A 461,373-nucleotide genomic window follows, 5' to 3' on the forward strand; every position below is an offset into this window, starting at 1 on the left:
GCTAATACGAATTCCCCATCAGTGATGGGGTGCGTGATGCTTGCGGTCGATGAGACGGAAATGCCTCTCGCTGAAGGCGACTGAGAGACGAAGCCCACCCGGGATGGCTACTGGCGACCAGCCGTGAGGATGGCCTCGTGTATTTCGGGCTAGGCCCGGCAGGTGTGGTGCGCTCCCCTGCACCATTCTGAGCCACAAGCGCAGCACTGCTGACGACGCCAATCGGGAATCCAACGGCAGCAGTCGCCTTGAAGCCAACTGTTCAGTGCAAGCATCGGTAAAACTTCTGGAGATCGTCACACCGGTATGACATAAACCGCTGAAGCAGCGCGTAAATTGAATTTGGTGGGCCTCGTGCTGTGACTGTGTACAGGGAGCGCAAGGAGTTCGCCGATGAAAGTCATCCCTCAATGGTCGTACAGTATGAGCGTGCGCGACCCTGTACTGGATGCGCAGCATATTGAGCTGCTGGAGTTGTGCCGCGCGGTGCAAGACATGGCTCAGCATGGCCGACAAAAGAGCGACCTGTGTGCGTGGCGGCTAGAAGAGATCGTTCATGCTTGACGCAAGCACGACCAGCTCGAGATCAACAGGCTGCTGGACCGGGGGGAGCGTTTGTCAAAACAACAGCGCATCAATCGCGCAAATGCCCTGCTGCAACTCGAAGAGTTAGCTCTCGCCGCGCCATTGCACGACATGCCCCTGACGAAGCTCCAAACCCTACTCTGTGGCTGGATTCAACACCACTTGCACTAACGATAGTAGGTGGTACATCGCTCGCAATGTGGCAGGAATTCCCGCCACATTTCACACCTAAAATTTAGGACGCTTTAGCTGCTTTTTTGGACTTCGCCGACACTTTGCGAGGGTTAGGAGCCACCTCTTCTGTCTTGACAGGGCGTCCCGTCTTGATCGAAGGCACAGCCTCCAAAGCCGCAAGCAGTTGCTTGTCGTCCAAAGTGGACAGTAGCTTGAGACCTGCCCGCAACAGCTCACTTTTCTTGGCCAAATGGCCCTGCAGGGCAGCTCGCAGTTTCAGAGCATCGATCCCTTCGTATTCATCCTTCGGGATGGTGAAGCTATCGCGCACCAGCTTCGGTTTCTTGGATTTTGCCTCAACAACCTCAGGTGCTGTCACCACAGCGGGGGCTGGAGCCGGAGCTTCTACTTTAGGAGCTGTGGGTACCGCTGCTGTGCTGGCGGCCTCGGCCGCGGTGACGGTCTTGGATTTTGACGATTTTTGTTTACGGACTGGCATAACGCACACTTTAGAAACTAGACATACCATTTATACCGTTTAAATCAACTACTCAACAGCTCCCCTGACCTCTTTTCACCATTAGCTTCTCGGAGCTTCCAGTCGGACACCATGGCAAAGCTGCTCTGAGACAATCCGGCCATGACCGATGAATCTCCGATCCACACAGTCCACAAGCGCGTTTGCCACACGTTCCTCCGGCACTGGAAGGCTCACAACAACGCCTATCCCAAGCTAATCAAGATGGCGCCGGAAGAGTTGCGGCAGTTCAACATCGTCAACGCCTTCGCCAAGCCCAATGAAATGTGGGGCGTCCCAATAGAGATCGACCCCAACACCACGGGCGTGATGATTGCGGTCGATGGGACGGAAATGCCTTTGGTTGAAGGCTACTAAAGCGGCCACGAGTTATAGCGTCACGGAACATTTCCAAAAAAATTTGTATCGGGTGCATCCAAACATCGATCTCGTGGGTAGTACCTGCAGCAACACAAGCAATGTGCTGCTTCAGTGAATCCTTCCAACCGATCTAATTGGAGAATCTCAATGTCGACCACTCGCTTCGCATACCGCCTCGCCGCCTTTGCTGCCGTCACTTCCGCTGCAGCCCTGCTCGCTGCATGCGGCTCGATGAAGTCACCAGCCAGCAACTTCTCTCAGGCTTCACTGCCTGCTCCCATCCAGGTTCCTGCCGGTCACAAGGTAGCCTGGGAAACGGTTGGCAGTGGCGACATCACCTATGAGTGCCGGGACAAGGCCAACGTACCTGGCCAAACCGAATGGGTCTTCGTCGGTCCCGATGCAGTGTTGAAAGATCGCTCAGGCAAGACTGTGGGCCGCTACTACGGACCTCCCGCAACCTGGGAAGCCAATGACGGATCCAAGCTCACAGCTACGCAACTCGCAGTCGCACCCTCCAGCCCAGGCAGCTTGCCCTATCAATTGGTAAAGGCCAATCCCGCCATGGGGGCCGGCGCGCTGGTAGACGTGAGCTACATCCAGCGCGTCGCACTCCAAGGGGGTGTTGCTCCTGCAGACAAACCCTGCACCACCGCCACCAAAGGCCAGAAGACCATGGTCAAGTACCAGGCCGATTACATCTTCTGGAAACCCACGATGTAAGGTTTTGCAACGGCATGACTAGAATGATCGAAGGATTTACCTCTATTTCCTTCTGACCTTCTATTTGTGCCGCCTGCTGCCGCCCTCCAAGACGACGCTTTCGACCATGACGCTGCGCTTCAGGCCTGTGCGCGAGGTGATCGCGAAGCCCTGCGCAGCATCTATGAGCGCGAAACACGCTATCTGCTGGGTGTTGCTCTCAGAATAGTTCGTGACCGCGCTACGGCAGAGGATGTGCTTCACGACGCTTTTGTGTCCATCTGGGAGCGTGCATCGAGCTTCGACGCCAGCCGTGGTGCTGGCCGAGGCTGGATTTACAGCATCGTAAGACATGCTGCACTAAATCGGGTGCGTGATAGCGGGCGAGAAACCATGTTGGATGAACCGGCTACAGCACACCTGGACGCACAAGCGGCTTTTGCGGCCTGGCAGGAAAGTGGTGATGAGCTTGCACGACAGGCCTCACTTGGCCGTCTGGGGCATTGTCTTGATAGCTTGGAGCCAGCGCGCCGCGCCTGCCTTTTGCACGCCTATGTGGACGGCTGCAGCCACAGCGAGATTGCCGAGCGAGTCAAAGCCCCCCTGGGCACAGTCAAGGCCTGGATTCAGCGCGGACTGCGCGCACTGCGGGAATGCATGCAATGAGCAGCGAAACCCAACAACCACAACCTCCAGACGACCTGCATACACAGGCCGGAGAGTATGTATTGGGCACGCTTGATGAAAGCGAGCGTCGCTCTATTGAAGCGCGCCTTCCCTACGAGCCCGCCCTGCGCGCAGCAGTGGACGAATGGGAGCAGCGCCTGTTGCCGCTGACCACGCTAGCCGAGCCTGTGGAGCCAGGAGCCAGCCTCTGGCTGCGCATCGCCGCAAGCATCGCGCCAGCGAGCCGCCCTCGAGTCGTGCCAGCCCGAATACGCTGGTGGCAATGGGACAGCCTCGCCCTATGGCGCAGCCTGACGGGCGCAGGTTTCGCCGCCACAGCAGTGCTGGCCGCTGTTCTTGTGGTGCGTGAAGCGTCTCCTCCAACAGCGCCGCGCTATTTCGTGGTGTTGGCCGCGCCTCAGAACCAATCTCCAGGCTGGCTCGTGCAGGCCCAGACAGAAGGCAGGCTGCGTCTGGTGCCGTTAGGCACCAATAGTGTTCCTGCAGAAAAATCCCTGCAGTTCTGGACCAAGGCTGATGGCTGGAGCGCTCCAGTATCGCTTGGCCTCGTAAAGCCAGGCGAGGCCATAGAGGTTCCAGTGGACAAGCTCCCCCCCCTACAGCCCAATCAATTGTTTGAGCTGACCCTGGAACCCTATGGCGGCTCCCCGATTGGACGACCCACTGGCCCCATTCAGTTCATTGGCCGAGCCGTCCAGATCTAAGACTTCTACCGGTTAAGCCTTGATGAGCCACTTGCCGACATCTCCAAAAGCAAACATAGCGGCCGTCACAGGCAGCCTTGCCTTACACCCGTGCCCCCGACGAATCGCCAGCAGAACATAAATAGCGAAATTCAATGAATCCAGACAGAAAGTGGTTGCGTATTCCTTTCAGCCGGCATTTTTCGGCTTGTACATCAAGGAGCATCCATGTTCTCGATTCAATCTGCACGTAAGTTGGCCTCGTTCAGCCTAGCTATCTCGATGTCTGCTGTATCCGTCGCAGCAATGGCTGATGTGATGGTGGGTGGAGCCCCCATGCTGCCCTCCAAGGACATCATAGACAACGCAGTCAATTCCAAGGATCACACTACGCTGGTCGCGGCGGTCAAAGCTGCTGGCCTCGTCGATACGCTCAAGGGCCCCGGTCCATTTACCGTCTTTGCGCCGACCAATGCCGCATTTGATGCACTTCCCGCTGGCACCGTCGATACGCTGCTCAAGCCTGAAAACAAAGCTGTGCTGACCACGGTCCTCACATACCACGTCGTCCCTGGTAAATGGGATGCCGCAGCACTCAGCAAGATGATCAAGGACGGCAAAGGCAAGGCCATGATCAAAACAGTCAGTGGCGGCACCCTGACGGCCCAGTCCAGCGATAAGAAAATCATGCTAACGGATGAAAAAGGAGGCACGGCCACGGTGACCATTCCCAACGTCTATCAATCCAATGGTGTGATTCACGTTATCGACAAGGTATTGCTTCCCAAATAAGCAAGCCCCCTGTTTGAGGCCCCAAACGAGCCTTAACTGAAATATGGGGTCTCCCTTGAAATCGACCGCAACACCATGAGAGTGATGATTGCGGTCGATGGGACGGGAATACTTCTGGTCGATGTACTCGTAAAGTCCCCATACTGTAGGGTCTTCTCAGAAACTGGCGATGCGCCCCACTGAATGGAGGGACTACTCCTGAGTATCTTGACGGCTCACATCCAGTTGACGGCGCTTACGGGCGCTGTTTTTCAGCAGTGTTCTTACGAAACAGGGGCCACCGATAACTTCGTGTATGTGGGCGTTGCTGACACCCTTAGCTAACATTACGTCTAGTACGTGCTGCTTGGGTGTAGATACGGGTACAAGCGGCACCACTGTCGTTGATGCAGTTGCACTGCCATCAACTTTGCTTGGCCAAAGCTCAGCAGATTAGTGTCTGTGGGGTTCATGCAGACATGAGAAGAGCTAGTTAAAGAAATGCAGCCGCATCGGCTTACCTGAAGTCTGGAGATGAAGAGCCGAAGGACGCCAAGCTCGACATCGTGGATATCAAGACTGTAGCTGAAGCCGATACGTTCACCTAGACGGCCGTACTGCTGCCCGTAGCCTTCGAAGACTATCTTAACTGCTTCACTTTTAATGTTTCAGTTTGATACATATCAACCGATAACCTCATAAGAGCTCAACAGACTCAAGGAGATTTCATTGAAGCGATGCATCATCAAAGTAGCAGGAGCCTGCTACACCGCCCTATTCCCAAGCACATGCGCCGCACTTGAAGATGCCCTGAAGCGCTTCCCGAGCGCCACCGCAATCTCCGTGAAAGCCGCTTGAATTCGGCTTGATCTAGCTATTCATCTAACATCCAACGCCAACTAGCAATCGTGTCTGTGACCGTTGCGAAGTCCCGGCTTAGCCAAATCAATACTGGAATAGCTATGCGTCCATCAATGCTGTCTATCAGCATATCGATCGCCATTTCAGGCTTCGTCCTTGTCTCCTGCACGAATGAGGAGAGCCACAAACTTGAGGCCAGGCGAGCTGCCAGGCGGCTGCTTGCTTTCCCTGAGCATGCCGAGTTCAAAGATGTGAAGTTGGGAAAGAACGGCGATGCTGTCTGCGGATTTGTGGGCTTTCGTCAAGGTGAGTTAGCATCCTATCCAGGCAAGAAACCATTTGTCTATGAAGTCAACACGCACACCGCAAGCCTAGTGGAAATGCTTCAGGATAAGGACTTCAAGAACTTTATAGAGGACAGGCTCGAAAACGAAGACGAAGTTGCCAAAGCGAAAAACTTGATCAAGACCTGCCGCGGGCAAGCTCTATGGGAAACGAACTGCTCTCCCACGCTTGATATCAAGAAGCACGCTCTCTGCAGCTACGTTGAGCCTCCCACAGTGCTTTAGCAATTCCAGCAAACCAGTCTTGGCACCTGCTTGCAGGGTTACCGGCCTTCTGCACGAAGTAGCATGCAGCGCTCCCCGAGAAGACCATCTGGCGTGTTCGCTCACGCAGGCACGGCAGTTCAGGAATGGGCTTGGGCTAGCCATCTATCAAGAGCACGGCGCGGCTTTCGCGTCGTGGCAACAGTGGTAACACTAGATGGCCCAGCAACTTTCCTAAACATGACGAATGAATGCTTCGCGTGTAATTTGCGGAAGTGGCGCTGAGTGCTTCAAGCAAAAATCAATGAAAGCACTCGATGCATGCAAATGCACGAAGAGCAAGCTTATGCGGCAGAGAACTTCAAGCCAAGCTGAGGCAAAGATGCTAGTACGCCCCATTACCTATCACCTTGAAATTTCACAGGACTCAATTAAGAGCGAACCGGTCGTCCACCTTGAGTCATCAACACCATTTCACCCCTTCGCCGTCGGAGACAAGATGAGTTGGAATGGATTTAGAAATGCTAGATGGCACCCTGAGCCCCAGACAGGACAGTTCCTACGTGTAAAGGATGCACTTCATTTTATTTGGGACATACGTGGCTCGAACATCGGCCACAAAGTTCGTCTGTGCGTCGAAATATGCAACGTCGAAGACTTGCCAACACACCACTGAACCAAACGTCTTCGATTTCGTCAGCATGCAGCCTTCTAGGCGGATTTTTCCTGTTTGATGCGCTTGTGCGATGAGCTGCGAGCATGTGGCAGGACTCTACCGGAGCCACCACAGCGCGGAAATGTACGCGCCAACGCACTTCGAAATGTATTGAGCAGCAAAAGCCTGCCCCTCGTGAAATTATTCCAGTAGCATTCGCGTTGGGCCCAGCTATTAGGACGTAGGTGGAGCCTCTTATGCCACCCACGAGGTGGCTTTTTTTGTCCTGAATTTAGGGCCATCCGGCGTGACCGCTTAAGCAGGTACGGCAACTCAGGAATTCGCCTGGGCTGGCGACAATTGGGAGTGCGGTGTGGCTTCAGCGCCTTTAGCGAAAGTGCTCACGCCAGATAAGGCAGAGCCTGTTTATGAGCCCACGCACATCTTGATTCCATCACTCTCTTTGGGCAAAATTTGCGTCACGTACCTGTTTTGCCGGGCCTGGGGTCACAGACTCCTTTCACTTCCTCAACTTGCCCAGGCATGACCAAATAGGTCACCGGCTTTTTATTCGCGCCCGCAGCAACTGCTTGCGGGCTTTTTCTTTTGTCACAGGAGAAGCATCCTCGCTTTCCTGCACTACCTAAAAGTAGAGGTTGGGGAAACGTTTGACACGATACGCGACCGGCGGAATCCGGCCCAGCGATTCATGTGGACGATGGTGGTTGTAGCAATGCAGCCAGTCCTCGGTCATCGAGCGCACTTCCTGCAGAGATTCAAAGACATAGCAGTCGAGCACCTCCGTGCGATAGGTTCTGTTGAAACGTTCTACGTAAGCGTTCTGCGTCGGCTTGCCTGGCTGAATGTGGTTCAACGCTATGCCTTTATCCTGCGCCCATTGCTTCAAGGCCTGGGCGATGAACTCGAGCCCGTTGTCCAGGCGAATGCACTGCGGCACCCCACGGACCTCAGTGAGCTCCTCCAAGGCTCGTACCACCCGAGCTGCAGGCAAGCTGGCATCAATTTCGATACGCAGGCACTCCCGGTTGAAGTCGTCAATGACGTTGAGGGTTCTGAACCGTCTTCCTGACCACAGGGCATCGGACATGAAGTCACAACTCCAGCCCTGGTTCGGTGTTGAGGCTGCCTCCAAGGGATGCTTGATGCGCTGCGGCAAACGTTTCTTGCCTCGCCTGGGCAGGTTCAGTTTGAGCTGGCAATACACACGCCAAAGCACAGTCTTGCCCAGAGCTGTTCTTGATAGCGGGCGCTGGCGTAAAGCAGCCCAAACCCGTGGCGAGGATTCAATGCCACGTATCTTTGGATGAAGTCGATTACCCCGGAGTCGTCACAGACCACACGTGCATATCGAAGCGTTGAGCGAGCCAGGCCCGCCGCTTGGCAAGCTCTGCGCTGACTTAGGCGGTGCTCGCTCATAAGCGCATGCACGATGGATTGCCGACGCACCGGGGTCAGAGCTTTCGCTCGACAACATCCTTCAGAGCATGGTGCACGAGCGCCAAATCGGTATACATGCGTTTGAGCTTGGCGTTCTCTTCCTGCAACTGCCGCATCTGGGCCAGATGCGGCACAGACATCCCTGAATACTGGCTCTTCCTCTTGTAGTACGTGGCATCGCTGATGCCATGTTTGCGACAGGTGTCACCGACTTTGGCGCCTAGCTCAACCTCCTTGAGGATGCCGACGATTTGCGCTTCACTGAATCTGGACTTCTTCATGTTGAGACCTCCGTGAGGGGGATTCTCGACTTTTGAGTGGCGCGAAGATTCGAGGACACATTTGAGGAGGCGTCAGTAACAGCTGTCCTGTTAAAGGCCTTTGCGAAACTGGGCGGCCCCGATCCGGCCAGCGTGCAGGTGACGGCCCACCGCTGGCGCTATGCCGACACGGCCAACCCGCTGAACATGGGCTCCTGGTGAGACGCGGCTGCCAGTTTGGGGATGTGCGGTGACTGGCTGCACAACGGCACCGTGGAAGGCGCCTGGATCAGCGGTATAAGCTTGGCCTGCCATGTCCATAGGCACTGCTCGCCCATGCCGGATAAACCTACAGGGAGCACACCATGCGCACATCCTTTACTTCTGTCGATCTTCGGCGATTCGTGTGGATTTACCTTTCAGTCAATCCGCCGTTATTTTTCGATCACGGATGATGCGGCTCCATTTCTCATTTTCTGTCGAAATGAATTTGGCCAATTCTTCTCGTGATGTTGGAGCTGCGGTTTGACCGTGTTTAAGCAGGTTTGCTCGCACGTCAGGTGCGTTCAACACCTTCACGAGCTCGACATTCCATCTGTCCAGTAGCGGCTTGGGTGTTTTACCTGGCGCAACGAACGCATACCAGTTAGTGGCGTTAAAGCCTGGATAGGTCTCTGCGACGGTGGGCACATTGGGCAGGTAGGCTGGCCGTGTCAGTCCGGTGGTTGCCAACGGGATGAGCTTGCCCGACTCGATATGCGGCAGCGCTGTGGGTGGTGCTGCATAGAAGGAGCTGACGCGTCCGCCCAGGACATCCTGTAACGCGGGGGCTCCGCCCTTATAGGGAATGTGAACCGTGTCGATCTTTGCAATGTCGTTAAGCAGTTCGCCGGCCAAGTGGGCCGCTGATCCAGGGCCCGTAGAGGCAACGTCCAGTTTGCCCGGTTCACGCTTGGCTGTAGCCACAAACTCGCCTAGGGTTTTGATGCCTTTGCTTGCAGGCACCACCAGAACGTTGGGAAAGGTCACGCCCATAGTGATTGGTGCGAGATCCTTGAGCGGGTCGTAGCTCACCTTCATGAAGTGAGGCGAGATGCTCAAAGGGCCGATCGAGCCGAACAGCAAGACAGAGCCATCGGTAGGTCCATGGGCAACCTGGGCATGCGCCAGATTGCCGCCGGCACCAGGCTTGTTATCCACGACCACGCTCTGGCCAATGTTTTCACCGAGTTTCTTGGCAATAATGCGTGCGGCGATATCGGCCGAACCGCCTGCGGCAAAGCCAACAACCATGGTGACCGGTCTTTTTGGGGGGAAATCCTGGGCATAGGCACCGGCGAGCGGCAGGCAGGCGGCCAATGCGGCAGCCAGTATGAGAGGGCGTCGTTGCATGTTGTCTCCTGATCGAGTCGTTATCAACTCTGTGCAAGCGGCGATGGTAAATATCCGGGACTATTTCGTGAATTGCAATATATGACTAGACTGTTGCATGCAGCGCATTAAATTCGATATTGCCGAACTACAGGCGTTTGTTGCCACGGCAGAGAATTCAAGCTTTCGTGTAGCTGCGGAACGTCTTTGTTTGTCTGCCCCGGCGTTGAGTCGCAGGGTGGAGCGCCTGGAGGAAGCACTTGGAGCCAAGCTGCTTGAGCGGACCACCAGGCATGTTCAGTTGACCGCGATTGGTCAGGAATTTCTGACTGAGGCGCGCGCAGCGCTGGAGAGCCTCGAGACAGCAGCGCAGCGCATCAGCGATCAGTCGCTGACTCGCCGAGGATTGGTGACGGTGGCTTGCATCCCTTCAGTGGCAAACCATCTTTTGCCAAATGCATTGCGCACCTTTGCCGATGAGTACCCGGATGTGCACGTTCATGTCATTGACGAGAATGCGAGCCATGTCCTGGATGCCGTGGTTAGGGGGCGAGCCGATTTCGGGCTCAGTTTCACGGGAAGCCAGGAACCAGGAATTCAGTTCGAGACTTTGGCACGCGAGCGATATGTGTTGGCAATGCTGCGAAGTCATGCTTGGGCATGCCGCTCAGAGGTAGCGTGGTCAGAGCTTGCCGGAGTGCGCCTCGTATCCGTATCGCACCAGAGCAGCAATCGACTGCTTTTGGACCAAGTCATGGCAGGCCTGCCTGAGCAGCCAATAGCTTGGTACGAATGCAATCACGTAACTGGGGCTCTGGCTCTTGTCGAAGCAGGTTTGGGAATGGCAGCCATCCCGCAGCTTGCTCTGCCTGAGTGCAATCCTAAGGTCTGCGGTGTGCCACTCATTGAGCCTCAGTTGTGGCGGACTTTAGGCCTGATACAGAAGCGAGAGCGTGTGCTTAGTCCTGTCGCTGAATATCTGAAGAACCGCTTGCTCACCCTCCATGTGAACCACTGAGCACGCACTGGACTGTTGCACGCGACCCATTGCGTTCAGCGGTACAAACCTATGTTCCGATCAAGTGTTCTCGATTTTTCAGCGAATTGAGCGTGACACATCAACTCAGGTGCGCGACATCCATCACGTAAGAAATCAGGGTTTTTGAGAGTGTCAAAAACTCGGAGCTCTAAGGGCTTGTACTGCGATCTTCACCATCAAAATTCTCTTTCGCTTCTCTAAAGCGATCTGCGTTTCAAATCTAGCGCCGAGAAGCTCGGTAGGTGCCCCGACAACCGCCTCACAGCCCAATTGAAAAGGCGGTTTGGAGAACTCCACGCAGCCCAATCCACTTGCGGAATTTTGAGTGGAACTGCGAAGGTGAAAGCTATGGTCGACCTCATTGAGGAGAGATGACCGATTGGGTTTCGAACAGCGACGGACGCAACCCGTTGAATCCACAGTCACTAGCGGTCGGCCCGCATTCCTCCAGGGCTGTCTTCTGAAGCAGGAAGTCAACGCGTTAGGCGGACGGGTCTTCGAGCATTGTCCTATTCAATTCAAACCCTTCATCGAGCCAACCAGTAATACCGCCAACCATTATTTTCACGGGCCGCCCCAGTCTTGCCAGACGCAAGGCACCGCGTGCCGCGCCGTTGCAATGGGGCCCTGCGCAGTAGGTGACGAATAGGGTCTCTTCTGGCCAAGCCGCCAACTTGCTTTCGACGATCTTCCCATGAGGCAAATTGATTGCCCCTGGCACATGGCCCTGTGCGAACAGCGCTGGCGAGCGTACGTCGAGGAGCACGAAATCGGGGCCCTTTAGAAGCCCGTCATGCACATCCCAACAATCGGTCTCGAAACTGAATTCAGCAGCGAAATGAGCGATGGCAATGGACGGCTTCGCAGCGGGAATTGCGGTTACATGGGTGCTGGAGAAGGTCATAACAAAGAAGACTGTGTTTGTGGCAGTGATGCTTATCGTGCCGAGAGTCCAGTCGAGTCACAATTGGCGTATATGACATCAACCGAAAATATTACGCCAATCACCGAGGCCACCAGCGGCCCGCTGGTTGTTGCCCCAGTCTACGATGGCCTATGCACCTTCGAGTTCTCCATCGTGGCAGAGGTTTTCGGTCTGGCGCGTCCGGAGATGGGCCCTGACTGGTACCGCTTTGCCAGTGCGGCAGTTGAGCCTGGCTTACTGCGGGCTCATGGCGGCCTGCACGTCATGGCTGATGGTCAAGCCGATTTGTTAGAGCGCGCGGATCTGATCGTGATGCCCGGATGGAAAGGCCCACATGTACCGGTACCACAGAAGCTTGCGCGACGCTTGCGCCTGGCCTGGGAGCGCGGCGCCCGGTTGGCCTCAATATGCTCTGGAGCCTTCGTGCTGGCCGCAACGGGCCTGTTGGACGGGCGAAGGGCAGCAACGCACTGGCGCTATGCCGAGACGCTGAGCCAGCGGCACCCCGCAATCGAAGTCGATGCCAGCGTGCTCTATGTCGAAGAAGACCGTATTCTGACTTCGGCGGGAAGCGCCGCGGGTATAGATTTGATGCTGCATATCGTGCGAGGAGACTTCGGCGTGAAAGCCGCCAACAGCGTCGCCCGGCGCTTGGTGATGCCTCCCCATCGCAGCGGTGGGCAAGCTCAGTTCATCGAACGCCCCGTGCAGCCGGACCGGCTCAATCGGCTCTCTGACGTGCTGGAACAGATGCGTGCGGATCTTCAAGGCGACTGGACAGTTGATCGGATGGCGCAGAGCGTGCTGATGAGTCCCAGGTCTTTCCTGCGCCATTTCATCAGGGCGACAGGTGTACCCCCAGGCCAATGGCTGATCGCTGAGCGGGTGACAGAAGCCCAACGCCTTCTCGAGGGCAGTGCAATGCCGGTCGAGGACATTGCTGCACGGGTTGGATTCGGCAGTGTCCAGGTCCTGAGGCATCACTTTCGCGCCAAACTAGGCCTAGCCCCCAGAGACTATCGAGCTATGTTCAGCGCTGTACGGATCAGCGAACTGCCTTCGGCATAACTTGAGTGAATTTCTGCTTTGGGTCGCAACCTCATGTCTGTGTCAAGTGACAGCAGACTTCCAGCAACCAATCGACCTGCAACTAACATCCACTGTCCGCTACTCAACTGAAACCCGTCGTTGAGAATTCGCCAGCATCGATCTTCGGATAGCTGCTACGGAGCGGTGACCGATAGGTCACGATGCAGCCATGAGCAGCAGCAATCGCTGCAAAGCGGCCGTTTGAACTAACTACTCGAACGACGGCAATGGGTCGACCTGAGCCTGTTGGGGCATTCAGAACCGGTCCTTCGAGCCAGCTCGCATGGCTGCACCGCGCAATCAACTATGGCGAGTTGTGACAAGCCACGGATGTACAGCCCTTGGCGACTTCTATCCCACATGACTGCAAGGCATTTCGCTGAACGCGCGTGACAGAATGTCCTGTCTGTGCCTATTGGCGGCTCACCCGCTGCCATAGGCGTACTCTCTGTTCAGCTCTCACATCGTGGACGCTTATGGCCTGGTCGCATAAATCAATGTGAGATGCAAAACAGAGAATCCGACGCACACTTCTCAGCTATCAGCAACTTCTTTAACCAGATACGGCCGAAATCCTGTCTCCTGCGGGAACAGCACTCGTGGAGAGCACCTCACGATATCTCCGTTGTGGAGCGAATGAACAACGGCGTCTTTCTGGGTTTGATGAGCCACTACGGTAGTTGTCGCATCTTGGCCCTTCGTCAAAGAAGCCCGGGTCTGCATGTCATCCTCCACACGAGCAACGTGATTGAACAGGGCTTGCAGATGCAGCGTGGGCCGTGCGATCAGGTACCCTTGAACGCCAGTCGCTCCAGCGGTTAAAGCCACATCGAGCTTCGCAGCAGAATCGATCCCTTCAACGATCACAGTCACCCCGTGATCGGCGCAAATCCCCACCATGCCTTGCAGCAGCCTCGCCGGCAGCTCACCCTCGGCGGTTTCTTCCAGCACCGACTTGTCGAGCTTGACGGTGTTGGCACGAACTTTGTTCAGGATGTCCAGCGAACCCGCTTCCTTGCCTATGTCGTCAAGCGCAATCCTGACACCCTGGAACTGTAGGTGATGAATCAGGCTGAGGGCGGATTTCTCTTCCGGAAAGGTGCTCGTTTCTGTGATTTCAAGCACCAGTCGCTGCGCCAAATTAGGTCGATCCCCTAGATACGTGAGAATCTCATCCCACCACGCCGCACTCACAAAGGAGCGAGCGGAAACGTTGCAACCCAGATTCAAACCTTCACTGCCGGCCAATGTGCCCAGCGTGGTCCATAACACGCTACGGTCAAGACGCTCAACCAGCCCCAAGCGCTCCAAGGCCTGAATAGCATCTGGAACCACATAGCTGAGACACGCAGCCTCGGGCGCAGTGCGGCGCAACAGGCATTCATAGTAAAGGGTTGGAGCAGACCCCGAGTATTCACGGGTCGCCACCGGCTGGAATACCAAGGCGAGGTTTCCCAGGCGCAGGTCATTCAGCAAGCAGCTGGCCAGATGCATATCGCTCTGGTAGTGCTGACGCCATATAGAGCGCAGGCCCCGTGCAGGAGGATATCGACGGCAGTCTGCGGTACGAGAACCTTCCAGCTGCGAATTTGTGCCATTGCCGGAAGCAGCGCCCAGGATCTGCGCTTCGACCTGTAGATAGATCTGTTTCATGCCCCAGATCACCGGCACTTGCCCTATCGCTGCACAGATGCGCTCGGCTTCGCCGTGATACCCAGAGTCTTCTGCGGTCGAGAACTGGCCCGTGACCATCAAAGTCGCACGCTTTTTTGTTGCCGCACGAACGGACAGTCCCTTGCTTGTTGATTTCCACCCAGAAGTGACCCACTAGCCCCCGGTTTTTCCATCTCAATCTGACCCACGAATTAACCCTAGCCTGCTGTTTTCTTGTGCAGCAGGAGACCAGGAGTGATTGACGTGGCCACTTTGAGTGTCATCCGGCGCTGGGCTCTGCGTGAGAACCTGTCCATCCGAGAGATCGCCCGCAGAACTGGGCTTTCTCGCAATACCATCCGCAAGTATTTGCGCTCCGACGACCGTGCCTTTGCGGTGTTTGGAGGCTACGACAACATGCGCACAGCCGTCGATCGTGTCAGCCGTGGCAAGCTCAGAGAGGTCAATGCCAGATTCAGTGCTATGCATCTGTTTTAGAAGGGAAAATTCTATTCCAATAAATTTTCGATGGTGCCCTGCCATTCATTTTGTGAGCCTCCGACGTGCTGCAGCATTTGCCCGAGGATGAAGCGCTTGAGTGCCTGACAGTCGATGCTGCCTACGGCACGCAGCCCGTCCATGAAGCAGTCATCAGAGGTGGCGCTATGCCAGCCATTCCACCTCGAAAGAATGCCCGAATCCGCAAGGGCAGTGTCTTTGTGCATCGCAATGCTGCGATTGCAGCATGTAGGCGACTGGGGCAAGATCAGGGCGAAGTCTCTGGAAATGCTGGAGTGCCTACGAAACCAAGATGCACTGCATCAAGCGACTGGGCGAGCGTGTGATGTCTCGTACCTTTGAACGCCAAGTCAACGAGCTACATATCCGGGCAGCGATCTTGAATCGATTCACTGAACTGGGCCGTCCACAGACGGCAGCGGTGGCTGACCTACGGCGGGAGTTTGGGTAGGTTCGTCTCAAACTAGATTTGAATACGAAGGACTTCCCGCCATCTTGGCCTGCTGGATACGCAGTGCCACGATGGATCGGCAAGCCAATTTCTTCGTCATTCATCAGGAGTCGTGCCATGCAAACCATCGTCCGTGTTGGGGTAGATCTCGCAAAGAATGTGCTGCAGGTCCATGCAGTCGATGCTCAAGGGAGGATGGTCACTAACCGGGCCATCCAGCGCAGCAAGTTCTTGGCATGGTGTGCGCAATTACCTGCAGGGTGTCTGGTGGCCATGGAGGCTTGTGGTGGTGCGCACCACTGGTGTCGGGCTTGGATGCACGCATGATGGCAGCGGCACTGGTCGCACCCTATCGCATGCAGGGCAAGAGCGGTAAAAACGATGCCAATGATGCGGCTGCCATTTGTGAGGCAGCCAGTCGCCCTCAGATGCGCTTTGTCCCCGTTAAGACTCCAGAGCAGCAGGGCATACTATGTGTGCATCGGCTGCGCGAAGGGTTCAAAGAGGAACGCACAGCATGCATTAACCGTATTCGAGGATTGCTCGCCGAGTTTGGCATTGTTCTGCCGCAAAGCCCCAAAGTCTTGCGCACCTATTTGCACGATATCTTGGAAGATGCGACCAATGACATCGCAGGCGCAGCCCGCATTGCGCTGCAGCGTGCACTCATGCATTGGCAAGAGCTCGATGAACATCTTCACTGGTGCGAGCAGCGTATTGCCGCTCACTGTAAAGAAGATGCACAGGTGCAGCGAGCTGCCGCCATCAAGGGCTTGGGGCCACTCACTGCATCAGCGATGGTCGCCACTGTGGGCGACTTCAGGCAGTTCAAGAACGGTGCACAGTTTGCCGCCTGGCTTGGGTTGACGCCCAGACAGAATTCCAGCGGAGGCAAATCCAATCTGGGTGCCATCACCAAGCGAGGCGATAGTTACCTGCGCACTTTGCTGGTCCAAGGGGCCAAGGCCGCAGTGCTGACCGGCAAACACAACCTCGACCCGATCTCCCAATGGGTGATGGCCTTGAGGCAGCGCAGTGGCTGGCAAAAGGCCGCCGTGGCGTTAGCCAACAAAAATGCACGCATCCTGTGGGCGCTCATGACACAGGAGCGTACCTACGAAGCAGCCCATATCAGCGAACGCCCCAGGCCACCCGTCTCTGCCGTTGCCTGAGACAGGCACTTCAACATGCCAGACGTGAAATCAAAGATGCAATGAACAGGTCAGACCAGCAGCAGGCAAGCTCTGTTGTTGCATTGTGAGTCGCAAGACGTCACGAGATTTGAATGGAGCCCTGCTGCGCGGTTTGTTTCTGGGGGCGCACACCTCGTGCCTAACCCCGTCTGTAGATGTGCAGTCTGTTCCTCGTTTCAAGCACCTGGATCGTCTTGGCAGACAGGTCAGTCAAAAAGCGCTTGCATTGACGGGAAGTCCCTGTAATGCAGCAACGCCTTTGGAATGTACAAGCGTTTACCTCACACTTTTTCCAGGTAAAACGTTGTACAAAAACTCTTTCGGCTTTGGCGCCAAAGGAATGAGCATGTTCTTGTGTACAAGGATTTACCTCACCCACCTGCCCTTTCGCTGCTGGTCTCTCAAGGTTGTGCATGCCGAAACCTAGGTGATGTTTAGAGCACCTTACCCTGCACATTTGCCGCATCTGCAATACATCCTTGATGATCTGCGCTACAGCGATGCACAGCTCGCTAGGCTTCTAGACCTCAAGCCAGCTACCATCAAAAAATATCGGCGCGAGGGGCAAGCTCCTCGCGCCGTTCATTTGGCACTGTTTTGGGAATCACGATGGGGAATTTCTACCATCGACGCGATCGCCTTCAATCATGCAGCGGGCAACTACGCACTAGCCGAATCGCTCAAGCGCACAAATGCTAGGCTTGTCAAGCAAATCTTGACCATGGAAAAGGAGCTTGCGAGGCATAAAACCGCGCCCGCAAACGCTCCAGTTTTTCAGATTGGCTAACAACCAATGCGAAATTGTCTATCACGAGCTTTACGTCGCTCTTCACGAATCCAATCCATGGTGTAACCACCACCGCCAATTCGCCCCAAGGAATCCAGCCAATTCACATGCTCATCTAGAGCTCGGCATTCACCAGCATTCGCTCTACCTCCAGTGGGACGAGTTGCGACTGGAACCACTTGCTCAGCGGCAACTGCGTGCGCCCTATCCCGCTGCTGTCTTGCAATTGCTACTTGCTCCTCCCAAGAGACATTAGTCGGAACACGCGCAATGCGATCCATAAAACGCCCGTTGGCAGAGCATGGAACGCTTTCCCATGTGAGGTTGCCTTGAAAGTCTTTGCAGAGATAAATTTCCCGAGAGCTTGGCCCATTGCTTGGCTGCGCAATCTGCCTGCCACCTTCGCAAGGTGTAGTGCTGTAGCTATTTCCACACTGATAAATCTGGCCTGTAGCTTCGGTGCGAGGCTTTTCAGGCACCAAGACTCTTGGTGCAACGACAGTCTGCTCTGGCGGAGGTCGAGATGCAGGTAGTTGAGGAGCCGCCGGAGGAGGCCCAACTAAAAAGCGCAATATTTCAGACTGATATCTGTATACAAGTGCACCAGCCATAAGCACGGCAATCGTAAGAACGAGCTTTGCAAAAAAGCTCATTTCATTTTTCCCACTCGTGAATGGATTATCGCGCTGCCATCCACCAGGATCGTAATGTCCCATAACCCCCTCCTCTTTCCCGAATCATAGGACAGAAGCGCTCCCGCACTACTCCCAAAGATTGAGCACTCTACGGTGCTCTAAGTGCTCGCCGCACGGCGTCAGCTGTCCGTGACACGTCGCGCCCAGCACCATTCCCCGGAGTTTTCGCCGCTTCGGCCACGCTAAATCAGGAGCGGCCTACGGCCTTGTCCTTTCTCCGGGGGTATTCATAAAGCTTCGCTTTACAAAGCTTCCCCACTCCGAAACGCCATCCTGATACCGCTAAAGGCACGGCGAAGAACTCAGGGGAACGGTGCAAGCAAGGGACAGTTAAACGGGCAGCAGACAGTTGACGACCCGGCTCCGAATCTAGGGGCCCGGTACACCAGAAAGGCGGCACATCATGGCAATCGCAGCAAATTTCAGGAAGTATGCAGAGGCAATGGCGCTGCAACTGGTGCTGCCTTTCGGCCGGCCGATCTGGAACACTTCGCGCCCCACAACGCGCCTCGGCCGCGAGATCCGCTCATACATCACCAAGGCCATAGGCGCGCGGCCTGGTTGAATATCCGGCGCTCCCTGCAATCCCTCAGTGGTGGAAGGATGCTCAGACACGCGCGCGAGCCTTCGTTAAGTTTGCGAAGGAAGGTCAGCTCAAGATCGACTTGAGCCAGCGAAAACCGACCATCAATAAGCCAAACTAGAAAATCCGGCTATCACTGCTTTTTATGCAATCTGTTCACCGACGATAATTTTTGCTTCATGATATGGAGCACACCTTTTAAGATAGTCCTTGCAGAATCCTGAAAACGTCTCGGAGGGTTTAGTCATAGATTCCATAATCTCCAGTGCCTCTCTTATTTTTCTCTTTTTGTTCTGCTTCTTGATATCTGTCTCAGCATCTTCGTAATCCTTTATGGCTTCTTCAAGTGATTCGCTAAAACTATGCAGGCTTACTAAAATATCTGCCCTGGGCCTCATCAATCTTACAGAATTCAGTCCACAGACGCTTATAGTCCGCTCGCCGATTTCCTTGTGAATATTATTTACTGCGATTTTTATGTCAGTGTAATGGAATATATCTTCCGGATCAGAATCATAGGGGTTAATAATAGGATAACTTACCGTGTCATGTCCGCCTTTGCGGTCATTGCATTTTCTACATGCCGGAAGGAAGTTTTCCCAATTAAATGCTAGCGCAGGATAGATCGACTTAGGGGCAAAATGTTCCACCTCGATATTTCCACTCTCCCCGGGCTTTGTCTCACAAAACGCACATTTCTCAAGCGAACTTTTAAATAAGACGCTTTTTATTTCTTGGTGCCGATAATGAATAAGTAGTTTTTCTTTCTGCTCTGCAGGAATTTTTGAGTAACCCCCAAAAACAGTGACTGCCTCGATTAGACTAGTTGTCCACGAATTTTCATTATTTATCAGCACGGCAGGCTTATTATCACGACTTAGCTTAATCATTTGACAGCGCTACCATCGATGCATATCTTGTATTTAAGACGGTCAAAATGGAATCACTCGGGTGAGCCACTTCAGATAGTCTGAAAATAGCATTCTTTAAGCCTTCAATAGACCCCTCTTGGATTTTATCAAAAGATTCAGAAATAAGTATTTCGTAGTCTTTATTCTCTAAACTAACTACACCCATAACTTCCGATAGAATATGATCAGTGCTCCAACCAGAAAATCTCTTAGCCGTTGGCTTAAGAGTTAATTCACTTGTGCCTGCCTCCCTATTCATTATAATTACTTCATTTTCCTTCGCAGATGAAAGCAAATGCGGAGAATGAGTTGTTACTATAAATTGAATATTCGGAAATAAGCTCTCCAATCCATCTCGCAGTGTGAATTGCCACTCAGGATGCAAGTGAAGATCAAGCTCATCCACTAAAACTGAACCCGTAGCATTGGCAGCCAACCTTTCACCTGCACTCCGAGTCGCTTCAACCCATTGAAATATATTAGCGACTATTGATAATACTGCCTGAAAGCCGGCAGAGAGCTCCTCCATGTAGCACTCTTCACCATAAATTGAAAATATTGGCTCAAAGTCTTTCTCGGTTCTAATATAAGAGAAATTACTATTAAATGGCGCCAGAGCGGGGAGCTTTTCAATTAATCTTTTCCAATTTTCTCTTTCTTCTGTCGCCCATTCCTTATCAATCATAAAATATCGATTAATGAACCACTGCTTAATATCTATAGGATTTACTCCATATAATGACTGTGTTCCATTTGATGAATATTTTTGGCGCTGCTGCGCAAGCCCCAGCTCTCGAGTCATCCCATCTATCTGATGATATTTAATACTTCTTTCTGCTCCAATAAATAGTGGGCAGAACCCATCCAGCTTTTTATCGGTTTCATGTAGCAAGACAGATTCCCGGCCCATCTCCCTGTCCGGGTGATTCCATGCCCTTATTGAATGTCTTCTATAGCCCCTGGGATCGATAGAGTTCCCACCAATTCCAACTCTCTTTTTTTCTCCTAAAACCATCATATCGATCCAGAACTTAGAGCCCTCATGAAATCTGGAATATTCAAAAGCGGCATGGTTTAGACAGTGAGATATTCCAGCCAGAATTGAAGTTTTACCGCAGCCATTTGGCCCGGCGATAAAATTGAAATTTTTATTAAACTCAACATCCAGCGTTTTGAACTGTCTAAAATTTTCCAGATGTAGTTTCTCGATGTAGCTTGATGTCAATTTATACCGCCATTTTTACGTGTACAACAAGATTAAGACAACACAAAAACAATATTCGTCAATCTCTTAGGAATTAATATAGCCTCATAAGAAAAAGTGAGCAATCGCAAACAATATTTGCAGATGATCCCAAAATTTCGAGATTAAGGAAAGTTCATCACTCGCGTAAGACCACCTAACTCGCTCAGATATGGTCATGCGCAGCCACTGGTACAACCCGCCAGCTCCGTCGAGATACAAACTCAGTTATCCATCAGGACAGAGCGCACCTGAGAATTGCGCCTGGCCAGGGCTTCCAGATAGCCACCTGCCTGTTGCTGCTGTTCTTGGCGTACCTGGGCCACTTCCTGGGGCATTGGCGCGTTGCTGTAGCGGGTGTTGCGGCCATCGCTGCGGGAGCCAGTCGCTGCATCGACCACAAGGGGCCTGTCCTGGCCGCCGGTGTTCAGGTATGGCGCGTCGCAGGTGACAGGGCGGACTACACCGTCGAACTTCACTGTGACCATGCAGTTCGCCATGCGCTTGACGCTGTAGCCAGCAGCCTCCAGGTCTTCGCTTGTGACCTCAAACATGCGGCGGGTACCGTCGCTGACGATGAAGAGCGTGATGCTTTTGTCCTTCTTCGACAGATGCCCGGCAACGTGTAGCTGCTTGCCGAACAGCGGTTCTTTGGTCTGAGGTACGGCCTCAGCTGGGGCCGCGGTGGCCTGCTGAGGCTCCGAAGGCTTAGGCTCGGTCGGCGTGGGTGCTGGTGACGCGGCGACAGGGGTTGCAGCAGCACCAGGTGCGGGGCCAAGGACGCGCGGCTTGACGGGTGGCGAAGGCACGACCTTGCGGCCCCAGACATCGTGCTCACCATCAGGCCAAAAGGCCCAGATCACCAGAAGCACCGACAGGACTAGCCACAACTTCTTGAAACGGTTGAATTTGACGATCATGGGGTTGACGTCAGTCACCCCAGATTCAGCAGAGCCGCTGCTTTGCGTGTTGCTGCGGTACAGGCCGAAATACTGGCTCTTGTATTCGCGTTCGTCGGTCTGGATGACTGCACCGCGATAGCCCGCATGTACCTTGCGGATGTAGCTCTCTTTCCTGCCCAGGATGTCGGCCTTGCGGCACTTGATGAGCGTGGCGATGAGCTGCGCGATGGGCTGGTTGATGTCGCGAAAGCTTTGCGTCATCAGCAGCACATCGGCGTTGTAGTGTCGATGCAGCTTGAACCACTGCACGACGCTTTCAGGTGTGCCTAGCTTGGGCAGTGCGACGTGACATTCGTCGATAACGTACAGTGGGCCTTGGTTTTTGGTGCCGCGCCATTCGCTGTAGTAGTCCCAGACGGTACCGAATGTAAAAACGTTCTCGGACTGGGGAATGGGCTCTTTGTCCGTCCAAAGCTGAAACGCTTCCTGCTCTGCAATGTTGGCCGCGTTCCAGTCGCCGAGCTGGGGCGTTGGCCTGGTGCGAACTTCGACCAGGTCGCGATAACTCGGGTCGATGGCCGCGAGAGCATCGATGTTCAGCGGCAGGTTTGTGATGACCTTGCGGCCGGCCTGGAGCGCGGGCAGCACGTGATAGGCCACTGCCTCATAGCTTTTGCCAGAGCCAGGGATTCCCTCTAGTCCATTGATCATGAGCCAAGCCTTGTGAACGGGATGAGCTGGAGCGCCAACCGTATGCCGATAGCCGTGACGACGATGCCCACGGCTGTGCCGATGCCCGAGAGCTGCATCACAGTGACGATCTCGGGCGGCAGGTTGATGTTGTCGGCAATGCCCTTGAGCGGTGACACATCGACCGCATCAAGGGCGACTTTGATGATCTCGAAGAGCTTTTCAATCAGCCAAGACACGGCGTCCGTGAACATGTCCCAGGCGGCCTTGATGATGGCCTTGATAAGGTCTGCAGCCCACTTGTACCAGGCATCAACGACATCCTTGGCCCATTTGAAATACTCAGTCAGAGACTCCGTGAGCCAGGAGAAAAATGCATCAATACGACGCTTGAGCCAGTCGAACATGCTCAGCCTCCGAAGATCAGACGACGCGCGGTAATGAGTGCGGTCAGGATGGTGATGGCCTTCAACACTTCCCAAAGCCACAACGGGGGCGAGATGTCATGCGTACCGAAATCACCCAACGGCCTAAAGTTGAAATCAACGATCCAGACTGGTGCAGATCCGCCGTCCGCGATCTTTGGCATCAGGGCCATAGCGAGCGAGCCAAGGCCGGAGTTCTTGATGCCTGCACTGCTTTGCTTCCAGACCTCTACAGGCCCCTGCGGATACTTAGGCTCATAGAGCTTGCCGAAATCACCAGCCCCCGTGCCTGGCAGGCCAGCTTTGCCGGGGCCGCCACCCGTGTCGTTGCCGCAGTCGGTAATGGTGCAGCCGTCGCCATCACCATCGCCATTGCCGCTTCCAGTGCCTGAACCTGTGCCGCTCTGGCTATCTTTGCCTGGCACCGGATTGGCGTTGACCGCAGCGCAAAGAAAGCCATCCTTGTTTTTGGCCTTGGCGCAGTACTGGTCTTGACTGATCTTGTCTGTCGAAGTCGTGGTGCCTGTGACGTTGCCGTTAGCGTCCTTAGTGGTCTTGGTCGTGGTGGACTCACAGACGCCGTTAGAGCATGTCGTCGTAGTCTTTCCTTCGGTTTTGGTGCCATCGCTGTTTGTGGTGGTACCCGTCCAATCCACGCCAGTTGCGCTGGCTGCAGGGATGCAGACATCTTTGCCGTTCACCGTGCCGGTCTGCCCCGCACAACGCTTGTCGATAGGCTCGGCCTTTTCTGCGGGTGGTGGCGCATCAGGCGCAGAAGGTTCACTAGGTGTGCCGTAGCTGCACTTGCCGCCTGTGAGCGTGCCCATGCCCTTGTACAGGGTCTTGCCGGTGCTATCGGTTACACCTGTGCTTGGGCCGGCATTAGCCATGCAACCTTGACTACAGCCAGGAAACTTAGGTTGGTCCCAGAAGCAACGGCCAAGACACCCGCAGAACCTGCAACGACCTTGGCACCGTAGCGACGGGCGATAGAACGAGTTTTATTGAACATGATTGGACGGGCGTTGGTCCTGTCGGAGATTCGCTTTGTGGTGCTGCGCTCACAAGTAGCTAGACCCGGCTCCGGTCAAGAGCTGCCGACTACCGCAGACTTCTGAACGACGGCTGGAGGTTGAACTGGGTCATCTTCGTGAATCGGTCTGGACGATTGCAAACACGGACGTCAGCTCTTGGTCGCAAAGCGACTTCAACCGGCGGGGTATCCCTTAACACCAAACTCTCCGCCATGGAGGTCGAGAAACGCGGGCCTACGAGGAGTTGGGCCATTTGGTTCGGTAGAACATCACTCCATCATGTTCTTTGCACACTCAAGCGGATGAGCACGGATCTTGCTTAACTGACTTGTAGCCGTTTTTGCAATGAAGCAGATTCGGCTGTATCAGGACAACGACGTCTACGTTAGGCATAGGCCGCTATTGCGGGTAATGCCTGCGTAGACGTTTTCTTTTGTAGGGACAGAAAGCAATGACGGGCTTCCGAAACTTTTTACAAGCTGGGCATGCACCAACCTTGGGCGCATCATTCTTCTATTTCGCCTGCTCATGCGGCATTTGGGTCATCAATGGTGCAATGGCCCCTTTTCTCAGCGAGAGCTTTAATCTGACACCGGCGCAGAAGGGCCTGATGCTATCCATCCCGATCTTCGCGGGGTCGCTGATGCGCTTTCCGCTGGGATTACTGGCTCAGTACATCGGTAGAAAGAATGCCACCCTGGTTGAGATGGTGGGCATCGCCATCGCAATGTTGTACGGCTACTTCGCCGTTGACTCCTTTGGTGATCTGCTGGCCATGGGCGTTTTGCTAGGCATTGCTGGTGCCAGCTTCGGCGTAGCTCTTTCACTCGGTTCAGGCTCATTTCCACCGCGCTACAAGGGACTAGCAATGGGACTAGTTGGTGCCGGCAACATCGGAACGGCCTTTGCCGCACTGCTGGCACCGCAGTTGGCACAGGCCTTTGGCTGGCAGGCCGTATACGGCTTTGCGGCTCTAGGTATTCTGGTGCCTATGGTCGTAATGATTGTGTTTGCCCGAGAACCCGCAGACCGTGATGCACATGCCACTCTGCGTGACCATGTTGCCTGCCTTTTCGAGAAGGACGGCTGGGCTTTCAGCCTAATTTATGCCGTCACCTTTGGCGGCTTCATTGGCTTAGCCACTTTTCTGCCAAGCTACTTTTATGACCAATTCGGTGTGAGCAAAGTTGAAGCTGGGCAGTTGACCATGCTGGCTGCGTTTATGGGTGCAACTACGCGCATTTTTGGCGGCTGGCTGTCGGATCACTGGGGCGGAGTGAACACGCTCACAGCAGTGCTGGTCGTCGTCTTCATTAGCTTGCTGCTTTGCGGACTCAGCGGCCACTCCTTAACTCTCACAGTGCTGTTCTTCTTGGTATGTTTTGCCGCCTTGGGAGCTGGCAATGGTGCCTTGTTCCAATTGGTTCCTCTGCGGTGGCCAACAACCACTGCTGTGGCCGGCTCCATGATCGGAGAGTTGGGCGCTTTGGGCGGCGGCTTGATCCCTGCAAGCATGGGTTTGTCGCAACAGCACACCGGCAGTTACTTCTCAGGATTCGCTGTGTTTGCCTGCTTTTCACTAGTCATGTTGGTGATGCTGCGCTACATGCAACTGCGCTGGACACGCACCTGGGCGGAGAAAGGCGGTCGCGCACGCACCGTTCCGGCTTGATTCAAAGCTCAGCGTGGCAGGAACAGTAACCAGTAAAGCAGCGCCACATTGAGCACAACGCTGAAGGCGAGCGCTGTCTTCCAACCGAATGCTGGATCGCGCTCAAGGAGTGGACTGGACGCTTGCGGCAATAGTGGCCGCGCAGCTCCGCGCTCTAACGCCAGCAACATTTCTTCGGCCGTCTCGAAGCGCTGTGCAGGATCGCGAGCGATCGCCTTAAGAACGATGGCATCCAGCCAGATTGGTACTTGTGGGCTGTGACGACTGGGAGGTATTGGGTCACGCCAGTAGCGCCCTCTCTGGTAAGCGATAACCTCACCATAGGGCAGACGTCCACTTGTCAATAGCTGGTACAGCGTCACGCCCAAAGCGAACAGGTCGCTGCCCGCACTTGCTGGCACTGGCGGATCGTCCCACTGCTCGGGGTTCATGTAGCTAGCAGTACCCGCATGTAAGGCACGCAGTTCGGGAGGCTCTCGGCCAGTCAGCGCAACGCCAAGGTCGAGCAGACGCAACACCCCATCAACACCGCAGTGAAGGTTCGCGGGCTTGACGTCGCGGTGGATAACACCCTGTCGGTGCAGGTAACCCAGCACACGCGCGGCCTGCTGACCTATGGCAAGCACCTGGTCTACACCAGGCTGATGTCGTCGCTCCAGCCACTGAGAAAGCGTCTCGCCCTCCACCCATTCGTACAAAAGATAGAAAGCTGATGGCAGATCCACCGGCGCAGCATGCAGCCGAACCAGATGTCGGGCTGCCGCTCCGGTCTGCAGATGGCCGGCCACCCATGCTTCATGGGCCAGAGCAGCCCATTCCTGGCGGTCATGGGCACGCTGTGTGTGCAGCGTTTTGAGCGCATGGCGCTGGCCGCTGCGCTCATCCAGCACTCGGTACACGCGGTAAATGCCACTGTCGGCCACTAAAGCCTCCACACGCAGCCCATCCACCAGACTGCCGGGCCTGAGCAGAGGCAACGGCGGCAGGGACTGTGCGCGACGCATAGTGTCGTCCAGGGTTGCTTCCTTCACGCCCAGCACGCGAACGACCACGGCTGTGAGATTGTCGCGGCTGCCGTTGCGCCACGCGGCATCAGCCAAGCGTTCGGCCAGGGACTGTGCACCGCCCTCGCCCGCCCACTGGGCAAACTCGCGCGGCTTGACGTCATTGTGTATGCCGTCTGACAGCAGTACAAAAATGTCGCCGGGAACCACTTCTCCTTGCCGATAGTCAATGCTGACCCTATCCTCCAGGCCGATGGCGCGCGCCAGGCGGTGCGCGAAGTCCACGCCGCCCATCACATGGTCCTCCGTCAGCTGCTCGATCTGCCCTTGTCGCAACAGGTAGGCACGGGTATCGCCTACATGGGCCAGCGTGAAACTCTGCCCACGTAGAACCAGAGCTGTCAGCGTGGTCAGACCATAGGCCGGCTGACGTCGCCGATTGATGCCATAGAGCCAAGCGTTCTGTGCACCCACGATGCGGTCCAGCGCCACGGTGGGCTCCCAGGTGACTGGCGTGCAAAAGAAGTCGCGTGCCAAACAGGTTACCGTGGTCTGTGCAGCTTCACGGCCCCAGCCACCCGCACTGACACCATCGGCAACGGCGGCGAGCATGCTGGCGTGGCCCGAACTTTCGTCCTGCAGTTGTACTGCCGCGAAGTCCTCGTTGTCCTGCGCACGACCGGAGCGTGAGACCCATCCGATATCCAGTTCAAAAGGCATGAGCGAATCCGTAATGGCATTCCTTGCAATCGCGCCCCACAAGAGTGCCTATCGATGCGGACACCGCACCGAACTGAAGCATCGGTAGATCAGAATCAGCAGCACCTTCGTTTGGAACCACGGTACTGCCAAGCTCCATGAGCAAGAAAACGATTGGCATAAAAAATGCTTTATTCATAGCAACGGTCTGGGCAATGTAGCTCCGACAGTTGAGGACAACGGCGTTTGCGACATACCTGGCCAAAGGTGGCTAGGTCATGGCGCAAGCGCCTTTTTGTTTTTTTAACCGTGAGAGGGAGCGTAACTCGCTTCACTCCCCTCCGACGAAGGGATATCGCATGCCCCACGCGATTCATAAAACACCACGAAAGCTCATCGTTGTTGGTAACGGCATGGTGGGTCAACGCTATGTCGAAGCTCTAACCGAACAATTTCCCAACCTTTGCGCAGCAGGATGGGAAGTGACGGTACTTGGTGAGGAGCCGCGCCCGGCATACGACCGTGTCCACCTGTCGGAGTTCTTCAGTGGCCGCAGCGCCGACGATCTGTCCCTGGTCCCAGAGGGCTTCTACGACCGCCCGGGCCTGACGCTGCGCCTCAATGCCCGCGTTGCCTCCATCGAGCGGCGCGATCGTACGCTGCAACTGACCAATGGTGAAGTACTGGCCTTCGACAAGCTGGTGCTTGCAACGGGCTCCTCACCCTTTGTACCAGGTGTGCCGGGACGCGACCGCCCTCACTGCTTTGTCTACCGAACCATCGAGGACCTCGAAGCCATGCAGGCCTCGGGGGCCAAGTCCCAAAGCGGCGTAGTGGTGGGCGGCGGGCTGCTGGGGCTGGAATGTGCCAAGGCCTTGCGCGACATGGGGCTGCAAACCCATGTCGTGGAGTTCGCACCACGCCTGATGATGGTCCAAGTGGACGAAGGCGGCGGTCGCGTGCTGCGCACCAAGATCGAATCGCTGGGCGTGCAGGCTCACACCAGCCGCAACACTGTTGAGATCACCGATGGCGCCACGGCGCGCCATCGCATGGTGTTCGCCGAAGGAACTTATCTCGAAACCGACATGATCGTGTTCTCGGCCGGCATCCGGCCGCGCGACGAACTGGCACGTCAATGCATGTTGGCCATCGGTCCGCGCGGAGGCATGGTCATTGACGACCACTGTCGCACCAGCGATCACGACATCTATGCCATCGGTGAATGCGCGGCCTGGAATGAGCAGGTCTTCGGTTTGGTCGCGCCAGGCTACGATATGGCCCGCGTTGCCGCAGCTCACTTGGCAGGACAGGCCGATGCCACGTTCACGGGCGCCGACATGAGCACCAAACTCAAGCTCATGGGTGTGGACGTAGCCAGCATCGGGGACGCACTTGGCAAGACGCCGGGTAGTCGCAGCTTTAACTACACCGACGAGCTGCAGCAGATCTATAAGAAAATCGTTGTCAGCGAAGACGGCAAGCGCCTGCTGGGCGCCGTGCTGGTGGGGGATGCCGCAGAGTACGGCACGCTTCTGCAGATGGCGCTCAACAATATGGAGTTGCCCGATGCACCCGGCCAGCTCATCCTGCCAACCAGCGACGGCGCGGCCAAACCAGGCCTCGGCGTGGACGCCCTGCCTGACGCTGCGGTACTGTGCTCGTGTAACAACGTCAGCAAGGGGCAGTTGTGCTCAGCTATCGCTGGCGGTGTGCAAACCATCAGCGAACTTAAATCCTGCACCAAGGTGGGGACCTCCTGCGGCGGCTGCGTGCCGCTGGTTACCCAGGTACTCAAGGCCGAGCTCAAGCGCCAAGGCGTAGCTGTCAACAACCACCTTTGCGAGCATTTTCCGCACTCGCGCCAGGAGCTTTATCACCTGGTGCGCGTTGGCGAAATCCGAACCTTCGCGCAATTGCTGCAGCAACATGGCAAAGGTCATGGCTGCGACATCTGCAAGCCCACGGTGGCCAACATCCTGGCCAGTTGCTGGAACGACTTCGTTCTCGACCGCAACGGTGCGCCGCTGCAGGATAGCAACGACTACTTCCTGGGCAATATCCAGAAGGACGGCACTTATTCCATCGTCCCACGCGTGCCCGCAGGTGAGATCACGCCTGACCAACTGATCGTGATTGGTAAGGTCGCCAAGGACTACGGCCTCTATACCAAGATCACGGGCGGCCAACGCATCGATCTGTTCGGAGCCCAAGTCCACGAACTGCCGCTGATCTGGCGTGAGCTGGTGGATGCAGGCTTTGAATCGGGCCATGCTTATGGCAAGTCGCTGCGTACGGTCAAGAGCTGCGTAGGGTCCACCTGGTGTCGCTATGGCGTGGACGACAGCGTTGGCCTAGCCATCGAGCTGGAGAACCGCTACAAGGGCCTTCGCTCGCCACACAAAATCAAGTTCGGCGTTTCCGGCTGCACACGCGAATGCGCCGAAGCACAGGGCAAGGACGTGGGGGTGATCGCCACAGAAAAAGGCTGGAACCTCTATGTCTGCGGCAACGGCGGCATGAAACCACGCCACGCCGAGCTGCTGGCAGCCGACCTTTCCAAGGATCAGTTGGTACGCCTGATCGACCGCTTCCTGATGTTCTACATCCGTACCGCTGATCGGCTGCAGCGCACCAGCACCTGGCGCGACAACCTCGAAGGCGGCCTGGACTACCTCAGGGCCGTTGTGGTCGACGACAGCCTGGGTCTTGCCTCCGAGCTGGAGGCGCAAATGGCCCATGTCGTGGGCACCTACGCTTGTGAATGGAAGAAGGCCGTGGACGACCCCGCCGTCGTCCGGCGCCTGCGTACCTTCGTCAACAGCGACGCAGGCGACGACAACGTTGTCTTCGTTCAGGAGCGCGGCCAGATCCGACCCGCTACCCAAGCCGAAAAGCACTCACGCCTCAAAGGCATCCCGGTGTTGGTCGAAGCCAGCGTTTGACCCCCTAAGGAGCACCTCATGAACGATACCGCCATTGCGCCAGAACCCACGCGCACCGCCGCACCCACGAGCTCAGCCGCCAACAAGAGCGCAGCCTCTGCTGCCATCTGGCACCGCATCTGCCCTTTCGACGACATCTGGCCCGACACGGGCGTTTGCGCTCTCATCGGGCGTCGTCAGGTGGCCGTCTTTCGGCTGACCGACGGCAGCCTCTACGCCATAGGGAACCATGATCCCCACAGTGGTGCCAACGTACTCTCTCGCGGCATCGTTGGCGACCTGGGCGGCGAACCTGTCGTCGCCTCGCCCATCTACAAGCACCACTATCTGCTGCGCACCGGCGCCTGCGTGGAAGAACCGGACACCATCTTGCCGGTCTACTCCATCGAGCTGCGCGACGGCATCGTCTGGCTCAAGGACTGAGTGCACATGGCCAACGAAGTCTTCTCTGTGTGCCCATACTGCGGCGTTGGCTGCGGTATGAATCTGCATGTGGACCAGGGTAAGGTGATCAAGGTCATCGGCATCAAAAGCCACCCGACCAACTTCGGCCGCCTGTGCACCAAGGACTCCAGCAGCTCGCAGACTTTGAGGGAGTCTGGCCGGATGGAGACCGCATTTGCGCGCATTGACCGTCAGCGCGATCCTGTGCAGGTCAAAATGGACGAGGCCATTACGAAAACTGCCCAGCGCCTCAAGACCATCCTTGACACTCATGGCCCCGATGCTATTTCGTTGTACGTATCGGGCCAGATGTCCCCGGTTCCTACAAGGACTTCGATCAAGCCGATGTCTTTTTCGTGATCGGCGCCAATATGGCCGATTGCCACCCCATCCTGTTCCTGCGCATTGATCGGCAAAGCCGGGGCCTGGATGAGCTGCTGGACCATGGGGCTGAACCAGAGCACGCACGGCACCTGGAACACCAATGCCATCTGTAACTTGCACCTCGCTACCGGTGCAATCTGCAAGCCGGGTAGCGGTCCGTTCTCGCTGACAGGCCAGCCCAACGCAAATGGGGGGACGCGAGATGGGCTATATGGGCCCTGGCCTACCTGGCCAACGGGCAGTGCTGGTGGAAGCTGAGCGCCACTTCGTCGAAGATGTGTGGGACGTACCACGTCACCGTTTCGGCTTTCAGCGGGCTTGTAACGGTAAGTGCTGGATGACGAGCAGTGAGCGGCGTTCGCTGAGTCCACAGCCCATCCTCGCGCCGTGCAGGTGCGCTCACCACTTTTTTCTCAAGGCTTCTTTCGTCACCTCGTTCTCCAACATGGACTCGGCCAGCAGCCGCTTGATACGGGCGTTTTCAAGCTCTAGCTCCTTGAGCTGTTTCGCGTCCGAGACGCTCATGCAGAAACCGTGCCGGCGGCGCAGCTCTGCCACTGGCAGTCCAGACTCCGCTTCTCGCAGGAAGCCAATGATCTGTTCTTCTGTCAATCTCTTTTTCACGTCCAATCTCCTGTCTTCGGGATTGGACTCCAGAGTCAGACGCTACTCAAATCCGGGGGTCGTCGCTCAGCGAGCTGCTCTTGGAGGCATGACTGTAAAAACGTACAAGAAATTACTTCACCCACCTGCAACTCAGAACCTGCTGGCAAAATAGTGCCTATGCGATTCCTCCACACGATGTTGCGCGTTGGCAATCTCCAGCGCTCTATTGATTTCTACACCAACGTCATCGGCATGCAACTGCTGCGCACGTCCGAGAACCCCGAGTACAAGTACTCGTTGGCCTTTCTTGGCTTCGAAGGTGGTAACCCGGGTCAGGCGGAAATTGAGCTGACTTACAACTGGGGAACCGAGAACTATGAGATGGGCACGGCTTACGGTCATATTGCTCTGGGTGTGCCCGATGCCTATGCAGCCTGCGAGAAGATCAAGGCCGCCGGCGGTAATGTGACCCGTGAGGCTGGCCCCGTCAAAGGCGGTAGTACCGTCATTGCTTTTGTGACGGATCCTGATGGCTACAAAATCGAATTAATACAAAAAAAATTAAACGATTACAGCGAAGAACGCCACTCAGACGCAAAAAAAATCGATCCGCTGCGTAGCGCGTAGCAGGTGAGCAATAGAAAAAGCCTACGCGAGTAGGCTTTTTTCTATCCAGTGATGGAAGGCCTGCAACGCCCGCGACCATATGCGATTTTTCGAGAATCACCTGGATTCCGCCTGACCGAGGAACTGTCACTGGCTTGCGTCACCAACGGCCAGGAAATCGTTGACTGCACGCGCGAGATCGAACAAGACGAGACGCACGTCTACAGCATTGCGAAGTACATGCAGCTGTTTGTCTTCAGAGTCATCGGCAATGGATGTTGTCTCTACCTATTGGGCCGTTGGCATGGCGAATTCCGCGCCTTTGCCAATGCTCTCGGGCCAACGCTGCATGACGGATTTCTGTTTGGTGTAGAAGCGCACCCCCTCCTCCCCATAGGCATGCATATCGCCAAACAGGCTCTTCTTCCACCCACCAAAGCCGTGCCAGGCCATGGGCACCGGAATGGGTACGTTGATACCTACCATGCCAACCTGGATACGCCGAGTGAATTCCCGAGCCACATTGCCATCGCGGGTGAAACATGCAACGCCATTGCCAAACTCATGCTTGTTGACGAGTTGCACTGCGGCGGAGAAATCAGCGACTCGAACACATGACAGCACGGGGCCGAAGATCTCTTCCCGGTAGATGCTCATTTCCGGCGTAACCTGGTCGAACAACGTGCCCCCCATCCAAAAGCCGTTGGCGCACCCCTCTCCGGCAGCAGCGCCCAGGAAGGTACGGCCATCAACGAGCAGTTGTGCCCCCTCCTTAACGCCCTGCTCGATATAGCTGCTGATACGCGCATGCGCCGCAGGAGTCACGATGGGGCCCATCTCTGCCGCCAAATTGGTGCCATTGAGCACTTTCAATGCTCTGGTTCGTTCCTCCAATCTGGGCATGAGCTTGTCAGCGACGTCGCCTACGAGGACTGCGACAGAGATGGCCATGCAGCGCTCCCCCGCTGAACCATAGCCCGCACCGATCAGTGCATCCACGGCCTGGTCGATATCGGCATCTGGCATCACCACCATATGGTTTTTGGCACCTCCCAGCGCCTGCACGCGCTTGCCATGGCGCGCACCGGTTTCATAGATGTAGTTGGCGATCGGGGTAGAGCCGACAAAGCTCAGCGCCTTCACGTCAGGGTGCTCCAGCAGCGCATCTACAACCTCTTTGTCTCCTTGCACAACGTTGAACACGCCGTCGGGCAAGCCCGACTGTTTCAACAGATCGGCTATGAACAAACTCGGGCTGGGGTCAATGGGGCTAGGCTTGAGCACGAAGCAATTGCCGGCGGCAATGGCCACGGGAAACATCCACATGGGCACCATGACGGGAAAATTGAAAGGTGTCACACCAGCGACGACGCCAAGTGGCTGGCGCAGAGTCCAGTTATCAATACCGGTACTGACTTGATCGGTAAAGTCGCCTTTGAGGAGTTGGGGAATTCCACATGAGAACTCGACGATATCGATGCCCCGTGCCACCTCGCCTTGAGCATCAGTAAAAACCTTGCCATGCTCGGCCGTGATGAGTGCGGCGAGTTCGTCCTTATTGCGATTGAGCAGTTCCAGGAGCTTGAACAGTACGCGCGCGCGACGTATGGGCGGGGTGTCCGCCCATCGCGGAAATGCAGACTGCGCAGCAGCAACGGCAGCCTCCACGTCCTGAGCCGTACCCAGACGCACTTGGCGGCTAACGGCGCCGGTGGCGGGGTTGTAGATGGGTTGCTTACGCGTGCCGTTGCCAGAGATGTGAGCGCCGCCTATGTAGTGGGCGATTTCCGTTCTGTTACTGATGTCAGTCATGGTGAAACTCCTATTCGGTGGAAAAAGAAACCCGTCGAATGACGAATGCCTGTGTTCAGAAAGGCTCACACGCCAGCGTGCTTTCATTGCCTTTGATGACGATGTCGCGCAAGCCTGGAACGTTTGAAAGGATGCGGATGGTGTAGAAGTGCGGTGTGGAGATCTTTGTACTCAGTAAGGCCGTATCTATCTTCTGGCGCGCCAGCATGTCCAGTGCTGGCAGCAGCGGACACAATGCAAAGCTCATGCTGGCGCTGTTGAGCATTTCCGTGCACGCCGCGCCGATGCTGGGCAGACCTTGGCCGCCAAAGGCGGGGGGCTGCAACCCTCTTCCATCGACTGCAGCTAAGCCCATTTGAAGCCGGGCAAGGTGCTCACCGAGCCATCGGCCAAGGCAGCGGGGTTTTGTCCCCCAACTGCAATTCGGCGCAGGCTTGGGCCGTCTCCGGCATGACTTCTTCCAGCCCCTGCAGTCGCGCGGTTGCGTCTAGCCCAGCAAGTTCCTTCATGCAACACAGCATGTCGTCAATGGGGGCTTGGTAAGTCATGTCCTTGCTTATCTTCCGTACGTTCAATGAGATACAGAGGCAATGCCTACGGCGGTTTCCGCGCGCACCTCCTGCGCAGGAAACCCAGCTTTGTCCTGCGCGGCGCGCGGCGAGCGGTCCATGAGGGATACCACGACGATCACCACGAATGCCAACGGCATCGAAATCAGTGTGGGGTAGTCATAGGGAAATACCGGCGCAGAGAAATGGAAGATGCGCACCCATACCGCAGGCGAGAGCACTACCAAAGCAAGAGCTACGCTCAGCCCTACCAGGCCGCCGGCCAAGGCACCACGGGTCGTCAGGCTGCGCCAGTACATCGACATGAGCAACACTGGAAAGTTGGCGGATGCAGCGATGCTGAAGGCAAGGGCCACCAGGAAAGCCACGTTCTGATCTCGAAAGAGCAGGCCCAGCACGATGGCTACCATGCCGATGCCAATGGAGGCCAGACGGTTCACGCGCATGGCCTCACTGGGGGAAACATGGTCGTTCTTGTAGACCTTTGCATACAGGTCATGCGCAATAGCGGAGGCACCGGCCAGCGTCAATCCACTGACCACCGCGAGAATGGTGGCGAACGATACGGCAGCCAGCAGGCCGAACAGCAAGTTGCCGCCCAGCGCGGTCGCCAGGTGCATGATGGGCATATTTGAGCCACCCAGCACAGGGCCGCCCACCTTGCCGTCCACGTAGAATGCGGGGTAGTTCGGCAGGATGGCCATTGCACTGAGACCCAGAAAGCAGATGATCACAAAGAACGCGCCCATCAAGCCTGTGGCGACGAAAACCGATTTGCGGGCCGCGCGCGCATTGGGCACGGTGAAGAAACGCATCATGATGTGAGGCAGGCCCGCAATGCCAAAGACTAGGGAGACGGCCAGTGACAAGCCGGAGATCGGATTCGCCATGAGCTTCCAGGGCCCTTTCATCGCTTCGCCAGCCTGATGGTTGTTGGCAGCAGCCGCCAATAAGGACGAGAAGTCGAAATTAAAGTAGCGCAAAGCAAGCACCATCAGCACGATGCCGTTGCCCAGCATCAGCACGGCCTTGATGATCTGCACCCAGGTCGTTGCAACCATGCCGCCGACCACGACATACACCATCATCAGCAGACCAACGGCAATGACGGCATAGGTGTAGTCGATGCCAAACAGTAGCTGCACCAACTGTCCGGCGCCAACCATCTGCACAATGAGGTAGAACAGCACCACGGTCAGCGAACTGATCGCGGTGAAGATGCGCGTACTGCGCTCATCCAAGCGGTAGGAAACGATGTCGCTCAGCGTATAGCGCCCCAGGTTGCGCAGGCGCTCAGCAATCAGAAACATGATCATGGGCCAGCCCATGAAGGCACACACCGCGTAGATCAGCGAGTCGAAGCCGTTGGAGAATGCCAAGCTGGAGATACCCAGCAATGTGGCTGCAGACATGTAGTCGCCCACGATTGCCATTCCATTCTGGGTCCCAGTGATACCGCCACCTGCAGTGTAAAACTCCGAGGTGGAACGCGTGCGGTTTGATGCCCAGTAGGTGATGCCTAGCGTGATGGCGACAAAACCAGCGAAGATCAGGATGGCCTGCGTGTTCATGTTTGCAACCCCGACAGCAGCCGCGTGCACTGAGCGTCGAAGCGTGTATTAGCAATGTGGATATAAATGCCCGTTAGCCCCCATGACAACGCGATCAGCCCGGTGGCGCATGCCACGCCGCTGGTAAGCGTTCCCTCGCGGTTCAAAGGCACGGCCAGACTGGCAGGCGACATCACTGCAGCCAGAATGAAGGCCATACACAGTCCCAGGCATACGCTGGCAAAGGCAAATGCCACGCGGCGGCGCTGGGTTTTGAGTTGTTCGTAGCCAGGGTGGCCGGGCAGCCGCCGGCATATTTCTTCATTCGATAGCATGCTTGTCTCCGTTGTTGTTGCGGGTTGGCAGGCGACCAGAATCAGTGGCCCAGTTGCACCTTGTGTGCCCTCTTGTTGACGAACTCGCCCAGGCGCTGCTGTACGTCATGCCCCTGCTGGATCATGGCCATGACCAGCCCTTCGGTGAACAAACCATCCGTGGCCGACATGTCCGCAATGCGGCTGATGGCACTGACGATGGCGTAGTTGGATAGCGCCGCGTTGCCAGCGATCTTTTTCGCCAGGGAAAGTGCCAATTCAGAGGCTGGTGTATCGCCCTTGGCGGAGTCGCAGACGTAGTGGGCCAGACCGAGTTGACGGCCTTCCTGCGCATCGATGACCCGGCCCGTGAGCATCATCTCAACCATGCGGGGGGCGGAGATGATGCGCGCCGTGCGCACAGTGGCACCGCCGCCAGTGAAGATGCCACGTGTTCCCTCGGGCAACGCAAAGAAGGTGCCGCTGTCGGCCACACGGACATGGGCCGCGCTGGCAAGTTCCAGCCCACCGCCTACTACGGCGCCTTGCAGGCAGGCGACCACAGGGATGCCACCATGCTGGATCTTGTCGAACGCGCGGTGCCAGCCCTGACACACGCGCATGAATTCAACGCCGCTGCGCTCCTTGTCATGGTGCTCCTTCAAATCGAGCCCGGCACAGAAATGCTCACCCTTGGCCATTAGAAGGACGACGCGGATGTGGCTGGGAATAGCCGAAAAATAGGCATCGATGGCCGCAATCGCTTCCTCGTTCAGCGCATTGCGCTTGTGCTCCATGTTCAGGGTAACGATGCCGACGTCGTCCTGCTCGGACGTCAGCAAAAGAGGGGTAGACATAGAAAGAACTCCTTGCAAGCGGTGAAATGGGTAACGAATGGGGATAGGGACGGATCACGTCGCCAGCGCACGCAGCGCTGTTTTCTGAATCTTTCCGGTGGCCGTCATCGGCATGTGATCTATGAACACCACCCTGTCGGGAATGGACCACTTCGCCACACGCCCTTGGTAGCGCGCAAGAATCCGTTCAGCCGATCGCTCCGCGCCCGCCTTAGGCACGACGAACAGCACCGGGCGTTCACCCCACTTTTCGTTGGCCTCGGCAATGCAGGCTGCCAACTCGACACCGGACTCTTCCATCGCGATGTTTTCAATCTCTATGGATGAGATCCACTCTCCGCCTGACTTGATGACATCCTTGCGGCGATCCGTGATGCGCATGTAGCCGTCCGCATCCATGCTGCCGACGTCTCCGGTACAGAACCATCCGTCTTCGATCGCGGGCTCAGTCTTGCCGTAGTAGCGAGAGATGACCCAGTTGCCCTGAACCATCAGGTGCCCAGTTGAAACTCCATCGTGGGGCAATCGATTGCCAGCATCGTCCACCACCTTGAATCTCGCACCAAACAAGGGCCGCCCTTGCGACGCCAGCACCTGCAGGGCTTCGTCGCCAGACAGCGACGCATGCTGGGGAAGCAATTGGCACACCGTTCCTAGAGGGGACACCTCCGTCATACCCCAGGCGTGGCGCACCGTGACATTACGGGCACCAAAAGCCGCAATCATGTGAGGCGGGCATGCCGCGCCACCGATGAGGATGCGCTGGAGCGTGCTGAAGGCTAGTCCGTGGTTTTCGGCATGGTCCAACACGCCTTTCCATACAGTTGGAACGCCGGCCGACAACGTCACCCCTGCTCGCTCGCACAGAGCGTACAGGCGCTCCCCCTGCATGTTCGATCCCGGCAAGACAATCTTGGCCCCGGACATCAAGGCTGAATACGGCAAACCCCAAGCATTGACATGAAACATGGGCACCAATGGCATCACGGCATCTCTGGCCGAGATGGCGACGGCGTTGGGATGGCTGGACGCATAGGCGTGCAGCACAGTTGATCGATGGGAGTACAGGGCCCCCTTTGGCGCTCCAGTGGTGCCGGACGTGTAGCACAGCCCACACGCGGTATTTTCATCAAAGACCGGCCATTCAAAGCCACGGGTGTCGTTGCCAAGCCAGGAGCCGTAGTTGTCCCCAGCGCTTCCTCCACCTGCACCTTCGCTCAACAGCACCCAATGCGCCACTGACGGGCACTGAGGGCGCAAGAAATCGACCAGCTCTGTGAATTGCGCGTCGTAGAACAGAACGCTGTCCTGCGCATCATTGATGATGAAGGTGATTTGCTCACGACTCAGCCGCGGATTAACCGTGTGGCAAATCACGCCGATACCAGCCGTGGCATAGTAGATTTCCAGATGGCGATAGGTATTCCATGCCAATGTCGCCACCCTCTGACCTGGCTGCACTTCATGTCGCGTCATACCGATGGCCAGATCCATCACTCTTTCACCGAATTCACGGTACGAGTACGTGTGCAACCCACCATCGTCAAGTGCCGTTAAAATCTGCTGATCTCCGCTATTTTCAAGGGCATACGTTAGGATTGAACTGATAAGCAGCGGCATGCGCATCATGTTTCCAAGCCGTTCCATGTCGTTGTCTCCTTTTCCTTTATTCAGAGCATAGGTACAAGGCGCTCCCCATCCAATTGCCAATGGCGACTTGAAACATGCAAAAAGTGACAATCGCACCAGATCCCCTGGAATGGCCTCAAACGGATGCAGAGGATGGCAGAAGTACCTCGACGGCAACTGTTTCACTCGATTTGGTGCAGGATCTGCTGCAAAGCCTGCGGGCGCTTTGCTCTGAACAAGCTTTGGATCGCTGCCTGAAAGAGGCTGGAATCGTCAAGGAATTCATCAGTCACCCTGGCGCTCGGCTCACACACGATCAGCTCGTTGGGCTTTATCAGAAAAGCGCAGGCGCAACGGGCGATGAAATGATGGGTTTATGGAGCCGCCCCATACGAACCGGCTCCCTGAAATACATCATCCGGGTGCTCATGGATGCGCCCACAATCGATGTGGCGCTATATCGCTTCACACAGTTCTGGAACCTGCTGCTGGACGACTATCGCTTGAATTTTGGACAAGCTGAAACCACACTGCGCCTGGACCTGATCCCCCGTTCACCCGAGGCGAGGGTGAACCGCTTCGGCCACGCACTGATGTTGAAGCTCACGCACGGCATCGTTTCATGGCTCGTCGGCCGGGAGGTTCCTGTTTACAGCGTGGGGCTCGCATTTCCGCGTCCCTCCTTTGCCGCCGACTATCCGATCCTGTTCCCGGCCCCCATTGATTTCGATGGCAAGCACTCGCAGATCACCTTTGGTGCCGAGCTAGGGAAAATTCGGCCCGTACGCAGTGCAGCTGACGTACGGACCTTTCTTGCACGAGCACCCCGCGATTGGATATTCACCTCCTACCACGAACACGCTATACGGCTAAAAGTGCGCGAGTTGTTGCACGCAGATCTGGGAAGAACGCTGGACGACGTTTCAAGCCGACTGCACATGTCCTCGCGAACATTGATCCGCAAATTGCAAGAGGAAGGTCTGTCCTTCCAGGGCATCAAGGATGAACTGCGCAGGGACTTGGCCATCCTGAACCTTGTACGTAACGACGTTTCTCTGGCTGAGATCTCCTATGCCCTGGGCTTCAGCACTCCTGCTGTTTTTCACCGTGCCTTTCGTCACTGGACGGGTATGACTCCGGGCACATACCGGACTGCGCAGCGAAGCATCTCCCAAATAACCAAGCCATGACGTCAGTCATGCAGCCTGAAGCCCGCCACTGCGTACCGTTGTGGCCTGTTGCCCCAACCGCTGTTAGAGAGCAGGCTTCTACAGTGTGAATCTCATGTCCGCACTGACCGTCAGTTACCAGGCGATGGACGATGGTCCCGACCGTATTGGCGGCAATGTCCTTGACGATCTGCGCCAATTCCTGATTTTTCAGGCTTGAATTGACTACCCATCGTCCAAACATGGGTGTTCAGTCATTGGCTGGCATTCCAGACTCGGTACTCCAACACCAATCAGGAGACTGGCAATGAGTGACTCGGTTCTGGAGCAACTTCAGCAGCGTTTGCAGCATCTTGAGGATATTCAGTCGATACAGGCTTTGAAGGCCCGGTACTTGCGAGCCTGCGATCAGAAGCAGCCGAATGCCATGCGTGAGTGCTTTGTGGAACATGGCGCAGTTATCGAGGCCGATGGTTTTCCGGCTTTTACGGATCGCGAAGAATGGGTTGAAACCTTCACCAGGCTGGCGGTTGCCAACCCGTCCATCCAGGACATGCACCACGGCCACAACCCTCAGATCAGCTTCACGGGAGCTGATAGTGCAAAAGGCTTGTGGGATCTGGAGTTCTGCCAGGTCAATGTCAAGGAACGCACCATCGTCAATCTCTCAGGTCAGTACAGTGATGAGTACGAGCGCATCAACGGGTGCTGGCAGATCCGTACCATGCGCTTTGCGCGGGGATCATTTGTCATGCGCCAGGTCGATGCAGGCGGCATTGAAAGAGTCATTGCCCTGGGCAAGCCTCCGGCAGCTGGATTCATTGAAAACAACTGATCCTTGCTCTGTTGCAAACAGCAAAAAGCCCGATACAGCCAATGCCATATCGGGCTTTGTGCAAGAGAACTGGGTTTATCAGTTAGCCAGAATCACTTCCACACGGCGAGCTTCGGCATTGGAGCCGTCGGCCTGAGATTGCTCGGGCTTCTTCAGCTCGACCTTGTCTTCTGCCACGCCCAGTGCCACCAGGGCGGCCTGGACGGCTTGCGCACGTTGCTTGGCCAGCTCCGCGTTGATTTCAGCACTGCCGGTTGCATCATGGAAACCGGAGATCACGGCGCGCTTGCCTTCGGCCACGCCCTTGACCACATCGCTCAGCGCTTCGTTGGCGCCAGCGGCCACTTCCGCCTTGCCCGAGACAAAGTAGAACTTGACCACACCGTTTTCCACGATCACGCGGGCAGTTTCTTCAACCACCACCACAGGCACGTTGGTCGCGCTGGGTGCGGACACTGCTGCTTCGGCCTTGGGAGCATGGGAAATGCCGCGCTTGTAGACGACGGTGCCGACGACGGTGGAGACAACCAGAGCGATCAGGGCAAACAGAAAACCCAGGGCAAAGCGTTGTTGGCTATCGTCGTCAGAGCTGTTGAAGGACATGAATGAAATCTCCGTATTTGCGGGTGATTATGAAATTACGAAACCTGTATTCATGACACTTTGCAGCCCGGCTACATGCTTCAGGCTGACAAAGCGACAAAACCACGCATTCTAGAGGTTTGCCGTGAAACGCCCTAACTGCTGCTCTCACAGCAATCGCAAAAAAGATTCAAATTTCAGCCGTTTCACACCGGGAAAGCGTTGCTTTTACGCCTTCGTGTGTGCACAGGTGCACCGACGGCGCGTCCGCGCGTTATATATCAAAGTCAATTCAGCTCTGAATCCGGTTCGAGGAGTTTCCATGTCCGCCCTTCCTTTGTTGAATCATTCCATGCGTGATGCTGACCAGATGCTGGAGCGGGCTCTGGTGCAGTGGGGAGGTGACGAGGATTTGTGGATCTTTGGTTATGGTTCCCTGATCTGGCGTCCCGAATTCGACTTCAGCGAACGCCGTTCGGCCCATGTACATGGCTGGCATCGTGCCCTCAAAATGTGGAGCACCATCAACCGTGGCACGCCCCAGGTTCCAGGCCTGGTGTTTGGCATGCTCTCGGGCGGCAGTTGCCAGGGCATGGCCTTCCGTATTCCGCGTAACCAAGGCGATACCGTCATGCGCAAGCTTTGGCTGCGTGAGATGCCCAATGCCGTCTATGACCCGCGCTGGCTGCCTTGCCGCACCCCGCACGGAGCCGTGAAAGCCCTCGCATTCACGCTGTCACGCCAAAGCCCGCACCATACCGGCGAGCTGGCGCCGGATGAATACCGGCGCATTTTCTCTCAGGCCCAGGGTATATACGGCACGACCCTGGACTATGCGCAGGCTACTTTTGACGAGCTGCAACGGCTTGGCATCGACGACAAGGCGCTCAAGCGCCTGCTGGCCTATGCGGACTTCCAGAAAGCCAGTTGCCCATCTGCTGCTGCTATTTGAAACGTAGCTAACATCGCTCTACTGTATTGGTCTGCAGAGCAAGAAAGCTTGAAATTCTGGCGATCCGGGGCACAATGGCCTTTTGATTTCGGAAAGACTGCCATGTTCCCCAACCGTGTTGCCGCCCTCTTTTCGCGCCCTGCCTGGGCAGGTTTGACGCTTGCAGCAAGCTTGGTCATGACGGCCTGCTCCACGACCAGCAACACGGCTGCGCCCTCTTCTTCGGAGACGACTCCCGCAGCAGCTCTCAGCAAAGGCGTTCAATCGATTGCACGTCTGGAAGCCACCAAGGGCAGCCAGGTAACGGGTACGGTACAGTTCTTTCCGCAGCCCGACGGCAGCGTTCGGGTGCAAGGCCGTGTGGAAGGGCTTGCGCCGAATAGCGAGCACGGCTTTCATGTCCATGAAAAAGGTGACTGCTCCAGCGGCGACGGCTTGAGCGCCGGCGGCCACTTCAACCCTGGACAGCAGGCGCATGGCAAATTCGGCGACAGCAAGGCCCATCACATCGGTGACCTGCCCAGCCTTGACGCCGACACCCAGGGCGTGGCAACTATCGATTTTGTGAGCAAGGAGTTCAAATTGGACAGAGGCAGCAGCGGCATTCTGGGTCGATCGCTGATCGTGCACAACGATCCGGATGACTACACGACCCAGCCCACCGGCAATTCAGGCGCACGCCTGGCTTGTGCCGTGATTGAGCGCGGCGCCTAAGCCTGCCATCGCCTGGAAAATGAATAGCGAGCGTGCATTTGAAGGACAAGGCCAGGCAGCCGGAACCGGGGCTTGTCTGATAGACGAACTCGGCAAATTCAAAGGCTACCGCGTCAGGCCCTCCCTCAGAGGCTTCTAGACAATCAAGAATTGCGCGCCTGCCAGATCCTGCGCGCCTCTTCCAAGGCCTGCACAGTGTCCACATCAAGCACGCAGCCTATGTCATCGCAGTCCCAGCGCCACAGACGCTGATTCTCCGCCGCGTTGCGCACGATGGAGGCTGCGCCCAGATCGCCACTGAGCTCAGCAAGTTCCTGCGCTGCTGCACGACTGAAAGCCACAGGATGGCCCTTCTGGCCCTGATAAAAAGGTTGGACCACACGCAGCTCGCGACTCTCCAGCTGTGCCAGCTGCAAAGCCAGTTGTTGCAGCGTGCTGGCTTGAATCAAGGGCAAATCTGCAGGCAGGACCAGCCAGCCATTGGCGCCGGCTGTGGCCTTGACGGCCGCCGCAATGCTGTCGCCCATGCCGGGATGCGGCCCGTATTCCAGATGCCAGGGAAGGCCCGAGGCCTGCACTGCAGCCAGCGTGGTTTGCAGAACGGTTTGCAGGCCCAGCATGGCCTGGAGCTTGTGGCTGGATCCGCCCGATGCGAGAAAACGCTCTCCCCTGCCCGCAGCGAGAACCAGCACACAAGGCTGCTCCGGATCAATCACGGGAGCGGACAAAACTTCTTGATTCATATTGCTGTCGAGCATAACGCCGGCTTTGGCTGCGCGGCACAATGTGGACATGAGCAGCCTATCTTCATCCATTGCCGATCTGCGCAAAAGCTATGAACGCGCAGAGCTGAGCGAATCCGCTTCCAACCAGAATCCCCTGCAGCAGTTCGACCAATGGCTGCAGGAAGCCGTGAGAGCCCAAGTGCCTGAGCCCAATGCCATGACTGTGGCGACCGTGAGCGGCGACCTGCGACCCAGCACGCGTATTGTGCTGATCAAAGGTTACGACGAGCGTGGCATTGTCTGGTACACCAACTACGACAGCCGAAAGGGCCAGCAGCTGGCGGGCAATCCATTCGCTGCATTGCAATTTCACTGGGTAGAGCTGGAGCGCGTGGTGCGCATCGAAGGCCGTGTGGAAAAAGTCAGTGCCGAAGAAAGCGATGCCTACTTTGCCAGCCGCCCGCTTGACTCCAGAATTGGGGCCTGGGCCAGTCCGCAAAGCCAGGTCATCAGTGGCCGCGGCGTGCTGGTGGCCAATGCCGCCAAGTACAGCGCGCAGTTTTTGCTCAATCCTCCCCGGCCTCCCCACTGGGGCGGTTTCCGCCTGGTACCTGAGCGGTGGGAATTCTGGCAGGGACGCAAGAGCCGGCTGCATGACCGCCTGAGCTACCGCCAGGAAGGTCAGCACTGGATTCGTGAACGACTGGCTCCCTGAGTTTTGATGGATCCCTCATTGAAATGGGAGGGCGCAGCGACAGAAAGCGCCCTCTTCGCTGATGACCTTTGGCTTGTGATTAAGTGAATGAATTTATGTCGGTGCTGATAAATACATCATGTAAGTTACATTAATATCATCAAATGCAAAATATAGACATTTCGGATCTGCAGCCTCCAGACCCATCCACTCTGCCAACAGGAAGTCAGCTGTTTCGCGACTGGCTAGAGCATGAGGGCAACAAGAGTTGGGATGCGCTGGATACTTCTCCTGACGGCAACTATGAAAAGGTCTGGCAGGCCTGGTTGATGCATTTGTCCGGGCAGGCACCGATCTCTGGCAAGGAGCGCCCTGCGCGCAGGCAACGTTCTTCAAAGCCCTGGCATCAGGCAACCGAGCTGGATGTGCAAAGCTTCTTGCAGATACGCGATGGCCAACGTGCGCACCACCACCCCGAGCGCAAGATCAGCCCGGTCACCCGCCGCCGCTACTGGCGGCTGCTGGAGCGCATCTACGATCATGCGATGGAGCACGGCTGGATCAGCGCCAACCCAGCAACCGGTCTCGAGCCGGCTGAACGCCCTCCCTCCGAGGACGGCAAGGGCCATTGTCTGCCTCCCCTGCTCTGGCAGTCACTGCCAAGGCACTTTCCCAGCGCCGACGGCTATCAGGATGCACGCGATCGCGCCATTGTGTTGCTGCTCTACGAGCTGGCTCTAGCCCCCGAGGAAGTGCGCTGCCTACTCTGGAAGAACCTGCTTTCAAGCGCCGATCAGGTCTGGCTTGGCAGCTTGGAGAGCATTGCGAACGGAGCGTCACCCCTGCCTCGCTACCTGCAGATAGAAGGCGGTAGAAATGCTCAGCAACGGCTGCTTGAGTTGCCCGACTCCGTGGCCCAGGCCCTGCAAAGCTGGAGAAGATTCAGCGCCACACAGCGCGGGCCGTCAGTGATTGACGGCAACCATATCGTTTTCTATTCGCGCCGTGGCGGCGAACTGTCAGTACGCATGCTGTTCCATGTGGCCTCGCAGATCATTCAGCGCGCCCATCAGGCCCAGCCCGAGGACAGTCAGAAATTTCCGCTGCAGCGCGTAGGGCCGCAGGTCTTGCGCAACACGGCCATCGTGCAATGGCTGCGCGCCGGCGTGCCCGAATCGGAAGTGATTGCCAGGATCGGCGTGGACAGCACACGTTCCCTGCGCCATCTGCAGCACTATCTATAGCCACGACATCCGGCCCAGGCCCAAACCTGGGCCGGATGCGGCTTAACTCAGCTGCAGCCGGATCAGAAATCCATTCTCAGACCGACCACCAGATTACGCCCCGTCAACGGGGCTGCACTCTTGATGAACGAGGTTGCTGCGTAGGCCAGACGGTTGGTGAGGTTCTGGCCCTTGACATAGAACTGCCACTGGTTGCCGCCACTCTTCCAGAGGTAGCTCGCGCCCAGGTTCAGCATGCCGTAGCCAGGCGTCTGGGTTTCATACTGGGCCGTGCGGTTCTGGCGCAGCACTTGGGTCCATTCGGCCATGGTGTCCCAGCCGGCCAGACGCGCGTTCACACGCAAGCCGGCACGCAATGCCGGAATGCGTGGCAGCGCAGAGCCGTCTTCCAGACGCGCACGCACGCCGTCGCCAAACACGGTCAGGCTCAACTCGCGACTCAGGCGCTGGCTCAGCTGGGCCTCCCAGCCCGTAAAGCGCGCATTGCCCTGGGTGTATTGCAGCAGCTGCAACCCTTCGTGAGCATCCAGCGTGGCGCCGTAGATATAGCCCTTGATGCGGTAGTGATAGGCATTGAGCTTCCAGGTCGTATCACCGGCCGTCTTGGCCAGGCCCAGGTCCAGCGCCTGCGAGCGCTCGCGCGACAGATTGGGATTGCCGATCTCGTAGGTTGCCGTGGCCATGTGCAGGCCGTTGGCAAACAGCTCTTCGGCCGTGGGCATGCGGCTGCCGCTGGTGAACGAGGCCGATGCGCTATAGCCGGGCTGGAACTTCCAGACCGTGCCCAGCGACGCCGAAGTGGCGCTGTGGCTGCGACGCTCGTTGCTCAGCTCGGCCTCCACGCGTTGGCGGTCGTGGCGCAAGGCTCCCTGAAAGCTCCAATCCTGCCAGCGGTATTCCTCAAGCAGATAGAGGCTGTGGCGCTGGGTATCCGTGGGCTGCACATAGGCCTCTTCGCCCGTGGCGCTGAAGCGGCGCTTGAGGGTTTGCAGACCCAGCGTGCCACGCCAGCCGGCGATGGGTTCATGCTCCATCTCCAGGCGCAGGTCATGGGCCTTGTTTCTGAACTGAGTTGCCACGCTGCCATCCTCGATCTCGTCGTGGCGGTAATTGGTCAGGCCGCCGCGCAGACGCAGTGCGGCGATGCCGGCCGTGGGCTTGCGCCATTCGCCGCGCAGATCCCAGCGCTCGCTGGTCAGATCGACCACGGGCACGCTGCCGCCTTCCTCATGATCATGGTCGTGGTCATGCCCGTCATGGGAGCCGCAATGCAGATGATCGCCATGTGCGTGGCAGCCTTCGAAGCTGTGCTGATGGCCTGGCAAGCCGTACTTGGCCTGCTGCCGCGTGTAGGCCAGACCCAGATAGCCCTGATTACCTACCCACGACAGGCCCACGCTGCCCGTGTTGCCGCGGCTGAAGCTGCCCGGAACCTTGCTCTGGCCCCAGCCGCTGCCCACGCGATAGTCTCCCGCGTTGCGGGCCACGCCTTCGGCATGCAGCACCAGCTGGCCGTTATCGTTCTTGAGCGGCGTGGCCGTGGTCAGGGAGAAGGCCCCGGCCGACATGCCTGCCGCCGTTCCAGCCTGCACCTCGGCCGAACCTTCCAGGCCCTTCTCGGGCACCCGGGTCGGAATCTTGCCGTCCAGCACATTCACCACGCCCCCCATGGCGCCGGGGCTGTAGAGCAAAGCTGAAGGGCCGCGCAGCACTTCGATCTGATTGGCCAGCAGCGGCTCGGTGGTCACCGCATGGTCGGGGCTGACCGTCGAGGCATCGAGCAACTCCGAGCCATCGCTGAGCACGGAGACCCGCGCACCATCCATGCCGCGAATCACCGGTCGGCTGGCTCCCGCACCGAAATGGCTTGCATTGATGCCCGGCTCGGCCGCCAGGGTCTCGCCCAGGGTCGCGGCACGGCGCAGGCGCAGTTCCTCTTCGCCGAGCACCTGGACGGGCGTGGCCATATCGCCGGCGGCCATGCCTGTCGCCGACACCGTCACCTCGGCCAGGCTGGACTCCTGCTTGGCCGCATCGGACTGCGCAAAGGCCAGGGGTGAGCAGGCCAGCAGGCCCAGGCCCGTGCCCAGGGCCAGTCCTCGCCCTGCTGGTTGCAGCGCCTCTATGGCGCGGGCCAGAGCCGACTTGGGGGAGCGGCGCAAGGAATGGGCGGAAGAATTCGAAAAACGTTGAGACATCTCAGTTCCACAAACAACCGTGCGCACGCAGACCATCAAAGAAAGTACGCACGGAAATTCAATAAAAACAGCATAAATCGCTTATGTATAAAGCGCTTATAGCTATCAATTCTGATGTTTCTGGTGTAGGCGGCAAAGCATGCCGCAGCATGGATCCGGCCTAGACCAGGGAGCTGAGAGACAGAGGAGGCGCGCGAGCAGCCAGCGGCGCTGCAATAAAGACGGCTCTGGGTGCGGGAGCAAAAGGCCGAGGGATGAAGCTGTCAGGTGGCGGCGCACTGAAAGCGAGCACGGCCACAGGCCCGGCATAGCCATGATTGACCTGATCCAGCAACTGACATTCGGCCGGGCCGTGACCCGCAAACAGCGCATGGACCCAGCCCTGATCCGGGGCGCAGCCGCTGTTGTCACTCTGGCAGTCGCCAGCCACAGCCGGCGAGGTTGGCTGCACATGGCTGTGCGCCACATAGGACTTTGCCGGGACTGTATTGTTGACCGAGTGAACCGCACGGTGCATCTGGCCAAGCGTCGGGCCCAGCACCATGGCCAGGGCCAGCAGGCCCATCAGCCAGCACATCACCCAGATTTCACGCAGGCTGGCACAACCGCCAGCGGATGCTGGACGGCTGTTTCTGCGCAGATGGGAGTGATGTGACACGTTCAGGAGCAAATGCGGTCTCGGGCGAAACGGCTGCAGCAAAGCTGCCGGGGGTTGCAAAGTGTATCTGCACTAAGGGCCCTGCGCAGCAAGCCAGGCTTAATCCTTGAGCCAGCGCGAGAACGCTTTCTGGAATTTCTGCACCTTGGGTCCCACCACAAAAGCGCAATAGCCCTGACCCGGGTGCTGCAGGAAATAGTCCTGGTGATAGTCTTCGGCGGGCCAGTAGTTGGTCAAGGGCTCGATCTGAGTGACCATGGGTGCATCAAACGCTTTTTCGCTCTGCATTTCCTTGACCAATGCCCGCGCCACAGTCGCCTGCTGTGCATCAGTGGTGAAGATTGCACTGCGGTACTGCGTGCCCACATCATTGCCCTGACGGTTCAGTGTGGTCGGATCATGGGTGCCGAAGAAGATCAGCAGCACATCGCGCAAGCTAATGACCGCGGGGTCGAATTCAAGCTTCACCACCTCTGCATGACCGGTCTGGCCGGTACAGATATCGTCGTAGCTCGGGTGGTCCAAATGGCCGTTGGCATAGCCGCTTTCCACATCGACAATGCCGCGCACGCGATCGAAGACGGCTTCCGTGCACCAAAAGCAACCGCCGCCCAGATAAATGGTTTCCGCAGCCATTGCGGGCTCCTTGTGTTTAAGACGCATCAAGCGTAGCTCAAATCAACTACCCATTTTCACCAATGACAGTGATTGCGGCACCGCTATGCTGCACGGCGCCCACTACACTTGCAATACAAGCGGTGTCCTGCGCATCTAATATGTGACGCATAGAACAGAAGAAACCTGTCTCAGAGGAACGAAGCGCCATCGTGCAGAAGCCGGGCAGGACGGCGCACGAAAAGGTCTTGGTAAAACAAGATTGTTCTTATTTTTCCGCGTGGCCATTGATTACATACTTCGCGCAACTTTGACTGGATTTTTAATCTCCTCGGATATTCACCGACAGGATGCCGATACACACCATGAAGCGTTCCGGCCGCTGGGCCTTGAGTTTGGCCCTGATCGGCTTGCTGGCTATCACAGGCTGGCGCGCAGTCGTCAATCTGCAGCATAAAAAGCCGGCTGTGGCCAATGGATCGGCACCGCTGGAGCTGCCCATACAACTGGCTGCCCAGGAGGTTCTGACGGCTCAACCCCTTCAACTTGCCTTGAGCGTTCCCCTCAACGGTGTGGTTCAGGCAGTGAATTCAGCCATGGTCAAGGCCTATGTCGCGGGCGAACTGCGCGGCCTGACGGTGCGTGAAGGCGATAGCGTCAGCAAGGGCCAGCAGCTGGCTCGCGTTGATGCCACGGAGGCCGAGGCACGCTGGCGCCAGGCGAAGCAGCAGGCCGATGCCTCCAGAGCCCAGTTGGTGATTGCCCAGCGCAACCAGGACAACAATGCAGCCCTGGTGCAAAAAGGCTTTATCTCCACCACCGCACTGCTGACCTCGCAGGCCAACCTGGATTCGGCCCGCGCCAATCTGGCCGCCGCCCAGGCCGCCGCCGATGCGGCCCGAAAGTCCGTCACCGACGCCGTCATCACCAGCCCCATGAGTGGGCAGATCGCCCAGCGCTTTGTCCAGAACGGCGAGCGCGTTGGTGTGGAAGCGCGCATCGTCGAAGTCGTCGATCCAGGGAAACTGGAAATCATGGCCCAGCTCGCTCCCGCAGATTCGGTACAGGTTCAGGTCGGCCAACTGGCCGAGCTGCAAGTGCCCGGTGCCCCCCAGGACATGACGGCCATCAGAGCCAAGGTGGTGCGCATCAATCCCAACGCCCAGACCGGCTCGCGCACTGTGGCGGCCTATCTGGCAGTGCAAAAGGACGAAGCCGCCAAGAACAATAGCAGTCAACGCATTCCACAGTTGCGCCCCGGCCTGTTCTTGCAGGGAAGCATACTGACCGGCAACGCCAGCCAGCTAGCCGTGCCTCTGGCCGCCGTGCGCACCGACAAGCCCCTGCCCTATGTGCAAGTGCTGCAAGCGGTCAAGCCGACCGTGGCCGCAATCGCACCGGAGCATACACAGGAAATCTCCAGCCGCACAGAGCTTCGCGTGATCCACAAGACCGTGGAACTGGGACGCCAGTCCGCCCATGAAGGCGCAACCTGGGTGCAGATCCTCAAGGGCCTGAATGCGGGCGACCGGATACTGGCTGGCAGCACCGGCGGTCTGCGCGAAGGCACGCTGGTCGAAGAATCGGCCGAGCCAGTCAGCAGCGGGAGCCGGTAAATGTGGTTCACGCGCATCAGCCTCAAGAACCCGGTGCTGGCCACCATGCTCATGCTGGCCTTTGTGGTGCTGGGCATTTTTTCCTACCAGCGGCTCAAGGTTGACCAGTTCCCGAACATCGAGTTTCCAGTAGTGGTGGTCACGGTCGAGTATCCGGGAGCCTCGCCCGAGATCGTCGAGAGCGAGGTCACCAAGAAAATAGAGGAAGCCGTCAACTCGGTCGCCGGCATCAATGCCCTCACCTCGCGCAGCTACGAAGGCACCAGCGTCGTCATCATCGAGTTCCAGCTGCATATAGACGGTCGCCGCGCTGCCGACGATGTACGCGAGAAGGTCGCCTCAGTGCGCCCCACTCTGCGTGACGAGGTCAAGGAGCCGCGCGTCATCCGCTTCGACCCGGCCAGCACGGCTGTCTGGTCGCTGGCCGTGCTGCCAGACCCCCATGCCCTGCACGGCGAGACCGCAGCCAATGGCCAGAGCGTGACGCCGCCCGACGCGATTGCGCTGACGAGCTGGGCCGACCAGGTGCTGAAAAAGCGGCTGGAGAATGTGCGCGGCGTGGGCGCCGTGAACATGGTGGGAGCCACCAAGCGCGAGATCAATGTCTATCTGGACCCGCAGGCGCTCGAGGCCTACTCCATCACTCCCGAGCAGGTTGCCCAGGCGGTGCGCGCCGAAAACCAGGATCTGCCCGTGGGCTCGATCCGCTCCAAGGCCCAGGAACGCGTGGTGCAGATCGATGCCCGCATTCAGCGCCCCGAAGAGTTCGCCCGCATCATCGTAGCCTACCGCAACGGCGCTCCGATCCGCGTCGGCCAGCTGGCCCGCGTGCAGGACGATGCGCAGGAGCTGCAGACCCTGGCGCTGTACAACGGCAGCCGCACTCTGCTGATGTCCGTGCAAAAGGCCCAGGACGAGAACACCATCGAGGTAGTCGACGGCCTGAACGCGGCGATCAAGGCCATCGCCCCCGAGCTGCCACCCGGCGTGCGCCTGCAGGCGATTGCCGACAACTCGCGCGCCATCCGCGTGGGCGTGGACAACGTGCGCCAAACCCTGATCGAGGGAGCCTTGCTCACGGTACTCATCGTGTTTCTGTTCCTGAATTCCTGGCGCTCCACGGTGATCACGGGGCTGACGCTACCCATCGCACTGATTGGCACCTTTCTCTTCATGTACTGGTTTGGCTTTTCCATCAATATGGTCACGCTGATGGCGCTCTCGCTGTGCGTGGGTTTGCTGATCGACGATGCCATCGTGGTGCGCGAGAACATCGTGCGCCATGTGCAGATGGGCAAGAACGCCTATCAGGCAGCCATGGAAGGCACGCAGGAGATCGGGCTGGCCGTGCTCGCCACCACGCTTTCCATCGTCGCCGTATTTCTGCCCATAGGCTTTATGGGCGGCATCATCGGCAAGTTCTTCCATGAGTTCGGCATCACCATCGTGGCGGCCGTGCTGATCTCCATGTTCGTCAGCTTCACGCTGGACCCCATGCTCTCCAGCGTCTGGCATGACCCGGCAATCCACGCCCATGGCGAACATGGCAGCAAAAGCCTGTACGACCGCACGCTGGGTCGCGTGACGGCCTGGGTGGAGCGCATGAGCGATCGGCTCTCGGACGTCTATCAGGGCATACTGCGCTGGTCGCTGGCTCACAAGCTGCTCACCCTGGCGCTGGCATTCATTATTTTCATAGCAAGCATCGCTCTTGTACCCTTGCTTGGCACCGAATTTGTGCCCAAGGCGGACTTCTCGGAAACTTCGATCAGCTTCAACACCCCCGAAGGCTCCTCGATCGAAGCCACCGAAGCCAAGGCCAGGCAGGTGACGAACATATTGCGCGCCTTGCCAGAGGTGCGCTACACGCTGACCACCATCAACACCGGCAATGCCAACGGCAAGAACTACGCCAATATCTATGTGCGCCTGGTTGACCGCCACCAGCGCAGCCGCAATGTGGACGAGATTTCGGCCTATCTGCGCCCCAGGCTGCAGGCGGTTGCAGGCATCAAGCTCACCCATGTGGGCCTGCGCGAGGCCGTGGGCGGGCAAAAGCAGGTCGAGTTCTCGCTCATGGGCCCGGATCTGGACGAACTGGGCCGCCTGAGCCAGATCGTCCAGGAGCGCATAGCCGACATCCCGGGTCTGGTCGATCTGGACTCCAGCCTCAAGCCCAACAAGCCCATGGTCAATATCGAGGTCCATCGCGATGCCGCGGCCGATCTGGGCCTGTCGATAGGCAATATGGCTGGCGCACTGCGCACCTGGGTGGCCGGCCAGACCGTGGGCAACTGGCGGGCCAGCGACGACCAGACCTATGACGTGAACGTGCGGCTCCAGCCCGAGGCCCGCACCACGCCCCAGGACCTGGAGCGCCTGCCGTTTGCACTGGCGACCGGAGATGGCGGCATGCGTATCGTGCGCCTCAACCAAGTCGCCAGCGTGGTGGACAGCACCGGCCCCAGCCAGATCAACCGCCGCAACCTCAACCGCGAAGTCGCCATCAACGCCAATGTCTATCTGCGCAGCACGGGCGAGGTCACAGCCGATATCAAGCAGGCGCTGGCCACCATTCCCATGCCGCCCGGCTACAGCTACCAGTTCAGCGGCGCGGCCAAGAACATGGCCGAATCCTTCGGCTACGCGATTTCCGCGTTGATGCTGGCCATCATCTTCATCTACATGATTCTGGCCAGCCAGTTCAAGAGCTTTCTCCAGCCCCTGGCACTCATGACCTCGCTGCCCCTGACGCTGATCGGCGTTGTGCTGGCCCTGATGATGTTCGGCTCGGCCCTGTCCATGTTTTCCATCATCGGCGTGGTCATGCTCATGGGTCTGGTGACAAAGAACGCCATTCTTCTGGTGGACTTTGCCATCCGCGCCCGCGAGAGCCGCACCAACGAGGTCAGCGGCCAGACCGAGCCGGGCCTGCCGCGCAACGAAGCGCTGCTGCTGGCGGCCCGGGTGCGCCTGCGCCCGATTCTGATGACCACGCTGGCCATGATCTTCGGCATGGTGCCGCTGGCCTTTGCGGTCACCGAGGGCTCCGAGCAACGCGCCCCCATGGGTCAGGCAGTGATCGGTGGCGTCATCACTTCCTCGCTGCTGACCCTGGTCGTGGTGCCCGTGGTGTACTGCTATCTCGATGATTTTTCCAACTGGATGCGCCGTAAATGGTCTGGCGTGCCCTCAAAAAGCGATGAGCCGCCGCACGAAGCCTCCGAGGCTCGTAGAATCGATGGTTTGTCCTGATAAGTCTTTCCCCGGAGATACCATGGCCCTGCCAATGAATGCCCAAGTGGACCCGCGCGATGTGCACGCGCAGGCTCGTTTCAACATGATCGAACAGCAAATCCGTCCCTGGAATGTGCTGGACGAGTCCGTGCTGGAGCTGATGGGCAAGGTCCACCGTGAAGACTATGTGTCGCCCGAATACGCGAACATGGCCTATATGGACATTGAAGTCCCCCTGAAGGGCACGGCCGAAGAAGCTGCCGCCAAAGGCTGGCACATGCTGGCACCCAAGATCGAAGCGCGCATGCTTCAAGACGTGAAGATCAAGCCCACCGACCGCGTGCTCGAGATCGGCACCGGCTCCGGCTATATGGCAGCCCTGCTGGCCGCCCAGGCCAAGGAAGTCGTGACACTGGAGATCGACCCCGAACTGGCCGAGATGGCCCGTGAGAATCTGCTCAGCGCCGGCGTCAAGAATGTCGAAGTCAAGCTGGCCAACGGTGCCACCGCTTCCCTGGCTCAGGGCGCGTTTGACGTGATCGTGCTCAGCGGCTCGGTGGCTCAGGTTCCCGATGCCCTTTACGCCCAGCTCAACGAAGGCGGCCGCATTGCCGCCATCGTCGGTCACATGCCCGTGATGCGCTTCACACTGGTGACCAAGAACGGCAACAATTTCGAAGTCCAGCAACCCTGGGATACTGCTGCCACCCGCCTTGTGGGTTTTGAAGAGCCTTCGCGCTTCTCGTTCTAAACGCTTGTTGCGTTCGCCCTGCTTTCTGCGCTGCGACTCGGCAGTGCAGCGATCAGGGCCTGTCTTTCAGTGTCAGGGTTGGCCCGCAGATTCGTCGGCCAGCCGCCAGGAGTTTTTATGTTGACCCAGGTCTTGCCCGCCCAATTCCAGCAATGGCTGGCTTCTCATGCCGCGAATGGCGTCAGGCCCGTGGTACTGGATGTGCGCGAACCCTGGGAAGTCACCCTGGCCAGCATTCAGCCCGGCGAAGGCTTCGAGCTGCGCTGCATTCCCATGCACGATATTCCCGGCCGCCTGCAGGAGCTGGACCCCGACCACCCCGTCGCCTGCCTGTGCCACCATGGCGCCCGCAGCATGAGCGTGGCTGCGTTTCTGCTCAACAACGGCTTTGAGGACGTCAGCAACATCACCGGCGGCATTGACGCCTGGTCGCTCAGCGCCGACCCGGGCGTGCCTCGTTATTGAAAGATTGCCGGGCCTATTGCTCGGCCAATCCAGAGCTTTGTTGAGTTTTCTGTTGTGATCGAGACCGCCCAACCCTGACATTTATGACCAAGCTGCCCAGGCCTCTGCAAGCCCCCTCCGCACACGCGCTGCGTGCCATTTCCTTGGGAGTTTTGCTGGCATGGGCCGGCACTCAGACACAGGCCCAGACCTTGTCGGAGCTGGTGGCTCAGGCCCGCGGCTATGACGCTTCATGGCAGGCCCAGCAAGCCGATGCGAGAGCTGCGGCCAGCCGCGCCGACCAGGCCCTGTCCGGGCTGCTACCCAATGTGGGTCTGTCGGCGGGTGCCAACCGCACCCATGTGGACATTCACACCTCGGTGCCCGTGCCCGGCATGACCAGCAGCTTCAATAGCACGCAGCAGAACGTGCAGCTCAGCGCCCAGCAGCCGCTGTACCGTCCTGCCAACAAGATTGCCTACGAGCAGGGGCAGCACGGCGTGGATGTGGCCCAGGCTCAGCTGGATGCGGCTGCACAGAACCTGATCGTGCGTGTGTCCCAGGCTTATTTCGATGTGCTGGCGGCCCAGGACAGCGTGCAGGTGGCCCAGTCGCAAAAGCAGGCCATCAGCACCCAGCTCGAGATGGCCAAGCGCAATTTCGAAGTTGGCACAGCCACCATCACCGATTCACGCGAAGCCCAGTCACGCTTCGATCTGGTCACGGCCCAGGAAATCGCTGCGCAAAATGACCTGCAGGTCAAGCGCGTAGCCCTGGATCAGCTCGTGGGCCGCGTCGGCATTCAGCCTACGCCGTTGGCCGCGCCGCTGACCCTGCCCAAGGTGACGCCCGACAATATGCAAGACTGGGTGGACAAGGCTTTGGCCGCCCAGCCCCAGTTGCGCCAGGCCCAGCTGGCCCTGGACATCGCCAGGCTCGACACGCAGAAGGCCGAAGCCGGCCACAAGCCTACCGTGGACCTGCAGGCGGGTTATGTGGTCAACCGTTATCCCAACGGCTCCATGACTCCATCCATTCCCCTGAGCTATCGCACCAACGCTGCCCAGATCGGCGTGGTCATGAACATGCCGCTGTTTGCGGGCTTTGCCGTGCAGAACCGCATCCGGGAAACCGTGGCGCTGGAGGAAAAAGCCCGCGCCCAGCTCGACGATGCTCGCCGCAACGTGGAGCAGGCTACGCGCACCGCCTTCCTCGGCGTGCAGTCAGGCCAGGCTCAGGTCAAGGCGCTGGAAGCGGCCCTCGCCTCCAGCCAGAGTGCGCTGGAGGCCAACAAAATGGGTTATGAGGTGGGCGTGCGCATCAATATCGATGTGCTCAATGCCCAGAGTCAGGTCTACCAGACCGAGCGCGATCTGGCCAATGCGCGCTACCAGGTGCTGCTAGGCCAGCTCAAGCTGCGCCAGTCCGCAGGCGTGCTCAGTGACGATGATCTGCGCATGATCGACGCACTGACACGCACGCCCGACATAGCCCCTGCTGCCACAGCCAGGCCAGCCGTCACAAGCAGCCTGGCTGCCGCAAAGCCCGCAGCAAGAACGCCTAAGCGTTAAGACCGCTCGAGAAGCAGGCTCTCAGGGTTTAACATCATATCGGCCTCAAACCCTTTCCTACAGGTCGCCATACGCTCCTGATCAAGGAGCATTCATCAACGCTTGAATCGCCTCGGCCGTGGCCGCGGCCGCGCCGCGATTGCCCTGCACCATCTGGCGGCAGCTTTGTACGGCAGCCTGCAGACGATCCGGCTTGGCCACCAGGTCCAAGGCCTGACACAAGCCCGCTCCCATATTTTCCACACCCAGGGCTGCTCCGGCATGCAGCGCCTGCTCGGACGCCTGGCTGAAATTGAAGGTATGCGGCCCCAGTATCACCGGGCAATCACAGGCCAGCGCCTCGATCAGGTTCTGCCCGCCCAGCGGCGCAAAGCTTCCCCCCATCAGGGCCGCCGCTGCCAAGCCGTAATACAGGGGCATCTCGCCCAGCGAGTCTCCAAGCCAGATCGCGCCGGACTGCACGGGAGGCCTCTGCCCCCACTGGCTGCGCCGCGAAACAGCAAAGCCCGCCTTGCCCAGCAAGCTCGCCACCTCGTCAAAGCGCTGAGGGTGACGCGGAACGACCAGCCATTGCACCGCCGCTGCAGCATCGCCCAGGGCCTTGAGCGCATCGATGAACATCGCTTCCTCGCCCTCGCGGCTGCTGGCAAACAGCAGTACGGGGCGTGCCAGTTCTGCGCGCCATTGGCCTGCCCGGGCGATCTGGGCAGTATCGGGCTGCACATCGAATTTGAGATTGCCCAGCACCGCATCCACGCTGGCTCCTACATTGCGCAGGCGCTTGGCATCGGTCTCGGTCTGCGCCCAGACGGCAGCCAGTGCGGCGTACGCTGGGCGAGACAGAGGCCTGACTCTCAAGGCACCGGCTTCGGATTTCTCGTTCAGACGTGCATTGGCCAGGGCCAGAGGAATGCCTGTGTTGGCACAGGCCGCAATCAGATTGGGCCAGATCTCGGTTTCCATCAGCACGCCCACGGCAGGCTGAAACTGAGCGACAAAACGCCTGGTGGCGCCCAGGGAGTCCCAGGGCAGCCAGACCTGCACATCGCCCGGGTGCAACAGCTTTGCCCCCTCCTCTCGCCCGGTCGCAGTGCTGTGCGTCAACAGCAGACGCATCGCAGGCATGCGCTCGCGCAAGGCCTTGATCAGAATGGCGGCAGCCCGGGTCTCGCCCAGCGACACCGAATGAATCCACACCCAACGGCCGCGTCCGTCGCGCCCCAGATCTGCAGGCTGATAATGGCCAAAGCGCTCCGGCACGGCCACGCCGTAGCCCGGCTCGGCGAGCGCTCTGCGTCGCAGCTTGCGCCGCAGCAGAGGCTGCACCGCCCAGGCCAGTGCGCTGAACAGCGCACGGGGAAAGCTCATGGGAGCCGATCTGGCCATGCTTGAGCGCTGCTGCTATCAGTGCGCAGAAGCGCCCACCTGGGCGTCGGGCTTGACGCGCTTGAGCAAGGCCAGCATCTGCGCTTCTATGCGCTGCAAGGCTTGCTGTGTATGGCCTTCAAAGCGCAGCACCAGCACCGGCGTGGTGTTGCTGGCGCGGATCAGGCCGAAGCCGTCGGCCCAGTCCACGCGCAGGCCGTCAATGGTGCTGACCCGGGCAGGTTCGGCAAACTCCGTGGCAGCGAGCGCCTGCAGCTCGGCCGCCAGACGATGGGGCTCGCCTTCGGCACAGGCCACATTGAGTTCGGGCGTGGAGAAGCTGGTGGGCAATGCGTTGAGCACTGCGCTGGAGTCGGTTTCGCGGCTGACGATTTCGAGCAGACGGCAGCCGGCATAGGCGCCATCGTCAAAGCCGTACCAGCGCTCCTTGAAGAAGATATGGCCGCTCATCTCGCCGCCCAGCGGCGCGCCCAGCTCCTTCATGCGAGCCTTGACCAGCGAATGGCCGGTCTTGTACATCACGGCCTTGCCGCCTGCAGCCTCGATCTCGGGGGCCAGACGCTGGGTGCACTTGACGTCGAACACGATGGAGCCGCCGGGCACACGCGAAAGCACATCCTTGGCGAACAGCATCATCTGACGGTCGGGGAAGATGTTCTGGCCGTCCTTGGTCACAATGCCCAGGCGGTCGCCGTCACCGTCAAAGGCCAGACCCAGCTCGGCATCGCTGGTCTGCAGGGCCTGGATCACATCGCGCAGGTTCTCGGGCTTGCTGGGGTCTGGATGATGATTGGGGAAGTTGCCGTCGACTTCAGAGAACAGCTCAATCACCTCGCAGCCCAGCTGCCGGAAGATGGCGGGCGCCGACGCACCGGCCACGCCGTTACCGCAGTCCACCACAATCTTCATGGGCCGCGCCAGCTTCACGTCGCCCACGATGCGGGCGGTGTAATCGGCCAGCACATCAGCACGGCTGATCTGTCCGGCACCAGTAATCGTCCAGTCCTCGGTTTCCATGCGTGCGCGCAGGGCCTGGATTTCCTCGCCATAAATGGCGCGGCCTGCCAGCACCATCTTGAAGCCGTTGTAATCCTTGGGGTTGTGGCTGCCCGTCACCTGAATGCCGCTGGTGCACAAGGTCGCGGCCGCAAAGTACAGCATGGGCGTGGTGGCCAGGCCGATGTCGATCACATTCACGCCCACATCGGTCAGGCCCTGCATCAATGCCTCCGACAGCGCGGGACCCGACAGACGTCCATCACGGCCCACCGCTACGGTTTTTTCGCCGGCTACCAGCGCTGCCATACCGAATGCGCGGCCTATGCCACGGGCGACTTCTTCAGTCAGTGTCGACGGCACGATGCCGCGAATGTCATAGGCCTTGAAGATGGAGGATGCAATTTGCACAACAGCTCTTTCTCGAAGTTTTTCAATTCCATAGCGCCAGGCAGCGGACTGCGCGCGCGATCGGGCGATTTTAGGCTGCAAACAGCAAGGCCTGCGCCTTGATGGTCGCAGGCCTTGTATTCAAATGTCCCCTGAGTCGCTTCGAGTCTTCCCTGAGGGGACGACGGACTTTGCTGCGGGGCGGCCCTTGCCTGGACTGTGGTGATTTGGAGAGCCATCACCACAGGCTCCGGCTTGCTGAAGTTACAAGCGTTGCTGGACCTGAGCCAGGGCCGCAGGATCTTCCATGGTGCTCAGATCACCAGGGTCACGACCTTCGGCCACGGCCTGCAGGGCCCGGCGCAGCAGCTTGCCGCTGCGCGTCTTGGGCAGAGCCGTGACGAAAATCACGCGAGACGGACGCGCAACCGCACCCAGACGCGAGTCGACCAGCTTCATCACATCGGCCTCCAGGGCCTTGCTGGACACCTCATCTGCCACCAAGGCCGCATCGCGCACCACGGCAAAGGCCAGCGCAGCCTGGCCCTTGAGATTGTCGGCAACGCCAACCACGGCCACTTCGGCAATCTGGGCATGGGCAGAGATGCTCTCCTCGATCTCGCGCGTGCCCAGGCGATGGCCCGCCACATTGATCACATCGTCGGTACGGCCGAGGATGAAGTAGTAGCCGTCCTCGTCGCGAATGCCCCAGTCGAAGGTGCTGTAGATCAGCCGACCCGGAATGCTCTTCCAGTAAGTGTTGACAAAGCGGTTGTCGTCACGCCAGACCGTCTGCATGCAACCGGGCGGCAGCGGACCTTCAATCGCCAGCACGCCCTTCTGATTCGCCTGGGTCAGCTCCTCGCCGCTGGCGTCATCGATGAGCTTGACGTTGTAGCCATAGACAGCCCGGCCCGGACTGCCAAAACGCGTGGCCTGCTTTTGCACGCCGTTGCACAGCGTCATGATGGGCCAGCCGGTCTCGGTCTGCCAGTAGTTGTCGATGATGGGCTTGTTGATGGCCTGGCTGATCCAGGTCGCCGTGGGCTCGTCAAGCGGCTCGCCGGCCAGCCACAGGGCCTTGAGGCTTGAGATGTCGTAGCGCTTGAGGTAATCAGCATCATGCTTTTTGAGCACGCGAATCGCCGTCGGCGCCGAGAACATGTGCGTGACCTTGTATTTTTCGACAATGCTCCACCAGATGCCCACATCTGGGTTGACCGGCAGGCCTTCGTACATCACCGTGGCCATGCCCGCAATCAACGGCGCATAGATGATGTAGCTATGACCCACGACCCAGCCGATGTCGCTGGTGCAAAAGAAGGTCTGTCCGGCCTGGGCATCGAAGATATGCGGCATGCTGGCCGCCAGCGCCACGGTATAGCCGCCCGTATCGCGCTGCACGCCCTTGGGCTTGCCTGTGGTGCCGCTGGTATAGAGGGTGTAGCTGGGATGGGTTGACTCCACCCAGACGCAATCCACCTGTGCATTCATGTGCCGGGCGCGCAAGGCCGACCAGTCATGGTCGCGACCTGCCTTCATGGGCATTTCAGCCAGCCCGCGGTTGACCATCAGCACGGCAGCGGGCTGGTGGCTGGATTGCCTGAGCGCTTCATCCAGCAAAGGCTTGTAAGCCACGACACGGCCGCCACGCGAGCCCGCATCGGCGCTGATGATGACCTTGGGTTCGGCATCATCGATGCGCGACGCCAGTGCGCCAGAGGCAAAGCCACCGAACACCACGGAGTGAATGGCGCCCAGACGCACGCAGGCCAGCATGGCAAAGCAGGCCTCGGCAACCATGGGCATATAGATCTGCACGCGGTCGCCTTTTTGCACACCCAGCGACTGCAACACGGCGGCCATGCGATTGACCTCCGCATGCAGCTCGCGATAGCTATAGACCTTCTCGGTCTGGGTTTCGGTGGAAATGGCGATCAACGCGTTCTGATCGCCGCGCTCTGCCAGATGGCGGTCAATGGCGTTATGGCAAAGATTGGTGGTGCCGCCCACAAACCATTTGGCGAATGGCGGGTTGCTGTAGTCACAAATCTGCTGCGGCTTCTGCTGCCAATCGATCAGGCCGGCCTGCTCCGCCCAGAAGCCGTCGCGGTCATGAATGGAACGCTGATAAAAATCTTCGAAACGCGTGGTCATGAATATGTCTCCTTGACTCTCCGTCTTTTGCAGAGAGTTTTCTGAATTCATAATTATTCATAACGCGCTTGCCAAAAACTGACAGCACTTGACTATCGCATCAACGCCGCATCAGAGCACCGGCCCAAGCACGTTCAGTTCCTGGGTCCTCCTTGAAACCATCTTCTAGGATATCGTGTCCGCCGTGCCATAGGGTATGCTGACTCCTCGGTGGACACCCCATGGATACCATCTGCAAGCCAGGCAGCGATTCCTGGGATCTGAGCGCCACTGAATGGAAATGTGGCGATCAGCGCGCAGCCAAAAGAAAAAGCGCCCAGAAGGCGCTTATTTCCTGAATAGCTGCAAGCGATTACTTGACCAGAGCCAGCATCTCCTTGAAGGCAGGGTCTTCGCAGGTGCGCAGCCACTCGAACATCACCATCTCGGTGGTCACCAGTTCGGCGCCGGCGCCCGCCAGACGGTCAAACGCTGCATCGCGGTTACGCTCGGTGCGCGAGCCGCAAGCATCAGTCACCACCCACACATCGAACTCGTCTTCCAGCAGCTCCAGCGCCGTCTGCAACAGACAGACATGGGTTTCGCAGCCGCCAATCACCACCATATTGCGCTCGGGCGCCTGCTGCTGGGGCTTTTGCAGATGCTTGGGCAGGCTGCGCGCATTGCCGCCCTGCGGCTTGGCGGGAGGACGCAGCCATTCACCCAGCCCCTCAGGCACGGCGCTGAAATACATTTTCTCCAGCGTCTTCTGGCACAGCGCCTTCAGTTCCGCATTATTGGCGCCAAGGCGCGAGGGGTTCTGCTCAGTTCCCCAGACAGGCACATCCAGCAGCTGCGCCATCTTGGCCAGCTTGACGGCATTGGCCAGCGCTTGCGCGCCTTCGTGAATGACAGGCATCAGCTTGTCCTGGTAGTCCACCAGAACCAGTTGCGACTCGGAAGCTTCTAACAACATGGCAAATCTTTCTTAAAACCGTGTCAAGCCACTGCTAAAAAGCGCAGCGCTTGCGCAGGACAGGCGCGCGGCACGCTGAGGAAGCGTGTCGCATCGGCTGCAATCGATGGCGCTATTGTCGCTGCAAGCGCATGCCGGGGTAGAAAGTCCGTCAATGCAACGCCTCTCGCATGTCAATACCATGAATTGCTGCATTCCCGACCCGCATTCACCAGAATGGGGAAATCACTTACTGCAATACGCTGCAAATTTGAGAGCAGCTCACGCAATAAGCTTATGCCCGCAGCTCACTTGCTGTGCTGCATCAAAAACCAAGAGAAAAAATTGGAAATAGAGCCCCCATCCTACAAATGAACGTGTTACCCTCACGCCCCATGTCCCGATGGCTTATTGCACTTCTATTTGTCGGCGTTACCTCAGCGCACGCAGCGCCTAGCGAGCAGCGTGACGACGACATGGCCCAGTTGCTGGTCAACCGCGGCCTCATCACCCAGTTGCGTGAAGCTCGACACTCCGTGGCCGAGAAGACGACTGATTTCGTGCGCGAAGCACGTCAGAACGTGGCCGAAAAAACCTCCGATCTGGTGGTGACGGCCATGGGCTTCCTTGGCGTTCCCTATCGCCTGGGCGGCACCAATGCAGAAACCGGCTTCGACTGCAGCGGTTTTGTGCGGGCCATCTACTCCCAGACCATGGGCAAGGTTCTGCCTCGCGTCTCTGCCGAACAGGCCAATGCCACTCAGCAGATCGACCGCAGCGACCTCAAGCCCGGTGATCTGGTGTTCTTCAATACCATGCGCCGCACATTCAGCCATGTGGGTATCTACGTGGGTGATGGCAAATTCATCCACGCACCGCGCACCGGTGCCAGCGTACGTGTGGAAAGCATGCAGACCTCCTACTGGGCTCGCCGCTTCGACGGTGCCCGCCGCGTCGAAGGTGCTGACGCTTCGGCAACCACGGCTGCTGCATATAGCGCCCTGGGTCCATTGCAGCCTTGATTTTGAATCAGAGCTCGACCAAAACGCCTGCTTTCTGCAGGCGTTTTTGTTTTTTCCTTGAGCCCTGATGTAGCCCATGCCGCCGCATGTCTTCATGCAAGAACCACGCTCGCGCCGACATTCAGAATCGTCCGACAGAGTCGATCTGCCGGGCCGCGTAGAGTCACTTTCGTCAAAGCACCAACAGGGAACAGAATATGTCCATCATCGGAACCATCATCATCGGTCTTATCGTCGGTTTGATTGCACGGGCCATCAAGCCCGGCAATGACAGCATGGGCTGGATCATGACGATTCTTCTCGGTATCGTCGGCTCGTTTGTAGCTACCTATCTGGGCTCGGCCATGGGCTGGTACCAGCCCGGGCAAACCGCAGGCTGGATCGCATCGGTCATTGGGGCCGTGATTCTTTTGTTTATTTATGGCATGGTGCGCGGTAAGGCCAACTGAATCTGAATTCCGACCAAAAGGGGCCGACAAGCCCCTTTTTCTATTTCCGTCATCTCCTTATCGAATATGTGGAAAAAAGACCCGAGCTTCAGAAACCTTAGTGCGACCAGAGCGGAGCGCAAAGACATTGCCCAAGCCGCTGAGCGGGCCCGCAAACTACTGAGAAGACGGGCACTCGTCAGCGCTGCCGCCAGTGCCATTCCCATACCCGGTCTGGACTGGGCTGCTGATGCCGCCCTGCTCGCACAACTCTATCCGCGCATCAACCAGGAGTTCGGGTTGACGCCAGAGCAACTCGACCAACTCACGCCAGGAAAGCGCGAGCAAGTCCAGAAAGCCATCGCCATGGTTGGCTCCGTGCTGATCGGCAAGTTCATCACCCGCGACGTAGTGCTGCGCCTCGGCAAAACCCTGGGTTTGCGCATGAGCACCAAGCAGGCCGCCAGATATGTGCCGCTACTGGGCCAGCTCGCAGCTGCATCCATAGGCTACGCGACTCTGCGCTATCTGGGCGAGCGCCATATTCAGGACTGTATGCGGGTGGTGGAAGAAGCCGAGCTGGACATTCCGGGCCGCTGGCTGGACACCCGAAATCTGCTGCAACGCAATAGCGATCTGGTGCGCAATTGGCAGCAGGATCGCGGTCCCTGGCAGCGAGACCGTGATGACTGAGACAGCAACCTCCTCACCGACAATGCACCCATGAACGACAGCAGCCTCCAAGCCCATCGTTACTGGCTCATGAAGAACGAGCCTGACGAGTACTCCATCGACCATGCTCTGGCGTCCCCCGAGCAGACCATTGCCTGGAATGGCGTGCGCAATTACCAGGCACGCAATTTCATGCGTGACGATATGCAGGTGGGTGACGGTGTGCTGTACTGGCATTCCAGTTGCGCCGAACCTGGGATTTACGGCATTGCCCGCATTGCCGGCAATCTGCGTGTGGACCCTTCACAGTTCGACCCTGCAGACCCCTATTACGATCCCAAGTCCCAGACCGACAAACCGCGCTGGCTTATGCTGGATGTGCAGGCCTTGAAAAAGATCCGCCCCCTGCTGATGCCAGAGCTGCGCGAGCAACCTCAACTGGCGCAGATGCGCGTGCTGCAAAAAGGTAATCGTCTCTCCATTACCCCGGTGACCGAAGCCGAATGGCAATGCATTCAGTCTCTGCTGCAAGGGAGTTGAGGCTGAACATGTGCATGCTCTTCCAGTCATAGCAAGCTGTGCTGATACCGCCTTGAATTTAATGAGATTTTCATCATAAGCAACCTCGACAGTAACAAAAGCCGATAATGCCGGCTTTTCGCTGCTGCCCGACCCGAGGTTCAGCGGAACCCAAGAACGGCGCCCTGCTTCGGGGTGCGCCCAAACCATTGACAACACGGTGGCTGCCAGCCGGGGACTCGTCGCCCGCTGCCTTGCCACGCGCAGGCCGGCACAGGTTTTGTGCCGGCTCTCTTGTTCTTGTAGAAGATGACTGCACTGACCGATCACCCAGCCCAGGCGGCCTCGCCCCCTGCTCCTGCCGGCCTGCAAAAGACTCTGCTGCTATGGCATGTGGTCATCATCGGCCTGGCCTATATCCAGCCGATGACATTGCTGGACACTTTCGGCATGGTCTCGCGAGATTCGCTGCAGCATGTGCCCACCTCCTACTTTGTTGCCTTGCTGGCCGTGCTGCTGACCTCGCTGAGCTACGGCCACATGATCCGGCGCTACCCCTCCTCGGGCTCGGCTTATACCTATGCGCAAAAGGCCATTCACCCCAACGTGGGCTTCATGGTGGGCTGGTCGTCGTTGCTGGACTATCTGCTCTCGCCCATGGTCAATATCCTGCTGGCCAAGATCTATCTGACATCCATGTTCCCCGAGGTCAACCACTGGGTCTGGATCGTCGGCCTGACCGCGCTGATGGTTTGCGTGAACCTGCGCGGCATTCGCTTCGTCGCCCATTTCAATGGCTTGATCGTCTTCTTCCAGCTGCTCGTCATCGCCGTCTTCACCTGCATGGTCTGGCGCGATCTGCATGCGGGCCGCAATGCCCTGGGTGCGATTGCCGGGCACGGTGGTCAGGGCCTGTGGACACTGTCGCCCTTCTGGAGCGCCCAGGCCGAGATCGGTGCGTTGATTACGGGAGCCACCATTCTCTGTTTTTCGTTCACAGGCTTTGACTCGCTGAGTTCACTGGCCGAAGAGACCCACGACACCCGAAGCACCCTGCCCAAGGCCATTTTTCTGACGGCGCTGATTTCCGGCCTGATCTTCATCGTGGCCACGTATTTCCTGCAGCTCTATTTCCCTGGCGACCCCGGTCAGTACTTCGAGGCCGTGGACGAAACCCAGCCCGAGATACTCTATCTGGTGGGCGGTGCGCTGTTCAAGTCAGTGGTGCTGTCCTTTGCCATCGTCACCGTCATGGCCTCCGGCATCGCGGCTCACGCTGGTGTATCGCGCCTGATGTATGTGATGGGCCGCGACGGCGTGATCCACCAGCGCTTCTTCGGCCATATCAGCCCCAGGTCCTTCACGCCTTCCTACAACATTCTGCTGGTGGGCGCGGTAGCGCTGACCGCTGGCTTTCTGAGTCTGGAATATGTGGTCGCCCTGATCAGTTTCGGCGCACTGACGGCTTTCAGTTTTGTCAATCTGTCGGTGCTGGCCGAATATATGTGGCGCCAGGGCCGCTGGCACAGCCCGGGCGACCTGCTGCGCTATCTTGTCACCCCGGTGCTGGGCTTCATGAGCGTAGGCGCCATGTGGCTGGAGGTGGAGCCCAGCTCGCTGAGCTCGGGCCTCATCTGGGGCAGCATCGGCCTTGCCTATCTGGCCATCATCACCAGTGGCTTTCGCAAGGCCCCGCCCCAGTACGACGACTCGGCAGACTGATCCGCCGAGCTGCATTTCCGGGTGACGTGGCGTATTTCCCACAGGACAATCTCGCTAAGCCCTCTAACATCCTTGAATCAGAGTCTGATTGACGGCCATGCCAAGGAGTTTGAGATTGCGCTGGAGCACCCCCTTCATGCTGGCCTGGCGCCGTGCCAAGACCACTTTTCCATCGCGAGCCAGGCTGGCCCTGCGTGATGCGATTGCCGCCGCACTGGCCAGCATGCTGGCCTGGGTCATCGCCCAGCAGCTTTGGGGCCACCCCAAGCCCGCCTTCGCCGTGGTCACCGCCGTGATCTGCCTCGCCCCTGGACTGCCCAGCCATCTGAAACAGGCGCGCAGTCTGCTCATAGGCTGCACACTGGGCATCGTGATCGGCGATCTGCTGTGGCAGTTGCCCGAGCAGCATCTGTTGCTGCGCATGAGTCTGGGCGCATTTCTCTCCATCCTGCTCGGTGCCATCATCGGCCCCGCGCCCGTGGTGCCGATTCAAGCAGGGGTCTCGGTGATTCTGGTGCTGGTGCTCGGCCCCAGCATGGCGGGCGGAGCCCGTCTGCTGGACGTCACGGTCGGCGCTGCGGTCGGGCTTATCTTCAGCCAGGTGCTGCTGACCTCCAACCCCATCAAGGATATGGGCCGGGCCGCCTCGATCTTTCTCAAACAGCTTGCCAACGGTCTGGATCTGATCCTTGGGGCCTGCCAGCAGCAAAAAGCCGATGCAGCCGAAACCGCTCTCGGCCAGCTATCACTGGCCCATGAATCGCTGGCCGCCCTGCGCGCCGCCGTAGGCCAGGCCCATTCCTCGCGCCGCTGGACCCTGCGCGGACGGCTCAATGCAGAGCGGCTGGCTTTTGTCACCCGTCGCTATGACCGACACGCCGTGCGCGTCTATGCCACGGCTCTACTGCTGGCCGAAAGTCTGAATCGTGCCACCGCCCACACCGGAATGCCACCGCCTGCGGCAATAGCGGAATACTGTCGCTGGCTGACGCATGCCTGTCTGGATCTGGCCAACCAGCCAACCGTGGTCGCACTCAGGGCCGATGATCCACTTGCGACCATGGATAGCTGCCCTGCATCACCTGCACTAACGGAAGTACTGCAGCCCGAATGGCTGCTGGTGCATGAGAACGCCCAGCAACTGGAGCGTGCGCTGCGCGCCCTTATCGGCTCGCGCGATGCGTGAAAAACATTCACCCAAACGCATACCTATCAATCGCAAGTGGCTCTCAAATCAGAAGTTTGCCCCATCGCGCTTGTAAACCGTGCGCCCTTCCTTGATGGTCTCCAGCACCTGGAGGCTGGCAAGCTGATGAGGCTCCACAGTCAGCGGGTTGCCCGAAAGCACGACCAGATCGGCCAGCTTGCCGACCTCGATGGAGCCCTTTCGGTCTTCCTCGAAATGCTGGTAGGCCGACCAGATGGTCTGCGCCTTGAGCGCCACCCAGGGCGAGACGCGATGCTCGGGCCCCAGCACGCGGCCCGAGCGCGTGGTTCGATTGACCGTGGCATCGAGCACACGCATCGACGACGGCAGAGCGACAGGCGCATCGTGGTGAGAGGTGAACACCATGCCCTCGGCCAGCACCCAGCCTGTCGGCGAGATGTTCTGCGCGCGAGGATCGCCGAGCACCGAATCATGGTGCCAATCGCCCCAGTAAAAGGTATGCATGGGAAACAGCGACGGGAAAATGCCCAGCTCCTTGAGCTGGCTCACTTGGTCGCGCCGCAGCGTCTGTCCATGGATCAGCACCGGGCGCACGGCACGCGCCTGCTCCACGGAGCCGCTGGCACGCACGGCAGCGATGAACTGGTCGATCGCCGCGTCGCCGTTGCCATGTACCAGAATCTGCCAGCCGTTGTGGATGGCCCTGGCCACCTGCTCATTGGCCCTGGCATCGCTGAGCACCCCATAGCCACGGTAGCCAGCCTTCTGGCCATCTGGCGGCAACAGATAGGGCTCGGTCAGCCAGGCTGTCTTGCCCTGGGGCGAGCCATCAAGCGTGAGCTTGACACCGCCAATGCGAAAGCGATTGGTATAGTTCCGGCTGAACTTGAGCTTGTTGGCCAGCGCGCCATCACCCAACTGCAATATGTCGGGATAGGACACCACGTCGATGACCAGCCGACGCGACTCGGCAGCCGCCATGGCCGAGGCGATCGCGCCTGCGTCGGAGCGCCCGTCCTGCACAGTGGTGTAGCCGAACTCCAGATAGAGCTGCTGGGCTTTTTCCAGCCAGTCCATGGACTGCTCCAGAGTGAGTTTGGGCATGATCCGGCCCAGGGTGTGGAAGAAGGCGTTCTCCTCCAGCACCCCGTTGGGCACCGGGCTGCCGGCCCGACGACGAATCACTCCGCCTTCGGGGTTGGGTGTGCCCGGACCAATGCCGGCACGGGCCAGGGCCGCGGAATTGAGTGCGCCGAAATGCCCTGACTGATGAATCACGGCAATCGGCAAATCACGCGAAACGGCATCGAGGTCGTCGCGTGTGGGATGACGCCGCTCCTGGAGCTGGGAATCGTCATAGCCAAAACCGAGCACGATGCCCAGTTGTTTGACCTCGGGCGAGGACTGGATGTACTCGCGCAGCGTCTGCTGCAAGTCGGCGATAGAGGCATTGCCGCCGTCGGGCGGAGGCAGCAGATTGGCCGAAATGGCCTGCAGTCCCACGCCGCCGATATGGCTGTGCGGATCCACAAAGCCCGGAATCAGCGTGCGCCCCTGCAAGTCCAGCATGCGCGTGGCCGGACCGCGCAAGGCCTCCAGCTCCGGCAGTGAGCCGATGGCAGCAATCACTCCGGCATTCACCGCCACAGCTTCCACCTGGGGCTGGGCGTCGTTCATGGTGAGAATCGGGCCGCCGTAATAGATCAGCTCGGCGGGCTTGACCACCGTCTTGGTACGACGCGAAGCACAGCCCGCGAGCCAGGGCGTTGATGACAATGCCGTCAGCGAAGCTGCGGTGGCGAGAAACTGGCGCTTTTGCATCATGAACCTCCACAAGACTGCAGCCTAACCGCAGTTCAGACTCGAATCATGCTTGGGCTGGCAATTGAGCCCTCTGCGCCAGCTCAAAACAACACACCAAATCGAGCTACAGCACTTTCCCACCAAGAACTGCAAGCTCACGAATACAGAGCATCACTCCCAAATCTCAGGCCCTGAGGCTGCTCCAGCAACGGCCCACTCCCAGCGCCAGCAACCAGCCCAGCACGCACATGCTGCCTGTCACCATCCACGTAAACTGCCAACCGCCCATCTGCATGGCCACGGCCGCCACCAGCGGCGGACCCACAAACTGCCCAACGCAAGACCATTGCTGCATGAAACCCACGGTGGTTGACACCGTGGCCTGGCTGGGCGCCAGATGCATGGCCGTTGTGAACAAGGTGGCCGGTATCAGGCCGCCCGTCGCTGAGAACAGTGCAACGGCCACGAAGCGCAGCCACAGCGGTGCCAAGGGCTCGCCGCCGATCTGCACATAGGCCAGCAGCGCCGTCAGCCCCATCAGCACATAGCCGGTCTGCAGGCAGCGCGCGGGACTCCAGCCCCGATGCAACAACCTGCCTGCGGCCACATTGCCCAGCATATTGCTGGCGGCGACCACGGCAGTCAGCAGGCCGGCCAGCTTGGCACTAAGTCCGGCCTCAGAATAGAGCGTGGGCAGAAAGCCGACAATGCCCATCCACTGACCCGAATACACCATAAAGCCCAGCGACACCAGCCAGGGGCAGGGGCTGCGCAATGTGAGCGCCAGACGCGGACGCCATCCTTCATCGGCAGTGGCTGCTACCGCTGCAGTGGCATCCGCAGGCACCATGCGCCAAACGGCATAGGCAGCCAAGGCGGAGGTACAACCCAGCGCAAGCCACCAGGCCTGCCAACTGGTCGCCTGCAGCACCCAAGGCCCAAGCAGCAAGCCCATGGCGCTGCCAATGGGCATATAGGAACCCCACCAGCCCATTCGCGCCCCCAGCTCTGACGGCTTGACGCTGCGACGAATCAGCCCTGGAGCAGGCATGGCGACCAGCAAGAATCCCAGACCTTCCAGAGCGCGCAGCGCCAGCAACCAGGCAAAGCCCGTGGCCGCAGCGCCCACCATGCTGGACAGTGCCATCAATAACAGCCCCATCAGCAAGCTGCGACGCAGACCCCATTTGTCGGCGCCCAGGCCCACCACCAGGCCCAGCACCATGCCCGCCACCTGAACGGTGGAAAGCAGAAATCCGGCCTGCACCAGGGACACGCCCAGTTGCTGCTGCAGCAGGGGCACGGCGGGCGGCAGCTTGCCCACATGCAGCGAGGCACTGACGCCGGCTGCGACGATGATCCATGAGGGGTTCAGACCCCGGTTAGTCACAGGCTCCACCACGTTGTCTCTTTTTCTCAGCTAGGTGATATGTCAACTATCTAGCATATGGCAAAACGCGAGACCGATTGACAAGCTTTGCTGCAAGCGCTGCCGGAGCATGCCACTCTCGCCCTGCTCGCGTAAAAATTGTGCAAACTCGCTTTCATGGCCGACGACTCCGTTTGAAAGAACTCCATGCGCTCTTCGCTTGATTTCAGCTCCTGGACCTCCTTGCTCTCCACTGTGCTGGGCCTGTTGCTGGTGACCTGCCTGATGATGGGCATTCGCCTGTTGTTCATGCAGACCGTGCAAAAACGACGCGAGCGTGAGAACCGGCAGATCAACGAACGACTCAAGACCTTGATCGCCGCCTACAAAACGTTGGGCAGCTCGTTCACCGGCACGCTGAGCGTGAGCCCTCTGCATCTGCGCGAGCTCAGGCAAAACGATGAGACGCCGCCGCAACCGCCAGCCGGAGCTAGCCTGAACGAGCGCCGGCGTCGTATCCGGGATGCCGTGGAAGCCGCGATGTCCGACATCATCCTGCTGGGTACCGAGGAGCAGGTGGAACTGGCGGCCCGGGCCGCCCGGGATATGGTGGCCGGTCGACCTATCGAGACCGCCGCGCTGGTCACCTCGCTGCGCGGCTTTATCCGCGACGCTCTGGATCTTGAACCCATTCCCTCGCATCTCCAGATACCGTCCCAGGGCCCGGCAAGGCCGAATACCGGGGGAGCCGGAGGGAATCGCAAGGCCGGTGAAGCTCAGGGTTCGGGCGGTCGCAGTGGCGCAGGCGCTCAGGGCACAGGCATGGGAGCGGGAGGCCTGGGGCTGGGCGCCGGACTGGGTTCAGGTCTGAGCACTGGTACGGGCAGCGAGGATCTCACGGACCGTCGCTCATGACACCGCCTCGCCCAAACCTCAGGCCCTTCTTGCTCAGAGAATGTCCAGCGGCTGCTTGAAGCGCGGCGGGGGCGAGGCAGCGTCGATCAGCGCAAGCTCCTCCGGGCCGAGCTTGAGCTGCAGTGCACGGGCGTTGTCTCGGATATGGTCTTCGGAGCCGCTCTCGGGAATCGCCAGCACTTTGCCGCTGCGCAGAGCCCAGGCCAGAGCCACCACACTGGCACTGACACCATGGCGATCACCGATTTCAGCCAGCAGGCTGTGCTCAATCAGCTCTCCATGTCCTAGCGGGCAATAAGCCATCACGGTCACGCCATTCTTCTGGCACCAGGGCAGCAAGTCATATTCGATGCCGCGGCTGAAAACGTTGTAGAGCACCTGATTGACCACGCAGTTGCGTCCGCCCGGAACTTGCCACAGCTCCTGCATATCGTCAGTGTCGAAGTTGGAAACGCCCCAATGACGAATCTTGCCCTGCGTCTTCAGGTCCTCAAACGCGGCTACCGTCTCGGCCAGCGGCGTATTTCCGCGCCAGTGGAGCAGATAGAGGTCGATACAGTCCACTCCCAGCTTATGGGCGCTGGCCTCGAACGCACGCACCACTCCCTTGCGGCTGGCATGTATGGGTAGCACCTTGCTGACCAGAAAAGGCCGGGACCGACTTGGCGGCCAGTCACGCAGCACATCGCCAATCAGTTCTTCGGAAAGGCCGTCGCCATACATCTCGGCGGTGTCGATCACGCTCAAGCCGATTTGCAATCCGGTGAGCAAGGCCGCTTTCTCCTCGTCCCAGCTACGCCGCCCCTGGCCAAGGTGCCAGCTGCCCAAGCCCAGATTGGCATGTCCCTGTAAGAAAGATATGGCACTGTGCATATGATCGATCTCCATGAAAAATCTTTAAAACATGCTTTTTGTCCGATATTACTGACGCTTTGAGCTATCGATCCTGCTAATTTTGTCAGCTCAGTTTGAGCCGCGTTATGCTTCGCGTGCGAATCAACGACTGATGATTCGAATGCGTATGTGAAATCAATTTCGCTATTACCAATAGCAATCCTCAATAAATTCATAACACGGGAGTTCATTGAATGTTCAAGTCCATCGCGGCCGCCGTTCTCGGCCTGTCACTTTCTCTGGGCGTCTGGGCCAAGACCGAAGCCACTCAGGAGTTACCGCCTGAAATCAAGGCCCTGCACTGGCAGGAAAGCGGCAAGGGAGAAATCGCTGACAAGGCCAGCGTCAAGATTCCATCGGGCTATGCCTTTCTCGGCGAGGCCGACACCTCCAAGCTGTTGCAGGCATTTGGCAACCCACCCAGCAGCGATCACTTTCTGATAGCCCCCAAATCGCTGGACTGGTTTGCCGTGTTTTCGTATGACGACACTGGCTACGTGAAGGACGACGAAAAAATCGATGCCGACGACTTGCTCAAATCCATGCAGTCAGGCGACAAGGCCGGCAACGAACAACGCAAGAAGCTGGGTCTTGAAGCGCTCTACACCGATGGCTGGCAGGTTCCCCCGCATTACGACACAGCCACCAAGCGACTGGAGTGGGGTCTACGTCTGCGCGGCGAGTCGGGCGAGAAGAATGTCAACTACACCTCGCGCATTCTGGGTCGTAGCGGCGTGATGACTGCCACCCTGGTCTCCGACACCGCCACACTGGCCCAGAACACCGACGAATTCAAGAAGGTACTCGCCGGCTTCGACTACAACAGTGGCCAGACCTATGCCGAGTTCAAGAACGGTGACAAGGTCGCAGCCATCGGCCTGGGTGCACTGGTGCTCGGCGGCGCTGCCGCAGTGGCCACAAAGAAAGGCCTGTGGGGTGCGATTGCAGGCTTTCTGGCTGCAGGCTGGAAAATCATTGCAGCCGCAGCGGTCGCGCTGTTCGCAGGCATAGGCAAATTGTTTGGCCGCAAGAAAGCCGCAGAATAAGACAGCCGGTCGGTCGCGGCTTCAACCCCTGTAACCCCGCCCCGCGCATCGCTAAGATCGCGGGGTTTGTCTTGTCTCGAAAGCCGTCTTGTACTTCACGATCTCCACGCAGCTGCAGGTAGTTCTGGCCATTGTCCTGTTCTATCTTTATGACGCGGCCTTGCTGCTCAAGCCAGAAGAGGGTTTGCTGCACCCGCTACGCTCGGGATGGCAGGCACAGCTGGCCAGCCGGGGCTTCGAGATACGTCAGAACCGCCTGCTATGGCTGCCTGTTTTTGCACTACACCAGCCCGTCTACCGGCAGCGCTGGAGCGCCACGCGGATTCATCTGCCCGGTGACGCGGCATTTTCAAAGGCAGTGGAGACACATGCGCGCAGCTTCAAAGCGTTTGCGCTGCCGCTGTATCTGCTGGCCGCGCTGCTGTTTCTCTGTCTTCCCGCTGCCTTGCTGATGCTGCATTCCGAACTGCTGCAGCTGATCGCACTCGCGCTGATCTATCTGAGCACGGCCTGCCTGAGCTGGCTGGCCCTGCGCCACGGCAAGCAGGGCCACAGCAATCGGGCCTTCGCGCGCTCTACGGCGTTTCAGATTTTGCTGTGCCCGCCATTTGCCCTCAATGTGGTGCGCAAGCTTTCGCTGTCCTACGAGACTGAAGCCGATTTGCTGCAGGCGGCGCAGGCCCTCATGAGCGCCGCACAGTGGCAGGACCTTGCAGCACAGGTTCAGCAGCTGATGCAGCGCGAAATGGATGAAATTGCCGAGCTGCCCGAGTATGCGCCAACGCTTGCGCAGATGCAGCAGGCGCTGCGGGTGCTGGAGCAAAACAGCGCCCGCAGCTGAACACGCCATCAGACTGCCTCACAATAGCGGCTTCCATCACAGCGACCATCGCGAGCACACCATGGCCTTTGCCGACAACCTCAAGCAACTTCCCTCCATCGCCCATGTCGCCGAGCTACAGCTGATCGACTCCGACGGCAAGCTTGCCGCGAGCATTCCGAATGCGCCAGGCAAGGCCGGCTCTGTCACGGTCTACAACGCCCTCTACGCAAAACATGGCAGCATCAATGTCGCCGCCGCCGAAGAGGGTCTGCAGCTGTTTGCAGAGCACACCGAAGACGCCAAGGCACGCCCCGGCGCTCACCCCAATATCGATCGACTGCTGGAGGTGATTGCAAGTGGCAAGGGTTATACCGTAACGGTGATTGCAGCCTGAGCGTCTTCAGGCCCTTTCCCGGTTAGAAAGGCTTGACCTTCTTGCCTTGCTTTCTAGCGCCTGAGGCAGAAGGTATTCGGGGTCCGCACGCTGAACGCGGTTGCGCCCGGCGCTCTTGCCTCGATAAAGAGCGGCATCGGCCTGCTGCAGCTTGCTGTCAAATGCCTGAGAAGTGATGAACGGATTGGAAACACCAATCGTCGCCGTGCAAGTGACAGAGCCGTGCAGGCTGATGCCAGGTATCGCGATTTCCGCAATCGCCGCACGTATTCTTTCGGCCAGTTGCAGAACTTCATCCCCCTTCAGGCCAGGGCAAAGAACCAGAAACTCCTCGCCGCCCAGACGACATTTCAGATCACTCCTGCGCGTGCTTTGCTGAATCGCTTCTGCCACGCGACACAGCACGTTGTCGCCAAACTGGTGCCCATAGTTGTCGTTGATGCGCTTGAAATGGTCAATGTCCACGATCAAGAGGTGGACCGGAGCGGCTTTCCTGACTGCAAAATGCGCCTCCAGCCCATCTAGCAAACCACGACGATTGAGTAGCTTGGTCAGCGGATCCTGCGCTGCCATGCTGCCGAGCTCGTCCGTCAAACGGCGCAACGCCAGCCAGACAGCGCCTGGCGGAATCACCGTACCGAGGAAGGACATATAGATATAGAACACCATCTGGAAACGGCTGTTCATGTCCAAAGCCTGCAATCCCCCCTTCAGGATCAGCATGAACTTCATGGCATTGAGAACACATATGCCCGCGATCAGGATGGCAAACACCACCATCTCCGCGGCCATATTCCTGGCAAAGCTGCGCGTTCCCCAAAGCAAAGTGATCGTCATGCAGAGAAACAGCAAAGTGCATGCCGCAGCCAACATGGCCTGGCGAGCCTCCAGACCAAGCGTAGACTGCACCAGCACCTGAGCCGCGCTGTAGGCCAGTGCCAAAATCAGCAACGGACGCCAGACCGGCGTCGGCCGATTGAAAAACCGCATCGCACCCACGACATACACTACCGGCGCGCAAAGCGTCAGCGTGTGATTGACGAGGCTCATCACACTCCAGCCAGGCTTGCCGCCCAGCAACTGCAATATATAGGCACAACCAAGCAGCAGATTGCCCAGCGCAAAGACCTCCATGCCCATTTTTCTGCCGGGCAGCCTGCGACTGATCAGCATGAACAGCACGCAAAAACACAACAGATGCACGCAGAGCATGCCAAGGATGACGGTCGCAACCATGAAATCGCTCATATCCGATAAAGCTAGGCGCCGTTTGGCCCAGGCAATGAGAACAGCCGGACCTGCGGATCAACAAAGCAGGTCTGGTCCAGGCTTTACTCATGCCTTCCTCCCCACTCTTAAGTGTTGGCAACTCTAATGCCTTGCGCCGAGCCGATAATGTCAACGCCGGTCAGGGCCTGCCAGCGAATCTGAGCGACGCCTGGCGCACCACCTCCGGCAACTGCTGCACCCGGGCATAGCTTTCGCGCAGCCAGCTCGCATCGTTGCCGCCCTGCAGCACCTGGGCCAGCTCCTGCAAAGCGCTCTTGCCGGATGCCGGCGCATGACCGGTGATGCGCCCCAGCGTCTGCTCGATATGCTCGCGCAGCGGCAGTTGCTCGCTGGTGGCCGGGTCCACATAGGTGCCGTCCAGACCAAAGCGGCAGGCCTGGAAGCGGTTATAGGTATAGACCAGATAGTCGTCTTCGCTGGGTTCGAAGGGCTGCTCACTGAGGAACCAGGCGCCCAGTGCCTGAACATAGGCCGCCAGTTGCGCCGCGCGATGAATGGACAGCGGCGTATCGAAGACACGAACTTCCACAGTGCCGAACTCGGGCTTGGGACGGATATCCCAGTAAAAGTCCTTCATGCTGTGAATCACGCCCGTGGCAGCCATCTTGACAAAATAGCGCTCGAAGTCTTCCCAGTGCAAGGCAAATGGCGCACGCCCCGAGAGCGGAAATGCGAACACCGAGTTCAGACGCGCGGAGTCAAACGCCGTGTCCTGCCCCTGCACAAAGGGACTGGATGCGGACAGCGCAATGAAATGCGGGATATAGCGCGAGAGCCGGTGCAGCATCATCAGCGCATCATCGGCACTAGGACAGCCCACATGCACATGCTGGCCGAAGATGGTGAACTGCTTGGTCAGATAGCCGTACAGCGCCGTCAGTTCCTTGAAGCGCGGCTTGTCGTAAATGCGCTGCTGGTGCCATTGCTGAAACGGGTGCGTACCGCCGCCGGCCAGCGCGATATTGAGCCGGTCAGCCGCCTTGACCAGGGCATCGCGCGTGACCGCCAACTGCTCATACGCGTCCTGTGCATCGCTACAAATGCCGGTCGAGATTTCGATCATGCTGGCCGTCACCTCGGGAACGATGGAGCCCGGGACCTTGGCGTTCTTGAGCAGAGCCAGCATATCGGGCGCATAAGGCGTCATATCGTAGTGATGGGTGTTGAGCAACTGCAGCTCCAGCTCCACGCCCAGCGTCAACGCCTGAGATGGCGCGAATTCGCCCAGACCATCGGTCGCTGCCGATTGAATGTGTTCGACTTCATGCGTCATGACGCCTCTCCCCTCTTTGCAAGGCTGCGCGGCCCACGCCGCGATGAGCATCGCCGCTGCGCCACAGCGCCGTGGCAGCCAGCAGCACACCCAGTACCTCACACAAGGCAATCATGGGCAAGGCAATGGCCGCGAACTGCTGGGCCACGCTGGCATTGAAAGCAGTCCACTGCGACACCAGAGCAGAGACCATAAGCAGGGCCACACCCGAGAGCGCAAACTGTCCGCAGGCCACGGGCCACTGTCTGCGCCAGCCTATGGCCGTACCGTGCCCCAATAGCAAAACTGCAGAAAATTTGCCAACTGCCCTTGCCAGTACGGCGCTAGCCACTACCGAAACAAGAGCGAACGACATGCCGACCTGGGCTGCCATACTGGCAACCAGTACAAACATTAGCAGATTGAGCATGGCATTGGCCGCCTGAAAGGCCTGGGGCCAGATCAATGGCATGGGACTGAGATTGCGCAGCATCAGCCCCGCTACCATAAAGCCCAGCGCGGCCGAACCACCCCATTGCTCTGCCAGCAGACAGACCGCAGTCATTGCCGCGAGCAGATAGAAGGCCGTGCTGTCGCTGCGCGATGACTGCCAACGCAACACCGGCCAAAAAGCGGCCGTGACCAGCAAGGCCCAGAACAGGGTCAGCAGCAGGCTGAGCAACAAACGCCCCAGTCCCGCAGCCGAGAACTGCAGGCCGCCGCCCGCCGCTGCTGCGGCAGGAACAAATACTACCGTCAGCACCAGCGCCCCCAGCAGCGCCAGCAAGGTGCTGATGGTTGCCAGCAGCAGACTGCGATCCGTCACGGCACCGCTGGCACGCAAATCATCGGCAATGCGCAGCAGTACGGCCGGCGATGCTGCCATGGATATCACGCCGACGGCCAGCGCCACGGCCCAGCCCCAACCCAGCGCCAACAAGGCGGCGGTCACCACCACCAGAGTCAACAACGACTCGCCCAGGCTTTGCAGCAGCAGCCAGGGCTGACGCAGCAGCCAGGGAAGGGAAACCTGAGATGCAGCCAGCAACAGGCTCGCACCCACGGCCAGCTCCAACAACAGCGCCGAACTGCCCTGCAGAGGCCAGGGCAGGTCACCAAACCCCACCCAGCCGGCCACCAGGCCGACCATGGTGTAGCCCAGCATACGTGGATAGCCGGTAAAGCGATGAACCAGATGACCGAGCAAGGCGGCGGCCGAAACCAGCACGCACCAGCTCAGCAGCGGTGGAAAGCCGGCAGGCCAGATGCCCGCCTCCAGATTGCCGAACGGCATATAGCGCCCTCCTGTATCAAGACCCGGACAGTGCGACAAATCGCGTCACCAGGGTTGGTGCAGGCAGCGTTGCGAAAGAGATGCGGTCAGTGCCGCGTGAAATTCCGGCCATGCGCCGGAATGCAACACCTGCTATTGCGCAACCAGCTCTTCACCCACAGGATCAAGGCGGCCGCCACGCACGCCCCAGCTCCTGTTGAGATAACAACAGAAACTATCTCGGAGCGCTACAAACATCATAGAGCCCCTGCATCCAATGGCGTTACAGGGTGTCAGCCTTCCGACATTTCTGTGACCGAATGCATTGCTTGGTGCAGTTTTGCAAACCAGCGGATCATGAAAAACGCCGGGCTCAACTCTGCGTTGACCCGGCGTAGGTATGTATGGCAAAACTGCGCTGTCAGGCTGGCAGCTTGCCATCCTTCAGCAGCGCACCCACCAGCGCCACCCAGTAACGCATGCCCAGCGGCAGATTGGCGTCATTGAAGTCATACTTGGGATTGTGCAGCGATGCGCTGTCCTCGCCATTGCCCAGCCAGATATAGACGCCCGGGCATTCCTGCGCCATGAAGGCAAAGTCTTCCGAGGCCATGCTCGGCACCATATCGCGGCGCACCTTGCCCTCGCCCAGCACGCTGGTCAGCACCTCGGCGCAGACTTCCGCATGTTGGGGGTTGTTGATGGTCGCGGGGTAGCTGACGCGGTAGTCGAGATGGGCCTCCAGGCCGTGCAGCGCGCAAGTCGCGGAGATCGCATCGCGAAAACGCTGTTCGATGCGCGCACGCTGAGGCATGTCAAAGCAGCGCACGGTGCCACGCAGCTTGATGACTTCGGGCATCACGTTATAGGTATCGCCGGCGTTGAAGCTGGTCACGCTAACCACGGCCGGCTTGTGAACCTCCTGCTCGCGCGCAATCAGCGCGGGAAGATGAGTCACCAGTTGGCAGGCAGCCAGCAGTGCGTCCTTGCCCAGATGGGGCATGGCGGCATGGCAACCCTTGCCGGTCAGCGTCAGGTCAAAGATGTCGAAGGCCGCCATCACGGCCGTGGAATGCACCGCTGCCGTTCCCACGGGCAGGCCCGGCCAGTTATGCATGCTGTAGACCGCGTCCATGGGGAAGCGCTTGAACAACCCGGCTTCGATCATGGCTCGCGCGCCACCTTCGTTTTCCTCGGCGGGCTGGAAGATGAAATGCACGGTCCCCGCAAAATCGGGCGCCGAGGCCAGAGCCTGGGCCGCCCCCAGCAACATGCTGGTATGGCCGTCATGGCCGCAGGCATGCATACGGCCGGCGTGCGTGGACGCATGCTCGCACTGGTTGAGCTCCGTCACATTCAACGCGTCCATATCGGCGCGCAGGCCGATGGAAGGGCCTGCGCCCATATTGCCCTTGAGCACGGCAACCACGCCCGTACCGGCCAGGCCGGTGTGTACATCCAGACCAAAGCTCTTCAGCAGTTCGGCCACGCGTGCGCTGGTGCGGTGCTCCTGAAACGCGGTTTCGGGATGACGGTGAAAGTCATGGCGCCAGGCTTGCAGTTCCTGCTGGCCGGGCCACTTGATGGTGTTCATCATGGTCGTGCTCCGGCTTTACAGCGTATGGACAAAGGTCTGGGCGATCAGGGTCGCAGCCAGGAACACACCGGCATTGGCCAGCAGCGAAACCACGACGATGCGCCAGCCCAGACGGCGGAAGGCCGGGATGTCCTTGGCCAGCGACAGGCCCGCGAAAGTCAGCATGGGCGTGATCATGGCCAGGAAGTTGACCTTGCCGGTGAGCGCAGCCACTTCGGCGGCATAAGGCGTGAGCGGGAATGTCATGGCCATGGCGATGAACGAGATCCAGCACACGGCAGGCAGCATGCGGCGCGTGCCGACGTAGATCAGATCACCGACAAACACGGCAGCAATGATGAGCAGCACGCCGGGCAGCGCATCCATCACCGGCACGCCATGGCCGATGCGGTTGCCGATCAGCACCATGGCGCCGACCAGGACCCATGAAGCGAAGCGCATGCCCAGACCCAGCGCTGGCACCTGCGCCTGCTCTTCGTCCTTGGCTGCCGACAGATCCACGGCCTGCTCCACCACGGCCTGCTTGCGCTTGCGGCCCAGAATCGGCTCCAGCCATTGATAGGCGCGCAAGGCCAGGGGCAGCGAGATGAACAGCGTCAGATAAGTGCCCACCGTTGTTGCGATCAGATTGGCGGCAGCGGCAAAAGTGGCGATCTGGTCGCTCATTTCGGGATGCTGGGCGGCGATCGCGCCCACGGCGGCGGCCGTCATGCTGCCCGAACCCACGCCGGCGCCCATGCCCAGGGCCAGCGGGTGGAAGATATTGAGGCTGGAGACAAAGCCGGCCAGCAGCGAGATGAAGATGGCGCCGATCAGAGTGCCCGTGATGTACTCGGCCAGCACGCCGCGGCCTTCGGCCGAATCCATGCCGAAACGCTCGCCGATGATGGCCAGGCCCGGTTCACGGCCGATGGAGAACGTCGCGCCAATCGCTTCGCGCTTGATCCCCAGCAGCAGCGCCACGGGCATGCCCAGGGCCACGCAACCGACCAAGTTGCCCAACTCCTGCAACACCAGTCCCCAGCCGACTTCCGCCAGCTTGGGCAGCGAACCACCGACCAGCAGGCCCAGCTTGGCAATGAACAGGAACAGCGCGCAGGACAGCACGGCGGCGGCCAGATTCTGGCTGTACAGGCTCAGTTGCAGCGGGCCGGGCATGCGCTTGCGCAGCAGACCCAGCACTAGGCCGATGAGCAGCGCCCAGATCATGGGCAGCAGCACCACCTTGCCCACGCCCAGCGAAATGGGCAGCGGCCCCAGCCACTCGGACAATGCCGCGATCACCAGCGCCAGCGCAAATACCTGCACCACGCTGCCCACATTCAACGCGGCCTTGGCCGGCTGCACCTCTGTACGCATCAACTTTCCTTGCGCACGACGGCCGCTGCCGACGCGCTGAAATAGCTTTGAACCCTGAAAATGGGCACGGCCAGCCCAAGCTGGCGCTCACCCATGCGGGCGCTGAATATAACAATGCATTTATTGCATACGCATTCTTTTTCTGTTCTAAAAAAGTGAACATACGTATGAATACAGATGTAATTTGGCGACGACAATCGCAGCATGCCCGCCTTTCAAGACTCCCGCGCCCGCTATCTGTTTGAAGCCGTCTACTGCGGCTCCGTTCGTGCCGCAGCCGAAAAACTGGGCATCGTGCCCTCGGCCGTCAGCCGCCAGATCAGCCTGCTCGAAGAGGAACTGGGCCTGGCCCTGCTGGAGCGCCATCGCAACGGCGTGGTACCCACCGAGGCCGGCCAGTTGCTGCTGGACTATCACCGCGAACACACGGCCCACCGCCACGACATGCAGGCCAAGGTCGATGCGCTTCGCGGGCTGCACAGCGGCAGTGTCAGCGTGGTCAGCGGCGAAGGCTTTGCGCAGGAGCTTATCGACGGGCCCATACGCAATTTTCGCCAGCAATATCCGGGCGTCAGCATCTCGCTGGAAATCTACGGCACGACCGAGATCATGCGCCGGATTCGCGAGGACGCTGCCGAGATCGGCCTGGTCTACTACCCGCCCGCCGACAGCCATATCACCGCACGCGGTACGGCGCGCCAGCCCATGCACGCCATCGTCCACTCCCAGCACCCGCTGGCCAGCGCTGCCCAGACTTCGCTGCAGGAGCTCAGCCAATGGCCTATTGCCATGCTTCAAGGTGTGTATGGCATTCGCCAGCTCGTGGAATATGCCGAACGCAAGGACAAGATCCACCTCAGCCCCGCGCTGACCAGCAATCTCATTAGCGTGCTGCTGGCCTTTGTCACCAGCGGCCAGGGCGTGACCCTGCTACCGCCCTGCTCCGTCACGGCCGAGCTGGCAAGCGGGCGCCTGCGTGCCATTCCCATTCACAACCCTGCATTTCAGGATGCGGAGATGCAGCTCATCACTCGCACCGGCCGCCATCTGTCCCCTGCCGCCAATCGCTTTCTGCTGTATTGCATGCAAGGCATGCAGGCGTTCCAGGAACCATGAGCGGCGACCCGCGGCCCGCAAGACTCCAGGTCAGGCCGCCTGAGCATGTTGAGGACGCCGCTGCACTTGCCTTAGACTGCACGCAGCATGCAAACCAGTCTGGCTCTCACTCCCTCACAACTGAGCGAATTCCTTCTCAACGTCGCTACCGTACGCCCCGTGTTCATCTGGGGACCGCCAGGCATAGGCAAATCGGCATTGGTCCAGAACTTTGCGCAAAGCGTGGGGCTTGATTGCGTGTCCCTGCTGGGCAGCCAGCTCGCTCCCGAGGACTTGCTGGGCGTGCCGCAGATCATTGACGGCATAACCCGCTTCTGCCCGCCCGCCATGATTGCGCGCGAGCAGCCTTATTGCCTGTTCCTGGACGAACTCAACGCCTGCAGCCAGGATGTGCAAAAAGCCTTCTACAGCCTGATTCTGGAGCGCCGCGTGGGCGAGTACCTGATGCCCGAGGGCTCCATCGTGATTGCGGCTGGCAACCGCGCCCAGGATTCCGCGATTGTGCGCACCATGTCCTCGGCGCTGGTCAACCGCATGATTCACGTGCAACTCAAGGTCAGCGCCAGCGAGTGGCTGCAATGGGCCCAGCAAGCCCAGTTGCATGCCTTGGTGCTCGAATACCTGGCCCAGCGCCCCGATCACCTGTGGAGCCAGCCGCCCAAGCACGAAGAGGCGTTTTCCACGCCGCGCTCCTGGCATATGCTCAGCGATGCCTTGCAGTCCTATGGCGATGCGCTGAACCTGCAGACGCTGGAAGCCCTGAGCAGCGGCTGCCTCACGCCCCAGCATGCGGCGCAGTTCAAGGCCTTCTACAAGCTGGCCGACGACCGTCACCGTCTGGACGCCATTTTCAAGGGCGATGCCAACTGGCCCCATGCTCCGCAGGACAGAGATGTGCTGTATTTCCTGGCCCAGGCCTTCCGTGCGCGTCTGCTCAAGATCCTGCCCGCCGACAAGCAGCAAAGCGGCGGCGAGTTGCAGCAGACCGTGCACCGCTCCAAGGCCATGCTCAAGGAGCTGGCCCAGATCAGCCTGGAAATGGCGCAGATCGTCACCGCCGAAAGCGACGGCCAGACCTTGCCCGCCTGGTATATGGTGGAAATCGTGCGCGACCTGCCACGCCTGGTGGAAGCGCGCGAAGCGGCCAGAGCCTGATGGCCAAGCCCCCAACGCGCGAAACGCCAGCCACCCAGGCCTATACGCAAGGCCTGGCCATGCTGCAGGCACACCCCATCTTTACCGAACTCAGCCGCAGCCTGGGCTTTGTGCGCAGCGCCCATTCCCAGTGTCCGGCCCATGGCTGGGCGCAGGCCAGCCTCAACCAACAGCGCTTTACCGGCCAGATCGACATCCACCCCAAGCGCATGGCCAGTCCCGAGGAATGGGCATATTGCCTTGGGCGGGCCACGCTCAGCTACGCGCTGGAGCTGTTTCAACGCGACCGCAGCCACTGGGCGCAATGGAGCGCGGCCTGCGACGTGGTCACGGCCCGCTTCATCCAGACCATCAAGCTCGGACGTCCGCCCGAAGGCATGGAATTACCCGACGGACTGCCCCAGCGCGACGAGGCACAGTGGTACGTCCAATTCTGCGAACAAGGCATACCCGACTGGGCGCAGGCGCTGAGTCTTGCCGGTCCCGGCCAGGGCGGCGCTCACCCCAGCCTGGCCTTGCCAGAGCAATGGCCTGAGCCGGCCTCATCCACCAGCAAGCCTCAGCCGTACTGGCGCAGGTACGGCAACTGGCCCGAAATGTTTGCTGCGGGCCTGGCTCGCTCCGTCACCCAATCCGTGGAAATGGCTGCGGGCGTGCGCCGCGAGTTTGGCCAGAGCCTGCCTGCCAGCAGCGCGCTAGACCGCGCACGCCACTGGTTCATGGACAGTTTTCCGCTGCTGGGCAGCATGGTCGCGGCGTTTGACATCATGGAGGACGCCAGCATCTGCGAGCGCGAGGACATTGCCGTCGCCGCGGTCGACGAGATACTGCGCACCATCTACATCAACCCCGGCCCGCACCTGTCCGAGCTGGAGCTGCGCTTCGTCATCGCCCACGAAGTCCTGCACGTCGCCCTGCGCCATCTGCCGCGACGGCGCGGGCGCGAGCCGTTTCTCTGGAACGTGGCCTGCGACTTCGTCATCAACGACTGGCTGATTCAGATGGACGTGGGCCAGCCGCCGGGCATAGGCCTGCTCTACGACCCGGAGCTGCGCGGACTCAGCGCGGAAGAGGTCTACGACCGCATCGCGGGCGATCTGCGCCGCATGCGCAAGCTGCGCACCCTGGCCGGTGGCCAGGGCGACATGCTGGAGCGCAATGTGGGCGGCCAGCGCAAGGCTGGCGACTACACCGATATCGACGAATTCTGCCGCACCCAGCTGGGCAAAGGCTTGCTGCGCCATGAGCAAGACGCACGCGGCCTGCTGCCTGCGGGATTGATCGAGGAAATCCGCGCTCTGCTGCAGCCGCCGATTGACTGGCAGGTGGAGCTGGCGCGCTGGTTCGACCACCACTTTCCGCCCGTAGAGACGCGGCGCAGCTATGCCCGTATCAGCCGCCGTCAAAGCGCCACGCCCGATATTCCCCGGCCCCGCATTCAGGCCGACAGCCGCTGGCTGGAAGGCCGCACCTTCGGCGTGGTGCTGGACACCTCGGGCTCCATGGAGCGCCATGTGCTGGCCAAGGCTCTGGGCGCCATCGCAAGCTACGCCGATGCCAAGAATGTGCCCGCTGTGCGCCTGATATGCTGCGACGCTGCCGCCTACGATCTGGGCTATCTGCCTGCCGCCGACATTGCCCAGCGCATCGCCCTCAAGGGCCGTGGCGGCACCGTGCTGCAACCGGGCGTGGATCTGCTGCTCCAGGACGACGACTTTCCCAAGGACGGCCCCATCCTCATCATCACCGATGGTCAATGCGACCAGCTGCGCGTGCCGCGCGAGCATGCCTATCTGCTGCCGCCCGGCCGCAAGCTGCCGTTTCGCACGGCTGCGCCCATCTTTGTGATGGACTGAAACCAGCCAGGCTCATGCAGCGCATGCCGTCCATATCGGCGCGCAAAGGCCTCTCAATCCACACCTGGGCGACCCACTACTGCTTTGCGGCTAGGCTTGGTGCTTGTTATTTTGAAAGAAAGCCAATCCTTGAGCACGACGACTTTTCCCTCTTGTCCCCAATGCGGCCTGAGCAATACCTACCCCGATGGCGATCTGCTGATCTGCCCCGACTGCGCCCATGAATGGTCGGCCCATGCAGAAGCCATTGCCGATGAAGACAACGGCCCCCGCATCATCAAGGACGCCAACGGCACGCCGCTGGCCGACGGCGACAGCGTGCTGCTGGTCAAGGACCTGAAGGTCAAAGGTTCCTCTACCGTCATCAAAAAAGGCACCAAGATCAAAGGCATTCGCCTGGTCTATGACAACGGCGACCATGACGTGGACTGCAAGACTGATCAGGGTCCATTCATTCTCAAATCCGAGTTTCTGAAAAAGGCCTGAGGCAGCACTCCCCATCGCTGAACCCAGCGATCCACCAACGCCCGGAGCCATGCCGGGCGTGTCCGCTAGCACAATGTGGCGGCTCAAAAGCTCTGGCAACCCGCTTGCGCGAATAGAAGCCCAACTGGCTCCTTTCCGCGCTGGCCGTTATCAAAAATACATACTCGGCCACATCAGCTATCCGCAGATGAAACGGCTGTCTGCCTCCCGTGCTAGTGCTAGTTCAGGCGCAGCATGGCTCTCAATGGCGCACGCCATCGCCGCGCAAGCCTGCAGCATCTTCCGCTGCCTTGCCGCAGCAAGGCCGACCCTAAGGCTTACCCTCGGATGTCATGATCTGGCAACTGAATTGCGGCATGCGTTAAGTCCATTCAGGGCACCAGCCCTACATTGCCCCCTCGAACTCCTTGATTTCTGCCCCCGCAGAGGTCAAGACAGGCTGATGCATACCTGTGCGCAGCCAGGTCCAGGCCATGAAGGGCAATAGCAGGAAATGAACCGGGAACTCGAAGGCAAGCAATCCAATCACTGGTCACAACCACAGTCTCCGCCGTGACCTCGTGAGTTCCAGGCAGCAAGACTTGGCAGCCTGTGCCCCACGGCTTGATGCTGTGGGCCTCTGCGCAGTTCCCCCTGTATTCAAGACAACAAAAAAGCCCGGCATAGCCCTAGCACAGCGGCTTGCAGCGTCTACGTCGTGATGCTGCAAGACGTGCCGCAAGGAACCGCCCAGCGCCCCATACCAACTTCCAAGAGACAAGCATGACCCCAAGCGCGACGACCATTTCGGGCGCAACGCCCAGGCAGGACACCAGCCACAACATCGATGCAGACAACGCACTGTATGCCAAGGTCAGTTGGCGGCTGCTGCCCCTGCTGCTGATCTGCTACATGGTCGCCTACCTGGACCGCATCAACATCGGCTACGCCCAGATCCAGATGAAACAGACGCTGGACTTCGGCGACGCCGCCTACGGCTTTGGTGCAGGTCTGTTCTTCATCGGCTACTTTCTGTTTGAAGTGCCCAGCAATCTGCTGCTGGAGAAGATAGGCACGCGCAAGACGCTGATGCGCATCATGCTGGTCTGGGGCGTCATCGCCACCGCCATGGCCTGGGTCTCCACTCCCATGCAGTTCTATGTAGCGCGTTTTCTGCTGGGCGCCTTCGAAGCCGGCTTCTTTCCCGGCGTCATTCTCTACTTCACCTACTGGTATCCCTCGGCACGCCGCGGCCGCGTGATCTCCATCTTTCTCTCAGCCGTCATGGCCATGGCGATTGCGGCCGGCCCGTTGTGCGGCGCCATTCTCAAATATATGGATGGCATCGACGGTCTGCATGGCTGGCAGTGGCTGTTTCTCATCCAGGGTCCTCCCGCCTGCATTCTGGGTCTGATCCTCTACTTCTATCTGCAGGACAAGCCAGCCGACGCGAAATGGCTGACAGACGCCGAAAAAGCGCGCCTGCAACACAACATCGCCAACGACGGCGGCCAAGTTGCTCATCATGGCGGCCACGGGCACAAGGCGGCCCACAGCAGCGCCACTCTGGGCCAGTTGCTGCACGACCCCAAGGTCTATGCCCTGTCACTCGTGTATTTCATGATGCACGGTGCCACCTATCTGTTTGTCTTCTGGATGCCCACCGTGATTCAGGGCCTGGGTGTGCAGGACGTGCTGCATGTCGGAATCTACTCGGCCATTCCCTTTGTCGCAGGCTTCTTCGGCATGATTGCCTTCGGTGCCAGCTCCGACCGGTTCCGCGACCGTCGCTGGCATTTGTTCATCGCCACCGGCATGGCCATTGCCGGCCTGATCGTCACCCTGCAGATGCACGGCCATCTTGAGGGCTCGCTGATTGCCCTGGCCTTCACGCTGATCGGACTTGCGGCCCTGCCCCCGCTGTTCTTTGCCCTGGTCAGCGACTATCTGCCGCCGGCCGTAGCCGCCGGCGGCATAGCGCTCATCAGCAGCCTGGGCAACCTGGGCTCGGCCGCCAGCCCCACGCTGGCCGGCCTGCTGACCCAGCACACAGGCAACAGGCACTACAGCATCTATCTCGTGCTGGTCATGCTGATCCTCTCGGCGCTGGTGCTGATGGTGGCAGTGCGCGACTCCAAGACCAGGCGCGGCTAAGCCATGCCCGGCGCGCTTGCCAGGCAGCGCCCGACCCGGATTCATCTGGCTGGCTGATTCGATGCTGAACGCAGAAAATTCATTAAAAACGACCGCCAACGCTTACCTGTAAAGCGTTAGAAGCTATCAAAATCATTCCTCAAGCTGTGCTTTGGCCAAGGGGTTCGCCTTGTAACTCAGCCAGCCTGCCACTACAGACTTGCCCGCAGCAGCGCCTGCGCGGCGGTCACTGGGGTGCGAGCGCCCCTCGCTCACCACCACTTCGGCAAAGTCAAACGGGCTCATGCCCGCTATGCAAGCCACATTCACACCATACTGATGCGGCGAGGAGCGTCGCTGATGGAAGGTATAGATGCCGCAATGCTTGCAAAAGAAATGCTTGGCCTGCCCGGTGTTGAACTGGTAGAGCGTCAGCGCATCCTGTCCCTGCAGCACCTCGATTCCGCTCAAACCAGCCGACACCGCCACGGCCCCGCGCATGCGGCAAAACGAACAATTGCAGCGCCGCGCGGTGTTCAGGCCGTCGCTGAGCAGCACAGTAAAGCGCACTGTGCCGCAGTGGCAGGCGGCTTGGAGCGGTCGGGGAAAATCGCGGCTGGGGCTAAGCATGGGTTTGTCTCCATCAATACGGTTCTTATATGGCTGGCGCTGAATCAACGGCATCCAATATCGGTCAAATCAAGCTCAAGCGCTCATGCAACAAGCGCAAGAAGCTATGAATCTTAAAAATTTCCCGATCAGGAAATTTTTAACTTGCCGCAACTAATTTAAATACATACTTCCCGTTCGGGAAATTTAACTGGCATCGCGGCGCTCCGATCTAGGTGTGAAATCACGCGTGTGCTCAGGCCAAGCGCCTCAGTGTCAAGGCGCAGCGCTGCTCTATCAGCTGCACGATCTGCGTCACCACGGCATTGCCCGCAAAACCATGCGGTGGCGCGGCCTGCAGCTTGCGCGCGGCAGCGGGTAGTTCGTTCGCCAGCTGCTGCAAACGCTTGCGCGTCGCCGCCTTGGCAAGGCCTGCTTCTTCCGCAAACTGCTCCCAGTGCCTGGCCTCCAGCTCGCTGAACTTGTATTTGCTGCCAATCTTCATTGCCATCTTGGGCGCCAGCTGGGGGTAAATCGCCGTAGCCAGCAGGTCGTAGAACGGTGCCAGCACAGGCGCCCTTCCTCCATAAAGCAGCGAGAAATTCTTGCCATGTGCGTCATGGTTGCCGATCAGGGCATTGAAGATCACCCCATCCAGCAGCCGCAGCACCTGCGGCGCGCTGGGGCGGGTCACGCTGCGCGCCAAGGCAAAGCATTGCGCCAGGCCCGGCCCGCCCTCGTTCTGGTACTTCAGCTCGGGCACCACGCCCAGCGCCTGGCAAAAGTCTTCCTGGTGCAGACGTTGCAGCTGCGCTTGGCCCTGCGCATCGTCCTTCAGCACCCGGTCATAGCGCTCCACCAGCAAAAACGAGCGACCCAGCACGCTATGGATTCGGGCATTGGCAGGCCTCAGCCCCATGACCTCAGCCAGCAGCATGCAAAAGCCTTCATTGGCCACGCTATCCTCCACAGCATGAATGGCGGGCTTCAAGATATGCGAGCTGGGCGCGCCATTGCGCGGCAGGCCAATCCGCACTACTCCTGGATCGCTCTCGTCCACCACCACGGGCAGCTTGTCCTGCGCCCCGGCCAGCGACAGCCGCAGCCCGTCATCTCCCGCCAGCATGGGGCGGCGCGGCAGCTCGTCCAGCAAGGCGAGCAGCTTTTGATCGCTGAGCCACTCCACATCACCCGGTACCCCGGTCGCCCCAGCCCCGTTAGTCTGCGGCAAGGCCTGCCCAGGTTCCAGAAAGGTCACCGCACCCGCGCATTCGCCGCCAATATGGTCCAGCAGCGCAAAATCGTTCTGGCCCGACACCTGAAACTGCTGCGCAATCAGGCGTCGCATCTGCCCCTCAGGCAGCAGACCAGCAAAGAATGGCCGGGTCTGGTGATCGCCAAAGGGCTCAGCCTGCAGCGGCAGCGACTGCGATAAAGCCGTGGCCTGCGGCTGTGCCAGCCAGTCCGTCGCATAGGCAAAGCTCAGCCGCCCATGCACCAGCGACAGGCTGCCGACGCGCCGGTCAAACAGCCAGACTTCGAGTTCATGCGTCATGGTCTGCGCCCTCCGTTGCTGCGGCAGCCTGGCCTGCCCCGTCTTCATGCGCCGCTTCCGGCAAGCCGCCCAACTGCAACTCTCCCCCCAGCGCATCGATCACCCGCAGCACATGCTCCAGCCGCACCGTGGGCTTGCCCGACTCCAGATCCACAATAAACCGCGTGCCCACGCCTGCGGCCAAGGCAAGCTGCGGCTGGGTCAGCCCCAGCTGTTTGCGGGCGATGCGCAGGGCCGTGCCCAGTTGGTCGGTGGTGTGGATGGTGGACATAAGGCGGTCTAGATTGAAAATTCCCGTTCGGGAAATTATGAAGCAGAGCATGCAGAAAAGGAATCAATATTTCCTGATCGGGAAATTCATTGACAGACAAGCTCAAGCACCAACGCCAAAAATTCAAGATAAAACAGGCTCCAGCGCTTATGCATCATGCGCTGGCAGCTATCAAAACTAGTCTAAGCGCCCAAAGCAGCACGATCACAGATGGAAAATTGAGAATCAGTCGGTCTCAAGCACTTATGTAGCGAGCACAAGCAGCTATGGAAATATAAAAAAGGCAGCCCGAAGGCTGCCTTTGTTTTAAGCAAGCGAAACGCTCACTTACGTGCGGGTGGCACGTCCGTGCAGGAACCATGCGCCACTTCCGCCGCCATGCCGATGGACTCGCCCAGCGTGGGGTGCGGGTGGATGGTCTTGCCGATGTCCACCGTGTCGGCGCCCATTTCGATGGCCAGGGCGATTTCACCGATCATGTCGCCAGCGTGCGTGCCGACCATGCCGCCGCCCAGGATGCGGCCATGGCCGTGGGCCTCAGGGGAATCGTCAAACAGCAGCTTGGTAAAGCCTTCATCGCGGCCGTTGGCGATGGCGCGGCCGGAGGCAGCCCAAGGGAACAGGCCCTTCTTGACCTTGATGCCTTGTGCCTTGGCCTGGTCTTCGGTCAGACCCACCCATGCCACTTCGGGGTCGGTGTAGGCGACCGAAGGAATCACGCGGGCGTTGAAGGCAGCGGAAGCCAGTTCCTTGTTGCCTTGCAGCTCGCCAGCGATGACTTCAGCGGCCACATGCGCTTCGTGCACGGCCTTGTGCGCCAACATGGGCTGGCCCACGATGTCGCCAATCGCGAAGATGTTGGGCACGTTGGTGCGCATCTGGATATCGACGTCGATGAAGCCGCGGTCGGTCACGGCCACGCCAGCCTTGTCGGCGCTGATCTTCTTGCCATTGGGCGTGCGGCCCACGGCTTGCAGAACCAGGTCGTAGGTCTGGGGTTCAGGCACGGTGACGCCGTCCTTGGCAGGAGCGAACGTGACCTTGATGCCTTCGGGCGTGGCTTCGGCACCCACGGTCTTGGTGTTGACCATGATGTTGTCGAAGCGTGGCGCGTTCATCTTTTGCCAGACCTTGACCAGGTCGCGGTCAGCGCCTTGCATCAGGCCGTCCATCATCTCCACCACGTCCAGGCGTGCACCCAGCGTGGAGTAGACGGTGCCCATTTCCAGGCCGATGATGCCGCCGCCCAGAATCAGCATGCGCTTGGGCACTTCCTTCAGGTCCAGAGCGCCGGTGGAATCGACCACGCGGGGATCCTTGGGCATGAAGGGCAGGTGCACGGCTTGCGAGCCCGCAGCGATGATGGCGTTCTTGAACTGAACGATCTTCTTGCTGCCGGTCTTTTCCTGGCCGGAACCGGTGGTTTCTTCGACTTCGATGTGGTTGGCAGACACGAAGTTGCCGTAGCCACGCACGACGGTGACCTTGCGCATCTTGGCCATCTGGCCCAGACCGCCGGTCAGCTTGCCGATGACCTTTTCCTTGTGGCCGCGCAGCTGGTCGATGTTGACTTCGGGAGCGGCAAACTTCACGCCGGCCACTTCCAGGTGCTTGACCTCGTCCATCACGGCAGCCACGTGCAGCAGCGCCTTGGATGGGATGCAACCCACGTTCAGGCAAACGCCGCCCAGGGTGGCGTAGCGCTCGACCAGCACGACCTTGAGGCCCAGGTCGGCGGCGCGGAAGGCTGCGGAGTAGCCGCCAGGGCCACCGCCCAGAACGACCACGTCGCAGTCCATGTCCACAGTGCCGGCAAAGTTGCTGGCGACGGGAGCTGGAGCGGCAGCCACGGGGGCCGCCACAGGTGCTGGAGCGGCTGCGGCGGGTGCAGGGGCGGCGGCCTGTGCAGGTGCGGCAGCACCGGCTGCCACTTCCAGCGACAGCACGACGGAGCCTTCGGCAACCTTGTCACCGACCTTGACCTTGATTTCCTTCACGACGCCGGCGTGGCTGGAAGGGATTTCCATGGAAGCCTTGTCGCTCTCCACGGTAATAAGGGACTGGTCCACGGACACGGTGTCGCCAGCGTTGACCAGCAGTTCGATCACGCCCACTTCGGCGAAGTCGCCAATGTTAGGCACCTTGATATCGATGAGGCTCATATGCGCTCCTATCTTGGTTTTTGTCTCTGTGCCACCTGAAGAATCAGGCAGCAAAAACGGTTTTTCTCGGTTTGAAGCCGGACGGTGACGCCTTAGCTCCAATCAAAGGTCTGCAGCACGGTGCGGCTTTGTGGCTCGTAGAACATCAGAATTTCGCAGTCGCTACCGGTGAACTCGTTGGCATAGGTGCTGGTGATGAACTCGAACGCAGCGCCCGTTTCCGGGTGGATGGGGTGAATGCCGTCATCCGTACCAATGTCGCTGAGCAGTGGGTTGGTCAGATTGCTCCAATTACCACCCCATGCAGGCCCGCCCAGCACACCGAGCAGATAGCGACCTGAAGTGGAGTCATAGCAATCCGTGCCTGGCTCATACAAGGGCAGCTTGGCAACTTCAGCAGCGTCATCCCAGGGCTTGGCAGCATTCCAGCCATGGGCCAGAAAGTCCCGCCTGGCCTGCCCATATGCCGCGTGCTGGGTTGCGTAATGCAACTCCATCACATCGCGCCATGAGTACTTGGCCCCGTGGTGCAGTTCAAACGGCGGCTCCACGCCCAGTTTGACCAGTTCACGATGCTGGGTGCGCACCTCGCGCCAGTCGAGCGATTTTTCCGCCCAGTCGGCCCGATCCTGCTCCAGCATGAAGTAGCGCCAGTCACCCAGCAACTCGTACCTGCCTTGTTCGTTGAGCTTGAAAGCCAGCCAGTCAGGCTTGAGCAGCGCATTGCCAAACTCCTCGCCTCCCCACTCCCCGACTTGCCCTTCGTAGGGCTCGCAAGGGGCGACGAGATGAATCGGCCCGCTCCAGGCATCGTCGAGCAAGGCCAGATCGATGGTGACCAGCGGCAGAAAATGCCGCGCGTACTTCTCGACCGGCTCGGCGAAGACGTCAGACGCATCCGGAAAGGGCCGGATACCGGGGATGACGCCACGCAGATGCTCGATGGGATGCTGTCTCAGGTTCTTCATCTCACTCATGGACTGGCAAGGTGAAGCGCAAGGCATCTAAAAAGATAGCTACTTGCGCAGTTCAGATAAGCGCTACAGGCCGATTTCGCTAAAAATCGGCCTGCTTGTCAGCTGCTTAGAGCAGGATACGGCGGTAGTCGGCCAGCACAGCGCCCAGGTAGGCGTTGAAGCGTGCAGCGGCTGCACCGTCGATGACACGGTGGTCGTACGACAGCGACAGAGGCAGCATCAGGCGAGGCACGAACTGCTTGCCGTCCCACACAGGCTTCATGGCGCCCTTGGACAGACCCAGGATGGCGACTTCAGGCGCATTGATGATGGGCGTGAAGTTGGTGCCGCCGATGCCGCCCAGAGACGAGATCGAGAAGCAGCCGCCTTGCATGTCCGCAGCGCCCAGCTTGCCGTCACGGGCCTTCTTGGCCAGCTCGCCCATTTCCTGGCTGATCTGCAGAATGCCCTTCTTGTCGGCATCCTTGAGCACGGGAACGACCAGGCCGTTCGGTGTGTCCGCAGCAAAGCCGATGTTGAAGTACTGCTTGTAGACCAGAGTGTCGCCATCCAGAGAGGCGTTGAACTCGGGGAACTTCTTGAGCGCAGCCACCACGGCCTTGATCACGAAAGCCAGCATAGTCACCTTGACGTCGCTCTTGGCCTTGGCGCTTTCGGCATTGGTCTGCACGCGGAAGGCTTCCAGCTCGGTGATGTCGGCCTCGTCATTGTTGGTGACGTGGGGGATGACCACCCAGTTGCGATGCAGGTTGGCGCCCGAGATCTTCTTGATGCGCGACAGTTCCTTGCGCTCGACAGCGCCGAACTTGGCGAAGTCGACCTTGGGCCAGGCCAGCACTTCCAGACCGCCGACGTTGCCGCCGGAAGACTTGGGAGCCACAGCCTGCTGCGCCAGGGTCTGTACGGCACCAGCCATCACCGACTTGGTGAAGGACTGGATGTCTTCGGCCGTAATGCGGCCCTTGTTGCCCGAGCCCTTGACTTCTGCCAGAGGCACGCCCAGTTCGCGAGCGAACTTGCGCACCGAAGGCGAGGCATGGGGCAACTGACCCGAAGGCGCCACGGTGGGGTTGTGGGCTGCAGGCGCTGCCACAGGTGTGGAAGCAGGAGTTGCAGCCACGGGAGCAGCGGCCACAGGAGCAGCTGCAGCAGCCACAGGGGCGGCAACAGCGGCTGCCACGGGAGAGGCGGCCTGCACGGGAGCAGCTGCTGCGCCCTGCACCGTCATCTGGCCGACCACGTCGCCCACGTTGACGGTGTCACCCAGCTTGATGGTCAGCGCCGTGATTGTGCCTGCCGAGGGTGAAGGGATTTCCATCGAGGCCTTGTCGGACTCCACGGTGAACAGCGATTGCTCGACGGCCACGGTATCGCCCACCTTGACCAGCATCTCGATCACGGCCACGTTCTTGAAGTCGCCGATATCGGGGATCTTGATGTCCACGGTAGAAGACGCTGCGGGAGCGGCCGCCACAGGAGCTGCAGCCACGGGAGCAGGAGCTGCAGCCACGGGAGCAGGAGCAGCGGCCACGGGGGCAGCCACAGGTGCGGGTGCTGCGGCGGCAGGTGCGGGAGCCGCGTCGGCGGTTTCCAGCATCACGACCACGGAGCCTTCCTTGACCTTGTCGCCCAGGGCAACCTTGATTTCCTTGACCACGCCAGCCTGGCTGGAGGGGATTTCCATGGAAGCCTTGTCGGACTCCACGGTAATCAGGGATTGCTCGACCTTGATGGTGTCACCCACCTTGACCAGCACTTCGATCACGCCGACTTCGGAGAAGTCGCCAATATCGGGGACCTTGATTTCTGTCAATGCCATGTTATCTGTCTCCCCTTCTTAGGCGTGCAGCGGGTTGATCTTGTCGACGTTGATGCCGTACTTCTTGATCGCTTCGGCCACGGTCGTGGCGTTGATCTTGCCTTCATCGGCCAGACCACGCAGTGCAGCCACCACGATGTAATGACGGTTGACTTCGAAGTGTTCACGCAGCTTGGCGCGGAAGTCCGAACGACCGAAGCCGTCTGTACCCAGCACCTTGTAGGTACGGCCCTTGGGCATGTAGGGACGGATCTGCTCGGCGTAGGCCTTCATGTAGTCGGTCGAGGCGACCACGGGGCCGGGATGGGCAGCCAACTGCTGGGACACGAAGGGAACCTTGGCGGCTTCCAGCGGATGCAGCATGTTGAAGCGGTCCACTTCCTGACCTTCGCGGGTCAGTTCGTTGAACGACGGGCAGCTCCAGACGTCGGCGGCAACACCCCAGTCCTTTTCCAGCAGTTCCTGGGCGAAGAAGGACTCGCGCAGGATGGTGCCGGAGCCCAGCAGTTGAACGCGCAGGCCGCTCTCGGGCACCTTCTGGCCAGGCTTGACCATGTACATGCCCTTGAGGATCTGCTCTTCCGTGCCGGCTTCCAGGCCAGGCATGGGGTAGTTTTCGTTCAGCAGCGTGATGTAGTAGAAGATGTTTTCCTGGTTCTGCACCATGCGACGCAGACCGTCCTGCATGATCACGGCCACTTCGTGAGCGAAGGTGGGGTCGTAGGACACGCAGTTGGGGATGGTATTGGCCAGGATATGGCTGTGACCATCTTCGTGCTGCAGGCCTTCGCCGTTCAGCGTGGTACGGCCCGAAGTGCCGCCCAGCAGGAAGCCGCGCGCTTGCAGGTCGCCAGCCGCCCAGGCCAGGTCGCCGATGCGCTGGAAGCCGAACATCGAGTAGTACACATAGAACGGGATCATGACCCGGTTGCTATGGCTGTAGCTGGTGGCTGCAGCGATCCAGCTGGACATGCCGCCGGCTTCGTTGATGCCTTCCTGCAGGATCTGGCCGGCCTTGTCCTCGCGGTAGTACATCACCTGGTCCTTGTCGACCGGGGTGTATTGCTGACCGTGGGGGTTGTAGATGCCGACCTGACGGAACAGGCCTTCCATACCGAAGGTACGGGCCTCGTCCACCAGGATGGGCACCACGCGGGGGCCGATGTTCTTGTCGCGCAGCAGCTGCGTCAGGAAACGCACATAAGCCTGGGTCGTGGAGATCTCACGGCCTTCGGGTGTGGGCTCCAGGATGGCCTTGAAGGTATCCAGCGCAGGAGCGGTGAACTGCTCGTCAGCTTGCTGGCGACGGTGCGGCAGATAGCCGCCCAGAGCCTTGCGGCGCTCGTGCAGATACTTCATTTCCGGCGTATCGTCGGCCGGCTTGTAGAAGGGAATGTCCGCGATCTGGCTGTCGGGGATCGGGATGTTGAAGCGGTCGCGGAAGGCCTTGATGTCCTCGTCGCTCAGCTTCTTGGTCTGGTGAACGTTGTTCTTGCCTTCACCGATCTTGCCCATGCCGAAGCCCTTGACGGTCTTGACCAGCAGCACGGTAGGCTGACCCTTGTGGCCGTTGGCAGCGGCGAATGCTGCGTAGACCTTCTGCGAATCGTGGCCACCGCGGCGCAGATTCCAGATTTCATCGTCGGACATGTGCTCGACCATCTTCAGGGCGCGAGGATCGCGACCGAAGAAATGCTGGCGAACGTAGGCACCATCGTTGGCCTTGAAAGCCTGATAGTCGCCGTCGTTGCACTCCATCATGATCTTCTTGAGCACGCCGTCCTTGTCCTTGGCCAGCAGCTCGTCCCAGCCCTTGCCCCACAGCAGCTTGATGACGTTCCAGCCGGCACCGCGGAATTCGCCTTCCAGCTCCTGGATGATCTTGCCGTTGCCGCGCACAGGACCGTCCAGGCGCTGCAGATTGCAGTTGATCACGAAGACCAGGTTGTCCAGGTTCTCGCGCGAAGCCAGACCGATGGCGCCCAGGGATTCCACTTCGTCCATTTCACCGTCGCCGCAGAACACCCAGACCTTGCGGTTTTCGGTGTTGGCAATGCCGCGTGCGTGCAGATACTTCAGGAAACGTGCCTGGTAGATAGCCATCAGCGGGCCCAGGCCCATGGACACCGTGGGGAACTGCCAGAAGTCAGGCATCAGCTTGGGGTGGGGGTAGCTCGACAGACCCTTGCCGTCCACTTCCTGGCGGAAGTTCAGCAGCTGTTCTTCGGAGATACGGCCTTCCAGGTAGGCGCGGGCATAGATGCCGGGCGAGACGTGACCCTGGATATACAGGCAGTCGCCGCCGTGGTTTTCGTTCTCGGCATGCCAGAAATGGTTGAAGCCGGCCGCAAACATATTGGCCAGCGAAGCGAAGGAGCCGATGTGACCGCCCAGATCACCACCTTCGGGGGGGTGAATACGGTTGGCCTTGACCACCATGGCCATGGCGTTCCAGCGCATGTAGGCACGCAGACGACCTTCGATCTCGAGGTTGCCGGGGCACTTTTCTTCCTGATCGGCCTCGATGGTGTTCACGTAGCCTGTATTGGCCGAGAAAGGCATGTCCACGCTGTTCTGGCGCGCGTGTTCAAGCAGATCCTCGATCAGCTTGTGAGCATAGTCCGCACCTTCGCGGTCGATCACCGCAGAGAGGGCATCCATCCACTCGCGCGATTCTTGTTGGTCCAGGCCGGCAGGAAAGCCAGCGCCTTTGGGATCAGTCTGAGCTGTCATTGTGAGTGTCTCCTTCGAGAGGGGGTAGCTTTATCACGAAGCAGTGAGTGCGGCATCACACGGGTGCGGCAAGCGCCACACCGCATAACGCGTGGCACAGCACCTTCGGGTGCTCCCCGGATTAAACCGATTCACTGTGTCGATCGCTGGCGAGTTTCGCACATTTTTTTCAAATTTCAAATTGTGCTTTGTGATTTCACTATATAAAAAAATGCTGCAAATGCACATACAGTGAAGCCTCTATAGATTGTCTTTTACGCGACAGAAATAGTCGCAGATTCCACTAGGTCTCTCCCCTACACTGGAGGCATGCAAACAAGCAATCACGAACGAGAAAAAGAGGACGCAAAAAGCGCGCAATCCGTTGCATCCCCTGTGCGCTGGTGGCGTAGCTGGTGGCGCAGCCTGTCGCCGACCCGGCAGGATCGCTATGCCGCGCTCGCGCCGCTGGCGTCGGTGCTGATGTTCATGGCTGCAATCATTGCGTCGTTCTGGTATTTGCGCACGGAAGAAGTGGATCGCGAGCAGGAGGCACTGCGCCGCGACGTGGAATACGCCCAACAACGCGTGCGCCTGCGCCTGCTGGAGCGCCAGGAGCAACTGATGCGCATGGCCCGTGACATCGGCAACCGCGAGATGCGCAAAGCCGACTTCGACGGTCGCACCGAAGCGTTGATCAGCCAATACCCCGAGCTGCAATCGATTACCTGGATCAATGACAAGCGTCAGGTTGTGTACAGCCAGTCAGCTCCGACGGTGGCCACGGATCAGTTGCGTGCCGTGGGCGAAAGCCTGCATCAGGGCGAGACCCTGCAAGCCTATGAGCAGGCCCGCGAGATGCTGCAGCCCATCTATGTGCAGGAGAAAGCCCAGCCCAATGAGTTGCCGCCACTGCTGCAACTGCATGTGCCAATCAGCGCCAACAGCCGCTACCAGGGCGAGCTGCTGGCCGAGTTTTCGGTGGACAGTCTGCTGCGCTATGGCACGCCCACGGAAGTGATGGCCCGTTACGCCATCACCATGCGCGATGCCGACAACCATGTGCTGGCCGGCACTCCGCTGGCACCGCGCAAGACGCCTACCGAGCTGCTGCACTGGCGTGCCATTGCGAATGAATACGAAGTGCCCGTCTCCCCGGTGGGCACGGCGCTGATGATGCGCGCCCAGGCCTATCAGACCTCGCTGGGCGTAGTCGGTAGCGGCCTGTTCTGGCTGGTGGGCACCTTGTCGGCCATGACGGCCTGGCTGCTGCTGGCCACCTGGCGCCACACACGCCGCCGTCAGCGTGCCCAGGAGGCCCTGGTGGCCGAGACCAACTTCCGCCGTGCCATGGAGAATTCCGTGCTGACGGGCATGCGAGCACTGGATCTGCACGGCCGCATCACCTATGTGAACGCAGCCTTCTGCCAGATGACGGGCTGGAGCGAGAAGGATCTGGTCGGCCAGGTTCCACCCTATTCCTACTGGCCCGATAACGACTACGACAATCTGCATTCACAGCTGCGCGAAGAGCTGTCGGGCAAGACCATCGTTGGCGGCTTTCAGGTACGTGTGAAGCGCAAGAACGGCAGCCTGTTCGACGCGCGCCTGTATGTATCGCCGCTGATTGATGCCCACGGCCAGCACACGGGGTGGATGTCGTCCATGACGGACATTACCGAGCCCAACCGGATTCGCGAACAGCTGTCTGCCTCATACGAGCGCTTCACCATTGTGCTGGAGGCGCTGGATGCCTCTGTTTCCGTGGCCCCTCTTGGAAGTGCCGAACTGCTGTTTGCCAACAAGCTGTACCGTCAGTGGTTTGGCTCGCACACCGAAGGACATCTGCAACTGGTCGCCCAGGCCGGCAAGCTGCCGGTTCGCCACCAGCCCGAAGCCGAGAACGAAGACGGCCTCATGGGCTTGCCTACGGACACGCTGACTGCCGCACGCAGCGAGAACGCCGAGATCTTCGTGCCCAGCCTGGGCAAATGGCTGGAAGTCCGCTCGCGCTATCTGAGTTGGGTGGACGGCCGCCTGGCCCAGATGGTGATTGCCACCGACATCACCCAGCGCCGCCTGGCCGAGGAACAGGCTGCGGCCCAGGCTGAAAAGGCCCAGACCGCCAGCCGCCTCATCACCATGGGAGAGATGGCATCCAGCGTGGCGCACGAACTCAACCAGCCCCTGACAGCCATCAGCAATTACAGCTCCGGCATGCTGACACGCCTGGAAAACGGCACGCTCACACCCGAACAGATGAAGTTCGCACTGGAAAAGACGGCACATCAGGCACAGCGTGCCGGGCAGATCATTCAGCGCATCCGCTCCTTCGTGAAAAAGAGCGAGCCCAATCGCATGCTGGCCCAGGTAGGCGAGATGGTGAACGAGGCGCTGGAGCTGGCCGGTATCGAGTTGCGCCGCCGCAATGTGCAGCTGACCTCGCATATTGCCGAACGCATGCCGCCGGTAATGGCCGATGCCATCCTCATTGAGCAGGTTCTCATCAATTTGATGAAAAACAGTGCTGAGTCCATTGATATGTCCGACCGCCCGCTGGGCCAACGCAATGTGGAACTGCGCGTGCGCCCCCAGGTCTTTGAAAGCCTGCCGGGTGTGGAGTTCACCGTGGAAGACACGGGCAAGGGCCTGCCGCCGGAAGTGTTGGAACACTTGTTCGAAGCCTTCTTCTCCACCAAGAGCGAAGGCATGGGCATAGGCCTGAACCTTTGCCGCTCGATTGTCGAATCACATCAGGGTCGAATGCATGCCGAGAACCTCTACAATGGAAGCGAAGTCACTGGTTGCCGGTTCTCATTCTGGCTACCGTTGGCAACGGGTGTGGAGACGACAACACTCACCACGACAAGCGAACCCATAAAGAGGACGATTGCATGAGTTTGATTCCCAAAAAAGGCACTGTTTACGTAGTTGACGACGACGAAGCAGTCCGTGATTCGCTGCAATGGCTGCTGGAAGGCAAGGACTACCGCGTGCGTTGCTTTGACTCCGCCGAGACCTTTTTGTCGCGCTACGACCCACGCGAAGTGGCCTGCCTGATCGTCGACATCCGCATGGGCGGCATGACCGGCCTGGAGCTGCAGGACCGACTGATCGAGCGCAAGTCTCCTCTGCCCATCGTCTTCATCACCGGTCACGGCGATGTGCCCATGGCGGTGAACACCATGAAGAAAGGCGCGCTGGACTTCATCCAGAAGCCTTTCAACGAAGAAGAGCTGCTGGGTCTGGTCGAGCGCATGCTGGATCACGCCCGCGAAGCCTTTACCGGCCACCAGCAGGCCGCCAGCCGCGATGCTCTGCTGGCCAAGCTCACGGGCCGCGAAGCCCAGGTGCTCGAGCGCATCGTCGCCGGCCGCCTGAACAAGCAGATCGCCGACGATCTGGGCATCTCCATCAAGACCGTGGAAGCCCACCGCGCCAACATCATGGAAAAGCTCAACGCCAACACCGTGGCCGATCTGCTCAAGATCGCACTGGGCCAGGGCCAGACCAGCGCTGCGGCCAAAGCGGCGGCTGCCGTCAATTAAGTGCTCCCCGCGAAATCGGAAGCCACTCCAATCGCGAGATAATCCAGGGAGCACTGGCCAGGCCTCGCGCTTTAGCCAACTCCTATTCTGATAGCTGCTAGTGCTTGTTCATCAAGGGCTAGCAGCATTTTTTATTGGTACTCCAGCAATGACAGCCCAACTCATCGACGGCAAAGCCCTCTCCGAACAACTGCGCAAGGAAGTCGCCACACGCGCGGCAGCGCTCAAGGCCAAGGGCGTAACGCCCGGTCTGGCCGTAGTTCTGGTGGGCGACAACCAGGCTTCCCAGGTCTACGTGCGCAACAAGGTCAAGGCCTGCGAAGACGTGGGCTTCCACTCGGTGCTGGAAAAGTACGATGCCTCCATGACCGAAGCCGAACTGCTGGCACGTGTCGAAGCGCTGAACAACGACCCCAGCATTCACGGCATTCTGGTGCAACTGCCCCTGCCCAAGCACATTGACGACCACAAGGTCATCGAAACCATTTCCCCCGCCAAGGATGTGGACGGCTTCCACGTGGCCAGCGCCGGCGCACTGATGGTCGGCGAAGTCGGCTTCAAGGCCTGCACGCCCTATGGCTGCATGAAGATGCTGGAATCCATCGGCATGAAGGATCTGCGCGGCAAGCACGCCGTGGTCATCGGCCGCTCCAACATCGTGGGCAAGCCCATGGCCATGATGCTGCTGGCCGCCAATGCCACGGTCACCGTCACCCACAGCGGCACCGCCGATCTGGCTGCCATGACTCGCCAGGCCGACATCATCGTCGCGGCCGTGGGCAAGGTGGATGTGCTGACCGCCGACATGGTCAAGCCCGGTGCAGTGGTCATCGACGTGGGCATGAACCGCAATGCCGAAGGCAAGCTCTGCGGCGACGTCGACTTCAACGGCGTCAAGGAAGTTGCTGGCTACATCACCCCTGTGCCCGGTGGTGTCGGCCCCATGACGATTACCATGCTGCTGGTCAACACCATGGAATCGGCAGAGCGCGCCGCTGCCTGACGCCCTCCGAGCCGCCCCGCGACTTCTCCCTCTCTGGCTCTGATTGCACGAGGGGGACGACAGCTTTGCTGCGCGGTGGCGCTTGCACGCGGTCCTGGCGCGAGCACGCTTCTGACCACAGGCTGACGCTATGAACGCGATAGCAATAAATACCCTGAGAGCGCTTGATTTTCCCGACCTTGCCGGCACTTAATACAGCATGAGCAATCCACTTCTCGAATCCTCCTCCCTGCCCTTGTTTGACCGCATTCAGCCTGCGGATGTGGCACCCGCCATCGACACTTTGCTGGCCCGTGCCAGTGAGGCGCTGGAGACCGTGGTTGCACCGGACTTCCCCGCACAGTGGGAGGCCATCTCTGCCGTGCTGGACGTGGCGACTGAAAAGCTGGGCACCGCCTGGTCGGCCATCAATCACCTCAACAGCGTTGCCGACACCCCGGAGTTGCGCGCGGCCTATAACGAAGCACTGCCCAAGGTCACCGAGTTCTGGACCAATCTGGGCGCCGATGAACGCCTGTACGCCAAGTACAAGGCCATTGACCCGGCCAGCCTCAACAAGGAACAGCGCGCCGCCTGGGACCATGCCATGCGCGGCTTCGTGCTCTCGGGCGCCGAACTGCAGGGCGCTGCCAAGGAACGCTTTGCGCAGATTCAGGCTCGCTCGGCCGAGCTGGCCCAGAAATTCAGCGAGAACGCGCTGGACGCCACCGATGCCTTTGCCTACTACGCCAGGATTGACGAGCTGGACGGCGTTCCGGCCGATGTGATCGCCGCGGCCAAAGCCGCCGCCGAAGCCGATGGCAAAGAAGGCTACAAGCTGACGCTTAAGATGCCCAGCTATCTGCCAGTGATGCAGTTTGCCAAGAGCAGCGCACTGCGCGAGAAGATTTATCAGGCTTATGTGACCCGAGCTTCCGATCAGGCCGATGGCGATGGCAAACGCTTTGACAACACCGCCGTGATGAAGGAAATCCTCGCCCTGCGCCTGGAAGAATCCCAGTTGCTGGGCTACAGCAACTTCGGCGAAGTCTCGATCGTGCCCAAGATGGCCGATTCGCCCAAGCAGGTCATTGACTTTCTGCGCGATCTGGCACAACGAGCCCGTCCCTATGCAGAAAAGGATGCTGCCGATCTGCGTGCCTTTGCCAAGACTGAGCTCGGCATTGCCGACCCCCAGCCCTGGGACTGGGCCTTCATCGGCGAAAAGCTCAAGGAAGCCCGCTATTCCTTCAGCGAGCAGGAGCTCAAGCAGTATTTTCCTGCACCCAAGGTGCTGGCAGGCCTGTTCAAGATTGTCGAAACCCTGTTCGAAGTCTCCATCCGCCGCGACGAAGCTCCGGTCTGGAACCCCTGCGTGGAGTTCTACCGTATCGAGCGCTCAACCGAGCAAGGCACTCAGCTGGTCGGCCAGTTCTACCTGGACCCGCAGGCGCGCAAGGGCAAGCGTGGTGGCGCCTGGATGGACGATGTGCGCACACGCTGGCTGCGCCCCGACTCCCATCAGCTGCAAACGCCTGTGGCCCACCTGGTCTGCAACTTCGCGTCCGGCGTGGACGGCAAACCCGCGCTGCTCACGCACGATGATGTGATCACCCTGTTCCACGAAACCGGTCACGGTTTGCACCACATGCTCACGCAGGTCAATGAACGCGATGTCTCGGGTATTGCCGGCGTGGAATGGGATGCAGTCGAGCTGCCCAGCCAGTTCATGGAAAATTTCTGCTGGGAGTGGGATGTGCTCAAGCACATTACTGCCCATGTGGACACGGGCGAGGCCTTGCCCCGCGCGCTGTACGACAAGATGATTGCCGCCAAGAACTTCCAGTCCGGCATGCAGACCCTGCGCCAGATCGAGTTTGCGCTGTTCGACATGCTCCTGCACACCGAGCACAATCCCGCAGACGACTTCATGGCGCTGCTGAACCAGGTGCGCGCCGAGGTGTCCGTGCTGCAATCGCCAGCCTACAACCGCATGGCCCACACCTTCAGCCATATCTTTGCCGGTGGCTATGCCGCCGGTTACTACAGCTACAAATGGGCCGAGGTGCTGAGCGCGGACGCCTATGCGGCTTTTGAAGAAACCATGCTGGCCGATGGCTCGCCCAACCCCGAGACCGGCCGCAAGTACCGCGAGTCGATTCTGGAAGCCGGCGGCAGCCGCCCTGCCATGGAGTCCTTCAAGGCCTTCCGTGGCCGCGAGCCACAGATTGACGCACTGCTTCGCCACCAAGGTATGAGCCAGACCGCCTGAGTCTTCTGCCATCTCCCCAAAAGCGCCCTTCCCGGGCGCTTTTTCATGTCTGCCATCGCCCCAATAAGAGAGACCCAAGACTGACGCTAGCTGACTCACGCACCGAGGTCGGATCAAGACAAGCCGGAGTATGGGAGCAGACAGTCCTCCATGCAAGCTATGCTCTGCCCATCGGCGCTCGCGTCCTCAGACCTCTTCACTGCACTTCATTGACCAAGATTGAGATGCCACGATCTTTCATTGCCCGGCCTTCGGCCGAGAAACCGACCTCCGGCAACGCCCTGCTGCTGACAATGCTTGTAGCCGCCTTTGCCGCATTGGCGAGCGGAGTCAGCCTGGCTCAGAATCTCTACCGCAGCGTGGGCCCTGACGGGCGGGTCACCTATTCCGACCGGGCCATCGGCCCCAACGCCAAGCCCAGTGCCGAAGCCGTGAGCAACGCCGATGGCCCGGCGTCTTCGGCCAACGCGCAACTGCCTTACGACCTGCGCCAGACCGCCAACCGCTATCCCGTCACGATCTATACGGGCAAGGACTGCGAGCCCTGCGACGAGGCCCGGTCTCATCTGCAAAACCGTGGCATCCCGTTCAACGAACGCACCATAGAAACCAGCAGCGATGTTGCAGCACTCAGAAAGCTCAGCGGGCAGGACAGCCTGCCCTTTGCCACCATCGGCAACCAGCACCTCAAGGGTTTTGGCGCCGACAGCTGGGACCAGTACCTGAGCGCGGCCGGCTACCCCAAGCAGCCCCAGTTGCCGAAGAACTACAAAGCCCCCGCAGCCAAGGCTTTGACCATGCCGGCACCAGTTGCTGCCGAAGCAGCCAAGCCCGCCGAGCGTCCTGCACGCATCACGGCGCCAGCAGCCCCGCCCCCTGGCGCGCCCACGCCCGAAAACCCCGCAGGCCTGCGCTTCTAGGAGCCAGAAATTTTCAATGAAATCAGTCTCTAACACTTACCAATAAAGCGTTAGCAGCTATCAATTTTATAAAAAAGCCACCTGCGCAAGCAGGTGGCTTTCCGGCCTCAGATTGCTGCTTAGTATTCCAGCGTCTGCACGCCTTGTGCGGTTCCCAGCAGGCACACCGCAGCCTTCTGGTGAGCAAACACGCCCACGGTCACGACGCCGGGCCACTGATTGACTTCGGACTCGAAGGCCAGCGGCTCTGCGATCTTCAGACCGCGGACATCCAGAATATGCTGGCCGTTGTCGGTCACCAGCGGCGCACCATCCTTCATGCGAATCTGCGCCGTCACGTCGGCGCCCATGGCTTCAAAGCGACGCGCGATCTGGGCCGCCGCCATGGGAATGACTTCCACGGGCAGCGGAAAATTACCCAGCACCGGCACGCGCTTGGACTCATCGGCAATGCAGACAAAACGCTGAGCCAGCGCCGCCACGATCTTTTCGCGCGTCAGCGCCGCACCACCGCCCTTGACCATATAGCCCTTGCCGTCGATCTCGTCGGCACCGTCGATATAGACGGCCAGGCTGGCGACTTCATTGGCATCGAACACCTTGATGCCCAGCGCCTTCAGGCGCTCGGTACTGGCAACCGAGCTGGAGACGGCGCCAGGAATCCGATCCTTGATGGTGGCCAGTGCATCAATGAATTTGTTGACCGTGGAGCCTGTGCCCACGCCCACAATTTCACCGGCGACCACATATTTCAGGGCAGCTTGTCCGACCAAAGTTTTCAGTTCATCTTGAGAAAGAGGTGCAGCAGATGTCGTCATGAGGGAAAATCCAGGTAATCCTGCGATTATCCCCATGTCTCTTATTCCTTACTCATTGACGCGTCCTATTCTTTTCGGCATGGACCCCGAAGCGGCCCACGACCTCACCATGAATTTCATGGCAAAGGGTCAAAATACCTTGCTCCAAAAGGCCTGGGCGCGCCCTCTGATCAACGACCCCATCGAGCTGGCGGGCCTCAAGTTCCCGAACCGAGTGGGCATGGCCGCAGGCCTGGACAAGAATGCGCGCTGCATCGATGCGCTGGCCGCCATGGGTTTCGGCTTTGTGGAAGTGGGCACCGTCACGCCCCGCCCCCAGCCCGGCAATCCCAAGCCCCGCATGTTCCGCATTCCTGAAAAGAATGCACTGATCAACCGCCTGGGCTTCAACAACGAAGGCCTGGATGCATTTCTGGCCAATGTGCGTCGCTCGCAAGTGCGCGCCAATGGCGGCGCCATGCTGCTGGGCCTGAACATCGGCAAGAACGCCACAACCCCCATCGAAGAGGCCACCAGCGACTACATCAAGGCCCTGGACGGCGTGTACCCTCATGCCGACTATGTGACAGTCAACATCAGCTCACCCAACACCAAGAATCTGCGTGCCTTGCAAAGCGACGAGGCACTGGATGCTCTGCTGGGAGCTGTCGCCAATCGCCGCGAACAGCTCTCCAGCCAGCATGGCAAGCGCACGCCGGTGTTCGTGAAGATCGCTCCCGACCTCGATGAAGAGCAGGTCGGCGTGATTGCGGCGACGCTGGAGCGCCACGGCATGGATGGCGTGATTGCCACCAACACCACCATCAGCCGCGATGCCGTCAAGGGTCTGCAACATGCCGAAGAAGCCGGCGGACTGTCCGGTGCGCCCGTGCTCGAAGCCAGCAACCAGATCATTCGCCAGCTGCGCTCAGCCCTTGGCAGCCGCTTTCCCATCATTGGCGTGGGCGGCATCCTGAGCGGCGCCGACGCCGTGAGCAAGATCCGCGCAGGTGCTGATGTAGTGCAGATCTACAGCGGCCTGATCTATCGCGGTCCCGATCTTGTGACCGAAGCCGCCCAGGCCATCGCCCATATGCACTGAACTTGACGCGTGGCCTGGCTGCGCACAAAGAAACAGCCCGTCATGCCTGAGCCTGACGGGCTGTTTTTCCAGGACCCTTCAGCCGCGTGCGCGCTGCTGCAGCTTAAGAATCCAGGGCAGTGCTGCGCTGCCCCAGCGAATCAGCTTGCGCGGCCCGAGAACCATGAGCAAGCCCCCCGCTGCCGCCGTTGCCAGCGGATGCAGGCGCACAAAAGACAGCAGGCGCTCGGGCAGGGGAGCATCGGCGTCCACATGTGCAGGCTGCGTGCTGCGCAAGGCCTGCGCCTGCGCCTTGGCAGCGGCTCGAGCCTTGACGCGCGCGCGTTGCTTGGCAATGCGCGACAGCACCAGCTTTTGCTCGGCTGTCGCTTCATCCCAGAGCCGAGCATCCATGCCTGCGGGCTTGACGGGCTCCAACTCTGTGGATCGCAAATCGGGAGAGATGCTGTTCATGCTAAATCCTCTCCTTCAGAGCCTGCCAATCCGATTTGAGCTCGCGCCGCGTGAGCCTGAAAGGACTGGAGAGTTGATTGACAGCTGCCAGCAGTCGCCACAGCCCCAGGCCCCAGACCAGAACCCAGCCACCGACCAGCAGCCACGCCACCAGCTGACGATGCTCGCTATCCCAGAACTGCACGAGCACAGCCATGGACAGGACAATGAGCACGACCACGGTGAGTGCGCCGAGCACAATGGCCAGCACCGCCAGCGTTTGCATGCTGCGCTTGTGCTGTTGCCACTCAAGCTGCGCAAGATCAACGCGATCTTCGGCCGCGATCGCTGCCTCGTTGAGATTGGCACGCCAGCGCTCCAGCAGGGAATCAAGACCTAGTAGTGAAATCAAATTCACAGGCACTTGTCCTTTTGCAGCTCAGCAATGCTTAGCGACGGCCCAGCATGAAACCCAGCAGTGCACCCACTGCCAGCGCGGCACCGGCGACGCGCCAGGGTTCGTCGTGGGCATAACGATCCGCCACATCGGCAGCTTCGCGCGCCTGGCGAGCGGCGTCCTGAGCCGCACGCACAGCAGACTCGCGCACGTTGGCCATGCCGTCGTCGATGCGCTGACGAAGCACGCTGATTTCAGGAAGCTTGTCCAGTTCACGGGCAGACAGCAGACCGCGCAGATCGCTGACCAGTTTTTCCAGATCGTCTTGGGCGGTGGAAACGGCGTCGGAAACAGAGCGTGACATATCGATCCTTTCAATGTGACGAAATTGGAATATCGCATGCACTTGGCAGTGCACCAAGATAGCTGCGAGACAGCAAGCATCAGGGCCGGCCGCTCATAAAACCTGCAGCATGTGAACATCTTACAGAAAACGCACCGCCTACAAGAAACTCGCGGGCCTGCGGCACTGTCGGACAGCAGCGAAACTGCCTCATGTCAAGGAATATAAAGCCGTTCAAGGCTCCAAACCAATCTGTTTGCTGCAGCAGCCTTTACGTTGGCGCAGCAGAGCGACCTCAGCCTGAGCTCAGGCATGCCGTGCATGCATAGCTTGATCTCCAGCATCTGCCGCCAAGCAAAGCGGATTACATACGGCAACACACTGATTGCTTAACAGTTCATTAATAAAGTGGCTGCATGCTCGGCAACAAGTCATCTGCTTGCGGGAGTTCCATTCAAAAAAACTCTTCAGCAAGCGAAGACTTGACTCAAATCAAGTGTCACAAACGGCAACTTTCATATAGTCATTTAGGCATAAAAGATATTAATTTAATACTCTTTTATGTTTAAAGCATCAGGGCTTTCTGGTGCCAGTGCGACGATGAAAGGAAGGGCCATGCCACTTCAGAAACGAGAACTCTCCGACTGCGCAACCAGCAGTTCGGCCTGCACCTGCAGCACTCCATCCATTACCCAGGCACCTCAGCAGGCAGTGACTGCGCCCACCAAGCGCGGTTTTTTGCAGGATTTGATTGCCATGGCCGCCAGCCTCGGTGTTGCGGGCAGCGCCCGCGCAGCGCTGCCCGGCGACCCCAGCTTCCAGCCCCTGCGCCGACCCGGCATGCAAGGCAAGCGCTTCGGCATGCTGGTCGATATGCGCAAATGCATTGGCTGCCAGGCCTGCACAGTGAGCTGCTCGGTCGAAAACCAGCCCCCCATCGGCCAGTTCCGCACCACGGTGCTGCAATACGAAATCGACCAGGCCGGCGACACGGCTGCCGCCATGGTCAGTCTGCCGCGGCTATGCAACCACTGCGACGAACCGCCTTGCGTGCCCGTCTGCCCGGTGCAAGCCACATTTCAACGCACCGACGGGATCGTTCTTGTCGATAACGAGCGCTGCGTGGGCTGCGGCTATTGCGTGCAGGCCTGCCCCTACGACGCGCGCTTCATCAATCACGAAACGCAGACTGCCGACAAATGCACCTTCTGCGAACACCGCCTGGAAGCCGGTCTGCTGCCCGCCTGCGTGGAAAGCTGCGTGGGTGGCGCGCGCGTGATTGGCGATCTGAACGACGCGCACAGCGAAATCAACCAGCGCATCAATGCTCACAAGGACGATATCAAGGTCCTCAAGCCGGGCATGAAGACCAAGCCGCACGTCTTCTACATCGGTCTGCCCGATGAGTTTGTGAACGGTGTCGATGGTCAGGCCACGGTTCGCCTTGTTGCCGAACATCTGTGAAAGGAGTGCCATCATGCAAATCATTGAACTCTTGACCCCGGCCTACGAAGCGGCATGGTTGCCATGGGCCGTGCAGTACTTCTTTCTGGTCGGCATGGCCACGGGGGCCGCACTGCTGACTTCGGCCTGTGCGTTCGGGCCGGCCCAAGGCTTGCTCCAGCGCCTGCTGCCCACAGCGGTGCTGGTGCTGGCCATGAGTGCGATTGCCGCGCCGGTGGCCCTGCTGGCCGACCTGCACCAGCCTGCACGCTTCTGGCATTTCTATGCCCACCTCACGCCCTGGTCGTGGATGAGCCTGGGTGCCGTGCTCATGCCCACGTTTGTCGGGCTGTGCGTGTTGATGTGCGCGCTGTGGTGGCTGGGCAAGCAGCGGTTGATGCGCCTGCTGGTGCCTGTACTGGTGCTGTCCACGCTCAGCATCGTGGTCTACACGGGCGCCGAAATAATGGTCATCCGATCGCGCCCGCTGTGGAACACGCTGTGGGTACCGATCAATCTGACACTCAGCGGCTGGCTGGCCACCGTGGGCATGGGCTTTGTGCTCTACCGCTTTCTGCCCCGATCCTTGCAGCCCGATGCGGCAGCCCTGCAAGGGCTGCGCAATCTGGGCCTGTGGCTGGCCACCGGCCTGATTGCCAGCGCCCTGACCTGGGGAATTGCCGGCATCGCGGGCCAGAGTCCTTCATTCGACATGGCTGTGCGCCTGTTCAAAGAGTTCCCTGTATGGCGCGTCTCCATGCTGGGCTCGGCCGTGTTTGGAGCAGCCGTGGTGATGGCCCTGCTGCGCGGCGAGCATCGTCTGGCAGCCAAGGGCTACACCCTGGTGCTGGGCACCGGCCTGGCGGCGTCGGCATGGGCCTTCCGCTGGGCACTGTTCATGGGCGTGCAGGGCGTACCCAAGTTTGGAGCCGGCCTGTATCTGTACAGCATGCCTCTGGGCGGTGAAGGCCTGATGGGCATGCTGGGCATGGCAGGCCTGTGCGTGGCACTGGTTGCGCTGACCACCTGGGCGCTGGAGCTGCTCCCGGCCCGCAAGCCCGCCAGCGCTGCCTAAAAACCAAGCCAAGTACACATCTAACGCAATACCAGCAGGCGCCAGCAGCTCTCAACACTATAGAAACGCTGCAGCGCTTGCCCTTCCCTCACACAAAGGGCAAGACAATGACTGACAAGAAACTCTCCCCTGGACAATCACAAGACGTCGAGGCCGATCGCACCGATGCCAACCGCCGCCGCATGCTGCTGCGCGGCGGCGCCGTCGCAGGCGGTCTGGCAGCTTTTGCCGCAGGCTATGGCGAAACCGTGGCCAAGGGAGCCAAAGGGCTGATCACCGGCAGCTCGGGCAAAGCCACCCAAAGTGCCACGCGCGGCAACTCGCTGACGCCCGAATTCCGTATAGACCCCGTCAGCGGCAAGCTGACGACCCAGCCCGGCCAGGTGGTCAGCCCCTCCTCGTGTCTGGGCTGCTGGACACAGTGCGGCGTGCGTGTGCGCGTCGATACTGCCGACAACCGTATCATCCGTATCGCTGGCAACCCTTATCACCCCCTGGCCACCACCCACCCCGCCCCCATGGAAACACCGGTTCGCGAGGTCTATGCCATGCTGGGCGGTGACAACGGTCTGGAAGGACGTGCCACCAGTTGCGCCCGCGGCTCGGCCATGCTCGAGCACCAAAAAGCACCGCACCGTGTTCTCAAGCCGCTCAAGCGCGTCGGTCCACGCGGCTCCGGCCAGTGGAAGAGCATCACGCTCGAAGAGCTGGTTCAGGAAATCTGCGAAGGCGGCGATCTCTTCGGCGAAGGCCATGTGGACGGCCTGCGCGCCATCCGCGACGTCAACACGCTGATCGATGAAGCCAATCCCGAATACGGCCCCAAGTCCAACCAATTGCTGGTGACGGAGGCCGCCAACGAAGGCCGTACTCCGCTGGTTAACCGCTTTGCCAAACAATCGTTCGGCACCATCAACGTGTCCAACCACGGCTCTTACTGCGGCCAGACCTACCGGGTAGGCACGGGCGCGGCACTGGGCGACATGGCCGGCATGCCCCACGGCAAGCCGGACTGGAAGAGCTCGCGATTTGGCCTGTTCATCGGCACCTCGCCGGCTCAGTCTGGCAACCCGTTCCAGCGCGTGGGCCGCGAGCTGGCCGAAGCCCGCTCGCGCGGCGAGAACACCTATCGATACGTGGTGGTCTCGCCCATGCTGCCCACTTCGTCCAGTCATGCGGCAGGTGACAACAACCGCTGGCTGCCCGTCAAACCCGGCAGCGACCTGGCACTGGCCATGGGCCTGATCCGCTGGATCATCGACAACGAGCGCTACGACAAGCAGTTTCTGACCCAGCCCGGCCCCGCAGCCATGGCTAGCGTTGGCGAAGCCAGCTGGAGCAACGCCACCCACTTGCTGGTCAACGAGCCCAAGCATCCGCGCTACGGCCAGTTCCTGCGCGGCGCAGATATTGGTCTGCCCATGCCAGATCCTATCGACGAAAAAACACCCGCCGAAGATGTATATGTGGTGCAGCTGAACGATGGCAGCCTGGCCGCCCATACCGTGGCCCAGCCTGCCGAGCTGGTTGCCGAGCGCGAATTCACACCCATCAAGGCTGTCGGCGCCACCGAAGAGCCTGCGCCTATGGCCGTCTGCACCGCCTTTGTCAAGCTGCGCGCCGAAGCGCGCAGGAAGACGCTGGAGGAATACGCAGCTATGTGCGGCGTGCCGGTCAAGGAGATCGAGGAGTTGGCGCGCGAATTCACCAGCCATGGCAAACAGGCCGTGGCCAACTCGCACGGCGGCACCATGAATGGCTCGGGCTTTTACACAGCCTATGCCATTGCCATGCTCAACAACCTCATCGGCAACCTCAATGTGCGCGGCGGCTGGGTCATGGATGCCGGCCCGTTCGGCCCCTTTGGCCCGGGACCGAAATACAACTTTGCGCAGTTTGAAGGCGCAGTCAAACCCCGGGGTGTGGCCCTGTCGCGCACGCGCTTCCCTTACGAAAAGACCAGCGAATTCAAGCGCAAAAAGGAGGCGGGCCAGAACCCCTATCCCGCCAAGGCGCCCTGGTACCCCGCGCCTGGCGGCCTTTCCAGCGAGATGCTGGCCGCCGGCATGCTGGGCTACCCCTACCCGGTCAAGGCCTGGATCAACCACATCAGCAACCCCATCTACGCCATGTGCGGCTTCGAGAATGCGCTGGCAGACTCGGTCAAGGACGTGAAAAAGCTACCGCTGTTTGTCTCGGTGGACCCCTTCATCAACGAGACCTCTGCTCTGGCCGACTACATCGTGCCAGACACTGTCACCTATGAGAGCTGGGGCATTGGCGCGCCCTGGGCCGACGTCGTAGCCAAGAGCAGCACAGTGCGCTGGCCCACGGTAGAAGCCGCCACGGCCAAAACGGCAGACGGCCAAGCCATCAGCTTTGAGACCTTCATCTTTGCCGTGGCCAAGCAATTGGGTCTGCCAGGTTTTGGCAAGAATGCGATGAGCACCAAGCAAGGCGAGCTGCTGGACCTGGAAAACGCCGAAGACTTCTACCTGCGCGGCATGTGCAATATCGCCTATCAGGCGGGCAAGCCTGTACCCGAAGCCAGCGATGACGACATAGAAATCACCGGCCTCGAGAAATGGATGCCATCGTTGGAACAGCGTGTCGCCCCCGAAGAAGTACGCCGCGTCGCCATGGTCATGAGCCGTGGCGGCCGCTTCGACAAGGTTGAAGACGCATGGACGGACGACCAGCTCAAGCTGCAGGCCAAGTTCCCGGCCACTTTCTGGCACGAAGGTCTGTCCAGGATGCGCCACTCCATGACCGGCGAGCGCTACAGCGGCTGCCCCACCTGGTACCCCACGCGCCTGGCCGACGGCTCGGACATGCGCCAAGTGTTTTCCGAACAAGACTGGCCGCTGACCATGACCAGCTACAAGTCAAACCTGATGAGCAGCATGTCCATCGCCGCCTCACGCCTGCGCCAGGTGCACCCACACAATCCAGTGAGCATCAACAAGGCCGACGCTGCAAAGCTGGGCATCGCCAATGGCGACCACATCGAACTCAGCACCCCCGGCGGCAAACTCCAAGGCGTGGCCTTGGTACGCGCGGGTATTGCGCCCGGTGCGATCGCCATTGAGCACGGCTACGGTCACAAGCAACTGGGTACCATGGCCCACAAGGTTGACGGCCAGCCCACCCATGCCAACCCACAGCACGGCAATGGCGTGAATCTCAATGCTCTGGGCTTTGCCGATCCGACCCGACCTGCAAAGGACAATGTCTGGATCGACTGGGTATCGGGGGCAGTGGTCAGGCAAGGGTTGCCAGTGAGAGTGAGAAAGGCTTGATAAGGGCCTAAAGCTCTGGCGGGCGATCGGGACAGAAATTCCCGTCGCTCACATCTACGAGGGATGGCCTTGAAACGACTGCCAACAAATCGCGGCGATATCTTGAACCTGCCGAGGATCAACCGCATTGCCGCCCATTGGCTTGCAACAAGAATCGGGGCCGGATTAGGTTCGTCCCGAAATCGGACATGGCAAACCACAGGCACCATTCCTGAGTGTCCGTCTTTCAGCTTCTACGAAAACTCAAAAAAAATGGTAATGAATCCATGAAATACTATTCAATCGAATTGGACAGTACATTATTTACAATTAAAAACCACTGAATATTGGTATTAAAAGTCGAGAAGAACAAGATTGCTTTCTTCTCGGAAAATATTCGTATACAGCAATCTCAATATAGACAATTATATTGTTTTGAAAATTACACTTAAAAACAATAATGGAATCATCTGATTTCGCTTCATTGTTGATAGCAATGCAGTTCTGAATTCCAATAAATTGCACAAATAACGATAGCAGATCAACAGAATCCTATTTCGTGCCCAAACAAGGTATTTCTGTTTTCCTCCGGCTTATTGAAACTGCCATTAACCGAAAGAACGTTTTGGAACAGGCATCTGCGAAGCCAAAGCGCAACTCCGGTTGGCATTGATCATTGTGCAATGACAAATGGTCTTTCGCCTGAATTCATCCCCGTGGTCTGAGAACTCGCTATTCAAAGGAATGATCATGAAAAAGTCTTTGATTGTCATGGCGGTTGCTGCCTTGGCTGGTGTGGCATCTGCTGCAACCAACACAGGGACCAATGCGTCCTCAGGAACTTATTCCTCGGCTGCCAGCTCCGGCACGGGCAGCGCTGTGAGCTTCAATAGTGCGACGGCCAGCGCTCAAGCAAGCGGCTTTGGAACCAGCACCGGCACCACCGGCTCCTGGGGGCCTGTGGCCTCGGGCCAATCGAGTGTCGGAGGAAGCGCCTCCACCACAGGAACCGTCACCAGTCTTGCCGCGACCAGCGGGGGCGGCGTTGCCGGCGGCTACGGAACCACCAATGCCAACGCACATTCGGACGTAGGTAGCAATTACCTCGGCCAAGCTCCCGGCAAGCTGGTCAGCGGTGGCGCCGGAGGCTATGCAAACTCGAGCACCAACAATGTGGCTGGAACCGCGTCCATCGGCAATGGCATTGCGGTGGTGAACAGCACTGCCCATACCAACTCCTACTTTGGAGCGAACTCGCAGGCGATCTCGGGGCCGGGAGGAACCTCGACCAGCAATAACTCTGGCGCCTCCTCCGTTGGCAACGCGACAACTACCGGCTTCAGCCTGGGTACAGCCTTCGGAGGCTCCAATGGTGGCGGAACTTCGGGCAATGCTTATGGATGGGCGAACTCGGCCGCCAACTAGATAAGCTCCGCGAACTCAGTTGTATTGCCCCCGGGTTGCGGCCTCCCAAGTCAAGACTCGGGGACAAAGGAGAAACAGCATGAAAGCCTCAATAGCCTTGCTAAGCCTTTGTGTCCCTCTGTGCAGTTTTGCGCAGAATGCCGATAGCAGTGCACAAAGCCTCTCCAGCTCTTCCGCAGTGGGAGCACAACAGAATCAGTCCATCACCATCGTCAATCCGGTTGCTGCGGCGGACAGTCGATCGGTATCCAGCATCGAAAGCAGGTCGACTTCAAGCTCGGATCAAAACATAACGACCAGCGGAACCACTACCCAGAATCTGAACAGCACGGTATCCGGGACATCCAGGAACATCGTCGAGTACAGCGGTACTTACACCGTGAAGAACGTTCCCAGCGTGAACGGCCCCAATCTCACGACCAGCAATGACACCTGCATGGGCAGCAGCAGCGGCAGTGCCAACGGCCCTGGCTTTGGCGTGAGCTTCGGCACAACCTGGACGGACGAGCATTGCAAACGCCTGAAAATGAGCCGTGAGCTCTGGAACAAGGGCATGAAGGCAGCCTCGCTGGCAATGGACTGCATGGATCCCGCCGCTCGCGTGGCACTGGAGATCACGGGTTCGAAATGCCCGCAATCCATGACCGCAGATGAGCGCCGCAACCACTATGGGCCGGATGCTTCAACACAAGGCAGTCCTGCACCGTCTACCGCGCAGGCCGTTTCTGGCACCAGTCTCGAGCAGGCAATCGAGTCCAGGCAAACGGCAAGCCTCTATCCGAACTGACAAGCGCTCAGGCCAATCCCGGCGGGGGACACAAGGGCAGCCTGAGCCTGGGCGAATTCTGTGAAATGCAGCAGCAATCCGTGCAATGACTCGGGCTTTGCCCCAAGCCAAGCACGGTTGGTGCTGCTGTGGAATTTCTGTCTCGTGGAAGGACAAATCCATCTCAGCCTGATCCATTGTGGACTGCAAGTCCTCCTGAATCCTCTCCATCCAGACAAACCTAATCTCGCGGGCTGTTGCGATACGCTAGCATCCTCTTTGCGCCTTGGTGCTCCGTCACATCGTACGGGATTTCTCCGCCTGCCCCTTCGAGATCCGCTCCATTTATCAGTCATGCCCATCTATGTAGCTCTGCTGCGGGCCGTCAATGTCGGCGGAACCGGCAAACTCCCCATGGCGGAGTTGAAGTCCATGTGCGAGGCCGAAGGGTTTGCGCAGGTACAGACCTATATTGCCAGCGGCAATGTGGTGCTGGATGCAGATTGCACCGAGCAGCAGCTCAAGTCGACATTGGAGCGACGCCTGGCCAGTTATGCGGGTAAGCCCGTGGATGTCATCGTGCGCACGGCCCGGGAGATGATGGAGGTGCTGGCCAACAACCCCTTTCCCGAATCCCCGGGCAACCGCACTGTTGCCATCTTTCTCGATGAAGCACCACCAACAGACGCGCTGACCCAGATCAAAGGCCGCAAGGACGAACAACTTCAGTTGGGACGGCGAGAGATCTATGTGGCTTATGGTGCAGGAATGGGCAGTTCCAAGCTCAGGATTGCAGCAGCTGCCCAAGGTACGGCCAGAAATATCAACACGATTGCCCAATTGGTTGAAATGGCGACAGCACGCCAAGAGGTTGCGACACGGAAAAAGCGCTGATAGCCGCTTGAGCCGGTCGCACGCAGGCGGAGAAAGCGGTACATCCACTGACGTCTCCTCCATTGTCTTGGCTCAGGCCGGCTCTCTCTAACCACTCTTGCTCATGAATGCATAGTGTTCTGCTGCCGGTACCGGCTTGCGCGCACTCGAATGTACGGAGCCCTGCTCCGTGAAGAGAAAGGGATAGAAGCTCATGCAAGCATCATTCCCCATGCCGGCCACCTCGGCTTCCCAGCCTTCCCAACGTAAATCACGGTAGAAGTCGCGCAGCCCACCTGTGAAAGCCCATTGCACAAAAGCCGTATGCCCCATCTCCAGCGATTCCCAGGCCCAGGTGTCCGGAGCCAGGTAATGGACAGCCCCCAGATCTTCGCCCAAGGCCCCGCCATTGATGGCAAAGAATCCACCCACCGCATCGTCGGCAATCAGCAAAAATCCGCTGCTACGCGCGCGATTCCACGCCGCGAGATCGCGTGTGAGCCTGGGATGCCCCGAGCCCAGCATTCTGAGCCAGCCCCCGTCGATGAGAATTCCACCGGCTCCATGAGCCATGGCCCCCAGCGGCGAGCGTGTCGTGACCTGCAAAGCAAGCAACACCGAGTCTCTCTGAGCCGACGGAGGAAGACATTCGACAGGAATGCTCGCATCCTGCGCCCAGGCTTGTATCAGCGACAAGGCCGGCTCGTCGCGCTCCAAAAGTTCTGCCAGTGCACGCATCGATCCCCCTTGATGCAAAAGTCAACAACATCGGAATTCTGACATTTGATCTTGGTATCCAGAAGCCTCGTGAAAGGCTTCAAATCGGTGCATGGCTCGACATTGACTGACTCATTCACCAGGCATCGGCTTCGGCTACTGGCTGACGCTTGGCAGTGTCTGGAGCGCTTGCTCCGAATGAGGGTGTGACTGATTCAGCCCTATGGTGCAGCCAAAGGGGTCAAGCAGCATTGCCGCAGTTGCACCAAGGCTTGTGACAATAGGACCTCGGTACAAAACTGCCCCTCTTTGTTCAAGTCTCCGTATCGCATCCTGCAGATCAGCTACCTCCCAATAGACTGTCGCCCCGCCGGCTCCCCCCGGACACTTACTGTCCTGCGGATGGAAACCAATCAGGCAACCCGGTGTCCGGATAAAAGCGTAGTGATGATTCTCATATTGCACCTCGGTCTGAAACAATTCGGCATACCAGATAGCAGTGGCATCAATATCTTGGACAAACAGCACGACGGATTCAATTTGCTTCAGCAACATAGGCTCTCAAGGACTCTGCAAAACAGCGGTCCACAAATATAGCGCTGGCCTGGTGCTGAAAAGCAGCCGATATGCAGAAGCTGAGATCGCCTGAGAAGCATGCCACACAGCAGCCAGGAGTAATCGATCCCCGAGAATGCCAGCCTCCTCCTCACCCTCCATTGGGTGGCACTCTGAAGCCCGCCCCTACTCGCGCCTCGGCGCGCTCCAGCCAATTCCGGACTTGTGCCAGCCAGCGCCATGCGCGGGCCTCCCCGGGCCCTGCCGCTTCAAGCCTGTGTGTGGGCGCAGCTGCAGCCCCGCCATCCAATGCGTCATATCCCGCGCCGCGGTCTTCAATTCGATGATTTTTCATGGTCGACCAATAGTCTTTGGCGGCCAAACATCTGTAAAGTTGAATGATCTGACCATTCAGTTCAGAAAATCTGACTTAAAGTCCATGCGGAACCTGAACCTCGATCAGCTGCAGACGCTGATTGCCATCGCCGATCTCGGCACCTTTGCCGCAGCAGCCCAGGCGCTGCATCTGGCACCACCCACGGTCAGCCTGCATATCAAGGAGTTGGAGGCACGCATGAACGCCACGCTGTTGCTGCGCGGCAGGCGCCAGGCGGAGCTGACATCGGCCGGCCAGGTGCTGGTGCAGAAAGGACGCAAGCTGCTCGAGGCCGGCGACGACCTGATCGATCAGGTGCAGCGTCACGCCAGCGGCCGCGCTGGGCTGGTCAAGGTAGGCGTATCGGCCGGGGTCAATATTCGGCTGTTTCCGCTGATGCTCGACGCCCTCAGCCGTCACAGCCCGGGCATTGACATCAAGCTGGAGGCTGTGGGCTCAGCCGACTCCATGCAGCGCCTCAAGGCCGGAACTCTCGATATCGGCCTGGTCGCCAGCCCGCAGGCGGAGAGCGCCGAGATCATGCTCACGCCCTGGCGTAACGATCCCATGGTGGCACTATTGCCTGCCGCCTGGGAGGTCCCCGAACGGGTCAGCCCCGAATGGCTGGCAAGTCGCCCCTGGGCCTGCTTTGCGTCCGCCACGCAGATGCATGGACTGATTGCCGGCTGGTTCGGTCAGGCAGGACTGAGTCCTCGCCCGTTCATTGCGCTGACCTATACCGAGGCGCTCAAAAGCCTGGCGGCAGCCGGTCAGGCTGCAGCCCTGCTGCCGCTGGAGGCCATGGAAGAGCAGCAACAACAGAGCAGCGTGCAGATACGGCACCTGTCACCCACCTTGATGCGACCCATGGCCATCGCCCATCGCCAATTGCCAACGCTGAACCCTGCGGTCGCCAGCGTGCTGGCGGTGCTGGCGAAGTTCGGCAATCAGGCAGCGGCATCCACGCCACGCCTTGCTTGACCTCCGCGCCGCACTGCCTAAAATCGACCACTTCAACCTTCCAACGAGGCTCTTCACCCATGCGCCATTGATGCCGCCGTCTGATTGACGGCCACCTCCCCTCCTCCCAATCGCTGCCGTCCACATGTGCAGCCTGGGGATGTTAGGCATCAACCCATCGCATGGTTCTATGACAGAAGCTCGCCTGACGCTGCATGGCGTCTCCTACACACTGCCCAATGGGCGGCCGCTCTTTTCCAATCTTTGCTGCAGCTTCGGCTCACAGCGCACGGCGCTGGTGGGCCGCAATGGCGTGGGCAAAACCGTACTGGCCCGCATTCTGGCTGGCGAGCTGCCTCCCGGCTGCGGCGGCGTAACGTGTGCGGGTCGCATTCACTATCTGCCGCAAAACCCTCTGGCATCCCGTCCAGATCTGAGCATCGCTGCACTGGCAGGCCTGAGCGACACGCTGCTGGCACTGGAGCGTATTGAGCAAGGCAGCTGCGAAGCCAGCGACTACGAACTGCTAGCCGAGCGCTGGGACATACGTCAGCAGTTTCAGATGCAGCTCGAACGGATCGGCCTGCCTCCGCTGGCACCGCAAACACCTGCCAGCCAGCTCAGTGGCGGCCAGGCCATGCGCGTGGCGCTGCTGGGTGCACAACTGTCCCAGGCCGACTTTCTGATTCTGGACGAGCCCAGCAATCATCTGGACGCTGCCAGCCGCTCTGCCCTGGCGCAGCAACTGCAGCAATGGAGCAGCGGCCTGCTGCTGATCAGCCATGACAGAGTCTTGCTGGAGGTCATGGACTCCGTTGCGGAACTGACCCCCAGCGCAATCAACATCTATGGAGGAAACTACTCTTTCTATAGAGAAGTCCAGCGCCAGAAAAGCCAGAATGCACAAGACGAGCTGGCCCGCCTCAAGCTGGAACGCAGCCGCGCCGAGCAAGCCTTGCGCACGCAGCAGGAACGCCAGAGTCGCAGGCAGGCACGTGGTGAAAAGCAGGGAAAGAACGGCAACCAGGCCAAGATTCTGCTGGACGCAAGCAAGGAACGCGCCCAGAGTTCGGGCGGCAAGCTGACCACCCAGCAGGCCTCAACGCGCGAAGCCCTGAACCAAAGCGTGCGCGAGGCCGCCGAGGCACTGCAGCGCCAGGTGGACTGGCAGGCCGACGGCATCCACTGGCATGCGCCTCAAGAGCCGAGGAGCCAGGGAGACCGCATCGTTGCCGAGCTGCGTGATGTGCAACTGCCCCATGTTGAGCCGCACCCTCCTCTGAACCTGGTGCTGCGTGCCGGTCAGCGCATGGCCGTTAGCGGCCCCAATGGCTGCGGCAAGTCCATGCTGTTGCAACTGCTGGCTGGGCAGTTGCAACCGCTGACGGGCGAGTGCTGCCTGAAAACGCCGTTTGCAATGCTGGACCAGCACCAGAGTCTGTTGCAAGCCGAATCACCCGTGCTGAGCCAGTTACTGGCCGCCAGTCCGCGCACGCCCGAGTCGCTGCAACGTATGCGACTGGCACAAGTCGGGCTGGATGCGCGCCATATCGATCAGCCTAGCGGGCAACTCAGCGGTGGTGAACGCCTCAAGGCCGCCATGGCCTGCACGCTTTACCGTGACGAGCCGGCGCAATTGCTGCTGCTGGACGAACCCGACAACCACCTGGATCTGCCATCCCTGCAGGCGCTGGAGAGCATGTTGTGCCAATACGCGGGCACGCTAATTATCGTTTCGCACGACACCATGCTGCTCCGCGCGCTGAAGTTGACGCACCAGCTGAGCTTTGCCGCTGAAACATGGACATTGACAACGCTCTGATCGCTGCAACCGGCCCTGTCACGGTCACTACCGGCTGGCAAGGCCAGCCCTCGGTTGAATCTCGGTTGTGCAACGCCGTGCATTCTGCCCCCGGTTCGGCAATGCTCAAGGCACCTCCAAGCTCCCGGACCATTCATCTACTTGCCCCTGATTTCGACCTCAGGGGTTCAGGAGGTCTTTTTCCAGCTTCTTCCGTCCGTGGAGCGATAGTCACCACCCGTGGCACAGCAACCGCCCGCACCAAAGGCCATGCGTCCCAGTGTGACCCGAAGCACGCCTTCCTCATAGCGGATGGATTGACGCTGGCAGGAGGTGAAAAACGGGTATGGCTCGGGCGCCAGTACTTTTTCCCAGCGGACTTCGCCTTTTTCCAGAGGCTCCACAAGAAAGACCTCGCAATCGTGGACCAACAGGAACACCGGCTGGCCTGCCAGCACGCCCTTGAAGACCTGCTCCGGCGCTGCATCGCGCGTGGCTTGCGCCTGTTTGCTCAGAGGTGCTTGGGCTTCGCCAGAGTTGCAGCCCGCCAGACCTGTCAGCGCCAGCAGCAAAAAGGAGAACAAGGGCTTTGCGATCATGAGAGTTCAGTATGCCAGTTGCTTGCCATCGCCACGACTGAAATCGTGTTGGAGAATCAAAGCAGTCATCCTGCATATTCCGTGTGATCCCCAATGTCTTCGTGCCCTACGACACCGACAAGTGCGAGCAGCCCAATATCTCGCCCTCCTGGAGCACGGTGTCAGAGCACCAGCGCAAATTGTGTATTTTCGAATCGGCCCCACGCTCCATGCCCTCTGGGGGAATCTCAAGGCATTGGACTTCAACCCGCAAACCGACAAGGTCAGGAAGCTTGAGCTGGGCGCAGACCAGAGCCATGCCTCTTCGGGCAATGCCACTGCAGAACTCGAGCCCTTGGCACCGTTTCAATTTCTGGGCATCCAAGGTCTGGCGGGCTTGTAAAAAGCGACCAGCGCTGATGCATCAGCGCTGGTCGCTATGGTTGTAGTGATTGCAACTTAGCCGGCCTTGGTGCCCACGCGTTCGCGCAGTGACGCCAGAAGCTCGGCCGGCAAAAACCTGAAAGCCAGTTGCAGCAGCAAAAAGCCAATCAGGCCATCGTCCAGCCATCCCAGAATGGGAATGCTGTCGGGTACGAAATCTATGGGGCTGACGATATAGAGCGCCGCCAGCACGGTGACCAGCTTGGCCGCCTTGGGCGAACGCGGGTCCCGCAGCACGGCCCAGGCAAGCAGCAGCTCTTTGCGAAAGCGTGACAGCGCACGACCCAGTTTCCACATAGTAGTCACTCCGGCAAAAGTGAAAAAACCGAATCTTCAGCTGCGGTCGAACTGGACGATGGCAAGAGCGAGGCATTGCCAGTCTGCCACAGAATGTATCCAACAGCTGAAACCCCAAAGCATCAATCCTTTTATCGAAAAGATTGATGCTGATTTGACAGCAAATCAACCGTCGATCGGGTTTTCCGGCGTCTGCAGCGTGAGCTGGTAGAAGGCCAGATCCAGCCAGCGGCCGAACTTGAAGCCCACCTGGGGCATCAGGCCCACGGACTCGAAACCCAACCGCTTGTGCAGTGCAATGCTGCCCGCGTTGGCGGCGTCGATGGCACCGACGAGCACATGCACATCTCCACGCTGCCTGGCCTCGGCAATCAGCAGTTCCATCAATTGCTGCCCCAAACCTCGGCCCCGGTGCTGTGGATGGACATAGACCGAATGCTCAACCGTGTACTTATAGGCGGGGTAGGCGCGAAAACCTCCCCAGCTGCAAAAGCCCAGCAACCGGCCTTGCGCATCCTCAATGCCGATGACGGGGAAGCCGCCTGCACGCTTGACATCGAACCAGCTGACCATGTTTTGTGTCGTGCGCGGCTGGTAGTCGTAGAGCGCCGTGGAATTGACGATGGCATCGTTGAAAATGTCCAGAATCGCAGCGGCGTGGCGTTCGTGCGTGCATTGCACGATGTTCAGATCACTCATTTCTTGGCCTCAGGCACCCAAATCAGAGTCGGTATTATGGGCAAGGTCCAAGCAGTCGTGGCCTGCGCAGCGTTTAACTGCACAGGCGCGGGTGCTATAAGAATAGATTCAGCTTCCTTCCCGCCGGTATTTTCAGGAAACCCTCATGCAAAGCAGTGCACGCAACCAGTTCAAGGGAAGTGTCTCCCATATCAGCCACGGCATCGTCACCGATGAGGTCCAGATCCGTACCGAGCACAATGCGGAGCTGGTGGCGACCATCACGCATGGCAGTGCCGTCAGCCTGGGCCTGAAGGCCGGCAGTACGGTGATCGCCATGGTCAAGGCGCCGTCCGTGATGGTGGTGACAAATTGCGAAGGCGTGCGCTTCTCGGCGCGCAACCAGCTCAACGGCAAGATCACCCGAATCAAGCCCGGAGCGGTGAATGCCGAAGTGACCATAGATGCTCAGGGCCTGCAGGTGGTGGCCATGGTCACCCAGGAAAGCACCGAAAACCTGGGCCTTGCCGTGGGCAGGACGGCTACGGCCTTGTTCAAGGCTTCTCAGGTCGTGCTGGCGGTGCTGCCCTGATGAACGAATCCATTGTTCTGCAGCCCATAGGCCGTGTACACAGCCCGTTCAAGCATGCCGTGGGCATGCCCATACAGACCGTGGCTGCCCAGCAGCATGAGGGAAAGATCGAGGTTTTTGCACCTTTTGCCGCAGGCTTGCGCGATGTGCAGGAGTTTCAATACCTGATCCTGCTCACGCACCTGCATGAGGCCACGGAAAAGCTGGAAGTCGTGCCCTTTATGGACACCAGCAGCCATGGCGTTTTTGCCACAAGGGCACCGGCAAGACCCAACCGCATTGGTCTGTCCATTGTCGAGCTGCTTGGCATGGACGGATGCTGGCTGCATTTCCGCGGTAACGACATGCTGAATGGCACGCCCGTGCTCGACATCAAACCCTATGTACCGCAGCTGGATGTGCGCGAGACAGAACGCATAGGCTGGTTTGCCAGAGGGCTGGATCAGTTGCCGGGCAGACTCTCCGACGAGCGCATGCGTTAGAAGCTATTTGTTTTCCGAGCTGGAACAGTTGATGCGTCTAGCTCCAAAGCGTATGCAGCTACTTGATGCATGGCATGGTACCTAGCGCTCTTCGTACCTGCCGGTCACGCGCCCCTGGCTATCCGTCACCACACTGCTCTTGACCTGCCAGACCAGACCATCGAGTCCGGGCACGGTGTACTCGCCGTCGCGTCCCTTGACGGCCTGCTTCCAGGCCTGCATCTGAGCCTGGGTCAGGCTGAGCTTGAGTTCATGGTCGCTATGCCAGTCCAGCATCCCGCCTTCACTGTCGCCGGCAGGTACCAACTCCAGCGTGGAACCATCGCCTGCCAGAATCAGCGGACGACCATGGGGCAGGCGAGCAGGCAGCATGGCCTTGAGATCGCGCACGCCCAGGCTGCCCAGGCGAATCACGGTCTGGGGACTGCGCAGCAGACGCTTGCGATGACTGAAGCCAAGCACATCGTTGTAGAGCACGCACGTCTTGGAGCCTTCTCTGGCCGCCCCCGCATCGATGGCGGCCTGCATATCGGGCATGTCATGCAGACTGGGCCGGGCCAGATCGGTGATCCACAGCGGCATATAACTCTGCAGGGACTGCAGCGCTCCCAGCACATTCCAGCGGCGTACCTCGCGCAACTCGTCACTGGTCAACCCCACCAGCTGCAGAAACATCAGGTCACCATAGGGCGTGTGAATGGCCGCCAGCTCGGGATCCTGCACAAAGCCCATCTCGGTCAGCAGCGTGTCGGCATCGGCCTTGATCGGGCCGCTGGCCGTCATCCAGTGGCCGGGGGCCAGCACATTGCCGGTGCGAAATACATATCGAGCAATATTTTGCAAGAAGTTAACAGGCCAACTAGGCGGCTCCTGCTCGCTGGCGGCACGCATCAGCCTGAAGCTCAGCTCGAAACCATAGCCACTGGGCTTGCCTGGAGCGATGTCGTAGCTGTCGTCCAGATCACCATACAGGTCGCTGAAGCCATAGCTGACATAGTGCCAGTGCGGCACGCCCTGCTCGCTGCGATAGACGCTGACGCCGTCCAGCGGCTCTTCTCCTCCAAGACGAAACTTGATCAGCGTCCCGAAATGCGCGGGCTGCTGGTCACCATAAACCGCCTGCAGCGCCCCATCGATTGCATCCCATCCCTGGCTGCCCTCTTGCCCTTCAGCGTGGGTTTGAGAGTCGTAGGTTTCGCGGGAATTCATGGCCTTTTTCTCCTTTGCCCCAAGTATCAAGGCAGGCGAAAGCCGTTCGAGCGGGATTACAAACGGAGATGTGAGCGAGCGTTTCTGGCAACCATGCGTTCAGAAACCTCGGTCGACCCCTTTGATCTGCCACCAGGCAGGCAACAGTGCGCGCACCTCGGCGCGCGCGAAGCGATCGTCCATCAGCACCAGAATGCCACGATCGTTCTCGCCGCGTATGACCCGGCCAGCCGCCTGCACCACCTTGCGCAAGCCCGGGTAAAGATAGGTGTAGTCATAGCTCAGCCCCACTCCCATGGCCTGATCCATGGCACGCTGCATGGCTTCGTTGACAGGATTGAGCTGGGGCAGACCCAGCGTGGCAATAAAAGCACCGATCAGACGGCTGCCGGGCAGATCCACGCCTTCGGAAAATGCCCCGCCCAGCACGGCCAGCCCCAGGCCCTGACCACCCTCGACAAAGCGGGCCAGGAATTCGGCACGCCCGGCCTCGTCCATGCCACGCTGCTGCAGCCACAGCGGCAGTTGCGGCTGCAGCCGCTCCAGGGTGGCGGCCAATTGCTGCAGATAATCAAAGCTGCTGAGAAAACACAGATAGTTGCCGGGCTGACGCGCATATTGCTGCGCGATCAACTCGGCCATGGGGATCAGCGATGCCTCGCGATCCCGCCAGCGTGTCGATATATGGCGTGCGATATGTACCTGCAGCTGCCGGGCCGCAAACGGCGACGGGACATCCAGCCAGGCAGTATCGGCAGGCAGTCCCAGCAGGTCCCGGTAGAACTGGGGCGGACTCAGCGTGCCCGAAAACAGCACCGTGGCCTGTGCCGCCTCATGGCGTGACGCCAGATGCGGCGCGGGCACCACATTGCGAATGCACAGCGTGGATGCCGGCGTACGCACTCTGCCCGCACGCTGCGGCGGCGTGGCCAGTTGAATATCAAACAGCGCATGCGGCCCGAACTGATCGGCCAGTGCCTGAAAATGCAGCAGCTCCCAGTAAAAACCCAGCAAGGCATCATCGGCAAGTGCGGGCTGCCCCACTGCAGCTGCATGGCCGGCTATCTCCTGCTCAGCCAGCTGATCCGCTATTGCACCTACGGCCCGCTGCACGGTACCCAGCAGTGCATCAGGAATGCTCTCGTAGCTTTGGTAACTGGCCTGATCCTGGGCCTTGTTCAGCGCCTGCCACTGGCGCTGCATTGCATCGAGTGCCTTTTTGACAGCTCCGGTCGCGGCCTGGCGGGCCTGCGCCAGATCAAACTGGGACAGCGGTGCCGTGTACATGCTGCGCGCGCGCTCCAGCAGATTGTGTGCCTCGTCCACCAGCACGCCCACACGCCACTCCTGTTGCAAGGCCAGCGCATGGAGCATGGAGGCACTGTCGTAGTAATAGTGGTAGTCGGCCACCACTACATCGGCCCAGCGCGCCAACTCCTGCGACAGGTAATAGGGGCAGATGCCATGTTCCAGGGCCAGAGTCCGTAACGATGGCGCATCCCATAGCGGCAGTTGCAGCGCCTGCTGCCTGGCCGCAGGCAGTCGGTCAAAGAAACCGCGCGCCAACGGACAGGACTCTCCATGGCAGGCCTTGTCGGGATGCTCGCAGGTCTTGTCGCGCGCCTGCATATCCAGGATACGCAGTGGCACAACCGATGCCGATGCCGATGCCGATGCCGATGCCGATGCCGATGCCGATGCCGATGCCGATGCCGATGCCGATGCCGACAAAGCTTGCTGCAGCTGCCACAGTGCGTGCAGTGCCAGCCCATGTCCAGTCCCCTTGGCTGTGAGAAAGAACAGCTTGTCCAGCCCTGCTGAATCCGTGGCCCCCTTGCCCATGACGGCTCCCATGCTCTTGAGCAAGGGGAAAATCGTGGCCAAAGTCTTGCCGATACCGGTCGGGGCCTGGACCATCAGGCAACGACCTCCTTCGCTGGCATGGGCCGTGCGGTAGACGGCCACGGCCAGCTCCCGCTGCCCTGCTCTGAAGGCCGGCATGGGAAATCTCAGCTGCACCATGGCCTCATTACGCGCCTGACGGTGGGCGGCCTCGCCGCGTGCCCAGACGAGATAGCTGGCACATTGCGATTCGAAAAAGGCTTGCAGTTCGGTGGCAGGACATTCCTCCACCAGCACGGTCTCCTCTGCGCTGCCGATCTGGAAATAGACCAGCGCCAGCTTGATCCGCTCAAGACCGCGCTCCTGACACAGCAAATGACCATAGACCCTGGCCTGGGCCCAATGCAGTGCCCGATGATGGGGACGCACGCCGTCAAGCCGGCCCCGGTAGGTCTTGATCTCTTCGAGCTGCTGCTTCACGGCATCAAAGCCATCGGCCCGACCGCGAACCTGCAGCTCTTCGAACCAGCCGCTGAGCGCCAGCTCCGCCTCGTAGCCACCCACTTTGTCACGCCGTTTCTGCACCACGGCATGCCCTTCCATGCCCTCCAGCGCACTGGGCGCGGGCGTACAGCGCAGATCCAGATCGCCGCCGCGCGCCGTGAACTCGCACAGCGTGCGTACTGCCACGCTAAGCGCAGGCTTCATGACGTGCCACCGTCGTCGCGCCACTGCACATGACAGACGCGCACAGGAATGCCCTGCTCCTTGCAGTAGGCCAGCCAGCGAATCTGGTTGTCCTGCAGCTTGTCACCCGGCGCTTTGACTTCCACCAGCTCATAGCGTGCACCGGCATCGGACCGCAGGGGCCAGAAGCGCACCAGATCGGGAAAGCCGGTGCGGTTGGCCTTCAGGTCCAGCAACAGCCGCGCGAACAGAGTCCGCAGATGGGCCTCAGGCATGCAATCCAGCGCCAGCTCCAGCAGCTCTTGCGTCAATGAGCCCCAGAACACAAACGGTGACTGAACCCCTTGCTTGTCGACAAAACGCTGGCGAATCGTGGCCCGGTAGCAACCGTCCTCCAGCTCGGCCAGACAGGCATCAAACAGAGGCTGGCGGCGCAGCACAAAATCCGGTGCTCCCAGATCGGCCGGCCCACTCTGGAAGGGATGAAAAAACGCCCCCGGCAGCGGCGCAAAGATGGCGGGCCAGCACAGCAGACCGAATAGCGAGTTGACCAACGCATTCTCCACATAGAACACGGGCGCATCAGCACTATGCCAATGGGCTTGCAGCGCGTACTCCACCGCCATGGGCTGGGCGGGTCGGTCCAGCAGCACATCGCAGCGCAGGGCCGCCACGGCCGGGGCCAGAGCTGGCTGGCGCCCCGTGGCCCCCAGTCCCAGGCTGCGGCTCAGACGCGGCAGCATGCGCGCCACGCGCTGGCGCTCCTCCTCGCTTTCAGGCGCGGCTTGCGCCTGGCTGGCAAGGGCCAGTGCCTCATCAAAGCGCTGCATGCGCTCCAGCACGCGAATATGACGGTGGCGTGCACCCGCATAGCAGCTGGCCGTGTAGGCCTGAGCCGCCAGCGGCCAGTCCTGCAGCCTCTCGCACATCTGGCCAAGCTTCAGCAGAACCTTGGCCCGGCGCATGTCCAGCCATGGGTTCTCGCTATGATTTTCAATAAGCGCAGGCAGCAATTGTGCCGGCTCCACGCCTTCGTCGAGGTCCCGACGCCGGGCCGATATCTCCAGATAGAAGTCCAGATCTTCGCGGCGCTGAAATGCACGCGAGTCAGCATCCAGCGCCACCGGCTCGTAGCGGAAAATACCGAGGTCGGCCAGCACGAACTCCGACCAGTCCTGGTAGAGATTGCCAAAGAACATCAGCCGCAGACGCTCTCCCAGCTCGTCCACCATGACGCGCCAGACAGGTTCCACGGCCTCGGGATGCCAGACGGCATACGGCCGAGGCTCGGGTTGCCTCTCAGCCAACAGTTGCAGCATCTCGGCCTTGCGCATCGAGGAGCACAGCTCAAAGCCAGTCAAGATCTGAAGCAGCTCGGGTTTGGTGTGCAGGCCGAATAGTTCGACCGCCTCCATGGGCTCGGTGGTACTGAGCCAGCCACGCTCCAGCAAAGGTGCTGCGGCGTCGCCCGTCACCGGAATCTCCTCGTAGGCCAGCTTGCTGGCTCGAAACCAGGGCCCGCGCCGCATCAGCATGCGTACCAGCAGCGCCCTGGAGTTCTGCGGCAAGCGCGCAAAGTCGGCAATGAAATCAGCCTCCTGCTCACTGAGCAGATCTCCATAGCGCTGCGCCAGCCAATCCAGCGCCTGCTGGAAGTTGTGCAGATAGTAGAAGCGGTGCGGCGGAAGAATGGCGGCCTGGGATGCGGTCACGGTGACGCTCACAAAATGCTCGGGGAAAAGACGGCTGGATGCCGACCATGAAACCTGTATTTTCATACAGCCCATAAGTCCCTGCAGACTCCTCCGAACCCAGGATTGCCGATCAGCGGCCGAAACGCTTGCGACTTGAATGCCCGGTGACAGTGGCACACAATCAATGCTTCATTCAACAAGGAGCAGGCAATGCTGGACTGGAACGAATACCGCAAGGAATTGGCAGGCAGGCTGGGAGAGTTTTCCGAGTTGAGCCCAGGCACCATGGAGGGCTACAAGGCCTTGTCCGGTGCGGGCAGGAAGACCGGCCATCTCGATGCCAAGACACGCGAGCTGATTGCCATTGCCGTGGGCGTGACCACGCGTTGCGACGGCTGCATTGCCGTGCATACCAAGGCTGCCAAGGCAGCTGGTGCCAGCCGGGAAGAAATTGCCGAAGCCCTGGGTGTGGCTGTGGCCTTGAATGCGGGCGCCGCCATGGTCTACTCGGCTCGCGCTCTGGACGCTTTGGACGAGTAACGTTCTAAAAAGATAGCAGCCAGCGCCTGTCTGGCTAGCCATACCTAGCCGTCAAAGCACAACCTGCGTGCCCAGCTCCACCACCTGGTTCGCAGGCAGCTTGTAATAAGTGGCCGCACTGGCCGACTGACGAGACATCCAGCCAAACAGCGCGCAGCGCCAGGCCGAGAGACCGCCGGGCCCGTCCACCACCTGCACCCTCGCCACAAAGAAGCTGGTCGTCATGGGGTCGAGGTTCGGTATCTCTCCATCGGCGTCCGGTGCAATCCGCTGGAGCGCCGCCGGAATATCAGGCTGCTCGCGAAAGCCGAAATGCATGTCCAGTGCCCAGACCCCATTGCACATGGGCTTCAGCTGCAAGCGCTCGCCATCATGCACATAGGGCGTGTTCTCGTTGATCACGTGGAGAAATACCGTCTGCTCATGCATGACCTTGAAATGCTTGAGATTGTGGAACAGCGCATTCGGCACAAGCTTGGGGTCGGAAGTCAGATAGACGGCCGTGCCGGACACCACCGGCACGCCGCTCATGGGCGAGCTCATCAGATCGCTCATGGGAATATCAAGGCGACGGCGATGTTCGGCCACCAGCTGGGTACCGTCGCGCCATGTGGTCAGCGCGATGAAGATGATGGCGCCCAGAGTCAGCGGCAGCCAGCCGCCCTGCTCCAGCTTGGTCAGGTTGGAGGCAAAAAAGCCTATCTCCAGCACCGCAAAACAGGCCAGCGCCGCCAGTGTCACGGCTCTTGCTCGGCTGCGCCCCAGATAGACCACAAAGCCCACCAGCATGGTGGTGATCAGCATGGTGCCCGACACGGCAATGCCATAGGCCGCCGCCAGCGCTCCCGAGGACTTGAAGGCCAGCACCAGCGCGATCACGGCCAGCAGCATCAACCAGTTCACACTGGGAATATAGATCTGGCCCTGTTCCTGATCGGAGGTATGCAACACACGCACACGCGGCAGATACCCCAGACGGTTGGCCTGCAGCGTCATGGAATAAGCCCCCGAGATGGTCGCCTGAGAGGCAATCACCGTGGCGGCCGTGGCCAGCACCACAAAAATCAGCAACCAGGACGGCGAGGCCAGCAAGAAAAAGGGATTGCTGGCCGCAGTCGCATCGCGCAACAGCAAGGCACCCTGACCGAAGTAATTGAGCATCAGAGCCGGAAACACCAGTCCATACCAGCCCAGACGCACGGCCCGGCTGCCGAAGTGGCCCATATCGGCATAAAGAGCTTCGGCGCCTGTCATGGCAAGAAACACGGCCGATAGCAGAAAGAAGGCCTTGTCCGTGTGTTGCACGGCGAAGCGAAGCGCATGCAGCGGGTTGACGGCCTGCAGCACCATGGGCGTCTGCACAATGCTGGCCACGCCCGCCCAGGCAATGCAGAGGAACCAGACAATGGTGACCGGGCCGAACAGCCTCCCCACCACACTGGTGCCCTTCATCTGAATGGAAAACAGTCCGATCAGTATGCCTATCGTGATAGGTACGATGAAATGCTCGAACTCCGGCGTGGCAATGCTCATGCCCTCCACGGCAGAGAGCACGGAAATCGCCGGCGTGATGATGGCATCCCCATAGAACAGCGCGGCCGCAAACACGCCGGCCCCGACCACAAAGCGCGAGCGGCGCGACTGATCGCCCATCACGCGGTGGGCCAGTGCCGTCAGCGCCAGCACGCCGCCCTCGCCATCGTTATCGTGGCTGAGCACAACCCACACATACTTGATGGCGACTATGACGATCACGGCCCAGAGCAGGGCCGAGAGCGCGGCCAGCACATTCTCGTGGCCCACCGTCAGCCCATGGACGCCGGTAAAAGCCTCCTTGAACGCATAGAGCGGGCTGGTACCGATATCGCCAAATACCACCCCCAGCGCCGCCAATGTCAGTGCCGACTGGCTGCTGCCCTGCCTCGTATCTCCAGCCCCCTGAAGCCCGTGTTTGCTTTGTGACATAGCCATGCTTTTGCAGTGATAGAGGCCGCTGCAGCCGGGCGGCGGCAGCCCAGTATGGCACGCTGACGGAAATTGGAAAGCTGGATGACGCTGGGCCGAGCTGTCTTTCTTTATGCAATCTTGATAGCAGCAGCCACAATCCATACCAGGGCTTGAGGCCTGCCTTTCTAGATTCAAGGCTTCGCAACAACCGGCTTGCCCTTCAAGCCCGTCTCCCATGAAGCCCGTCGCCATCCTCCAGCACGAAGCGTCGCAAGGCCCCGGCATCCTGCTCGACCATCTGCGCCAGCAAGAGATTGCCCATGTGCTGATAGATCCCTGTGCCGAAGGCACGGCCCCGGCCAATGCGCGCGACTATCGCGGCATCATAGTGCTGGGCAGCAACCATTGCGCCAACGAGCAGTTGCTCTGGATCGATGAAGAACGCTGCCTGCTGCAAAGTGCCCTGCAGCACGACATCCCCGTGCTGGGCCACTGCTTTGGCGCGCAGATGCTGGCCCGCGCCATGAGCGCACGCGTATGGCGCAACCCCTGCCCGAACATAGGCTGGAGCGAAGTCCGCATCGTCCCCAGCGCCCAGCAACTGATGAATCTGCCCGCGCAAGCCACCATCTTCAACTGGCATTACGACACATTCGACATTCCGACGGCCGCCAGGCGCACCATGTACGGACAGCATTGCCTGAACAAGGGCTTTGTCCACGGCCGGCGATGGGCGTTTCAAGGCCATCTGGAAGTGACCGCAGACAGCGTGCGTCAATGGTGCTGCGAGGGCCATGACGAACTGCTGCAGGCCCGGGGTCCGGCCGCACAAAGCGAGGCCCAGATCCTGGACCGAATGCCGCAACATATAGACCAGTTGCATGCCATGGCACTGCGTACCTACAGGGCATGGACCGACCAGCTGGACAGGCCGGTTTCGGTTTCGTGCAGCAGTTCCTCGGAAGCTTTGAGCCGATTTCGCCTGCGCTCCGACGAATACCTTCGCATGCAGCTATGAGACTGCACACTTGCCGCCCCTGGGCTGGCCGGGAACAGACGTTTTGTTGCATCTGGCGGACGGTCTCTGGCAAGGCCCGGCCGCTGTCTGGGTCAGAATGACCGGCAAACTCACTGCCCCAAGCTTCATGGACTTCACAACGCTTGAAAAACACCTGGATGCCTCGCCACTGCTGAAGGCGCACAAGCCATACTTCCTGAATCTGGCCCAGCCCGCCGTCGCCATTCGCCTGGGCCCCACCATGGGAGAGCCCTTGCAAAGCCGCTTTGGCGGCCAGCCCATGGTGCCCGCGGGCTTTGTCTGGCCCGAGCATCCGGACGGCCACTACCTGTTTGTCGGACAGATCAACTTTGCCGAGCTCCCGGGCGGGCCCGGCCGCCCTGCAGAGCTGCCGGCCAGCGGCCTTCTGTCGCTGTTCCACGGCTTTGACGAGGACGACGCCATCTTCTGGCGCGACCAGGACTATCTCAAGGCTTTTTACTGGCCGGACACCAGCGGCATGCATGAAATCCAGGCTCCCCATCAGTGGGTCACGGGAAGCCGTGCGCTGCAGTTTGAAAACGGCATAGACCTTCCTCGTCACGAGGAGCTGCGCAAGGACTGGCCAGTGGAGTTCGATGAACTCCAGGACTGGCTCCATGGACTTGAAGAAAGCGGCGATCTGCCTCGCGACTATCTGCTGGGCCGCCCCTCCTGGGACAGCCTTGGCTACGACCCCACGCCCGACGCCGAGGAATACCCTGGCAGCTCGCACTGGCGCTCGCTACTGACGCTGCAGTCGCACGAGGAATTCCACTGGTGCTGGCAGGACGGCGCCAGGCTCATGGCCTTTATCGAGAATGCCAGGCTGCACGCCAGGGACTTCAGCCATCTGCAGGTGGACTGCGGCTGACGCCTGGTTCGACCGCCACAACCATAAAGAGCAGCTCATGCCCACACAGATTCCTGCAGAAATCCTCAAGCAATGGCAAAGCGGTCACAAGATCGAAGCCATCAAACAGCTGCGCGAGCAAGGCGGGCTGGGTCTGAAGGAGGCCAAAGACCTGCTGGAAGCCAGCGACGAGCCGGACTTTGTCCAGCATGGCGCAGCAGAGCGGACGCAGGCCATGCAGCAGTTGCGCGAGCAGCTGGAAAAACTGGGCATGAAAGATGCCACTTTGCTGCTGGATCAGATGAATCGGGACGACATCGCGTCCGGCAGCTCCTTCTCTTCCATCAAGACCACCACCACGACGGTCAATGGCAGTACCACCACCAGCGTCACCGTGAGCGGCGATCATGCAGAGGCCATAGAGGCGTTGCTGTCCGGCGCAAACGCTGTGCCCGCAGAGACCAGGGCCGAGGTGGAAGATGCCATGGCACGCGGCAACAAGGTCGAAGCCATCACGCTGCTGCGCGATGCCACGGGCCTGGGTCTTGCCCAGGCCAAGGACCATATCGATGCGGCCATGGACGGGATTGCGCTGGACTGGCAGATCCTGCAACGACAATCGGTGCGGGCCAGCGTCCCGAGCAGCTTTCAGCCCGGAGCGCCATCACCGGGCGAAGTCCCCAGAGGACAAGGCCGGTATCTATGGCCGCTGGTGCTGGCCCTGGCTGCTGCCGGCCTTTGGTATTACTTCAATATGCCTTGGAGCCTATAGGAGACAAGCGAAAATGCTCACTTTTCAGGAGCTTTCGACTTGAACTCAAGGTTGCGGGGCGGCCGTATCCGCCAGCTGCCAGCCGCCACCCAGCGCCTGGTACAGCGCCACGGCGTTTTCCAGCTGGCTCTGACGCAGGCGCAGCACTTCCTGCTGCACGGCAAACAGATTGCGCTGGGCGTCCAGCTCCTCCAGATAGCTGGCGTAGCCGGCCTCGTAGCGATCCTTGGCAAAGCCCAGGGTACGACCCAGCACTTTTTCGCGTTCCTTGGCGTGCTCCCACTGGGCTTGCAGTTGCTGGGAGCTGACCAGAGCTGTTTCCACATCGCCAAAGGCCTTGATGACCACACCGCGATAGGCGTAGGCGGCCTGATCGCGCTGGGCAGATGCCGCATCGAACTGACCCTGCAGGCGACCGCCGTTGAACAGCGGCGCCAGAATGCTGCCGCCCAGCGACCAGACCCGGGCCGGGTTGTAATCCAGCGCGTTGATGAACAGGCTGCCGAAGTTCGCGCTCAGGCTCACCTGCGGCAAAAAGGCCGCACGCTGTGCCGCAAGATTGCTGTCGCTGGCCGCCAGCAGCAGCTGGGCCCGTGCAATGTCGGGGCGGCGCTCCAGCAAGCTCGACGGCAAGCCAGGTGCAGGCATGGCAGGCAAGCTCATGGACTCGAGCCCAGCATGGGCGCTCAATGTGGTACGTGCCAGGGCCTGTGCCTGGTCATCACCGCTTCCGCCCACCAGCTGCATCAGCGCTATGCGCTGGCGTTGCAGCGCCAGAGACAGCTGCTGCACCGATTGCCGCACGCTTTCCAGCTCGGCCAGCGCCTGGCTTTGCTGCAGCTGCGAGATATAGCCCACACGCACCTGGTCGGTGAGCAGACGCACCGCATCCTCGCGCGACTTCACTGTGTTCTCGGCCACGGCCAGTTGGGCCTGCAGCGAGCGCAGGGCGATATAGGCCTGCGCCACGGTCGCGGCCACCGTCAGGCGTACCGCGTCGCGATCCGCCTGGCTGGCCTGCAGACGCCGATCGGCGGCCCGGCTCAGACTGCCCAGGCGATCCCAGAGATCCAGCTCCCAGCTCGCCTGGAGCACAGGTTGGGCCGAACGCACATGCACCATCTGGCCGGTTCGCGCGCTCAGGCTGCGGTTGGCCGAGCCCGGTGCGCTGAGTGACAGCTGAGGCGCAGCCGCCGAGCCCGCCACATCGAGATTCGCGCGCGCCTCCTCCACCCGGGACACGGCGGTGAGCACATCGTTGTTGCGCTCGAGCGCCAGCTCCACCCAGCGGCTCAGTTGCGCATCGCCAAAGGCCTGCCACCAGCCGGCCTGGACAGCATCGGCAGCGCCTGCGGCCTGGTCCGAGCTCCAGCTGACAGGCACTGCAGGCTGGGCGCTGTCTGGAGCCCGGGTCAAACTGGGCACGCTGCAGCCGGCCATCAGGAATGCAAGCGCCAGTGGCAAGGCACGCACGGTATGGAAGGCGTTCTTCATGGCTTGGCCTGCTCGGATGCGGAAACTGCGGGCGCTTGAGATTTTTGAGCAAAATCGATCTCAATCGCTTGAGAGGTCTGCGCTGAATGCTCTACTTTTTGTGCAGTATCGAGGCGCACGATGACCGACATGCCGGGGCGCAGGCGCGCGGCATCGGCCTGGCCCTCGTCGATGGCGATTTTGATGGGCAGACGCTGGACGACTTTGGTGAAATTACCCGTGGCGTTGTCGGCCTTGAGCACGCTGAACTCCGAACCCGTGGCTGGCGCAATCTCCAGCACATGGCCCTTGAGGCGCAAGCCGCCCAGCGCGTCCACGCTGAAGCTCACGGCCTGGCCGATCTGCACCCGGGCGGTCTGGGTTTCCTTGTAGTTGGCCACCACCCAGTAAGTGGGCGGCACCACATACATGAGCTGCGTACCGGCCGCCACATACTGGCCCTTGCGTACCGATACCTCGCTGACCTGCCCGTCGCTGGGCGCATGAACCACCGTGTTGTCCAGATTGATCTGTGCCTGGCGCAGCAGCGCCTCGGCCATCTGCACCTGGGCCTTGAGAGAGTCACGGCCCACGGTCGTGGCCTTGATCTTTTCCTGGTTGATCGCGATGTCGGCCTGGGCTTTGGCCACGTTGGTCGCTGCCAGGCGCGAGGTGGCGCGCACCTTGTCGCGTTCGTTCAGAGACACGGAGCCTCGCTCGGCCAGCTCCTGCACACGCTTGAGCTCCGCCTGCGAGCGCTGGGCCTCTGCCTCCACGGCAGCCAGACCGGCGCGGCTGGCACTCAGCGTGGCACGGTTCTGGGCCTGTGTCTGTTCGGAATTGCTCAGCTGCGCCTGTGCATTGGCCAGTTGCGCCTGCGCCTGGGCGACGGCCGCTTCATAGCTGCGGCTATCGATGCGCACCAGCGGCTGGCCGGCCTTGACCTGCTCGTAGTCCCTGACCAGCACCTCGGTCACGTAGCCATTGACCTGCGGTGCCAGCACGGTGACGGCACCGCGCACATAGGCATTGTCCGTGGTCACCACAGAGCTGTTGAAAGGCCACAGATTCCAGGCCCGCAACACGAGCAGCATGCCTGCCAAGGCCACGACCAGCATGATGAGCACGCTGCGCAAAGAAGGCTTGATCTTCTTTGGCGTGGGAGGCAATGCTGCAGCGGGTGAAGGGGCAGCTGTCGCCGCAGATGCGGCGGGGGAATGGGGTTGTTGACTGTCGCTCATGCTCAATCTCTTGCTGTTATCGGTTTGAGTTCCTTGCCTGGTGACCGGAGCCACCCCGACCGCCATCACCGGCCGCAGGGCTGCTGCGGGCGTTCTTGTCGATTTCCTGCTCCAGCTCGGCCTCGAGCTCGAGCGCCTGGGCGTTGTCCTGCAAAGGGTCACGGCTGGCCAGCACGGCCTGCTCACGGGTCTCGGCCGCCTGCGCGGCGGCGGCAAGCCGCCTGGCCTCCGCGCCTTCGATCACCACGGTCCGCGCCGGACTGGCGGACTCGGTCCGAGCGCCCTCTTCCACATCGCCATAGGCATCGGTGGCCATGGGCTGCACCACCACCGTGACACGCTGCGATACATCGGGCTCATGAGCGCTCGCTGCCCCAGGTTCTGCAACCGGAGCCACCGAAGGTGCGCGCTGAGGCGTACCGTCGGTCCCGGCGGCTGCCGCCACCTGGTTGCCGCTTTGCCGTGTCATGGCGCGCACCATGGCGGCAGCCTGGCGCACGCGCGCTGATGCTCCCAGGCTCCAGAGCAGATACAGCAAGGCGATGGCGGCCGTCAGCGCAAACACATCGTTATAGGCCCTGACATTGGCTTCACGCCGCACGATCTGCGACAGCTGCAGCGCTCCCTGGTTGGCGCGCATGGCGGGATCGGGCGTCACCCTGCCGTAGATCTGGCCCTGTATCTTGAGCCGCTCGGCCACCACGGGGTCGGTCGGGTCTATCTGCGCCACCAGGGCCACGGAGTAGACCTGCTCGCGGTAGGTCTGGTAAGTGCTCAGCAAGGCCGAACCCAGCAAACCGCCCATGGCCTGGGTCATGGAAATGGTGACCACGGCGGTGAGCATGTGGTTGGCGCCGAACTTCAGTCCCTGGATGATGCCGGTCAGCATCAGCGGACCCATGAAGACACCCGAGCCCACCGCCAGCAGAAACTGGCTGAAGAAAAAGTCCGAAGGACGGTCCACACTGCTGCGGTGGTGATCGAGGAACGCGGCCACGGCAAACAGTGCAATCGCCACCACAATCTGCTTGCCCATATTGGGAACACCAAAAGTGATAGCAGATAGCGCAATACCTATAAGCGTTCCAAGCAAAATTACCATGAATAGCGGTTGCATCTGGTCGGATGTCATGCCCAGCGTGCGCATCAACCCAACCACGCCGTAGCTCTGCTCGGCCGTGAGAAAGCGCAGCAAGATGGCTCCGATCACGAAACGGATCGTCGGCATCTGTGCGAACCAGCGCGTGTGGAACATGGGGTTGGCACGATGGTGTTCGATGTAAAGCGCGACGCTGAGCAGCGCGATCGCTGCCACCAGCATCCAGGCCAGCCCCGGCGTATCGAACCACCAGCGCGAGTAGCCCTGGACCAGCACCGCAATCAACAGGCCCAGACCCGGAACCATCAGGCTGAAGGTGACGAAGTCCAGCTTCTCGAAAGTCCTGATGTACAGGCCCGATGGCAGCTTGAGCAGCACCACGGCGGCAAAGGACATCAGCGCCAGACCGGCTTCAAACAGATAGAGGTTGTGCCACTCGCTGTTATAGAGCAGACCCGGCGACAGAATCCAGGCCAACGGCGTGGCCAGCTGGACCACGCCCACGCCGATCACCAGCATCTTGAGCACATAGGTGCGCGGTGCCGACTGCAGCATGTAGAGCGTGCTCAGCGAGGAGCAGGTCGCCGCTGCCATGCCGCTGGCCGCACGCAGCAGAATCAGGCTGTCGTAGCTGCCCAGCAGCAGATGCAGCACGCTGAGCGCGGCGTAGCAACCCAGGCCGATCTCGGTGAACAGGCGCATGCCGAGCTGCTGGCGGAATTTGTAGACCAGCAGATTGGCCGTCATATTGAACATGACGTAGGCGCCCGTCAGCCAGGCAGCCTCGACCGAGGTCAGCCCCAACTGCCCCTGAATCGTTGGCAGGTTGGCGGTGAACATGGCATTGCCCAGGCCGCCGGTCAGTCCCACCAGGACTGCAATCAGCCCATAGCAGACGCGGATCCAGGGCTCGTGATGGGGCATGGCCGGCGAGCCGGGCAGCGCGGGCTTTTCATGCTCGGCCCAGTCCGGCGGGCGGCGCAGCAGGATGACGGGCCCCTGCGGAATGGCTGGAGAAGCTGAAGCCTGGTTGCTGGGAGGTTTCGGGCCTTCTTGATTGGCTTGAGCCCCAGTGGCTTGTGCTGCAGCTTGACTCATAAACCTCAGGCCTTGATTCCGTCCAGAATGATTTGCAGGGCGCGACGCGCCAGTTGTTTGCGTTGCGCAGGAGTTTCGCCACGCAGGGCGCCGCCCAGCATGCCGAACACCAGGGACAGATCCTTGGCGTTCAAGGCCTGCTTGCACAGGCCCTTGGCCACCGCACGCTTCATGGGCTCTTCGAACACCAGCCACATCTGCTGGCGCGCATGAATGACTTCTGCATCGCTCTGGTCCACCGTACGCCAGTAGTCCACCAGCGTGGCGGAGACGGCGATGCGCTCGCCCACCAGAGCCAGCAGCTTGAAGAAGGCCTGGTCGTCGTCATGCCAGGCGGCTGCGGCGGCACGGGTCTTCTCGACCGAGCGCTCCAGCAGCGCCAGCATGATGGCGCGACGGTCCGGAAACTGACGATACAGCGTGGCACGGCCCACCTGGGCACGCTCGACGATGAGATCCAGGGGTGCGGTCACGCCATGCTCGGCAAACACGGCATCGGCCGCGTCCAACAACTGGGCGCGGCGTTCGGCGGATGGAGGACGGGTGGTGGACATGGCGCCAATTATCGGACAGTTTTGTCCGATAAATTGCAGAGCTCGGCGTTTCCCCTGCCCTGGCAAGGGTCGGGCAAGACTGCGCTCAGTCGCGCGGCAGCGCCTGCAGGCTGCGCCGGCTGGTGAACTCGCGCCGTTGTCCAGTCAGAGGATCATCGAAGGCCAGACTGCGCGCCAACAGCTGCAAGGGCCTGGAATAGTCGCCCGGCTCCGGGTCATTGACCACGGGATAGAAGGCGTCGCCCCGGAGCGGCAGGCCCAGCGCCGCCATATGCACACGCAATTGATGGCGCTTGCCCGAAACCGGACTGAGTCGGTAGCGCGCCCAGGCGCTGTTGTGCTCGATGATTTCCATCAGGGTGCGGCTATTGGGTTCGCCAGCCACCTCATGCATGCGAAAGAAATGCCCACTCTCCTCCATGCGGCTCGCGTGCTCGCGCGGAAAGCTCAGCTCCGCGCGGTAAGCCGCCACGGCCTCGTAGACCTTGTGAATCGCCCTGTCCCTGAACAGCCCCTGATAGATGCCACGTGTGGCGCGCTGCAGCGAAAACACCACCAGCCCCGCAGTGTCGCGGTCGATACGATGAATCGGCGACAGCTCAGGCAGGTCGAACTCGCGCCTGAGCCGCACCAGCAGCGTGTTCTGCAAATAGTGGCCGGCTGGCACCACAGGCAGAAAGTGCGGCTTGTCCGCAACGAGCAGATGTGCATCGCGATGGATAACTTCAGCCGCGAACGGAATCTCTGGCTCGGCATCCAGCTCGCGATAGTAGTAATAGCGCAGCCCCGGCATGAATGCAGCGTCCGGGCCAGCCATCTCTCCGGTTTCACTGACCACTTGACCGGCTGCCATGCGACGCAGCCAGTCTGCGCGCCCGACAGCGGGCAAGCGTTCGCACAGAAAGTCGATCAGCAGGCCCCCGCCCTGAGACGGCAAGACCACACAGCTAGGGCTGACGCCATCGCGCACCGGCAGAACCTTGGGATCGTGGGAGTTATGCATGGCGCGGGATTTTAGTGGCTGGCCCGGCTCCTGGCTTTCGTGGCCCCATGGGCCCTGGTCAGACCATGATGCGACTTCGCACTGACTAATCTGTTCGGATATTGGCTTTGCGAATGGTGCTCTCCAGAACTCTTTTCTCCTGCTCCAGATAGGCCAGGAACTGAGGATGCCCCATGCGCATGGGCTTGAAGCCTGCTTCCGTCAGTTTTCTGGCCATCTCGGGGTCCGCTTGCAGGATCGCGATTTCATCGGCCAGACGCTTCACGATATGGGCATCTGTATGAGCGGGAGCAAGCAAGCCTTGCCAGGCCTCGACCTCCAGATTGCGAAGGGCCGGTGTCTCCGAAAGACTTGGCGCCTGAGGTAACGTGGCCAGGCGCTGGCTGGATGTCACGCCCAGTGCCTTGACCTTGCCCTCCAGGACAAACGGCTGAGCCAGCGCAACAGGCAGCACGGCAAGGTCGATCTGACCACCTGCCAGCTCGGTCAGCACCTGTGGACCAGACCTGTAGGGAACATGTACCAGATCGATACCGGACATTTGCTGAATCAGCTCCCCCGTCAGGTGCAGGCTGGTGCCCACGCCGTCGGTGCCCAGGGTCAGTCGCCCCGGTTTCTGGCGCGCAAGTTCAATGAGATCGTCCGCACTGCCTGCAGCAAGTCCCGGGCGGGCGAGCAGCACAAAGACCGAAGAGGCCACGGGTGCCACGGGCTTCAACTCCTGCAGACCGTCGTAGCGGAACTTTGTCGGCGAGATCATGGGGGCGACCAGCACCGAGCTGGCCACACCGAAGAGCAAGGTATAGCCATCGGGTCTGGCCTTGATAACACGCTGCGTTGCAATAGTCCCCGATGCTCCGACCATGCTCTCGATGATCACGGGCTGGCCCAGGCGCTCAGCCAGACGCGGCATCACCAGCCTGGCGGCCACATCCACACTGCCTCCGGGCGCGAAGGGAACTACCACCGTCAGTGCCTGGGCAGGCCAGGGCTGGGCAGCAGCCTGGCTTGCCAGTGATAGCTGCTGCAGCAGCGGGGCGCCCAGCGCCCAGGCTGCAAACTGTCTGCGTCGTATTTGCATGATGATCTTTCTGCTGGGATTGGAATGGTTCAGCGGGACAGCCAAGGCAGTTGCTCTGCCTGGTAGCGCCATGTCTGGAACACCGTGTTCACGCGCCCCGGGCCTGTGCGGCGTGCAGCGGCATCGGGGTACTCGCCAAACCAGGGCAGAATGAATTCCCATACCAGCTCGCCCTGCGGCGTCACCTCAAACAATCGCCCCGTGGCCGACTCCGTGATGTGCGTGTTGCCGTTCCACAAACGTTGCGCGCTGCCCATGAAGGCGGTGTAGAAGGCGTTGACCATCTCGTCCTGGTAGCTCCACGCGATCTCGTGGGAAACAGGATCTATCTCCAGCACACGCGAGAAAGCCACATGGGCTCCCTGGCGGAAGTTGCCGTTGTCAAAGGTCAGGACATGGCCGTTTGCCAGCGCAACCGGAGCATGCTGGTGCGAGACCACCGAAGGTGGGATATGCAGCTTCACCCTGCCGCTGGCCTTGTCCACGCCAATGATTCCCGAGGTCGTGCGCAGACTCATGAGCACTGTTCCATCGGCCGCCATCCCGAGGCCGTTGACCAGGGGCCAGTGATAGCGGCCGAAGCCTGGGTGAATGGGAAAGTCCTCAGGCTCCAGATGCTCCCAGGCCTTCCATTCCCAGACCAATCGACCTGTGCGGTCCACTTCCCGGATCACATCGCCGTACATCAGCTCGTCAGCAGCAAGGGAGGTGCCGCCGGGCACCCGTTCGGCAAAGCCCTGTGGAACAGGGGCACAGGCTGCATAGAGCAGATGACCGTTGGGCAACCACTGTGCGTCATGGTGGTGTGTCGGGTCTTCATAGCGCCAGACCACCTCCCCGTCGGGCCTGACCTCGTAGAAATCACCGCCATGCCACATGGACCAGGGTGCGTAAAGATCAGGCGATTCACGATGGTTGCCGTTGTAGCCGAGATTGCCGTTAGGCAGGATGACGGCGTGGCGGCCGGCGCGCACGGGCAGCTTCCACTCATGCGCCACCTGACCGTGGATATCTATGAGGTAGACATGCCCATCGGCCGTCTGGGGGGCGATCAATGTGTAGCCGCCAGCGCTGAGAGTGCTGTCATGAGCGATGAGACCTGTGCCGCGTCGGCGTTGAGTGACCTGGTCAACGGTGGTAGCCATGGGGTTCTTTCTGTGACAGAAGGGATTGATGGCTGCCACTCTAGAAGTTCAGGAGCGTCAGGAATAGCTGATTGTTTTTTAATAGATGTCAGAAAAAACTTTACACTCAGCCCATGCCAGCGATTTCACAGGCCTTTCGATGCTTTGACGAGGTGGCGCGCCGAGGCTCGGTGCGAAAGGCCTCGGCGACGCTGCACCTGACCGCCGCAGCGGTCAACCAGCAGATCCTCAATCTCGAAGCGCAGGTCGGTCAGCCTCTGTTCGACCGGTTGCCCAGAGGCATGCAGCTGACGGTGGCGGGCGAGATCGTGCTGGCAGCAGTCAGGCGCAGTCAGCGAGACTTCGACAATGCCCTGGCCCAGGTCGAAGATCTGAATGCCTTGCGACATGGGCATGTAAGCGTGGGTGTTCCCCACGCGACGGCCGAATACCTCGTGCCTCAGGTGATTGCGGCAATGCATCAACGCTATCCCGATATCACCTTCAGCGTGCGTGCCGGAATCGGTGAAGAGCTGCTGCGCCATGTGGCTCAGGGCGAGATCGATGTGGCCTACTGCCTGCGCCGAACACCTCCTGCCGGTGTCGAGGAGATGCGCTCCTGGGCACAGCCCCTGGGCGTGGTGATGGCTCCGGATCACCCTCTGCGAATGCGTCCGCGACTGCTGCGTCTTCGTGACTGCCTGGCCTATCCGCTGATCATGATGACTCCCGACATGGAGTTGCGCAGCATGCTCGAGCGTCTGGGCGACGGTGCGCTGAGCCGGATCCAGCCGATGGTGGAGACCAGCAGCATCCCCATGGCCCGGCGCCTGGTGGCAAGCGGCCAGGCACTGGCCTTCATGCTGCCGGACAATGTGGCGGAAGACATGGCCGCTGAGCGTCTGAGCTGGCGTGCGTTGCACGATGCAGGTTCGCTGCTGCACAGCTGCGCTTATCAGCGCACCGGCTATGCGATGGCAGCCGCAACGGAAATGTTTCTGACCGAGCTGGAACATGCTGCGGACGAGTTGAAGGCGAACTTCGATACCGGTGTTTCCTGGTCCATCGGCAATCTTGCCGTTTGACCGCACAGGATCGGCAAGCATCGGAGACGCACAGCCGCCTCAACGCCAAGGGTGCCTTTGCGCAATGGCGCAGCACTTCACAGCACTTCATGAAGCGCCGCAGCCTTTGTTGCAGATGCTTGCACTCTTGACTCCAGCAGACTTCAGACTGCCACACCGTATCCCGGATCGGTCGCGGCGTCTGAGCTGATCACATGCGGGCAAACCTGCATCAGGCAATTGGATGACGAGGCATTTCACCTATGCGTAATAGCATGTGGCAAAAAGGATGCAACAGCCATGGTCAACACCACCAGTACTTCAGCCCCTGATTCCACTCGTGCACATCAGCGCCTGATGCGCCACTGGCTGCGCTGGGCGGCCATTGCTATGGCACTGCTGCTGGCCTTGATTCTGGCTGCGGCACTGCTGATTGCCTTCATGGACTGGAACAAGCTCAGGCCATGGATCAATGAAAAAGTCAGCACTTTCGCGGGCCGCGACTTTGCCATCAATGGTGACCTGCAGCTGCAATGGACCTGGCCACAGCCCCTCGATACCGGCTGGCGCCACTGGGTGCCCGGAGTGGTGCTGCATGCCAGCGATCTGACACTTTCGCAGCCCCAGGGCTGGCTGGTTCGGCAGGCGCCTGAAAAAGCCGATGACAAACAGCCGGTATTGCCTGCGACACCCAAGGAGCTCAACACCGGTCGCCTGCCCGAGCAAGGTCAGGCAGCGAGCGAGAAAAAGACGAGCGTAGATGACGACGACGCCATAGCCGATGCCGGCCGGCAACCGCCCGAACGCGATGCTCGCACCATGATCACCGCAGCAAATGCCACGGCCAGCCTGCGCCTTTGGCCACTATTGGCGCGCCATGTACAACTCGACTCCTTGCTGTTGCAGGCTCCGGATATGGTGCTGGCCCGCAACGACAAGGGCGAGAACAACTGGACATTTGACAAGCCCTCAAGCAGCGGCCCGAAGTGGAGTTTTGAAATAGGCCAGTTGCGCATCAGCGACGGCGTTCTGGGCTGGTCCGACGCCGTCAAGAACATGGCCGTGCGCGCCCGTATCGACACGCTGCGCAGACCGGTCAGCGCCGATGAACCTTATGGTGTGCGCTTCGGCCTCGCTGGCTATCTGCATCAAGGCAAGACCCGCGCGCAGATTCGGGCCCAGGGTCTGGCGGGACCGGTACTGGATCTGCGCCAGGACAGGCTGCGCTTTCCGCTGCGCATATCGGCCAAGGCCGGCAGCCTGCAAGCGTTTGCCGAGGGGATTCTCGACAATCCCAAGACACTGGACGGACTGGACTTTCAAGTTCAGGTACGCGGCAAGAGCATGGCCGACCTGTTCGAGCTCAGCGGCCTGCTGCTGCCCGCCACTCCGCCGTTCGAGACCAGCGGCCGTCTGATCGGCAGCCTAGCGCCGGGCAAGGCCGTCTGGCAGTACGAAAAGTTTCAGGGCAAGCTAGGTCAGAGCGATTTGCGCGGCGATCTCCAATACCGCTCCGCCCAGCCTCGGCCAAAGCTGACGGCACAGCTGCACTCCAAACAACTGCGACTGGTGGATCTGGGACCGGTCATAGGCGCAGCCCCGTCCGGTAGCCCCGACAAGCCCCAGCCCGTCAACGGCAAGGTACTGCCGCAGGTTCGGTTCCAGACCGAGAACTGGGACAAGATGGATCTCGACCTGCGTTATGAAAGCAGCCATATCCTGCGGCCCGAAGCTCTGCCCCTGCAAGACCTCAGCGTGCATGCGCTGCTGGACAACGGCAGACTCACCCTCTCGCCACTGAAGTTCGGCCTCGCCGAAGGCACGCTGAATATCGATGCCAGCGTGGACAGCCATGCCAAGCCCGTTGCTGCCAAACTCAACGCACAGGTGCAGTCGCTCAAGCTCTCCGCGCTGTTTCCTACGATTGAAAAGATGAAGAAAAGCCTGGGCCGGCTCGATGGCGCAGTCGCGCTCACCGGACAGGGCGAGTCACTGGCACAGTGGCTGGGCACGGGCAATGGCTCGCTACGCCTGTTTGTACGCGACGGCACTTTCAGCTCGCAACTGCTGGACCTCGCGGGGCTGAACGTAGGCTCCATTGTCATCGCCAAGCTGTTTGGCAGCGACAAGGAAGTTAAGCTGCGCTGTGCCGTGGCCGACTTCAATGTGCAACAAGGCATTGCCCGCCCACGCATGGCCAAGCTGGCCACCACAGAAGCCGTTGTTGAGGCCACAGGCGAGATCAATCTGGCGCAGGAACAGCTCAATCTGCGCATCGTCCCCGAATCGCTGAAGTGGAAGTTCTTTTCATTGCGCACGCCACTTTATGTGCGCGGCAGCTTTGCCAAGCCCGATGTGGGCCTGGAGCCAGGCCCCCTGGCAGCCCGTGCCGGCGCTGCAGTGGCTGCTGCCGTTTTTGCGCCAGCGGCACTGGCACTGGTGCCGCTGACCGTGCCTGCCGCTGACGACGATGTGGACTGCAAGCAGTTGCTGACTCAAGTACGCAATCGCTAATACGGGCAAGCAGCTCACAGCCCGATCTCAGCATCGAGTCCTGGCACACTGCAAAGAATGCAGGCAGCCGCTCGGACGGAATATGGCGGAGGTGCCTCACACCATATTTCATGTCCCGGAGATCAGCAAAGCAAAAGCGGCAACCGCAAGCCCTTCAGCCTGGACTGCGGCAGCGTCACGGAATCAGGCGCTCTTGAGGCGGAAGATGCTGACCATCTGCGACAGGTCGCTGGTCTGCTGCTGCATGGATTGCGCAGCAGCGGTGGACTCTTCCACAAGGGCGGCATTCTGCTGGGTCACCAGATCCATCTCGGCCACCGCGCGGTTGATCTGCTCGATGCCGCTGGTCTGCTCATGGCTGGCGGCGGTGATCTCACCCATGATGTCCGTCACGCGCTGCACGCTGCTGACGATTTCATCCATGGTCTGACCGGCCTGGCTGACCTGCGCACTGCCCTCCTCGACCTTGGTGACCGAGGCCTGAATCAGCTGCTTGATTTCCTTGGCCGCTTCAGCGCTGCGGCCAGCCAGCGAGCGCACCTCCGATGCCACGACGGCAAAACCGCGGCCCTGTTCGCCGGCACGGGCCGCTTCCACGGCCGCGTTCAGCGCCAGGATGTTGGTCTGGAAAGCAATGCTGTCGATCACGCCGATGATGTCGGAAATCTTGCGCGAAGACTGGCTGATGGCGCCCATGGTCTCCACCACTTGCGACACCACCATGCCTCCCTTGACAGCCACATCGGAGGCCGACAGCGCCAGCTGATTGGCCTGACTGGCGTTATCGGCATTTTGCTTGACCGTGGAAGTGAGCTGCTCCATGGAGGCAGCGGTCTGCTGCAAGGAACTGGCCTGCTCTTCCGTGCGCGCAGACAGGTCATGGTTGCCCGCTGCAATCTGGCCCGACGCTGTGGCAATGCTGTCCGTGCCCTGACGCACCTGCCCCACCAGCCTATCCAGGCTGGAATTCATATCGTGCAAGGCCTGCATGAGCTGCCCGGTTTCATCGCTGCTGCTCACATGGATCTGAGCCGTGAGATCACCATCGGCCACGCGGCGAGCCACTCCGACCGCATGCTTGAGCGGAGCGGTGATGCCTTGCGTTAGACGCCAGGCGCTGACAGAGCCGATGGCCAGAGCCAGCAAGGCCAGAACCAGGAAGTACGTCCTGCTGCTGCTCTCGATCTGCTCCACCTCCGCCGCCTTGGCATCCAAGCTGGCGCGCTGCAGGTTCAGCAGCTCGCCGAGCAGCTTCAGATAGCCCTGGGCGGCCGGCACATAGCTGTTGATCAGCGTGGACTCCGCCTCTTCGGCCATGCCGTCGGCCTTGAGCTGACTGACCTTGTCGCGGCTGGCAATATAGGTTTTGCGCACCAGCATGATCTTGTCCAGGATCTCGCGCTCCGCAGGCTGGGTGATCAGGGGCTCGATCTGCTTGAGCACATTGGCTGTGCTCTTGGTAGTGGCAGCCGCATCCGCCGCCAGAAACTGCACCAGACTTGCGTCGCTGCTCTTGGCGATGGCCGTGGTGCGTGCCACCGCCACGCTGACATTGCTGTTCCAGTCGCTGATCAGGCGCTCCTTGGTCAGCGGCTCCTGCATCATCTGCTGCGTGGCCTTGCCCACCGAGTGCAGCTGCCAGATGCCGATAACCGTGATCACCACGGCAAATGCCAACACCACTGCGAACCCCAGGCCCAGTCGGGCACCAATGTTCAGCTTGGTCAATCTCATCGCTTTCATCCATTCCATAGAAAAGTAAATAGCCGGCAAAGCGGCCACTCCGATACATGAAATGGGGCCGACCCGGCAAAGCCGCTTGCTGCATCACTCGCTTAGCGCAAATCGCAACACAATGTAATTAGTATTATCAAGGGATTACATCGCTGGATTGGCCGACCCGAAACATCAACGCAGCAAGCAAGGCCCTGCTACCTTCGCCAAAACAAGCAAGGGCGCAAAATGCGCCCTTGCTGTCTTTGTTACCTGCTCTGGTTAAGCAAACCTGCCGGCTCATGAGAAGCGGGGAGCCCGCTTCTCGACAAAGGCCGTCACGGCTTCACGATGATCGGCCGTTTTATGGGCAATTGCCTGATACCCGGCCGATATTTCCAGCAGCGAAGCCAGCGTGGCGTTCTGGCCCTCACGCAGCAAACGCTTTGTCATGCGCATCACCCCGCCCGGATTGGCAGCAATCTTGAGCGCCAATGCCCTGGCTGTCGGCAGCAGTTCATCCGGAGGCACGACCCGGCTCACCAGACCACAGGCCAATGCCTGGCCCGCGCTGATCGCCTCTCCCGTGAAAGCCATCTCGCTGGCCTTTGACATCCCCACCACACGCGGCAGCAACCAGGCCCCGCCATCACCAGGAACAATGCCCACGCGAACAAAGCTCTCCGCAAAAGTGGCATTCTCCGACGCAATCCGGATATCGCACATGCAGCTCAGATCCAGACCCGCGCCGATAGCCGGGCCGTTGACGGCGCAGATCACGGGAACATCCAGCTGGTAGAGGGCATTCGGAATTTGCTGAATGCCCTGGCGGTATTCCTCGCGAATCATGTCGGGAGTGAGTGCGTCATCGAAATAGCGCCTCATGTCCTTGACATTGCCGCCGGAGCTGAAAATAGAGCCGGCGCCGGTCAGGATCAGCACCTTCACGCTGGCGTCCAGGCGCACATCTGCGCAGAGCTGCACGAATTCGGCCACCGCCGTATTGCCGGTCAGCGCATTGCGTGTCTCGGGCTGATTCATGGTGACGGTCAAGATACCGCCATCGCGTTCAATGTTCAGAAATGCCATGTTCCAGGTCTCCATAGTTGTGGGGCAACTTCAAGCCAGGGCCTCGACATCGGTGATCCGCCGGATCAGATCCAGTGTCATGCCCTCGTGCGACATCAGGGCCTGTCCGGCCAATGCCTGCCAATAGGCTTCGCTGCCGGCCGTCAGGCGCCATGCATGCAGTCTGCGGGTAAACAGCTGCAGGTCATATTCCTCGGTGAAGCCAATCGCGCCATGAATCGCATGCGCAAGCTCCGTGACCACCAAAGCCGCCTCGCTGCAGCGTGCCTTGGCGACGGCCACACGCAATCTGTCAGCCGCGATGCCGTCACCACTGCAACCGAGCTGAGCCGCCATGCGGGCGGCAAACACATGCTCGCTCATGACTGCCAGCTGATGCTGGATCGCCTGGAACTTCCCGATAGCACGCCCAAACTGCTGACGCTCGTTCGCATAGTGCAAGCTACGCTGGAACACGTCACGCATGGCCCCCGCCATCTGCGCGGCCACCACGGCGGCCTGCAGGCTCCGGGCATCGAATTGCGGCCTTTGCCGGATGACGCCGGCGGCCCGCAACTGCTCTGGCGACCAGGTCAGCGACGCGTCCAGCGCCATAGCGTGTGGCGCAAGCCCAGCCTGTGACACGCTCAGCAGATGCCAGACCCCGGCTTCCTCTTGCACTTGCACCAGCACCGAGTCCGCGACTTGCCCGCCTCGCACCAGCGCGCAATGCAAACCGCCATCTGTCTGCATCGCACCCTGCGCCAGCGCAATGCTGCCGGCCGGGCAGGCCATATCCGCCTGCGCCAGCATGGCCCGCGCCAGCATGGTCTCTCCCAGAGGCAGAGGCAGGGCATGGGCTCCGCACTGCTCCAGCACGCCAAATATCTCACCCAAGCCCAGACCGGCGCCGCCCTCTTCTTCGGCCAGCAAGGCATCGGCCAAGCCGGTTTCCTCCAGCTGCTGCCATAGCCGGGCGACGGCCACCGAGCGGCTACCGGCGCTCTCGATCTCGCGAATCACCTGAGGGGTGCACCAGTCTGCCAGCACCTTGCGCGCGGCATCTGCAAACAAATCGTTATTGCTCATGAACTTGTCTCCGATCAGCGCAAACCCAGTCCACGAGCGATCATGCCGCGCAGAATGTCACGCGTGCCACCGCGCAAGGAAAACGAGGGAGAAGCTTCGGTGACGTATTTGAGCGTCAGCAGCAGCTCCACCGGAACATCCTCGACCGGTCGGGCAAACAGCTCCTCGGCAATGGCTGCCGGAATCATCTGCTCCAGTGTCGTGCCCAGCTCCTTGACCAGTGCGGCCTCCACAACAGGACTTGCTCCCTGGGTCAGCTTCTGCTGCACGGATACCGACATCGCGCGCAGCGGTGCCAGTTGCGTCAGCACCTTGCCCGCAAGCCGCATGCCGGACTCGGTGCGTCCCTGCGGCGTACGTGCATACTGCAGCCATTGATCGAACAGCACGATGCTGGAGAAAAGGCGCTCCGGGCCGCTGCGCTCGAAAGCGAGTTCGGCGGTAACCTGTTCCCAGCCCCGACCTTCGGCACCGATCAGCGCATCGGCCGACAGTTGCACATTCTCGAAAAAAACCTCGCAGAAATGGCTGCCACCCGATAGATCCTGGATGGGACGCACCGTCACACCGGGCAATGTCAGGTCCACGATGACTTGCGACAAGCCCTTGTGACGGTCCTCGGCACTGCCGGAGGTTCGTACCAGAGCAATCATGTACTGGCAGTGATGCGCGTTGGTGGTCCAGATCTTCTGGCCATTGAGCAAGAAGCCCTGCTCGTTGGGAACCGCTCTAGTCCTCACACTTGCCAGATCCGAGCCGGCATTGGGCTCGCTCATGCCGATACAGAAAAACACCTCTCCCCGGCAGACTCTGGGAATGTAAAACTGCTTTTGCGCTTCCGTACCATATTTGAGGATCAGCGGCGCACTCTGGCGGTCGGCAATCCAGTGCGAGCCCACAGGCGCACCGAAGTTCAGACACTCCTCCACCAGCACATAGCGGGCGAACGCGCTGCGCTCGCCTCCGCCATAAGCCTTGGGCAAGGTCATGCCGATCCAGCCCTTTTCACCCAGCTTGCGGCTGAGTGCCGGGTCATATCCGCTCCAGGATTTGGCACGGACATGCGCAGGAATGTCTTTGACCGCGTCCTGCAGAAAAGCACGCACCTCGGCGCGCAGTGCCTCGCCTTCCGGCGGGATGCCTGTCAGGCTCAGTCCATCGAGAATGGTCATCGTCTTGCTTTCTCTCAGTCCAGGGACACGCCCGTGCTTTTGACAACCCCTGCCCAGCGCTTGATTTCGCTCTGGATGTAGTCGCCATACGCTTTGGGCGTAGACCCCAGCGGCTCCGCACCCTGCACGCGCAGCTTCTCCAGCACTCCCGGATCCTTGAGCGCCTTCATCAGCTCGGCATTCAGGCGTTCCACGACCGCAACAGGTGTTTTGGCGGGCACCATCACGCCTTGCCAGGCTCCGGCCTCGAATCCGGTCATGCCGCTTTCGGCCAGCGTAGGCGCATTGGGGAAATTGGGAATCCGTGCGGCCGTGCTGACGGCCAGCAGCCGGAGCCTGCCGTCCTTGATGAAAGGCGCCACCGAATTGATGGTGTCGGTCATGAAATCTATCTGGCCAGCCACCAGGTCCACGTCGGCAGGGGCGCTGCCTTTGTAAGGCACATGACTTGCATCCAAGCTGTAGTGCTGCACCACCTGAAAAGCCGCCAGGTGCGTGACATTGCCGTTGCCAGCCGAGCCGTAGGAGAGCTTGCCTTTGTGCTCCTGCGCGTACTTCACGAGCTCCTGCACGGTGTTGGCAGGCACCTTGGGATTGACGACAAGCCCCAGTGGCACCACCGCCGTCAAGGCCACGGGGCGCAGATCCCTGGTCACGTCATAGCTCATCTTCTTGTAGAGCGACGAACTGAGTGCAATCGAGGAAGTGTTGTAGAGCACGGTGTAGCCGTCGGCCGGCGCCTTGGCCACCAGCGCATTGCCGATGTTGCCGTTGGCACCAGGCCGGTTGTCCACGATGACCGACTGCCCCAGTTGCTGGCCTACCTGCTGCGCCAGCACCCGCGCCACCATGTCTGTGGGACCGCCGGGCGGGAAAGGGACGATCAGCGTGATCGGCTTGCTGGGCCAGTTGTCCTGCGCCTGCGCCGCACCACAAACGGCCAGCGCGACAACGGCGAGCAGCGACAACCGACGTGAAAATCGATAACTCATCTTGTGTCTCCTGTAGTTTTCTCATCTCGGCGCACTGGAAAGTGCGCACCGGTGCAACGGCATCCGCGGCAGCGCGGACCTAAGCTTCACGGCCGGCCAGCAGGCGCACGGCGGTATAGACCATCACCTGCTGGTGACGCTGGTTGTAGACCTCGATCCGCGAACTCACTACTGCGCGACCGCCTTTGCTCGTTGGCTTGATGTCGATCACTTCGACCAGCGCCTCAATGGTGTCGCCCACCACCACAGGAGCCAGAATCTTCTGGTGCAACTCGAGCATGGCCAGGCCCGTACCCTGGATCATGCTTTGCAGGATGAAGCCTTCGATCAAGGTGTAGGTGAGTGCGCCCGGCACCGGGCGGCCCTGAATGGCACCGCCGTCATAGCCGTCCTCGATGAAGATCGCCTCGAGCATGCCCGTGGTGTTGATGAAGTTGACCAGATCGGTCTCGGTCACCGTACGGCGAAAGGTGCGCAGTTGCTGACCTACCCGCAGGTCCTGCCAGACAAAACCCTGGCCCATGCGCGGCGTGTCTGCCAGCGCTGCGGCACGGTTTTCAGTGGATGAAATCAAATTGCTCACGCTCATTCTGTCTCCGCTTCATGCTGTTTGTTCAGCAGTCCTTCGACTGCAAGGCCGCAATGCACGCGTCGTCCCAGCCTGCCTCGCGCAGCAATGCCTGCGTGTGCTCGCCCAGGCGCGGGGGCATGCCTATCGGTGGCTGGGTACCGTTGATACGCACGGACGAACGCGGAAATTTCACAACCCCCATCGCCGCGTCTTTCTTCTCGACAAAAAAGCCGGTGGCCTGCAAATGCGGGTCATGGGGCAGATCGTCCATGCGAGTCACCGGGGCGGCTGGAATCTCCAGCTCTTCGCAGCTGGCCAGCCAATAGGCGGTGTCCTTTTGCGCCACGTAGCCGCTCATCGTCTCCAGCAGCTCGGCGATGTGGCGGGTGCGCATCGCCTGGGTGGCAAAGCGCTGGTCCTGTGCCAGCTGGGGCTGGCCAACGGCTGCAAAGAAACGGCGCCAGTGCGCATCGGTGTAAGGCATCAGGCAGACATGGCCGTCCAGCGTCCTGTAGGGCTTGCGCCAGGGCGCCATCACGCGCGGATAGCCCGCGCCACTCTGCGCGGGTGTGAAATGCATGCCGTAGAAATGCTCCACCAGGTTGAAGCCCGCCATGGTTTCGTACATGGGCACTTCCACATAGCTGCCCGCGCCCCTGCGCTCGCGCTGGTAGAGCGCCGCCAGCACCGCATGCGCAGCCACCAGAGCGCAGGTCTTGTCGGCCGCAATCGTGGGCAGATAGCGGGCCTCGCCCGTCTGGCGCTGCATGAGATCGGCCAGGCCACTCATGCCCTGAATCACGTCGTCATATGCAGGCTGCCCGGCATAGGGGCCGTCTTCGCCAAAACCGTGCAGGCCCACATAGATGAGGCGCGGGTATTGCTTGCGCAGACTGTCCGGATCGAGCCCGAGCCTTGCCAGCTTTTGCGGGCGCATGCTGTGCATGAGCACATCGGCGCCCTGCAACAGCGCATGCAGCGCGGCCTGAGCCTGCTCTTGCTTGAGGTCCAGCACCACACTTTTCTTGCTGCGATTGGAGCCCATGAACATGGCCGCCATGCCCGGCTCCAGCGTCGGGCCGGTGTGGCGCGTGGAGTCGCCCTCCGGCGGCTCGATCTTGATCACCTCGGCACCGTAGTCGGCCAGCACCTGGCTGGCCATGGGGCCGAAAATCACGCTGGAAAGGTCCAGCACCCGCACCCCTGACAATGCCCCCAGGGCTTGGTCCTGGCACGCGATGCGCGTGTGCGTCAACGATTCCTGGCTGTTCATCCCAATACTCCGCTGTCCCGATAGGCCTGCATTTGCTGAGCAGACAGACCCAGATGGCGCTCCAGCAGTTCTTGTGTGTGCTGCCCCAGCTGGGGCGGTGCATGGCGGTAGGTCACCGGTGTGTCCGACAAACGGATGGGGCTGGCGACCAGCGGCACCTGGCCCGCCTTGGGGTGTGTCATGGCGATCTGCATGCCGCGAGCCCTGACCTGCGGATCCTCGAACACCTCACGCACCGTGTTGATGGGGCCGCAAGGCACGGCATGCTGCTCCAGCAGTTGCACCCAGGCCCTGGTGCTGCGTGTGAGCGTCACGCGGCGGATCATCTCCACCAGCTCGGCTCTATGGGCCAGCCGCGCCGCATTGCTCCGAAAGCGCTCGTCCTCGGCCCATTCGCTCCTGCCTGCAGCCTGGCAGAAGCGGGCAAACTGGCCGTCATTGCCCACGGCCAGGATCATGTGGCCGTCTTCGGTCGGGAACTCCTGGTAGGGCACCGTGTTCGGATGCGCGTTGCCCATGCGCTGAGGCACCTGATCCCCGTACAGATAGTTCATGCTCTGGTTGGCCAGGCAGGCCACGCCGACATCGAGCAAAGCCAGATCTATGTGCTGGCCGCGCCCCGTATGCTCGCGGGCCTGCAGGGCCGCCAGAATCGCCGTGCTGGCATATAGCCCGGTGAGGATGTCGGTCAGCGCCACGCCAACCTTCATGGGGCCGCCTCCGGGCTGGCCATCGGCGTGGCCCGAAATACTCATCAGCCCCCCCATGCCCTGAATCAGAAAGTCATAGCCCGCACGATGCGCATAGGGACCGTCCTGGCCAAAGCCCGTGACCGAGCAGTAGACCAGACGCGGATTCAGGGCACTGAGGCTCGCGTAATCAAGCCCGTACTGCGCCAGACCGCCAGTCTTGAAGTTCTCGATCAGCACATCGCATCGGGCCGCCAGCTGACGCACGATCTCCTGCCCTTCGCCGCGGGTGAAGTCCACGGAAATCGACTGCTTGTTGCGGTTGGTGCACATATAGTAGGCCGACTCCCCCGTCGGCAGACCTTCGGGGTCGGCCACATAGGGCGGGCCCCAGGCACGCGTGTCGTCACCGCTGCCGGGCCTTTCCACCTTGATCACCTCGGCGCCCAGATCACCCAGGGTCTGTGCAGCCCAGGGGCCCGCCAATACCCGCGAAAGATCGAGCACCTTGATGTGCTGCAGCGCCTGTACCGGCCGGCTGTCATTGGCTTTCATTGCTGGGGAACCTTGGCCTTGACGACGATGCGCTTCCACAGCGCAATTTCGTTCTTCTGGAATTCATGCATCTGTGCCGGGCCGCCGGTCATGGGAATGGCCCCCAGACGCTCGTAGAAGGCACGGGTTTCATCCATCTTCGAGATGGCGGTGAAAAGCTCGGCGAGCCTGGCAGTCTCGGCGGCTGGTGTCCTGGCGCTCACCATGGCACCCACCCAGGTGTAGGCCTCGAATCCGGGCAGACCGGCCTCGGTGGCCGTGGGGATCTCGGGGGAGGTGCTCACGCGCTTGTCGGAGGCCACCGCCAGGATCTTGACGCGCCCTCCTCGGGCCAGTTCCTGGACTGCCGTGACTTCAGCGAAGGTGTAGTCCACCGTCCCTGAAGCGACGGCCGTGGTGGTCTCCCCTGCGCCCTTGAACGGGACATGCACGGTTTCGATCCTGGCAGCGTCGTTGAGCAGCTCGCCCATCAGCTGATAGCCTGCCGAGCCGGCCCCGAAATTCACCTTCCCCGGGTTGGCCCTGGCATGGCTGATCAGGCCCTTCAGGTCGGAGTAGGCCGCTTGGGGCGCGACGGCCAGCATGGCCGGCGAGCGCATCATCATGGTCAGCGGCGCAAAGTCCGTTAAGGGATCGTAGGGCAGATGCCTGAACAGCGCCGCATTGACCGCCAGCGTTGAATTGCTGCCGATGAACACGGTATAGCCGTCGGCGGGCGCCGACAGCACCTGCTTGACGGCGATGAAGCCGTTGGCTCCTGCCTTGTTTTCGACGACCACAGGCTGGCCCGTGAGCTCCTGCAGCTTGCGCCCGAAATAGCGCGCCGAGGTGTCGGTGCCGCTGCCCGGACCGAAGGGCACGATGAGCTTGATCGGCTTGGCAGGAAAGCCCTGAGCCGGTGCCTGAGCCATGGAGGGCATGCCGGCGCCGAGCAGGCCGCAGCCCAGCAGTGCCGCCAGCAGGTATCTGCGTGCTTGTTTCAAGTTTGTCTCCTGATACGGAATTGCTGCCGTGTTTTTTCTTGTGAGCCCACTTTAGGCAGGCGTGAAATTAATGTCTAATATTAAAAATTTCGTTTCTGATATCGATTGAATATCAATGAATCTCAAGCAACTGCAGCAGTTCATTGCCCTGGCCGAAACCGGTAACTTTCACCGTGCCGCTGAGCAACTGCATATGGCCCAGCCGCCGCTGTCCATCTCGATTCGCAAGCTGGAAGAGGAGCTGGGCAGCGCCTTGTTCGATCGAACCAGTACCGGAGTCGTGCTGACGCCTGCCGGCAAGGCCATGCTGGAGAGCGCACGCGCCACCCTGTTTCATGCCGAGCAATGTCGCCAGGCTGTGCGCGATACCAGGGAAGGCGTGGGCGGCCTGATACGGCTGGGCTTTGTCGGTTCGGCCACCTACGAACTGCTGCCGCGCCTGATTCCCTCGTTTCGCGAGCGCTACCCCAAGGTCGGGCTGGAGTTCTACGAAGCGACCAGCGCCGAAATCCTCGAAGGGCTGGCAAGCCGGCGCTTCGATGCCGGCCTGCTGCGCTACCCCGTGCTAGAGCTCGATGAGCGCATCGCGCTCACGCCGCTGGATCAGGACGAGTTCGTGCTGGCCGTCTCGGACAACAGTCCCCTGGCGCAGCGCGACGCCATTGCCCTGTCCGAGGCAGCGCATGAGCCTTTTGTGATGTATCCGCAGGACACGGTACCCAGCCTCGCCGCGCTGGCCAAGCTACGCTGCCAGCAATCGGGCTTCACCCCGCGCATCGCCCAGGAGGCCATGCAGGTGCAGACCATCATGAGCCTGGTGGCTTCCGGCCTGGGCGTGGGTCTGGTCGCTGGCGTCTCGCATCTCGTTCAGCCGCGCGGTGTGAAGTGTTTGCCGCTGCTGGACAATCCTCCGGGCTTTCATGTGGGCATTGCGCTGGTGCATTCGCTCACGCCGGGCAGCCGGGCAGTGCAGACGCTCATTGAACATGCACTGCAATTTGCCAAGCTGCCGGCAGCGTCCTGAATTCGCAGTGGCCAGCGCGCACCTGCCTCGACAGGCTCAATGAAAATCCCGGCTGTTCAGCCCGACCTCGGCAAACCGCCCCAGCCAGCGGGTCACATCCCTGGCCTTCATCACGACCAGATGGCGAACCGCAGGTTCATCCCCAGTCTGGGCCGCAGGCATATCCCCTGCTGATTCCGGCGTCTCCAGTTGCGGGGCCGTGCTGCGCTGCCAGATGCCCTCCACGGCCAGCAGACGCGAGGCCAGCAACGCAGAGCGCCAGCGGGCAAAGGTCTGACTCCAGACCACCAGGTTGATGACGCCGGTTTCGTCTTCCAGCGTGATGAACAGCGTGCCGTTGGCGGTAGGCGGACGCTGGCGCACGGTAACAATGCCGCAGGCGCGTACCTTCTGGCCTGGCAGCATATGACGCAGCTCGGCTGCGGTCTTCAGCCCATGGCGCGCCAGCCTGGGACGCAGCAAGGCCAGCGGATGGCGGCGCAGGCTCAGACCGGTGGCGGCATAGTCGAACATGATTTCCTCGCCCTCGGCGGCCTGGGGCAGTTCAAGCCTTGGCTCATGAATCGCAGCTTGGGCAAAGATGGGCGGCAGGCTGGCCTGCGCAGCAGCATCCCACATCTGCTGGCGACGGTGACCGGCCAGGCTGCGCAGCGCATCCGCTGCGGCCAGGGCTTCCATATCCGCCTTGTCCAGCCGGGCTCGGATGACCAGATCGCTCACGTCCTTCCACGGAGCCTGCGCAGCTTCCCCCTCGATTCGCAGCGCTGCGGCCTTGCCCAGCCTGGCAACCCGGTTCAGCCCCAGGCGCACGGCCGGCTGGGGCTGGGCCACGCCGCGCATGGCTTGCAGAGGGGCTTCGAGCGTGCAATGCCAGTGGCTATGACAGACATCGACGGGCAGCACGCGCACGCCATGGCGGCGCGCATCCTGCACCAGCTGGGACGGCGAATAAAAACCCATGGGCTGGGCATTGAGCAGCGCCTGCAGAAAGATGGCTGGCTCATGGCGCTTGAGCCAGGCGCTCGCATAGGCCAGCAGCGCAAAACTGCAGGCATGACTTTCGGGGAAGCCATATTCGCCAAACCCCAGCATCTGCGCAAAGATGGCGTTGGCAAATGCGGGGCTGTATTCCTTGGCCAGCATGCCGCCGACAAGCTCGTCTCGGAAGCGATGCACCCCGCCCTTTCGCTTCCAGGCGGCCATGGAGCGGCGCAACTCGTCCGCCCTGCCCGGCGAAAAGCCCGCGGCATCGATGGCGATCTGCATCACCTGCTCCTGGAAAATGGGCACACCCAAGGTACGCTTGAGCGCATTTGCAAGCTCCGGCTTCTCAAGCTTGAGCGGCAGCTTGCGGCGTTCACGCTCACGTGCCAGCAGATAGGGATGGACCATGCCGCCCTGAATCGGGCCGGGGCGCACGATGGCAACCTCGACCACCAAGTCATAGAAAGTGCGCGGCTGCAGGCGCGGCAGCATGCTCATCTGGGCGCGGCTTTCGATCTGGAAAGTACCCACGGTATCGGCCTGGCAAATCATCTCGTAGGTCGCGGCATCCTCCTGCGGAATCTGGTGCAGCTCCCATGGCTCGCCGCGCCAGCGGGCGCGCTCGTTCAGGGCATTGCGCAGCATGGTGAGCATGCCCAGGGCCAGCACATCGACCTTGAGCAGGCCCACGACATCGAGATCGTCCTTGTCCCACTGTATGACGGAGCGCTTGGCCATCGTGGCAGGCTCCACGGGCACCAGGCGCGTGAGCTTGCCCTCGGTCAGCACAAAGCCGCCCACATGCTGGCTGAGGTGGCGCGGGCTGTCCTTGAGCTGCCAGGCCAGCTCTATCCAGAGGCGCAGCCGATGCGCGCCCACTGCGCAATTCATTTCGCGTGCCAGCACCTCGGCTTCCTGGAGCTTGCGCTGCCCCCAGTCTTCGGGCAGTGCTTCGGGCGCCTGGTCCTCCTCTGCCGAATCGGCCGCCTCTGCATGCGTCTGTGCTTGCGCCTGGGCATGCTCGCTGAACCAATACTGCCCCTTAGCCAGGGCATCGATCAGATCGGCAGGCAGGCCCAGCGCCTTGCCCACATCGCGCAGCGCGCTACGGCTGCGCCAGCAACTGACCACGGCCGTGAGCGCGGCGCGGTCGCGCCCGTATTTGTCGTAGATGTACTGGATGACCTCTTCACGCCGCGCATGCTCGAAGTCCACATCGATATCGGGCGGCTCGCTGCGCTCCTTGCTGATAAAGCGCTCGAACAGCAGATTGTTGTTTTCCGGATCTACCGCCGTAATGCCCAGGCAGTAGCAGACCGCAGAATTGGCCGCCGATCCGCGCCCCTGGCACAGAATGCCGACGCTGCGCGCATAGCGCACGATGTCATGCACGGTGAGAAAGTACATCTCGTACTTCTGACCCTCGATCAGCGCCAGCTCTTTGTGCAGTTGATCGTGCACGTCCTCGGGAATGCCCTGGGGATAGCGTCCCGCCGCGCCCTCCCAGGTCAGCCAAGCCAGGGTCTGCGTGGCCGTCATCTCGGGCAGCACGCTCTCCTGAGGATAGTGGTAGCGGATCTCGTCCAGGCTGAAGCTGCAGCGCCCGGCCAGCTCCAGCGTCGCCTCCAGCATGGCCCTGGGATAGAGCGAGGCCAGCCGCAGACGCGAGCGCAGATGTCGCTCGGCATTGGGCTGCAGTGCAAAGCCGCATTCGGCCACGGTGCGCCCCAGGCGTATCGCCGTGACCACATCCTGCAGCGGCTTGCGCGAGCGTGCATGCATATGGACATCGCCGCAGGCCAGCAGCGGCAGACCCAGCGCCGCGCCCGCCTGCTGCAAGGTCTGCAGCCACAGGCTGTCGTCGGGCGCCAGATGCAGCTCCACGCCCAGCCACAGGTTATTTGTCGAAAAATGCGCTGAAACGTTTTCCAGAAGAGCGGTTACAGCTATCAAATCCGATGCATCGAGCTGCTCGCGCTGCGGCAGCAGCAGGCATTCGCAGCCTTGCTGCAGCAGCTTCCAGGGACTGGATTCATCAACCAGATAGTCGCCCTTGCCTGAGCGGCTGCGTGCAGCGGTGATGAATTCACAGAGATTGCCCCAACCTTGCAAATCACGCACCAGCACCACGATCCTGAACGAGCCCCAGGCGAATTCGCTGCCATGGATCAGGTGCAAGTCGCAGTCCCGCGCCGCCTCATGGGCGCGCACGGCACCGGCCACCGAACACTCGTCGGTCAGCGCCAGCGCCGCATAGCCCAGGCTTTTGGCCCGGTGCACCAGCTCGGCAGGCGATGAAGCACCGCGCAGAAAACTGAAATTCGAGAGGCAATGCAACTCGGCATAGGCCAGCGGCCCTCTGCCCATGCCCTGAGCCACGGGGCTGGCCGGTATGGCGACAGGCGGCGGCCCTGCGAGGCGCAGTGCGGCAGCGGGCGGCTCGACCAGGATCTGCTCAGCCATACACGCCTTGCGCAAACCAGCTGGCGGGGCTGGCTGTCATGCTCATCAGGTGTTCGCTACGGGCCCGCTCGCGGTAAATCCAGACATGGCCGACCACGGCGTTATAGGCCACGAAATAGTCACGCACGGCCAAGCCGACCGGCGCGCCGGTCTGGGCATCGGCAAACGCATCGCCAGCCGCATCCCACCAGCCGGACTCCAGCCTGTAGGGCCCGGCCTTGAGCTGCAGTGGCCCATGCCATTGGGGACGATTGTTCTGCACGGGCAAGGCCTGGGGCTGGGGCAGCAGCCAGGGCGGCCACAGGGCTTGCCAGGAGTCGGCACAGCCGGGCTGACGGCGTGGCCTGAAGCCGGCTCCCGCCTCGGCCCTGGCGCTAGCCCTGCTGCCGCCTGGCTTCTGGCTCTGCAGCAGCTTCGCCGCAGCTTGCCAGCACTGCATCTGCTCGGGCCGGTGATCGGCCCGCGGCTGCACCATTTGTACGGCTTCCTCACCCCAGCGGGCGCTCAGGCGTTCCACCCATTCATGCCAGGCCAGACTGTCCGACGGGCTCTGGCCCTGAGCGGCAGGCAGGCAGCTCAGCGGCTCGGCCGCCCAGGGAACCGTCTCCAGCGCCTGCAACTCCAGCATGTCCACGGGGGCGCGCCAGCGCTGCTGGCCCAGGTGCTCACGCAACAGGCGCTGCAAATGCGCCATGCCCTGCGTGGGCTGAGCCGTGCGGATGACAAGCGCTCCCCAAGCCGGCAGCTCCTGGCCGTTGATACGGCGCAGATCATGGTGCCAGCGCAATCGCAGCGCCAGCACCGCATGGTGACGGGCCTGCAACCAGGACTGCAGCGCGCGCAACAGCGGCTGCGCGGCATGGAGCACGGCATCGGCATGGTGAGCCGGGTAACCCAGGTCGTGGCGCAGCAGGAATTGCTGGGGCAGTTGCAGCCAGCCAAGCGGCTGGGGCAGCAGACCATAGGCCTCATCGAGCGCACGCAAGGCCTTGGCTCCAATGCGGCGCGACAGCCCCGCGCGCGGCAATGCTCGCACATCGCCCCAGCTGCGGCAACCCAGGCGCAGCAGCACGGAGCTGTGCTGCTCCAGGGCGCTCAGCGTCCATAGCGGCAGCGCATCGGCATGCAGCGATGACTCGGACATGGACAGGGAAACAGGGACGGAGCCGCAAGGCCGGGCCTGCTGCAGCCGCAGCCGTGCCAAAGCCTGCCAGGCCGTGCCGCCCTGGCCGCGCAGCGGCTGCAATGCCGCATCGCCGCCCCCGGACTCCGGGGGGCCAGCCTGACAAGCTTGCGCAAAAGCACTGTCCAGCCGCGCCAGCAAGACCTCGGCTCCGCCCCAAAGACGCTGCACCAGGCTGGTCTCCATGAGCAAGGCGTCTTCGAGCAAGGCCACACGCGGCGAAAACTCCAGCGCCCACCAGCAGGCACTCTCGGGCACCGGGCTTGACTCGCTCAGGCAGGCCAGAGGCCAGGCCATCCAGTGCTCTGCACTGCCCATCTCATGCCTCCGTCATCCAAGGCGAGGCCGTTGCAGGAGCGGCGACTGTCATGCGCCCTTGCATGAGCATGGCAGCCTCCTCGCTCTGGCGCACATGTCTTTGGGCCTGCGCCTGCAGCACGGGCTGCCAGGCCCACTGCGAAAGCGCGAGCTGTATGGGGCGCTCCAGCAAAGGCCCACGGCGCTTCAGTATCTGTATCCGCAAACCCGGCGCCTGCTGAGCAGCGAAGACTGTCGTAGCTCTCTCCAGTCTCAACCGCAATGCGGCGGGGGAGCTGCGCGACTCGGCCTGCAGCTCCTGCCATAGCCACAGAGGCCGGCCCTGCGAAGCGGCGGCCAGCTGCAAGCGGCGCAGCGTGGACGCGGGAAGTTCGGGCAACCAGGCCAGCACCGCCAGCACATCCCGGCAATGCAGAGCCTGCTCGCAGGCCCAGGCCAGATCCTGGGCACTGCGCCCCGGCTGCACCGCGCACAGCCGCTTGGCGTCAATACCGGCGGCCTGCAATGCCGGGGCAAAAGGCAGATAGGGTGGAGCCACCAGCACCAGTTGGCCCAGCCCTGAATCCGCGCGTGAAGCCGCATGCTGCCGGACACGGGCGGCCAGCGCGGGCAACAGCAAGGCCCACTCCGCATGGCAGTGCGCTGGTTGCTGCAGCTGAATCAAGGCATTGCCGGGCCAGCCGCCGCCCGGCAGCTCGGCATCCAGCGCAGCATGACCGCTGGGCCAGACCTGAGAGCCGGCGCCCGCCTGCCAGTCCGTGCCGCGCCAGACACCGGGAATCTGTATGGTGGACAAATGCGGGCTGCCCGCAGCGGGCAGACCCGGCCGCACGCCCTGCTCTGCACCTGTTTGCTGCCGGACAGACTCCGTCATGCCGGGCGGTGAGCCAGGATGGGCCAAGGATGTCATGGGCTGGGTATGCATGCGAAAGCTCTTGAATACTGTACAAATATACAGTTATTCAAGTTTCCGCGCAAAACAAGGCCTTAATATAGGCAGCAGATACGGTCGACCCTTGTAGATCGGACGTCGTGCGCTATCAAAAATACTTTTTCAGGATGGCGCAAGCAGAGGCAGCAAAGCACACCGCGCTGCGGCGTGATGCACAAAATCTTGAAGAAATACCGGTTTAGCGCCTGCCGCTATCAAACTTGAGGCCAGCCGTCCTGGGCAAAACTCGCAGTCAATGTCCTCAATTGAGCGACTGCCTGTCGGCATTCATGGCCGAGCTGCGGCCTGCCTGCGGCATCAACTGAGCACAGGCCTCGCACCATTCGGCCACGGCGACTTCCAGCGTGGAGCCGCCCTGCCCCAGCGTGGGCCAGCGGCGCAGGCAGTCGTTCATGATGGCCTGCAACTGCCACAGGGCCTCGCGGTTGACCAGGGCCAGCTCGCTCATGCCCAAGGCGTCGTCCTTGAAATAGCTCAGCACGTCCAGCTGCTGGCTGGGGTGAGAGCCTGCCTCGGCCAGCTGTTTCTGCAGTTGCGCAAGACTGGCTTCCACGGCCACCGCCGCCTGCGCATCGGGCATTTGCTGCCAGTGCTCGGGAAAGTCGCGCCTGAGTTCGCTCCATTTGCGCAGCGCAGCCTCCAGGGCCGCAATACTGTGGGAGAACTCGGCCTGCAGCGGCGCCAGTGGCTTGCCGGGACTGATTTCGTCGTAGAGCAGCGGCAGAATCAGGTGCACCAGATCGGCCGGATAGCTCTTGTGGTTCATGCGCAGCATGAGCGACAGGCGCTGGCCCGGCATGTCGGTGAATTTCTCGAAGAAGGCCGAGACCACCTCGGCCAGCAACAGCACCTGACCCATGGGCGAAATGGCGTTGCCCTTGATGCCGCGCGGATAGCCGGAACCATCCATGCGCTCATGGTGCTCGAGCACGGCGATTTCCACGGCGCGCGAATACAGTTCGGTACTGCGCACCACCAGCATGGCGGTGACGGAATGCGCGACCAGATGCTTGCGTTCCTCGCCGCTCAAGCGATGGTCCGGGTCGGTCCAGACCGGGTCCATATAGAGCATGCCTACATCGTGCAGCAGCGCGGCCGTGGCCAGCGGCACGCATTCGCGCTCGGTCCAGCCGTTCTTGAGCGCCAGAAAGATCGCCACCAGCGTCATCTGCAGACTGTGCTGGTAGAGGTCGCTGCGCTGCTCGCGCATGACGGTGAGCTTGAAGGCAATGGCCTGGGGCAGCAGCAGACTCTTGAGCGGCGCCAGCAGACGCTCGATATCGCCGATGGACGCCACCATGCGATGCAGCAGATCGACCTGTTCGCATTGCTGGCGCGCCAGAGCGACCAGGGATGTCACGTCGACCAGGTCGCCCGTGATCAGGTTGGCATCGATCGGGTCACGCAGCTTGTGCATGACCAGACGGTCATAGAGACGACTGTCAACACGTGTGCCTTTGTCCACCAGTTTCATGCCCTTATCGGTATAGATTGCATCGCCTGTCATGACCTCCGTATGCTCGGCCATATCGGTGACTGCGCGCAAAAAATGTACATCGGTCTCGTGCCCTTGCGCACCAGCGTTCTCACTCATCAAAGCGCTCTGTTTCTGTCTGCTCAATCAAACTCGATTGTTGCAGATTGCAATAATTTGTGGGCCACAATTAAAGCAAAAACAGCTTGCATCGCTTGCCCTATCGACCCCGATAGCTATTAATTCTGCCAATGCTGCAGAAAAAGGCGCAAAAAAAGAACCGCCGCAGCGGTTCTTGCCTGGGAGCGCAGCGCCGCTTATTTCAGCAGCGTCACACCCGTCTTGGACTGGATCTCGTCAAAGCTCACGCCATCGGCAAGTTCCACCAGCTTCAGGCCTTCGGGTGTCACGTCCATCACGCCCAGATCGGTGATGATGCGATCCACCACGCCCAGACCTGTCAGCGGCAGGGTGCAGCTGGGCAGGATCTTCAGGTCGGTCGTGCCGTCCTTTTTCTTGGCCACATGTTCCATGAGCACGATGACGCGCTTGACGCCCGCCACCAGGTCCATGGCTCCGCCCATGCCCTTGACCATCTTGCCGGGAATCATCCAGTTGGCCAGATCGCCTTTTTCGGACACCTGCATGGCACCCAGAATGGACAGATTGATCTTGCCGCCGCGAATCATGGCAAACGACTGATCAGAGCCGAAAATGGCCGAACCGGGAAGCGTGGTCACGGTCTGCTTGCCGGCGTTGATCAGGTCGGCGTCGACCTGGTCTTCGGTCGGGAAGGGGCCGATGCCCAGCATGCCGTTCTCGGACTGCAGCCACACTTCCTTGTCACCCGTGTGGTTGGCCACCAGCGTGGGAATGCCGATACCGAGGTTGACGTAGAAACCGTCTTCGAGTTCTTGGGCCGCGCGCGCGGCCATCTGGTCTTGGGTCCAGGGCATAAGAGCCTCCTGAATAAATCTTGATTGACGTTATTGGTAGTCGCCGGAGTCGATCATGGGCTGCAGGTGCGAAACCACACCATCGAGCAAGTGCAGCAGATCGACGCTCTGGCCGTCTTCGAGCCGTTTGAGGACCATGTCGCGAGCCCCCACCTGGATGCTGGTTTCGCGGTAGCGCACAACGGGGTCGGTTCCCCAGTCGTCGCTCACCATATGCCAGTCCATGTCGTCCATTTCGCAGCTCAGCGCGTCCCCCAGCACCACGCCCAATCCTCGGGCCAGCAACAGGTTGTCGGCCGACACCAGGCCTCGATCGAGCAACTGCTGCAACTGCGCCAGGCCAGAGCGGTCCATGCTCCAATCGCTCAGCCCCAGTTCACGGGCCGCGACCTGGCACACCAGCAAGCGTTCGAGCTCCAGTTGCTCCAGCTCCTGCGCAGCCAGCGCACGAAAGACCGGTACATCGGCCTGGGCGGCAGCCTCGGGCGAATAGGACGTATCCGCCATGTTTCAGGCTTCGCGCACAGTGCGCTTTTCGATGCGCTTTTCGGGATTGGCGTTGTGCACGATGCGGTGCACATAGATGCCGGGCAGATGGATGTCGTCGGGAGCGATCTCGCCCACTTCCACCAATTCCTCGACCTCCACCACGCAGACCTTGCCACAGGTGGCTGCCGCAGGGTTGAAGTTGCGCGCCGTCAGGCGGAACTGCAGATTGCCGCTCTTGTCCGCGCGCCAGGCCTTGACCAGGGACACATCGGCCACGATCGCGTGCTCCATCACATAGGTCTCGCCATCGAATTCGCGCAATTCCTTGCCCTCGGCCACCAGCGTGCCCACACCGGTCTTGGTGAAGAAGGCGGGAATACCGGCGCCGCCGGCACGCATCTTCTCGGCCAGCGTGCCCTGAGGCGTGAATTCCAGCTCCAGCTCACCGGCCAGGTACTGGCGCTCGAACTCCTTGTTCTCGCCCACATAGCTGGAGATCATCTTCTTGACCTGGCGAGTGTCCAGCAGCTTGCCCAGACCAAAGCCGTCCACGCCGGCGTTGTTGGATGCCACCGTGAGGTTCTTGACGCCGCTGGCGCAAACCGCATCGATCAGGGCCTCGGGAATGCCGCACAGGCCGAAGCCGCCAACGGCCAGTAATTGCCCGTCGGACACCACGCCCTGCAGCGCCGCTTCTGCGGATGGGTAGAGCTTTTTCACACATGTCTCCTTGAAATTGGATGCGCTACGATACTACGTACTTAAGTAAGTAGTTTTTCGTAAAGAGCAGTACCATGGTTGTGGATTACCGGCTGGCGTTCGACGCCGCCCCTGTAGGTCTCGTCATCTCGCGCAACCGCATCATGATTGACTGTAATCGGCAATTGTGTGAAATGTTCCATGCATCGCGCGAAGTACTCATAGGACAGACCTTTCAGGTGCTTTATCCCAGCGTTGACGAATACGAGCGCCTGGGCGCGCGCATTGCCCCGATTCTCAACACCACAGGCATCTATTCCGACAACCGCATCATGAAGCGCGCCAATGGCGAGGTGTTCTGGTGTCATGTCAGCGGCCGCACGCTGGACCGAAACGATCCCCATGCCTCGGGCATCTGGAGCTTCGAGGACCTCTCTGCCCATCGCCCCGTCAAGGCCGAGCTCACGGGCCGTGAACGCGAAGTCGCTGCGCGCCTTCTCGAAGGCATGACCAGCAAGGAAATCGGCAAGGCACTGGCCATCAGTCATCGCACCGTGGAAATCTACCGCGCCCGGCTGATGCGCAAATACAGCGCCTCCACCGCAGCCGATCTGGTGCACAAGCTGGTAGCCGGCTGAGCCGCTGCCACAGCTGATGCCAGGTAGGTCAACGACCTGATTTGATGGCTCATGCTTGTGTAAACAGGCAGGCTCGCATACGCTCAAAAAGTCACAGTCTCAGTCACTTTGCGAAGTATCTGAACCCGACTTTGCGTCGGCTCAAGACTCGACCCACATTTCTTCCTATGGCGCTGCTTAGTAATTTCAATAGCACAACACGCCCTTCAGGCCAGCCGCGCACCGATAATTCATCTCAACCAATCGCAAATAGCTATTGAGTTTAATTGATTGATATCAATCATTGATTGATATCTGTTTCCTGGACCTACCGACCTGTCGGATCGTTGAAACGGAGAGCCCCATGACTACTGAATCCAAGTGCCCCTTCCACCAAGGACAGAACAGCGAAACCGCCGCCGCAGGCAACGCCACCAGCAACAAGGACTGGTGGCCCAATCAGCTGCGCGTGGATTTGCTGAGCCAGCACTCCGCCAAAAGCAACCCCTTGGGTGAAGACTTCAACTACGCCCAGGCTTTCCAGAAGCTGGACTATGAAGCCGTCAAACGCGACCTGCGTGCCCTGATGACCGACTCGCAGGACTGGTGGCCTGCAGACTTCGGCCACTACGGCCCTCAGTTCATCCGCATGGCCTGGCACGCCGCCGGCACCTATCGCATTCAGGACGGTCGCGGCGGCGCCGGTCGCGCCCAGCAGCGCTTTGCCCCGCTCAACAGCTGGCCCGACAACGTCAACATCGACAAGTCGCGCCGCCTGCTGTGGCCGATCAAGCAAAAGTACGGCAACCAGATTTCCTGGGGCGACCTGATGATGCTGTGCGGCAACGTCGCCCTGGAAACCATGGGCTTTCGCACCTTCGGCTTCGGTGGCGGTCGCGTGGACACCTGGGAACCCGATCAGGATGTGTACTGGGGTGCAGAGAAGGAATGGCTGGCCCCCACCCAGAACCCGCACAGCCGCTACAGCGGCGAGCGCGACCTCGAGAACCCGCTGGCCGCCGTGCAGATGGGTCTGATCTATGTCAACCCCGAAGGCCCGGACGGCAATGGCGACCCCCTCTCGGCCGCGCATGACATCCGCGACACCTTTGCCCGCATGGCCATGGATGACGAAGAAACCGTGGCGCTGATCGCCGGTGGCCACACCTTCGGCAAGACCCATGGTGCGGGCCCCGCCAGCCATGTGGGTGCCGAACCCGAAGCCGCCGGCCTGGAAGCCCAGGGCCTGGGCTGGGCCAGCAGCTACAAGTCCGGCAAGGCCGGCGATGCCATCACCTCGGGCCTGGAAGTGACCTGGACCCAGACTCCTGCACAGTGGAGCAACTTCTTCTTCGAGAACCTGTTCAAGTATGAATGGGTGCAGGAAAAAAGCCCTGCGGGTGCCATTCAGTGGGTTGCCAAGGACGCTGGCGATGTCATCCCCGACGCGCATGGCGGCCCCAACAAAAAGCCCACCATGCTGACCACCGACCTGTCGCTGCGCATGGACCCGGCCTACGAGAAGATCTCGCGCCGCTTCCTCGAAAACCCGCAGGCTTTTGCCGAAGCCTTTGCCCGCGCCTGGTTCAAGCTGACCCACCGCGACATGGGCCCGCGTGCACGCTATCTGGGCCCAGAAGTCCCCCGGGAAGAGCTGATCTGGCAAGACCCCATCCCCGCCGCCAAGCATGAACTGGTCAACGACGCCGATGTGGCCGCCCTCAAGGCCAGGCTGCTGACATCGGGCCTGTCGGTGCAGGAGCTGGTGGCCACGGCCTGGGCCTCGGCCTCCACCTTCCGCGGTTCGGACAAGCGCGGCGGTGCCAACGGTGCCCGCATCCGACTGGCTCCGCAAAAGGACTGGGCCGCCAACAACCCTGCGCAACTGGCCAAGGTACTGGGCAAGCTCGAGGAAATCCAGCGCGAATTCAACAAGGCTGCCGAGGGCGACAAGCGCATCTCGCTGGCCGATCTGATCGTGCTGGCCGGCAGCGCGGGCGTTGAAAAAGCAGCGGCAGACGCTGGCGTGAAGATCAACGTGCCCTTCACTCCCGGCCGCGGCGACGCCAGCGACGAGCAGACCGATGCTGAATCCTTTGCGCCGCTGGAGCCCAAGGCCGACGGCTTCCGCAACCATCTGCAAGGACGTTTCCCGGCACCTGCCGAAGCCCTGCTGATCGACAAGGCCCAGCTGCTGACGCTCACGGCCCCCGAGATGACCGTGCTGATCGGCGGCCTGCGCGCCATCAACATCAACACCGCCGGCAACCACGGCGTGCTGACCCAGACTCCGGGCAAGCTGACGAACGACTTCTTCGTCAACCTGCTGGACATGGGCACACAGTGGCAGCCTCTGGAGGATGGCAACTACGAAGGCGTGGACCGCAAGAGCGGCGCCAAGAAGTGGACCGGCACCCGCGTGGATCTGGTCTTCGGCTCCAACGCCATTCTGCGTGCCGTGGCCGAGGTCTATGCTGAAAAGGGCAACGAGCAGAAGTTCTACCGGGACTTCGTCGCTGCCTGGGTCAAGGTCATGGAACTGGACCGCTTCGACCTGAAGAAGTAACAGGGCGCGCCGGGGTGAAAGCCCCGGCTCCAGGAAAATCCAAAAAGAAAAAGCTGCCAGCGCCTGTCAATCAAGCGCTGGCAGCTGTTTTTTCAGGATCAACACATCACATCTCCAGCTCGACCGCTTCCTGCGACAGATCCCAGCCCAGCACAAAGACTTCGTAATGATTTTGCCCGCTGTCATCGCTCCAGACCTCCGGGCCGAACTCGCTCATATTGCCGTTCAGACTCTGTCCTTCACGCAGCGCGCTGGAATCGGTCTGCTCGGCCAGCACAAAGCGGCCGTTGTCGGTGCGCAAGGCAACCCGCCCGGAAGACTGCTTGAAGGCGACGACGGTGGCTTGTTCTGACATAAGGACTCCTGCGCCATTGCTGGCTGTTGTGGATTACAGCCAAGTCTAATCAGACCTGGGCAAAGCGAAAGTCCTGCTATTTCGGCCTGTGTGTTCCACCCGTAGGACGATCTCCGTTAGGCTTGCGATGTCTCCCCAATCAAGCCCCACAAACCATGCTTTTCATTCTGTTCAAACTTCTGCACCTTCTGGCCATCATCATCTGGGTAGGCGGCATGTTCTTCGCACATTTCTTTCTGCGTCCTGCCGTCCAGGGACTGCAGCCGCCCGAGCGCGTGACGCTGATGCACGGCGTGCTGCAGCGCTTTTTTGCCTGGGTCCTCGTGCTGGTGGTCGTCGTGCTCGCCACCGGCATCGGCATGATAGGCAGCATTCACGCCATGGCCGCCCAGGCCGGCGGCCAGTTCAATATGCCGGTCAACTGGATCGTGATGAGCATTCTGGGCCTGGTGATGATGGCCGTGTTCGGTCATATCCGCTTTGCGCTGTTCAAGCGCCTGGATGCGGCCGTGCAGCTCAAGGACTGGCCTGCAGGCGGCAAGGCGCTGGAGAGCATCCGCAAATGGGTTTCCCTCAATCTGGCCCTGGGCCTGGTGATCGTGGTCGTGCTGCGCGTGCCGCTCTGAGCCTGAAGCAGCCTTCAGCAAGCCCGGTCTTCATGGCCGGGCTTTTTTTATGAGTCCGACAAGGCTCTAGCGCATACCAACAATGCGCAAACTGCTTTTGTTTTCATAGCAACAAAAACAGAGACTACGCAGGCAGATCCGGCTCCATTCAAAACCTTGCTGACATTTTTTTGCAACTGCACAATAATTGCCGACTCAATCATTGACCAAGCAAATATTGGTGGCGCCATTGCAAAACCAGACCGACCCCATCATCGACCCGCAGGACGAATCCAGCTTCTTCTATCAGGCAGGGGTCTACGCGCCGGACAAAAGCATTGGCTTTCTCATGCGGCGCGTGCTCAGCTCCATCCTGCAGCTGGCCGACGCCCAGCTGGCCGAGCAAGGACTGACCTATGTGCAATGGCTGCCGCTGTACAAGCTGCTGATCTGCGCCGACACCAATAGCAGCACGCTGGCCAAGGACCTGGGCATGGACCCGGCTTCGGTGACGCGCGCGCTGGACCGCATCGAGGCCAAGGGGCTGCTGCGCCGCGAGCGCTCCACCACCGACCGGCGCGTGGTGCATCTGGTGCTCACCGAGGAGGGACGCAGCGTCGCCACCCAGGTGCCCAAGGTTCTGACCAAGGTGCTCAACGGCCATTTGCGCGGCTTCAGCCACAGCGAATGCACGCTGATGCTGTCCATGCTGCAGCGCATGCTGGTCAACGGCGATGCGCTGCGAGAGGCCCTGACCCAGGAGCCAGGCAAGCCCCCCATCCAAACGAACGAGGCAGGCCGCGACCCCGGGGACTAGGCTGGCCTGCTGCCTACTTTTTTCACCGCCCTATTTCAATAAAAACCACTGGCACTTTTCCATGACCTCTAGACCTTCACGCAAAACCGCCACCGAGCGCGCCGCCGGCCGTTCGCTGCTGACAACCGCAGCACTGGCCGCCGTTCTCGCACTGGCAGGCTGTGCCTCGCAAGGGCCCACGCACCAGCCGCTGGCACGACTGGGCTCGGCCGATGTCGGCCTGAACGGCTCCGCCAGCCTCAGCGCTGCGGACGCCACGGCACTCGCCTCCTCCCAATGGTGGACAGGTCTGGGCGATGCCCAGCTCAATCAGCTCATCGATCAGGCCCTGGCCGGCAGCCCCAGCCTGGCCGCCAGCAACGCCCGCTTTGAAAAAGCCGCAGCTCTGGCCACGGCCAGCAGCACGGCCAGCGATGTGCGCGGCACGCTGAGCGCCGACGCCACACGCCAGCGCTACACGGCCAACGGCATGATTCCCGCCCCCATCGCGGGCAATATCTACAACAGCGGCAATCTGCAGGCTGGTCTGTCCTGGTCGCCCGACTTCTTCGGCAAGCACGGCGCGGACCTGCAGGCCGCGCTGGGCCAGGCACGCGCCGCCAAGGCCGACAGCGCTGCTGCCGCCAACCAGCTGGCCGCACAGGTAGCACGCAGCTATATCGCCCTGGCCCGGCTGATTGCCCAGAAGGAAGTGGCAGAACGCACGCTGGGCCAGCGCCAGTCCTTGCTGAACCTGAGCGAGCAGCGCACCCGAGCGGGCCTCGACAGCCAGGTGGAGCTGACCCAGGCCCAGGCCGGCATGCCCGATGCCCAGACCCAGATCGAGATGCTTGGCGAGCAGATCACGCTGGCGCGCCGCACGATTGCCGTGCTCTGCGCCCAGGCGCCCGATGCGCAAAATGCGCTCTCGCCCAGACTGTCGGTGCTGCGCATCCAGCCCGTGCCGCAGGCTCTGGGCGCGGATCTGCTGGGCCGCCGCCCCGATGTGGTGGCCGCGCGCTGGCGCGTGGAAGCGGCCACGCAAGGCATTGAATCGGCCAGGGCCGACTTCTACCCCGATGTGAATCTGACCGCCTTCGTGGGCCTCAACGCGCTGGGCCTGGACAATCTGCTGCAAGGCAGCTCGCGCCAGATGGGCATCACGCCTGCGCTGCGCCTGCCTATCTTCGACGGCAAGCGCCTGCGCGCCCAGTTGCGCGGCAAACAGGCCGATCTCGACACCGCCATCGCCCAGTACAACGGCGCCGTGCTCGATGCCGTCAAGCAGGCGGGCGACGCGATAGCCACCGTGCAATCGCTGCAGCGCCAGCAGCAGCTGCAAACCGAGTCGCTGTCCAAGGCCGAACGGGCCTATGACTTTGCCGTGCAGCGCTATCAGGCAGGCCTGGGTAGCCAGATCACCGTGCTCAACACCGAAACCCAGCTCATCAACCAGCGCCGTCTGGCCGTAGACCTGCAGGCGCGCGAGCTCGACACCCGCGTGGCCCTGGCCGCAGCCCTGGGCGGCGGCTGGAGCGACGACACCCCGGCTGTTGCCCTGCAATAAACATCGGGCTAAAAAAATCAATAGCTGCTATCGCTTTGCCATCAATGAACTCAAGGCAAAAACACACTCAATTCTTTTATTGACAAGCACTAGCAGCTCCTCTTTTTCAATAGCGCAAAACCGCTTCACAGATAACAAAGCGCCCAATCATGACCGACACCAAGCCTACTCAGAACGCTCCCCAAGCTCCTGCGGCAGCTACGCCCAGCGCCAACCCTGCGGGCCGCCGCAAGGGCCTGACCATCGTGGCGGCCGCTGTCGCCGTGGCCGCCATCGCCTGGGGCGGCTGGCACTGGATGGTGGCCCGCAACTACCAGACCACGGACAACGCCTATGTGGCCGGCAACGTGGTGCAGATCACGCCCCAGGTCGGCGGCACCGTGATCAGCATCGGTGCCGACGATACCGACTATGTCCGGGCCGGCCAGTTGCTGGTGCAGCTGGACCCTGCCGACTATCTGGTGCAGCTGGCCCAGGCCGAGTCGCAGCTGGCCCAGACTGCGCGCCAGACCCGCACCCTGTATGCCAACAACGCCCCGCTGGCCGCCCAGGTGGCCCAGCGTGAAGCCGATCTGCTGCGCCTCAAGGCCGATGCCGCCAAGGCCAACGACGATGTGGCGCGCCGCCGCCCGCTCACGGCCACCGGTGCCGTGGGCAAGGAAGAGTTTGACCATGCCAAGGCCCTGGCCACGGCTGCCAGCAACGCCGTGGCGGCCGCAGAAGCCGCCGTGCGTGCTGCCAAGGCCCAGCTGACGGCCGCCGAAGCCCAGACCAAGGGCACGACGGCCGAGGACTTCCCCGCCGTCATGGCAGCCGCAGCCAAGGTGCGCGAGACCTATCTGGCCCTGCAGCGCACGCGGCTGATCGCGCCCGTGGACGGTTTTGTGGCCAAGCGCGGCGTGCAACTGGGCCAGCGCGTGGCCGCCGGCTCACCGCTGCTGACCGTGGTCGATCTGCACAAGCTCTGGGTGGACGCCAACTTCAAGGAAAGCCAGCTGGCCGATCTGCGCATGGGCCAGAAGGTGGAGCTGACCGCCGACGTCTACGGCGACAAGACCACGTACGAAGGCAAGGTCGTGGGCCTGGGCGCGGGCACGGGTGCGGCGTTTGCACTGCTGCCCGCGCAGAACGCGACCGGCAACTGGATCAAGGTGGTGCAGCGCGTTCCCGTGCGCATCAGCCTGGAGCCCGAAGCGCTCAAGCAGCACCCGCTGCGTGTAGGCCTGTCCATGGACGCGAAGGTCGATATCCGCGACAAGGACGGCCAAGCCCTGGCCAGCACGCCGCGCAGCGAGCCCGTGGCCCAGACCACCGTCTATGACGGCAGCCTGGCCCAGGCCGAGCAGCGCATCCAGCACATCATCGCCGGCGACAAGCTGCCGGCACTGACCCAGCTGGCCGATCTGCCCGTCCAGGCCCCGGCCGTGCCCGCCCAACCCGCTGCCCAGCCTGCGCAGTAAGACGCGGAATCAGCCATGACTTCCTCGACTTCTGCCAATCCCGGAGCGGGCGCCTCGCCACCGGCTCCGGCGGCCCGCCCCATGCCGCCAGCCATAGCCCCGCTCAAGGGCGCGCAGCTCGCCCTGGGCACGCTGGCACTATCGCTGGCCACCTTCATGAACGTGCTGGACTCGTCCATCGCCAACGTGGCCATTCCGGCTATCTCCGGCGATGTGGGTGTCAGCCCCAGCCAGGGCACCTGGGTCATCACCAGCTTTGGTGTGGCCAATGCCATCTCCGTGCCGCTGACGGGCTGGCTCACCCAGCGCTTCGGCGCCGTGCGCCTGTTCACCATGAGCGTGCTGCTGTTCGTGCTGACCTCCTGGCTCTGCGGCTTTGCCTCCTCGCTGGAGATGCTGGTGCTGTTCCGCGTGCTGCAAGGCGCCGTGGCCGGCCCTATGATTCCGCTGTCGCAGACCCTGCTGCTGTCCAGCTATCCGCCCGCCAAGGCCGGTGTGGCGCTATCGCTCTGGGGCGTGACCACGCTGGTCGCTCCCGTGGTCGGGCCACTGCTGGGCGGCTGGATCACGGACAATATTTCCTGGCCCTGGATCTTCTACATCAATGTGCCCGTGGGCCTGCTCTCGGCCCTCATGACCTGGAGCATCTACCGCAACCGCGAAACGCCCACGCGCAAGCTGCCCATCGACACCGTGGGCCTGTCCCTGCTCGTGCTCTGGGTGGCGGCGCTGCAGCTGATGCTGGACAAGGGCAAGGAGCTGGACTGGTTTGCCTCCAATGAAATCATCGCCTTTGCGGTGATCGCTGTCGTGGCCTTTGCCGTATTCGTGGTCTGGGAGCTGACCGACGCCCATCCCGTCGTCGATCTGCGCCTGTTCAAGCGTCGCAACTTTGCGGCCGGCTCGATCGCGCTATCGATCGCCTACGGCCTGTTCTTCGGCAATGTGGTGCTGCTACCGCTGTGGCTGCAGCAATGGATGGGCTACACCTCCACCTCGGCCGGCCTGGCCCTGGCGCCGGTGGGCCTGCTGGCCATCCTGCTCACGCCCATGGTGGGCCGCAAGGTCGGTGTCTGGGATCCGCGCAAGATGGCCACGATTGCCTTCATCGTGTTTGCCATGGTGCTGTGGATGCGCTCGAAGTTCACCGTGGAGACCGACTTCGCCCACATCCTGATTCCCACGCTGATCCAGGGCGGCGCCATGGCCTTCTTCTTCATTCCGCTGACTACCATCACGCTGAGCGGACTGACGCCGGACCGCATTCCGGCCGCAGCAGGCCTGTCCAACTTCGTGCGGATCACCGCGGGCGCCATGGGCACCTCGATTGCCACCACGCTCTGGGAAAGCCGGGCTTCCATGCACCATGCCCATTTGACCGAGCTGCTGGTGCAAGGCCAGGGCACGTTTGCCAGCACGGTCAGAAACCTGCAGGCAGCGGGCATGAGTGCCGAACAGGCCTATGCCCAGATCAACCGGCTGATCGATCAGCAGGCCTTCACGCGGGCCGCCGACGACATCTTTCTGGCATCGTCCTTTCTGTTCCTGAGCCTGATCGTGCTGATCTGGTTCACCAAGCGCCCGGCCTCTGCCGCAGGAGCCGCCGACGCGGCCGCCGGCGCACACTGATTAACTTCAGAATAAATTGGCTGATAACGCTTGAATCACAAGCGTTATCAGCTATTTTTTTGATAGCTCCTAAGCGCCATCAGCCTGCTTGTCCAGGCGCCGCAAAAACACCTGCAACTCCTTGACGACCTGGGCATCGCCCTTGGCCTGGGCGCAGCTCAGCCCTTGCTGCCAGGCGGCTCGCGCCGCCTGCGCATCGCCCAGCGCCAGCTCCACCTTGCCCAGCTGCTTCCAGGCAACGGAGTATTCGGCATCCAGTGCCGTGGCCTTGCGCAGATGCTCGCGCGCCACGGCCATCTGCTCGTCGTCGGCATAGGCCTTGCCCAGGGTATAGCGCAGCAGCGCACCGTCCTTGCCGGCCGCCAGCATGCTCTCCAAATTGTGAACCATGGGATTCATGTGTATTTGCTCCTCGGACAGCGAGTGTCGCATCCGCCCCGAGAAAGCACCTGAATGGCCGTGCCTGTGTTACGGCCTCTTGCAAGCCGGCTCTTGCAGCGCTGCAAACCATCCCAAACTGCGGCCAATGTCTTACTAAGGCGCCCGATCTTGTTTCGCAAACCAAGTCTCTCCACCTCCATCACCGACTACGAGGACTCGCCCCAGTATTCGGGCGGGCGTTTTCGCAACACGCATCCGCGCCCGGCCAACAGCCCCAAGCCCGATGCCGGGACGCTATGGAAGTTCTTCTTCAACAAGCCGGCCGATTCCCAGCCGGGCAAGGCGCTGCCCGTTTTGCCGCTGAGCACGACCGAGTTGAACCTCGCGCCCGAACGCAGCCTGTATCGCCTGGGCCATTCGACACTGCTGATGAAGCTGCGCGGCGGCTGGTGGCTGACGGACCCGGTGTTTTCCGAGCGCGCCTCGCCGCTATCGTTTGCCGGCCCCAAGCGCTTTCATGCCCCGCCGATTGCCCTGGACGAGTTGCCTGCCTTGCGCGGCGTGCTGCTCTCGCATGACCACTACGACCATCTGGACCGCGCCACCATTCGCGTGCTCGCGCCCAAGGTGGGCGTTTTTCTCTGCCCCTTGGGAGTGGGAGACAGACTGCTGGCCTGGGGCGTGCCAGCCGACAATATCGTGCAGCATGACTGGTGGCAGGGCAGCGAGGTCGACGGCCTGCGCTTCACGGCCACGCCGGCCCAGCATTTCTCGGGACGCAGCCTGCGCGACGGCAACCGCACGCTCTGGGCGTCCTGGACCATAGAAGATCGCCAGGCCGACAGGCCGCTGCGCGTCTTCTTCAGCGGCGATGGCGGCTACTTCGACGGTTTTGCCGAAATCGGCAGGCACTTCGGCCCCTTCGATGTCACGTTGATGGAGACCGGCGCCTACGACGCTCACTGGCCCTATGTCCATATGCATCCGGCGCAGACCGTGCAGGCACACCGGGATCTCGGCGGCCAGTGGCTGCTGCCCATACACAACGGCACTTTCAACCTCGCCATGCATGCCTGGTGGGACCCCTTCGAGCAGATCCTGAGCCTGGGCAGGCAGCACGGCATAGAGATCGCCACGCCCATGATGGGCGAGCGCCTGGACCTGAACGCTCCGCATGCGGGTTCAGCCTGGTGGCGCGCCTGCGCCGACATGAAAGCGGATGCGGACTCCCCTTCTTCAGCCGGCAAAGCAAAGCGGCTGGATTCGCGCCCTCAGCCTTGATGCATGCAGGCGTCGCGACCATGATTTGCGACCTGCCACCCCGTAACTTCACGGAGCGAGGCGCAAACATGGCATGTTAGAGTTTGCTCGGCACTGCCGACATCTACTGACTCCACTTGGTCGGCACACACTATAAGAACCTGCCAAGGAGACCCCCATGCCCTCGCTTGCGCCATGTGCGGTGAACCGGATCGCTACGGATGCCTTTCCCGCCAGCCAGCGCCTGGACCAATGGGAAGCCTATAACGCTTCTTTTCTGGTCGGATTGCGCTGCTCATCCTACGCCGACGAAGGTCTGAACGCGCGGCAGAGCAATATGCGCTTGGGCCAGCTGGCCCTGGCAGACATCGACGGCAATGCCCATGTCATCGAGCGCACGCCACAGCTGGTGCGCCAGCATCCCAAGGAGTCGGTTTTCGTTTCACTGGTGCTCAGCAGCGGTGCCTTCTTCTATCAGGAGCGCAGCTGCATCCATCTCGCTCCGGGCGACTTGGTGATCTATGACACCCGGCATGCCTATCTGTTCGGCTTCACCCACCAGATGCACCAATTCCTCGTGGATACGCCTGCCGACTGGTTCTACCGCAACTGCAGCCGCGCGCAACTTCCCGGCCCGATCTGTGTGTCGGGGGCGACGGGCAGCGGACGCGTGCTCAATCACGCGTTCCAGAAGCTGGTAGGCAATGCCATGGCCCACCCCGAAAGGGTGGACCAGGATCGCATGCAGTTCGAGGCCTGCGACCTGCTGCGCACCATGCTGGCTGGAGAAGCAGCAGGCAGCAGTGCACTACGCGCCTCCCACCTGCTGGCCGCGCGCGCCCATATCGACCAACACCTGCACCGCCACTCGCTGGATGCGAGCGAAGTCGCTTCCGCCTCAGGTGTCTCCCTGAGGCACCTGAACCGGCTGTTGCAGGCCGAGGGACACAGCGTGACCGAGCTGATTCTCGTGCGCCGCCTGGAACGTGCAGCCATGGAATTGCGCCAGACTGCGCTGAACCGCTACAGCATTGCCGAGATCGCCTACCGCTGCGGCTTTGCCAGCCAGGCCCACTTTGCACGCAGGTTCCGCTCACACCATGGCATGACGCCCACACAGATGCGTGCGCAGCACGGTCAGCTACGTGCCATGACTTAGCGGCAGAAGCTGCAGGCGCCAGCAAGGCTCAGGAGCTGTGGGCAAAAGCGTGGGGACGGGCGAATCGGGCAACGGCATCCGGCTGCGGCTGAACCAGCACCTTGATAGCATCCCCGGCAGATGCCAGTCGCTCGAAACCGTCCTGTATGGCGGCATCCAGACTAACGGTATGGGTCACGATACGTCCGGCATCCACAACCCCGGAAGCCATCAGCGCCAGCAGCTCCGGATACAAGCCCCGATAGCCCACGCTGGAGGTAATGCGCAGCTCGCGGTTGACCAGGTCGAAGGTATCGATGCTCGCCTCGGGCATGAGCCCCAGCAGCACGGCTTCACCGCCCTTGCTCAGTACGCCAAGCGCCCCTCTCAAGGTTTCCGGGCGACCCACGGCTTCGAACGATACCGGCACGCCCTGCCCGCCTGTAAGTTCGCGCACTTGCTGCACGACATCGCCCTGGCTGGCATCGAGCGTGTCGCAGGCGCCGAGCTCGCGCGCCAGGCGCAGGCGCCGGGCATCGACGTCGACGGCAATAATGCGGCCCGCTTCATGGTGCTTGGCCATCATCACCAGCAGCAGACCAATAGCCCCCATGCCGAAGATGACGCAGGCCTCGCCAGGGCGCAATGCGCTTTGGCGCACAGCATGCAATGCCACTGCGGCGGGCTCGGCCACCGCCGCTTGCCTGAAGCTCAAGGACGGGGGAAGCACATATGCCATATAAGCGGGAATCACAGCTTCCTCTGCCATTCCGCCGTCTCCCATGAGCCCCACAAAGCCCATGGATTCGCACAGGTTATAGCGCCCCCCGCAGCAATAGCTGCACTGGCCGCAGCGGTACTCCGGCTCCACGGCGACTCTGTCTCCGATATGCAGCCCTGTGACATCCGCAGCCACCTCCACCACCGTGCCGCAGAACTCGTGGCCGATGACTATGGGTGCGACACTGTTGGACAAGGGATGCGGGACCTCGACCGGTATAGAGTCGGGTCCATGCAGATACTCGTGCATATCGCTGCCGCAGATCCCGCAGTACGCGACCTCGATACGGATTTCTGCGGCCTTCAAGGGCCGGCGTTCGATGATTTCCAGGCGCAGATCGCGGGCACCATGCCATTTCAAAGCCTTCATGCCTGCGACTCCTTCAATGCTGCAGCCGGCTGCCTGTCGTCAACGCGCCTGGGCGCTGTCTCAATCAGCCCCAAGGAAAGCAAGCCGGCAAGCAAGGCTCCTGCAGCAGCCACCCACATCACCACATCAAGCCCCCATCGGTCGGCTGCCACCCCGGCCAGGGTCGGGGCGATGAAACCGCCGATCAACTCGCCAAAACCCATGATCATCCCCAATGCAGTGGCCATGGCTGCTCGCGGAACGGTCTCGGCCGGAATCGTGGCCATGAAGAGCGTGAAGCAGCCCAGGCCGGTATAGGTCAGCAGCAGCAAGCCGCCCATCACCACCGGCGATTGCGCATACAGAAAGGCCAGAGGGCAGCAAGCCGCCACAAAGGAAAAAAAGATCAGTGCCGGACGGCGACCGATATGGTCCGAAATGGCGGGCACGGCAAAGCCCCAGATGACCCAGGCCACACCCATGCAACTCATGACAGCACTCATCGTGCCCGGCCCGAAACCCTTGGCATTGACCAGATAGGTCGGCGCAAAGGAGATGATGATCACAAACCAGGCCATGAAAACACAGCTGATCAGCACGCTCAACCAGATATTGCGTTCACGCAGCAGAGCCCAGCGCGAGCCTGTCTGCAGGGCTGCAGCGAGCTCATCTGCACGCCCGCCATCTGTGTTTTTCACATGAAGCCAGATGAGCGCGGCGGCAATCAGCCCGGGAACACAGGTCAGGTAGAACGCCGTGCGCCAACCATAGGCCACGGCCAACGCAACAATCACCGGCGGTGCGATCACGGCACCCAGCAAGCCCGCAGACGAGCCCTGCAGCAAGCCCATGTTGAGGCCGCGACGGCTTGGCGTGGAGGCCTCGACCATCAGTGTCTGCGACAGCGGCAGCACCGGCCCTTCGGCAAGGCCCATCAGCGCTCGCAACAACAGCAGGCCGACAAAACCGCCCACCAGACCCGACAGGGCCGAGCACAGAGAGAACATCAGCACCGAAAGAATCAGCACCGTTTTGCGTCCGCCCTTGCGGTCTGTATAGGCCCCGAAGAATGCACCAGAAGCCGCCCATGCCAATGCCAGAATGGACGACAGCATGCCCAGCTGGGCATTGTTCAGATCCAGTTCCTTGGAGACAAAGGGAAATAAAAACGACAATGCCAGCCGGTCAAAAAAAACAATCCCGAAAGTAAAAAACAGAATGATCAGCAGCTTGTTTTCATAGCTCCCCCACCCGCTTTTTAGATTTTCATCTTGATTTTTCATGTCTCTCTCCATTCCGTCTTTGGCGGTCTATTTCATCCTTCAGGAAATACCGCCTTTCATTGATGGATTTTCAATCCAGCTTCGGACAACTACCGAAACAGCGTGTCCACATAATCTGCACCTATGCCGATTTTTTCATAATGCTTTCGGCATAGTTCTATGTAGCTGTGAACATCGAAATATCCGTCAGGCTTTCCGTCATCATCGAGCCAGATCAGCGGTCCCTTGACGATAAAGAACGCACGCATGGGCTGCTCATGTTCATAGGCCACCAGGGTATGGCCTTCTCCGGGGGTCTCGTAGACGAAATCACCAGCACGGGCTGTCCAGTCATGTTCCAGATAGCCCCACTTCCCCGAAATCGTGTAGGCAAACACTTCGTGCGGATGGTAATGGCGGTTCACCAGACCGGCCTCCTTCGCCATCAGAATATCGCACCATTTGTTTTGTGATGGAGAAATCCAGAGGGGACGAGAGGAAACGGTTTCAGAGAATGGAACATAATAACGCTCATCCTCCGTTGGAGCGTTCTGAATATAAACCTCTGGCTGCGCATCGGGCTGAAAACATTCAGGAATCGGCTTCAGATATTTCCAAAATTCATTCGTGGCTTTTTCGGGCATTTTCTCTCCTTGAATAAACATTTTTTGACGAACGTCATAATCCTATCCATGGGGAAAATTCTGTTTAGTCCCTGCCGGACATGATGTTTGCCCCTGCAGGACAAGCTCTGGAGCAAGGCAGCCCGGCCCTGGCTGAACGACCGACTCCACCAGGTCTGCCGAAATCGACTGGGGATGACCGAGAATGCCGCCATGGATACTTCACGCCACTCACGCTGTCTTGCTGCATACGCGGCCGTCTTGGGAGCTCTGCTGCTCAGTGCCTGCGCTGGCAACCCAGCCATGGCGCCTAAGGTGGCCGACATCACTCCCCAGCCCCAGGCTGACTCCGCCTCGGCTTCCGGAGGCCAAACCGTAAATTGGCCTGCCTGGATCAATGCAGACTGCACACCACCCGCCCAGCTCGATCGGCAACCGCAGCCACGCCGCCACACCACGCCTTTCATCAGCGCCCACTGGTTTCCGAACGGGCTGGAGACCACGGTGGTCTTCCGCCTGGAAGTCACGGCCCAGGGCGAACTCGGCCGTGTGGCCTACCAGCCCGCCGATACCGATCCCCGCATCGTGAAGTCCATACTGCGCTCGCTCGAACGCTGGAAGTTCAAGCCCGGCATGCGCCAGGGCCAGCCCGTGACGTCCTGCTTCGAGCAGCCCTACCAACTGGTGTTTCCGCGCCAGGAGATCGATGTTCCTCGAACGCCCGCCATGAACACAGAACCGCAGTGAGACCGCAAGCTCAATTCCAGCGATCTGTGCTCGAAAACCCCAGAATCCATCCGATTCGGTGGTGCAAGCCCCTTGCCCACCGCTAGAATCGCCAAGGTCAGGAGAGAGTGCCTGCAGCTTGAAGCTGCCTCGCACCGCCGAAGGCGCAGACCCCAACCCGGTGTCAAAACGCTCAGGCAAAAGGACTGACAAGCGCTGCAAGGTGTGCAAACCTGCAGCGTCCCTTGCTGGAGAGAGATGCAGGCCGTCATTTCGTATGTGCGCCGGCATCCACCGAAGGAGCAAACTGCTCGATGCAATGCATGCAGTGAATCTCTCAGGTAAAGCGGACAGCAGGGCAAGCCCGCCACGCATGGCCCAGCCATGCATGGCCACTCATTTTGGTTTGACCACCGGAGCGCTTGCCTGTGACTGCTGCTGACACCTCTTCCGATCTGTGTTCCACACCGCTGTTTGCACTGCACCAGAAACTGGGTGCCCGCATGGTGCCGTTTGCCGGCTACGCCATGCCCGTGCAATACCCTCAAGGCCTGATGGCCGAGCATCTGCACACGCGCAAGGCCGCCGGCCTGTTCGATGTCTCGCACATGGGCCAGTTGCTGTTGCGCGGCCCCGATGCCGCCGCCGCGCTCGAATCGCTGATGCCCGTCGATGTCATGGACCTGGGCCTGCACAAGCAGCGCTACGGCCTGCTGCTCGATGAACAAGGCGGAATTCTCGACGACCTGATGTTCGTCAACCGCAGCGAAGATCTGTTCCTCATCGTCAACGGTGCCTGCAAAGAGGCCGATATCGCTCATATCCAGAACCGCATCGGTAGCCGCTGCGAGGTCGTCCCACTGCCCGAGCACGCCCTGCTGGCCCTGCAAGGCCCGCAAGCCGTCACGGCCCTCTCGCGTCTGATTCCCGGTGTGACGCAACTGGTCTTCATGACCGGCAATCACTTCGACTGGCAAGGCCATGCGCTCTACATCACGCGCAGCGGCTATACGGGCGAGGACGGCTTTGAAATCTCCCTGCCCGGCGATGCTGCCGAAGCCTTTGCCGAAGCGCTGCTGGCTCAGCCCGAGGTGGCCCCCATCGGTCTGGGCGCGCGCAACTCGCTGCGTCTTGAAGCCGGGCTTTGCCTGTACGGCAACGACATAGACACCAGCACCACTCCCGTTGAAGCCGCGCTGAACTGGGCCATGCAGAAGGTGCGCCGCACCGGCGGCGAGCGCGAGGGCGGCTTTCCCGGCGCGGCCATCGTGCTGGAGCAATTGCAGAACCCTCAGTCGCTGCGCCGCAAGCGCGTGGGCCTGATTGCGCTGGAACGCATTCCCGTGCGCGAGCCCGCCGTGCTGGAGAACATGGACGGACAGCATATCGGCCACATCACCAGCGGCCTGCTCAGCCCCACGCTCAACCAGCCCGTGGCGCTGGCCTATGTCGAGCCCGACTACGCCGCCATCGATACGGAAATCTTCGCCATGGTGCGCGGCAAGCCCGTGCCCATGAAGGTGGTCGCCACGCCCTTCGTTCCCACCCGCTACTACCGCGGCTAGGTCTGCCGCCGCGCATGAGACGGGCCAGTTTGCCAAACAGCGGCCAGAACACCGCTAAAGTGCGAGCTGGACCTTTCTCAAACAACACCCGATTCCCCTGAATCCCCCATCTGGAGCTTTCCATGAGCATCAAGTATTCCAAAGAACACGAATGGATCAACGCCGCTGACACCAATGCCGCCATCGTCGGCATCACCGTACACGCACAGGATGCGCTGGGCGATGTGGTGTTTGTGGACCTGCCTGCCGTGGGCTCCAGCTTCAAGGCCGGCGATGTGGCTGGCGTGGTCGAGTCCGTCAAGGCCGCTGCCGATGTCTACATGCCCGTGACCGGCGAGATCGTCGAAGTCAACGAAGCCCTGCGCGATGACCCGTCGCTCGCCAACAGCGACCCGCTGGCCGCTGGCTGGTTCTTCAAGGTCAAGATGAGCAATGTGGGCGAGCTCGAAGGCCTGATGGAAGAGACCGCCTACAACGACTTCGCCAAGGACAACTAAGCGTATCAACGGCCCTCGCATTGCGAAGGCCGTTTTTGCATGCAGCCATGAGCACCATTCTGTATTTTGACGATCCGGACGTCGGTCTCGCCCGCGAGACCAGCCACCCGACCTTTGCGCGCATCGCAGCCCAGGACTTCTATTACGACGGCGGTGACGACTTCAGCCCCTTCGGCAGCGATGATGGCAGCGACACACTGGCCGCTCTTCAAGAGTGGTACCAGGAGCAAACAGGCGGCAACGCCAAGGCCCTGCGCTTTTTGCAGCAGCAACTGAGCAACTGGGATCTGCCCGTGCCCGAGGGCATGCTGGCTCATGACGATGCGGCCAAGGCCCAGTGGCTGGCCAGCGATGACATGAACCAGATCTATCTGCGCTCGGTCTGTCGCGCCCACGTGGCCACCGCCTTTGGTCAGCTCAAGATCACAGGCAGCATCGATGCCGATCTGCAACAGCAAGCCCTGCTTGCCCTGGCCTGCCAGCAATGGCTGAACACCGTGGCACGCAGCAAATATCCCGATTGGGAATATGCCGACCAGGAAAGCGAACGCCTGGCTCTGATGAACACCGCGCTGGAACAAGCCAGCGCTGCTTGAAGCGCCGGCCGCATGCCTTCAGGCATACGGCATTCACGCATGCCTGGCATGCAAACCGTCAGTCACAGTATTTGAGAATAGGTCCCTCCCATGCTGATGTCGCCTCCCGCCCCCGTCGCTTCCCTGGAAGCGCTGGAAAACAGCCACGAATTCATCCCCCGTCATATAGGCCCGGACGCCGATGAGCAGCAAAAAATGCTGGCCGCCATCGGTAAGCCCTCGCTGGATGCCTTGATTCGCGATGTGATGCCCGACTCCATCGCACGCGCCAGGCCCATGGATCTTCCGGCGCCGATTACCGAAGCCGCTGCGCTGGCCGAACTCAAGGCCATCGCCAGCAAGAATCAGGTTCTGAAGAGCTTTATCGGCCAGGGCTACTACGGCACGCACACGCCGGGCGTCATCTTGCGCAACATCCTCGAGAATCCAGCCTGGTATACGGCCTATACCCCCTACCAGGCCGAAATCTCGCAAGGCCGCATGGAGGCGCTGGTCAACTTCCAGACCATGGTGACCGACCTGACCGGCATGCCGATTGCCAATGCTTCCATGCTGGACGAGGCCACGGCAGCCGCCGAGGCCATGACGCTGGCCAGGCGCTCTGTCAAATCCAAAAGCCATCGCATCGTGCTGGCCGGCGATCTGCACCCGCAGACGATTGAAGTCATCGAGACCCGCGCCCGGCCGATCGGCATCGAAGTGGTGATCGCCAACAGCCAGCAAGAGTGGGAGGCCGCGCTGGCAGGCGATCTGTTTGCTGCCGTCATCCAGTACCCCGCGTCCAGCGGCTGGATCGTGGACTGGAAGGCCGATGTGCAAGCCATTCACGCCAAGCAGGCCGCCGCCATCGTGGCCACCGACCTGCTGGCTCTGACCCTGCTGACACCGCCCGGCGAATGGGATGCCGATATTGTCGTGGGCAACAGCCAGCGCTTCGGCATGCCCATGGGCGCGGGCGGTCCGCACGCGGCCTTCATGGCCTGTCGCGACGAATACAAGCGCAGCCTGCCCGGCCGTCTGGTGGGTGTCAGCGTCGATGCGCATGGCAAGCCCGCCTACCGCCTCGCTCTGCAGACACGCGAACAGCATATCCGCCGCGAGAAAGCGACATCCAATATCTGTACGGCCCAGGTCCTGCCGGCCGTGATTGCCAGCATGTATGCCGTCTACCACGGCCCCCAGGGGTTGAGGCGCATCGCCCAGCGTGTGGCACGCTTCACAGCGATTCTGAGCCGTGGCCTGGCCCAGTTGGGCTTCAGCGCCCACCACCACGACACAGCCTTCGACACCGTGAGCCTGCACACCCGGGAGGCCACCGACGCCCTGGCGGCTCGCGCCGTATCCAAGGGCGTCAATCTGCGCAAGGCCTGGGATGAATATCTCTGCATCAGCCTGGACGAAACCACGACCCGGACCGATGTCGAGCTGATCTGGAGCATCTTTGCCCAGGAGGGCCAGGCCCTGCCCACCATCGAGGCCATGGACGAAGGCCCGACCTCGCTGATCCCCGAATCCCTGCAGCGCAGCACGGCCTATCTGACCCACCCGGTCTTCAACACCCACCACTCCGAAACCGCCATGCTGCGCTATATACGCAGCCTCAGCGACAAGGACCTGGCGCTGGACCGCAGCATGATCCCGCTGGGCAGTTGCACCATGAAGCTCAATGCCACCAGCGAGATGATTCCCATCACCTGGCCAGAGTTCGCCGACATCCACCCGTTTGCGCCCGCCAACCAGCTGCAAGGCTATGCCGAGCTGGATCAGCAGCTGCGCGACTGGCTGTGCCAGGCCACGGGCTACGCGGGCATCAGCCTGCAGCCCAATGCAGGCAGCCAGGGCGAATACGCAGGTCTGCTGGCCATCAAGGCCTTCCATGAATCACGCGGCGAGGCGCACCGCAATATCTGCCTGATTCCCAGCAGCGCCCACGGCACCAACCCGGCCAGCGCGCAAATGGTGGGCCTGCAGGTCGTGGTCACCAAGTGCGATGACAACGGCAACGTGGACATGGCGGATCTGAAGCTGGCCTGCGAGAAGCACAGCGCCAATCTGGCCTGCATCATGATCACCTACCCCAGCACGCACGGCGTGTTCGAGACCGAGGTCAAGGAGCTGTGCCAGCTGGTGCACAGCCATGGCGGCCGCGTCTATGTGGACGGAGCCAATATGAACGCCCTGGTAGGTCTTGCCGCGCCCGGCGAGTTCGGCGGCGATGTCAGCCATCTGAACTTGCACAAGACCTTCTGCATTCCTCACGGCGGCGGCGGCCCCGGCGTCGGCCCCGTGTGTGTGGTCGAGGATCTGGTGCCCTTTCTGCCGGGGCATGCCACCGCAGGCGACGTCCGCCGGGTGGGTGCTGTCAGCGCAGCGCCTTTGGGCAATGCAGCCGTTCTTCCGATCAGCTGGATGTATATCCGCATGATGGGAGAGCCGGGCCTGAAGCTGGCGACCGAGACCGCCATCCTCAACGCCAACTACATCAGCGCACGCCTCAAGGAACACTTCCCCACGCTGTACGCGGGCGAGTATGGTCACGTGGCCCATGAGTGCATCGTGGATCTGCGCCACTTCAAGGACAGCTGCGGCGTGATGGCCGAGGACGTGGCCAAGCGCCTGATCGACTACGGCTTCCACGCACCGACGCTGTCCTTTCCCGTGCCCAACACGCTGATGGTGGAGCCGACCGAGAGTGAAAGCCTGTCTGAGCTGGACCGCTTCATCGAAGCCATGATCGCCATCCGTGCCGAGATTGCCAAAGTGGAGGCCGGCAGACTGCCCAGGGACGACAACCCGCTCAAGAACGCACCCCATACGGCAGAGGCCTTGCTGGCCGCAGACTGGCAGCATGGCTACAGCCGCGAAACCGCCGCCTATCCCGTGCCTGCCCTGCGCCGCGCCAAGTATTGGAGCCCCGTGGGCCGCGTGGACAACGTCTATGGTGACCGCAATCTGTTTTGCAGCTGCGTGCCCATGGACGCTTACGAAGACTGATAGCCAGGGTCTCCCCCAAGCCAGTGCGCTCCGCCGCACTGGCTTTTTTATGCTCAATCAATGTCGAACACCAGCCCGCCCGTTGCTGTTCGCCCGCAGTGAATGTATTCACGACATCAATGCAATCGGCGTTGCTGCCGCCAAACCGAGCATCGAGTTGCCTGAATACCGGTTGACTGCCCGCCTTTTTCAAGGGCAGGTGCAGGGACCGGCTTACACTGCCGAGGTCTTCTGCCTGTCTCATGAGCTCCTCTGAACCCACTCCCCCTCCCTTGCTGCCTGTCATTGATGGCGGCCTGCCTCTGCATGCCCTGCTGGCCCCCGGTGCTGCGCCGCTGGGCCTGAGCGCCAACACCCAGCCATTGGTGCCGGAGGATGAAGACCCGCTGCAGGCCCTGGTGGCGGAGTTGCGCAACTACCAGCACGAGCTGGAGCTGCAAAACGAGGTACTCAATTACAGCCAGGCCGTGGCCGAGAGCGCATCGGAGCGGTTTGAAACGCTGTTTGCAAGCATTCCGCTGCCGCTGCTGGTGGTTGATGAATACGATATGGTGGTCCAGGCCAATGCCATGGCTCACCGCGCATTTCAGCCCACCGAAAAAGATCGGCTGCTGATCAACTTCAAGCCCTTTGTGCATGTCAACGACGCAGAGCGCGTGACTACGGCCTTCGAGCAGGCCAAGGCGATGGGACGCGCCGAGGTGCACGAGGTTCTGTTCCAGATCACCGAAGAATTCGAGCTCTGCGGCGACCTGCATGTGGCCGGCGTGGTCGTGCCCCAGCAAAACGGTCCGGCCACCTGGCAGTATTTGTGCGCCGTTGTCAACCAGGGCCCGCTGCTTGCCGAGCGCAAGGCGCTGCAAGAGCGCAACCAGCAGCTTTATTCCAGCGAGAGACGGCTGGAGTCGGTCATCAACTCCGCGCTGGACGCCATCATCTGCGTCGATCAGCATCAGCGCATCACTGTCTTCAACCCCACGGCGGCAGCCCTGTTTCTGTGCTCGCCTCAGGATGCCCTGGGCAGCCCGCTGGAGCGCTTTTTACCCGATGCCGCTCGTGCACTGGCTTTTTCCTCGCTGACCACACAGGCCGTGCTGGGCGAGATGACGGGTCTGACCCTGTCGGGGCGTGAGATTCCCATGGAAATCAGCGTCTCCTTCGAACACCACAGCAGCGGCGACACCACCACCATCTTTGCGCGGGACCTGACCAGCCGCAATCGCGCCGAAGCCCAGCGCAATGCGCTGGAAACCCAGCTGCGCGAATCCCACAAGATGCAGGCCGTAGGCACCATGGCCGGTGGGATTGCCCACGACTTCAACAACATCGTGGGTGCAATCCTGGGTAATGTGGAGCTGGCCAAGGCTGATAGCTGCGGCAACCCGGCTGCCATGGAAAGCCTGCGCGAGATCGAAAAAGCCGGTCGCCGCGCCCGCGATCTGGTGCGCCAGATTCTGACCTTCAGCCGCAATGACCTGCCCGAACGCCGTCCGGTTCAGGTGCAGGAAGTCATGTCCGACACGGCTCGCCTGCTGCGCGTGACTCTGCCTCCCTCCATAGAGCTGCAGGTGCAGGAGTCCAACGATCTGCCGCCGCTGCTAGCCGACCCCACTCAGGTGGAACAGGCGCTGTTCAATCTCTGCAACAACGCCATGCAGGCCATTGGCAGTCAGCGCGGCATCATCCAGATGCGGGCCATGCGCATTGCTCCCGACAGCTACCAATGCGAACGCCTGGGTCTGGCCGTGGCCGAATACCTGGTCTTCATGGTGCAGGACTCCGGCCCAGGCATGGACGTCGCGACTCAGCGACGCATCTTCGAGCCTTTTTTCACCACCAAACCGGTCGGCCAGGGCACAGGCCTGGGCCTCTCGGTCGTACATGGCGTGATGCGCACCCATGGCGGCGCTGTCGATGTGCACAGCGAACTGGGCCAGGGCAGTTGCTTCACGCTGTACTTTCCTCTCAGCGACCCGACTTCCAGCCACTCTGCGCTGCCGCCCATGCGCATGGACAAGCCCGAAGCCCCGCTGCCCGAACCTGTCCTGGCCACGCGCGCCAGCCATGTCATGTATGTGGACGACGATCAGGCTCTGGTCTTCCTGTTTCAGCGCCTGCTGCGCCGTCGCGGCTATGAAGTCTCGGGCTTTACCGATCCCCATGAGGCCATGGCCGCCCTGCATGAGGAGCCACAGCGTTTTGACCTCATAGTCACCGACTACAACATGCCCGGTTTCAGCGGACTGGACCTGCTCAGACAGGCTCTGCAGATCAGCCCTCAACTGCCGGTTGCACTGGCCTCCGGCTATGTGACGGCCGAAATCGAGCAGGCTGCGATTGCAGCCGGAGCCAGAGCCTTGATCCACAAGCCCAACGATGTGCAGGAGTTCTGTGCCACTGTGCATGAACTGCTCAACCCCTGAAGCAATCGATAGCTGTTTGAATGAGTGCGTTGAACTGTGCGTATGAAGACGAGCACCTGCTGGTGCTCGACAAGCCCTCGGGCCTGCTGTGCGTGCCCGGTCGCGGCCCCGACAAGCAAGACTGCCTGAGCCTGCGTGCCCTCCGACATTTCGGCGATGCACTGGTCGTGCACCGGCTCGATCAGGCCACATCGGGTCTGGTCGTCATGGCTCGCAATCCGGCCGTCCAACGCCAGCTCAGCCAGGCCTTTGCCGAACGCAAGGTCGACAAGCGCTATATCGCCGTAGTGGCCGGCGAGTTGCAGGCGCACAGCGAAACAGCGAATGACAGGGGCTGGCAACTGATAGACCTGCCGATTGCGGCCGACTGGGAGCGTCGGCCGCTGCGTGTCATCAACCACGAAACCGGCAAAAGCAGCCAGACGCTGTGGCAGGTGATCGAGCACACCGTCCAACCAGGAATACCCTGCACCCGGGTTTTGCTGAGCCCGCTGACGGGGCGCACCCATCAATTGCGCCTGCATATGGCGGCCATAGGCCATCCCATGCTGGGCGATGCGCTATATGCCAGCGAAGCCGTGGCCTGCGCCAGCCCACGCCTGTTGCTACATGCGGCAGCACTGGAGCTGGTGCACCCGGTCACCGGCGGACTGCTGCAGCTAAAAAGCGATCCACTTTTTTAATCCCCCTCAAATCGGCAGCAGCCGTCAAGCTCTCAAAGTTGCCACGCCGCAACAAAAAACCCTTCAGAACTGCGCTGGGGCAGGACAGAAATCCGCACAAAAAGACCGCTGATGCAGATACTTGCCTACAGTTCAGGCATGGACTGTGCGTATACATCACAAATGCAGGCTGCGCCATAGCCCTTGCGTACTAGCTGCTATGCACGACATAGCAAAAACCGAAAGCCTGCACCAGCCCCTGCATACCCTGTTGCCTTCGTTGACCACTCGATTAATCTGAGCTTCTTTGCGCGAACTGCTATGGCAGCAATCGCGCTTTTCGAACATCTCTCGAGATTAAGGAAGTCCTCATGAGCATTCCGTTCCGCATGCAAACCGTTGTTGCCGCCCTGGGCCTGGCTGGTGCCGCCCTGGTCTCCACCGCGCATGCCCAAATCAAGATCGCCCTGGTCATCCCCACCACCGGTGCGCTGACCCAGTACGGCGACATGGTCAAGGAAGGCGCCACCACCGCCGTTGAAATGGCCAATGCCGCTGGCGGTGTCAATGGCAAGAAGATCGAGCTGGTACCCGTGGACGATGCCTGCGAACCCAAGCAAGGCCCCGTCGCTGCCAACCGCGTGGTCAACAACAAGATCGGCTATGTGGTCGGCCCCGTCTGCTCGGGTGCCTCGATTGCCGCAGCGCCCATCTACAACAACGAAGGCGTGGTGGTCGTCACTCCTTCTGCCACCTCGCCCGCTCTGACCGACGGCAAGAACTACCACTTCATCTTCCGCACCATTGGCCGTGACGACCAGCAGGGCCCGGCGGCCGCCAAGTTCATTGCCGAGAAGCTCAAGCCCAAAAAGGTTGCCGTGCTGCACGACAAGCAGTCTTACGGCCAGGGCATTGCCTCTTCCGTACGTGACGACCTGAAGAAGGCCAAGATCGACGTGGCACTGTTTGAGGGCATCAACGCAGGAGACAGCGACTACTCCGCCGTCATCACCAAGCTCAAGGGCGCAGGCGTGGACTTTGTCTATTACGGCGGCTACCACCCCGAAATGGGTCTGCTGCTGCGTCAGGCTGCCGAGCAAGGTCTGAAGGTCAAGATGATGGGCCCTGAAGGCGTGGGCAACCCCGAAGTCAACGCCATTGCAGGCCCTGCCGTCGAAGGCATGCTGGTGACTCTGCCCGCCGACTTTGCCGCCAACCCCAAGAACGCCGCCGTGGTCAAGGCCTTCCAGGACAAGAAGCGCAATGCTTCGGGTGCCTTCCAGCTGACTTCGTTTGCCGCAACTCAATCGCTGCTGGCCGCCATCAAGGCCGCTGGCGACAACCCCGCCAAGGTGGCGGACTGGATGCACAAATCCACCGGCGTGGACACCGTGCTGGGCCCCGTGTCCTGGAACAAGCAGGGTGACCTGAACTCCTTCGATTTCCAGGTCTTCCAGTGGCACAAGGACGGCAGCAAATCGCTCGCCAAGTAATTCCACCACTCTCTCCGGAGGCAATGGCAGGGGCCATGCCTCCGGATGTTTGTTATCTGGCCCTCGGGCCTTTTCCTGTTTCAAGGGTGGCGTTACATGTCAGACTTTCTCCCCCAGCTGATACAACAGCTATTCAACGGGCTCTCACTCGGAGCCATTTACGCCCTGATCGCCATTGGCTACACCATGGTCTACGGCATCATCGGCATGATCAATTTCGCACACGGTGACATCTACATGATCGGGGCCTATATAGGCCTCGTGACGCTTTCGGCGATTGGCACGCAAAGCGGTCTGCCCATATGGGCCATCATCGGCCTGATGCTCGTGGTGGCCGTATTCGTAACCGGCGTCTACGGCCTGGTCGTTGAACAGGTGGCCTACAAGCCCGTGCGCCAGAGCCCGCGTCTGGTCGCGCTGATCTCGGCCATCGGCATGTCCATATTCCTGCAGAACTGGGTGGCTCTGGGCCAGGGCGCGCGCGATATGGCTGTGCCTTCGCTGCTGCCGGGCGCCATCAATTTCCACATGGGCAATTTCGAAGTCTTCATCCCCTATACCCGCGTGCTCATCATCGCGGTGACCGTGGTGCTGATGATTGCACTGACCATGTACATCAAGCATTCGCGCATGGGCCGTGCCTCGCGCGCCTGCGCTCAGGATATGCACATGGCCAATCTGCTGGGCATAGATACCAACAAGGTCATCTCCTTCACCTTTGTGCTGGGTGCCGTGCTGGCCGCCGTGGGCGGCGTGCTGATTGCGCTGGCTGTGGGCAAGCTCAACCCCTTCATCGGCTTCCTCGCCGGCATCAAGGCCTTCACGGCCGCCGTGCTGGGCGGCATAGGCTCCATCCCCGGCGCCATGCTGGGCGGTGTGATCCTGGGCGTAGCCGAGACCTTTGCAGCCGCCTACATCTCGTCGGAATACAAGGACATCGTGGCTTTCGGCCTGCTGGTGACCATATTGATGTTCCGCCCCTCGGGCCTGCTGGGCAAACCTGAAGTGGAGAAAGTCTGATGAAGTACAGCTTTTCCGCCGCTTTGCGCGATGCGCTGATCGCCACCGTGATGACGGCCATCGTCGTCACCCCCATCTTCAGCCTGCACCTGGAGCGCGCCGGCGTGCGCACCATCATCACCCCCGACTGGAGCATGACCGGCTGGGCCTGCCTTGCCATCTTCGTCGTGCAGATGCTCAAGCCCCTGCTCGCTGGCAAGCTGCCCAAGGTCAATCTGCCGGCAGTCCCGCAGATGAAGTCGGGCACACGCAACGTCGTCATCTTTGTGGTGCTGATGATGGCCGCCTCCTGGCCATTCTTCGCGGGCCGCAATGCCGTCGACATCGCGACTCTGGCCATGATTTACGTCATGCTGGGCCTGGGTCTGAATGTGGTGGTCGGCTTTGCCGGCCTGCTGGACCTGGGCTTTGTGGGCTTCTATGCCGTGGGCGCCTACACCTATGCGCTGCTGTTCCACTGGGCTGGCTGGACGTTCTGGGAAGCGCTGCCGCTGGCTGGCGCAGCCTCGGCTCTGTTCGGCTTCGTGCTGGGCTTTCCCGTGCTGCGCCTGCGCGGCGACTATCTGGCCATCGTGACGCTGGGTTTCGGTGAGATCATCCGCCTGCTGCTGACCAATCTGACCAGCTTCACGGGCGGTCCCGACGGCATCTCCAGCATTCCCAAGCCTACGGTGCTGGGCCTGCCCATGACCCGCTCGCCCCTGACCGAGGACGGCACGACCTTTCATCAGTTCTTCGGTCTGGAGTTCAACTCCATGCACATGGTGATCTTCGTCTATCTGATGGCCCTGCTGCTGGCCATGGTGACGCTGTTCATCAGCAACCGCCTGATCCGCATGCCCATAGGCCGCGCCTGGGAAGCGCTGCGCGAGGATGAAATCGCCTGCCGTTCGCTGGGCCTCAACCCCATGAAGATCAAGCTCTCGGCCTTCACGCTGGGCGCCATGTTCGCGGGTTTTGGCGGCGCCTTCTTCGCCGCTCGCCAGGGCATCGTCAATCCCGAGTCCTTCACCTTCATCGAGTCGGCCCTGATTCTGGCCATTGTGGTGCTGGGTGGCATGGGCTCTCAGCTGGGCGTGATCGTGGCTGCCATCATCCTCACCGTACTGCCCGAGCTGGCACGCGAGTTCTCCGAATACCGCATGCTGATCTTCGGTCTGGTCATGATTTTGATGATGGTCTGGCGTCCCCAGGGCCTGCTGCCCATGAAGCGACACCAAGTGGAGGTGAAGTCATGAAGCTGCACCTGAACGCTATTATTTCAATAACTACAACCACAGGCAGGGCAAACGCATGAGCGAGTATTTGCTGGAAGTCAAAGACCTGTGCATGCGCTTCGGCGGCCTGCTGGCCGTGGACAACGTGGGCTTTAACGTACGCCCTCAGGAAGTGTTTGCCATCATCGGCCCCAACGGCGCGGGCAAGACCACGGTATTCAACTGCATCAGCGGTTTCTACCAGCCCTCGGGCGGCTCGGTCGTTCTGGACGGCCAGAGCATTGCAGGCCACAGCAGCCACCAGGTCGCCAACCACGGTGTGGTGCGCACATTCCAGAACGTGCGCCTGTTCAAGAGCATGACGGCGCTGGAAAACCTGCTGGTCGCACAGCACCGCCAGTCGCGCGCCACGCTGCTCGGCGGCCTGTTCAACACGCCAGGCTATCGCCGTGCCGAACAGGAAAAGATCGACAACGCGCTCCAATGGCTGGACGTGATGGGCCTGCGGCAGTTTGCCAACCGCGAGGCCGGCAATCTGGCCTATGGTCACCAGCGCCGGCTGGAGATTGCGCGCTGCATGATCACCAAGCCTCGCGTGCTGATGCTGGACGAGCCCGCCGCCGGCCTGAACCCGCAGGAGAAGAAAGACCTGCAGCATCTGATCGACGATCTGCGCAAACAGTACGGCGTGGCCGTGCTGCTGATCGAGCACGATATGGGCCTGGTCATGGGAGTGTCCGAGCGCATTCTGGTCATGGAATACGGCAAGCCCATCGCCATGGGCCTGCCCGAGGCGATTCGCAATGATGAACGGGTCATCAAGGCCTATCTGGGAGAGGCCTGATGAGCCAGCATATGTTGCAACTGGAGCAGGTCTCCACCCATTACGGCGCGATCTGCGCGGTCAATCATGTCAGCCTGCATGTCGATCAGGGCGAGATCGTCACCCTCATCGGCAGCAATGGTGCTGGCAAGACATCGCTTCTGATGACGGTCTGCGGCAACCCTCGTGCCAGCGGCGGGCGCATTCTGTTCGAGGGCGAGGACATCACCCAGATGTCAACCCATCACATCATGCGCCGCGGCATTGCCGTCTCGCCCGAAGGCCGTCGTGTCTTCAAGGACCTGACGGTGACCGAGAACCTGCAGATGGGCGGCTTTTTCCTGAGCAAGGCCGAGATCGCCGACGGCGTCGAGCATGTGTTCAAGCTCTTTCCTCGTTTGAAGGAGCGCGCAGCGCAACGCTCGGGCACCATGTCGGGCGGCGAGCAGCAGATGCTGGCCATAGGCCGCGCACTGATGAGCAAGCCGCGCCTGCTGTTGCTGGACGAACCCACACTGGGCCTGGCGCCGCTCATCATTGCGCAGATCTTCGAGATCATTCAGACCATCCGCGCAGCGGGTGTGACGGTGTTCCTGGTCGAGCAGAATGCCAACCGCGCCTTGCAGATTGCCGACCGAGGCTATGTGCTGGAAACCGGCAAGGTGGTGCTGGAGGACAGCGGTGTCAACCTGCTGAGCAATGACGAGGTGCGCAAGGCCTATCTGGGTCATTGACAGCTCGCTGACCTCATCTGAGGTCATTGCCAGGCCCCGCCGGACGCAAGTCTTGCGGGGCTTGCTCTTTTCTGTCTTCAATCAACCGTAAGATGCTTCGCATGACAAAGCATTTAACGATTCTGACCGGTGGCTCTCGCGGCATGGGCCTGTCCATGGGACAGCAGCTGCTGCAGCAAGGCCATCAGTTGCTGAGCATTGCCCGCAAGACCAGCGCCGCCCTTGCCTCCAGCGCCAGCAAGCCTGCACAGCTATTGCAATGGGAGCAGGACCTGGCACAAAGCGCTGCTGCAGCGCAGCGCCTGGCGACCTGGCTGGGCACGATAGATCCTCGTGAATGGGCCAGCATCACCCTGATCAACAATGCAGGCGTCATCCCGCAGATTGCGCCGCTGTCCCAGGTGCCTTCAGCCGACATGATCAATGCCCTGCGCGTGGGTCTTGAGGCTCCCATGGCCCTGACCGGAGCCTTTCTCGGTGCAACCGAAAGCTGGCTGATTCCCCGCAAGGTGCTCAATATCTCCTCGGGCCTGGGCCGCCGCGCGATGGCCTCGCAAGCCAGCTATTGCACGGCCAAGGCCGGCATGGACCAGTTCAGCAGCTGCGTGGCGCTGGAAGAGGCGGCCAAGCCCAACGGCGCACGCATTGTGTCTCTGGCGCCAGGCGTCATCGACACCGATATGCAGGTACAACTGCGCAGCGCAGCTTCAACCGACTTCCCTGACGTGGGCCGTTTTGCTGGTCTGCACAGCAACGGGCAGCTGACCTCGGCCGATGACGCCGCAGCCCGCGTGCTGGCCTGGCTGGCACGACCGGACTTCGGCGACCAGGTGGTTGCCGACGTACGCCAGGCTTGAGATAGCACTCAGAGCGGCTGGACTCCAACACATGGCTGCAACCGCCTTATCCAAACCAATGGCCAAAGGCACCTGCAGCTCTTGTTGCCGTGAACTACCGGACCAAGCAAAAAATCTGGGAACAGACGCGGCCTATTCTCGAACCAAGCCCTGGCAAGTCTTTCATGCGTGGCAGAATGTTTCTACTGGTCTGCAGCAGCCTCCGTGGCTGTGCGCAGATCCACAATCCGCACCCGTGGGCCACATAGACAGCGACACCCGATCGGTACGCTGCCTCCGTGCTAGCAACGGCAGCAACCCTGTCGTGCAGCGCGTGCGGATGGCGATCATGTCCGTACGGCATGGCTCGCGCTCCCCGGTAAAGACAAATACCCATTGATGGCGGAACCACCGTCCCCGATCATCGAAAAGCCCACCTTCCGTGACTCTGGCTGCCGGGCTCAAGGCTCAGGCACCAGCAGCGACTGCGCCGCCCTTGTTTGCGGGCCAGCGCTCCCCCGTTCGTCTCTGGAGCTTCTTTTTCATGATTCGCCAAATTCTCATCAGCACAGCCGTGATCGCAAGCGCGGGCCTGAGCTTTTCAGCCGCTGCACAAGACCCCGCAGCCGACTACCCCAACAAGCCCGTGCGCATGATCGTGCCGTTCCCACCTGGCGGCGGCACCGACATCCTCTCGCGCGTGATTGCCAACAAGCTCACCGAAGTCAGCAAATGGACCGTGGTGCCCGACAACCGTGCGGGTGCAGGCGGTACCATCGGTATCACCGAAGCGGTCAAGGCGGCGCCCACGGGCTATGACATGGTGATGGGCCAGAAGGACAATGTGGTCCTTGGCCCCTACCTCTACAAGAACCTGCCCTGGAACCCCAGCAAGGATCTGACCCCCGTGGCTCATGTGGCCTACACCCCCATCGTGATCGCCACGGCCGCCAACTCGCCGTACAAGACGCTGGCCGACGTGGTGGCTGCAGCCAAGAAGAATCCGTCCAAGATCACCTACGGCTCGCCAGGCAACGGCACCAGCATCCATCTGGCCGGCGTGATGCTGGAAAAGGCCTCAGACATTCATCTGACTCACGTGCCCTACAAAGGCTCCAACCCCGCGATGATGGATGCACTGGCCGGCAATGTGGATCTGCTGGTGTCCTCCGTCCCTTCGGCCATAGCCCAGATCAAGGCCGGCAAGCTGCGCGCCATCGCCGTGACCTCGGCAAAGCGCTCGTCCTCGCTGCCAGACACCCCAACACTGGCCGAGTCCGGTCTCAAGGGCTTTGATGTAAGTACCTGGTACGGCCTGTTCATGCCCAAGGGCACACCCGCAGCCATCGTGACCAAGGTCAATGTCGAAGTGAACAAGCTGCTGGCCATGCCCGAGGTGCGCGAGGCCATTCTGACCCAGGGCGCCGAGCCCCAGTCCATGAGCGCAGCCAGCTTCGACAAGATGTTCCAGGCCGACTTCAAGCAGTCCAAACAGGTCGTCGAATCCTCGGGCGCCAAGATCGAGTGACATCCCGACGCGGCGCGCAGGATTCGCGCCGCCCTGCCTGGCGCGGATAGACCTGATCTGAATCAATGCGGCATATGACAGGCTCGTGAATACTTCTCCGGAAACCCTTGAATTTCTGGAGAACATCATGGCATTGCTGGTCTGGGTCCCCGAACTGGACACCGGGATTGCGGAGATCGACCGGCAGCACCGCCGCATCGTCGATTACATCAACCGGCTTTACGAGTTGCGCAGCTCGCCAGATCGCGAAGGGCTGGGCGATGTCATCGGCGAGATGATCGACTACACCGTCTCGCACTTCGTCTTCGAGGAAAGCCTGATCGAGAGCGCCGGCTATATGTTCGCAGGGCCGCACAAAAAAGTGCACGAGCTGTTCACGCGCCGCGTGATCGAGATGCAGACCCGCTTCGATGCGGGTGAGGATGTGGCCGCCGAACTGCATGGCATGCTCTCGCGCTGGCTGTTCAACCACATCCGTAACGAAGACCATGGCTATGTGGACTCGGCCAAGGTCTATCTGCGCATGATGTCCAAAGAGAGCGGACACACGGCAGAAAAAGAACGACTCAAGGCGGAAGTGCTGCAGGAGCTGGAATTGCAGCGCAAGAAAAAAGGCTGGCTGGCCCGGCTGCTCAGTCGCTGAGCACCCTTGCTCACAAGAAAAACGGCTCCCTGAGGAGCCGTTGCTTCGTGGGCAGCCGCCTCGCGCTCACTCGCGCACGACCAGCACCGGCACACGCACGGCGCCAAGCACGCGCTGCGTGACGCTGCCCAGCATCAGCTTCTCAAGGCCGCGTCGCCCCTGCGAGCCCATGACGACGAGATCGGCACCCACGCTTTCCATGGTGCGCACAATGCCTTCATGCACCGCATGGCCCTCGCCCACCAGCGTCTTCACGGGCACGCCTGCCTCATCCATGATGGCCTTGACCGCATCCAGGGCGGTGTTGGCTTCGGCGGTGGCCGCGCTCAGATACTGTGACTGGCCGTAGGCAAAGTCGGCGCCCACGCCGGTGAAAGGATAGGGATCGACCACATACACCGCCGTCACGGCGCTGCCGAAGACCTTGGAAAGCTCTGCGGCCTTGTGTGCCGCCAGCATGGAGGGCTTGGAGCCGTCGACCGGAACCAGAATGTGATTGAACATGGACATATGTTTCTCCTTTCAGGTTGCAGGCGACACGGGCCTCAAGCCAGAGGCCCGGGGCAGATGCCGCTCTTGATATAGCGTTGAGTCTGCCTTCATCATGCCTCAGCGTGTTGACATGAATCAACCCTGAAGTTCACGCTGACTGAGGTCTGATTCAGATACAGACATGGGCCGTCTGGTATTCGTAGCATTTGTCCAGCAGAGTGTCGGACTTGTCGGTGATCGTGATGCGAGTGCCGTCTGGGCGCAGCAGGGATACATTCTTGAAGGCTGGCTCATGGGGCTTGCTGGGCGCATCGCGGCGCACGGTCCATTCCTCCCGGACGATGCCGCCCGGCATGTCCAACATCACGACGATCTGCTTGGTATCGTCCGAGAGTCGAATGCACTTGGCATCATTGAGCTCGACCACGGCCCCGGCCGGCGCGGCCAGACCGTAAGGGCACTCCTCCACGCCGTGAATCGGTACCGAGGCATCGCCGAGGGTAATCTCAAGGCCATTGCGAAAGTAGATCGTGGGCTCTTTGGTGTAGGCCGCCTGCGCCGGACGGTCTTGCGAAGGCTTGCAGGCCGCTACTGTGACAAGAGCGGTCAGCGCTGAAATACTAAGGGCGTAAAAACGATTCATATAAAAAACCACGCTCTGCAAGGCGTGGTGTTGGCCAGCTGATCTGGCTTGTTGGATGCAGGGAAGACTCGAAGAGGCGAAAGCTTCGCCGCGACAAGCCTGCATCATGCAGTGTTGATGACGTCACTTTGACGTATTGAGCACGTTACAGTTTTGCTCAAATTTTCCGAACAAAGCCGTCCGGATCAATCAAGCAGCCTGACCCTGCTGCTCCTGGAGCTCGGCCCCCTGGAAGTTGCCGCGGCGATAGGTCAGCACCAGGGTGTCGCGCACGCCGCCGTGCTCGACGGGTTGAATCGGCGTGGTCTCATGAATCATGCGCGCATCGTCGAGCAGCATCACCGACCAGGGCTCGGTCAGCGTGAAGCGCTGGCCGTTGGGACCGCTCGCCTCGAAGACGCGGGTCTCGCCCCCTTTGACGCCCTTGCGCCCCACCAGCAGTACGGCAACCAGGTCGACGCCGTCGCGGTGCGCACCTTCGGGCGTGGGCCGGCCGATACCGTCCGTGGTGTCGATGCGGAACTGGTGCGCCTCGACAAACCAGCGCTCATACAGCTCGTCGGTGCAGAACACCTGATCGGCCAGTTGGCCCAGGGCATTGATCATCGCCAGCCAGGCCGCGCTGGTGGTGGTGCTGTCCTGCATGGGCTCGAACATGCGCTGCATGCCGCCATGCAGCGCGTTGTATTCCACGGGCTGCCAGTGGGCGCGATGAGGCACCTGCTGCACCTGATCGCCTTCGCTGACAAAGCAGGAATGGCGGCGGCGGCGATAGCGGCCTCCATCCTTGAGGAAGGCATCGGGCGGCAGACCCTGCCAGTCCGCATCCATGGCGTGCAGATCGCCCACACTCAGGCCCATCCACTGGGCGAAGTCCTCGGGCTGCAGCACGGCATAGCCGCGCGTGCGCAAGGACTGGGCTGCCTCGGCAGCGGCAATATAGGGAGGGGAAAACATGATGTGCGCCATAAGGTCGGCAAGCTTACTCCTCGCAGGCCCTGCTGGCTTGTGCCTTGGCATCAAAATTTACGCAAGGCAGCATCAACCAAATTGCATGGATGAAAAAATGCCTGCATCGCACACAGCAATGCAGGCAGAACGCAAGGCACCGGGCCTTCATCACCAGGGTGATGAAAGCCAGGCAGTCTCGGGCTTAAACCAGAGGCAGACCCACATAGTTCTCGGCCAGCGAGGTCGCGCCGGCTTCGGAGTGGACGATGTAGTCCAGCTCGGCTTCCTGCACCTTCGTGTTGAACTCGCCCTCGCCGGGGAAGTTGTGCAGCATGGAAGTCATCCACCAGGAGAAGCGCTCGGCCTTCCAGACACGGCGCAGGCACTGCTCGGAGTAGCGGTCGATGCCGGCCTCGGACTGCTCCTTGTAGTACTCGACAAAGGCTTGCGACAGATAACCCACGTCGGAAGCTGCCAGGTTCAGGCCCTTGGCGCCGGTGGGGGGCACGATGTGCGCGGCATCGCCGGCCAGGAACATGCGGCCGAAGCGCATGGGCTCGGTCACAAAGCTACGCAGCGGTGCAATGCTTTTTTCCAGCGATGGGCCGGTCACCAGATTGGCGCGGGCTTCGGGGTCCAGGCGCTTCTTGAGCTCTTCCCAGAACGCTTCGTCGCTCCAGTCCTCGACCTTGTCGGTCAGCGGCACCTGCAGATAGTAGCGGCTGCGCGTGGCGCTGCGCTGGCTGCACAGGGCAAAGCCGCGCTCGGTGTTGGCATAGATCAGCTCGTGCGACACGGGCGGCGTATCCGAGAGCAGGCCCAGCCAGCCGAAGGGATAGACCTTCTCGAAGGTCTTGATCTTGTCCTGAGGAGCGCTGGCTCGGCAGATGCCGTGAAAGCCGTCGCAGCCGGCGATGAAGTCGCACTCGATCTCGTGCACCTGGCCGTCTTTTTCGTAACGCACCTTGGGCTTGTCGCTCTCGAAGTCCACGGGCTGCACATGGCTGGCCTCGTAGACCGTGGTCAGACCCTCCTGGGCGCGCACTTCCATCAGATCGCGGGTCACCTCGGTCTGACCATAGACCATCACGCGCTTGCCGCCGGTCAGGTCATGCAGATTGATGCGGTGGCGCTTGCCCTTGAACAGCAGCTCGATGCCGTCATGAGGCAGACCTTCCTCATTCATGCGCTTGTCGGCACCCGCCTGCTTGAGCAGATCCACCGTCACCTGCTCCAGCACGCCGGCGCGGATGCGGCCCAGCACATAGTCGGCGCTGCGCTGCTCGATGATGATGTTGTCGATGCCCGCCTTGTAGAGCAACTGCCCCAGCAGCAGACCCGAGGGACCGGCACCGATGATGGCGACTTGTGTACGCATGAATATGACTCCTTGTTATGGCTCAAAAACCTGTCGATCGGCGCGCGTGACGACGCCGATTGGGCTGTGCAGCAAGACTAAGTTTTGTGCTGCATCAAGACAAAGGAGAGAATCGATGTTTGCGCGATAATCGCACAATGAGAACGATGATCGCGCAAAACAAGAAATGCGGAACCCTCCATGAATGACCATGGCTCACCCTCCATCGCCCCGGCAGACTTCATTGCCGGCCTGGCCAAGGGCCTGGCCGTACTGGAAAGCTTCGACACCGAGCGCCAGCGCCTGAACGCCACCATGGCCGCCGAGCGCGCCGGCATCACGCGCGCCGCAGCCAGGCGCCATCTGCTCACGCTGGCCTATCTCGGCTACCTGGAGTCCGATGGCAGCTATTTCTGGCTGGCTCCCAAGGTGCTGCGCCTGTCGGGCAGCTATCTGGCCTCGGCCCGGCTGCCGCGCATCGTGCAACCCGTGCTGCACAGACTGGCAGCGCAGACCGGACTGTCCTACTCCTGCGTGGTGCGCGAGGGCCGCGAAGTCGTCATCGTCGCTCGCAGCGCCGTTCATGAGAAGGGCGAACGGCTGATGGCCCACGGACTGCATCTGGGCACACGCCTGCCGGCGCATGCCACGTCCACCGGCCGGGTGCTGCTGGCCTCGCTCTCAAGCTCGGAGCTTGACGACTGGCTGGCCGCCTATGACCTACCCAAGCTGACGGCGCACACGGTCTCCGACGGTGCTGCGCTGAAGACCTTGCTCGACGAGGTGCGCCGCCTCGACTACTGCATGGCGCTTGAGGAGCATGAACTGGCCATTCAGGCCGTGGCCGTGCCGCTGCGCAATATGCGCGGACGCACCGTGGCAGCTATGAATGTGGTGACATCGGCCAAACGCATGAGCCCGCAAACCATGCAGCAGGAAATACTGCCGCTGCTGCAGGAGGCCGCGAGAACCTTGCGCCCCCAGCTTTGACGCTATTAATATCAAAGCTTATTGCGCTTGCCCTTCATTGATTTCAGATAAAAATAAGGTTGAAATCCATATTCAACAAGCGCAACCAGCTCCCCTAACAGGAGCATGAACCAGCAGCGGCCATACCCCGGAGCAGGCCAGTCGTTCAGATATGACCGCTCTCCACCGAGCACACCTGCATGCTGAGGCGGCGCAGCAACTCGGCCGTGCGGCGCATCAGCGGCGTGGACTTCTTTTTGGCGGGCTGCACCAGGCACAATGTGCTGACGATATGCGGCGACTTGATAGGCACTTCCACCAGCGCAGCATCCGTGGCATGACTGTGCATGGCGCTATCGGTCAGCGCCGCATAGCCATAGCCGCCGCGCACCAGATCCAGAATGGCAGGCACGCTGGAAACCTCCCAGACCACATTGAGCTTGACCTGGGACAGCGTGGCCTGGGCCTCCATCAGCTTGCGGAAAATCTGCCCGTGCTGGGGCATGATCAACGGGAACTCGGCCAGATGCTCGAACGGAATGCTGGTGCGCCCTGCCAGCGTGCTGGCCGGGCCGATCAGGCACAGGCGCTCTTCGAGCACGGGCGAGACCTCGATCTGCGGGTGCGGCTCCGGCGTGTAGACCAGGCCCAGATCCATGCGCCCCGAAGTCAGCCACTCCGAGATATTCATCGAAAAACCTTCGACCACCGCCAGCCTGGCCTTGGGCATTTCGCGACTGAAGCCGTCGATCAGGGGCAGGGTCAGGCGCCGCGCCAGGCTCGGCGGCAAGCCGACCGTGATACGCCCCACGGGCTCGTCGCGCTGACTGCCCAGATCCTCCTTGGCCATGGCCACGCGCTGCATGATGGCATGGCCATGCTCGAGCAGGCGGCGCCCCGCATCGGTCAGCGTCACGCCGCGCCCGGTGCGTATCAGCAGGGTCTCGCGCAACTCGGTTTCCAGGGCCCGTACCTGACGGCTGAGCGCCGGCTGGGCAGTGTCCAGCAGTACAGCAGCCTTGCTGAAGCTCCCCACTTCGGCCACCCGAACAAAGGTCTCTATCTGCTGCAGATTCATGCTCACACCTTTCAAAACAAGCTATGCTATTTTGCTATAGCTGCTAGCCTCAGCTAGACCTAGGTGTTTATGACCCAAGTGACACAATGTAATCAACTGGGCCTGAATATCTAAAAATAACAGCCGACGATATCAACAATGCGTGGTCCACACGCAATTCATCATCGACATCCTTCCAGGGAGACAAAATGACCCATAAGCTCAATATGAGCCGTCGCCAAGCTGCATTCGCACTCGGCGCCATTGCCGCAGCCGTGGCAGCCCCCTCTTTCGCCCAGGGCGACAAGTGGCCCACCAAGTCCTCGCGCATCATCAACCCCTTCCCCGTAGGCGGTGGCCCCGATGGCCTGTCGCGCCTGGTGGCCGACAAGCTGGGCCGCGCCTGGGGTCAGCCCGTGGTGGTGGAAAATCGTCCCGGCGGCAACGGCTTCATCGCCATCAGCGAATTCAAGCGCGGCGCAACCGACGGCACGGACATGATCCAGCTGGACAACGTCCATATCGCCGCCTACCCCCACCTGTTCAAGAAGCTGCCCTACGACCTGAACAAGGACTTCGAAATCCTGATGCCCTTGTTCCGCAACTTCTTCTTTGTCTGCGTGCCCGTCAACAGCCCCTACAAGACCATCGGCGACCTGATTGCCGACGCCAAGGCGCACCCCGGCAAGCTGAACTACGGCTCCTGGTCCGTGGGCAACCCTGTTCACCTGGGCTCGGCCCTGCTGGAAAACCAGACCGGCACCAAGATGGAGCATGTGATCTACAAGGAAACCAGCCAGCTGTACCAGGGCGTTGCCAATGGCGAGCTGACTTTTGCCCTGGGCTCCCTGGGCACTGCAGGCCCTCTGGTGCGTGGCGGCAAGCTGCGCTTCCTGGCCGTGGCAGCTCCCAGCCGCATTGCCGGCTTCGAGAACGTGCCCACGGTGTCCGAATCGGGCGGCCCCAAGGACTTCACTGCCATCGGCTGGAATGCCCTGGCTGTGCGTCCCGGCACACCCCCCGCCGTGATCGAAAAGATCCGCACCGATGTGCGTCAGGCCCTGACAGGCCAGGACGTCAAGGACAAGTTCGCAGCCTTCGGCTACGAATCCTTCAATCCCACGCCTGCCGAGTTCAAGGCCTTCATGGCCTCCGAGAGCAAGCGTTTCGGTGATGTCATCAAGAAGGCCGGTCTGGCACTGGACTGATCCGTCTTTCAGTCGATAAAAAGCCGCCTCTTGCAGGCGGCTTTTTCATGTCCCCTGGCATCAAGAAAAACGCCCGATGCAAGCACCGGGCGTTTTGCAGGGAAGTTCACTAACTTCTTATTGGTCGCGCGCCTCGATGGCACGGTTGATGCCCAGGGCCGCCAGCGTGCACAAGGCGCCCGACAGCAGATAGATACCCAGCGCCACCAGTCCGAACTTTGCCGACACACCCAGGGCCACCAGGGGCGCAAACGCCGCACCGATGAGCCAGGCCATGTCCGTGGACAGGGCCGCACCGGTGTAACGGTAGCGCGACGAGAAGTTGGATGTCACCGTGCCCGATGCCTGGCCGTAGGACAGGCCCAGCAGCACAAAGCCCACCAGGATGAACACATTGTTGCCGGTGCTGCCGCTGCCCAGCAACCAGGGCGCGAGAAAGCTGAAGATGCCGATCAGGCAGGCCATGGTGCCCAGGGTGTTGCGACGCCCCACTCGGTCCGCCAGCCAGCCCGACAGCATGATGGCCGCGCCTGCCAGCAGTGCACCGATGATCTGCACCACCAGCACTTCGGTCATGGACTGGTCGGAGTACATGGAAATCCACGACAGCGGGAACACGGTCACCAGATGGAACAGCGCAAAGCTGGCCAGTGCAGCGAAGGCGCCGATCATCACATTGCGGCCTTCGTTGGCCATGAGACTGGTCACGCTGATGGGCTCCAGCTCACGCTCCTGCAGAAGCTGGGTATAGGACTGGCCCACGACCAGACGCAGGCGCGCAAACAGCGCCACCACGTTGATGGCGAAGGCCACGCAGAAGGGGTAGCGCCAGCCATAGCTCATGAACTCGTCGGCCGTCAGGCTGGAGTACAGATAGGCAAACAGCGCCGCCGCAATGATGAAACCCAGCGGCGCCCCGAGCTGACCGATCATCGAATACCAGCCGCGCTTGTTCGGCGGCGCGGACATGGCCAGCAGCGAAGGCAAGCCGTCCCAGGAGCCCCCGAGCGCCAGGCCCTGGCCGATGCGCAGGATCACCAGCGCCCAGACGGCCTTCATGCCCGCTGTCTCATAGCTGGGCAGGAAGGTCATGCCCACCGTGCACACGCCCAGCAGAAGCAGCGCCAGAGTCAGCTTGGTGGCACGCCCCCAGACCCGCTGCACGGCCATGGACAGCGCCGTGCCCACGGGGCGGGCCACAAAGGCCAACGAGAAGATGGCAAACGCGGCCAGCGTGCCATCGAGCTTGGATAAATAGGGAAACAGCAGCGAGGGAAACACCAGCACGCAGGCGATGCCGAACACGAAGAAGTCAAAGTACTCGGAAGAGCGCCCGATGATCACCCCCACGGCAATCTCGCCGGGGGTCACATCCTCGTCGGTATGCGCATAGGCCAGGGTTTCCGAGTTCTCATAGTCTTGCTGAGTAAGACCAACGGACGGGTTCATGCTTGTCATAAAGGTACAACTCCTTGTCTTACTTTTCAGTCCCGGGGACGCTTTCCGTTCTACGCCCAAGCATGTGCAGCTGCAATAGAGTTTTTGCCCTGAACACTGTCAGCCCAGCCCCGTGCAGGCCCCGTTTCTGAGGGCTGATTTGACAATTTCAAGCCCTGTCAGCTCAAAGTTTGTCCACGCGCCAAAGCCGCTAAACCCTTGTCGCATAGCGCATTTCCAATCCCGAGCTGTTGACCTTGGACAAAATGTCCAATGGACAAGCCACTGTTTGGTATTACATTTGCCGAGATCCAGTAATCCGCGTTTACACCTAAGCGCGACTTTGTCACGCCCAAAGCATGTTAAAAATCAAGGAAATCCGTGGGCCCGCGTGGCTCTCAGCGGCCGCTTTGACCGCAACCCTCGCAGGTTGCAGCAAGGCCGTCGTCCTCAACCCAGCTGGCGATGTCGCCAAGCAGCAAGGCGATCTGGTCATTACGGCCACTTTGCTGATGTTGCTCATCATCGTCCCCGTCATCTTTTTGACGCTGCTGTTTGCCTGGAAATACCGCCAGTCCAACACCGAAGCCAAGTACGACCCCGAATGGCACCACTCCACTGCGCTGGAACTGGTGATCTGGACGGTTCCCCTGCTCATCATCATCGCTTTGGGCGCCATTACCTGGATCAGCACCCACAAGCTCGACCCTTATCGTCCCCTGGACCGCATCTCCGCCACCAAGGCTCTGGACCCCAACGTCAAGCCTCTGGAGATCCAGGTCGTGTCTCTGGACTGGAAATGGCTGTTCTTCTACCCTGAGCAAGGCATTGCCACCGTCAACGAAGTGGCTGCCCCAGTGGATCGCCCCATTCACTTCAAGCTGACCTCCACCCACACCATGAACGCGTTCTACGTTCCTGATCTGGCCGGCATGATCTACACCATGCCCGGCATGCAGACCGAGCTGAACGCCGTGATCAACAAGCCAGGTGTCTATGGCGGCAAGTCCTCTCACTACAGCGGCGCTGGTTTTGCCGGCATGACCTTCAAGTTCCACGGCCTGGAAAACGAGCAGTTCGATCAGTGGGTTGCCAAGGCCAAGACCGAAGGCAAGGCCCTGACACGCGATGCCTATATCGATCTGGCCAAGCCCAGCGAGCGCAACCCCGTTGAACGCTTCGCCAGCGTGGACGAAGGCCTGTACCACAAGGTCCTCAACCGCTGCGTGGAAGACGGCAAGATGTGCATGAGCGAGATGATGGCCATCGACGCCGCCGGCGGCAAGGCACCTGCACACCACAGCAAGACCTCCAGCGTGGCCCTGCCCCTGGATGTCTGCACTTCCAAAGACGCTGACCGCGTTGTCGCCCTGCTCGACGAAGTCGCCGCCTCCGGAGCTGTCGCACAGCAATAAGTAGTTCACGGTGCGGATGCGCTCACCGCCCAGCCGCTCCAATACGACAAAAGAGACTCAACATGTCTGAAACAACAACCCCGGCCTCCCACTGGCTGTTGGGCCGTATCACATGGGACCAGATTCCCATGACGCATGAGCCCATCGTGCTCTTGACCTTTATTGCCGTGGTGCTTGGCGGCCTCGTCGTGGTCGGCGGCATCACCAAGTTCCGCCTCTGGGCTCCGCTGTGGAACGACTGGATCACCTCCATTGACCACAAGAAGATCGGCATCATGTACATGATCCTCGGTCTGGTCATGTTCCTGCGCGGCTTTGCCGATGCCGTGATGATGCGTCTGCAGCAGTCCATGGCCTTCGGCGACAACATGGGCTACCTGCCTCCTCACCACTACGACCAGATCTTCACGGCCCACGGCGTGATCATGATCTTCTTCGTGGCGATGCCCTTCGTGACCGGCCTGATGAACTACCTGGTTCCTCTGCAGATCGGCGCACGTGACGTGTCCTTCCCGTTCCTGAACAACTTCAGCTTCTGGATGACCACCGGCGGCGCCGTGCTGGTGATGATCTCCCTGTTCCTGGGCGAGTTCTCCACCTCCGGCTGGCTGGCTCTGTCCAATCTGGGGCATCAGAGCGGCAGCACGGGTCTTGATTACTACATCTGGGGCCTGCAGGTCGCCGGTGTGGGCACGACCTTGTCAGGCATCAACCTGATCGTGACCATCATCAAGATGCGCGCTCCCGGCATGAACCTGATGAAGATGCCCGTCTTCACCTGGACTGCCCTGTGCACCAACGCCCTGATCGTGGCATCCTTCCCCGTGCTGACCGCAGCCCTGGTGCTGATGTCGCTGGACCGCTACGTCGGCACCAACTTCTTCACGAACGAGCTGGGCGGCAACCCCATGCTGTACGTGAACCTGATCTGGATCTGGGGTCACCCCGAGGTCTACATCCTGATCCTGCCCTGCTTCGGCGTGTTCTCCGAAATCGTGGCAACGTTCAGCCGCAAGCGTCTGTTCGGCTACACCTCGATGGTTTACGCCACCGTGTGTATCACCATCCTGTCCTACCTGGTGTGGCTGCACCACTTCTTCACCATGGGCTCGGGTGCCAGCGTGAATACCTTCTTCGGTATCACCACGATGATCATCTCCATCCCCACGGGCGCGAAGATCTTCAACTGGCTGTTCACCATGTACCGCGGCCGCATCCGCTTCTCGGTGCCCATGCTGTGGACTGTGGGCTTCATGGTCACCTTCGCCATCGGCGGCATGACCGGTGTGCTGCTGGCCGTGCCTCCCGCAGACTTCGTGCTGCACAACTCGCTATTCCTGATTGCTCACTTCCACAACGTGATCATCGGCGGCGTGGTGTTTGCCGTGTTTGCCGGCATCAACTACTGGTTCCCCAAGGCTTTCGGCTTCCGACTCAATGAGTTCTGGGGCAAGGCTTCGTTCTGGTTCTGGCTGGTCGGCTTCTGGGTTGCCTTCACTCCCCTGTACATCCTGGGTCTGATGGGCGTGACTCGCCGCGCCAACCACTTCGACGATCCCTCGCTGCAGATCTGGTTCATCATCGCTGCCTGCGGTGCTGCCCTGATCGCTGCCGGTATCGGCTGCTTCTTCATCCAGCTGGCCGTGTCCATCTGGAAGCGCGACGAGCTGCGTGACGTGACCGGCGACCCATGGGAAGGCCGTACCCTGGAGTGGGCTACTTCCTCGCCCCCTCCCCAGTACAACTTCGCCTTCACCCCCGTGGTGCACGACATCGACGCCTGGACCGACATGAAGAAGCATGGCTATCAGCGTCCGCTGAGCGGCTTCGAGCCCATCCACATGCCCGCCAATACCGGCGCCGGCGTGGTGATTGCCGGCCTGTCCACCGTTCTGGGCTTTGCTCTGATCTGGCACATGTGGCCTCTGACGATCGCTTCGTTCGTCGCAACCATCCTGGCTTCGATCATTCATACCTTCAACTACAAGCGTGACTACTACATCCCTGCGGCCGAAGTGGCCACAACGGAAGAAGCACGTACCAAGCAGCTTGCAGCAGCCCATGTCTAATACACATATCAACGCTGGCGGCGCAGCCGCCCTGGCTACTCGCGAGTACCACCTCGCGCATGAGCCCCATCCGGAAAACGGCACCTCGCTGGGCTTCTGGCTCTACCTGATGAGCGACTGCCTGATCTTTGCCGCACTGTTCGCCACCTATGGCGTGCTGGGCCGCAGCTATGCAGGCGGCCCCTCGGGCAAGGATCTGTTCGATCTGTCGCTGGTGGCCGTCAACACGGCCTTCCTGCTGATGTCGTCCATCACCTTCGGCTTTGCCATGCTGCAAAAGCAGAAGAAGAACGTGAACGGCACTCTGCTGTGGCTGGCCGTCACCGGCCTGCTGGGCGCAGCCTTCCTGGCCGTGGAACTCTATGAGTTCCACCACCTGATCCATCAAGGTGCAACGCCTCAGAGCAGCGCCTTCCTGTCGTCCTTCTTCACACTGGTGGGCACGCACGGTATCCACGTGACCTTCGGTCTGGTCTGGCTGATCACCCTGATGATCCAGATCAAGAAGCACGGCCTGATCAATGAGAACGTGCGCCGTATCAACTGCCTGTCCATGTTCTGGCACTTCTTGGACGTGGTCTGGATCGGTGTGTTCACCTTTGTGTATCTGATGGGGGTGCTGTAAATGAGCGCACACGATATCCACGCCGGTCATGACGATCACCACGATCACGACGACCTGCACGTCACCATGGGTGACTATGTAAAGGGCTTCATCCTGGCCGTCATCCTGACCGCCATCCCCTTCTACCTGGTCATGAACAACGTCATCACCGACCGCACCACGGCCGTGGCCGTGCTGGGCCTGTTCGCAGTAATCCAGGTGGTCGTGCACATGGTGTACTTCCTGCACATGAACGGCAAGATCCAGGGCGGCTGGACCATGCTGTCCACCATCTTCACGGTGATCTTCCTGGCGATTGCGATCTCCGGCACGCTTTGGGTCATGTTCCACATGAACACCAACATGATGCCCGGTCATGAAATGCACCAGGCCGCAGGCCATGCAGATCACACGGCTCCCGCAGCTGTCACACCTTGACTGACCTCATGAAGAACCAGAGCGCTGCGCGGCAGCGCTCTCCCTTCGCCAAGGCGATGCTCGCGTTTGTGGGCATCGCCTTGTTTTTAGGGTTCATGGCTCTGGGCACCTGGCAGGTGCAGCGCCGCGCCTGGAAGCTCGACCTCATCGAGCGCGTGGAGCAGCGCGTGCACAGCGCCCCCGTGGCTTTGCCCGAGCCCGGCCAATGGCCGCAGATCAATGCCGCCAGCCACGAGTACCTGCCCGTTACGGCACAGGGCCAATGGCTGGACAGGCAAAGCGTGCTGGCCAAGGCCTTGACCGAAGCCGGCGCGGGCTTCTGGCTCATGACGCCGCTGCAGCTGAGCGATGGCACACAGGTTCTGGTCAACCGCGGCTTCACGCCCGAGAAGCTGCGCGGCCAGTGGCTCAAGCAGATTGCCGAAGCCGGGCCATCCGCCGAGACCGTCACCGTCATCGGCCTGATACGCATGAGCGAGCCCGGCGGCGGCTTTTTGCGCAAGAACGATCCTACCAACGACCAGTGGTACTCGCGCGATGTCGCCGCCATCGCCCAGGCCCAGGGTCTGAACAGGCCCGCCCCCTACTTCATAGACCAGGGCGTGCCTGCCAGCAACCCGGCCCATGCCCGGGCAGAGGCCGGTACCGAAGTCCTGCGCCCCGGCATGACGGTCATCCGCTTCCCGAACAGTCATCTGGTCTATGCCCTGACTTGGTACGGGCTGGCCATCATGGTGATCGGAGCGGCCTGGCTGGTACGCCGGCACGACAAGGCGGTTGCCAAAAGCTGATGCCTCCCCCTGAAAAGCGCTCCCCGGAGCGCTTTTTTTCGGCCCTTTAAGGCGGTGCCTACATCAGGAACGCATAGCCCCAGAGGCGTCCGTGGCAGCCCCGCTCGGTGACAATTGCGCGGTGAGCCAAATTTCCGATTCCCTGTTTCGCGTACAGCGCCTGACCGAGCGGCAGAACATGCAGCTGCTGATTCAGCTGCGCTGGATTGCCGTGGTCGGCCAGGTCGTCACCATCTCGCTGGTGCACTACGGCTTTCAGATTGCACTGCCCCTGCTGCCCATGGCGCTGGTGCTCGTGGCCCTGGTGGCCACCAACCTGGCCTATATCTACTGGAGCCAGGGCCTGCACCGCCCCGTGACCTCGCGCAGCGTCTTCTATGCGCTGCTGGCCGATGTGCTGGCCCTGACCATTCAGCTGTACCTGAGCGGCGGTGCCAGCAACCCCTTTATCTATCTGTATCTGCTGCAGGGCATTCTGAGCGCCGTGCTGCTGCCCGCCCACTACACCTGGTGCGTGGTCGCGGCCTCTTTTGTCGGAGTCCTGGGCCTGACCCTGTTTCACCAGCCTCTGCATGTGCAGTTCGTGAGTCAGGAAGGCCTGCCCAGCCTCTATGTGGTGGGCGTGCTCATCAGCTTTGCGCTGACCAGCATCCTGACCATCGTCTTTCTGACGCGCATCGTCGAGAACACGCGCCGCCGCGACAAGCGCATCTCCAATATGCGCCAGCGCGCCAGCGAGGAAGAACATATCGTGCGCCTGGGCCTGCTGGCTACCGGCGCGGCCCACGAGCTGGGCACGCCCATGGCCACCATGTCCGTGATCCTGGGCGACTGGCAGCATATGCCGGCACTCATGCAGGACGAGGATCTGCGTGAGGACCTGCAGGAAATGCAGCGCCAGCTGCTGCGCTGCAAGTCCATCGTCTCGGGCGTGCTGCTGTCCGCCGGCGAGACCCGGGCTGAAGGCACGAAAAGCACCACCTTTGCGAGCTTTGTGCAAGGCGTGGTCAGCCACTGGCAGACCCATAACAGCCTGCAGCACTTTGCGCTGCACCAGCAGGGCGTGAGGGACTTCGCCATGCTCTCGGATACTGCATTGCAGCAAATGATTTGCAATTTGCTGGACAATGCCCTCGAAGCCTCACCCGACTGGGTGGAGCTGACCCTGAGCAGCGATCACGACCAGATACGCATCCAGGTGCGCGACCATGGTCCGGGCTTCGATGCCGCCGTGCTGCAGCAGCTGGGCCAATGCCATGTCTCCACCAAGCAGGAGCGTCCTGGCCGCGGCCTGGGCCTGTTTCTGGTGACCAACGTGGCCCGCGCCCTGGGCGGCCGCGTTCATGCCGGCAATCTGCCGGCTCAGCAAGGCGGAGGTGCTCTGGTGGAGGTCAGCCTGCCCCAGTCCGCTCTCGCGATTTAAGACATTGTGGTTTGCATGGAAGAAGACCGTTTACTGCTGCTGGTTGAAGATGACGCGGCATTTGCACGCACCCTCAAGCGCTCGTTCGAGCGCCGGGGCTACCGTGTGCTGCATGCCACCAGCGGCGAGGAAGTGCAGCTGCTGCTGACCCAGCACCGGCCGCAATATGCGGTCATGGACCTGAAGCTGGCCGGCAATGCCTCGGGCCTGAACTGCGTGCAGATGCTGCATCTGCACAACCCCGATGCGCTCATCGTCGTTCTCACCGGCTACGCAAGCATTGCCACGGCGGTGGAAGCCGTCAAGCTGGGCGCCTGCCACTACCTGGCCAAGCCCTCGAATACCGACGATATCGAAGCCGCCTTCGGGCGGGTCGAAGGCCGCACCGACGTGGAGGTCAGCAGCCAGACCACCTCCATCAAGACGCTGGAATGGGAGCATATTCACGAGACCCTGGCCGAGTCCGGCTTCAACATCTCCGAGGCCGCACGTCGCCTGGGCATGCACCGGCGCACTCTGGCGCGCAAGCTGGAAAAGCGCCAGGTCAAGTGACTGGCGTCAGGCTCAAACAGCAATGCTGATAGCTGGCACCGCTTCTCCGCATTGCCTTTCAAATACAAAAGTATCTGAAATCGTCATGCAGCAAGCGATAACAGCTCCTTTTTCATTGTTTTCGCGGCCTCGTTCCAGCGCACCGGCAGACGTCCATGAAGCAGCAGCAACAGCGGCAACCCCGACTCATAGGAACCACCGGCCTCGGCCTGCTGGTTCTGTCCTATGCAACTGCCCTGCCCTGGCTGCTACGGGGCGAAGCCGTGGACCTGGTGCCTTTTCTCTGCGCCCTGGTCTTTGGCTGTTGCCTCATCCGTCCTGTCACGCTCGCCTTCGAGCGCGCATCCAAGCGTGCCAAGGCCCTGGCCGTCACGCTGCTGGCCCTGCTTGCCGCCGCCATCGCGACCGCCGTGGCCGGCGGCCATGTTCAAAGCTGGCTCGCACATCTGCGCACCATGCCGCTGTGGCAGGCCAACCACCTCTTCTTTTTGTTCTTCGCCTTGCTGCCTCTGAGCAAGGGCATCATCGTCGCTGCGCTCAACTTCATCAGCCAGGTCGCACGCGGCACAGCAGGCAGGCCCTAGGCATGCTCCAAAGCCGTTTTCTTGCGGCAGTCCGGCTCAGCAACCTCGGCCGGCCATCACGACAGGGCAGCGCACCGGGTCCGGTCCGAGTCGGCCGCGAAGCCCCGCATTCACGGCTGAGCCATCTATAGTTGCCGCGGAGATGTACGATATGAAAACCCTGAGCCGACTTGTTCTCTCCGCCTTTGTGGCACTGCTTGCCAGCCTGGTCGTGGCGGCGCTTTTTCTGCCGTTTCACAGCATCTTCCTGCCTCCCGACGGGGTCAGCTGCCTGAATCAAGGCATAGCGGAATGCATGCGCGCCCTGGAGATAAGCCTGCTCGTCTACGGCCCCCTGTTCTGCATCATCGGCGTTCTGATCGGCACTCCGATCTTCATGCTGCTTCTGTACCTGCGCGATTGATCAGGCAGCCCTGCCTGGGCATTGACGTGCGGCCCTATCGTGGTCCGCAGGACAAAACATTCCGCCAAAGCTTGCGCCCATTCAGGCTACAAGCACCGAAACGACCGCATTGGCAGCTGCTGCATCCGCCAGGACCACTCCATAGAACCTGATGGGCGAATCATCATTCATAGCCGACTTCGCCCGCGACCAGCAGTACTCAGACATAAAAGCACCTGAATTACATGCCAAACAAGCGATAAGAGCTCTCATAAAGAGAGCAAACACAGGCCAGGCGGACAACAAAAAACCGGCAGTGTCACCACTGCCGGTCTCTGGTTGCAGCATCCCATACGGGCGCTGACGAAGGCCTTATTCGGCCACGGCCTGCTCGGGCTCGGCCTTGGGTGCGTCCTTGGGCAGCTCGGTAATGGTGAGCTTGACATCACCCTTGCCTTCGTTGCCCGCTTCGTCCCACTCCACTTCCAGGCGTCCGCCATTGGTCAAACGACCGAACAGCAGCTCATCGGCCAGCGAGCGGCGGATGGTGTCCTGGATCAGGCGCTGCATGGGGCGTGCACCCATGAGCGGATCGAAGCCCTTCTTGGCCAGATGCTTGCGCAGGTTGTCGCTGAAGGTGACCTCCACCTTCTTCTCGGCCAGTTGCTGCTCGAGCTGCAGCAGGAACTTGTCGACCACGCGCAGAATGATCTGCTCGTCCAGCGGCTTGAAGCTGACGATGGCATCCAGACGGTTGCGGAACTCGGGCGTGAACAGGCGCTTGATATCGCCCATTTCATCACCGGCCTCACGCGGGTTCGTGAAACCGATGGTGGCCTTGTTCATGGTCTCGGCACCCGCATTCGTGGTCATGATGATGATCACGTTGCGGAAGTCGGCCTTGCGTCCGTTGTTGTCGGTCAGCGTGCCGTGATCCATGACCTGCAGCAGCACGTTGAAGATGTCCGGATGCGCTTTTTCGATTTCATCGAGCAGCAGCACCGAATGCGGCTTCTTGGTCACGGCCTCGGTCAGCAACCCTCCCTGGTCAAAACCCACATAGCCGGGAGGAGCGCCGATCAGTCGGCTGACCGCATGACGCTCCATGTACTCGGACATGTCGAAGCGGATCAGGTCCACGCCCAGGATATAGGCCAGTTGCTTGGCGGCTTCCGTCTTGCCGACGCCCGTGGGGCCGGAGAACAGGAAGGAGCCGATCGGCTTGTCCGGCTTGCCCAGGCCCGAGCGCGCCATCTTCACGGCAGACGACAGCACTTCCAGTGCCTTGTCCTGTCCGAAGACCACGCTCTTCAAGTCACGCTCCAGCGTCTGCAGCTTGCTGCGGTCGTCGTTGCTGACGTTGGCCGGCGGGATGCGGGCTATTTTTGCAACGATGGCTTCGATCTCGGCCTTGCCGATGGTCTGCTTGCGCTGGGCTTCGGGCGCGATACGCTGGGCAGCACCGGCCTCATCGATCACGTCAATCGCCTTGTCTGGCAGGTGACGGTCGTTGATGTACTTGGCCGACAGCTCGGCAGCAGCCTGCAGGGCTTCCTGCGCATAGGTGATGCTGTGGTGTTCCTCGAAGCGCGACTTCAGGCCCTTGAGGATGTCCACGGTCTCGGCCACCGTAGGCTCGACCACATCCACCTTCTGGAAACGGCGCGACAGGGCCGCGTCTTTTTCGAAAATGCCACGGTATTCCGTGAAGGTGGTCGCGCCGATGCAGCGCAACTGACCGCTGGACAGCGCAGGCTTGAGCAGATTGGACGCGTCCAGCGTGCCGCCCGAGGCAGCACCGGCGCCGATCAGCGTGTGGATCTCGTCGATGAACAGGATGGCATGCGGCTTGTCCTTGAGCGACTTGAGCACGCCCTTGAGGCGCTGCTCGAAATCGCCGCGGTACTTGGTGCCGGCCAGCAGCGCGCCCATGTCCAGCGAGTAGACCACGCCTTCCTTGAGCACCTCGGGCACCGTGCCCTCGGTGATGCGCCAGGCCAGACCTTCGGCAATCGCGGTCTTGCCCACACCGGCCTCGCCCACCAGCAGCGGGTTGTTCTTGCGACGGCGGCAGAGGATCTGGATGGTGCGCTCCACCTCGTACTCGCGCCCGATCAGCGGATCAATCTTGCCTTCCTTGGCAGCCTGGTTCAGGTTCAGCGTGAACTGCTCCAGCGGCGAGGCCTTTTCATTGCGCTCGCCAGCCGCGCCTTCTTCGCTCTCCGAGGGAGACTCGGCCTTGGCAGGCTCGGGCGGCTCGCCCTTTTTGATGCCATGAGCAATGTAGTTGACCACGTCCAGGCGTGTGACGCCCTGCTGGTGCAGGTAGTACACGGCATGCGAGTCCTTTTCGCCGAAGATGGCCACGAGCACATTGGCGCCCGTCACCTCCTTCTTGCCATTGCCTGTGGACTGCACATGCATGATGGCGCGCTGAATCACACGCTGGAATCCCAGCGTGGGCTGCGTATCCACCTCTTCGGTGCCGTCCACCTGAGGTGTGTTGTCCTTGATGAAGTTGGACAGCGATGAACGCAGGTCGTCGATATTGGCCGCGCATGCGCGCAGCACTTCAGCTGCACTGGGGTTGTCCAGCAGGGCGAGCAGCAGATGCTCCACGGTGATGAACTCGTGACGCTGCTGACGGGCCTCGACAAACGCCATGTGCAAGCTGACTTCCAGTTCTTGAGCGATCATGTGCGACTCCTTTCGGCTTGCTTGGTTGACTCTCTGCTAACTAATCTGAGGGCGGACTGCGCTTATTCAACAGGCTCGAATGTGGCCTGCAACGGATGGCCCGCTTTCTGGGCCGCCTGCAGTACCTGCTCGACCTTGGTCGCCGCCACATCCTGGCTGTAGACGCCGCAGACACCACGGCCGTCCAAATGAATCTTGAGCATGATCTGCGTGGCCGATTCGCGGTCCTTGCCGAACAGCTCCTGCAGCACGGCAATCACGAACTCCATGGGCGTGAAGTCGTCGTTGAGCATCACCACCTGATACATACGTGGCGGCTGCAGCCGCTGGCGGCGCCGCTCGAGCACCAAGGAATCTCCATCGTCAGGCGTTCTGATCGCTGGCGAGACCGGGGGAATTGATGGGAGTTGGGTAGCCATGAAATCCATTCTAGCGAGCCGTTGCAATGTTTTTGCGCTGGCATATGCATAGCATTGTTAGGGATTTCAAGGCGGCTGAAAGCAAATTTGGCAAAACCAAGGGAAATCCATGGAAATCCCTTACCCAGCAAGCGCTCTGCGCTATCAAAAATTCAGGCACTTATCCGACATTCGGGTGCAGGCAGCTCGCAAGGGCTGCCATGCTGCCTATTCATAAACCACTTTGACCTGGCCTGCCGCGGCCGAGCCATACCAGGCAGCCAGTGCGGCATCCGAGGGATAGAAGCGACTGCTCTCGCCCAGCGCCAGCTCGCAGCTGGCGGAGCCGCGCTCGTCGCGGCAGATCAAATCCAGGCGCACTTTCACCCCATGGTTGATATTGCCGCTCTCGGTTTCCTCGACCTTGGCCGGGAACTGGCGCAGCAGCGCCGGCACATCGGGCATCTTCTCCCCGACGCTGACCTGCAGATAGCGCGCAAAACGGCAGCGCGCATCGGCCAGGCTCCACATCTGCTGCACCTTCATGCGCAGGCCGCCGCTGAAGCGGTCGGGCTGGAGACGGCCCGAAACCACGACAAACTCGTCCTCCTTGAGCACTTCGGCGCAAGCTGCCATGGTTTTTTCGTCAACCGAGGCCTCGATCACCGCCGATTTGTCGTCCAGCGTGAAGATGCTCAGCCTGCCGCGCTGGCCGTTGATGGTGCGCAGACCGCCGATGATGCCGGCCATGGTCTGCGGCTCGCGGCTGTCGCGCATCTCGCCGATCGGGGTGCGCACGAAGCGGCGCACTTCGGCCTCGACCTCGTCGAACAGATGGCCTGTCAGATAGAAGCCAATGGCCGTTTTTTCCAGCGTCAGCTTTTCCTTGACGCCCCAGGGCAGCACATCGGCCATGGGTGGCTCCGCCGTGCTCGAGCCCAGCGCATCATCGCCCATCATGTCGAACAGACCGCCCTGATCGGCATTGGCAATCGAGGTCGCCGCAAAGCCGAAGGCCGTGTCCAGCGTCGCCATCAGCGAGGCGCGGTTCATGTCTATCGTGTCAAAGGCGCCGCCCTTGATCAAGGCTTCCACGGTGCGCTTGTTGATGCGGCTGCGATCCACGCGCAGGCAGAAGTCGAACAGGCTCTTGAACGGGCCTTTCTCGTGGCCGTTGGGGCCTGTGCCCTCGCCGTTGCGCGCAGCCACAATGGCTTCGATGGCCGCCTGCCCCGTTCCCTTGATGGCTCCGAGGCCGTAGCGTATGACCTTGTCGGTCACCGGCTCGAAGCGGTACACACCGCGGTTCACATCGGGCATCTCGAAAGTGATGCCCATCTTGAGCGCATCCTCGTACAACACCTTGAGCTTGTCGGTGTTGTCCATTTCCACGGTCATATTGCCGCAGTAGAACTCGGCCGTGTAGTGCACCTTGAGCCAGCCCGTGTGATAGGCCAGCAGGGAGTAGGCTGCCGCGTGCGACTTGTTGAAGCCGTAGCCCGCGAACTTCTCCATCAGATCGAAGACCTCGTCGGCCTTTTCCTCGGACAGTCCGTTCTTGGCCGCCCCTTCGCGGAAGATGCCCCGGTGCTTGACCATCTCCTCGACTTTTTTCTTGCCCATGGCCCGGCGCAGCAAGTCGGCGCCGCCCAGCGAGTAGCCGCCCAGCACCTGGGCGGTCTGCATCACCTGCTCCTGGTAGACCATGATGCCGTAGGTTTCGGCCAGCACCGACTCGACCAGCGGATGCGGGTACTCCACGACTTCCTGCCCGTGCTTGCGGGCAATGAAGGTGGGAATCAGGTCCATGGGACCGGGGCGGTAGAGAGCGTTCAGCGCAATCAGGTCTTCCAGGCGCGAGGGCTTGGCCTCCTTGAGCATCTGCTGCATGCCGCGCGATTCAAACTGGAAGACGGCTTCGGTCTTGCCGTCCGAGAACAGCTTGTAGGTCGGGTAGTCGTCCAGCGGAATGTTCTCGAACTGGAAGTTCTCCTGACCCTTGTGGCGCTTCATGATGAATTCGCGCGCGATCTCCAGGATCGTCAGCGTGGCCAGACCCAAGAAGTCGAACTTCACCAGGCCCACGGCTTCCACGTCGTCCTTGTCGTACATGGCCACGGCCGAGGTACTGCCGGGCTGCTGGTACAGCGGACAGAAATCGGCCAGCCTGCCCGGCGCAATCACCACGCCGCCGGCGTGCATGCCGATGTTTCGCGTCATGCCCTCCAGGCTCTGCGCCATCTCGATCAGGGTCTTGACGTCCTCCTCGCGCTCGATGCGCTCGGCCAGAATCGGCTCCTCCTTGATGGCATAGGTGTATTTGTCGCCTTCCTTGGGCGGATTGGGCGGGTACTTGAGCGTGACATGCAGGCCGGGCTTGTTCGGGATCAGCTTGGAGATGCCGTCGCAGAAGGTGTAGCTCATGTCCAGCACGCGGCCCACGTCGCGGATGGCCGCACGTGCAGCCATGGTGCCGAAGGTGGCGATCTGGCTCACGGCATCGCGGCCGTAGCGATCCTTGACATAGTCGATCACGCGATCACGGTTCTGCTGGCAGAAGTCCACGTCGAAGTCAGGCATGGACACGCGCTCGGGGTTCAGGAAACGCTCGAACAGCAGGTTGTATTCCAGCGGATCAAGGTCGGTCACCTTGAGCACATAGGCCACCAGCGAGCCGGCACCCGAGCCACGGCCCGGCCCCACCGGGCAGCCATTGGCCTTGGCCCACTTGATAAAGTCCGACACGATAAGAAAGTAGCCCGGAAAGCCCATCTTCATGATGGTGCCCAGCTCGAACTCCAGCCGCTCCACATAGCGCGAACGCTGGGCGTCGCGCTTGGCCGCATCGGGATAGAGGTGGACCAGGCGCTCCTCCAGCCCCTGGTAGGACTCGTGGCGGAAGAACTCGTCCATGCTCATGCCGGACGGCACGGGGAAATTGGGCAACTGCGGGTTGCCCAACTCCAGCGTCAGGCTGCAGCGGCGGGCAATTTCGATGGTGTTCTCGATCGCGCTCGGAATGTCGGCAAACAGCTGCTCCATTTCGGCAGCGGTCTTGAAATACTGGTCGCGGGTGAACTTGCGCACCCGCTTGGCATTGCCCAGGATCTCGCCTTCGGCAATGCAAACGCGGGCCTCGTGGGCCTCGTAATCGTCGGGCTTGGCATACTGGATCGGGTGTGTCGCCACCACCGGCAGATTCAAGCGGCTGGCCAGCTTCACGGCCGCCAGCACATGCGACTCGTCATCGGCACGGCCCGCGCGCTGCAGCTCGATATAGAAGCGGTGCGGGAACATGGTGGCCAGGCGCTGGGCAATCTCGGCCGCCCCTTTTTCATCACCACGGGTGAGAGCAATGCCCACGGGGCCGGCTTGCGCACCGGACAGCACGATCAGTCCCTCGCCCAGTTCCTGCAGCCATTCCCACTTGTGCTGCGCCTGATCACGCACTACATTGCGCGTCCAGCCACGTGCCAGCAGCTCGGCAATATTGTGGTAGCCCTGCTTGCTCTGCACAAGAACGATGATCCGCGAAGGCGGCGCATCGCCCAGCCCTTCGAGCATGATCTCGGCGCCCAGCAGAGGCTTGACGCCCTTGCCACGGCCTTCGCGATAGAACTTGATGCCGCCAAACAGATTGTTGAAGTCGGTAATGGCCATCGCCACCTGCCCGTCTTCGGCAGCGGCCTTGATCATGGCATTGACGCGGGTGGTTCCGTCGACGACGGAGAATTCGGTGTGCAGGCGCAGATGGACAAACATGGCCGCTATTGTAGGAAGAGCGCTTCGTCCCTGCGGACTCAATGCCTCTAGATTCGCTGCGGCCGTAGCGTAAAGACGCCAGCAACTCGCGAGCGCGATCCGGCGGCCCATTACAATGCGTCGATCCTTTTTCAGGAAGGTCCGGTCCTGGTGGTGTATGGTGTAGGTTTTGCGCCTTGCCGCCAGATGCGACGGGCCTGCCTCCTATTACCGCTAATGATTGTCAGAAAACTGTCCACCATGCCGCGTATTTCACTGACTCTAGTCCCTGCCGTGTTAATCGCCGCCACGCTGGCGGGATGCTCCAGCACCAAGGACGACCCGACGGCCAAGTGGACACCCGAGCGCATCTATACCGAAGCGCGCGATGAATCTTCCTCCGGCGCCTATGACAAGGCCGTTCCGCTGTTTGAAAAGCTCGAAGGCCGTGCCGCCGGCACGCCACTGGCCCAGCAGGCTCAGCTGGAAAAAGCCTATGCCCAGTACAAGGCCGGCGAAAAAGTGCAGGCTCTGGCCACGCTGGACCGTTTCACCAAACTGCATCCTGCCAGCCCTGCCATGGACTATGCCCTCTACCTCAAGGGCCTGGTCAACTTCAATGACAACCTGGGCATGTTCGGCTGGCTGACCCGCCAGGATCTGTCCGAGCGCGACCAGAAAGCCGCCAAGGACTCCTTCGAGTCCTTCCGCGAACTGGTGACCCGCTTTCCAGATTCCAAGTACTCCGATGATGCCCGCCAGCGCATGCAGTACATCGTGAACTCGCTGGCCCAGTACGAAGTCCATGTCGCCAAGTACTACTACAGCCGAGGCGCCTATGTGGCGGCCATTGCCCGTGCGCAGGCTGCCATCAAGGACTACCAGAACGTGCCCGCGGTGCGCGAAGCCATGGTGATCCTCGTCAAATCCTATGACGCCCTGGGCATGACTCAGCTGCGTGACGACGCCCAGCGCGTGCTGGAGAGCAGCTATGGCGCCAACACCGAGCAAAGCGTAGAGAAGAAAAAAGAATCCTGGTGGAAGCTCTGGTAAGCAGCGTTTTCCGCCCAAGGGACAAAGGATGCGTCAAGCGCATCCTTTTTCATTTCTACGCCTCTGAATCCTGCGCCGGCGTCTGCTCGCCGTCGCGCCTGGCATGTTGCGCCGACAACTGCTCCAGCGCCGCCTCGAACTCCGGCTGACTGCCCAGCACGCGCATGGGAGGCAGCGCCGACATCAACTCCGCTCCATAGCCCATAGTCATCAAGCGGCTGTCGCAGATGACCAGCACGCCACGATCGGCTTCACTGCGGATCAGACGCCCGGCCCCTTGCTTGAGAGCCAGTGCTGCCTCGGGCAGCATGTAATCATGAAACGCCCCTCGCCCCACGCTCTCCAGCAGTCGCGAACGGGCTTCGACCAGCGGGTCGTCAGGTGGCGGAAACGGAAGCTTGTCGATCACCACCAGCTGCAACATGTCGCCGGGCAGGTCCACCCCCTCCCAGAAAGTGGCGGAAGCCACCAGAACAGCTCCTCGTCCGGCGGCTGCCCCTGCGGCCATAAAGCGCTGAATCAAGGCCAGCTTGGGCGCCTCCCCCTGCACCAGCACATCGAGATCAGCAAACAGGCCCAGGCTGGTGCGCAGCGATGCGCTGATCGCATGCAAGGCCTTGAGGGTGGTAGTCAGCACCAGGGTGCGGCCGCCTATGCGCTGCGCCGCATCCAGCACCAACTGGGCGACCTGCTGGCTGTGCTGTGCGCTGCCGGCCGCAGCAAAGGGCTGGGGCACATAGACACCGGCTTGCCGATGGTAGTCAAACGGACTTTCCACCTGCAGCACCTGTGCTCCGCGCAGGCCGCAGGACTCGACAAACCAGCTCAGCTGGGCATCATTGCCCAATGTGGCCGAGGTGAAAACCCAGGCCTTCTTCCTTGAAGGATCGGGCTCCTCGCCCTGGTCCGTGCCGGCATCCTCCAGCGAGCGCTGAAGCAGCCTCTGCTGCATGATGCGGGCAATCGACAGCGGCGACTCCAGCATGCGCAGATACTGCGCCCCGACCTCCAGCCAGCGCACGCATTCATCATCTGCAGGAGCAGCAAAGCGTGCCAGTCGCGCGAGCAACTCTGCGCCGCGCTCATACAGACGCTGCAGCTCTGCCCCTGTCCCCTCCAGGCTTGAGAGTGGAATCAACAAGGCACGCAAGCTCTGCCCCAGCCGCACCAGTGCCGCACGCCATTTCACCGCATCCAGTCCCTGCGGGGTCACCGCTTGCCACGCAAGCCGCCCTCCGACCGGAGGCTTGCCGGCCTGCAGGCGCAGCTCACGCATGGCCTGCTCCAGCGTGGCACAGAGAACCAGCCAGTCGGCCATGCCGCGCGCATGTTCCTGCGTCAGCCTGAGGGCATCACGTGCATACCCCACCAACTGCTGACTGGACAGAGCCTCTCCGGCAAACTGCACGCCGATGTCGTTGAGCCGATGGGCTTCATCGATCACCACCACGCCGGTGCTGGGCAAAAGATGAGCCATGCCGCTGTCGCGTACATCGAGATCGGCAAACAGCAGGTGATGGTTGACCACCACCACGTCGGCCTCCAGCGCCTGCTGACGCGCCTGATTGACATGGCAGCCCTGCCAGTGCGGGCAGTCAGACCCCATGCAATTGTCCTTGGTGGAGCTCACCAAGGGCATCACAGGGGAGCGCTCATCCAGCGCCGTCAGCTCGGCAAGATCGCCGGTACGCGTGACCCTGGCCCAGCGCTCCACATCGGCCACGGCGCGCAGCACCTGCGGATCCTGGGGAGCCGTGCGGCCCTGGCGCACACGCTCCAGCCGCTCCGTACATAGATAGGAAGAACGCCCCTTGAGCCTGGCCATGCGCAGAGGCAGGCCCAGACCATGAACCAGGCGCGGAAGATCACGGGCAAACAGCTGGTCCTGCAGCGCCTTGGTGGCCGTGGACACCAGCACGCGCTGACCGCTGAGCAAGGCAGGCACCAGATAAGCGTAGGTCTTGCCAACACCCGTGCCGGCCTCCACCACCAGCACCCCGCCCGTCTCTATGGCCTGAGCCACCGCCAGGGCCATGCGGGTCTGGCCTGGGCGCGGCGTGAATGCGGGCTCAGCCAGCGAGAGCGCACCTTGCTGTGCAAACACCTGCGCGACCGCCTCCTGCAAATGAGTCAAAACCGTTTCACCTTCCAACAAGCCAAGTCAGCGCAAGCTCACATAAGATCGCAAATATTCGCCGAGGCCCAGCCTCTGGCCGATAAAATGTAACGCAACGTTAAATCTCGCTCCGCGAGCGCACTCGCACACACTCATGTCATCCAGCTACCGCATTCAGGCGGCCACCGGCATTCATCGCGGTGACCGAGAATACCAGCAGGACCAGGTTCTGCTCATGGCGCATCCCTATGCCAAGGGCTGCATTCTCGGCGTGGTAGCCGATGGCATGGGCGGGCGCAGCGGTGGGAGAAAGGCATCCGATCAGGTCATGCTGACGGCCCGCCAGGTTTTCGAGCGCTTTGAGCCCGCCAAGGAAGACTGCACACGCATGCTGCGCACCATTGTGCAGGATGCTCACACCGTCATTCGCCTTACCGCCATAGCAGCGGAACAGGAGCCCCACAGCACCATCGCGGTCTTTGTGGTCCTGCCCGACAGTCGCTGCCACTTCATGCACTCCGGCGATTCACGGCTCTACCATTTTCGCGGCTCTTCCCTCATGCACCGTTCGCTTGATCACTCCTATGTACAGGCACTGGTCGACCGCGGCGAGCTCACCGAAACCGAGGCTCAGCACCACCCACAGTCCAATATCTTGCTGGGCTGCCTGGGTGCCGAGCCGCCGCCGCCCATGAGCCACCACATGATTGAGAAACTGCTGCCGGGCGACAGCTTGATGGCCTGCTCGGACGGCTTGTGGCATTACTTCACCGCACAGGAGCTGGGCACTGTGCTTGACGGACTCTCCCCACGCGAAGCCTCGCAATTTCTGATTGAAAAAGCCAGGCGGCGCGCGGCAGGGAGTGGTGACAACCTCTCGCTGGCAATACTCAAGCTGGATACCTCAGCCGCAGCAGCAAACGCTTGAAGAGCCATTCAGTCCGGACAATCCAGACAAGACTGCTTGAGCGCCGTTGGAAACGGGCGCTTGCAGCAATGCTTTCGGTAGCACCCTGCTGTAGAGCACTGTCTATCCTCAAATGCATCAGGGAGCAGGTGCTGGCAGCGGCGCTGCCGTCTGACCTCGCTCCTTGGCCTGCTGCATAGCCCTGGCTTTGTGCTCGGCTGCAGCCTTCAGCTTGGCCTCATGATCTGCCCGGGCCTTGGCCTCACGCTCGGCTCGCCCCTGATCAGCCTGGACACGGTTTTGCTCGTGGCGGCGCACATAGTCGGCCTGCTTGCTGGCACGCTGCTGAGCCTCGGTCTGGCGCTGGGCCTGCGCCGCCTGCTCGTCAACCGCAGGTTTGGCACCCGGGCCGGTGGGCTGAGGCTGGCTCTTGCCGTTCTTCTCGCGTTGCTGCGACTTCATGGGAACGGCAGCGTTTTCGGCTTTTTTCTCTTCAATGGCCTTCAGCTTGGCCGCCGCCTTTTCCTTGCGCTCCGCGTCGTTGATTTCCAGTTCGCGCGCACGCAGGGGCGCATCTTTTTCACGTGCCGCCCTGCGGGCATCGGCCAGACAGCCCTCCACGGCAAACTTCTGGTAGCAGAGCTTTTCATCAGCCACGCGCTGCTGCTCGATGACGGCGCGTTTGCTGAGAATCTCGTCGCGCTCGGCTGCACGCTGCTGGTGCAGTTGCTGACGCGCCTTGTCGGCAACCTCCTTCTGCGCCTGCTTGTCGGTCTGCTGCGCCGAATCCACCTTTACCTGGGCCATGGCCGGCACACAAGCCAGCCAGATGGCGGCCAGAGGCGCCAGTGCAAAGCCTACAATGCGGCGGCGGATCAGCTGGGCAAGGATAGTGGGCATCGTCATCAACTCAGAACTCGAAGTACAGGCTGGCATCTTAAAGCCGCAGGCAGTTGCCCGCAGGCGATCAGGTCAAGCTGGTGTCCACCACGCGGCGCTCAAGCGCCAGATATTCCTTGGAGCGCATCTCATTCAGACGCGAGACGGTGCGCGGGAACTCGTGGGACAGAGGACCTTCGGTATAGATCTTCTCGGGCGGCACTGCAGCCGACAGGATGAGCTTGACATGGCGATCGTAGAGCACGTCCACCAGCAGCGTAAAGCGCCGCGCGGCCGAAGCCATGTTCACATGCAGCTCGGGCACATCGGACAGCAAGATGGTGTGAAACTGCGTGGCAATTTCCAGATAGTCATTTTGCGAGCGCGGGCCGCCGCAGAGTTCGCGGAAGTCAAACCACACGACGCCACCGGCACGGCGCTTGGCCGCGATCTTGCGGGTCTCGATCTGCATCACCGGCTCTTCGTCATGGGCTTCGGCCAGGCGATCGAAGGTCTCCTGCATCGCAGCATCGGCGTCCGGGCCCAACGGGCAATGATAGAGCTTGGCGTCTTCGAGAGTGCGGCGGCGATAGTCGGTGCCGTTGTCCACGTTCACCACTTCCATGCGCTCCTTGAGCAGGGCAATCGCAGGCAGGATCCGGTCGCGGTGCAAGCCACCGGGATAGAGGCCGTCGGGCTCGAAGTTGGAGGTCGTCACAAAGCCCACGCCGTTGGCAAACAGCGACTCGAGCAGCTTGTAGAGAATCATGGCATCGGTGATGTCGGCGACATGAAACTCGTCAAAGCAGATCAGCTTGTACTTCTTGGCGATCTTGGCGCCAAGGGCATCAAGCGGATTCTGCGTGCCTTGCATGAGATGCATCTCGCGATGCACCTCGCGCATGAATTCGTGAAAGTGCAGTCGCACCTTGCGCTTGAGGGGCACGGCATTGAAGAAGCATTCCATCAGAAAGCTCTTGCCGCGCCCCACCCCGCCGTACATATAGACGCCCTTGGGCAGATCGGGGTGATTGATCAGTTTCTTGAGAGCATTGGAGCGCTTGCCCTTGTACACGGCCCACTCGTCGGCACAGCGCTGCAACGCATCGACTGCACGCAACTGCGCGGGATCGCTTTTGAAACCCTTGGCGGCCAGTTCCGCCTCGTAGGCTTGTCTTACATTCACCGTCTTGTCTCCAGATGCTCAAAAAACAATAGCTGCTACCGCTTATGCACTAAGCGTTAGCAGCCATTTTGTTCTGAATTCTAAAAGAAACTCAGCCTGCGCGCGGGCACTTCACAGCCATGTCAAAACCTGCGCGCAAGACTGAAAAAACTTAGAAGTTCAGGGTACGCTTGTCCACAGCCAGAGCCGCTTCCTTGGTGGATTCGGACAGCGAGGGGTGAGCGTGGCAGATACGGGCGATGTCTTCGCTCGATGCCTTGAACTCCATGGCCACCACGGCTTCGGAAATCAGCTCGGACACCATGGGACCCACCATGTGCACGCCCAGGATTTCGTCAGTCTCGGCGTCGGCCAGGAACTTGACCATGCCGGTCGTGTCGCCCAGTGCACGCGCGCGGCCGTTGGCCAGGAAGGGGAAGGAGCCAGCCTTGTACTTGACGCCTTCAGCCTTGAGCTGCTGCTCGGTACGACCCACCCATGCCACTTCGGGGCTGGTGTAGATCACCGAAGGCAGAGTGGCGAAGTTCACATGGCCGTGCTGGCCGGCAATGCGCTCGGCCACGGCCACGGCTTCTTCCTCGGCCTTGTGCGCCAACATGGGACCACGCACCACGTCGCCCACAGCCCACACGCCAGGCAGATTGGTCTTGCACAGATCGTCCACCACGATGGCGCCGCGCTCGTCCAGAGCCAGGCCCACGGCTTCTGCGTTCAGGCCGATGGTGTTGGCGGTACGGCCGATCGACACGATCAGCTTGTCCACTTCCAGGGTCTGGGCTTCGCCCTTGGCGTTGGTGTAGGCAACGGTCACGCCCTTCTTGCCGGACTTGACTTCACCGATCTTCACGCCCAGCTCGATCTTCAGACCTTGCTTGTCGAAAGCCTTCTTGGCTTCCTTGGCGATCTGCTCATCCACCACGGGCAGGAACTTGTCCATGCCTTCGAGCACGGTCACTTCCGTGCCCAGACGGCGCCAGACCGAGCCCATTTCCAGGCCGATCACACCGGCACCGATCAGGCCCAGCTTCTTGGGAGCCTTGCCCAGGCTCAGAGCGCCGTCGTTGGACAGGATGTTCTCTTCGTCGAAAGCCACGCCGGGCAGAGCACGGGCGTTGGAGCCAGTGGCCACCACGATCTGCTTGCCGGTGATGACTTCCTCTTCCTTGCCGGCAACCTTGATTTCATAGCCGCCTTCGACAGCCTTGACGAAAGAGCCGCGGCCGTGGAAGAAAGTGACCTTGTTCTTCTTGAACAGGTACAGGATGCCGTCGTTGTTCTGCTTCACGATCGCTTCCTTGCGGGCGATCATCTTGGCCACGTCCATCTCGACCTTGCCGGTAGAGATGCCGTGATCAGCAAAGTGCAGCTTGGCATGCTCGAAATGCTCGGAAGACTGCAGCAGCGCCTTGGAGGGAATGCAGCCCACGTTGGTGCAGGTGCCGCCGGGAGCAGCGCCGCCAGCGGCGTTCTTCCACTCGTCGATACAGGCGACGTTGAAACCCAGTTGTGCCGCACGGATGGCAGCGATGTAGCCGCCGGGGCCTGCGCCGATCACGACGACGTCAAATTGCTTGCTCATGATTTGAATCTTTTCTCTGTTTAACTCGAAAAAAGCCCACCGCTTTTGGTGGTGGGCTTTGTAGAAGCTCGATCTGCTGAATTACAGATCAAACAGGAGGCGAGAAGGATCTTCCAGCGCGTCCTTCATGGCAACCAGGCTCAGCACGGCTTCGCGGCCGTCGATGATGCGGTGGTCATAGGACATGGCCAGGTAGTTCATGGGACGGATCACGATCTGACCGTTCTCGACCACGGCGCGATCCTTGGTAGCGTGCACGCCCAGAATGGCGGACTGGGGGGGGTTGATGATGGGGGTGGACATCATCGAGCCGAAGGTGCCGCCATTGGAGATGGAGAAGGTGCCGCCGGTCATTTCTTCAATGCCCAGCTTGCCTTCCTTGGCCTTCTGACCGAATTCGACAATCTTCTTTTCGATGTCGGCGAAGCTCATCTGGTCTGCATTGCGCAGGATGGGCACCACCAAGCCGCGAGGCGAGCTCACAGCGATACCGATGTCGAAGTAGCCGTGGTAGACGATGTCGTTGCCGTCAATAGAGGCGTTCACTGCGGGGAACTTCTTCAGTGCGTGCACTGCAGCCTTGACGAAGAAGGACATGAAGCCCAGCTTCACGCCATGTTCCTTGGTGAACTGGTCCTGGAACTTCTTGCGCAGTTCCATCACGGGAGCCATGTTCACTTCGTTGAACGTGGTCAGGATGGCGTTGGTAGCCTGGGATTGCAGCAGACGCTCGGCAATACGGGCGCGCAGACGTGTCATGGGCACGCGCTGCTCGGGACGGTCGCCCAGGTTTTCCTTGGTCACGGGAGCTGCCACCTGAGGCAGAGCTGCCTTGGGAGCGCCGGTGGGGATGGCTGCGCCGGCCTTGATGGCACCCAGAGCGTCACCCTTGGTCACGCGGCCGTCCTTGCCTGTGCCAGCCACGTTGGCAGCGGACAGGTTGTTGTCGGCCAGGATCTTGGCAGCAGCAGGCATGGCCACGCCGCTCTTGTCGGCGCCGGCAGGTGCGGCGGCCACGGGGGCTGCAGCAGGAGTCGCAGCAGCAGCGGGGGCGGCAGCAGGAGCAGCGGCACCGGCGACGGCTTCGGAGTCGATCTTGGCGATCACTTGCTCGGCAGCCACGGTTGCGCCGTCGCCTTGCAGGATTTCGGTGATCACGCCAGCCGAAGGAGCAGGCACTTCCAGCACGACCTTGTCGGTTTCGATTTCGATGAGGATTTCATCGACGGCCACGGCCTCGCCGACCTTTTTCTTCCAGGTCAGCATGGTGGCTTCAGTGATGGATTCGGACAGCTGGGGGACTTTAACTTCAACGATTGCCATTTTGAATTCTTTCCAAAGATGTTTCTTGTGCCCCCTGTCCTCGGACAGGGGGTGTCGCCTGTATTACTTGGTCAGGACAAAGCCCTTGAGCTTGGCGAATGCGCCTTCCACCAGTGCCTTTTGTTGCTCTTGGTGCAGATGTGCGTAGCCAACGGCGGGCGAAGCGGACGCAGCGCGACCGGAGTAGCCCAGCTTCTGGCCTTCACGCATGTTCTCGTGGATGTTGTGCTGGATGAAGAACCAGGCACCCTGGTTCTGAGGCTCATCCTGGCACCACACGATGTCAGTAGCGTTGGCGTACTTCTTCACTTCGGCGGCGAACGCCTTGTGGGGGAAGGGATACAACTGCTCGACGCGGATGATGGCGACGTCCTTGGATTCCTTCTCGGCACGCTTCTTGACCAGATCGTAGTACACCTTGCCCGAGCAGGCGATGATGCGCTTGACCTTGGCAGCGTTCTTGACGATGGTTTCGTCCTGCTCGGGGATCACGGTCTGGAAACCACCAGAGGTGAATTCGGACAGGGGCGACGTGGCGTCCTTGTTACGCAGCAGCGACTTGGGAGTCATGATGACCAGCGGCTTGCGCAGGCCACGAACCATCTGGCGACGCAGCACGTGGAAGATCTGGCTGGCCGTTGTCGGCTGCACGATCTGCATATTGGTGTCGGCAGCCAGCTGCATGAAGCGTTCCAGACGCGCCGAGCTGTGCTCGGGGCCCTGGCCTTCATAGCCGTGAGGCAGCATCAGTGTCAGGCCGTTGACACGACCCCACTTCACTTCACCGGATGCGATGAACTGGTCGATCACCACCTGGGCGCCGTTGGCGAAGTCGCCGAACTGGGCTTCCCACACCACCAGGGTGTTGGGATCGTTCGATGCATAGCCGTATTCAAAGCCCAGCACCGCCTCTTCGGACAGGATGGAGTCGATCACGACGAACGGAGCCTGATTCTCGGCAGCATTCTGCAAAGGAATATATGTGCCCTCGTCCCACTTTTCACGCTTCTGGTCATGAACCACGGCGTGACGGTGCGTGAAGGTGCCGCGACCCGAGTCTTCACCCGACAGACGCACGGGATAGCCCGAAGCGACCAGGGAGCCGAAGGCCATGGTTTCACCCATGCCCCAGTCCACGTTCACATCGCCGCGGCCCATGGCTGCGCGATCGTCGTACACCTTCTTGACCAGGGCGTGAGGGTTCACGCTGGCAGGCAGAGTCGTGATCTTCTCGGCCAGGCGCTTCCACTCGGTCAAGGGAATAGCTGTGTCGCCAGCGTCGGTCCAGGTCTTGCCCACGAAGGGGCTCCAGTCCACAGCGTACTTGCTCTTGAAGTTGGTCAGCACCACGTCCTGGGTGTGACGGCCTTCGTCCATGGCGGCGCGATAGGCCTTGACCATGTCGTCGCCCAGCGTGTCGCCCAGGCCTTGAGTGGCCAGCTTGTCTGCGTACAGCTTGCGAGTGCCGGGGTGGGCAGCAATCTTCTTGTACATCAGAGGCTGTGTCAGTGCAGGAGTGTCTTGCTCGTTGTGACCCAGCTTGCGGAAGCAGATGATGTCGACCACCACGTCCTTGGAGAATTCCATACGGAATTCCAGGGCCAGCTGCATGGCCAGGCACACGGCTTCGGGATCATCGCCGTTCACGTGCAGCACGGGCGACTCGATCATCTTGACGATGTCGGTGCAATACAGCGTGGAGCGCAGGTCGCGAGGGTCAGAGGTCGTGAAACCGATCTGGTTGTTGATGATGATGTGAACCGTACCGCCGGTGGTATAGCCACGGGTTTCGGACAGCGCCAGGGTTTCCTGGTTCACGCCCTGGCCGGCGAAGGCTGCGTCACCGTGCACCAGCACGGGCAGCACTTGTTTGCCCATGGGGTCGTCGCGGCGGTCCATGCGCGAGCGCACCGAACCTTCCACCACGGGGTTGACGATTTCCAGGTGCGAGGGGTTGAAGGCCAGCGACAGGTGAACGGGGCCGCCCTTGGCAGACACGTCGGAGCTGAAGCCCTGGTGGTACTTCACGTCACCGGCAGGCAGATCTTCGGGAGCGGTGTGATCGAACTCGGCGAACAGATCCTTGGGAGCCTTGCCCAGGGTGTTGACCAGCACGTTCAGACGGCCACGGTGAGCCATGCCGATCACGACTTCCTGCACGCCCTTGGCGCTGGCAGAGTTGATCAGCTCGTCCATGGCGGCGATGAAGGACTCACCACCTTCCAGCGAGAAGCGCTTCTGACCCACATACTTGGTATGCAGATAGCGCTCCAGACCTTCGGCAGCGGTCAGGCGGTCCAGGATGCGCTTTTTCTCGTCCGCATTGAAGACGGGCTTGGAACGGATGGATTCCAGGCGTTGCTGCCACCAGCGCTTCTGATTTTGATTGGTGGCATACATGTACTCGGCGCCCAGGGTGCCGCAGTAGGTTTCGCGCAGAGCATTCATCAGCTCGCGCAAAGTCATGCTTTCCTTGCCGAAGAAAGTGTTGCTGGTGTTGAACACCACTTCCTGGTCGGCGTCGGTGAAGCCGTAGAAGGAAGGCTCCAGCTCGGGAATTTCGGGGCGCTCGGTGCGCTTCAAAGGATCCAGGTCGGCCCAGCGCTGACCCACGTTGCGGTAGGCTGCAATCAGCTGCTGCACGGCCGTGCGTTTACGACCCAGCTCGGAGTCAGCGCCCGAGGCCACCACCACCTTGGTGCCGCCCTGCTTTGCGCGCTCTGCGAAAGCATTGATCACGGGCAGGTGGGGAACGTCCTTGTTGTCGGTGCCGTCGACTGCAGGCACATGCTGCAGGGCATCGAAGTATTCACGCCAGGAATCGGGAACGCTGCCGGGGTTGGCCAGGTAGTTCTCGTACATCTCTTCGACATAGGGCGCATTGCCGCCGAACAGATAGGTGTTGCCTTGATAGGCTTGATAGATCGTTGACTGATCGCTCATATCTCGCTGACCTCCGCTTTCCTTCGGAAAGCATTAGCTGGTTTGTAGAACCTCCCGCGACACGGCTGTACCGATTGGCGGATGCGACTGTGGCTGGGGAAGGGCCTTGAGTTGCGGCAGCCATTGTGCCACTGTTCAAAGTCTTGGTCTTATAAAAGACAAGATGTTTACACCCCTGGGAGTCGCTTACATTGCGGGAACTCCATAAACAAGGATTCGCATGCCGCTTTTGCCGCTTCACAAACGTGCATTCATTCTTCTTTTAATAGCAGTAACCGCAGGATTCGGCTTGGTTCTAGAGGAATATGCCGTAGCCATCTTCTGGGGTGTGGTGTTTGCCATCGTCTTCGCCCCCCTGCACCGCAAGCTGCTGATGCGCATGCCCAACAAGCCCACGCTGGCCGCGCTGGCAACCTTGCTAATTAGTCTGGTAATGGTCATTTTGCCGCTGTCTCTGATAGGCCTCTCGCTCATCAAGGAGACTGCCGCCATCTACGATCGAATCAGCAGCGGCAACCTGTCCGCCGGCAGCTACGTGGAGCAAGTCTTCAATGCCCTTCCCTCCTGGCTGACGCCGTGGATGGAAAAACTGCACCTGGGCACTCTGGAGGAAATCCAGACCAAGCTCTCCAACATCGCCCTGCAGGCCAGCAAGCTCGCCGCCACCAAAGCTGTGGGGCTGGGTCAGAACACCCTGGGCTTTGTGGTGGGCTTTGGCGTCATGCTCTACCTGATCTTTTTTCTGCTGCGTGATGGCAAGGAGTTGGTCGCACGCATCTGGGCAGCCACACCGCTCGCACCCGAACACAAGCGCGAACTGGCCATCAAGTTCATTACCGTCATCCGGGCCACAGTCAAGGGCAATCTGGCCGTTGCAGCCGCCCAGGGCGCGCTGGGGGGGCTGATTTTCTGGATTCTGGGCATTCAGGGTGCAGTACTGTGGGCTGTGGTCATGGCTTTTCTGTCGCTGCTGCCAGCAGTGGGAGCAGGCCTGGTCTGGGGGCCGGTGGCCATCTACTTTCTGGCCACGGGCGCCGTCACCAAAGGCCTGATCCTTGCCGCTTATGGCGTACTGGTCATCGGCCTGGTGGACAACGTGTTGCGCCCCCTGCTGGTCGGCAAGGACACCAAAATGCCCGACTATGTGGTTCTGATCTCCACCCTGGGGGGCATGGCCTTGTTCGGTCTTTCGGGCTTTGTGCTCGGTCCCGCCATTGCCGCCCTGTTCATGGCTGCCTGGGAGTTGTTTGCCACCATGCAGGAGCAGGAGGAGAAGCTGCTAAACCAGGAAATCGCGCAAAAGCGCACATCAGCCGATCCGCAACAGCCTGTAGAAGGCCCTGCCCCCACCGTCGCGCCCCCTCCTGCCGAAACACGCAAAAGCGACACAGATTAGGGATTTCCTGTTCAACCCGGCCTGCTGACCGATGGCTTTTCGAGCTGAAAGTTGATAGGTTTAGAGGTGTAGGTTGAAAACTATCGCCATCATTAAGAAAAACAAAAACGAAACATAAAACTCAAAGTCGCTCAACGTTACTCAAGAATTAAGGGTTTGTAACTGCTATCAAAAATGGGGGGGGTCGTAAAATTTGCTTTCACATAAGCGTTCATACGAAAAGGTACCCCACAATGGACCAATTCTCCAGACGCCAGTTCATGAAAGTGACTGGTTCGACTCTGGCGGGTTCAAGCTTGGCGCTGATGGGCTTCTCACCCACAGCCGCCCTTGCTGAGGTGCGACAGTACAAACTGTCAGCCACCACCGTAACCCGTCAAACCTGCACCTACTGCTCCGTAGGCTGCGGCATCCTCATGTACTCCCTGGGCGACGGCGGGAAAAACTCCCGTCTGTCCGTGATGCACGTGGAAGGCGACCCGGACCATCCGGTCAATCGCGGCACGCTGTGCCCCAAGGGTGCATCGCTGCTGGACTTTGTCCACAGCCCCAGCCGCCTCAAGTACCCCGAATACCGCGCCCCCGGCTCGTCCGAGTGGAAGCGCATGTCCTGGGACGAGGCACTGAACCGCATCGCCAAGCTGCTCAAGGAAGACCGCGACGCCAATTTCGTTGAAACCAACGAAAAAGGCCAGAAGGTCAACCGCTGGCTGACCACCGGCATGCTGGCCGCTTCGGCCTCCAGCAACGAAGCCGGCTACATCACGCACAAAGTGGCCCGCTCCTGGGGCCTTCTTGCACTCGATAACCAAGCACGTGTCTGACACGGCCCGACGGTGGCAGGTCTTGCCCCGACGTTTGGCCGTGGAGCGATGACGAACCATTGGGTCGACATCAAGAACGCGGACGTTATTTTGATCATGGGCGGCAATGCCGCCGAAGCACACCCCTGCGGCTTCAAGTGGGTGACCGAAGCGAAGGAGCACAACAAGGCTCACTTCATGGTGGTCGATCCGCGCTTCAACCGCTCGGCATCCGTGGCTGACTTCTATGCGCCGATCCGCTCCGGCTCGGACATCGTCTTCCTCGGCGGCGTGATCAATTACCTGCTGACCAACGACAGGATCCACCACGAGTATGTGAAGAACTACACGGACTTCTCATTCATCGTGCGCGAGGACTTTGCGTTCGACGAAGGTATTTTCTCCGGCTACAACCCTGAAAAGCGTACCTATGACAAGGCGTCGTGGGACTACGAACTGGGTGAAGACGGCTTCGTGAAGGTCGATCCCACTCTGGAACACCCTCGCTGCGTCTATCAGTGGCTCAAGAAGCACTACGCCGGCTATACCCCCGAGAAGGTGGAATCCATCTGCGGCACACCCAAGGAAAAATTCCTGCACGTGTGCGAGAAGCTTGCTTCGACCGCCGAAGCCGGCCGTGTTGCCACCATCCTGTACGCACTGGGCTGGACCCAGCACACCACGGGTGCGCAGATCCTGCGTACCGGCGCCATGATCCAGCTGCTGCTGGGCAACATCGGTATCGCTGGCGGCGGCATGAACGCGCTGCGTGGCCACTCCAACATCCAGGGCCTGACGGACCTGGGCATCCTGTCTGCTTCGCTTCCCGGGTACCTGACGCTGCCAAACGAAGCCGAACAGGACTACAACCAGTACATCGCCACTCGCACGCCCAAGCTGCTGCGTCCCGGCCAGATGAATTACTGGTCGAACACGCCCAAGTTCCATGTCAGCCTGATGAAGGCGTGGTGGGGCGCGGCCGCAACTGCTGAAAACAACTGGGCGTTCGACTATCTGCCCAAGTTGGACAAGCAGTACGACATGCTGCAGATCTTCGAGATGATGACGCAGGGCAAGGTCAACGGCTATATCGCTCAAGGCTTCAACCCCTTGGCGGCTCTGGCCAACAGCAACAGCGTGCGCGAAGGTCTCAAGAAGCTGAAGTTCCTGGTCATCATGGATCCGCTGGTTACGGAAACTTCGGAATTCTGGAAGAACCACGGCGAATTCAACGACGTGGACTCGGCTTCGATTCAAACCGAGGTGTTCCGCCTGCCTACCACTTGCTTCGCCGAAGAAGACGGTGCCGTGGTCAGCTCCTCGCGCGTGCTGCAGTGGCACTGGAAGGCTGCCGAGCCCCCAGGAGAGGCCAAGACCGACATTGCCATCATGTCTGGTCTGCACCTGCGCCTGAAGGCTCTCTATCAGAAGGAAGGCGGCAAGTTCTCCGAGCCCATCACCAACCTGTACTGGCCTTACGCTGAAGCCGATCACCCCTCTTCCGAGGAAGTGGCCAAGGAATACAACGGCCGTGCGTTGGTGGATCTGTTCGATCCCAAGGACCCCACCAAGCTCATCCGCAAGGCCGGCGAGCAGTTGGCGGGCTTTGGCGAAATGCGCGATGACGGCACCACCCTGGGTGGCTGCTGGATCTGGGCTGGCAGTTGGACCTCTTCCGGCAACCAGATGGCTCGTCGTGACAACAGCGATCCAACAGGCATCGGCAACACGCTGAACTGGGCCTGGGCCTGGCCTGCGAATCGCCGCGTGCTTTACAACCGCGCGTCTTGCGACCGCCAGGGCAAGCCCTTCAACCCAGAGCGCGTGCTGATCAAATGGAACGGCAAACAGTGGGGTGGAGCGGACGTGCCGGACGTGGCCGTGGGCCTGGATCCCGAGGTGATCAATCCCTTCATCATGAACCCCGAAGGGGTGGCCCGTCTGTTTGCTCGCAAGGGCATGGCAGAAGGTCCGTTCCCCACGCACTACGAGGCGTTTGACAACCCGCTGGGCTACAACCCCATGTACCCCAACAACAAGCAGGCCGTCATCAGCCCCGTGATGCGCATCCTGGCAACTGCCAAGGACACGCAGGGCGACCCCAAGGACTACCCGCATGTAGGCACGACCTACCGCCTGACCGAGCACTTCCATTACTGGACCAAGCATGTTCAGCTGAACAACATCGTTCAGCCCGAACAGTTTGTGGAAATCGGCGAGGCACTGGGCAAGGAACTGGGCATAGAGACCGGCCAGAAGGTCAAGGTTTCGTCCAAGCGCGGTTTCGTGAAGGCGGTTGCCGTGGTGACCAAGCGCATCAAGCCCATGAAGATCGATGGCAAGACCATCCATCACGTGGGTGTGCCGATTCACTGGGGCTTCTCCACGACGGGACGCAAGGGCTATCTGGCGAACAACCTGACAGCCTCCGTGGGTGACGGTAACAGCTTGACCCCTGAATCCAAGACCTTCCTCGTGAAGGTGGAAAAGATCTAAGGAGCCACGCTGATGTCCTCAACCATGTCTCTCGATATCAAACGCCGTTCGGCCACGACAACCCCCGCACCCAGCGCACGCGGTGCGCACGCGGGGGAAGTCGCCAAGCTGATCGACGTCTCCAAATGCATTGGCTGCAAGGCTTGCCAGACCGCCTGCATGGAGTGGAACGACCTTCGCGACGAAATCGGCACGGTTGCCGCAGGCGTCTACGACAACCCGACGGATCTGACGTCGGAGTCTTGGACCGTGATGCGCTTTGCCGAGTACGAAAACGAAGCCACAGGCAACCTGGAATGGCTGATCCGCAAGGACGGCTGCATGCACTGCGAAGACCCGGGCTGCCTGAAGGCCTGCCCCTCGCCTGGCGCCATCGTCCAATATGCCAACGGCATCGTGGACTTCCAGCAAGACCAGTGCGTGGGCTGCGGCTACTGCGTCACGGGCTGCCCGTTCAACATTCCGCGCATCTCCAAGAAGGACAACAAGGCGTACAAGTGCACCTTGTGTTCGGATCGCGTGGCTGTTGGTCAGGAGCCCGCCTGCGTCAAGACTTGCCCCACGGGCGCCATCCAGTTTGGCACCAAGGAAGCCATGCAGGAGCAAGCGTCCCGCCGTGTCGTGGACCTCAAGGAACGCGGCTACGAAAAGGCAGGCCTCTACGACCCGCAAGGCGTGGGCGGCACGCACGTGATGTACGTTCTGCATCACGCGGACAAACCTTCGCTGTACAAGGGCCTGCCGGACGATCCGTCCATCAGCCCCATGGTGTCGCTGTGGAAGGGTGTAGCCAAGCCTCTGGCCATGGCCGCACTGGGTGCAGCCGCAATCGGCAGCCTGTTCCACTACATCACCAAGGGACCCAACGACGTGTCCAAGGACCTTGAGGATGAAATGGAACGCAAGGACGCCGAAGCGCTGAACAAGGAGAACGGCAAATGAAACGCAATCCTCGCGACCTCGTGCGCTACAACGCATCGGAGCGCGCCAACCACTGGGTGGTAGGCATTTGCTTCATCTTGCTGGCCCTGTCCGGTCTGGCGTTCTTTCACCCGGCTTTCTTCTGGTTGACCAATCTGTTCGGTGGCGGTCCCTGGACCCGCATCCTGCACCCCTACATCGGGGTTGTCATGGGCGCATTCTTCGTCATCATGGCCTGCCGTTTTGCCAAGCTCAACATCGTTGAGCCGCGCGACATCGAATGGCTCAAGAACGTCAACAAGATGATCGATGGCGACGACCACGACATGCCCGAACAGGGCAAGTACAACGGCGGTCAGAAGCTGTTGTTCTGGGGCCTGGTCATCGGCATGCTGCTGATCGTGATCACCGGCTTTCTGATGTGGCGCGCTTGGTGGACATTGCCGGTCAACGTGGTGCGAGCGGCTTCGGTGGTTCACGCCATCGCTGCCGTGTGGATGATCGGTCTGATCATCATGCACGTGTATGCAGCCATCTGGACTCGCGGCACCATTCGCGCCATGCTTTATGGCACAGTAACGCGAGCCTGGGCCAAGCAACACCACCGCGGCTGGTACCGCAAGATGACGGGTGACAACGACTAAGGTTTTTAGTCCTCTCCCCTAACAACCCAGCCGCCAAGCGTTTATCGGCGCTCGGCGGCTGATTCATTTGGAAACCCTGTCAATGCAACGCATTCTTCAACCCGGTGAAATCGAAGCACTGGATCACACCAGCTTTCCCCGCATCTTGCTGCCCCAGGTAAGCAGTCTGTTCGCCGAACGCGCTGCACGCCTGCGCCAGCTGGCCAACGGAAATCCCATTGCAGACTATCTGCTGTTTGTGGCCCAGATCATGGATGCGCAGCACAAGGCAGCCGCCACTATCGAGATATCTGCACCCGATGCCGAACTCATGGCGCGTGCTCAGGAGCACTCCATGCCCCTGCTGCCCGCAGTGGACACCATCGATCCCGCCTGGCAGGCCGTACTGGACAATATGCTCGACACGCTGCAGGGCAGCGAAGGCCTGCCTGCACCGCTGCAGCCCCTGCTCAAGGAGCTGCGTGCACTGACTCCCGAGACCCGTGCAGACATTGCCAAAAAGCTGCTGCAAAAGGAAGTCGCCGCCCGCCACGTGGGCATGGCACCCTTCATCATGGCTGCGCTGCAAGTGACCTTTGCCAAGCGTTCAGCCAGTCTCAGTGCCCGCGACGTTCCCTACACCGACCCCGCCAGCATCTGCCCCGTCTGCGCCAGCGAGCCTGTGGCCAGCGTCATCCGCATTGGCGGCAAAGTGGCCGGTCACCGTTACGCTCATTGCGGCACCTGCGCCTGCGAATGGCATATGGTTCGCGTCAAGTGCACGCACTGCGAATCGACCAAGGGCATCCACTACCAGGGCATTGACGGTTCGGGCGAAGAAGTTCTGGCCGAGACCTGCGACGAATGCGGCAGCTATCGCAAGATCGTGAATCAGGAAAAGAACCCCATGGTCGAACCTCTCGTCGACGATCTGGCCAGCCTGATGCTGGATCTGCTGATGAGCGAGACCCAGTTCCAGCGCGCCAGCGCCAATCCTTTGCTGTTTGTGGCCGTAGCCGAAGAGCAGCAAGGCGAAGCCGATCACGAACTGGTGGACCCTGCTGCGTAAACCTGCCGGCGCCAACCGCCACCATAATGAAGGCGGCAGGAACTCCTGCCGCCTTTTTCATTTTTTTGAAGACCCGATACACCTTGGCCATGAGCAACACCGCAGCGACCGCCCCTGAAATTTCGCACCCATCCCAGCTTCCCGCCGTGGACAAGGTCTTGCTCGCGAACGAGATGCAGGTGCTGCGCGAGTCCTATGGCCTCGATGCCTGCACCAAGGCAGTCCGCGATGTGCTGACGGGGCTGCGCCAGCAGCTACTGGGTTTTGCCGATCAGCCCGGCCAGAGCGTGCAGGCCGACATCGGCAGCATCGTACAGGCCGCACAACGCCAGCTTCAGGCCCGGTTTGCACCACGTCTGCAAGCCGTCTTCAATCTCACCGGCACGGTGCTGCACACCAACCTGGGCCGCGCATTGCTGCCGCAGGCCGCGATCGATGCCGTGGTACAGGCCATGAACTCCCCGGCCAACCTGGAATATGACCTTGAAGACGGCGGCCGCGGCGATCGCGACGATCTGGTCGAGTCGCTGATCTGCGAGCTGACCGGTGCCGAGGCCGCCACCGTTGTCAACAACAACGCCGCAGCCGTACTGCTGGTGCTTTCCACCATGGCCACGGGCAAGGAAGTTCTGGTCTCGCGCGGCGAGCTGGTGGAAATCGGCGGCGCCTTCCGCATTCCCGATGTCATGACCCGCGCCGGCGCCCGGCTCGTCGAGGTCGGCACCACCAACCGCACGCATGAGAAAGACTATGCAGAGGCCATAGACGAGAACACGGCCGCGCTCATGAAGGTTCACTGCAGCAACTACGCCATCACCGGCTTTACCAAGGCGGTGAGCGATGCCGATGTCGCCCGCATTGCGCACGACAGCAATCTGCCGATGATTGTCGACCTGGGCAGCGGCACGCTGATCGACATGCGCGACTGGGGCCTGCCCTATGAAGTCACGGTGCGCGAGACGGTCGAGTCCGGTGCCGACATCGTCACCTTCAGCGGCGACAAGCTCCTGGGCGGCCCTCAGGCCGGCATCATCGTCGGCAAAAAGGAACTGATCACCCAGATCAAGAAGAACCCGCTCAAGCGCGCGCTGCGCGTGGGCAAGATCACCCTGGCGGCACTGGAGCCCACGCTGCGCCTGTATCTGAACCCTGAAAAGCTCGCCCAGGAGTTGACCACGCTGCGCCTGTTCACGCGCCAGGCCAGCGACATGCAGATCCAGGCCGAGCAGCTGCAGCCTCTGCTGCAGCAGGCACTGGGCCAGGACTATGTGGTGGAGATGGCGGCCATGAACAGCCAGATCGGCAGCGGCGCCCTGCCCGTGGAAAATCTGCCCAGCTTCGGCCTCAGGATTTATCCGGCCAGCGGCAAGCATGCGGGTCGCCAGCTGACCCGGCTCGAAGCGCGCTTTCGCGCCCTGCCCCGGCCCGTGATCGGGCGGCTGCATGACGATGCGCTGTGGCTGGATCTGCGCTGCCTCGAACACCCGGCGCAGGCCCTGTTTGCCGCGCAACTGCCGCAGCTGGCCTGAGGCAGCCCCATGGCCCCGGCCCCCGGAATTCATACAAAAACACCTTGCATCGCTTGATACACAAGCGCCAGCAGCCAACAAAACTACAAGCACACCATGATCATCGGAACCGCAGGCCATATCGACCACGGCAAAACCACGCTGGTGCGTGCGCTCACGGGCGTGGAAACCGACCGTCTCAAGGAAGAGAAAGCCCGCGGCATCTCCATAGAACTCGGCTATGCCTACAGCCCGTTGCCCAACGGCGATGTGCTGGGCATCATCGACGTGCCGGGTCACGAGAAATTCGTCCACACCATGGCCGCCGGAGCCGTGGGCATTGACCACGCCCTGCTGGTCGTGGCTGCCGACGACGGCGTCATGCCCCAGACCCTGGAGCATCTGGAAATTCTGCAGCTGCTGGGTGTCAGGCGTGGCAGCGTGGCGCTGACCAAGGTCGATCGCGTGCTGCCGCAGCGCATTGCCGACGTGCACCGCGAAATCAACGCCATTCTCGGCGTCACTGCGCTGGCGGACAGCCCCATCTTCGAAACCAATGCTGCAGAACCCGGCAATGCCGGCGTAAAGGCCCTGCGCGAACATCTGCAGGTGCAGGCCCAGATGATGCAGGCGCGTCCCCGAGACGGATTGTTCCGGCTCGCCGTGGACCGCGTCTTCACGCTGCCGGGCCAGGGCACGGTGGTCACGGGCACGGTCTTCAATGGCCAGGTGCGGGTGGGCGACACGCTGGCGCACTCGGCCAGTGGTCAGGCCGTGCGTGTGCGCAGCATTCATGCACAGAACCAGAGCAGCGACAGCGGCGTCGCCGGCCAGCGCTGCGCACTCAATCTGGCGGGCATAGGCAAGGACGAGATCGAACGCGGCGACTGGATCATGGACCAACGTCTGCTGCAGGCCACGGACCGCCTCGACATTCATCTGCATCTGCTCAGCGAAGCGCCCTTGCTGGCTCAGTGGACGCCAGTCCATGTGCACCTGGGCACCAAGCGCACCACGGGCCATGTGGCACTGCTGCAGGACCAGGCCATAGAGCCCGGCACCGAGGCCCGCGTGCAGTTGGTGCTCGATGCGCCGGTCTTCGCCCTGCCCGGCGACCGCCTGATTCTGCGCAACGCCCAGGCCAGCCGCACCATCGCCGGCGGCATGGTGCTCGACCCCTATGCCCCGAGCCGCAAGCGCCGCAGCGCAGAGCGCATGGCCTACCTCGACGCCATGGAGCAGCTAATCGCCCGCAACGACTTCAGACCGCTGATCGCACAGGCCCCGCACGGCATTGCGCGTTCGCAGCTGGTGCGTCTGAGCGGCCATGCCTTCCCCGAGGCCAGCCTTGCCGACACCATCCAGTTGCCCATCGCCGGCGGCGATGCCCTGGTGCTTGGCCTGCAGCGCTGGCAGCAGTTGCAGACCCAGGTCATCGACAGCCTGGCGCGCTTTCATGAAAAATCGCCCGACGAGCCCGGCGTCAACGCGGCCAGACTGAGGCGCATGGCCTTGCCCGGCCTGCAGCAAGGCAGCTACGACGCGCTCTATCAGGGCCTGGTCGATGCCCTGCTCAACAGCCAGTTGCTGGCCAGCACCGGCGCCTGGCTGCATTTGCCGCAGCACAGCGTGCAGCTGAGCAGCGCCGAGCAGACGCTGGCCGAAAAACTGCTGCCCGCCATTGCTGCAGGCCGCTATGACCCGCCCTGGGTGCGCGATCTGGCGCGCGACCATGCTGCAGGCGAAGAGCTGGTGCGCCAGTTGCTCAAAAAGCTTTCGCGCCAGGGCCAGCTGTTCCAGGTCGTCAAGGACTTGTTCTATGCACCGTCGCGCATGGACGAACTCGCCGCCCTGGTTGCCGACATCGCCAGCCAGCACGCCAGGGGTGAAGTGGAAGCCAGCGCATTTCGCGACGCCACTGGTCTGGGCCGCAAGCGCGCCATCCAGATTCTCGAATTCTTCGACCGCACCGGCTACACACGCCGCGTGCGCGACGCCCATCTGCTGCGCCCTGACGTGCAGTGGAATAGCACGTCACGCTGATCCTGCAAGGAAAACCAGCGGAAATCAGTCCAGATTCCTTATCCCGCTTACGCAACAAGCTATCAAATCAGAGTAGAGCCGGATATGCGGCCTTGACGTGCTGTTTGTCATCAGCTGCCGGATTGCTGGCTACAATCACCGACTTATCTTCTACAAGAGTGGCAGCTGCCACTCTTGACTCAAAGGAAGGCAATCGTGCCCGGTGGCGCGGCCGGGCTTCAAACCCGGTGGGGGGCGTCAGCCGCTCCCGGGTTGGTTCGACTCCAGCTGCTTTCCGCCACTCCCCCTCTTTGCATTCAAACTGCAGCTTCCTGCTCCTGCAGCATTCGCCACATCACCTTGCCGCTGCCGCTCTTGGGCAAAGCCGTCACGAACTGCACCAGACGTGGGGCCTTGTAGACTGCCATATTGTCGTGGCACCACTGGATGATCTGCTCTGCCGTCGTCGCCTCATGGCCGGCACGCAGCACCACCACGGCCTTGACGGTCTCGCCGCGATAGGCATCTTTGGCGGAGATCACGCAGGCCTCCTGAATCGCAGGATGGCGGAACATCAGCGACTCCACCTCGGCGGGCCATACCTTGAAGCCGCTGGCATTGATCATGCGCTTGAGCCGGTCGGTGATGAAAAAGTAGCCATCCTCATCCACGCGCCCCAGATCCCCGGTGCGGAAAAAGCGTTTGCCATCGAGCTCCATAAAGCTTTGCTCGGTCGCTTCGGGGCGTTGCCAGTAGCCTTCAAACACTTCGGGGCCATGGACCACGATCTCGCCCTGTTCTCCCTGGGCCACCTCTTCCAGTGTGTCGGGGCTGATCACGCGTGCATCGGTGCTCATGAAGGGGATGCCCAGACATTGCTGCTTGGGATGGTCGGGCGGATTGCTGTGCGAGGGTGCGGCGGTTTCGGTCAGTCCATAGCCCTCGCAAAAACGCAGCCCGTACTGCTCGAGCAGCCGCTGGGCTACGGCCTGGGGCATGGCGGCACCGCCGCCGCCGATGTATTTGAGGCTGGAGAGATCAAAGGACGCGAAGTTGGGGCTGGCCAGCAAATCGATCACCATGGTCGGGATATTGGTCCAGCTGGTGACCTGATAGTGGGAGATCAGGCGCCCTGCCAGTTCGCGCTCCCAGCGCGGCATGATGATCAGCGTCGCCCCCATGTAGATGGCACTATGCAGCACGGACACCATGCCTGTGATGTGAAACATGGGCACGACGGCGAGCACCACGTTCTCGCTGGTGCCCGTGCCCCACATCGCGCCGGAAACGGCGTTGTGGTTGATGCTGCGGTGCAGGTGCATGCAGCCCTTGGGCTGGCCCGTGGTGCCGCTGGTATAGGGCAGCAATGCCAGGTCGTCACGACCCGCGGTATGCGGCGGCGGCAGCTCGCTGCAGGCCAGTGCCTGCGTCCAGGCATGGACCTTGCCATGGCTCAGGCTTGCGGGTTCGCGCTCGCCCAGCAGCCAGTTGCGCCAGGCTTCGGGCGGTGCATCCGGCCCTTGCACATCGGCATCAAAACCGTCGGTGAATCGGGTGACCAGCAAGTGCTGCAATGCTTCGGGCTGCGGCAAGGCATTGCTGGCCTTGGCCAGCTCTTGCGCCAGATCAGCCGTGGTAATGGCCACCTTGGCGCCCGAATCCATGATGTAGTGCTTGAGCTCCTCAGCCGTATTCATGGGGTTGACCGGCACCACCACCGCATTGGCTCGAAAGATGGCGTAATGCGCCAGCACCAGTTGCGAGCTGTTTTGCATCAGCACGATGACGCGGTCGCCTTTTTGCACGCCCAGGCCATGCAGATAGGCGGCCATGCGCTCCGTTCCCTCGCACAGTTGCCGATAGGTCGTGGTGCGTCCCAGAAACACCAGCGCGGCCTTGTCCGGATAACGCCTGGCATTGATAGCAAGGTTTTCCCAGACACTGGTCACGGGAACGGTGATGGAATGTGGCAGCCGATTGGGCCAAAACTTGTGGTGAGCGGGCATGAGTCAGGCAGTCAGAAAAGCGTATACATAGTCCGGGTGGACTAATCAGTCCGCAAGACTAGGCCTGCAACCTCGGCCCGGCATCCGGGATGGCCCCAACAGTCGGTCACGCAGGTGACGGTCGACGCGGCCTGGTCCGGCCCCGCGCTCTGGCTTACCATGCGCAAATGCCTCATGAATCACGCTTGCAGCAGTCGCTGCGCCAGCTACTCGCCAGTCAGCGTACTGCCGCCCTGGCCGTTCAGCCACAGGCTGGTTCTTCAGCGCCCGGTTATCTCCCCGCCCCGGGCCTGTCGCTGGTGCCATGGGCCTGGAGTGGCGAATTCAGCTGTCTGATACTGCATGTCAGTGCGTTGGCCAGCCACACACAGGCCATGGAGCTGCATCCTGCCGTCAGTCTGCTGATGAGCAGGCCAGAGTCCGCTGGCGAAGCCGTGCATGCGCTGGAGCGCATCAGCATTCAGGGCGTGGCTTCCACTCCCCCACGCGACAGCGGCCTGTGGCAAGGCGCCCGTGCCAGCTATCTGGCGCGCTTTCCCGAAGCCGAGCCCATGACGGCGCTGGGAGACTTTCGTTTTGTCTGCATCACACCGCAAAGCGGCAGGCATGTCGCAGGCTTCGGCGCGGCGCGCGATGTGGACGAGCACGATCTCATCGCCGCACTCAACCCCGCTGCCTAGCCTTTGCTGGCTCGGCCCGACCTGGATTGGCCAGCTTGAGCCTTGAGTACATGCTCGGCAATCAGGCACATGCAGGGCAGCGGCTGGCCCTGCACCAGGGCCTGAACATGATCCTGCCAGATCTGCCCCTGCTGCTCCACGCTTGCGTCCAGAAAGCACTTCAGCATCTGCTGCGGATCTGCACAAGCCTGATAGTGGTAGGGATTGCGCCGCAGGCATGCCGCGCGCAGATGCAGGCCCAACGCCTCCCACGTCACCGCCCTGCCTTGCAGGCGCTGCCACTGATGCAGCAGCTCATGGGCGAAGACGCCAGCCACCACAGGGTGGGCAAGCCGCAGCGGCTTATGCGGGTCCCGGTGCTCAAAAAAGCTGCGCGGCAGATAGATGCGCCCGCCGCCCAGGGACAGCGCGCGCCTGGTATCACCCAGACGCCGCACATGCAGACGCATGCCGGGCAGCAGTTCATCCAGCGTAGTGCCGAAAAGCCGCTGCGCGAAACCGGCCTCGACCGGCATCATGCTTCGCCGCCAGAACATCATGCAACAGGCCGTGCGCAAGACGGATTCTGCATCTCGGAGACTCCCGGCACGCTCTAGAACTCGAAGACCTGAGCCGGCTGCGGAACCTGCACCGTGAAATGCAGGCGCTCGTGCAGCAGCGTGGCCAGGGCCTGGGAGGCATGCGACTCCCCATGCACCACAAAGGTCTGCTGCGGCGGGCGGGTAAAAGCGGCCGCCCAGTCCAGCAAGGCTTGCTGGTCTGCATGGGCCGAGAAGCCGCCCAGGGTATGGATGCCGGCACGGACCTCGACGTCATCTCCAAACAGGCGCACCTGCCTGGCACCGTCGACCAACCTGCGGCCCAGCGAACCTTCGGCCTGAAAGCCGCAGATCACCACCGCACACTCGGGTCTGGACAGATTGTTCCTCAGATGATGCAGCACCCGCCCCGCATCGCACATGCCGCTGGCCGAGATGATGACCGCGCCGCTCTTGATGCGGTTGAGCTTGATGGAGTCCTCCACATCGCTGATGAAGTGAATGTGCGGCGACTCCTTGAGTCTCCTGACGCTGCCCAGCAACTGCCTTGCCTCCTCGTCGAACACGCCAAAGTGCCGCAGCGTGATATCGGTGGCCGCCACCGCCATCGGCGAATCCACAAATATCTCTACCGGCGGCAAGCGCTGCTGCTGAATCAGCTGCAGAAAGTGATAGAGCAGCTCCTGCGTGCGCCCCACGGCAAATGCCGGGATGACTACATTGCCATGGGGAGCCGTGCGCGTGACCACCTCAACCAGCTCTTCCAGGGTATCGCCGGTACTCTTGTGCTGCCGGTCGCCATAGGTGGACTCGATGAGCAGCAGATCGGCCTCCATGATCGGCGTGGGATCGCGCAGAATCACCCGCCCCGGCTGGCCCAGATCGCCGCTGGCCACCAGCTTGCGCGTGCCGCCATGGCCATCTGCCAGCCATAGCTCCACTATGGCCGAGCCCAGAATATGCCCGGCATCCAGAAAACGTACCGTCACCGCAGGATGGGGTTCGAAGCTATGGCCATAAGGCACGGCCTGAACCTGCTCCAGCGTGCTCGCCACATGGGACAGCGAATACAGAGGAACCGCCGGCTCTCGCTCGCGCCGCTTGCCTTCGCGCTGACGCCGCGCCGCCCGTTCGGCATCCATCATCTGGATATGGGCGCTGTCCTTGAGCAAGACCTCGAGCAGGTCCTTGGTGGCCAGCGTGGCATAGATAGGGCCCTTGAAGCCCTGGGCCACGAGCTTGGGCAGCAGGCCGCTGTGATCGATGTGCGCGTGGGTCAGAACGACGAAATCCAGACCTGCGGCATCAAAGGCAAAGGCTTGCTGGTTGTGCTCGTCAGCCTCGCGGCCGCCCTGAGCCATGCCGCAGTCGATCAGAAATCGGCAGCCATGCGCCTCGACCAGAAAACAGGACCCCGTGACCGACTGCGCCGCACCGTGAAAAGTGATGTTCATGAAGCATCCATTGACGATCCATATGTTCCTCACCTCACCGTGAAAAACATAGTTAATAGGTTTTAAGCGGGTTACTACCCGAAGTCGCCTCTGAGTATCTACGACCTGCCGCAATTCTTGTGCGGCCAGACAATCCCACGCGGATTCATAGATTAAATGACCTACTGCGTCTCGGCATAAGGTCATGGCAGCTTCGGGCACAGGTCAAACAGGTCTCTAGGAGGATCTTGCAGGAAGAAATGGCGACATCGAAACTTTGAAAGCATTTCGCCTCAACCTTGTACTGCCAGAGGCTGGCAATAGTGCCGCATGGGTAGAGCAGAAGGACATTGATGTTTGGCTCATCTGCAACATCTGGCAAGTCGAGAACCCTGACCTAGCCGACCAGGTACCGGTGGAGTAGCCCCATTGCATCTACCGTAACACAGGTGTAGTTCGACGCTTATGAGAGAGAAGTTACCTGAGACTCAGAGGTTCGTTGCCTTCTTGACGTTCAACGACGGCAGAAGCATCTGCTCGAAATGGGGATGGAAGAGCAAGCGCAAATAAAAAGGACACCGCTAGCTTGTCTTTGCCTGTCCACGCTGCATCAGAACAGATTTGGAAATGCAGCACCATGGCTGCAGTGATGTGCAAGTGACCCCCAACCGGAAACTTACCGCTAGGGGACGCTGGTCACACACTCAGGCCAGGGTGGCCTTCAGCATTTTTCTATCGACCTTTCCAACTGAGTTCTCAGGCAAAGAGTCAACGTAATAGTAAGAGACGGGTGAGTGAATTCGAGATAGTTCGCCAAGAACCGCTGTGCCTAACAGCTGTTCGTTCAATTCACGCCCCGGTGCATCGGAGGTTCTAACGACAAATGCGCATGGAACCTCTCCCAAATCCGCATCTGGTCTACCCACAACGCAGCACGCACGTACACCCGGCACCTTTGCCAAAACACCCTCGATGAGGTTTGGAGACAGGTTCTCTCCACCGCGGATGATGACGTCCTTAATGCGACCCGTAATGTAGAGGTATCCGTCTTGGTCGAATCGCCCGAGGTCTCCAGTGCGCAGCAAAGACCCAGGGTCTTCAGGCGTACCCGCAGCCTTTTCTGTCAAGTAGCCCAACATGAGACTCGGTCCACCTATGCAGATTTCACCTTCTTCCAAAGGACCTTTTAGCTCTGCGCCATTCTGGTCCGCGAGGAAAACTCTCTGACCCGCCAATACGGTGCCCACAGAACCTACCCTGCGCGCAAGTGGAGGGTTCATGGTTGAAGTACAGGTCGCCTCGGAAAGCCCATAAGACACCGCAAGCGGCACGCCTAGCTTCTCTTCTACACGCCGATGTAACTCCTCCGTAATGGGGGCCGAGCCGCATCGAGCAAGGCGCAATGAAGCTAGTGCAGCGGGAGGAAAGTCAAAGGCGAGCATGCGCGAGTACATCGTCGGCACACCGGTGATGATGGTTGGCTGATGCAGCTCCATAAGTGCAGGCATATCCTGAGCCTTGAAGCGCTCTGCCAGCACGACGACCGAACCAGCCAGCAAGGGCGCAAAAAGCTGATTGTTGACGCCATTGGTGTGATGCAGCGGCATTGTGTGCAGCAGGCGGTCGTCAGCGGACAAGCCTGTATGCTGAATAACACCATCTGAGTTCACTCGCAGGCCAATATGACTCTGCAGCACCCCTTTAGGTTTACCGCTGCTGCCAGACGTGAACAGCAGATACGCTGAATCGCGGGGCTGCAACGTGGTAGCCCAATAGGGTGCGGCGGCTTTGGGCAGACTCTCGAACGCCACGCGCTGTATACCAGCCAGAGTACTCAGAGCTGGGTCATCTTGGTGGGACTGGTCATGCAGTAGCCACTTCATGCCTGTCACAGCAAAACGCCGCGCTGTCTCCTCTTCTCCAAGGGAGGGCTCAAGCACACAAGGACATGCGCCGGCGACAAGTGTTGCGAACAATGCGCAAACGAGATCCACTGACCTCGGCATCGCAATTGCCACACGGTCCCCATCACGCACACCCGCAGTGCGCAGACCTCCTGCTAGGCTTCCAACACGCGTGGCCAGCGCATCGTAGGTCAGGACATCGCCTTGTGTTACGACTGCAGGCCTTCCCGTCCACTCAGCAGACTGCCATCGGCGCTGGAAGGTCGAAACAAGGGACACAAACTCTGTCGTCATGTGAAGCTCCTGTTTCGAGTGGCTTAACGCAGGCTCACGCGAGCATCGCGTTCGAACTGCCCGGTGGGGTCAAGTGATGCCAATGCCTGAAGCTCGCGCTCGGTAGGTAACTCCGTTGGGTGCGCTGTGCTGGCATCAAACTCAAACCCAGTCCGCTGCCTCACCTCCTCCAGAGAAGATTCCGGATGCCATGAATCCAGAGCGAGACGTCCATCACGTTTGATAAAGGTTGCGATGGGCGTGACCACGCCATGGAAGCCTCCCCAGGAGGTGCGAAAGTCGAGCTTGTTCACTAGGGTACGTTTTGAGTGCTCGGTTCTCCAGGTGCACGAACGCAATGCAGTAGGAAGCATGACCGCCCCGCCACCACCACCGGGAAGACGTACTTTGGGGTTGTGCCAATCACCAATTGCAGAGTTATTGGCGCAACCTTGTCCGTCAATTTGTGCAGCACCGAGGAACGTCAAATCCATTCGGCCGCGGCAACACAGGTCGTAGAAATCTTCGTTTGCGAAGATGGATGCACTGTGCTGGGCTAATACAGGGTCCGAGCTCGACAGAGGAATACTTGACGGCTCAGGGTCTACACCACCCGCTACGTTGATATAGACAAAGTCCTCATCAAGCGTTTTCTTGGCTAGCAGGCACGCCAACATCGGCAGGGTTGAATTGACACCACTGAAGGTTATTTCACCAGGCCGGATAAAGCGTGCCAGGTTGATAGCGATGTACGAAAAACCGGTCCAGGGGGCGCTCATTGGGTCTTCTCCTCGGTTTGTGCTTCAGGCGCGGCAGCCAGATGTTTCGCCAAGGACTCGTCGCCTTCGACCAAATAGCTTTCTACTGCTGGGTAATCAATTGGGTAGTAAGGCCAGCAGGACCCGGGCCACGCGCCCTTGGGCACCACAGAGAACGCTTCGACCATGAAGTAAGGCACCACCGTAGATTCAGGGTTGTCTTGAAATACCTGTGTATCAACGACTTTTTCTGCAACGACCAGAACACTGCGCGAAGCACGGCTCATGATGCGGTCCCAGTGAGATGTTCCTGCGATGCGCACATTCCCTTGCTGGTCAACCTCCGAGGCATGCAGCACCGCATAGTCCGGCTGAATGGCGGGAATAACGTACACCGGCTCAGCATTTCCGTAGGGGTCAGGCAGGCTCACCCAACCGTTCAATGCGGGGAGGTCACTTCCATGCAGGCCAGCGCACGGCTGGAAAGGGATGCCGTATGCCGCAGCTCGAAGTCCTGCAGTCAAGCTTGCACAGGCATGCTCTTCAAGCTCAACGGCTTTGCTCTCAATGGCTTTGCGATACCAGGGCGCTAGCCCAAAGTTCCCCTCCATTGCGACGATGCCCGCGCGAACCTTGCGCACGACACCCGCTCGACAAAGGATATCGATGTCATACCCTGGCGACTGCTTAACGATTTCAAGGTCACGCTTTCCCTGCCGTATCAGTTCACGGATGAACGCAAACGGGCCGCGGTGGAGGAAACTACCGCCGATGGCGAGCGATGCACCGTTCGGCACTCTAGCGACAAGCTCCTGCAAGGGAACACTTTTATTCTTACCAGCGAATCCAGATGGCATAAGACTTCCTTGTGTGTGACTGCTCAATTACTTGTCAAGGTATTTGTACAACCTGTCCTTAAGACCAGGCCGTGCAGCAGAGCGCACGAGATTTGCCAAGTCAGAATCAGCTTGCACTGTGTCAAGCACGCGATAAAGCTGAGCTCGAGTGGCATCATCAAGTTCAACTGCAAGCGCCTGGCTCTCTTCGGTCGCATTCGCCCATTCATCCTGCGTGAGCACCTGCTGGACAAAGCCCATCTGCACTGCAGCTTCCACATTGAAAGGACGCGTTGCACCGAGAAGCTCTAAGGCCTTCTGTGTTCCTACCAAGTCCGCAAAGCGCCGTGTGCCGAGCACTAGGCCAAACTTCAACCCTGGCATGCGAAACATACTGTCGACGGTGGCAACACGCCGACGACATACAGCGAATAGGTCTACGCCCGCTCCGAAAACCTTACCGTGAGCAAGCGCGACCGTGTATGCGCAAGACGTTGCTACGGCCTGCAGGAGCTGCTCAATGCGGATGAACCGAAGGACCAAATCACCTTCGCTTTGCGCATTCAGGTCCGATAGGTCAAAACCAGCACAGAAGCTTTTGCCTGCACCGCGAAAGACCAGAAGCCGAGCGCCCTCTGTATTTGCCTTCTGCACACCCTCCAGCAATGCATCTACTAGCTCTGCATTGAGCGCATTCAGCTTCTCAGGTCGATTGAGAGTGAAAGTCCAGCACTTTCCGCTGACCTGAATATCCAGGACGTCAGTCATGCAACCTCCTTGGTGGAGACACGGAGCGGGCCAAGCACCTGCTGGTTGTGCTCGCCGAGAGATGGTGGCCGCAAGCGCACGGGAAGCGTTTGAGCATCAAACCGAACTGGTGATACGAAAGTTCGGGTCTTGACGCCGTTCGGTAATTCAAGCGGCTGAACCCATTGCATATGCTCAACTTGTGGGTCTGCCAGCACTTCCGAGTAGCGGTTGATGGGTGCGCACGGCACCCCTGCAGTTCGGAATCGCTCTAACCAAGTGGCCGTGTCGGCATGAATGAACTCAGCTTCAAGGATGACAAGCAGCTCGTCCTGGTACTGGGCACGCAGGGTCGGAGTAAGGAATCTTGTGTCCTCCAACAGTTCCATCCGACCAACAACCTCACAGACAGAACGCCACAATGCGTTGTTGCCAGCGGCCATGCCAAAGTAGCCGTCCGCCGAACGGAAAACTCGATAAGGAGCATTGCGCGGATGCGCAGAGCCCATCGCACGTGGGTCACGTCCACTACCAAAGTACTCTGAGGTCTGAAGGGCCGCGATACCCAAAGTGGCCCCCAACATCGGCACATCCAAGTGGACTCCTTGACCACTCATTTGTGCAGCCCGCAATGCAGCAGTAATGGAGAAGGCTGCATACAAGCCTGCTGAGAAATCGGCCAACGGGACGCCGCACTTAACGGGAGCACCACCCTCTTCTCCTGTAATGCTCATGATGCCGCTCATGGCCTGAACAGTGAGGTCGAATCCGCCTTCCTTTGCCCTCGGACCAGATTGCCCGTACGCCGAAATCGAGCAATACACCAACTGCTGGTTTTCCACTTTAAGGTCTTTGTAGCCCAGTCCTAAGCGGTCCATTACACCAGGACGGTTGTTCTCAATGAGCACGTCAGCACTGCGAACCAACTCACGCAGCAGTTCCACGTCAGCCGCGTCCTTGAGGTTAAGGGTCACCGACTTCTTGTTGCGATTGAGCGATGCGAAGTTCTCGCTGTATCCGTCCTTGATTGGCGGCCAACTGCGCAGGGTGTCCCCTCCCTCCGGGTTCTCCACCTTGACCAGGTCAGCACCCATGTCGGCCAGCAGCATCCCGCAAAACGGCCCCGCCGCAACGTTGCAAATCTCAATCACTTTGATGCCGTCCAGCGGCAATTGTTGGCTCATGTTGTCTCCAGAAAGAAGGGCAATTCGCTAACGAAGCGGCGGGTTGGGTGCATCCCCTAATCCTTGCCGCGTTGACAAATCCTACCAGCAACACTCATGATGTCAACAAATTATGAGACATTCATCCCAATTTTTAGGATCAAAAAGAATTGAGCAGAGTTCCCCGGTACGTGTACATCAACCAGCCCCAGGGGCAGAAGGAGACAAAAGATGATTCAACGACGCCAACTTTTGGTAGGTATGGCCGGAGTCGCATGTGCTGGGCCACTCCTGGCTCAGCAGTGGCCCGCGAAGCCTGTTCGGGTCATAACGCCATACCCTCCTGGCGGAGCAACCGATATCACGGCACGAATCTATGCGCAGCATCTGACGCAGTTGATGGGGCAGCCTTTTGTCATCGAAAACCGGGCGGGTGCGGGAGGTGAAATAGGTGCAACAGCTGTCGCAAACAGTCCTGGAGATGGCTACTCCTTGCTGTTTGGAGCCATTGGCAGTCTTGCCATCCACGCTGTCATCCCCACTCAAAAGCCACCCTATGAACTCATGACGGCACTGACCGGGGTCTCTATGGGCAGCTCTGTACCGCTGGCAATAGCGGTACGGGGCGATTTAGGTGCGAACTCCATCAATGAGCTCATTAAGCTCAGCAAGACTGGTGGCAAAGGCCTAACCTTTGGCTCCGCCGGCAATGGCTCGACACAACACATGACTGGCGAGTACTTCCAACAGACCGCCAGCACAAAGATGACTCATGTCCCGTACAAAGGCAGCGGCCCTGCTGTTGCGGACCTGCTGGGCGGGCAGATTGACCTGGTATTTGAGACGCTCCCAGCGCTCGCCTCCCAGGTCTCGGGCGGCAAGCTACGCATCCTCGCGGTGACCAGCGACAAGCGCAGCGACATGCTTCCCAATGTTCCGACTCTTAAGGAGGCTGGCTTTCCAGACTTCGAAGTCACGACCTACTACGGACTACTTGCCCCTAAATCGACACCACCTGCCATCGTGGCTCAGCTCTCGAAGACGATGCAGGACATTTCCAAGATGCCGGAAGTGCGTCAAGCACTGCAGAAGCAAGGTGCCGATGCCTTTGCAAGCACGCCCGAAACAACAACCAAGCTCATCCAATCCGAGGTTTCGAAATGGGGCCAGGTTCAGAAGCTTGCTCAAGTGCAATAAAGGAGCATCGCAATCATGGAAAGAGTACGTGTAGCCGTCGTGGGAGGCGGTTCAGTCGCAACGTCGTTCATATTTCACCTTGTGCGGGCAAGACAAAGCGCCCAAAGTGCGGTCCATGAGCTTGACGTTCTGGTATTCGAGTCGAATGAAACCATTGGCCGCGGGGCCGCCTATGCCAATGACGCAGACACAAACCTGCTGAACGTTACAGCAGGCAGCATGTCCATCGCCGAGGACGACCGCCTTCATTTCTTTCGCTGGCTCCAGCGCCACAGCATCACGCATTTCAATGGCACTGAAATTGCGCACGACTCCTTTCTGCCGCGGCCTCTTTTTGGCCAGTATCTTGAGGATGTCTACCAGGAGACTTGCGCCATAGGAACAACACTAGGAGTACATATCCGCCACATTCGAGAGACTGTTCTTGATGTTGAGGCAGGCAAGCCGAATGGATACAAAATCACCACAGACAAGCAAAGACATCTTGCGGAGCACGTGGTCTTGTCTATCGGGAACCTGGCCTCCAACACATTCGAGACTCTACGAGGTGAAGCAGGCTACTTCGACAGTCCGTATCCGGTCCGAACGCTAGTCAAGGGAATTGCAGCTGATGCAACGGTGTGTGTGCTCGGCACAAGTCTGAGCGCCATCGACGCGGTTGTGGCGCTCGTCGATGCTGGTCACACCGGACAGGTGTACTGCGTTTCTCGCAATGGCAGGCTTCCCTCAGTGCGAGGATTGAAGAATCGGTCCGTCACTCTAAGCCCACGTCTGCTGGCAGCTCTATCAGCTGGAAATCTAAACGACCGTCAGTTGACCTTGTCAGAGGCCATTCGTCTGTTGGCTGATGAAATGACGCATCACGGCATAGATTTCAGTGAGGTGGTGAAACTTCAGGCTCCGCCACCGAACGCATCCTCCTACCTGGACGAGGAAATCTCGCTGTCATCGACAAGGCCGCGCCAATGGCAGTCCCTGGGCAATGCTCTCAACGCCGTAGTCGACGCTATCTGGCAGCAGCTTGATGACCTCGAACGAGAGCGCTTTGATGCCACGCTTCGAAGCATCTGGATGGCGCGCCGAGTAACCTTCCCCATTGAGAACGCCAAAAAACTGCAGGCCTTACTTCGCACGGAACAGCTCCAGGTTCAGCAGGGATTCCAATCGGTTAAGCCGAATTCGGAGAGTGGCCGTCAGTACTCCATCAAACTCCAAGATGGAAGCGAAATAGAAGCTGACGTGATTGTTAACGCCACGAGTTTCTCCGCCGATACAACGCGCTCGAATTCGCCATTACTGCGAGGCCTATTGTCTCGTGGTGACGCGGTGCCTCACCGCTTCGGCGGACTTGCGGTTGACTTTGCCTCGGGAAATCTAATACGGTCCGACGGTAGTGTCGATGCTGGCATCAGCGTGCTTGGAACGATGTCGGCCGGCACGTACTTCTGGACTAACGCCATGGACGTCAACGCACGGCTCGCTCGAGGAGTTGCAGAACGGCTTGTCCGAACGTTGTCCAAATCGTGGCGCCAAGCGGAGTGTGCTGCTTAAGACAAGCAACTGCATCGACTGCCTTTGGCGATACAGTGGAAGCTGATGCGCCTGCCCCACATATGCATCAGCTTCTTGTACATGCGATTAAGACTAGTCAATCCCAATAGTGATACGATAATCCCAACATTTGGGACAATTTCATATGGACAAAACGCTACTTAAGGGCCTCGCAGTACTTGAAGCAATTGCAGAGATGCAGGGTGAGGGGCGCGTCATCGACGACGTCGCCGCTCGAGTCGGCCTGACAAGAAGCAACACTCACAGAACACTCCAGACTCTTATACATGCTGGGTACGTGGAGCGCGACCCTATCGGCGGAGGGTTTCGCAGCACGACCAAGATGTATGCACTCGGCGTTCGACAGTTGGGGCAACTCGACTTGCGCAAAATCGCACCCTCGTTCATGGCTGTGCTCGCAAAAGAAAGCGCAGAAACAGTGCACCTTTCCGTACTGGAAGGACAGGACGTCATCTACGTAGACAAGATTGACAGTGTGCAACCCATCCGAGCATATTCGATGGTGGGCGGGCGCGCACCAGCTTACGCCGTCGCTACTGGAAAAGCGCTGCTAGCGGCTCAGCCAACGGAGTATCTGGATAAGTTTCCCGAGCAATTGATCAAGTACACGCCGAACACTATTACGAGCAAGGAAGTCTTGAAGGCTGAGTGCACAAAAGCTCTCAGGGTCGGCTATGCAGTGAACCGCGGCGAGTGGCGTGAGGGCGTCGGAGGCTTGGCAGCAACCGTGTATGACGGGTTCGAGCGGCCAGTTGCAGCGATTGGCATTTCAGGCCCGCTTGACCGTTTGAGTGTTGCTCGCATGAAGGAGATGGCCCCCCGTGTCATCGAAATCGCAGCTGAGCTCTCAAAAGCTCTTGGCTATACGCGTGGCTACTTCGGTGAATCGGTCTGACGTCAATCACAAGGTACCAAGACTGTTCAACAGGGCTAGTGACACACCTGAGTGCGAGAACCACGGCTCACGAATTAACGGCGAATCCTGCGATATATGCGTGACCTCATCGACTCTCGCCGTCACTGCGGAGTTGTGATACGGCTAGCACCTCGGTTATCTGCTGAAGCATCCAGCGATACGCTGCACCACTTGCGTGTCGCTCATGGAAAAACACCCTAACTATATGGATGGGTTCGAAAGGGGCTTGCAATATAGCCACAGGCACGTTCGCGGCAGCGCATACAGCAATGCAGCGAGGCAAAGTCGCCAGTAAATCAGATACCGCAACGATGGATGGAGTCGCGAGCATGCTCGGCAACTCCATTGCAACATCGCAAGAGAACTTTAGTCTAAGCAGTGTGGCATTAATAACGTCCATCTCTGTATCCCACGGCAACACCGCCACATGGCGCTCTCCCGTGTAACGAGCGAGCGTGAGTTTGCCCGTTATCCGCAGTTGTCCCTCCCGCGCTAGCACTACATAGTCGTCATCAGCGAACGTGACCGAGTTCAAGCCGGGGTGGCCGTCCAGATGCGCACCGGCAATACCCAACCCAAAATGCACTGGCTTGGACAGCAGGGCCTTCATCGAGTCCCGGCGGCGCGCGTACTCCACCTTAATACGTATGCGCGGCGCCGCCGTTTGGATGGATGCAACCAACTTAGGCCTCAAGGCGAATGTGGTGAAGTCCGTCGCAGCAAAAACAAAGGTCTGTCGGCTATTCAGCGGATTAAACGCATGCCCCTCGCCAAGACTATTGGACAGCAGTCGAAGACCATCTTGCACATCTTCTGCCAACTTTTGCGCCTTGGCCGTCGGCCGCATGCCAGCTCCATCTCGCACGAACAACTCATCATCCAGAACCGTACGTAGCCTTTCAAACGACAGACATCGACCCTGCGCTCTTCACTGCTGTGCGGTTGAGTGCCGGCGCGATAGTGCTGCTTGCAATGAAGCGATTGCACTTTATGCCTTCTGAAGGTGCGCGCGAAGCGTGGACATCCGCGGCAATCCTATTTGGACGCCATTGCAATGTTCTATGCCTATCGAGGTATAGGGACTGGAACAGGTGCTCTCGTTTTATTCGCGGCGGCGCAGGTACCCATGGCATTACATCGCTACCGCAGAGGGGAGCGGACCAGTGTATTTGGCGTCTTGCTCGCATTCGCGGGCCTGATTGCGTTCCTACGACCTGGGAAGTTATCAGCAACATTGGGGCCTGCCGCACTCATAGCGTTGCCCGGCCTCGCTTGGGGACTGTATTCGCTGCGTGGCCGTGCGACCGGCAGAGCTGTCCGCTGGACAGCGGACAGTTTTATTTATGCAGTTCCGTTGACTCTTGCATGGCTGTTGCCGACCGCGTCGTCCATCAGACAACCTAGGCCTGTTCTACGGAGCCTTGTCAGGGGCCATCACATCCGCTTAGTACTATGTCCTGTGGTCCTGGGTTCGCAACCAGCTCACCGCAACAGGGGCTGGAGCCATCCAACTATCGGTACCGGTGCTTAGCGTAGTGCCTTGAGCACTGGTGCGCGATAAACGAGTGACTGCCTACAGCCGGCTAGCCGAGCGTCACTTTGACAGGCGTTGCCCTTATTTCTTTGCGCACCACTCGTCAGGCGCCGAGATAGCTGCAAATCTTCACACAGCTTACAAACATAAGGAGAAAACATGTCTGCAGAAACACACCTATGCCCAAAACTTTGTAAGTGACGTTCTGAACTCAGACAAGCCAGGGCGATTCAAAAATTGAATCTCTAATTGATGGCTCCAACAAGTTGTACCCTCGCGGAGGATTGAGTAGCAATTTACTTAAGGCGCATGACAGGAGTGACTTGTTTCGGGTCGGTTACTAGCTCAATGAGCGCAAAGCCTTTAGCGGAGCGAGCGCGCGCGAACGCTGCCGGGAATTCTTCCGCCGTGCGCACTTGCTCCGCATGGGCTGCACCCAAGGAGTTCGCCAATGCGACGTAGTTCGGACCAGCAAGCTGAGTGCCACTAATACGTCCCGGGTAGCGGTTCTCCTGGTGCATACGGATGGTTCCGTACATGCCGTTGTTGACCACAATGGTGATGAGGCGCACGTTGTGTGCGGCAGCAGTCGCCAGCTCCTGCGGATACATCAGGAAGCAGCCGTCGCCCGCTACACAGAGGACTTCACGGTCACGGTAACGAAGCGCTGCAGCAACTGCCGCAGGAACACCATAGCCCATTGCTCCACAGGTCGTTGCGAGTTGGGTTCGGGCACTACGGTACTTGTAAAACCGATGCAGCCACACAGCGTAGTTCCCTGCCCCATTCGTTACGAGGGTATCGTCAGGAAGCACTTCCGCTGCGTGCTGCATTACTACTCCCAGGTCAACACCTATTGCCTCGGACACCCTCGTTGGAGGCAGGCTGAAGGCTTCATGAGCGGCACGCGCACGCTTAGTCCAGCCTGCCCATGCAATCTCAGCAGGTGCAGCAACGTTAGCCAGGGCAGAAATTGTTGCCAAGATATCGGCATTTACTCCCACCGAGGGGCGATAAACACGGCCTATCTCTGTGGCGTCGACGTGCACGTGAACAAGATCCTGCTGTGGGACGGGAACTTCGAGAAGCGTATAGCCACCTGTAGCCACGTCTCCCAAGCGAGTTCCCAGAGCAAGTATTACGTCTGCGTTGACAACTGCATCTTTGAGCGCAGGATTCATCCCAAGGCTCATGTGGCCAACATACTGCGGATTACGGTTGTCCAACACATCCTGGCGACGGAATGAACATGCAACAGGGAGACTCCATGCCTTCGCAAATATCGCCAGTTGCGCCGAAGCCTCTTGGCACCAGCCGCTGCCGCCAACAACGACAAGGGGACGCTGTGCATTTGCCAGCTTCTCGCGAATCTTTGCGATGGCGCTACCGGAAGGAACTTTCGGCTCAATGGCAGAGGTCCGAAATGCAAGCTTATCGGTAACATCAACGAGCATGTCCTCAGGAAGCGAAACGACCACTGGACCAGGTCGTCCCGATACTGCGGTGTGAAATGCCCTGGCTACTATTTCAGCCATACGCGATGCATCGGTTACTTCAACAACCCACTTCGCCAGTTTGCCGAACATCGCATAGAAGTCGACCTCTTGGAAGGCGTCTCTGCCCACCTGCTCTCGTGCAATCTGACCGACAAACAAAATCATGGGCGTCGAGTCTTGCTGCGCGATATGCACGCCAATACTGGCGTGGGTCGCACCAGGACCGCGTGTAACCATGCATATGCCTGGGCGGCCCGTCATCTTGCCGTCGGCCTCCGCCATATTGGCGGCGCCCCCCTCGTGCTTGGCCACAATGAGTTCAATGTCATCAGAAGCATCATGGAGGGCATCAAGCACTTCAAGATAGCTCTCGCCAGGGACACAGAAGACTCGGTCAACGCCATGCTGGCGCAGAGAGTCGACAAGCACACGGCCTGCAGTCTGTTTTGTAGGGGGTGTTGCTGGAGATGTGGACATAAGTTGCGAATCTGAGGATGCGAATCGGGCTCTCGGAGCATTTGCAGTTTATGAATAGCCATGCTTAAGGTACCCAAAATCTCACATGGCAGCTACGTAACTATTTCATTGCTCGTCTGTAGGGGCACTTCCAGTATTGGTCAAAGAGCAACGTCGGCCCCGTACATAGAAATCGACTGAACCTACGGCTCTCATTTCGTTAAGTCGACCATAGCGCTGACTCTTTCGCAACAAGCTGCGACGACGACAATTTCATCGCGCCAATCGGGCCTCTACCGTTTCTCTGGGAGCGCTTGGGGCTCTGCAACACAACGACTGTTTGAGATAGTCGCCTACTGGCAAACCTGGGGCCGAACAACACACCCATGCAACCAATTTACCCAGGAGTGCTTTCCTCAACACAATTGATAACGCATTATCATTATCAATTAAACTTTGAGCTCCACGATGGCTAATCTGCTTCCAGTGACCGTTCTCTCAGGCTTCCTGGGGGCGGGCAAAACAACCCTTCTGAACCACATACTCAACAACCGCGAAGGCCGCCGTGTTGCAGTCATAGTCAATGACATGTCCGAGGTGAACATCGATGCTGCTCTGGTGCGTGATGGCGGCAGCAAGCTCTCCCGGACCGAGGAGAAGCTGGTTGAAATGAGCAACGGCTGCATCTGCTGCACCTTGCGCGAAGACCTCTTGGTGGAGGTCCGCAGGCTCGCCAAAGAACGGCGCTTCGACCATCTCGTCATCGAATCCACCGGCATTTCGGAGCCACTGCCTGTGGCCGAAACGTTCACCTTCACCGACGAAGCAGGAGCAAGTCTTTCCGATATTGCGGCTCTGGACACCATGGTCACGGTTGTCGATGGCTTCAATTTCCTCAAGGACTATGAATCCAGGGATAGCCTCAAGAGCCGTGGCGAATCGCTTGGACAAGAGGACCAACGATGTGTTGTCGACTTGCTCATCGAGCAAATTGAGTTTTGCGATGTGCTCGTTCTGAACAAGACCGACCTCATCTCCGACGCCGAGCAATTGCGTCTGCGGGCCATTCTGGCGAGCTTGAACCCTCGCGCCAAAATCGTTGACGCGACCTTCGGCAAGGTCCCTCTCTCGTCCGTGCTTTCAACCAGGCTCTTCAACTTTGAAGAGGCGGCAAAGGCCCCTGGCTGGCTCAAGGAGCTTCGTGGTGAACACAAGCCTGAGACCGATGAATATGGGATTGGCAGCTTTGTCTATCGCTCACGCCGCCCCTTCCACCCCGAGCGCTTTCACAGGCTGGTAGAGACCGAATGGCCCGGAGTCATTCGTTCCAAAGGCTTCTTCTGGCTGGCCAGTCGCCCCGCCAAGGTCGGCGACTGGTCTCAGGCAGGTGCCGGGTGCCGGAACGGCCTCGCTGGTCGATGGTGGGCCACCGTGCCTCAAGAGCACTGGCCAAAGGATTCAGAGGCCATTGCTGCCATCAAGAAGAACTGGGACGAAGAGGTTGGAGACGCACGCCAAGAGTTGGTCGTCATCGGAATTGATATGGACGAAGCAACACTCCGACGCATGTTCGACGCATGCCTATTAACAGACCGGGAAATGGCTCTAGGCCCTCGGGCGTGGAGAACTTTCAAGGACCCTTTCCCGACCTGGGCATAAGCAAAGGAGCAAAACAACATGACGAAATATTGCATGCATACCGGTGCCTACCAGGCAATCATTGGCGAGCCTTTCATCGTGACCTTTTGCACAGGCATGAAGCTGCACTTCAAGGAGCCAATCGCATTCGGTGAGTTATCGACAATGGTGATGCCAAGCGCCTCCGAGGCAGCTACGGGCACTTTCAACGGCCTGCACTTGGGCCCAGACGAGCTCATTGTTCACGGGGGTCATGTCCAGTTCGACATCACCCCAGAGACCTGCACTTCAACTCAAGACGGTGTGGCTTAGCGCTAGCCCAGGAAAGCAAGGCGATGGATACGGGAGCGCTATGCCTGAGGTCGGTTGCCTAAAAAGTCGACTCACCACAGGCCGGTCAGGCCTGTCCGCAACCGCTTAATGCAGCAGCACCGGCTCGGCCTCAACTGCTTACCGCCACAGGCTCTCCGCTGTCCCAGCCGCCGCCCAGCGCACGGATCAGCGCCACCGTGGCCGTGTACTGCGCGGTACGCACCTGCAAGGCCTGACGCCGGTTGCGCAGCTCGTTGCGGCGCGCATCGAGCAGCTCCAGCTGGCTCACCAGACCGTTGCGATAGCGCACGTCCGAGAGGTGCGTGGCACGCTCCGAGGATTGCACGGCCTGCCCCAGCACATGGGCCTGGCCCGAGAGCAGGCGCAAGGCACTGAGCTGATCCTCGACCTCCCTAAAGGCCGCGAGCACCTGACCGCGCTGGGCTGCCACGGCGGCCTCCAGGCGCGCACGGGCGCCCTCTTCCTGCGCGGCGCGCTGGCCGCCGTCGAAGATGGGCAGGGACAGCAAGGCGCCTATGCCCCAGGAGCGCGCCGACCACTTGAACAGATCGCCCAGCTCCGGCGAGGCATAGCCGCCATTGCCCGTGAGCGTGATGGCTGGAAACCATGCGGCCTGGGCCACGCCCACGCGCGCCTGGGCCGCCAGCACCGATGCCTGGGCCGCCGACACATCGGGGCGGCGTGCCAGCACCGTGGCGGGCACGCCTGCCGGAATCACGGGCAGCGTTGCCAGCACAGGCTGCGCAGCCAGCGTGAAGCCAGTGGCGATATCGCCGACCAGCACGGCCAGCGCATGCGTGAGGGCTGCCTGCTGGCGCTCCAGCGCCAGCGTCTCGGCCTCGGTGGCCGAAACCTCGGTTTGCATGCGCGCCACGTCCAGCTCAGCGGCATCGCCGGCCCGGAAGCGCTTCTCGATCAGCGTCAGAGTCTCACGATAGGCCACCAGACTCTGCTCGACCAGTTGGCGCTCGGTCTGCAGCGAACGCAGTTGCAGATAGGTCTGGGCCACATCGGCCTGCACCATCAGGCGCGTGCTCTGCAGCAGGGCCTCACGTGCATTGGCATCCTCGCGCGCAGCATCGCTGGCCCGCGACAGGCGGCCGAACAGATCCGCTTCATAGGAGAAGTTCAGGCCGGCCGTGACCAGGGTGGCGGGCTGCATGCCGTTCGCCGTGTTCGCACCTGCCTGGCGCACAGCGCCGCCCGAGGCCCCGATCTGCGGCTGCCGCTGGGCATCGGCCGAGCGCAGCAGCGCGCGGGCTTCGGCCAAACGTGCCGCAGCGGTCTGCACATCGGTATTGGCTTCACCCGCACGCTCCACGAGAGCGCTGAGTTCGGCGTCGGCAAATACCAGCCACCAGGCCCCGCGCGACTGGGCCTCGGCCGGGGCGGCCTGCGTCCAGCCCGCAGCTGCGGCCTGGGCGCTGAAGCTTGCAGGCACGGCAACGCCGGCATGCTCGGCCACCGTGGGCGGTGCACTGGCGCAACCCGCCAGCACCAGGGCTGCCGTCAGTGCGCTCAGAGACGGCATCAGGGATCGAATGCCTTGCATCGTTTTCATATCGGAATCCATGGTTGATTGGGGCTTATTCGTCATGGCCGCGTGGCGCAGCAGGCATGGGCAGGGCCGAGGCGCCGTGACCCGGCTCGCTGATCGGCGCCACATGACTGCCATGCTGCTGCAGCGGACGGTTGCCGGCCAGACGGCGCAGCACCACATAGAACACCGGCGTGAGGAACAGGCCGAAGGCCGTCACACCGATCATGCCGGCGAACACCGCCACGCCCATGGCGCTGCGCATCTCGGCTCCCGCTCCTGTGGACAGCACCAGGGGCAGCACGCCCATGACAAAGGCCAGCGAGGTCATGAGGATGGGACGCAGACGCAGGCGGCTGGCCTCGATGGCGGCTTGCACGGGCGTGCGGCCGGCAAATTCCAGCTCGCGGGCAAACTCCACGATCAGGATGGCGTTCTTGGCCGACAACCCCACAAGCACAATGAGCCCGATCTGCGTGAACACATTGTTGTCGCCACCGCTCAGCCACACGCCCGTCATGGCAGCCAGCAGGCCCATGGGCACGATGAGGATGATGGCAATCGGCAGGGTCAGGCTTTCGTACTGCGCCGCCAGCACCAGAAAGACCAGCAGGATGGCGATGGGGAACACCAGCACGGCGGAATTGCCGGCCAGGATTTCCTGGTAGGTCAGTTCGGTCCACTCGAAGCCTATGCCGGGCGGCAGGGTTTCGGCGGCAATGCGCTCCACGGCGGCCTGGGCCTGGCCCGAGGAGAAGCCGGGCGCAGGACCGCCATTCACGTCGGCGGCCAGAAAGCCGTTGTAGCGCATGGCGCGTTCGGGCCCGAAGCTGGGTTCGAGCTTCATCAGCGCCGACAGCGGCACCATCTCGCCTGTGGTGGAACGCACCTTGAGCAGGCCCACGTCTTCGGCGCGCGCCCGGTAGGCTGCGTCAGCCTGCACGCGCACGCTGTAGGTGCGGCCGAACTGATTGAAGTCGTTCGCATACAGGCTGCCCAGGTAGATCTGCAGCGTCTCGAAGATATCCGTCACCGGCACGCCGAGCTGGCGCGCCTTGGTGCGGTCGATGGCGGCATAGAGCTGGGGCACGTTGACCTGCCAGCTGGTGAACAGGCCGGCCAGCTCTGGCGTCTGATAGGCCTTGGCCATGAAGGCCTTCACAGCCGCGTCCATGGCGTCGTAGCCCAGCGAGGCACGGTCCTCGATCTGCAGCTTGAAGCCGCCGGTCGTGCCCAGGCCGGCCACGGGCGGTGGCGGGAACATGGCGATAAAGGCTTCCTGGATGCTGCCAAAGGCCTGGTTGAGCTGGCCCGCCACGGCGCCGCCGCTCTGGTCGGCATGCGTGCGCTCGACAAAAGGCTTGAGCGTGACAAAGACGATGCCCGAGTTGGAGCTGTTGGTGAAGCCATTGATGGACAGGCCAGGGAAGGCGATAGCGTCTTCCACATTAGGATTTTTCTTGACGATCTCGCCCATGCGGCGGATCACGTCTTCGGTACGGTCCAGTGTGGCGCCATCGGGCAGCTGGGCAAAGCCGACCAGATACTGCTTGTCCTGGGCCGGCACAAAACCGCCGGGCACCAGCTTGAACAGCCCCCAGGTCGCGCCCACCAGCACGGCGTAGATCACCAGCATCAGCGCCTTGCGGCCGATGACGCGCTGCACGCCGCCGCTATAGGCCTCAGAGCCGCGGCGGAACAAGGCGTTGAAACGGCGGAAAAAGCCGCCCAGCACGCGTTCCATCCCGCGCGTCAGCGCGTCCTTGGGAGCATCGTGGCCGCGCAGCAGCAGCGCGGAAAGCGCAGGCGACAGAGTCAGCGAGTTGATGGCCGAGATCACCGTCGATATGGCGATGGTCACCGCGAACTGGCGATAGAACTGGCCCGTGAGGCCGCTGATGAAGGCCAGTGGCACGAACACGGCCACCAGCACCAGGGCAATGGCGATGATGGGCCCGCTGACCTCCTGCATGGCGCGGTAGGTGGCCCGGCGCGGCGACAGACCGGCCTCGATGTTGCGCTCCACGTTCTCCACCACCACGATGGCGTCGTCCACCACGATGCCGATGGCCAGCACCAGGCCGAACAGGCTCAGCGCATTGATGGAAAAGCCCAGCAGGTGCAGCACGGCGAAGGTACCCACCACCGACACCGGCACGGCCAGCAGCGGAATGATGGAGGCGCGCCAGGTCTGCAGGAACAGGATCACCACGACCACGACCAGGGCCACGGCTTCCAGCAGGGTCTGAATCACGGACTTGATGGATGCCCGCACGAATTGCGTGGGGTCGTAGGCGATGCGGAACTCCACACCTTCAGGCATGTGCTTTTGCAGTTCGGCCATGGTCGAGCGCACATTGGCCGAGATCTCCAGGGCGTTGGAGCCCGGGGCCTGGAACACGCCCATGCCCACGGCGGGGTCGTTGTTGAGCAGGGAGCGCAGCGAATAATCGGCCGCGCCCAGCTCCAGCCTGGCCACGTCACGCAGGCGCGTCACGGCGCCGTCTGAGCCGGTCTTGACGATGATGTCGCCGAACTCTTCCTCGGTCTGCAAGCGGCCTTGCGCGTTGATGGACAGCTGCATGTCCACGCCGGGCAGACCGGGCGAGGCGCCGACCACACCGGCCGCGGCCTGCACGTTCTGGCCGCGGATGGCTGCCACCACATCGGCGGCAGAGAGACCGCGCTGCGCCACCTTCTGCGGATCCAGCCAGGCACGCATGGAATAGTCGCCGCCGCCGAAGATCTGCACCTGGCCCACGCCCTGGATGCGCGCAAGGCGGTCCTTGACATTGAGCACGGCATAGTTGCGCAGATAGTCGATGTCATAGCGGCCGTTGGGCGAGACCATGTGCACGACCATGGTCAGGTCGGGCGCGCTCTTGACCGTGGTGATGCCCAGGCGGCGCACTTCCTCGGGCAGGCGCGGCTCGGCCTGGGAGACGCGGTTCTGCACCAGCTGCTGGGCCTTGTCGGGGTCGGTGCCCAGGGCGAAGGTCACGGTCAGCGTCATCACGCCGTCGGTCGTGGCCTGGCTACCCATGTAGAGCATGCCTTCCACGCCGTTGATGGATTCCTCCAGCGGCGTGGCCACGGTTTCGGCAATCACCTTGGGATTGGCGCCCGGGTACTGGGCGCGCACCACCACCGAGGGGGGAGCGACCTCGGGGTATTCCGAGATCGGCAGCGTTCGCATGGCGATCAGGCCTGCGAGAAAAATAAGCACCGACAGCACACCCGCAAAGATCGGGCGGTCGATGAAAAATCGGGAAAGGTTCATGGTGTCGGAGGATTAAGGGTTCTCAGACCGTGGGTTGCTTGGCGGCGCCGCGGCCATCGGCCAGCTCGGCCTTGGCATCCATGGGCACGTCCTGGGGCGCGACCACCACGCCAGGGCGCACACGCTGCAGTCCGTTGACGACGATGCGCTCGCCGGCCTTGAGGCCCGAAGTGACCACGCGCAGGCCGTCCACCGGTGCGCCCAGTTGCACCTCCCGGTACTCGGCCTTGTTGTCCGCGCCAATCACCAGCACGAATTTCTTGCTCTGGTCCGTGCCCACGGCGCGCTCGTTGATAAGCACGGCCTGGGTGGTCTGGGGCTGGCCCATGCGGATGCGCGCGAACTGGCCGGCCATGAGCGTGCCGTCCACATTGCCGAACACGGCCCGCACGCGCACCGTGCCGCTCTTGGCATCGACCTGGTTGTCTATGAGCTGTAGATGACCGACATAAGGCGTGCCGCCGCTGGTACCCACCCCCATCTGAACGGGAATGGTTTCAATCAGCGCACGCGTGCTGCGTCCCTGGCTTGCGCTCTGCAGACCCTGCAGCGCCTGGGCCACGATCTGCTCGTCCGCGTCAAAGCTGGCGTACATGGGGTCCACCGACACCAAGGTGGTCAGCACCGGAGCACCGGCTCCCGAGCTCACGAGATTGCCCACCGTGACCTCGATGCGGCCCACGCGTCCGCTCACCGGCGCCTTGACCTGGGTGTAGCCCAGGTTCAGCTTGGCGGTCTGCAGCGCAGCCTGGGCGGCGCGCAGATTCGCATCGGCCTCGCGCCGGGCATTCACGCGCTCGTCGTATTCCTTTTGCGCGATCGCCCGCTCATCCCACAGACGCGTGGCGCGCTCGGACTCGCTCTGGGTATAGGCCATGCGCGCCTTGGCGGCAACGACCTGGGCTTCGGCGCGATCGACTTCTGCCACATAGGGCGCAGGGTCCACGGTGAACAGCAGATCACCGGCCCTGACCAGCGCGCCTTCCTTGAAATGCACGGCCTGCACCGCTCCCGAGACGCGCGGCTGCACATCCACGCGCTGCACGGCTTCGAGGCGGCCGGAGAATTCATTCCACAGCGTCACGTCCTGCTGCAGGACCTGGGCTGCCGAAACCGGCACGGCCGGCGCGGCGGCTTGCGCAGCGGGCGCTTCGGCATGCGATGACAGGCCCAGCATGGCGGCAGTCGTGGCGATCACGGCAGCGGCGACGCCGGCGGCAGCCCACCGGCGGCGGTTGGAGAGTTTGGAGTGTTCGTTCATGGCAATGTCTTTGTTCAAGGGTTGAAAGCGGTAGCGGCTCTTTCGGCGGCAGGCAAGACTCATCCCTTCCAGCGCTCAGGCCAGGAATCGAATGAGAAAGAGAAGAAAAAGGCGCAGCCGTGCTGCGTCCGGCCTGCGGGGCCGGATCAGGTCAGCTGTCTCAGCAGGGCAAAATCAGCTCAGAGCCGACATCGGGTGGCTTCGAAAAACTGGCGCAGTTGCTCCTGCAGCTGCGCGGCGCAAGGGCAGGACTCGGGCGGCTGCTCCAGCAGTGCCTGCGGCCATTGCCCGGCTTCGGCAAACACATGGCGATGCACGCTCAGGCCGGCAGCTTCCAGGCGCGCGCCATAGTTCAGTGCCTCATCGCGCATGGGGTCGGCCTCGCCGACCAGAATCAGCGTCGGCGGCAGTCCCGCGAGACGGCGGGCCCGCGCTGGCACCGCATAGGGGTGCTCCGCATCATGCGGCTCGCCCAGGTACTGGCACCAGCCCGAAGCCCATTTGCATTCGACGGACTCGCCCTGGGCGGCACGCTGCGAAGGCGTAGCCGAGCAAGGGTCAAGCATGGGAGAGATCAGAATCTGCCCGGCCAGCGGCGGCTGCTGCTGATCGCGCGCCATCATGCAGACGCCTGCCGCCAGATTGGCTCCGGCCTCTTCACCGGCCAGGTAGAGCGGAGCGCCCTTTCCGGCCAGCTTGGTGCGTTGCTTGTAGGCCCACAGCAGCACCTCGTAGCCCAACTCCAGCGGACGCGGAAACGGATGCTCGGGTGCCAGCGGATAGGCCAGCGACACCACGCAGGCCCCGGCCGCCGCCAGCGAGCTGCCGACGGTGCAGCCGTTGTCCAGATCGCCGGCCACAAAGGCGCCACCATGGAAATGCAGCACCAGCGGGACGACTTCGCCGCGCCGCTTGCCGCCGTATATGCGCACATCGGCCTGCACACCGTCGGCCACGGAGATCGTGGTGTCGGTATGAGGAATCGGCTGCGATGCGGTGGCTTTGGTGTTTGACATGGATTTTCCGGACAGGACCGGGTGATGGAACAGAAATGTAGCAACAGCAAGTGACGGTATAAACCCCGCAAACGCGGCCACACTGTTTCCAATTCTCGAACAATGACGGTGTGAGCTGTGTGTGAGAATCCCGCATCCTCGGCGAGTCCGGGTTTTCGCGAGGACAAGGAGATCCCATGGATCAGATACAGGCCATGCGCATTTTCGCGCGGGTCGTGGAAGCCGGCACTTTCACGCGTGCAGCCGATTCGCTGCAAATGCCAAAAGCCAGTGTGACCAAGAACGTTCAGGCGCTGGAAGAGCGCCTGCGCGTGAAGCTGCTCAACCGTACCACGCGCCGTGTCACCGTGACCGCCGATGGTGCGGCCTATTACGACCGCGCCGTGCGCCTGCTCGCCGACTTCGACGATCTCGAGGCCAGCGTCAGCCAGGCCCGCACCACGCCGCGCGGGCGCCTGCGCGTGGATGTGGGAACCACCGTGGCGCGGCTACTCATCATTCCCCATCTGAGCGAGTTCCAGTCTCGCTATCCCGAAATACAGATCGATCTGGGCGTGAGCGACCGCACCGTGGACCTGATCAGCGACAACGTGGACTGCGTAATCCGCGGCGGCGAGCTGGCCGACCAGTCCCTGGTGGCGCGCCGAATCGGCAATCTGGAATTCATCACCGTTGCCGCACCCGAATATCTGCAGCGCCACGGCGTGCCACAGCATCCGCGCGACCTGGAGTCCGGCCATCGCAACGTGATCTATTTCTCCCCGGTCTCGGCGCGGCGCTATCCGCTGGAGTTCCACAAGGGCGGCGAAGTGATAGAGATCGCCAGTCCCGCCCACCTGGGCATCAACGAAGGCAATGCCTATATCAGCGCCATCCTCGCTGGCCAGGGCATAGGGCAGCTCAGCCGCTTCCAGATTCACAAGTACCTGGAAAACGGCCAGCTGCAGCGGGTGCTGGAGGACTGGAAGCACCCTCTGCTGCCGATCTATGTGGTCTATCCGCCCAACTCCCACCTCAGCGCCAAGGTGCGCGCCTTTGTGGACTGGGTGGTGGAGCTGTTTTCGCGCAATCCGCTGCTGCAGGGCGAAAGCCGGCCCGCCTAGTCAGGCAGGGCCCCATTCGTCAGGCCATCAGCCCGGCATCACTGCTGCAGCTGCGCCCAGACCTTGTCCAGCCGCTTGGCGCTGACCGGATACGGCGTGCGCAGCTCCTGGGCAAAAAAGCTCACGCGAAGCTCCTCCAGCATCCAGCGGTACTCCTGCATGCGGGCATCGATCTGCCCCTTGCGCTCGGCCACCAGCCGCCAGTAGCGCTGCTCCAGCGGCAGCAGCTCCTTGAGCTTGGCGGCATCGCGCGCCGGGTCGGCCCGGTACTTGTCCAGACGCGAGGTAATGGCCTTGAGGTAGCGCGCGTAATGGCCGAGCTGCGCCCAGGGGGCCACGGCGATGAAGTTCTTGGGCATCAGCTTTTGCAGCTGTTCGCTCGCGTCCTTGGTGGCCTCGGGCGCGTTCTTGGTGTCCTTGATCTTGCGCGCGGCGGCTGCGTACTCGGCGAGGATGACGGCCGACATGCGAGCCACCTCGTTGGCAATCAGCGTAAGGCGCCCACGGCCATCCTGCACGCGCTGCTTGAAGTCGGCCTCGTTGCTCGGCAGCGGCTCCTGCAAAAAGGCGCGGTCTATGGCCACGTCGATGATCTGGCCGCGCAGCTCTTCCTGCGTGCCCAGCGGCATATAGGCCACGGCCATCTTCTGCAGATCGGGAATGTTCTTTTCCAGATACTTGAGCGCATCGCGAATCTGCAGCGCGAACAGCCGGCGCAAACCCACACGGTGCTTTGCGGCAGCGGCTTCGGGTTCGTCGAAGACTTCGATGCCGACGGCGTCGCCATGGTCGATCAGGGCCGGAAAGCCGATCAGCGTGGTGCCGCCCTTCTTGATCTCCATGAGCTCGGGCAGCTCGCCAAAGCTCCAGTCCTTGTAGCGCGCATCGTGGGACTGCGCCGGCTTGCCCGCCGCAGCCTTTTCTTTCTTAGGAGCTGCTTGCGCCTGTCTATTATCGCTTTCAGATACTTTTGAATCTGAAATGCTTGTATCACTTGCGCCAGCAGCTACCTTTAATGAAGCAAGTGCCTGAAAAGCGCCGCGAGCCTTGGCGCCCCACTCGGCCTTGAGCGCGCCCAGATTGCGGCCCTGACCCAACTGGCGGCCATGCTCGTCGGTGATGCGGAAGTTCATGAACAGATGCGGGCTCAGCATGTCCAGCTTGAAGTCTGCGCGCTTCACATCCAGCGAGGTCTCGTCGCGAACCTGCTTGAGCAAGGCGTCGATCAGCCCCCCTTGGGCCCAGCGCTCGCTCTCGGTGAACAGCTCGGCCAGCCGCGCCGCGCTCTCGGGCAGCGGCACGAAACGGCTGCGCGGGCGCTGGGGCAGGCTCTTCAAGAGCGCCTGGATCTTGTCCTTGAGCATGCCCGGCACCAGCCACTCGGCACGCTCCTCGGACACCTGGTTGAGCACGAACAGCGGCACGGTGACCGTGATGCCGTCACGCGCGTCGCCGGGGCTGTGCAGATAGCTGGCGCTGCAATCGGCACCGCCCAGCTTCACGGTCTTGGGGAATTTGTCCGTGGTGATGCCTGCGGCCTCGTGCCGCATCAGCTCGTCCCTGGACAGGCGCAGCAGCTCAGGCTGGTTCCTGCTCTCGGCGCGGAACCACTTGTCGAAGGTCGCGCCGCTGTACACATCCCTGGGCAGATGCTGGTCGTAGAAGGCAAAGATCAGTTCGTCGTCGACCAGCACGTCCTGGCGGCGGCTCTTGTGCTCCAGCTCCTCGACCTTGCGCATGAGCTTGAGGTTGGCGGGCAGGAAATGCCACTTGGTTTCCCACTCGCCCTCCACCAGCGCCTGGCGGATGAAGAGATTGCGCGCCTCGTGCGGATCGACGCGGCCATAGCTGATGCGGCGACCGTTGTATACCACCAGGCCATAGAGCGTGGCGCGCTCCAGCGCCACCACATCAGCCTGCTTCTTGCTCCAGTGCGGATCCAGCAGCTGCTTCTTGAGCAGATGGCCGCCCACCTCCTCCAGCCACTGCGGCTCTATGGCCGCAATGCCGCGGCCGTACAGGCGCGAGGTCTCGACCTGCTCGGCCGCCACGATCCAGCGACCGGGCTTCTTGCTCAGGTGGGCGCCGGGGTGCGGGTGGAACTTGATGCCGTGCGCGCCCAGATAGCTCTCGCTTTCCTCTGCCTTGTAGCCAATATTGCCGAGCAGCCCCGACAGCATGGACAGGTGCACGGCCTCATAGCCCGCGGCCTCGTTGTTGAGCAGCCATTTCTGCTCCTTGACCACGGTCAGCAGCTGCGAATGAATATCGCGCCACTCGCGCACGCGGCGGATATTGATGAAGTTCTGGCGCAGCAACTGCTCCCACTGGCGGTTGCTGATCTTGTGCGCGGCTTCCTCGGCATGTTGGGCCTGCTCGGCGGGGTTGAACAGCGCCAGCCGCTCCTCCACCGTGCCTTCGACCTGCGCGCCGCTGGCACGCTGGCTGACAGGCAGGAAGGCCTGGTTGCGCGCATTGGGCTTGGCCGCAGGCGCGTGCTGGGCCGCCATCTCCTTGCGGCTCTTGGCCACGACCTTGCCGCCGCGCGCATCCGACAGCCATTTCCACAGACGCAGATAGCCGCTGAACTCGCTTTTCTCGTCGTCGAACTTGGCATGTGCCTGATCGGCCTGCTGCTGCGCTTCCATGGGCCGGTCGCGCACGTCCTGCACGCTGAGGGCCGAGGCAATGATCAGCACCTCTGCCAAGGCGCGGCGCTCGCGCGCCTCCAGAATCATGCGGCCCACGCGCGGGTCCAGCGGCAGGCGCGACAGCTCCTTGCCCATGGGCAGCAGATGACCGTGATCGTCCACCGCACCCAGCTCGGCCAGCAACTGATAGCCGTCGGCAATGGCGCGGCCCGAAGGCGCTTCGAGGAAGGGGAAATGCACCACATCGCCCAGACCCAGCGACTTCATGCGCAGGATCACGCCGGCCAGCGAGGAGCGCAGGATTTCAGGATCGGTGAAGCGGTCGCGGCTGACAAAGCTCTCTTCGTCATACAGGCGAATGCAGATACCGTTGGCCACACGGCCGCAACGGCCCGCGCGCTGGTTGGCGGCGGCTTGCGAGATCGGCTCGACCAGCAGCTGCTCCACCTTGCTGCGGAAGGAGTAGCGCTTCACGCGCGCCGTACCGGCGTCGATCACATAGCGTATGCCTGGCACCGTGAGCGAGGTTTCGGCCACATTGGTGGCCAGAACGATGCGTCGGCCCGTATGGCCGTCAAAAATCCGGTCCTGCTCGGCCTGCGACAGGCGCGAGAACAGCGGCAGCACCTCGGCGCCGCGCAGCGTGGGCGAGTGCTGCAAATGCTTGCGCAGATGGTCGGCAGCTTCGCGAATCTCGCGCTCGCCCGGCAGAAAGATCAGGATATCGCCGCCCTTGCCGCCGGCCCAGAGTTCATCCACGCCATCGGCGATGGCGTCGTTCAGGTCCTTGTCCTTTTCACCCTCGAACGGGCGATAGCGCATCTCCACCGGATAGGTACGACCCGAGACCATGATCACGGGCGCAGGACCGTTCTTCGATTCGAAGTGCTTGGCAAAGCGGTCGGCGTCGATGGTTGCCGAGGTCACCACCACCTTGAGATCGGGGCGCTTGGGCAGGATCTGCTTGAGATAGCCGAGCAGAAAGTCGATGTTCAGGCTGCGCTCGTGCGCCTCGTCGATGATCAACGTGTCGTAGGCCTTGAGCAGCGGATCGGTCTGGGTCTCGGCCAGCAAGATACCGTCGGTCATCAGCTTGACGGAGGCGTTCTTCTGCAGCGTGTCCTGAAAACGCACCTTGTAGCCCACCACTTCGCCCAGCGGGGTGTTCAGCTCCTCGGCAATGCGCTTGGCCACCGAGCTGGCGGCAATGCGGCGCGGCTGGGTGTGGCCGATCAGATGGCCGCGCACCTGGCCGTTGGCATCGGGGGCGGCATTGAGCCTGCCCCGGCCCAGCGCCAGAGCGATCTTGGGCAGCTGCGTGGTCTTGCCCGAGCCGGTCTCGCCGCAGACGATGATGACCTGATGGCGATCCATGGCCTCCATGATTTCCTGGCGACGGCTGGATACGGGGAGCGACTCGGGGAAGTTGATCTTCAAAGACATAAGGGCTGGGATTATCCCCGTCCTTGGCCGGTCTTGCGCAGTGATGACAAAAGCAGCCGTGCCGCGCCATTTTCAACGCCCTGCGTTGCACCAGCGATAGCGGCTGCAGCAGCGTTCATCGCGGGGACGCCAACGCTTGCTATGCTCGCGGCAATTTTCGGTTTCTCTCCTGCCCATGGTTTCGACTGCTGCTTTCGTCATTCCTCTTCTGGCTCTCTGGCTCTGGTGGCCTGTCTCCAGCCTCAACGGTACTTCTCGTCTTGCCCGCCTGCTAGCCGCGCTGATCACGGCCTTGCTGGGCATTGCGCCGGCCTTGCTGCTCAAGGCCGTGCAGACGAATGCCCTGCCCTACGCCGTGGTGGCGCGCCTGCAGGTTCCCGGCGGCTGGATTCTGGCCATGCTGCTGATGCTGGCGCTGTTCGTGCTGCTGCGCGATCTGCTGTGGCTGATCGCCCGACTCATGGGGCGAACCAGCCTGGCGCAGCTGCTGCACCTTCCCGCACTCACCGCAGCCGCCGTGGTGGCGACCGGCTGCCTGAGCGCCATCGGCGTCTTCAACGCCCTGCAACCGCCCAGGGTGCATGAGCAGCAGATCGCGGTCAGAAACCTGCCCGCCGCACTGCAGGGCCTGCGCATTGCCGTGCTGGCCGATATCCACGCCAGCCCGGTCAATGATGCAAGCTATGTGCAGACCATCGTGCAGCGCACCCTGGCCACCACGCCCGACCTGATCGTGCTGCCCGGCGACATGGTGGACGGCGATGTCGCCACCAGCCGCGCCCATGTGGCGCCGCTGGCCGCCTTGAGCGCGCGCTACGGCGTCTGGGCGGCGCCGGGCAACCACGAGTACTACAGCGGCTACAACGCCTGGATGGCCGAGTTCCGCCGCCTGGGCCTGAATCTGCTGGAAAACCGCATGCAGCTGCTGAACATCAAGGGCAGCAAGCTGGCCCTGTCCGGCATCGGCGACCCAGTGTTCGGCCGGACCTCGCCCAACAACGCCGACCCCGAGGTCGCCGAAGGTGTCCCCCCCGATGTGGATGCGGTTGCCGCCCAGGCCCGCAAGGCCGGCGCACAGTTTCATATCCTGCTCGCACACCAGCCCAAGTTCGCGCGCGACAACGCGGACAAGGGCGTGAACCTGCAGATATCGGGCCATACCCACGGCGGGCTGATCCTGGGCATGGACCGCTGGCTGGTGGCTCCCGTCAACAACGGTTTTGTGCGCGGCGAATATGACGTCGGCAATATGAAGCTGCTGGTCAGCAGCGGAGCAGGCCTGTGGGCCGGTTTTGCCGTACGCCTTGGCGTGGCGCCGCGAATCGAGCTGCTGACGCTGGTTGCGCAGCAGTGATTACCGGCCTTGCTGACTCCTGGGGTTCAGCAAGGCCTGTATTTCGTTGAAATCTTTACAGCGCAAAACACTCTCAACCATTTGAAGCATTTGCAAAAATCAAACAGATTTCGAGATCCGAGCTTTTCCCGGCAATCCCGGCTTCCATAAAGCACCTGATTTACTGCCTTCTTTTCAAATCAGTCACTTACGCCATAAGTCCCTTGAAACTCTGCGCAACTCCATTAATCCAAACCCCATTCATGGATTGCCATGCCTGACAAAAAGCTGTCAAAACCGAACGTGCTTACATTCCCGTAAAGCGATCCGACAGGCTGCGGCAAATGCGCCGCTAAGATACAAATCATTTTTCAGGGTCCGTACCGGTTCATGCCAATGCGCAAAAACCGGCCCATATTCCACGCATTGCCTAGGCAGCAATGCCGCCGAGCGGCCATTCCAGCGGACTCTTTTCTCGATTGCAGACCATGAATTGTTCCCAATGCGGCAATCCGCTCTCTCCGAATGCCAAGTTCTGCAAGAACTGCGGCGCCAGACAAGCACCGGAAGCGGCAATCACTGCTGTTGAAAAAACCTGCAGCCAATGCCAGGCTGTCTGCAAGCCCGAGGCCCGCTTCTGCACACGATGCGGCCTGGTGTTCGAGCGCCCCGGCGATAGCCATGCCGCAGGGGCAACTGCGCCGCCCATGCCTTCAGGTGCCTCGCAGACCATTGACAACGCAAGCCTGGCCCCTCCCCTGATCGAGCCCATGGATACACCCGCGCCAAGGCCACCACAGCCGGAGCCTGCCGCAAGCTTTGCGCAGCGCAATGACCGCACGCCGGCCTTTCCCCAGGAACCTGTGCGCGGCAGCAATGCCTGGATCAAATGGGTGGCGCTGGCACTGCTGGTCGCAGCCATTGCGGGTGGTGTGATGATGGCAAGCAATATGAAGGGCCTGACCAGCTCGGGCAATAGCGCATCCAGTTCTTCCCAAGCCGGCAAGGATGGGATTTCGCCCGAAGACAAGGCCAAGGCCGACGCCCTGGTCGGCCCGCTGGGCGGCAGTACCGCAGCGCAAACGACACCTGCCGAAAATGCCCCGATTGCCGGCGCCGTAGACAACGCGCCCGCCACTGCAGTCACCCCCGCAGCGACGACAGCAAACACTGCCAGCGACGCACCCGCGCCTGCGGCCAGCCCGGAGCCGTCCTCAGCCCCGGCATCTGGCAAACCGCCCGTGCCGGCCCCTGCAAGAACACCTCCAGTCAAGAAGAATGCCGCGCCATCCCTGGATGACCTGCTGGATTGAAAGCCATGAAAAAACTCAAACTCACTGTGCTCGCCTGCGCCGCAACCCTGCTCGGCGGCTGCGCCAGCTTGCAAGATGCCTCCACATCGCTGAGCTGCATGCTCTCGCGCGTCACCAATTCCGCAGACCCCAGCTGCGGCCCTGGCGGCGGCGCGCCCGCAACCGCTGTTTCGGGCGGGCAGAACGAGCGCTTTGCCCGTTTGCAGGCCGCTCTGGATCAGGAAACGCAGCATGCGCAGAGCATGCAGGCCCAGGCCGTGCAAGCCATGCAGAAGCTGCCGGCCAAACAACGCGCAGTGGCTGGGCCGGTACAGACCAGGACCGTCAGCATCGCCGACGGACAGTCGGGTCAGGCACACCAGATGCGCAGTTTCTCAGCACTGACCGTGGAGATGCCGCTGGCCGCCAAGGGTCGCAGGGAATATACCCAGGCCATGAATGTGCTCAAGGAACTGGCCAATGAACTGGCCGACAACCGCGGCTCGTCGAGCATCGTGGTCGATCAGTCCGACGAGGATGTCAGGGCCGGGCGTGTGAATACCGCCACTGGCACAACCCAGTCCAAAGGCGGCAAACCCGTGACTGTCATCAAGAAGATCGATACTGGTCTGCCCGCCGGCGTGGAGCGTTACACCATCGAAGCCGGCGAGATCCGCGGCAAGCTTTGACCCCCGGCCAGCCAGCGGCTCATCGCGCCACACCAGCCAGCCTCAACCACCAGACAGGACGAAAAATGAGAGAGCAACCCCTGGGAGAAATACGTTTTGCCACCCTCGCCAGAGCCGCCGAAGGACTGACTCAGTGGCGACCGCTGCTGCTGTGCTTTCTGACACTGCTGCTGACCGGTGCACTGATAGCAGGCGCGGCCTGGATGCTGGTCAAGGCCGGCTTCTTCATGTACCTGATCTTCATGCTTGCGGCCGTGGTCGCGCTGCTGGCTGGCTCTTCGGGCGTCGGCATCATGCTCATGGACAAGGCCAGGAACGAGCCCGTACGCTCCTTCTCGGCTGCGGCATCGGCCGGTCTGCTGTGCCTGCCCAAATTCCTGCTGGTCGGACTCGCGATATTTGTTGCCACGCTGGCCTACTACCTGCTGGCTGCCGTCATTTATTTCATCTGCAAGATTCCCGTGCTCGGCGGTATTCTGGCCTTTGTGGCCCACCCGATTCTGGTGCTGGTCGCCGCAGCCTTGCTGATCGCCATGATCTGGGTCGTCGGCCCGCTGATGGGCCCTGCGCTGTGGAGCGGCCTGTCGGTCAAGGCTGCGCTGGCCAATGTGCTGAGCATCGCGCGCAAGCGCCTGGTCGAAGTGGTGCTGATGGAAGTCGTGCTCTATGTCATTTTGGGCCTGGTCTGCGTCATGCTGTTTGCCGGACTGGTGCCTGCAACCGTCTCCCTGACCGGGATGGCCATGAGCATTACCGGAGATGGCTCCATGGCCGGCATGTTCATGGGCGGCGGCTACGGCCGTGGCTACGGTGGCGGCTTCAACCCCATGGGCATGATGGGTGGCGGCAGCACCGGCCTCATCGCCGGCCTGGGCGTTCTCTATTGCGTGGTGGGCGCACTGCTGGCCCAGGTTGCCATCATGGGCATGAATCTGATCTATCTGCAGGCCCGTGAAAGCGTGGACCCTGCCGAGGCCGAGGGTGCGCTGGACAGCCTGATTGGCGATGTGCGCAAAAAAGCCGAGGAAGCCAAGGCCCAGACCATGGCTGCCGCAGAACGCACCATGGCCGCGGCCGAGCGCGCCAAGCAGGCTGCCAGCGAGCGCCTGCAGGAAGCCACAGCCAAGCCCTCCGCCACCGACACCCCGCCCGGCACCGACAGCAATGCCAGCGCTGGCACAGCAACGGCTGCCGCAGCAACGGCTGGCGCAGCAGCGGCTGCCGCAGGCCTGACTGCAGCCACAGCAGCATCCACCGAGCAGGCGTTTGCCGAGCAGCAGGCGCGCGAGCGTGCTGCCGCCGATGCGGCGGAAAAAGCACGTCAAAGCGCTGAAGAGGCAACCGCCCGCCAGCGTAGCGAAGCCGAGGCGGCACGCCTGCGCGCCGAGGCCGAAGCAGCCCGCCTGAAGGCTGAAGCCGAGGCCGCCGAGCAAGCTGCACGAGAACGTGCGACACGCGAACGTGCGGCTGCCGAAGCTCAGGAACTGGCTGCACGCCAGCGGGCCGAAGCCCAGGCCGCAGAGCGCGCAGCACAACAAAAGGCCGCTGAGGAGCGCGCCGCAGCCCAGGCTGCCGAAGAAGCACGTCAGCAAGCAGAAGCAGAGCGCTTGAAAGCCCAGGCCGAGCAACTGGCCAGGCAGCAGGCTGCCGAGCGTGAAGCAGCCCGCGCCCGCGCCGAAGCAGAGGCCGCCGAGAAAGCCCGCCAGGCTCAGGCTGCGCCGAGCTGCCCCGCCTGCAGCGCCCCGGTAGCCGCCAATGACCTGTTCTGCGGCGAATGCGGCAACAAGCTCAAGTAGAAGCTTGCATAAAAAAGCCTGCAGTGCTTGCGAACGAGCGCTGCAGGCCAAAAGCAAAAAAGGGGCTTTCAGCCCCTTTTTTTTGTGCTCCCCGGACTCAGAACCCGCAAGCCTGTGCGACCTGCTCCTTGAGCCTCTCGGTCGATGGTTCGCGACCCGTCAGCGCCAGCAGCCCGCAGGCCAGCGAACCCTGCCAGTGCACATAGTCATGGCCGGTGCTGTGTACACGTTGTACGACCTTGTTGCCCTTGGCACGCAGCACATCACCCAGCTCCTGGCTGGTTTCGCGTATGCCTGCCTGACCACCGCGAGCCCCTTCGTATAGGCCGGCATCAAAGTAAAAGCGAATGGGCAGTTGCGGTGCTTGCTCATACTGGCGAGCCAGCCAATTGGGCGACTCGCCCTTGGGGGCCCACCAGTAGGAGCCCGAAAGACTGAGCACATTGCCAAACCACTGCGGATAGCGCAGCGCCACATAGCTTGAGGCCAGGCCGCCATAGCTCGATCCTGCGATCACCGTGCGCTCAGGTTCGGCCGCTATGCCCTGAGCCTTGAGCCAGGGCATGAGCTGCTGGCCCATGAAGTCGGCAAACACCGGGTTGGGCGGCAGCTCGCGGCTGCGCGCGTCGCCTGCGCCATTGGCCACCAGCACGACGGCTGTTGCAGGCAGCAGGCCGTCGGCCATGAGGTTGTCGATGATGGCGGGCGTGGGAACCTGGCGCAGATAGGCCTGGGCGTCGAACAGCACCAACAGGAAACGCTGAACCGCATCGGACTGCTGCCAGCCCTGCGGCTTGTAGATCCAGATGTCGCGCCCGTTGCCCAGCGCCTGGCTGTCCAGCCAGTGACGCTGCAACTGGCCGGCAGCCACGCCGGCACGGGGCTGGCTCCAGGGCTGGGGCGGCGCCTTGGCCAGCGTCAACACGGAGCGTCCGTCGTAGCGATCCTGCGCTGCCTGCAAATCCGCAGACCGCCCCCAGCTCTGGCGATTGAGAGGGTCGCGCTGCAAAGTGGACAGAATGGCTCGACGCTGAATCATGGCGTCGGCCGAAACCTGAGGCACATCGGGCGCAAAGCCATAGCTGAGCCGCGCATCCCTGGGCATGACGAAACTGGCCCACCAGACATCGCTGCTTCCGAGGCGCTGCAAAGGCTCATGGTTGCCCGATGGACTTCCGAACAGCCGCACGGACTGCCCGGCACCGCGCCAGACAAAGCTCACCAGCTGGTGCTCGGCATCCCAGGGCTCGATCAGCGGCGTGCCCTGACGTTCCATTTCCTGCCAGAAGCTGCGGCTGTCGCCGCCCTGCGCCAGCCGCGCCTGCAAGGCCTTGAGCCTGGGGCTGCGCAGCGGCTCTGGTTCGATCTCTGCCGCAGGCGCATGGCCGGTCGCCAACGGCGCCAGCACCTGAGTGATCGTCAGCTCGTAGGCACCAGGAATGGGCGCAGCATAGGTCGAAGCGTCGCTGTGCCCGTCCTGCGCCGCCGACACGCCGTTTGCGACCGACGCATAGGACTGGACCTTCTCGGCGCGCAGCACCAGACGCTCCTTTGCCATGCCGCGGCTTTGCCAGGTGAATGCGTGATCGACGCCTGCGCCCTGGCTCAGCCGACGCAGATGGCGCCCGTCAGGCGTTTCCACATCCAGCACAACGCCCAGCGCCTGCAGATTGCCTCGCACCACGGCACCTGCCGGTGCCTCCAGCTGCAGGCTCAGCTTCTGTCCCGGCGCCAGCCTGCCGGAGAGCGGCTCCCGCACCGAAAGCAACGAGGCTGCCTTGGCCGCGCTCTGAGCGGTGTCGGCAGGCAAGGGCCGGGACGCATCGGCCTGGCCGCCGATGCCGACGCTGGCCACAAGCAGACCAGGAACAAGCAAGAAGCTCAGCCCTTTTCCGGATGGCCTGTGGCCCGTCACCGGCAAGCACAAACCTTGAAGATCTTCATGCATTGATGCGTCCCTCGCCTCAGAAGTCCACGGCGGCGCTGATGCGCACGGTGCGCGGTGCACCCACGGTCAGGAAGTTGTCGGCAAAGGCTCCAGCCCAGTAAGTACGAGCAAAGACGTTGTCCACCGTACCGCGCAACACCACCTTCTTGTCGGCAATGCGCGTGGTGTAGCGGGCGCCGACATCAAAGCGCGTCCAGCTCGGTGCACGCAAGGTGTTGGCCGAGTTGACCCACTGCTTGCCCGTATGCACCAGGCGTGCGTTCAGCGCCAGACCGGCCACGCCCGGCACATCCCAGTCTGCCGCCAGATTGGCCGCCCAGCGCGCCGCGCCGAAAGCATCATGGCCGTCGTTGTTGCCGCCCTGGGTGCTGGTCAGCTTGGGCTGCAGATAGGTGATGCCGCCCAGCACGCGCAAGCGGGGGCTCAGCGCACCAAAGGTATTCCACTCCACGCCGCGATTGCGCTGCTCTCCATTGAGCTTGAGGGTATTGGCCGCCGTATCGATGGTGGTCGAAGGCTTCTCGATCTGAAACAGCGACAGCGTATTCGTCCAGCCTGCGCGGCGCCACTTCACGCCCGCCTCCATCTGCTTGGATTTGTAGGGAGCGAATGTCTCGCCTGCATTGGCATAGGTGGAGCCCACCTCGAGACCGGGGCTCAGCCCCTCGATGTAGTTGGCGTAGAAGGACAGATCCTCGCCCCAGGGCTTGGCCACCAGCCCCAGCATGGGAGTGACGGCGCTCTCGTCATAGCCCTTCATCTTCTGATTCACGCGCTGGTGGCGTGCGCCCAGCGTCAGCTGCAGCCTGTCCTGCAGCAGGCTCAGGGTATCGGCCACGGCGAAACTGCGAATCACATTGTCGTTTTCCTGGCGCACGGCATTGCGCGGGCCTGCCAGAACCGGCAGCACCGGGTCGTAGATATTGGTGGTGTAGCTGCTGCTGACCACGATGGGCAGCGCGCGTCCGCTTTGCTGCTGCAGCTCGTTGAACGAGAACACCAGCTGATGGCCCACATCGCCGGTTCTGAAGCGGCCTCGCAAACCCGCATCCAGCGCCGTGCTGTTGGTATAGCCCTGCAGGTTATAGGTCTGACCCACGGCAGAGCCGTCGCCCACGGCATTGAGCACCACGCGTGTGCCCGTGGGCTGGCCAGCATAGTCATGCCAGGCCTTGCCCAGGCTGCCGTAGAGCTGCCAGTTGTCGCTGAGCTCGAAGCTGCCGCGCAGCGCCACCGATTTGTTCTCCACTTCGGTGTTGACGCCGCGGAACAGATTGTTGCTAGCATCCGGCGCCGCAATCAGATTCTTCATCTTGCCAAAGCTCACCATCACCGGGCTGCCGTTGTCCAGGTTCACCTTGTAGTGATAGGCATCCAGCCCCAGCGTGAAGCGATCGCCCTGATAGTCGAGCGCCACGGCGCCCAGGCGGCGGCGGCGCTTCTGGTCGTCGACCTCGGTTTCCCCGCTGGACAGCGCGCCGTTAAAGCGTATGCCCAGACGGCGCTCGGGGCCGAAGCGCCGCGATACATCCACATGCTCCTGCAGCTGCGAACCCGAGGTGAAGGTGGTGGTCAGCCGCGTCAGATCATCGGCCAGCGGCTTCTTGCTGACCACATTCACCACCCCGCCCACCGCCCCACTGGGAGCCATGCCGCCGAGCAGCGCACCCGGGCCCTTGAGCAGTTCCACGCGCTCTATCATCTCGGTCGGCACATGGCTGTCGGGCGCCAGGCCATACAAGCCATTGAACGCCACTTCGCTGGCGTTGACGTCGAAGCCCCGAATCACATAGTTCTCGTTGACATGGCCGGTATTGGTGGTGAAGCGCACCGAAGAGTCGTTTTCCAGCACGGCAGCCACCGTGGCCGCATTCTGGTCGCGGATCAGTTCTTCGGAATAGGCCGTGATGTTGAAGGCGGCATCCATCACATCCACATTGCCCAGCAGCCCCAGGCCTGCGCCCTTGGCGACCTGAGCACCAGAGGCCAGCGCAGGCAGAGCGTTGCCGTCCTGCTTGCCGGAAACCGTGACTTCGCTCAGGCGTTTTTCCTGCTGGTCCGGTATCTGGGTCTGTGCCTGGGCGCCGGCACTCAAAACCACCAACACAGCCAGCCCTACGGCTGAGCGGGGGCTGCAGCACACAGCAGAAGACAGCCAATGCGCGAATGGAGCGAACTGCGTGGATGCGAGCGCTGAAGCCGACGGCGCCTTGCCTGCGCCGCCACGAACTGGGGTTGCCATGTAGACCTCGTTTTTGATCGATCTCCTATGGCTAAAACGAAGTGCGTGGCTAAGGCTTGTTGAGAATGAATATCAATTATTTAAATTGTATAACAAGCAAACCTTCTCAAAACGATAGCAGCAAGCGATTTCCATGCATAGCGATAAACCGCTTTCAGGGCTGCCCCCCTGCGGGATTTTCCGTTTCGCAGTTCTGCTCGGCGTTCTCACTCATCAGCACACGCACCACCTTGTGGGCATCGGCATCGAAGACTGCGATATCGGGGCAGTAACGGGCACCTTTGGGCGTATCGACCTTGCGGTAGCTTGCGCCATAGGCCTTGAGGATCTGGGGTGGCTGTCCGGGTCTGGGCTCGGCCAGCACCTGCACCTGGTTCTGGCCCATGCTCGCAGCAGGATCGGCATCGCACCAGTCGGCAGCTGGCTCCTGTCCCAGACTCAGCTCGCCGCCCCGCTGGTAGAGGCCGGCAGGCCAGCGCACATGGCCTTGCGCATAGTCCGGCACCTGATAGCAGGCCATGAGCTTGCCGCCCTTGCGCACTGGCAGCATATAGCTTTCAGCCTGCTCGACCAGTTCCAGCCCTGCGGGCTTCCAGGCATAGATGTTTACACCATGGCTGCAACAGCTGGCACGCCATTCGCTGTAGATGCGCCTGGCCTTGCCATCGAAGGCGGGCGAGCTGATGTCCTGCAGGGACTGCGGCCCCAGCACCAGCTTCTGCGTGCCCGGGTCGTAAAGCCAGGTGCGGTGCTGAATATTCGGCCCCGCAGGTAGATCCAGCGGCTGGGTCAGGTCAGGCCAGCCATCAAAATTCGCATCCACCCAGCGCGGCTGCACCAGCCAGCAACTGCCCACGGCAGCGGTTGGCAGGCTTTGCTTAAGACGCCCCTGCTCATAGACCTGAATGGCGGAAACCAGGAGATCCGTATGTTCGCCGCAGTCAGCCAGAGAGCGCAGCTTCTGATCCATCAGCAGACGCAACTCGTAACGCACTGCATGGGAGAAATCCGGGGACTGGCGCAGCAGATTGACCGGCCAGCGCTTTTTGCCGTCCGCGGACTGCCACTGGCCCTGCAGACGCGGTGGCGCCATGCCCGGCAAGGCCGCTAGCGACCAGCGGCCCGAAGGCTTGGGATCGCTTGCACCCGCCATCGGTGTCTCCGTCAGCTGTCCGCTTGCCGAGCCTTTCAGATCAAGTGTTGCGCCGGGCCGATTGCAGGGCTCGTAGCAATAGCTGCCTCCGACAGCGCCGTCGAGCCGCCACAGCTCCAGCTTGACCGCCTTGCCGGCGATCTCACCGCGATAGCTCGCCGACCAGACCACCGCTTCATGCGGGGCGTCTGCCGTCTCGGCATGCGCCATCGGCGCCCAGCTCATGAGCGCCAAAGCAATGCTCAGGCCTGCAGCCCGGCCAATAAGGCATTTCAGCGTCATATCACTCCTATTCACTTCGATCTCCAGGCTCGCGACTGCACCATGCCCACAGCAAACCTTTTAATGTGCGGCCAATATGAATGCTGCAAGATGTGACAAATCTGCGTACAAGCATGGACAGCCGAAGCGATTTATGCAATCAGACAACAACACACAACAAAGCCGCAATATGGGCCTGCTGGTCGCAGCCCAGTCCCTGGGAGGTGCCTCTCCGCCTATCATCATCTCACTGGGCGGTCTGGTCGGGCAGCAACTGTCGTCCAACCCCGCTGCGTCCACCTTGCCGGTCAGCATCTACCAGCTCGGGCTGGCGCTATCCACACTGCCGGCCGCCTGGATCATGAACCGCATGGGCCGCCGCGCGGCCTATGTGCTGGGCGCCGTTCTGGGCGTGATCTCCGGCGTGGTCGCCGCGCAAGGCATTGCCCACAGCGACTTCGTCACCTTCTGCATCGGCACGGCGCTGGCCGGCTTTTATGCGGCCTGCGTGCAGAGCTACCGCTTCGCCGCCACCGATATGGTGAGCGAGCCAGCGCAACAGGCCAAGGCCATTTCGCGCGTGATGATCGGGGGGCTGATTGCCGCCATCATCGGGCCGCAGGTGGTGATCTGGACGCGCGACGCCCTGCCCGCCACACCGTTTGCCGGCAGCTTCTACAGCCAGGCGGTGCTGGCCCTGCTGGCCCTGCCCTTGCTCATGGGCCTGCGCCTACAGCCGCCTCAGACCAAAACCGCCGTGGCTGGCGACGCCAGGCCTCTGGGAGAAATTGCCCGCACCCCCCAATTCGTCGTGGCCTGCGCTGCCGGTGTGGTCAGCTATGGACTGATGGCGTTCCTGATGACCGCCGCCCCCATGGCCATGGTGGGCTGTGGCCATAGCGTGGGCGAAGCCGCCATGGGCATTCAATGGCATGTGCTGGCCATGTTCGTGCCCAGCTTCTTTACCGGCAAGCTGATTGCACGTTATGGCAAGCGGCCCGTGACCGCTCTGGGCCTGCTGATGATAGGCGCGGCCGGCGTGCTGGCCTTGATGGGGCTGGATATCTTCCACTTCTGGGGCTCGCTGATTTTGCTGGGCGTTGGCTGGAACTTCGGCTTCATCGGCGCCACGGCGCTGCTGACCGAGTGCTACCGCCCCTCGGAACGCGCCAAGGTGCAGGCACTCAACGATTTCCTGGTCTTCGGCACGGTGGCCGTGGCCTCGTTCGGATCAGGGCAGTTGCTGCACAGCGCTGGCTGGAACGGCATCAATATCGGCATGCTGCCCCTGGTAGCCGTCGTGCTGGTGCTGCTGGGCCTGCACAGCCAGCGCAGGGCAAACGTCTGAAGCCGGCAAGACGATTGCTATCAACATCAGAGCTACTGGCGATTGCTGGATAAGCGCATCCGGGTCTTTCCGCATCGAAGTCATTGCATATCAGTCGCAAGGAGCTATTTTTTTGATAAACCCGTATCCGATGCGAATGCGCTCATCCTGCATCGGATGGATTGAGCCTGCCCCCACAGCAGACAGGCAGCCAGACTGCCGCCTTGGCGCCTGGCGAACAAACTGCCTCGGCACATGACTGCGGGCTGTCGAGGATTACCTCAGCCCCATCCCTCAAAGCGGCTACTCAACCCTGGCTCCGACCCTGTCCAAAGTCACGGACCCAACATACCGAAGCAGCCAGGCCAGACACCGATAGGCACTGCAAGCTTCTAAAAATGGGTAACGCTCGGGGCACAGTTCAGCGCGCCCCCAAGCCTGCGCCGAGAGCAGCGGCCAGGCAGGAAGCAGGCCTTCGCAGGCCTGCGCGACTTGCTCAGAAGCTATCAAAGAGCCCAGACACTCAGGCTCCGAGCCCCAAGCCCACGCCTTACAGGTCTCTCGCTCACAACCCAAGACCCACCATGCGGCGTGAACCGATCTGCGTCAGCCAGCGCATGAGACCAATGCTTACGCAACCTACAACGGCGTCACATTTGCATCTCATGCGGATTAGAAAAATCCTTACGAACTCTCATATTGATAAGCGATTTCTATAGGAATAGTATTTCCACAAAATTAAACAAAAGAATGAAGTTGATAGAAAAATTGTATTTAGTCACGTATAGCCCGAATCCTGTGAACACCAGTCAGATGAGCTGAACGCAGCAGACAGCCAGCGTCAACTCTGAGGCCCGAACAGGATTCGCTGAACACAGGACTGGAGGTTGACCATGACATCTTCCGAACTCAGCGCAGCATCCGAACTCGTGGCCGCCGTTTTCACCGAGCCGCGTTCGCTGATCCTGTTGCTGCTTTTGCTGGCAGCCAGCATCAGTGACCTGCGCACACGGCGCATCCCCAATCGCCTGACCTTCGGTGGCATCACCCTGGCCCTGCTCTATGGTCTGCTGGCCCACCACCCCCATGGCGGCGGCTTTTTCTCGGCGCTGGGCGGCATGGCAGTAGGCCTGGCATTGATGCTGCCTCTCTATCTGCTGCATGCCATGGGAGCCGGCGACGTGAAGCTGATGGCCATGGTCGGCAGCTTTCTAGGCCCCGCCGCCACCTGCCAGGTTGTGATCTTTGTCTTTATCACCGGCGGCTTGGCAGCCATCAGCTACGCACTCTGGCATCGCATGGCCGGCAAGCTGCTGCGCAACTCGGCCGAGGCAGTGCAGTTGCTCTACGTCAATGTCGCTGCGGGGATCCGTCCCGATGCCCGCTCCAACTCGGCGCATTCGGTAGGCACCTTGCCTTACGGCGTCAGCATCGCCCTGGGAACCCTGGCGTTCCTGGTCGCTCGGCAGTTCACCTGGGTCTAGTCACTTACATCACGGCATAGCGGGAGCCTCCCATGAAAAACCTCAAAGCTTTGGGTCTGTTTATCCTCGCAGCGCTGGCCAGTCTGGCAGCGGCTGTCTACGCCGCCAACTGGGTGGCCCAACGCGGCAGCCTGGACGCCGACAAGGTGGTTGTCGCTGCCACCGACATTCCACTGGGCGGCAAGATTTTGCCGAACATGCTGAACACGGTGGACTGGCCGCGGGGCTCCATACCCGATGGCGCATTCCATGACATGCAACAGCTGCAGGATCGCGTCGTCAAGGTCGGCGTGCTGCGCGGCGAAGCCGTGCTCGAAGGCAAGCTGGCCCCCGTAGGCACCAAAGGCGGACTGGCTGCCGTCATCGCTCCGGGCAAGCGGGCCATGACGGTACGCGTCAACGATGTGGTCGGTGTTGCGGGCTTCGCCCTGCCCGGCAACTACGTGGATGTGGTGGTCAATGCCCAGCAGGAGCAGAACGGCAAGACAGAAGAGTCGCGCCAGATCAGCAAAACCGTGTTGGAGAACGTGCTGGTTCTGGCCGTGGCCCAGGAAGCCGATCGTGACGAGACCAAACCCAAGGTGGTGAGCGCCGTCACCCTCGAGCTGAGCCCGGAAGATGCCGAGAAACTCGATCTTGCACGCAGCGTGGGCAATCTTTCACTGGTGCTGCGCAACCAGATTGACAAAGATCCCACCAGCACTGCAGGCATCACCAAGCACCAGCTGTTTGGAACACCAGAGGCAGCCCCTGCACCGGTCAAGGTCGCAGCTCCTGCCAAACCCGTGATGCAGCGAGCCAGGCCCGCACCCCAGGCTTCGACAGCCACCTGTGTCGAAGTGATCCAGGGCGGCGCTCGAACTCTCAACTGCTTCTGATCTTCTACTCGCAACAACTCAGAGAGGTCGGCCGTGCAACACCATCACCTATACATAGCAGCTAGCATGCTACTCGCCAGCTCAGCGCCTGTGCTGGCCCAATCTGCGGGCACGCCTGCTCAGCCCGGCCCTGTGGCTGCGGCGGCTCCCGCAGCTCCTCGCACCACCCTGCCCGCCAGGAATTGCACGGCCATCCGCACGGAGGATCCGACCACGGTCACTCTGGGAAAATCCGTGGTCATTCCGCTGAGCTCGCCCATGGCGCGCATCCTGGTCAGCGGCCAGACGCCCGGAGCGGGCCAGGCAGCAGCGCCCATGGCCGCTAATGCCCAGCCGCAAATGCAGAACGGCATGGGTGATATCGAGGTCCAATTGCTCAGCCCGCGAGACCTGTTCTTTCGCGGCCGCAAGTCGGGCTCCATGAACGTCATCCTGCAAAACGCCCAGGGTGCCTGCTTCATCAAGGACGTGATTGTCACCATGGACCCGGGGCCGCTGCAAACCAAGCTCAGCGAGCTCATGCCCGAGGAACGCAGCATCCGCGTCCAGGGCGCCGACAATGCCCTGGTCCTGAGCGGAGAGATCAGCAATCCGCTGCGCCTGGACGATGTGGTGACGCTCGCCGGCGCCTACAGCGACAGCAAGAAAATCGTCAACCTGCTGCGCACCACCTCGCCCCACCAGGTGATGCTGGAGGTCAAGATTGCCGAGGTCAGCAAGACATTGCTCGACAAGCTCGGTGCCAGTCTTGCGGGCCAGCGCATCACCAGCAATGGCATGAATACATTCTCCATCGCCTCCAACTTCCTGAGTGGCGGCGGCGGGCTGCTGAGCGCCATGCGCATAGGCAAAGGCTCGATCAGCATTGACGGCCAAAAAGACGACGGCCTGGTGCGTATTCTGGCCGAGCCCAACATCATGGCCATCAGCGGCCAGCAGGCCAGCTTTCTCTCGGGCGGCAAGATCTTTATTCCCGTGGCACAGAGCAATACCACTGGCGTGCCAGTGATGACGCTGGAGGAAAAAGAGTTCGGCATCGGCGTCAAGTTCACACCCACCGTGCTGGGTGGCTCGCGCGTCAATCTCAAGCTGGTCTCAGAAGTGTCCGACCTGTCTCAGACAGGCTCACCCTTCACCGCCATCAATGGCGTCACCTCCGTCATTCCCTCGCTTTCGGTGCGACGCGCAGACACCACGGTGCAGCTCAATGACGGGCAAAGTCTGGTCATTGCCGGTCTCATCAAAAACAACATCACCGAGGCCGTCAAACGCTTTCCGGGACTGGGGGAAATACCGGTTCTCGGCGCACTGGCTCGCAGCACCGAGTTCCAGACCGATCAGACCGAGTTGATGTTCATCATCACTCCGCGCCTGGTGCAGGCACTCGCAGAAGCACCCAGAGTGCCCACCGACAACCATGTCCCGCCCTCACGCGCCGAGGTCTATCTCAACGGTGCGCTGGAGAGCTCCAAGCCCGCGTCAGCCGCGAAGACTGCGCCCGCCGCAGCCATGCCGTCCGGCACTGCAACCCCAGCTCCGGCACCTGCCCCGGTAGCAGCACCTCAGGAGCTGCAACCGCAAGCACCGGCCGAGCCCTCAGTTGACCGTCCCGCCCCCCTGAACCCGCCCACCTGAACCGGAGGCAAGCCATGATCGAACGCAGCATCCTATTTCCCGTGGCCCTCGCCGCCCTGCTGGCGGGCTGCGGCAGCACAACCCCTCACTACGACGCTCGTTTTGGCGAGGCTGTGCGCACCGCCCGCATGCAGATGACCCTCAACCCTGAAGCCGGCAAGACTCCTGGCGTCGGTGTTGATGGAGCCACCGGCATGGACGGTCGAGCCGCAGCGCACACCATGGAGCGCTACGAGCGCAGCTTCAAAACGCCACCGCAGGCAGTCAATGTCATCAATATTGGCGGCTCGCTGACCGGCAACCAAAGCGGCGGCGCAGGAGGAGGCAGCGGCGGTACGCCCTAGTCCCTGGAATCTCCAGATCTCAGTTCATCAGTTCATCAGTTCCACACCATTGAATTTGAAAGGAGAGCAGATCGCATCGCGGCCTTGCACGCCACTTGCCGCCGGCCCTGCAAACCGGCCTCCAACCCGTGTAGATGTTTTCGATCCGTTACTCACTTTAGAGGTATCACCATGAACAGCATCGCTCAGCAATTTGGCCATTCCCTGCAATCCTTTGTCCAGGATGAAGAAGGTGCGCAGATCATCGAATACGCGCTCGTCGTAGCCGTAGTGTCCATCGGACTGATTCTTCTGATGAAGTCTTCAATCAGCAACGCTCTCTTCACTGATTGGCTCACTAAAGTCAAGGCTTGCCTGACCAACTCGGCTAGCTGCACCTGACTGTATTGAGAGGTAAGCCATGACGGAGCCGCGCTCACTGTCATGGCCATTAGCAAAGAACCGATCAAGGCGCATTGGACCATGAAAAACAGCCCGCACTACTGGACCACAACCCGGCACATGCGTGGTTCTGGCGCCGCGCTATAGCGCCAGCATGGAGTCGTTGACCCAACTTTGAGGTATCACCATGAACAGCATCACTCAGCATTTTGGCCATTCCCTGCAAGCCTTTATCCAGGATGAAGAAGGCGCGCAAATCATCGAATACGCACTCGTTGTGGCCGTGGTCTCCATTGGCTTGATCCTGCTAATGAAGTCTTCAATCAGCAACGCCCTCTTCACTGATTGGCTCACCAAAGTCAAGGCTTGCCTGACCAACTCGGCTAGCTGCACCTAACTGTATTGAGAGGTAAGCCATGACGGAGCCGCGCTAACTGTCATGGCCATTAGCAAGGAACCGATCAAGGCGCATTGGACCATGAAAAACAGCCCGCACTACCGGACCACAACCCGGCACATGCGCGGTTCTGGCGCCGCGCTACAGCGCCAGCATGGAGCCGTTGACCCAACTTTGAGGTATCACCATGAACAGCATCGCTCAGCAATTTGGCCATTCCCTGCAAGCCTTTATCCAGGATGAAGAAGGCGCGCAGATCATCGAATACGCGCTCGTCGTAGCCGTAGTTTCCATTGGACTGATTGTTCTGATGAAGTCCTCCTTAGGCAGCACCCTCTTCGATGATTGGCTCACCAAAGTCAAGGCTTGCCTGACCAACTCGGCTAGCTGCACCTAACTCTATCCACAGACAAGCCATGGCGGTCGTCTCGTCCGTCATGGCTCTTCAGCCAACCACTCCATTCAAAACACATCATGAGAAACCACCCACACCTCAGGTCCAAAGCCCGGCCCATGCGTGGTTCTGCCGCACAGCGGCGGCAGCATGGTGCCTTTCTGATTACCTTTGCCCTGTTCATGCTGTTCCTGTTGGGCTTTATGGGCATTGCATTGGATTTTGGCCGGCTGTTTATCGTCAAGACCGAACTGCAGACGGCCGTGGACAGCTGCGCGCTGGCAGCGGCACGAGAGCTCAACGGCCAGCCTGACGCCATCACACGTGCCCAGAGCGCAGGCATGGCGGCGGGAAACAGCAACAACGCCAACCTGCAATCCGCCAGCTGGAATGGCGTTGGCAAGATCACCGCCAGCGATATAGGGATCTTTCGCGACAAGACATATGCACAGACTACCCTCGCCAAAGATGCACGGTATGTCGAGTGCAAATACACCATGAACAGCATCAAGCTCTGGCTGCTGCAAGCCATGGGTTCCTTTACCGGCGATAGCGCCACCTGGCCCAATACAGGCACCGTAGGTGCGAGGGCCGTGGCCACACGAAGTGTTGCCCAAAGTTCCTGCCCAATCCCGGTGCAGTTGAAGCAGTCCAAATTTACGACCCTCAACAAGGGCGACTGGATCATCGCGCTCAGCAAGTCAGGAAGCAGTGGCAGCGACTTCGGCTGGGCCAATCTGGACGGATCGACGAGCGCTACCGAAACATGGGCAGAAATGGAGGGGAAATACTGTAGCTCCGAGTATCCTCCTCTTCCTATCGGCACCAGCGGCGTGAAAACCTCTGTTTTTGAATATTGGAATCACCGCTTTGGTATTTACAAGGGTGCTCTAAATGCGACCAATGGCCCAACCGTAAGTCGCCCTGATTACACGGGCTATATCTACACCGCCACAAACTGGCCCAGCAAGTTCAACGCCTACAACGGCCCAGCTCAAGGCGGCATCCCCAACTTCATAACGCAGCGCCAGTCGTTTACTCCTTGCAGCCCCAGCTGCCCCATTAATGGGAGCAATGAAACTGCTGTTAGCTCCGCACAACTCCAAAGCTATGGCGCAGACCGCCGCCTTGTACTGACACCTGTCGTGAATACCTCAGGCAATGTGGTCAATTTCGCCTGCATGCTGATGCTTCAGCCAATTTCCAATCCGATCAAAGAGGACATTTATCTCGAGTTCCGAGGCAACGCCAGCGATCTCGACAGTCCCTGCACCACCACCGGTCTGGCAGGCGGAACAAACGGCCCTTTGGTACCCGTCCTTGTAAGGTGAACCTCATGCGCAAATATCAGCATCAACAACAAGGGGCAGCGCTGATTGAGCTGGCGCTAAGCATTCCTTTCATGATCATGCTGAGCATGATCGTCATCGAGTTCGGCCGTGCCCTTTACGAATACAACACGGTGACCAAGTCGGTACGCGATGCTGTGAGGTATCTTTCCGTGCAGATGCCAAACACCCTGTGTGCCAATGCGCAGAACCTTGTGGTGTACGGCACAACTACTACGGGCACCCAACCCCTAGCCCCCGGACTCAAGACCAGCGCCGTGAGCTGCAGCTGGCAGACCACAGGTGCACTTCCGCTGATCAATACCGTCACCGTCACCGTTACCGGGTACCACTTCACGTCACCGGTGTCCGGCGTGTTCGGCCTGCAGCTGTTCACCAACGGCGGTATCAACTTCGGCAATATCACCGCCACGATGAGGACGCTGACATGAAACACCTCACTCAACGCGGCTCCACGCTCATTGAATTTGCACTGGGGCTACTGATCTTTCTGATGTTCCTGCTGGGCGTGGTGGATTTCAGCCGCCTGCTCTACACCTGGACTGCGGCCAACGAGGCCACACGTGCCGGTGCTCGCTATGCGGTGGTGTGCGATGACCTGAATCAGAAAGCTAGCGTGCTGCAATATATGAAAAATCGGCTGCCGCAGATCACCGCTGTGGACGTGAAATGGAAACCCGACAGCTGCACGACTGCCACCTGCCAAAGCGTCACAGTAAGCATCCCTCAAGACGGTCTGAAGTTCCAATGGATCGCGCCCATCGTGGGTTCGGCGGCGCAGACCGTCATCGACATGCCGGGATTTAGCACCACCCTGCCGCGTGAAATCATGTACCAGGATCCAAACGTCCGCTCGGACTGCACTCCTTAATCAGGGAGAATTCGTATGAAAATCGCCATCATCTCTCCCAACACTGCCCATCTCCGCGAGATGGCCCATGTGCTGCAAGAGCAATCCCATCAGGTGCAGACCTTCGAGGGTGGCAAGACCCGCATGCCCACGATTGCCGAGCAGGAGCTGCCGGATCTGATGATCGTGGATGGTATGTGCTGCGACCCCGCAGACCTGGCCCCGGTGGAGCAGGTAACCACCCATCACCCACGCATGGCCGTGGTCCTGCTGTGCGCCCAGCAGACACCAGAGTTTCTGCTGCAATCCATGCGGGCGGGCGTGCGCGAGGTTCTGCCATCGCCGCCGCCGCCGCAGGCGCTGGCCGATGCCGTTCAGCGCCTTGCCAGCAAATTGCAGGACAGCTCCCCCAACCGTGCACAAGGGCAAGTCATGGCCTTTCTGCCCTGCAAGGGCGGTGCCGGCGCTACTTTCCTGGCCACCAATCTGGGCTGGGCGCTGGCGCAAAAGCACTCCGTGCTGTTGATCGACTTGAATCTGCAGTTCGGCGATGCGCTGCCCTATCTGCATGAAGGCAAGCCAAGCTCGACATTGGCGGATGTGGCACGTGACCTTCACCGCCTTGACGCCTCTTTTCTCACGGCCAGCACGGTAAAGATCACACCGCGCCTGCATGTGCTGGCGGCCCCCGAAGATGCCATGCATGCCATGGAAGTGGAGCCCGGGCATATTGAGGCCATCGTGCAACTGGCTGCCACGCACTACGACTTTGTGCTGCTGGACATGGGGCGCGTGCTGGACCCATTGGCTCTGCGCGTGCTCGACAAAGCGCAGTGCATTGTTCCTGTGCTGCTGCCCAACGTACCCGCCGTGCGCAATGCGCAAAAGCTGCTGCGCATGTTCCACGATCTGGGCTACCCGGAAAGCCGCCTGCATCCGGTGCTGAACAGGGTGGACAGGCGCAGCGAAATCGGTCTGTCTGAAGTGCGCAAGACCCTGGGCCTGGAGCAGCAATGGCGCAGCATTCCCGACTCTGCCCAGGAAGTACAAGCAGCCATCAACGCTGGAGCACCGCTGGCCGAATCCGCTCGCAGTAGCAGCGTGGTGCGCGAGCTGACGGCCTGGGCCGATGCACTGTCACCTCGAACTCATGAAGAAAACGGTAATTTTTTGAACCGGCTCTTTCGCCGGGCGTAGGCATCCGTATTGCAGAAGGAGACTGTCATGTCACTACGAGATTTCTTGACCGCGCCATCGACACGCACGCCCAAGCCTCTGCTGCAGGTCGTGTCTGAGTCCACAGATATGTCGGCCATGCCCGCAGCAGAGCCTCCTCCGCCATCCACCCCCATCTATGGTCACTCTGCGGCCTATCTGGCACTCAGAAGCCGCATTCATGCCAAGCTGCTGGAGCGGTTTGATCTTGCTGCCCTGGATGCAGTATCCGTGCAGACACTGCAGCAAGAAATTGCGACCATGACCGAGCGACTACTGGCTGAGGACTCCGCGGCCATCAACGATCTTGAAAGAAAAATGCTGATCCGAGATATCCAGCACGAGATGCTGGGTTTCGGTCCACTCGAGCTGCTGATGGCCGACTCTTCGGTATCGGACATCCTCGTCAATCGCTACGATCAGATCTATGTGGAACGCCAGGGCCGACTGGAGTTGACGCCCGTTGTCTTTACCGATGAAAAGCATTTGCTGCGCATCATTGACAAGATCGTTTCACGCATAGGCCGGCGCATCGACGAATCCAGCCCCATGGTCGATGCCCGCCTGCCAGATGGTTCGCGCGTGAATGCGGTCATCCCGCCCGTGGCCCTTGATGGCCCCATGATGTCGATCCGGCGCTTTGCACGCATCCCTTTGCGCATGGAGAATCTGATCAACGATCTCAAAAGCCTGACACCTGGCATGGCCCTGGTTCTTGAGGCTCTGGCCAAGGCCAAGGTGAACATGATCATCTCTGGCGGCACCGGGGCCGGCAAGACAACGCTGCTCAACATTCTCTCTAGCTATATTCCTACAACGGAACGCGTGGTCACCATCGAGGATGCGGCCGAGCTGCAACTGCAGCAGCCTCATGTGGTGCGCATGGAAACGCGCCCGCCCAATATAGAGGGCCGTGGCGAAATCACGCAGCGATCCCTTGTGCGTAACGCACTGCGCATGCGCCCTGACCGCATCATCATCGGCGAAGTCCGGGGCGCCGAAGCGGTAGACATGCTGCAGGCCATGAACACCGGCCACGAAGGCTCATTGACGACCATCCATGCCAATACGCCACGCGACTCTTTGGCTCGGCTCGAGAACATGGTCGGCATGGCAGGCCTCAATCTGCCGCACCAGGCCGCACGTCAACAGATTGCATCGGCCATTACGGTGATCGTGCAGGCACTCCGGCTCACGGATGGCAAACGCAAGATCACCAGCATCCAGGAGATCACGGGCATGGAGGGGGATGTGGTGACCATGCAGGAGATCTTTGCCTTCACCCAGACCGGAATCGGCGCCAATGGTGAAGTCCAGGGATATTTCCACGCCACAGGTGTCAGACCCAAGTTCGCCGATCGGCTAAAAGGCTTCGGCATTGCGTTGCCCGACAGCATCTTCGCTCCAGAGCGCCACTATCAATGAACTCCGCAAAAAGGTGCCGCCATGCTGTCCTTTTTTTCTTCCCACTCGATCCTGGTAATCATCGGTCTGGTGTTTGTAGCAGTGCTCCTGCTACTGGAAGCACTGCACGCGATCTGGAAGCAGTACAAGAGTCCTGAGGCAAAGCGGCTTGAGCGCCGGCTCAGAGCCTTGTCAGCAGCCGATGACAACAGCAATCCGACCAAGCTGGTCAAGGAGCGCGTACTTAGCGATATGCCCAGAATGCAGCGTGTGCTGCAAGCCATGCCGCGTGCACATCAGCTAGACCGCTTCATTGTTCAATCAGGCCTGGACTGGACGGTTTCGGGCTTGCTGCTAGGCAGTGCAATACTGTTTGCGCTAGGTATGCTGACAGCCATGATGCTTCGCCAGCCCATGGAGTTAGGCGTGCTTTCAAGTTTGGTGCTGGGGTCCCTTCCATGGCTGTTTCTGCAACGCAAAAGACTGCAGCGCCTGAAACGTATGGAGCACCAACTCCCAGAAGCGCTGGACCTTATAGCGCGCGCATTGCGCGCAGGCCATGCATTTTCCGCAAGCCTGCAAATGGCTGGAGAGGAACTGACCGAACCTATCGCCGACGAGTTCCGCCTGGTGCATGACGAGATCAACTATGGCACATCGCTACAGCAGGCCTTGACCAATCTGGGTGAGCGGGTACCGATCACAGATCTGCGCTACTTCATCGTCGCCGTACTGATACAGCGCGAATCTGGCGGCAACCTCACCGAGATGCTCAGCAACTTGAGTCGCCTGATCCGCGAGCGGCTCAAGCTCCATGCCAAGGTCCGCGTACTCTCCGCTGACGGGCGAATGTCGGCCTGGTTTCTGGGTTTGATGCCATTTGGACTGGCCGCTCTGCTCAATCTAATGAATCCGGAATTCATGCATCCGCTCTGGACTGACCCTATTGGCATCATCATTCTGAAATGGTTGGCCGCACTGATGGTCATAGGCCTGTTGCTGCTGCGCCGCATCGCCCGTATCAGGGTTTGAGTCCATCTGAAACGCAAGGAGTCCTCCATGTTGATCGTCGCCCTGCTCACTTTCACCGCCGTCATGCTGGCTGCTGGAGCCTTGTTCTTCTGGGCAACACCAACAGTCGCCGAGCGACGCTTACAGTCACTTACCCCCACCTCTCAAGACAAGGGGTGGACAGAAACAGTCGTCAAGCTGGTCGGCCCATTTGCACACCTGTCGTCACCCACCAAAGACAGTGATGCAACGCCATTGCGGCTGCGCTTTCTGAATGCTGGCATCCGCCACGAGAGTGCACCACTGCTGTACTTTGGAGTCAAAACGCTGCTGCCTATTGCTTTGGGGCTGGCGGTGTACTCGCTCATGCGGGCAACCAGCAAGGCAGATAGCACCCAGCTATTGTTCTTCCCCTTGGTGACCGCTCTTGTGGCCTGCTACCTGCCGAATCTGGTTCTGCGCTGGATGGCCTCGCGCCGCAAGCGCGAGATCTTTGAAAACTTTCCCGATGCCGCTGATTTGATGCTGGTCTGCGTAGAAGCGGGCATGGGCCTGGATGCCGCTCTGGGCAAGGTAACCGATGAAATTCGCATCAAAAGTGAAGCCCTCGCAGAGGAGCTCCACTGGACCAACCTGGAAATGCGAGCTGGCAGCACCCGCGAAAAATCCTTGCGAAATCTGGCGGCCCGCACCGGTGTAGATGAAATTCACACTTTTACGGCCATGCTGACGCAGGCAGACCGATTTGGTACCAGCATAGGCGAATCGCTCCGGGTTTTCTCGGATGATCTACGCCACAAACGGCAGATGCGCGCCGAAGAGCTCGCTGCCAAGATCCCCACCAAGATGCTGCTGCCGCTGGTGACCTGCATCTTCCCGGCCATCATCATGGTGGTTCTGGGTCCAGCCATCATTCGAATCGTGCGCATGATCCTGCCCATGATGGGCGGCAGCATGTGAGGGCTTCAACAGGGTTCGGATTCGCCTCTGTGACGAGATATCCTGAAAGTAGTCTCGACATCTTTGATCTAATCCACGGGGACGGCAATGACCTGCAGAGGGCATGTGCCCTCTCCATGACGCTTAGATTGACAATCTTGAGCTGGCCCCTTGTCGACGTGGTCGAAAGATGCGCCATGAAATGAGCCGTACGGAAAGATCTGCGCAGACGACAATCGGACGATTGACCGAGTGTCTAGCTTTGCCTCGCATGGGTTCGACGCTGACTGCCACTCGGAGCTCTGCTCAAATACAAGCCGTCTTTTTTTGAAAACTTCACGCCACAAAAGCCACAAACTGCGCGATCAGCGCGCACAAAACCCTGCAACAACCAGCTAAGGCAAGCGAGTAACCGCTACACTTTGCGCCTCAGGCCTGCGTAATACCCGACGCAGGCCTTTTTTCCCGCTTTTCGAGGTTTTCGCGCACTGCCATGTCCACCGTCTTCAATTTCACCTTTGTTCCCTGGTTCCGGTCTGTGGCCCCCTATATCCACAAGTTCCGACACCAGACCTTTGTGGTGGGCCTGACCGGTGAAGCCATTGATGCGGGCAAGCTCAGCTCCATCGTCCAGGATCTGGCCATGATCCAGGCCATGGGCGTCAAGATCGTGCTGGTGCACGGCTTCCGCCCCCAGGTCAACGAGCAGTTGCGCCTCAAGGGCCAGGAGCCGCGCTATTACAACGGCATGCGAGTCACCGACTCCATCGCGCTGGACTGTGCCCAGGAAGCGGCCGGCCAGCTGCGCTACGAGATCGAAGCCGCCTTCAGCCAGGGTCTTCCCAACACGCCCATGGCCGGCGCGCGCGTGCGCGTGATTTCGGGCAACTTCCTCACGGCCCGCCCCGTGGGCATCGTCGACGGTGTGGATTTCATGCACTCCGGTCTGGTGCGCAAGGTCGACGTGGAAGGCATTCGCAGCGCCCTCGACTCAGAAGCCATGGTGCTGGTCTCGCCCTTCGGTTTCTCGCCCACGGGCGAGGCCTTCAATCTCAGCATGGAAGAAGTGGCCACCCGCGTAGCCATCGAGCTCAAGGCCGACAAGCTGCTGTTCCTGACCGAAGTGCCTGGCGTTCGCATGGACCCCAACGGCCCGGCCGACGAGAACAACCCCATCGATACCGAGCTGCCGCTGGACGCCGCGCGCCGCCTGCTGGCCCAGCTCCCGCCTGCACAGCAACCTACCGATGTGGGCTTTTATCTGCAGCACTGCGTACGCGCCTGCGAGCATGGCGTGGAGCGCAGCCATATTCTGCCCTTTTCGACCGACGGAGCGCTGCTGCTGGAGATCTATGTGCACGACGGCATCGGCACCATGGTCATTGACGAAAAGCTCGAAGAACTGCGCGAGGCCACGATCGACGACGTGGGCGGCATCATTCAGCTTATCGAACCCTTCGAGCGCGACGGCACGCTGGTCAAGCGCGACCGCACCGAGATCGAACGCGACATCGCCAGTTACACCGTCATCGAACACGATGGCGTGATCTTCGGCTGTGCTGCCCTGCACCCCTATCTCGAAGCCAAGACCGCCGAAATGGCCGCCGTCACCGTCTCGCCCAAGAGCCAGGGCACGGGCGATGGCGAGAAGCTGCTCAAACGCATCGAACAGCGCGCACGCGCCCTGGGCTGCGAAACCATGTTTGTGCTGACCACGCGAACCATGCACTGGTTCATCAAGCGCGGCTTTCAGCCCGTGGAGCCCGAATGGCTGCCGGAGGCCCGCAAGGCCAAATACAACTGGGGCCGCAAGAGCCAGGTACTGGTGAAGAAGCTCTAATTCGCCTTCATCATTAAAAATGGCTTTCAGCGCTTGATGAACAAGCGTTGGAAGCTATTTTTTTGGGTGGAGCAAAAGATGCGTGCAGCAGGCACAGGCGGAGCAAGCCGCGGCTCTGGGTGCAGCAAGGCCGGCTAACGTGGCACCGCTCTGTCTGCCGCAGCCGCAAATTCCGACGGCGGGCGGCCGAACTGTTTGCGGAAAGCAGCCGTGTATGCACTATGGCTTTCATAGCCGCTTTCCAGCGCCACGGTGGTGATGGGCATGCCCTGCAGCAACTGGGGGATGGAAGCCATCAGCCGCATCTGCTGATACCACCGGCCCCAGTTCATCCCGGTGCTTTTCAGAAATCGACGGTGCAGCGTCTTGGGCGTCAGCGCGTGCTGCTGGGCCAGGGCTTCCACCGTGGTGCGCTGCGCCGGTGCATCCAGCATGCTCTCGCAGATGCGTCGCATCAGCGCATCTTCAGGCCAGGGCAGGTAATACGGCAGCGGCGCCAGAGCCTGCAACTCCTCCAGCAGCAGATCACCCAGCAGCGCATCGCGCGGGCGATGCGGTCCCTGATGGGGCAAGTCGACAAGCGCCGCCATCAGCTCCCTGACCAGCGGCGAGACATGGAGCACGCAGTCCCGGGCCGGCAGGCGTGCCGACCATGCCTCCTCAATGAACAGGCCAAAGGCTCGCACCGCCGTGGTCGCCGTGATTCTGTGCAGCATGCCCGGGCGCAGCCACACCGCCGTGGTGGGTGGAACCAGCCATTGCCCGCAGGGGGACTCGACCAGCAACACGCCTTCCGAGGCATAAATGAGATGGCCGCGCGCGTGGCTGTGCTGCGGCACCACATGACCGGGCGGATAGCGCTGTTCCACGCCCGTGACAGGCAGTGGAGAGGCCTGGGCATGCTGCAAATCCAGCGCATGCGCGCCATGTTCGGGGGAGGCAAAACCCATGAGATGTCCAAATCTCTACAACAAATGAATATCTATCGATAGAAGTCTATACCGTTGACGACATAAAGTAGCCCCACTGTCTGCATCAACCCGCACTTTTGCCGTGAAACACTGCCACCCGCTTTCGCTACGCCTACTGGCTCTGACATCTGGTCGGGGTCTGCATGCACGCGTTCGCGCATGGTCCCATCCTGGTCTTCCCAGACCCCGGCCTTAGCCAGCTCCATCCGGGCAGGGAGACCAGGTGATTGTTGCAACCCATTCCAAGGTCTCTATGCTGGCTGATCCCTCTAACAAATACCGCGCATTTCCCGTTGTGGACTTGCCCACCCGCCAATGGCCTGCCCGTACGTTGACGCAAGCGCCCGTATGGCTTTCGACCGATTTGCGCGACGGCAACCAGGCGCTGTTCGAACCCATGAACCGCGAGCGCAAGCTGCGACTGTTCGAGGAACTGGTCGCCATCGGTTTCAAGGAAATTGAAATCGGCTTCCCCTCCGCTTCCCAGACCGACTTCGACATCGTGCGCCACCTCATCGAAGCGCAACTGATTCCGCACGACGTCACACCCATGGTCATCACCCAACTGCGTGAGGACCTGATTGCCACCACGGTGCGCAGCGTGGCCGGCGCACGCCGCGTGATCGTGCATCTGTACAACGCCGTGGCACCAGCCTTCCGCGAAATCGTCTTTGGCATGGAAGTGCCGCAGATCATTGCCATGGTGGAGCACCATGTACGCTACCTCAGGCAACTGACCGGGCAGCACCCCGAAACCGAATGGGTGCTGCAGTACTCCCCGGAAACCTTTTGCATGGCCGAGCTGGACGTTTCCCTGGCCGTGTGCAATGTCGCCATTGCAGCCTGGGATGCCGGTCCTAAGCGCCCCATGATCATCAACCTGCCGACCACGGTGGAGGTTTCCACCGCCAATGTGTTTGCCGACCAGATCGAATGGATGGACCGGCGTCTGGCACGGCGCGAGCACATCACGCTTTCGGTACACCCCCACAACGACAGAGGCACCGGCGTGGCCTGTGCCGAGCAGGCCCTGCTGGCCGGCGCCCAGCGTGTGGAAGGCTGTTTGTTCGGCAACGGCGAGCGCAGCGGCAATGTGGATCTGGTGACGCTGGCTCTGAACCTATACACCCAGGGCATTGTTCCGGGCCTGGATTTCTCCGACATCGCTGCCGTGGCTCGCATCGCCGAAGCCTCTACAGCCCTGCCCATACATCCGCGCCACCCCTATGTGGGCGATCTGGTGTTCACGGCTTTTTCGGGCTCGCACCAGGATGCGATTGCCAAGGGCTTTGCGGCGCAACAACCCGACGCCCCATGGCGCGTACCCTATTTACCCATAGACCCGCAGGACCTGGGACGTACCTATGACAGCATCGTGCGCGTCAACAGCCAGTCCGGAAAGGGCGGTATTGCCTTCCTGCTGCAGAAGGACAGGGGCATCATCATGCCGCGGCGCATGCAGATCGAGTTCAGCGCCATCGTCCAGGCCTGGGCCGACAGCAGCGAAACCGAGCTTAGCAGCGCACAGATCTGGGAGCTGTTCGAAGCCACCTACCTGCATGCCCAAGCCGGGTCCCGGTCACTGCGTTATGAAAGCCACCGCCTGTTCGACAGCCCGCAAGGCCAGGGTATCGAACTGCACTGGCACGATGCCGACGGGCAACCCAGGCTGCACAAAGGCATCGGCAACGGCCCTATTGCAGCCACCGTCGCTGCACTGGAGTTGCCGCTGCGCATCGACAGCTACGAAGAGCGCAGCCAGGGCAACGGCGCCGACGCCTGTGCCGTTGCCATCATCGAAGCCGCATGGCCTGGCGTGCCCGGCTCACGGTTTGGCGTAGGCATGCACGCGAACATCGTCACCGCATCGGTGATGGCGGTCGTGAATGCCGCTGCGCGCTTTGAGGGGGACATGATTCAGACCCGCGCATAGCCTTCGATAGATCGTCGCGTCTCCCTCTTGTCGGCCGATACCGTTTGAAGCTCGGCCTGCGCGGTGCCCTCCCTCATACGCCGACTCGGTCTTTTCCGTCTATTTTCAGCGGGTCTGTCACAATTTTGGGGGCAGGCCCGTTGTGCCGATGGAGGCTTCTGGGCACTTGGTGCATCGTCGATGTTGCGCTGCGTCACAGCACCACCAAGCAGTCTGCGCTACAAAGTCGACATCCGATTAGCATGAGGCATGCCATGAATACACTCCCTCCTCAGGCCATCAGCCAGGATGTGCTGGCCGAGAAATATCTGGCCGACGGCGAGCAATCCGAGCAAGAGCTGTTTGCCCGCGTGGCACGAGCCCTGGCAGCTGTTGAACAGCCTGAGCTTCAGACGCATTGGGAGCAGCAATTTCTGGTCAATCTGCAGCGCGGTGCCATCGGTGCTGGCCGCATCATGGCAGCGGCGGGGCTGGACACCAAGGCCACGTTGATCAACTGCTTTGTGCAGCCCGTCGCCGACGCCACCAATGGTTTCGACACCCAGGGAAACCCCGGCATCTACACAGCGCTTTCTCAGGCAGCCGAGACCATGCGCCGCGGTGGCGGCGTGGGTTATGACTTCTCCAATCTGCGACCACGCGGTGCGCTGGTGCGCGGCACCAACTCCTTTGCGTCGGGCCCCTGCTCCTTCATCGATGTCTTCGATGCATCCTGTACCACGGTGGAGTCGGCCGGTGCGCGCCGCGGAGCCCAGATGGGTGTGCTGCGCATTGACCACCCCGATGTACTGGAATTCATCACCGCTAAGCGACAAAAAGGCCGCTGGAACAATTTCAATGTGTCTGTGGGAGTGAGCAGCGCATTCATGCAGGCGGTCAGGGACGATGCCCAATGGGAGCTGGTGCATGTCGCCAGTCCCAGCGAGGCACAGATACAGGCCGGCGCCCATCGCCGCGACGATGGCCTCTGGGTCTATAAAAGCCAGCCCGCGCGCGCGCTGTGGGATGCCATCATGCGCTCGGCCTACGACTTCGCCGAGCCCGGCATTCTTTTTCTCGACAACATCAACGCCGACAACAACCTCTGGTATGCCGAGCAGATTGCCGCCACCAATCCCTGCGGCGAGCAGCCCCTGCCGCCCTATGGCTGCTGCGATCTGGGCCCGGTCATACTCACGCGCTTTGTGCGCGAGGCGTTCACACCTCAGGCTTTCTTCGATATGGAGGCCTTTCGCGCCGCCGTCGCGGTTCAGGTGCGCATGCTGGACAATGTGCTGGACGCCACCGTCTGGCCCCTGCCCGAGCAGCAGCGCGAGGCACAGCAAAAGCGCCGCATCGGCGTGGGCTTCACTGGGCTGGGCGACGCCTTGATTCTGCTGGGCCTGCATTACGCCAGCGATGCAGGCCTGCAGCAGGCCGCATCAATAGCTCGCGCCATGCGCGATGCGGCTTATGCCGCGTCGGTGGAGCTGGCACGGGAAAAAGGTGTCTTCCCGCTGTTCAACGCCAAGCAGTATCTGAAAAGCGGCTTTGCCAAACGCTTGCCCAAGGAGTTGCGCGCTGCCATCAAAAAACATGGGCTGCGTAACAGCCATCTGCTGTCCATCGCCCCCACGGGCACGGTATCACTGGCCTTTGCCGACAATGCGTCCAACGGCATCGAGCCCGCTTTTTCCTGGACCTATACGCGCAAAAAGCGCACGACCGATGGCGGCGAGCAGTTCTACACCGTACAGGACCATGCCTACCGCCTGTACAAAGCCATGCACGGCGACGAGGCACCGCTGCCCGACTGCTTTGTCAGTGCGCTGGAGCTGAGCGCCAGCGAGCATGTGGCCATGATGCGCTGCGTGCAGCCCTTTATCGACACATCGATTTCAAAGACCGTCAACATCCCGGCCGACTATCCCTTCGAGGACTTCAAGCACCTCTATATGGAGTGCTGGGAGGTCGGCCTCAAAGGCTGTGCTACCTACCGTCCCAACGACACGCTGGGCGCGGTTCTGTCTACCGATTCAGCCCCCACCCCCTCTCAAGCGCCTACTGGTAAATCGCAGGCTGCTATCAACTCGGTTAGCAGCAGCGGCATGACGGCTGTGATCGAGCGCCGCCCCGAGGGTCCGCTCAATGCCGTGGTGGACAAGATCGAGTATTTCACGCATGACGGCATACGGCGTCTCTATCTGGTCGTCAGCTTCATGGTGGTCGACGGTTTGGAGCGTCCCATCGAATTCTTCATGCCCGTGGGCCAGACCGGGGAGAGCCAGCAATGGATCACGGCCACCATGCGCAGCCTGAGCCTGGCCGCGCGTGGCGGCTTTCTCGACAAGGCCCTGGCCGATCTGCGCAAAGTGGCCTGGGATCGCGGCCCGGTGCGCTACGGCAGCAGGACGCGTGACGACGGCAGCCGCATCCCGCTCTGGCATGACAGCGAAGTGGCGCTGCTGGCCTATGCGATTCAAAGCATCATCGCCAATCGCGGCCTGCCCCAGCCGGCGCCCAGCACGGCGGCCACGCCGGCATCTCCGCCCGAGAACAATGCCTCCGTCAGCGGTCAAAAGTGTCCCGACTGCGGAGCACATGCCATGATCAAAAAAGATGGCTGTCAGTTCTGTACTGCCTGCGGCTTTGTGGGGTCATGCGGTTGAAAAATGGATAGCTTGAGTCGCGATCAAGCTGAGCAGTGCGATGGATGACTGAGTCCGCTGCAGCAGCGTCCATTCAGATGGCAGCCCAAAGCAGCGGTCAGGCGCGGCTTCGGACCCAGCACCCTGAGCTCAACAATGCGACGGGTGACCGAGGCATGTGGAAACGCTAAGTACAGACGTTGATATCGAGGCCATCGATCATCGCTCTCCAACCTGAAAGGTGTTCCGTCATGAAAGTCAAAGTCCTCTGCTTCGGCATCTCGCTGGACGGTTACTCCGCCGGACCCAACCAGGATTTGCAGAACCCGCTCGGCATCGGTGGGCCTGAGATCCTTGAGTGGTTCTTCCCCACCCAAGTCTTTCAGCGTATGCATGGAAGGTCTCAGATCGGCGAAACAGGTGTCGACAATCAGATGGCCGAACGCTCCTTCGAGAACATCGGTGCGTGGATTCTGGGGCGCAATATGTTCGGCCCGATACGCGGCCCTTGGCCCGACGAAAGCTGGAAGGGCTGGTGGGGCGATGAGCCACCCTATCACGTGCCCGCATTTGTCCTGACCCACCATGCGCGGCCCGCGCTGCGCATGCAGGGAGGCACCGATTTTCACTTCGTCACGGATGGCATTGCGTCGGCGCTGGCGCAAGCCAAGGCAGCCGCAGGTGATCGCGATATTCGCATAGGCGGCGGCGTAGCCACCGTGCGACAGTTCCTGCAGGCGCGACTGGTCGATGAGATTCACCTCGCTGTACGTCCTCTGTTGATGGGGGCCGGCGAAAACCTCTGGCAAGGCTTGGACATGCGGGCTCTTGGCTATGAGGTCGCCGAAGTGAGACAGGGCGAACGAGCCATGCATGTGATGGTGCGCAAACAAGCGTAACACCTGAAAACCGGGTCGCACTTGATACCGCAGGCGTACTCCTGACTGTCCGGACTGTCCAAGCCCATGGTCCTGACACTTGTGACGCTCATGTTCCAACCGGGACGGCTAGCGACAGTCGTATCCAGAACGCTTGCTTAACGCTTAGCTTCGGAGGTCGAAAGAGATGATTTGCCGGAACGATAGGCCAGGCCAGCGCCGCAAGTGGTCTCAGTCGTAGGCCTCGCATACATCACCAATGGCGAGCTCGCCCAACTTCTCGCTCTTTGAATATCACATTCCAGTTCTTGCCTCTCAAGCTCGACCATCAGGTACTCACGGTAAGCATCCACTCGGACTTTCGGCTCGGTGGTCGTGCTTTGAAGCAACTTATTGAGTTGTGGTTGCTCGTGCAGCATGCCCTTCTGGCGGTCGAGCAAAGGCTGGATTCCCGCCTCGACAGGCTGTATTGCGTGAGCACAGCCAGTCCAGGCCATGGCGATAAAAAGAGCGACTTGGCGCATGTTTGTGCTTCGACCCCCACGTAGGTAAAGTGGATGGCATCAACCCCAGACCTTGCCCGATAACACTTGCCACTCTGAGAAGCACTATGGGTCGCCTCACGCCTTTATATAGGGGTTGGCGGAAATACTCCTACTGCCGTCCGGCATCCAGCGTCAATAGACTGCGTGCGACTCTTCGCTCAGGCTAGGGCTTGAAACGCCATGCGCTGCGACTCTCTCAACGAGCCTGCAGGCACGGCTCACCGGTTGCGCCGCGCGCTCAGGATCAACTGAACTCCTGACTTCACCCAAGCATCACCACCGCTGGCCCAAGCTAGTTCAATTCCTCGTAGACGCTGCCCATGGATTCAACTGACAGCCTAGACTTGACGCGATTTTTGCAGTGAGTCAGGCTCGGATGACTCATCCAGCGCCACTGGCTGCGTGGACTCCGCCGGAGCCGCAGCGGCTTCTGGCTCCGGCTCCTTGGGCAAAGAGGCCCTTGCCACTTGGAGCATGTGAAGGGCAAGCGATTCATACAGAGGCCGCGCAATCATGCGCGAGATCATGCTGGCGATCATGGCCGATGCCATGAGGCTCAGCACCAGTGCATGGCCGTCCACCATCTCCATGACGATGATGAAAGCCGTCAGTGGCGCCTGGGTGACCGCCGCCAGAAAGGCAGCCATGCCCATCGCTATCAATGCAGGAGCTATATCCGTAGTTCCAACAATCGATGCAACGTTATTCCCCACGCCTGCACCAATCGACAGCGAGGGCGCAAAGATACCGCCGGGTACGCCCACCCAGGCCGATAGCCAGGTGGCGATGAATTTGAGCGTGACATAGAACTCGGGCACATCGGCCTCGCCCTGCAACATATGCTTGACGGCTTCGGAGCCCGCACCAAAGGTGGCGCCGCCGGTGACCACGCCGATGACGGCAATCAGCAGGGCCAGCACTGCGGCAAAGCGGATCGGAAAGCGTGACCTGAGCTTGTTAAGGCGCTCGGTGGACGAGGTCAGCGAGTGGGTCATGAGCTTGGCGAACAGGCCGCCCAGCACGCCGCAGGTCAGCGCCACGGCAAGACAAGGCAGCAGGTCACGCCAGCCGAGTTCGGCCACGCGGATGCGGCCAAAGTAGCTCAGGTTGCCGAAGACCGAGACCCCCATCAGACCGGCCAGCACAATGGCTGCGATGATGAGACCGCTGGAGCGCGACTCCAGCTTGCGCGAGAGCTCCTCGATGGCAAACACCACGCCCGCCAACGGGGCGTTGAAAGCTGCTGCAATACCTGCCGCGCCGCCAGCCACCAGCAAGGCATGGGTATTGATGACGGACTTGGGGCCCAGCCAGCGCCGCGCCGAATGCATGACACCGGCAGCCACCTGCACCGACGGTCCTTCGCGCCCTATCGACAGCCCCGCAAGAAAGCCCGCGCTGGACAGCACGATCTTGGCAAACGACAGCCACAGCGACACAAAGCGCTTGCGCAGACTGGCATCGACCGATGGCTCCAGCGTGGCAATCACCTGCGGGATGCCCGAGCCGCTGGCACCCGGAGCCCATTTGCGCGTGGCCCAGACCGCTGCCGCCGTGATGGCCGGCATCCAGATCAGCACCAGCCAGCCATGGACGCCGTGGTAGATGCTCTCGAAAAAGCCGAAAGCCGCTTCGGCCAGCAGCGTGAAAGCCACCACGCTCAGGCCCGCTGCCGCGGCATAGGCCAGCACCACCGTCCGCTCCAGCCAGCGCTTTCCATCGCGCATCTCTTCATTGAGGTTGTGGAAGAAATCTGGCTCTTGCTGCATGGGCGGGGAATCGTTTCGGGGTGGCTGCAAAAATGGGCGAAGACCCACATTCTGCGCCCGCCCAAGGGCTTGCCAGATCGGCAATAGCCACAACGATTGCCCGAGTCGCACATCTATTGCGAATCACCCGGCTAAAGCCCGAGGGAATGCCCATGCGGTCATGCCGCGCAGGCCCGTCTCCGCCGTGGCAGTGACAGGCCTCTGTGTCCGGGCCTGCTGGCTCCAACCCGGCAGCCCTCATGCCGTAAACTCATCCCGTGAATGCCACCCAAAGCGTCCCGGCCAAGGCGATCAGACCTCCCATGGCCACCAGCACTGCACCGGGCCCAGGCACATAGGCGAGCAGCCATGTGAGTGCCAGCGCGGCCACACTGAGGCAGCCCAGCCAGACGATGGTTCCCACCGCAGCACCCCACAAGCCCATGCACAGCCACAGTGCGAGCAGCATCAGCGCCGCCCCCGCCAGGCGCAGCACGACCCGCAGCGCCGGCCCGGGCTCGCCACGCGATACAAGCTGATCGCAATGCCTGTCCATGGCCTGGCTCAGCACCAGCATGCCTGCCAAGCACAGCGCCAGGGCGCAGGCCATCATCTGCCACAGACTCATGCTACACCTTTCAGCGCCTGCAGCGCAGCTGTCAGCAGGGCTGCCGAGCCCGCCATCCATGCCATCACGCGCAGCAGGCTGCGCACATGGAAGGCCCAGAGCGTCACTGCGGTGTAGAGCACAAAGCTGAGCAAGGTGGAAAGCAGCACGGCAGGTGCACGCTGCATAGCGCCCAAGGCCACAAGCACCTGGGCCATCACGGCGCAGGCCAGCGCCGTGAGCGCATAGCCGCCCAGCGTGGCCATCAGCACGCGCAGCAACACGGCCCAGCGATGGCGCCTGGTCTGAGCCTTGGTCATTGCCGCCGCTTTCATGTGAGACCTCCTGAGACAACGCCACGGCCCGCACGCAACTGCGCCATGTTCTTGCTACGCTGCGACTTTTCATGCCGCCATGCGCCCCAGGCGACCAGCAGGCCCAGCGCCATGCAGGTCAGCTCCAGCCCTGCCCGCTGACCATCGCCCTGCGCCAGGTACAGCAGCAGGTGCTGGCCTGTAGTCATGACATTGAGCAGCGGCAAGCCCAGACACAGCAAGGCCAGCATCCATAGCTGTTCGCACCAGGCCTGGCGCGCCGTGCGCAGCAGCGCATGCAGCAGGCTCAGGACCCAGACCGCAAAGAACACACGGATTTCCCAGCTGGAACGCGCCTCCAGCACCAGAGGCAGCAGACGATTGCCATACAGATAGGCAATGGACGCCAGCGCCGAGCCTGCCAGTGCCGCCACATTGAGCGCATCAATGCAGCGGTACATGGAGGGCGTCGCCGCGCCCCATTCATAACCGCTTCTTGCACGGCGCTTGACCACAAACAAGATCGATCCGCTGGCAATCATTGCCGTGCCGACCAGGCCCAGGACAAAGTACAGCCACTTCATCGCCCAGCCACCAAAGGTGACCAGATGCAGCGCGCTGATGACGGGATAGGTATCGCTTGCAAAACTACTGGACGGCGAACTGGCGGATAGCTGCAGCAGCTCGCCGTCGACGGCATCGAATGTCACTGAATTGGCGCTGTTGACCATTCGGCGCGTCACTGCCGTATCCGGCTTGCCTTCCGTGAAGCGTATCGTGGCCGGCGCCCCCTCAGGTCGTTGCACCACCACGCCCACGACAGGCTCCGTCAGCAGGGACTGGGCCTGCTGCGCAAGGCTGACAAGGTCCACAACTGCAATGGCTGGTGCATTCGAGGGTGTATTCGCCTCGGATCTGGCGTTCAACTCGGACTCGTAGCGGCTGTAGGCCGAACGGTCCTGCCCATACAGCGATTGCAGCGGCCAGGGCATATAGCTGGTGTAGAAATGCGCGAGTCCCGTGTAGACGATCATGAACAGAAACGGCAGCGTGAGCACGGCCGACGCATTGTGTGCATCCAGCCAGGAACGCTGGCCCTTGCCGGGCCGGAAGGTAAAGAAGTCCTGAAAGATGCGCCGGTGCACAATCACGCCCGAAACCAGCGCCACCAGCATGCACATGGACACCAGTCCCACCACCCAGAAGCCAGCGATACCGCCCTGCAAGGAATAGTGAAAGGACATGAAATGCCGACCGCCTTCGGTCTGACGCATGGCAGGCTCTGGCAGGACTTCGCCCGTCTGGACATCTAGGCTGGCCTGCAGATCGCCGTCCTGGGCACGCGCGAATACCTTGACCCCATCGCCTGTGTGCAGCGGCAGACCGATGCGCCAGATACTGGCATCCGGCGCCGTCTTGCTCAGATGCTGCTCGGCCAGCCGCAAGGCCTGCAGACGCTCTTGCGGAGAAAGCGCCTGCTGGCCGCTGCCTTCCAGTGGCAGCCCCTGCATCCATAGCGTGATGGACTCACGGAACACGCTGATCGAGCCCGTGAGAAAAATGGCGCAGAGCAGCCAGCCGCACACCAGGCCGCACCAGGTGTGCAGCCATGACATGGTCTGGCGAAGTCCGGGCCCGGATGCTGGCTTGCCGCTCATGTCAGCCCGCTCAGAACGCGCCACGCAAGGTCAACAGCACGCTACGCGGCTCGCCATACCAGTTGCCGCTGCCCGAGGTCCCAACCGTCTTGTAGTAAGTCTTGTCGAACAGATTGTGCACATTGAGCGCAGCCGACCAGTTGCGATTGATGCGGTATTGCACGCTGGCGCCCCAGACGGCGTAGCCGGCCTGGGTGAAGCGGAAGGGAACGGCATTGCCATCGTATTGGCCCGATGCCGGGTTGTAGCTGTTGGCCGTGCCGCTGACATAGGTGGCGCTTTGCAGCGTCACGCCACCGCCCACCGTCCATGGCGAGAGCTGACCCTGCAACTGATACGTGCTCCACAGCTTGAACAGGTGCTTGGGTGTGATGGAGCTATAGACCAGTTGCGACGGGTCGGTCTTGTTGCGATTGTGGTTGTAGGTATAGCCGGCAAACAACTGCCAGCCCTGCGCCAGCTGACCGGTCACTTCCATGTCCAGCCCCTGGCTGATGATCTTGCCCTGCGCGACATAGCAGCAGCTCAGGCCCAGATTCCCCACATCCGTTTCCGGATAACGCGGATCACGCACCGCCTGCCCCTTGCGCTCGATACGGTAAAGGGCCAGCGCTGTATTGAGCTTGCCATCGGCGAGTTCCCCCTTCATGCCCAGCTCGAAGCTGCGGCCTTTGATCGGGTCCAGCGCGGCCCCCGGTGCCGGCCCGGCCAGCATATTGGCCTGCGACTTGTGGATCTCGGTCACGCTGCCATAGGCCGTCCACTGGTTGCCCAGGTCATACACCAGGCCCGCATAGGGGGTGAAGATGCCGCTTTCGCTGTAGTACTCGCGACCGCTGGCCCGAACACTGCCATCGGCGTTGTAGTTGATGTATGGCGTGTCGTAGGAGTAGCTGGCATAACGTCCTCCGACAATGGCAGTGAGCTGATCCGTCAGGCTCAGGTTGGCACGACCATAAAAGCCTTTTTGAGTAGCGCCGTAGCCGGGATAGCTGCGCGTCATGCGTTCGCGTACCGCAGGGGGAATTCTGCCGGGATCGAACTCATAGACATTGGTCAGAGACAGCGGCGTATCCATCTCGGAGTAATAGGTGTCCTGATCGTCACGGACCTTGCTCCAGTCCGCGCCGAGCAGCAAGCGGTGTTTGCGACCGAACAGCGAGAACGGGCCGCTGGCATGCACATCCAGGCTTTTTTTCTCCGAACGAAAGTCGTTGGAAAAGCCGGTCCAGTTGGCGCCAAGACCTGTTGCAGGGTCAACGGCTCCGCTGAGGCTGGCCAGCCGCGCATCGCTGTCCACCTTCTGATAATTGAGCTGGGCCTTTAGCTTCCAGTCTCCCGCCAGCTGCTGGTCGAGCTGCGCAAAGACCTCCTTGGCGCTCTTGTCATAGTGGCTCCAGCCCGCCATCAGCGCAGTTTTGCGAGACAGCTTCAGATCGTCGCCATTGGCGGCACGCGGCAGGCCTTCGCGCCAGGGAGTGGCCCTGAGCTTGTCGTAGCTGGCTCCCAGACTCACACGGGTGGAGCTTGTCACATCGGCCTCCAGAATACCGTAGAGCAAGCTGTTGCGCGATTCCGCTCCGCGATAGAAGAAGTCCTTGTCAGAATGCGCGAGCACAGCACGACCACGCAGGCTCCCTGCTTCATTCAATGGACCCGCAACATCCAGCTCGGCCTGTTTGCGACTCCAGCTGCCGACGCCCACCGAGCCCAGAATCTGCTTTTGCGCCGTGGGACGCTTGCGCACCAGATTGATGGCACCGCCAGGCTCCCCATTGCCGCTGAACAGGCCGTTGGCGCCGCGCACCACCTGCACGCTGTCATACATGGCCAGATTGGGGTCGAACAGTTGCTGGCTGAAAGCGTCCACGCTGGCTCCGTCGATCTGCACATTGCTGATCTCGAAGCCCCGCGACAGAAACTTGGTGGCCGCACCGCCCAACCCTCCCGCACCGCCATAGTCCACCGTCACGCCGGTGGTCTGCTGCATCACCTCCCCCACATTGCTCATGGCCTGATCTTCAATGCGCTGGCGCGTCACCACCGAGATCGACTGCGGTGTCTCGCGGATGTCCTGCCCTTTGCCCAGGGACACATGCGAGGCGGCATACGAGCCGCTGCCTTCCGTGGCTTCACGCTGGGCCAGTGCCGTCACCGTCACCTCGCCCAGCATGCCGGTCTGGCTGCTGTGGCGACGCACGGTGATGGCCGCCCCGACAGGAAAGGCCTCCAGTCCGCTCCCCGCAAGCGCCTTGGCCAGCGCCTCGTTCAAGGTCTGCACGCCCTGCAACGCCGGCGCCGTGCGGCCTTCCACCAATGCAGCGTCAACCGAGACCGACACCCCCCAGATGCGGGCCAGTGCATTCAATGCTTGTCCCAGCGGCTGCGCAGGCAGGCTCAGGCTGCGCGAGGTGGACATGGTCTGGCTGCTGGCGACCTGGGCATGAGCCGTCGGTAATACCGCCAGAGCTGACCAAGCCAGACAGGCCATGGCACTGGCCAAAGCCACTGCGCACAGACCTCCGCAATGCGAACCCGCAGCCATCCCCTCCTCTTGAACAGAAGAAAAATGAGAGTGATTTCTTTTCATCAAATGCATCCTGTGAAGTGCTTGTCTAAGTGCTTTCACAGTGAAGACGCATGAAATAGCTTGTACCGGACAAAAATTTTCATCCGGCCTTGCCGGCCGTCAGCGCCGACGGATGACGGTGCGGCCATCGGCCAGTTGCTCCACGCGCACCGGCAGGGAGCGCGACAGGCTGGCAATGAAGATGGCAGGCTCGCGCAGCTTGAAGCTGCCCGTCAATCGCAGGGATTGCAAAGAAGCCCCATCGTCCAACACCATTGACTGAGCCAGGTAGTCATTCCAACGCGCCACGACTTCGGTCAGCGGCGTGCGGTCGAACACCAGCCAGCCTTCGCGCCAGGCCCCCACATCCGAAGCATTGAGCGAGTAGTGCGCGAGCTCGCCGCCTGCATAGATGCGCAGGCCTTGGCCGGCGCCCAGCATGGCATCGGGGTACTGATCCGCCATGCGGGCTTGCTGCCACACGGCCACACGGCCCTGGGCGACGCTGACCTGCAGGCCGGTAGGCCGAAGGGCCACAGAGAAAACCGTACCCAGCACACGCACCCGGCCCAGGGCCGTGTGGACCTCCAACGGCCTCTGTGCATCATGGGCCACGTCGAGCCGAATTTCGCCCTGGCGCAGATGGATCTCGCGGCGCTGACGGTAGAGCATCACCGAGGCATCGGTGCCAGGCGCCAGATCGAGCTGGCTGCCATCGGCCAGATGGCGGCTCAATTGCTGTCCATGGCCTGTATGCAGCGCGATTTGCTCCAGTGGTTGCAGCCAATGCCAGCGGCCGAGCATGCCGGCAAGGCCTGCCACACCAGCCACCCCCAGCACGGACAGCGCGCGACGGCGCGTCTGCTGCGCACGCGCCGACTGGGTGGCGGGCATGGGCATATCGCCTTGCAAAGCACTGCCATCGGTCTGCGCCCAGCCCGCCATGGCAGCCTGGGCCGCCAGTTCATTCGCGGGCTCACTGGCACGCCAGCGTTCCAGCGCCTCTGCCGCTACCTGCGCTGCTTCGGTACTTGCGCCATGCTGGCGAGCAATCAGCAACAAGGCGTATTCCAGCCGTTTGCGCTCGGGCATCTCGGCCTTCATGACTTGAGCCCCATGCAATCGCAGACGGCACGCACCACATGTTTTTCGATGGCGGCTTCGCTGATACTCATATGCGCTGCTGCCTCGGCATGGCTGAAGCCATAGATGCGCACCAGCACAAACACCTCGCGACGCTTGCGCGGCATGGCTTCCAGGCGCCGTGACAGCAAGACCAGTTGCTGTCGCCCTTGCACCTGACGCTCGGCCGAGGGCACCTCGTCGGCCCCCACCACCGCCAGGGTTTCCAGCATGCGTGCTTCTGCAGCGCGGCGGCGCGCATCGTCGATCACAATGTTCTTGCCGGTACGAAACAGCAGTGCTCGCAAATCCCGTACCGCAAGCTCTCGCGACTGCATGGCAAAGACGCGGGCATAGCTTTCCTGCACGACATCCGCAGCCGCATCCCGGCTATTGAGCGAGCGAGCAAAGAAACTGACGAGTTCTGCGTAATAGTGCGCAACCACGGGTACACCTCGACCTCTTGCGAGGCATGCCGCCCAGGCTCTGGAATCGGCCGCAAAACATGCAGCTACGGAGCGGGAAAGCGCAGACTCTATCAGAAAATGAGAATCAATCTCATTAAATGACAGATCTCGACGCCTCTTCGCATCAATGCAGAGCCGGCGTCGCGACAAACTTTGAGCTTGCGTCTGCATCGCTGGCGCGACTGGGTGAGTTCCGCCCCGGGTCATCTCCTGCAATCAGCCATTCAGGCGCAACAACTGCAGCCGGGCCCACCCAAGTTCAAGCGCAAGGCTCGGACAGGACTTGTGATTGGCCAGCCCCCTGCCCTGCCTGGCAGCAAACCTCAAGCCTGAAAGGCAAGCCCACAGAACGTCCTGCGGACTGCAATCGAGTGGACGGTCAGGCTTCTGTAACAGCGCGACCCCAAAGTCTGCAGGCATGCAAGATCCTTGCCCACGATCGAAATGACCGCCGCTGCTTCAGATCGTGTAATACCAGCGTTTGATCGCTTCGCCAGCCCTGGCCAACACGGCTTCGCGCCCCGCCCCATCGAGCGGGCTGCCGGTTAGATACGCCGTCACCAGCAGCGGCGCAGATTGTGCGGTAGGCCAGACGATGAGAGTGTCGCAAGCCGTGCCCCTCTCGCCGCTGCCTGTCTTGCCGCCCACTTTCCAGTCGCCGGGCATGCCGGCGCGCACGCGCTTGTCACCGGTACGGCTGTCCACCAGCCATTGCTGCAACAGGGCGCGGGCATAGCCCTCCAGCACATCGCCCAGCAGCAGCTTCTGCAGACTTTGCACCATGGCTTGCGGCGTCGTTGTGTCGCGTTCATCGCCGGGCAGCGCAGTGTTCAGCGAAGGCTCGTTGCGGTCCAGCCGGGTGGTACCGTCCCCCAGCTCGCGCAGCCATTGCGTCAGCGCCGCCGGCCCGCCGCTAGCTTCCAGCAGCACATTGGCCGCCGTGTTGTCGCTGACAAGCACCATCGCTTCACACAGTTCCTGCACCGTCATGCCGCCATTGGCACCCGCGCGTTTTTCGGATATCGGCGACCAGGCCACGACTTCGGAAGGAGAGTAATAGAGCTTGCGCCACAGTCGAATTTCATCTCGCTGTGCCAGATACAGCATGCGTGCGGCCAACAAGGTCTTGAAGGTGCTGCACATGGGAAAGCGCTCATCGCCGCGCCAACCCGCCTCGGCGCCGCTGACGGTATCCAGCACATACAGGCCGAATCGGCCCTGGGCCTGAATCTCCAGCGCCGCCAACTCGTCACTCAATGTTCTCGCTGCTGCTGCTTGCTGCTTGGAGATAAAAGCACAGCCGCTCAGTCCCCAGGCCCCCAGCCCCAAGGCCAGTCCTGTTGTCAGCATGCTGCGTCGCTGCATAAGATCCTCTTTTGGTTAACTGTCATGGTTTGAAGCATAAATCGGTAGATTCGTATGAACCAGCAGTAATAATTGACACCATCCATTAGAAAAACTTTTATCTTGTTTGAGATATGCAGCTACCACTGAACGCCTTGCGCATGTTTGACGCGGCCGCCCGTCACCAGAGCCTGACTCGCGCCGCGCAGGAGCTGCACGTGACGCAGGCCGCCGTCAGCCAGCACATCCGCAATCTCGAAGAGCGCCTGGGCAAGCCTTTGTTTCGCCGCCTGCCGCGCGGCCTGGCCCTGACCGACGAAGGCCAGGCCTTGTGGCCCGTGGTGGCACAGAGCTTTGAGCGCATAGAGCAATCGCTGCAGCAGGTGGCAGAGCCACGACCACGCGAAATTCTGACCGTGGGCGTGGTCGGCACTTTTGCCATAGGCTGGCTGATCCCCAGGCTGAGCCAGTTCCAGCAGTTGCACCCCTACATAGATCTTCGGCTGCTGACCAATAACAATCGCGTGGATCTGGCTGGCGAAGGACTGGACGCCGCCGTGCGCTTTGGCGACGGTGCCTGGCATGGCACGCACGCGCAGATGCTGCTGCGCGCGCCGCTCTCGCCCATGTGCACCCCCATGCTGGCACAACAGCTGCGCGAGCCCGCCGACCTGGCTCGGCAAACCTTGCTGCGCTCCTACCGCACGCAGGAATGGGAAGGCTGGTTTGCCGGCCTTGACCAGGCTGCCCCGCTGGCGCGTGGAGCCATGTTCGACTCTTCGCTGACGCTGGCCGAGGCCGCCGCTCAGGGCGCAGGCATTGCCCTGCTGCCCGCACGCATGTTCGAGCACATGCTGCAACAAGGCCGGCTGGTGCGCCCTTTTGCCCATGAGGTCGACACCGGCGCCTACTGGCTGACCTATCTCAAATCGCGTCAGGCCAGTGCCGCCCTGCAAACCTTCAGACAATGGCTGATGACCCAGTTGCAAACCGACTGAAACCAGCGCTCTTTAATGGCTAAAACCGTTTCACTCCAATCGTTTCAAGCTATCAATCCGTGAGTGCTCCAAAACATCTAAGCCGCACAGGTCTGCATGGCTTCAGGGCAAGAGGTACAGTACACGCCCAGCAAGCGCCATGGCGCTTTGGTTTCATTCATCTCATCAGATACCTGCCTTGACTGCCGCCGCCACCCTGCCCGTCCTGTACTCCTTCCGTCGCTGCCCCTATGCCATTCGCGCCCGTCTGGCGCTGGCCCATGCGGGCCTGGCGTGCGAACTGCGTGAAATCAATCTGCGCAACAAGCCACAGGCACTGCTCGACGCATCGCCCAAGGGCACGGTGCCAGTGCTGGTGCTGCAGGATGGAAAAGTCATTGATCAGAGCCTGGAGGTGATGCTGCATGCGCTGCGCGGCAACGACCCCGATGGCTGGCTGCAACCCACGCATGGCAGCCTGGAGGACATGCTGGCTCTGATCGAGCGCAACGACGGCTTCTTCAAACAGGCTCTTGATCGCTGCAAATACCCCGAGCGCCACGATGCCGAGGCCGTGAACCAGGCCCAAGCCGACGCGCTGACCTGGCTGTCGGCACTGAACGATCAGCTCGAGGAAACCGGCTATCTGTTCGGCCTCAACCCCAGTCTGGCCGATATGGCACTGCGCCCCTTTGTGCGCCAGTACGCGCGCATTGACGAGGCGCAGTGGAACGAGCAGCCCTGGCCTCATCTGCAGCATTGGCTGCAGCGCTGGATTGACTCGGCCCTGTTTGCCGAAGTCATGGAAACCTATCCGGGCTGGGTGCCCGGCAGCAAGGGGCCGACATTTGTTGGCGAGAGCGTGGAAAGCCTCTAATGGTGAAACCATGGCTGCAGCTGCTGGAGTGACAGCTACGGCCAGTGTTTCAGAGCCATGAAAAAGCCCCGGCAGCTTACGCTTGCCGGGGCTTCATAGTTTGGATGTCGCCGGGATTCAGCGCTTTACGCCCTTGAGCAACAGCATGGCCAGAATCACGAAAAACGCCACGAAGCAGACAAACGACCAGTTGGCAATGGAGCCGCCCAGCAAAGTCCAGTCAATGGCCGCACAGTCGCCCGAGCCCTGGAAGATCATCGGAATGGAGCGGCTGAAGGAGTAGTGCTCGATCATTCCGTAGAAGTCACGGCCGCAGGTCGCAAACTCGGGTGGATACCACTGCAGCCAGCTTTGGCGTGCCGCCACAAACGCACCGAAACCGCTGGCCAACAGGGCCAGAACGCCAAAGCTCATCCACCAGCCTTTTTGGCCTCTAAAGCTTGCCAGCCCTGTGAAGATAGCTACCAAAATCAGTGCATAACGCTGCACGATGCACATGGGGCAAGGCTCCAGGCCCACCACATGCTGCAGGTAAAGGCCAAACGCCAGCATGGCCACACAGGCGACGCTGATCAGCGCCAGGATGCGCCGCGGCGCGGTTTCAAACCATTGAAGCATCAATATTCTTTCTGCGAAATTTCTGAATCATGCCAGCACCAAGGATAACGCCCTCTGATGCCTGCACGACTCCCTCGCAGGAGACTGCAAGCCAGAGCCGCCTCTCGGCGACTCTGAGACTCCCGCCTGAGAGGCAGGGGTAAGGCGCATAGCGCCTCAGGGGGTATCAAATCCCAGCCGCCTCATCCAGGAACACCTTGGCCCGGCGCGGCGTCACCACCAGGGTTTCACCTTCGCGCAGACCCATGTCCTTGAACTGCTGTGCGGGAATCTGGGCTTCAATCAACCCGTCTTCCCCGGCATGGCTGGCATTTGGTGTGGTCTCGGAGGGAATAAGTTCCAGCCTTGCAATGGGGCCGACCACAATGGCACGCGAAAGCTGAGCCACGATGCCTGTGGGGCGCCCCTGGGCGTCGAGGTTCTGGCCCGGGGAATAGCGCTCCACTTCCAGATCATGGGGTCGCACATAGGCAAAAGCCTGGCTGTCCTGGGCACCGCGCGCATCGCTGCTGTCCAGTTGCATGCCCTCATCCAGATAGACCCGGCCATCGCTGGCACGACCCTTGAACAGATTCACATCGCCCAGGAAGCCATAGACAAACGGTGTGGCGGGGTTGTCCCAGACTTGCTGGGGCGTGCCTTCCTGTTCGATCTTGCCCTGGTTGATGACCACCACGCGATCCGCCACTTCCAGGGCCTCCTCCTGGTCGTGGGTCACGAAGATGGAGGTCACATGCAGCTCGTCGTGCAACTGGCGCAACCAGCGTCGCAGCTCCTTGCGTACCTTGGCATCCAGCGCACCAAAGGGCTCGTCAAGCAGCAGCACCTTGGGCTCGACAGCCAGTGCACGGGCCAGTGCGATACGCTGACGCTGGCCGCCCGAGAGTTGGGATGGATAGCGCTCGGCAATCCAGTCCAGCTGCACCAGCTTGAGCAGCTTCATGACCTTTTCCTTGATCACTGCCTCGCTGGGGCGTTCTTTGCGCGGCTTGACACGCAGGCCAAAAGCCACGTTCTCGAACACCGTCATATGACGGAACAGCGCGTAGTGCTGGAACACAAAGCCCACGTTGCGGTCTCGCACATGCACATCGGTGGTGTCTTCACCGCTGAAGTGGATGCTGCCCACATCGGCGGTCTCCAGACCCGCGATGATGCGCAGCAGCGTGGTCTTACCGCAGCCCGATGGGCCGAGCAAGGCGATCAGCTCGCCCGATTTGATATCCAGACTCACATCGCGCAGGGCCTGAAAATCGCCGAACTGCTTGCTGACATTACGAATTTCGATACTCATGATGAATCTCTTGTTCTGATCCGGGCAGCTCAGGCTGCCTTGGCGGTTTTGTTCGTTGCGAGGCTGATCTGGCCTGGGCGCTCGGGCGGTGCTTCGGCAGCGGCCCTGGCCTGCTGCTCGGCACGCCATTCGGCGAGGGACTTGATCACCAGTGTCACCAGCGCCAGCAGCGCCAGCAGCGATGCCACGGCAAAGGCGGCTGCTGCCTGATAGTCGGCATACAGCACTTCCACATGCAGCGGCATGGTGTTGGTCTGGCCCCGGATATGGCCGGAGACCACAGACACAGCACCGAACTCGCCCATGGCACGGGCGTTGCACAGAATCACGCCATAGACCAGACCCCATTTGATATTGGGCAGGGTGACATTCCAGAAAGTCTGCCAGCCCGAGGCACCAAGCACAATGGCGGCCTGCTCTTCGTCGCTGCCCTGGGCCTGCATCAGCGGGATCAGTTCACGGGCGATGAAGGGAAAGGTCACGAACACGGTGGCCAGCACGATGCCGGGCACGGCAAAGATGATCTGGATCTCATGCTTGGCCAGCCAGGGGCCCAGCCAGCCGTTGGCGCCAAACACCAGCACGTACATCAGACCGGCAACCACGGGCGAGATGGAGAATGGCAGATCGATCAAGGTGGTCAAAAAGGCCTTGCCCTTGAACTCGTACTTGGCGATGCACCAGGCGGCGGCCACACCGAAGACCAGATTCAGGGGCACGGCAATCAGCGCCGTGATCAATGTGAGCTTGATGGACGAGATCGCATCAGGCTCGCCCAGCGACGTGACATAGACATCCCAGCCCTTGCGCAGCGCCTCGCCAAAGACGGACAGCAGCGGCAGGATCAGGAAGATCAGCATGAACAGCAGGGCCACTGTGGTCAGAACCCAGCGCACCCAGCGCGGCTCGGTCGTGGTCATCTTCTCCAGCTTGGCGCTCTTGGGCGGGGCCGTGATCTTGTAGAGCGCGACCAGGACCAGCAGAGCAATGGCGACGATGGTGAAAAGATGCGCCCAGATGGGCAGCAGATTGGGAAACAGCGCCTGAATCGCTGCGTGAATCGAAGACATCAGCGGCCTCCCTGCGCCTTGCGCTGCCATGCCTGCAGTGCGTTAATCAGCAGCAGCAATACAAAAGAGATCAGCAGCATCACCACGGCCACAGCCGTGGCACCGGCTACATCGTGTTGATCCAGCTTGGCCATGATGATCAACGGAGTGATTTCCGAGACCATGGGAATGTTGCCGGCAATGAAGATCACCGAGCCATATTCACCCACGGCGCGCGCAAAAGCCATGGCAAAACCGGTCAGCAGCGCCGGACCGATATGCGGCAGTATGACCTTGTAGAAAATCTGCCAGCGCGATGCGCCCAGACTGGTTGCCGCCTCTTCCAGCTCCTTCTCGAAGTCTTCAAGCACCGGCTGAACGGTACGCACCACAAAAGGCAGACCGATGAAAATCAGTGCAATGGCGATGCCCTTGGGGTTGTAGGCCATCTGAATGCCCAGCGACTCGAAGTACTGTCCGATCCAGCCATTGCCCGCATACAGCGCCGACAGCGAGATACCGGCCACGGCCGTAGGCAGCGCAAACGGCAGATCGACCAGCGCATCCACCACCTTCTTGCCGGGGAACTGGTAGCGCACCAGCACCCAGGCGATCAGCATGCCGAACACCACGTTCACGCAGGCCGCAATAAAGGACATGGTGAAGGACAGCTCGTAGGAAGCGACCACGGCCGGCGCCGATACCGCAGTCCAGAACTGCTCCCAGGTCAATGAGAAGCTTTTGAACAGCAGGGCTACCAGCGGGATAAGCACGATGATGCTCAGATAGAAAATGGTGTAGCCCAGCGTCAACCCGAAACCGGGCAACACTCGCTTGGCACTACGCGCCTTGCGTGGGGCTAGAGCAGCAGAGGACATATTCAAAAGGCAATGTAGAAAAAGTGATTGCAGCCAACATGCCGGGCCTATGAACAGGCAGGCGCCCCACAGGGACGCCGAGCAAGGGCCGCCCCTTACGCTTGGGGCGTCGCCCCCTCCCGCGCAGCGAGAGAGGGGAAAGCGGCATGGCCGCTCAGGGGGGATCTTTATTTACCGGGGGTGTAGAGCTTGTCGAACTGACCGCCATCGTTGAAGTGCACCTTCTGCGCTTCGGTCAGGGAGCCGAAGTACTTGGCCACGGTGAACTGCTTGATGGGCTTGAACTGGTCGGCGTGCTTCTTGAGCACCGCTTCGGAGCGAGGACGGATCGCATGCTTGGCGGCGATTTCCTGGGCCTCGTCAGAGTACAGCCATTGCAGATAGTCGATGGCCAGCTGGGTCGTGCCCTTCTTGGCGACGGTGCGCTCGACCACAGCCACAGGGTTCTCGGCCACGATGCTCACCGATGGGTAGACCGCGTCGACCTTGCCCTGGCCGAATTCACGGTCCACGGACACGACTTCGGATTCGAAGGTGATCAGCACATCGCCGATATTGCGCTGCAAGAAGATGCTGGTCGCATCGCGGCCGCCCTTGCCCAGCACAGGCACGTTCTTGTAGAGCTTCTGCACGAATTCGGCCGCTTGCGCATCGGTGCCGCCCTTTTCACGCACCGAACCCCAGGCTGCCAGATAGGCGTAGCGACCATTGCCGCCGGTCTTTGGGTTGACCACCACGACCTTCACATCTGGGCGCACCAGGTCGGACCAGTCCTTGATGTTCTTGGGATTGCCGTTGCGCACCAGGAACAGCATGGTCGATGTAGTGGGCGATGCGTCATGCGGGAACTTCTTGTTCCAGTCCTTGGCGACCACGCCGTTCTGGGCCAGGAAATCCACATCGGTGGTCGTGTTGAAAGTCACCACATCGGCAGCCAGGCCGTCATTGACGGCGCGGGCCTGGGCACTAGAGCCGCCATGGGACTGATCCACCTTGATGTCCACGCCCTTGGTCTTCTTGTAATGAGCGATGAAGGCAGCGTTGTAATCCTTGTAGAACTCGCGGGCCACGTCATAGGAGACATTGAGCAGTTGAGTCTGTGCCGAGACAGCGCCTGCTGCTGCCAGTGCGATGGATGCCAACAATGTCTTGAGCTTCACGGAATGCATGGTTCGCTGCCTTTTCTTGAGCAATGTGTATAGATGTACACATTGTGCGAACGACTCCTTAAAACTCAAAAGAATATATTTTTCTTTGTTTTTCTGAAATTCAATATAAAGAATAAAACAGCACGCGAGTTCAAGGTAAAAAATAGCCGTAAGCGCTCTACCAGCAAGTGCATGCAGCTATCAAAAAAAGAAGCATCAAAGAGAAACAACCCCGGGATTTCAGGCCGCAAGTGCAGCTGCCTGCAAGGGCCGGGCCGAGGCCTGAGCATTCCAGCCGCCCTGCTCGGTCAGCGACTGCAGCAGTGCCAGCCCCAGCGGCCAGGCTCCGAAGCCCGACTCGATATTGATATGTCCGGCGTTCTGCAAACGCACCAGCTCGCTGCCCCAGGCCCTGGCATAAGCGCCCGCACGGCGAATGGGGCAGAACGGATCATTGCTGCTGGCCACCAGCACGCTGCGATAGGGCAGCGGCGCATAGGGCACGGGGGCGAAGTCGGCAAGCTGGGCGCGGCGCTCGGGGTCGGCAGGAGCCACCAGCAAGGCGCCATGAACGCGCGCCGCGGCAGCCTCGCCCAGATGCGCGGTCGTGATGCAGCCCAGGCTGTGAGCCACGATGACGGCAGGACGTTCATCGGAGAGCAAGACTCTTTCCAGCTCCGCCACCCAGGCATCGCGGTGCGGCACCAGCCAGTCCTGCTGCTGCACACGCACGGCGCCTTCCAGCTGCTCAGCCCACAGGCTTTGCCAATGGCCGGGACCGGAGTTGCGCCAGCCAGGCACGATCACGATGCGAAATGGGGATGTCATGCTGCCTCCTGTAATCTCGGAGCGCCAGCCGGGCCAAAGGAAAAAGCCCGGCGTGCTCCTGATCTGATAACAAGGCAGTCATTGTGGGCAAGGCTTGCCCAAATCCCAACGAATGTTTTGTTGTTATCTTATGGGCAGAAGCTAATGCTGCGCCGAAGCCGATGCTGCCTTTTGCACGGCAGAGATGCTGCTGCCCGGCATGCGCTCCCCAAGGAAGTCCAGGAAATGCCGCACCGCCGGTGCCAACCCACGCCGCGAGGGGAACACCGCATGCACGATGCCGCGCGGAGGTGCCCATTGCGGCAGCAACTGCACCAGAGTGCCCCGGGTCAATTCGTCCTGACACATATAGTCAGGCAGCCAGCACATGCCGCTGCCGGCCAGGGCCGCAAATTTCAGCGTCAGCAAGTCATCGACCACATAGCGCGGCTGCAGCTGCAGCCGGTGCTCCTTGCCTTCGGGCCCGACGAGCAGCAGGCTGGAATGGCCGTCGACTGCAGTCATCGCCATGCTGTCCAGCAACTGCAAGTCCTCCAGCGACCTGGGCGTGCCCTGACGCTGCAGCAGATCGGGGCTGGCCACCAGAATCTGGCGCGAGCTGTCGAGTCGCTTGACGACCATGGAGCCGCTGTCCTCCAGCGTGGCACGCACGCGCAATGCGACATCAACCCCCTCCTCGACCAGATTGACTGGGCGGTTGGTGACCTGCATCTCCACCTGCACCAGCGGGCAGCGCTTGAGGAATTCGGGCATCAGCTCGCCCAGGACGGTCTGCGCCAGCGTCACCGGGCAGGTCACACGAATGGTGCCGCGCGGCTCGGTCTGGACTTCGGCCACGGCATCCGACGCTGCCAGGGCGGCATCGCGCATGGCCTGGCCGTGGCGCAGAAAGGCCTCCCCCACTTGTGTCAGAGACAGCTTGCGGGTGGTGCGTTGCAGCAAGCGCACCCCAAGGTGGGCCTCAAGTTCGGCAACACGGCGCGAGAGGCGCGACTTGGGAATACCCAGTGCCCGCCCCGCAGCGGCAAAGCCGCCGCGCTCGACCACTTCGACGAAGTACAGCATGTCGTTGAGATCCACCATGCATATATCCTTGGACTCGATTGAATTGATATTTGGAACGATCTATCGCATTTTTGCAGACTTATTGCCAAATCTAAACAAATCTACAATCTATCCCATTGCAATTCAAAACGAATCACTGTTTTGCCGCAACGCAGCATCTGAGCTGGGCAAGAAGTGCTCTTTTACTCATTTTTAGAGGTATAGGTACCAATATGCAAATCCTGCACATCGACTCTTCCATCACTGGCTCCAGTTCCGTTACCCGCTCCCTGACAGCCGATATCGTTGCCAACCTCAAGCAGGCCAACCCCGAAGCCAAGGTGGACTACCTGGACCTGGCCGTGAGCGCCCCCAGCCACCTGAGCGCGCAATCTCTGGGCTTTCGCACCGGCCAGGCCGCTGCCACCGAAGTCGAACGCCAGGAAAACGCCGTCTCCGAAGCGCTGGTCAGCCAATTCCTGGCTGCTGACGTGATCGTGGTGGGTGCCCCCTTCTACAACTTCACCATCCCCTCGCAGCTGAAGGCCTGGCTGGACCGCATCGCCCAGGCTGGCCGTACGTTCAAGTACACCGCCACCGGTCCCGTGGGTCTGGCCGGCGACAAGAAGGTCATCGTCGCTTCCGCTCGCGGCGGCGCATACTCCACCAGCGAAGCGGGCCAGGCCATGGAGCACCAGGAAAGCTACCTGAAGGTGATCTTCGGCTTCATGGGCGTGACCGACGTGACCATCGTTCGAGCCGAAGGCGTGGCCATGGGCCCCGACGCCAAGGCTGCCGCCATGGAAGCAGCCAAGGCTCAGATCGAGCAAGCACAAGCCGTCGCTGCCTGATAGCAGGCAAAGCTGCAAAAGCCGGTACCGCCCAGGGCGTACCGGCTTTTTTGCGCAACAAACTTGCTCACGACCAAGGTTTTGGACATTTCCGACTGAAGTTCTGGAAAAAGCTGCCGATCTGAAGGCCTGAACCCGCTATTTTTGATACGCTGAAAACAGTTAGATACCGATCAGGTCCGAGTCTCGGTTGCTCGAACATGCTTTCCCAGATGCCAGCTTCCCGTCCCATGCCCACCGCCGTCCGTCAATCGCCTCAGCGCTCCGACGAAAACCTCGTCGTCACCGCTATTGCCGTATTTCTGGTGGCAGCACTGATTCTGGGTACGGTCGCCTATCGATACTTCAAGCATTCACAGCAGCAGGAGCAGACTCGCAGCGAGCGTCAGGCCTACAAGCGCTATAACGACTATCTGGACTCCACCGAACAGGCAACTGCCAAGCCTGCCGCCAATCCGCCTTCCCCCGTACAGGCCAGCGCTCCTGCCGCAGCGCCCAGCATGGCCGAGAAGCTGCTCAGCCACCCTGCCGTCACGCCAGGCCCCGGCTTCAACGCTCCCGGCGTGCAGCAGACCGGCGTGGCCATCATCGATGCGATAGATCACGCCCAGGCAACCGCCAAGCAGTAAGGTCAAGAAGGCAGGCAGGCTTTGCCTTGCTGCCCGGCAGCTCAGCGCATCACCAGACCGCCGTCGACAAGCAGCAGCTGCCCGGTCATGAAACCGCTGAGTTCCGACGCCAGAAACAGCACCGGCCCCGCCACATCTTCGGGCCGTGCCAGCCGCCGCAGCGGCGTGGCCGCCATCAGCGATTCACGAAAAGACTCCTTGCTGTCCTGCGTACCCTGCGTGGGATAGACCAGACCGGGTGCTACACAGTTGACGCGGATGCCTACTGGCCCAAGCTCGCTGGCCAGATTGCGGCTGAAGGCCAGCAAAGCCCCCTTGGATGTCGTGTAGTCGTGATAGGCAACGACTGGCTGCTCCACCAGGTTGCTGACAATGTTGACAATGCTGCCGCGCGCGCGCTGGCGCATCAACGGCAGCACCGCACGGCAGACATTGAAGCTTGCACCGACGGCCCCGTCGAACTGGGCCTGATAGTCCGCCCATTGCAGATCGTCAAAACGGCTGCGGCGTTCCGGATCGAATGCATAGGGCCTGAAGGCATTGTTGACCACGATATCAATGCCCCCCGCTTCACGCACGATGCCGTCCACCATGCCCTGCACCGCATCGGGCGAGCCCACATCGGCCTTGACCGCCCAGGCATCACCGCCCGAGTCCTTGCCCGCGGCCAGGCAGGCATCCACGGTGCTGGCTGCAGCCTCGTCATTGGACAGGTAGTTGACGGCCACGGTCGCACCCTCGCGCGCAAACGCCAGGGCAATCGCCGCGCCAATGCCGCGGCTGGCTCCCGTCACCAGCACCACCTTGCCGCGCAAGCCCATTGAAGAAGACTGACTCATATTCACGATTTCCGCTCAAACACTGACAGGCCACAGGCAGGAGACAGCAAGCAAGTGCCTTGGCGGCTCGGCGCCCTGCACTGATGCTGTCGTACCCCTCCCCAAAGCTCGGCGCCGCCCAAACGGTGCGCCTCAGGGGGAGATTTACAGCGGCACAACCACATCCGCCACCTTGATCTGACGCTGCACCATGCCCAGCGCACGATAGGCATCGGCGCCTTTTTGCAGCGCAGCCATATCGAAACTGCCCAGCGGCTGGCCCTGGACTGCCGGCATGGAAGAGGCGTTACGCAGGCGGATCACATCCAGATTGATATCGCGACGCGTGCCGTCGATGGCATATTTGCTGGCCAGCACCGAGGCCTCCTCGGGATTCGCCATCATCCAGGCAGCGCTTTCGCGGTAGCCCTTGACGAAGGCCTTGAGCAAGTCCTTCTTCTGCTGGAACACCTCCTCGCGCACCACAAACATGTCGCTGGACATATTGAGGTGGTCGCTGACCTGCATCACATTGACTTCGCCGATGCCCTTGCGCAGTCCCACAGCCAGGCCGGTATCCGTGGCGGCCGTGGCGTCAACCTGCCCTTGCATCAGGGGCGCAAAGTTCAACAGGCCGGTCACGACAATGCTCACATCCGACTCCTTGAGGCCGGCCTGATGCAGCATCACCAACAGGTTCTGGCGCGTGCCGCTGGCAAGGCTGTAGACACCGATCTTCTTGCCCTTGAGGTCTGCGGGCTTGCGAATGCCCGAGGACTTGAGCGAAACCACATTGAACACGTTCTGCGGATAGATGTCGTAGATCGCCACCAGCTTCTCGCCCTTGTCCAGAGCCATGAAGAAGGAGCCGGGATCGGTAAACGCCACGTCGGCCTGGCCGCTGAGGATGTTGCGAATCGCATCGCCGCCGCCTGCTCCGGGCAGATAGGCCAGTTCCACGCCGTTCGCCTTGAAGAAGCCTTTTTCGGGCTCGACCAGAATATTGGTGATCTCGCTGATGGGCTTGCTCCAGCCCGCCAGGCGAATCTTGCCCTGCAGAGGAACCGCCATGCTGGTGCCGGTCATGGCAAGGCCGCTCAGGCCTGCACAGGCGCCGAGCAGGCTGCGGCGAGAGATGAACGAAGTCTGGTTGCTGGAGTGCATGACAAATGGTTTGAAGATGCAGTCAGGCCCGGTCGCCCGACTGCGAGGTTGAAAAGTGATGAGAGCGCAGCAAATAGCGCTCCAGAACAAGGCAGGCCTGATACAGCAGCAGGCCCATGGCGGCGATCAGCACCAGCGCCGCAAACATCAGCGTGGTGTCCATCATTCCCTGGGCGGCAATGACCACGGCGCCCAGGCCCTGGCTTGCACCCATGAACTCGGCCACCACGGCACCGACCAGCGCCAGCACGACGGCCACGCGCAGCCCGGCCAGAATCGCGGGCAGTCCGGTCGGCAGTTTCAGGCGCAGCAAGGTCTGCAGCCTGGTTGCGCCCAGCATGCGAAACAGCTGCAGGCGCTGGCCATCCACCTGCCGCAGGCCCGTCAATGTGTTTTCCATCAATGGGAAAAAGCAGATCAGCGCCGTGATCAGCACCGTCGGCAGCATGCCGAAGCCGAACCACAGCACGAACAGCGGCGCCAGAGCCAGCTTGGGCACGACCTGGCTGACCACCACATAGGGCTTGAGCACGCGCTCCAGCAACTCGGACTCGGCCAGAGCCATGCCAGCCAGCAAGCCCACGGCACTGCCGACGAGTAGCCCCAGCAGCAAGGCCTGCAAGGTAGCCCAGAGATGCGGCCAGAAATAGCCGGACGCGAGACCCGACCACAGCGACAGCGCCACCGCCGAGGGCGCGGGCAACACCAGCGCCGACAAACCAAATTGCCTCGCAGCCAGTTCCCATATTGCAAGAACGGCTATCAAAAGCGAGGCGGACAGCCAGTGTGTTCTGTTCAGCAGGCCGCTCATGCGCCACCCCGGTCCATGGATGCGCGAATGCGCGCGCAATAGTCGTTGAACACCGCACCGTGGCGCAGGCTCTGCTGGCGCGGCTGTGGCAGCTCGACGGACCAGTCGTCCACGATGCGGCCGCCATGCATGAGTGCAATGCGGTCACCCAGATAGACAGCCTCGTTGATGTCGTGGGTAACAAAGAGCACCGTCGTGCCATGGCGCTGGCAGGTGCGCAGCAAATCGTCCTGCAGTTCGGCACGCGTAATGGCATCCAGCGCCGCAAAAGGCTCGTCGAGCAGCAGCAGCGGCGGCTCCAGAACCAGGGCTCGCGCCAGCGCCGCGCGACTTTGCTGTCCGCCCGAGAGCTGCCCTGGGTAAAGCCGGGCATGGCCGGCAAGGCCCAGTTGCTCCAGCAACTGCATGGCCGCCTGTCGGTCCTGCTGCGTGGGTTTGCGCTGCAGCGATACAGGCAGCAGCACGTTGTCGATCACCGTATGCCAGTCCAGCAGCGTCGGCGCCTGGAACATAAAGCCCAGTTGCGGCCCCGGCGCTGCCAGTTCGGTGCCGCGCAGCAAGACATGCCCCGACTGGGGCCTGAGCAGGCCAGCCGCCAGCTTGAGCAGCGTGGTCTTGCCGCAGCCGCTGCGCCCCAGCAGGCAGTGAAACTCTCCAGCCCCGACCTGCCAGTCCACGCCATCCACCACGGGCACTCGTCCCGGGTAGCTGAATCGGGCCTGCTTGAATTCCATGAATGCCACGGCTGTACCCGCCCCCTCAATCCGCATAATCAGCCAGCGGCTGGGCCGCAAGTTCTGCCGACTGCTCGATCTCCGTCATGCGCACCAGATCCAGCAGGTTGAAGCGCCCGTCATGGTGCCATCCCGCCTCGGGCATGCTCATGGAGCCGATGGCGCTGATACGCGTAACGCCAGCCGCGCCCAGCAGCCCCGCCAGGCGGTACAGCTCTTCGGGGCCGGCAGCAATGCCGGCGGTCTGCAGATAGTCGCGCTGAGCGGCCACCACGGGCAGCACGGAATCGAGCCGGTCCACAGCCACCACGGCAATCGTGCGGTACAGCGCGGTCGGAGCCAAGGGCTGAAGACTCTCGCTGTAGGCAACGCTCCAGGGCGCATCCACAGGCCCCAGCAGCTGGTGTGCTTCACCGCCCCACTCCATGTTCTGCTGCCAGCGTGCCAGCGCCGCCCCTTCTTCCAGATCCAGTTCGCGGCGTGCAAATCGTCGCTGCAGATTGGCCAGCTCGGCTGCCAGATAGTCGGCAAAAGCACGCGCAGAGACCGGCGCCCCACGTTGCACATAGAACACATGGGGCGAGTAGCAGCCCTGCTGGTCATAGCGCATCACGTCCCAGGCCGCCAGCCTTGCCATGGCCGGAGCCTTGAGCGTATCCAGCGCCTGCGCGTCGATCAGGCCAAAGCCCAGCTTGTGGCCATGGGGCAAAAAGCGCGTCGTCACGGGCAGGCGACGACGCAACGCATCCAGAGTGTGGTTGCCGCCATAGGCCAGCACCGTATCGGCCTGGGTATAGAGCGCGTCGGCCTCCTCGCCACCTGCACCGCGCCACCACACCACGGCCAGGCAATCGGCCAGCGGCGGGTGGACCTCTGCCAGCAAGCGTGCAAACCATCCCGCAAACAAAGGCTCGGCACTGGCCAGCTTGCCAATCGCAGGGGCCTTGACCAGCAAGCCGCAGACCAGGCTCCACAGCGACAGCGCAGGTACGTTGCCGGCCCAGCTATGCACCAGCAGATCCGGGCCGAAAGCACGTACGGCCCCGCCCTTGGCTGCCGGTTGAAAACCATCGAGTACCGCCGGATTGGCAAAATCCTCGGCCACAAAGCGCTTGAGCTGCGCTGCACGAAAGGTCTTGAAAAATCCTGTCAGCCCCAACCGCACCATATCAGCGTCATAGCCGCTGACCACGGGCAGCCAGGCTTCGGCCTGCTGGCGGTAGATGTCGTTACGGTCAAGCAGGCGGGCCATCGCACGATCGACAGCATCGATGATCTTGGCCACCGGCATGGGACGCAGATGGATGGCGGCGGCCGCGCGCACGCGACAGGCCAGTGCCTGCATCTGCGGCGCCGTCAGCACGGGAACGCTGACTTCCAGCCTCTGGCCGTCGCGGGACTCGAAGTCCAGCGTCTGCCACTGCACTTCGTCGTCGCCGAGGCCCGGCAGGTAGCCTGCCTTGATACGCTGCACCTTGCGCTGCTTGCTCATGCGCCGGCAGCTTTCACAAACTCTTCAACCGCCAGCGAGCAACCCTTGGCGGCGGCGCCCTCGGCGCGCCCTAGCAGCAAAAAGCCGTCTTTTTCCTGCGGGCCGGCCCACAGGCCCAGATCCTCGGTCAGTATGGTGGTCACCGCGTTGTAGTTGGCCAGATCGCAATGCACCAGAATGCCGCGCTCACCAGCTGCCACGTCCCTGCCGGTGATCGGCTCCACCAGACGCGAGCGAATCCAGTGCGGACCGGACTTGACCGAGGGCAGAATCGCATTGCCATCGTCATAGAACTGGGTACTCAGCTCCGTCATGCCATACATATTGATGCACAGACTGCGCGGCACGCCCAGCAGCTGCGAAAGCTCGGCATAGAACTGCTCGAGCGGCAGCTCGCGCGACTGCCCCTTGTAGCCGCCCGTATCCAGTACGCGGCTGCCTGCAGGCAGGCGAAAGCTGCGGCCCTGCGCACGCAGGGCATCCATCACATGGACCAGGCTGAAGCTCGCGCCCAGCAGCGCAAAAGGCTGGCCGCTGCGCTCGGACTCCTCCAGCGCGGCACACAGGGCCGGCATGTCCAGCCCTTCCGAGTTCAGATAGTAGCGGCTGTCCGTCGAGCCAAATTCGGACCGGGCCAGGGCCAGATAGTGGGCCAGCGAGGAATTGGGCATGGCCTGCTCATCGGGAAACAGAATGCCCATCGGCATGCGCTCCAGACCCTGCATGAAGCGTCTGGCGAAATAGCGCTTCATGGACAGGTCGTAGACATCGAGCTGCGGATGGAAATGACGTCCACGTGCGGCGCGGCCCGTCGTGCCGCTGGTCATGAATACGCGCTCGGCGGGCGACGGCGGCTCGCTGCGCAGCTCCATGGCCTTGAAGGCATCGATGGGCACGGCCGGAACATCGCGCCAGCTCCTGACATTGCGCAGCGTGGCACCGCGTCGCTGGCAAAAGCTGCGAAACGGCGCATTGCATTCGTACTGGTAGGCGAAAAGGCGCAGGGCGAGTTGGTTGAACTGGTCGTCGGTGCAGTCATCCATTGCGATGAAAGCAAGCAGATCTGCGACCAGCGAAGCGGCCTTGTCCATGAAATTCCTTCGAGAGCGGGGACGTCATGCTCCGAAGGCTTGCTGACCATGCGAGAACGCACTGCCCTGAGGTCAGCTTGCAAGCTCTTCTTCCGCCGGTATGAACCGGGTCAAGTTCGCGGGTGTAGATCTCAGCACTGGCGTGCACCCCGGAGCGCGGCGCCATCTTACCCCAACGGCGTCGCTGCACGGAGCCCGAGCTGCCGCATGTAAGTCGCGTCACTTGTAACCTGGGGTAAGGCTCCAGCACGGACAAGAAGGACATCTACAGCAAGAACATCAAAACACTGCTGCCCAAATACAATCGACCCAGCACCGCAAGCTGCCTGAGACGTAACCTGCCACGGCGCCGACAATCACGCAAGTACGCCATGCCTGAAAGCGCGGCATGTCGCGTCGATGGACTGCGTCAGCAGAGCTTGCAAGCCATCCAGGGCACTGAACGCCCGCCCCAAGCCCCAGAGATATTCACATGCATTTTTCGCGCCTTTGTCATCTGGCAGGCTGGCCTGTGGCCGCCGCCGGACTGCTGCTGACGGCACAGTCCGCAACAGCCCAACAAGCCGCCGCCCAGCCGGAACTGCCCCAGTTGTCCGAAGTCACCGTGCGCAGCACCTTGCAGGAGTCTGCACTTGAGCAAACCCCGGCCTCCGTGACCGTGCTCGACGGCGAGCGCATGCGCGAGCGCAATCTGCAGGTCAATCTCTCGGAGTCCCTGAGTGCAGCTCCGGGTCTGCAGCTGCAGAACCGCCAGAACTACGCGCAAGACCTGCAGCTGTCGATTCGCGGCTTTGGCGCACGATCCACCTTCGGCGTGCGCGGCATACAGATCTATGTGGACGGCATCCCGTCCACCATGCCCGATGGCCAGGGTCAGACCAACAATATCGATATCGCCTCGCTGGAGCGCGTGGAAGTGCTGCGCGGCCCCTACTCCGCGCTCTACGGCAATGCCTCTGGCGGAGTGATCAATGCCTATACCGAACGTGGTGAAGGCGCGCCCTCGGTGCAAAGCAGCTTTGCACTGGGCAGCGACGGCCAGAAGCGCCTGGGCCTCAAGGCCAAGGGCGAAGCCAACGGGATTGGCTATGTGCTCAGCGCCAGCCGTTTTCTCACCGACGGCTACCGGGCCCAGAGCGCGGCGGACAAAAACCTGTTCAACGCCCGCATCGATGTCAAGCCCGACGAATACAGCCAATTGACCCTGGTGGCCAACCATGTGGACATCGATGCCAAGGATCCCGGTGGTATTGAGCCTGAAAAATGGGTACTCAATCCTAAGGAGGTCAGCGGCAACGCTATCAAAATGAATTCGCGCAAAAGCGTCAAGCAGACGCAGACTGGACTGACCTACGAGCGCCAGTTGGATGGCAGCAATGCTCTGCGCTTAATGGCCTATGCAGGTCAGCGCGAGATGATGCAGTTTCAATCCATTCTCCCAAACTTCCAGGCTGGCCTTAAAGGCGGCGTCATCGGCCTCAAGCGCGACTATGGCGGCATCGATGCGCGCTGGAGCGGCAAATACGAGCTGGGCAGCGGTAGCCTGGTCCTGATTGCGGGCCTGGCCGCCAACACTGTCAGGGAAGACCGCCAGGGCTACAAGAACTTTGTGGGCAACCAGTTGGGCGTGGTCGGCGAGCTGGTGCGTGACGAGCGCAACACCCTCACCAGCATAGACCCCTATCTGCAAGCCTCCTGGGCCTTTGCACCGCGCTGGAAGCTCGATGCCGGCCTGCGCTGGAGCAATGTGCAGTTCCAATCGCGCGACCATTTCCTGGCCGACAAGAACGACAGCGGCAATGCCGGATTCCATAAGCTGCTGCCGGTTGTTTCGCTCCAGCACGAGCTCAATCAGGACATCAATGTCTATGCCTCGCTGGGTCGCGGCATGGAAACACCGACCTTCAACGAGATCTCGTACCGCCCCGATCTGGCGGGCGGTCTGAACTTCGGCCTCAAACCTGCGGTATCGACCAGTGCCGAGCTGGGCATCAAGCAAGGCTTCAATGTGGCCGGACTGCGCGGCGACTGGTCTGCCGCGCTGTTCCAGACCAGCACCGACGATGAAATCGTGGTGGCCAGCAACGACAACGGCCGCACCTCTTATCAGAATGCCGGCAAGACCCGCCGCCGCGGCATGGAGCTGAGCACCAGCACCTGGCTGATGCCCCAGTTGCGCCTGAACGGCGCGCTGACCTTGCTCGATGCCAGTCTGCGCAGCGGCTATTGCGACAGCAAGGGCCAGGACTGCACTCCCGCCGGCAAGCGCATTGCCGGTACGGCCAGGCATCTCGGCTACCTGGGGCTGGAATGGCTTCCCGCCACCGACTGGCGTGTGGGTCTGGACTGGCGTCATGTGGGCCGTATTGCCGCTGACGACAAGAACCAGGTCTATGCCCCCAGCTACAACGTTGCCAGCCTGAGCGTTGGCTACACCAAACGCCTGGGCGCCTGGAAGCTCAGTGCTTTTGCCCGCGTCGACAATCTGGCGGACAAGAACTATGTGGGCTCGGTCATCGTCAACGAAGGCAACGGACGTTACTACGAGCCCGCTCCGGGACGTCAATGGATGGCCGGCACCAGCCTCAGCTACCAGTTCTAAACATGTCATCCGCGTTGTCGGACAGCATCAAGCGGGCCCAGAGCCCGCTTTTTTCACATCCGGATAGATCAAAAGTGATTTTTTCAGAAAAATTCTGGTGCTTGTACATTGCCTGCTTGAGCCCGAAAGCCGCCAATCCAGCCCCGGTTTGCCTGCCAGATGACAGGCGCCGGCAACAAGCTTGCGCTCATCAGCCCTGCAAGCCACGTCAAAACACAGTCAATCGCATCAATTTCCATGCCGATGCGTATGCAGTTTGAGCGGAGTTAACCCCTGAAGCAGGCAAGAACGGCACACAGAAATTCTTCACTCTGCAACACGCTGTCATCAGGGGTACAACTGCCACGAAATGCGGGCCAAATGACAACAGACAGCCGCTCGAGGTAAAGAAATCAATTCTTATAGAAAATTCACATAAAAAGAGCTCAGATGGCGGGCTTTTGAAAGCAAATTCACAGCGCTAGAATCCGCCACCAGCGCTGCCTCGTATGTTTGAAGCCGGGGCACGGTTTCAGATTCCTCCGTATGTCAGCCCTTTTCGTTTCTTGCCATCCAAATTCCAGCCCGGCGCCTTGCAGCCCTGCCATTCCCGCAGTTGGAGCTGATGTATGAGTGACGGTTTGCAAAGCCCCGCCCAACAGGGTGTGCAGTTGGTCGATATACGGCTGCAGCGCGGCCAGACCCAGGTGTTTGACGGCCTGAGCCTTAGCCTGACTGAAACGCGCATTGGCGTGATCGGCAACAACGGCGCGGGCAAGTCCAGCCTGTTCCGCCTGCTTTGCGGGCTCGAGCTGCCCCAGGCCGGACAAGTACTGGTGGATGGCATGCCCTTGCTGCAGGCGCGCGAGCACAAGCCCGGCCTGATCGGCCTGATGTTCCAGAACCCGGACGACCAGATCATCTTCCCTACCGTGGAGGAAGAACTGGCCCTGGGCCTTCGCCCCCAGGGCCTGAGCAAGCAGCAAGCCAGAGCCAGGGCGCGCGAGTTGCTGGCCGCACGCGGCCTGGCCCACTGGGCCGAGCGGGCCGTCAGCAGTCTGAGCCAGGGCCAGCGCCAGCAGGTGTGCTGGCTCTCGCTGCTGATTGCGGCGCCGCAACTGCTGCTGCTGGACGAGCCCTTTGCCAGCCTGGACCTGCCCGGTCAGGCTCGCTTGGCCCAGGATATTGCCACCGCACCGCAACAGGTGCTGGTCTCCACCCATGTGCTTGACCATGTGCGCGACTTTGAGCGCGTGATCTGGCTGGAGCAAGGCCGGCTGCGTGGCGACGGCCCTGGCCGCGACATCTGCAGCGCCTACGAGACCTCCGTACAGGAGCAGTTGCTGAAGAAAAGCCCGCAAGGAGACCTACATGGGTAGTCTCTACAGCGAAGTTGCGACCTGGCTGCATCGCTGGTCGGCCGGCCTCAAGCTCTTGCTGCTGGCGGTTTTCGGTACGCTGTTGTTTCTGATAGCCAACCCCTGGGTGTTGGCGTGCTGCGGCGTGGCTTGCCTGGTTCTCTGGATATCGCTGGGTCAGGCCACACAGGTGGCGCGCCGGCTGATGCGCTCGGTTATCGTCGCGGCGCTGCTGGTGGCGGGCTTTCATGTCTTCATGGGCAACCCTTTGCTGGCAGCCGTCAGCAGTCTGCGGCTGATCTGCGCCTCGACCCTGGGCATTGCGCTGACCATCACCACCCGCCCCAGCGATCTGGTCGAGGTACTGGAATGGTTGCTGGCCCCACTGGCCCGCCTGGGCATCCCCACCGAGCGCGTGGCCATGCAGCTTGCACTCATGCTGCGCTTTACCGAACATTTCTTTGTGCAATGGACAAAGCTGGACGAGGCATACCGCCTGCGCACCGGCAAAAGCGGCGGCCTGCGCCTGATTGCACCGCTGACGATTCATATGCTGCAGGCCACGCGCCGTGTGGCCGACGCCCTCTGGGCAAGACTGGGTTTCTAGGAGAGCATTGATGACTACCACACCCTCTCACACCGTATCGCGCGGCGGCGCACGCTCCATGGCTCAGGTATCGCTGTTCGCCGCCCTGATGGCCGTGATGGGCCTGATTCCCAAGATCGACCTGCCGTTCGGCGTGCCCATCACCATCCAGTCGCTGGGCGTGATGCTGGCAGGCGTCATGCTCGGACCCTGGCGCGGCCTGCAGTCCATGGCACTGTTTCTCGCGGCCGTGGCCGTAGGTCTGCCACTGTTGTCGGGCGGTCGCGGCGGCATCGGAGTCTTCATGGCACCGTCTGCCGGCTATCTGATCGGCTACATGCTGGCCGCAGGCATCACTGGCGCCATCATGGCTGCCCTGCCGCAGAGCACGCCGCGTCGCACGGCGCTGAGCGCCTTCATCGCCTCCTTGATCGGCGGCCTGCTGTGCCTGCATGCCTTTGGCGTGCTGGGCCTGATGCTGATCGCCAAGATGAGCCTGAGTCAGGCCTTTGCCGTGACGCTGGCCTTTGTCCCCGGCGACTTCATCAAATGTGTTCTCTGCGCCATCATCGTCCACACCGTGGCGCGCGGAATGCCTGACTGGCGCTTTGGCGGTCGCCGGTGAACGCGCTGTCCGCGGCGGCACCGCTGCAGGGCTTCTGGCAGCTGGTTCATGGCCCGCTGGCCTATTGGGCGCAACACCGGCCCGATGTGGTGGCCCTGCAGAGCGAGGCCGGCTCCTGGACCTTTGGCGATCTGCATGCCGAGGTCGAGCAGCGCTCGGCACGTCTGGTGGCGCAACGCGCACCGCAAATGCTGCTGCTGGATGCTAGCCGCTCAACGCTGGAGCGGCTGGTGGACTTTCTGGCCGTGATCCACAGCGGCCGCTGCGCGGCGGTTGCCGACCCCGACTGGCAACCTGCCGTGCGCCAGCGCATCGAAAGCTGGCTGCCCGCGCAGCCCTGCGAGCTGGAATCGGCAGCACCGACGGCAGCCTTTTATACCGGCTTTACCTCGGGCAGCACCGGCCTGCCCAAGGGCTTCAAGCGCCACCATCTGTCGTGGACGGAGAGCTTTCGCGTCGGCCTGCAGGATTTCGGCCCCGTCGTCGCCCAGCGCACGCTGGCACCGGGGCGCATCTCGCATTCGCTGTTTCTGTTCGGCGCCATGCAAGGCATCTGGTATGGCTGCGGCGCCGTCATGCAGGAGAAGTTCTCGGCCTCTCGCTGTCTCGCAACCCTGGCGCGCGGCGACACCCCCTGCCTGGTCGCCGTGCCCAGCCAGTTGCTGCTGATGCTGCAATGGGCCGAGCATCGGCTGCTCGCACCGATTCCCGAGGTCGAGCTGATCACCATCAGCGGCGCGCGCTGGATGCGCGCCCACACGCCGGCGCTGCGCGCTCTGTTCCCCAAGGCCCGCATCATCGAGTTCTATGGCGCCTCCGAAGCCAGTTTTGTCGCCTGGATGGATGCCGACGAAGCCAGCGGCCCGCAGGCAGTGGGCAGGCCATTCAGCAATGTGGAGCTATCCATTCGCCCCACCGGCAGCGATGCCGCAGAGAATGCGCTGGCCGAGCATGACACCAGCCATGCCAGCGACGGCCTGATCTATATCCGCAGTCCCATGCTGTTCATGGACTATGTGGGCGACGCCCATGACGCCACGGCCGTGCTGCGCGATGGCGACTGGCTGTCCGTGCGCGACATGGGTCATATCGACGAACGCGGCATGCTGTGCCTGGCAGGCCGCCAAAGCCGCATGATCGTCACCCAGGGCAAGAACCTGTTTCCCGAGGAAGTGGAGAACCTGCTGGCCAGCCACCCGGCGATTGCCCAGGTCTCGCTGCACGGCCAGGCCGATGCGCTGCGAGGCCTGCAGGTACACGCTGTGCTGCAATGGAGGCCAGGGGCGAAAACGCCTTCGGCCCTGGAGCTGAACCAGTGGCTGCGCGAGCACACCGAAGCTTTCAAGGTGCCACGCCAGTGGTGGGTTTGCGAGCACTGGCCGCAGACAGCCAGCGGCAAGACCGACCACGGCCAACTGGCCCAGGCCCTGCGCGCCAGCATGGCCGGGCCTGCGGGAGCTGCCATATCCCCTGCCCTGCTCCCCTCATTGCGGCCGTGGCAGAGTTGAGGCCCATGCCAAGCAAGACCCCCATCATTGCCTGGGCACGCAGCCCGGTGGCTCCGCTAGGCTCGGCCCTGGCCCAGCTCAGCCCTCATGAACTGGGCCGGCCGCTGCTGCTGTCACTGCTGCAGCAAAGCGGATTGCCGGCCCATGCCGTGGATGCGGTCGTCGTCGGCAACGCCCTGGGAGCTGGCGGCAACCCGGCGCGCATGCTGGCACTGGCCTCAGGCCTGCCCGATGGCTGCGCCGCGCACACCATCGATACCCAGTGCTGCTCGGGCCTGGATGCGGTGGCCATGGCCGTGGGTCTGCTGCAATCGGGTCAGGCCGAGGTGGTGATTGCCGGCGGCATCGAGGCCTGGAGCCGCGCCCCCATTCGCCAGACCCGCCCGCAGCTCCCAAGCGAGCAACCCCAAAGCTACGAGCGCCCGCCATTTGCGCCCGATCCCGAGCGCGATCCCGATATGTTGCAATCGGCGGCCGACTATGCGCTCGCGCATGGATTCAGCCGCAGCCGGCAGGAGCAGTACGCGCTGCTGAGCCACAGCCGGGCCCTGGCCGCCCAGGCGCAACTCGCCCCGGAAATCGTGCCCATGGCAGGACTTGAGGCCGATGCCTATCCGCGCGCGCTGCAGCCTGCACGTGCCGCGCGCATGCCGACCCTGGCCCGGGGCAGCTGTGAGGGCGCGAGTGCCGACGATATCGCGGCCCACGCACTCAGCCCCCTGACCATCTCGGCCAAAGCCGATGGTGCGGCCCTGATCCTGCTGGCCACGCCCGAGGCCTGCGCCCGCTGGAATCTGCAGCCCCGCGCGCAATGGCTGGCCAGCGCCAGCGTGGGCGCTGCGCCAGAAACACCGCTGCTGGCGGCCATTGCGGCGGCGCAGATGGCGCTGGCCCGAGGCAGCCATGCGCTGGTCAGGCCGCACCATTCGCCGTTGCTGGCCCGGGATCTTTCGGCCATCGAACTGCATGACGCCTTTGCCGTGCAAGGCCTGGCCTTTTGCACCGCCATGGGCCTTGCGCCCGAGCAGATCAACAGCGCAGGCGGCGGCCTGGCGCGCGGTCACCCGATAGGCGCGTCAGGCGCGATTGCGCTGGTGCGCTGCCTGGCTCAGCTTGAGTATCAGGCCCAGTCATCGACACCCAAGGCCGCACTCGGCCTGGCAGCCATCGCCGGTGCCGGCGGCATCGGAGCGGCAACCCTGGTGCAATGGCTGCAAGCCGCTCCCTGAATTCATTTTTGATAGCTATTACCCCATGTCCAGCAAAGGTCCAGTCGTAAAAATATCTGAAGGCTTCGACTTGCCGGCAGGCATGGCGCTGATGCAGCAGCGCCGCTCCACACGTGCTTTTCTGCCCGATGCCGTGCCTGACGCGCTGCTGGAGCAGCTGCTGTTGACGGCGCGCCAGGCGCCCAGCGGCGGCAATCTGCAACCAGGCCAGCTGATCGCAGTACGCGGCAAGCTGCGCGAGCAACTGACTGCCGCCCTGCTGCAGGACGTTGAAAGCCAGGTGCCCGAATGCGAGGACTACGCCTACTTTCCGCGCCCCATGCCCATGCAGCTGCGCAAGCGCCAGGTGGCTTCGGCACAGGCGCTTTACGGCGCCCTGGGCGTGGCGCGCGACGACCGCGCCGGGCGCGAAGCGCAGTTTGCGCGCAACTACCGCTTCTTCGATGCACCCGTGGCGCTGGTCGTCACCATCGACGCCCATTACGGCCCCGGCGGCTATCTGGATCTGGGCATGACGCTCTACGGCCTGCAACTGGCCGCCGCCGCCATGGGCCTGGGCAGTTGCGCCATCGGTGCCCTGGCCTCGTACCCGGCCACCGTGCGCCGCGTGCTGGGCCTGGCCGAGAACAAGCACATCGTCTGCGGCCTGGCCCTGGGCTGGGCCGACGAGTCCGCCCCCGTCAACCAGACCCAGACCACGCGTGCGCCGCTGGGCGAGTGGTTTCAGGCAATGGAATAACTAAAAAAAAACGATAGCTATCAGCGCAATCCATCAATAGATTTGAAGGTATTTTCTACCTAGTATCCAATACCAGCGAGCGCTAGCAGCTATTCAATAAAGAGCAAAAAAAAAAGCACTGCAAATGCAGCGCTTAGTTCAATGCCTCAAAAAAGGCATACCCCAAAGAAGAGACAGCAAACAGGCGCCGCTTCGCAGCGAGGCTATCGTCTCCCTTGAGGCGCCCGGCCAGGGCAAGGCGCGAAGCGCCTCAGGAGGTAGTCATCAGAACGCCGGGAAGACCGATCCCTTGAATTCCTTGTCGATGAACTGGCGCACCTCATCGGAGTGATAGGACTTGATCAGCTGGGCGACCCAGGGCTGATTCTTGTCGGCATCGCGCACCACCATGATGTTCACATAGGGGTTCTTGGCCGACTCCAGCGCAATCGCATCCTTCTTGGGGTTCAGACCAGCCGAGATCGCGAAGTTGGTGTTGACGGTGGAGGCATCCAGATCGTCCAGCGAACGTGGCAACTGGGCCGCATCCAGCTCGACGAACTTGAGCTTCTTGGGGTTGGACACCACATCCAGGGGCGTCGCCTTCAGGCCAGCACCCTCCTTGAGCTTGATCAGACCCTGGGTCTGCAGCAGCAGCAGCGCGCGGCCGCCATTGGTGGGGTCGTTGGGGAGGCCGAACTTGGCGCCGGTGGGGAGCTCGGACAAAGCCTTGATCTTCTTGGAGTAGATGCCGATAGGGAAATTCACCGTGTCGGCCACCCAGCTGATCTTGTAGCCACGATCCTTGAGCTGAGCATCCAGATAGGGGCGGTGCTGGTAGCTGTTGGCATCCAGGTCGCCGGCTGCCAGCGCCGCATTGGGCTGGACATAGTCGCCGAACTCGATGACCTTGAGGTTCAGACCGTTCTTGGCAGCAACCTTTTTGACCACCTCCATGATCTGCGCGTGAGGGCCGGCGGTCACGCCGATCTTGATGGTCTTGTCCTGGGCCTGGGCGGCAAAACCCAGGGTGGCCGCCGCAGCCACAGCCAATGTGGTGCGCAAAAGCGAGCGCTTGTTCAACATGCAGATTCCTTGTGCCAAAGATTGAGAGTGGCTAAGACTGTAGCGTCAGTTTCATGTGCCGGAGCGCTGTTTCTTAGACAGATTGCTCAGATGCAAACTACAGAATGGCAATACAAGCCGCAACGGCTTGCATGCGGCAACCCAAGCGCCCACAAAAAAAGCCCGCTCCTTCACGGTGGCGGGCTTGTCTGCATGCGCAGGCTGTCAAAGATCGGACATCGTGGGTGCTGCCAGCACCTGCTGGGCCACCACGTCGAGCACAGCATGGGACTCGTCCTGCCTGTCGATCCAGACCTTGGGCGTGAAGCTGCCACGCAAGGCAATCGCATCTCCTTCGGAGAGACTGCGCAGCACGGCGCAGGGTGCGTTGTCGAAAGCGACGATATTCACGGGAATCGAGGAGCCGTCGCCGGCATTGGCTCGCATGCGGGCCACCATATAGGGGCGGCGGTTGCGGTCTACGCGACTCTCGGGGATGCCGGTCAGTCGGCCGGTAATCAAACCATCCATCATTTGCTGTTATCTACCCAGAAAAAATCATGGCCGCCCTTGAGCAAGAGCGGCCTTTCAAAAAATCTTGAACCTGCATTTTAGGGCGGCGCCTGTTTCCAGGTAGCAGCCCTTTTCTTAATTTTTTGTAATGTACGCCAGTGCTCAGCGATGGCTCAGACGGCGCACGGCCCAGTCGCCCAGGCTTTGAATGGCTTGAACAAAGAAGATCAGGATGATCACCACGACCAGCATCACGTCGGGCAAGAAACGCTGGTAGCCGTAGCGAATACCCAGGTCGCCCAGGCCACCACCGCCGATGGCACCCGCCATGGCCGAGTAGCCGGTCAGGCTGACGAAACTGATGGTCAGACCCGCGACGATGCCAGGCAGCGCCTCGGGCAGCAGCACCTTCCAGACGATCTGGCCGGTGGTCGCACCCATGGACTGGGCCGCTTCGATCAGGCCTCCATCGACTTCACGCAAGGCAGTCTCCACCAGACGGGCCACAAAAGGCGCCGCCGCAATCGTCAACGGCACCACGGCCGCCCAGGTGCCGATGGAGGAGCCGGTGATCAGACGCGTCAGCGGAATGATGGCCACCAGCAAGATGATGAAGGGGGTGGAGCGCAGCGCATTCACGATCCAGCCGACAACCTTGTTGGCCGGGCCGTTCTGCAAGATGCCCCCATGGTCGGTCAGGCGCAGGAAAACGCCCAGCGGAATACCGATCAAACCGCCGATCAGGCCCGAGACGCCAACCATGATCAGCGTCTCCCAGAAGGAATCCAGCAGCAGCTGGAGCATCATTTCCGAAAAATTCTCAAACATCGCTCTCAATCCTTGCTGGACACGATCTGCACTTGCACACCGCTGGCACGCAGGTGCTCCACGGCCGCGTCAATCTTGGCGGCCTCGCCGCTGGCATACACCGCCAGCGAACCAAAGGTCTGCTCCTGGATCTCGTCGATCTGGCCGTGCAGAATCGATAGATCCAGACCCAGTTCGCGAATCAGGTGCGACAAAATGGGCTGATAGGCGCTCTCACCCGCATAGGAAAGACGCAACAGCTGGCCTTGCTGGCCGGGCTGCAACTGTGCTGCCAGCTGGTTCACACGCGTCATCACCGACTCGGGCAGTTGCTGCGGCACGATTTCGTCGATCAGGCTCTTGGTGATCGCCTTCTGAGGCCGGGTGAAGACATCGATCACAGGCCCCAGCTCGGCGATCTCGCCGCCGTCGATCACGGCCACGCGGTCGGCAATCTGCTTGATCACCAGCATCTGGTGGGTGATCAGCACCACGGTAACGCCCAGCTCACGATTGACCTTGCGCAGCAGGTCCAGAATGGAGCGCGTGGTTTCGGGGTCCAGTGCCGACGTGGCTTCGTCGCTCAGCAGAACCTTGGGGTTGCTGGCCAGCGCCCGGGCAATGCCCACGCGCTGTTTCTGCCCGCCGGAAATCTGGGCCGGATAGCGATCGGCCAGATGATCCAGGCCCACGAGCTCCAGCAGCGGCGTCACGCGCTGGTAAATCTCGTCCTTGGAAATACCGGCCAGCTCCAGCGGCAGTGCCACGTTGTCATACACGGTGCGCGAGGACAGCAGATTGAAGTGCTGGAACACCATGCCGATGTCGCGGCGCGCAGCGCGCAGCTCGCCATCGGACAGCTGCATGAGGTCGCGTCCGTTGACGATGACCTTGCCTTCCGTGGGGCGGTTGAGCAGATTCAGGCAGCGCACCAGCGAGCTTTTGCCCGCGCCGGAGCGGCCGATGATGCCGAATACTTCGCCCGAAGCGATTTCCAGATTGATGCCACGCAAGGCGTGCACCGGGCCCTTGGGGCCTTGGTATGTCAGGGATAAATCCCGAATTTCTATCATGAAAAATATCGCGAATCACGCATGAACAATGCGATTGACGCTATAAAAAGTGATTGATCCCATCCCAGCTGCAGCGCTGCCGGGCAGCGGGCAATGCAGGCCTTCGTTCTGGTAGATGCCGGCAGATCAAGCCAGCCTACTTTTAGTAGTAACCCTCAATAATGCCTGAGTCTAGGCAAACCTGAGAGCAACTGGGACAAGTGAATTCACTTATGGCGCCCCCAGCAAGCCATCAAACGCCGGCCTTGCCCGGGCCTGTCCCCACTGGCGGCACGGCACTGCAGGCCTTAGCATGCTTGCATCTGCCTCTGGTTTTCTCTGCCGCCCTATGCAGCCGCTCCACCTGCCCATCCGTGTTGAATGCCCACCCGGCACCTGCGACTGCCGACGGGAGCAGTTGCTTGGCACGCCAGATGCGGATCTGCGCATTCTGCAGCTCACGCGCGAAGAGGAGAAAAAGCTGCTGCAGCGCCTGGAGAGCATCAGCAGCCTGGTTGATCTCGAGCATATGCAGCAGCGCATTCACGCGCTCTTGGGCCTGGAGATACGCATCACCCCAGGCAACAACGAGGTTCGCACCATGCGCGGCATCCAGATCGATCTCGGCGACCTGCCGGGCCTATGCCGCAAAACGCGCCAGAGCATTCCCGCCGCGATCCGCAAGGGACTGGAGCGCAAGCCCGAGATTGCCTGGGCCCTGCTGGATGCTCATGACCTGTTTGGCATGCCCGGCAACTGAGCCAAGCAAGGGCAACGCCCGGCAGCAAAGCAGGCACTTCGTCACTTGAGCCTTGGGACACCGGTAGTCCTTACGGCCTACGCCGCCCGGCCCATGGTGGCCTTTCGCTTTCAAAAGCATCACGCCTGATATTCCTCAAGCGCATTTTCATCTTGGTTTTCCCTAGGTCAATCACCACAGGTTTTCCCTTGCTTGCCCGAGTCGGCGCAGAGCTGGAGCAGCAGTCTGTCTCTGAGGTGACTTCGATAGACCTTACGGGCTAGTCCAAACGAGCGATGGTGAGCCGCAAAGCTCGCTTGAACAATGAATTCATCGACAGGCGTCAAGTCAGCGACTAGCTGACCTGGACTAGACCTTGGCCCGATTCGCGGGCAGATCGATAGTGCAAATGCTGCACACATACATCTTTGAGGATTCGTGATGGAAAGCAACCTGAGCTACCGCGCCCTGATCGCGCTGACCGTGACCAGCGTCATGGCTGGTGCAGCCGCCGCCAAAGGCAGCCCCGAAGAAATTGAAAAGCTGGGCAAGTCCTTGACCTGTATCGGCGCCGAAAAGGCCGGCACCGCCAGCGGCGTGCCCGAATACACGGGCAAATGGCTGGGAACACCACCTGGAATTCAGTACACGCCGCATGCGGGTCAGCACCCTGTGGACCCTTATGCCAGTGAAAAGCCCCTGTTCTCCATCACGGCCGAGAATGTCGCCAAGTACGCCGCCAATCTGACCGAAGGCCAGAAGGCCATGTTCGCGCGCTATCCCAAGACCTTCAGCATCCCCGTGTATCCGGGCCATCGTGACTTCCGCTATCCGGACTTTGCTTGCGCCTCGGCCAAAGCCAATGCGCAGAACGCCGTGATCAGCGCCGACGGAATGGGCGCCGACAACGCAGTCAAGGGGGCCATACCGTTCCCCTTCCCCAAGACCGGCATGGAGCTGGCCTTCAACAACCTGTTTCCGCTGCGCTCGTTCACCGAACACACACTGCGTGACAACGCCTACGTGATGCAGGATGGCTCCACCGTCTTCGGCCGCGCCGACAACCGCAGCATGAGCTTGCTGAACTCCCCCGAGCAGGCCGGCAAGCCGCTGGAAGGCACCATGGCCCAGGGCATGAATGCGGTCAAGCTGCCCGAGCGCGAAAAAGGCGGGGTCAGCGTCAGCCGTGAGCCGGTCAACTTCGGCAAGGACAAGCGTCTGGGCTGGAGCTATGACCCGGGTACACGCCGGGTGCGCCAGATTCCCGAGTACGGCTTTGACCAGCCCATGGGCGGCGGCGTGGGCGCCAAGATGACGATTGACTCCGACCGTCTCTTCAATGGCTCGCCCGAGCGCTACAACTGGAAGAATCTGGGCAAGAAGGAAATCTACATTCCCGCCAATGCGTACAAGATTCACGCCAATACCGTGAAGTACGCCGATCTGCTCAAGCCCGGCCATGCCAACCCCGACTACATGCGCTATGAACTGCGCCGCGTCTGGGTGCTGGAAGCCACGCTCAAGGAAGGCTATCGCCATCTCTATGGCAAGCGCGTGCTTTTCCTTGACGAAGACACCGGCCACGCCGTGATGAGCGACTTCTACGATGCACGCGGCAATCTGTGGCAGCAAGGCCTCATCAATTACTACTACGCGTTCGACTCCAACGCCTGGCATGCAGGCACGGCCTTCTACCACGACCTGATTGGTGGCGGCTACGTGGCCTACAACATGTTCCAGGAGCGCCCCAAGGGCCCCGTGCTCAACAAGGGAGACATGAACCCATCCATGTTCACCCCTGAAGCCACGCGCAACGCAGGCACCTGAGCGGCCTGCTCTCCCATTCGCCGCTGACACGCGCTGCATGCGGTGCTCGCCGCAGAGAGACCCGGGCCGGGACGAAAAAGCCACCGGCCCCGGTCATCACCACCACCACACCATTTCAATCACATGTCAAAGTTGAACCGCGCCGGGCTGCGCGCCATGGCGGCTGCGGCATTGGGCCTTTGCCTGGGCATGGCCCATGCCCATGCCCAGACTTCCGCAGCCACCGAAGACCAGGCTCTGGACAGCCTGATCCGCGAGGCCATGCTCTACGCCTACCCCTATCAGGAATTCATGAAAATGCGGCATGAAGCCCTGGAGGTCAAAGACTCACCCACCGCCACCACGCTCAACCACTTCCGCCACTCGCGCCACCTGGCCACGCCCAAGGACCGCTGGGCCAACGGCCCGATTCGAGACACCTTCTACTCCACCTCCTGGCTGGATCTGGAGAGATCTCCACTGGTGCTGTCCCTGCCCGAAACCCATGGCCGCTACTACGTGATCGCCATGATTGGCGCAGACCTCAATACCTTCTCCTACGTGGGCAGGCGCATTGGGGGCACAAAGTCACGCAAGGTCGCCCTGGTCGGCCCGCGCTGGAGCGGCAAGATTCCGCAGGTGGATCAGATCGTCAGAGCACCCACACGCGATGTCTACCTGAATCTGCGGGTGCTTGTCACCGGCGAAGACGACCTCAAGGCCGCCCATGCTGTTCAGGACGGCTTTCGCATAGCGCCGGTGCTCCCAACGACCGAGGACGGCCCGCGTCTCAAGCCCCGAGCGCAGGACTGGGGCCGCTTTGTCGATGTGGCCAACGAGGCTCTGGTGCGCAACCCTCCTCCCGGCACGGAACAAAAGCTGCTTGAGCGCTTTGCCCGCGTCGGCATCTGTGGCGCGGCCTGCAGCTGGGACAAGCTGCCAGAGCCCGTGCAGCAGCGCTGGCTGGCACTGGCCCCCGAGATCGAGAAAAACGAGCTCAAGAATCGCCTGAATGCCGACCGCAAGACGGCAGACCCTAGACGCAGAAACGGCTGGACGCCTTATCGCCTGCCTGACGGGTTTGGCAGCAACTACGCCATGCGTGCCCAGTCGGCAGCCATGTCGGGCGGCATCCTGGGCCTGGAGGCCGCAGAAGCCACTTATTTCGCTGCCAGTGTGGACGGTAACAATCAGGCTCTCGGCAAGGGACAGGCTTACCGCCTGCATCTGCCCCAAGGTCGCCTGCCCGCCGATGCCTTCTGGTCCATCTCTCTCTATGAGTTCGTGACTGGTGGTCAGTACATGGTGGACAACCCCATCAACCGCTACTCCATTGGCGACCGTACCAAGGGCATGAAGTTCAATGCCGACGGCAGTCTGGACATCTGGCTGCAACCCACGGACCCCGGCCCCGAAAAGCGTGCCAACTGGCTGCCGACACCCAAGGAAAACCTGTTTTACCTGATGGCCCGTGCCTACCAGCCTTGGCCCGAGGTGCTCGATCCCTCCTGGATTCTGGAGCCCGTTCAACCCATCAAGCCCGAATAGTCGCAAGAGGTCTCTTCATGAAAAAACACTCACAACATTCCTTGAGCGTTCTGAGCATGGCGCTGGCACTGAGCCAGTTGGGCATGGGCACTGCACAAGCCCACGAGCCGGATGATCGCGCTGTCTCGGGCATCCAGAATCCGGCCTATATGGCAGCACGGGCCCAGGTCTACAAGGCCAATCCCCAGATGGTCCAATCCATCAAGGAAGGCGGAGGCTTTGGCGCCGAGCTGTCCATCGCGGTGGCCAACAATATGTACAGTCGCACCAACCAGAACGCGATTGCCGACGCACGCGCCAAGCTCAAGGTACAAGAGCTGGCCCCGCGCACCTGGCTGCTGCGCTTTCCCATCGTCAATGTGGTGGTGTTTGAGACCGATGAAGGTCTGGTACTGGTCGATAGCGGCTATGCACCCGCCGGTCCCGCGCTGGCAGAAACGCTGAAGAAGCTCAGCAACAAGCCGCTGCACACCGTCATCCTCACGCATTTCCATGCCGACCATGCCTTTGGCGCCTGGGCCTTGATGGACCAGAAGCCACGTGTGGTCACCGAGCAGCGCTTCATCACGCAGATGGAGCTGGACATGCGCAGCAACGGGCTGATTGCGCGCAACAATCAGCAAGGCGCGGCCGATGTGCCCCGCACCTGGGCAGATGCAGTTAGGCCCACGCAGACCTTCCACAGCAAGACCACACTCAGGATCGGTGGTGAGGACTTTGTGCTGACCCATGCGCGCGGTGAGACCGAAGACCAGATCTGGGTTGCCGTGCCGGGCCGCAAGATTGTGGCCAGTGCAGACTACTTTCAGGACTTCTTGCCCAATGCCGGCAACGGCAAGCGCCGCCAGCGCTACCCCGAGGAATGGGCCCAGGCTCTGCGCGATATGGCAGCCCTCAAGCCCGAGCTGCTGCTGCCTGCCCATGGCCCGGCCATCACCAAACCCGAGGAAATTCAGGACCGACTTCCCGCCCAGGCCCAGATGCTGGATAGCATCTCCAAGCAAGTGGTGGCTGGCCTCAACAGCGGAGTACGCCGCGATCAGGTCATTGAAAAAGTGGCGCTACCGCCAGAGCTTGCCAAGCGCAGCGATGCGCGCGAGCTCTATGTCTCGGCCAAGGACATAGGCCGCATGGTGGTCAGCGAATACAGCGGCTGGTGGGACGATATTCCATCGCACTGGCGCCCGGCGCCCCTGGCCAATGAGGCCAAAGAAATCGTGCAGCTAGCCGGCGGTGCCAGGCCGGTGATTCAGCGTGCAGTGGGGCTGACAGACAGCAATCCGGAGCTGGCCTCCCATCTCGCCGACTGGGCCTGGTATGCGGACAGCGATGACCCCGAGGTGGCTCAAGGCGCACTGAAGGTCTATTCCGCGCGTGTTGCCAAGCCTCTGCCCACGCAGGAAGTGCTGGTTTATGCCGAGCACATGGTGCGCCTGCAGCTCAAGCTCAATGAGCTGAACAGCACGCGCGCGGCCAGCGCCAGTCAGAGCAGCACAGCGCGTTAATCACTGCTGCAGACCCTGCGGAAGCTGCCCATTCTTGGCAAAAGCATTGATGGGCAGCTGAATATAGGTACGGCCATCGTCCTGTGCAGGCGGCAGCTTGCCGGCACGCACATTGACCTGCACCGAAGGCAAAATCAGCGTGGGCATATCCAGCGTGGCGTCGCGTGCAGTGCGCATCTGCACAAACTCCGCCTCGCTGACGCCATCATGCACATGGATGTTGCTGTCGCGCTGGGCCTGTATCGTGGTCTGCCATTGCGGCTTGCGCCCAGCCGGCGGGTAGTCGTGGCAGACCCAAATGCGGGTCTGTCCAGGTAGTTCCAGAATGCGCCGAATCGAACGATAGAGCGTCGCCGCATCGCCGCCGGGAAAGTCGGCACGTGCCGTGCCCACATCGGGCATGAACAAAGTATCGCCCACAAACACGGCATCCTCCACATGGTAGGCCATATCGGCCGGAGTATGGCCGGGCACATGCATGGCCAGCAACTCCAGCTGACCCAGAGGCAGACGTTCGCCATCCTGCACCAGATGGTCGAACTGGCTGCCGTCAGGCAAGAAGCTGCGCTCGAAGTGATAAATCTTGCGAAACACGGCCTGCACATCGCGGATATGGGCACCGATCGCCACCTTGCCGCCCAGATGGTGACGAATATGCTGGGCCGCGGAAAGATGATCCGCATGAGCGTGAGTTTCCAGAATCCACTGCAGCTGCCAGCCATTGGCTCGCACATAGTCAATCAGCTTGTCTGCGGAGCGGCTGCTCAGGGTGCCGGATTTGGGCTCGAAATCCAGCACCGGGTCAATCACTGCCGCCTGACCACTGATCGTATCGGCCAGAACATAGCTCACGGTACCGGTAGCCGCATCAAAAAACGGCTCGATATGCATCACATTGGCGGACATGGTGACTCCTAAAACGATGTACCCGAAACATCAAAGCACACCAATTAATTTACTTTTTTATATAATATATGAAAATATTTTGAAAAGTGAAACAGTGAGCTCATCAACCTTTGACGAAGCACAGGCCACGCTGGATTTGCATGCCATGCGAACCCATGCAGGCGAAGCTGTGGCCATGCTCAAGCTACTGGGCAATGAAGACCGACTGCTGCTGCTGTGCCAGCTCTCCCTGCAGGAGCGCACCGTGGGCGAGTTGGAGCAACTGACAGGCGTGTCCCAGCCTACCTTGTCCCAGCAATTGGGCATTTTGCGGCGTGAGGGTCTGGTCACCACCCGCCGCGAGGGCAAATTCATCTGGTATCAGTTGGCCGATGCCCGCGCCCTGCAGCTGATGCAAACCTTGTATCAATTGTTCTGCCAATCAGGAGAGACAGCATGAATATCTTATGGAGTGAATTCACACCCTGGACATCTCTGGTCGGCGGCCTGCTGATCGGTCTGTCCGCTGCCCTGCTCATTGCCTTGCTGGGTCGCGTGGCCGGCATCAGCGGCATTACCGGTGCATTGCTGCAGTTGCCGACCTGGTCTTCCGTCAAGCAGTGGGGCTGGCGCCTGGCATTCATCCTGGGCATGGTTGCCGCGCCGTTGGTCTGGTCGCTGTTTGCCCCACTGCCAGCCATGCAGCTGCCTTCCAGCCCGGCAATCATCATCGCCGCCGGCCTGCTGGTGGGCTTCGGCACACGCATGAGCTCGGGCTGCACCAGCGGCCACGGCGTGTGCGGTCTGTCACGCCTGTCGCCGCGCTCTCTGGCCGCTACGGCAACCTTTATCGCCACGGGCGCCATCACCGTGTTCGTGATGCGCCATGTCATTGCTTGAGTCAGCAAGGAGAACATCATGATCATCAATATTGCAGCCTTGCTCTGCGGACTGGTGTTTGGCCTGGGTCTGATTCTTTCGGGTATGGGCAACCCCGCCAAGGTGCAGAACTTTCTGGATTTTTTCGGTCGATGGGATCCTTCGCTGGGCTTCGTCATGGGCGGAGCCATCGCCGTAGGCTTGATTGCCTTCACCTGGGCCAAGCGCCGCAAGACCGCTTTGCTGGGCGAGCCCATGCAACTGCCCACCAGCACCGCCATTGATCGCAAGCTGCTGACAGGCTCAGCCCTGTTTGGCATAGGCTGGGGACTGGCAGGTTTTTGCCCCGGCCCGGCGCTGATGAATCTGGCAACCCTTGCACCGCAAGTCTGGCTGTTTGTCGCCGCCATGCTGGCCGGCATGTGGGCGCAGCATCTGTGGGCTGCCAAGAAAAGCTGAGACCTGGCGGCGATTCGCTCAGGAGTCATCCACAAACCGAGGTGCTTGGGCCGTGCAGGCTGTCTGCGTCACTTGCCCATTGCTTTGCAGGCACGCAATTGCAGACAGCGGCCGACCGGCTGAAGTGACTCCAGCAAAGGCAGGCAAGCAGCGCCCATATCGCGTCATGCCATCCGCTCTACCTCACTCCTTCGGCATCAGTGCCTGCGCAAAATGTCTGGCCGGCGCAGGCAGGTCGGCAAAGCTATTGGCATACAGCTTGAGGCTGCGCTCTGCCCAGGCATCGGTCAGCGGCACCGCATGCAGAGCACGAGCCTCGCCCAGTCTCTGGTACGCGCCTTCGGGCATGACGCCTACACCCAGCCCGCATTCGATCATTCGGCACATGGCACTCAGGCTGTCGACCTCGATGCGCTGGCGCAGCATTCGTCGGCCGGCGCGGGCTTCCTGATTGAGCACCTCCTGAACGATGCTGCTGTCGCGCAAACCGATCTGGGCATAGTCCAGTGCTTCTTCATAGGCCAGTTCCTGATGATGGGCCAGAGCGTGGTCATTGGGCATGATCAGTACCATGCGTTCATGCCGGTACGGCATGGACTCCAGGCCCTCGACTTCGTCGCTTGGACTGCAGACCCCCAGATCAGCCATGTGATCGCGCACGGCACGCGCTACCGAGCGACTGGTTGCCTGACGCAGATCGATGCGGATATCGGGATGATGCTTCACGAAGACAGCAATATCTTCGGGCAAGAACTGCTCCACGGCGGAGGCATTGGCACTGAGGCGCACCAGCCCACGTACGCCCCGCGCATATTCGCCAAGATCGTCGCGCAGGTGTTCGACACCCAGAAGAATCGTGCGCGCATGCGCGAGCAGCAACTCTCCGGCAGGAGTCGGGCGCACCCCGCGGGCATGGCGCAGCAGCAAGGGAGTGCGGGCCAGGGATTCCAGTTCGGCAACACGCTTGCTGACCGCCGAGGCGACCATACCGCCCTGCTCGGCCGCCCGCGCAATACTGCCGTGCTCGCAGATCAGCACGAACAGATCCAGCGATGAAAGGTCTATCTGGCGCAGAAAGCTGCGCGGCGAAGTGAAGTCGGACATGGGGCGATGACAAGCAGGCGCACAGAAGCGCAGCCAGGGATTTCAAACAGGACGCGGCGCTCAACACCCAGATGCGCAGCTCAAGCCATCACGTTTTGGAACGGCTCGAGGAATTTTAGCCACTTCTTGCCGCAAGCCTGCCTACTTAACATGCCCACTTTGCCAACATACACGCTCATGCTTCTTTCCGCTTCCGACGCGCCACGCGTTGCCCAGGCCCTGGTCGGCCTCGGCGCTGTACGCATTGCTTCGCATCAACCGTTCATCTACACCTCGGGCTGGGCCAGCCCGGTCTATGTGGATGCCCAGGTCCTGATGTCCGATGTCGCTCTGCGCAGCGAAATCATGGACATCGCAGCCCGCTGCATGCGGCCACTGATTGCAGCCCGCGGCATCAATGCCATCGTGGGAACCGAAAGCTCGGGCATTGCCTTTGCGGCATGGCTGGCCGAGCGACTTGAGCTGCCCATGCTCTATCTGCGCAAGCGTCCTGTCGGCTGGGACATCACAGCCCAGCTCGAAGGCCGCCTGCCTGCCGATGCCAAGGTCCTGCTGGTGGATGACGTCACCACAGACGGTCGCTCCAAGGCCGGGACGGTTGCCGCCCTGCGCCGCGCCGGTCCCGTGGTCGAGGACGTGCTGGTTCTGCTCGACTATGCGCTCTATGCCCCCCAAGCAGGCACCCTGGCCGATCACGCCTTGTCCCTGCATGCTCTGGCGACCTGGAATCAGCTACATGAAGCGCTGCTTGCGAGCGGACAGCTCAGTGCCGAGCAAAAAGCCACGCTGGCGGACTTCTCGGCCTCGCCTGTGGACTGGTCCATCCGACATGGAGGTAGCGGAGCATGATGGCCTGCAACACCATGACGGATACCAGCGCACTGGCGCAAGCCCTGCTCTCTGAAATTCGCGATGCCACCCGCGACGGCCTTGGCGTCACCCGCGAAAGCTACGGCGAAGGCGAGACTGCTGCGCTGCACATACTAGAGGAGCGGGCCGAAGATCTGGGCCTGAACCATGAATGGGATCGAGCCGGCAACCTGTGGCTGAGTCTGCCAGAGGAAAACCGGACGGAACCCTACGTCGTGGTTGGCTCTCATGCCGATTCCGTGCCGCAGGGCGGCAACTTCGACGGACTGGCAGGCATTGTCGCCGGCATGCTGATGCTGCTTCAGCTGCGCGGCCGCCACGAACAGGCTCCGCCACTGCGCGTTCTGGCCCTTCGCGGCGAGGAAAGCGCCTGGTACGGAAAGGCCTACCTCGGCTCTCTGTCCCTGCTGGGCAAGCTGCCCGCCGCCACATTGAAACGCCCTCACCGCGATGGCGCAGGCGTGTTGAGCGAAGCCATGTCGCGCTGCGGCGCCGATATCGACGCCATTCAACGCGCCGAGCCGCTGCTGGATCTCGCGAATATATCTGCCTATCTGGAGTTGCACATCGAGCAGGGGCCGGTCATGGTCAATCGCGGCTGGCCGGTGGCCCTGGTCACAGGCATCCGCGGCAACGTCCGTCACAACCTGATCCGCTGCATCGGCGAAACCGGCCACTCGGGCGCCGTGCCGCGCTGGCTGCGCAAGGATGCATTGCTGGCGGTTGCCGAGCTGCTGTCACGCATGGACGAACACTGGCGCGTGCTGCTGCAGATGGGCATGGACATGGTGATGACCACGGGCATCTGCTCCACCTCGGCGCAATCGCATGCCGTTTCCGTCATTCCCGGCGAAGTGGCCTTCAGCTTCGAGGTACGCAGCCAGGACACCCAGACGCTGGAGCGCTTCTATACCCTGATGCGCGAAGAGTGCCAGGCCATAGAGCGCGCCCGCGGCGTGCGTTTCGAGTTCGACGAGCGCCTGTTCACGGAACCGGCCACCATGGACGCCGATTGGCTGAACCGTCTGGAAGCAGCGGGGCAAGACATCAAACTGGAGCGCATGGCAAGCGGTGCCGGTCACGATGCGGCAGTATTTGCCAATGCAGGAGTACCGTCGGCCATGGTCTTCATTCGCAACGAAAATGGCTCGCACAATCCGCATGAAGCCATGGACATCGGCGACTTCCTGGCAGGAGTGGATTTGTTGACTCGCGCGCTGATTGTCTGAACCTCGCCCGCTCTAGCCGGGCACTTCCGAGCGTATTGCAAGCCGGCAGCCATGATTGCGCTGCCGCCTGCTACCGGGAAGCCAGTCTTGGTAGCCAGACTGCCCCTCGCCCAAGCCCAGGCTCGACTCAAGCGAGGGGGCATCGAGCTGTTCTCGATCTTTCAGATGACTGCCTTGAGCAGATTTTCCACATCCTCGTTCGATATGAATTTCTCGCTATTCGTCCAAGCGACAAATGCATCCGGACGAACCAGTATCAAGTCTGACCCATAGCGCGCAAACTCATCCGTTTTTGCGGTTTCAACAATGGTCAGAGGCAGCTGCCTGGTGCCGGCAACATACCGAAACGTCTCAAGCGTTTGCGCAGGCATATCGGCTGCCAACAGCGTGTAGCCCTCCCCCAAATGCTCGAATGCATTCCGGCCATCGTCGAGCGCGGCTGGAGCCAGGTGGTGACCGGCACGTGCGGTGAATATGTGTGAGCCCTTGGCGCTGCAATTGCCGATGGCCGACTCCCGAGCACTGCGCACAATTGGAGAGCCTTCATAGTTGGGTTCGAAAGCATGAACCTCACCTGCGGCCCCATTTGCCCGCTGACTCCAGGCTGCTTCAAAGGCACTTCTATCCTTTTCTGGATCGAAGCTGTCCAGAAACTGGTGATCGGTCTCTATGGACTTGGCAATAAAGTCGTCAATGGTGGATCTGAATACAGGACGGCGCTCCTGGTCATAGGAGTCCAGCAGCTTTTCGCTGCCCCAGCCCTCCAGCACGGCTGCCAGCTTCCACCCGAGATTACGTGCGTCTTCCAGGCCTGAGTTCACCCCATAGCCGCCATAGGGTGGATGACTGTGCGCTGCATCCCCGGCGATAAAGACCCGGCCTGAGCGATAGCTGTCGGCAAGCATGAAGCGTAGATCCCAGAAGCCAATATGTTCGAACTCGACATCAAAAGATGCTCCGACAGCATCTTCCAGATACGCCTGGAAGTCGAAGTTGTCTGCCGTGGTTCCCGGTGGCACTGGCGCATGGAAGAACCAGGTATTGCCCAGATCGACGCGGCCGAAGAACTTCCAGTAGCCCTTGAGTTCAGGCTGAAGCACGTTGTAGTAAGACTTGCCGGGAAAGCGCTCAAGCAACTTGTGCAGTCCCTGTGAGCGGAATACGAGCAGTACCATGAGGCGATCATGATCGGTCTTGGTCTGGGTGATGCCCGCTTGCTGCCGGACGCCAGAGCGTGCTCCATCACAGCCCACGACATAACTTGCCCGCAGCGTCTTGCTATCCGATCCGTTCTTTTCGGACACCGTGACGCTGACACCCTCGCCGTCCTGCCGCAAGCTATCGAAATTCCAGCCATAAAAGGTCTCAACAGAGGGCAGCTCGGCGGCTCTATCCCGCAGAACCGCTTCCGTGGCGTACTGAGGCAGGCGCTCGTTCGCCGTGAAGTAATAAGGCTTGACGAGATCGCGCTGAAGCCAGTCGTAAGAATAAGACCCCAGCAATGTGTTGTAGGCCGTCAGGCCTCCTATGCCGTATTCGGGCGGGATGGTACGAGCTGCGCGAAGCTCCTTTTCCGCACCCCAGGCGTGGAAATGCTCCATGGTGCGCTGGGTCAGGTTCTGCCCCTTGGGAATCGGTTGCGGCTTGGCGTAGCGCTCCACGACGATACAGCGGATACCGCGCTGACCCAGCTCTATAGCCAGCCCCATGCCCACGGGGCCGCCGCCCACGATGATTACATCTGCATCCTTGTCTGGCGCTTGTGTCTGATTGACTTGCATATTCATTTGATCTTCTTGTTATGGCTGGCTTATTCGGCAGTAATGCCCTGGGTCTTGATGAGATTGCCCCAGCGCTTGGCATCGGCTTCGATCAAGGTTTGGAAGGCCTGGGGAGTGCTGTGCTGGGGTGTCATGCCCTGGGACTCAAATGCTTTGGCAACTTCAGGCTGAGCAAGAATGCTCTTCAGGGCTTCGTTGATGCTGCGCACAAACTCGGGAGACAGGCCTTTGGGCCCCAACAAGCCATACCACATGTCCACATTCATATCGCCCAGGTTCAGACTCCTCAGCGAGGGCGCCTGAGGCAGCAGCGGGGATGGCGTGTCTGAACTGATCGCAAGCGCGCGAAGCTTGCCTGCCTTGATATGCTGCAAAGCAACGTGGATAGGGAGAAACATCAGATCAATCTGCCCGCCCAGCAAGTCCGTCAAGGCCGGGGCCGTGCCGCGATAGCTGACATGTGTGAGCGATATCCTGGCTTTGCTCTTGAGCAGCTCTGTTGCCAGGTGATGGGGGGTTCCGGCACCGGGCGAGCCATAGTTCAGCATGCCCGGATTTTTCTGTGCATAGCTGATGAGCTCCTTCAGATCCGTGATCCGGGATTGAGAGCCCGTGACCAGCACCAATTGACCTACGCTGGTCTGGCTGATGGCGCTGAGATCACGAACCGGGCTATATCCCATCTTGGGGTATAGCTCGGTATTCATGACCAATGTGTTCACGGTGACAAGCAAAGTCGTTCCGTCGGGAGTGGACCGGACCACCTCCAGGGTACCGATGTTGCCCGAGGCCCCAGGCTTGTTGTCCACGATGAAGGGGCGCTGAAAGCGCTCCGAGAGCTTGGGACCGATGACTCGAGCAATCAGATCGATACCTGTGCCTGGTGTGAATGGCACAACCAGCCGCACAGGAGCCTGCGTATTCGCGAATGCCGAAAGCCCGAGGGGGCCCGTCGTGGCTGTGGCAGCCAGGGTAATAAGTGCCTTGCGGCGGCTGAGGGCCGGCCCTCCTATTGAAGGTGTAAGCATGGTGTCTCCTTGTGTTTTGTGCTGCAATTGCACCGCGTCCATTGATTTGAATCAAACGGGAATTTTTGGTGAATTCATCAGTAAAGCTGATTAATGTCGGGAGTCGTCAACTGCAGGCGTTTCTCGAGATATGCAGGTGCGGCAGCTTTGCGGCAGCGGCAGAGCGCATTCATCTGTCTCCTTCAGGAGTCAGCATGCTGGTCAAGGAGCTTGAGCGCCAATTGGGGGTCAGGCTCTTCGAGCGAACCACACGTGCAGTGGCATTGACCGACGCAGGCCGGCTGCTGCAGCCCTATGCCGAGAGAGTGGTGACGGAACTGCGGCAACTGGGTGTCGCGTTACAAGGCAGCACCTTGGCCTCTCGGTCAACCCTGACCATTGCCGCGACGCCTGTGATCGCGACCTGTCTTTTACCGAAAGTCGTGGCTGAATTTGCACGCAAACATCCCGAGGTGCGAATCCAGATCATGGATGGCAGCCTCGATTCCGTTCGGCAAGCCGTTCTTGAAGGACATGCCAACATGGGCATGGCATTTTTTGTGAAGCCTGCGGCTGGCCTTCTCAGAGAATCGGTGTGCAGATTCCGGCTCATGAGCATCAGCCCAGGAGAGAGGCGGCGCAGCACACATGTCCAGAACCGCACATGGAAATCTCTGGATGGCCTACCCATGATTGCTTTGCCGATGTCAAACCCGATTCAGGCCTTGATTGACAAGCATCTTCCCAGCGACAAGGCAAGCCAGGAAGAGCGGGCAGAAATGAATTTTCTGGGTACCATGATTGCCATGGTGAAAGCGGGTCTGGGCAACGCGGTGATACCCTCCTTCATGATGGAGGAATGCCAGCAGCACGGCTTGAACATAGCGATGCTGACCGAACCAGCCGTTCACCTCAATATGTATGTCGCACTACGGAGAGGCGCAGATCGACAGCTTGCCGAGACTCAACTCATAGAAGCCTTGAAAATGCATATTGCCATGTCAGATGACCTGGCTTGACGCCTCACCTCCCCTTTCATCCTCTGGATCCATCCGTCCTCGCATATTGCCTGAAAACTCGAACCCTGGCGCCTCGTGCAACTCTCACGCCAGTTCGAAATTTCGAACCAAGCCTCTCGCAATGCCTGCTATCGATAGAGGCAGTCATCGATCAGCAGTAACTTGATGACGGCTTTCAGCTCTCGCGGAACATTTGCATCACTCCATCTATTTGCTCCATCCGCTTTGGATCTGTGGAACGCCTAGATTGCTGTTGACGTGGCTCTGTTGGAAAAACGTGGTCATGATTGCTGGGTATCATTTCATTGGCACCTCTTTCGAGACATGTGGCTTGCTCCGCAAGCTCATGCCATCACACACATCCAGGGCCTTGAACTCCGGTTCAAGACGGTCACATTCGCTTGACTTCATCTTTCGTGCTATCTCCAGAACGCCAGGGATTCATCCTTACTCGCAATTGGCGAGACACACCGGCGGGCGTCGAGCTTGAGTATTGGCTGGCAACCGATAGCGGCCCCCTGAAGGTCCTCCTGACTGCACAGAAATCTGTGGCTTTCGTCGAGGCTCGGCACAAAGGAGCGGTAGAGGCGCAACTCCCGCCCCTGGCTGGAGCGGAATTGCGGGAACTGGGACTGAAGAGTTTTCAGCAAGAGCCCGTCTTGGGTATCTATGCCAGGAGTTTTCGTCAATTACGGCGACTTGCACGCACTCTCCAGCAACTAGGCATTCCCCTTCTGGAAGCCGATGTTCGACCACATGAGCGTTACTTGATGGAGCGCTTCATCACGGCGGGCGTCACGCTGCAAGGCGGACGAACAGAACATGCGACGCTGGTGAACTGCAAGCTTGTTCCTGCGCCCGATTTCCGGCCGGTTCTGAAGGTCGTGTCATTGGACATCGAGACCAGTCAGCATCAAGATCTGTATTCGATCGCACTGGACGGCATGGCGGAGCGCGTCGTTTTCATGCTGGGTGAGGCTCCTGCCAAACCCTTAAGAACGCCTGGTTTCGAGCTGATTCATTGCTCAACACGCAAAGCCATGATTGACAGGCTCAACGACTGGTTTGCACGCAATGATCCGGACGTCATCATTGGATGGAATGTCATTCAGTTCGACCTGCGTGTGCTGCAGAAAACTGCAGACGAATGTGCAACACCTCTACTCCTTGGGCGTGAGCGCAAGCCCATTGCATGGCGAACTCATCCCGGCAAACAAGGCTATCTGTTTGCTCCCATGCCAGGACGAGTTGTCGTTGACGGGATTGAAGCGCTCTGGGCCGCGGTCTGGAGCTTTCCGTCGTTCAGCCTCGAGAACGTCGCGCAAGAGCTTCTTGGCGAAGGCAAGGACATTGGAGACGAATACGACAAGATGGCCGAAATCGAGCGGCGCTACCAGCTAGACAAGCCCGCTCTTGCAGCCTACAACATACGCGACTGCGAGCTGGTTCTACGAATCTTCGAAAAGGCGAAGCTGCTGCAGTTTGCGATGGAGCGCGCCCACACCACGGGCCTGCAGCTCGACCAGTTCGGTGGTTCCATTGCTGCATTCAGCCATCACTATTTGCCACGCATGCACCGCATGGGGTATGTCGCGCCCAACGTGGGCGATGTTCAAGGCAAGTCCTCCCCCGGCGGCTACGTCATGGACTCCAAGCCTGGCTTCTACGACTCCGTCGTGGTTCTGGACTACAAGAGTCTCTATCCATCAATCATCCGCACCTTCCTCGTCGACCCCGTGGGTTTGGTAGAGGGCCGACATGCCAGCTCTTCTGAGCTTTTGATCAAAGGCCCAAGGGGCACGCTCTTTTCTCGCGAGAAGCACTGTCTCCCGGAAATCGTGACCACCCTCTGGCAGGCCCGAGATGAAGCCAAACGCACCAGGAACGAACCACTGTCGCAAGCGCTCAAGCTGGTGATGAACTCATTCGCTGGGGTGCTAGGCGCGTCGGAATGCAGATTCTTCAATCCGGATTTGATTTCAGCCATTACCTTACGTGGCCACGAAATGGTGAAGCTCACAAGGGATCTGGTCGAAGAGCGCGGATACGAAGTTATTTATGGAGACACGGACTCCATCTTTATTTGGCTCAAGCGGTCCCATACTACCGAAGAGGCATATGCCGTGGCTGCCAGGCTGGCCCAGGACATCAACGCGTGGTGGATTCAAACCCTGCACCAAGAGCAAGGCCTGAAAAGCTTTCTTGAGATCGAGTTCGACACGTATTACAAGAAGTTCTTCATGCCCACCATCCGCGGCTCGGACGTCGGCAGCAAGAAGCGCTATGCCGGCTTGGGTGTGGATGCCGCCGGAAACGAATCGATGATCTACCGCGGCCTCGAAATGGCACGCAGCGACTGGACATTGCTGGCACGGCAGTTCCAGGAGGGCTTGCTCTCGCGTGTCTTCCAAGGTGTCCCCTACCGCGAGTTTGTCATCAAGTACGCCCATTCGACACTGGCGGGCAAGAAGGATGATCTGCTCATCTATCGCAAACGCCTGCGACATCGCCTGGATGCCTACGTGGCCAATGTGCCGCCACAGGTCCGTGCCGCTCGCATTGCCGATGAGTACAACGATCACGTGGGGCGACCCAGGCAGTACCAGAACGGCGGCTGGATCCAATACGTCATGACCAAGAATGGCCCTGAGCCTTTGGAAATCCGCCGCTCACGCATCGATTACGAGCACTATCTGGCGAAACAGATCAAGCCGATTGCCGACTCGATCTTGATCCCTCTCGGAGAGGACTTCGTCACTCTCACATCTTCTCAACAGGAGCTTTTCTAGCGATCCCGGCTCATGCTCTCACGCTTTCTGGAAAGGCAGCTCGCGTGGTGTATGGCCGCTCAGCTTGGCGATGGCGTTGGCAAAAGCGGGGGCCAATGGCGGCACACCCGGCTCGCCCATACCTGTGGGCGCATCGGCACTCGGCACGATATGCACGGAGATCGCGGGCATATCGGTTAAGCGGGCCACGGTGTAATCATTGAAGTTACCCTGCTCCACCTGTCCATCCTTGAAGGTGATCGCAGCCCCAGGCAAGCACATGCCAAGGCCCATCAAGGCACCACCCTGCACCTGAGCCTCGACACTCCGAGGGTTCACCGCCAGATTGCAATGCACGCCAGCTGTAACCGCATGCAGCTTGGGAGCACCATCCTTCATCGATGCCTCGACCACATAGGCAACCACCGAGTCGAAAGACTGATGCACAGCCACGCCCCAGGCTCTGCCTTCGGCCAGTTGGCGCTTTCCGTAGCCCGACTTTTCGACTGCCAGCTGCAACGCGGCCTTGTGACGCGGATGCCTGTCGCCAAACTGCTGCAGCCTGTATGCGACAGGATCTTGCTTTACAGCTCGGGCAATTTCATCCATCAAGGTCTCCATCACATAAGCGGTGTGCGTAGAGCCCACGCTGCGCCACCAGAGAACCGGCGCATTGAGCTCGGGGTGATGCACCGAGAGTCGCATCGGCAGGTCATAGGGCTCCTTCATGCCTTCAACCGTAGTGGTGTCCACTCCGTTCTTGAGCATGAAGCCCTCAAACGCCGTGCCTTTGGCAAGCGACTGGCCTACGATCACATGGTCCCAGGCAATCACCTTTCCCTTGTCGTCAAAACCTATTTCGGCGCGATGCACATGCATGGGTCGGTAATAGCCTCCTTTGACATCGTCCTCGCGGCTCCAGATCATGCGCACCGGTGCGTCAATACCAGATGTTCTGGCAGCCTTGGCAATCTCGCAGGCTTCGGCCACGTAGTCACTGCGCGGGTTGGCACGGCGGCCGAAACCGCCCCCCGCCATCTGAACATTGACTCGGACATTCTGCGGTGCCACGCCAAGCACGCGCACAGCCGTTGCAACTTCCCAGCCCGGGGCCTGCGTGCCCAACCAAAGCTCAACCTTGGCATCCTTTCCTGCACCTGTCACACGCACCGTGCAGTTCAGCGGCTCCATCGGCGTATGGGCAAGGTAGGGGAAGACATATTCGGCACTGATTTTGTGAACAGCTCCGTTCAATGCCGAAACATCGGCATTGAACTTGAGTGCGCCCGGCTTCTTGGCCAGTTCACGATACTGCGCCAGTTGCCGAGCCGAATCGACTTTGCCAACCGCTGCGCTGTCCCACTGGATTTTCAGGGCATCGCGACCCTGCTTGGCTGGCCAGTAACCATCGGCCAGCACCGCAACCAGCTCGCCCCCCCACACGCTGGGCACACGAAGCACTGCACGCACACCCTTGATGGCTTTGGCTGCCGCATCGTCCACCGATTGAATCTTGCTTCCATACACCGGCGGATGTGCCACAACTGCGGTCAACATACCCGGCAGATGCATGTCGATGCCGTAGGACTGTCTGCCGCTGGACTTGGCACGTGCATCGAGCCGTCCCGTGGCATGACCGATGATGCGAAAGTCTTTGGCGTCCTTGAGCTTCACCTGCTGCGGAACAGGCATCTTCATGGCCTCATCCGCCAACTCGCCGTAGCCCAGCTTCTTGCCCCGAGGCCCGATCACCTGTCCTGCCTGAGTGCGCAAGGACTGCGGGTCTACACCCCAGCGCTTGGCGGCCGTGGCCAGCAGCATGGAGCGGGTACGCGCCCCCAGTTCACGATACTGGACATACGAGTTCTTGATGGCAGTGGAGCCGCCCGTCAGATGCATTCCCATGACCGGATCCAGATATGCGGGATCGGCATTGCCGTGCGCGCTCTGCACCTTGGACCAATCGGCGTCCAGCTCTTCGGCCAGCACCATGGGCAGGCCGGTTTGCACGCCTTGGCCGAACTCCAGACGGTTGATGGTGATCGTCACCGCTCCATCACGATCAATCTTCACAAAAGCCGATGGCTGCTGGTAAGGCTTTAGTGCGCTTGTAGAAACCTGTTCGTTACCCTTCGCCTGTGCCGACACAGCTGCGGGAAATACACCCAGCGCAAAACCCGAGGCCGTCGCCAGCTTGAGGAAATCGCGCCGCTCGAGCTTTAGGCCTGCATCTATGGAGTCAGCCGCCAGCACACGCAGACCTTTGGGCAGGTCGGCAAAAAGATGATTGGGAATAGGCATGGGATGTGCTCCTTCTTTTAGGCCGACAGGTTTTTGGCAGCATCGTGGATGGCTGCACGAATGCGTGTATAGGTTCCGCAGCGGCAGATATTGCCCGCCATGGCTGCATCGATGTCCGCATCGCTTGGCTGGCGATTGCTTTTGAGCAGCGCGGTCGCACTCATGATTTGCCCACTTTGGCAATAGCCGCATTGCGCCACATCGTTGCGAACCCACGCATCCTCGACAGCCTTGCCCACCTTGTCTGCAGCTTGCGCTTCGATGGTGTCGATTTTTTGCCCTTGCGCCGCCGATATGGGCGTAATGCAAGAACGGATGGCCTGGCCGTTCAAGTGCACAGTGCATGCTCCGCACATGGCCATGCCGCAACCGAATTTGGTCCCTGTCATACCCAGTGTGTCACGCAGGGTCCAGAGGATGGGCGTTGAAGGATCCACATCAGCCGATGCGGGCTTGCCGTTGAGAGTGAATTTGACAGGCATGGGGGGCTTTCTTGTTTGCTTTTCGACACGGTGATTGCTGCAGGCACCTGGGCAGCGCGTGAAGCAGAGGCAGTGTGCGCCAGGCAATGCAAAAGAAAAAGTCAAGCAATCTATTTAAGTTATTAAGTTTTACTTAAAAATAGAGAACATGAAGCCCGAAATACTCGCCTATCTGGCTGCCTTTGAGCAGGTAGCTCAGCATCGCAGTCTGACCTACGCCGCCCACGCCATCGGGGTCACGCCGGCCGCACTGTCCCAGACGATCAAGAAACTGGAAACCCGTCTGGATGTACGCCTGTTCGATCGAACAACGCGCAGCCTCAATCTGACAGAAGCCGGGAGAATCTATCTGGAGCGCATTTCCCCGGCCCTCACCAACCTGCGCGAAGCGACCGAGGATCTTCAGCTCCAAGCTGGCGTCGAAGGCGGCACGCTGCGCCTCACCATCTCCCATCCTGCTGGCCAGGTGCTCGTCGAGCCAATGCTCGCCGAGTTCTTTGCACTGCATCCGCACATTCACGTCGAGCTGGTCTATGACGACGGCTTTGTGGACATCGTGCGAGAAGGATTTGACGTCGGCATACGCAATGGCGAGTCACTGGAGGGCGATATGGTCGCCGTGCCACTCACACAGGATCTGACCATGTGTTTCGGTGCATCTCCTGCTTACCTCAAAACACACGGCACACCCGAGCACCCCGACGAGTTGGAGCAGCACCTATGCATCAACTACCGCATGAGCAGCAGCGGCGCAGTCTACAAGTGGGAATTCAATATCGACGGCAAACTGAGCGAGCGCTCCGTGAGCGGGCCACTGACAGTCAACCATAGTGACACGGCCATGCGCGCGGCCCTGGATGGTATCGGTGTGATTACCGGCTGGCGCGAATCCATGACCGACGCATTCAACACAGGCCAGTTGGTTGAAGTACTGAAACCCTATTGGGCAAGCTTCCCGGGCTTCTATGCCTATTACCCACACCGCACACACCTGCCTCTCAAGACCCGGATATTTCTTGATTTTCTAGTCCAGCATGTGCAGCGCAATGGCTTGTCCGAAACAGCCCGCGGGCAAATGAGGCCCTGATCGCGGCTTCTTCTGGTGTCTTTCTTGATCAGTGACTTCCCGTCATTTATACATTTAAGTCTCATGTCCCATCGCCGGACACTCTTCAAAGGACGGAAATCCCCCTGCCGTAGCTTGGCAACGATGGTTGCTGCTCATGTCCGCATCGCGAGCTACCGTCAACGCCAGGTTTCTGGCCAGCAGGAGACCATGAATGTCAGTTCCAGCCCGATTATTTGCTTGAGGTCCGCCACCAGGGCTCTGGAACAAGCGCAGCAGACTCCATGCTGCCGTTCAAACCGAGCAAGAGCAGATCCTGCGCGACGATTTCTACATCCAATGATCTAGTTAAGTTTGAGCCCCAAAGAATTCACGGGGTCAATACAAAAAACCGTCTCTCTCAAAGAAGCTTCGGTAGATCTGATCTTCAGCTTGCAAAAATGGTTTGAATTGCTTGTAGTCCTTGTATGCAACCTCAAAGCCTGTATTTTCTAGTTGATCCACAAAGCCCGTTTCTTTGATCACGTTGTTGATCTCGGCGGATAGAAATAGAGCCAGTTCGGATGACGCTCCCTTGGGAAGAAAGATTCCTTGCCAGTATTCAAAGCTGACGCCCTGGAGCCCCTTCTCCTGAAACGTAGGAATATCGGGGAAGCGCTTCGACCTGTGGGCCGATGCGATGCCCAATGCGTGCATCTTGCGGCTTTGCAGATGGGGGGCTATGGGAGCAAGCCCCGCAAAGAGCAAGTCCACTTGTTTGCCCATCAGGCTTGCAGTTGCAGAAGCAGCTCCCCCGTATGGAACATGCAATAGCTCCACACCCAGGGCTTTGCCCAAACTCTCGCCCACCAAATGCTGCAAGCTGCCAATTCCTGAGGACGCGAAACTCAGACCACGGGCATTTTTTTGTGCTGCAGCTGCGATATCACTCAGTTGATGTATTGCGGAGTCGCCACGCGTGGCAAGAACAATAGGAGCAGAGGAAATTTTGGCCACCGGCACCATGTCAGCGACTTCGCCCGACTCCTGGCTTCTGGTGTAAATGGGATTGATGAAGATCTCGGCAGGCGACGCCAAGAGCAACGTATTCCCATCGGGCCTGGATTTCGCAACATAGTTCGCGGCAATGGCTCCACCTGCTCCTACTCTGTTTTCCACATAGACGGAGCGCTGCAATCGCGCTGAGAGCTGAGTTGCAAACGCGCGTGCCAAGGTATCCATAGCGCCACCGGCTTCGAATCCGACAACGATTTTGACGGGTTGGCGAGACGCAGCCTTGTCGGCACAGGCTGCACTCATTAGCAACCCGCAAAGCAGGCAAGCTCGAATTAGCGTCGCAGCAAAGTTCATCTATCAGAAAACACAGAGGTTGTGAGTGCTCGCACTCATGGCACTCAAGGCGGGAGAAAATGCTGCGCGAAAGCTTGAAATCAGCGGTAATCTGCCGAGCAGGCATAGAAATGAGGATTACTCAAATCTCGCTTGCCGTAGCTCAGAACATCTCCATTGAGCGCATGAATCTGGCCGCCTGCCGCGGCCAGCACCGCATGACCCGCAGCGATATCCCACTCCATGGTGCGCCCCAAGCGTGGATAGAGGTCAGCCTCGCCCTCTGCAATCAGACAAATCTTGAGCGATGAACCTGCACTTTTGAGTGACCGCACCAAGCGTCCATTGAGAAACTGATCAAGCGCGTCAGCATCGCCGTGCGAACGACTGGCCACCACATCAAGGCCATCCTCCGGAATGCTTCTGCATTCAATGGATTGGCGCTTTCCCTGCACCTCCAGCCATGCGCCAAGTCCTATGGCTCCCGCGTACATGCGATCCAGCGCTGGAGCGAAAACGACACCCAGCACAGGGGTTCCATTTTCGATCAGCGCGATATTGACTGTGAACTCGCCATTGCGGTTGATGAATTCCTTGGTGCCATCAAGAGGATCAACCAGCCAGAAGCATTGGCCCACCTCAGGCACATATCCCGCTGCAGCCGCCTCCTCGGAAACGACGGGAAACTGCGACTGCAAGGTGCCCAGACGCTCAAGAATCAGGCGCTCGGCCTTTTCGTCGGCTTCAGTCACGGGCGATGCATCCTGCTTGCCCCGAACCTCAAAGTCGCAGCGATAGATCTTCATGATTAAAGCACCCGCTTCACGGGTGATGGCCATTACGTCTTCAAGCAGTGCGCTTCGAGTCTGAGTCACAAAAATCTCCTGTTTTGTTATTCATGTGGTCCGTTTGGCCTATGCGCCGATCAGAGGACAGGCCGACAGTAAATGCGTCCGGATCTTCGCGAATAAGCGAGTGAATGTTTAACAGGAATGCGCATGGCTGTTGGTAAGAAACTCAGTGTCCAGGAAATCAATCCACTGCGAATTCAAGCCGTGAAATTACGGCTTGAAGGCAAAACGCTCAAAGAAGTCGGTAAGGCAACAGGCCTGTCCACACCAACCATCATTGCCGCCCACAAAGCCTGGCTGGAAGGGGGATGGAGCGCTGTCCTTGTGCGCGAGCGAGGCCGCAAACCTGGCGAAGGCCGCTCCTTGTCGGCCATACAGGAGCAGGACATCTATGTGCAACTGGTCAGCACCCAGCCCGCCGACCATGGCCTGCCTTTTTTGCTGTGGCAGCTGGAAGCCATGCAGCAACTGATCTTGCAGCGCCAGCAGCTTGACTTGCCCGAGCGTACCAACGCCCAGTACCTGCAGCGCTGGAACCTGAATGCCGACCGCCCTGCAAAGCGCATGAAGCAGGCATCCAGCAATGTGCAGCGCTGGTATGCCACCACTTATCTGGATATTTGCGAGCAGGCCCGAAAAGAGAGCGCCAGCATTGTCTGGATCGATGATTTTGGTGCCCATAACAACTGCCCCGGACGCCTGAGGCATGGCATCTTGCGTGCCGTCAACAACCGCGGCAAGGTGTATTGGCAACCGTATGAAGGCAGCCTGTGCGCTGCGCATCTGGAAGATTTTTTTGATCGCCTCAGGTGCTCCAGCGAGGGCAAGATCTTTGCCCTGCTTGCCGCCATGCAGTGGCAACGCGCAGCCACCTTTTCATCGCTTGCCAGCGACAGCCACGACCGGCTGCGCCTGTTTCATCTGCCTGCTGCCACAGAGATGCTCAGCCAGTCGAACGAATTGGCCAGCAGCATCTTGAAGACTGCGCAAGACGTATCGCTGGTACCAAAGAACACCTACGCCAGAACCCCAACGTCAACGAAGCTGGACCCTATGGCGAGCATGGCGCAGCAACTTCTAAAACATCAATTCGCGCAAAGATTTGATTTAACGGACTCCTACAGTTGGCAGCACCCAAAACAAAAAACCAAGGAGAAATCTGTGGTGCTGACTCATTTGCAAAGGCTGGAAGCCGAAAGCATTCAGGCCATGCGCGAGGTTGTTGCCGAGGCAGAAAACCCCGTCATGCTCTACTCCATCGGCAAGGACAGTGCGGTCATGCTGCATCTGGCGATGAAGGCCTTCTATCCGGCCAAACCTCCCTTCCCCTTGCTGCATGTGGACACGACCTGGAAGTTTCAGGACATGTATCGCTTTCGTGATCAGATGGCAGCCAAACTGGGCATGGACCTGCTGGTCCACATCAACCCAGAAGGTCTTGAAATGGGCATCAGCCCGTTCAAGCATGGCTCGCAAATTCATACCGACGTCATGAAAACCGAGGGCCTGAAGCAAGCTCTCGACAAGTATGGCTTCGACGCCGCCTTTGGTGGCGCGCGCCGCGATGAAGAGAAGTCTCGCGCCAAGGAACGCATCTTTTCCTTCCGCTCGGACCAGCACCGCTGGGATCCCAAGAACCAGCGCCCGGAACTCTGGCATCTGTACAACACGCGCAAGAACAAAGGCGAATCAATCCGAGTGTTCCCGCTGTCCAACTGGACCGAGCTGGATATCTGGCAATACATCTACCTCGAAAACATCCCCATCGTTCCCCTCTATTTTTCAGCGCCTCGCCCAGTGGTGGAGCGAGACGGCACGCTGCTGATGGTCGATGACGAGCGCATGCCGCTCAAGAGTGGCGAAGTTCCCATGATGCGCAATGTTCGCTTTCGCACCCTGGGCTGCTACCCCCTGACGGGTGCCGTCGAATCCGACGCCAATAGCTTGCCCAAGATCATTCAGGAAATGCTGCTGACCCGTACTTCGGAACGACAGGGCCGGATGATCGACCACGACTCGGCCGCATCCATGGAAAAGAAGAAGCAAGAGGGGTATTTCTGATGTCACATGTATCTGCACTCATCTCTGAAGATATCGAGAAATACCTGAAGGCACACGAGCAGAAAAGCCTGCTGCGCTTCATCACCTGCGGCAGCGTGGATGACGGCAAGAGCACGCTGATCGGACGCTTGCTGTACGAATCCAAGATGCTGTTTGAGGACCAGATGGAAGCACTGGTCGCGGACTCCAAGAAAGTCGGCACGCAGGGCGGCGAGCTGGACTTCGCGCTGCTCGTCGATGGTCTGGCCGCAGAGCGCGAGCAAGGCATCACCATCGATGTGGCCTACCGCTTCTTCTCTACCGACCAGCGCAAGTTCATCGTGGCCGACACGCCCGGCCATGAGCAGTACACCCGCAATATGGTCACTGGTGCCTCCACCGCCGATGTGGCCGTGGTGATGATTGATGCGCGCCGCGGTGTGCTGACTCAATCCAGGCGCCATAGCTATCTGGCATCGCTGATCGGCATCCGCAAAATCGTGCTGGCTGTCAACAAGATGGACTTGATGGCTTACTCCGAAAAAATCTTCAACGATATCGTGGCCGACTACCGCGAATTCGCCAAGAAGATCAATCTGGAAGACATCACGGCCATCCCCATGTCGGCCTTGCGTGGTGACAACATCACCGAGCAGAGCGAGCACATGCCCTGGTACCGCGGCACCACGCTCATGGGCTATCTGGAGACGGTGGAAATCGACGAAGCACGCCAGCAAAAGCTGCCGTTTCGCATGCCTGTGCAATGGGTCAATCGCCCCAACCTCGACTTCCGCGGCTTTGCGGGCTGCATTGCCAGCGGTCAGGTTCACCCCGGAGACAGCGTCCGCATCCTGCCTAGCGGACGCGTGACCAAGGTTGCGCGCATCGTCACCCAGGACGGAGATCTGCAGCAGGCGGTTGCAGGCCAGTCCGTTACCATGACCTTGGCCGACGAGGTGGACTGCAGCCGGGGCGATGTGATTGCGGTTGCGGATGCACCTTCCGATGTGGCTGACCAGTTCCAGGTCACGCTGATCTGGATGCATGAGCAGCCCATGCTCGGCGGCCGTCCCTATCTGATGAAGATCGGCGGCAAGACGATTCCCGTCACCTTCGCAGCCCCCAAGTACAAGATCAATGTCAACACGCTGGAGCATCTGGCCGCCAAGGAACTGGCGCTCAATGAAATCGGCGTCTGCAATCTGTCCAGCAGCCAGCCTATCGCTTTCGATGCCTATAAGGACAATCGCGAAACAGGCAGCTTCATCCTGATCGATCGTCTGAGCAACGCCACGGTGGGCGCGGGTCTGATCGACTTTTCGCTGCGTCGCTCGCAGAACATTCATATGCAGCATGTGAATGTGAACCAGGAAGCACGTTCCGAACGCCTGCATCAAAAACCGGCCTTGCTATGGTTTACCGGTCTGTCGGGCGCTGGCAAATCCACCATTGCCAATCTGCTAGAAACCCGTTTGCATGCGCGTGGCCGGCATACCTATCTGCTCGACGGCGACAACGTGCGCCACGGCCTCAATCGCGACCTTGGCTTCACCGATGCAGACCGCGTGGAAAACATTCGTCGCGTCGCTGAAGTGGGCAAGCTGTTTGTGGACGCCGGGCTGATTGCCATCACTGCCTTCATCTCGCCATTCCAGGCAGAACGCGAAATGGCGCGCAAGCTGGTGAAGGATGGTGAGTTCCTCGAAGTATTCATCGACACACCGCTTTCCGTTGCCGAAGAGCGTGACCCCAAGGGCCTCTACAAGAAAGTGCGCCGTGGCGAGCTGAAGAACTTCACGGGGATCGACTCACCGTTTGAAGTGCCGGAGTCTCCGGACATTCATATCTCCACCCCCACGATGACTGCGCAAGAGGCGGTGGACAAGATCATCGCCGAACTGGTGGCCCGCGAAATCATCGCCGCGGAAGACTAAAGCAACTGGATGAACTGTGGCGTTGCCAGCCTTTGCAACGCCCCTCTTTCTTCTTTCACCCACCGCACACAGCCACCACCTGGCAATGCGCGGCACACAAAGAAAGCCAGATCATGGATACCCAAACCATTAATGAGCAACTGCTCAGCGGCGAAACCTGGTCGCAGTTCTGCGATCACCTCAAACGCTGCGGCCAGCAGATTCTGCGTCCCGAAACCCCTGCCGACCCCGCAACGCGGGCAGAAGGCTATCGCTATCTGACCCGACTGCTGCGCATCGCGCTGGAGATGCATGTGGAATTCGCCGACCCGGCGTTTCCCAGCTTCTTCAAGACCTCGCACGAAACCGCCAAGATTGGCGCGGACAACCCGGACAACATCTACGAATACTCACGCCTCAACGGGTCCATGAAATACCGCATTCATGGCAACCGTGGCACGGTTTCGTACCTGAGCTTTTGCACGCAAAAAGGCGGCTATGAAACCGATGGCCGCATGGTTGTCACCGGGTTTATCGACGCCACACAGCTCAAGACTGACGAGAACGGTGACTTCGAACTCATCGTCAGCCGTGACCCGCAGCCGGGTAACTGGCTGCCCATGGAAGATGCCTCGGTGTCGCTGCTGGTGCGCCAAACCTTCATGGATCGCAAGAGCGAAGTGCCCGCCAAGCTCGCCATCGAGCGCATTGGCACCACGGACACCCCCGGCCCTCTGGATCCCTTGGTTCTGGCGCAATCGCTGCAGCGCGTGACGTCCTTTGTCGAGAACACGGCGAAGCTATTTGCCGACTGGGCACAAAGCTATCTTCCACATAGCAATCAGTTGCCGCCAGCCGATCAGGCCTACTGCCAGTCCGTGGGCGGTGATCCCAATATTTTCTACTACCACTCGCATTGGGAACTGCGCGAGGATCAGGCCCTGGTCATTCATATCGACAAGGTGCCGGAATGCTCGTTCTGGAATCTGCAGATCAATAACTACTGGCTGGAGTCTCTGGACTACCGCTACCACCAGATCTGCATCAACAAGCACCAGGCGCAATACAACGAAAACGGCGGCGTCACTCTGGTGCTGAGCGAAAAAGACCCCGGCATTGCCAACTGGCTGCAAACCGCTGGCGTACGCCAGGGAACCATGTGCCTGCGCTGGGTTGGCGCCAAGGAGCAGTGCCATCCCACCACCAAAGTGATCTCGATAAACCAGTTGCTGGAGACTGTATGAATGCCCCTGTGACACCCCAAACTCTGCACGTCGAAGAACTGCTGCAAGCTGCATGTGAGCGTGCACCAGGCCTCAAAGATTTTGGCAACGACAACTACCGGCAAGCGCTGGAAGTTCTGACGCGAGCCCTGAACACCGAAGCCAAGCTGTCTGCAACCGGCATTGCCATGATGCGCGAGCGACTCGTGGGCCAGTTGGTCAATCGCCTGCTCATGGAGGACTATCTCCAGCACTTCCCCGAAATCTCGAAGATCGAGATCGAAGACCCATTGGTCATCGTGGGCCTGCCGCGCACCGGCACCACCATGCTGCAGCGAACACTGGCCGTAGACCCGCGCTTTTACTCTGCAGCCTGGTGGGAGACCCGCTACCCCGCGCCGCTGAAAGGCGAAGGCCCGCAGGACTGCGCCAACCGCATTGCAATGGCCAAGGCGGAAGTGGCGCAGACGATTGAGGCGATTCCCCAGATTCTGTCCATCCACCCCATGAGCGCCACGCTGTGCGACGAGGAATTCATGCTCATGGAGCATTCCTTTCTCTGCGCCATGGACGCTTACGCCGATGTGCCCAGCTACACCGCCTGGCTCGACCAGCAGGATCAGCGCCCCGTCTATACGCAGCTCAAGAAGATGCTGCAGTTTCTGCAATGGCAAAAGAGCCAGCGCGGCGAGGCGCAGGGCCAGCGCTGGCTGCTCAAAGCCCCGCAGCATCTGCACACTTTGGAAATTCTGCTGTCCGTCTTTCCCCAGGCTCAGGTCATTCTGACCCATCGCGAGCCCGCACAGACCATCCCTTCCATGGCCAGCATGGCGCATACGCTGTGGCAGATCTACAGCGACCAGCCTGACCCAAGCTCTGCAGGCCGCCAGTGGAACAGCCGCATGGCGCGTGGTATTCACCACACCATGCAAGTGCGCGAGCAGCAGGACAGCCGGCGCTTTCTGGATATCCACTTCTCGGACACCGTGGCCAAGCCCATGGAGGTGCTGGAGGCTGTCTATCAGTTCGCCCAGATGCCCTTCACCGAGAAAGCCCGTACCGATGCGCAGCAATGGCTGTCTGGCAACGGCCGGGAAAAGCGTGCGGGTCATGACTACAGCCTGGAGACCTTTGGCCTGAGCGAGCAGCAGATGCAACGCGACTATGCGCTGTACCGATCCCGGCATCTGCCAACCCAGAGCTAAGAGGTGCTTTCATGGAAAAAATCATGTTCAGCCTGTGGCGCCCCGCACGGCATTCGGCAGAAAGTTGGCGCCAGTCGCTGATGGATTTGCAAAGATCCCTGCAAGCCTGTGGTGCCTCGCGGATTCGTGTGATGGTTGTCGATGACGCCATGGACAAGGCCGCAAGCCAGCGCATCACGTTCAGCCAACATCCTCTCGATGGAATGATCAGTCTGTGGCTGGACAGCGCATCCATGCTGGGCCCGGTGCAAGCACTGATCGCGCAGCAGGTGGCAAGCCTGCATGCCTATCTCGTCTGCGAGTCCGAGCCCTACCCCGAAGAACGCAAGGCGCGCATTGCGCGTTTTGATGCTGAAGTGGCTTTAGGCAAGCGCACACCGGGCATGTGCCAGGTGGCGCTGTTCAGAAAGCCGGTCGGCATGAACTTTGAAGAATGGATGGTTCACTGGCGTGAAGGCCATGGCAGCAATGCCTACCCGCTGCAGTCCATCTTCGGATACCGGCAAAACCTGGTCGTGCGACGCTTGACCGAAGACGCACCGGAAGTCCACGCCATCGTTGAGGAGCAGTTTCCCGATATCGCGATCGGCAGTGCTCACGGCTTCTATGACACGCACGGAGATGAAGACCTGCTGCGCCAGCGGCAGAAATACATGTCCGAATCTGTGACTCCCATCATGGATTTCAGCAGCCTCGATTGCATTCTCACCAGTTTCTATCAAGTCAGCGCTTGAGACTGACCCACTACCACCGGAGACAAAACACATGTTGGACCTGGAAGCCATTGAGTTGATCAAGCAGCTCAAGGCGCGCTACTTTCGCGCCATCGACACCTGCAATCTGGAATTGCTGCAAGGCATGCTGACGCCAGACATCAAGCTGGCCTTCAAAAGCCCGGCTTACGAATTCCATCTGGAAGGCATAGACAAGGCGCTGGACTTCTACAAAACCTCCTTTACCAAGACCCGCCTGGCCATGCACAACGGCCACACGCCGGAGATCGAGGTCAAGGGAGACGAAGCTACCGCGCTCTGGTATCTGAACTACGTCTTCATCAACCTCGAAGAGAAAACGCATATGCATGGCGGTGCGATCTATGAAGACCGTTATGTCAAGCGCGATGGCCGCTGGTGGATTGCAGGGACGGGCTACAAGACCTTGCTTGAAACCGTGGAGCCGCTGAGCGAGCAGTTGCAGATCACCTCCAAGCCCATCAACTGAAGCGAGTACTCCAATGACCAAAGCTGCCAACCTCGTCACCTCCATCAAGGTGGAAATCAATGCACCCGCCAGCGTGGTCTGGGAAGTGCTGGCCGATCTGGAGAACTACCGCCTCTGGAATCGCTTCTGCCCCGACATCCGCTGTGGGCTCAAGCTCAATGACTTGGTCGAGATGAAAACACGCCATCCGCTGACGGGTGAAGTCTGGCCTGTCAATGAATACCTGGTTGCGTTTGAGCCCGAGCAACTGCTGTCCTGGGAACAGCGCCCCGTGCCCGAGAACAAGGACGCTGCGCGCCGCGATCAGTACATCGAAGCCATTGACGCCAACCGCTGCACCTACTTCACCACCGACCAGTTCCTGGGACTGAACGCCGACACCATCATGCGCGAGCATGGCGCCTGGGTAAAGATCGCCTTTGACCAGGTCGCCGAGGATGTCAAGCACCGCGCAGAAGAGCTGCACTTTGCCCGCACCCGGGCTGCATTCTGAGAAAACCCCAGGCTATATATCCAAGGAGACCCATATGCTTCTGAAAGACAAAGTCATCATCATCTCTGGCATCGGCCCCGGCATGGGCATCAAGCTCGCCCTGCGCGCGGCGGAATATCAGGCCAAGGCCGTGGTGCTGGCAGCCCGCACACAGTCCATGCTCGATGAGGCAGAGCAAGCGATTCGCGATGCCGGCCACTCCTGCGAGACGCTCAAAGTGTCCACCGATATCTCGCAGCCCGAGCAGTGCCAGCGGCTTGCAGAGCTGACCATTGCCAGGTTCGGCCGCATCGATGCGCTGATCAACTCGGCCTATGCCCACGGGACCTGGGGCTCTTCGAGCAACTCCTCCATGGATGACTGGCGCAAGGTCATGGAAGTCAATCTCTACGGCTCCATGAACATGACCCAGGCCGTGGTGCCGCAGATGAAAAAGCAAAAAGACGGCAGCATTGTGATGATCAACACCATGGCAACGCGCCGCCCCAATCAGCTCGAAGCCGGTTACGCAGTATCCAAAGGCGCGCTCAAGACTGCTGTGCAATATCTGGCAGAAGACCTGGGGCCCTACGGCATCCGCGTCAACAGCACCTACAACGGCTGGATGTGGGGCGCACCCGTCAAAGGCTATTTCCAGGCGGAAGCCAAGCGCCAGGGCGTACCCATGGAATCTCTGGTCGATGTGATTGCCCAGCAGATTCCCTTGCGCAACGAGATTCCCGACGATGCCGATTGCGCCTCCGCCGCGCTGTATCTGGCCAGCGACTATGCGCGCGTGGTGACCGGCGCCCAACTGGACGTCAGTGGCGGCCATTACCTGCCTCACTAAATTCCAGCGGAGAACAGCATGCAAACTCTTCTGGATATTGAAGAAATCAAACAGCTCAAGGCACGCTACTTTCGCGGCATCGACACCTGCAATCTGGAGCTTCTGAAAACCGTTCTGGCCGATGATGTCCATATTCGCTTCGACAGCCCGACTTACCAGTATGAGATCAATGGCATCGATGAGGCCATGAACTTCTACCGCAATGCCTTCACCCATCGGCGCTTTGGCATGCACAACGGGCATACACCGGAAATCAAGGTCGACGGTGACACGGCCACCGGCATCTGGTACCTCAATGATCTGTTCATCAATCTGGATGAGCAGACCATACTCACCGGCAGTGCGCTATATGAGGACCTCTATACCAGAGTCGCCGGTCAGTGGCGGGTGCAGCGCACGGGCTACAAGCGGCTGCTGGAGATGATTGAGCCTCTGAGCAGCGGTTGTCGCATCACATCGCGACCTATTACGAGCAACTTATAAGCGACATTAAGACTGCAATTGGACTTTCCCTTAGAAGGCAGACATGCCTAGGGGCAGTCCAATGCAGGCTGACGGACGAGCAGGAGCGAAGCACTGCTCCTAGATCCTTTTGCTCCTATAAAGCGCTTTTGTGGCGCTTTTTTGGGTTCGACGCACATCGTGCTCGGCACGGTGATGCCTTGAGCTTGCACAAATCCAGGTTGAGTTCGCATGAGCCTCGTTATCGCTTCCTGTCTGGCCGAGAGGAGCGCGTCTTGAATGCCGCGAGGTCCTGCGCTGTATTGAGCCACTAAATCCACGATCTGCAGCAATCTCTTGTACAGGCCTGGCTTTCTCCCGCTGATTGTCATCATTGATTACGGCCGCACGATACCCCGATTACCTCTCTATGGCGGTCAGGTGATCCAGTGACGGTTTTCAAGCAAGCAGCAGGCGGTGGCTATCGGTTTCAGGCCAGATTTCACGTCCCAACTTCAACGGATCAGTGCGAGATTAAGGTGCGAATTCAGTTTGCAGATGCCTGATCCAAGCCGCGCTTGATTCCACCGGCTATTTAGTCAACTCCCGAGGAATTTACTTGAATGTCAATTGATTCAATGAAATCTTGATGAAGGAATTGATGCAAAGCAACGAATCGAGAAGAACCTTGTTGCAAGTCAATTTTGTAGGTAATCTCGTGGCAAAGTTCGTTATCGGATCTCTATCGCCAAATCATGGATGCTCAGGCATCCAAGCCAAGGGGGATTGCTAATGACAGAACCTCAGCCTGAATCGACTCGTACCGAGGAATTGCGCAGCTTCGCATTTCTCGCAGTTGTTATGGCACCTATATTGGCCGTTGTACTGATTGCGTCTTACGGCTTTGCGATCTGGTTTTATCAGATGATCATCGGTGGTCCCCCACATGCATGAAGAATCTGAGCCCATTGAAACTCATACCGACTTGCATATCACCAGTCTGGTTGTGCATGTGCTTCCCCAGGCATTGGCACAAGTAGCCGCTGGCATCATCACGATCAAAGGCGCTCAAATACATGGAAGTCATCCGGCCGGCAAGTTGGTGGTGACCTTGGAAGCGCCCCATGCAAGAGAAATACTTGATTGCGTGTCTCAGATTGAGCTGCTTGATGGCGTAATCAACGCGTCCCTGGTTTATCAACATGTTGAGAACTGGCAGTCGCTAAACCAAGAGGTAACACATGACTAGCACTAGGCGTGATTTTGTCCGTCAATCTGCGGCCGCAGCCGCAGGGGCCGTTGCAGGCATCCCCATAGAAGCTCTGTCCCAGGATGCAGGAGCAATGGCTGCCGACCTGAAGTGGTCCAAGGCGCCATGCCGCTTTTGCGGTACAGGTTGCGGCGTCATGGTGGCCGTCAAGGACAACCGCGTAGTGGCCACTCAGGGTGACCCTGAGGCCGAGGTCAACCGGGGACTGAACTGCGTCAAGGGTTACTTCCTGTCCAAGATCATGTATGGCGGTGATCGTCTGACAAAGCCGTTGCTGCGCATGAAGAATGGTCGCTATGCCAAGGATGGCGAGTTCCAGCAGGTTTCCTGGGATACGGCCTTCGACGTCATGGCAGAGCAGTTCAAAAAGACGCTCAAGGCCAAGGGCGCCGACGCGGTGGGCATGTTCGGATCCGGCCAGTGGACGGTATGGGAGGGCTATGCCGCCTCCAAGCTGTTCAAGGCAGGCTTTCGCACCAACAACATTGATCCCAATGCAAGGCACTGCATGGCCTCGGCAGTTGCCGGCTTCATGCGCACCTTTGGCATGGACGAGCCTATGGGTTGCTATGACGACATCGAAGCCGCGACTGCCTTTGTGCTATGGGGCTCGAACATGGCTGAAATGCATCCGGTGCTGTGGACGCGCGTGACCGACAGGCGCCTGTCCACACCGGGCGTGAAGGTGGCCGTGCTGTCCACCTTCGAGCACCGCTCGTATGAGCTGGCGGACATGTCTCTGACCTTCAAGCCTCAGACCGACCTGGCCATACTCAACTACATCGCCAACCACATCATCACCACAGGTAGGGTCAACAAGGACTTTGTCTCCAAGCACTGCAATTTCAAGCTCGGCAACACCGATATCGGCTACGGGCTGCGTCCCGAGCATCCCCTGCAGAAGGCTGCCAAGAACGCCAAGGACCCCAACGGTGCCAAGTCCATAAACTACGAGGAATACGCCAAGTTCGTATCCACCTATACGCTCGAGTACACAACCAAGCTCACGGGTGTACCGGCCAACCGTCTCAAGGCTCTTGCCGAGCTCTATGCAGACCCCAATAGCAAGGTGGTGTCGTTCTGGACCATGGGTTTCAACCAGCACACACGCGGTGTATGGGCCAACAACATGGTCTACAACATCCACCTGCTGCTGGGCAAGATCGCCACACCCGGCAACAGCCCGTTCTCACTGACGGGTCAGCCTTCTGCCTGCGGAACGGCTCGTGAGGTGGGCACTTTCTCGCACCGCCTACCAGCGGACATGGTGGTGACGAACCCAGAGCATCGCAAGACTGCTGAAACCATCTGGAAGCTACCCGAAGGCACGATTCCACCCAAGCCCGGCTACCATGCCGTGGAACAAAACCGTGCGCTCAAGGACGGCAGGCTCAATGCCTACTGGGTGATGGTCAACAACAACATACAGGCCGGCGCCAACCTGGCGCAGGAAGGCTACCCGGGCTACCGCAATCCTGACAATTTCGTGGTGGTCTCCGATGTCTACCCCACAGTCACAGCCGTAGCCGCCGATCTGATCTTGCCGTCGGCAATGTGGGTCGAAAAGGAAGGCGCCTACGGCAATGCAGAGCGCCGCACCCACTTTTGGCACCAGTTGGTCAAGGCTCCTGGTGAGGCGCGCTCCGACCTGTGGCAATTGATGGAGTTTTCCAAGCGTTTCAAGGTCGAGGAAGTCTGGCCCGAGGAACTGCTGGCCAAGAAGCCCCTGCTGCGTGGCAAGACCCTGTTCGAGGTGCTGTACCGCAACGGCAACGTGGACAAGTTCCCCTTGGCCGACATGGACCCCGCCTATGAAAACGAGGAAGCCAAGGCCTTTGGCTTTTATCCGCAAAAAGGTCTGTTCGAGGAGTACGCCTCGTTCGGCCGTGGCCATGGCCACGATCTGGCACCGTTCGACCAGTACCACAAGGTGCGCGGCATGCGCTGGCCCGTGGTCAACGGCAAGGAAACGCTCTGGCGTTACCGCGAAGGCTCGGACCCCTATGTGAAAGCTGGTACGGGCTACCAGTTCTACGGAAATATCGACGGCAAGGCCAACATCTTTGCCTTGCCGTACGAACCACCGGCGGAGGCTCCGGACAAGGATTACCCGTTCTGGCTTTCCACGGGCCGAGTGCTTGAACACTGGCACTCAGGATCCATGACCCGGCGCGTACCCGAGCTGCATCGTGCCGTGCCTAACGCACTGTGCTACATGCACCCTGACGATGCCAAGGCACTGGGCGTGCGCCGCGGCAGCGAAGTTGAGCTGTCCTCGCGGCGCGGCTCCATGCGCACGCGCGTCGAGACGCGCGGCCGCAACAAGCCTCCGCGCGGATTGGTCTATGTCCCCTGGTTCGACGCTAGCCAGCTGATCAACAAGGTGACGCTGGATGCTACCGACCCGATTTCGTTGCAGACGGACTTCAAGAAGTGCGCTGTGAAGATCACCAAGGTTTGACGAAAGAGAGGTTGACCATGAACTTCTTCCGCAAACTCGTCCGGCTTGTGGGCATGCTGCTCATGCTCAATATAGGTATGGCCTGGACGCCAGCCGCCATCGCGGAGACCTTCTATGACTCGGCGCGTGGCCCCACGCCCATCATGCAGGCAACCAAGCCGCCAGTGCTTGGCAATGCCGTCAATGATGACGTGCGCCGCACGCGCAACTACACCTGGCAACCGCCCACGATCCCTCATCGCGTGGACGGCTACCAGGTGGACAAGAACTTCAACAAATGCATGGACTGCCATTCGCGAACCAAGGCCGAGATCTCGCAGGCAGTGCCGGTATCGGTCACACACTATATGGACCGCGACGGGCGCATGTTGGGGCAGGTGTCCACGCGACGCTACTTCTGCCAGCAATGCCATGTGGCTCAGGATGCCGTCCGCCCTCTGGTCAGCAACACCTTCGAAGATGTGGATACCGTGATCCTGAAGGCCCTGCAGTCCCAGTCGGGCAAGACATCCAAGAAAAACTGACGCTGCGGCGCACGAGGCTCATCTATGTTGACACTTCTCAAGCGCTACTGGGCGGTGATCCGCCGCCCCAGCGTACATTTCAGCCTGGGCTTTCTGACCATCGGCGGTTTCATCGGCGGCATCCTCTTCTGGGGCGCGTTCAATACCGCCATGGAGCTGACCAATACGGAGAAATTCTGCACGGGTTGTCACGAGATGCGGGACAACGTGTTTGCAGAACTCAAGAGCACGATCCACTACACCAACCGCTCGGGCGTACGTGCCGTGTGCTCCAACTGTCATGTGCCGCACGACTGGACTGACAAGATCGCTCGCAAGATGCAGGCCTCCAAGGAAGTGTGGGGCAAGATCTTCGGAACAATCGACACGCCTGAAAAATTCGAAGCCAAGCGGCTGGAGTTGGCGCAGCACGAGTGGGCTCGCTTCAAGGCCAATGATTCTCTGGAGTGCCGCAACTGCCATAACTACGACTCCATGGATATGACGCGGCAGAGTTTGCGTGCACAGAACATGCACAGCACCTATTTGGCCAGCAAGGAAAAAACCTGTATCGACTGTCACAAGGGCATTGCCCACAAACTGCCTCACATTCCTCCCGGACAGGGCCCCAGCGACACGCCAGGTCAGAAAGTACCTGGGCCAGCTGAGGCTTCGGTTGCGTCGGTGCAGTAGCGGGATGAATGGCTTGGGCACGGCTGCTTCCAGATTTCTTTGTATATCCGGCCTGGGTTGTGTACGCGGCGGCCGAGTGGTGCTGCGCGATCTGGGCTTGGAACTCGGTGACGGTCAACTCCTGATGCTCAGAGGTCATAACGGCGCGGGCAAGAGCAGCCTGCTGCGTTGTCTGGCCGGCCTTCTGCCATGGCGTACTGGAAGCCTCCAGTGGTGCGGCGGTACGCTGTCCCCTCAGGATCCAGCCTACCAGCGGCAACTGGCCTATATGGGACATCAGGCAGGAATGAGCGACACCTTGACAGGGATGGAGAATCTGCGCTTTGCGCTGGATCTGATGGCTGTGAGCTGGAATGAAGCACGCGTGCAAGCCGTTTTGCAGGCCTTGTCGTTGACGGGAGTCGTCGCACGGCCTTTTGGCCGACTGTCCCAGGGTCAGCGTCGGCGACTGGGGCTGGCCCGTGTTTTACTGGGCGAGCGTCCGCTTTGGTTGCTGGACGAACCCGACAACTGTCTGGATGTCCAGGGCGAACAATATCTGGTCGAGGCACTGGAGCAGCATCTGGCCTCAGGAGGAATGGCCGTGGTGGCTTCGCACCGCAACCTGGTGCTGCCGACGCCCCGGGTGTCGATACTGGACTTATCCCGCTCCGTGGTCACGACGGCAATGAATGAGCAGGTGGCTGTTTGCTGAGAGCTGTGTGCGCAAGAGAGTTGAAATTGGCCGCTCGAAGGCCTTCCGATGCCTTGGGCGGGCTGTTCTTTTTCGTGCTGGTGGGCAGTCTTTTCCCCTTGGCTTTGGGGCCGGACGCCCCCCTGCTGAGGCAGATTGCGCCGGGCATTGTGTGGGTCGCGGCCTTGCTGGCCGTGCTGCTGGGGCAGCACCGGCTGTTCGAGAGCGACATGGCCGACGGGTCGCTGGAGCAATGGTTGCTGGCGCCTGCGCCCCTTTCGCTGCTGGTGGGCCTCAAGGTGGCCACGCACTGGTTGCTGGGTGTGTTGCCATTGTTGCTGGTGGCTCCCTTGCTGGGTTGGCAGTACGGCCTGGATGGGACGGTGGTCAGCATTCTGCTGGCATCGCTGGCCCTGGGAACGCCCAGCCTGTGCCTGCTGGCGGCTCTGGGCGCAGCACTGACACTGGGTGTGCGGGGGCAGTTGCTGCTGGCTCTGGTGGTGCTGCCGCTGAGCGTGCCCATCCTGATCTTTGGCAGCCATGCCGTGGCCCAGGCGCAGCAAGGGCTGAGTGCAGCGCCTGCTCTCAATCTGCTGGGGGCCTGCCTGTGCCTGGCGTTACTGGCCGGCCCCTGGGCTATAGCAGCGGCCTTGCGCCTCGCGCTGGAGTGATATGAATTCCCTTACTTCCAATGCATCACCGACGCCTGCGGCAGGGTCCAGCGGCCGCAAATGGCGCCAACTGACCTCGCCCCCGATTTTTTACCACTGGGCGGGTCGAGTCTGGCCCTGGATGGCCGTGCTGGCTGCCGTGCTGGCTGCTGCGGGTCTATGGGTCGGATTTGGACTGGCACCTACGGATCACCAACAGGGCGAGGTCTACCGCATCATCTTTTTGCATGTGCCGGCCGCCTGGATGTCCATGTTCATCTATCTGGTGGCAGCGCTCCATGCTGCCCTGGGGTTGATTTACGGCACCCGTCTCTCCCCCCTGCTGGCAAGGGCCCTGGCCCCCACGGGAGCCTTGTTCACAGCCATCGCCTTGTGGACCGGGGCTGCCTGGGGCAAGCCTACCTGGGGAGCCTGGTGGGTATGGGATGCCCGCCTGACGTCGGAGCTGATCCTGCTGTTCCTGTATCTGGGCTATATGGCCATGGTCTCGGCCATAGAGGATTCGCGTCGGGCCGATGGCGCTGGCGCCATCGTGCTGCTTGCTGGCGTGGTCAATGTTCCCATCATCTATTTCTCGGTTCAGTGGTGGAGCACCCTGCATCAGGGTGCGAGTATCCGCATGGATACAGCTCCCAGCATGACACACACCATGCTGGCCGGCATGCTGCTGATGGCGCTGGCCTGCTGGGCCTATACGCTGGCCGTCGCCCTAGTACGGGCACGTTGCCTGATTCTGGAGCGAGCCCGCGAGGAGAGTCTGTAATGCAGGATCATGCTTTTTTCATTGCTCTGGCCTACGGTGTGAGCGCGATGGCGCTGGGTATCGAGCTGGTCAGCATCTTTGTGCGCAGCCGTCGCCTGAAGGCTGAAGCCGCGTCCGGACTCGAAGCCAGGGAGAACCCATGAAGCCGCGCCAGCGTCGCCTGCTGTGGGTGTTGGCAGGACTTGCGCTGATGGCCGCAGCCGTCACGCTGGTGCTGCGAGCGCTCAACTCCAATGTGATGTTCTTCTACAGCCCCAGCCAGGTTCATGCGGGTGAGGTTCCGCATGGTGCGGCCTTTCGCCTGGGAGGCCTTGTGGAGCCTGGCTCACTGCAGCGCAGCGGCGACGGAATGCTGCTGCGCTTTGCCGTGACTGATGAAGTGCGCAGTGTGCCTGTGCAGTATCGAGGATTGCTGCCCGACCTGTTCCGCGAGGGCAAAGGTGTGGTGGTATCGGGCCGTATGCAGGCGGACGGTGCCTTCCAGGCCTCCGAGGTGCTGGCCAAGCACGACGAGAACTACATGCCGCCCGAAGCGGCCCATGCATTGAAAAACGCCGCCGGCAAGCCGTCGGAGAAGTCTGCCGACGACGCCACCGTCAGGGAAGCCGGCCAGGACAGCGCCGGTGCCGTCTCCAGCGGAGGCCGCACATGATCGCTGAACTTGGCGTGTTCGCCCTGGTACTGGCCCTGGTTACGGCAGTGCTGCTGGCGGTGCTGCCGCTGGCCGGTGCCCACTGGGGACTGGCGGGCTGGGTAAGGCTAGCCCGGCCCGCAGCCTTTTTGCTATGCGCGTTGTGCGTGCTGTCTTCGGCCAGCCTGTTCTGGTGCTTCTGGCGCGGAGACTTCTCGGTGCTGTATGTGGCGGCCAATTCGCATAGCGACCTGCCCATGGCCTACAAGCTGGCAGCGTTCTGGGGTGGTCATGAAGGCTCCATGCTGCTGTGGCAGCTCATGCTCTCGGGCTGGACCCTGGCGGTGGCCTGGCGCAGCCGAGACCTGCCGCCGGCCTTCGTGGCGCGCGTGCTCGCGGTGCTGGGATGGATCAGCGTGGGCCTGCTGCTGTTCCTGCTGTTTCTCTCCAACCCGTTTGCACGCCTGATCCCGGCGGCAGCGCAAGGCAAGGACCTCAACCCCTTGCTGCAGGATCCCGGCATGGTGCTGCATCCGCCGCTGCTGTACATGGGCTATGTGGGCTTTGCCGTGCCCTTTGCGTTCGCACTTGCGGCACTGATCTCGGGCGAGCTGGGTGCAGCCTGGGCGCGCTGGTCGCGTTCCTGGACGCTGGCGGCCTGGGGCTTTCTCACACTGGGCATTCTGCTGGGCAGCGCCTGGGCCTATTACGTACTGGGCTGGGGCGGCTGGTGGTTCTGGGACCCGGTGGAAAACGCCTCTTTCATGCCCTGGCTGGTGGGTACGGCCCTGCTTCATTCGCTGATCGTGACCGACCAGCGCGGTGCCTTCCGCAGCTGGTCGGCCCTGCTGGCCATCTGCGCATTTTCGCTGAGCCTGCTGGGTACCTTTCTCGTGCGCTCAGGCGTGCTTACCTCGGTTCATGCCTTTGCCGTGGACCCAGGGCGGGGGCTCTTCATCCTGTGCTTCATCGTGGCTGTGGTGGGAGCATCGCTGTGGCTGTTCGCCTGGCGCGCACCGGAGCTGGGCCGCGGCTCCGGGGAATTTGCCATGCTCTCGCGCGAAACCTTTTTGCTGATCAACAACGTGCTCTTCACCGCTGCCGCGCTGGCGGTACTTATAGGCACGCTGTACCCGCTGGCGCTCGATGTGCTGAGCGGCGAGAAGATCTCCGTGGGGCCGCCGTACTTCCAGGCCGTCTTTTTGCCTTTGGTGCTGCCGGCCCTGGCCCTGATGGGCGTGGGCACGGTGGCGCGCTGGAAGAGCAGCCTGGTTGGCGAGCTGTGGCGGCGCCTTCGCGTGGCCCTCGTGCTGAGCCTTGCCTGCTCGGCAGTGCTGGCACTGGCAGGCGGCTGGATGGGTGTGCGCCTGTCCCCGGCCACCTTGCTGGGCCTAGCCCTGGGCCTGTGGTGCCTGCTCAGCACACTGGCCCATATCTGGCAGCGCCTGGGGCAAGGCCTGGAAATCAGCAATCTGGGCCAGCGCCTTTCGCGCCAGCCCTGGGGCTGGTGGGGCATGCTGATGGCCCATGCCGGTGCGGGCGTGTTCGTGCTGGCGGTAAGCCTGGCCGACGGGCTGGAGAGCCGGCACGAAACCACGCTGGCGCAGGGTGAGACTGCCGAGGCGGGTGGCTACCGCTTCCGCTTCGACAGCCTTGGTCCGACAGCCGGCCCCAACTATGACGCGCAGCGTGCCCAATTCACTGTCAGTCGAGCGGGGCAGGACAGCTGGAGCATGTTTCCCGAGAAGCGGGTTTACCGCGCCCAGGGCATGGCGCTGAGCCAGGCCGCCATTGACAGCGGCTGGACACGCGACGTTTTCGTGGCCCTGGGCGATCCACTGGACGATCAAGGCCTGCGCTGGACCGTGCGCCTACAGGTCAAGCCTTTCATGGACTGGGTCTGGATAGGCACGCTGATGATGGCGCTGGGCGCGGGCCTGAGCCTTATGGACCGGCGCTTTCGTACAGCCAAGCAGCGAGCGCATCGCCAGTCCGGCGCTCCGGCCCTGCAAGGAGCTGTCTGATGCGCTTTGTCCTGCCCCTGGCAATATTTTTAGGCCTGGCCATCATGCTCGGGCTTGGCCTGCAGCGTGACCCACGGGCCCTGCCTTCGGCGCTGCTGGAACAGCCCGCACCGGCCATAGACCGCCCTCTGCTCGAAGATCAGCAGCAAGTCCTGCATCTGCAGGACCTGCGAGGCCGGGCCTGGTTGCTCAATGTCTGGGCCTCATGGTGCGCCCCCTGCCGGCAGGAGCTACCCGTATTGGCCGAACTCTCGAAGCGCGACGCGGTCGCCGTCTACGGCCTGAACTACAAGGATCAGCCGGACAAGGCTCGCGCGCTGCTGCGGGTGGCGGGCAACCCCTACCGAGCTTCAGCCATCGACGGCGATGGCCGCGTGGGCATGGACTTCGGCATCCAGGGAGTGCCGGAAACCTTTGTCATCGACAGCCAGGGCCGCGTGCGCTATCGCCACGTAGGCCCGGTAACCGCAGAGATATGGCGCGATCGGCTGCTGCCGGTCATCAGGAGTCTGCAATGAAACCGCGAAGTATCGGCGCTGCCTTCACAGCGGCCTTGCTGGCCTGCATGGCAATGCTGGCCCAGGCCGGGCAGACCGCTCGGGACCAGGAACTGCTGGATCGTGAAATGGCGCTGGCCGCTCAGCTTCGCTGTGTCGTCTGCCAGAACCAGACCGTGGCCGAATCGCGTGCCCCCATGGCCGAGGACATGCGCCGCGAGATCCGCAACCAGCTCGAGCAGGGCCATAGCAATGAGCAGGTGATCAACTTCTTCGAACAGCGCTATGGCTCCTTTGTGCGCTACAACCCGCCCTGGAAGCCATCGACCTGGTTGCTGTGGAGCAGCCCGTTCCTTGCCGCGCTGGGCGGCTTTGTCCTGCTGCGGCGCACACTGCGCCAAAGGAGCATGCCGGACGAGCCACTCACTCCGCAGCAACGGGACCGTGCACGTCAATGGCTGGACACGACCTCGAAGGAGGAACGCCAATGAGCGCCATGCACTGGTTGTGGCTGGGTGCCACCGCCCTGATGCTTCTGAGCCTGGCTGTACTACTGCCGCCTCTGCTGGCCGAGGCCCCATCGCCCGCCAGCGATCCTGATGAAGCGCTGCGCCGCCTCTACCAGGCCCAGTTGACCGAGCTGAAGCTGGAGCGCTCAGGGGGGCGCCTGAGCGAGACCGACCACGCTCAAGCGGTCGAAGAACTGCAGCGGCGTCTGCTCAGAGAACTGGACAGACCCCGAGCATCAGTCGCCTGGCGCCAAAGTCCATGGCTGCGCCGTAGCAGCGCGCTGTTGTTGGCGGTGCTGCTCCCTGTCGCCGCGTTCGCTTTGTACCTGCAGGTGGGTGACCCAAAGGCTGCGGCGCAGCTGGCGCAGGAGCAGCCCGACGCGCACGGAGACGGCGCGGGCGATACGCAAGTGCAGGCCATGGTGGATGGGCTGGCCCGGCGTCTTGAGGAACAACCCCGGAACCTGCCTGGCTGGGTGATGCTGGCCCGCTCCTATGAGACTCTGGAGCTATTTGACGCTGCGGCCCAGGCATACCGGCAGGCTTTGCAGGAGGCGCGGCGTAGCGCGATGGATGAGGAAGTCCAGGCGAGGTTATGGGCCGATCTGGCCGACGCGCTGGCATCGGCCCAGGGCGGTGATCTGGATGGCGAGGCCGGCAAGGCCATCGCCCAGGCACTGCAGTTGCAGCCGAGCCAACCCAAGGCGCTGGCCCTTGCCGGCAGTGCCGCCGTGCGCCATGGCCAGCTGGATGAGGCGGGCAAGCATTGGCGGGCCCTGCTGGCGCAGCTAGAGCCCGGATCGGACATGGCGCTGCGCGTGCAGGACGACCTGCTCAAGCTGGAGGCTTTGGCGTCTGAAGACAGCTCGAGCATCACTGCCAAAACTGCGGCCGCATCCAAGAGCCGCCTGAGCGGAGAATTGCGATGGGCAGCCTCCAAGGCCAATCCATCTGAACTGTCCCGGTTGGCCAAGGCTCAAGTCTTTGTCGTGGCTCGCGCCGACGGTCACCCCCGGCCTGTGGCAGTGCTGCGCCTGCCTGCGACCGCCCTGCCGACACATTTCACGCTGGGACCGGAGAACCTGCTCGATCCTGCAGTTTCGCTGTCGTCATTCCCGGAGCTACGTTTGCAGGCGCGGCTGTCGCTGGACGGCCAAGCCATGCCACGAGCAGGAGATATCTACAGCCAGTCGCTCTCGGTGACTCCCGGCTCCTCGAACTTGCTGCTGGAATTGAATCCGGCTTTCTAGCAAGTGTGTCTCGACTGAAAGCAGCCAGGCAGACAACGTGCGTTATTGCATCTCTGGTGCAGGCATTGAGCCGTCATGCATGTGCTGTGACAGCGAATCGGAATACGGAGTCAAGAGCCGCTATATTGCGAGGGGCGGCTCAATCCTGAACCACGACTCCGCTCTGGACGGTGATCAGGATGCGCGATCTGGACACTGGCAGAAATCAACCGACAGCTGCGACAAAATGTCTGTTTGAATGCCGTTTTCCGCTAACGGCTGGCTTCATACCGACAAAACAAAAATGCCCGCTTTTCAGCGGGCATTTTCTGTTGCAAACTCTGGTTTCGTCTGCAAGTTTGGTAGGCGCGATTGGACTCGAACCAACGACCCCCACCATGTCAAGGTGGTGCTCTAACCAGCTGAGCTACGCGCCTGTTGTTCTGTTCGATGAAGCAATTGTAGCACGGGTTTTTCACTCATTTTTTGAGAGCTAACATTTTCTTGTCATCGAGCACTGTCAGTGCGCAATCGGGACTTACATCAACGCCTTCTGGCCGAGCGAACGCCGGAGACACTGGCGACGATGCCAAGTACCTTGTTGAGACGACCCGAATCTGCCACTTCCACCGTGAACGTCATCCATGCCGTCCCCTTGACGGACTGGGTCTGCACTCCGATGACATTGGTCTTCTCGCGTGCAAACACGTCCGAGATATCGCGCAGCAAGCCTTGACGGTCGGCCGCCTCCACCGCAACGTCCACAGGGTAAACCGGTCCACCCTTGTCCACATGCTTGGGGGTGCCCCAGTCGACCTCGATGACACGCTCCGGGCTCTTGGCCATCATCTCGCGGAAATTCGAGCAATCGCAGCGGTGAACGCTCACGCCCTTGCCACGGGTCACAAAGCCGCCGATCTCGTCCGGAGGAGCCGGCTTGCAGCATTTGGCGAGCTGGGTCATGAGCGAATCGACGCCCACCACCAGCACTCCACCTCGCGACGAGTCATGCCCACGCGCCTTGCGCACCGGCGTGAATGCATCTTCCTCTGGCGTTTCTTCACTGGGACGCAGCACGACTTCGATATTGCGCAGTGAATACTCGTCCTTGCCCACGACTTCAAACAGTGCATCGGCAGACTTGAAGCCCAGCTGTGCCGCCAGCTCTTCAAGCTTGATCGCCGTCTTGCCTTCGCGCTGCAGCAGCTTTTCAACGGCCTCGCGCCCGCGCGAGACGGTTTCATGCGTAGCCTGGGCATTGAACCAGGCGCGCACCTTGGCCTTGGCGCGGTTGCTGACCAGATAACCCAGCTCGGCATTGAGCCAGTCGCGGGAGGGGCGGTCTTCCTTGGCCGTGTTGATCTCTACCGTCTGGCCGCTTTCCAGAGCGGTGTTCAGCGGCACCATGGCCCCGTCCACACGCGCACCACGGCAACGATGGCCCAGGCTGGTGTGCACCGAGTAGGCGAAGTCCACCGGCGTGGCCCCTTGCGGCAGCTCGATCACGGCCGCATCGGGAGTCAGCACATAGATGCGATCTTCAAACAGACCACGCTGGGCCGAGCCCGTCAGGTCGCTGCCCCAGGCCAGCAACTGGCGCAGCACGGCGATCTTGGCGTCATATTCGCTGGACGCAGACACGCCCGCATAGCCTTTGGTGCCGGCTTCCTTGTAAGCCCAGTGCGCGGCCACGCCATGCTCGGCATGGTCGTGCATGGCCTGGGTGCGGATCTGGATCTCTATGGTGCGGCCGGTTTCATCGCGCACCACCGTGTGCAGAGACTGATAACCGTTGGGCTTGGGTTTGGCGATGTAGTCGTCGAACTCCTTTTCCAGCGGTGTGAATTGCTCATGCACCCAGGACAGGGCTGCATAGCAGTCCTTGACCGTAGGCACGATGACGCGCATGGCACGGATATCGAACAGCTGGTCAAAGCTCAGCGACTTGCCGCGCATCTTCTTGACGATGCTGTATATGTGCTTGGGACGCCCCTGAACGGAGGCGCTGATGCTGTGGGCGCGCAAGTCGGCCTCGAGCCGCGCACGCATCTGCTCCATATAGGCTTCGCGCTCGACCCGCTTTTCGTCGAGCAGACGCGCGATCTGGCGATAGGTATCGGGCTCCAGAAAACGGAAAGCCAGATCTTCGAGCTCCCATTTGATCTGCCAGATTCCCAGACGGTTGGCCAGCGGCGCAAAGACATAGAGAGCTTCGCGCGCGATGCTGGGTGAAACCGGACTCTTCTCAGCCGCGTAGTAGCGCAGCGTCTGCAGGCGCGACGCCAGGCGCAGCAGCACCACGCGCAGATCGCGCGAAAAGCCCAGCAGCATCTTGCGCACGTTCTCGGTCTGGGTGGCCACGCCATCGACATGCTGGCTGCTCAGCTCGGCGTCTCGCGCCTGCTGCTGCACCCGGATGAGTTTGATGGTTTCGACCGCCAGGGTCGCAAAATTGTCTCCAAACGCCTTGGCAATCACTTCCTGCGGCTTGTTCAGGTGCACGCTGGCATGCACCAGATAAATGGCCGCCTGCATGGTTTCCGAGCCACCGATTTTCTTGAGGATGGCGGCAACGGCGTCGGCATGGGTCAGGGTGTTTTCACCGGTCTCCATGACTTCGCCGGCAATCAGAGGTTCTGCAAAGGCACGGGCGCGCACCAGCGCATTGACTTGATCGGGCAAAACCTCGGATGTGGCGGTAATCAGATGCGGCGTAGGCTCCGTGAGCTTGGGTACGGCGTCAGAAACTGTGGTTACGGTATCGCTGGTCTTCATGCAGCTTCCTCTTGGGCCTGCTGCGCAAGACTGATGTTCGCAGGCAAACCCTTATCCCCTTGTAAAAACTTTTGTATCAACGCCACTTGCCCCGGCACTACCAACGTTGGAGCATGTCCCACGCCCTGCAGTTCCGTGCAATGCGCCCTGGGGCCACGCTCGGTCATGGCCTTGGCGGTACGGCTGGAAAGCAGATCGGACTCGGCCCCTCTGATAAGCAATACCTGTGCCTTGATCTGGTCGTAAAGCTGCCAGAGCAAGGCCTCACCGGCCTGAGCAGTCTCGCGCGTCATCTGTGCCATGGGCATTGCAATACGGGGGTCGTAATGCAGCACCACACCCCCTTGGGCATCTGGCTTGATCATGGCTTGCGAGAGCCGGCTCCATTGCTCATCGCTATGTGGGCCGAATCCCTCGGAAATCAAGCGCATGGCAGCAGCAGCGCTCTCAAAGTTGGGAAACTGCAAGCCTTTTCCGACATAGGAGCCGATTCGTTCCAGCGACTCCCATTCAATCGCCGGCCCTACGTCGTTGAGCACCAGCCGCCGAACAGGCACCGGCAGCGGCAGACCGGGCTGCCCCACGACACCCATCCCGATCAAGCCACCCATGCTGGTACCGACCCAGTCCAGGGTTTCAATCGGTGCCTGAGCATGCAACTGGGCCAGCAGCGCCAACATATCGGCCGCATACAACGGCAGCTGATAACCCATGGGGTCGGCCAGCCAGTCGCTTTCGCCGCGCCCCACCACATCGGGGCAGATCACGCGGGCAAAACGGCTGAGCTCGGCGGCCAGCACATCAAAGTCTCGCCCCTGGCGTGAGAGGCCGTGCACGCAGACGATGACATGAGGATGTCTTGGATTGCCGGTATGGTTCCATTCCCAGTACGCCATGCGGTGCGTTCCCTCGGGCTGAGCCTCGACCTGTTGGCGGCGCTGAGCACTGGCCCAGGTGGGAGCCGTTGCAGAGGCTCCGGGACACGATACGTAATTCAGCGTAGGTTGATTCATGGAGAACGCGTTTTCAAGACCGGGGCCGATAATGGCTGTCGTCGCATCGTAATTCATTCGGAGACCTTGTATGTCCATGTTGAAAGGCAAAACCGCTCTCGTGACGGGATCGACCAGCGGAATCGGCCTAGGTATCGCAATCGCTCTGGCACGCCAGGGTGCCAATATCGTGCTCAACGGCTTTGGCGATGTCGAAGCACCACGCGCCCAGGTGCTTGATGCCGGCAAAGCAGCCGGTATCGAAGTCGGCTACCACGGAGCGGACATGAGCAAGGCCACCGACATTGAAGCCATGATGAAATACGCCGCCGCCGAATTCGGCCGCGTCGACATCCTGGTCAACAACGCCGGCATTCAGCATGTGGCCAAGGTGCAGGACTTCCCCGTGGAGAAGTGGGATGCCATCCTCGCCATCAACCTGAGCAGCGCCTTCCACACCACGCGCCTGGCCCTGCCCGCCATGCAGCAGGCCAACTGGGGCCGCATCATCAATGTGGCCTCGGTACACGGGCTGGTGGGCTCGGCCGAAAAATCGGCCTATGTCGCCGCCAAGCACGGCATCGTCGGCCTGACCAAGGTAACGGCGCTGGAAAACGCCACCACCGGCGTGACCTGCAACGCCATCTGCCCCGGCTGGGTGCTCACGCCGCTGGTACAAAAGCAGGTGGACGCGAAGGCTGCCGCCCAAGGCATCAGCAATGAAGACGCCACCAGGCAGCTGCTGGGAGAGAAAGAGCCTTCGATGCAGTTCACCACGCCCGAAGAGCTAGGCGAGCTGGCCGTCTTCTTCTGCTCGGCCGCGGCCAACAATGTGCGCGGCGTGGCATGGAATATGGACGGCGGCTGGGCCGCACAATAAAAGCCGCTCGGCTCCAGCGCATGCGTCTATCAATTAGATAGCATCTAGCGCTTGCCAGAAAACATATTCAGCATCAAATCATGATGAAAATCAAAAAGGAGCAGCGCAAGCTGCTCCTTTTTTATACACGCCGCGCGGATCCGATCACTGCATCTGAATCGAGCCACCGACGCTGACTGTCACCTCGGTGCGATCCGCCTCCACCGGAACGGGTGCGGCATCCGCATAGCTGGCCTTGGCCATGCTCATCATGCGCGGGCGAGGCATGGGATGCCCGCCGCCGCCGCTGCTGCTCACATTGACCTCGCGCAGGCTGTAGCCCGCAAAACCGAAGCTCTTGGAGATGGCCGCAGCACGCTGGCGGAAGCTCTCGATCGCCTTGGCCTGGGCTTCGCCCTCCACCTTTTCCCGTGCTTCGCGCGAGAGGCCGAAGCTCATGCTGGCCAGCGTCATGTCCTGCACCTTGGCCGCTGCCTGAGTGATGCGCACGAAGTCGCGCCCCTGCAGCACGATCTCTGCTTGGCCCTGCCAGCCTTCGATCTTGCCGTTGTTGCCATAACGCGGCGAGATGGAGAAATTACCGGTGCTCAATTCCATCTGCCGACCTTGCGCATCGTTACGCAGCGTGGTCATGGCGGACTCCACGATCTTTTGCAGCTGGGACTGAACGGACGCGGCATCGCGGCCATCCTTGCTGGCCGACAGGGTTGCCGTCATCCAGTCCTGCTTGACCTCCACGGTTCCCTGAGCCGACAGCTGCACCACATTGGCAGGTCTATGCATGTCACGCGCGGCGCCCTGGGCCCATACATTGCCGCCAGCGCAGGCCGCAGCCAGCGCAAGTACGGCAGCCGCGGCGCGAGAGGAAGAGGAAGACTTGGAAAATTGATTCATGCGGTTCACCCTTGTAAGTAAATCAGGCCATGCAGATACACATGCATTTCACCATTGCGCAAAGTCGCTGCAGCGCAGCATGTCAGCCCAGAGTGTGACTTTATGTACGAATACTCCACATTCGACACACCAACAGAACAAACACTGAAACAATAGTGCAAAATACTCTTGAAAAGTTCCTCATGAAACATTTATTGTTCCATTAATAAACGCAACAATCGTAACAAGTAGCAAGACTTGACCTTGTTTTGCTGGATTTTTTTGATCTAGCGATAACAATGGGCCAGTTACAAATAAATCGACAAGGACGATCATGGCAACGACGAACAACCGTACTGACAAGATCCTCGTGGTGGATGACGATGCACGCATCCGCGACCTGCTGCGCCGCTATCTGACGCAGGAAGGCTTCGAGATCATGATTGCCGAGGACGGCAAGGCGCTCAACCGCATCCTGCTGCGCGAGACTGTCGACCTGATCGTGCTGGATCTGATGATGCCCGGCGAGGATGGCCTGTCCATTTGCCGCCGCCTGCGCTCCGCCAACGACCGCACTCCCATCATCATGCTGACCGCCAAGGGCGAGGATGTGGACCGCATCGTGGGCCTGGAAGTGGGCGCCGACGACTATCTGGGCAAGCCCTTCAACCCCCGCGAGCTGCTGGCCCGCATCCATGCCGTGCTGCGCCGCCGTCCGCCTCAGGAAGCACCGGGCGCGCCTTCAGGCGACAACGAGGTGGTGACCTTTGGCCCCTTCACCTTCGACCTGGGCACTCGCGTGCTGCAAAAGAATGGCGAGGAGTTGCCACTCACCACCGGCGAATTCGCCATGCTCAAGGCCCTGGTGCGCCACCCGCGCCAGCCTCTGTCGCGCGAAAAACTGGCCCTGCTGGCCCGTGGCCGCGAATTCGAGCCGTTCGACCGCAGCCTGGACGTGCAGGTTTCCCGCCTGCGCAAGCTGATCGAGGAAGACGCTGCCGCTCCACGCTATATCCAGACCGTCTGGGGCGTGGGCTATGTGTTCGTACCCGATGGCATGAACTGATTCTGCCCGCCTCCATCGCAACAAGCCGCCCGCTGCGCGGCTTGTTGCGCTTGGGTAGCGGTCCATAGGGCCCATAAGTCAAGCTCTTTCAACAACCACCAGTAGATAGACACTTTTTGGACAAACCGTAACCCGTGTCGCCCATATTGGGCGTACCCTCGGGTCCAGTTATTTCCGCATTGCTGTTCATGAGCGCTTTTCACCATCCGCCGCCCGACGCCACCAGCCCCGTACCTCTGGAGTACGAGCGGCGCAGCACAGCTCGCTCCCCTGTGGGGCTGAACCTGTTCTGGCGTACTTTCTGCCTGCTGGCCCTGCTGCTGGTGGGCAGCATTCTGGCCTGGCTGCAGACACTGCGGGCACTGGATTTCGAGCCGCGCACGCTGCAAACGGCCAAGCAAGTGGCCTCTTTGGTCAACCTGAGCCGCGCTGCCCTCGAGCATTCGGATGCGATCAACCGCGTCTCCCTGATCAAGACCATGGCCGACCAGGAAGGCGTGCGCATTCTGCCCCGCGAGCCCGGCGACTCCTTCGAGCTGCTGGAGCAAAACGCCCTTGGCCAGAAGCTGACCGAGGAACTGACCACACGCCTTGGCTACGGCACCGTGGTGGCGCGCAGCGTCAACGGAGAGCCCGGCCTGTGGGTTGGCTTCACCATCAACGGCGATCGCAACTGGATGCTGATGGACCAGTCGCGCTTCACTCCCGCCAGCGGCCAGACCTGGCTGATCTGGCTGATCACGGCCGCCCTGCTCTCGCTCATCGGCGCGGCCGCCATCGCCCGCCTGATCAACCGGCCACTCAAACAACTGTCCTATGCAGCCAATCGCGTGCGGGAGGGCGACTTCGACGCCAGCCAGCTCGACGAGGAAGCCGTGACCAGCGAAATCCGCGAAGTCAATATCGGCTTCAACCGCATGGCGCAGAAGCTGGCCAAGCTGGAGCAGGACCGCGCCGTGATGCTGGCCGGCATCTCCCACGACCTGCGCACGCCGCTGGCGCGGCTGCGTCTGGAGACCGAGATGAGCGTCTATGACGATGTGGCGCGCGAGCACATGGTGGCCGACATCGTTCAACTGGACGCCACCATCGACAAATTCCTGGATTACGCCCGCCCCGATCATCGCGTCATGCTCAGCCCCGTGGATCTGCACGCCGTGGTTGCCTCCTGCGTCTATGCCGTGCAGGACCACCGTGAGCTGCAGATCACCATGAACGTGCCCGAAGACCTCTACGTCATGGCCGATGAGGTGGAGCTGGCGCGCGTCATCTCCAACCTCTTTGAGAATGCACGCCGCTATGGCAAGACCCCGTCCACCGACACCACCGAGGTGGATGTGGTTGCCAAGGAAAGCGAAAAATGGGTGGTCATCCGCATCCGCGACCATGGCAAGGGCGTTCCGGCCGAGCAACTGGCCAATCTGACCCAACCCTTCTTCCGCGGCGACACGGCGCGCACGGCGGCCGCAGGTGCAGGCCTGGGTCTGTCCATCGTGGACAAGACGGTGCAGCGCATGGGCGGCATGTTTGCCCTGTCCAATTCATCGACAGGCGGTCTGGTCGCCCATCTGCAGCTGCAGCGCGCCATGGGTGTGACGGCCGGTGCAGCGCCCGAACAGCGCCTGCAGCGTCCCCAGGTCAAGCGCAATCTGCCGCGCGACAAGAAAGACGATGAGACCGTGGAAGACTGAATCTGCCCACCTCATTGCACAATCGGCATCGCCTTTCAACCATCTGCCGGAGAGCTCACCATGCAAGCCCGATGCCTGTGCAAAGCCGTTCTCGTCACCGCGCCCGACACCCACGAAGTTCATGTCTGCCACTGCAGCATGTGCCGGCGCTGGGGAGAAGGCCCAGCCTTCACCCTGCATGGCGGCACGGCGGTGCAGACCAGCGGCCCCGTCACGCGCTATGCCTCCTCGCCCTGGGCGGAGCGGGCTTTTTGCAGCAGCTGCGGCACCCACCTCTTCTACCGCCTGCTGGCAAGCAACGAGCATTTTCTGTCTGCCGGGCTGTTTCAGGACGCCCAGGGACTGAAACTGGCGCAGCAGATCTATATCGACGAGAAGCCCGGCTACTACGCGCTGGCCAACGACACCCCGACCCTGACCGGGGCCGAGGTGCAAGCCCTCTACAGCGATTCCTGACCGGCTTTCGCAGCGGCCATTGCGGCGAACGAGACTAGGCTGTCCGTACCAGCAAGGCCACGGCACGAGCCTCCATGGCCTGCTGCTGACCCACAGGCCCCAGCTTCTCGGCCGTCTTGGCCTTGACGTTGACCTGCTCCACATCCAGCCCCAGCACCTGGGCAATGCGCTCGCGCATCTTCTCGATATGGGGTGCCAGCTTGGGCGCCTGGGCCACGATGGTGCTGTCGATATTGCCGATCTCGAAGCCCTTGGCGCGCACGCGCCTGGCAGCCTCGGCCAGCAGCACGGCGGAGTCCGCCCCCTTGAACTGCGCGTCGGTATCCGAGAAATGGCGGCCGATATCGCCCAGCGCCGCGGCGCCGAACAGGGCATCGGTGATTGCATGCAGCAGCACGTCGGCATCAGAATGGCCGAGCAGCCCCAGGCTATGAGGCACTTCGACACCGCCGAGAATCAGCTTGCGACCTGGCACCAGCGCATGTACATCCCAGCCTTCACCAATACGAAAATTCATAAAAATCCTTGTCAAACCCTTGCTCATAAAGCGCAAGCAGCTATCAAATTAAATACCATCTGCGCCAATCCGGCTCGGACACGGACTTGCCCGTCGCCAAGCCCTGCCGATGGCGAATCCGTCTAGCCACGCGCCTTGCGCTGCAGCAGCACCGCCTCGGCCAGCGCAAAGTCGTCGGGGTAGGTCACCTTGAAGTTCTGCGCACCGCCCGGCACCAGTCTCGGTGAGTGACCGGCCAGTTCCATGGCGCTGGCTTCGTCGGTCACGGCAGCGCCCGCCGCCTGCAGCGCAGCCAGCAAGGCTGCGATACGGAACATCTGCGGCGTCTGAGCCAGCCATTTGTCGCTGCGCTCCACCGTCTGCGCCACACGCGCCGGACCCGCGCCTGCGGCCTGCTGCTTGAGGGTGTCGGGCAGCTTCAGCGCCAGCAGCCCCCCCACGGCATCGGGCATGCAGGCATCGATCAAGGCATTGACCTGCGCCGATGCGACCAGACAGCGCGCCGCGTCATGCACCAGCACCCAGTCCTCGGCGCTGGCTCCCATGCGCAGCAACTCCTGCAGGCCGTTGCTCACGGTCTCGGCACGGGTGGCTCCGCCACAGGCAGCAATGCCGAGCCGGGCGTCCGTGGCGCGCTCCTGCCAGAAGCCATCGGAAGCAGAGACCACCAGCAGCACACGGTGGATGCGCTGCACCGCCAACATGGCGTCCAGCGTGTGCATGACCATGGGCTGGCCGGCAACCATCTGATATTGCTTGGGCAGCTCGGGGGCCGGGGAGTCTGCGGCAATGGCGCGCAGACCGACGCCCGCGCAGGGAATCAGCCCCCAGCAGCGGGGCGCAGATGCAGGCGATGAAGCCGCCGCAGCGTTTGCCTTGTCGTCCGTCATGGACTCAGGCGAGAAAAACCGATCTGTCATGCACAGTATTTTAAAATCACCGTTTCGTCCGAAAGCCCGTGAGATCCATCGACGACCTGCTTTCGGCTTGCATCGCCTTGAGGTGTCCCCATTTTGAGTGAATGCGCCGCCAACCATCAGCTACGCGCTGATTGGGCTGTGAGCCCTGCCTTTGATGGCCGGACTCGCCCGCATTTAATCTGTCCCCGTTTTTTTGCATCCAGCCCGCGCCTGCGCGCCGCTGCCTGCGTTCGTCTGTGAAAAACCATGCAACTGCCTAAGCTCACCCCCGGTAAACGCTTTCACCTGCCCCGTCCAGTTGGCAGCGCCGACGCGCTGCTGCTGGCCAGGCTAGGCGAGCGCGAAAAGCAAGACGGCCGGGTCACTGCCATCGTCACGGCCGATGCCGCCGACGCCCACCGTCTCATGGAAGAGATGGCCTTCTTCGCCCCCGAGCTGCGCTGTGCATTGTTCCCCGACTGGGAAACCCTGCCCTACGACAGCTTCTCGCCGCACCAGGATCTGATCAGCGAGCGCCTGGCCACACTGTGGCGTATCAACCAGCGCGACAAGCAGCATGGCGCCGATGTGGTCATCGTGCCCGCCACCACGGCCCTTTATCGCCTGGCTCCGCCCTCGTTTCTGGCCGGCTATACCTTTGAATTCAAGCAGGGCCAGAAGCTGGACGAAGCCAAGCTCAAGGCCCAGCTCACGCTGGCGGGCTACCAGCATGTGTCCCAGGTGGTCAGCCATGGCGAATACGCGGTGCGCGGCGGCCTGATCGATCTGTTCCCCATGGGCTCGCTCCAGCCCTACCGCGTGGATCTGTTCGACGACGAGATCGACTCCATCCGCACCTTCGACCCCGACACGCAACGCAGCCTCTACCCCGTGCCCGAGGTGCGCCTGCTGCCAGGCCGCGAATTCCCTATGGACGAAGAGGCGCGCGCCAAGTTCCGCAGCCGCTGGCGCGAGCTGCTCGAAGGCGACCCCACGCGCAGCCGCATCTACAAGGACATGGGTGCCGGCATTGCCACGGCCGGCATCGAGTACTACCTGCCGCTGTTCTTTGACGAGACGGCCACGGTCTTCGACTATCTGGGCGATGAGGCCACCGTGGTGCTGCATGGGGATCTGGAGCCGGCCTTCCAGCGCTTCTGGCAGGATACCAAGGACCGCTACCGCCTGGTGCAGGGCGACCCCGACCACCCGGCGCTGCCGCCCGAGACGCTGTTTCTCAGCGCCGACCAGTTCTATACCCGCAGCAAGGAGCATGCCCAGCTGGCCTTGCGCCCGGGCACCGAAGATGTGGCCGACAGCGCCATCTTCCAGAAGCTCGAAGACCTTTCCGTGCTGCGCGGAGCCGATGACCCGCTGGCCAAGCTGCAAAAACATATAGCATCCAGCGCAAGCCGGGTCTTGCTTCTGGCCGAATCCGATGGCAGGCGCGAGAGCCTGCTCGACTTTTTCCGTGCCTCGGGTGTCAACCCGCCCGTGTTCGATTCGCTGGCCGAGTTCCAGGCCGATGCCACGGAAAAGGTCGGCATCGCCACCTCCAGCCTGATGACGGGCTTTGCGTGGGTCGAGGAAGGCCTGGACTTCGTCACCGAAACCGAGCTGTTCGCCAGCAGCCCCACAGGCCGCCGTCGCCGCCGCCAGGAGCAGGTCAGCGATGTGGAGGCCCTGATCAAGGACCTGTCCGAGCTCAAGGTGGGCGACCCCATCGTTCATGCCGACCACGGCATAGGCCGCTATCGCGGGCTGATCAATATGGACATGGGCCAGAAGAACACTGACGGCACGCCAGCACTGCAGGAGTTTCTGCATCTGGAATATGCGGCCGATGCCGTGCTCTATGTACCCGTCAGCCAGTTGCACCTGATCAGCCGCTACACCGGCGTCTCGCCCGACGATGCGCCGCTGCACAAGCTGGGCGGCACGCAATGGGAAAAAGCCAAGCGCAAAGCCGCCGAACAGGTGCGCGACTCAGCCGCCGAGCTGCTCAATATCTATGCCCGCCGCGCCGCGCGCCAGGGCCATGCCTTCCGCTTCCCCACGGCCGACTACGAGCAGTTTGTGGCCGACTTCGGCTTCGAGGAAACGGCCGACCAGCGCGCCGCCATCCACGCCGTGGTGCAGGACATGATCAGCCCCCAGCCCATGGACCGCCTGGTCTGTGGCGATGTGGGCTTCGGCAAGACCGAGGTCGCGCTGCGTGCGGCCTTTGTGGCAGCCATGGGCGGCAAGCAGGTCGCCTTCCTCGCCCCCACCACGCTTCTGGCCGAGCAGCATTACCAGACCCTGGTGGACCGCTTCTCCAAATGGCCGATCAAGGTGGCCGAGGTGTCGCGCTTTCGCTCGGGCAAGGAGATCACGGCAGCCATCAAGGGCATCTCGGACGGTACGGTGGATATCGTTGTCGGCACGCACAAGCTGCTGTCCGAATCCACGCAGTTCAAGAACCTGGGCCTGCTCATCATCGACGAGGAACACCGCTTTGGCGTGCGCCACAAAGAGGCCATGAAGGCCATGCGTGCCGAGGTCGATGTGCTGACGCTGACAGCCACCCCGATTCCGCGCACCATGGGCATGGCGCTGGAGGGGCTGCGCGATCTGTCGGTGATTGCCACGGCGCCGCAGCGGCGTCTGGCCATCAAGACCTTTGTGCGCAACGAGGGCACGGGCGTGATTCGCGAAGCCGTGCTGCGCGAGCTCAAGCGGGGCGGACAGATCTACTTCCTGCACAACGAGGTCGAGACCATAGAGAACCGCAAGCAAAAGCTGGAGGAAATCCTGCCAGAGGCCCGCATCGCCGTGGCCCACGGCCAGATGCCCGAGCGCGAGCTGGAGCGTGTGATGCGCGATTTCGTGGCCCAGCGCTACAACATCCTGCTGTGCTCGACCATCATCGAGACCGGCATCGACGTGCCATCGGCCAACACCATTCTCATCAGCCGCGCCGACAAGTTCGGCCTGGCGCAGCTGCACCAGCTGCGTGGCCGCGTGGGACGCAGCCACCATCAGGCCTATGCCTATCTGATGGTGCCGGACCTGGACGGCCTGACCAAGCAGGCCCAGCAGCGACTGGAGGCCATCCAGCAGATGGAGGAGCTGGGCTCGGGCTTCTATCTGGCCATGCATGACCTGGAAATCCGTGGCGCCGGCGAGGTGCTGGGCGAAAACCAGAGCGGCAATATGATGGAAGTGGGCTTTCAGCTCTATAACGAGATGCTGTCCGAGGCCGTGCGCAGCCTCAAGGCCGGCAAGGAGCCCGATCTGCTCTCGCCGCTATCGGCATCCACCGACATCAATCTGCATGCCCCGGCCCTGCTGCCCAACGACTACTGCGGCGACGTGCATCTGCGCCTGTCGTTCTACAAGAAGCTGGCCACGGCCAAGACGGCCGATCAGATCGATACCCTGCTTGAGGAGATCGTGGATCGTTTCGGCAAGCTGCCACCCCAGGCCCAGACCCTGATCGACGTGCACCGCCTGCGCGTGCTGAGCCAGCCCTATGGCGTGGTCAAGGTCGATGCCGCTCCTGGCGTGATCAACATCAGCTTCAAGCCCCAGCCGCCGATCGATCCCATGAACATCATTCACCTGATCCAGAAGAACAAGCACATCAAGCTGGCGGGCAACGAGAAGCTGCGCATCGAAAAAGAACTGGAGAACCCCAAGGACCGTGCCCAGATGGTGCGCGATGTGCTGCGCAGCCTGGGTCAGCCGCTCAAGAACGAAACTGCCATTCATGCCTGACAGGGCTGCTGACAAAGCCAGCAGGGCTATTGAGGCCCTACCGATGCAGACGGTGCAAGATGGCGGCAGAACCTGATCTGCCTAGCTCCCATGTTTCTTGAAGCCGCCATTGCCCTGCTGGCCCTGTTGCTGGCCCTGCTCTGCCGCCCCTGGCGCATGCTGGGCAGCCGAGCCGGCCCCGGCGGCATGCATGACCCGATACTGTCGCCTCTGATCACGCCGCTGCTGGCCATTCTGGTGCTGCTGCCCTGGGTCTGGGCGCTGCCTGCGCTGCACCAGATGCCGCTGCAGCTGCGCTGGTCTGGTGCACCGCTGGTCGTACTTTTGATAGGCTGGCCGCTTGCAGTACCCGTGCTGCTCTCGGTGGGCGCCATAGCTTTTGCACTGGCTCCTGGCTTGGGACTGGAGGAAGCCCTTGGCATGGTGGTCTGGCAAGGTCTGGTGCCGGCTACGCTGGCCATGCTCTGGGGTGTGGCAGTGCGCCGCTGGTGCTGGCACAACATTTTTGTATTCATTCTTTTGCGCGGCTTTTTGGGCACAGTTCTGTGTCTGTTTGTCGCATCTCTGGTCGGTCAATGGGCAGGCCATGTGCTGCCCAATGTCAACGAAGACCTCTCGCGCATGGCCCGCTGGCTCATGGCCTGGGCCGATGGCGTGACCACCGGCATGCTGACGGCGGTGTTCGTAGTCTTTCGCCCGCACTGGGTGGCCACCTGGTCGGATGCCATATATCTGCAGCCGCCTGGCAATCCTGAAAGCTGAGGCCGTCGAGGCGCATCAGCTCTGCCACTTCAGCTCTGCCACTTTCCCGGCAACTGCGCAAACCGCATCTTTCCCATCCGGCAAAACGCCAAGGCAACTGGCACAGGGCTTGCTCATCATCGGGCTATCGCACTGCAGCCATCACCAAGCTGGTGCATATCTTGAGAAAGAGAGGGATCGCATGCTGCTCCAACCCGTCCGCAATATCGCTAACCGCAAAATTCGCCATGCCGCTCATGCCATGGCTCGCCCCGCACTGGCCTGCGCCGTGGCGGCAGGCTTTGCCGCCACGGCGCAGGCACAGGACACCTATCCCGAGCGCGCGGTCAAGGTCATAGTCGCCCTGCCCGCCGGAGGCAGCGCCGACATGATTGCCCGAGTCGTGAGTCAAAAGCTGGCCAGCGAACTCAAGCAGCCTTTTGTGGTGGACAACCGCGCCGGTGCCTCGGGCCAGATCGGCACACCGGCCGTGGCACGCTCCGCCCCGGACGGCTATACGCTGATGGTCTCGCCGGCCTCATTCCTGACCACCAACAAGAGCATTTTCAAATCCCTTCCCTATGACCCCGAGACCGACTTCGCGCCCATCAGCAAGCTGGTGAATCAGCCCATGGTGCTGGTGGTCAAGGACAGGCAGAAATTCCCCAGTGTGGCTGCCGTGGTGGCGGCAGCCAAGGCTGCACCGGGCAAGCTGACCTTTGCCTCATCCGGCGACGGCAGCCCCCAGCACCTGGCCGCGCTGATGTTCGAGACGCGTACCCTGGCCAAGATGCTGCACGTGCCCTACAAAGGCGGCGCGCCAGCCGTCAACGACACGCTGGCGGGCAATGTGGACATGCTGTTTGCCGTGCTGCCTGAAGCCCTGCCTCATATCCAGGCCGGCAAGCTGCATGCCCTGGCGCTGATGGCGCCCAGGCGCGCGGCCATGCTGCCCAACACCCCGACCATGGCGGAAGGTGGTTTTGCCGACCTCAACCTCTCTGCCTGGGTCGGCCTGTTCGCCCCGGCCAAGACGCCGCAGCCCGTGATCGACAAGCTCAACCGCGCCGTGCGCCTTGCACTGGACAGCGAGATCAAGACCAAGCTGGGTGAAAACGGCATGGAAGTCGCGCCATCGACGCCCGAGCAGCTCAGGCAGACCGTGGCCCAGGACATCAGACTGCATGCAGAACTGGTCAAGGCCGCCGGCATTCAGCCGCAGTAGGCGCCGCCCCAAGCAGCACCAGGGGGCAGACTCCTGGGTGAATGGCCAGCCGAAGCCCGCCACAACAGCGGATAATGGCGGCCATCTTGAGGAATGGCGCAGACCCGATTTCCGCCATTCCCCTTTCTGCTACCCCCTCATTCGCACGACTCGCAATGACCGACGCCACCGAATTCGCTCCCGGCCTGATGATCCGCGGCTTTACCGCCCCCCAGAAGCTGGCGGACTACAAGCTCATCGCCTTTGATATGGACTCGACGCTGATCACCATCGAGTGCATCGACGAGATCGCCGACGCCACGGGCAAGAAGGCCGAAGTGGCAGCCATCACAGAAGCCACCATGCGCGGCGAAATCACCGACTTCAAGGACAGCCTGCGCCAGCGCGTGGGCAAACTGGTCGGAGTGACCGAGGCCGACATGGCCCGCGTTCTGGCCGAACGCCTGAAACTCTCGCAGGGTGCCGAGACGCTGGTCAGGGCCGCCAAGGCCGCCGGCCTGAAGGTGCTGCTGGTCTCCGGCGGCTTTACCTACTTTGCCGAGCATGTGCGCGGCCTGCTGGATATCGACTTTGTGCGCGCCAATGTGCTGGAGATCAAGGACGGTGCACTGACCGGCGGTCTGGTCGAGCAGGCCTGGGGCGATATCTGCGACGGCGCGGAAAAGCGCCGCACCTTGCTGGAAGTGGCCTCGCTGATCGGCATCGATGCCAGCCAGTGCATTGCCGTGGGCGATGGCAGCAACGACATTCCCATGATGCAGGCGGCCGGCCTGTCCGTGGCCTTCCACGCCAAGCCACGCGTGCGCAACGAGGCCAAGGTCGCCATCAACGAGGGCGGCCTAGATCGCCTGCTGGAAGTGCTCCGATAGGCTGGAACAGACCAGCCCAGCACCAAGCCGCGGTCCCTGCTCCCGGGGACCGCGGCTTTTTTGCGCCCGCTGCGGCGCGGCAATCCTCGGCAGCTTTGCTACAGTGCCATGCATCTTCCCCAACCCGGTCGAAAGGTCAGAGCATGAGCCAACTCAGAATCGCCGTCATCGTGGGCAGCCTCAGCAAGCAGTCCATCAACCGCCAGCTCGGCCAGGGCCTGGCCGCACTCATGCAGGGCAAGGCCGATTCCGAATTCATCGATATCAGCCGCCTGCCGCTCTACAACCGCGACTTCGACAACACCCCTGATTTCAAGCCCTTCGACGACCTCAAACCCCTGATTCGCGGCTGCAACGGCGTTCTGTTCGTGACGCCCGAATACAACCGCTCCATACCCGCATCGCTCAAGAACGTGCTCGACGGCCTGAGCCGTCCCTATGGCCAGTCCGTCTGGGCTGGGCTGCCGGCCGCCGTGATAGGCAGTTCGCCCGGCGCGGCCGCCACGGCCATGGCCCAGCAGCACCTGCGCAATGTGCTGGTGTCGCTGGACATGCCCACCCTGCCCCAGCCCGAGGGCTTTGTGCGCTGGTCCGACACGCTGCTCGACGCCGACGGCAAGATCGGCCAGGGCAGCCATGACTTCCTCGTCAAGTACATGACACGCTTTCTCGACTGGGTGCAGTTGCACCAGAAGCGCTAAACCAATCTTCCTCTGGCTCGATAGCTCGCCCCGCTCACGTTTCAGGCGCTGCGGGGCACTTCATGACTATTTCCCTGCATTGAAGACTGCTGGAACTTTTGCGCATGCAGAGTGTTCCTACAATAGCGTGCGGCCTCATACATCACACAACATCCGGCCGTCGGGGTCTGAGCCCTGTCCTTTTACGGACAGTTTCAGTTCAGCACCTTGAAAATCCAACCATTGACTTTAAATACCATAGCAAGCAAACCTGATGCGACAAGCGTCGCAAGGCTCGCTGGTTGTCTGCACCCTTGAAAAGCAGGCGGCCATCTATGACAACCATGACTGGAAACCAATTCGTGAAGACTTCGTACCGTGCTGCTGCCTCCGTGATTGCCATCGCCATCACATCGCTGACCGTGCCTTCCCTGGCTCAGGCCAAGCGCATGGGCAGCAGCAAGTCCGTTCGCCCTGCCAGCATCGGCAGCAAGGCGCCCGCTCAGCCCGCACCAGTGGCTCCTGCCGCCGCCGCACCCAAGGCTGCTGCACCTGCCACACCCGCAGCCCCCGCCGCTGCGGCAGCTCCTGCGGCTGCTCCCGCAGCAGCAGCGGCTCCTGCCGCTCGTGGCTCCGGCATGATGGGCACCATGGCAGGTGCTGCCGTTGGCGCAGTGGCCGGCACCATGGCTGGCAATGCCATTGCCGGCGCCATGGGTGGCGGCGACAAGGAAGCCGAAGCCAAGAAGGCCAAGGAAGAAGAGGCCAAGAAGGCTGAAGCGGAAGCCGCCGCTCTGCAAAAGAAGCTGGACGAAGCCAAGGCCAAGGCGGAAGCCGCACGCGCGGCCGCCAAGTAATCATCAGCCCGCAACCGGGCTTCAATACAGGCCGGCCAGGAATTCAGACCTGCCGACCTCATTCGAAAAGGGATGCGCTCTGCATCCCTTTTTTCATTCCTTTTTGCGAGCCTCCGGGTGTTTCCAGCCACCGTAAGCTGCCAGCTACGGTGCATTCCTGGCAACAGACAAGGTCTGCAACGCAGACCATACACGGCAGCAGGGCATGCCCAGGCCTGTGGACCCATGAGGCTGGCACACGGCCCCTGCCGATTACGCGAAGCTCGGCAAGACACCGAAGGACATGCACGCATCAAGCGTCATCCGCTCGGCACCTGGCGATGATGGGCCGCCAGATCCTTGTCACACGCGCCAGACCCAAGCCAGAGCCGCCGCACCAAGAATGCAGCCAGCAGCAGCAGGCCCAATGGGCGGCGGCGCTGACCAGGGCGACGGCGAGCAGCGCTCCTATCGACAGCCAACCCAGCCAGACCATGACTCCCACGGAAAAGCCCCAGGCGCTCAGACAGGGCATGACGGCCACCGCCAGCAGCAATGCTCCAGCGCAGCAGCCACGATCGAGCCCGAGAAATCTCCATGGCTCCCGTGAGCTGTTCATGATGACCCTCCATGGCAAAAGCCAGTGCCACCAAGCCGGCAAAGGCCAGCGCAAAAGCCAGCACCGAAGCTTGCAAGGCATTCATGCTCCCACCTCCATCTTGCCTGCAGGAACACGCCGCGCTGCATCGGCGCCGCGGCGCCTCAGATAAGCCCAGGCCCGGGCGGCAAGCAATCCCAGCGCCACGGCACACAACCCCACACCCGCACTCTCCCAGTCGCAGCGAGCAATCTGGGCCGGCAGGCTGTCCCCTAGCGTGATCCAGTTCAGCAGCGGCAGCAGCAGCAGCAGCAGACACAACAGCGCCAGCAGGCCTAGTTGCTCCTGCCATGCCACGGCGGGCGCACGCACCAGGGCATGCAGCAGCGCCAGACTCCAAAGCCCGAAAAACACCGCCAGCTCCCAACCCGCTCCATGGGACAGCCCGACGGGAACCAGGCGGTTGGCCCACAGATGGCCGATGCAGCCCAGACTCAGACCTGCGATGGCCTCAACATTGAGTCCTTCGACGAGCCGGTACACGCGCGCCGTGACGCTGCCGAACTCGCCAGCCTGCCGACCCAGATGCTTGCTGCGACACTTGACCATGAACAGGATGGCCCTTGTTGCCATCATGGCGCTGCCGACCAGCCCGCATAGGAAATACAGCCATTTGAGCGGCTGCCCTCCGAACCATCAACGCCAGACACTGCCTGAAAGCCTGGGCCATGTAATGCGTGACGTTGGTCAGCGATACGCCCAGCTGCGAGGCGATATCGTCGTACTTCATGTCCTCCAGCTGCGAAAGCAGAAAAGTGCGCCGTACCAGCGGCGGCAAAGCATCAATCAGATAAGCATGCGGCGACTTTATGCGCGGCGGCTCACGCACGCCCAGGATACGGACAAAAGTGTCTTGCGTCAGATCTGCTGCGTCAAAGGCATTGCCGACCTTTCGGCGCAACCAGCCCTGCAACCAACCGTGATGACCTGTGTAAAGCGCTGCGACTTCACGATGGGAGGCTGTTGCGACAACGGGCATGGTGCAATGGGAATAGATCTCAAACAGACCTCAAGCGATATCAATTCTCATTTCCGTTTTCCTCAATGCCTTCACTATTTCCGCATATGCTTCAGAGCCATCTTCTGCCGGAACGCATCGCCTTGTGCCCGCGACGAGCACGGAGAAAGCGATCGGCCCTGCACAATCACGCACCAGGAATACATCGGCGTCTGGAACCCCACTTCTGGCCATTCGCGCAGGCGGCGCCCCTCTCGGGCGAATGCTCGCAGCCACCTCCCGACACCTGTTGGATGATTGCAAGACTATTGCGCTGTTGAGCTCTGCGATGCTTTACTCGGCAGGTGGTTGATGCAAATGTCCGGAACCGAGCCGTTTCCGACCCAGGTTGGTATTCAAGGACCTCAAGAATCAAGATGACAAGCTTTCGCTCTCACAAGCTTTTGCATCGCATCGTGCTCGGCAACCTGCTGGTAGCGGCCTTGCTGTGCTTTGCCACGTGGCTTGGCGTGCATGCCAATCACCGCGCGGACATGGACCTGGGAGTAGCCGTCTCCAGGCATCAAGCGCGCAGCCTGAGCTTGGAGCTGGCTGCAGAGGTGCGACTGGTGGACAACGCTCTGTCATCGATTGCCAGTCGTTACCGCGCGCGCAGCCTTGACGGACTTGCCGCCGCCAACTTTGCCTTGTACGAAATGCTTCAGGAACAGCGTGCCCTGATTCCTTTTGTCACCGCCCTGCGCATCACAGACAGTGCTGGCGAGGTACTCATCACTCCCAGCGAAATTGATGTGCCGTTTTCAGTGGCGGAACGCGCCTATTTCGCTCAGGCCCGTGCAACGGACCGAATGGTGGTGTCCGAGCCTCTGATCAGCCACTCCTTCGGAAAATGGTCTATCGTGCTGGCAAGGCGTCTTCAGGCCGAGGGCGGCCAGTTCCAGGGCATCGTCTATGCCATTGTCGCGGCCGAACATTTTCACCAGCTATTCCAGCGCCAGTCGTTCGGCACCAGCAGCGCCATGGCATTGCGCACCGATCAGGCACTGCTGGTAGCGCGCTATCCGGCTGCAAGCCAGGATGCCGACGCGGGTATCGGCAAGGCCGCTGTCTCGTCCGAATATCACCAGGCCATCAGCCGCAACAACGAGGAAGGCTGGTACATCACACCGACCCTGATCGATGGCGTGGAGCGCATCACGGCCTACCATCGGCTGCCCGGATATCCTCTGACGGTGTTTACCGGGCTGGGTACGGAAGCCTATATGGCCATGTGGCGCGCCTCCGCCTGGCGTGCATGGGGTCTCGCCGGCTTGTGCATTGCCCTGATTGCTTTGGGTTCGGTAGCCCTGTACCGGCTGCAGCAGCGTGAACGCCGCATCCGCAAAGAGCAGGAGCTGGTCATCAACAATGACCTGATCGGCATGGCTCGCCTGCGCGAGCGCAAGATCGTCTGGACCAACCCCGCCATGCGCCGTCTGCTCAAGCAGCCAGCAGCTGCACTGCAGGGCGCATCCACGCGCATGCTTTACCCGGACGAAGCCTCCTACAGGCGTATCGGCGAAAAAGCCTATGGCTCTTTGCTGGCTCGGGGCAAATTTCACGCTCAGTTCCAGGTGCAGAATGCCGAGGGCAAGCTTTTGTGGGTGGATGCATCCGGCACACTGCTGAATGCCGAAGAGTCGCTGTGGATTCTGGTGGACATCGACGCCCTCAAACGAGGCGAACAAGCCGCCAATCACCTTGCCAACCACGACGCTCTGACGGGTCTGGCGAACCGCCGAGCACTTGAGGAAACGCTGAACCAGGAGCTGGCAGACGGCCAGATGCTTGCCGTGTGCTTCATGGACCTGGATGGTTTCAAACAGGTCAACGATACCCAGGGTCACGACGCAGGCGATGAGGTTTTACGTGTGGTAGCTGCCCGACTGACGGCCCAGGCCCGTGCCGGCGACTGCGTTGCCCGCCTGGGCGGCGATGAGTTCGTGGTGCTGCTATCGGGCTTGCACACTCCCGGTGAGGCCATGTCTGTCATGAAGCGCTGCATGGAAGCCGTGCGCCAGCCCATTGCACTGAATGGTGGAGCGATGGTGCAAGTCGGCAGCAGCATCGGTATCTCCATCAGCACCGCAGATAGTTCCTCGGCCAACCTGATGCAAAGTGCGGACGAGGCCATGTACTCGGCCAAACATGCAGGCAAGGGACGCATTGTTCAGCATTCGGACCTCTCGCAAGACTCCGAGGCTTGAGGCCGCCCCCTGCGACCAGCTGTATCTGCATATGTCCAGAGCCTAGGATCGACAACGCCTTCAGGACCAAAGCAGGGTATTTTGGAGACTCGCGGCCTGGCCGCAGTCAGCCAAGCCCAAGGGCCAGCCACCTGCTTCCGGCCAAAGGCAAGCTGCCAGGGCTTTTGCGGGCCCGCCTGTCTCATATTTCATCTGGCCAACCGCAGCCAGCCCTCTCTCTTGCCTATTCCTGTGCTCTTGGCGGCAGCCCTGCCGCCTTGCGAATGGGCTCCAGCAAACCGCTGAGTCCGTTGTGGTCAAGCTCCTGCATCAAGGCCAGCAACTGACCGATCTCGCCTTTGGGAAAGCCCTCGCGGGCAAACCAGTTGAGGTAGTTGCCGGGCAGATCGGCAATCAAACGGCCCTTGTACTTGCCATAAGGCATAGGCACGCGCACCAGGCGCTCCAGCATTTCGGGATTCATGGCAGTCAATCGGGATCAGATTTTGTATAAAAAACGACGCTCTTATAACCAAATAAGAAAAATGTCCTGCAGACGTCGGTACACGGCACTAGACTATGCACCTTAGTTCGCTGCGGTCCAGATGAGGCCCGGAATTTATTGCAACTTGCTGAAGAAGGTCAGAACCAATGTTGAAGAAAGCTCTCTCTGCTATCGCTATTGCCACTCTGGCGCTGTCGGCCCAGGCTGCTGACGTGCTCAAGGTGGGCGCCACGGCCGTTCCTCACGCCGAAATCCTCAATCACATCAAGCCCGCACTGAAGGCTCAAGGCATCGATCTGGAAATCAAGGAGTTCAGCGACTACGTGCAGCCCAATGCTGCCGTGGAAGACAAGCAGCTGGATGCCAACTTCTTCCAGCACCAGCCCTATCTGGACAGCTACAACAAGGACCGCAAGACCTCGCTGGTGGCCGTACCCAACGGCAAGGTTCATGTGGAGCCCTTCGGTGCCTACTCCAGCAAGATCAAGAACATCAAGGATCTGAAGAATGGCGCTACCGTGGCCATTCCCAACGACCCCTCCAACGGCGGCCGTGCACTGATTCTGCTGGCCAAGCATGGTCTGATCGAGCTCAAGGATCCCAAGAGCCTGACCCCCACTGCTCTGGACGTCGTCAAGAACCCCAAGAAGCTGAAGTTCAAGGAACTGGAAGCGCCTTTGCTGCCCCGCGCCCTGGCTGATGTCGACCTGGCCCTGATCAACACCAACTACGCAATCGAAGCCAAGCTCAACCCCACCAAGGATGCGCTGTTCATCGAAGGTGCCGATTCGCCCTACACCAATATCGTGGTGGCCCGCAAGGATCGCGCCAACGGCGCCGACATTGCCAAGCTGATGAGCGCTCTGCACTCTGCAGACACCAAGAAGTTTATTCAGGAAAAGTACAAGGGCGCCGTGGTTCCTGCGTTCTGATTCGCAAAGGCCTTAGAAACGTTGGCGCTCCCCTACTCGACAGGGGAGACTGTCGCGTTGCGAAGGGTACGGGTACAGGCTCCCGCTGTGGCCCCGGGGCCGGACAGAACCGGCCGCCGACCACACTTGACGACCTGACCCAGCAAAAAGCGCTGCTTCTGCAGCGCTTTTTTCTTTTGATTTGATAGCTTATAGCGCTTTACAGGCAAGGGCTTCAGGCAACTTCCAATTGAGATTTCTCAATGCGAGGGTGCAGGCACCGAGTGCCGCAAAACCGGTGTCTCGCCATCGCCGTTGACGCTTTCCAGATGCACGCCAAATCCCCAAAGGCGAGCCACATGCTTGAGCACCTCCTGTGCATCTTCTGCCAGTGGCCTGCCCTGGTACTGGGTATGCCGCAGAGTAAGACTGCGGTCGCCGCGCAGATTCACGCTCCAGGCCTGAATATTGGGTTCGCGCGTCCCCAGGTCGTATTGCTGAGACAGCAACTGGCGCAGCGTGCGGTAGCCATCTTCGTCGTGGATGGCACTGACCAGAACATCACGTTCGTCAGGGTCATCGTGCAGAGAGAACAAACGCATGTCGCGTATCAGGTGCGGGCTCAGAAACTGGCCGACAAAGCTCTCGTCCTTGTAGTTGCGCATGGCGTGGTGCAGCGCCGGCAGCCAGGGTGTGCCGGCCATGTCGGGAAACCAGCGGCGATCTTCCTCGGTCGGCTTTTCGCAGATCCGCCGAATATCACGGTACATGGCAAAGCCCAGCGCATAAGGATTGATGCCGCTGAAGGCCCGGTGGCCAGCCGGCGGCTGGTAGATCACATTGGTATGCGATGACAGCCACTCCAGCATCACGCCATCGGTCAGCCAGCCCTCGTCATACAGAGTGTTGAGCAATGTGTAATGCCAGAAGGTGGCCCAGCCCTCGTTCATCACCTGAGTCTGGCGCTGCGGATAGAAATACTGGGCGATCTTGCGCACGATGCGCACGATCTCTCGTTGCCAGGGTTCGAGCAAGGGAGCGTTCTTCTCGATGAAATAGAGGATGTTCTCTTCGGGCTCTCGGGGAAAGCGCTCGCTGCCTTGCGTCGTGCTGTCCTTGTCCTTGTCCCTTCGGGCTGGAAGCGTGCGCCACAGCACATTGACCTGTTGCTGCACATAGGCTTCACGCGCCTCTCTCTCGGCGCGCTCGCGCGACAGGCTTTTATGCGAGGGACGGCAATAGCGATCCACACCAAAGTTCGACAACGCATGGCAGGAATCCAGCAACTGCTCCACGGTGTCGAAGCCATAGCGTTCCTCGCATTGCGCCACATAGTCGCGCGCATAGACGAGATAGTCGATGATGCTGCCCGCGTCGGACCACATGCGAAACAGATAATTGTTCTTGAAAAAGCTGTTGTGCCCATAGGCCGCATGCGCAATCACCAGGGCCTGCATGGCCGTGCTGTTCTCCTCCATCAGATAGCTGATGCAAGGGTTGGCATTGATGACGATCTCATAGGCCAGTCCCATATGACCTCGTCGGTAGCGGCGCTCCGTGGCCAGAAACTCCTTGCCATAGCTCCAGTGCCGGTAATTGACCGGCATGCCCACGCTGGAATAGGCATCCATCATCTGCTCGGCCGTGATGATCTCCAACTGATTCGGATAGGTATCCAGACCGTAGCGCTCAGCCGTGGCCGCAATCGCCGCGTGATACTGTTCGATCAGCTCGAAAGTCCAGTCGCTGGGGTCGGGCAAGGGAGACGCCGGTCGCAGGGACGCCATCAAAGGCGCCTGCGGCACATCGCGAAAGCGCGGCTCCCCCTGGGCATGCGAATTTCCGGCCTTTCTGCTGGCGCTGAGATCCAGCACGGGATAGAGATTGAGGTTCATATCGATACCCCATCCTTCTTGAAGAGATCGCGGAACACCGGGTAGATCTCGTTGGCTGCCGATACCTTGCGCATGGCGAAATGGGGGAACAGCGGCAGCAGGCGGCTGTACTCTTCCCAGAGACTCTGCTCCTCGAGCACCACTTGCAGGTAAGCGTAGTAGCGCACCAGCGGCAATATTCTTTCGGCCAGAAGGCTGTGGCATTTGCCGCCGTCGTCGCTGAAGTTGTCGCCATCGCTGGCCTGGGCGACATAGATATTCCAGTCGTTGACCGGGTAGCGGGCCCTGATGATCTGTTCGAGCAGGACCAGCGCGCTGCTGACTACCGTGCCGCCGCTTTCCGTGGAGTGAAAGAACTCGTCTTCGCTGACTTCTGCGGCCTGGGTGTGGTGGCGGATGAAAACAATCTCGATCTTGTCGTAATGCCTTGTGAGAAACAGATACAGCAGGATGAAAAAGCGCTTGGCCAGCTCCTTTCGCTCCTGATCCATGGAGCCGGACACGTCCATCACGCAGAACATCACGGCCTGGCTGCTGGGAACGGGCACCTTGCTGCGATTGCGAAAGCGCAGATCCAGTTGCTCCAGGAAAGGCACTGCGCCGATACGCTCACGCAAGGTATCGATACGGCGTTGCAACTCGGCTACTGACTCACTGGTGCCGTCGTCCTGCGCCAGCAGAGCTTCAAGCTGTTCTTCCAGTACCTTGAGCTCACGGTGTGAAGCTTTGGTCAGCGCAATGCGCCGCCCCAGGGCGCCGCGCATGGTGCGCACCAGCGCCAGATTGCTGGGCGTGCCGTCATGGCTGTAGCCGGCGCGCCTTGTCTTGTATTGCAAGGTGTTGCCGATGTGGTTGCGCAGCAGGCGCGGCAGCGCCAGATCTTCAAAGAAAAGCTCCATGAACTCTTCCTTGGTCAAGGTGAAAGTGAAGTCATCCTGCCCCTCACCGCTATCGCTGGCCTGCGACCCCGAACCGCCGCCCCCACCAGGCGGGCGGGCAATGCGATCACCGCGCACATGCTCGCGATTGCCGGGCAGCACCATATCGCGGATACCACCCTGACCATGCCTGAAGACCGGCTCCTGAATGTCTTTTTTCGGAATGGTGATGCTTTCCGCCTGATCGATATGGCGGATGTCGCGCGCAGACACGGCTTTGCGCACCGCCTCCGCGATCTGCTCTTTGAAACGCCGCACAAACCGCTCGCGGTTACCCACTGATTTATTCTTGCCTGCGAGCCTGCGGTCGATGATATGCAGTGCCATCTGTGCTCCCATCTCCAGGGGCTGTTCTCAACTCAACCGTCCTGTCGGTGGCCGCGCCGGGCCACCGACACCGCTGTCAGCTGCTCTTGCGCACGCGCAGATACCACTCGCAAAGCAGACGCACTTGCTTGGGCGTATAGCCCTTGGCTTCCATGCGAGTGACGAAGTCCTCATGCTTGCGCGCATCTTCGGCACTGGCCTTTGCGTTGAAGCTGATGACCGGCAACAACTCCTCGGTGTTGGAGAACATCTTCTTCTCGATCACCACGCGCAGCTTCTCGTAACTGGTCCAGCTGGGGTTCTTGCCCTGGTTGTTGGCCCTGGCCCGCAGCACGAAGTTGACGATCTCGTTGCGAAAGTCCTTGGGGTTCGCAATGCCGGCCGGCTTTTCCACCTTCTCCAGCTCGGCATTGAGCGCATTGCGATCAAACACCTCGCCGGTATCGGTGTCGCGGTATTCGCTGTCCTGAATCCAGTAATCGGCGTAGGTGACGTAGCGGTCAAAGATATTCTGACCGTACTCGCTATAGCTCTCCAGATAGGCAGTCTGGATTTCCTTGCCGATGAACTCGGCATAGCGCTGGGACAGATATTCCTTGATGAAACCTATGTACTTGGTCTCCAGTTCAGCCGGAAATTGCTCACGCTCAATCTGCCGCTCCAGCACATACATCAGGTGCACGGGGTTGGCCGCCACTTCGGTGCTGTCGTAATTGAAGACCTTGGCCAGTATCTTGAAGGCAAAGCGGGTGGAGATGCCTTCCATGCCCTCGTCCACGCCCGCGTAGTCACGGTATTCCTGATAGCTCTTGGCGCGCGGATCAGTGTCCTTGAGACTTTCGCCATCATAGACCTGCATCTTGCTGAAGATGCTGGAGTTCTCTGGCTCCTTGAGGCGCGTGAGCACGGAGAACTGCGCCATCATCTTGAGCGTGCCAGGCGCGCAGATGGCGTTGGCCAGCGAAGACTCCCGGATCAGCTTCTCGTAGATGCGGACCTCCTCGCTCACGCGCAGGCAGTAAGGCACCTTGACAATGTAGATACGATCGAGAAACGCCTCGTTGTTGCGGTTGTTGCGAAACGCCTTCCATTCGCTTTCATTGCTGTGCGCCAGCACCACGCCGTCAAACGGAATCGCGCCAAAGCCTTCCGTGCCCTTGTAATTGCCTTCCTGCGTGGCCGTCAGCAAGGGGTGCAGCACCTTGATCGGAGCCTTGAACATTTCCACGAACTCCAGCAGACCCTGATTGGCCAGGCACAGGCCGCCGGAGTAGCTGTAGGCGTCGGTGTCGTCTTGCGAAAAGTTTTCCAGCTTGCGGATGTCCACCTTGCCCACCAGGCTGGAAATATCCTGGTTGTTCTCATCGCCGGGCTCGGTCTTGGCAATGCCTATCTGCTTGAGAATGCTGGGGTAGCGTTTGACCACTCGGAACTGGCGAATGTCTCCGCCGAACTCCTCCAGCCGCTTCACGGCCCAGGGCGAGAGCACATGCTGCAGACTGCGACGCGGAATGCCGAACTCATCTTCCAGCACCGGACCGTCTTCCACGGGGTCGAACAAACCCAGCGGCGACTCGTTCACAGGCGATCCCTTGAGCGCGTAGAACGGTGCCTTTTGCATCAGGTATTTGAGACGCTCTGCAATCGAGCTCTTACCGCCGCCCACCGGTCCCAGCAGATAGAGAATCTGTTTGCGTTCCTCCAGACCCTGGGCCGCATGACGAAAGAAGCTCACCACCTGCTCGATGGCATCTTCCATGCCGTAGAACTCAGAGAATGCGGGATAGCGACGAATGACCTTGTTGGCAAACAGACGCGACAGCACGGGATCGTTGCGGGTATCCACCATTTCGGGTTCGCCGATGACGGACAGCATGCGCTGTGAGGCTCCGGCGTAGGCCATGGGATCACGCTGGCAAAGGCTAAGGTACTCGTCCAGCGACATTTCTTCTTCACGCAGGCGAACGTAGCGTGCTGCGGAATTGCTGATGACATCCATATGACCTCCCGTGGCGGCACCAGGGCTCGAATCAGTGCCGCAAAGTTGCAAGGCATTCGTTACCGTGTGCGTCCGTTGTAGCACCTCGCTCCTAATTTGAATAGACCGAGATTCCTACAAATACGCAGTAGCCACGACAGCCAAAACCGCAAACCGGATAGCGCAAAAATCGGTCAAAAAATATGACTCGAAATGAGCATAGAAGCCTGTCCTCATGGAAGCAATAAAGCCCCCTATCTATCTGCCATCATTCAAGATTTCGACGACTCGAAAAACTGATCGGAACATCGCTTTACAGGCAATCTGGGTGGCAACAAAAAACGCTGCACAAGCAGCGTTTCGAACTATTGCAGCTACAGAAAACAGAGCTTGCTGCTTAAATTCCAAGGGTTATTCACTAGAAATATTTCGGCAAAGCATTGATGAGCAAGCGCTAGCAGCATCTCTTTTCATAGCATGGGTATTCATCCGGAAGTGGCTGCCGAAGCATCCACCACGGGCGATTTGGTACCTGCGCGCGTCACGGCGCTGCCCATGGCCGCAGCCATGATGCAGGCAATGGCGGTCCACTGCGTGGCCGTCAGGTTCTCGCTGAGCAGCAGCATGCCCATCAGTGCTGCAATGGCCGGCTCGGTCGCCAGCGCGATGCCGAAGGTGGCAGGCGGCAGACGGCGCAGAGCCAGCATTTCCAGTGAGTAAGGCAAGGCACTGGAGATGGCCGCCACCATCAGCCCGAACAGCAGAATCGACGGCGTCAGCAACTTGACTCCAGCCTCTGCCACACCAAACGGCACCACCACCAACGCCGCGCACAGCAAGCCCAGGGAGACGGCCTGGCCGCTGGGGATATGGCCCAGCCTGCGCCCCAGCACGATGTAGGAGGCCCAGCAGATGGCGGCTCCGAGTGCGCAGGCAATACCCACCGGGGACAGGTGGAGGCCCGAAGCACTGCCACCCAGAGGAAGAATCAAGGCCAGGCCGACAACCGCCAGCGCCAGCCAGATGAAGTCCAGCGCGCGGCGTGAGTAGTAGATGGCCACGGCCAGCGGTCCTGAAAACTCGATGGCCACGGCCAGGCCAAACGGAATATCGCGCAGCGCCATGTAGAACATCAGATTCATGCCGCCCAGTGCCATGCCGAAAACCAGCAGAGCCAGTACCTGCTGACGGTTGAGCGACCAGCGCCAGGGCCGCCAGACGCACACCAGAATCAACGCGGCAAAACCCACTCGCAGTGCCGATGTACCCTGGGCACCAATCAAGGGAAACAGCTGCTTGGCCAGCGAAGTCCCCAACCCGAGTGCAGTGACCGAGCCCAATACGGCCAACACGGGCCACCAATGATTCCAGCTGTTTTTTGACATAGGTGGGTACGATATTGCATGTCACCCGCGAAATTTGCTCGTTTTCAGCCCTGAATCTGCAAGTTTCGCTCTCAACCCATCCAACACCATGCCTGCTGCCGACCTGGACTCCTTTGACCACGCGATTCTTGCCCTGCTCCAGCGTGACAACCTCATGCCGCAGCGTCTGATTGCTGAGCACATCAACCTCTCGGCCCCAGCCGTGCAGCGGCGCATCAAACGATTGCAGGAAACCGGGGTGATTGCCGCCAATGTGGCCGTGCTGGAGCCCGTCAAGGTGGGCCGCACGCTGACTGCGGTCATCACCGTGCAGTTGGTCAATGACAGGCCGGATCTGTCGCGCGGCTTCAGGGCGCGTATCGCCGACGAAGCGGCTGTGCAGCAGTGCTTCTATGTGACGGGCGAAACCGACTACATCCTGGTCGTCACGGCAACCGACATGGATGATTACCAGGCCATCTGCAAACGCCTGTTCGAAGGGGACGAGAACATTCGCCGCTACAGCACCTCGATCGCGCTGGAGCGCATCAAGACAGGTCTGCAGCTGCCGCTGTCTGCGCCGTAAGGCGGTTCCGCCGTGCGACCGCCCGGCCGGAGTTGATGCAGGACGAGGTCTGCCATCTGCCATGGAGATTGGCACTGGCGCCACCGGAAACAAAATGCAACAATTGCGTCATAAACCGGCTCAGATTCCGCACACAAACAAGAGTCCACTCTTGAGGAGACACGATGAACGCTTCTTCCGCCACCTCGCCCGATATGGCCACGCTGGTTGCCGATCGCACTCTGGACAAATATGCCAAGGACTACTTCCCCCGGCGCGAGCAAGTGACGATTGCCTTTCGTGGCGACATTGCCGAGAGGCACAACTACGACAAAATCCGCCCGCTCTCCGAAGCCCAGCGCCATGGCAGGCATATTGTGGTGATCGAGGGCCAGAGCCAGAAGACCGGAGCCACAGGCCACTACCGCATTGAATGCAATAGCTGGAACCTCATCGAAGCCGTGGGTCTGTGGGAACAAGCCGCAGAGGCTTGAAACCCGATGTGGGGGTGTGAAAGAGCCTGCAATGAATGGCGCTGGCGCACCTTGAGACTCAAATCTCCATTCCCAAAGCGCTGTTCGCCACCCACCAGGCCAGACACAGCATCATCACACCGGTGATGCCATCCATGACGCGCCATGCACCTGGGTTGGCAAACAAGTGCTTGAGACGGCGCCCCGCCATCGCCAGCAGCACAAACCAGAGGCAGCTGGCCGAGGCCGCACCCATCACGTAGGACCAGCGGCCCGCACCCTCCTGCTGGGCGCCAATCGAGCCCATCAGCAAGACCGTATCCAGGTACACATGAGGATTGAGCAAAGTGATGGCTGCCAGCGCAGCCAGCACGCTCATCATTCCGCGTGGTGCAGCCCTGCGCTCGCCGGCCTCCATGGCGGCATCCGGGGCCAGCCACATGCGCCGCAAGGCGAAAAGGCCATAGGCCAGCAAGAATGCGGCTCCGCCCAGCGTCAGATACTGGGCCAATGCCGGATAGCTGGCCAGCATCTGCGCCATGCCGGCCACCCCCAGTGCAACCAGCAGCCCGTCGCTGAGCACACACAGAGCCACGCAGGCCTTCACATGTTCGCCATGCACTGCCTGACGCAGCACATACAGGTTCTGGGCTCCTATGGAAACAATGAGCGAAGCGCACACCGTAAAGCCTGCAATCCAGGCGGAATAAAAATTAGTTGTCATGTCCATGAGCCGCTGACTCCTCCAAACCGGCCCGGATTCTTGCTCTGCGAAGCAATTAAGTAAAATTACATTTACTCAATTCAATGAAGAATTTCTAATGTTGGACTACGCGGGACTGGAAGCGCTTGCCGCCGTATTGCGCGAGGGAAGCTTCGAGCGTGCGGCGCGCAAGCTGCATGTAACCCCCTCCGCCATCTCCCAGCGCATCAAGCTGCTCGAGGAACGCGTGGGACAGGTGCTGGTGCTGCGCGGCACGCCTTGCACCGGCACGGAGGCCGGCCGACGCCTGTGCCTGCATGTGGAGCAGGTGGCGCTGCTGGAAAACGATTTGCGCCGCAAGAACCCCGAGCTGGTCCCCGAAGGACAGACCGCCTTGCCCACGCTGAAGCTGGCTGTCAATGCAGACTCCCTGTCGACCTGGTTCATGGATGCCATGGCGGCCTTCACGCAGGATGGCAACGAGCTGCTGGACATCAGCATTGACGACCAGGACCACACGGCCAAACGCATCAAGGAAGGCGAAGTCATGGCCGCCGTCACGGCCACGGGCTCTGCGATTGCTGGCTGCAACACCTGGCCCCTGGGCCGCATGCGCTATATCGCCGTGGCCAGCCCGGAGTTTGTGCAGCGCCACCTGGCCCAGGCCGAATCAGACCGGGAACTGGCCCAGATGCTGGCCAAGGCGCCAATGATGTACTACGGCCGCAAGGACAGCCTGCAGGACCAATGGCTGCACGGCCTGGGGCTGGACGGACGGCGCAACAACGCGCGTCACTTTCTGCCCTCCAACCAGGGCTACACCCGTGCCGTGGAACTGGGCATGGGCTGGGGCATGCACCCGGCACAGCTGATCACCCCGCAGCTGGCCAGTGGCGATTTGATGGAACTGCTCCCTGGCAGAGATCTCCACATCCCTATGTACTGGGCCCATACCCGCAATGCCCAGGCCAGCCTGCAACGCCTGACCGACTGCATCATCCATGCCGCAGCTGCCTGGCTGGAGCCCATGAAGGACTAGCTCAGTCTGCTGAAGACTTTTTCAGGCCGTAATAGAACACCCAGGCAGCCGCCAGGTAGAGAAAGGGATAAAGCGCCAGATAAGGGGCCAGATGCAGATAGGCCGACCATCGGTCGGCCGCGAAAAAGCTTGCATACACCAAGACCGCAAGCAATGCCCCGCTACCTGCCAGCAGGCCGGCATAGGCCAGCAAGGTGGCCAGACGCAAGAGCAGTCTGCCGCGCTCGACCAGCAGCAACCGGCCCGAACGCAGCTGCACGGGAATCTGATAGAGGCGAGCAAGTGCCATCAGGAAGACGATGGGCACCAGGATCAGAGGCAGGAAAAACATGTCTCGCAGCGCAATCAGGGGCGATGCTCGGACTCCACATGGCGCACGGCCGCCCTGGCCTGGGTGAGCATATGAAAGTCCAGAATGCGTGTCGCCATGATGGTCTCCCAGAGGAAGCAGCATAGAGCCAGCACAAAGGCCAGCACCCCCAGCAGAAAGCTGAAAACGGCATAGCCGTGGCCGCTGACGCCGTAGGCCTGGCCCACGAACAGCAGCACAATGGTCAGCCCTATGCACATGCCGCACAGCGTCAGCAGCGCGATGGATACGTTGGCCAGTCGCCCGCGCTCGCGCAGAAAATGCAGTTCCTTGAGATGGCGGGCGATCAGATCGTGATCGTCCAGGGTGCGCAGGCTTTCCTCCAGCTTGCGGGCGCGGTCAATGATGCGGGCCAGCCGCCCCGCTACGGAGCCAATCATGCCGGCCACGGCAGTCAGAAAAAAAACCGGCGCAACAGCGAGCTGAATGCTGTGGGTGACGGTCTGTGCGTCGATGGACCAGATGCTCATGGTGTCCTCAAAATCAGGGGCTGTCTCAGCCTCTATTTTTATGCACAAATATCAGCTCAGTTTTGACTGAATTCACTCAAAAAACCGCCATGGCTGTTTTTCTACTGCGCCAGATGTTTGACGGCAATTGGCATGCCTGCCGCAATGCCAATGCTGGCCCTGTGTCCTTCCTTGTCTCCATGGATCCCGCCTCGTAGTCACTGCCGATGGCTGCTGCTATATAATTTTTAGCGAACGATCTTTCAGACTGCGGTCTGCCAAGCTTGTTCAACGTAGCAGGTGCCCGATGTTTCATCGGGTTAAACGGGAACAAGGTTCAAAGCCTTGGCTGCCCCCGCAACGGTAAGCAGATCAATCCACTTCACGGCTTTTGCACCAGCAAGAACCAGTCACTGGCGTTCTACGTGGCCTCTTCAAGAGGTGCGCGGCAGCGCTGGGAAGACGAAGTGGCATGCCTCGCGCAATCTGCCAGCCCGGATACCGGCCTGTTAAGCGCTGACCGTCCGGGTGCAACTCCGGCAGTCGGCATTTGCAACGACCGTCTGCGGGGAGCAGCGTGACGGCAGCTGATCGGCGACAGGCGCGCACACCCAGGCGCACTCCGGACGCCGGCCATGGTCTCGTCACATGCATGCAGGCTGGTCAGTTCTCGCTGACGACATGAAATCTTTCGCCCTGCCTGCTGCCCTGATCGGCCTGGCACCTGCCTTGACCTTGGCCGCAGAGCCTTCGGCCAACAGCTCAAGTCCCTCCACTTTCTCCTCCGCAGCGCAACTGCCTACCGTACAGGTCACGGACAACGCCCCTGGCGGACTGGGTCTGTCGCAGCCAACAACATCGGGCAGCCGGACCGGCATCGCCACCCGTGACCTGCCCGCCAGCCTCGACTATGTGGACGAGCAGACCTGGCAGGAGCGCGGTGATAGCCGCATGGCCGACATCATCGGCCGCACCGTGGGCATGACGCCACTGTCTGCCACCAGCTACAGCAGCCTGTCCTTCAGCACGCGCGGCTTCACCGGCACCAACTCGGTGGGCATCGCCGAAGACGGCGTGCGCCTGAGCGTGGCCTCGTCGACCACGCCCTACCCTGCCAACAGCTGGGGCTATGAGCGCGTGGAAGTGCTGCGCGGCCCTGCCTCCATCGTCTATGGCACGGGTACCGTGGGCGCCACGGCCAATGTGGTGCGCAAGCAGCCCAGCAAGGAGACGGTGCGCGAAGTACTGGTCGGGGCCGGCTCGCACGGTACGGCCAAGCTCGGTCTGGGCATGGGCGGCGCGCTGAGCGACACGCTGAGCTACCGCCTGGATGCCTATGGCCACCACACCAATGGCGAGCACGACATGAGCCGCGCCAGCGGCGGCAAGCTGATGAGCACGCTGCGCTGGCAGCCCACGGCGGCCCTGCGCATGGAACTGCTGGCCGATGTCAGCGACGAAAAACCTGCACGCTATTTCGGCACGCCCACCGTGAACGGTGCCATCGTGCCCGAGCTGCTGGGACGCAACTTCAACACCGCTGACAGCGATATCCGCATCAAGGACAAGCGCGTGCGCGCCCGTGCCCAGTACCAGGTCAACGACTGGCTGAGCGTGAGCAACGAGCTCTACCATTTCAAGGCCGACCGCTACTGGCGCAACATCGAAGCCTATAGCTACAACCCCAGCAAGCAGCAAGTGACGCTGGGTGACTATCTGGAGCTGGCCCACGATCTGGCCCAGACCGGCAATCGGCTGGAAACTACCATCCAGGCCGGTGCACACAAAGTAGTAGCGGGCTGGGAGGTAAGCCGCGCCCGGTTCAACTTTGCACGCAACGACTATGCGGGCAGCGCGACCATCGGCGTGAACGAGCCCTCGCTGGGCTACTGGCCCAATACTTCGCCCATGCTGCCAAGTTATCGCACTCAGGCCACCACGCATGACTTCTATGCCGAGGATGCCTGGACGCTGACCGACAAATGGCTGCTGCTGGCCGGCATACGCCGCGCCCTCACGGACTTTGAGCGCAATGATCTGGTGGGCAGCGGCTCCTTCGACAAACGTCTGACCGGCACGGCCTGGCGCCTGGGCCTGACGCACAAGCTCAGTGCCCAGACCAGCCTCTACGGCCAGCTATCCCAAGGCCATGACCCAGTCACCAATGTGCTGACCCTGAACCTGGGCAACAGCCCCTTCAAGCTGACCACGGCACGCCAGATCGAGCTGGGCCTGAAGCAGCAGTTCGCCCAGGGCCAGGGCGAATGGACGGCCGCCGCCTATCGCATCGAGAAGAAAGACATCATCACGCGCGAACCGAACAACGCTTTGCTGTCCGTGCAAGGCGGCAAGCAAAGCTCGCAGGGGCTGGAGCTGAGCGCGGTGATGCGCCTGTCGCCCAACTGGCGCCTTGAGGGTAATTACGCCTTTGTCGACGCCAAGTATGACCAACTGATCGAAGCTGGTGGCGCCGACCGCTCCGGCAAGCGTCCCACCAATGTGGCGCGCAACACCGCCAATCTGTGGGCCCACTACACCACCCACAGCACCCTGGGCCGCTGGCAGGCATCGCTGGGCGCACGTGCAGTGGGCAGCCGCTTTGCGGACAACGCCAACACCGCGCGCAGCGGCGGCTACACCGTCTGGGATGCAGCACTGAGCTGGCGTCCCCAGCCGCACAGCACCTATCGCCTGACGCTGCGCAACCTGACGGACAAGCTCTACACCTACTCGGCCGTCTCCAGCGCCAGGGCGTCACAGGCTTACCCGGGTGAGGGGCGGCGCGTCGATCTCACGGCCGAGTTCACGTTCTAAGTGCCATGCATCGCTTTTATAACAGTAGCTGCCTGCGCTTGTATTTTCTTGAGTTCAGACACTTTTAGCCATGAAGTCCTTTAAATACATGCGCCAGAAGCTCCTGTTACTGAAGCAACCGCTATGGTTTGTTGCGGTGCTGGCTTCGGCAGCAGCGCTCAGCGCCTGCGGCGAAAGCCATCAGGCCGGCAGCATCCCGCAGGCCTCACCCAGCAAACCGGCAAAAACAGCGCTCACCATCGATGTCTGCACCCAGCCCGTGGTCTATGACAAAGTTCCGCAGCGTGCCGTGGTGCACGGCATCAATCTGCTGGAGATGTTTCTTGCCCTGGGCCTGCAGGACAGGCTGGTGGGCTATGGCGGTCTGCGCGACATCAGCCGCCTGCCCACCGCCATGCAGCCGCTGCTGGCCGGCGTGCCCGATCTGTCCAGCCAGGGCATGAACCTGGAAACCTTGCTCAACGCCCAGCCGGACTTTGTCTTCAGCGGCTGGTCCTATGGCTTCAGACCCGGCCAGATCACTCCTGCCAGCCTCAAGGAGCTGGGCATCGCCAGCTATGTGCTCAGCGAATCCTGCATACGGCAGGTGGCTCGCGAACGCGTTTCGCTGGAAGACACTTTCAACGACCTGCTCAACCTGGGCCGCATCTTTGACATCGAGGCACGCGCCCAGGCGCTGGTGGGCAAGCAGCGCGCCCAGCTGCAGCGCGTGACCGATGCCCTCCAGAACGTGAGCCACAAACCCAAGGTCTTTGTGTTTGACAGCGGTACAGACATCCCCGTCACCACGGGCCGCTATGCCATGCCCCAGGCCATGATCGAGGCCGCGGGCGCAACGAATATCTTTGACGATCTGGACAGCAGCTGGATGCGCGGCAACTGGGAAGACGTGATTGCCCGCGAACCGGACTGGATAGTCATCGTCGATAACGACAGACCCGTGACCGACGGCAAACGCCAGTTTCTGCTGGCCAAGCCCGAGCTGGCCCACCTCAAGGCCATACGCGAGCAAAAGTTCGTGCTGCTGGAGTTTGCCGAGGCAACGCCAGGCCCGCGCAATGTCGCCGCCACCCTGCGCCTGGCCCATGCGCTGCACCCTGAGCAGATACCCGAGCAGGTGAGCGAGCCATGATGCAGACCGCCGAGCACCCAAGCAGTGCGGCTTCGGTCAGCGCAACCGCCAATGCTTTCTCGGCCCAGCGCCATCAACTGGCACTGTGGCTGGCGGCGTTGATCGCGCTGCTGCTGCTTTCGCTCACGCTAGCCATCACGCTGGGGCCGGTGCGCATGGCGCCGCAACTGGCATGGCAGATCACGGCGCATGAAATAGGCCTGCAGCTCAACAGCCTGGGCTTGAACTTTGGCGGGTCCGGAGGTGACTGGACCGTGGCCCAGCAGCAAATCGTCTGGCGCGTGCGCCTGCCGCGCGTGCTGCTCGCCGCTCTGGCCGGAGCAGGACTGGCCGTGGTGGGCGTGGCCATGCAAGCCATGGTGCGCAACCCCTTGGCCGACCCCTATCTGCTGGGCGTGTCGTCTGGCGCTTCGGTAGGCGCGGTCAGCGTGCTGGCCTTTGGCACACTGGCCTTTGCGGGCGAGTTGGCCCTGCCGCTGGGCGCTTTTGGCGGCGCGCTGGCCGCCTGCACCACGGTGTATTTTCTCGCCCATGCCCACGGCAGGCTACTGGCCTCGCGCCTGATTCTGGGCGGCGTGGCCATTGCCTACTGCCTGGGCGGCGTCACCAGCCTGATCGTGCTCACGGCCGATCAGCGCGAACTGGCCAACTCGGTGCTGACCTGGACACTGGGCAGCCTGGCCGGCACGCGCTGGGACGAGCTGGGTCTGCCAGCCTTGCTGCTGCTGGCGGGCGTGGTGCTGCTGCTGACGCAGGCGCGCTCACTCAATGCCCTGCTCGCAGGCGAAGAAACCGCCATGACGCTGGGCGTGGACACCACGCGCACCAGGCGCTGGCTGTTTGTACTGGTCTCCCTGGTCACCGGCGTGCTGGTGGCGCTGACAGGCCCAATCGGCTTCGTGGGCCTCATCGTGCCCCATGTCACGCGCATGCTTGTGGGGGCCGAGCATCGCAGCGTGCTGCCCGTGGCGGCGCTGGTTGGCGCCATCTTTCTGGTCTGGGTCGATGTGTTCTCGCGCATCAGCTTTGCTCCGGCCGAGGTGCCTGTGGGCGTCATCACCTCGCTGCTGGGCGGCCCCTTCTTTGTCTGGATGCTGTGCCGCAAGAATGCCCGGGAAAGGCTGAGCCTGTGATGTTCCAAGCCCATCAAGCTCAGGCGCCCAGCCAGTGCGAGCTGCTTTTGCAGGCCAGTCAGCTCAACTTTCAGGCCGCAGCGGCGCATATCGTGCGTGATGTCAGCCTGCAAGTGGCGCGTGGCCAGTTCGTGGGCCTGCTCGGGCCCAACGGCAGTGGCAAGTCCACGCTGCTGCGCATGATCTACCGCATCCTCAGACCCGCCAGCGGCACGGTCTGTATGCAGGAGCGCGACGTCTGGCGGCACAGTGCCCGCGACAACGCCCGTGCCATGGCCGTGCTGGCACAGGAAAATGCCAGCGAGTTCGATCTGCGCGTGCGCGATGTGGTGCTGATGGGACGCACGCCGCACCAAAGCGCCTTTGACAAAGACAGCGCGCAAGACTTTGCCATCGTCGCCCAGTCGCTTGCGCGGGTGCAGGCCCAGCCACTGGCCGAGCGCATGTTTTCCACGCTCTCGGGCGGTGAGAAGCAGCGCGTGCTCATGGCCCGCGCACTGGCCCAACAAGCGCCACTGCTGGTGCTGGATGAGCCCACCAACCACCTCGACGTGCGCCACCAGTTCGAGCTGATGAACCTGATTCGCGGCCTGAGCCTGACCACTTTGGCCGCTCTGCACGAGCTGCCGCTGGCCGCGCACTACTGCGACCGCATCTACCTTTTGCAGCACGGTGCACTGGTGGCGCAAGGCACTCCGACCGAAGTGCTGACGCCAGAGACCATTGCCCGTGTCTACGGCGTGCGCGCCCAGGTGCACACCAGCGCACGCACGGGCAAGCCCGTGATCGAATTCATGCCGGATGAGCTGCTATGACCCAGACCTGCACTGAGCCCACGCCCTCTTTACCTGCAGCCAACGCCGGCCTGGCCATCGTGGTGCTCAGCCGCGGTGCGGCCTATGCGGGCGGCCTGACGGAACTGAGCGATCTGGCAACGCAGCTTGAGGCCCGGCTGGCTGCCGCACAAACGCCTGTGCTGCGTGTGCAACCCGCCTTTGTGGACCGAGCACAGCCTGCCTTGCCCGAAGCGCTGGACCTGTGCGCCGATGCCGATCAGATATTGATCCTGCCCGTCATGGTGCCCGACGAGCCTTCGCTGCGCCGCTGGCTGCACAAGCTCATCATGCGCTGGCGCGCCAAGCAACAGGCTGGAGGGCAACCCGGCAAATACGCCCCTCGCATCGTTTTTGCTCAACCCCTGCTGCAGTTGCCGGCGTTGGCCGAGCTGCTGGCCGCCACCATTCCCAGCGCGCTGCAACAGCCCGATGTGCCGCAATTGCTGGCCGATGAAGACTGGGAGCGCGACCCCAAAGCCTGGTCTCAAGTGCCGGAGCACCAGCACCATGTGCTGTGGTGCGTGGGCCCACGCTGCGCGGCCAAGGGAGCCGTCGCGCTGTGGCCGCAACTGGCACGCACCGTGCAGCAAAACCCGCTGCTCAAAAAGCAGGTGATGCTGCTGCAAACCAGCTGCCAGTACCCGTGCAACCACGGCCCGCTGATGATTGCCTACCCCGAAGGCGTGTGGTACGGCCCCATGGATGCCACGACGATCGAGCCCGTGCTGACAGCCCATGTGCAGCAGCATGACTGCCCCCACGAACACCTGCGCGTGCATGGGCCACAGCCCGCACTGCACGAATAAGTTTTACCTGTTGAATTTCCCTGTTGATCCCCATCCGGAGAGTGATCCATGCAAACCACCAAAATCCCCGCCACCATCGTCACCGGTTTTCTCGGCAGCGGCAAGACCACGCTGATGCGCCATATTCTCGAGCAGGCCAAGGGCCTGCGCGTGGCGGTCATCGTCAACGAGTTCGGCGAACTGGGCATTGACGGCGAAATCCTCAAGACCTGCGCCATAGGCTGCAAGGAAGAAGGCGGCGCAGACGGCCAGATCTACGAGCTGGCCAACGGCTGCATGTGCTGCACCGTGCAGGAAGAGTTCTTCCCCGTCATGAAGGCCCTGGCAGAACGCCGCGCCGACATCGATGTGCTGCTGATCGAGACCAGCGGCCTGGCCCTGCCCAAGCCCCTGGTCCAGGCCTTCCAGTGGCCCGACATTGCCAATGTCTTCACCGTCGATTCGGTGGTCACCGTGGTCGACACGCCCGCTGCGGCTGCCGGCCAGTTTGCCCATGACCCGCATGCTGTCGACGAGCAGCGTCAGGCCGACCCCAATCTGGACCATGACGCCAGCCTGCATGAGCTGTTCGAGGATCAGCTCTCGGCCGCCGACCTGGTGGTGCTGTCCAAAGCCGATCTGGTCACGGCCGAACAACTCGGTCAGGTGCGAGCCCTGGTGGCCGAAGAAGTACCTGCCAGCGTGAAGATGATCGAAGCCGTGCAGGGCCAGGTGCCCCTGAACGTGCTGCTGGGCCAGCATCGCGCCGCCGAGCTGTCGATCGACGACAAGCACAGCCACCATGACCATGACGAAGACCATGACCACGATGCCTTCGACTCCTTGCACCTCGACCTGGGTGCCGTGGACCGCGACCGCCTGATGCAGGCCTTGCAGTCCATCGTTGAGCAACATGGCGTGCTGCGCGTCAAGGGCTTTGCCGCTCTGCCTGGCAAGAAGATGCGTCTGCTGGTGCAGGGCGTGGGCCGCCGTTTTGATGCCTATTTCGACCGTGCCTGGGCCGACGGCGAAGCTGCGGCCACGCGTCTGGTGTTCATCGGCAAGCAGCTGGACGCCGCCATGTTGCGCCAGGCCTTGATGGGCGCCCAGGCATAAAATCCAAGCAAAATCGGCCTCTATCGCTTTACTGGCAAGCGGATAAAGCTATCTTTTTGAATCATGCACCTGCTCAGCTCCCGCCCCGGCGGCTTTGTCGAAGACGACAGCATCATCACCCGTCTGGACCAGACGCCTGCAGACATGGTGGTGCTCAGCTCTGCCGACACCACGCTGTCGCTGCTGGCCGATGCCTACCGGATGTGGCTACAGGCCGAGCCCCGGGCCGGGGGTTCCACGCCCACGCTGCGCCTGGCCAACCTGCTGCATCTGCGCCAGAGCGCCTCGCTCGATCTGTATATCGACGAGGTGCTGCAGCATGCCAGGCTGGTCATCGTCGATCATCTGGGAGCCGAGTCCACCTGGCCCTACGGCATCGAGCAGCTGCAAAAGCTGGCGCGCCGCAAGGGCCAGAAGCTGGCCATGTTCTCGGGCGACAACCAGGAAGATCCCGAACTGCTGGCCAAAGGCACGCTGGAGCCCGAGCAAAGCCGTGCGCTGTGGCAATACCTGCGCGCCGGCGGCCTGGGCAATGCACGCGAGTTCCTGCGCATGGCGGCAGCCTGGGGCCTGAACCAGGGCCGCGAGGGAGCGCCCGTGCGGGTGCTGCCCCCCGTGGCCGTGCATGTGCCTCAAGCCTGGCTGGCCGACGATGCTGGGCATCTTCCGGGCCTGGACGACCTGCAGGCACGCTGGACGCCCGGCGCCCCCGTGGCCATGCTGGTCTTCTACCGCTCGCATCTGCTGGCGGCCAATACCGAGGCCTTCGATGCCATGGCCGACGCCCTGCTCGCGCGCGGCCTGAACCCGCTGCCGCTGGCCCTGGAGTCGCTCAAGGACGGGCTGTGCCTGCAGACGCTGCGCTCCCTGTGCATCACCCACCAGGTGCAGATCATTCTCAACACCACGGCGTTTGCGGCCCTCGGAGAACATGCGCGCACCGGCGAGGCGGCCGACGCGCTGGCCGGCGACATTCCCGTGCTGCAGGTGATTGCCAGCGGCAGCAACCGCGAGGACTGGCTGGCCGACAGCCAGGGCCTGCGCCCGCGCGACATTGCCATGCAGGTGGTGCTGCCCGAGATGGACGGTCGCATCATGACGCGCGCCATGAGCTTCAAAGGCCTGGCCCATCGCTGCGAGCTGACGCAAACCGATGTGATCAGCTACCAGGCCGAGCCCGACCGCATTGCCTGGATTGCCGAGCTGGCCTGGCGCTGGTGCCAGCTGCGCAGCAAGCCTGCGGCTCAGAAGAAAGCCGCGCTGATACTGGCCAACTACCCGGGCAGCGAGGCACGCATGGGCAGCGGCGTGGGTCTCGATACGCCGGAATCCGTCATTGCCCTGCTGGATCAGCTGGCACGCGACGGCTGGCAACTGGGGGATGCTGCTGCGCGGCCCGACTCCGGCCTGGCGCTGATGGGCCTGCTGCAACAAGGCATTGCCAATGACCCAAAAAAATGGCCGCTGCGTCCTGCAAGCCAGGGCTATTCGCTGCAGGCCTATCAACAGCGTCTGGCACAGCTGCCCGGCGATATGGCCCAGGCCATAGCCGAGCGCTGGGGAGCGCCCGAGCAAGACCCCATGCTGCGCGATGGCTGGTTCATGATTGCCGGCCTGCAGCTGGGCCATGTCTTTGTCGGCATACAGCCCGCACGTTCTCTCGACGGGCGCAATGACTACGCCAGCTACCACGACGCCGAGCTGGTGCCGCCCCATCACTATCTGGCGTTCTACTTCTGGCTGCGCGATGTGTTTGGCGTGGACGCCATGGTCCATGTGGGCAAGCATGGCAATCTGGAATGGCTGCCGGGCAAGAGCCTCGCGCTGTCGCAGCAATGCTGGCCCGATGCCATTCTCGGCCCGCTGCCGCATGTCTACCCCTTCATCGTCAACGACCCCGGCGAAGGGGCTCAGGCCAAGCGCCGCAGCCAGGCCGTCATCATCGACCATCTGATGCCGCCGCTCACGCGCGCCGAAAACCACGGCCCCATGCAGGAGCTGGAACGCCTGGTGGACGAGTACTACGAAGCCCTGCTGGTCGATCTGCGCCGCTCCGGCATGCTGCGCAAGCAGATTCTGGACTGCGCCAGACAGCAGGATCTGCTGCGCGAACTCGGCCTCGAAGCGGCGGGCGCGCAGCCCGGTGCCGACGAGCTGCTGCTGGAACGCATCGATGCCTATCTGTGCGAACTCAAGGAAACCCAGATCCGCGATGGCCTGCATATCTTCGGCAGCTCGCCACAGGGCCAGTTGCGCGAATCCACCCTGCTCTCGCTGGCACGCTATCCCGGCAATGTCGGCAGCGAGCAAGGCCTGCTCAATGCGCTGACAGCCGACCTGCTGCCGGCCATGGACTGGAACCCGCTGGACATGGATGCCGCAGCCCCCTGGAACGGCCTGCGCCCGGCCGCGTTGCAGCAGCAGGATGCCGGCACCTGGCGCCATGGCGGCGACACGCGCGAGCGGCTCGAGCTGCTGGCCCTGCAGGTCATTGCCAATCCCACGCTGGCCCGCGACTGGCCGCACACACTACAAGTGCTGACGCGCATAGAGCAGCAGATTGCACCGTCACTGGATGCCTGCGGCCCGCAGGAACTGCTGCAGTTCTCGCAAGCACTGCAAGGACGCTTTGTTCCACCCGGCCCCAGCGGCTCACCCTCGCGCGGGCGCTGCGACACCTTGCCCACAGGGCGGAACTTCTACACCGTGGACACCCGTGCCATCCCCACCCAGACCGCCTGGGCACTGGGGCAGCAGTCCGCGCAGCGCGTGCTGGAGCGTTATCTGCAGGAGCATGGCGAATATCCACAGGCCATCGGTCTTTCCGTATGGGGAACAGCCACCATGCGTACCGGCGGTGACGATATCGCCCAGGCCTTTGCCCTGATCGGGGTTCGTCCCAAATGGGCGGCCGGCAGCCAGCGCGTGACCGACTTTGAAGTCATTCCCGCCGTGGGGCTGCGTCGCCCGCGTGTCGACGTGACCTTGCGCATCAGCGGCTTCTTCCGCGATGCCTTTCCCAACGTGGTGCAGATGTTCGATGCCGCGGTGCGTGCCGTGGCCGAGCTCGATGAGGACGCCGAGGACAACCCCATCCGCGCGCGCGTGCTGCGAGATACGCAGGCTGCCGTGGATCAGGGCCTGAGCGCCGACGCGGCCCGCGAACAGGCGTTGTGGCGCGTTTTCGGAGCGCCCACCGGCAGCTATGGTGCCAGCATGCATGAGATGCTGCGTAGCGGCCAGTGGACCGACGCGGGCGACTTTGCACGCCACTATCTGCACTGGGGAGCCTATGCCTACGGCCAGCAGGCCGATGGCGTGCCGGCCCGCGCCGCGCTGGAGCAGCGTCTGCAGACACTCGATGTGGTTCTACAGAACCAGGACAGCCGCGAGCATGACCTGCTGGACTCCAGCGAGTACTACCAGCATCAGGGCGGCATGGTGGCGGCAGTGCGGCACCTGGGCGGCAGCGACCCTGCCGTCTATCATGGCGACCACGGCAATCCTCAGTCTGCCAGGATTCGCTCCCTGGCCGAGGAGATCGGCCGCGTGGTGCGCGCCCGCGTCACCAACCCCAAGTGGATTGCGGGCGCCATGCGCCACGGCTACAAGGGCGGCTTCGAGATGGCGGCGACGGTGGATTATCTGTTCGGCTTCGATGCCACCACCGCGCTGGTCTCGGACCAGCATTACGCCATGGTCACCCAGGCCTATGTGGAAGATGAGAGCGTGCGCCAGTTTCTGCGCCAGCACAATCCACAGGCGCTGGGAGATATCGTCTCGCGCCTGCTGGAAGCCATAGACCGCGGCATGTGGGAGCAGCCCGGCGAGCATCGCCAGAGCCTGCTGACCCAGATGCTGGAGCACGAAGAATTCATGGAAGGACAGGTTTCCCAATGAGCCCGAACCACGATCCGGCACCCGTATTCCCACTCTCTGCCATACAGGGACAGCCCGCCCTCGTGCAGGCCCTGCTGCTCGCCGCGATAGAGCCGCAGCTGGGCGGCGTGCTGATTCGAGGCCCGCGCGGCACGGCCAAGTCCACGGCGGCCCGCGCGCTGGCGGACCTGCTGGCCCCTGCGCCCTTTGTCACCCTGCCGCTAGGCGCTTCCATCGAGCATGTGACCGGCAGTCTGGACCTGTCCAAAGCGCTCTCAGGCCACGAAGTGGGCTTCGCTCCGGGTCTGATTGCCAAGGCGCACGACGGCGTGCTCTATGTCGATGAAATCAATCTGCTGCCCGATGCCATCGTCGATGTGCTGCTTGATGTGGCGGCCTCCGGCATCAATCGCATAGAGCGCGACGGCATCTCGCACAGCCATGCCGCGCGCTTTGTGCTGATCGGCACCATGAACCCCGAGGAAGGCATGCTGCGGCCACAGTTGCTGGACCGACTGGGCCTTTGCGTGCAACTGGACAATGCCAATGATCCGCAACTGCGCAGCAGCATTGTCAAAGCCAGGCTACGCTTTGATCAGGATCCCCAGGGCTTCGCCCGATCTCGTGCAACCGAGCAGCAGGAGATTCGCCAAAGGCTGACGCTGGCCCGCAGCCGTTGCCGCAATGCCTCGGAGCTGGCCTGGAGCGATGCCGTCCACGAGGCCGTGGCCCTGCAGTGCATTGCCGCCCAGGTCGACGGGCTGCGTGCCGACCTGGTCATGCTGCGCGCTGCACGCGCCCTGGCGGCCTGGCAAGGCAGTCAGAGCATCACGCCCGCACATGTGTCCGAAGTCGCGCCACTGGTGCTGCAGCATCGCGCCAGCCAGCCAGATCCGGGCAGCTCCAGCCAGCTGCGGCAGCCCCCCGCAGCCACGCCTTCTGCCCAGCCGCCGGCAACGCCCGCCACACCGTCAGCCGCGGGCAGCTCAGCCCGCACAGAGCCCGATACCCAGGCACCAGCATCTCATTCACCGGCTACCCGCGAGCCCGGCGCCACCAGCTCCTTGCCTCAAGAGGCAGGCCCGAGCCTCGAACAGCCGCCTGCCGGCTGGGGACAGGCTCAAGCCGTGAGCAGCGTCGTATTTGAGGCTCAACAGGCCGACGCCATGGCACAGGCAGCCCTGGAGGCCCTGGCCGCAAAAAAAGCCCGGGCCTCCGGTCCGCTGCGCTGAGCGCCGGCCGGGGGCAAGTCGGCTCCGAAAACCATGGCCTGGCCTTGGCCAGCCATGCCGTATCCAGCGTCCACAAGATGCCAGGGGCATCGATTGACTGGACAGCCACCCTGCGCCAACGCCAGGGCCAGCCACTGGCACACGCACATCTGCGCTGGCGCCAGCCCGAGGGAGCAGTGCGCAGGCAACACCTGTTCCTGCTGGACTGCTCGGCCTCTATGGTGGAGAGCGGCGCATTCGCCCAGGCCAAGGGCCTGCTGCTGCAGTGGCTGCGCCGGGCCTACCTGCAGCGCGAATCCGTGGCCCTGCTCTGCTTCGGCTCAGGCCGGCTCCATTGGCTGCTGGAGCCCACGCGGGCGCCACGCTGGAATGCCGATCTGATCGAGCCGCTGCGCGGCGGTGGCGGCACGCCGCTGGCCCAGGCCCTGCAGGCGGGCTGGCAGATGGCGGCCAGATACTCCCGGCAACCATCCTGCCTCTGGCTGATCAGCGACTTCCGCAGCCCCGATGTACTGCAGCTGGAGCGCGGCCCCATACCTGCCCTTGCGCAGATTCTGGTGGACTGTGAAGCCGCTGCGGTCCAGAACAAGCGCCTGTTTGGTGGTGCCGAGCGGCTGGCAAAGGCCTGGCCGGATACTCTGCGACTGCCGCTGAAATTCAACTAAAAATCGCCTCTACCTCTTAACAGGAAAGCGCTAGCAGCTATCTATTTTGATAACCATCTGACAGGGCATCACACTCCCCCTGCTCGCCCTATCGATATTCAGCGGCCACACGGGCGGCAGGAAAGCGGCTGTCAGGCCGATGAGTTCGGCCGTGTGCACCAGGTTATCGCGTAAGATCGCGCCACCACAGGTGCCTCATGGCGTGCTTTTGCACGCGGAGGTGAAACGAGAAGCAGGTGAATGGAGTTCCCACCAATCCTGCACTGCACCCGCAACGGTAATCAGAGATATGGAGATGCATGCTCTGGCCCACGGCCATGGCCGCCACTGCGAAAGCGGGAAGGCGCATCGACATGCCACCCTCAGGTGGGCTCTGTAAGTCCGGAGACCGGCCTGGTGTGTACAAGGCGCAGCGGGGTTGCATGTGGCTTGTGATATGCCAGCGCCTGCGTGCGGCTCATCACCTCTTCATTTCCCTCTGCACATTTTGTTTGTCTGGCCCGGGTATCGGCCAAACCGACCGTGGATGACCTATGTTGCATGGAATTTGCCAGTCAGATTTGCCCCAGCGGGCCGGCCGTGCCCTGGCCTCGTCGCCTGGAGCAGAGCTTGCCTAGCCCTGAGCCCATCCAGATTCGTGGCTGGTGCCCCAGCACCTGGAAGCCCATGCAGGCACAGGACGGCTGGATCGTGCGCGTACGCCCTCGCTGCGCGTCTCTAACCGCCGCTCAGTGGCTGGTACTGGCCGAACTCGCACGAACCCATGCCTCGGGCCAGATCGAGCTGACCCGCCTCGGCAATCTGCAATTGCGCGGCGTGCACGAATCGGCCCTGCCTGCCTTGCGCGCAGCGCTCGTTGTCTCGAGACTGGCCCCTGCCGATGAACAGGCAGATCTGGCGCCTGCCGTGCATTGCACTCCGTTCTATACAAGAGGAGATCGCACCCATGCACTGGCTCTGGCGCTTTCCGGTGCAGCGGCGCGTGACCTCAGTCCCCTGGCCCTGCAACAGCAGAGCATGCCGGCCCTGCCCGGCAAATTCGACATGCTGGTCGACGATCCGCAGTGTCATCTCCGAAGCCTGAGCTCCGACCTTCAGCTATGGGCCTGCGCCGATGGAGGCTATGGGCTTGCCCTGGGCCAATCGGAAGACTGGTATGGCTTTGAGACTGCACCGGCTGCCGTGCAGGCAGCCATACAGATTGCCCTGTGGTTTGCCCGTGAGCGCAGCTCGCAGGCGGCAGGCCGATTGCGCGGCCTTGCCAAGCCCATCGACCTTCAGGCCTGCGGACTCGCCAAGGCCAGTCATCACCTTGAGCCCCGGACTCTGGACAGGAACGCTGCCAGGTCGTTGCGGCCCGGAGCGCCCAACCTCCACGGCCTGCTGCTCGGCGCCCCGTTGGGACGCCTGGACGCATGGGCCATACAGAAGCTGGCGGCTCTCATGCCCGAACAAGCGGAGATCCGGGTCACGCCCTGGAAATCCTTGCTTCTTCCGAACAAGCACCTGGATTCACTGCCTGCCCGGCTCGATGCCAGGGACTGGATCAGCCAGTCCGCGGATGTGCGCCTGCGAGTCTCGGCCTGCACCGGCGCCCCCAACTGCCCTCAGGCCCATATCCCGGCCCAGCCCATGGCCTTGCAATTCGCCAGCTCACAGGCGGCGGACCGGCATCTTCATATCAGCGGCTGCGCCAAGCTCTGTGCCCTGCCTGCCGATGCGACAAGTGTGGTGTTTGCCAGCCAGGACACAACGGGCCAGATATGGCTGCACGCCAGCCCCGCTGAAGCTCAGCCGTCAGCCAGGGCATCCATTCCCTATCGGCCTCTGAACTCCGATCCTCACGATATACAGCAACAACTCAATGACCTACAACTATGAAAAGTGCGGTGAAGAGATTTACCGGCAATCCTTCAGCATCATCCGCCGAGAGGCCGATCTCAAGCGCTTCAACCCCGTGGAAGAGCGGGTCGCCTGCCGCATGATTCACGCAGCCGGCATGGTGGAGCTGGCCGCACATATCCATTTCTCCCCGACCTTTGCCGAAGCGTCGGAAGCCGCACTGCAGCGCGGAGCACCCGTGCTCTGCGATGCACGCATGGTCAGCGAGGGCATCACGCGCAAGCGCCTGTCGGCCCAGAACCCCATCATCTGCACCCTGCAGGACCCGCGTGTGCCAGCGCTTGCAGCCGACATGGGCAACACCCGCAGCGCCGCAGCACTGGAGCTGTGGCGCGAGCATCTGGACGGCGCCGTGGTCGCCATCGGCAATGCGCCGACAGCCCTGTTTCATCTGCTCCATATGCTGCAGGACCCGGACTGCCCGCGCCCGGCGGCCATCGTCGGCTGCCCGGTCGGCTTTGTGGGAGCTGCGGAGTCCAAGGACGCTCTGCGCGAATGGGGACAGATTCCGTTTGCCATCGTGCAAGGACGCCTCGGTGGCTCCGCCATCACGGTTGCCGCCATCAACGCGCTGGCAACCACGGTGGAGTAGGAGGAGTCACCATGAATCACGGAAAAATCTTCTGCGTGGGACTGGGTCCCGGCGATCCCGACATGATGAGCGTGAAGGCCGACCGCCTGCTGAGAAACGCCCGCCATGTGGCCTACTTCCGCAAGCGCGGTCACCCGGGCAAGGCACGGCAACTGGTCAACGGCCTGCTGCATGCCGAGGTCACGGAGTACCCGATGGAGTACCCGCTGACCACGGAGATCCCGCACGACGACCCACGCTATATTGCCCAGCTGTCCAGCTTCTATCAGGACTGGCAGTCCCGGCTGACACAGCTGACGCGCAGCGAGGATGTGATCGTGCTTTGCGAAGGCGATCCATTCTTCTACGGCTCCTTCATGCACCTCTATGTGCGTCTGCGCCAGGCGGCGCAGGTGACGGTCGAGGTGCTGCCCGGCATACCCGGCATGGTGGGCTGCTGGCATGCCACCGGCATTCCCATGACCTGGGGTGACGATGTGATGAGCGTGCTGCCCGCGACCCTGCCCGATACGCCGCTGCGCGAGCATATGGCGCGCTCGGATGCGCTGGTCATCATGAAGGTGGGACGGCATCTGGGCCGCATCCGTGCGCTGCTGAGCGAGCAAGGCAAGCTGGAGCGAGCCTGGCTGGTCATCAACGGCACCATGAGCGATCAGCAGGTCATGCCGCTGAGCGGCGCACCCGAGCGCTGCCCCTATTTCGCCATCATCGTCGTGCACGGCCAGGGCCGCCGCCCGGCAAACGACATGTGAATGCGCTGTCATGAGCACGACCACAATGCCTCCACAACTCTTGGTGCTGGGCCTGGGCCCGGGCGATGATGCGCTGCTGACGCAGCAGGTGCGCGACAGCATCGCCAGCGCAAGCGATGCATTCGGCTACTTTCCCTATGTGGAGCGGCTGCAGGGTCTGGAACATCTGCAGCTGCATGCCAGCGATAACCGTGAAGAGCTGGAACGTGCACGCAATGCCTTGAATCTTGCAGCCCAGGGCCGCAAGGTGCTGATGCTCTCGTCGGGCGACCCGGGCGTATTCGCCATGGCCAGTGCCGTGTTCGAGACGCTGGAGCAGGCCAGCCCCGAGGAGCATGCCCGCTGGCAGGGCGTGGACGTGCAGGTGCAGCCGGGCATCACCGCCATGCTGGCCGCGGCAGCGCGTCTGGGCGCCCCCTTGGGACATGACTTCTGCACCATCAATCTGTCTGACAACCTCAAGCCCGCCAGCATCATCGAGCGCCGCATCCGTCTGGCCGCCCAGGCCGATTTCGCCATGGCGTTCTACAACCCCTGCTCCCGATCACGCCCGCAAGGCTTTTCCCGGGCGCTGCAGGTGCTGCAGCAGGAATGCGAGCCCGAGCGCCTGATCTGCTTTGCCCGCAACGTCAGCCGCCCCGATGAAACGCTGCGGGTCGTGAAGCTGCTGGATGCACGGGCCGATATGGCCGATATGCGCACGGTGGTGATCGTGGGCAACAGCCAGACCAGGCAGGTGGGCAAGCATGTCTATACCCCGCGCAGCTATGAAGTCTGCAGCCGCGCCCCTTCCATCGTGAGCGACCATGCCTGAGTACGCGCAAGGTCCTGCCAGGCAAAAGTGCTCAGCAGCGCTGCCGGTACAACCACTCCATGGCCTGTTGCGGGCTTTGGCACTGGGTGCGCGGCGCCAGCGCCGGCCTGTCGACCATGATGACCGGAATGCCCAGTTGCCGTGCGGCCTCGATCTTGGCATAGGTATCTGCGCCACCGGCGTTCTTGCTGACGATGCAGTCGACGCGGTACTGCCCGAGCAGCGCCAGCTCATCGGCGAGCCGAAACGGGCCGCGCGCAACGATCAGCTCATAGCTGGATGCCGGCAACGGCAAGGAGCCGCCCTCCTGATCGATGACGCGCAGCACAAACTGGTGCTCGTCGGCCAGGCCTGCAAACGCCGCCAGCTGCTTGCGTCCTATGGCCAGAAACACTCGCTTCAAAGACCGACTCAAGGCCTGTGCGGCAGCCGCCATATCGGGCACATGCTGCCATTGGTCGCCGGGCTGCGCCTGCCAGGCTGGCCGCTCCATGGACAGCAAGGGCAGATCCAGTTGGGCGCAGGCCGCGATGGCATTGGCACTCATCTGTGCGGCGAATGGGTGGGTGGCGTCGATGACATGGGTGATGTGATGCGCACTCAGGTAATCGACCAGCCCCTGCACGCCGCCAAAACCGCCCACACGCACGGGCAAGGCCGGAGTACGACGCGTCTGGGTGGCCCCGGCATAGGAATAGATGGCCTGCACCCCGGCCTCATGCAGCAGCGTGGACAAGATATAGGCATCGAAAGTGCCGCCTAACAGGAGAACTTGGGTCATGGCCAATCCGTGGCTTTCAATTATCGGAATTCATCCATCAGGGCTGGAAGGCCTGAGCCCCGCAGCGCGACAAGCCCTGGATGATGCCAGTGTTGTGTTCGGCAGTCCGCGTCATCTGGCCCTGGCGCAAGCAGGAGCGCGTGGCAGAGCCTGGCCGATCCCCTTCAGCGTCGAGCCCGTGCTGCAGCTGCGTGGACAGCAAGGCGTGGCCGTGCTGGTGTCCGGCGATCCGTTTCACTTCGGTGCCGGGGCATCGCTGGCCAGGCACCTGGAGTTGGGCGAGTGGCGCAATTACCCTCAAGCCTCGACATTTTCCTGGGTTGCAGGCGAGCTGGGCTGGTCCCAGGAGCGCACCCACTGCCTGGGCCTGCATGCCCGCAGCCTGAGCAGCCTGACGCCTCTGCTGGCGCCTCAAGAGCGCTTTATCTGCCTGTTGCGTGACGGCCCGGCCGCTCACACTCTGGCTCAATGGCTGCTGCAGCAGGGCTGGGGCGACAGCCCTCTGTGGCTGGTGGAGCAGGCAGGCAGCGATCAGCAGGACATACGCAGCGGCACGGTGCGCGAGCTGGCCGCCCTGCTGGCAACCCAGCCGGCCAAGGCCCCTGTGACTGCGGCTTTCGAAGCGCGCGGCGATAAAGGTCTGTCCCGGGTACCAGGCAGACCCATCGGTGAGTTTGCACACGACGGGCAGATCACCAAGAGCCCGGTGCGCGCCATGACGCTGGCTGCGCTGGCTCCGCGCCAGGGCGAGTGGCTCTGGGATCTGGGTGCGGGTTCGGGCTCGGTCGCCGTCGAGTGGTGTCTGGCTGGCGGCCAGGCCATCTGCGTGGAGCAGCATGCCGCGCGTGCGGCCAATATTGCGCAGAACGCGCAGCGCTATGCTGCAGCGCTCGAAGTGGTTCATGACCATGCCCTGGCAGCCCTGCCCCGTCTGCAGCCAGAGCCGCAGGCCGTCTTTGTCGGCGGCGGCTTCAGCGCGGAGCTGTTCAATGCCTTGTGCATGCGTCTTTCCGGGCCTTGGCGCCTCGTGGTGAATGCCGTGGCGCTGCACACCCAGGCACTTCTGCTGGAGCTGCACCGCACGCATGGCGGCCAGCTGTATCAGTTGCAATGGAGCGAAGCTCAGAGCCTGGGCAGCATGCATTCCTGGTCCCCTGCCCGCCCCCTGGTGCAGTGGGTCTGGAGCAGCCAATGAGACATCTGTTCGCGGGCTGGGGCTTTCAAGCCGGTGCTCTGCCTCAATCATTCGAAAGCTGCTGGACCCAGGCCTGCCAGAGACTTGGAGGAACGGATTCAGCGCCCTGCCGCTGGACCTTTGCCCTGCTGGCCACCAGGAGCCAGACCTCAGCGGCGCGCGCCTTGCAGGATTGGGCGAGCCAGATTCCTGACCATATCGACTGGAAGACCTGTGCCGAAAGCGCGATTGCGCATATCGCCACACCATCCCATTCCGCAAGATTGCAGCAGCGCTTTGCCACGGGCAGCGTTGCAGAAGCCCTGGCCCTGCATGCCGGCGCAGTCCTGGCCCATAGCCGGCTGCTGGTGCTGCGCACCGTTTCGGCAGACCGACGTGCGACGCTGGCGATTGCCGGCTTGCCGCTGCCCACACCATTTATCCCTGGAGTTTTGCCTTGACCGTTCATTTCATCGGAGCCGGCCCCGGTGCGGCCGACCTCATCACCGTTCGCGGGCGTGATCTGCTGGCCGCCTCGCCTGTGTGCCTGTACGCAGGCTCGCTGGTACCCTGCGAGCTGCTGGCACACTGCCCTGCCGGAGCCCGCCTCGTCAACACCGCCCCCATGTCGCTGGAAGACATCGTGGCCGAAATCCAGACCGCACACGAACAAGGGCTGGATGTTGCCCGCCTGCATTCCGGTGACCTTAGCATCTGGTCTGCCATGGGTGAGCAGTTGCGCGCCTTGCGCGAGCTGAACATCCCCTACACAGTCACTCCCGGTGTCCCCGCTTTCAGTGCCGCAGCCGCTGCGCTGGAAGCCGAGCTGACACTGCCCGGCTCCTGCCAATCGGTGGTGCTGACACGTACCTCGGGCCGGGCGTCGAGCATGCCCGACGGCGAAACCCTGGCCGCCTTCGCGGCGACCGGCGCCGTACTGGCGATTCATCTGTCGGTCCATGTGGCCGAACAAGTGCAGCAGGAGCTCACCAGTCATTACGGCGCAGACTGCCCTGCAGCCATTGTCTGGCGCGCCTCATGGCCGGACGAGCAAGTGCTGCGCACCCGCGTGGGAGATATTGCCAGCGCCGCCCAATCCAATCCGCTGCAGCGCAGCGCACTGATTCTGGTCGGGGCCACCCTGAATCAGCAGGATTTCGGCAACAGCCGACTCTATGCCAATGACTACGATCGCCGCTACCGACCGCGCGGCGACGAACCGCGCTTCCCTCGCGGAACCGAGGGCGCCTGATGCTGGAGCTGTTCCTGATCGGCATCGGCACCGGCAACCCCGATCACCTCACCCGGGAAGCAGAGAAAGCAATTCGCAGCGCCGACCTGGTTCTGTTGCCACACAAGGAGGACAGCAAGGCCGAGCTGGCCCAGGTCCGCCTGTCGCTGCTGCAAGGCCTGGCCGTGGAAGAGAGCCGAATTGCTCACTTCGACATGCCGCAACGCCGCCAGCAGGGATCGGACTACGACCAGCAAGTGGACGAATGGCATGAGGCCATTGCCCGGCGCTGGCAAGCCAGTCTTCAGGAGCATCTCCCTGCCCGTTCGGGACGCGTGGCCCTGCTTGTCTGGGGCGACCCGGCCCTCTACGACAGCACGCTGCGCATTGCCTCGCGTCTGGGCCTGGCCCGCGAACAGGTATGCGTCGTGCCTGGCATCACCTCCATGCAGGTGCTGTGCAGTGCCCATGGCATTGCCCTCAATGAAATCGGCGAGCCCTTTCTGATCACCACCGGTCGCCAGCTGCGTGAAAACGGCTGGCCATCCGGGGTGAACACCCTGGTCGTGATGCTGGATGGTCAACGCAGCTATGAACAGCTGAAAGATACCGATGTCGACATCTACTGGGGTGCCTATCTGGGCATGCCCCAGCAATTGCTCATGCATGGCCGGCTTTGCGACATCGCGCCAGACATCACCAGCAGGCGCGCCCAGGCCCGCGAACAAAATGGCTGGATCATGGACATCTACCTGCTGCGCAGGGTCGCGGCCCCCTGACCCAAGGTCGCCCAGGCGCATCCGTCGCCTGGCAGGCACACCGGATCACCGTGCGGTGTGCTTCACCTCATCAAGGAATCGATGGCCTGGGGTGTTCAGCTTGCCTGCCGATGCCAGCCTATGCGGACGCCGGTACTGCTGCATGAGGCAGCTCGAGCCGATGCCAGAGTCTGAGCATCTCCTGCAGCAGCGCTGGCGCATGGTCTGTGCGATACACCGCGCCCAACGGTGGCAAACCGCCCTCCATACGCACATCCAGCGCACGCACACGCCCCTGGGAACGCAGTCCCGGCAGAATGCTGCGGGGCACCAGCGATACGGCCCCAGGCTGGGTGAGCAGGCCCTCGAGCACGGGCAGCGACACAGTGGAGGCCGGAAACCAGGAGGCATCCTCCAGCACGGGCAGCACCTCGGTCTCCACGATATTGCGCACCGCGATGCCAAAGCTCGGCAGCACCCAGCGCGCCCCCCTCAAGGCAGGCAGCGGCACATCGCGCCGCCCGACCAGCGGATGATCAGCATCCGCAATCACCACTGCCGCATCCAGCAGCAGCGGCTCGAAGGAAAACTCCACCGGCAAAAGCTGGGGCTGGCGACAGAACACCACATCGAGACCGGAAGCCATGAGCTGCGACAGCAAAGGGGCGCTGGCATCCTCATGCACATCCACATAGACCTGCGGGTGTGCCTCGTAAAAGCGTGGCAGCAGCTGGGACAGCACCGAAAGCGCAGCTGCCGGAATGGCCCCGAGACGTAACGCTGCCGAAGCCCCGCGACGGATGGAGGCCAGCGATTCGGACACTTCCTGCAATCCCACCAGCATGCCGCGTGCCGCATCGATCAATGCCTGGCCTGCCACCGTGGGCCGCATGCCGCGTGCATGGCGCTCGAACAGCTTGATATCCAGCACCCGCTCCAGCTCGGCCAGGGCCTGGGTAGCCGCTGACTGGCTCATGCTCAGCTCCACTGCCGCCTGCATGACCGAGCCGCATTGCTGCAAAGCCAGCAAAAGCTGCAACTGACGCAGCCGCACCTGCTTGACCATACGGGAAAAGAGCAAGCGGCCCTCGGGGCTTGCAGCCCCTGCTCTGGCCTGTATCTGAGAAAAAGAAGAGTCAGCAGCCATGATTTCAACGGATGTCGATCGCTTCCACAAAGTTCGTTCCAGCCTCTCGCCAATGCCAGCACCGAAGTGAGCATGATTCGGATAGTTTGCACGCATCCGACTATGCATTCACTTCCGCTTGAACGGACGGAGGAAACGCCGCGACACCGCATTGTCGTGGCAATTGCCCCGTGTGCTGATGACAGAGCGCCGTACCAGCCTCCCGTGGGCCTCCCGAGAGCGCTCAATGCATGGGTCTACCTAGTCGCTGGCTCGCCTTTGAAATCGCATAGTTCACAAGGCAGTAAAGCGCCGCCACGACCAGGTACACAGGCACCAGCGAGTGGTAGTTCGCTATCAGCACCTTGGCGTTCTGCATGAGCTCACCATAGGTGACGACATAGCCGAAGGTGGTGTCCTTGACCACGATGACCAGTTGCGCAACCAGTGCAGGAACGATGTAGCGAAGGGCCTGAGGAAAAACGACGAAGAAAAAGACCTGGACTTCGGTCAAACCCAGGCTTCGCGCGGCGTCGGTCTGGCCGCGCGGAACGGCGAGCACGCCCGCGCGGTATACCTCGGCAACCACGGCTGCGGTACTCAGGCCTATGGGCAAGGTCAGCATCCAATAGGTGCTCAGCTTGATCCCGACCGATGGCAGCACCAGAAAGCAGACATAGATGAGCAGCAGCGTGGGCGTGCCGCGCAGGAACTCAATGACAGCAATGCTGGGCCAACGCATCAGCCTCAGCCGCGACAGCCGCCCCAGCAGCAGCACCAGCCCGAGGGCCAGAGCAATGACGGCGGCCATCGCCGACGATGCCAGCGTGCCGAGCAGACCTTTGGCAAGAAAGCTCCAGGTCGTCGGCCAGGCAAAGAATTCCCAATACGGGGCATCGAGCTGCCCTGCCGAATGGAAGCGGAACACGATGGCCACCGCCAGCAAAAGCAGCACGGCTGCGGCGATCGCGCTCACCGCGTTGGTGACGGCCCGGGCCTGGGGGTCCGGCGCAGCAAACAGAATGTCCTCCAGAGAGCGGCTCATCGCAGTATCCGCACTTTCTTTTCCAGAGCTGCACCGGCCCAGGCGATGAGCAGGCCTGTCACCACATACATGGTGGCAGCCACTGCGAACGCGGCAATGCCGAGCGCCGAGTCGTTGGCGATCTTGGATACGAGCGCGGTGAGCTCCCGGCCTGGAAACGGCAACTGCGACGCCAGAGAGGTCGACAGCATCAATGCAATCAGCAGCGAAGTCATCGGCTGCACCACCGAACGCAGTGCCTGCGGCAAGACCACGGCAGAAACAATCTGCAGCGGCCGCATGCCCAGGCTGAGCGCAGCCTCAATCTGGCTGCCGGGAATGGTGTTGATACCCGAGCGCAGGTAGTCCGCCGTGAATGCGGAGCAGACCAGCGTCAGCGTCAGTATCACGCTGGGCTCATAGTCGATCACGATGTTGAGATCGGGTAGCGCGAAAACGATGAAGATCAGCAGCGCTACGCTGGGAATATTGCGGAAGATCTCGACGTAGACGGTCAGTGCCATGCGCAGCGGCGGCAATGGCATAAGCCTAAGCACCGCGACGACCGTACCCAGCATGACCCCGGGCACAAAGGACACCACCGTGAGCTTCCATGTCAGCAAGAGGGCCTGCCAGAAGGCAGGCCCATAATCGGCCAGGAGCCTGGAAACCTCACCCATTGTTCAAGGCAGAGCGGGCGGCGTCGGAACAGTCGTGCTACCGGTACGCTGCCCTATGGAGATAGTCCAGAGTTTGGCCCAGGTACCATCAGCCTCCAGCTTCTTCAGGAAGGCATTGATGAATGCTACGCCGTCCGAGCCCTTGGGCAGTCCAACGCCATAGGGGTCCTGCGCGCCGAATGGCGCACCCGCCAGCCGCGCGTTGCTGGTGCCAAGGCTCAGGGCGTTGAGCAGCAGCGTGTAATCGGTCACGTAGGCATCCACGCGCCCCTGACGCAGTGCATCGAGGGCTTCCTGATGTGTCTGAAACTCTTGCACGACAGCCTTGGGGGCATACTGAGCCAATATCGCAGGCCCTGTGGAGCCCGCTTGCGTGGCCACCTTCTTGCCGCCCAGGTCGTTGTAAGACTGAACCGTCTTGTTGTTCGACTTGACCAGTACGCCGGACTGCGATGTGTAGTAAGGGCCGGCAAACGAGATCTTCTCGGCGCGAGCAGGAGTGATGGAGTAGGTGGCGAAGACCATGTCCACCTGATTATTGACAAGCACCTGCTCGCGCGTGGACGAGGTCACCTGCGTGAACTGGTACTTGGCGGCATCGCCCAGAATGTAGCGAGTGATGAGCTGGGCCAGACCCAGGTCAAAGCCACGGATCTTGCCGTCTTTCTCATTGAGCAGCGAGAAAAGATTCGAGGTTTGCGTGCTGCCGAGGCGCAGCGTGCCAGCCTGTTTGATCTTGCTGGCCCAGGTGCTCGATGCGATGGTCGCCGCATCGGCCACAGGCCCCTGCGCAACCAGAGCGTCATAGGCCGCTGCATTGATGGGAGTGCCCTGTGCGAAAAGCGACCCACCGGTCACGATCGTCAGTGCCACCACGGTGGATTTCAGAATGGATTTGATCGACATGCGGTCTTCTTGGATGGTCTGCGACGCGAATCAATATAAAGCAGCATTTGGAATGCGCGAGCCGCTCGTCCGAGCGTAGCCACCATTGTGCACACAATACAGCCCTTGTGCCCCAACAGGGCACGACGCCGCCAACAGTACCAGGCCTTGCCTAGCACTCATTCGAGAGACTGACCCGACCGGCGTCCGGCTATGAATACTAGCAAGCAGTCTGAACTCAAACTCGATGCGATTGCTGGCGTCCAAGCCGGCCAAGCAGCGCCTGCCGCAGGCAAGGCAATATTGCCGCCGCTAGATCACACCGCCAAGGCAACCTGCTGAGAACACCTCGACGACAGCTTTCAAGCCATCAACTTGAGAAGTCGAAACCTCGCTGTCACCGGGCGTGACCAAATACACACGACCCCTAAACAGATCCAGCGATATTGAGCGGCATCTCTGTCCCTGGCACTGTCCATGGCGAACATGATCAATGATCGCAAGAAATACAAGGGTTTTTACTAGAAGCCATCCAGCCCCACAGAGAGCGGCGCACCCAAGGTATCGACAAAGCTTATAGCTAGCAGCAAATAACATGTACTGCCAAGGCTCCGGAATTTCTATATTTCATTTCCATGACGGCAGAAATTCGTGAACAGCACTGATGGTGTAGGCACGCATCGGCCGATATCTTTCAGGAGCCCTCCATGCCCATCTCTTCACGCACTCGCGGCCGCACAAATGGCCTCAATCGCCGCGTCGGCCTGCTCTCGCTGGCGGTTGCCAGCTCCTTGTGGACCCTGGCCGCACCGCAGGCGCTGGCCGCTGACGCCTATCCAAGCAAGCCTGTCAAGCTCATCGTGCCTTTTGCCGCCGGCGGCTCCACCGACATCGTGGCCCGCGTGATTGCCGAAGGCATGCGCACCACGCTGGGGCAACCGGTGATCGTGGACAACAAGGGCGGCGCCGGGGGTCTGATCGGCAGCGAGGCCATCGCCCAGGCAGCTCCAGACGGCTACAGCATTGGCATGGCTACCGTGAGCACAGCCACCATCAACCCCCTGCTCTACAAACGCGCCAGCAAGATTGAAGGCAAGCTGCTGCCGGTGGCCAATCTGGTGACCATGCCGTCGGTCTATATGGCCCACCCCAAGATGGGCGTGAACAACTTCAAGGACTTTCTCGCCAAAGTCAAGGCCCAGCCCGGCACCTACAGTGCCGGAGTGCCGGGCCTGGGAACGCTGGGACATCTGATGGTTGCCTCGTTCAACGAAACCATGAAGACCCAGATCCAGATCGTGCCCTATCGCGGCAACGGACCTGCACTCAATGACGCCTTGGCCGGCATGGTTCAGATCATGACCGACCAGTTGCCCTCGGCAATGCCACAGATCAAGGGCGGCAAGCTGCTTCCCGTGGTGGTCGCCTCACATGGCCGCTCGCCCGACCTGCCCAATGTGCCGACCTTCAAGGAACTGGGCTACGACGAACTCAACGAACTGGGCATCAGCTGGTTCGGTCTGGTCGTCCCCAGCAACACGCCGGCCCCCATCGTGAAGCAGTTGCAGGATGCGGCTGTCAAAGCCGTCCACCTGCCCGAGGTGCAAAAGCATCTGAAGAATCTGGGCGCTACGGCGACCGATGCCGCGCCCTCCCAGTTCCCGGCCCAGATCGCCGCCGAACTCAAGCGCAACAAGGCCCTGCTCGACAAGGCCGGCGTCAGGCCCGAATAAGAGCCCGCCCTGCAGCCGGCCGGTTGCTTCTTCATGCCCTATCTTCTTCACCACAGCTCAAGGACCCTTTTGCCATGCAAGCGATGAGCGCCCTGCAGGATTTTTTTCAACGCGAGACACCGCGCATGACGGCATTGGCCGACCAGGTCTGGTCTCTGGCCGAGCTGCGCTATGCCGAGAACGCTTCGGTCCAGCTGCACATCGATGCGCTGCAGCAGGCTGGCTTTCGCATCACCCGCGATGTAGCAGGCATTCCCACCGCCTTCATGGCCGAATGGGGCGATACAGGCCCGGTCATTGCCTTGCTGGGTGAATACGACGCCCTGTCAGGCCTGAACCAGCAAAGCGGTGCTCTGGTTTGTACCCCGTCCACCGACAGCCCCGGTCTGGCCGGCCACGGCTGCGGCCACCATCTGCTGGGAACTTCTGCGCACTTTGCCGCAATTGCGCTGCAGCAGCACCTGAAAAGCACCGGCACGAGCGGACGCGTGCGCTATTACGGCTGTCCAGCCGAGGAAGGCGGCTCCGGCAAGACCTTCATGGCCCGCGCCGGCGTGTTCGATGATGTGGATGCAGCACTGACCTGGCACCCAGCCAGCTACACCGGTCTGTTCAGCCAAAGCACGCTGGCCAATATTCAGGCAAAGTTTGTCTTCCATGGCAAGGCATCGCATGCCGCGCACTCGCCCCACCTTGGCCGCAGTGCCTTGGATGCAGTGGAGCTGATGAACGTGGGGGTGAACTATTTGCGCGAGCACATGCCCTCGGACGCCCGCGTGCACTACGCCATTACCGATAGCGGTGGGCTGTCGCCCAATGTCGTGCAGGCGCGCGCCGAAGTGCTGTATCTGGTGCGGGCAGCACGCAACCACGAAGCCGCCGAACTCTATGAGCGCGTTCAGAATGTGGCGCGTGGTGCCGCGCTGATGACGGACTGCAAGCTCGAAATCGTCTTCGACAAGGCCTGTTCCAATCTGCTGCAAAACAGCACGCTGAACAGCGTGATGCATGCGCAGATGCAGGCACTGGGACAGTTGCAAGCCGATGCACAGGCGCATGCTGTTGCCGGCCAGTTCCAGGCCACGCTGGACAAAAACGATGTCGATGCCGTCAGCCGCCCTTTGGCGAGCGTGCTGCGCGGCAAGGTGCCGGCCATTTTTGAAGGTCTGACGCCCTACGACCCGAACGCCAAAGACATCATGTTCGGCTCCACCGACGTGGCCGATGTGAGCTGGATCACGCCCACCGTTCAGGCCTGGGTGGCCTGCTATGCTTTCGGCACGCCGCTGCACTCCTGGCAGATGGTGTCGCAAGGGCAGTCCGGCCTGGCTCACACCGGCATGGTGCACGCCGCAAAAATTCTGACAGCCACCGCCGTGGAGCTGTTCGCACAACCCGAGTTGCTGGAATGCGCCAAGGAAGAACTACTGCAACGCCGCGAGGGCAAGCCCTATGTCTGCCCCATTCCTGCAGAGGTAGCCCTGCCCTTTTTGCGAAAGTAAGTTGGCAACGGTTCCTCCTCTGAAAGGAATTTCGGTAACTTCAAAGCAAAAGTCCCTGAAAACGCCCGCCAGGATTGAGGATTCGCCATGCGCGCCAGCTTGCTCTGCCTCAAAGCGGCAGCAGTCAAAGCTTGATGCAACACAAGCCCCCGGCCAGGCCGAGCGGCCATAGTGAGACATGCCGCAAGACTGCGGAAACTCAACAGGGAGGCACCATGAAGCTGATGATCGATCTCTTTTCCACTGACTACGGGCTGATGAGCCTGGCCGTGATTTTGCTGATCATCGTCATGGCCGCTTTCTTTACGCGCCTCTTCCTGGGCAAGATGAAGAACGTTGCCAGCACCCCGTTGGAGTAAATCCAGGCTTCATAGCACGCTGCGCATACACTACCTTGGGTTGCTGGCGATATGACACGGTTTGAGTGCAAAAAAGGCCGGAGCTTTCACTCCGGCCTTTTTCTTGACCGCATCGCCCAGCGTGCTCAGTAATGCGGTGGCAACTCGTCGCGCAGATTGCGCACCATCGCGCCCCCGCCTTCTGGCGCTTGGCGCTTGAGTTCCCTCACCTCGTTGATCAACAGATCAATCTGCTGCTGCTGGCGGTAGATCGTCATATTGAGTTGCTCAAGCAAATCCTCTGTGTAGCTGGCCTTGATCTCCAGCTCCATGATTCGCTCTTGCAAGGCTTCGTGACTGTCGCTCATGACTTCAGCGCCTTGGCAAGACGAGCAATGCCTGCGCGAATCTTGTCCTCGTCAGCCGTGGCAAACGAGAGGCGGAAGGTCGCAGTATCGGGGTTCTGTGCATAGAACGGAGCGCCCGGTACAAAGGCCACGCCCTCTTCAATGGCCTTCTTGGCCAGCACGGCCGCATCCGCCAATTGGCCACGCGCGCCCGTCAGGCGCACCCACATGAACAGACCGCCGGCAGGCTGTACGAACTCGACGGCATCGCCCAGTTGCTCGCGCAGCGCATCGCCCATGGTCTCGGCACGCTTGGCATAGACCTCGCGCACATGGGCCAGGGTCTTGGGCATGGCGCCGGACTTCAGATACTGGGCTGCAGTGGCCTGTGCAAAGGTGCTGGTATGAGCATCGCTGAACTGCTTGCACATCACGGCGCGAGCAAGCAATTCGGGATGTGCAATCAGCCAGCCGATACGCAGACCGGGGCTGAGCACCTTGGACAATGAACCGCAGTGAGCCAGCCACTCTCGGCTGCCAGGAACTTCGCGTGTCAGCGACAGCAGGCTGGCAGGAGGCGCTTCATTGAAGTACAGATCGCCGTAGGGGTCGTCTTCCACCACCAGAGTCTGGTACTTGACGGCCAGCTCCAGCACCTTTTTGCGGCGTTCCAGGCTCAGCATGGCACCACTGGGGTTGCCGAAGGTCGGGATCAGATAGACCAGCTTGGGCTTGTGCTCGGCAATCAGCTTTTCCAGTTCGTCGGTCTTCACGCCATGCTCGTCCACAGGGGCGGAGATCACCTCTGCGCCATAGAGACGGAAACACTGAATCGTGGCCAGGAAGGTGGGGCCTTCGACGATGACCTTGTCACCCTCTCCCACCATGGTCTTGCCCAGCAAGTCCAGTGCCTGCTGGCTGCCGGTGGTGACGATGAGTTGATCAGGCGCCACATCGGGCACGCCCTTACCGGCCATAAAGGACGACAGTTGCTCGCGCAGCGGCTGGTAGCCCTCTGTCGCACCGTACTGCAATGCGGCTCCTGCCTCCTGCTGCAGGGCTGCCGCAGAGGCAGCGCTGATCCCGGTTACGTCAAACATGGCACTGTCCGGAAAGCCGCCCGCAAAGCTGATGATGCCTGGCTTGCCCAGCAGCTTGAAGAGTTCGCGGATCGCAGAGGTTTCTACGTTATCGAGTCGTTTGGCAAATTGCATACGTTTTCTTGGTTAAAGCGCTACGGGAATCTCGTCGCTGCTTGAGCGGCAGATGCCCATTGTGGCGCGCGAATCGCCCCAGAGACAGGAAGTGGCTTTTATGTAGGCGCTATTCCATGCTGCAAGTAATCAAACTCCTACCAAACAACAAAAGTTGATAGCAATTGTTAATTGCGCATAACTTCGTGTCTCAAACTTTGAATTGGACAGCGCCAAGGCTCTGACAAGAACATACGCCTACCGATCAACGGACCGCGTATTTGACGGATTTTTTCACTTGTTTTTGGGATGGAGGATTTATGCGTACTACTACTTTTACCGGCAAGGCACTGTCTGTTGCCATTGACGGCAAGACCCCGTTGAGCCTGCGCAGCCTGTGTGCCGTAGCCTTGGTTGCCAGTCTGGCTGCCTGTGGCT

391 protein-coding genes, 2 tRNA genes, 9 pseudogenes and 4 riboswitches (1 of these 406 only partly in view) are annotated in these 461,373 nt (G+C 60.9%); of the genes and pseudogenes, 226 read left to right on the plus strand and 176 right to left on the minus strand.

Annotated elements, in window-relative coordinates; all coding sequences use genetic code 11:
- Window positions 1-393: 393 nt before the first annotated feature.
- Window positions 394-564: a hypothetical protein gene (locus Cth01_RS07600; RefSeq protein ID WP_156160271.1), complete on the plus strand. Its 171-nt coding sequence runs from the start codon at window positions 394-396 to the stop codon at window positions 562-564.
- Between the two features lie 256 nt (window positions 565-820).
- Here Cth01_RS07600 and Cth01_RS24255 read toward each other — a convergent pair whose 3' ends face one another.
- Window positions 821-1,258: a hypothetical protein gene (locus Cth01_RS24255; RefSeq protein WP_034408237.1), complete on the minus strand. Its 438-nt coding sequence runs from the start codon at window positions 1,256-1,258 to the stop codon at window positions 821-823.
- A 141-nt stretch (window positions 1,259-1,399) separates the two neighbouring features.
- Between Cth01_RS24255 and Cth01_RS07610 the strand changes: the two genes are divergently transcribed.
- The 6 genes from Cth01_RS07610 to Cth01_RS07635 all read left to right on the plus strand — a co-directional run bounded on the left by Cth01_RS07610 (window position 1,400) and on the right by Cth01_RS07635 (window position 5,930).
- Window positions 1,400-1,654: a hypothetical protein gene (locus Cth01_RS07610; protein WP_034408231.1), complete on the plus strand. Its 255-nt coding sequence runs from the start codon at window positions 1,400-1,402 to the stop codon at window positions 1,652-1,654.
- A 150-nt stretch (window positions 1,655-1,804) separates the two neighbouring features.
- Window positions 1,805-2,380 (plus strand): DUF3455 domain-containing protein, encoded by a 576-nt coding sequence (locus tag Cth01_RS07615; RefSeq protein ID WP_012838009.1) that lies wholly within the window; start codon window positions 1,805-1,807, stop codon window positions 2,378-2,380.
- 66 nt (window positions 2,381-2,446) lie between these two features.
- The gene (locus tag Cth01_RS07620) at window positions 2,447-3,025 is read left to right on the plus strand and encodes a sigma-70 family RNA polymerase sigma factor (RefSeq protein WP_012838008.1); all 579 of its coding nucleotides are present in this window, start codon (window positions 2,447-2,449) and stop codon (window positions 3,023-3,025) included.
- Complete coding sequence (locus tag Cth01_RS07625; RefSeq protein WP_045838871.1) at window positions 3,022-3,750, plus strand: anti-sigma factor; 729 nt, start codon at window positions 3,022-3,024, stop codon at window positions 3,748-3,750. The genes Cth01_RS07620 and Cth01_RS07625 overlap by 4 nt, the downstream gene beginning before the upstream one ends.
- 207 nt (window positions 3,751-3,957) lie before the next feature.
- Window positions 3,958-4,521 carry a fasciclin domain-containing protein gene (locus tag Cth01_RS07630; protein WP_045838872.1) on the plus strand — a complete coding sequence of 188 codons (564 nt, stop codon included), beginning with the start codon at window positions 3,958-3,960 and terminating at the stop codon, window positions 4,519-4,521.
- 887 nt (window positions 4,522-5,408) lie between these two features.
- Entirely contained in the window at window positions 5,409-5,930 is a 522-nt protein-coding gene (locus Cth01_RS07635; protein WP_139032062.1) for a hypothetical protein, read from the plus strand.
- Between the two features lie 1,277 nt (window positions 5,931-7,207).
- Here the strand turns inward: Cth01_RS07635 and Cth01_RS07640 are convergent.
- Together Cth01_RS07640 and Cth01_RS07645 are read right to left on the minus strand one after the other, a co-directional pair.
- Window positions 7,208-8,303: pseudogene (locus Cth01_RS07640) on the minus strand (IS3 family transposase).
- 402 nt (window positions 8,304-8,705) lie between these two features.
- Window positions 8,706-9,674 carry a Bug family tripartite tricarboxylate transporter substrate binding protein gene (locus tag Cth01_RS07645; RefSeq protein ID WP_045838874.1) on the minus strand — a complete coding sequence of 323 codons (969 nt, stop codon included), beginning with the start codon at window positions 9,672-9,674 and terminating at the stop codon, window positions 8,706-8,708.
- Window positions 9,675-9,771: 97 nt separating this feature from the next.
- On the opposite strand from Cth01_RS07645, the gene Cth01_RS07650 reads away from it, so the two are divergent.
- Window positions 9,772-10,671 (plus strand): LysR family transcriptional regulator, encoded by a 900-nt coding sequence (locus tag Cth01_RS07650; RefSeq protein WP_045838875.1) that lies wholly within the window; start codon window positions 9,772-9,774, stop codon window positions 10,669-10,671.
- A 502-nt stretch (window positions 10,672-11,173) separates the two neighbouring features.
- Here Cth01_RS07650 and Cth01_RS07655 read toward each other — a convergent pair.
- Window positions 11,174-11,596 carry a rhodanese-like domain-containing protein gene (locus tag Cth01_RS07655; RefSeq protein WP_045838876.1) on the minus strand — a complete coding sequence of 141 codons (423 nt, stop codon included), beginning with the start codon at window positions 11,594-11,596 and terminating at the stop codon, window positions 11,174-11,176.
- Window positions 11,597-11,668: 72 nt separating this feature from the next.
- Between Cth01_RS07655 and ftrA the strand changes: the two genes are divergently transcribed.
- On the plus strand, window positions 11,669-12,685 hold the full coding sequence (gene ftrA / locus Cth01_RS07660) for a transcriptional regulator FtrA (RefSeq protein ID WP_045838877.1): 1,017 nt from the start codon (window positions 11,669-11,671) through the stop codon (window positions 12,683-12,685).
- A 555-nt stretch (window positions 12,686-13,240) separates the two neighbouring features.
- Here ftrA and Cth01_RS07665 read toward each other — a convergent pair.
- Window positions 13,241-14,458, minus strand: coding sequence for an EAL domain-containing protein (locus Cth01_RS07665; RefSeq protein WP_052703273.1), 1,218 nt, complete (start codon window positions 14,456-14,458; stop codon window positions 13,241-13,243).
- A 156-nt stretch (window positions 14,459-14,614) separates the two neighbouring features.
- Here Cth01_RS07665 and Cth01_RS07670 point away from each other — a divergent pair.
- The 5 genes and pseudogenes from Cth01_RS07670 to Cth01_RS07695 all read left to right on the plus strand — a co-directional run.
- Window positions 14,615-14,749 (plus strand): annotated as a pseudogene (locus Cth01_RS07670) (helix-turn-helix domain-containing protein); the annotation flags it as partial.
- Window positions 14,750-14,922: 173 nt separating this feature from the next.
- Window positions 14,923-15,329 (plus strand): annotated as a pseudogene (locus Cth01_RS07675) (transposase); the annotation flags it as partial.
- 117 nt (window positions 15,330-15,446) lie between these two features.
- Window positions 15,447-16,501 (plus strand): annotated as a pseudogene (locus Cth01_RS07680) (IS110 family RNA-guided transposase).
- A 451-nt stretch (window positions 16,502-16,952) separates the two neighbouring features.
- Window positions 16,953-17,309 carry a hypothetical protein gene (locus Cth01_RS07685; RefSeq protein WP_045838880.1) on the plus strand — a complete coding sequence of 119 codons (357 nt, stop codon included), beginning with the start codon at window positions 16,953-16,955 and terminating at the stop codon, window positions 17,307-17,309.
- 1,098 nt (window positions 17,310-18,407) lie between these two features.
- Entirely contained in the window at window positions 18,408-18,569 is a 162-nt protein-coding gene (locus Cth01_RS07695; protein WP_156160273.1) for a hypothetical protein, read from the plus strand.
- Between the two features lie 161 nt (window positions 18,570-18,730).
- Here Cth01_RS07695 and Cth01_RS07700 read toward each other — a convergent pair whose 3' ends face one another.
- The 5 genes from Cth01_RS07700 to Cth01_RS07720 form a co-directional block, all read right to left on the minus strand.
- Window positions 18,731-19,477 (minus strand): HNH endonuclease family protein, encoded by a 747-nt coding sequence (locus Cth01_RS07700; protein WP_045838882.1) that lies wholly within the window; start codon window positions 19,475-19,477, stop codon window positions 18,731-18,733.
- Entirely contained in the window at window positions 19,470-20,723 is a 1,254-nt protein-coding gene (locus Cth01_RS07705; protein ID WP_072248239.1) for an AAA family ATPase, read from the minus strand. The genes Cth01_RS07700 and Cth01_RS07705 overlap by 8 nt, the downstream gene beginning before the upstream one ends.
- A 242-nt stretch (window positions 20,724-20,965) precedes the next feature.
- Window positions 20,966-22,354: a zonular occludens toxin domain-containing protein gene (locus Cth01_RS07710; protein ID WP_052703275.1), complete on the minus strand. Its 1,389-nt coding sequence runs from the start codon at window positions 22,352-22,354 to the stop codon at window positions 20,966-20,968.
- Window positions 22,351-22,740, minus strand: a complete 390-nt coding sequence (locus Cth01_RS07715) for a DUF2523 family protein (protein WP_052703276.1) — start codon at window positions 22,738-22,740, stop codon at window positions 22,351-22,353. The genes Cth01_RS07710 and Cth01_RS07715 overlap by 4 nt, the downstream gene beginning before the upstream one ends.
- A gap of 2 nt (window positions 22,741-22,742) precedes the next feature.
- On the minus strand, window positions 22,743-23,648 hold the full coding sequence (locus tag Cth01_RS07720; protein ID WP_045838883.1) for a hypothetical protein: 906 nt from the start codon (window positions 23,646-23,648) through the stop codon (window positions 22,743-22,745).
- A gap of 595 nt (window positions 23,649-24,243) precedes the next feature.
- Here Cth01_RS07720 and Cth01_RS07725 point away from each other — a divergent pair.
- Entirely contained in the window at window positions 24,244-25,464 is a 1,221-nt protein-coding gene (locus tag Cth01_RS07725; RefSeq protein ID WP_045838884.1) for an MFS transporter, read from the plus strand.
- Window positions 25,465-25,472: 8 nt separating this feature from the next.
- Here Cth01_RS07725 and Cth01_RS07730 read toward each other — a convergent pair whose 3' ends face one another.
- Window positions 25,473-27,188, minus strand: coding sequence for a bifunctional protein-serine/threonine kinase/phosphatase (locus Cth01_RS07730; RefSeq protein ID WP_045838885.1), 1,716 nt, complete (start codon window positions 27,186-27,188; stop codon window positions 25,473-25,475).
- Between the two features lie 338 nt (window positions 27,189-27,526).
- On the opposite strand from Cth01_RS07730, the gene nirB reads away from it, so the two are divergent.
- The 3 genes and pseudogenes from nirB to Cth01_RS24120 all read left to right on the plus strand — a co-directional run.
- On the plus strand, window positions 27,527-30,112 hold the full coding sequence (nirB, locus tag Cth01_RS07735; protein WP_045838887.1) for a nitrite reductase large subunit NirB: 2,586 nt from the start codon (window positions 27,527-27,529) through the stop codon (window positions 30,110-30,112).
- An 18-nt stretch (window positions 30,113-30,130) separates the two neighbouring features.
- Window positions 30,131-30,535, plus strand: a complete 405-nt coding sequence (gene nirD, locus Cth01_RS07740; RefSeq protein WP_045838888.1) for a nitrite reductase small subunit NirD — start codon at window positions 30,131-30,133, stop codon at window positions 30,533-30,535.
- A 6-nt stretch (window positions 30,536-30,541) separates the two neighbouring features.
- Window positions 30,542-31,232: pseudogene (locus tag Cth01_RS24120) on the plus strand (molybdopterin-binding domain-containing protein); the annotation flags it as partial.
- Here the strand turns inward: Cth01_RS24120 and Cth01_RS23970 are convergent.
- Window positions 31,231-31,564, minus strand: a pseudogene (locus Cth01_RS23970) (IS3 family transposase); the annotation flags it as partial. The pseudogenes Cth01_RS24120 and Cth01_RS23970 overlap by 2 nt on opposite strands.
- 159 nt (window positions 31,565-31,723) lie before the next feature.
- On the opposite strand from Cth01_RS23970, the gene gloA reads away from it, so the two are divergent.
- Window positions 31,724-32,173: a lactoylglutathione lyase gene (gene gloA, locus Cth01_RS07750; protein ID WP_045838889.1), complete on the plus strand. Its 450-nt coding sequence runs from the start codon at window positions 31,724-31,726 to the stop codon at window positions 32,171-32,173.
- A 267-nt stretch (window positions 32,174-32,440) separates the two neighbouring features.
- On the opposite strand, the gene Cth01_RS07755 is transcribed toward gloA, so the two are convergent.
- The 6 genes from Cth01_RS07755 to Cth01_RS07780 all read right to left on the minus strand — a co-directional run bounded on the left by Cth01_RS07755 (window position 32,441) and on the right by Cth01_RS07780 (window position 38,901).
- Window positions 32,441-33,964, minus strand: a complete 1,524-nt coding sequence (locus tag Cth01_RS07755) for a CoA-acylating methylmalonate-semialdehyde dehydrogenase (RefSeq protein WP_045838890.1) — start codon at window positions 33,962-33,964, stop codon at window positions 32,441-32,443.
- A gap of 55 nt (window positions 33,965-34,019) precedes the next feature.
- The gene (locus tag Cth01_RS07760) at window positions 34,020-34,211 is read right to left on the minus strand and encodes a hypothetical protein (RefSeq protein ID WP_157838037.1); all 192 of its coding nucleotides are present in this window, start codon (window positions 34,209-34,211) and stop codon (window positions 34,020-34,022) included.
- 324 nt (window positions 34,212-34,535) lie between these two features.
- On the minus strand, window positions 34,536-36,104 hold the full coding sequence (locus Cth01_RS07765) for a sodium:solute symporter family transporter (RefSeq protein WP_045838891.1): 1,569 nt from the start codon (window positions 36,102-36,104) through the stop codon (window positions 34,536-34,538).
- The gene (locus tag Cth01_RS07770; protein ID WP_034355977.1) at window positions 36,101-36,418 is read right to left on the minus strand and encodes a DUF485 domain-containing protein; all 318 of its coding nucleotides are present in this window, start codon (window positions 36,416-36,418) and stop codon (window positions 36,101-36,103) included. The genes Cth01_RS07765 and Cth01_RS07770 overlap by 4 nt, the downstream gene beginning before the upstream one ends.
- 41 nt (window positions 36,419-36,459) lie before the next feature.
- Entirely contained in the window at window positions 36,460-37,254 is a 795-nt protein-coding gene (locus tag Cth01_RS07775; protein ID WP_034410059.1) for a crotonase/enoyl-CoA hydratase family protein, read from the minus strand.
- A gap of 54 nt (window positions 37,255-37,308) precedes the next feature.
- Window positions 37,309-38,901: a long-chain-fatty-acid--CoA ligase gene (locus Cth01_RS07780; RefSeq protein WP_045838892.1), complete on the minus strand. Its 1,593-nt coding sequence runs from the start codon at window positions 38,899-38,901 to the stop codon at window positions 37,309-37,311.
- A gap of 77 nt (window positions 38,902-38,978) precedes the next feature.
- Here Cth01_RS07780 and Cth01_RS07785 point away from each other — a divergent pair, with 77 nt between their 5' ends.
- Both Cth01_RS07785 and Cth01_RS07790 read left to right on the plus strand, forming a co-directional pair.
- Entirely contained in the window at window positions 38,979-40,073 is a 1,095-nt protein-coding gene (locus Cth01_RS07785) for a helix-turn-helix domain-containing protein (RefSeq protein WP_301184123.1), read from the plus strand.
- 286 nt (window positions 40,074-40,359) lie between these two features.
- A complete protein-coding gene (locus Cth01_RS07790; protein WP_034355968.1) occupies window positions 40,360-40,887 on the plus strand; it encodes a nuclear transport factor 2 family protein in 528 nt (175 codons plus the stop codon).
- A 78-nt stretch (window positions 40,888-40,965) separates the two neighbouring features.
- Here the strand turns inward: Cth01_RS07790 and Cth01_RS07795 are convergent, their stop codons facing one another.
- The gene (locus tag Cth01_RS07795; RefSeq protein WP_034355965.1) at window positions 40,966-41,490 is read right to left on the minus strand and encodes an OmpA family protein; all 525 of its coding nucleotides are present in this window, start codon (window positions 41,488-41,490) and stop codon (window positions 40,966-40,968) included.
- Between the two features lie 301 nt (window positions 41,491-41,791).
- On the opposite strand from Cth01_RS07795, the gene Cth01_RS07800 reads away from it, so the two are divergent.
- A complete protein-coding gene (locus Cth01_RS07800; RefSeq protein WP_034355962.1) occupies window positions 41,792-42,421 on the plus strand; it encodes a gamma-glutamylcyclotransferase in 630 nt (209 codons plus the stop codon).
- 102 nt (window positions 42,422-42,523) lie between these two features.
- Window positions 42,524-43,135 carry a superoxide dismutase family protein gene (locus Cth01_RS07805; RefSeq protein WP_034355960.1) on the plus strand — a complete coding sequence of 204 codons (612 nt, stop codon included), beginning with the start codon at window positions 42,524-42,526 and terminating at the stop codon, window positions 43,133-43,135.
- A 143-nt stretch (window positions 43,136-43,278) separates the two neighbouring features.
- Here the strand turns inward: Cth01_RS07805 and Cth01_RS07810 are convergent, their stop codons facing one another.
- On the minus strand, window positions 43,279-43,893 hold the full coding sequence (locus Cth01_RS07810; protein WP_045838893.1) for a nucleotidyltransferase family protein: 615 nt from the start codon (window positions 43,891-43,893) through the stop codon (window positions 43,279-43,281).
- A 34-nt stretch (window positions 43,894-43,927) separates the two neighbouring features.
- Between Cth01_RS07810 and pdxH the strand changes: the two genes are divergently transcribed.
- Both pdxH and Cth01_RS07820 read left to right on the plus strand, forming a co-directional pair.
- Window positions 43,928-44,575, plus strand: a complete 648-nt coding sequence (gene pdxH, locus Cth01_RS07815) for a pyridoxamine 5'-phosphate oxidase (protein ID WP_034356018.1) — start codon at window positions 43,928-43,930, stop codon at window positions 44,573-44,575.
- A gap of 143 nt (window positions 44,576-44,718) precedes the next feature.
- The gene (locus Cth01_RS07820; protein ID WP_045838894.1) at window positions 44,719-45,798 is read left to right on the plus strand and encodes a tyrosine-type recombinase/integrase; all 1,080 of its coding nucleotides are present in this window, start codon (window positions 44,719-44,721) and stop codon (window positions 45,796-45,798) included.
- Between the two features lie 62 nt (window positions 45,799-45,860).
- Here the strand turns inward: Cth01_RS07820 and Cth01_RS07825 are convergent, their stop codons facing one another.
- From Cth01_RS07825 to msrA, 3 genes are all read right to left on the minus strand, one after another.
- The gene (locus Cth01_RS07825) at window positions 45,861-47,996 is read right to left on the minus strand and encodes a TonB-dependent receptor domain-containing protein (RefSeq protein ID WP_034355954.1); all 2,136 of its coding nucleotides are present in this window, start codon (window positions 47,994-47,996) and stop codon (window positions 45,861-45,863) included.
- Between the two features lie 160 nt (window positions 47,997-48,156).
- Entirely contained in the window at window positions 48,157-48,573 is a 417-nt protein-coding gene (locus Cth01_RS07830) for a hypothetical protein (RefSeq protein ID WP_045839125.1), read from the minus strand.
- Window positions 48,574-48,753: 180 nt separating this feature from the next.
- Window positions 48,754-49,290: a peptide-methionine (S)-S-oxide reductase MsrA gene (msrA, locus tag Cth01_RS07835; protein WP_045838895.1), complete on the minus strand. Its 537-nt coding sequence runs from the start codon at window positions 49,288-49,290 to the stop codon at window positions 48,754-48,756.
- Between the two features lie 344 nt (window positions 49,291-49,634).
- Here msrA and Cth01_RS07840 point away from each other — a divergent pair, with 344 nt between their 5' ends.
- The 5 genes from Cth01_RS07840 to Cth01_RS07860 all read left to right on the plus strand — a co-directional run bounded on the left by Cth01_RS07840 (window position 49,635) and on the right by Cth01_RS07860 (window position 56,888).
- A complete protein-coding gene (locus tag Cth01_RS07840) occupies window positions 49,635-50,885 on the plus strand; it encodes an efflux RND transporter periplasmic adaptor subunit (protein WP_045838896.1) in 1,251 nt (416 codons plus the stop codon).
- A complete protein-coding gene (locus tag Cth01_RS07845) occupies window positions 50,886-54,140 on the plus strand; it encodes an efflux RND transporter permease subunit (protein WP_034355942.1) in 3,255 nt (1,084 codons plus the stop codon).
- 22 nt (window positions 54,141-54,162) lie between these two features.
- Window positions 54,163-54,873: a protein-L-isoaspartate O-methyltransferase family protein gene (locus Cth01_RS07850; protein ID WP_004340917.1), complete on the plus strand. Its 711-nt coding sequence runs from the start codon at window positions 54,163-54,165 to the stop codon at window positions 54,871-54,873.
- 117 nt (window positions 54,874-54,990) lie between these two features.
- Window positions 54,991-55,338 carry a rhodanese-like domain-containing protein gene (locus tag Cth01_RS07855; protein WP_034355938.1) on the plus strand — a complete coding sequence of 116 codons (348 nt, stop codon included), beginning with the start codon at window positions 54,991-54,993 and terminating at the stop codon, window positions 55,336-55,338.
- Between the two features lie 83 nt (window positions 55,339-55,421).
- Window positions 55,422-56,888: a TolC family outer membrane protein gene (locus tag Cth01_RS07860; RefSeq protein WP_045838897.1), complete on the plus strand. Its 1,467-nt coding sequence runs from the start codon at window positions 55,422-55,424 to the stop codon at window positions 56,886-56,888.
- Between the two features lie 81 nt (window positions 56,889-56,969).
- Here the strand turns inward: Cth01_RS07860 and Cth01_RS07865 are convergent, their stop codons facing one another.
- From Cth01_RS07865 to Cth01_RS07880, 4 genes are all read right to left on the minus strand, one after another.
- Complete coding sequence (locus Cth01_RS07865; protein WP_045838898.1) at window positions 56,970-58,274, minus strand: 3-deoxy-D-manno-octulosonic acid transferase; 1,305 nt, start codon at window positions 58,272-58,274, stop codon at window positions 56,970-56,972.
- Between the two features lie 18 nt (window positions 58,275-58,292).
- The gene (locus Cth01_RS07870; RefSeq protein WP_045838899.1) at window positions 58,293-59,681 is read right to left on the minus strand and encodes a phosphomannomutase/phosphoglucomutase; all 1,389 of its coding nucleotides are present in this window, start codon (window positions 59,679-59,681) and stop codon (window positions 58,293-58,295) included.
- A 243-nt stretch (window positions 59,682-59,924) separates the two neighbouring features.
- Entirely contained in the window at window positions 59,925-61,817 is a 1,893-nt protein-coding gene (locus Cth01_RS07875) for a propionate--CoA ligase (protein WP_045839126.1), read from the minus strand.
- 352 nt (window positions 61,818-62,169) lie between these two features.
- The gene (locus Cth01_RS07880; RefSeq protein WP_045838900.1) at window positions 62,170-62,772 is read right to left on the minus strand and encodes an isochorismatase family protein; all 603 of its coding nucleotides are present in this window, start codon (window positions 62,770-62,772) and stop codon (window positions 62,170-62,172) included.
- Window positions 62,773-63,146: 374 nt separating this feature from the next.
- Here Cth01_RS07880 and Cth01_RS07885 point away from each other — a divergent pair, with 374 nt between their 5' ends.
- From Cth01_RS07885 to Cth01_RS07910, 6 genes are all read left to right on the plus strand, one after another.
- Window positions 63,147-63,773 carry a C40 family peptidase gene (locus Cth01_RS07885; protein ID WP_034349623.1) on the plus strand — a complete coding sequence of 209 codons (627 nt, stop codon included), beginning with the start codon at window positions 63,147-63,149 and terminating at the stop codon, window positions 63,771-63,773.
- A gap of 197 nt (window positions 63,774-63,970) precedes the next feature.
- Window positions 63,971-64,222: a GlsB/YeaQ/YmgE family stress response membrane protein gene (locus Cth01_RS07890; RefSeq protein WP_034355925.1), complete on the plus strand. Its 252-nt coding sequence runs from the start codon at window positions 63,971-63,973 to the stop codon at window positions 64,220-64,222.
- Between the two features lie 66 nt (window positions 64,223-64,288).
- Window positions 64,289-64,894 carry a hypothetical protein gene (locus Cth01_RS07895; RefSeq protein WP_034384151.1) on the plus strand — a complete coding sequence of 202 codons (606 nt, stop codon included), beginning with the start codon at window positions 64,289-64,291 and terminating at the stop codon, window positions 64,892-64,894.
- 30 nt (window positions 64,895-64,924) lie between these two features.
- Entirely contained in the window at window positions 64,925-65,413 is a 489-nt protein-coding gene (locus tag Cth01_RS07900) for an EVE domain-containing protein (RefSeq protein WP_034355920.1), read from the plus strand.
- Between the two features lie 288 nt (window positions 65,414-65,701).
- Entirely contained in the window at window positions 65,702-67,114 is a 1,413-nt protein-coding gene (locus Cth01_RS07905) for an APC family permease (protein ID WP_034355917.1), read from the plus strand.
- Window positions 67,115-67,229: 115 nt separating this feature from the next.
- Window positions 67,230-68,300 carry an FUSC family protein gene (locus tag Cth01_RS07910; protein WP_233425129.1) on the plus strand — a complete coding sequence of 357 codons (1,071 nt, stop codon included), beginning with the start codon at window positions 67,230-67,232 and terminating at the stop codon, window positions 68,298-68,300.
- 48 nt (window positions 68,301-68,348) lie between these two features.
- Here the strand turns inward: Cth01_RS07910 and Cth01_RS07915 are convergent, their stop codons facing one another.
- Both Cth01_RS07915 and Cth01_RS07920 read right to left on the minus strand, forming a co-directional pair.
- Window positions 68,349-70,103 carry an amidohydrolase gene (locus Cth01_RS07915; protein WP_045839127.1) on the minus strand — a complete coding sequence of 585 codons (1,755 nt, stop codon included), beginning with the start codon at window positions 70,101-70,103 and terminating at the stop codon, window positions 68,349-68,351.
- Between the two features lie 166 nt (window positions 70,104-70,269).
- Window positions 70,270-71,484, minus strand: coding sequence for an MFS transporter (locus Cth01_RS07920; protein ID WP_045839128.1), 1,215 nt, complete (start codon window positions 71,482-71,484; stop codon window positions 70,270-70,272).
- A gap of 177 nt (window positions 71,485-71,661) precedes the next feature.
- Here Cth01_RS07920 and Cth01_RS07925 point away from each other — a divergent pair, with 177 nt between their 5' ends.
- Entirely contained in the window at window positions 71,662-72,369 is a 708-nt protein-coding gene (locus tag Cth01_RS07925; protein WP_045838901.1) for a hypothetical protein, read from the plus strand.
- Between the two features lie 33 nt (window positions 72,370-72,402).
- Here Cth01_RS07925 and Cth01_RS07930 read toward each other — a convergent pair whose 3' ends face one another.
- Window positions 72,403-73,257, minus strand: coding sequence for an aldo/keto reductase (locus Cth01_RS07930; RefSeq protein WP_174447039.1), 855 nt, complete (start codon window positions 73,255-73,257; stop codon window positions 72,403-72,405).
- 200 nt (window positions 73,258-73,457) lie between these two features.
- Between Cth01_RS07930 and Cth01_RS07935 the strand changes: the two genes are divergently transcribed.
- The 3 genes from Cth01_RS07935 to Cth01_RS07945 all read left to right on the plus strand — a co-directional run bounded on the left by Cth01_RS07935 (window position 73,458) and on the right by Cth01_RS07945 (window position 75,526).
- The gene (locus Cth01_RS07935; RefSeq protein WP_034384136.1) at window positions 73,458-74,309 is read left to right on the plus strand and encodes a DUF2167 domain-containing protein; all 852 of its coding nucleotides are present in this window, start codon (window positions 73,458-73,460) and stop codon (window positions 74,307-74,309) included.
- Window positions 74,310-74,397: 88 nt separating this feature from the next.
- Window positions 74,398-75,150, plus strand: coding sequence for a hypothetical protein (locus Cth01_RS07940; RefSeq protein WP_045838902.1), 753 nt, complete (start codon window positions 74,398-74,400; stop codon window positions 75,148-75,150).
- A 61-nt stretch (window positions 75,151-75,211) separates the two neighbouring features.
- Window positions 75,212-75,526, plus strand: a complete 315-nt coding sequence (locus tag Cth01_RS07945; RefSeq protein WP_045838903.1) for a DUF2322 family protein — start codon at window positions 75,212-75,214, stop codon at window positions 75,524-75,526.
- A 6-nt stretch (window positions 75,527-75,532) separates the two neighbouring features.
- Here the strand turns inward: Cth01_RS07945 and Cth01_RS07950 are convergent, their stop codons facing one another.
- The 5 genes from Cth01_RS07950 to Cth01_RS07970 all read right to left on the minus strand — a co-directional run bounded on the left by Cth01_RS07950 (window position 75,533) and on the right by Cth01_RS07970 (window position 82,297).
- The gene (locus Cth01_RS07950; protein WP_045839130.1) at window positions 75,533-76,762 is read right to left on the minus strand and encodes a GGDEF domain-containing protein; all 1,230 of its coding nucleotides are present in this window, start codon (window positions 76,760-76,762) and stop codon (window positions 75,533-75,535) included.
- Window positions 76,763-76,934: 172 nt separating this feature from the next.
- Window positions 76,935-78,089 carry a YbdK family carboxylate-amine ligase gene (locus Cth01_RS07955; RefSeq protein WP_034391522.1) on the minus strand — a complete coding sequence of 385 codons (1,155 nt, stop codon included), beginning with the start codon at window positions 78,087-78,089 and terminating at the stop codon, window positions 76,935-76,937.
- A complete protein-coding gene (locus Cth01_RS07960; protein ID WP_045838904.1) occupies window positions 78,079-79,362 on the minus strand; it encodes a cation:proton antiporter in 1,284 nt (427 codons plus the stop codon). The genes Cth01_RS07955 and Cth01_RS07960 overlap by 11 nt, the downstream gene beginning before the upstream one ends.
- A 400-nt stretch (window positions 79,363-79,762) precedes the next feature.
- Window positions 79,763-80,938, minus strand: coding sequence for a M20 aminoacylase family protein (locus Cth01_RS07965; protein ID WP_045838905.1), 1,176 nt, complete (start codon window positions 80,936-80,938; stop codon window positions 79,763-79,765).
- A 15-nt stretch (window positions 80,939-80,953) separates the two neighbouring features.
- Window positions 80,954-82,297, minus strand: a complete 1,344-nt coding sequence (locus tag Cth01_RS07970) for a DUF3100 domain-containing protein (RefSeq protein WP_045839131.1) — start codon at window positions 82,295-82,297, stop codon at window positions 80,954-80,956.
- A gap of 204 nt (window positions 82,298-82,501) precedes the next feature.
- Between Cth01_RS07970 and Cth01_RS07975 the strand changes: the two genes are divergently transcribed.
- The 5 genes from Cth01_RS07975 (at window position 82,502) to Cth01_RS07995 (ending at window position 89,043) form a co-directional block, all read left to right on the plus strand.
- A complete protein-coding gene (locus tag Cth01_RS07975) occupies window positions 82,502-83,413 on the plus strand; it encodes a LysR family transcriptional regulator (protein ID WP_045838906.1) in 912 nt (303 codons plus the stop codon).
- A gap of 87 nt (window positions 83,414-83,500) precedes the next feature.
- On the plus strand, window positions 83,501-84,568 hold the full coding sequence (locus Cth01_RS07980; RefSeq protein WP_045838907.1) for an AAA family ATPase: 1,068 nt from the start codon (window positions 83,501-83,503) through the stop codon (window positions 84,566-84,568).
- Window positions 84,568-86,424 carry a vWA domain-containing protein gene (locus tag Cth01_RS07985; protein WP_045838908.1) on the plus strand — a complete coding sequence of 619 codons (1,857 nt, stop codon included), beginning with the start codon at window positions 84,568-84,570 and terminating at the stop codon, window positions 86,422-86,424. Before Cth01_RS07980 ends, Cth01_RS07985 begins: the two co-directional genes overlap by 1 nt.
- A gap of 129 nt (window positions 86,425-86,553) precedes the next feature.
- Window positions 86,554-86,910 (plus strand): zinc ribbon domain-containing protein YjdM, encoded by a 357-nt coding sequence (locus Cth01_RS07990; protein WP_034355880.1) that lies wholly within the window; start codon window positions 86,554-86,556, stop codon window positions 86,908-86,910.
- 762 nt (window positions 86,911-87,672) lie between these two features.
- On the plus strand, window positions 87,673-89,043 hold the full coding sequence (locus Cth01_RS07995; protein WP_082085644.1) for an MFS transporter: 1,371 nt from the start codon (window positions 87,673-87,675) through the stop codon (window positions 89,041-89,043).
- Between the two features lie 132 nt (window positions 89,044-89,175).
- On the opposite strand, the gene Cth01_RS08000 is transcribed toward Cth01_RS07995, so the two are convergent.
- The 7 genes from Cth01_RS08000 to aceE form a co-directional block, all read right to left on the minus strand.
- Window positions 89,176-89,652, minus strand: coding sequence for a GFA family protein (locus Cth01_RS08000; protein WP_072248236.1), 477 nt, complete (start codon window positions 89,650-89,652; stop codon window positions 89,176-89,178).
- 235 nt (window positions 89,653-89,887) lie between these two features.
- Entirely contained in the window at window positions 89,888-91,186 is a 1,299-nt protein-coding gene (locus Cth01_RS08005; protein ID WP_045838910.1) for a type II toxin-antitoxin system HipA family toxin, read from the minus strand.
- Window positions 91,176-91,457, minus strand: coding sequence for a helix-turn-helix transcriptional regulator (locus Cth01_RS08010; protein WP_034355868.1), 282 nt, complete (start codon window positions 91,455-91,457; stop codon window positions 91,176-91,178). Before Cth01_RS08010 ends, Cth01_RS08005 begins: the two co-directional genes overlap by 11 nt.
- A gap of 323 nt (window positions 91,458-91,780) precedes the next feature.
- Complete coding sequence (gene lpdA, locus Cth01_RS08015; protein WP_012838311.1) at window positions 91,781-93,619, minus strand: dihydrolipoyl dehydrogenase; 1,839 nt, start codon at window positions 93,617-93,619, stop codon at window positions 91,781-91,783.
- A gap of 92 nt (window positions 93,620-93,711) precedes the next feature.
- Window positions 93,712-94,587, minus strand: coding sequence for a hypothetical protein (locus Cth01_RS08020; protein WP_034384113.1), 876 nt, complete (start codon window positions 94,585-94,587; stop codon window positions 93,712-93,714).
- Between the two features lie 115 nt (window positions 94,588-94,702).
- Complete coding sequence (gene aceF / locus Cth01_RS08025; protein WP_045838911.1) at window positions 94,703-96,415, minus strand: dihydrolipoyllysine-residue acetyltransferase; 1,713 nt, start codon at window positions 96,413-96,415, stop codon at window positions 94,703-94,705.
- An 18-nt stretch (window positions 96,416-96,433) separates the two neighbouring features.
- A complete protein-coding gene (gene aceE / locus Cth01_RS08030; protein WP_034355857.1) occupies window positions 96,434-99,148 on the minus strand; it encodes a pyruvate dehydrogenase (acetyl-transferring), homodimeric type in 2,715 nt (904 codons plus the stop codon).
- 309 nt (window positions 99,149-99,457) lie between these two features.
- Between aceE and Cth01_RS08035 the strand changes: the two genes are divergently transcribed.
- The 5 genes from Cth01_RS08035 to Cth01_RS08055 all read left to right on the plus strand — a co-directional run bounded on the left by Cth01_RS08035 (window position 99,458) and on the right by Cth01_RS08055 (window position 106,849).
- Entirely contained in the window at window positions 99,458-102,025 is a 2,568-nt protein-coding gene (locus Cth01_RS08035; protein ID WP_012838307.1) for a PAS domain-containing sensor histidine kinase, read from the plus strand.
- Window positions 102,022-102,675 (plus strand): response regulator transcription factor, encoded by a 654-nt coding sequence (locus tag Cth01_RS08040; RefSeq protein WP_003055354.1) that lies wholly within the window; start codon window positions 102,022-102,024, stop codon window positions 102,673-102,675. Before Cth01_RS08035 ends, Cth01_RS08040 begins: the two co-directional genes overlap by 4 nt.
- A gap of 148 nt (window positions 102,676-102,823) precedes the next feature.
- On the plus strand, window positions 102,824-103,678 hold the full coding sequence (gene folD, locus Cth01_RS08045; RefSeq protein ID WP_034355854.1) for a bifunctional methylenetetrahydrofolate dehydrogenase/methenyltetrahydrofolate cyclohydrolase FolD: 855 nt from the start codon (window positions 102,824-102,826) through the stop codon (window positions 103,676-103,678).
- Between the two features lie 199 nt (window positions 103,679-103,877).
- Window positions 103,878-105,929 (plus strand): M3 family metallopeptidase, encoded by a 2,052-nt coding sequence (locus Cth01_RS08050; protein WP_045838912.1) that lies wholly within the window; start codon window positions 103,878-103,880, stop codon window positions 105,927-105,929.
- Between the two features lie 224 nt (window positions 105,930-106,153).
- Window positions 106,154-106,849 (plus strand): glutaredoxin domain-containing protein, encoded by a 696-nt coding sequence (locus Cth01_RS08055; RefSeq protein ID WP_045839133.1) that lies wholly within the window; start codon window positions 106,154-106,156, stop codon window positions 106,847-106,849.
- A gap of 119 nt (window positions 106,850-106,968) precedes the next feature.
- On the opposite strand, the gene rpiA is transcribed toward Cth01_RS08055, so the two are convergent.
- A complete protein-coding gene (gene rpiA, locus Cth01_RS08060; protein ID WP_034355848.1) occupies window positions 106,969-107,667 on the minus strand; it encodes a ribose-5-phosphate isomerase RpiA in 699 nt (232 codons plus the stop codon).
- A gap of 34 nt (window positions 107,668-107,701) precedes the next feature.
- On the opposite strand from rpiA, the gene Cth01_RS08065 reads away from it, so the two are divergent.
- A complete protein-coding gene (locus Cth01_RS08065; protein WP_034355845.1) occupies window positions 107,702-108,748 on the plus strand; it encodes a quinone-dependent dihydroorotate dehydrogenase in 1,047 nt (348 codons plus the stop codon).
- Window positions 108,749-108,826: 78 nt separating this feature from the next.
- Here Cth01_RS08065 and Cth01_RS08070 read toward each other — a convergent pair whose 3' ends face one another.
- From Cth01_RS08070 to Cth01_RS08080, 3 genes are read right to left on the minus strand one after another with little or no spacing between them, the layout of a single operon-like run.
- Window positions 108,827-109,201 carry a hypothetical protein gene (locus Cth01_RS08070; RefSeq protein WP_034355842.1) on the minus strand — a complete coding sequence of 125 codons (375 nt, stop codon included), beginning with the start codon at window positions 109,199-109,201 and terminating at the stop codon, window positions 108,827-108,829.
- A gap of 1 nt (window position 109,202) precedes the next feature.
- Window positions 109,203-109,604, minus strand: coding sequence for a phage holin family protein (locus Cth01_RS08075; protein ID WP_080746035.1), 402 nt, complete (start codon window positions 109,602-109,604; stop codon window positions 109,203-109,205).
- A 25-nt stretch (window positions 109,605-109,629) separates the two neighbouring features.
- A complete protein-coding gene (locus tag Cth01_RS08080) occupies window positions 109,630-109,941 on the minus strand; it encodes a DUF883 domain-containing protein (RefSeq protein WP_004340823.1) in 312 nt (103 codons plus the stop codon).
- A 594-nt stretch (window positions 109,942-110,535) separates the two neighbouring features.
- On the opposite strand from Cth01_RS08080, the gene dsrO reads away from it, so the two are divergent.
- The 6 genes from dsrO to Cth01_RS08110 all read left to right on the plus strand — a co-directional run bounded on the left by dsrO (window position 110,536) and on the right by Cth01_RS08110 (window position 118,801).
- The gene (dsrO, locus tag Cth01_RS08085; protein WP_034355836.1) at window positions 110,536-111,384 is read left to right on the plus strand and encodes a sulfate reduction electron transfer complex DsrMKJOP subunit DsrO; all 849 of its coding nucleotides are present in this window, start codon (window positions 110,536-110,538) and stop codon (window positions 111,382-111,384) included.
- 13 nt (window positions 111,385-111,397) lie between these two features.
- Window positions 111,398-112,438, plus strand: coding sequence for an NrfD/PsrC family molybdoenzyme membrane anchor subunit (gene nrfD, locus Cth01_RS08090; protein WP_045838913.1), 1,041 nt, complete (start codon window positions 111,398-111,400; stop codon window positions 112,436-112,438).
- Between the two features lie 107 nt (window positions 112,439-112,545).
- Window positions 112,546-115,737 carry a tetrathionate reductase subunit A gene (locus tag Cth01_RS08095; RefSeq protein ID WP_045838914.1) on the plus strand — a complete coding sequence of 1,064 codons (3,192 nt, stop codon included), beginning with the start codon at window positions 112,546-112,548 and terminating at the stop codon, window positions 115,735-115,737.
- Between the two features lie 729 nt (window positions 115,738-116,466).
- Entirely contained in the window at window positions 116,467-117,141 is a 675-nt protein-coding gene (locus Cth01_RS08100) for a hypothetical protein (protein ID WP_034384266.1), read from the plus strand.
- A 79-nt stretch (window positions 117,142-117,220) separates the two neighbouring features.
- The gene (locus Cth01_RS24125) at window positions 117,221-117,928 is read left to right on the plus strand and encodes a hypothetical protein (RefSeq protein ID WP_174447041.1); all 708 of its coding nucleotides are present in this window, start codon (window positions 117,221-117,223) and stop codon (window positions 117,926-117,928) included.
- Between the two features lie 333 nt (window positions 117,929-118,261).
- On the plus strand, window positions 118,262-118,801 hold the full coding sequence (locus Cth01_RS08110; protein ID WP_045838915.1) for a DUF1697 domain-containing protein: 540 nt from the start codon (window positions 118,262-118,264) through the stop codon (window positions 118,799-118,801).
- A gap of 87 nt (window positions 118,802-118,888) precedes the next feature.
- On the opposite strand, the gene Cth01_RS08115 is transcribed toward Cth01_RS08110, so the two are convergent.
- Both Cth01_RS08115 and Cth01_RS08120 read right to left on the minus strand, forming a co-directional pair.
- A complete protein-coding gene (locus Cth01_RS08115) occupies window positions 118,889-119,518 on the minus strand; it encodes a DUF2625 domain-containing protein (protein WP_045838916.1) in 630 nt (209 codons plus the stop codon).
- A 135-nt stretch (window positions 119,519-119,653) separates the two neighbouring features.
- Window positions 119,654-120,052, minus strand: coding sequence for a VOC family protein (locus tag Cth01_RS08120; RefSeq protein WP_045838917.1), 399 nt, complete (start codon window positions 120,050-120,052; stop codon window positions 119,654-119,656).
- A 439-nt stretch (window positions 120,053-120,491) separates the two neighbouring features.
- On the opposite strand from Cth01_RS08120, the gene Cth01_RS08125 reads away from it, so the two are divergent.
- Both Cth01_RS08125 and Cth01_RS08130 read left to right on the plus strand, forming a co-directional pair.
- Window positions 120,492-121,409: a LysR family transcriptional regulator gene (locus Cth01_RS08125; protein ID WP_034352546.1), complete on the plus strand. Its 918-nt coding sequence runs from the start codon at window positions 120,492-120,494 to the stop codon at window positions 121,407-121,409.
- 169 nt (window positions 121,410-121,578) lie between these two features.
- Complete coding sequence (locus tag Cth01_RS08130; protein ID WP_045838918.1) at window positions 121,579-123,210, plus strand: ATP-binding cassette domain-containing protein; 1,632 nt, start codon at window positions 121,579-121,581, stop codon at window positions 123,208-123,210.
- 167 nt (window positions 123,211-123,377) lie between these two features.
- Here Cth01_RS08130 and Cth01_RS08135 read toward each other — a convergent pair whose 3' ends face one another.
- Window positions 123,378-123,788, minus strand: a complete 411-nt coding sequence (locus Cth01_RS08135; RefSeq protein WP_034352538.1) for a hypothetical protein — start codon at window positions 123,786-123,788, stop codon at window positions 123,378-123,380.
- A gap of 181 nt (window positions 123,789-123,969) precedes the next feature.
- On the opposite strand from Cth01_RS08135, the gene Cth01_RS08140 reads away from it, so the two are divergent.
- Window positions 123,970-124,170, plus strand: coding sequence for a hypothetical protein (locus Cth01_RS08140; protein WP_034384081.1), 201 nt, complete (start codon window positions 123,970-123,972; stop codon window positions 124,168-124,170).
- Window positions 124,171-124,226: 56 nt separating this feature from the next.
- Here Cth01_RS08140 and Cth01_RS08145 read toward each other — a convergent pair whose 3' ends face one another.
- Both Cth01_RS08145 and Cth01_RS08150 read right to left on the minus strand, forming a co-directional pair.
- Complete coding sequence (locus tag Cth01_RS08145) at window positions 124,227-124,508, minus strand: YkvA family protein (protein ID WP_034384078.1); 282 nt, start codon at window positions 124,506-124,508, stop codon at window positions 124,227-124,229.
- A gap of 165 nt (window positions 124,509-124,673) precedes the next feature.
- On the minus strand, window positions 124,674-125,207 hold the full coding sequence (locus Cth01_RS08150) for a GNAT family N-acetyltransferase (protein WP_034395324.1): 534 nt from the start codon (window positions 125,205-125,207) through the stop codon (window positions 124,674-124,676).
- A 145-nt stretch (window positions 125,208-125,352) separates the two neighbouring features.
- Here Cth01_RS08150 and Cth01_RS08155 point away from each other — a divergent pair, with 145 nt between their 5' ends.
- Complete coding sequence (locus tag Cth01_RS08155) at window positions 125,353-125,778, plus strand: TOBE domain-containing protein (protein ID WP_034384072.1); 426 nt, start codon at window positions 125,353-125,355, stop codon at window positions 125,776-125,778.
- On the plus strand, window positions 125,778-126,260 hold the full coding sequence (gene tsaA, locus Cth01_RS08160) for a tRNA (N6-threonylcarbamoyladenosine(37)-N6)-methyltransferase TrmO (protein ID WP_034384069.1): 483 nt from the start codon (window positions 125,778-125,780) through the stop codon (window positions 126,258-126,260). The genes Cth01_RS08155 and tsaA overlap by 1 nt, the downstream gene beginning before the upstream one ends.
- 81 nt (window positions 126,261-126,341) lie before the next feature.
- Here the strand turns inward: tsaA and Cth01_RS08165 are convergent, their stop codons facing one another.
- The 3 genes from Cth01_RS08165 to Cth01_RS08175 form a co-directional block, all read right to left on the minus strand.
- On the minus strand, window positions 126,342-127,469 hold the full coding sequence (locus tag Cth01_RS08165) for a suppressor of fused domain protein (protein ID WP_034384066.1): 1,128 nt from the start codon (window positions 127,467-127,469) through the stop codon (window positions 126,342-126,344).
- Window positions 127,470-127,568: 99 nt separating this feature from the next.
- Complete coding sequence (locus Cth01_RS08170; protein WP_045838919.1) at window positions 127,569-130,019, minus strand: ATP-dependent DNA helicase; 2,451 nt, start codon at window positions 130,017-130,019, stop codon at window positions 127,569-127,571.
- Window positions 130,016-131,776 carry a VRR-NUC domain-containing protein gene (locus tag Cth01_RS08175; protein WP_082085645.1) on the minus strand — a complete coding sequence of 587 codons (1,761 nt, stop codon included), beginning with the start codon at window positions 131,774-131,776 and terminating at the stop codon, window positions 130,016-130,018. Before Cth01_RS08175 ends, Cth01_RS08170 begins: the two co-directional genes overlap by 4 nt.
- Window positions 131,777-131,902: 126 nt before the next feature.
- Here Cth01_RS08175 and Cth01_RS08180 point away from each other — a divergent pair, with 126 nt between their 5' ends.
- Window positions 131,903-132,232: a carboxymuconolactone decarboxylase family protein gene (locus Cth01_RS08180; protein ID WP_004340750.1), complete on the plus strand. Its 330-nt coding sequence runs from the start codon at window positions 131,903-131,905 to the stop codon at window positions 132,230-132,232.
- A 51-nt stretch (window positions 132,233-132,283) separates the two neighbouring features.
- On the opposite strand, the gene Cth01_RS08185 is transcribed toward Cth01_RS08180, so the two are convergent.
- Window positions 132,284-134,197 carry a potassium transporter Kup gene (locus Cth01_RS08185; RefSeq protein WP_174447042.1) on the minus strand — a complete coding sequence of 638 codons (1,914 nt, stop codon included), beginning with the start codon at window positions 134,195-134,197 and terminating at the stop codon, window positions 132,284-132,286.
- Window positions 134,198-134,414: 217 nt separating this feature from the next.
- Between Cth01_RS08185 and Cth01_RS08190 the strand changes: the two genes are divergently transcribed.
- The 3 genes from Cth01_RS08190 (at window position 134,415) to Cth01_RS08200 (ending at window position 136,840) form a co-directional block, all read left to right on the plus strand.
- The gene (locus tag Cth01_RS08190; RefSeq protein ID WP_034384058.1) at window positions 134,415-135,197 is read left to right on the plus strand and encodes a type 1 glutamine amidotransferase; all 783 of its coding nucleotides are present in this window, start codon (window positions 134,415-134,417) and stop codon (window positions 135,195-135,197) included.
- 127 nt (window positions 135,198-135,324) lie between these two features.
- Entirely contained in the window at window positions 135,325-136,089 is a 765-nt protein-coding gene (locus tag Cth01_RS08195) for a YwqG family protein (RefSeq protein WP_034384256.1), read from the plus strand.
- A gap of 37 nt (window positions 136,090-136,126) precedes the next feature.
- On the plus strand, window positions 136,127-136,840 hold the full coding sequence (locus Cth01_RS08200; RefSeq protein WP_045838920.1) for a ribosomal protein L7/L12: 714 nt from the start codon (window positions 136,127-136,129) through the stop codon (window positions 136,838-136,840).
- 45 nt (window positions 136,841-136,885) lie between these two features.
- Here Cth01_RS08200 and Cth01_RS08205 read toward each other — a convergent pair whose 3' ends face one another.
- From Cth01_RS08205 to Cth01_RS08235, 7 genes are all read right to left on the minus strand, one after another.
- Window positions 136,886-138,334, minus strand: a complete 1,449-nt coding sequence (locus Cth01_RS08205) for an efflux transporter outer membrane subunit (protein WP_034405489.1) — start codon at window positions 138,332-138,334, stop codon at window positions 136,886-136,888.
- Window positions 138,331-139,554 carry an HlyD family secretion protein gene (locus Cth01_RS08210; RefSeq protein WP_034384050.1) on the minus strand — a complete coding sequence of 408 codons (1,224 nt, stop codon included), beginning with the start codon at window positions 139,552-139,554 and terminating at the stop codon, window positions 138,331-138,333. The genes Cth01_RS08205 and Cth01_RS08210 overlap by 4 nt, the downstream gene beginning before the upstream one ends.
- 16 nt (window positions 139,555-139,570) lie before the next feature.
- On the minus strand, window positions 139,571-141,751 hold the full coding sequence (locus tag Cth01_RS08215; RefSeq protein ID WP_045838921.1) for an efflux MFS transporter permease: 2,181 nt from the start codon (window positions 141,749-141,751) through the stop codon (window positions 139,571-139,573).
- Window positions 141,752-141,756: 5 nt separating this feature from the next.
- Window positions 141,757-142,305, minus strand: coding sequence for a TetR/AcrR family transcriptional regulator (locus Cth01_RS08220; RefSeq protein ID WP_034352504.1), 549 nt, complete (start codon window positions 142,303-142,305; stop codon window positions 141,757-141,759).
- An 85-nt stretch (window positions 142,306-142,390) separates the two neighbouring features.
- The gene (locus tag Cth01_RS08225; protein WP_045838922.1) at window positions 142,391-143,308 is read right to left on the minus strand and encodes a pseudouridine synthase; all 918 of its coding nucleotides are present in this window, start codon (window positions 143,306-143,308) and stop codon (window positions 142,391-142,393) included.
- An 85-nt stretch (window positions 143,309-143,393) separates the two neighbouring features.
- Window positions 143,394-144,389: a Bug family tripartite tricarboxylate transporter substrate binding protein gene (locus Cth01_RS08230; RefSeq protein WP_045839135.1), complete on the minus strand. Its 996-nt coding sequence runs from the start codon at window positions 144,387-144,389 to the stop codon at window positions 143,394-143,396.
- 29 nt (window positions 144,390-144,418) lie between these two features.
- Window positions 144,419-145,534, minus strand: a complete 1,116-nt coding sequence (locus Cth01_RS08235; RefSeq protein ID WP_045839136.1) for an aryl-sulfate sulfotransferase — start codon at window positions 145,532-145,534, stop codon at window positions 144,419-144,421.
- A gap of 113 nt (window positions 145,535-145,647) precedes the next feature.
- On the opposite strand from Cth01_RS08235, the gene Cth01_RS08240 reads away from it, so the two are divergent.
- Together Cth01_RS08240 and Cth01_RS08245 are read left to right on the plus strand one after the other, a co-directional pair.
- Window positions 145,648-146,598, plus strand: a complete 951-nt coding sequence (locus Cth01_RS08240) for a LysR family transcriptional regulator (protein WP_045838923.1) — start codon at window positions 145,648-145,650, stop codon at window positions 146,596-146,598.
- Between the two features lie 279 nt (window positions 146,599-146,877).
- The gene (locus tag Cth01_RS08245) at window positions 146,878-149,091 is read left to right on the plus strand and encodes an AsmA family protein (protein WP_045838924.1); all 2,214 of its coding nucleotides are present in this window, start codon (window positions 146,878-146,880) and stop codon (window positions 149,089-149,091) included.
- A 183-nt stretch (window positions 149,092-149,274) separates the two neighbouring features.
- On the opposite strand, the gene Cth01_RS08250 is transcribed toward Cth01_RS08245, so the two are convergent.
- The 9 genes from Cth01_RS08250 to Cth01_RS08290 all read right to left on the minus strand — a co-directional run bounded on the left by Cth01_RS08250 (window position 149,275) and on the right by Cth01_RS08290 (window position 159,196).
- Window positions 149,275-150,825 (minus strand): methyl-accepting chemotaxis protein, encoded by a 1,551-nt coding sequence (locus Cth01_RS08250; RefSeq protein ID WP_045839137.1) that lies wholly within the window; start codon window positions 150,823-150,825, stop codon window positions 149,275-149,277.
- A gap of 279 nt (window positions 150,826-151,104) precedes the next feature.
- The gene (locus tag Cth01_RS08255) at window positions 151,105-151,893 is read right to left on the minus strand and encodes a crotonase/enoyl-CoA hydratase family protein (RefSeq protein ID WP_045839138.1); all 789 of its coding nucleotides are present in this window, start codon (window positions 151,891-151,893) and stop codon (window positions 151,105-151,107) included.
- 30 nt (window positions 151,894-151,923) lie between these two features.
- Complete coding sequence (locus Cth01_RS08260) at window positions 151,924-152,961, minus strand: acyl-CoA dehydrogenase family protein (RefSeq protein ID WP_045838925.1); 1,038 nt, start codon at window positions 152,959-152,961, stop codon at window positions 151,924-151,926.
- Window positions 152,962-152,975: 14 nt separating this feature from the next.
- On the minus strand, window positions 152,976-154,133 hold the full coding sequence (locus Cth01_RS08265; RefSeq protein WP_045838926.1) for an acyl-CoA dehydrogenase family protein: 1,158 nt from the start codon (window positions 154,131-154,133) through the stop codon (window positions 152,976-152,978).
- A gap of 14 nt (window positions 154,134-154,147) precedes the next feature.
- Window positions 154,148-155,125: a Bug family tripartite tricarboxylate transporter substrate binding protein gene (locus Cth01_RS08270; RefSeq protein WP_045838927.1), complete on the minus strand. Its 978-nt coding sequence runs from the start codon at window positions 155,123-155,125 to the stop codon at window positions 154,148-154,150.
- 79 nt (window positions 155,126-155,204) lie between these two features.
- Window positions 155,205-155,714, minus strand: a complete 510-nt coding sequence (locus tag Cth01_RS08275; protein ID WP_034352473.1) for a MaoC family dehydratase — start codon at window positions 155,712-155,714, stop codon at window positions 155,205-155,207.
- A gap of 25 nt (window positions 155,715-155,739) precedes the next feature.
- Window positions 155,740-156,969 (minus strand): CaiB/BaiF CoA transferase family protein, encoded by a 1,230-nt coding sequence (locus tag Cth01_RS08280; protein ID WP_034352470.1) that lies wholly within the window; start codon window positions 156,967-156,969, stop codon window positions 155,740-155,742.
- Window positions 156,966-158,213 carry a CaiB/BaiF CoA transferase family protein gene (locus Cth01_RS08285; protein WP_045838928.1) on the minus strand — a complete coding sequence of 416 codons (1,248 nt, stop codon included), beginning with the start codon at window positions 158,211-158,213 and terminating at the stop codon, window positions 156,966-156,968. Before Cth01_RS08285 ends, Cth01_RS08280 begins: the two co-directional genes overlap by 4 nt.
- Window positions 158,210-159,196, minus strand: a complete 987-nt coding sequence (locus tag Cth01_RS08290; RefSeq protein ID WP_045838929.1) for a Bug family tripartite tricarboxylate transporter substrate binding protein — start codon at window positions 159,194-159,196, stop codon at window positions 158,210-158,212. The genes Cth01_RS08285 and Cth01_RS08290 overlap by 4 nt, the downstream gene beginning before the upstream one ends.
- 115 nt (window positions 159,197-159,311) lie before the next feature.
- Here Cth01_RS08290 and Cth01_RS08295 point away from each other — a divergent pair, with 115 nt between their 5' ends.
- Entirely contained in the window at window positions 159,312-160,220 is a 909-nt protein-coding gene (locus Cth01_RS08295) for a LysR substrate-binding domain-containing protein (protein ID WP_004340705.1), read from the plus strand.
- A gap of 36 nt (window positions 160,221-160,256) precedes the next feature.
- On the opposite strand, the gene dnaE (Cth01_RS08300) is transcribed toward Cth01_RS08295, so the two are convergent.
- The 7 genes from dnaE (Cth01_RS08300) to Cth01_RS08330 form a co-directional block, all read right to left on the minus strand.
- Window positions 160,257-163,667: a DNA polymerase III subunit alpha gene (gene dnaE / locus Cth01_RS08300; RefSeq protein ID WP_045838930.1), complete on the minus strand. Its 3,411-nt coding sequence runs from the start codon at window positions 163,665-163,667 to the stop codon at window positions 160,257-160,259.
- On the minus strand, window positions 163,660-165,168 hold the full coding sequence (locus tag Cth01_RS08305) for a DNA polymerase Y subunit UmuC family protein (protein WP_052703279.1): 1,509 nt from the start codon (window positions 165,166-165,168) through the stop codon (window positions 163,660-163,662). The genes dnaE (Cth01_RS08300) and Cth01_RS08305 overlap by 8 nt, the downstream gene beginning before the upstream one ends.
- Before the next feature lies 1 nt (window position 165,169).
- A complete protein-coding gene (imuA, locus tag Cth01_RS08310; RefSeq protein WP_052703280.1) occupies window positions 165,170-166,093 on the minus strand; it encodes a translesion DNA synthesis-associated protein ImuA in 924 nt (307 codons plus the stop codon).
- A gap of 268 nt (window positions 166,094-166,361) precedes the next feature.
- Window positions 166,362-167,714 (minus strand): HD-GYP domain-containing protein, encoded by a 1,353-nt coding sequence (locus Cth01_RS08315; RefSeq protein ID WP_034352451.1) that lies wholly within the window; start codon window positions 167,712-167,714, stop codon window positions 166,362-166,364.
- Window positions 167,715-167,911: 197 nt separating this feature from the next.
- Complete coding sequence (locus Cth01_RS08320; RefSeq protein WP_012838252.1) at window positions 167,912-168,550, minus strand: 3-oxoacid CoA-transferase subunit B; 639 nt, start codon at window positions 168,548-168,550, stop codon at window positions 167,912-167,914.
- Between the two features lie 30 nt (window positions 168,551-168,580).
- Entirely contained in the window at window positions 168,581-169,057 is a 477-nt protein-coding gene (locus tag Cth01_RS08325) for a DUF3806 domain-containing protein (protein WP_045838931.1), read from the minus strand.
- A gap of 3 nt (window positions 169,058-169,060) precedes the next feature.
- Window positions 169,061-169,759 (minus strand): CoA transferase subunit A, encoded by a 699-nt coding sequence (locus tag Cth01_RS08330; protein ID WP_003079441.1) that lies wholly within the window; start codon window positions 169,757-169,759, stop codon window positions 169,061-169,063.
- A gap of 74 nt (window positions 169,760-169,833) precedes the next feature.
- On the opposite strand from Cth01_RS08330, the gene Cth01_RS08335 reads away from it, so the two are divergent.
- Window positions 169,834-170,376, plus strand: a complete 543-nt coding sequence (locus Cth01_RS08335; RefSeq protein WP_045838932.1) for a PAS and helix-turn-helix domain-containing protein — start codon at window positions 169,834-169,836, stop codon at window positions 170,374-170,376.
- Between the two features lie 343 nt (window positions 170,377-170,719).
- Window positions 170,720-172,921: a catalase/peroxidase HPI gene (gene katG, locus Cth01_RS08340; RefSeq protein ID WP_045838933.1), complete on the plus strand. Its 2,202-nt coding sequence runs from the start codon at window positions 170,720-170,722 to the stop codon at window positions 172,919-172,921.
- 106 nt (window positions 172,922-173,027) lie between these two features.
- Here katG and Cth01_RS08345 read toward each other — a convergent pair whose 3' ends face one another.
- Entirely contained in the window at window positions 173,028-173,276 is a 249-nt protein-coding gene (locus tag Cth01_RS08345; protein ID WP_034352444.1) for a hypothetical protein, read from the minus strand.
- 155 nt (window positions 173,277-173,431) lie between these two features.
- On the opposite strand from Cth01_RS08345, the gene Cth01_RS08350 reads away from it, so the two are divergent.
- The 5 genes from Cth01_RS08350 to Cth01_RS08370 all read left to right on the plus strand — a co-directional run bounded on the left by Cth01_RS08350 (window position 173,432) and on the right by Cth01_RS08370 (window position 179,333).
- Window positions 173,432-173,902 (plus strand): CopD family protein, encoded by a 471-nt coding sequence (locus tag Cth01_RS08350; RefSeq protein WP_004340685.1) that lies wholly within the window; start codon window positions 173,432-173,434, stop codon window positions 173,900-173,902.
- 220 nt (window positions 173,903-174,122) lie between these two features.
- On the plus strand, window positions 174,123-174,698 hold the full coding sequence (locus Cth01_RS08355) for a MarR family winged helix-turn-helix transcriptional regulator (RefSeq protein WP_012838247.1): 576 nt from the start codon (window positions 174,123-174,125) through the stop codon (window positions 174,696-174,698).
- Between the two features lie 61 nt (window positions 174,699-174,759).
- Window positions 174,760-176,244: an efflux transporter outer membrane subunit gene (locus Cth01_RS08360; protein ID WP_045838934.1), complete on the plus strand. Its 1,485-nt coding sequence runs from the start codon at window positions 174,760-174,762 to the stop codon at window positions 176,242-176,244.
- A gap of 149 nt (window positions 176,245-176,393) precedes the next feature.
- The gene (locus Cth01_RS08365) at window positions 176,394-177,704 is read left to right on the plus strand and encodes an HlyD family secretion protein (RefSeq protein ID WP_045838935.1); all 1,311 of its coding nucleotides are present in this window, start codon (window positions 176,394-176,396) and stop codon (window positions 177,702-177,704) included.
- A 15-nt stretch (window positions 177,705-177,719) separates the two neighbouring features.
- Window positions 177,720-179,333 carry a DHA2 family efflux MFS transporter permease subunit gene (locus Cth01_RS08370; protein WP_034352435.1) on the plus strand — a complete coding sequence of 538 codons (1,614 nt, stop codon included), beginning with the start codon at window positions 177,720-177,722 and terminating at the stop codon, window positions 179,331-179,333.
- 69 nt (window positions 179,334-179,402) lie between these two features.
- On the opposite strand, the gene Cth01_RS08375 is transcribed toward Cth01_RS08370, so the two are convergent.
- Window positions 179,403-179,732, minus strand: coding sequence for a hypothetical protein (locus Cth01_RS08375; RefSeq protein WP_012838243.1), 330 nt, complete (start codon window positions 179,730-179,732; stop codon window positions 179,403-179,405).
- 150 nt (window positions 179,733-179,882) lie between these two features.
- Between Cth01_RS08375 and Cth01_RS08380 the strand changes: the two genes are divergently transcribed.
- Window positions 179,883-180,995: an MBL fold metallo-hydrolase gene (locus tag Cth01_RS08380; RefSeq protein WP_045838936.1), complete on the plus strand. Its 1,113-nt coding sequence runs from the start codon at window positions 179,883-179,885 to the stop codon at window positions 180,993-180,995.
- Window positions 180,996-181,152: 157 nt separating this feature from the next.
- Complete coding sequence (locus Cth01_RS08385; RefSeq protein ID WP_045838937.1) at window positions 181,153-182,133, plus strand: helix-turn-helix domain-containing protein; 981 nt, start codon at window positions 181,153-181,155, stop codon at window positions 182,131-182,133.
- A gap of 28 nt (window positions 182,134-182,161) precedes the next feature.
- Here Cth01_RS08385 and Cth01_RS08390 read toward each other — a convergent pair whose 3' ends face one another.
- The 3 genes from Cth01_RS08390 to Cth01_RS08400 all read right to left on the minus strand — a co-directional run bounded on the left by Cth01_RS08390 (window position 182,162) and on the right by Cth01_RS08400 (window position 185,147).
- Complete coding sequence (locus Cth01_RS08390; RefSeq protein WP_045838938.1) at window positions 182,162-183,262, minus strand: 2,3-butanediol dehydrogenase; 1,101 nt, start codon at window positions 183,260-183,262, stop codon at window positions 182,162-182,164.
- On the minus strand, window positions 183,259-184,524 hold the full coding sequence (locus Cth01_RS08395; protein ID WP_045839142.1) for an MFS transporter: 1,266 nt from the start codon (window positions 184,522-184,524) through the stop codon (window positions 183,259-183,261). Before Cth01_RS08395 ends, Cth01_RS08390 begins: the two co-directional genes overlap by 4 nt.
- An 89-nt stretch (window positions 184,525-184,613) precedes the next feature.
- Window positions 184,614-185,147, minus strand: coding sequence for a 2,4'-dihydroxyacetophenone dioxygenase family protein (locus Cth01_RS08400; RefSeq protein ID WP_034395257.1), 534 nt, complete (start codon window positions 185,145-185,147; stop codon window positions 184,614-184,616).
- A 192-nt stretch (window positions 185,148-185,339) separates the two neighbouring features.
- On the opposite strand from Cth01_RS08400, the gene Cth01_RS08405 reads away from it, so the two are divergent.
- From Cth01_RS08405 to Cth01_RS08475, 15 genes are all read left to right on the plus strand, one after another.
- The gene (locus Cth01_RS08405) at window positions 185,340-185,873 is read left to right on the plus strand and encodes an energy transducer TonB (protein WP_233425130.1); all 534 of its coding nucleotides are present in this window, start codon (window positions 185,340-185,342) and stop codon (window positions 185,871-185,873) included.
- An 88-nt stretch (window positions 185,874-185,961) separates the two neighbouring features.
- Window positions 185,962-186,071, plus strand: a riboswitch (glycine riboswitch).
- A 19-nt stretch (window positions 186,072-186,090) separates the two neighbouring features.
- Window positions 186,091-186,216, plus strand: a riboswitch (glycine riboswitch).
- A gap of 64 nt (window positions 186,217-186,280) precedes the next feature.
- The gene (gene gcvT / locus Cth01_RS08410; protein ID WP_174447044.1) at window positions 186,281-187,417 is read left to right on the plus strand and encodes a glycine cleavage system aminomethyltransferase GcvT; all 1,137 of its coding nucleotides are present in this window, start codon (window positions 186,281-186,283) and stop codon (window positions 187,415-187,417) included.
- A 122-nt stretch (window positions 187,418-187,539) separates the two neighbouring features.
- Complete coding sequence (gene gcvH, locus Cth01_RS08415) at window positions 187,540-187,914, plus strand: glycine cleavage system protein GcvH (protein ID WP_034352415.1); 375 nt, start codon at window positions 187,540-187,542, stop codon at window positions 187,912-187,914.
- A 47-nt stretch (window positions 187,915-187,961) separates the two neighbouring features.
- Window positions 187,962-188,510, plus strand: coding sequence for a MolR family transcriptional regulator (locus tag Cth01_RS08420; RefSeq protein WP_034379659.1), 549 nt, complete (start codon window positions 187,962-187,964; stop codon window positions 188,508-188,510).
- Between the two features lie 90 nt (window positions 188,511-188,600).
- Window positions 188,601-191,504, plus strand: coding sequence for an aminomethyl-transferring glycine dehydrogenase (gene gcvP / locus Cth01_RS08425; protein WP_045838940.1), 2,904 nt, complete (start codon window positions 188,601-188,603; stop codon window positions 191,502-191,504).
- A gap of 242 nt (window positions 191,505-191,746) precedes the next feature.
- Complete coding sequence (locus Cth01_RS08430) at window positions 191,747-193,927, plus strand: PAS domain-containing hybrid sensor histidine kinase/response regulator (RefSeq protein WP_034352405.1); 2,181 nt, start codon at window positions 191,747-191,749, stop codon at window positions 193,925-193,927.
- A gap of 20 nt (window positions 193,928-193,947) precedes the next feature.
- Window positions 193,948-194,610, plus strand: a complete 663-nt coding sequence (locus tag Cth01_RS08435) for an RluA family pseudouridine synthase (RefSeq protein ID WP_045838941.1) — start codon at window positions 193,948-193,950, stop codon at window positions 194,608-194,610.
- Between the two features lie 350 nt (window positions 194,611-194,960).
- Window positions 194,961-196,082 (plus strand): branched-chain amino acid ABC transporter substrate-binding protein, encoded by a 1,122-nt coding sequence (locus Cth01_RS08440; protein ID WP_034352399.1) that lies wholly within the window; start codon window positions 194,961-194,963, stop codon window positions 196,080-196,082.
- Window positions 196,083-196,178: 96 nt separating this feature from the next.
- Entirely contained in the window at window positions 196,179-197,102 is a 924-nt protein-coding gene (livH, locus tag Cth01_RS08445) for a high-affinity branched-chain amino acid ABC transporter permease LivH (protein ID WP_004340658.1), read from the plus strand.
- Window positions 197,102-198,340 (plus strand): high-affinity branched-chain amino acid ABC transporter permease LivM, encoded by a 1,239-nt coding sequence (locus tag Cth01_RS08450; protein WP_003079484.1) that lies wholly within the window; start codon window positions 197,102-197,104, stop codon window positions 198,338-198,340. The genes livH and Cth01_RS08450 overlap by 1 nt, the downstream gene beginning before the upstream one ends.
- 55 nt (window positions 198,341-198,395) lie before the next feature.
- On the plus strand, window positions 198,396-199,163 hold the full coding sequence (livG, locus tag Cth01_RS08455; protein ID WP_003079486.1) for a high-affinity branched-chain amino acid ABC transporter ATP-binding protein LivG: 768 nt from the start codon (window positions 198,396-198,398) through the stop codon (window positions 199,161-199,163).
- Window positions 199,163-199,876 carry an ABC transporter ATP-binding protein gene (locus tag Cth01_RS08460; protein WP_034395239.1) on the plus strand — a complete coding sequence of 238 codons (714 nt, stop codon included), beginning with the start codon at window positions 199,163-199,165 and terminating at the stop codon, window positions 199,874-199,876. The genes livG and Cth01_RS08460 overlap by 1 nt, the downstream gene beginning before the upstream one ends.
- Window positions 199,877-199,968: 92 nt before the next feature.
- A complete protein-coding gene (locus Cth01_RS08465) occupies window positions 199,969-200,733 on the plus strand; it encodes an SDR family NAD(P)-dependent oxidoreductase (RefSeq protein ID WP_082085646.1) in 765 nt (254 codons plus the stop codon).
- Between the two features lie 523 nt (window positions 200,734-201,256).
- Window positions 201,257-202,240, plus strand: coding sequence for a Bug family tripartite tricarboxylate transporter substrate binding protein (locus Cth01_RS08470; protein WP_034352578.1), 984 nt, complete (start codon window positions 201,257-201,259; stop codon window positions 202,238-202,240).
- Between the two features lie 85 nt (window positions 202,241-202,325).
- Window positions 202,326-202,883, plus strand: coding sequence for a bacteriohemerythrin (locus Cth01_RS08475; RefSeq protein WP_224650880.1), 558 nt, complete (start codon window positions 202,326-202,328; stop codon window positions 202,881-202,883).
- A gap of 66 nt (window positions 202,884-202,949) precedes the next feature.
- Here Cth01_RS08475 and Cth01_RS08480 read toward each other — a convergent pair whose 3' ends face one another.
- The 4 genes from Cth01_RS08480 to pobA form a co-directional block, all read right to left on the minus strand.
- Complete coding sequence (locus Cth01_RS08480) at window positions 202,950-203,387, minus strand: universal stress protein (RefSeq protein ID WP_034352575.1); 438 nt, start codon at window positions 203,385-203,387, stop codon at window positions 202,950-202,952.
- Between the two features lie 157 nt (window positions 203,388-203,544).
- A complete protein-coding gene (locus tag Cth01_RS08485; RefSeq protein WP_045838943.1) occupies window positions 203,545-204,018 on the minus strand; it encodes a hypothetical protein in 474 nt (157 codons plus the stop codon).
- Between the two features lie 189 nt (window positions 204,019-204,207).
- Window positions 204,208-204,987: a 2OG-Fe dioxygenase family protein gene (locus Cth01_RS08490; protein ID WP_045838944.1), complete on the minus strand. Its 780-nt coding sequence runs from the start codon at window positions 204,985-204,987 to the stop codon at window positions 204,208-204,210.
- Between the two features lie 184 nt (window positions 204,988-205,171).
- Complete coding sequence (pobA, locus tag Cth01_RS08495; RefSeq protein ID WP_045838945.1) at window positions 205,172-206,347, minus strand: 4-hydroxybenzoate 3-monooxygenase; 1,176 nt, start codon at window positions 206,345-206,347, stop codon at window positions 205,172-205,174.
- Between the two features lie 180 nt (window positions 206,348-206,527).
- On the opposite strand from pobA, the gene Cth01_RS08500 reads away from it, so the two are divergent.
- Window positions 206,528-207,316 carry an IclR family transcriptional regulator domain-containing protein gene (locus Cth01_RS08500; RefSeq protein ID WP_045838946.1) on the plus strand — a complete coding sequence of 263 codons (789 nt, stop codon included), beginning with the start codon at window positions 206,528-206,530 and terminating at the stop codon, window positions 207,314-207,316.
- A 145-nt stretch (window positions 207,317-207,461) separates the two neighbouring features.
- On the opposite strand, the gene Cth01_RS08505 is transcribed toward Cth01_RS08500, so the two are convergent.
- Window positions 207,462-208,373: a LysR family transcriptional regulator gene (locus tag Cth01_RS08505; protein WP_034352381.1), complete on the minus strand. Its 912-nt coding sequence runs from the start codon at window positions 208,371-208,373 to the stop codon at window positions 207,462-207,464.
- A 188-nt stretch (window positions 208,374-208,561) separates the two neighbouring features.
- On the opposite strand from Cth01_RS08505, the gene Cth01_RS08510 reads away from it, so the two are divergent.
- Window positions 208,562-209,560 carry a Bug family tripartite tricarboxylate transporter substrate binding protein gene (locus tag Cth01_RS08510; protein WP_034352378.1) on the plus strand — a complete coding sequence of 333 codons (999 nt, stop codon included), beginning with the start codon at window positions 208,562-208,564 and terminating at the stop codon, window positions 209,558-209,560.
- A 117-nt stretch (window positions 209,561-209,677) separates the two neighbouring features.
- Here the strand turns inward: Cth01_RS08510 and Cth01_RS08515 are convergent, their stop codons facing one another.
- Window positions 209,678-211,018, minus strand: coding sequence for an MFS transporter (locus tag Cth01_RS08515; RefSeq protein WP_034352375.1), 1,341 nt, complete (start codon window positions 211,016-211,018; stop codon window positions 209,678-209,680).
- A 338-nt stretch (window positions 211,019-211,356) separates the two neighbouring features.
- Between Cth01_RS08515 and cyoA the strand changes: the two genes are divergently transcribed.
- From cyoA to Cth01_RS08560, 9 genes are all read left to right on the plus strand, one after another.
- Window positions 211,357-212,412: a ubiquinol oxidase subunit II gene (gene cyoA / locus Cth01_RS08520; RefSeq protein WP_045838947.1), complete on the plus strand. Its 1,056-nt coding sequence runs from the start codon at window positions 211,357-211,359 to the stop codon at window positions 212,410-212,412.
- 62 nt (window positions 212,413-212,474) lie between these two features.
- Window positions 212,475-214,481, plus strand: coding sequence for a cytochrome o ubiquinol oxidase subunit I (gene cyoB, locus Cth01_RS08525; RefSeq protein WP_003055500.1), 2,007 nt, complete (start codon window positions 212,475-212,477; stop codon window positions 214,479-214,481).
- Entirely contained in the window at window positions 214,474-215,106 is a 633-nt protein-coding gene (cyoC, locus tag Cth01_RS08530; protein WP_003055501.1) for a cytochrome o ubiquinol oxidase subunit III, read from the plus strand. Before cyoB ends, cyoC begins: the two co-directional genes overlap by 8 nt.
- Window positions 215,107-215,523 (plus strand): cytochrome o ubiquinol oxidase subunit IV, encoded by a 417-nt coding sequence (cyoD, locus tag Cth01_RS08535; protein ID WP_045838948.1) that lies wholly within the window; start codon window positions 215,107-215,109, stop codon window positions 215,521-215,523.
- Window positions 215,524-215,531: 8 nt separating this feature from the next.
- The gene (locus Cth01_RS08540; protein WP_045838949.1) at window positions 215,532-216,314 is read left to right on the plus strand and encodes an SURF1 family protein; all 783 of its coding nucleotides are present in this window, start codon (window positions 215,532-215,534) and stop codon (window positions 216,312-216,314) included.
- A 121-nt stretch (window positions 216,315-216,435) separates the two neighbouring features.
- On the plus strand, window positions 216,436-217,737 hold the full coding sequence (locus Cth01_RS08545; RefSeq protein WP_045838950.1) for an ATP-binding protein: 1,302 nt from the start codon (window positions 216,436-216,438) through the stop codon (window positions 217,735-217,737).
- 15 nt (window positions 217,738-217,752) lie between these two features.
- Complete coding sequence (locus Cth01_RS08550; protein ID WP_003069919.1) at window positions 217,753-218,289, plus strand: response regulator transcription factor; 537 nt, start codon at window positions 217,753-217,755, stop codon at window positions 218,287-218,289.
- Between the two features lie 155 nt (window positions 218,290-218,444).
- The gene (locus Cth01_RS08555; RefSeq protein ID WP_045838951.1) at window positions 218,445-218,873 is read left to right on the plus strand and encodes a hypothetical protein; all 429 of its coding nucleotides are present in this window, start codon (window positions 218,445-218,447) and stop codon (window positions 218,871-218,873) included.
- A gap of 151 nt (window positions 218,874-219,024) precedes the next feature.
- The gene (locus Cth01_RS08560) at window positions 219,025-219,276 is read left to right on the plus strand and encodes a hypothetical protein (protein ID WP_045839143.1); all 252 of its coding nucleotides are present in this window, start codon (window positions 219,025-219,027) and stop codon (window positions 219,274-219,276) included.
- Window positions 219,277-219,627: 351 nt separating this feature from the next.
- Here the strand turns inward: Cth01_RS08560 and clpA are convergent, their stop codons facing one another.
- The 3 genes from clpA to dnaE (Cth01_RS08575) all read right to left on the minus strand — a co-directional run bounded on the left by clpA (window position 219,628) and on the right by dnaE (Cth01_RS08575) (window position 226,112).
- Window positions 219,628-221,952, minus strand: coding sequence for an ATP-dependent Clp protease ATP-binding subunit ClpA (clpA, locus tag Cth01_RS08565; protein WP_012838218.1), 2,325 nt, complete (start codon window positions 221,950-221,952; stop codon window positions 219,628-219,630).
- 62 nt (window positions 221,953-222,014) lie between these two features.
- Window positions 222,015-222,380 (minus strand): ATP-dependent Clp protease adapter ClpS, encoded by a 366-nt coding sequence (clpS, locus tag Cth01_RS08570; RefSeq protein ID WP_034349666.1) that lies wholly within the window; start codon window positions 222,378-222,380, stop codon window positions 222,015-222,017.
- 198 nt (window positions 222,381-222,578) lie between these two features.
- Window positions 222,579-226,112, minus strand: a complete 3,534-nt coding sequence (gene dnaE, locus Cth01_RS08575; RefSeq protein ID WP_034379637.1) for a DNA polymerase III subunit alpha — start codon at window positions 226,110-226,112, stop codon at window positions 222,579-222,581.
- A gap of 240 nt (window positions 226,113-226,352) precedes the next feature.
- Between dnaE (Cth01_RS08575) and Cth01_RS08580 the strand changes: the two genes are divergently transcribed.
- Window positions 226,353-227,144, plus strand: a complete 792-nt coding sequence (locus tag Cth01_RS08580) for an outer membrane protein assembly factor BamD (protein ID WP_003069900.1) — start codon at window positions 226,353-226,355, stop codon at window positions 227,142-227,144.
- 55 nt (window positions 227,145-227,199) lie between these two features.
- Here Cth01_RS08580 and yoaA read toward each other — a convergent pair whose 3' ends face one another.
- Window positions 227,200-229,278, minus strand: coding sequence for a DNA repair helicase YoaA (yoaA, locus tag Cth01_RS08585; protein ID WP_045839144.1), 2,079 nt, complete (start codon window positions 229,276-229,278; stop codon window positions 227,200-227,202).
- Window positions 229,279-229,414: 136 nt separating this feature from the next.
- On the opposite strand from yoaA, the gene Cth01_RS08590 reads away from it, so the two are divergent.
- On the plus strand, window positions 229,415-230,188 hold the full coding sequence (locus Cth01_RS08590) for a PP2C family protein-serine/threonine phosphatase (protein ID WP_045838952.1): 774 nt from the start codon (window positions 229,415-229,417) through the stop codon (window positions 230,186-230,188).
- A gap of 117 nt (window positions 230,189-230,305) precedes the next feature.
- Here Cth01_RS08590 and Cth01_RS08595 read toward each other — a convergent pair whose 3' ends face one another.
- The 5 genes from Cth01_RS08595 to Cth01_RS08615 form a co-directional block, all read right to left on the minus strand.
- A complete protein-coding gene (locus Cth01_RS08595) occupies window positions 230,306-231,067 on the minus strand; it encodes a hypothetical protein (protein WP_045839145.1) in 762 nt (253 codons plus the stop codon).
- 67 nt (window positions 231,068-231,134) lie between these two features.
- Window positions 231,135-232,232, minus strand: coding sequence for a cell division protein ZapE (gene zapE / locus Cth01_RS08600; protein ID WP_003069887.1), 1,098 nt, complete (start codon window positions 232,230-232,232; stop codon window positions 231,135-231,137).
- Window positions 232,233-232,383: 151 nt separating this feature from the next.
- Complete coding sequence (lpdA, locus tag Cth01_RS08605; RefSeq protein WP_034352346.1) at window positions 232,384-233,811, minus strand: dihydrolipoyl dehydrogenase; 1,428 nt, start codon at window positions 233,809-233,811, stop codon at window positions 232,384-232,386.
- An 81-nt stretch (window positions 233,812-233,892) separates the two neighbouring features.
- Window positions 233,893-235,134: a 2-oxoglutarate dehydrogenase complex dihydrolipoyllysine-residue succinyltransferase gene (gene odhB, locus Cth01_RS08610; protein ID WP_034352343.1), complete on the minus strand. Its 1,242-nt coding sequence runs from the start codon at window positions 235,132-235,134 to the stop codon at window positions 233,893-233,895.
- A gap of 63 nt (window positions 235,135-235,197) precedes the next feature.
- A complete protein-coding gene (locus Cth01_RS08615) occupies window positions 235,198-238,077 on the minus strand; it encodes a 2-oxoglutarate dehydrogenase E1 component (protein ID WP_003055529.1) in 2,880 nt (959 codons plus the stop codon).
- Window positions 238,078-238,297: 220 nt separating this feature from the next.
- Here Cth01_RS08615 and Cth01_RS08620 point away from each other — a divergent pair, with 220 nt between their 5' ends.
- The 8 genes from Cth01_RS08620 (at window position 238,298) to Cth01_RS08655 (ending at window position 249,216) form a co-directional block, all read left to right on the plus strand.
- Window positions 238,298-239,473 carry an AI-2E family transporter gene (locus Cth01_RS08620; RefSeq protein WP_034352340.1) on the plus strand — a complete coding sequence of 392 codons (1,176 nt, stop codon included), beginning with the start codon at window positions 238,298-238,300 and terminating at the stop codon, window positions 239,471-239,473.
- Between the two features lie 233 nt (window positions 239,474-239,706).
- Entirely contained in the window at window positions 239,707-242,772 is a 3,066-nt protein-coding gene (fdnG, locus tag Cth01_RS08625; protein WP_139032061.1) for a formate dehydrogenase-N subunit alpha, read from the plus strand.
- A 12-nt stretch (window positions 242,773-242,784) separates the two neighbouring features.
- Window positions 242,785-243,714 carry a formate dehydrogenase subunit beta gene (fdxH, locus tag Cth01_RS08630; RefSeq protein WP_003079546.1) on the plus strand — a complete coding sequence of 310 codons (930 nt, stop codon included), beginning with the start codon at window positions 242,785-242,787 and terminating at the stop codon, window positions 243,712-243,714.
- Window positions 243,711-244,337 (plus strand): formate dehydrogenase subunit gamma, encoded by a 627-nt coding sequence (locus Cth01_RS08635; RefSeq protein ID WP_003066500.1) that lies wholly within the window; start codon window positions 243,711-243,713, stop codon window positions 244,335-244,337. The genes fdxH and Cth01_RS08635 overlap by 4 nt, the downstream gene beginning before the upstream one ends.
- Window positions 244,338-244,419: 82 nt before the next feature.
- Window positions 244,420-245,385, plus strand: coding sequence for a formate dehydrogenase accessory protein FdhE (gene fdhE, locus Cth01_RS08640; protein WP_034395201.1), 966 nt, complete (start codon window positions 244,420-244,422; stop codon window positions 245,383-245,385).
- A gap of 89 nt (window positions 245,386-245,474) precedes the next feature.
- Complete coding sequence (gene selA, locus Cth01_RS08645; protein ID WP_045838953.1) at window positions 245,475-246,914, plus strand: L-seryl-tRNA(Sec) selenium transferase; 1,440 nt, start codon at window positions 245,475-245,477, stop codon at window positions 246,912-246,914.
- Between the two features lie 96 nt (window positions 246,915-247,010).
- On the plus strand, window positions 247,011-248,936 hold the full coding sequence (gene selB / locus Cth01_RS08650) for a selenocysteine-specific translation elongation factor (protein ID WP_045838954.1): 1,926 nt from the start codon (window positions 247,011-247,013) through the stop codon (window positions 248,934-248,936).
- A gap of 184 nt (window positions 248,937-249,120) precedes the next feature.
- A tRNA-Sec gene (locus tag Cth01_RS08655) sits at window positions 249,121-249,216 on the plus strand.
- A gap of 16 nt (window positions 249,217-249,232) precedes the next feature.
- On the opposite strand, the gene Cth01_RS08660 is transcribed toward Cth01_RS08655, so the two are convergent.
- Window positions 249,233-250,921, minus strand: coding sequence for a long-chain fatty acid--CoA ligase (locus Cth01_RS08660; protein ID WP_045838955.1), 1,689 nt, complete (start codon window positions 250,919-250,921; stop codon window positions 249,233-249,235).
- A 167-nt stretch (window positions 250,922-251,088) separates the two neighbouring features.
- On the opposite strand from Cth01_RS08660, the gene Cth01_RS08665 reads away from it, so the two are divergent.
- Window positions 251,089-251,601 (plus strand): pyridoxamine 5'-phosphate oxidase, encoded by a 513-nt coding sequence (locus Cth01_RS08665; protein WP_034359844.1) that lies wholly within the window; start codon window positions 251,089-251,091, stop codon window positions 251,599-251,601.
- On the opposite strand, the gene Cth01_RS08670 is transcribed toward Cth01_RS08665, so the two are convergent.
- The 7 genes from Cth01_RS08670 to Cth01_RS08700 all read right to left on the minus strand — a co-directional run bounded on the left by Cth01_RS08670 (window position 251,598) and on the right by Cth01_RS08700 (window position 259,275).
- Window positions 251,598-252,116, minus strand: coding sequence for a hypothetical protein (locus tag Cth01_RS08670; protein WP_174447057.1), 519 nt, complete (start codon window positions 252,114-252,116; stop codon window positions 251,598-251,600). The genes Cth01_RS08665 and Cth01_RS08670 overlap by 4 nt on opposite strands.
- 77 nt (window positions 252,117-252,193) lie before the next feature.
- A complete protein-coding gene (locus Cth01_RS08675; protein ID WP_045838957.1) occupies window positions 252,194-253,594 on the minus strand; it encodes an MBL fold metallo-hydrolase RNA specificity domain-containing protein in 1,401 nt (466 codons plus the stop codon).
- A gap of 683 nt (window positions 253,595-254,277) precedes the next feature.
- Complete coding sequence (locus Cth01_RS08680) at window positions 254,278-255,771, minus strand: class I adenylate-forming enzyme family protein (protein WP_034395185.1); 1,494 nt, start codon at window positions 255,769-255,771, stop codon at window positions 254,278-254,280.
- 23 nt (window positions 255,772-255,794) lie between these two features.
- Window positions 255,795-256,529 carry a CoA-transferase subunit beta gene (locus tag Cth01_RS08685; RefSeq protein WP_034395182.1) on the minus strand — a complete coding sequence of 245 codons (735 nt, stop codon included), beginning with the start codon at window positions 256,527-256,529 and terminating at the stop codon, window positions 255,795-255,797.
- On the minus strand, window positions 256,526-257,365 hold the full coding sequence (locus Cth01_RS08690) for a CoA transferase subunit A (RefSeq protein WP_034385472.1): 840 nt from the start codon (window positions 257,363-257,365) through the stop codon (window positions 256,526-256,528). Before Cth01_RS08690 ends, Cth01_RS08685 begins: the two co-directional genes overlap by 4 nt.
- A 27-nt stretch (window positions 257,366-257,392) precedes the next feature.
- The gene (locus Cth01_RS08695; protein WP_034395179.1) at window positions 257,393-258,112 is read right to left on the minus strand and encodes an enoyl-CoA hydratase/isomerase family protein; all 720 of its coding nucleotides are present in this window, start codon (window positions 258,110-258,112) and stop codon (window positions 257,393-257,395) included.
- On the minus strand, window positions 258,109-259,275 hold the full coding sequence (locus tag Cth01_RS08700) for a CaiB/BaiF CoA transferase family protein (RefSeq protein ID WP_034358663.1): 1,167 nt from the start codon (window positions 259,273-259,275) through the stop codon (window positions 258,109-258,111). The genes Cth01_RS08695 and Cth01_RS08700 overlap by 4 nt, the downstream gene beginning before the upstream one ends.
- Before the next feature lie 210 nt (window positions 259,276-259,485).
- On the opposite strand from Cth01_RS08700, the gene Cth01_RS08705 reads away from it, so the two are divergent.
- The 3 genes from Cth01_RS08705 (at window position 259,486) to Cth01_RS08715 (ending at window position 262,918) form a co-directional block, all read left to right on the plus strand.
- Complete coding sequence (locus tag Cth01_RS08705) at window positions 259,486-260,451, plus strand: Bug family tripartite tricarboxylate transporter substrate binding protein (RefSeq protein WP_045838958.1); 966 nt, start codon at window positions 259,486-259,488, stop codon at window positions 260,449-260,451.
- Window positions 260,452-260,466: 15 nt separating this feature from the next.
- On the plus strand, window positions 260,467-262,002 hold the full coding sequence (locus Cth01_RS08710; protein WP_045838959.1) for an FAD/NAD(P)-binding protein: 1,536 nt from the start codon (window positions 260,467-260,469) through the stop codon (window positions 262,000-262,002).
- Window positions 262,003-262,147: 145 nt separating this feature from the next.
- Window positions 262,148-262,918 carry an IclR family transcriptional regulator gene (locus tag Cth01_RS08715; RefSeq protein WP_034385485.1) on the plus strand — a complete coding sequence of 257 codons (771 nt, stop codon included), beginning with the start codon at window positions 262,148-262,150 and terminating at the stop codon, window positions 262,916-262,918.
- 106 nt (window positions 262,919-263,024) lie between these two features.
- On the opposite strand, the gene Cth01_RS08720 is transcribed toward Cth01_RS08715, so the two are convergent.
- Window positions 263,025-263,786: a LysR substrate-binding domain-containing protein gene (locus Cth01_RS08720; RefSeq protein WP_139032060.1), complete on the minus strand. Its 762-nt coding sequence runs from the start codon at window positions 263,784-263,786 to the stop codon at window positions 263,025-263,027.
- Between the two features lie 983 nt (window positions 263,787-264,769).
- Entirely contained in the window at window positions 264,770-266,446 is a 1,677-nt protein-coding gene (locus Cth01_RS08730) for a thiamine pyrophosphate-binding protein (RefSeq protein WP_045838960.1), read from the minus strand.
- Between the two features lie 447 nt (window positions 266,447-266,893).
- Between Cth01_RS08730 and zigA the strand changes: the two genes are divergently transcribed.
- Window positions 266,894-268,084, plus strand: a complete 1,191-nt coding sequence (zigA, locus tag Cth01_RS08735; RefSeq protein WP_045838961.1) for a zinc metallochaperone GTPase ZigA — start codon at window positions 266,894-266,896, stop codon at window positions 268,082-268,084.
- 33 nt (window positions 268,085-268,117) lie between these two features.
- Entirely contained in the window at window positions 268,118-268,375 is a 258-nt protein-coding gene (locus Cth01_RS08740; protein WP_034384894.1) for a hypothetical protein, read from the plus strand.
- A gap of 130 nt (window positions 268,376-268,505) precedes the next feature.
- Here the strand turns inward: Cth01_RS08740 and Cth01_RS08745 are convergent, their stop codons facing one another.
- From Cth01_RS08745 to Cth01_RS08760, 4 genes are all read right to left on the minus strand, one after another.
- Entirely contained in the window at window positions 268,506-269,969 is a 1,464-nt protein-coding gene (locus Cth01_RS08745; RefSeq protein ID WP_045838963.1) for an efflux transporter outer membrane subunit, read from the minus strand.
- A 13-nt stretch (window positions 269,970-269,982) separates the two neighbouring features.
- Window positions 269,983-273,213, minus strand: a complete 3,231-nt coding sequence (locus tag Cth01_RS08750; RefSeq protein ID WP_045838964.1) for an efflux RND transporter permease subunit — start codon at window positions 273,211-273,213, stop codon at window positions 269,983-269,985.
- A gap of 22 nt (window positions 273,214-273,235) precedes the next feature.
- Complete coding sequence (locus tag Cth01_RS08755) at window positions 273,236-274,474, minus strand: efflux RND transporter periplasmic adaptor subunit (RefSeq protein WP_045839147.1); 1,239 nt, start codon at window positions 274,472-274,474, stop codon at window positions 273,236-273,238.
- A gap of 179 nt (window positions 274,475-274,653) precedes the next feature.
- Window positions 274,654-275,490, minus strand: a complete 837-nt coding sequence (locus tag Cth01_RS08760) for an alpha/beta hydrolase (RefSeq protein WP_045838965.1) — start codon at window positions 275,488-275,490, stop codon at window positions 274,654-274,656.
- A 176-nt stretch (window positions 275,491-275,666) separates the two neighbouring features.
- Here Cth01_RS08760 and Cth01_RS08765 point away from each other — a divergent pair, with 176 nt between their 5' ends.
- Window positions 275,667-276,593, plus strand: coding sequence for a LysR family transcriptional regulator (locus Cth01_RS08765; RefSeq protein ID WP_034352167.1), 927 nt, complete (start codon window positions 275,667-275,669; stop codon window positions 276,591-276,593).
- 38 nt (window positions 276,594-276,631) lie between these two features.
- Here Cth01_RS08765 and hrpA read toward each other — a convergent pair whose 3' ends face one another.
- The gene (gene hrpA / locus Cth01_RS08770) at window positions 276,632-280,687 is read right to left on the minus strand and encodes an ATP-dependent RNA helicase HrpA (RefSeq protein ID WP_045838966.1); all 4,056 of its coding nucleotides are present in this window, start codon (window positions 280,685-280,687) and stop codon (window positions 276,632-276,634) included.
- 175 nt (window positions 280,688-280,862) lie between these two features.
- On the opposite strand from hrpA, the gene Cth01_RS08775 reads away from it, so the two are divergent.
- The 4 genes from Cth01_RS08775 (at window position 280,863) to Cth01_RS08790 (ending at window position 285,797) form a co-directional block, all read left to right on the plus strand.
- On the plus strand, window positions 280,863-282,041 hold the full coding sequence (locus tag Cth01_RS08775) for a metallophosphoesterase (protein ID WP_034352161.1): 1,179 nt from the start codon (window positions 280,863-280,865) through the stop codon (window positions 282,039-282,041).
- A gap of 467 nt (window positions 282,042-282,508) precedes the next feature.
- Entirely contained in the window at window positions 282,509-283,333 is an 825-nt protein-coding gene (locus Cth01_RS08780) for a zinc ribbon domain-containing protein (RefSeq protein WP_045839148.1), read from the plus strand.
- Between the two features lie 5 nt (window positions 283,334-283,338).
- Complete coding sequence (locus tag Cth01_RS08785; protein WP_034382107.1) at window positions 283,339-284,001, plus strand: hypothetical protein; 663 nt, start codon at window positions 283,339-283,341, stop codon at window positions 283,999-284,001.
- Window positions 284,002-284,066: 65 nt separating this feature from the next.
- Window positions 284,067-285,797: a zinc ribbon domain-containing protein gene (locus Cth01_RS08790; RefSeq protein ID WP_045838967.1), complete on the plus strand. Its 1,731-nt coding sequence runs from the start codon at window positions 284,067-284,069 to the stop codon at window positions 285,795-285,797.
- Between the two features lie 97 nt (window positions 285,798-285,894).
- On the opposite strand, the gene Cth01_RS08795 is transcribed toward Cth01_RS08790, so the two are convergent.
- From Cth01_RS08795 to Cth01_RS08805, 3 genes are all read right to left on the minus strand, one after another.
- Window positions 285,895-287,745 (minus strand): enterochelin esterase domain-containing protein, encoded by a 1,851-nt coding sequence (locus Cth01_RS08795; RefSeq protein ID WP_045838968.1) that lies wholly within the window; start codon window positions 287,743-287,745, stop codon window positions 285,895-285,897.
- A 16-nt stretch (window positions 287,746-287,761) separates the two neighbouring features.
- On the minus strand, window positions 287,762-289,987 hold the full coding sequence (locus Cth01_RS08800; RefSeq protein WP_045838969.1) for a TonB-dependent receptor: 2,226 nt from the start codon (window positions 289,985-289,987) through the stop codon (window positions 287,762-287,764).
- 154 nt (window positions 289,988-290,141) lie between these two features.
- Window positions 290,142-291,422: an XAC2610-related protein gene (locus Cth01_RS08805; RefSeq protein WP_045838970.1), complete on the minus strand. Its 1,281-nt coding sequence runs from the start codon at window positions 291,420-291,422 to the stop codon at window positions 290,142-290,144.
- Window positions 291,423-291,555: 133 nt separating this feature from the next.
- On the opposite strand from Cth01_RS08805, the gene Cth01_RS08810 reads away from it, so the two are divergent.
- The 16 genes from Cth01_RS08810 (at window position 291,556) to argA (ending at window position 306,849) form a co-directional block, all read left to right on the plus strand.
- Window positions 291,556-292,749, plus strand: coding sequence for an MFS transporter (locus tag Cth01_RS08810; protein WP_034408061.1), 1,194 nt, complete (start codon window positions 291,556-291,558; stop codon window positions 292,747-292,749).
- Between the two features lie 872 nt (window positions 292,750-293,621).
- Window positions 293,622-294,212, plus strand: coding sequence for an A24 family peptidase (locus Cth01_RS08815; RefSeq protein ID WP_045838971.1), 591 nt, complete (start codon window positions 293,622-293,624; stop codon window positions 294,210-294,212).
- A 32-nt stretch (window positions 294,213-294,244) separates the two neighbouring features.
- Window positions 294,245-295,090: a Flp pilus assembly protein CpaB gene (gene cpaB, locus Cth01_RS08820; protein ID WP_003079614.1), complete on the plus strand. Its 846-nt coding sequence runs from the start codon at window positions 294,245-294,247 to the stop codon at window positions 295,088-295,090.
- A gap of 66 nt (window positions 295,091-295,156) precedes the next feature.
- On the plus strand, window positions 295,157-296,725 hold the full coding sequence (locus tag Cth01_RS08825) for a type II and III secretion system protein family protein (RefSeq protein WP_045838972.1): 1,569 nt from the start codon (window positions 295,157-295,159) through the stop codon (window positions 296,723-296,725).
- A 14-nt stretch (window positions 296,726-296,739) separates the two neighbouring features.
- On the plus strand, window positions 296,740-297,069 hold the full coding sequence (locus Cth01_RS08830; protein ID WP_034408052.1) for a hypothetical protein: 330 nt from the start codon (window positions 296,740-296,742) through the stop codon (window positions 297,067-297,069).
- Between the two features lie 171 nt (window positions 297,070-297,240).
- A complete protein-coding gene (locus Cth01_RS08835) occupies window positions 297,241-297,450 on the plus strand; it encodes a Flp family type IVb pilin (RefSeq protein WP_034408050.1) in 210 nt (69 codons plus the stop codon).
- A 187-nt stretch (window positions 297,451-297,637) separates the two neighbouring features.
- Window positions 297,638-297,847, plus strand: coding sequence for a Flp family type IVb pilin (locus Cth01_RS08840; RefSeq protein WP_034408047.1), 210 nt, complete (start codon window positions 297,638-297,640; stop codon window positions 297,845-297,847).
- A gap of 187 nt (window positions 297,848-298,034) precedes the next feature.
- Window positions 298,035-298,244 carry a Flp family type IVb pilin gene (locus tag Cth01_RS08845; RefSeq protein ID WP_034408044.1) on the plus strand — a complete coding sequence of 70 codons (210 nt, stop codon included), beginning with the start codon at window positions 298,035-298,037 and terminating at the stop codon, window positions 298,242-298,244.
- Window positions 298,245-298,360: 116 nt separating this feature from the next.
- Window positions 298,361-299,572 (plus strand): pilus assembly protein TadG-related protein, encoded by a 1,212-nt coding sequence (locus tag Cth01_RS08850; RefSeq protein WP_034408041.1) that lies wholly within the window; start codon window positions 298,361-298,363, stop codon window positions 299,570-299,572.
- A 5-nt stretch (window positions 299,573-299,577) separates the two neighbouring features.
- Window positions 299,578-300,021 (plus strand): TadE/TadG family type IV pilus assembly protein, encoded by a 444-nt coding sequence (locus Cth01_RS08855; protein ID WP_034408168.1) that lies wholly within the window; start codon window positions 299,578-299,580, stop codon window positions 300,019-300,021.
- Window positions 300,018-300,461 (plus strand): TadE family protein, encoded by a 444-nt coding sequence (locus Cth01_RS08860; RefSeq protein ID WP_045838973.1) that lies wholly within the window; start codon window positions 300,018-300,020, stop codon window positions 300,459-300,461. The genes Cth01_RS08855 and Cth01_RS08860 overlap by 4 nt, the downstream gene beginning before the upstream one ends.
- 15 nt (window positions 300,462-300,476) lie before the next feature.
- On the plus strand, window positions 300,477-301,637 hold the full coding sequence (locus Cth01_RS08865; protein ID WP_045838974.1) for a CpaE/TadZ family protein: 1,161 nt from the start codon (window positions 300,477-300,479) through the stop codon (window positions 301,635-301,637).
- Between the two features lie 27 nt (window positions 301,638-301,664).
- On the plus strand, window positions 301,665-303,080 hold the full coding sequence (locus Cth01_RS08870) for a TadA family conjugal transfer-associated ATPase (RefSeq protein WP_034408166.1): 1,416 nt from the start codon (window positions 301,665-301,667) through the stop codon (window positions 303,078-303,080).
- A 21-nt stretch (window positions 303,081-303,101) separates the two neighbouring features.
- On the plus strand, window positions 303,102-304,091 hold the full coding sequence (locus Cth01_RS08875; protein ID WP_034408033.1) for a type II secretion system F family protein: 990 nt from the start codon (window positions 303,102-303,104) through the stop codon (window positions 304,089-304,091).
- A gap of 27 nt (window positions 304,092-304,118) precedes the next feature.
- Window positions 304,119-305,030, plus strand: a complete 912-nt coding sequence (locus Cth01_RS08880; protein WP_034408032.1) for a type II secretion system F family protein — start codon at window positions 304,119-304,121, stop codon at window positions 305,028-305,030.
- A gap of 472 nt (window positions 305,031-305,502) precedes the next feature.
- Entirely contained in the window at window positions 305,503-306,849 is a 1,347-nt protein-coding gene (gene argA / locus Cth01_RS08885) for an amino-acid N-acetyltransferase (protein ID WP_034393853.1), read from the plus strand.
- Window positions 306,850-306,983: 134 nt separating this feature from the next.
- On the opposite strand, the gene Cth01_RS08890 is transcribed toward argA, so the two are convergent.
- Entirely contained in the window at window positions 306,984-307,799 is an 816-nt protein-coding gene (locus Cth01_RS08890; protein ID WP_045838975.1) for an AraC family transcriptional regulator, read from the minus strand.
- 274 nt (window positions 307,800-308,073) lie between these two features.
- Here Cth01_RS08890 and Cth01_RS08895 point away from each other — a divergent pair, with 274 nt between their 5' ends.
- From Cth01_RS08895 to Cth01_RS08905, 3 genes are all read left to right on the plus strand, one after another.
- Window positions 308,074-309,753, plus strand: a complete 1,680-nt coding sequence (locus Cth01_RS08895; RefSeq protein WP_045838976.1) for a 2-isopropylmalate synthase — start codon at window positions 308,074-308,076, stop codon at window positions 309,751-309,753.
- 254 nt (window positions 309,754-310,007) lie between these two features.
- Complete coding sequence (locus Cth01_RS08900; protein ID WP_045838977.1) at window positions 310,008-312,401, plus strand: adenosylcobalamin-dependent ribonucleoside-diphosphate reductase; 2,394 nt, start codon at window positions 310,008-310,010, stop codon at window positions 312,399-312,401.
- Between the two features lie 230 nt (window positions 312,402-312,631).
- Window positions 312,632-313,279 (plus strand): dihydrofolate reductase family protein, encoded by a 648-nt coding sequence (locus Cth01_RS08905; RefSeq protein WP_045838978.1) that lies wholly within the window; start codon window positions 312,632-312,634, stop codon window positions 313,277-313,279.
- 137 nt (window positions 313,280-313,416) lie between these two features.
- On the opposite strand, the gene Cth01_RS08910 is transcribed toward Cth01_RS08905, so the two are convergent.
- The 9 genes from Cth01_RS08910 to bla form a co-directional block, all read right to left on the minus strand.
- Window positions 313,417-313,782, minus strand: coding sequence for a leucine-rich repeat flightless-interacting protein (locus Cth01_RS08910; protein ID WP_034352094.1), 366 nt, complete (start codon window positions 313,780-313,782; stop codon window positions 313,417-313,419).
- 359 nt (window positions 313,783-314,141) lie between these two features.
- Window positions 314,142-315,572, minus strand: coding sequence for a chloride channel protein (locus Cth01_RS08915; RefSeq protein WP_034352091.1), 1,431 nt, complete (start codon window positions 315,570-315,572; stop codon window positions 314,142-314,144).
- A 250-nt stretch (window positions 315,573-315,822) separates the two neighbouring features.
- Complete coding sequence (locus tag Cth01_RS08920; RefSeq protein ID WP_045838979.1) at window positions 315,823-316,179, minus strand: DUF3325 domain-containing protein; 357 nt, start codon at window positions 316,177-316,179, stop codon at window positions 315,823-315,825.
- Window positions 316,176-316,493, minus strand: a complete 318-nt coding sequence (locus tag Cth01_RS08925; protein WP_233425131.1) for a hypothetical protein — start codon at window positions 316,491-316,493, stop codon at window positions 316,176-316,178. The genes Cth01_RS08920 and Cth01_RS08925 overlap by 4 nt, the downstream gene beginning before the upstream one ends.
- Window positions 316,490-318,130 (minus strand): PepSY-associated TM helix domain-containing protein, encoded by a 1,641-nt coding sequence (locus tag Cth01_RS08930; RefSeq protein WP_045838980.1) that lies wholly within the window; start codon window positions 318,128-318,130, stop codon window positions 316,490-316,492. Before Cth01_RS08930 ends, Cth01_RS08925 begins: the two co-directional genes overlap by 4 nt.
- Window positions 318,131-318,140: 10 nt before the next feature.
- On the minus strand, window positions 318,141-320,675 hold the full coding sequence (locus Cth01_RS08935) for a TonB-dependent siderophore receptor (protein ID WP_045838981.1): 2,535 nt from the start codon (window positions 320,673-320,675) through the stop codon (window positions 318,141-318,143).
- 144 nt (window positions 320,676-320,819) lie between these two features.
- A complete protein-coding gene (locus tag Cth01_RS08940) occupies window positions 320,820-321,803 on the minus strand; it encodes a FecR family protein (protein ID WP_045838982.1) in 984 nt (327 codons plus the stop codon).
- Window positions 321,800-322,267 carry a sigma-70 family RNA polymerase sigma factor gene (locus Cth01_RS08945; protein ID WP_045838983.1) on the minus strand — a complete coding sequence of 156 codons (468 nt, stop codon included), beginning with the start codon at window positions 322,265-322,267 and terminating at the stop codon, window positions 321,800-321,802. The genes Cth01_RS08940 and Cth01_RS08945 overlap by 4 nt, the downstream gene beginning before the upstream one ends.
- A 480-nt stretch (window positions 322,268-322,747) precedes the next feature.
- Entirely contained in the window at window positions 322,748-323,653 is a 906-nt protein-coding gene (gene bla / locus Cth01_RS08950) for a class A beta-lactamase (RefSeq protein WP_045838984.1), read from the minus strand.
- A 113-nt stretch (window positions 323,654-323,766) separates the two neighbouring features.
- Here bla and Cth01_RS08955 point away from each other — a divergent pair, with 113 nt between their 5' ends.
- Together Cth01_RS08955 and Cth01_RS08960 are read left to right on the plus strand one after the other, a co-directional pair.
- Window positions 323,767-324,630, plus strand: coding sequence for a LysR family transcriptional regulator (locus Cth01_RS08955; protein ID WP_003067957.1), 864 nt, complete (start codon window positions 323,767-323,769; stop codon window positions 324,628-324,630).
- A 139-nt stretch (window positions 324,631-324,769) separates the two neighbouring features.
- Window positions 324,770-325,486, plus strand: a complete 717-nt coding sequence (locus tag Cth01_RS08960; protein WP_045838985.1) for a glutathione S-transferase — start codon at window positions 324,770-324,772, stop codon at window positions 325,484-325,486.
- A gap of 117 nt (window positions 325,487-325,603) precedes the next feature.
- Here the strand turns inward: Cth01_RS08960 and Cth01_RS08965 are convergent, their stop codons facing one another.
- From Cth01_RS08965 to Cth01_RS08995, 7 genes are all read right to left on the minus strand, one after another.
- Window positions 325,604-326,104 carry a disulfide bond formation protein B gene (locus Cth01_RS08965; protein WP_045838986.1) on the minus strand — a complete coding sequence of 167 codons (501 nt, stop codon included), beginning with the start codon at window positions 326,102-326,104 and terminating at the stop codon, window positions 325,604-325,606.
- A 166-nt stretch (window positions 326,105-326,270) separates the two neighbouring features.
- Window positions 326,271-327,398 (minus strand): sulfate/molybdate ABC transporter ATP-binding protein, encoded by a 1,128-nt coding sequence (locus Cth01_RS08970; RefSeq protein ID WP_003055644.1) that lies wholly within the window; start codon window positions 327,396-327,398, stop codon window positions 326,271-326,273.
- A gap of 29 nt (window positions 327,399-327,427) precedes the next feature.
- Complete coding sequence (gene cysW / locus Cth01_RS08975; RefSeq protein WP_034379617.1) at window positions 327,428-328,468, minus strand: sulfate ABC transporter permease subunit CysW; 1,041 nt, start codon at window positions 328,466-328,468, stop codon at window positions 327,428-327,430.
- Window positions 328,468-329,325, minus strand: coding sequence for a sulfate ABC transporter permease subunit CysT (gene cysT, locus Cth01_RS08980; RefSeq protein ID WP_034352054.1), 858 nt, complete (start codon window positions 329,323-329,325; stop codon window positions 328,468-328,470). Before cysT ends, cysW begins: the two co-directional genes overlap by 1 nt.
- 167 nt (window positions 329,326-329,492) lie before the next feature.
- Window positions 329,493-330,494: a sulfate ABC transporter substrate-binding protein gene (locus tag Cth01_RS08985; protein ID WP_045838987.1), complete on the minus strand. Its 1,002-nt coding sequence runs from the start codon at window positions 330,492-330,494 to the stop codon at window positions 329,493-329,495.
- Window positions 330,495-330,713: 219 nt separating this feature from the next.
- Window positions 330,714-331,301: an RBBP9/YdeN family alpha/beta hydrolase gene (locus Cth01_RS08990; RefSeq protein ID WP_034352047.1), complete on the minus strand. Its 588-nt coding sequence runs from the start codon at window positions 331,299-331,301 to the stop codon at window positions 330,714-330,716.
- Window positions 331,302-331,442: 141 nt separating this feature from the next.
- The gene (locus Cth01_RS08995) at window positions 331,443-332,384 is read right to left on the minus strand and encodes a LysR family transcriptional regulator (protein WP_045838988.1); all 942 of its coding nucleotides are present in this window, start codon (window positions 332,382-332,384) and stop codon (window positions 331,443-331,445) included.
- Between the two features lie 194 nt (window positions 332,385-332,578).
- Between Cth01_RS08995 and Cth01_RS09000 the strand changes: the two genes are divergently transcribed.
- Together Cth01_RS09000 and Cth01_RS09005 are read left to right on the plus strand one after the other, a co-directional pair.
- Window positions 332,579-333,196: an FMN-dependent NADH-azoreductase gene (locus Cth01_RS09000; protein WP_003067966.1), complete on the plus strand. Its 618-nt coding sequence runs from the start codon at window positions 332,579-332,581 to the stop codon at window positions 333,194-333,196.
- A 230-nt stretch (window positions 333,197-333,426) separates the two neighbouring features.
- The gene (locus Cth01_RS09005; protein WP_052703286.1) at window positions 333,427-333,825 is read left to right on the plus strand and encodes a hypothetical protein; all 399 of its coding nucleotides are present in this window, start codon (window positions 333,427-333,429) and stop codon (window positions 333,823-333,825) included.
- A gap of 41 nt (window positions 333,826-333,866) precedes the next feature.
- On the opposite strand, the gene Cth01_RS09010 is transcribed toward Cth01_RS09005, so the two are convergent.
- The 6 genes from Cth01_RS09010 to Cth01_RS09035 form a co-directional block, all read right to left on the minus strand.
- A complete protein-coding gene (locus tag Cth01_RS09010) occupies window positions 333,867-334,646 on the minus strand; it encodes an SDR family oxidoreductase (protein WP_428839331.1) in 780 nt (259 codons plus the stop codon).
- 162 nt (window positions 334,647-334,808) lie between these two features.
- Window positions 334,809-335,807, minus strand: coding sequence for an ABC transporter substrate-binding protein (locus Cth01_RS09015; RefSeq protein ID WP_003070876.1), 999 nt, complete (start codon window positions 335,805-335,807; stop codon window positions 334,809-334,811).
- 22 nt (window positions 335,808-335,829) lie between these two features.
- Entirely contained in the window at window positions 335,830-336,618 is a 789-nt protein-coding gene (locus Cth01_RS09020; RefSeq protein WP_045838991.1) for an ABC transporter permease, read from the minus strand.
- Window positions 336,615-337,352, minus strand: a complete 738-nt coding sequence (locus Cth01_RS09025) for an ABC transporter ATP-binding protein (protein WP_233425133.1) — start codon at window positions 337,350-337,352, stop codon at window positions 336,615-336,617. The genes Cth01_RS09020 and Cth01_RS09025 overlap by 4 nt, the downstream gene beginning before the upstream one ends.
- A 25-nt stretch (window positions 337,353-337,377) precedes the next feature.
- Window positions 337,378-338,844, minus strand: coding sequence for an acyl-CoA reductase (locus Cth01_RS09030; protein ID WP_045838993.1), 1,467 nt, complete (start codon window positions 338,842-338,844; stop codon window positions 337,378-337,380).
- Window positions 338,841-339,935, minus strand: coding sequence for a LuxE/PaaK family acyltransferase (locus Cth01_RS09035; RefSeq protein WP_045838994.1), 1,095 nt, complete (start codon window positions 339,933-339,935; stop codon window positions 338,841-338,843). Before Cth01_RS09035 ends, Cth01_RS09030 begins: the two co-directional genes overlap by 4 nt.
- A gap of 472 nt (window positions 339,936-340,407) precedes the next feature.
- Here Cth01_RS09035 and Cth01_RS09040 point away from each other — a divergent pair, with 472 nt between their 5' ends.
- The 7 genes from Cth01_RS09040 (at window position 340,408) to Cth01_RS09070 (ending at window position 348,561) form a co-directional block, all read left to right on the plus strand.
- Entirely contained in the window at window positions 340,408-342,537 is a 2,130-nt protein-coding gene (locus Cth01_RS09040) for a TonB-dependent receptor family protein (protein ID WP_045838995.1), read from the plus strand.
- Window positions 342,538-343,145: 608 nt separating this feature from the next.
- Window positions 343,146-343,895: an energy-coupling factor ABC transporter ATP-binding protein gene (locus Cth01_RS09045; RefSeq protein ID WP_034379564.1), complete on the plus strand. Its 750-nt coding sequence runs from the start codon at window positions 343,146-343,148 to the stop codon at window positions 343,893-343,895.
- Entirely contained in the window at window positions 343,888-344,481 is a 594-nt protein-coding gene (locus Cth01_RS09050; protein ID WP_045838996.1) for an energy-coupling factor transporter transmembrane component T family protein, read from the plus strand. The genes Cth01_RS09045 and Cth01_RS09050 overlap by 8 nt, the downstream gene beginning before the upstream one ends.
- A 10-nt stretch (window positions 344,482-344,491) precedes the next feature.
- A complete protein-coding gene (locus tag Cth01_RS09055; protein ID WP_034352015.1) occupies window positions 344,492-345,085 on the plus strand; it encodes a biotin transporter BioY in 594 nt (197 codons plus the stop codon).
- Window positions 345,082-346,593, plus strand: a complete 1,512-nt coding sequence (locus Cth01_RS09060; RefSeq protein WP_045838997.1) for an AMP-binding protein — start codon at window positions 345,082-345,084, stop codon at window positions 346,591-346,593. Before Cth01_RS09055 ends, Cth01_RS09060 begins: the two co-directional genes overlap by 4 nt.
- 5 nt (window positions 346,594-346,598) lie before the next feature.
- On the plus strand, window positions 346,599-347,822 hold the full coding sequence (locus tag Cth01_RS09065; RefSeq protein ID WP_045838998.1) for an acetyl-CoA C-acyltransferase: 1,224 nt from the start codon (window positions 346,599-346,601) through the stop codon (window positions 347,820-347,822).
- A gap of 25 nt (window positions 347,823-347,847) precedes the next feature.
- Entirely contained in the window at window positions 347,848-348,561 is a 714-nt protein-coding gene (locus Cth01_RS09070; protein WP_045838999.1) for a nitroreductase, read from the plus strand.
- 264 nt (window positions 348,562-348,825) lie between these two features.
- Here Cth01_RS09070 and Cth01_RS09075 read toward each other — a convergent pair whose 3' ends face one another.
- From Cth01_RS09075 to Cth01_RS09090, 4 genes are all read right to left on the minus strand, one after another.
- Window positions 348,826-349,626, minus strand: coding sequence for a MetQ/NlpA family ABC transporter substrate-binding protein (locus tag Cth01_RS09075; protein WP_012838141.1), 801 nt, complete (start codon window positions 349,624-349,626; stop codon window positions 348,826-348,828).
- A 204-nt stretch (window positions 349,627-349,830) separates the two neighbouring features.
- Entirely contained in the window at window positions 349,831-350,139 is a 309-nt protein-coding gene (locus Cth01_RS09080) for a single stranded DNA-binding domain-containing protein (protein ID WP_012838140.1), read from the minus strand.
- A 141-nt stretch (window positions 350,140-350,280) separates the two neighbouring features.
- Entirely contained in the window at window positions 350,281-350,946 is a 666-nt protein-coding gene (locus Cth01_RS09085) for a methionine ABC transporter permease (protein WP_003070061.1), read from the minus strand.
- Between the two features lie 5 nt (window positions 350,947-350,951).
- The gene (locus Cth01_RS09090) at window positions 350,952-351,998 is read right to left on the minus strand and encodes a methionine ABC transporter ATP-binding protein (RefSeq protein ID WP_003070063.1); all 1,047 of its coding nucleotides are present in this window, start codon (window positions 351,996-351,998) and stop codon (window positions 350,952-350,954) included.
- A 328-nt stretch (window positions 351,999-352,326) separates the two neighbouring features.
- Between Cth01_RS09090 and Cth01_RS09095 the strand changes: the two genes are divergently transcribed.
- From Cth01_RS09095 to Cth01_RS09110, 4 genes are all read left to right on the plus strand, one after another.
- Window positions 352,327-352,737 (plus strand): hypothetical protein, encoded by a 411-nt coding sequence (locus Cth01_RS09095; protein WP_045839000.1) that lies wholly within the window; start codon window positions 352,327-352,329, stop codon window positions 352,735-352,737.
- Window positions 352,738-353,157: 420 nt separating this feature from the next.
- Entirely contained in the window at window positions 353,158-354,543 is a 1,386-nt protein-coding gene (locus tag Cth01_RS09100) for a DUF1329 domain-containing protein (protein ID WP_034351997.1), read from the plus strand.
- Between the two features lie 123 nt (window positions 354,544-354,666).
- A complete protein-coding gene (locus Cth01_RS09105; protein ID WP_045839001.1) occupies window positions 354,667-356,070 on the plus strand; it encodes a DUF1254 domain-containing protein in 1,404 nt (467 codons plus the stop codon).
- A 17-nt stretch (window positions 356,071-356,087) separates the two neighbouring features.
- Entirely contained in the window at window positions 356,088-357,575 is a 1,488-nt protein-coding gene (locus Cth01_RS09110) for an MBL fold metallo-hydrolase (protein WP_045839002.1), read from the plus strand.
- Here Cth01_RS09110 and Cth01_RS09115 read toward each other — a convergent pair whose 3' ends face one another.
- Window positions 357,576-358,481, minus strand: coding sequence for an MBL fold metallo-hydrolase (locus tag Cth01_RS09115; protein ID WP_034379547.1), 906 nt, complete (start codon window positions 358,479-358,481; stop codon window positions 357,576-357,578).
- Window positions 358,482-358,575: 94 nt separating this feature from the next.
- Here Cth01_RS09115 and Cth01_RS09120 point away from each other — a divergent pair, with 94 nt between their 5' ends.
- Genes Cth01_RS09120 through Cth01_RS09130 form a run of 3 tightly spaced genes read left to right on the plus strand, consistent with a single transcriptional unit; the run spans window position 358,576 to window position 359,798 of the window.
- On the plus strand, window positions 358,576-358,920 hold the full coding sequence (locus Cth01_RS09120) for an ArsR/SmtB family transcription factor (RefSeq protein WP_034351989.1): 345 nt from the start codon (window positions 358,576-358,578) through the stop codon (window positions 358,918-358,920).
- Window positions 358,917-359,360: a YeeE/YedE family protein gene (locus Cth01_RS09125; RefSeq protein ID WP_034351988.1), complete on the plus strand. Its 444-nt coding sequence runs from the start codon at window positions 358,917-358,919 to the stop codon at window positions 359,358-359,360. The genes Cth01_RS09120 and Cth01_RS09125 overlap by 4 nt, the downstream gene beginning before the upstream one ends.
- A gap of 18 nt (window positions 359,361-359,378) precedes the next feature.
- Window positions 359,379-359,798 carry a YeeE/YedE family protein gene (locus tag Cth01_RS09130; RefSeq protein ID WP_034351985.1) on the plus strand — a complete coding sequence of 140 codons (420 nt, stop codon included), beginning with the start codon at window positions 359,379-359,381 and terminating at the stop codon, window positions 359,796-359,798.
- A 183-nt stretch (window positions 359,799-359,981) separates the two neighbouring features.
- Here Cth01_RS09130 and Cth01_RS09135 read toward each other — a convergent pair whose 3' ends face one another.
- The gene (locus Cth01_RS09135) at window positions 359,982-360,902 is read right to left on the minus strand and encodes a LysR family transcriptional regulator (protein WP_003070090.1); all 921 of its coding nucleotides are present in this window, start codon (window positions 360,900-360,902) and stop codon (window positions 359,982-359,984) included.
- A gap of 177 nt (window positions 360,903-361,079) precedes the next feature.
- On the opposite strand from Cth01_RS09135, the gene Cth01_RS09140 reads away from it, so the two are divergent.
- Both Cth01_RS09140 and Cth01_RS09145 read left to right on the plus strand, forming a co-directional pair.
- Entirely contained in the window at window positions 361,080-361,751 is a 672-nt protein-coding gene (locus Cth01_RS09140) for an orotate phosphoribosyltransferase (RefSeq protein WP_045839003.1), read from the plus strand.
- Window positions 361,748-363,001, plus strand: a complete 1,254-nt coding sequence (locus tag Cth01_RS09145) for a hydantoinase/carbamoylase family amidase (protein ID WP_034379544.1) — start codon at window positions 361,748-361,750, stop codon at window positions 362,999-363,001. The genes Cth01_RS09140 and Cth01_RS09145 overlap by 4 nt, the downstream gene beginning before the upstream one ends.
- Window positions 363,002-363,162: 161 nt before the next feature.
- On the opposite strand, the gene Cth01_RS09150 is transcribed toward Cth01_RS09145, so the two are convergent.
- The gene (locus Cth01_RS09150; protein ID WP_034392529.1) at window positions 363,163-364,788 is read right to left on the minus strand and encodes an FAD-dependent monooxygenase; all 1,626 of its coding nucleotides are present in this window, start codon (window positions 364,786-364,788) and stop codon (window positions 363,163-363,165) included.
- 23 nt (window positions 364,789-364,811) lie between these two features.
- Window positions 364,812-365,810, minus strand: a complete 999-nt coding sequence (locus tag Cth01_RS09155) for a Bug family tripartite tricarboxylate transporter substrate binding protein (RefSeq protein WP_034352220.1) — start codon at window positions 365,808-365,810, stop codon at window positions 364,812-364,814.
- 68 nt (window positions 365,811-365,878) lie between these two features.
- Here Cth01_RS09155 and Cth01_RS09160 point away from each other — a divergent pair, with 68 nt between their 5' ends.
- Window positions 365,879-366,808 carry a LysR family transcriptional regulator gene (locus tag Cth01_RS09160; RefSeq protein ID WP_233425134.1) on the plus strand — a complete coding sequence of 310 codons (930 nt, stop codon included), beginning with the start codon at window positions 365,879-365,881 and terminating at the stop codon, window positions 366,806-366,808.
- 401 nt (window positions 366,809-367,209) lie between these two features.
- The gene (locus tag Cth01_RS09165) at window positions 367,210-369,597 is read left to right on the plus strand and encodes a DNA polymerase II (protein WP_233425135.1); all 2,388 of its coding nucleotides are present in this window, start codon (window positions 367,210-367,212) and stop codon (window positions 369,595-369,597) included.
- Window positions 369,598-369,615: 18 nt separating this feature from the next.
- On the opposite strand, the gene Cth01_RS09170 is transcribed toward Cth01_RS09165, so the two are convergent.
- Both Cth01_RS09170 and Cth01_RS09175 read right to left on the minus strand, forming a co-directional pair.
- Window positions 369,616-371,877, minus strand: a complete 2,262-nt coding sequence (locus Cth01_RS09170; RefSeq protein WP_045839005.1) for a xanthine dehydrogenase family protein molybdopterin-binding subunit — start codon at window positions 371,875-371,877, stop codon at window positions 369,616-369,618.
- Window positions 371,878-371,894: 17 nt separating this feature from the next.
- Window positions 371,895-372,359 (minus strand): (2Fe-2S)-binding protein, encoded by a 465-nt coding sequence (locus tag Cth01_RS09175; protein WP_003070120.1) that lies wholly within the window; start codon window positions 372,357-372,359, stop codon window positions 371,895-371,897.
- A 148-nt stretch (window positions 372,360-372,507) separates the two neighbouring features.
- Between Cth01_RS09175 and Cth01_RS09180 the strand changes: the two genes are divergently transcribed.
- Window positions 372,508-373,446, plus strand: a complete 939-nt coding sequence (locus Cth01_RS09180) for a LysR family transcriptional regulator (protein WP_034407956.1) — start codon at window positions 372,508-372,510, stop codon at window positions 373,444-373,446.
- Window positions 373,447-373,803: 357 nt separating this feature from the next.
- On the opposite strand, the gene Cth01_RS09185 is transcribed toward Cth01_RS09180, so the two are convergent.
- The 3 genes from Cth01_RS09185 to Cth01_RS24165 all read right to left on the minus strand — a co-directional run bounded on the left by Cth01_RS09185 (window position 373,804) and on the right by Cth01_RS24165 (window position 376,286).
- Window positions 373,804-374,775 (minus strand): Bug family tripartite tricarboxylate transporter substrate binding protein, encoded by a 972-nt coding sequence (locus tag Cth01_RS09185; protein WP_034407954.1) that lies wholly within the window; start codon window positions 374,773-374,775, stop codon window positions 373,804-373,806.
- Window positions 374,776-374,855: 80 nt separating this feature from the next.
- Entirely contained in the window at window positions 374,856-375,629 is a 774-nt protein-coding gene (cysQ, locus tag Cth01_RS09190; protein WP_233425136.1) for a 3'(2'),5'-bisphosphate nucleotidase CysQ, read from the minus strand.
- A gap of 186 nt (window positions 375,630-375,815) precedes the next feature.
- A complete protein-coding gene (locus Cth01_RS24165) occupies window positions 375,816-376,286 on the minus strand; it encodes a hypothetical protein (RefSeq protein WP_198528645.1) in 471 nt (156 codons plus the stop codon).
- A 381-nt stretch (window positions 376,287-376,667) separates the two neighbouring features.
- On the opposite strand from Cth01_RS24165, the gene cysD reads away from it, so the two are divergent.
- The 23 genes from cysD to ccmI all read left to right on the plus strand — a co-directional run bounded on the left by cysD (window position 376,668) and on the right by ccmI (window position 396,915).
- Entirely contained in the window at window positions 376,668-377,666 is a 999-nt protein-coding gene (gene cysD / locus Cth01_RS24170) for a sulfate adenylyltransferase subunit CysD (protein WP_255432014.1), read from the plus strand.
- The gene (gene cysN, locus Cth01_RS09200; RefSeq protein WP_045839007.1) at window positions 377,666-379,579 is read left to right on the plus strand and encodes a sulfate adenylyltransferase subunit CysN; all 1,914 of its coding nucleotides are present in this window, start codon (window positions 377,666-377,668) and stop codon (window positions 379,577-379,579) included. Before cysD ends, cysN begins: the two co-directional genes overlap by 1 nt.
- Before the next feature lie 113 nt (window positions 379,580-379,692).
- The gene (locus Cth01_RS09205) at window positions 379,693-380,802 is read left to right on the plus strand and encodes a DUF1214 domain-containing protein (RefSeq protein WP_045839151.1); all 1,110 of its coding nucleotides are present in this window, start codon (window positions 379,693-379,695) and stop codon (window positions 380,800-380,802) included.
- Window positions 380,799-381,986 carry a sulfotransferase family protein gene (locus tag Cth01_RS09210; protein ID WP_034351957.1) on the plus strand — a complete coding sequence of 396 codons (1,188 nt, stop codon included), beginning with the start codon at window positions 380,799-380,801 and terminating at the stop codon, window positions 381,984-381,986. The genes Cth01_RS09205 and Cth01_RS09210 overlap by 4 nt, the downstream gene beginning before the upstream one ends.
- An 11-nt stretch (window positions 381,987-381,997) precedes the next feature.
- Window positions 381,998-382,720, plus strand: a complete 723-nt coding sequence (locus Cth01_RS09215) for an EthD domain-containing protein (RefSeq protein WP_034351955.1) — start codon at window positions 381,998-382,000, stop codon at window positions 382,718-382,720.
- Between the two features lie 31 nt (window positions 382,721-382,751).
- Complete coding sequence (locus tag Cth01_RS09220; protein WP_034351953.1) at window positions 382,752-383,207, plus strand: nuclear transport factor 2 family protein; 456 nt, start codon at window positions 382,752-382,754, stop codon at window positions 383,205-383,207.
- 13 nt (window positions 383,208-383,220) lie between these two features.
- The gene (locus tag Cth01_RS09225) at window positions 383,221-383,700 is read left to right on the plus strand and encodes an SRPBCC domain-containing protein (protein WP_003079789.1); all 480 of its coding nucleotides are present in this window, start codon (window positions 383,221-383,223) and stop codon (window positions 383,698-383,700) included.
- A 34-nt stretch (window positions 383,701-383,734) separates the two neighbouring features.
- A complete protein-coding gene (locus Cth01_RS09230; protein WP_034351951.1) occupies window positions 383,735-384,529 on the plus strand; it encodes an SDR family oxidoreductase in 795 nt (264 codons plus the stop codon).
- A gap of 18 nt (window positions 384,530-384,547) precedes the next feature.
- Entirely contained in the window at window positions 384,548-385,012 is a 465-nt protein-coding gene (locus Cth01_RS09235) for a nuclear transport factor 2 family protein (RefSeq protein WP_034351948.1), read from the plus strand.
- Window positions 385,013-385,762: 750 nt separating this feature from the next.
- Window positions 385,763-385,924 (plus strand): periplasmic nitrate reductase, NapE protein, encoded by a 162-nt coding sequence (gene napE, locus Cth01_RS09240; RefSeq protein WP_003070148.1) that lies wholly within the window; start codon window positions 385,763-385,765, stop codon window positions 385,922-385,924.
- Window positions 385,917-386,219, plus strand: a complete 303-nt coding sequence (locus Cth01_RS09245) for a chaperone NapD (protein WP_233425137.1) — start codon at window positions 385,917-385,919, stop codon at window positions 386,217-386,219. The genes napE and Cth01_RS09245 overlap by 8 nt, the downstream gene beginning before the upstream one ends.
- Complete coding sequence (gene napA, locus Cth01_RS09250) at window positions 386,212-388,701, plus strand: periplasmic nitrate reductase subunit alpha (RefSeq protein WP_045839009.1); 2,490 nt, start codon at window positions 386,212-386,214, stop codon at window positions 388,699-388,701. Before Cth01_RS09245 ends, napA begins: the two co-directional genes overlap by 8 nt.
- A 17-nt stretch (window positions 388,702-388,718) precedes the next feature.
- On the plus strand, window positions 388,719-389,225 hold the full coding sequence (locus tag Cth01_RS09255) for a nitrate reductase cytochrome c-type subunit (RefSeq protein WP_034351940.1): 507 nt from the start codon (window positions 388,719-388,721) through the stop codon (window positions 389,223-389,225).
- Between the two features lie 24 nt (window positions 389,226-389,249).
- Window positions 389,250-389,897: a cytochrome c3 family protein gene (locus tag Cth01_RS09260; protein ID WP_003070157.1), complete on the plus strand. Its 648-nt coding sequence runs from the start codon at window positions 389,250-389,252 to the stop codon at window positions 389,895-389,897.
- Between the two features lie 4 nt (window positions 389,898-389,901).
- A complete protein-coding gene (gene ccmA / locus Cth01_RS09265) occupies window positions 389,902-390,591 on the plus strand; it encodes a heme ABC exporter ATP-binding protein CcmA (protein ID WP_045839010.1) in 690 nt (229 codons plus the stop codon).
- A gap of 53 nt (window positions 390,592-390,644) precedes the next feature.
- Window positions 390,645-391,241 carry a heme exporter protein CcmB gene (gene ccmB / locus Cth01_RS09270; RefSeq protein ID WP_045839152.1) on the plus strand — a complete coding sequence of 199 codons (597 nt, stop codon included), beginning with the start codon at window positions 390,645-390,647 and terminating at the stop codon, window positions 391,239-391,241.
- Between the two features lies 1 nt (window position 391,242).
- Entirely contained in the window at window positions 391,243-392,004 is a 762-nt protein-coding gene (gene ccmC, locus Cth01_RS09275; protein ID WP_197577693.1) for a heme ABC transporter permease CcmC, read from the plus strand.
- Window positions 392,004-392,147: a heme exporter protein CcmD gene (ccmD, locus tag Cth01_RS09280; protein ID WP_012838106.1), complete on the plus strand. Its 144-nt coding sequence runs from the start codon at window positions 392,004-392,006 to the stop codon at window positions 392,145-392,147. The genes ccmC and ccmD overlap by 1 nt, the downstream gene beginning before the upstream one ends.
- Complete coding sequence (ccmE, locus tag Cth01_RS09285; protein WP_045839011.1) at window positions 392,144-392,656, plus strand: cytochrome c maturation protein CcmE; 513 nt, start codon at window positions 392,144-392,146, stop codon at window positions 392,654-392,656. The genes ccmD and ccmE overlap by 4 nt, the downstream gene beginning before the upstream one ends.
- The gene (locus tag Cth01_RS09290) at window positions 392,653-394,659 is read left to right on the plus strand and encodes a heme lyase CcmF/NrfE family subunit (protein WP_045839012.1); all 2,007 of its coding nucleotides are present in this window, start codon (window positions 392,653-392,655) and stop codon (window positions 394,657-394,659) included. The genes ccmE and Cth01_RS09290 overlap by 4 nt, the downstream gene beginning before the upstream one ends.
- Window positions 394,659-395,177, plus strand: a complete 519-nt coding sequence (locus Cth01_RS09295; protein ID WP_034351930.1) for a DsbE family thiol:disulfide interchange protein — start codon at window positions 394,659-394,661, stop codon at window positions 395,175-395,177. The genes Cth01_RS09290 and Cth01_RS09295 overlap by 1 nt, the downstream gene beginning before the upstream one ends.
- Window positions 395,174-395,647, plus strand: coding sequence for a cytochrome c-type biogenesis protein (locus Cth01_RS09300; RefSeq protein ID WP_045839013.1), 474 nt, complete (start codon window positions 395,174-395,176; stop codon window positions 395,645-395,647). Before Cth01_RS09295 ends, Cth01_RS09300 begins: the two co-directional genes overlap by 4 nt.
- The gene (gene ccmI / locus Cth01_RS09305; protein ID WP_034351926.1) at window positions 395,644-396,915 is read left to right on the plus strand and encodes a c-type cytochrome biogenesis protein CcmI; all 1,272 of its coding nucleotides are present in this window, start codon (window positions 395,644-395,646) and stop codon (window positions 396,913-396,915) included. Before Cth01_RS09300 ends, ccmI begins: the two co-directional genes overlap by 4 nt.
- A 339-nt stretch (window positions 396,916-397,254) precedes the next feature.
- Here ccmI and Cth01_RS09310 read toward each other — a convergent pair.
- From Cth01_RS09310 to Cth01_RS09320, 3 genes are all read right to left on the minus strand, one after another.
- Window positions 397,255-397,331, minus strand: a tRNA-Val gene (locus tag Cth01_RS09310).
- A gap of 106 nt (window positions 397,332-397,437) precedes the next feature.
- Window positions 397,438-399,669 (minus strand): RelA/SpoT family protein, encoded by a 2,232-nt coding sequence (locus Cth01_RS09315; protein WP_034392478.1) that lies wholly within the window; start codon window positions 399,667-399,669, stop codon window positions 397,438-397,440.
- Window positions 399,666-400,682: an alpha/beta fold hydrolase gene (locus tag Cth01_RS09320; protein ID WP_174447046.1), complete on the minus strand. Its 1,017-nt coding sequence runs from the start codon at window positions 400,680-400,682 to the stop codon at window positions 399,666-399,668. The genes Cth01_RS09315 and Cth01_RS09320 overlap by 4 nt, the downstream gene beginning before the upstream one ends.
- Before the next feature lie 76 nt (window positions 400,683-400,758).
- Here Cth01_RS09320 and Cth01_RS09325 point away from each other — a divergent pair, with 76 nt between their 5' ends.
- On the plus strand, window positions 400,759-401,541 hold the full coding sequence (locus Cth01_RS09325; protein WP_034377544.1) for a 3-hydroxybutyrate dehydrogenase: 783 nt from the start codon (window positions 400,759-400,761) through the stop codon (window positions 401,539-401,541).
- Window positions 401,542-401,685: 144 nt separating this feature from the next.
- On the opposite strand, the gene Cth01_RS09330 is transcribed toward Cth01_RS09325, so the two are convergent.
- Window positions 401,686-402,435 (minus strand): SIMPL domain-containing protein, encoded by a 750-nt coding sequence (locus tag Cth01_RS09330; RefSeq protein WP_045839014.1) that lies wholly within the window; start codon window positions 402,433-402,435, stop codon window positions 401,686-401,688.
- A 313-nt stretch (window positions 402,436-402,748) separates the two neighbouring features.
- Here Cth01_RS09330 and ompR point away from each other — a divergent pair, with 313 nt between their 5' ends.
- From ompR to Cth01_RS09345, 3 genes are all read left to right on the plus strand, one after another.
- Window positions 402,749-403,480 carry an osmolarity response regulator transcription factor OmpR gene (gene ompR, locus Cth01_RS09335; protein WP_003055820.1) on the plus strand — a complete coding sequence of 244 codons (732 nt, stop codon included), beginning with the start codon at window positions 402,749-402,751 and terminating at the stop codon, window positions 403,478-403,480.
- 188 nt (window positions 403,481-403,668) lie between these two features.
- Window positions 403,669-405,171 carry a sensor histidine kinase family protein gene (locus Cth01_RS09340; protein ID WP_012838069.1) on the plus strand — a complete coding sequence of 501 codons (1,503 nt, stop codon included), beginning with the start codon at window positions 403,669-403,671 and terminating at the stop codon, window positions 405,169-405,171.
- Between the two features lie 60 nt (window positions 405,172-405,231).
- Complete coding sequence (locus tag Cth01_RS09345) at window positions 405,232-405,627, plus strand: GFA family protein (RefSeq protein ID WP_045839015.1); 396 nt, start codon at window positions 405,232-405,234, stop codon at window positions 405,625-405,627.
- Between the two features lie 34 nt (window positions 405,628-405,661).
- Here the strand turns inward: Cth01_RS09345 and ispF are convergent, their stop codons facing one another.
- Complete coding sequence (gene ispF / locus Cth01_RS09350; RefSeq protein ID WP_034377511.1) at window positions 405,662-406,144, minus strand: 2-C-methyl-D-erythritol 2,4-cyclodiphosphate synthase; 483 nt, start codon at window positions 406,142-406,144, stop codon at window positions 405,662-405,664.
- A 122-nt stretch (window positions 406,145-406,266) separates the two neighbouring features.
- Window positions 406,267-407,034, minus strand: coding sequence for a 2-C-methyl-D-erythritol 4-phosphate cytidylyltransferase (gene ispD / locus Cth01_RS09355; protein WP_045839016.1), 768 nt, complete (start codon window positions 407,032-407,034; stop codon window positions 406,267-406,269).
- 276 nt (window positions 407,035-407,310) lie between these two features.
- On the opposite strand from ispD, the gene mfd reads away from it, so the two are divergent.
- The 6 genes from mfd (at window position 407,311) to Cth01_RS09385 (ending at window position 415,174) form a co-directional block, all read left to right on the plus strand.
- Window positions 407,311-410,802 carry a transcription-repair coupling factor gene (mfd, locus tag Cth01_RS09360; protein ID WP_045839017.1) on the plus strand — a complete coding sequence of 1,164 codons (3,492 nt, stop codon included), beginning with the start codon at window positions 407,311-407,313 and terminating at the stop codon, window positions 410,800-410,802.
- 90 nt (window positions 410,803-410,892) lie between these two features.
- A complete protein-coding gene (locus Cth01_RS09365) occupies window positions 410,893-411,564 on the plus strand; it encodes a hypothetical protein (protein ID WP_034407906.1) in 672 nt (223 codons plus the stop codon).
- Between the two features lie 181 nt (window positions 411,565-411,745).
- Entirely contained in the window at window positions 411,746-412,768 is a 1,023-nt protein-coding gene (locus tag Cth01_RS09370; protein WP_045839018.1) for a Bug family tripartite tricarboxylate transporter substrate binding protein, read from the plus strand.
- Between the two features lie 155 nt (window positions 412,769-412,923).
- A complete protein-coding gene (serB, locus tag Cth01_RS09375) occupies window positions 412,924-413,637 on the plus strand; it encodes a phosphoserine phosphatase SerB (RefSeq protein ID WP_034351911.1) in 714 nt (237 codons plus the stop codon).
- A 143-nt stretch (window positions 413,638-413,780) separates the two neighbouring features.
- Window positions 413,781-414,338, plus strand: coding sequence for an NADPH-dependent FMN reductase (locus Cth01_RS09380; protein ID WP_045839019.1), 558 nt, complete (start codon window positions 413,781-413,783; stop codon window positions 414,336-414,338).
- A gap of 314 nt (window positions 414,339-414,652) precedes the next feature.
- A complete protein-coding gene (locus Cth01_RS09385; RefSeq protein WP_045839020.1) occupies window positions 414,653-415,174 on the plus strand; it encodes a hypothetical protein in 522 nt (173 codons plus the stop codon).
- A gap of 292 nt (window positions 415,175-415,466) precedes the next feature.
- On the opposite strand, the pseudogene Cth01_RS24500 reads toward Cth01_RS09385, so the two are convergent.
- The 3 pseudogenes from Cth01_RS24500 to Cth01_RS09400 all read right to left on the minus strand — a co-directional run.
- Window positions 415,467-415,857 (minus strand): annotated as a pseudogene (locus tag Cth01_RS24500) (DUF3325 domain-containing protein).
- A pseudogene (locus Cth01_RS09395) lies at window positions 415,854-416,444 on the minus strand (PepSY domain-containing protein); the annotation flags it as partial. The pseudogenes Cth01_RS24500 and Cth01_RS09395, both read right to left, overlap by 4 nt.
- A gap of 1 nt (window position 416,445) precedes the next feature.
- Window positions 416,446-416,790: pseudogene (locus tag Cth01_RS09400) on the minus strand (sigma factor-like helix-turn-helix DNA-binding protein); the annotation flags it as partial.
- Between the two features lie 395 nt (window positions 416,791-417,185).
- Here Cth01_RS09400 and Cth01_RS09405 point away from each other — a divergent pair.
- Window positions 417,186-419,015 carry a sensor domain-containing diguanylate cyclase gene (locus Cth01_RS09405; protein ID WP_045839021.1) on the plus strand — a complete coding sequence of 610 codons (1,830 nt, stop codon included), beginning with the start codon at window positions 417,186-417,188 and terminating at the stop codon, window positions 419,013-419,015.
- A 223-nt stretch (window positions 419,016-419,238) separates the two neighbouring features.
- Here Cth01_RS09405 and Cth01_RS09410 read toward each other — a convergent pair whose 3' ends face one another.
- Window positions 419,239-419,478, minus strand: coding sequence for a DUF3820 family protein (locus Cth01_RS09410; RefSeq protein ID WP_012838051.1), 240 nt, complete (start codon window positions 419,476-419,478; stop codon window positions 419,239-419,241).
- Between the two features lie 167 nt (window positions 419,479-419,645).
- Between Cth01_RS09410 and Cth01_RS09415 the strand changes: the two genes are divergently transcribed.
- Complete coding sequence (locus tag Cth01_RS09415) at window positions 419,646-420,431, plus strand: MetQ/NlpA family ABC transporter substrate-binding protein (RefSeq protein ID WP_003055852.1); 786 nt, start codon at window positions 419,646-419,648, stop codon at window positions 420,429-420,431.
- A gap of 239 nt (window positions 420,432-420,670) precedes the next feature.
- Here the strand turns inward: Cth01_RS09415 and Cth01_RS09420 are convergent, their stop codons facing one another.
- The 4 genes from Cth01_RS09420 to Cth01_RS09435 all read right to left on the minus strand — a co-directional run bounded on the left by Cth01_RS09420 (window position 420,671) and on the right by Cth01_RS09435 (window position 426,933).
- The gene (locus Cth01_RS09420) at window positions 420,671-422,305 is read right to left on the minus strand and encodes a SpoVR family protein (protein WP_045839022.1); all 1,635 of its coding nucleotides are present in this window, start codon (window positions 422,303-422,305) and stop codon (window positions 420,671-420,673) included.
- Window positions 422,302-423,570, minus strand: a complete 1,269-nt coding sequence (locus tag Cth01_RS09425; RefSeq protein ID WP_034352205.1) for a YeaH/YhbH family protein — start codon at window positions 423,568-423,570, stop codon at window positions 422,302-422,304. The genes Cth01_RS09420 and Cth01_RS09425 overlap by 4 nt, the downstream gene beginning before the upstream one ends.
- A 76-nt stretch (window positions 423,571-423,646) precedes the next feature.
- A complete protein-coding gene (locus tag Cth01_RS09430) occupies window positions 423,647-425,569 on the minus strand; it encodes a PrkA family serine protein kinase (RefSeq protein WP_003062956.1) in 1,923 nt (640 codons plus the stop codon).
- Window positions 425,570-426,033: 464 nt separating this feature from the next.
- Window positions 426,034-426,933 carry an EamA family transporter gene (locus Cth01_RS09435; protein ID WP_045839023.1) on the minus strand — a complete coding sequence of 300 codons (900 nt, stop codon included), beginning with the start codon at window positions 426,931-426,933 and terminating at the stop codon, window positions 426,034-426,036.
- A gap of 88 nt (window positions 426,934-427,021) precedes the next feature.
- Here Cth01_RS09435 and Cth01_RS09440 point away from each other — a divergent pair, with 88 nt between their 5' ends.
- Together Cth01_RS09440 and Cth01_RS09445 are read left to right on the plus strand one after the other, a co-directional pair.
- Window positions 427,022-427,498 carry an Lrp/AsnC family transcriptional regulator gene (locus Cth01_RS09440; RefSeq protein WP_003062959.1) on the plus strand — a complete coding sequence of 159 codons (477 nt, stop codon included), beginning with the start codon at window positions 427,022-427,024 and terminating at the stop codon, window positions 427,496-427,498.
- Window positions 427,499-427,662: 164 nt separating this feature from the next.
- The gene (locus tag Cth01_RS09445) at window positions 427,663-427,971 is read left to right on the plus strand and encodes a hypothetical protein (protein WP_003062961.1); all 309 of its coding nucleotides are present in this window, start codon (window positions 427,663-427,665) and stop codon (window positions 427,969-427,971) included.
- 58 nt (window positions 427,972-428,029) lie between these two features.
- On the opposite strand, the gene Cth01_RS09450 is transcribed toward Cth01_RS09445, so the two are convergent.
- Complete coding sequence (locus Cth01_RS09450) at window positions 428,030-428,680, minus strand: LysE/ArgO family amino acid transporter (protein ID WP_003062963.1); 651 nt, start codon at window positions 428,678-428,680, stop codon at window positions 428,030-428,032.
- Window positions 428,681-428,771: 91 nt separating this feature from the next.
- Between Cth01_RS09450 and Cth01_RS09455 the strand changes: the two genes are divergently transcribed.
- Window positions 428,772-429,692, plus strand: a complete 921-nt coding sequence (locus tag Cth01_RS09455) for an HTH-type transcriptional regulator ArgP (RefSeq protein WP_012838046.1) — start codon at window positions 428,772-428,774, stop codon at window positions 429,690-429,692.
- A gap of 1 nt (window position 429,693) precedes the next feature.
- Here Cth01_RS09455 and Cth01_RS09460 read toward each other — a convergent pair whose 3' ends face one another.
- Window positions 429,694-430,023, minus strand: coding sequence for a hypothetical protein (locus Cth01_RS09460; RefSeq protein ID WP_012838045.1), 330 nt, complete (start codon window positions 430,021-430,023; stop codon window positions 429,694-429,696).
- 14 nt (window positions 430,024-430,037) lie between these two features.
- On the minus strand, window positions 430,038-430,532 hold the full coding sequence (locus Cth01_RS09465; protein ID WP_003062966.1) for a DUF2721 domain-containing protein: 495 nt from the start codon (window positions 430,530-430,532) through the stop codon (window positions 430,038-430,040).
- Between the two features lie 260 nt (window positions 430,533-430,792).
- A riboswitch (cobalamin riboswitch) is annotated at window positions 430,793-431,035 on the plus strand.
- A gap of 157 nt (window positions 431,036-431,192) precedes the next feature.
- Here Cth01_RS09465 and Cth01_RS09470 point away from each other — a divergent pair.
- From Cth01_RS09470 to cobJ, 13 genes are all read left to right on the plus strand, one after another.
- Window positions 431,193-433,325: a TonB-dependent receptor gene (locus tag Cth01_RS09470; protein ID WP_233425138.1), complete on the plus strand. Its 2,133-nt coding sequence runs from the start codon at window positions 431,193-431,195 to the stop codon at window positions 433,323-433,325.
- Between the two features lie 88 nt (window positions 433,326-433,413).
- The gene (locus Cth01_RS09475) at window positions 433,414-434,457 is read left to right on the plus strand and encodes an ABC transporter substrate-binding protein (protein WP_045839154.1); all 1,044 of its coding nucleotides are present in this window, start codon (window positions 433,414-433,416) and stop codon (window positions 434,455-434,457) included.
- Window positions 434,454-435,590, plus strand: a complete 1,137-nt coding sequence (locus Cth01_RS09480; RefSeq protein ID WP_156160274.1) for a FecCD family ABC transporter permease — start codon at window positions 434,454-434,456, stop codon at window positions 435,588-435,590. The genes Cth01_RS09475 and Cth01_RS09480 overlap by 4 nt, the downstream gene beginning before the upstream one ends.
- Window positions 435,590-436,405 carry an ABC transporter ATP-binding protein gene (locus Cth01_RS09485; RefSeq protein WP_080746065.1) on the plus strand — a complete coding sequence of 272 codons (816 nt, stop codon included), beginning with the start codon at window positions 435,590-435,592 and terminating at the stop codon, window positions 436,403-436,405. Before Cth01_RS09480 ends, Cth01_RS09485 begins: the two co-directional genes overlap by 1 nt.
- Window positions 436,402-437,232 carry a (2Fe-2S) ferredoxin domain-containing protein gene (locus tag Cth01_RS09490; RefSeq protein ID WP_034392426.1) on the plus strand — a complete coding sequence of 277 codons (831 nt, stop codon included), beginning with the start codon at window positions 436,402-436,404 and terminating at the stop codon, window positions 437,230-437,232. The genes Cth01_RS09485 and Cth01_RS09490 overlap by 4 nt, the downstream gene beginning before the upstream one ends.
- A gap of 48 nt (window positions 437,233-437,280) precedes the next feature.
- Entirely contained in the window at window positions 437,281-438,327 is a 1,047-nt protein-coding gene (gene cobW, locus Cth01_RS09495; RefSeq protein ID WP_034351882.1) for a cobalamin biosynthesis protein CobW, read from the plus strand.
- A gap of 63 nt (window positions 438,328-438,390) precedes the next feature.
- Complete coding sequence (gene cobN, locus Cth01_RS09500) at window positions 438,391-442,227, plus strand: cobaltochelatase subunit CobN (RefSeq protein WP_045839024.1); 3,837 nt, start codon at window positions 438,391-438,393, stop codon at window positions 442,225-442,227.
- The gene (locus Cth01_RS09505) at window positions 442,224-443,438 is read left to right on the plus strand and encodes a magnesium chelatase ATPase subunit I (protein ID WP_045839025.1); all 1,215 of its coding nucleotides are present in this window, start codon (window positions 442,224-442,226) and stop codon (window positions 443,436-443,438) included. The genes cobN and Cth01_RS09505 overlap by 4 nt, the downstream gene beginning before the upstream one ends.
- A 44-nt stretch (window positions 443,439-443,482) precedes the next feature.
- Complete coding sequence (locus Cth01_RS09510) at window positions 443,483-444,103, plus strand: vWA domain-containing protein (protein WP_233425139.1); 621 nt, start codon at window positions 443,483-443,485, stop codon at window positions 444,101-444,103.
- A gap of 171 nt (window positions 444,104-444,274) precedes the next feature.
- Window positions 444,275-444,514: riboswitch (cobalamin riboswitch) on the plus strand.
- A gap of 198 nt (window positions 444,515-444,712) precedes the next feature.
- On the plus strand, window positions 444,713-445,984 hold the full coding sequence (locus Cth01_RS09515) for a ferredoxin-like domain-containing protein (RefSeq protein ID WP_233425140.1): 1,272 nt from the start codon (window positions 444,713-444,715) through the stop codon (window positions 445,982-445,984).
- A complete protein-coding gene (locus tag Cth01_RS09520) occupies window positions 445,968-446,597 on the plus strand; it encodes a precorrin-8X methylmutase (RefSeq protein WP_045839027.1) in 630 nt (209 codons plus the stop codon). The genes Cth01_RS09515 and Cth01_RS09520 overlap by 17 nt, the downstream gene beginning before the upstream one ends.
- 11 nt (window positions 446,598-446,608) lie before the next feature.
- Window positions 446,609-447,349, plus strand: a complete 741-nt coding sequence (gene cobI, locus Cth01_RS09525) for a precorrin-2 C(20)-methyltransferase (protein WP_045839028.1) — start codon at window positions 446,609-446,611, stop codon at window positions 447,347-447,349.
- A gap of 25 nt (window positions 447,350-447,374) precedes the next feature.
- Window positions 447,375-448,163: a precorrin-3B C(17)-methyltransferase gene (gene cobJ / locus Cth01_RS09530; protein WP_045839029.1), complete on the plus strand. Its 789-nt coding sequence runs from the start codon at window positions 447,375-447,377 to the stop codon at window positions 448,161-448,163.
- 31 nt (window positions 448,164-448,194) lie between these two features.
- On the opposite strand, the gene Cth01_RS09535 is transcribed toward cobJ, so the two are convergent.
- Window positions 448,195-448,950 carry a cobalt-precorrin-6A reductase gene (locus Cth01_RS09535; RefSeq protein ID WP_052703292.1) on the minus strand — a complete coding sequence of 252 codons (756 nt, stop codon included), beginning with the start codon at window positions 448,948-448,950 and terminating at the stop codon, window positions 448,195-448,197.
- Here Cth01_RS09535 and cbiT point away from each other — a divergent pair.
- Genes cbiT through cobF form a run of 4 tightly spaced genes read left to right on the plus strand, consistent with a single transcriptional unit; the run spans window position 448,943 to window position 452,128 of the window.
- Window positions 448,943-450,139: a precorrin-6Y C5,15-methyltransferase (decarboxylating) subunit CbiT gene (gene cbiT / locus Cth01_RS09540; protein WP_045839031.1), complete on the plus strand. Its 1,197-nt coding sequence runs from the start codon at window positions 448,943-448,945 to the stop codon at window positions 450,137-450,139. The two genes, Cth01_RS09535 and cbiT, sit on opposite strands and share 8 nt — an antisense overlap.
- Complete coding sequence (locus tag Cth01_RS09545) at window positions 450,136-450,579, plus strand: cobalamin biosynthesis protein (RefSeq protein ID WP_045839032.1); 444 nt, start codon at window positions 450,136-450,138, stop codon at window positions 450,577-450,579. Before cbiT ends, Cth01_RS09545 begins: the two co-directional genes overlap by 4 nt.
- A complete protein-coding gene (gene cobM / locus Cth01_RS09550) occupies window positions 450,576-451,370 on the plus strand; it encodes a precorrin-4 C(11)-methyltransferase (RefSeq protein ID WP_045839033.1) in 795 nt (264 codons plus the stop codon). The genes Cth01_RS09545 and cobM overlap by 4 nt, the downstream gene beginning before the upstream one ends.
- On the plus strand, window positions 451,370-452,128 hold the full coding sequence (gene cobF / locus Cth01_RS09555; protein ID WP_034351870.1) for a precorrin-6A synthase (deacetylating): 759 nt from the start codon (window positions 451,370-451,372) through the stop codon (window positions 452,126-452,128). Before cobM ends, cobF begins: the two co-directional genes overlap by 1 nt.
- A 118-nt stretch (window positions 452,129-452,246) precedes the next feature.
- Here the strand turns inward: cobF and Cth01_RS09560 are convergent, their stop codons facing one another.
- The 4 genes from Cth01_RS09560 to Cth01_RS09575 all read right to left on the minus strand — a co-directional run bounded on the left by Cth01_RS09560 (window position 452,247) and on the right by Cth01_RS09575 (window position 455,843).
- Window positions 452,247-453,254 (minus strand): LysR family transcriptional regulator, encoded by a 1,008-nt coding sequence (locus tag Cth01_RS09560; RefSeq protein WP_045839034.1) that lies wholly within the window; start codon window positions 453,252-453,254, stop codon window positions 452,247-452,249.
- Between the two features lie 223 nt (window positions 453,255-453,477).
- Window positions 453,478-454,278 carry an amino acid ABC transporter permease gene (locus Cth01_RS09565; protein ID WP_045839035.1) on the minus strand — a complete coding sequence of 267 codons (801 nt, stop codon included), beginning with the start codon at window positions 454,276-454,278 and terminating at the stop codon, window positions 453,478-453,480.
- Window positions 454,275-454,937 (minus strand): amino acid ABC transporter permease, encoded by a 663-nt coding sequence (locus Cth01_RS09570; protein ID WP_045839036.1) that lies wholly within the window; start codon window positions 454,935-454,937, stop codon window positions 454,275-454,277. The genes Cth01_RS09565 and Cth01_RS09570 overlap by 4 nt, the downstream gene beginning before the upstream one ends.
- 3 nt (window positions 454,938-454,940) lie before the next feature.
- Window positions 454,941-455,843, minus strand: coding sequence for a glutamate ABC transporter substrate-binding protein (locus Cth01_RS09575; RefSeq protein WP_034377483.1), 903 nt, complete (start codon window positions 455,841-455,843; stop codon window positions 454,941-454,943).
- Between the two features lie 686 nt (window positions 455,844-456,529).
- On the opposite strand from Cth01_RS09575, the gene Cth01_RS09580 reads away from it, so the two are divergent.
- From Cth01_RS09580 to Cth01_RS09590, 3 genes are all read left to right on the plus strand, one after another.
- Window positions 456,530-457,555 (plus strand): tripartite tricarboxylate transporter substrate binding protein BugE, encoded by a 1,026-nt coding sequence (locus Cth01_RS09580; protein ID WP_045839037.1) that lies wholly within the window; start codon window positions 456,530-456,532, stop codon window positions 457,553-457,555.
- 74 nt (window positions 457,556-457,629) lie between these two features.
- The gene (locus tag Cth01_RS09585) at window positions 457,630-459,057 is read left to right on the plus strand and encodes a M20 family metallopeptidase (protein WP_045839038.1); all 1,428 of its coding nucleotides are present in this window, start codon (window positions 457,630-457,632) and stop codon (window positions 459,055-459,057) included.
- Between the two features lie 215 nt (window positions 459,058-459,272).
- Window positions 459,273-459,416 (plus strand): DUF3149 domain-containing protein, encoded by a 144-nt coding sequence (locus Cth01_RS09590; RefSeq protein ID WP_012837967.1) that lies wholly within the window; start codon window positions 459,273-459,275, stop codon window positions 459,414-459,416.
- A 125-nt stretch (window positions 459,417-459,541) separates the two neighbouring features.
- Here Cth01_RS09590 and Cth01_RS09595 read toward each other — a convergent pair whose 3' ends face one another.
- Window positions 459,542-459,763 carry a SlyX family protein gene (locus Cth01_RS09595; RefSeq protein ID WP_003063015.1) on the minus strand — a complete coding sequence of 74 codons (222 nt, stop codon included), beginning with the start codon at window positions 459,761-459,763 and terminating at the stop codon, window positions 459,542-459,544.
- Window positions 459,760-460,956 (minus strand): aminotransferase-like domain-containing protein, encoded by a 1,197-nt coding sequence (locus Cth01_RS09600; RefSeq protein ID WP_034392387.1) that lies wholly within the window; start codon window positions 460,954-460,956, stop codon window positions 459,760-459,762. The genes Cth01_RS09595 and Cth01_RS09600 overlap by 4 nt, the downstream gene beginning before the upstream one ends.
- Before the next feature lie 299 nt (window positions 460,957-461,255).
- On the opposite strand from Cth01_RS09600, the gene Cth01_RS24440 reads away from it, so the two are divergent.
- Window positions 461,256-461,373, plus strand: partial view of a collagen-like triple helix repeat-containing protein gene (locus Cth01_RS24440; RefSeq protein ID WP_045839039.1) — the beginning only. It continues 1,400 nt past the right edge of the window; the window shows 118 of its 1,518 coding nt (coding positions 1-118); it begins with the start codon at window positions 461,256-461,258; its stop codon lies off the right edge, out of view.

Source organism: Comamonas thiooxydans (genome assembly GCF_000964545.1).
GTDB classification, from domain to species: Bacteria; Pseudomonadota; Gammaproteobacteria; order Burkholderiales; family Burkholderiaceae_C; genus Comamonas; species Comamonas thiooxydans.

What these genes read in the sequence shown, in the direction of transcription:
- Cth01_RS09440 (WP_003062959.1), top strand. Translation starts at nt 427,022, where the DNA reads ATGCCTGCTGCCGACCTGGACTCCTTTGACCACGCGATTCTTGCCCTG.
- pdxH (WP_034356018.1), top strand. Translation starts at nt 43,928, where the DNA reads ATGAGCAGCCTATCTTCATCCATTGCCGATCTGCGCAAAAGCTATGAA.
- Cth01_RS24165 (WP_198528645.1), bottom strand. Translation starts at nt 376,286, where the DNA reads ATGGGCACCAAAATCATCGATCCAGACAATGCTGGCGCTCTCTTTTCG.
- Cth01_RS08940 (WP_045838982.1), bottom strand. Translation starts at nt 321,803, where the DNA reads ATGAAGGCCGAGATGCCCGAGCGCAAACGGCTGGAATACGCCTTGTTG.
- Cth01_RS08560 (WP_045839143.1), top strand. Translation starts at nt 219,025, where the DNA reads ATGAAAACCCTGAGCCGACTTGTTCTCTCCGCCTTTGTGGCACTGCTT.
- Cth01_RS08405 (WP_233425130.1), top strand. Translation starts at nt 185,340, where the DNA reads ATGGATACTTCACGCCACTCACGCTGTCTTGCTGCATACGCGGCCGTC.
- livG (WP_003079486.1), top strand. Translation starts at nt 198,396, where the DNA reads ATGAGCGAGTATTTGCTGGAAGTCAAAGACCTGTGCATGCGCTTCGGC.
- aceE (WP_034355857.1), bottom strand. Translation starts at nt 99,148, where the DNA reads ATGACAGCTCAGACTGATCCCAAAGGCGCTGGCTTTCCTGCCGGCCTG.
- Cth01_RS08880 (WP_034408032.1), top strand. Translation starts at nt 304,119, where the DNA reads ATGTTGATCGTCGCCCTGCTCACTTTCACCGCCGTCATGCTGGCTGCT.
- Cth01_RS09290 (WP_045839012.1), top strand. Translation starts at nt 392,653, where the DNA reads ATGATCGCTGAACTTGGCGTGTTCGCCCTGGTACTGGCCCTGGTTACG.
- Cth01_RS07700 (WP_045838882.1), bottom strand. Translation starts at nt 19,477, where the DNA reads ATGATTAAGCTAAGTCGTGATAATAAGCCTGCCGTGCTGATAAATAAT.
- Cth01_RS08265 (WP_045838926.1), bottom strand. Translation starts at nt 154,133, where the DNA reads ATGACCATTCTCGATGGACTGAGCCTGACAGGCATCCCGCCGGAAGGC.
- Cth01_RS08170 (WP_045838919.1), bottom strand. Translation starts at nt 130,019, where the DNA reads ATGAAGCCTGCGCTTAGCGTGGCAGTACGCACGCTGTGCGAGTTCACG.
- Cth01_RS08825 (WP_045838972.1), top strand. Translation starts at nt 295,157, where the DNA reads ATGCTACTCGCCAGCTCAGCGCCTGTGCTGGCCCAATCTGCGGGCACG.
- cobN (WP_045839024.1), top strand. Translation starts at nt 438,391, where the DNA reads ATGCACCTGCTCAGCTCCCGCCCCGGCGGCTTTGTCGAAGACGACAGC.
- Cth01_RS09015 (WP_003070876.1), bottom strand. Translation starts at nt 335,807, where the DNA reads ATGCACTCCAGCAACCAGACTTCGTTCATCTCTCGCCGCAGCCTGCTC.
- Cth01_RS08135 (WP_034352538.1), bottom strand. Translation starts at nt 123,788, where the DNA reads ATGATCGCAAAGCCCTTGTTCTCCTTTTTGCTGCTGGCGCTGACAGGT.
- Cth01_RS08905 (WP_045838978.1), top strand. Translation starts at nt 312,632, where the DNA reads ATGAAAGTCAAAGTCCTCTGCTTCGGCATCTCGCTGGACGGTTACTCC.
- napA (WP_045839009.1), top strand. Translation starts at nt 386,212, where the DNA reads ATGACTAGCACTAGGCGTGATTTTGTCCGTCAATCTGCGGCCGCAGCC.
- Cth01_RS08375 (WP_012838243.1), bottom strand. Translation starts at nt 179,732, where the DNA reads ATGAATCCCATGGTTCACAATTTGGAGAGCATGCTGGCGGCCGGCAAG.
- Cth01_RS07800 (WP_034355962.1), top strand. Translation starts at nt 41,792, where the DNA reads ATGTCCGCCCTTCCTTTGTTGAATCATTCCATGCGTGATGCTGACCAG.
- Cth01_RS09565 (WP_045839035.1), bottom strand. Translation starts at nt 454,278, where the DNA reads ATGAGCCGCTCTCTGGAGGACATTCTGTTTGCTGCGCCGGACCCCCAG.
- Cth01_RS08755 (WP_045839147.1), bottom strand. Translation starts at nt 274,474, where the DNA reads ATGAACGAACACTCCAAACTCTCCAACCGCCGCCGGTGGGCTGCCGCC.
- Cth01_RS08155 (WP_034384072.1), top strand. Translation starts at nt 125,353, where the DNA reads ATGCAAAGCAGTGCACGCAACCAGTTCAAGGGAAGTGTCTCCCATATC.
- Cth01_RS09345 (WP_045839015.1), top strand. Translation starts at nt 405,232, where the DNA reads ATGCAAGCCCGATGCCTGTGCAAAGCCGTTCTCGTCACCGCGCCCGAC.
- cyoA (WP_045838947.1), top strand. Translation starts at nt 211,357, where the DNA reads ATGTTAAAAATCAAGGAAATCCGTGGGCCCGCGTGGCTCTCAGCGGCC.
- katG (WP_045838933.1), top strand. Translation starts at nt 170,720, where the DNA reads ATGACTACTGAATCCAAGTGCCCCTTCCACCAAGGACAGAACAGCGAA.
- Cth01_RS08690 (WP_034385472.1), bottom strand. Translation starts at nt 257,365, where the DNA reads ATGCCATCTGGATTCGCTGGTAAGAATAAAAGTGTTCCCTTGCAGGAG.
- Cth01_RS08185 (WP_174447042.1), bottom strand. Translation starts at nt 134,197, where the DNA reads ATGTCACAAAGCAAACACGGGCTTCAGGGGGCTGGAGATACGAGGCAG.
- Cth01_RS09140 (WP_045839003.1), top strand. Translation starts at nt 361,080, where the DNA reads ATGCTTCTTTCCGCTTCCGACGCGCCACGCGTTGCCCAGGCCCTGGTC.
- Cth01_RS08795 (WP_045838968.1), bottom strand. Translation starts at nt 287,745, where the DNA reads ATGCATGAAGATCTTCAAGGTTTGTGCTTGCCGGTGACGGGCCACAGG.
- Cth01_RS09410 (WP_012838051.1), bottom strand. Translation starts at nt 419,478, where the DNA reads ATGAATCCCGAAATGCTGGAGCGCCTGGTGCGCGTGCCTATGCCTTAT.
- Cth01_RS09115 (WP_034379547.1), bottom strand. Translation starts at nt 358,481, where the DNA reads ATGTCCGCCAATGTGATGCATATCGAGCCGTTTTTTGATGCGGCTACC.
- nirD (WP_045838888.1), top strand. Translation starts at nt 30,131, where the DNA reads ATGAACGATACCGCCATTGCGCCAGAACCCACGCGCACCGCCGCACCC.
- Cth01_RS09545 (WP_045839032.1), top strand. Translation starts at nt 450,136, where the DNA reads ATGAGACATCTGTTCGCGGGCTGGGGCTTTCAAGCCGGTGCTCTGCCT.
- Cth01_RS09435 (WP_045839023.1), bottom strand. Translation starts at nt 426,933, where the DNA reads ATGTCAAAAAACAGCTGGAATCATTGGTGGCCCGTGTTGGCCGTATTG.
- Cth01_RS07845 (WP_034355942.1), top strand. Translation starts at nt 50,886, where the DNA reads ATGTGGTTCACGCGCATCAGCCTCAAGAACCCGGTGCTGGCCACCATG.
- Cth01_RS07890 (WP_034355925.1), top strand. Translation starts at nt 63,971, where the DNA reads ATGTCCATCATCGGAACCATCATCATCGGTCTTATCGTCGGTTTGATT.
- Cth01_RS09035 (WP_045838994.1), bottom strand. Translation starts at nt 339,935, where the DNA reads ATGGACAAGGCCGCTTCGCTGGTCGCAGATCTGCTTGCTTTCATCGCA.
- Cth01_RS09030 (WP_045838993.1), bottom strand. Translation starts at nt 338,844, where the DNA reads ATGAGCAAGCAGCGCAAGGTGCAGCGTATCAAGGCAGGCTACCTGCCG.
- Cth01_RS09145 (WP_034379544.1), top strand. Translation starts at nt 361,748, where the DNA reads ATGATGGCCTGCAACACCATGACGGATACCAGCGCACTGGCGCAAGCC.
- Cth01_RS08685 (WP_034395182.1), bottom strand. Translation starts at nt 256,529, where the DNA reads ATGAGCGCCCCCTGGACCGGTTTTTCGTACATCGCTATCAACCTGGCA.
- Cth01_RS07780 (WP_045838892.1), bottom strand. Translation starts at nt 38,901, where the DNA reads ATGGAACGGCTTGGAAACATGATGCGCATGCCGCTGCTTATCAGTTCA.
- Cth01_RS08805 (WP_045838970.1), bottom strand. Translation starts at nt 291,422, where the DNA reads ATGACGCTGAAATGCCTTATTGGCCGGGCTGCAGGCCTGAGCATTGCT.
- Cth01_RS08915 (WP_034352091.1), bottom strand. Translation starts at nt 315,572, where the DNA reads ATGCAGCAAGAGCCAGATTTCTTCCACAACCTCAATGAAGAGATGCGC.
- Cth01_RS07935 (WP_034384136.1), top strand. Translation starts at nt 73,458, where the DNA reads ATGTTCAAGTCCATCGCGGCCGCCGTTCTCGGCCTGTCACTTTCTCTG.
- Cth01_RS08385 (WP_045838937.1), top strand. Translation starts at nt 181,153, where the DNA reads ATGCCCTCGCTTGCGCCATGTGCGGTGAACCGGATCGCTACGGATGCC.
- fdhE (WP_034395201.1), top strand. Translation starts at nt 244,420, where the DNA reads ATGCAACGCATTCTTCAACCCGGTGAAATCGAAGCACTGGATCACACC.
- Cth01_RS08040 (WP_003055354.1), top strand. Translation starts at nt 102,022, where the DNA reads ATGAGTTTGATTCCCAAAAAAGGCACTGTTTACGTAGTTGACGACGAC.
- Cth01_RS07790 (WP_034355968.1), top strand. Translation starts at nt 40,360, where the DNA reads ATGAGTGACTCGGTTCTGGAGCAACTTCAGCAGCGTTTGCAGCATCTT.
- pobA (WP_045838945.1), bottom strand. Translation starts at nt 206,347, where the DNA reads ATGCGTACACAAGTCGCCATCATCGGTGCCGGTCCCTCGGGTCTGCTG.
- nrfD (WP_045838913.1), top strand. Translation starts at nt 111,398, where the DNA reads ATGCAAATCATTGAACTCTTGACCCCGGCCTACGAAGCGGCATGGTTG.
- Cth01_RS09595 (WP_003063015.1), bottom strand. Translation starts at nt 459,763, where the DNA reads ATGAGCGACAGTCACGAAGCCTTGCAAGAGCGAATCATGGAGCTGGAG.
- Cth01_RS08350 (WP_004340685.1), top strand. Translation starts at nt 173,432, where the DNA reads ATGCTTTTCATTCTGTTCAAACTTCTGCACCTTCTGGCCATCATCATC.
- Cth01_RS09075 (WP_012838141.1), bottom strand. Translation starts at nt 349,626, where the DNA reads ATGTTGAACAAGCGCTCGCTTTTGCGCACCACATTGGCTGTGGCTGCG.
- Cth01_RS07960 (WP_045838904.1), bottom strand. Translation starts at nt 79,362, where the DNA reads ATGCCGTTCGGCAATCTGGAGGCGGGCATCTGGCCTGCCGGCTTTCCA.
- clpA (WP_012838218.1), bottom strand. Translation starts at nt 221,952, where the DNA reads ATGATCGCTCAAGAACTGGAAGTCAGCTTGCACATGGCGTTTGTCGAG.
- Cth01_RS07720 (WP_045838883.1), bottom strand. Translation starts at nt 23,648, where the DNA reads ATGGCTAATGCCGGCCCAAGCACAGGTGTAACCGATAGCACCGGCAAG.
- ispF (WP_034377511.1), bottom strand. Translation starts at nt 406,144, where the DNA reads ATGAATTTTCGTATTGGTGAAGGCTGGGATGTACATGCGCTGGTGCCA.
- Cth01_RS08830 (WP_034408052.1), top strand. Translation starts at nt 296,740, where the DNA reads ATGATCGAACGCAGCATCCTATTTCCCGTGGCCCTCGCCGCCCTGCTG.
- ccmE (WP_045839011.1), top strand. Translation starts at nt 392,144, where the DNA reads ATGAAGCCGCGCCAGCGTCGCCTGCTGTGGGTGTTGGCAGGACTTGCG.
- hrpA (WP_045838966.1), bottom strand. Translation starts at nt 280,687, where the DNA reads ATGTCTTTGAAGATCAACTTCCCCGAGTCGCTCCCCGTATCCAGCCGT.
- Cth01_RS08390 (WP_045838938.1), bottom strand. Translation starts at nt 183,262, where the DNA reads ATGAAGGCTTTGAAATGGCATGGTGCCCGCGATCTGCGCCTGGAAATC.
- Cth01_RS08460 (WP_034395239.1), top strand. Translation starts at nt 199,163, where the DNA reads ATGAGCCAGCATATGTTGCAACTGGAGCAGGTCTCCACCCATTACGGC.
- selB (WP_045838954.1), top strand. Translation starts at nt 247,011, where the DNA reads ATGATCATCGGAACCGCAGGCCATATCGACCACGGCAAAACCACGCTG.
- Cth01_RS08720 (WP_139032060.1), bottom strand. Translation starts at nt 263,786, where the DNA reads ATGCGGCCGACGGCCAAGGCGCAAAAGTTGGCAGAAGATGTGCAAGAT.
- Cth01_RS08430 (WP_034352405.1), top strand. Translation starts at nt 191,747, where the DNA reads ATGAGCTCCTCTGAACCCACTCCCCCTCCCTTGCTGCCTGTCATTGAT.
- Cth01_RS08260 (WP_045838925.1), bottom strand. Translation starts at nt 152,961, where the DNA reads ATGAGCAATAACGATTTGTTTGCAGATGCCGCGCGCAAGGTGCTGGCA.
- Cth01_RS08315 (WP_034352451.1), bottom strand. Translation starts at nt 167,714, where the DNA reads ATGAGTGAGAACGCTGGTGCGCAAGGGCACGAGACCGATGTACATTTT.
- Cth01_RS08895 (WP_045838976.1), top strand. Translation starts at nt 308,074, where the DNA reads ATGCTGGCTGATCCCTCTAACAAATACCGCGCATTTCCCGTTGTGGAC.
- Cth01_RS09455 (WP_012838046.1), top strand. Translation starts at nt 428,772, where the DNA reads ATGTTGGACTACGCGGGACTGGAAGCGCTTGCCGCCGTATTGCGCGAG.
- Cth01_RS07865 (WP_045838898.1), bottom strand. Translation starts at nt 58,274, where the DNA reads ATGGCCAGATCGGCTCCCATGAGCTTTCCCCGTGCGCTGTTCAGCGCA.
- Cth01_RS09110 (WP_045839002.1), top strand. Translation starts at nt 356,088, where the DNA reads ATGAAAAAACACTCACAACATTCCTTGAGCGTTCTGAGCATGGCGCTG.
- Cth01_RS08190 (WP_034384058.1), top strand. Translation starts at nt 134,415, where the DNA reads ATGAAGCCCGTCGCCATCCTCCAGCACGAAGCGTCGCAAGGCCCCGGC.
- Cth01_RS07715 (WP_052703276.1), bottom strand. Translation starts at nt 22,740, where the DNA reads ATGTTCGACTGGCTCAAGCGTCGTATTGATGCATTTTTCTCCTGGCTC.
- gloA (WP_045838889.1), top strand. Translation starts at nt 31,724, where the DNA reads ATGCGATTCCTCCACACGATGTTGCGCGTTGGCAATCTCCAGCGCTCT.
- folD (WP_034355854.1), top strand. Translation starts at nt 102,824, where the DNA reads ATGACAGCCCAACTCATCGACGGCAAAGCCCTCTCCGAACAACTGCGC.
- Cth01_RS08255 (WP_045839138.1), bottom strand. Translation starts at nt 151,893, where the DNA reads ATGGCATTTCTGAACATTGAACGCGATGGCGGTATCTTGACCGTCACC.
- Cth01_RS07970 (WP_045839131.1), bottom strand. Translation starts at nt 82,297, where the DNA reads ATGCGTACAGAGGTGCAGCCGGCCAAGGCCGCGTTGAATGTGGGCAGC.
- rpiA (WP_034355848.1), bottom strand. Translation starts at nt 107,667, where the DNA reads ATGACGACATCTGCTGCACCTCTTTCTCAAGATGAACTGAAAACTTTG.
- Cth01_RS08675 (WP_045838957.1), bottom strand. Translation starts at nt 253,594, where the DNA reads ATGAACATCACTTTTCACGGTGCGGCGCAGTCGGTCACGGGGTCCTGT.
- Cth01_RS07965 (WP_045838905.1), bottom strand. Translation starts at nt 80,938, where the DNA reads ATGATGAACACCATCAAGTGGCCCGGCCAGCAGGAACTGCAAGCCTGG.
- ccmA (WP_045839010.1), top strand. Translation starts at nt 389,902, where the DNA reads ATGAATGGCTTGGGCACGGCTGCTTCCAGATTTCTTTGTATATCCGGC.
- Cth01_RS08860 (WP_045838973.1), top strand. Translation starts at nt 300,018, where the DNA reads ATGAAACACCTCACTCAACGCGGCTCCACGCTCATTGAATTTGCACTG.
- Cth01_RS08465 (WP_082085646.1), top strand. Translation starts at nt 199,969, where the DNA reads ATGCTTCGCATGACAAAGCATTTAACGATTCTGACCGGTGGCTCTCGC.
- Cth01_RS08120 (WP_045838917.1), bottom strand. Translation starts at nt 120,052, where the DNA reads ATGTTGCTGAAGCAAATTGAATCCGTCGTGCTGTTTGTCCAAGATATT.
- fdxH (WP_003079546.1), top strand. Translation starts at nt 242,785, where the DNA reads ATGTCCTCAACCATGTCTCTCGATATCAAACGCCGTTCGGCCACGACA.
- Cth01_RS08810 (WP_034408061.1), top strand. Translation starts at nt 291,556, where the DNA reads ATGCAATCAGACAACAACACACAACAAAGCCGCAATATGGGCCTGCTG.
- Cth01_RS09380 (WP_045839019.1), top strand. Translation starts at nt 413,781, where the DNA reads ATGAGCCAACTCAGAATCGCCGTCATCGTGGGCAGCCTCAGCAAGCAG.
- napE (WP_003070148.1), top strand. Translation starts at nt 385,763, where the DNA reads ATGACAGAACCTCAGCCTGAATCGACTCGTACCGAGGAATTGCGCAGC.
- Cth01_RS08680 (WP_034395185.1), bottom strand. Translation starts at nt 255,771, where the DNA reads ATGACGACAGAGTTTGTGTCCCTTGTTTCGACCTTCCAGCGCCGATGG.
- Cth01_RS09315 (WP_034392478.1), bottom strand. Translation starts at nt 399,669, where the DNA reads ATGAAGACCAGCGATACCGTAACCACAGTTTCTGACGCCGTACCCAAG.
- Cth01_RS07980 (WP_045838907.1), top strand. Translation starts at nt 83,501, where the DNA reads ATGCAAACCAGTCTGGCTCTCACTCCCTCACAACTGAGCGAATTCCTT.
- Cth01_RS08965 (WP_045838986.1), bottom strand. Translation starts at nt 326,104, where the DNA reads ATGCTTCAATGGTTTGAAACCGCGCCGCGGCGCATCCTGGCGCTGATC.
- Cth01_RS08740 (WP_034384894.1), top strand. Translation starts at nt 268,118, where the DNA reads ATGCATACCGGTGCCTACCAGGCAATCATTGGCGAGCCTTTCATCGTG.
- cysT (WP_034352054.1), bottom strand. Translation starts at nt 329,325, where the DNA reads ATGTCCTCTGCTGCTCTAGCCCCACGCAAGGCGCGTAGTGCCAAGCGA.
- Cth01_RS08785 (WP_034382107.1), top strand. Translation starts at nt 283,339, where the DNA reads ATGAAAAAACTCAAACTCACTGTGCTCGCCTGCGCCGCAACCCTGCTC.
- Cth01_RS09260 (WP_003070157.1), top strand. Translation starts at nt 389,250, where the DNA reads ATGTTGACACTTCTCAAGCGCTACTGGGCGGTGATCCGCCGCCCCAGC.
- Cth01_RS08035 (WP_012838307.1), top strand. Translation starts at nt 99,458, where the DNA reads ATGCAAACAAGCAATCACGAACGAGAAAAAGAGGACGCAAAAAGCGCG.
- Cth01_RS08835 (WP_034408050.1), top strand. Translation starts at nt 297,241, where the DNA reads ATGAACAGCATCGCTCAGCAATTTGGCCATTCCCTGCAATCCTTTGTC.
- Cth01_RS07785 (WP_301184123.1), top strand. Translation starts at nt 38,979, where the DNA reads ATGCAAAAAGTGACAATCGCACCAGATCCCCTGGAATGGCCTCAAACG.
- Cth01_RS07755 (WP_045838890.1), bottom strand. Translation starts at nt 33,964, where the DNA reads ATGACTGACATCAGTAACAGAACGGAAATCGCCCACTACATAGGCGGC.
- Cth01_RS09480 (WP_156160274.1), top strand. Translation starts at nt 434,454, where the DNA reads ATGATGCAGACCGCCGAGCACCCAAGCAGTGCGGCTTCGGTCAGCGCA.
- Cth01_RS08000 (WP_072248236.1), bottom strand. Translation starts at nt 89,652, where the DNA reads ATGCTTAGCCCCAGCCGCGATTTTCCCCGACCGCTCCAAGCCGCCTGC.
- Cth01_RS08345 (WP_034352444.1), bottom strand. Translation starts at nt 173,276, where the DNA reads ATGTCAGAACAAGCCACCGTCGTCGCCTTCAAGCAGTCTTCCGGGCGG.
- Cth01_RS08215 (WP_045838921.1), bottom strand. Translation starts at nt 141,751, where the DNA reads ATGAGTCAAGCTGCAGCACAAGCCACTGGGGCTCAAGCCAATCAAGAA.
- Cth01_RS09205 (WP_045839151.1), top strand. Translation starts at nt 379,693, where the DNA reads ATGGATACCCAAACCATTAATGAGCAACTGCTCAGCGGCGAAACCTGG.
- Cth01_RS09600 (WP_034392387.1), bottom strand. Translation starts at nt 460,956, where the DNA reads ATGCAATTTGCCAAACGACTCGATAACGTAGAAACCTCTGCGATCCGC.
- Cth01_RS09220 (WP_034351953.1), top strand. Translation starts at nt 382,752, where the DNA reads ATGTTGGACCTGGAAGCCATTGAGTTGATCAAGCAGCTCAAGGCGCGC.
- Cth01_RS07820 (WP_045838894.1), top strand. Translation starts at nt 44,719, where the DNA reads ATGCAAAATATAGACATTTCGGATCTGCAGCCTCCAGACCCATCCACT.
- Cth01_RS08365 (WP_045838935.1), top strand. Translation starts at nt 176,394, where the DNA reads ATGACCGACACCAAGCCTACTCAGAACGCTCCCCAAGCTCCTGCGGCA.
- Cth01_RS09150 (WP_034392529.1), bottom strand. Translation starts at nt 364,788, where the DNA reads ATGAATATGCAAGTCAATCAGACACAAGCGCCAGACAAGGATGCAGAT.
- cpaB (WP_003079614.1), top strand. Translation starts at nt 294,245, where the DNA reads ATGAAAAACCTCAAAGCTTTGGGTCTGTTTATCCTCGCAGCGCTGGCC.
- Cth01_RS08485 (WP_045838943.1), bottom strand. Translation starts at nt 204,018, where the DNA reads ATGAATCGTTTTTACGCCCTTAGTATTTCAGCGCTGACCGCTCTTGTC.
- Cth01_RS08750 (WP_045838964.1), bottom strand. Translation starts at nt 273,213, where the DNA reads ATGAACCTTTCCCGATTTTTCATCGACCGCCCGATCTTTGCGGGTGTG.
- Cth01_RS07840 (WP_045838896.1), top strand. Translation starts at nt 49,635, where the DNA reads ATGAAGCGTTCCGGCCGCTGGGCCTTGAGTTTGGCCCTGATCGGCTTG.
- aceF (WP_045838911.1), bottom strand. Translation starts at nt 96,415, where the DNA reads ATGGCATTGACAGAAATCAAGGTCCCCGATATTGGCGACTTCTCCGAA.
- Cth01_RS09385 (WP_045839020.1), top strand. Translation starts at nt 414,653, where the DNA reads ATGACAACCATGACTGGAAACCAATTCGTGAAGACTTCGTACCGTGCT.
- Cth01_RS08540 (WP_045838949.1), top strand. Translation starts at nt 215,532, where the DNA reads ATGAAGAACCAGAGCGCTGCGCGGCAGCGCTCTCCCTTCGCCAAGGCG.
- Cth01_RS09210 (WP_034351957.1), top strand. Translation starts at nt 380,799, where the DNA reads ATGAATGCCCCTGTGACACCCCAAACTCTGCACGTCGAAGAACTGCTG.
- Cth01_RS09580 (WP_045839037.1), top strand. Translation starts at nt 456,530, where the DNA reads ATGCCCATCTCTTCACGCACTCGCGGCCGCACAAATGGCCTCAATCGC.
- Cth01_RS08790 (WP_045838967.1), top strand. Translation starts at nt 284,067, where the DNA reads ATGAGAGAGCAACCCCTGGGAGAAATACGTTTTGCCACCCTCGCCAGA.
- Cth01_RS08695 (WP_034395179.1), bottom strand. Translation starts at nt 258,112, where the DNA reads ATGACTGACGTCCTGGATATTCAGGTCAGCGGAAAGTGCTGGACTTTC.
- Cth01_RS07950 (WP_045839130.1), bottom strand. Translation starts at nt 76,762, where the DNA reads ATGGTTGCGACCGTCATCCTTGGCATGCTCTGCGTGCATCTGTTGTGT.
- Cth01_RS07645 (WP_045838874.1), bottom strand. Translation starts at nt 9,674, where the DNA reads ATGCAACGACGCCCTCTCATACTGGCTGCCGCATTGGCCGCCTGCCTG.
- Cth01_RS08145 (WP_034384078.1), bottom strand. Translation starts at nt 124,508, where the DNA reads ATGTGGAAACTGGGTCGTGCGCTGTCACGCTTTCGCAAAGAGCTGCTG.
- dnaE (WP_045838930.1), bottom strand. Translation starts at nt 163,667, where the DNA reads ATGGCTGAGCAGATCCTGGTCGAGCCGCCCGCTGCCGCACTGCGCCTC.
- Cth01_RS09000 (WP_003067966.1), top strand. Translation starts at nt 332,579, where the DNA reads ATGCAAATCCTGCACATCGACTCTTCCATCACTGGCTCCAGTTCCGTT.
- Cth01_RS07860 (WP_045838897.1), top strand. Translation starts at nt 55,422, where the DNA reads ATGACCAAGCTGCCCAGGCCTCTGCAAGCCCCCTCCGCACACGCGCTG.
- cysW (WP_034379617.1), bottom strand. Translation starts at nt 328,468, where the DNA reads ATGTCTTCGATTCACGCAGCGATTCAGGCGCTGTTTCCCAATCTGCTG.
- Cth01_RS09025 (WP_233425133.1), bottom strand. Translation starts at nt 337,352, where the DNA reads ATGGAATTCAAGCAGGCCCGATTCAGCTACCCGGGACGAGTGCCCGTG.
- Cth01_RS07650 (WP_045838875.1), top strand. Translation starts at nt 9,772, where the DNA reads ATGCAGCGCATTAAATTCGATATTGCCGAACTACAGGCGTTTGTTGCC.
- Cth01_RS08700 (WP_034358663.1), bottom strand. Translation starts at nt 259,275, where the DNA reads ATGAGCCAACAATTGCCGCTGGACGGCATCAAAGTGATTGAGATTTGC.
- bla (WP_045838984.1), bottom strand. Translation starts at nt 323,653, where the DNA reads ATGCAGCGACGCAGCATGCTGACAACAGGACTGGCCTTGGGGCTGGGG.
- Cth01_RS08130 (WP_045838918.1), top strand. Translation starts at nt 121,579, where the DNA reads ATGACAGAAGCTCGCCTGACGCTGCATGGCGTCTCCTACACACTGCCC.
- Cth01_RS08615 (WP_003055529.1), bottom strand. Translation starts at nt 238,077, where the DNA reads ATGAGCGATCAGTCAACGATCTATCAAGCCTATCAAGGCAACACCTAT.
- Cth01_RS07975 (WP_045838906.1), top strand. Translation starts at nt 82,502, where the DNA reads ATGCCCGCCTTTCAAGACTCCCGCGCCCGCTATCTGTTTGAAGCCGTC.
- Cth01_RS07925 (WP_045838901.1), top strand. Translation starts at nt 71,662, where the DNA reads ATGCGCTCTTCGCTTGATTTCAGCTCCTGGACCTCCTTGCTCTCCACT.
- Cth01_RS24255 (WP_034408237.1), bottom strand. Translation starts at nt 1,258, where the DNA reads ATGCCAGTCCGTAAACAAAAATCGTCAAAATCCAAGACCGTCACCGCG.
- dnaE (WP_034379637.1), bottom strand. Translation starts at nt 226,112, where the DNA reads ATGTTTGTCCATCTGCGCCTGCACACCGAATTCTCCGTCGTCGACGGA.
- Cth01_RS08955 (WP_003067957.1), top strand. Translation starts at nt 323,767, where the DNA reads ATGCAGCTACCACTGAACGCCTTGCGCATGTTTGACGCGGCCGCCCGT.
- Cth01_RS07805 (WP_034355960.1), top strand. Translation starts at nt 42,524, where the DNA reads ATGTTCCCCAACCGTGTTGCCGCCCTCTTTTCGCGCCCTGCCTGGGCA.
- argA (WP_034393853.1), top strand. Translation starts at nt 305,503, where the DNA reads ATGTCCACCGTCTTCAATTTCACCTTTGTTCCCTGGTTCCGGTCTGTG.
- Cth01_RS08125 (WP_034352546.1), top strand. Translation starts at nt 120,492, where the DNA reads ATGCGGAACCTGAACCTCGATCAGCTGCAGACGCTGATTGCCATCGCC.
- Cth01_RS07880 (WP_045838900.1), bottom strand. Translation starts at nt 62,772, where the DNA reads ATGTTGTTAGAAGCTTCCGAGTCGCAACTGGTTCTGGTGGACTACCAG.
- Cth01_RS08595 (WP_045839145.1), bottom strand. Translation starts at nt 231,067, where the DNA reads ATGCCCACTATCCTTGCCCAGCTGATCCGCCGCCGCATTGTAGGCTTT.
- Cth01_RS09095 (WP_045839000.1), top strand. Translation starts at nt 352,327, where the DNA reads ATGCAGCCGCTCCACCTGCCCATCCGTGTTGAATGCCCACCCGGCACC.
- Cth01_RS09215 (WP_034351955.1), top strand. Translation starts at nt 381,998, where the DNA reads ATGGAAAAAATCATGTTCAGCCTGTGGCGCCCCGCACGGCATTCGGCA.
- Cth01_RS08370 (WP_034352435.1), top strand. Translation starts at nt 177,720, where the DNA reads ATGACTTCCTCGACTTCTGCCAATCCCGGAGCGGGCGCCTCGCCACCG.
- Cth01_RS07775 (WP_034410059.1), bottom strand. Translation starts at nt 37,254, where the DNA reads ATGTCTACCCCTCTTTTGCTGACGTCCGAGCAGGACGACGTCGGCATC.
- Cth01_RS08070 (WP_034355842.1), bottom strand. Translation starts at nt 109,201, where the DNA reads ATGAACAGCATCTCTCCCGATTTGCGATCCACAGAGTTGGAGCCCGTC.
- Cth01_RS09485 (WP_080746065.1), top strand. Translation starts at nt 435,590, where the DNA reads ATGTTCCAAGCCCATCAAGCTCAGGCGCCCAGCCAGTGCGAGCTGCTT.
- Cth01_RS08920 (WP_045838979.1), bottom strand. Translation starts at nt 316,179, where the DNA reads ATGAGTCTGTGGCAGATGATGGCCTGCGCCCTGGCGCTGTGCTTGGCA.
- Cth01_RS07900 (WP_034355920.1), top strand. Translation starts at nt 64,925, where the DNA reads ATGAACGACAGCAGCCTCCAAGCCCATCGTTACTGGCTCATGAAGAAC.
- Cth01_RS07615 (WP_012838009.1), top strand. Translation starts at nt 1,805, where the DNA reads ATGTCGACCACTCGCTTCGCATACCGCCTCGCCGCCTTTGCTGCCGTC.
- cobI (WP_045839028.1), top strand. Translation starts at nt 446,609, where the DNA reads ATGAATCACGGAAAAATCTTCTGCGTGGGACTGGGTCCCGGCGATCCC.
- Cth01_RS09450 (WP_003062963.1), bottom strand. Translation starts at nt 428,680, where the DNA reads ATGGACATGACAACTAATTTTTATTCCGCCTGGATTGCAGGCTTTACG.
- Cth01_RS08270 (WP_045838927.1), bottom strand. Translation starts at nt 155,125, where the DNA reads ATGAGTTATCGATTTTCACGTCGGTTGTCGCTGCTCGCCGTTGTCGCG.
- Cth01_RS09085 (WP_003070061.1), bottom strand. Translation starts at nt 350,946, where the DNA reads ATGTTTGAGAATTTTTCGGAAATGATGCTCCAGCTGCTGCTGGATTCC.
- Cth01_RS07685 (WP_045838880.1), top strand. Translation starts at nt 16,953, where the DNA reads ATGTTTAGAGCACCTTACCCTGCACATTTGCCGCATCTGCAATACATC.
- Cth01_RS07665 (WP_052703273.1), bottom strand. Translation starts at nt 14,458, where the DNA reads ATGGTCACGGGCCAGTTCTCGACCGCAGAAGACTCTGGGTATCACGGC.
- Cth01_RS07795 (WP_034355965.1), bottom strand. Translation starts at nt 41,490, where the DNA reads ATGTCCTTCAACAGCTCTGACGACGATAGCCAACAACGCTTTGCCCTG.
- Cth01_RS07610 (WP_034408231.1), top strand. Translation starts at nt 1,400, where the DNA reads ATGACCGATGAATCTCCGATCCACACAGTCCACAAGCGCGTTTGCCAC.
- Cth01_RS09460 (WP_012838045.1), bottom strand. Translation starts at nt 430,023, where the DNA reads ATGTTTTTCCTGCCTCTGATCCTGGTGCCCATCGTCTTCCTGATGGCA.
- cobJ (WP_045839029.1), top strand. Translation starts at nt 447,375, where the DNA reads ATGCCTCCACAACTCTTGGTGCTGGGCCTGGGCCCGGGCGATGATGCG.
- Cth01_RS09045 (WP_034379564.1), top strand. Translation starts at nt 343,146, where the DNA reads ATGAGTGACGGTTTGCAAAGCCCCGCCCAACAGGGTGTGCAGTTGGTC.
- Cth01_RS08850 (WP_034408041.1), top strand. Translation starts at nt 298,361, where the DNA reads ATGCGTGGTTCTGCCGCACAGCGGCGGCAGCATGGTGCCTTTCTGATT.
- zigA (WP_045838961.1), top strand. Translation starts at nt 266,894, where the DNA reads ATGGCTAATCTGCTTCCAGTGACCGTTCTCTCAGGCTTCCTGGGGGCG.
- Cth01_RS08730 (WP_045838960.1), bottom strand. Translation starts at nt 266,446, where the DNA reads ATGTCCACATCTCCAGCAACACCCCCTACAAAACAGACTGCAGGCCGT.
- Cth01_RS08745 (WP_045838963.1), bottom strand. Translation starts at nt 269,969, where the DNA reads ATGGATTCCGATATGAAAACGATGCAAGGCATTCGATCCCTGATGCCG.
- Cth01_RS08960 (WP_045838985.1), top strand. Translation starts at nt 324,770, where the DNA reads ATGGCGCTTTGGTTTCATTCATCTCATCAGATACCTGCCTTGACTGCC.
- Cth01_RS07770 (WP_034355977.1), bottom strand. Translation starts at nt 36,418, where the DNA reads ATGCTATCGAATGAAGAAATATGCCGGCGGCTGCCCGGCCACCCTGGC.
- Cth01_RS07765 (WP_045838891.1), bottom strand. Translation starts at nt 36,104, where the DNA reads ATGAACACGCAGGCCATCCTGATCTTCGCTGGTTTTGTCGCCATCACG.
- Cth01_RS09020 (WP_045838991.1), bottom strand. Translation starts at nt 336,618, where the DNA reads ATGAGCGGCCTGCTGAACAGAACACACTGGCTGTCCGCCTCGCTTTTG.
- gcvP (WP_045838940.1), top strand. Translation starts at nt 188,601, where the DNA reads ATGCTGATGTCGCCTCCCGCCCCCGTCGCTTCCCTGGAAGCGCTGGAA.
- Cth01_RS08180 (WP_004340750.1), top strand. Translation starts at nt 131,903, where the DNA reads ATGCTGGACTGGAACGAATACCGCAAGGAATTGGCAGGCAGGCTGGGA.
- imuA (WP_052703280.1), bottom strand. Translation starts at nt 166,093, where the DNA reads ATGCATACCCAGCCCATGACATCCTTGGCCCATCCTGGCTCACCGCCC.
- Cth01_RS09245 (WP_233425137.1), top strand. Translation starts at nt 385,917, where the DNA reads ATGCATGAAGAATCTGAGCCCATTGAAACTCATACCGACTTGCATATC.
- Cth01_RS08490 (WP_045838944.1), bottom strand. Translation starts at nt 204,987, where the DNA reads ATGGCGCACATCATGTTTTCCCCTCCCTATATTGCCGCTGCCGAGGCA.
- Cth01_RS08065 (WP_034355845.1), top strand. Translation starts at nt 107,702, where the DNA reads ATGTCTCTTATTCCTTACTCATTGACGCGTCCTATTCTTTTCGGCATG.
- Cth01_RS07655 (WP_045838876.1), bottom strand. Translation starts at nt 11,596, where the DNA reads ATGACCTTCTCCAGCACCCATGTAACCGCAATTCCCGCTGCGAAGCCG.
- cyoC (WP_003055501.1), top strand. Translation starts at nt 214,474, where the DNA reads ATGTCTAATACACATATCAACGCTGGCGGCGCAGCCGCCCTGGCTACT.
- Cth01_RS07810 (WP_045838893.1), bottom strand. Translation starts at nt 43,893, where the DNA reads ATGCTCGACAGCAATATGAATCAAGAAGTTTTGTCCGCTCCCGTGATT.
- Cth01_RS08935 (WP_045838981.1), bottom strand. Translation starts at nt 320,675, where the DNA reads ATGGCTGCGGGTTCGCATTGCGGAGGTCTGTGCGCAGTGGCTTTGGCC.
- Cth01_RS07895 (WP_034384151.1), top strand. Translation starts at nt 64,289, where the DNA reads ATGTGGAAAAAAGACCCGAGCTTCAGAAACCTTAGTGCGACCAGAGCG.
- Cth01_RS08775 (WP_034352161.1), top strand. Translation starts at nt 280,863, where the DNA reads ATGGTTTCGACTGCTGCTTTCGTCATTCCTCTTCTGGCTCTCTGGCTC.
- Cth01_RS08240 (WP_045838923.1), top strand. Translation starts at nt 145,648, where the DNA reads ATGCCAGCGATTTCACAGGCCTTTCGATGCTTTGACGAGGTGGCGCGC.
- Cth01_RS09065 (WP_045838998.1), top strand. Translation starts at nt 346,599, where the DNA reads ATGCCAAGCAAGACCCCCATCATTGCCTGGGCACGCAGCCCGGTGGCT.
- Cth01_RS08020 (WP_034384113.1), bottom strand. Translation starts at nt 94,587, where the DNA reads ATGAAGAACCTGAGACAGCATCCCATCGAGCATCTGCGTGGCGTCATC.
- cobW (WP_034351882.1), top strand. Translation starts at nt 437,281, where the DNA reads ATGCAAACCACCAAAATCCCCGCCACCATCGTCACCGGTTTTCTCGGC.
- Cth01_RS08550 (WP_003069919.1), top strand. Translation starts at nt 217,753, where the DNA reads ATGGAAGAAGACCGTTTACTGCTGCTGGTTGAAGATGACGCGGCATTT.
- Cth01_RS07930 (WP_174447039.1), bottom strand. Translation starts at nt 73,257, where the DNA reads ATGGAGATCGATCATATGCACAGTGCCATATCTTTCTTACAGGGACAT.
- Cth01_RS08800 (WP_045838969.1), bottom strand. Translation starts at nt 289,987, where the DNA reads ATGGCAACCCCAGTTCGTGGCGGCGCAGGCAAGGCGCCGTCGGCTTCA.
- Cth01_RS09340 (WP_012838069.1), top strand. Translation starts at nt 403,669, where the DNA reads ATGAGCGCTTTTCACCATCCGCCGCCCGACGCCACCAGCCCCGTACCT.
- Cth01_RS08220 (WP_034352504.1), bottom strand. Translation starts at nt 142,305, where the DNA reads ATGTCCACCACCCGTCCTCCATCCGCCGAACGCCGCGCCCAGTTGTTG.
- Cth01_RS08500 (WP_045838946.1), top strand. Translation starts at nt 206,528, where the DNA reads ATGAATGACCATGGCTCACCCTCCATCGCCCCGGCAGACTTCATTGCC.
- Cth01_RS08440 (WP_034352399.1), top strand. Translation starts at nt 194,961, where the DNA reads ATGAGCATTCCGTTCCGCATGCAAACCGTTGTTGCCGCCCTGGGCCTG.
- Cth01_RS08080 (WP_004340823.1), bottom strand. Translation starts at nt 109,941, where the DNA reads ATGTCACGCTCTGTTTCCGACGCCGTTTCCACCGCCCAAGACGATCTG.
- Cth01_RS08335 (WP_045838932.1), top strand. Translation starts at nt 169,834, where the DNA reads ATGGTTGTGGATTACCGGCTGGCGTTCGACGCCGCCCCTGTAGGTCTC.
- Cth01_RS08115 (WP_045838916.1), bottom strand. Translation starts at nt 119,518, where the DNA reads ATGCGTGCACTGGCAGAACTTTTGGAGCGCGACGAGCCGGCCTTGTCG.
- ccmC (WP_197577693.1), top strand. Translation starts at nt 391,243, where the DNA reads ATGAATTCCCTTACTTCCAATGCATCACCGACGCCTGCGGCAGGGTCC.
- Cth01_RS09255 (WP_034351940.1), top strand. Translation starts at nt 388,719, where the DNA reads ATGAACTTCTTCCGCAAACTCGTCCGGCTTGTGGGCATGCTGCTCATG.
- Cth01_RS08205 (WP_034405489.1), bottom strand. Translation starts at nt 138,334, where the DNA reads ATGAAGAACGCCTTCCATACCGTGCGTGCCTTGCCACTGGCGCTTGCA.
- Cth01_RS08245 (WP_045838924.1), top strand. Translation starts at nt 146,878, where the DNA reads ATGGTCAACACCACCAGTACTTCAGCCCCTGATTCCACTCGTGCACAT.
- Cth01_RS09090 (WP_003070063.1), bottom strand. Translation starts at nt 351,998, where the DNA reads ATGATAGAAATTCGGGATTTATCCCTGACATACCAAGGCCCCAAGGGC.
- Cth01_RS08670 (WP_174447057.1), bottom strand. Translation starts at nt 252,116, where the DNA reads ATGCCGGTCGAGGCCGGTTTCGCGCAGCGGCTTTTCGGCACTACGCTG.
- Cth01_RS09135 (WP_003070090.1), bottom strand. Translation starts at nt 360,902, where the DNA reads ATGTCCGACTTCACTTCGCCGCGCAGCTTTCTGCGCCAGATAGACCTT.
- Cth01_RS07945 (WP_045838903.1), top strand. Translation starts at nt 75,212, where the DNA reads ATGGCCTTTGCCGACAACCTCAAGCAACTTCCCTCCATCGCCCATGTC.
- ftrA (WP_045838877.1), top strand. Translation starts at nt 11,669, where the DNA reads ATGACATCAACCGAAAATATTACGCCAATCACCGAGGCCACCAGCGGC.
- Cth01_RS07725 (WP_045838884.1), top strand. Translation starts at nt 24,244, where the DNA reads ATGACGGGCTTCCGAAACTTTTTACAAGCTGGGCATGCACCAACCTTG.
- Cth01_RS08110 (WP_045838915.1), top strand. Translation starts at nt 118,262, where the DNA reads ATGCCCATCTATGTAGCTCTGCTGCGGGCCGTCAATGTCGGCGGAACC.
- Cth01_RS08555 (WP_045838951.1), top strand. Translation starts at nt 218,445, where the DNA reads ATGAAGCAGCAGCAACAGCGGCAACCCCGACTCATAGGAACCACCGGC.
- Cth01_RS09560 (WP_045839034.1), bottom strand. Translation starts at nt 453,254, where the DNA reads ATGGCTGCTGACTCTTCTTTTTCTCAGATACAGGCCAGAGCAGGGGCT.
- Cth01_RS07875 (WP_045839126.1), bottom strand. Translation starts at nt 61,817, where the DNA reads ATGACCACGCGTTTCGAAGATTTTTATCAGCGTTCCATTCATGACCGC.
- Cth01_RS07955 (WP_034391522.1), bottom strand. Translation starts at nt 78,089, where the DNA reads ATGACGCATGAAGTCGAACACATTCAATCGGCAGCGACCGATGGTCTG.
- Cth01_RS08200 (WP_045838920.1), top strand. Translation starts at nt 136,127, where the DNA reads ATGCCCACACAGATTCCTGCAGAAATCCTCAAGCAATGGCAAAGCGGT.
- Cth01_RS08050 (WP_045838912.1), top strand. Translation starts at nt 103,878, where the DNA reads ATGAGCAATCCACTTCTCGAATCCTCCTCCCTGCCCTTGTTTGACCGC.
- ispD (WP_045839016.1), bottom strand. Translation starts at nt 407,034, where the DNA reads ATGACGGACGACAAGGCAAACGCTGCGGCGGCTTCATCGCCTGCATCT.
- msrA (WP_045838895.1), bottom strand. Translation starts at nt 49,290, where the DNA reads ATGGCTGCGGAAACCATTTATCTGGGCGGCGGTTGCTTTTGGTGCACG.
- cyoD (WP_045838948.1), top strand. Translation starts at nt 215,107, where the DNA reads ATGAGCGCACACGATATCCACGCCGGTCATGACGATCACCACGATCAC.
- Cth01_RS08235 (WP_045839136.1), bottom strand. Translation starts at nt 145,534, where the DNA reads ATGGCTACCACCGTTGACCAGGTCACTCAACGCCGACGCGGCACAGGT.
- Cth01_RS08275 (WP_034352473.1), bottom strand. Translation starts at nt 155,714, where the DNA reads ATGAGCGTGAGCAATTTGATTTCATCCACTGAAAACCGTGCCGCAGCG.
- Cth01_RS08855 (WP_034408168.1), top strand. Translation starts at nt 299,578, where the DNA reads ATGCGCAAATATCAGCATCAACAACAAGGGGCAGCGCTGATTGAGCTG.
- Cth01_RS09370 (WP_045839018.1), top strand. Translation starts at nt 411,746, where the DNA reads ATGCTGCTCCAACCCGTCCGCAATATCGCTAACCGCAAAATTCGCCAT.
- Cth01_RS08360 (WP_045838934.1), top strand. Translation starts at nt 174,760, where the DNA reads ATGACCTCTAGACCTTCACGCAAAACCGCCACCGAGCGCGCCGCCGGC.
- Cth01_RS08925 (WP_233425131.1), bottom strand. Translation starts at nt 316,493, where the DNA reads ATGAAAGCGGCGGCAATGACCAAGGCTCAGACCAGGCGCCATCGCTGG.
- Cth01_RS08280 (WP_034352470.1), bottom strand. Translation starts at nt 156,969, where the DNA reads ATGAACAGCCAGGAATCGTTGACGCACACGCGCATCGCGTGCCAGGAC.
- Cth01_RS09505 (WP_045839025.1), top strand. Translation starts at nt 442,224, where the DNA reads ATGAGCCCGAACCACGATCCGGCACCCGTATTCCCACTCTCTGCCATA.
- Cth01_RS07730 (WP_045838885.1), bottom strand. Translation starts at nt 27,188, where the DNA reads ATGCCTTTTGAACTGGATATCGGATGGGTCTCACGCTCCGGTCGTGCG.
- Cth01_RS09180 (WP_034407956.1), top strand. Translation starts at nt 372,508, where the DNA reads ATGAAGCCCGAAATACTCGCCTATCTGGCTGCCTTTGAGCAGGTAGCT.
- Cth01_RS09475 (WP_045839154.1), top strand. Translation starts at nt 433,414, where the DNA reads ATGCGCCAGAAGCTCCTGTTACTGAAGCAACCGCTATGGTTTGTTGCG.
- Cth01_RS08760 (WP_045838965.1), bottom strand. Translation starts at nt 275,490, where the DNA reads ATGTCAAACACCAAAGCCACCGCATCGCAGCCGATTCCTCATACCGAC.
- Cth01_RS09470 (WP_233425138.1), top strand. Translation starts at nt 431,193, where the DNA reads ATGAAATCTTTCGCCCTGCCTGCTGCCCTGATCGGCCTGGCACCTGCC.
- Cth01_RS08100 (WP_034384266.1), top strand. Translation starts at nt 116,467, where the DNA reads ATGAAAAAGTCTTTGATTGTCATGGCGGTTGCTGCCTTGGCTGGTGTG.
- Cth01_RS07630 (WP_045838872.1), top strand. Translation starts at nt 3,958, where the DNA reads ATGTTCTCGATTCAATCTGCACGTAAGTTGGCCTCGTTCAGCCTAGCT.
- lpdA (WP_012838311.1), bottom strand. Translation starts at nt 93,619, where the DNA reads ATGAGCCTCATCGATATCAAGGTGCCTAACATTGGCGACTTCGCCGAA.
- Cth01_RS08840 (WP_034408047.1), top strand. Translation starts at nt 297,638, where the DNA reads ATGAACAGCATCACTCAGCATTTTGGCCATTCCCTGCAAGCCTTTATC.
- Cth01_RS08435 (WP_045838941.1), top strand. Translation starts at nt 193,948, where the DNA reads ATGAGTGCGTTGAACTGTGCGTATGAAGACGAGCACCTGCTGGTGCTC.
- Cth01_RS08305 (WP_052703279.1), bottom strand. Translation starts at nt 165,168, where the DNA reads ATGGGCAGTGCAGAGCACTGGATGGCCTGGCCTCTGGCCTGCCTGAGC.
- Cth01_RS09170 (WP_045839005.1), bottom strand. Translation starts at nt 371,877, where the DNA reads ATGCCTATTCCCAATCATCTTTTTGCCGACCTGCCCAAAGGTCTGCGT.
- Cth01_RS09235 (WP_034351948.1), top strand. Translation starts at nt 384,548, where the DNA reads ATGCAAACTCTTCTGGATATTGAAGAAATCAAACAGCTCAAGGCACGC.
- Cth01_RS08660 (WP_045838955.1), bottom strand. Translation starts at nt 250,921, where the DNA reads ATGCCCGCTCACCACAAGTTTTGGCCCAATCGGCTGCCACATTCCATC.
- Cth01_RS09125 (WP_034351988.1), top strand. Translation starts at nt 358,917, where the DNA reads ATGAATATCTTATGGAGTGAATTCACACCCTGGACATCTCTGGTCGGC.
- Cth01_RS07995 (WP_082085644.1), top strand. Translation starts at nt 87,673, where the DNA reads ATGACCCCAAGCGCGACGACCATTTCGGGCGCAACGCCCAGGCAGGAC.
- Cth01_RS09575 (WP_034377483.1), bottom strand. Translation starts at nt 455,843, where the DNA reads ATGTCGATCAAATCCATTCTGAAATCCACCGTGGTGGCACTGACGATC.
- Cth01_RS08320 (WP_012838252.1), bottom strand. Translation starts at nt 168,550, where the DNA reads ATGCCCTGGACCCAAGACCAGATGGCCGCGCGCGCGGCCCAAGAACTC.
- Cth01_RS08845 (WP_034408044.1), top strand. Translation starts at nt 298,035, where the DNA reads ATGAACAGCATCGCTCAGCAATTTGGCCATTCCCTGCAAGCCTTTATC.
- Cth01_RS08590 (WP_045838952.1), top strand. Translation starts at nt 229,415, where the DNA reads ATGTCATCCAGCTACCGCATTCAGGCGGCCACCGGCATTCATCGCGGT.
- Cth01_RS09100 (WP_034351997.1), top strand. Translation starts at nt 353,158, where the DNA reads ATGGAAAGCAACCTGAGCTACCGCGCCCTGATCGCGCTGACCGTGACC.
- Cth01_RS08900 (WP_045838977.1), top strand. Translation starts at nt 310,008, where the DNA reads ATGAATACACTCCCTCCTCAGGCCATCAGCCAGGATGTGCTGGCCGAG.
- Cth01_RS08480 (WP_034352575.1), bottom strand. Translation starts at nt 203,387, where the DNA reads ATGTTCAATCACATTCTGGTTCCGGTCGACGGCTCCAAGCCCTCCATG.
- Cth01_RS08910 (WP_034352094.1), bottom strand. Translation starts at nt 313,782, where the DNA reads ATGCGCCAAGTCGCTCTTTTTATCGCCATGGCCTGGACTGGCTGTGCT.
- Cth01_RS09425 (WP_034352205.1), bottom strand. Translation starts at nt 423,570, where the DNA reads ATGGCACTGCATATCATCGACCGCAGGCTCGCAGGCAAGAATAAATCA.
- Cth01_RS08210 (WP_034384050.1), bottom strand. Translation starts at nt 139,554, where the DNA reads ATGAGCGACAGTCAACAACCCCATTCCCCCGCCGCATCTGCGGCGACA.
- Cth01_RS08250 (WP_045839137.1), bottom strand. Translation starts at nt 150,825, where the DNA reads ATGAGATTGACCAAGCTGAACATTGGTGCCCGACTGGGCCTGGGGTTC.
- Cth01_RS08985 (WP_045838987.1), bottom strand. Translation starts at nt 330,494, where the DNA reads ATGCATTCCGTGAAGCTCAAGACATTGTTGGCATCCATCGCACTGGCA.
- Cth01_RS09430 (WP_003062956.1), bottom strand. Translation starts at nt 425,569, where the DNA reads ATGGATGTCATCAGCAATTCCGCAGCACGCTACGTTCGCCTGCGTGAA.
- Cth01_RS08225 (WP_045838922.1), bottom strand. Translation starts at nt 143,308, where the DNA reads ATGCATAACTCCCACGATCCCAAGGTTCTGCCGGTGCGCGATGGCGTC.
- Cth01_RS09225 (WP_003079789.1), top strand. Translation starts at nt 383,221, where the DNA reads ATGACCAAAGCTGCCAACCTCGTCACCTCCATCAAGGTGGAAATCAAT.
- Cth01_RS09590 (WP_012837967.1), top strand. Translation starts at nt 459,273, where the DNA reads ATGAAGCTGATGATCGATCTCTTTTCCACTGACTACGGGCTGATGAGC.
- Cth01_RS07855 (WP_034355938.1), top strand. Translation starts at nt 54,991, where the DNA reads ATGTTGACCCAGGTCTTGCCCGCCCAATTCCAGCAATGGCTGGCTTCT.
- Cth01_RS08890 (WP_045838975.1), bottom strand. Translation starts at nt 307,799, where the DNA reads ATGGGTTTTGCCTCCCCCGAACATGGCGCGCATGCGCTGGATTTGCAG.
- Cth01_RS09520 (WP_045839027.1), top strand. Translation starts at nt 445,968, where the DNA reads ATGACCTACAACTATGAAAAGTGCGGTGAAGAGATTTACCGGCAATCC.
- Cth01_RS09185 (WP_034407954.1), bottom strand. Translation starts at nt 374,775, where the DNA reads ATGAACTTTGCTGCGACGCTAATTCGAGCTTGCCTGCTTTGCGGGTTG.
- Cth01_RS09490 (WP_034392426.1), top strand. Translation starts at nt 436,402, where the DNA reads ATGACCCAGACCTGCACTGAGCCCACGCCCTCTTTACCTGCAGCCAAC.
- selA (WP_045838953.1), top strand. Translation starts at nt 245,475, where the DNA reads ATGAGCAACACCGCAGCGACCGCCCCTGAAATTTCGCACCCATCCCAG.
- Cth01_RS08165 (WP_034384066.1), bottom strand. Translation starts at nt 127,469, where the DNA reads ATGAATTCCCGCGAAACCTACGACTCTCAAACCCACGCTGAAGGGCAA.
- ccmI (WP_034351926.1), top strand. Translation starts at nt 395,644, where the DNA reads ATGAGCGCCATGCACTGGTTGTGGCTGGGTGCCACCGCCCTGATGCTT.
- ccmD (WP_012838106.1), top strand. Translation starts at nt 392,004, where the DNA reads ATGCAGGATCATGCTTTTTTCATTGCTCTGGCCTACGGTGTGAGCGCG.
- Cth01_RS08715 (WP_034385485.1), top strand. Translation starts at nt 262,148, where the DNA reads ATGGACAAAACGCTACTTAAGGGCCTCGCAGTACTTGAAGCAATTGCA.
- Cth01_RS08515 (WP_034352375.1), bottom strand. Translation starts at nt 211,018, where the DNA reads ATGACAAGCATGAACCCGTCCGTTGGTCTTACTCAGCAAGACTATGAG.
- Cth01_RS09050 (WP_045838996.1), top strand. Translation starts at nt 343,888, where the DNA reads ATGGGTAGTCTCTACAGCGAAGTTGCGACCTGGCTGCATCGCTGGTCG.
- Cth01_RS08175 (WP_082085645.1), bottom strand. Translation starts at nt 131,776, where the DNA reads ATGAAAATACAGGTTTCATGGTCGGCATCCAGCCGTCTTTTCCCCGAG.
- Cth01_RS09230 (WP_034351951.1), top strand. Translation starts at nt 383,735, where the DNA reads ATGCTTCTGAAAGACAAAGTCATCATCATCTCTGGCATCGGCCCCGGC.
- Cth01_RS08765 (WP_034352167.1), top strand. Translation starts at nt 275,667, where the DNA reads ATGGATCAGATACAGGCCATGCGCATTTTCGCGCGGGTCGTGGAAGCC.
- Cth01_RS08510 (WP_034352378.1), top strand. Translation starts at nt 208,562, where the DNA reads ATGACCCATAAGCTCAATATGAGCCGTCGCCAAGCTGCATTCGCACTC.
- Cth01_RS07600 (WP_156160271.1), top strand. Translation starts at nt 394, where the DNA reads ATGAAAGTCATCCCTCAATGGTCGTACAGTATGAGCGTGCGCGACCCT.
- Cth01_RS09105 (WP_045839001.1), top strand. Translation starts at nt 354,667, where the DNA reads ATGTCAAAGTTGAACCGCGCCGGGCTGCGCGCCATGGCGGCTGCGGCA.
- Cth01_RS07825 (WP_034355954.1), bottom strand. Translation starts at nt 47,996, where the DNA reads ATGTCTCAACGTTTTTCGAATTCTTCCGCCCATTCCTTGCGCCGCTCC.
- Cth01_RS08295 (WP_004340705.1), top strand. Translation starts at nt 159,312, where the DNA reads ATGAATCTCAAGCAACTGCAGCAGTTCATTGCCCTGGCCGAAACCGGT.
- Cth01_RS08285 (WP_045838928.1), bottom strand. Translation starts at nt 158,213, where the DNA reads ATGAAAGCCAATGACAGCCGGCCGGTACAGGCGCTGCAGCACATCAAG.
- Cth01_RS08865 (WP_045838974.1), top strand. Translation starts at nt 300,477, where the DNA reads ATGAAAATCGCCATCATCTCTCCCAACACTGCCCATCTCCGCGAGATG.
- Cth01_RS09295 (WP_034351930.1), top strand. Translation starts at nt 394,659, where the DNA reads ATGCGCTTTGTCCTGCCCCTGGCAATATTTTTAGGCCTGGCCATCATG.
- Cth01_RS09010 (WP_428839331.1), bottom strand. Translation starts at nt 334,646, where the DNA reads ATGGGCTTGCGCGGCAAGGTGGTGCTGGTGACGGGAGCCAGCCGCGGC.
- Cth01_RS08450 (WP_003079484.1), top strand. Translation starts at nt 197,102, where the DNA reads ATGAAGTACAGCTTTTCCGCCGCTTTGCGCGATGCGCTGATCGCCACC.
- Cth01_RS09155 (WP_034352220.1), bottom strand. Translation starts at nt 365,810, where the DNA reads ATGCTTACACCTTCAATAGGAGGGCCGGCCCTCAGCCGCCGCAAGGCA.
- Cth01_RS07830 (WP_045839125.1), bottom strand. Translation starts at nt 48,573, where the DNA reads ATGTGCTGGCTGATGGGCCTGCTGGCCCTGGCCATGGTGCTGGGCCCG.
- Cth01_RS08505 (WP_034352381.1), bottom strand. Translation starts at nt 208,373, where the DNA reads ATGAATCTGCAGCAGATAGAGACCTTTGTTCGGGTGGCCGAAGTGGGG.
- Cth01_RS08325 (WP_045838931.1), bottom strand. Translation starts at nt 169,057, where the DNA reads ATGGCGGATACGTCCTATTCGCCCGAGGCTGCCGCCCAGGCCGATGTA.
- Cth01_RS08995 (WP_045838988.1), bottom strand. Translation starts at nt 332,384, where the DNA reads ATGGTGGATCTCAACGACATGCTGTACTTCGTCGAAGTGGTCGAGCGC.
- Cth01_RS07850 (WP_004340917.1), top strand. Translation starts at nt 54,163, where the DNA reads ATGGCCCTGCCAATGAATGCCCAAGTGGACCCGCGCGATGTGCACGCG.
- odhB (WP_034352343.1), bottom strand. Translation starts at nt 235,134, where the DNA reads ATGGCAATCGTTGAAGTTAAAGTCCCCCAGCTGTCCGAATCCATCACT.
- Cth01_RS09130 (WP_034351985.1), top strand. Translation starts at nt 359,379, where the DNA reads ATGATCATCAATATTGCAGCCTTGCTCTGCGGACTGGTGTTTGGCCTG.
- Cth01_RS09320 (WP_174447046.1), bottom strand. Translation starts at nt 400,682, where the DNA reads ATGAATCAACCTACGCTGAATTACGTATCGTGTCCCGGAGCCTCTGCA.
- cyoB (WP_003055500.1), top strand. Translation starts at nt 212,475, where the DNA reads ATGTCTGAAACAACAACCCCGGCCTCCCACTGGCTGTTGGGCCGTATC.
- Cth01_RS07985 (WP_045838908.1), top strand. Translation starts at nt 84,568, where the DNA reads ATGGCCAAGCCCCCAACGCGCGAAACGCCAGCCACCCAGGCCTATACG.
- Cth01_RS08705 (WP_045838958.1), top strand. Translation starts at nt 259,486, where the DNA reads ATGATTCAACGACGCCAACTTTTGGTAGGTATGGCCGGAGTCGCATGT.
- Cth01_RS08815 (WP_045838971.1), top strand. Translation starts at nt 293,622, where the DNA reads ATGACATCTTCCGAACTCAGCGCAGCATCCGAACTCGTGGCCGCCGTT.
- mfd (WP_045839017.1), top strand. Translation starts at nt 407,311, where the DNA reads ATGCAACTGCCTAAGCTCACCCCCGGTAAACGCTTTCACCTGCCCCGT.
- Cth01_RS09465 (WP_003062966.1), bottom strand. Translation starts at nt 430,532, where the DNA reads ATGAGCATCTGGTCCATCGACGCACAGACCGTCACCCACAGCATTCAG.
- Cth01_RS08055 (WP_045839133.1), top strand. Translation starts at nt 106,154, where the DNA reads ATGCCACGATCTTTCATTGCCCGGCCTTCGGCCGAGAAACCGACCTCC.
- ompR (WP_003055820.1), top strand. Translation starts at nt 402,749, where the DNA reads ATGGCAACGACGAACAACCGTACTGACAAGATCCTCGTGGTGGATGAC.
- Cth01_RS09415 (WP_003055852.1), top strand. Translation starts at nt 419,646, where the DNA reads ATGTTGAAGAAAGCTCTCTCTGCTATCGCTATTGCCACTCTGGCGCTG.
- Cth01_RS08470 (WP_034352578.1), top strand. Translation starts at nt 201,257, where the DNA reads ATGATTCGCCAAATTCTCATCAGCACAGCCGTGATCGCAAGCGCGGGC.
- Cth01_RS09300 (WP_045839013.1), top strand. Translation starts at nt 395,174, where the DNA reads ATGAAACCGCGAAGTATCGGCGCTGCCTTCACAGCGGCCTTGCTGGCC.
- Cth01_RS08780 (WP_045839148.1), top strand. Translation starts at nt 282,509, where the DNA reads ATGAATTGTTCCCAATGCGGCAATCCGCTCTCTCCGAATGCCAAGTTC.
- Cth01_RS07710 (WP_052703275.1), bottom strand. Translation starts at nt 22,354, where the DNA reads ATGATCAATGGACTAGAGGGAATCCCTGGCTCTGGCAAAAGCTATGAG.
- Cth01_RS08010 (WP_034355868.1), bottom strand. Translation starts at nt 91,457, where the DNA reads ATGTCCACCATCCACACCACCGACCAACTGGGCACGGCCCTGCGCATC.
- cysD (WP_255432014.1), top strand. Translation starts at nt 376,668, where the DNA reads ATGGCGCAGCAACTTCTAAAACATCAATTCGCGCAAAGATTTGATTTA.
- Cth01_RS08580 (WP_003069900.1), top strand. Translation starts at nt 226,353, where the DNA reads ATGCCGCGTATTTCACTGACTCTAGTCCCTGCCGTGTTAATCGCCGCC.
- Cth01_RS08395 (WP_045839142.1), bottom strand. Translation starts at nt 184,524, where the DNA reads ATGAAAAATCAAGATGAAAATCTAAAAAGCGGGTGGGGGAGCTATGAA.
- Cth01_RS08665 (WP_034359844.1), top strand. Translation starts at nt 251,089, where the DNA reads ATGCCTCATGAATCACGCTTGCAGCAGTCGCTGCGCCAGCTACTCGCC.
- Cth01_RS09080 (WP_012838140.1), bottom strand. Translation starts at nt 350,139, where the DNA reads ATGATGGATGGTTTGATTACCGGCCGACTGACCGGCATCCCCGAGAGT.
- Cth01_RS08005 (WP_045838910.1), bottom strand. Translation starts at nt 91,186, where the DNA reads ATGACGCATGAACTCGAAGTCTGGCTGTTTGACCGGCGCGTCGGCAGC.
- Cth01_RS07695 (WP_156160273.1), top strand. Translation starts at nt 18,408, where the DNA reads ATGGCAATCGCAGCAAATTTCAGGAAGTATGCAGAGGCAATGGCGCTG.
- Cth01_RS08990 (WP_034352047.1), bottom strand. Translation starts at nt 331,301, where the DNA reads ATGACATCCCCATTTCGCATCGTGATCGTGCCTGGCTGGCGCAACTCC.
- cysN (WP_045839007.1), top strand. Translation starts at nt 377,666, where the DNA reads ATGTCACATGTATCTGCACTCATCTCTGAAGATATCGAGAAATACCTG.
- Cth01_RS08230 (WP_045839135.1), bottom strand. Translation starts at nt 144,389, where the DNA reads ATGCAAATACGACGCAGACAGTTTGCAGCCTGGGCGCTGGGCGCCCCG.
- Cth01_RS08710 (WP_045838959.1), top strand. Translation starts at nt 260,467, where the DNA reads ATGGAAAGAGTACGTGTAGCCGTCGTGGGAGGCGGTTCAGTCGCAACG.
- Cth01_RS09570 (WP_045839036.1), bottom strand. Translation starts at nt 454,937, where the DNA reads ATGGGTGAGGTTTCCAGGCTCCTGGCCGATTATGGGCCTGCCTTCTGG.
- Cth01_RS08400 (WP_034395257.1), bottom strand. Translation starts at nt 185,147, where the DNA reads ATGCCCGAAAAAGCCACGAATGAATTTTGGAAATATCTGAAGCCGATT.
- Cth01_RS09420 (WP_045839022.1), bottom strand. Translation starts at nt 422,305, where the DNA reads ATGAACCTCAATCTCTATCCCGTGCTGGATCTCAGCGCCAGCAGAAAG.
- Cth01_RS09445 (WP_003062961.1), top strand. Translation starts at nt 427,663, where the DNA reads ATGAACGCTTCTTCCGCCACCTCGCCCGATATGGCCACGCTGGTTGCC.
- Cth01_RS08095 (WP_045838914.1), top strand. Translation starts at nt 112,546, where the DNA reads ATGACTGACAAGAAACTCTCCCCTGGACAATCACAAGACGTCGAGGCC.
- Cth01_RS08620 (WP_034352340.1), top strand. Translation starts at nt 238,298, where the DNA reads ATGCCGCTTTTGCCGCTTCACAAACGTGCATTCATTCTTCTTTTAATA.
- Cth01_RS09405 (WP_045839021.1), top strand. Translation starts at nt 417,186, where the DNA reads ATGACAAGCTTTCGCTCTCACAAGCTTTTGCATCGCATCGTGCTCGGC.
- cbiT (WP_045839031.1), top strand. Translation starts at nt 448,943, where the DNA reads ATGGCCAATCCGTGGCTTTCAATTATCGGAATTCATCCATCAGGGCTG.
- Cth01_RS08150 (WP_034395324.1), bottom strand. Translation starts at nt 125,207, where the DNA reads ATGAGTGATCTGAACATCGTGCAATGCACGCACGAACGCCACGCCGCT.
- cobF (WP_034351870.1), top strand. Translation starts at nt 451,370, where the DNA reads ATGCTGGAGCTGTTCCTGATCGGCATCGGCACCGGCAACCCCGATCAC.
- Cth01_RS24125 (WP_174447041.1), top strand. Translation starts at nt 117,221, where the DNA reads ATGAAAGCCTCAATAGCCTTGCTAAGCCTTTGTGTCCCTCTGTGCAGT.
- Cth01_RS08875 (WP_034408033.1), top strand. Translation starts at nt 303,102, where the DNA reads ATGCTGTCCTTTTTTTCTTCCCACTCGATCCTGGTAATCATCGGTCTG.
- Cth01_RS08635 (WP_003066500.1), top strand. Translation starts at nt 243,711, where the DNA reads ATGAAACGCAATCCTCGCGACCTCGTGCGCTACAACGCATCGGAGCGC.
- serB (WP_034351911.1), top strand. Translation starts at nt 412,924, where the DNA reads ATGACCGACGCCACCGAATTCGCTCCCGGCCTGATGATCCGCGGCTTT.
- Cth01_RS09175 (WP_003070120.1), bottom strand. Translation starts at nt 372,359, where the DNA reads ATGCCTGTCAAATTCACTCTCAACGGCAAGCCCGCATCGGCTGATGTG.
- Cth01_RS07625 (WP_045838871.1), top strand. Translation starts at nt 3,022, where the DNA reads ATGAGCAGCGAAACCCAACAACCACAACCTCCAGACGACCTGCATACA.
- Cth01_RS08970 (WP_003055644.1), bottom strand. Translation starts at nt 327,398, where the DNA reads ATGAGTATCGAAATTCGTAATGTCAGCAAGCAGTTCGGCGATTTTCAG.
- livH (WP_004340658.1), top strand. Translation starts at nt 196,179, where the DNA reads ATGTCAGACTTTCTCCCCCAGCTGATACAACAGCTATTCAACGGGCTC.
- Cth01_RS07760 (WP_157838037.1), bottom strand. Translation starts at nt 34,211, where the DNA reads ATGAGCTTTGCATTGTGTCCGCTGCTGCCAGCACTGGACATGCTGGCG.
- Cth01_RS08870 (WP_034408166.1), top strand. Translation starts at nt 301,665, where the DNA reads ATGTCACTACGAGATTTCTTGACCGCGCCATCGACACGCACGCCCAAG.
- Cth01_RS09005 (WP_052703286.1), top strand. Translation starts at nt 333,427, where the DNA reads ATGCCCACCGCCGTCCGTCAATCGCCTCAGCGCTCCGACGAAAACCTC.
- Cth01_RS07915 (WP_045839127.1), bottom strand. Translation starts at nt 70,103, where the DNA reads ATGCAAAAGCGCCAGTTTCTCGCCACCGCAGCTTCGCTGACGGCATTG.
- dsrO (WP_034355836.1), top strand. Translation starts at nt 110,536, where the DNA reads ATGCCACTTCAGAAACGAGAACTCTCCGACTGCGCAACCAGCAGTTCG.
- Cth01_RS09055 (WP_034352015.1), top strand. Translation starts at nt 344,492, where the DNA reads ATGACTACCACACCCTCTCACACCGTATCGCGCGGCGGCGCACGCTCC.
- Cth01_RS08420 (WP_034379659.1), top strand. Translation starts at nt 187,962, where the DNA reads ATGAGCACCATTCTGTATTTTGACGATCCGGACGTCGGTCTCGCCCGC.
- Cth01_RS08195 (WP_034384256.1), top strand. Translation starts at nt 135,325, where the DNA reads ATGGACTTCACAACGCTTGAAAAACACCTGGATGCCTCGCCACTGCTG.
- nirB (WP_045838887.1), top strand. Translation starts at nt 27,527, where the DNA reads ATGCCCCACGCGATTCATAAAACACCACGAAAGCTCATCGTTGTTGGT.
- Cth01_RS07905 (WP_034355917.1), top strand. Translation starts at nt 65,702, where the DNA reads ATGACTGCACTGACCGATCACCCAGCCCAGGCGGCCTCGCCCCCTGCT.
- Cth01_RS09040 (WP_045838995.1), top strand. Translation starts at nt 340,408, where the DNA reads ATGCATTTTTCGCGCCTTTGTCATCTGGCAGGCTGGCCTGTGGCCGCC.
- Cth01_RS09325 (WP_034377544.1), top strand. Translation starts at nt 400,759, where the DNA reads ATGTTGAAAGGCAAAACCGCTCTCGTGACGGGATCGACCAGCGGAATC.
- gcvH (WP_034352415.1), top strand. Translation starts at nt 187,540, where the DNA reads ATGAGCATCAAGTATTCCAAAGAACACGAATGGATCAACGCCGCTGAC.
- lpdA (WP_034352346.1), bottom strand. Translation starts at nt 233,811, where the DNA reads ATGAGCAAGCAATTTGACGTCGTCGTGATCGGCGCAGGCCCCGGCGGC.
- Cth01_RS09070 (WP_045838999.1), top strand. Translation starts at nt 347,848, where the DNA reads ATGTCCAGCAAAGGTCCAGTCGTAAAAATATCTGAAGGCTTCGACTTG.
- Cth01_RS09365 (WP_034407906.1), top strand. Translation starts at nt 410,893, where the DNA reads ATGTTTCTTGAAGCCGCCATTGCCCTGCTGGCCCTGTTGCTGGCCCTG.
- Cth01_RS08930 (WP_045838980.1), bottom strand. Translation starts at nt 318,130, where the DNA reads ATGAGCGGCAAGCCAGCATCCGGGCCCGGACTTCGCCAGACCATGTCA.
- Cth01_RS09585 (WP_045839038.1), top strand. Translation starts at nt 457,630, where the DNA reads ATGCAAGCGATGAGCGCCCTGCAGGATTTTTTTCAACGCGAGACACCG.
- Cth01_RS09330 (WP_045839014.1), bottom strand. Translation starts at nt 402,435, where the DNA reads ATGAATCAATTTTCCAAGTCTTCCTCTTCCTCTCGCGCCGCGGCTGCC.
- tsaA (WP_034384069.1), top strand. Translation starts at nt 125,778, where the DNA reads ATGAACGAATCCATTGTTCTGCAGCCCATAGGCCGTGTACACAGCCCG.
- clpS (WP_034349666.1), bottom strand. Translation starts at nt 222,380, where the DNA reads ATGGATTTCATGGCTACCCAACTCCCATCAATTCCCCCGGTCTCGCCA.
- Cth01_RS07885 (WP_034349623.1), top strand. Translation starts at nt 63,147, where the DNA reads ATGTCCCGATGGCTTATTGCACTTCTATTTGTCGGCGTTACCTCAGCG.